We start from the raw sequence: 461,373 nt of genomic DNA on the forward strand, positions 1-461,373 counted from the left end.
TGCGTCTTCCAGGCCGCACCGGCATAGTTGTAGAGCCACGGGATATGGAACGCAGGCTCGTTCCCCGCCGGAATGAGCCCCTGAAGTCCGGTGGCATCGGGCATCCGGCCCATGAATTTCCATTTGTCGAGCCTCGGACCGCGGGTGAAGGATTCGTCGAGACGGCGCACGAAGGCTTCCGGACCGCCCGTCAGCGCGATCAGCCGCGGAATGTCGTGCTGCACGTGGAAAACATGGACACAGGCATTGACCTCGGCGAAATAGCTCCGGGCGCCGAACCCGTCGCTCAGTTGCGGATCGAACGGTTCGATCCATTCGCCCCGTTCGTTTCTGGGTGCGAAATAACCGATCTCCGGATTCCATAGGTTCAGGTAGTTGCGCGACCTTTGCAGAAACAGCTCGCAATCCTCGTCACGTCCCAGATAGCGCGCGATCCGGGCCAGACACCAGTCGTCGTAGCTATGTTCGAGCGTCACCGACACGGCCTGCCGTTTCTCCCACCCGTCGTCGATATAGGGGTATTTCTCCTTCTCCCCGGGCGCCAGCGCCGGGAAATAGCCGTGTTCGGCATAGAACCGGTCGGGCTCGCGGGCCGCTCCGGCCCGCCAGGGAATCATCGTCCCCTCCAGCGCGTTCTTGCGCAGCCCTTCGTAAAGCGTCTCCACATCGAAATCAGTGATCCCCTTGCGGATGGCTTCGGCGGCGACCGACGCGACGTGATTGCCGATCATCGGATCGCCGTGCCAGTCCGGCGAGGCTCCCTCGAACCAGTCGCCGCCCCATTCGACCAGCTCGGGGAACTGGGGAACCCAGCCCCACTGGCGGTACATCCGGGCATAGGACTGCAACTCGTCCGCTTTCCGCTCCGGATCGAGCAGCATCCCCAGCGCATGCAGGTTGCGGTAGGTATCCCAGGCCCAGTCGTCGTTGTAGAACGGCCGCGCGTCCTCGTGCACACGGCGGTCGAATCCGCTGTAATAACGTCCGTACTCGGACTGCTCGACCATCCGCTCGCAGGTCCGGTAAAGCGACGTGTAGAAAATCCGCCGCTCCCGTTCGGTTCCCCCTTCGACCCGGATGCGTCCCAGCGTCTCCTCCCAGATCGCGCGGCTTTGTTCCCGGACCTCGGCGAACGACGCCTCCCCGACCTCGGCTTCGAGGTTGGCGCGGGCCTGTTCCACGCTGATATAGGAGATTCCGACCCGGAAACGCACGACGCCCCGGCCGGCCGGATCCGAAAGCCAGACCCCGATATTCCGGCCCGCCGCGGAGAGCGAGTCGGAAAGCACGCCGTCCCGGCAGGTCCCCGCCTTTCCGAACGGCCGGTCGGCCACGGCATAGAAGTACTGGCGGGCGTAATCGACCGCCTCCCAGCCCGTCACGACCCGATTCCCGTCCACGCTCGCCTCGCCCTGCGCCGCAAGCCGGAAAAGCACGTTCGCAGGGCGGTCTCCGTCCGTGAAGTCGAACTCGTAGAGGGCCGCGCGTTCGGTCGTCGTCCACGCCGCCCCGATGCCGAAATCCTCGAGCCAGACCCGGTGCGACCAGGGATGCAGCTCCTCGAGGTCGTGGTCGTACCACGACGAGGAGCGCTCCGGATCGAACGACACATCGCCCGCCGTGGGCATGATCGCAGTCACCGCCCCGTTCCGGTAACGGGGCATGTTGAGGGCGATGCCGTAGATCCGGTCGGAAAAGTAACGGTCGTTGAGTCCCGGTTCGGTCACGGGATAGATACGCACCATGGCGTGCGGCCGGTGCACCTGCGGCATCACGGTCGTCAGCAGCGGCGCCACGCCCCCTATGTTGGGATCGACCCAGCGTCCCACGCCTTCGTCCCGGCAACCGGCCGTACAAAGCAGAAGCGCCGCGGCCGCAAACATGTGAATTCTGTTCATATTTTTTCCATTTTTTTCGGACGAACCGAGTGAAAAACGCCTGAAATTACGAATTTTCGGCCGATTTTCACTATATTTGTTCAAATAACCGCACGGTATGAAGTACATTCTGAAAGAGATCACTCCGCTGGGCGGAAACGACCTGTTCATCGCGAACCACTGGCCCGACAACCAGATGGATTTCCCGCTCCATTTCCACGAGGACTACGAACTCAACCTGACGCTGCACGTCCGGGGCAAACGAACGGTGGGCAATCTGGTGGAGGACTTTACGGAGAAGGATCTGGTCATCACCAACCCGAACGTGCTGCATTGCTACAAACGCGGCGAGAGTTATGCGAACGTCCGCTGCGAAGTGGTCGTCGTCCAGTTCTCCAAGAACCTTCCCTCGTGGGGCATTTTCGACACCGACCAGCTGCGGCCGATCCGGGAGATGCTCTGCCAGCCCGCGCCGGGCATCCGGTTTTCGGAGGACACCGCGGACCGGGTCCGCGACCGGCTGCTGCGCCTGCCGCACCTCGAAGGGTTCGAAGCCGTGCTGCTGTTCCTCGACATCCTCCACGAACTCGCCTGCGCCGACCGGACCAAGGTCGAGCTGATCGGGCTTCAGGGCGACGGCTCCTTCGCCCACAGCCGCCGCATCAACAAGATCGTGCAGTTCGTGGAGCAGAACTACAGCCGGAAGATTTCGCTCGACGAAATCGGCCGTCTGGTCGGAATGCCGGCGTCGTCCGCGAGCCGTTTTTTCAAAAAACGCACGCGGCACAACTTCTGGGACTACCTCAGCGGATTCCGGATCAACCGCGCGGCGCAAATGATCATCGAGACCGAACACACGATTTCGGAGATCAGCTACGAATGCGGCTTCAACAACATCTCCAATTTCAACCGCGTCTTCCGCGAACGCATCGGCACCACGCCGAGCGACTACCGGCGCAAGTTCAAGGCGTCGGTCATCCCCAAGGGGTGACCGGCCGGAAAGGTCTCGGAACACCGCAGCCTTTTCCGGCCGGAGAAGTCCTATTTCCCGAGCCACAGCTCCCGGATCGTCTCCTCGATCCCCATGCCGTAGGGAACCCGATCGCTTTTCGCAACGGCGCGACAGAGGAACGCGGGACCGCCTGCCGTCGCCGACACGACCCGTGCTCCGGGCATTTCGAGATGGCCGTTCGGATCGTTTTCGCGCAGCCAGCCGTAGGCATAGCGCAGCCAGGCCCGGCGGGCATCGGGTTCCTGCAGGTAGAACCAGGTGATTTCGTCATAGCCCCAAACGTAATGGTCCGACAGATCGGCCTCGCCCGGATGGTCGCTCACACCGAAATTGTCGAACTCGACCAGATAGGGCAGGGCGTCGCACCGCCAGCCGCTCGGCGTCACGCATCCGGGGCTTTTGCCGTAAACCGCGTCGATATGCCCCGCCTCGAGCACGCACTCCATCGGCTTTTCGGGAACCTCCTTGATCCGCAGCGGGAAGGAGTTGAAGTCGATCAGGCTTCTGTCGCCGACCATCATGCCCCGGCTGCCCGTGTGGGCGTCAAAAAGCACGAAGTGACGGCGGGCCCGCGGGCAGACCCGGGCACGCACCTTCTTCAGAAAGCTGTCCCATGTCTGCCATCCGCGGTCGTTCATGCCGATCAGATAGACCTGCCCCAGATGGACGGCTTCGACCCCGATATCGACATAGGAGCCGATCAGGAACATGAACCACAACTGCGTCTCGACACGCGTGATGTCCGGCACGCTGGCTCCCGGCCCCCACTGGTCCACGTATTTTCCGCCGGGATCGAGCATCTGCGCATAATCGAAACAGCGCTCCTCGACGGGCAGTCCCAGCGCCTCGAAAGCCCAGGCGGGCACAGGGACCTCGCCGACCTCGCGGTAAACCGCCTCGAAGGTCGCGGCCTGGAAGATCACGTCCGGATCGAAGGCGTGCACACGGTCGATCAGCGCTTCGGCCCCGGCCCAGAAACCCGGCTCGGCAAGCGTCTTCTCATCGCCCCAGCGGTAGATCGCCCGGCCGATGAACTTGGCGCCGGTGTTGCGGATGAACTCCACGTCGGCCTCCTTGTCGGGATAGGTTCCGTCGTTGCAGTAGGGATCGACGGTCAGGAACTCCGACATCGTGACGGCCCGCGAAAGGTAGCGGTCCAGCACGTCCCGGGAGATCGAACCGTCGAAACGGTAGGGATCCGGCTCCGCAGAGCCGCATGCGCCCGCGCCGGCGGAAAGTCCCAGCGCGGCGGAAAGCAATACGAACAGTCGTTTCATGGCAGGTATCGTCATTCGTTCCACAATCTTCTGATGGTCTCCTCGGTCGAACGGCCCGTGGGGCACGCCTCGCTCTGCGTGTTGCAGCGGTAGAACCGGGAAGGCCCCGACACCGACACGCGGCAGCCCGGCATCTGGACGTACCCGATCGGATCCATGCTGCGGAGGTAGTCCACGGCGTATTCGAGCCACTCGCGGGCGTACTCGTCGTCGAGCAGGCTGAACCACGATATTTCGTCGTAACCCCAAACGTAGTGGTCGCTCCAGTCGTACTGTCCCGGATGGTCGCTCACGCCGAAGTTGTCGAACTCGAGGAGATAAGGAATCCGTTCGGCCGTCCAGCCGCTCGGGGTTCGGCCGCCCTTCGTATAGCCGATCACCGAATCGAGGTATCCCTTTTCGAGTTTCGCCTTCATCGGCTCGCCCGCGATCTCCTTCGCCCGCAACGGGAACGACACGAAGTCGAAGAGCAGTTCGCCATCGACGACGATGCCGCCGTTGCCCAGGTGGGCGTCCAGCAGCACCGTTCCCCGCGCCGCCTTGGTCGCCGCCGCCTCGCGGATTTTGGAGAGCAGGGTCCGGTATCCCGCATAGCCGTTTTCCGAATCGCCCATCGACGCCATGAGCATCACCTGCCCGCAGTGGAACGCCTCGATGCCGGCCTCCATGTATTTTACGGCCATGAAGTAGAACCACATTTGCGTCTCCTCGCGCGACATGTCGGGGACGCAGGTGTTCTCGCCCCACTGCCCCAGATAGACGCCGTTCTCGTCGCAGATGGCGTCGAACCGGAAGTTGCGGGCCTCGGGCTCCCGTCCGAAAGCCTCGAAAACCCAATCCGGAACGGGAATGTCGTTCACCCGGGTCGTCACGATCTCGAACAGGGCCGCCTGGAAAATCAGGTCGGGATCCGAACGGTGCATCCGCTCGATCCGCGCCCCGGCGTCGGCGAGCCACGCATCATCGACGAAAAGCTCCTCATGCCCCCACGAATAGATCGACCGCCCGATGAATTTGGCCCCGATCGAGAGGAGCATCCGCTCGTCGTCCTCCGTCCCGTACACTCCGTCGTTCGAGGTTTCGGGACCGGCGAGAAACTCCGTCTGGGTCACGGCGCGCGAAAGGTAGTTGTGCAGCACCTCTTCCGACATCGTTCCGCCCGAGAAGGTGTAATTGCCCGTATTGGGCACGGGAGCGGGCCTCTGCGGAATCTCGGGCCACCGGCTCCGGTCCCACTCCTTTTCGCAGCCCGCCGCCGAAAGCAGGCAGGCCGCAGCGAATAGTATGAATTTCGATCCTTTCATCTGTATTTCGGTTTTCAGGGTTCCGGCCGGATGTTTCCGGCCGGAACCGCAGTTGCCAATATTTCGTTACAATTCGTCGATCCGGTAGTTCGTTCCGTTGGATTCGATGGCGAACTCCGCCCCGGAGGAGAAGACGCCCGCCCGGTAAAGTTCGCCGAGCAGATCGAGTCCCACCTGCCCGGACCCGGATTCCACGGGAATTCCGCCCGACTCGGCCCCGTTGCCCGTCACCGTCACGTCGCCGCCGACGCTCCGGAGCCCGGCGAAACCGCCCAGACCGTTGAGCTTCGCATTGCCGCGGATCGTCAGACTGCCGCCCACCGTCTCGAGCGGCATGACGTCGAAATTCCAGAAGTCGCCGTTGCAGTTCTCCACCGTAAAGTCGCCGCCTACGCTCCGGAGCGAAAGGAAAGTCACGCCCGCCATCGGCTCAGCAACCCCCGAGAGTTTCACGCTGCCGGCCACGCTCTCTATCTGCGAGAGGCAGTTCCCGGCTCCCCAGTTGGTCGCGATCTTCGGACAGTTCTCGAAGACGAGGTCGCCGCCGACCGCCGTCATCGACTTCATGCCGTTCAGGTTGAACAGTTGCGCGCAGTTGCGGAAGACGATGCCGCCGTCCACCGTGAACCCTCCGTCGTTGAAGAGCACTTCGGTCGTCGTCAGGGAGGTTCCCTCGACGGTCAGGGTCCCGGCGATCTTCCCGACGCGGTTCTTGACGAACGACAGATCGTGATCCGAAATCGTATTGTCCGGATCGAGAATCGTGAGGTCCTGCACCGTCTCCCCGACGGCCGAACCGTCCTGCGGAGCGAAAGCCAGCAGTTCGTCCCGTCCCGCGATCGTATAGGTCCGGGGCGCTCCCGGATCGGGAACCTCCGAAAACTCGACGGACGAACCGTCGGCATAGCGGCAATCGACCGCCGCTCCGGGCTGCACCACCCCGGAGACGATCCACCGCTCCACCAGGTCGAAACCCACCTGTCCGGCGACCGAGACATACGGGATGCCTCCTCCGGCGCTGACGTCCGTACCGCACTCCGCAATCGTGATGTCGCCGCCCAGATACTCCAGTTTCTCGAAACCGCCCAGTCCGTTCTGGTGGTCGTTGCCGACGAGCGCGAGGTTTCCGCCGATACGGCGCAGATCGGTGGCCAGATTCCAGAAGAATCCCTGGTAGGTCTCCACGCAGTTGTCCTCCAGCGTCATGTCGCCGCCGACTTCGGACAGCGAGGCGAAGGCCATCTGCTGCATGCCGCAGTTGCGCACCGTCAGGTCGCCCTCCACGCGGACGATCTGCGCGAAGCCGTTGCCGGAACCCCAGTGAATCAGGTAGGGGATATTCTCCAGCACGAAATCGCCGCCGATCTGCGTGATGTTCTTGAATCCGTTGTTGTTGAAGAACTTGTTGCCGCTGTCCTCGTCGTAGGTTTCGATGTTGCGCAGGACGATGCCGCCGCGGCACTCCACCTTGCCGAAGAAGGTCTCGGTGGTCTTGATCGCCGCACCGTCGATGGTCATGGTCCCCTGTACGACGTCGATTTTCGAGGCCAGCAGGGCCATGCCGTCGTCGGTGACCTGGGGTCCCGTCACGGTGAGGTCCTTCACCTCCTTGCCCGAGGGGCTGAATGCGGCGGCCTCGGCGTCGGATTTGATCGTATAGCTGTACACGCCGCCCGACTCGCCGCCCTGCCCGATCAGCGACGGGTCGGTTACGGCCAGCGGATGGTTGTTCGACAGAGTCACGTTGTCCGAATCGAGCACCGAATTGGAAATAAGGTACTTGATGACGTTGAATCCGTAGGTATCGGGCTGATCGGGCTTGTCCTCGCCCAGCAGGGAGTTCCCCGTGACGAAGAGCTTTCCGGTCATTTTCTTGAGATTCATGAGACCGCTGATGTCGGTCAGCTGCGGATTGTCCTCGATATGGATGTCGCCGATGACGAACCTGAGCGCCAGGTCTCCGACGGAGACCAGCGATTCGTTTTCCGCGATTTCGAGTTTCGTGGCCACGGAGAAGGTCTTCGGAAGCGTCAGCGTTCCGATGCCCGTATTCCGGATGACGAGCGTGCCGACGGCCGACACGTCGAGCGACGAGAGATCGGTGATGTCGCCGCCCGTGACCGTGATCCGGTTGGCCTCGCGGCGGGCGGGAAAGGCATCGACCTCGGCCTGCGTCGTAAGCGTGAAGTTCCCCTCGTAGGGGTTCGCGGGATCGGTCCCGTCCTCCGAACAGGCCGTCAGCCACGTGCCCGCGAGGGCGAGCAGCGGCAGCAGGTATTCATTGTACGATCGTTTCATGATGCGTTGGTATTAGGTCGGTTATCGCTGGGGGTTGAGGTCCATCTCCCGCTGGGGAGCCGGATAGAAATAGGCGTAGGTCGGCTTGAAGGCCTTGTTGGTGATATGCCGCTCGTCGGCCCGGTTGAGCCGGCGCAGTTCGTAGATGCCGTGTCCCTCGAAGGCCAGCTCCTTGATGCGCTCCTGAATCACCGCCTCGCGGAAGTCCGCGACCGAAAGTCCCTCGGGCAGCGCTCCCAGCCCGGCGCGTTTGCGCACCTCGTTCACCCATTTATATCCCTCCTCGGTCGGTCCCGCGGCCTCGGCGTAGGTGAGCGCCACCTCGGCGAACCGGATCAGGTAGAGATTCGCCGACGTCCGGTTCGAATTCGACTTCGGATCGGTGTACTTGCGGCAGAACGGATAGAAGAACTTGTTCTTCACGTTGTCACTGCTCGTCAGATTCGAAGGATCGTAGGTCGCCAGCACGCTGCCGTCTTCGTTGTATATCGTCGTAACCATCAGTTGTTTGCGCAGGTCCGCATCGTCGTACGTGTCACGGAATTCGTTGTCCACGCGCATCACCTGGAACCCCGACTCGTAATTCATGAACTTCATCACTTCGCCTCCGCCGGCGAGCGACGAGGAGATATAGACGATATTGCCCGTCTGGATCGCGAACATCTGGGGCAGCTGCGAATAAGTGCCTTCCATGCCGCTGGCCTCGCGGTTCATCGAGGTCATGAAGATATGTTCCACGCCGTCGGCCTGGTGATCGACGTCGTAAACATTGCCCAGATCGGGGTCGAGACGATAGACGGTCTGCCCTTCGAGCACGTCGGAGGCATACTGCGCCGCCAACGCATACATGTCGTCGGCATCGGCGACCCAGTCGTAGCCCGGAGCGCCCGAAGCCTTCGAGGAGGCGAGGTAGAGGTAAACCCGCGCCAGCAGCGCCTGCGCGGCGACCTTGTCGGCCCGGCCCTGCACCTTGTTCACGGGCAGCAGACCGATGGCCTCCTCCAGCTCGCCGATGATGAACCCGTAGATCTTCTCGATCGGGGCGAAATCCTTGTAGGAGTCGGAGACGGTCGAAACGGTTTTCGACCGGATGGGCACGCTGCCGTAGTTGATGACCAGCATGAAGTGGTTGAAAGCGCGCAGGAAATGCGCCTCGCCGAGAATCCTGTTGCGCGCCATCGCCGAGATGGACGTCATGCGCGAGACGTTCTCCAGCACCGAATTGGTGCGCGCCAGACTTACGTAGGCCGACTTGAAGAAGTAGATGGCTTCGTCGCTCGTCGGAGTGATGTCCCACTGGAACAGCGGGCTTTCGTCGGCCTTGCCGTAGGATTTGTACTGGTTGGTCGGCACGTCGCTCAGGAAGAAGAGGAACCGGCCGCAATAGTCGATGTAATTGATCGGCACGTAAGCGTACATCAGCGCGGATTCGGCATCGGCCTCCGTATTGTAGAAGGTCTCGTTCGAATAAGTGCCGTAGGGAACTTCGTCGAGGCAGGAGGCGAAGCCCGTCAGCGCCCCGAGCAGAAGCAGGTATCGGAATGTCTTTTTCATTTTCAACATGGCTCTATCAGGTTAGAATTTGAACTCCGCGCCGGCGGTGATGACGCATACCTTGGGATAGGCAACGCCCCCGATGCCGTTCTCTCCCACTTCGGGGTCGTATTCGCTGACTTTCGAGAAGGTGAAGGGGTTGCTGGCGCTCACGAACACGCGCAGGTGCTTGATGCCCCGGATTTTGTTTTCCGGCAGGGTATAGCCCAGCATGATGTTGGAGATGCGCAGGAACGAACCGTCCTCGACCGACCACGAAGAGGCATGGTACTGGCGGTTGTACCGCAGGCTGGGGCGCTCGTTCGTGGGGCGCTCCGGCGTCCACCTGCCGGACATCAGCGCCGGAGAGGTGAGCTTCCGGTAGGAGAAAATGTCGTTGCCATAGACGGCGTACATCATCACCGAAAGGTCCAGACCGATCCGGTGCGACAGCGAGAGGTTGAGACTCGAGGTGAACTTGGGATTCGGATCGCCGATAATCACGCGCCGGTCGGGATCGAGCGTTCCGTCGGCGTTGAGCCCCGCATAGTTGAACTCTCCCGGACGGGTGTTGGGACTCGACCCGTCGCCCTGCGGCGTCTGGATGATGCCGTTCACCATGTAACCGTAGAACGAATTGACGGGGTAGCCGATGGCCAGCACGTTGAGGAAGGCGTCGTTGTAAACGCTGCCGCCGTACTGCGTATAACAGATGCCGTTGGCATCGACCGTACAGCCCGAGTTCTCGGCCGTGCCGATCGACACGACCTTGTTGCGGTTGAGGCTGAAGATGCCGGTCGCGCTGAAATTCCAGTCCTTCGTCGAGACGATGTGTCCCGTGACGGCCACCTCGAAACCCTTGTTGCGGATCTCGCCGTCATTGACCCACACCGTGTCGAACCCGGTGCTGGGAGAGAGGTACTGCTTGCGCAGCAGGTCGGTGGTGCGTTTGTAATAGTAGTCGAACGTGACGTTCAGCCGTCCCTTGAGGATCGAGAGGTCGAGGCCGATGTCCAACTGGGCCGTCTTCTCCCACGTCAGTTCGTGGTTGGCCATGCCCGCATAGGTGACGAAACGGTCGCCGAGCCCCTCGCGGCCGTCCTGATAACCGATGCCGTAAACCGTGTACTCTTCGCCGTTGCACCAATAGTAGTCGTAGCCGAAACGCTCGAAGGTCTGGTAGGGCGAAATGCCCTGATTGCCCGAAACGCCGTAGCTGGCGCGCAGCTTGAGCTGGTCGAAAAATCCGAGCGACCTGATCCACGGCTCCTCCTCCATCTTCCAGCTCACGGCGCCCGAGGGGAAGAAGCCCCAACGGTGTCCCTCGGCGAATTTCGACGCCCCGTCGGCACGGGCCGTGAAGGTGAACAGGTAGCGGTTCTTGTAGGTGTAGTTCAGACGCGTGAAGCCCGAAGCAAGCATCTCCTGACTGCGCGACGTGGTGGTGATGACCTTGTCGGCGCCGGAAACCACTTCGTCCTCGAGCGCGGCGTTCGAGAAGCCTCGTCCGGTGATGCTCGATCCCCGGCTTACGCTGTTCTCGTAACTGCCGCCGACCATGGCCGAAAAGGCGTGGTCGCCGAAGGTTCTGTCGTAGGTCAGGTATCCGTCCGCGGTGAGATTGACGTAGGTGGACTCGCTGTTGCCGCCCTCGCCGTTGTAGTTGTCGCCCGCCTGCGTGTAAAGCGGCGGATTGAAAAACGCCGAACGGCTCTGCTCGGCCCGGGCGTTGCCCGAAACCGAAAGCGTCAAGCCCGGCAGGATCGACCAGTCGGCCTTCACGAGCGCATAGCCGGACATGTCGTCCGACTCCTTCTTAACCTCGTTGTTTATCATCACGGGATTGCTGTAATCCTTGGGCTGGCTCTTGAAATAGGAGCCGTCGCCGTTATAGACCGGCCAGAGGGGATTGCAGCCGTAGCTCGTCCCGTTGTTGTAGGTCCGGAATCCCCGCACGAATCCCGCCTTGGTCTTCAGCTTGACATTGCGGGCCACCTGGTTGTCGTACGACATATCGACCGTGTACTTCTCGTAGTCGTCGTTGTGCTGCATGCCCTCGCCGTCGTAATACCCCAGGCTCACATAGTAGCGGTTCTTCGCGTTGCTGCCTTCGATTCCCACGTTGTAATCCTGCGTAACGGAGGTCCGGAACACATAGTCGGCCCACCGGGTGCGATAGGGCCATTCGCCGCTTTCGATCTCGGAAACGGAGGGGTAATAGGTCCCGTCGGCCCATATCTTGCCCGTGTAGGGTCCTTCGGCGCCGCCGTTCTCGTACGACTCGTTCTCCAGACGGGCCATCGTCACCGGATCGCGCCAGTAGTCGAGCCGGTCGCTGAAAACGCCCACGCCGACCTTGCCCGAGAACCAGACGTTCTGATGCTCCTTCCTGCCGCTTTTGGTCGTGATCATGATGACGCCGTTGGCGCCGCGCGAACCGTAAATCGCCGTGGCCGAAGCGTCTTTCAGCACTTCGATCGACTCGATGATGCCCGGATTGACGCTCTTGAGGTTTCCGGCGTCGCCCATCGGAACTCCGTCCACGACCACCAGCGGGGAGTTGGACCCGTTGATGGAACTGATGCCGCGCACCCGGACCGTCACGCCGCCCTCGGGACTGTCGTTCGAATTGTCGATCACCGTCAGACCGGCGACGCGCCCCTGGAGCAGCTTGTCGATCGACCCCGACGAAACCTGCGTCACGTCGGAGGCCCTCACCGAGGCCACGCTTCCCGTCAGGTCGCTCTTCTTCATCGTACCGTAGCCGATCACGACCACTTCGTCTACCAGTTCGGCCTCCTCCTGAAGCCTCACGTCCACGGCGGTCCTGCCGGCCACGTTCACTTCCTGCGTCTTGTAACCGAGGAACGATACCACGAGCACATCGTCCGCGGCGACGTCCAGGGCGTATGTGCCCGACGCATCGGTCGTCGTGCCCCTGACGGAACCCTTGACCACCACCGACGCGCCCGCGACAGGCTGTCCGTCGGAACCGCCCGTCACCACTCCCCGTACGGTCATCTCCTGGGCGGAGAGGCCGGCGCCGTACAGCAGCAGGGAAGCCAACAGCATGAATAGTCTCTTTTCAATCATGTTTCAAATAGGTTAGAAGGTTTGGTTTTCACAATCGGCCGTATAAATAAAAGGTGTGCGGAAACGAATTTTGCACGAATCCGTCCAAACGGACTATTACAAATATAGCCCAAAGAAAAGCAAATACATGGTGATATATTGACAAAACGTAGCAATATTTTCACACGATCGCATCCCTTGCGCACACCCTCGGAATAAATATACATATCACTGATCCATACCGCATTACACGACAGGCGAAACTTCGTTCATCTTGTCAAAATATCACGCGCTTATGTCGATATTCCACCGGTTTTTCTCGTCCGGACCCGCTATCTTTGAATCATGAAACTTTCACATTCGGCCGCCTTCACTCAAACCATTTTCCGATCATGCTGATTCCATTCAGAGAAATAACCCGAGACGCTCTCCGGCGACGCTACGCCGTCGGGGCCTTCAACTGCCTGAGCGTCGAAAACGTCATGGGGGCCGTCGCCGCGGCCGAGGAGCTGCATTCGCCGATCATTCTGCAACTGGCCGAAGTGCAGTTCCCCGAAGCTCCGATGGAGCTGATGGCCCCGGTATTCCTGCGGGCGGCCCGCGATGCGAAAGTCCCCGTCGCCGTCCACCTCGACCACGGCCGGAGTATCGAAACCTGCATCCGGGCCGTCCGGGAGGGATTCACGTCGGTCATGTTCGACGGCGCGGAACTGCCTTTCGAAGAGAACGCCGAGCAGACCCGGCTCGTCGTCCGGCTGGCGCACGCCGCAGGCGTCGATGTAGAAGCCGAACTGGGACGGGTGGGCGACACCGGCTTCGGAGGCGAAGGCACGGCGGCCGCGGCCGCCGACGTCTTCACCGACGTCGAAGAGTCGGCGCGGTTCATCGCCCGAACCGGAACCGACGCGCTGGCCATAGCCATCGGCAATCTTCACGGACGCTACACGGCCACCCCGCGGCTCAATATCGCCCGGCTGCGCGAGATCCATGCCCGGAACGCCGTGCCGCTGGTCCTGCACGGAGGCAGCGGCACAAGCGAAGAGGACTTCAAGGCCTGCATCCGCAACGGCATCTGCAAGATCAACGTCGCCACGGCGATCCAGATCGCCGCGGCCGAAGCGGTCGCGGAATACCTCGCCCGGGGCGGTTCGCCCGGCTACATCGGGATAAAACGACGAATCATCGAAGCTTCCCAACGGGCCGTCGCGGAGCACATCCAGCTCTTCGAAAGCGACGGCAAAGCCTGAAACGCCCGGTGTCATGGAACGAAAAGGAATCATTTCGGCCGGCAACTGGCTGGTTGACAACATCAAGATCATCGAGCGGTATCCCACGCGGGGCAACCTGACGACCATCTCCCGCATCGAAACCGGACTGGGCGGCTGCTCGCACAACGTGCTGGCCGATCTGGCACGCCTCGGCACGGACCTTCCGCTCTATGCCGGCGGCTGCATCGGCCGCGACGCGTTCGGCGACTACGTCCTGCGCGAAATCGACCGCTGCGGCATCGACCGGCGCAACATGCTGACGCTCGACGACTGCGCCACCTCCTACACCGACGTCATGTCGGAGATCGACGGCGGCTGCCGCACCTTCTTCCACTTCCGCGGCGCCAACGCCCGCCTCGGCGCCGAAGAGATCGCGCGTATGGAATCCCCGGCCCGGATTTTCCATCTGGGCTACCTGCTCCTGCTCGACGAGCTGGACAGGCCGGATCCCGAATACGGCGTCGTCGCGGCCCGCGTCCTCGACGGACTGCGCCGCAAGGGGTACGAAACGTCGGTGGACGTGGTCTCCGAAGAGAGCGACCGTTTCCGGCAGATCGTCGGCCCCTGTCTTCCGCACACCGACTATTTCATCGTCAACGAGATCGAGGCGGGAGCCGTCTGCGGTTTGCAGCTCCGCACGCCGGAAGGCTCCCTGCTGCGGGAACGCGTGGAAGAGGCGGCCGCCATGCTCCTCGGCCGCGGCGTGGGAAGACTCTGCGCGATCCATTTCCCCGAAGGCGGCTATGCCGTCTCCCGCAGCGGCGAACGGTGCTGGTGCGACTCCGTACCGGTCGCACGGCACGAGATCGTCTCGTCCGTGGGCGCCGGAGACGCCTTCTGCGCCGGAATGCTCTACGCCCAGCACGAACGGATGCCGCTGCGCGACGCCCTGCGGACGGCCAACGCCTCGGCCCGCTTCAACCTCTTCAGCGCCACCAGCACCGGAGGCGCTCCGACTCTGCACCGACTCAACGAATTCATTCACCGAAACTATACCGAACTATGAAACGCTCCGAAATAAACCGATACGTGCGGGAAGCGCTGGACTTCCTCGCCGAACACCGCTTCGCACTGCCCGAATGGGCGACCTGGACCCCCGCCATGTGGGCGGACTGCGGCGATGCCTGCCGCGAAATCCGCGACAACGCCCTGGGATGGGACGTAACCGACTTCGGCAAGGGCGACTTCGCACGCGAGGGGCTGACGCTCTTCACGCTGCGCAACGGGAATCCCCCGCACGACCGCAAACCCTACTGCGAAAAGATCATGGTGGTACGCGAAGGACAGGCGACGCCGATGCACTTCCACTGGCACAAGATGGAGGATATCATCAACCGCGGCGGAGGCGAGCTGTGCATGAGAGTCTGGCGTGCCGACGAAGCCGAACGCCCGGCCGACGCCGAGTGCACGTTCCGCATCGACGGCATCGAGACGACCGTGCGTGCCGGAGAGACCTTCCGGCTGCGGCCGGGACAAAGCATCACCTTCGAGCCTTACGTGTACCACACGTTCTGGGCCGAGGGCGGCGACTGTCTGGCCGGCGAAGTCTCGACGGTCAATGACGATACGGCCGACAACCGCTTCTACGAACCGCTGGGACGCTATCCGCGAATCGACGAGGACCGGCCCGCCGAATTCCTGCTCTGCAACGAATACCCCCGTTAAGACGATGATCAGAACCCGAAAAACAGAACCGCTCACGTGGATCGTCGGACACGCGCCGGATCGGAAATCCGTGCCGGAACGGTTCGTTCCGGCGACGGTTCCGGGCGCCGTGCAGCTCGACATGGCCCGCGCCGAAGGGTATCCCGACTACAACCGTGCGGACAACTACCGCCGCATGACGTGGATGGAGGACCGTTTCTTCACCTACCGCGCGGAGTTCGACGCCCCCGGGCTCGGGCAGGACCGGCAGCTCTGGTTCGTATCGAAGGGGATCGACTACCGCTACGAAATCCGCCTCAACGACACGCTCCTCCTGGCCCGCGAAGGCATGTTCGCACCCGTGGAGATCGACCTCACGCCGCACCTGCACCCCCGCAACCGGCTCGAAATACTCCTGTTTCCCGTTCCCAAACGCGCCGGAATGCCGGACGACCGCACGCAGGCTTCGGCCTCCGTGAAACCCGCCGTGGGCTACGGCTGGGACTGGCATCCGCGGCTCGTCCCGCTGGGTATCTGGGACGAAACGGGCCTCCAGATCCGCCGCCGGTCCCACCTCCGGGAGGTCGATGTCGTCTATACCCTCGACGACGACCTGTCCGGCGCCGATCTGCGGATCGAAAGCCGGGGCGCGGAGTGCGAGGAATGCCGCGGCGTCTGGGAACTCTTCGACGACCGCGGCCGCTGCGCGGCCCGGGCCGAAGGAGCCGTCGGACAACCGCTCGCGGCACGGCTGGAGAACCCCCGGCTGTGGTGGACCCACGACCACGGGGAACCCGTGCTGTACACCTCGCGCTACACGCTCCGCGACGCCGCAGGGTGCGATCTGGAATGCGTGGAGGAGCGGATCGGTTTCCGCCGCATCCGTCTGGTGATGAACGAGGGGGCCTGGAGCGAACCCGCCGGCTTTCCCAAAACCCGGAGCGCCGCCCCCGCGCAGGTCGAGCTGAACGGCCGCCGCATCTTCGCCAAGGGCTCCAACTGGGTCTGCCCCGAACTGTTCCCCGGCACGGTCGATGCGGCCCGTTACGAAACGCTGATCGGAATTGCCGCGGAGACCCATTTCAACATGCTGCGTTCGTGGGGCGGCGGCATCGTCAATAAGGACGCCTTCTTCGAGTGCTGCGACCGCCGGGGAATAATGGTCTGGCAGGAATTTCCGCTGTCGTGCAACTGCTATCCCGACGACCCGGAGTACCTCGCCGTACTGGAACGGGAGGCCGCGGCGATCATCCGAAGGCTGCGCCGACACCCCTCGCTGGCGGTCTGGTGCGGAGGCAACGAATTGTTCAACAACTGGTCGGGAATGACCGACCAGTCGCTTCCGCTGCGGCTGCTGAACGCGCTGTGTTACCGGCTCTCCCCCGAAATCCCGTTCAACGCCACGTCGCCCCTCAACGGCATGGCTCACGGCCACTACCTGTTCCGCTGGCAGGGAAAGGACGTTTTCCGCATGATGAACGGCAGCCGCTTCACGGCCTACACCGAATTCGGCATTCCGGGTATCTCGCCGCGGGAGGTCCTCGAAGGGATCATTCCCGCCGAAGAGCTTTTCCCGCCGCGTCCCGGCACGGCCTGGGAGGAGCATCACGCCTTCGGAGCCTGGGACGGCGATCCCTCGACATGGCTCGGACTGCCCACGCTCGCCCGCTATTTTCCGCCGGCCGAAACGCTCGACGAGCTGATCGCCCAAAGTTCCCTGTTGCAGGGCGAAGGCTACAAGGCCGTATTCGAGGAGGCGCGCCGCCAGAAACCCTACTGCTCCATGGCGCTCAACTGGTGTTTCGACGAGCCGTGGCCCGCAGCGGCCAACAATTCGCTGGTAGCCTATCCCGCGGTGCTCAAACCGGCGATCGCCGAAGTCCGCCGGGCCTGCCGTCCGCTCTGCGCCAGCGCCCGTTTCGCCCGCTTCGACTGGAAGGAAGACGAGACGTTCGAAGCCGAGGTCTGGATACTCAACGACGTTTTCGCCCGGACGGGACCCTTCGTCGTCACCGTAACCCTCCGTGCGGGCCGTGCGGAGGAACGCATCCTGCGCTGGGAAAGCCCCTCCGTCGAACCGAACCGCAATACGGCGGGACCGACGGCCCGGTTCCGGCTTCCCGCATGGGACACCGACCGCTTCGGAGTGGAGCTGAGCGTGGAGGGACACCCGGAGATGAACGCATGCTACACGCTGATGTACCGCCGTTCACCCCGCAAGAGACGCTGTACGTCCATGAACGTAACCGAATGAACGCATGAAACGACCGATCTTCCTGCTGCTGGCGCTCGGACTGTCGCTGTCGGGGAACGGGCGGGTGCGCCTCCCGTCGCTCGTCGGCAGCGGCATGGTGCTCCAGCGCAACAGCGACGCCCGCATCTGGGGCCGGGCGGAGCCGGGTCGGAAAGTGACCATCACCCCTTCGTGGGGCGCGGAACCGGCTGCGGTCCGGGCCGACGGATCGGGCCGGTGGAGCGTCCGGATCGAAACTCCCGACGCGGGAGGCCCCCATACGCTGACCATCGACGACGGCGATCCCCTCGTGCTCGACGACATTCTGATCGGAGAGGTCTGGCTCTGCTCCGGGCAGTCGAATATGGAGATGCCCCTGCGGGGATTCGACTCCCAGCCGGTGAACGGATCCCTCGAAACGGCCATGCTGGCCGGGGAGCATCCCGAAATCCGGCTGTTCCGCGTCTCCCGGGCCGTCTCGCACGAACCGCAGGAGAACTGCACCGGAACATGGCAGGTCTCCTCGATGCGTTCGGCTTCGGGGTTCAGTGCCGTGGGGTATCATTTCGGCCTTTGCCTCGCCCGGGCGCTCGGCATTCCGATCGGCCTGATCGAAAGCGACTGGGGAGCCACGCGCATCGAAGCCTGGATGAGCCGGGAGGCCGCCCGGAACGTACGGCACGACATTCTCGCCACCGATGCGGAACACGATCCCCAGAACCGCACGGGAGCGTTGTACAACGCCATGATCCGGCCGCTCACGCCCTACACGCTCCGGGGATTCGTCTGGTATCAGGGCGAATCGAACAAAGGCTGCCATGCGGACTATGCCCGGAACATGGCGGCGATGGTCGCCGAATGGCGCGACGCATGGGGCGGAGGCGAACGGATGCCCTTCTACTACGTGCAGCTCGCCCCCTTCGACTACGACATTCCGATGCACCGTTTCCGGGGCGAGCGGAACCCCGTACTGCTGCCGCTGCTGGTAGAGGCCCAGCTTCGGGCGCTCGAACTCATTCCCAATGCCGACATGGCGGTGAACACCGACCTGGGCGACGCCCGTGAAATCCACCCGCCCGGCAAACGGATCGTCGGACAAAGACTGGCGCTGCTGGCGCTCGCGGGGACATACGGATTGTCGGGCATCGACTCGCGGGGACCGCAATTCGAAAGCGTTTCGTTCGGAGAGGGACGGGCCGTGGTGACCTTCCGCAGCGAATCGACCCTGCATCCCGTGGACGTTCCGCTCGAAGGATTCGAAATCGCCGGATCCGACCGCGTATTCCATCCGGCCGAAGCGCGGGTGCTGCACCGCGGATACGACTTCAGCCGGCAGGTCGAAGTCCGCTCCAACGCCGTGCGGGAACCCGTCGCCGTCCGTTACGCGTTCCGCAATGTCGTCGGCGACGTCAATCTCACGAACACCGCCGGGCTTCCCGCATTCCCGTTCCGTACGGACGACTGGGACGATGCGGTTCCGGCCCGAATTTCCGAAAAGACATGCACACCCCGATAAAACTGCGCGAAAAGATCGGCTACGGCCTCGGAGACGCCGCGTCGTCGATGTTCTGGAAACTATTCGGCTCCTACCTGCTCTTTTTCTACACCGACGTCTTCGGTCTTCCGGCCGCCGCCGTGGGCACGATGTTTCTCGTCACGCGGCTGTGGGACTCGTTCGTCGATCCCGTCGTCGGCGTACTGGCCGACCGCACGCGCAGCCGCCGGGGAAAATTCCGCCCCTACCTGCTCCGGTTCGCCGTACCGTTCGGCATCGCCGGCATACTCACCTTCACCACGCCCGGATTCGGTCCGACGGGCAAACTCGTCTATGCCTACGTCTCCTACGGCGCGATGATGATGGTCTATTCGGCGGTCAATGTTCCGTACGCCTCGCTGCTGGGAGTGATTTCGGACAACCCCCGGACCCGCACGGAACTCTCCTCCTACCGGATGCTCTTCGCCTTCGGCGGCAGCCTGCTGGCCCTTCTGCTCATCGAGCCGCTCGTCGGCTGGTTCAGCCGCGGAAGCACGCCCCAGACGGGTTGGCAGGCCGCCGTCGCAACCCTGGCGGTCGTCGCAACGGCCTTCCTTTTCTGCACCTACGCCTGGACGCGCGAACGCGTGCGTCCGGTCCGCACGGAGCGCACGCCGCTCCGCGACGACCTGAAAGACCTGATGCGGAACCGCCCGTGGTGGATACTGCTGGGAGCCGGCATCGCGGCACTGATTTTCAATTCGATACGCGACGGAGCAGCCGTCTATTACTTCAAGTATTACGTCCAGACCGAACAGACCTTCGGCCCGGACGGAACGGCCATTTCGCTCACGACGCTCTTCCTGGTGCTGGGACAGGCGGCCAACATCGCCGGCATCCTGCTCGTCACTCCCGTTTCGAACCGCGTCGGCAAGAAAAACGCCTATCTCGGAGCGATGGCGGCAGCCACCGTGCTGAGCCTGGCCTTCTGGCTGCCGGGCAGCGGAGACGTCTGGGCCATGATGCTTCTCCAGGTTCTGATCAGCATGTGCACGGGGAGTATTTTCCCGCTGCTCTGGTCGATGTACGCCGACATCGCGGACTATTCGGAACTGCGGACCGGACGCCGGGCCACGGGACTGATCTTCTCCTCGTCGTCCATGTCGCAGAAATTCGGCTGGACGCTCGGAGGCGCCCTCACGGGCTGGCTGCTGGGACACTACGGATTCGAGGCCAATGCGATGCAGGAAGCCGCCGTACAGAACGGCATCCGGGCGATGATGAGCCTCCTCCCGGCAGCCGGAACCGTTCTGTCGGTGCTCTTCATCGCCTGCTACCCGCTGGGCGAGAGACGGGTGGCCGAAATCGGACGGAAACTCGCCGAACTCCGCGCCCGTTCCGGCGGAGGCGAAGAGTGACTTTTCAGAATGCCGATTCCGTTCCGCCGGGCGGAATCCGCCGATTCCGGGCGATTTTCTTCGGTATTTCCCGAATAATTCGTAAACTTGCCGGAAAGAAACCGTACGCCGGGCGGAACCGCAGCGACAGCACGGTTCCGCCGCCGGCCCCGGCAAAGCCTCAACCGAATTATCGCGCCATGCACAAACCGTTCGACACACTCGGCCGCCTCTCGCTCTGCGCGGCAGGGCTCGCCCCCGCGGCGGCAGCCGGCCAACAGCCGGCCGCACCGCCCAACGTCATCATCATCTACGCCGACGACCTCGGATTCGGCGACCTCTCCTGCAACGGCTCCCGGACCATCGCCACGCCGAATGCGGACCGGGCCGCACGCGAAGGCATCCGGTTCACGAACGTCCACACCGTAGCATCGACCAGCACGCCGGCGCGCTACGGCCTGCTCACGGGACAGTACCCGTGGCGGAAACCGGGTACGGGAATCGCCGCGGGCGACGCCGGCATGATCATCTCTCCGGAGCAATATACGCTGGCCGACCTGTTCAAATCCGCGGGCTACGTCACCGGCGCCGTCGGCAAATGGCACCTCGGCCTGGGAGAGACGGCCCGGCAGCAGTGGAACGGCGAAATCGCTCCGGGACTGCGGGACATCGGGTTCGACTACTCCTTCATCATGGCCGCCACGGGCGACCGCGTCCCGTGCGTTTACATCGAGAACCAGAGGGTCGTGAACCTCGACCCAGAAGACCCGATCGCCGTGAGCTATGAAAAACCCTTCCCGGGAGAGCCGACCGGACGCGACAACCCCGAGTTGCTGCGGATGACCCCCTCCCACGGACACGACCAGGCCATCGTCCACGGCATTCCGCGCATCGGCTACATGAAGGGCGGAAAAAGCGCCCTGTGGCGCGACGAGGAGATCGCGGACCGGATAACCGAAAAGGCCCTGGGGTTCATCGCCGACAACCGCGGCCGGCCGTTCTTCCTCTACCTGGGGACCAACGACATCCATGTTCCGCGCGTTCCGCACGAACGCTTCGCGGGCCGGAGCGGCATGGGGCCCCGCGGCGACGCCGTCCTTTCGTTCGACCATACGGTGGGAAAAGTGCTCGATGCGCTCGACTCGCTCGGCCTCGCGGACAATACGCTGCTCATAATCAGCAGCGACAACGGTCCGGTCGTGGACGACGGCTACAACGACCGGGCGGCCGAACTGCTGGGCGACCACAGGCCGTGGGGCGATTTCCGGGGCGGCAAGTACAGCGCCTTCGAGGCAGGCACGCGCGTCCCGTTCATCGTCCGCTGGCCCGGACACGTCGCCGCGAACCGCATTTCAGACGCCCTGCTGAGCCATATCGACCTCTACGCCTCGCTGGCCGCGCTCTGCGGAGCCGCGCTGCCCGAAGGGGCCGCGCCCGACAGCCGGAACCACCTCGGGACACTCCTCGGAACCGACTCCGAAGGGGCGGAATACGTCGTCGGCATCAACCTCTCGCAAACGCTCTCGGTCATCTCCGACGGCTGGAAATACATCGCCCCGAGCAACGCCCCGGCCCGGAACGAAGCGACCGACACCGAAATGGGAAACGATCCTGCGGAACAGCTCTACGACCTGCGGAACGACCCCGGCGAACGCCGGAACGTCGCCGCCGGAAACCCCGGGGAGGTCGCCCGGCTCAAGGCCCTGCTCGACCGCATCAAGGCCCGGCCGTCCCGCTCCGGGAGGTGATCCCTCCGCCCCCTTTCCCGCCTTCGGCGGTACGATACGACACGGGCGGCAGATTCCCGTGAAGGAATCCGCCGCCCGTCATCCGGCACGGCTTTCGGCCTGCTACAACTCGAGTTTGCAGGGCGAATACATCAGAATACCCTGCAAGCGCGTGGCCTCGCGGACGGCTCCGTACTCCTTCATCACCGTCTCCAGCTCGGAGCGGGTGAAGGCCTCGCGGATGCTCACGTTCATCGCCGAGAGGAAGGCGGCGAGGCCCGTAGGCTCCTCGCGGACCTCGACGACGCGGAAATCGTCGCCCATCCCCGCCTTGTCCACGGCCATCGCAATGGCCGTCTTCAGACCGCCGTAGGTGTCGATGAGTCCGATCTCCAGCGCATCCTCGCCCGACCACACGCGGCCGCCGGCGATCTCGAGCACCCGTTCGACGGGCAGGTTGCGCCCCGCGGCCACATGCTCCGTGAAGGTCTCGTACACCTTGTCCACGCCGCGCATGATCGAAGCCCGCTCGACAGGCGTCAGCGCCGATACGGACCCCATGCCGGCCGAAGCGTTGCTCTTCACGCCGTCGAGCGTGACGCCCAGCTTGTTCTTCAGCGCGTCGATCGGATTTATGAACATGCCGAAAACCCCGATCGAACCGGTCAGCGTCGTGCGGTCGGCCACGATCACGTCGGCCGGACAGGAAATGTAGTATCCGCCGCTGGCGGCATAGGAACCCATCGACACGACGACCGGTTTTTCGGCCTTCAGCAGTTCCATCTCGCGCCAGATCACGTCCGACGCCAGCGCGCTGCCGCCGGGGGAATTGACGCGCAGCACCACGGCCTTCACCTTCTCGTCCTCGCGCACGCCGGCCAGCTTCGCCGCCAGCGTATTGCCGTAAATCTCCTCGCCGTAGCCCTCGCCGTCCACGATCTGCCCGTCGGCATAGACGACGGCCACCCGATCGGCTCCGAGGTTGTCCAGATCGGGCCCGACCATCGAGGCGTAGTCGCCCAGCGACACGAACTCGTAGTTGCCCTCCCCGTCGTCGGCCACGCCCAGCTCGGCGAAGACCTCCTTCATCTGGTCCTCGTAGATCAGTCCGTCCACGAAGCCGTGTTCGAGCGCGTCTTCGGGCAGCGTCACCTGCAACCTGTCGGTGATCTCGCGCATCGCCGCGGAGTCGATGCCGCGGGCCGCGGCTACCGTGCCCGAAATCGTGCCCCAGACGGAATTGACCAGCTCCTGCATCTGTTCGCGGTTCTCGTCCGACATCCTGTCGAGAATGTAGGGTTCCACGGCGCTCTTGTACCTGCACACCGTGGGGCGGAACACCTCGGCCTTCAGGTCGAGCTTGTCGAACAGCCCCTTGTAGAACATCAGGTTCATCGAAAGTCCCGACCAGTCCATGCCGCCTTCGGGCTGCATGTAGATCCTGTCGGCCACCGAGGCGAGGTAGTACTGCCCCTGCGAATAGACCTCGTTGTAGGCGACGATGAACTTGCCCGTCTGGCCGAATTCCTCCAGCGCTTCGCGCAACTCCTCCAGCAGGGCCGTTCCGGCCACGCCGCCCCCGCCGTTCATACGCAGGTAGATGCCCTTGATCCGGTCGTCGGACGCAGCGGCTTCGATCGCCCGCAACGCCTGCAACAGCTGCAACTGCCGCGTCCGTTGCAGCGACACGAGGTTCAGCCCCGCCAGCGGATCGGACGAAGGGGAGTCGGTGATGATCTCCGAAAAGTCGATCCTGAGGATCGACTCGGGGCTGACCGCGACGCTCTTCTCCATCGACCCGGCAATGCCCATCAATACGAAAATCCAGATGAAAAAGACCAGAAACGTTCCCACGACGAAGGCGAGAAGCCCGGCCAGAAAGGTTTTGATGAAATTCATAGTGGCTTCTTATTATGCGGATACAAATTTTTCTCTTCGGCAAATATAACGATATTTTATGAAAAACAAATAAAATTTATCGTTTTTCGATAAAATAATCTGTCGTTATGTATTTATTCTCTAAAATATGCGTTATCTTTGTCCGGAACAGACACGCAAAGTACGATGAACAAAGGGATAAACAGGATCGCCGCGGCGGTCGGTGCGCTGGCGATCGGGCTCTCCTGCACGGGCGGCGCGACGACGGACTACCTGCTGCTTCCCTTTCCCCGGCAGGAGACGCCGGTGCGTCTCGACGACCTGTTCCGGGGCGTGGAGATCACGCCGCTGGAGACCACCGAAGCGAGCCTGTTGTCCTACCCCGAACTGCTGAAAACCTGCCGGGACACCCTGTTCGTATTCGACCGAAGCAACTCCTCGCTCCTGCTGTTCGCCCCGGACGGGAAGTTCATCCGACGGATCGGACGGATCGGGCGCGGCCCCGGAGAGTATCTTCGCGCACGCGATTTTCTGATCGACCCCGACAGGCGAACCGTCTCGCTGCTCAATCCCATAGGGGAGATCATCACCTACGGATTCGACGGCGGTTTCATCCGGCGGGAACGACTGCCCGAACCTCCCGCCAACTACCAGCACTTCGAGCGGCTCGATGCGAAGAGCCTCGTCACCTGGTCGTCCGAGCATCGAGCCCAGGAGGGAGGCGTCCGGATCTGGACCCGCGAGGGTTTCGCGCTGCAAAACCACTTTTTCCCCGCGTCGGCAGCCTGGTCGTCGCTTAGAAACGGCCCCGTATTCAACCGATACCGCGATACGGTCTATTACCACGAATCGCTGAACAATCGCGTCTATGCGATCTCGTCCAACGGCGTGCGCACCGCCTACGCATGGGATACGGAGCCGCCGATCGAACCCGAACGGCCGGCGCTCCCGGAGAACGAAATCCCGGCGGCAGGTGCACGCCACCTCGAAGAGTACACGACCGGGAAGATTCCCTTCTTCTTCGGCAGGCAGCTGCAATCGGGGCGATACTACTACGCGGCGCTCTTCTCCGGATACCCGCAGCCGCGGCAGACGACACTCTTCCACGACCGGAAAACGGGCCGGAGTTTCCGTTTCCACCGTACCGAAGAGGGACTGCCCGTCGGACTGTACGCCCTGTCGGACGGCTGCGCCCTCGGATTGATCCCCTACGAGGAGCGCGAAGCCTTCGCAAAGGCGCTTCCGCCCCGGGAAGCCGAACGCCTCCTGCGGATGCGGGAGGACGACAATCCGGTCCTGGTCAAATACCTGTTCTGAAACGTCACAACGCAAAAACGCATACATGCAATGATGGAAGAGAAGATAAAGCAGGTGCTCTCGACGGTCGTCCACCCCGAAACGGGGAAAGACATCGTGGCGAGCGGATTCATCGAACATACGGCGGCGGCCGACGGCAAGGTGACCGTCGTGCTGCGCTTCGCCAAGACGCGCGACCCGTTCGCCGTGAAGATCAAGAACCAGGTCGAGGAGCAGCTCCGCGCGGCATTTCCCGGCAGCGACGTGCTGGTGGTCGTCAAGGAGGGCGGCGCCGCGCCGCGTCCCGAGCCGAAACTCAACACCTCGACGGGCGGCATCGCCCATGTGATCGCCGTGGCCTCGGGCAAAGGGGGCGTGGGCAAATCGACCGTCACGGCCAACTTGGCCGTCGCCCTGCGGAACATGGGCTTCCGCGTCGGCATCCTCGACGCCGACATCTACGGGCCCTCGCAGCCCAAAATGTTCGGCGTGGAGGGCTACATGCCCGAAGCCGTGCAGGAGGAGGGCACGGACCGCATCCTTCCGGCCGAGGCGATGGACATCAGGCTCATGTCGATCGGCTTCTTCATCAAGCCCACCGACGCGCTGCTGTGGCGCGGCGCGATGGCCGTGAGCGCCCTCAAGCAGATGATCCACCAGACGCGCTGGGGCACGCTGGACTTCCTGCTGGCGGACCTGCCTCCCGGCACGGGCGACGTGCACCTGTCGATCATCGGCGAGCTGAAGATCGACGCCGCGGTGATCGTCTCCACGCCCCAGCAGGTAGCCGTGGCCGACGTCGCGCGGGGCGTGGAAATGTTCCGCAACGAGAACGTCCGGATCCCGGTGGCGGGCATCGTGGAGAACATGGCGTGGTTCACCCCCGCCGAACTGCCCGAAAACCGCTACTACCTCTTCGGCCGCGGCGGAGCCCGCGAGTACGCCGAACGGAACGGCGTGGACTTCCTGGGCGAAATACCCATCGTGCAGTCGATCATGGAGGGAAGCGACGCGGGACTTCCGGCCGCCGCGACGCATCCGCTGGTCGAGGAACGCTACCGCGACATCGCCCGCCGCATTGTCGAAAAGGTGATGAAAGCGGGTTGATAAGGTGTGGGAAACCCTGTTGAAAACCGACGATAAAAAATGAAAACTCCCGGGTCCGCAGATTTGCATATCCCGCTCCGAAGCGGATATATACGGATTCCGGAAGAAACCAAAAAAAGTTTTCGCAAGTTGTTCCCCCGTCCGCAGGCCCCGAACCGGAACAGAATGTTCAAAAAGACCGGCTGTCGAAATGTGGACAACTCTTTTCAACAATTGTGGATTTTTTTGCTACATTTGTGATTATTAAAGGTTTAATTCCGTAAGAAGAAAAAAGGAGGACGATGGATTGTTGATAGACGAATAACAGTCCGGGTTATGAACAGTATCAACAGCTATTTCTATTATTCTTCTTTATTGAATTTAATTTAATAAAAAGAAAAAATAAAAGATGAATGTGGAAAACCACTCCGCCCTCGCCCGCCGCATCGGGGAACTCAAGCGCGAGAAGAACGCCGTGATTCTGGCGCACTACTACACCGCGCCCGAGGTGCAGGCCGTGGCCGACTTCCTGGGCGACTCGCTGGCGCTCTCCGTCGAGGCGCAGTCGGTCGAAGCCGACGTGATCCTTTTCGCGGGGGTGCACTTCATGGCCGAGACGGCCAAGGTGCTCTGCCCTGACAAGAAGGTGCTGATCCCCTGCCCCGAGGCGGGCTGTTCGCTGGCCGATTCGTGCGATGCCGGAGCCTTCGCCGCCTTCCGGGCGCAGCATCCGGATCATACGGTGGTGTCCTATGTCAATACGACCGTGGAGGTCAAGGCGCTGACCGACATCTGCTGCACGTCGTCCAACGCGCTGAAGGTCGTGGAGTCGATCCCCGCCGACCGTCCGGTCATCTTCGCTCCGGACCGCAACCTGGGCTCCTACATCCGGAAGCTCACCGGGCGGGAAAACATGCTCCTCTGGGACGGGGCGTGCCACGTGCACGAGGAGTTCTCGCTCGAAAAGCTGCTCGCGCTCAAGCGCGAACACCCCGCGGCGAAGGTCGTGGCGCATCCCGAATGCCGGGCCTACATCGTCGCCGTGGCCGACTACGTGGGTTCCACGGCGGGAATCCTCTCCTACTGCGGACAGAGCGACGCGCAGGAGTTCATCGTCGTGACCGAGGCGGGAATCCTCGCGGAGATGCGCCGCCGCCATCCGGAGAAGCGCTTCATCCCGGCGCCTCCCGACGACGAGACGTGCGGCTGCAACAACTGCCGCTACATGAAGATGGTGACGCTGGAGAACATCGCCGCGGCGCTCGAGACGCTCTCGCCCGAGATCGTGCTCGACGAGCGGATCCGCCGCCTCGCCGAGCGGTCCATACGGAATATGATCAACATTAAATAAACGTTTATGAAGAAAATCTTTTTATTGTGCGCGGCGGCCTGCGTGTCGCTTACGGCCGTGGCCGACGAGGGCATGTGGATGCTCCCGTACCTCCAGAAAATGAATATCAAGAACATGAAGGCCCGCGGCTGCAAACTCTCCGCCGAGGAGATTTACAGCATCGACCGCTCCTCGCTCAAGGATGCCATCGTCATCTTCGGCAACGGCTGCACGGGCGAGATCGTCTCGCCCGAGGGGTTGCTCTTCACGAACCACCACTGCGGCTACGGGTCGATCCAGCAGCTCTCGTCCGTCGAGCACGACTACCTCAAGAACGGCTTCTGGGCCATGTCGAACGCCGAGGAGCTGCCCGTTCCGGGGCTCGAGGTGCGCTTCATCCGCAAGATCAGCGACGTGACTCCCGAAATCGTGGGCAACGTGCCCTCGATCGCCGGACAGGAGGAGTACCGGAAGATCACTTCCGGGAATATCGAGGCGCTGACCGAGAAACTCCGCAGTGAGAATCCCGGCATGGAGGTTTCGGTGGAGTCGTTCTTCGGCGGCAACCAGTACTTCGCCTTCGTCAAGGAGGTTTATACCGACGTCCGGCTGGTGGGCGCTCCCCCCTCGTCGATCGGCAACTTCGGCGGCGATACCGACAACTGGATGTGGCCCCGTCATACGGGCGACTTCTCGGTTTTCCGCGTCTATGCGGGGCCGGACAACCGTCCGGCGGCCTATGCGGCCGAAAACCGTCCGTATAGGGCCGAAAAGTTCCTCAAGGTGTCGCTCGACGGCGTCGAAGAGGAGGACTTCGCCATGGTGATGGGCTTCCCCGGCTCCACGGAGCGCTACATGACCTCGTACGAGATCGACAACATGCTCGGCGTGGAGAACCCGCAGCGCATCTTCATCCGCGGCGAGCGGCAGAGGATTCTCTGGGACGACATGATGGCCGATCCCGAAGTGCGCATCCAGTATGCCGCGAAATACCGCACCTCGTCGAATTACTGGAAGAACTCGATCGGCATGTCGCGCGGCATCGAGAAACTCGACGTGAAGGCCCGCAAGGAGGCTCAGGAGGCGTCGTTCCAGGCCTGGGCCGAGAAGAACACGCTGCCCGAGGAGGGGTATATCGACGCGCTGCCGAAAATCAAGCTCGCCGTGGAGCGCATGTCGGCTCCCGACGCCGGACGGCAGTACCTTTCGGAGGCGTTTCTGCGCGGCATCGAGCTGCTGACGCCGGCGCGTTCGTTCGTCGATGCGGAGACGATGGAGCCCAAGTCCGAGATCAGGAAAGTCGCCGAGGCCAAGGAGGCGATGAGCGAATGGTACAAGGACTTCAGCCCCTCGACCGACCGCAAGGTGGCCAAGCGGATGATGGCCATCGCCCGCGAGAACATGAAGGAGCTGCCGTCGTTCTACGGTGAGATCGTGGACAAACGGTTCGGCGGCGACATCGACGCCTATGTGGACTACCTCTACGACAATTCGGTTTTCGCCTCCGAGGAGAAGGTGATGGCCCTGCTGGAGGACTATGCGCCCGAAAAGGTGGCTTCGGATCCTGCGGTGGAGCTGGCCGGATCGGTCATGGAGAAGTATAAGGAGCTGACCGAGGCGCGCAAGGATGCCGCGCAGCTCTATGCCGAAGGCCACCGCAAGTACATCGCCGGCCTCATGTTGCAGAACCCCTCGAAAGCGTGGGCTTCGGACGCCAACTTCACGATCCGTCTGACCTACGGCCGCGTGCTGCCCTACGAGCCGGCCGACGGCATCGAGTACAACTACTATACGACGCTCAAGGGCGTGATGGAGAAGGAGAACCCCGAGAATCCCGAGGAGTTCACCGTACCCGGAAAACTCAAGGAGCTGTATGCGGCGGGCGACTTCGGCCGCTATGCCAACGCGAAGGGCGAAATGCCCGTGGCGTTCCTCGCCGACCTCGACATTACGGGCGGAAACTCCGGTTCGCCGGTGCTCGATGCCCGCGGCGCGCTGATCGGCCTGGCGTTCGACGGCAACTGGGAGGCGATGTCGGGCGACGTGGCCTTCGAACCCGAGTTGCAGCGCATGATCGCCGTGGATGTCCGCTACGTGCTCTTCATCATCGACAAGTTCGCCGGAGCGGGCTGGCTGCTCGACGAGATGCAGTTCGAATAGCACTCCCCTGCCGGACGCCTCCGGAGCGTCCGGCACCCCGTTTTTCACCCCTGCCGCGATGCCTTCGCGGCGGGGGTGAAAACGTTTTGTCCCGCCCTCCGGGAGACGGTTCCCGCACGGCGGATTTACATACTTTCGGAAAAACTCGCCTTTTCCTTCACGGATATGTCAAAAATTAGTAATTTTGACAGAAATTAGTAAGATCGTATCCTCATTCATCTATGGCAAAAGAGTTCAAACGCTACCTCGTGACTTCGGCGCTCCCCTATGCCAACGGCCCCGTGCATATCGGCCACCTGGCGGGAGTTTACATACCTTCGGACATCTACACCCGTTACCTGCGGCTCAGGGGCTGCGACGTGCTGTCGGTCTGCGGATCGGACGAGCACGGCGTGCCCATCACCATCAAGGCCCGCAAGGAGGGCGTCACGCCGCAGCAGATCGTGGACCGTTACCACAGTCTCATCAAGCGGTCGTTCGAGGGGCTGGGCATGTCGTTCGACATCTATTCGCGCACCTCGTCGAAGACCCATGCCGAGACCGCCTCGGCCTTTTTCCGGAAGCTCTACGACGAGGGCAAGTTCATCGAGCGGACCTCGATGCAATACTATGACGAGGAGGCGCAGACGTTCCTCGCCGACCGTTACATCGTCGGTACGTGTCCCCGATGCGGCAACGACCGCGCCTACGGCGACCAGTGCGAGAAGTGCGGTTCGACGCTCTCGCCCGACGAGCTGATCGACCCCCGCAGCGCCGTGTCGGGATCGGTTCCCGTGAAGCGCGAGACGAAGCACTGGTACCTGCCGCTGGACCGTTACGAGGAGTTCCTCCGCCAATGGATTCTGGAGGGCCACAAGGAGTGGAAAACGAACGTTTACGGGCAGTGCAAGAGCTGGCTCGACGGCGGACTGCAACCGCGTGCCGTGAGCCGCGACCTGGACTGGGGTATTCCCGTGCCCGTGGAGGGAGCCGAAGGAAAGGTGCTCTACGTCTGGTTCGACGCCCCGATCGGCTATATCTCCGCCACGAAGGACCTCACGCCCGACTGGGAGAAGTACTGGAAGTCGGAGGATACGAAGATGGTGCACTTCATCGGCAAGGACAACATCGTGTTCCACTGCATCGTCTTTCCCTCGATGCTCAAGGCGCACGGCGGCTATATCCTGCCCGAAAACGTTCCGGCGAACGAGTTCCTGAACCTCGAAGGCGACAAGATCTCGACCTCGCGCAACTGGGCCGTCTGGCTGCACGAGTACCTCGAGGAGTTCCCCGGGAAGGAGGACGTGCTGCGTTACGTGCTGTGCGCCAATGCTCCCGAGACGAAGGACAACGACTTCACGTGGAAGGATTTCCAGGCCCGCAACAACAACGAGCTGGTCGCCGTGCTGGGCAATTTCGTGAACCGTGCGCTGGTGCTCACCAGGAAGTATTGCGGCGGCCGGGTTCCGGCCTGCGGCGAGCTGACCGAATACGATCGGCAGACGATCGCCGAGGTGGCGGCGGTGAAGGGTTCGCTCGAGGGCAATATCGAGAATTACCGCTTCCGCGAGGCGCTGAAGGACGCCATGAACATCGCGCGTATCGGCAACAAATACCTGGCCGACACCGAGCCGTGGAAAGTCGTCAAGAGCGATCCGGCGCGTGTGGAGACGATTCTCAACGTCGCTTTGCAGATTACGGCCAATACGGCCATCGCCATCGAGCCGTTCATGCCCTTCTCGGCGGCGAAGATTCTCCGGATGCTCGCCGTCGGAAAGTTCGGCTGGGAGCGGCTCGGCGCCACGGACCTCATCCCTGCGGGACACGAGATCGGTGAGCCGGAGCTGCTGTTCGAGAAGATCGAGGACGACGTGATTCAGAAACAGCTCGACAAGCTGGCCGCCACGAAAGCGGCCAATCAGGCGGCTGAATCTATGCAAAATATTGAAAGTCAAAAAGATACGATTCAATTTGACGATTTTCAGAAAATGGATATCCGCGTCTCGACGATCCTCGCTGCCGAGAAGGTGGCCAAGACCAAGAAACTGCTGAAGCTGACGGTGGATACGGGACTGGACCGCCGGGTGATCGTTTCGGGAATCGCCGAACACTTCACACCCGAGGAGCTTGTCGGCAGACAGGTGCTCGTGCTGGTGAACCTGGCTCCGCGTGAACTGAAGGGAATCGTGTCGAACGGCATGATTCTCATGGCCGAAGACGCTTCGGGAAAACTGCGGCTGTTGCAGCCCGGCGAGAAGACGAACAACGGAGCTACGGTCGGATAACGGATGTTTCCGGCTTTCCGGCGGCGGATGCGGCGGAAATACGTCGTTTTCGGAATGAAATTTTTTATGGAAACGGATGGTAAAACCTTAAAACCTAAAAATATGGAAACTATCGAATGGGGCGCTTTGGGCTTCGATTACACCAAAACTGATGTCAATGCCCGTTACTCCTTCACCGGAGGAAAGTGGAGCGACATGGAGATCACGGCCGACGAGTATATCAGGATGCACATGTCGGCGTCGTGCCTGCATTACGGCATCGAGCTTTTCGAAGGATTGAAAGCCTTCCGGGGCGTGGACGGAAAGGTGCGTCTTTTCCGGGTCGAAGACAATGCGCGTCGTCTCCAGTCTTCCGCCAAGCGGCTCTGTCTGCCGGTTCCGACGGTGGAAATGGTGGTCGAAGCCTGCAAGGAGGTCGTCAGACGGAACGAGCGTTTCATTCCGCCCTACGGCACGGGAGCTTCGTTCTATCTGCGTCCCGTCATGTTCGGTACGACCGTAGGACTGGGTGTGAAACCGGCGAAGGATGCGCTGCTGATCGTTTACGGATCGCCCGTCGGGGCTTATTTCAAGACCGGAATCAAGCCGATCATGGTCGCCATCGACCGCGAACAGGACCGCGCTGCTCCACGTGGAACAGGTGATGTAAAGGTGGGCGGTAACTATGCGGCCAGTCTGATGTCGGGTGAAAAAGCGCATGATTTGGGGTATTCGAATGTCATGTATCTGGATGCGGCCGAGCATAAATATATCGAAGAGTGCGGCGCGGCCAACTTCTTCGGTATCAAGGACGGAAAGTATATCACGCCGAAATCTCCTTCCGTGCTGCCTTCCATTACGAACATGAGCCTTCGCCAAATCGCCCGGGATATGGGGCTTGAGGTCGAAGAGCGGCATATCCCGGTCGAGGAACTGGAAACTTTCGAAGAGTGCGGAGCCTGCGGAACAGCGGCTGTGATCTCCCCTATCGGTAAGATTTTCGATATGCAGACCGAAAAAGTTTATAATTACGGAACCGAAGTGGGCAAGATTTCGATGGAACTTTATACGCGTTTGCAGGATATTCAGTACGGCCGGGCTGAAGACAAACACGGTTGGTGTACGATCGTGCTTTGATCGGACTGTTATTTGTAAAGAAAATAGGAGAACTTTTTTAGTTCTCCTATTTTCTTTTAGGTGTTTTGGATGATCGGTGTAGTGTTCCACGTGGAACGATTACTGCCCTATCTTTGAAAATAAAACGTATCTTCCCTGCTTTTTCTGGTTTACCGTCCGAATTTTACCAACAATACATTGACATCGGCCGGGGAGACACCCGGAATGCGCGATGCCTGTCCGATGGTAGCCGGCCGTATCCGGGTCAGTTTTTGACGAGCTTCGATGGTCAGCGAATTGAGCGAGTGAAAATCGAAATCCGACGGAATAGCGATATTTTCGAGGCGGTGCAGCTTTTCCGCAATGAATTTTTCCCGCTCGATGTATCCTTTGTATTTGATTTGAATTTCCGCCTCTTCGACGACTTCCGCATCCATTCCGTTCGATTCGATGAACTTTTTCAGTTTCGGCAATACCTTTTGCAGCGATTCGAACGTCACGTTGTTGCGCATCAGAATATCGTGCAGCTTTCTGCCCTGCGTCAGCGGGTCCGAACCGACCGTTTTCAGATAGCCGTTAATTTCGGCTGCTTTGACACTCTCCCCGCGGGCGAACGCTACAAGCGATTCTACGAGTGAATTTTTTTTGACGAAATGATCGTATCTTTTCCGGGAAATCAGGCCTATTTCATACCCCAGCGGAGTGAGCCGGATATCGGCATTGTCCTGCCGGAGCAGAATCCGGTATTCGGCACGCGAGGTGAACATGCGGTACGGTTCGTCCACTCCCTTTGTCACGAGGTCGTCGATCAGTACGCCGATATAGGCTTCGTCGCGTTTCAGCACGACCGGTTCCTTTCCCGCGAGGGCGCGGTGGGCGTTGATTCCCGCCATCAGTCCCTGAGCCGCCGCCTCTTCGTATCCTGTCGTACCGTTCACCTGTCCGGCGAAGTAGAGACCCCGGACGAGTTTCGTTTCGAGCGAGTGATGCAACTGCGTAGGCGGAAAATAATCGTATTCGATGGCATATCCGGGACGGAAGATGTGCAAATCTTCGAATCCGGTGATTTTGTGCAGCGCCTCCCACTGCACCTCCCACGGCAGCGACGACGAAAATCCGTTCAGATAGTATTCGTTGGTCGATTCCCCTTCGGGTTCGAGAAAGAGCTGATGCTGCTCCTTGTCGGCGAAGGTCCGGAGCTTGTCTTCGATCGACGGGCAGTAGCGTGGTCCGATGCCGCGGATCGTGCCGTTGAAGAGCGGCGAACGATCGAATCCGCTGCGCAGAATGGCGTGCACTTCGGGTGTCGTATAGACCAGAAAGCACGGCAGTTGATGTTTAACAGGTTGTGTATCAGGTGAAAACGAAAATTTCGACGGGTTCTCGTCACCGTATTGCGGTTCGAGGGCGTCGAAATTGATCGTGCGGGCGTCGAGTCGTGCGGGCGTCCCGGTCTTCATGCGTCCCGTCTCGAATCCCAGCCTCCGCAGGCACTCCGTGATCCCGTGCGAAGCGGCATCCCCCGCCCTGCCCCCCTCGGCGTGCGAGGCGCCGCAGTGCATCATGCCTTCGAGGAACGTGCCGGCGGTCAGCACCGCGGCCCGGCACGAGAATTCGACGCCCATGCGGGTTCTGACCCCCCGGATGCGCGGAGTTTCGGCGGAGGTGTCGAAGAGCAGCTCCGTGGCGGCGTCCTGCCAGATGTAGAGGTGGCGGGTGTTCTCCAGCGTGCGGCGCCACTCCTCCGAAAAACGGGTTTTGTCGCACTGCGCCCGGGGGCTCCACATGGCCGCACCCTTCGAACGGTTGAGCATCCGGAACTGGACGGCCGTGAGGTCGGTGATGCGTCCCGTCTCTCCTCCCAAAGCGTCTATCTCTCTGACTATCTGTCCTTTTGCTACTCCTCCGATCGCCGGGTTGCACGACATGGAGGCCATCTTGGTCATGTCCATCGTCAGCAGCAGCGTGCGCGAGCCGAGCCGTGCGGCGGCCGAGGCGGCCTCGCAGCCGGCGTGTCCGCCGCCGATGACGATGATGTCGTAATCGAGAATCATCTGTTTTTCGTCTGAATGTAGGTTTTCGGATCCGTTTCGTCTGTCCGTCCGTTCCGGACGCGGGCGTCGGAGACCGGACGCACGGTGCGTCGCGGCTTGGTCAGGATCCGGCCGGGAGTTTTTCGTCCCAGAATTTCAGGTATTTGTCCTCCTTGCGGTGCATCTGCCGGTTGGTGCGGGGCGTCTTGTCGCCCTGGCCGCAGAGGTGCAGCACGCCGTGGACGACTACCCTGCGCATTTCGCAGAGCCGCGTGGCGCCGTATCGGCGGGCGTTGTCGGCCACGGTCTCCACGTCGATGAAGATGTCGCCCGAGACGATGCGCGTTCCCCGCCGGTCGCTGTAATCGAAGGTGATGACATCGGTGAAGTAGTCGTGTCCGAGGTATCGGCGGTTCATCTCCAGCAGCCGTGCGGCCGAGCAGAAGATGTAGTTCACGTCGCCCAGCACATATCCTTCCGCTTCGGCCACTTCGCGCAGCCACCGGGCCGTCAGGCGTTTTTGCGGGAGCCTGTACGAGCAGTCGTCGGTATAGTAGCGTACAGCCATTCGTATCTGTTTTTTATGCGTTTTCTCCCTGTTTCGCGGGGTCGGGAATACCCTCTCTTCTCCGCCGGGAACCGCCGTATGCGGATTCCGGATCGGCCCCGGATTCCGGCTGCGGGACGGAGACCGGGCAACCGTCGTCCCCGGCACGGGGTTCCGCAGGTGAAGGGCTGACGCTTTCCTGCCGCCGGTTGCGGTCCTGCGAGGCGTCCGTAAGGCCGCGGCGCGGTCCCGGGAATTGTCCCGCTTCCGCCTTTCCGTCTTTTCGGAAGACCCGTCTTTCTGCCCTCCCGGAGGCTCGCCTTTCCGCCTTTCCCGGAGACCGAGCCGCCCGAAGCGCCGCCCGCATTCCGCGTCCGGCAGTCGCAGACGCGGGGTCTTCGCGCCGCGGTCTGTCGCCGGGGGAGGTCTCCCCTACTTCTTGAAACAGTTCGCCGCGGACATCGTCTGCTTCGGATCGGGCGGATAGATGCCGAACACGAGGCGGTATTCGGTCTGCATCGTCTCGATGTCCACCGCCGAGCCGATGGTTCCCAAAGCCTCGTTTCTCGCCACTTTCTGGCCCTTCTCGACGCAGATCGTCCCCAGGTTGGCATAGGAGGTTATGTATTCGCCGTGCGCGACGAAAACGTCGTATTTTCCCGTAATGCGGTTGCGTTTGATTTCGACCACCTTGCCGTCGTAGATCGAGATCGCCTGCGCGCCCTTCGGCCCGGCCACCTCGGCCATGTTCCCCTTGTAGCGTTTCACGCGGCCGCCCTGCACCGGAAGGCGCAGTCCCGAGGTCTTCGACGAGAACGAGGCGCCCTCCTTGTTGCCTTTGGTGAGTTTGCGCAGTTCGCCGATGGCCGCGTCGAGCTGCTGCTCCTGCGCGATCTTGCGTTGCAGGGCCGCTTTCTCCTTCTTCGAGAGCCGGCTGACGCTGGCCCGGGCGTTGCGCGAGTCGAGTTGCAGCCGTTCGCGCTGCGACGAGAGCCGCCGCATCGCCGAATCGAGCGACAGCTTGCGGCGCCCCAGCTCCTCCTGTTCGGTCCGCACCTGTTCGGAGAGGCTCCGGATGTCACGCAGCTTGCTTTCGCGCATCGACGCCACGGCGCGCAGGTTGGCGATCCGGCGGGCCGCGTCGGCGAAGTCGCGCGACGAGAAGATATAGGTCAGGTAGTTGTTGTGGCGGTAGTTGCGGTAGGCTTCGCGGACCATCGCGGCGTACTGTTCCCGGTTGCGTTCGAGCGCCGCCGAGAGTCCTCCCGCGACGCTGTCCTTGCGTGCGATCTCCTCGCGCAGCAGCGACGCCTCCTTCTCGGTGGCGTCGAGCAACTGGGTCCGCGAGTCGATCTGGCGGGCCAGCCGGCGGATACGCTCCTCGGTGCTCGTGCGGCCCTGCCGGAGCTTCGAAATCTCCCGCTCCTCGGCGGCGATCCGTTTTTCGAGGGAGGCGATGATCCGCTTCTGCTCCCTGATCTGCGCGTCGTTCTGGGCCACGGCCCCGGAGACGGAGAGCGCGAGCAGGAGCGCCGCAAGGAGTTTTCGGATCGGGTTCATCGCTTTTTCGCTTCGGGTTCGGGGTTCGCCGCCTGCTGCATCCGCGGCTCGATCAGCTCGGCCGAATAGCCCTTTTCGAGCGCCTGCCGCCAATAGATTTCGGCCATGAACCGCTCGCCGAGGGCGTACAGAATGTCCCCGTAATGGGCCAGCAGGGCCGGCGAGCGTTGTCCGTCGAGCACCACGGCCCGCTGGAGGATTTTCTTGGCCTCGTCCGTGCGCCCCAGCTTGTAGAGCACCCAAGCGTAAGTGTCCAGATAGGTGGGGTTGTCGTCCTCGAGGGCCGTGACGCGGCTGGCCATCGAGAGCGCCCGCTCCAGATCCCGCCCCTCGATCGAGAGGAAGTAGGCGTAGTTGTTGAGCGCCATCGTGTTGTCCGGATCGTAGCGCAGGCTCCGGTCGTAGGCCTTGTAGCACTGTTTCATGTATTTGCGGAAGGCGGCGTCGGGTTCGGCGATTCCGAGGTCCATGCGTTCGTCCCAGTCCTCGCGCCCTTCGATGCCCTTCTGATGCCACGTGTCGCCGATCATGCCCCAGATGACGCTGCGCAGCGAGTCCGTCGCGGCGTAGTCGAGCGATTCGCGGTAGGCGTCGAGCGCCTTGTCGTACTGTTTCGAGTAGCTCATCACATGCCCTTTCGACATGTGGAAATCCACCCTGTCGGGAAAGAGCGCCAGCGCTGCGTGCACGTATTTGTCCACCGAGTCGGGGCGTTGCAGATAGCTTTCGATGTCGATCACCGTGCGGAAGAACTTCTCGGCGGGCGGCCGGTCCGCGAGGCGGAGCTTGTAGAGCGCCAGCGCCTGCTCCAGCTCGCCCGATGCGATCAGGTGCGAGGCGTAGAGCTCCGTGACGCCCGGGTCGTCCGGGTAGCGGATGGCCAGCGTCGTGGCCAGGTCGTTGAGCTGGAAGTAGTATTCGCGGTAGAAGCGCGTGTCGGCGGTGAACTGTTCGAACCGCCGGATTTTCGTCTCGAGGGGCACTTTGTCCGAGAGGAAAATGCGGCGCGTGACGGCCAGCAGCGCGCCGTAGTCCTGCCGTTCGGCGTGGAAGTCGGCCAGCATCATGAGCGTTTCGACGTTCGTCGAGTCGATGCGCAGGGCCTCGTCGAACTCGGCCCGGGCCAGCGAATCCTTCCGGTCGGCCCCGTAGAGGGTGGCCAGCACGGCGTGGAGGCGGGCTTCATAGGGAGCCGCCTCGACCTCCCTGCGGGCCTCCTCGATGGCCCGCCCCACCTGGCCGGTGGCCAGGAGCAGCCGCCGTTTCATCTCGCCGAGCAGCGGGATGCGCCCGAAGCGCAGCTCGGCCGAATCGAGCGTGATGATGGCCTGCACGGGGGATTTCGTCTGTTCGTAGAGCGCCGCGAGGATGCGGTAGTTGTCCGGGTCTTTCGGGTTCTCGATCTGTAGCCGGCGGTAAACCTTCAGCGCCTCGTCGTAGCGGTCGGCGTAGATGAGCGCCTGCCCGTAGAACTGGTGGTACCACTTGTTCGCCGTGTCGAGCCGGTAGGCGCTGCGGGCCAGCTCCACGGCCTCGTCGGGCGAGGAGTACATGCCGTTGGCCGCCATCGCGTAATAGGCCGGGGCGAAGGAGGAGTCGCTGCGGATCGCCTCGGCGAAAAGCTTCCGGGCGCGTGCCGTGTCGCGCAGGATGGCGTTCTGCTTGATTCCTTCGGTGTAGAGCCACACGCTGCGCAGCGAGTCGGGGCATCCGGCCGCGCCGGGCGTGCCCTTCCCGGCGACGAACGCCGAGGTGAAGAGCGTGCAGAGGGCCGTTATCGCTGTCAGGCGTTTCATGCGGGCGGAAGGTTTCAGAGCGCTTCGTCGAACTGGCGGAGGAACCGTACGTCGTTCTCGAAATAGAGCCGCAGGTCCTTCACGCCGTACTTGAGCATGGCGATGCGTTCAATCCCCATGCCGAAGGCGAATCCGGAGTATTTCCCGGGGTCTATGTTGTTTGCCGTGAGCACGTTCGGGTCCACCATGCCGCAGCCCATGATCTCGAGCCAGCCCGTGCCCTTGCAGACGGCGCAGCCCTTGCCTCCGCAGAGGTTGCACGACACGTCCACCTCGGCCGACGGTTCGGTGAAGGGGAAGTACGAGGGGCGCATGCGGATGGCGGTCTGTTCGCCGAAGATCTCCTTGGCGAAGTATTCGAGCGACTGCTTCATGTCGGCGAACGAAACCCCTTCGTCGATGTAGAGGCCCTCGATCTGGTGGAAGATGCAGTGGGCGCGGTAGGAGATCGCCTCGTTGCGGAAGACGCGGCCCGGACAGATCACGCGGATCGGAGGCCGCTGGCGCTCCATCGTGCGCACCTGGATCGACGAGGTGTGCGTGCGCAGCAGGATGTCGGGGTCCTTCTCGATGAAGAACGTGTCCTGCATGTCGCGTGCGGGGTGCTCGGGCGGGAAGTTGAGTGCCGAGAAGACGTGCCAGTCGTCCTCGATTTCGGGTCCGTCGGCCACGGTGTAGCCCAGGCGCGAGAAGACCTCGACGATTTCGTTCCGGACAAGTGCGATCGGGTGGCGCGAGCCGAGGCGCTCGGCCGTGCCGGGGCGCGTCAGGTCGTCCGTGGCGGCCGGCCGGTCCGCCGCGGCGTTCTGCAACTCTTCGCGCAGGGCGTTTATCCGCTCCGTGGCCTCCTGCTTGAGGCGGTTGAGCTGCTGGCCCAGTTCGCGTTTGAGCTCGGGAGCCACCGTCTTGAACTCCTCCATCAATGCGTTCAGCTCGCCCTTTTTGCCGAGCACCCTGATCCGGAAATCCTCGATTTCGGCGGCCGCCTTGGGTTTGAACTCTTCGACTCGTCGGAGGAGTTCATTGATTTTGTCGATCATATTTTGCCGGTTTTTCTTTTTTTCCTACTTTTGGAGGAACGCTGTATAGTGTGCAAAGTTATAAAAAAATTGAGATATGTTGCGTAAAACGGTCGCTTTTGTCCTGTTTCTGCTCGCCGGGACGCTGCCCGCGCCGGGGCAGCGCGTCGGGGTCGTGATGAGCGGCGGCGGGGCGAAGGGGCTCTACCATATCGGCGTGCTGGAGGCGCTCGAGGAGTGCGGCGTGCCGATCGACTGCGTGGCCGGGACGTCGATGGGCTCGATCATCGCGGCCATGTATGCGGCGGGCTACTCCCCTGCGGAGATGCGTGCGATCGTCAGCTCGGGCGTGGTCAGGGAGTGGGTTTCGGGGCGCATCGACCCCAACCGCTACCTCGACTACTACCGGCAGGTGGGGAGCAACCCCTCGTTCCTGAGCCTGCGCATCGACGTCGAAGGCCCTGCGGGGAAACGGTTCCGCGTGCCGACGAACCTCGTCTCCTCCACGCAGATCGACATGGCGCTCACCGAGCTGTTCGCTCCGGCGACGGCCGCCGCCAACGGCGATTTCGACCGCCTGATGGTCCCCTTCCTCTGCGTGGCCAGCGACATGAACCACCGCCGTCCGGTGGTGCTGCGGCGGGGCGAGCTGAGCGAGGCGGTGCGCTCCTCGATGTCCATTCCCCTGGTGTTCAAGCCCGTGGAGGCGGATTCGATGCTGCTCTACGACGGCGGCATCTACGACAACTTCCCGTGGAAGCCGCTCGACGCGACGTTCGGTCCCGATTTCATCGTGGGATCGGTCTGCACCTCGGGCAACACCCCGCCCAGCGGCGACAGCAACATCATGGACCAGGCTTTCATGCTGGCCATGCAGGAGACCGACTACACGCTGCCCGAAGGGCGCAGCGTCACGATTCGCCGGGCCGTGGATGCCGGGATGCTCGACTTCGACCGGGCCGAGGCCATCATGGACTCGGGCTACGAGGACGCCATGGCCGCCATGCCCGAAATCCTGCGGCAGGTCGCCGCACGCCGCGGCGAGACCGATTACGCCGCGCGCCGCGCCGCCTTCCGCGGAAAGTGTCCCCCGCTGATCTTCAACGATTACCGGCTCGAGGGGCTGACGCGGACCCAGCGGGCCTATATCCGCGACTTCGTGCAGGTGGACCGCCGCACGCCGGGACGCCAGCGGCCGATGGGGTTCGCCGAGCTGCGCGACAACCTCTTCGAGGTGCTGGCCGGGGGCGAGTTCTCGATGGGATTCCCCCACGTGCGCTACGATTCGGTGCAGCGGCGCTACGCCTTCGAGGCGCATTTCTCCACGCGCCCCAACTTCCGGATCACCGTCGGCGGCAACATCTCCTCGACGGCCTTCAACCAGGCCTACGTCGGTATCGACCACCAGTGGATCGGCCGCGTCGGACAGCGGCTGAACGCCGAGCTGTACCTCGGGCCGATCTACACCTGGGGCGCACTGGGAGGCCGCACGGACTTCTATCTGGTGAAGCCCGTCTTCCTGGACTACTCCTACAACTTCTCGGTCCACAACCTGCGCCACGGTTCCTTCGGCAACGTGACGAAGATCGACAACACGGAGCAGGTCAAGGAGAGCGAGAGTTTCTTCTCGCTCTCCGCGGGGATGCCCCTCACGCACCGCAGCGTGCTGATGCTGCGCGCCAACGCCGGGCATGTCAATTACCGCTACGATTCGGACGAGCTGTTCGTGGACGAGACCGACCACACGCGCTTCTCGTTCTTCGGCCTGAAGGCCGAGGTGGCGCGCAATACGCTCGACAAGTTCCTCTATCCCCGCCGGGGTTCGGACCTGCGCCTTTCGGCCGTCTGGGTCTCCGGGCGCGACAAATTCCGGCCCTACGACGCCGAAGGGTTCCTCTCGCGCACCCGGCGCCGGTGGTTCGGGGCCCGCTTCTCGTGGGACAAGTACTTCGACATCCCCTCCTGCGGCTGGTTCTCGTTCGGGTTCAATCTCGACGGCGTCTATACGAACCACCCGGATTTCACCTCCCCGGGCGCGACGCTCATGTCGGAACCCTCCTATGCCCCGGTTCCGCATGCGCGGATGATCCACATGCCCGACTTCCACGCCCCGTGGTTCGTGGGCGGGGGCGTGATGCCGACCTTCGACCTCCTGCCGAACTTCTTCTTCCGCACGGGGTTCTACGCCATGTACCGCAGCGCGCGGAGCGGTGTTCCGGCCGTTCCGACCGCCTCGCCCGACCGCCGCTGGCATTACATCGCCGAGACGTCGTTCGTTTACCATACGCCGATCGGTCCGGTGAGCCTCGCGCTCACGAAATACGACCTGCGCGACTGGCGGAACATGTATCTGACCTTCAATTTCGGCTACACGATCTTCGCCCCGAAGGGAACCTTCTATTAGCGGATCCGCCGCGGCGGTTTCCCGCCCCGGTTTGGCCGTTTGCGGAACAAACGCTAATTTCGCACGACGGACTCCCGCGGGCCGCCGGATGTCGCACGGACGCCTTCCCTGTCCGGTGCGGAGAGGCGAAAAGTGGCGAAAGGCCTTTCTCCTTTCGCTTTTAATGAATATCTTTGTCCCGATGACAACAATCAGACTGACCAAGGAATTTTCGTTCGAAGCGGCGCATGCCCTCGACGGATACGACGGGCCGTGCCGCGAGATACACGGACACTCCTACCGCCTGTTCGTGACGGTGAAGGGAACGCCCGGGGAGGATCCCCGCGATCCCAAGTACGGGATGGTGATGGACTTCGGCTTGCTCAAACGCATCGTGAACGAGGAGGTCGTCTCGCGCTTCGACCACGCGCTGGTGCTGCGGGCTTCGGCCTCGGGCGATGCGCTCCGGCGGCTGCTCGCCGACCGCTTCGGCAATATCGTGGCGGTGGACTACCAGCCCACGTGCGAGAACATGCTTGCCGACTTCGCGCGCCGCATCGCCGCGCGGCTTCCGCAGGGTGTCCGGCTCCATTCGCTGCGCCTGAACGAAACGGCCACGTCGTTCGCCGAATGGTTCGCCGAGGACAACGGATGATCCCCGCCCCTTTTCCGAAAAAACGCAACTTCACATGATGAAAAAACTCTTTCTGGTCGATGCCTATGCATTGATATTCAAGTATTACTATGCCTTTCTGGGGCGTCCGATGCGTAACCGCGACGGCATGAACACCTCCGTGGTGTTCGGGTTCGTGAAGTTTCTGCGCGACATTCAGAAACGCGAACGTCCCGACCTGCTGGGCGTGGCGTTCGATCCCAAGGGCGGCAGTTTCCGCCGCGACATTTTTCCCGAGTACAAGGCCAACCGCGCCGAGACGCCCGAGGACATTCTGCTTTCGGTCCCCTATGTCAAGCGGGTGCTGGAGGCGATGTGCATTCCGATTCTCGAGGTCGAGGGCTACGAGGCCGACGACGTGATCGGCACGCTTTCGCAAAAGGGCGTCGCCGCCGGATACGACGTCTATATGGTCACGCCCGACAAGGACTACGGCCAACTGGTGAGGGACAACTGCCGGATATACAAGCAGAAAGGTGCGGACGGCGCGATCGAGATCGTCGGCCGCGAGGCGATCCGCGAGAAGTACGGCATCGACGATCCCGTGCTCGTGCGCGACATTCTCGCCCTGTGGGGCGATGCGTCGGACAACATTCCCGGCGTGCCGGGCATCGGCGAGAAAAGCGCCTGCAAGCTGGTGCGGGAGTGGGGCACGGTGGAGAACATCCTCGACAACGCGGCGCGGATCGGGGGCAGGCAGGGCGAGAAGATCGCCGAATGGGGCGACAGGTTGCGCCTGGCCAAGCGGCTCACGACGATCTGCCTCGACGTGCCGATTCCCTTCCGCGAGGAGGAGCTGACGGTCTGCGAGCCGCATCTGGACGAGCTGCGGGCCGTCTTCGCCGAGTTGGATTTCAAGGCTTTCCTGAACGATCTGGCGAACCTCGCACCCCCGGAGCCGCTGTCCGACGGGCCGCGTCAGGAGGATCAGCGGCAGTTGGCCGAGATGGCCCGCGCCAAGTCGGCCGCCGCGAAGAAGGCGGCGCTGGTCGGGCAGGGCAATCTGTTCGGCGATCCCGTGGTCCCGCTGCCGGGTCCCGTTCCGGCGGCCGAATTGCAGGAGGAGGCCGAGGCGATGCAACTGGCCACGGCCCAGACCACGCCGCACGAATACACGCTCGTCCCGAACGCCGCGCGGCTGCGCGAGGTGGTGTCCGAGGTGGCCCGTTACGAAGAGTTCTGCTTCGATACGGAGACCACGGGCTTCGACATCTTCAACGACCGGATCGTCGGGCTGTCGCTGGCCGTCGAGCCGCACAGGGCGTGGTACGTTCCCTTCCGCGAGGAGGATGCGGCGGAGTACGCCGGGATCGTGCGGCCGCTGTTCGAGGAGGAGCGGATCGCCAAGATCGGCCAGAACGTCAAGTTCGACCTGATGGTGCTCCGGCGGCTGGGGATCGAGGTCCGCGGGCGGAAGTACGACACGATGATTCTCCACTACCTGCTCGATCCCGAATCGCGCCACAACATGAATGCGCTTTCGGAGAAGTACCTCAATTACAGGCCCATCGAGATCGAGACGCTGATCGGCAAGGGGCAGAAGCAGCTGACGATGGATCTGGTGAACGTCGAGCGTGTCAAGGAGTACGCCGCCGAGGACGCCGACATCACGTTGCAGCTCAAGCGCGTGCTCTACCCGATGGTCGAGCGGATCGGGCTGGAGCGGCTCTATTCCGAGATCGAGGAGCCGATGATCGAGGTGCTGGCCTCGATCGAGATGGCGGGCGTGCGGATCGACACCGCGGCGCTGGCCGAATACGCCGTCGAGCTGAACCGCCGCATGGCGGAGCTGGAGGCGGCGATCCGCGCGGAGGCCGGCGAGCCGTCGCTGAACATCAACTCCACGCGGCAGCTTGGCGAGGTGCTCTTCGCGAAGATGCGGATCGCCGAGAAACCCAAGATGACGCGCACCAAACAGTTCTGCACCGACGAGGAGTACCTCCAGACCTTCGCCCGCAAGCACCGCATCGTGGACCTCGTGCTGGAGTACCGCGGCGTGAAGAAACTCCTTTCGACCTATGTGGAGGCGCTTCCGCAGCTGGTGAACCGCACGACGGGGCGCATCCACACCTCGTTCAACCAGGCGGTGACGGCCACCGGGCGTCTCTCGTCCACGAATCCCAACCTGCAGAACATCCCCGTGCGCGAGGAGATGGGCCGCCGCATCCGCCGGGCGTTCATTCCCTCGGACGACGACCACCTGCTGCTCTCGGCCGATTACAGCCAGGTCGAGCTGCGGCTGATGGCCCACCTCTCGGGCGACGAGTCGCTCATCGCGGCCTTCGAGCACGGCGAGGACATCCACGCCGCCACGGCCGCGCGGCTGTTCGGCAAACCGCTCGGAGAGGTCACTCCCGAGGAGCGGCGGCGGGCCAAGACGGCCAACTTCGGCATCATCTACGGCATTTCGGCCTTCGGGCTGAGCCAGCGGCTCGAAATCCCGCGCAAGGAGGCCCGGGAGATCATCGACGGTTATTTCGCCTCCTACCCCAAAGTGAAGGAGTATATGGAGCGCGTGGTCGGGAAGGCCCGCGAGGAGGGTTTCGTGACGACGATCTTCGGCCGTCGCCGCTACCTGAACGACATCGCCTCGCACAACGCCGTGGCCCGCGGACTGGCCGAGCGCAACGCCGTGAACGCTCCGATACAGGGCTCGGCGGCCGACATCATGAAGATCGCGATGATCGACGTGCACCGCCGTTTCGCCGCCGAGGGAATCCGTTCGCGGGTGATTCTGCAAGTGCACGACGAACTGGTGGTCGATATGCTCCGTTCCGAGCAGGAGCGGGTCACGGCCATCGTGACCGAAGCGATGGAGTCGGCCGCGAAGCTCCGGGTGCGGCTCGTCGCCGATGCGGGCGTCGGCGGCAACTGGCTCGAGGCGCACTGACGCACGGCTCCCCGCACGGGAGCGTTTACCCGCCCGTGTCCGGCGGCGCACCTTTGCGGCGGATTCCCGCCGGACGGGAGGAGTGCCTGCGGGCAGAGGGTGCGCGGAGCGTGTGCCGTATCGGCTGAATTCGAACATGCGGGGCCTTTGTTTCGGCATCCCGCCTCCGGGAAACCGGGGGCGGGATGCCCTTTTTGCGGGCGGAGATGGCTCGGAGGGGGGGGGAGTCACTCCACCTTTTTCCAGCGTCTTTCGGGCCTCCTCCGTCCCGAAACCGGTTCCTCGGAGTAGGAGATGCGCTTGACGACGCCGATGATGAACTCCTCGGGGGCGAATCCCCAGTAGCGGCTGTCCTTCGAGTTGGGGACGTTGTCGCCGCAGAAGAAGTAGTAGTTCTTGCGGAAAACGTAGTCGGCGAGCGGTTTCCCGTCGAGCCGCGCCGTGCGGCCGTCGAAGGAGAGGCTGCCACCGGTTTCGTACTCCACGAGCGGCTTGTAGAGCCTGAAGTTGCGCAGGTCGAGCGCGATCTTCGCTCCGGCCCGGGGAACGTAGAGCGGTCCGAGATTCCTGATCGTCCAGCCGAAAAGCGAGTCGTCGAACGGCATGGCGCGCAGTACGGTCGGCGGGATCGCCGAGTCGGGCGTTTCGGCGAGCTGCCGCTGCCGCTCCCGGTCGCCGACGGGGCCTTCGTGGCGGTTGTTCCGAAGGTATCCGTTGCGGATCGAAACGCTGTCGCCCGGCGTGCCGACGCAGCGTTTGGCATAGACGTAGTTGATGCGGAACTCGATCCGGTCCCGGTCGTAACCGTGCGGGACGTTGAAGACCACCACGTCGTTCACCCGCACCTTCCGCAGCCCCGGCAGCCGGAACGAACGCAGCGGAGCCCCCTCGGCGAAATCAAAACTCCGGTAGATCCGCGCTCCGGCGATCAGTTTGTTTACCAGGATGCGGTCGCCGGGAATGAGCGTGGGCAGCATCGACTCGGACGGTACGACGAACTGGTCGCAGACGAACGCCCGCACGAAGTAGGGCATCCACAGCGCGAGCGCCGCGATGACCAGCGCCGTGCCGGCGGCGTTCCGCACGATACGCCTCCAGGGGCTTTTTCTTTCGGTCGGGTTCATGGTTCCTGTGTTTCTGAAAGGGGGCCGGAGCGGGCCGCAGCGAGCAGTCCGCGCATCTCCTCCTGCATCTTTCGGGTCTGCGCCGACTCGATTTTCGGCGTGTGGTCCGCGACCCTGCGGGCCGTGGCGAGGGCTTCGGCCTCCTGTCCGGAGGCCCGGTAGTGGAGGGCCAGCAGGTAGAGGGGATATATGCGGTCGGGAATGCGGAAGTGCGCCTGCAGGTAGGCTCTTTCGGCTTCGGAATGCTCCCCGAGCGCGTCGTGGTTCTTGCCCATGATGTTCCAGAACATGGGGTCGCTGCTGATCCGCGCCCCGGTCCGCAGGATGTCGTTGCTCCGGCGGTAGTCGCCGCTCCGGTGCAGGGCGTAGCCGTAGTCGTAGAGAAACCGGAAGTCGTGCGGCAGGCTGTCGAGAAGGCGTTCGCCGTCCTCGACGAGGTAGTCGTAGCGGCCCGAGCTCATCCAGATGCGGACGTCGCTCCATTGCCGGCGGGCCTCCGCGCGTGCGGCGGTGCGTCCATAGACGCCCGGCCAGCAGGCGATGCCCGCCGCGAGCAGCAGCGGTGCGGCGATCCGTCGGAAGGGTCCGGAGCGGCGGGAGGGGACGGTCTCCGTCCGGGGGCCGGAACGCCGCCGTCCCCCGGGCGGAGACGCCGCTCCGGCGAGCAGGACGACGAAGAGCAGCCGCAGCGGCAGGACGCTCCACGGATAGGAGAACGAGGCGAACACCGCCGCCGCGAGCAGTCCGTAGCCGAACGGGTCGCCGCGGCGGATGCCGGCCGCCACGGCCGTTCCGGTCAGCAGGAGCAGGAGTGCGAAGCCGGCCGCGCCGGTCTCGGCGCCGAATTGCAGAAATTCGTTGAATCCGGCTTCGGGGCATCCGGCCACCTGTTTCTCTCCTTCGGGCCGGGACCGTTCGGCGAAGTAGCGGGCCTGCTCCTCGCCGAAGGCTCCGGCGAAATTCCCGAGGCCCGCGCCGCAGAGCGGGCGGCGGAGCAGGATGCGGGCGTCGATTTTCCAGATCAGCAGCCGTCCCTCGGCCGAAGGGCGTTTGAGGTGATAGGCTCCGGCGGTCGCACCTCCGAGCAGCAGCAGCGCGGAGCCTGCGGCGATTCCCGTGCGGAGGGGGTGTGCGGCGAAGAGGCGGCGGAGACGGCCCGCGGCATCGAGTTCCCCGAGGGCCAGCGCGCCGCATCCGACGGCGACGGCCGCCAGTGCGGCGCGGCTCATGGAGGCGGGCAGGACCACGGCCCCCAGCAGTGCGGCGCCCCAGCCCGCGAGGCAGGGCAGCAGGCCGCCCGTCAGGACGCAGGGACGGAGAAGGCTCCGCGGTCTCCGGAGAGTCTGCCGTCGCAGCAGCCGCCCCGCGAGGCGGTTGCTGCGGACGATGCAGGCGACGGCGCAGACGAGGACGGGGGCGATGAAGCCCGCATAGGGACCCGGGTTGAAGAGCGTGCCGGTGACTTTGAAAAGCCCGTGGTTCGAGTAGGTGAATCCGTAGATTTGGCGGATGCCGGTCCACGCCTCGTAGATGCCGAAGAGGCACAACAGCGTAAGCAGCACGGCGGCGGCATGCCGTTCGGCCGTGAAAAGGATGCGCAGCGAGGCGTAGAGCATCGCCGCCTGGAGCAGCTCGTCGTAACGCGCCGGGGCGGCGGGTCCGGGGAGGAGAAACCGGGAGGCCGTGACGCCGGCGAGCAGCAGCGCGGCGCAGCAGTCCGTGGCATTGGGGCGGATGCGCGGGGCACGGACGAGGAGAACGGCCCCGGCCAGCAGGAGCAGCAGGAGGGTGCCCTGCATCGACGCGAGGGCGTTCGCCCGCAGCTCCTGTGTCGGGACGTCGAGGGCTGGGACGAAAAGCCGCCAGCAGGCGGCGGTCCAGAGCAGGAGCACGGCCGCGCGGAGAAGGGGATGGTGTTTCCGCATCATGGCTCGGGACGGGGTTTGCGGCGCATCGGAAGGAAGATCGGCAGATAGACCGCCAGCGCGATGAGCGAGAAGAGCGTGCCGCTGATGGCCGCCACGGCGAATGCGAACCAGAAGACCTCCTCGGGACCGTCGTAAAGGAACGGCACGAGCCCCAGCACGGTCGAGAGGATGGTCAGCGCGATGGGGACGATCTTGTGGTTGTAGGCCTTCAGGTAGAGCGGGATGCCCCGCTTGCGCGACGTCGCGGCCCAGTTGTCCTCCTCGTTGATGAGGTAGATGCCCGCATTGACGACGATGCCGCACAGCAGGACGAAGGCGGCGAATCCGCCCTGGTCGAAGACGAAGTCCGACCAGCCGAAGGTGAGGAAGACGCCGATGAACGACACCGGGATCATCAGGATGATGACCAGCGGTTTGCGCAGCGACTCGAAGATGACGGCGCACATGGCGTAGATGATGGCGATGACCAGCAGGATCAGCCACACCTCCTGTTTCTTCTGACCGAAGCCGTAGCGGTAGGTGGGCGAGTCGGCGATGAACCCGATGGGCAGCGTCTCCTCGTTGAGCCGGTCCACCGTGCGCTCGATGAGCCGTCGGCCCAGCTCGTAGGAGCCGATGAAGTCGAATCCGACGGTGATCTGGTAGGATTGGTTGTAGCGGTAGATGGAGATGCCCGTGCGGCGTTTCTCGATGGTTCCGACGGAGGAGAGCTTCGTTTGCAGCGAGTCGATCCTCACCTGCGCGTTGGCGACGTGCCAGCGGTCGAAGCGGTCGCGGTCGGCCGATTCGAGCACGACGCGCTGCATCTCGTCGCCGTTGTAGACCGACGGGAGCGGCGCGCGGTAGAGCATCGTGCCGAGCAGCGAGTAGTAGTCGGCGACGTTCAGCCCCGCGGCGGCGACGCGTTCGTCGTCGTAGCGGATGTTGAACTCGTTGTGCGGCAGGCTCCAGCCGTTGCCGGTCATGATTTCGGGCTGCGAGACGCGGCGGTTCTGCGACAGCGAATCCACCAGTGCGTCGGCGTAGTCCGACAACTGGTCGTAATTGTAGCCCCGGAGGCGTATCTGGTTCGAGCGGTAGTTGCTGATGACGTTGTTGTTGAAGTAGTTGTCGTCGATGCCCGAGATGCGCCACGTCGCCCCGCCGAAGCGGATGGCCGCCGCGGTGAGTTCCTGTTTGAGCATCGACGGGAAGGGGCCGTTCTCGTATTCGGGCTTGAAGGTGACGATGATTTGGGCGTTGTCGTAGCCGTAGATGTTCGTGCGGAACATCTGCACCTCGTCGAACCGGCTGATGTAGTTCTCCATGTGGCGGACGACCTCGTCGAGCTGCTGCACGGTGCAGCCTTCGGCCATGCCGGCGTTGATGTAGAGTACCTTCTGCGCGGGCTGGCGGAAGTAGTTGTAGCGTCCGGTGGCCGTCCTGAAGAGGTTGAGCGACGAGCCGAGCACCTTGTCGAGGGTCTGGCGGTGTGCGGTGACGAATTCGCTGCCCATGACGCCGTTGTACCACCGGGCCGGCCACGGGAGGGGTTTCCCGTCCTCCTCCTCGATCCTGTCGGGCAGCAGGAACGTCGGGAGGCCGAAGCCCCAGAGCAGGGCCGCGACGAAGATCCAGCGGCGGCGGCGTCCCCAGGCGATGAAGCGGCCGTAGAGGCGCGAGAAGCGGACCGTGAAACGCCGCCGGCGCACGGACGAGACGGTCATGCTGCGTCCCAGCGGAAATTTTTCGAGCAGCGCCGGGACGAAGAGCAGCGCCACGAAGAGCGAGACGACGAGGTTGATGACGATGACCAGCGAGAAATCGACCAGATTGAGCCGCTGCTCCTCGGGCAGCAGCCAGACGATGCCCAGCGCCCCGATGGTGGTCAGCAGCGCTCCGAGGATCGAGACGAAGACGCGCCGGTCGCGGTAGTAGCTGTAATGGTCCACCATGATGATCGACGTGTCGATGATGATGCCCAGCGACACGGTGATGCCGGCCAGCGTGTAGATGTGGATGTCCAGGTGCAGGAGGTTGTAGAAGACCGCCGCCACGAGGATATTGACGGCCAGCGTCGTGGCGATGATGGCCAGGTAGCGCAGGTCGCGGCTCACGGCGAAGACGAACGCGAGCAGGATGGCGACGCAGAGCAGCGTGCGCAGGTAGATCTTCTCCAGTTCGCCCGAGACGTATTCCGTGGCGTCGTAGGTGAGCGTGGCCGACAGCTCGGGCGGGAAACGCTCCTGGAGGCGCGCCATCTCCTCCTTGACCGCCGCGGCCACCCGGAGCATGTTCGTGTGCGCCTCGCAGGAGATCGCCAGGGTGATCGTGTTCAGTCCGTTGATGCGGAAATAGCTCGTCGGCCGCTGCTCCTGCCAGCGGGCCGAGGCGAAGTCGCGCAGGTGGTAGATGCGGCCGTTGCGTTTGGCGACGGGAATCTCCCCGAAGTCGGTTGTGCCCCGGTTGCGGAGGCGGAGGACCACGGTGCGCTCCGTGCCGTCCTCCCCGGGCAGGGTCGTCAGCCCGACGATGTCGTTGCTGAAGTAGGCGCCGAAAGCCGAGGCGAGGTCGGCGGCGGTGATTCCCGCGGTCTCCGCCGCCTTGGGGTCGAAGCGGATGACCCATTCGTAGGGCGTGACGCCCGACAGGGAGACCTTCCCGACGCCTTCGATCTGGGAGAGGGGCGTCGAGACGTGCGCCGAGACGAACTCCTCGATGCGTTCGGACGGGAGGTCGGCCTTGACGGTATAGACGAGCGTCTCGGACTCCTGCCGATTCCCCGACGCCGCGAGCGAAATGTAGGGGTAGCTGACCCCTTCGGGGAGCTTGGCGTAGAGGTTCCGGATCGTGGTGGCGACCTCGAAGCGGGCCGCCGTCATGTCGGTTCCCTTGGCGAAGGAGAGCCAGATGCTGCCGGAGCCCTTCGACGAGGTGGAGGAGATGCCCGTGTTTCCCGAGACGGTCGAGAGCGCCCCCTCGATGCGCGAGGTGACGTGCTGTTCGACGAGCCGCGCCGAGGCGTCGGGCCAGGAGAAGTAGATCCCGATGCCGCGCTGGGGAGTGGTCGGCGTGTACTGGATGCTGAGCATCGGCAGCATGGCCGCGCCGACGACCGTCAGCGCCGCCATGATGAGCAGTACCGAGAAGGCGGGGATCCCGCGTCGCCGGGAGGGTATGGGCCGCGGGCGGTTCATCGGCGCGGCTTGTGGATTTCGTAGTAGGCCAGCGGGATGAACAGGACGCTGACCAGCGTGCCGACGGTCATGCCGCTGATGATGACCAGCGACATGGGGAATTGCAGGTCGGAGCCCATGTCGCCGCGGGCCAGGAACGGGGCGACGGCCAGAATCGTCGTCAGCGAGGTCATGACGATCGCCTTCAGGCGCCGCCGTCCGGCCTCCAGAATGGCCCGTTTGAGCGGGCGGCCGTTGCGGCGCAGGGTGTTGATCGTGTCGATCTTGAGGATCGAGTCGTTGATGACGATGCCGCAGACGACGATCAGGCCGATCATCGACATCAGGTTGAGCGACTCGCCGAAGAGCCGGAGCACGAGGATCGCCCCGAACAGGTCGATGACGATTTCCGACAGGATGATCCACGGCTGGACCAGCGATTCGAACTGCGCCGCCAGGATGAAGAAGAGCAGCAGCAGCGCGACGGCCAGCACGCCGACGAGCTGCCCGACCATGCCGCGGTTGGAGAAGTAGCTGCCGCTGAAGCTCACCTCGAAGCCGTCGTCCCCGGCGACGCACCGCCGGATCGCGGAGATGACCTGCGGCACTTCCCCGGCGCGGGGCGACAGGTCGAGCGGGTAGTAGTTGCCTTCGGCTCCGGCCACGATGTGCTTCAGGTCGCGCGTCATGGTCTGGCGCATCAGCGCGCCGACCGGGATTTCGGCCTCGGCGGTGCGGATGAAGGTGCTTTCCAGCAGCTCGTCGAGGCTCCGGAGGTTGTTGCCGACGACCACGGGCAGCGATTCGTCGCCGCTCGAGATCGTGAAGAGCGTATTCTCGTTCAGGGCGTTGCGCAGCGTGGCGATCAGGTCGCCGTAGGTCACTCCGTAGAGGGCCATTCGTTCGGGCTGCGCCACGTAGAGGATGTCCTCCTGCATGGCTGCCTGCGGGACCTCCAGTTCGGGCAGCGCCTCGCGGATGCGGTCGAGGAGCCGTTGCAGCCGTTCGGGGTCGGCGTTCTGCCCCGTCGTGGAGCGCAGGCGCGCCGTGAGCACGGCCTCCCGTTCGGCGAAGATCAGGTCGAAGACGTTGCCCGAGACGCCGAACGAGCAGAGGGCCTCCGGGGCATTGGCCGCGAGGTAGCTGCGGATCTCCCGCTGCACGGGTTCCACGTCGGCCGCGTCGCGGCATTTCAGATAGACGGTGGCTTCGGCCACGCCGTTCTCCTCGGTGTGCGAGAGGATGAACTGCTGCACGCCGGCCATGACCGTGGACTGCTCGATCCGTTCGCCGAGACGGTCTATGAGCCGCTGCGTGCGGCGGCCGTTCTCTTCGGCCGAGATGCGGTCGTTCCAGTCGATATGCACCAGCATGTCGCTGTACGTCATGCGGGGCAGCCGCTCCTTTTCGACCGTCAGGAAGAGGAGGACCAGTCCGACGATCGAGACGGCGTAGATGCCCCACATCAGCGCGCGGCGGCGGAAGAACCACTTGAGCGCGGTCTCGTACCAGGCCGTCACGGGGTCGAACGAGAAGCGTTCGAGCCACGGCGAGGGGCGGAACGCCTCCTGGCGGCGGTACCACCAGCGGTAGTAAACCGGCAGCAGCGTGATCGACACGCCGTAGGCCACGAAGAGCGTGATCGTGACGGCCATCGCCTGGTCGTAGAACAGCGCTCCGGCCATTCCGTTGATGAAGATGAGCGGGATGAAGACCGCGCAGGTCGTGAGCACCGACGAGAGCATGGGGGCCACCACCTCGTTCGTGCCGCGCGTGACGGCGTCGGCGAGCCGTTCGCCGCGCAGCCAGCGCGCCGTCATGTTGTCGATGACGATGATCGAGTTGTCCACCATCATGCCGATGCCGAGCACCAGTCCCGAGAGCGAGATGATGTTGATCGAGATGCCGAGCACGTAGAAGACCAGCACCGAGACGATCAGCGTGACGGGAATCGTCAGGATCACCAGCAGCGGGGACTTCATGTCGCGCATGAAGAAGAGGATGATGAGGCAGGCGAGCAGCGCGCCGGCGACGATGTTGCTCACCAGGTTCGAGATCGAGTAGTCGAGCAGTTCGGTCTGGTCGCGCGTGACGGTGAACTCCACGTCGGGGTAGTCGTGGCGGAACTGGCCGAGGAGCTTGTCCAGTTCGCTCTTGAGTTGCGACATGCGGGCGTCGGACTGTTTCACGACGGCCAGCGTGATCGCGTCGCGTCCGTCGGAGAGGACCGTGCCCTGCCGTTTGCGGGGGTGTTCGATCACCTGCGCCAGGTCCCTGACACGGAAGAGCCGTCCGTTGATCTTCAGGAAGATCCGTTCGATGTCCTCCCGGTCGGCCAGCACCGGGCTGAACTTCACGCTGTACTGGTACTCGCCGTCGCGGATCGTGAGGCTGCCCAGCGTGACGTCGGCCCGCTTGAGGGCGCTTTCGACCGCCGCGATCGTGATGCCTGCCTGCCGCAGCTTCGTCTCGTCCGGGATGATGAGGATTTCGGACGCCACGCTGCCGCTCATGTCCACCATCGCCACCTCGGGCAGTTGTTCGATGCGCTTGGTGATGACCTGCGAGGCGAAGCGGCTCAGGGCCGCGAACCGCTCCGACACGGGGTGCAGCTCGTCCTGCGCGGGGGCGGGGCGTTCGTCCCGGACGGTGAGGTTGATGTAGAAGGCCGGGATGTCGGTGGCGCTGGCCTTGATGACCTTCGGGCGCTCCAGGTCGCGGGGCAGCGAGGAGATCGAACGGTCGATCTTCTCGTTCACTTCGATGAACAGGTAGTCGATGTCCGCCCCCTGCTCGAAGGTGAGGCGGATGACGGCGCTGCCTTCGCGGGCGTCGCTGCGGATGTCCGTGAGCTGCGAGAGCTGGATGAGCTGCCGGCTGAGGGGTATGACGACCGTCTCGTTCAGTTGGCGCGCCGGGACGCCCTGCGCCGGAATCTGGACGGTGATGTAGGGCGCGTCTATGTCGGGCACGAGCGACACGGGCAGCAGGCGGCTGCTCACGACGCCCAGGATGACCAGGACGACGGCGATCATCGTCACGGCGACGGGCCGGTCGAGAAGTCTGCGTAGCATGGCCGGGGCGGTTTAGCGGGTTGCGTCGATCGTGACCTCCGACCCGTCGGCCAGGTTCAGGTTGCCCGAGACGATGACGATGTCGCCCGGCGAGAGATCGGCGCCGCGCTCCGTGTTCGCCTCGACGGCGTACTCCCTGCTGTTGGCCAGCGACGTGTGGACGTAGGTCCACAGCGCCTTGCCGTCGCGGAAGCGGAAGAGCACCTCCTCGTTGTCGCGGATGACCACGGCGCTCTTGGGCACGACCAGCCGGTCGGCCACCTGCTGCCGGACGGCCACGCGGACGTTCATGCCGTCCACGAGCGAGCCGTCGTTGGACACTTCGGCGTCGATCTGCACCTGCCCGTGCGCGTCGATCGAGGGATTGACGGCGACGATGCGGCCCCTGACCTCCCTGTGCAGGTCGGCGAAGGGGCTGACGGCGATCTCCTGCCCCGGACGGAGCAGCCCGACCTCCGATTCGAGCACCGTGAAGCGGACGTTGAGCCGGGTGTCGTCGAGCAGCGTGCAGAATTCGCCCGCCGACTTTTCATAGACCTGCTGGGCCACGTCGGCGACCTTTCCGGAGAAGGGGGCGCGCAGCGTGCACTGCTCCAGGCTGCGCCGGGCGCCGGCGACCGAGGCTTCGGCGTCGGCGTATCCCGAGCGGATGCGGGCCAGCCGGACGACCTCGGCCGGCGGCGAGAGCGTGTCGCCCAGCGCGTAGCCCTGGCCCACCAGCACGTCGTAGAACTCCATCCGCGCCTTCTCCAGCGAAAGCTGCGCCTTGCGCAGTTGAAGAGCGTATTCGCCCGTGTCGAGCCGGGCGATCGGTTCGCCGGCCCGGACGCCCGAACCGTTCTTCGCCCGGATTTCGGCGATGGTCCCCGCCACGGGGAACGACAGCGTGCTGCGGCGTGCGGCCAGCAGCCGTCCGTTGCTTATCAGCTCGCGCGTGAAACTCCGCAGCCGCAGCGTGTCCACCTCGACGGCGTTGTATTCGATCCGGTGGCGGATGCGGTCGTCGCCGTCGTCCGTCTTTTCGCTTTTCGGTCCGCCGCAGCCCGGCAGCAGGGCGGCGCAGAGGAGTGCTGGAAGGAGGTATCGGTCCATAGGGTTATTCGTTGATGAGTTTGTCGAACTCCGCGTTGATGTCGGTCCGGGAGATGAAGTCGTAGAGCGTCTTGCGGCGCAGCGAGTAGTAGTAGTTCCAGAAGTCGGCCAGCGCCGAGACGTAGGTCTGGTTGGCCTGGTCCTTCTCGGTCTGGGCCGTGTTCATGTCCGTCACCGAGACGGTTCCCCGCCGGAAGTTCTCCAGCGCGATGGAGTAGCGGCGTTCGGCGACCTCGAGGGCCCGGCCGGCCACGGCGCACTGGTTGCGCTGGTTGAGGAACTGCTCGATGAGCGTGTAGATCTCGTGGCGGTAGTCGATCTCCTCCTGTTCGATCCGGTTGCGGACGATCTCGGCTTTCGCCCTGGCCATGCGGACGCGGCCCTTGCCCATGCCCCAGTCGAAGATCGGGATGGAAAACTGGAGTCCGACGACCTCCTGGTCGAGCAGGTTCGAGTAGGCCGTGCGGAACTCCTCGCCGGTCTGCGAGAGGCCGAAGCGGGCGTTGAGCGTGGCCGAAGCGCCCCGCTCGGCCCTGGCCCGCGCGATGTCGGACTCGGCGTTGAGCATCTGGATCTGGTTGCCGATGTCGAACGACGAGTTCTCCAGCGCCTTGTCGAGCACCATGGCATAGTCGATGTCGATGGCCGGAATGCGGTCGTCGAGCACCGGGGCGACCTCCACGTTCTCGTTGTAGCGCAGATAGGAGTTGAAGCGCATCTGCTGCTCGCGGACTTCGAGCGAAGTGTCGTTGATCGAGAGACTGTCGTTGAGCATTCGCAGCTGGAGCTGCAGCAGCTCGTCGTGCGTGATGCTGCCCAGCTTGAGCCGCTTCTCGGCGATGGCGTAGAGCGCCTTGGTGTTGTCGTAGTTCTTGACGGCGATTTCATGCCGGGTCTTGCTCAGCAGCAGGGCGAAGTAGTAGCTCACGGCCTGCGTCGTCACGTCCTCCATCGCCTCGATGTAGGTGCGTTTGGCCAGCTCGTACTCCTTGGGTGCGATCTTCTTGTCCCACTTGAACTGGTTGTAGGCGAAGAGCGGCTGGGTGTAGGAGAGCGTAATGGGCTGCGAGTAGTAGGATTTCGAATCTTTGGGGGCGAACTGGTCCAGCCGGTTGAGCGACGAGTAGAGTTGCAGCGTGCCGCCCGTGAGGGCGATGTTCTGGCGGATCGAGAGGCCGATCGTGTTTTGCAGGTTGTAGTTCTCCAGATAGCGCATTTCGCCCGTGTCGTAGTCCTGCAGCAGGCGCAGCGAACGGTCGAAGCTCAGCACCTCGCCCGACAGGTTGAGCGACGGCAGGCGGCTGGCCCTGAACGAGCGGAAGGACCAGTAGGACGAGAGGAAGGTGTATTTGGCCACCATGGCGGCGATGGACTGCTCCTGGGCGGCGCGGATGGCCTCCTCGAGCGTCAGCTCCACGTGCAGCCGGCGGGTTTCCGCAGGTGCGGGCGTCGTGTTCTGCGACAGCGCCGGGGCGGCGAGCAGCGCGAATCCCGCCAGCAGGGCCGAAGTTTTCCGTAGGATTCCCGGTATCATAGCGATCGAAGGTTAGGCGTTGGGTTGGTTCTGGGTCGGGGCGGAGGCCGGAGACGCGGATCGGGAGGCGCGTATTGTGGATACGGATTCCGGCGGATCCGGAACGATTTCGGGAAAATGCGCTGCGTGCCCGCTTCCGTCCCGTTCCGCTTTCGCTCCGGAACCCGGGCGGAACCGGCGCCGAAAGTCGGCGGGGAGGGGCGGTTCGTGTTTCGGATCGTGCATACCGGAATCGTTTCGGAAGAAAATCTTTTTATCAAAATTAAGTAAAAAAATGGAAATGCGCAAATGGTCGGACCGCTTTGTATAAAAAATATTCGTATTTTTTATTAAAAAACGAAATATTCCGGATTCCGGAATCCTCCGTATAACGAAATGTCCGCGAAAATCATCGGAAACAGGCTGTATCATCCCGGGTTTTGCCTCCGGATTTCCATCGGAAACGGCATTCGGGAGCGCCTGTCGTAAAATCCGGAACCTTCGGGGTGCGTATATTCGCTTTTTTTGATCCTTATTCCGGTCCGTCGATGAAAAAATCGGCTTCGGGAACGAAATGTCCGTAAAAAATTCGTATATTGGGCTTAAAATAAATAATTTGACTCTCGGACGGATCGGGCGTCGCCGCCTTTCGGCCTTCGCACGCATCCGTCGCTTGTCGTACCGTAACGCCGAATTCGTCTGTCTTATGCGAAACACGATCCGTTCGATCTTCATGACCCTGCTTCCGGGGCTGCTTCTGGTCTCCTGCCGCGACTCCGCGCTGGAGACGGCATTGCGTCTGGCCGGAGACAACCGTCCGGAGCTGGAGGCGGTGCTGCGGCATTACGCTGCGGACGAGGCCGACTCGCTCAAATACCGCGCGGCCCGCTTCCTGATCGAGAACATGCCGCTGCATTACGGTTACGGAGGTCCGGGGATGGAACGTTTCCGTGCCTATTACGACTCGCTGTTCTGCGACAGGACGGTTGCGAGGCAGGAGTTGCGGCGGCGGGCGGCCCGGGCTTTCGACGGGGCGGGCGGCATCCGGCCCGAGTTCGATGCGGCGACGCTCGACCGCGGTTTTCTGATCCGGCACATCGACCACGCCTTCGAAGTGTTCGGATACCCGTGGTGCCGGGACCTCTCCTTCGACGAGTTCTGCGAGAAGGTGCTGCCCTACCGGATCGGGAACGAGCAGGCGGAGGACTGGATGCCGGCCTACCGCGAGTTCCTCGCCGGGACGATCCGTTCGCTGGAGGAGGCCGGCGCGGACCGGTACGCCGCCGCGAAGGCGTTGAAGGACACCCTCCGGGGGATGGACTACGAGGTGATCGACGAGACGACGATGAAACTCGAGCTGCGTCCGTCGGATTACCTGCGGGCGGCGGGCGGAGCCTGTCCCGAGATCACCTGCATTGCCACCTATGCGCTGCGGAGCGTGGGATTGCCCGTCGATTACGACTACATCATCCAGTGGGCCAACAGAAGTCAGACCCATAGCTGGAACGCGCTGCGGATCGACACGGCGCTCTGTTGCTTCGGCATGAGCGACCCGGGTTTCGGCGATCATTTCGAGACCCGGGCGCACGAACGGATGGGCAAGGCCTACCGCAGGACGTTCCGTTTTCAGCCCGGGAGCCTTCCCAACCGGCGCGGGGCGCTGGAGGAGGGGATTCCCTCCGCATTCCTCGCGCCGTTCTTCGAAGACGTGTCGGAACTCTACTTCGACGGTATCGACCTGACGGTGGACCTGACGATTCCCGCCGCGGAGAAGAAGCGGTTCGCCTACCTGGCCGTGTTCGACAACCACCGGTGGGTTCCGGTGGCGTGGAGCCGGATCCGGCGCGGGCGGGCGACGTTCCGCCGTGTCGAGAAGGGATGCGCCTATCTGGCGGTCTATTACCACGACGGGCAGCTTCGTCCGGCGGCCGATCCGCTGACGGTCTCGAAGGAGGGCGTGGTGACGGTCCGCCGGCCGGACGGCGGACTGCGGGCCGTCACGCTGAAGCGGAAGTACCCGGTTTTCTACAACGAACCGTTCATCCTCAACCGGGTGAAGAACGGAAAATTCCAGGTCGCCGACCGGCCGGACTTCAGCGATGCCCGGACGGTCTATGTCACGCCCGAAGTGACGGAGATACACCCTTATTACGCCGAGTTGGGCGACAGCATCCGGTTCCGGTATATCCGCTACCTGTCGCCTCCCGGGGCGTTCGTCAGCATGTCGGAGATCGGTTTTTACGATCCCTCGGGCCGGAAACTCGTCGGACGGATCATCGGCACGGAGGGGAGCTACTGGAATCTGGGCAACGACAAGTACAAGCTCTTCGACGGCGACCCGCTGACCTATTTCAATGCACCCCGGGAGTCCCGGTGCTGGGGCGGAATGGCTTTCGATACGCCTCAGACGTTGGGCAGCGTCATGTTCCTGCCGCGCAACGACGACAATTTCATCCAGGCGGGCGAGCTTTACGAGCTGTTCTGCTGCCGCGACGGGGAGTTCGTCTCGCTCGGCCAGCGGATCGGGGACAGGACCCACGAACTGCGGTACGAGGAGGTTCCCGGGAATGCCTTGCTGCTGTTGAAGAACCACTCCAAAGGCAAGGACGAACGGATTTTCACCTACGAGGACGGCCGGCAGGTCTGGTGGTGAGGCGGCCCAGATTTCCCGTGGCCGCGGCTGTCGTTCCCTGGCGCTCCGTCTCCGGCGGCGTATTTCTTGCCGCGGCGTTCTTCGTCGCGGCATTTCCGGTCCGGGGACGCTTCCCGTTTCAGGCGGAGCGTCGGGCGGCCGTTGCTGTCGGCCCGGACCGCGGGATGGCCGGAGCGGAAAACATCCGCCCCCGCCGCGGATCGTTGCGGCAGGGGCGAAGCGTGTTTCCGGGATGCGGCTTTTCCGGCCCGGGTCAGAGGTCGATGCGTTTGCCCGACAGTCCGTTGATCCTGAACGTGCCTGCGCCGGGCAGCGACACCTTGTGCGCCTTGTCGTCGCGGTTGATCACGAGATAGACCCGCCGCCCGTCGGGCGCCTGCCATTCGGAGGCCAGCACGGCCGCGTCGTCGCCGAAGCCCGGGGCGTGCATCGTCGGGTTGTCGCCCGCCGGGGTGAGTTCGCGGAGGAACCGTCCGCCGTAGAGGACGTCGTGCAGCCCGCGGCGGAAATCCATGAGCGTTTTCAGGAAGCGCGCCTCCCGTTCGGCCTCCTTCGACATGAGGTAGCGGGGGTCCACCCAGCCCGGCTGCGACCCCCAGAGAAGGGCTTTGGTCATTTCGTAGCGGAAGTCGCCGTTGGTCATCAGGTCGGTGGAGAGCGGGGTGTAGGTGAAGCCGCTGGTGATGACGCGGTCGGAATAGACCATCGGGAAAACGGGGCGGATCGTGCAGTTTTCGGCATTGTGGGGCGTGTTCACCACCAGCAGCATGTCGAACAGGTCGATGTAGCACTCCGAGTTCTCCTCGCTGGTCAGAATACGGCCCTCCTGCAGGTGTCCGTCGCGGATCTTGCCGATCAGACGCCGGTAGCCGTCGTACCAGAAGTCGCCGCCGCCGACCGGGTGGGGGTGGTTCTCGTTCCAGCACGGTTCGGGGGCCGCCGCCGCGATCTGGTCGATGTAGATGCCGTCCACGCCCAGTTCCCGCTGGAGACGGTCCACCAGTCCGATGATCTTGCCGTGCCAGATATCCGTCGAGGGGCACGTCACCGTGTTGAGCACCTTCGAGGTGGGATAAATCTCCGTGTAGAGCGTCCCGTCGGGCTTGCGGCACGAGGCGTCGCAGCCGCGGTCGGGTTTGTAGCTGTCGGCCGAGGGATCCCAGAGCCGGCCGTTGATGTAGGGCGTGACATGCGCCCCGAGGCTTTGGGCCGTGCGGATCATCTCGGCGAAGCGCGGCTGCGCCGGGAAGTAGTCGGGGTAGTGGGTGTCGTAGGGGTGGTTGTGCCAGTAGTACCAGTGGATGCCCAGCCCCTTGCCGAAGAGTGCGGCGGCGCGGCGGACGGCGTCCAGCGTGTCGTCGGCCACGTGGCGGGCGCGGATCCAGGCGTCGGCGTCGTAGCACCACTGCGGGATGTCGCGCGAGGCGAGCGTCTTGCCGCCCCATTCGGTCGTGTAGGTGAAGGGGCGGTACCAGCGCACCACGGCGTCCTCCCAGCCCTTCGGCGCGAAGCCTGCGACCGACTCCCACGGCAGGCGGAACGTGCCCTCGTCGATCCATCCGGCCGAGGCGGGGATGGCGTCGCTGAAGATCACCTCGTCGCGCGTGCACTGCGCCGAGTAGGTCTTGCCGCAGCCCCGGCGGTCCTCCGTGCCGTAGTAGAAGGCCCCTTCGGGGTTGTGTACGACGATGAACTGCATGGACGAGGCGTGCGACGGGTAGCGCGCCTCGAAGGTGGCGATGTCGAGCGGTTTCTCCACGCCCCAGCCCTCCGTGGTCAGCACCTTGCCGCCGGCGGGGCGGTCGATCGCTATGCGGGGAAATTCGAGGTCGGTCACCATCCACCCTTCGGGCAGGTCGGCCTCGATGTTCCAGCGCAGCAGTTCGCTGCCGTCGGGCAGCGAGACGTACATGCGCACGGGGTAGCGTTCGGTGGAGTAGTCCAGCGTGAGCTGCCAGGTGAACACCAGCGTCTTGCCGTCGTCGTCGTCGCGGATTGCCGCTCCGTCGTAGGCGGCGTGTTCGGGCATCAGGCAGGGATTCTCGCCCTGCGGTCCTTTATAATATAGTATCCACGGGGCGAGGTTGGCGCCCGCGCCGAGCACCGATTTGCCGTTGAGGGTCAGTTTCTCGATGTCGAACCGGCCCTGTCCGCTGAACACGGCCTCCACGGCGCCGTTCGAAAGCGTGTAATTGTCGCCGGAGCGGGTCGCACGGGTCGTGCCCTGTGCGAAGGTCTGCGCGGCGAGCAGGAGCAGCCCGGCCGACAGCATACGGATTTTCTGGATCATAACGGGTGTAGTTGTTTCGGGTGTTTCCGGTATTTCCGGACGTTCGGGGCACGGCAGTCCTTCGTCCGTGCGATCCTGCGGCCGCTTTTTTTACCGGTCGGACAAATTTAAGTAAAATTATTTACCCGTACAAACCGAAACCAGTAAAAACTTTTCAATGACCGGCGGCTTCGGCTTCGGAAGTGCAAAAACGGGGCGGAAACGGTTTTTCCGGCGGAATCGGGGATTCAAAGCCCTGTCGGAGCGTGTTTTGCAGAGAACGGGTCTTTTGTTTCGAAAGAAAAGGCCCGATTCGTCCGAAAAACATTTTCGGAATGATCCGGTTTTATTTCGTTTATTCTCAATCGCTTAGTTTCCCGGAGCACCGAAATCCCCCCCCTCGCGGGAATCTTAACAAAAAATAATTATCAAAAATGTTTTGTATAATAATTTTATTGCTATATTTGCTTTTGAAATAGTAAATACTTTTAACCGAAACCGAATGAAAGAACCCTGGAATGACACCTGTATTTTCCCGGATGGACCCTTTCGGCCGTTCGGTCCTCCGTGCGGATATTACTATCGTATAAACCTATAATTATCAACCACCTAAAAAACTGCGCCTATGATTGAATGAAACGGATCGGACCTAAATGTGACACTTCTCTGAAATTCTAAATTCCGCAAATCCTTATGGGATAAAATCGAACTTGTACGGAACCGCCGGTACGGAACGACGTGCCGCACGGGCTGCACAAACTTTTATTAAGTAATAAATGAGGAAATATGACAAGGATTATACAAAAGTATCTTTGTAAGACGATGTTCCGGTCATTCGTGCTGTTGTTGGGGCTGATGTCCGTCACGGAATTGAGCGCGAATCCCGACCTTTCCGCGCTGGAAAGCGGCATGGACGCACCGACGCCCGCTCCGCAAGGGGGGGGGAGATTTGCCTTGACAGGCAAGGTGTTGGATGAGACGGGAGCCGGAATTCCGGGTGCTTCCATCGTTGTCAAGGGCAGTACGCGGGGCGTTACGACCGACGTGGACGGCTCGTTCGAATTCGAGGTCGCCGCGGCCGACGTGCTCCAGATCTCCTATCTGGGTTACGAGACGCAGGAGATCACGGTGGGCGCCCAGACCAATATCACCGTCCAGCTCAAGCCGCAGGTTTCCGAGCTGGAAACCGTGACGGTCGTGGCCTACGGCAAGCAGCGCAAGGAGAGTATCATCGGCGCCATCAACACGATCGACACCGACGAACTGCGGGTGCAGTCGGGACAGCTCTCGTCGAACCTGGCCGGTAAGCTGGCCGGTGTCGTCGTGATGCAGCGTTCGGGCGAGCCGGGCAAGAGCGCCGATTTCTGGATCCGCGGCGTGAACACCTTCGGCGAGAACAACAAGCCGCTGATTCTCGTGGACGGTATCGAGCGCGAAATGGACCTCGTGGACGTGGACGACATCGCGTCGCTTTCGATTCTGAAGGACGCTACGGCCACGGCGCTCTACGGTGTGCGCGGTGCGAACGGTATCGTGCTCATCACCACCAAGCGCGGTTCGGAAGGGGCCGCCAAGGTCAGCGTCAAGGCCGAGTTCGGCCTCACGCAGCCGGTGAAGGTCCCCGAGATGGCCAATGCCGAGCAGTGGATCGACTACTACAACGAAATCTCCACCTACGAGGAGGGTTCGATCAAGCCGATCGACGACTATCAGAAGCAAATGTACCTGAGCGGCGCCGATCCCGACCTCTATCCGAACGTGGACTGGATGGACGCCATCTACAAGAATCTGGCGATGACCGGCCGCGTGAATGTCAGCGCGTCGGGCGGTAACAAGAACGTCCGCTACTACGTGGGCGGTTCCTACTATACGGAGGGCGGTATGTTCAACATGGCCGACAACAACAATTACAACGCCCAGATGAACTTCAACCGCTTCAGCTTCCGTTCGAACATTGACATCAACATCACCAAATCGACCGAGCTGGGCCTTTCGCTTTCGACGCAGTACACCAGCAAGAACAAACCCGGCGGCGTGAATTCCGACGTGAACAACGATTTCTACGCCTATGCGATGCGCACGACGCCGATTTCGAACCCGACGATCTATTCGGACGGCACGCTGGCGGTTCCTCCCGAGGGCGGCGGCGCGGTGAACGTCTATAACATGCTCAACTACCAGGGCTACACGAAGGACAACCGGACGATGGCCCAGTCGCTCATCTCGCTGACGCAGGACTTCTCGGACATCATCACCGAGGGCCTGAAGGTGAACGCCAAGTTCTCGTGGGATATCGACAGCAACAACAGCATCACCCGCAAGTACAACCCCAACCAGTACCATGCGACCGGCCGCGACGATCAGGGCAATCTGATGTTCGACCAGATCGTGACCGGAACGGGTTACATGAGCCTCGATTACGTCTATCCCAAGGGCTGGACGACGATCAACTTCGAGGCGTCGGCCACCTACGACCGCGTATTCGCCGACGATCACCGCGTGGGCGCCCTGTTCCTGTTCAACATGCGCAGCAAGAGCATGCTGCGTCCGACCTCCTATCTGGAGGCGTGGCCCTACCGGAATATCGGTATCGCCGGCCGCGTGACCTACGCCTTCCGCGACAAGTACTTCGCCGAGTTCAACTTCGGTTACAACGGTTCGGAGAACTTCGCCCCGGGCAAGCGCTTCGGTTTCTTCCCCTCGTATGCCATCGGTTACATGATCAGCAACGAGTCGTTCTGGGAGCCGCTGCGCGACAAGATCAACATTCTGAAAATCCGCGCTTCGTACGGTACGATCGGTAACGACCAGATCGGCGGCGGCCGTCGTTTCGCCTACAACACGACGCTGGAGACCGGTGCTTACGGCTTCAACTTCGGAACCAACGCCCCGGCGTCGCATACGCCTCCGTTGAACGGTATCACGACGAAGGACTACGGCAACCCGGATGTGACGTGGGAGGAGGCTACGAAGGCCGACGTCGGCATCGAGCTGGGACTCTACGACATGCTCCGCATCCAGGCCGACTACTTCTACGAGAAGCGCGAGGGCATCTTCATCCAGCGCGAGTCGCAGCCTTCGGTGGTCGGTACGCGCGTGCAGCAGTACGTGAACCTCGGACGGATGCGCAACCAGGGCTTCGACATGTCGCTCGAGTTCGACAAGAATATCAACAAGGATCTTTGGATCTCGGCCCGCGGTAACTTCACCTACAACCGGACGAAGAAGCTCTACGACGACAAACCGGACCAGATCTGGAAGTATCAGAACAAGGCCGGCTTCGCCAACAACCAACAGTTCGGTCTGATCGCCGAGGGGCTGTTCGAATCGGAGGAGGACATCGCCAATTCGCCCAAGCAGGATTTCGGAACCGTCCGCGTGGGTGACATCAAGTACCGCGACATCAACGGCGACGGCGTGGTCAATACGTTCGACCAGGTGGCCATCGGCTATACGACGGTTCCTGAGATCAACTACGGCTTCGGCGTGAGCCTCGGCTGGAAGGGCCTCGACGTTTCGGTGTTCTTCTCGGGCGTGGGCCACGTGACCCGCATCATCGGCGGCTACAACCTCTACGGAGGCGCCTCGAACTACATTCGCCAGGGACAGATCTTCGCCGACGTGGCCAAGAACCGCTGGTCGCTTGCCAACCCCGACCCGAACGCGAAGTATCCGCGCATGTCCACGACCCGCATGGAGAACAACCTCCAGAAATCGACCTACTGGCAGCGCGACATGAGCTTCCTGCGTCTGAAGAACGCCGAGATCGGCTATACGCTTCCCAAAGCATGGACCAAGAAGGCCGGCCTTTCGACCGTCCGCTTCTATCTCCAGGGCGTGAACCTGCTTACGTTCAGCGATTTCGACCTGTGGGATCCCGAGCTGGAGGCCGACTACGGCAACCAGTATCCGACGGTGCGGACCGTGACGCTCGGTGTAAACCTTAACTTCTAAAAATCAGACAAGACCATGAAATACCTGAAAATATTGGCAGCGTCGGTGTTGATGTGCGCCTTTTCGCTGACTTCCTGCGATTCGTATTTCGAAGTGGAGCTGGACGACCAGGCGAACCTCGACGACGTCTTCAGCCAGTCCAATACGGTACATAGCTACCTGCGTCATATCTACTCCTACATTCCGCTTGAGGAGGAAATTGTTGGCAGTGCTGGTGCTTGGGCAGTGGCCCGCTCGGACGAGGCGACGTACTCGAACTACCAGTGGGTGTATTACAACCTTTACAGGACGGGTAATTATTCGAGTTCGACTCCGAATGGATTAGCTAATTTCGGTTTCTGGGATCGGTTCTATATCGCGATCAACCAGTGTACGATCTTCTTGAACAATATCGACAAGGACAAGCAGGACGACCCGAAAGAGATCGAGATGATGAAGGCCGAGGCCCGCTTCCTGCGCGCCTACTACTACTTCTGCCTCTTCCGTCAGTACGGCCCGGTCTTCCTCTGGTTCGACCAGACGCCCGACGAGCAGATCGACCCGAAGACGATCGACCGCCACACCGTCGATCAGAATATCGAGTTCATCGAGTCGGAGCTGTGGGACGTCGCCCAGATCCTTCCGACGGATCTTACGGAGATTCCCACCATCGATCCCTCGACGTGGACGGGCCGCGCCACGAAGGGCGCCGCGCTGGCGCTGCGTTCGCGCGTGCTGCTCTACGCCGCCTCGCCGCTCTACAACGGCGCCGATATCTACAAGGGCCAGATGAAGAACATGAACGGCGATTACCTCTTCCCGCAGCAGGAGGATCCCGAGAAGTGGCAGAAGGCCGCCGATGCCGCATGGGACGTGATTCAGATGAACAAGTATTCGCTTATCGAGGACAAGTCCATCGTGGCCAACGGTACGACCATCACCGACGAAGACGCGAAGTTCCTGAACGCCATGAAGTCCTATGAACTCGTATGGCAGAACGACGGGACCTGGAGCAGCGAGACCATCTGGGGATGGTGGTGGCGCACTTCCAACAAGTATTCGAATGCTACGACCGGCTACGACTATATGGGCGGTGTCGGCGGTACGATGATTCCCGCGCTTCCGCCCAACTTCGGCTTCTACGCCGGTTTCGGCGGTACGGCCCCCTCGCTCAAGCTGGCCGATTCCTACCCGATGTGGAGTACGGGCCGTTATCCGGTGAAGGGTTACGAGGGCCGGAACGACATGTCGAAGCCGATCGTCGATCCGCTGTCGGGTTACAAGACGGACGGATTCACCGAGGGCTACAAGCAGTATGTCGATCCGCTCTATCCCGAGTGGCGTCCTGCGATCAAGGCCCACAACACCTGCATCGACCGCGACCCGCGTTTCTACGCCACGATGGTTCCCAACGGTTTCTACTGGCCGCACCAGGGCAAGAACAAGCTCTTCACCTGCTTCAACAGCACGTCGGCCACTTCGCCGTGGAGCGCTTCGTCGAACTGTATCCGCGTGGGCTATGCCTTCCGCCGCGCCTATCCGGCCGGTCTGTGGTTCGACACGAGTACGGAATATACTCCGGTGACCTCTCTCAAGTGGGTTTATCCGGCATTCCGCATGGCGGAGATCTACCTGAACTACGCCGAGGCCTGCAACGAGAAGCCCGAGCGCGACGCCGCGTCGGCGATCGAGTACCTGAACAAGGTGCGCAACCGCGCCGGCCTGAACAATATCGAGGAGGCTTATCCCGGTATCGAGAACGACAAGGAGCTGCTCCGCTGGTGCATTCACAAGGAGCGCGGCGTGGAGTTCGCCTTCGAGGCGCACCGTCACTACGACGCCTGCCGCTGGATGGAGGCCAAGGAGGAGTATCCCGGTCCGTGGTACTCGCTGCACTGCTCGGCCACGACCTACGAGGAGTCCTACCAGCGCGTGACGGGCGAAATCGCCATCGAGGACAACGTCTTCCGCGACAAGGACTACCTCTGCCCGATCTACTCGGGTACGCTGGCCGAGATGGTCAATATGACCCAGAATTTAGGACATTAATAAAAACGCCTGAACGATTATGAAAATCAATATTTGGAAATTGTTGCTCGCCGCCTTGGTCGTACCGGCCGCTATGGGCGCCTGCACGGACGAACGCAACAACTTCATGGTGGACGACAGCGTTTCGTTCGTCGATTCCGACGGAACGTGGGCGGAGAACAAGGGATATGTTTCCACGCCGGTCTACAATGAGAAATACGAATTTCCCGTCGTAAAGAACGGCAAGGGCCTTTCGGGGACCACGGTCCGCATCGAGGCTTCCGAGAGCGCGCTCGACGCCTTCAACGAGGCGAACGGCACGAATTACGAGTTGCTGCCGTCGAACTGCTATCAGTTCACCGCGACCGAGCTCCGCTTCTCGGAGAAGGAGGTCCGCAAGTTCGCCGGCCTTACGTGGAAGATGTCCGACGTGACGGCGCTCGACGCCTATACGGATTACGTGATTCCGATCCAGCTCACCTCGTCGTCGAACGACGTGCCCGTGTCCGAAGACCGCGGCCTGATGCTGCTGCACCTGGAGATCGCAAAGGTCTCGATGGAGCTTTCGACCGACGAGGCCACGACCGTGAAGAACGGGACGTTCATTTATAACGGCAATGTCAAGCTGAGCACGACCGTTCCGACGATGGACGTGGAGGTGAAATATGCCGTGGATACGGACGCCAGCCTCGTCGATGCCTACAACAAGGCCAACGGAACCTCCTATCTGGCTGCTCCCGCAGGCTTCGCTTCGACCGTTGCCGCATCGTCGGTGATCGCTGCCGGCGAATCTTCGGCCGCGTTCGGCTGCCAGCTCAATCCCGACAAGCTGCTCGAGAACGTCGATAAACTGGATGCGGGCGTGCTGATTCCCGTGCGCATTTCGGCCGTCTCGGACGGAACCGTCATCACCAAAGGTGGCGACGTGGTTTATATTCCGGTAGTGAACAAGGAATTCCGGGGTACGGATGCCGAGCCGTGGACGATTCTCGAAGGCGAGGAGATCTGCTATGCGAACGACCCGGGCCGCGATCCCAATGCCGCATGGATCAATGGCTATGTGACCAGCAACCTGTTCAACGGCGCTTCGACCGGCGGCGACTCGTGGATTCCTTGGTGGGTGACTCCGAATACCTATCCCATCACCATTGTAGCGGACATGGGTGCGGCGCATCTGGTCTCCTACTTCAAGATCGAGGACACGACCGACAGCCAGGGCGCTTATCTGGACTATGAAATCTACCTGGCCGAGGAGTACAACGGCGACAAGACCGAATGGACGCTCGTGGCCAGCGGCATGCGCGACTGGGACGGCATCTACACGCCTCCCGGAACCGTGGGTGTGACGAAGGTCTATGACTATCCCGTTCAGAAGATGGCTGCCGGCCGTTACCTGAAATTCGTGATCGTCAAGTGCGAACCGGTGGCTCTCCAAAATCGAGGAAAACTCGGGGATGTTTGGGGTGTCGGACTCTGATGAAGCCGTTAGACGCTTGATTGTTAGTTGATTGATCCCGTCGTGAAATGTTTCCGAGTTTCACGGCGGGATTAATTGTGAAACCGAAAATTTCGACAGACCGATGTATGGATTCTTCAAAACGATGGCCCTTGCAGTCGTTGCGGCCGCAACGGTGGGATGCGCAACCGTGAAGCGCTCCGCCGCTCCGGCCGGGGAAAAACGCTGCGCCTGGGAGAAGGGCCGCCGCGAACGGCCTGTAACCACCGATGCCGTATTGTGCTACGGCGGCAGCCACCACCGCACGCCGTTCCTCTGGGACGGGAAGCGGCTGGCTCCCTATGTCACCTATACCGACGAGGAAGGCCGCGAGCAGTGGCTCTTCGACGGGTTTATCTTTCTGGAGTTCGTGGATGCCTCCCGCCCCGACGGCCGGACCTACGCCTTCGAGACGGGCAACCGGAACGCTCCGGCTGCCGGGAAGGAGCAGTGGCAGGAACTGATCGACTACTTCTTCGCCGAGGGCAACTGCATCGACGCGCTCGACAAAAGCGTGGCCGAAGCCGAGCGGCGTATCGGCAGGGCTCCGACCAGGCGGCGCGTCGTCGTGATGCTGCCCGACCCTGTGATCCACCGGATGTACGCCGACACGACGGCGACGACCGTCTATTGGGGCGAGCTGGACGGGCGGAAGCTCGATTTCAGCCGGAACGAGGACCGCATCGCGGCCTGCAAGTGGTATATCGACTCCGTGCGGGAGCGGTTCGCGGCGGGCGGATACGAGCACGTCGAGCTGGCGGGATTCTACTGGATCCGCGAGATCGTGACGCGGCCGCAGGACACCGAGTACAGCTACCACCTGACCCGTTCGGACATCATGCTTCCGCATATCGCCGAATACCTGCACGGGCTGAACTGCTCGCTCGACTGGATTCCCTACTACGGTTCGCGCGGCTACGACGCCTGGCGGTCGTTCGGCTTCGATCAGGTCTATCTGCAACCCAACTACTACTGGAAGCCGCAGAACGACATGGACGACGTGTTCCGCCGGATCGGGGAGCTGGGCGTGGGGCTGGAGCTGGAGTTCGAGCCGACGCTGCTCGCCGGACGCGAGGGCAGCGAAGCCTTCCGCGAGCGTTTCCGCGCCTACATGCGCCATGCGAAGGAGACGGGCGTCTATGGCAGCCGCCCGATCGCCTACTACCACGGAACCAACGGGTTCTATGATCTCTGGGCCTCGCCCGACGCGGAGGACCGGGAGCTGTTCCACGAGCTCTGCCGTTTCATCGTCGGAAATCCGCTGCGCGGGGAGCGGGCCGAGTGACCGGCGAATTCCCGCAGATTCAGGCAAACAAGGCAAACGATTGACAATGAACATGATTCGCAAATCCATCCTCGCAGCGCTCCTTCTGGCTGCGGCGTGTCCCGCGCTTCCGGCTGAGGCCGGGCCGCGCGCCGGGACCTATCCGTGGGAGCGGCGCGCCGGACGGCCGACGGCCTCCGACGCCGTGCTGTGCTACGGCAACAGCCACCACCGCAACCCCTATCTGTGGGACGAGAGGCGGTTCGAACCCTATGTCACCTATGTCGATGAGCAGGGCCGCGAACAGTGGCTTTTCGACGGGTTCATCTTCCTCGAATCGCAGGACATGGACCGTCCCGACAAACGCAACTACACCTACATGACGGGCGTGCTGCGCGATCAGGGCCTCGCCGCCGGAAAGGAGCAGTGGCAGGAGCTGATCGACTACTATTTCGCCCGGGGCAACTGCGTCGATGCGCTGGACAAGGCCGTCGGAGCGGCCGAGGAGCGGCTGGGCGAGGCGCCCGTCAAACGCCGCGTCTTCATCGTCATTCCCGATCCGATCATCTACCATCATTGGATCGATCCGATGACCTCGACGACCTACTGGGGCGAGATCGACGGCCGCCGTCTCGACTTCATCCGCACCGAAGACCGCATGGCCGCCTGCCGGTGGTATATCGACACGGTCCGCGAGGCGTTCGCCCGCGGGAAGTACGAAAACGTCGAGCTGGCGGGATTCTACTGGCTGCGCGAAACCGCCGCCCAGCCCGAGGATACCGAGTACAGCTACCATCTGACCCGTTCGGACGTGCTGCTGCCGCAGATCGCCGACTACCTGCATGGGCTGAACTACTCGTTCATTTGGATTCCCTACTACGACGCCCGCGGGTACGACGACTGGCGCGACTTCGGCTTCGACCAGGTTTACCTGCAACCCAACCATTACTGGAAACCGGAGAACGACATGGACGACGTATGCCGGTGGATCAACCGCGCGGGGACGAGCATCGAGTTCGAATTCGAGGCGTCGATCCTCAATGCCCGCGAGAACAGCGACGCCTACCGGGCGCGCCTGCGCGACTACATGCGGGGCGCGAAGCAGTACGGCATCTACGGCAGCCGTCCGATCGCCTACTATCAGGGCAGCAATGCGCTCTACGACCTCTGGGTGTCGGACGATCCGGTGGACCGGGAGCTGTTCCACGAGTTCTGCCGTTTCGTGGTCGGGAATCCGCTGCGGTCGAAATAGAGATAGCCGAGGTCATAAACGATAAAAACGATAAAAAGACAAGATGATACGTTCCTGGATTGTGATGCCGCTGCTGTGCGCGCTTTCTTTCGTATGTTGCAGCAACGGGGATGATGACGGCTCGTCCGGCGGAGGGAAAAAGCCCGCGATGAGCCTGGTGATCGAGTCGTCCGACGGAGAGTCGGTGACGCTCGGAATCAAATGGCTCAATGCGACCCATGTGCGCATGGTGTGCATGGCCACCGAGGACAAGAAGGCCCTGACAGGCGCGGAGGTCGCCGCGCAGGGGACGAAATACGCGGAGGAGCGGGTGACGATTGGCGGCCTTACGCCGATGACCACCTATACGGTCTTCGCCGTGGCGTGCGACGATGCGGGCGGATACAGCGGGATGCAGGTCGTGCAGTTCGTGACCGAATATGCCGGACCGCGTCCCTACGAGTGGGAGAGCGCCCGCGACGGCATCCCCTCCTACACGGATCTGGTGCTCTGCTACGGCGGCAGCACCCACCGCACGCCGTTCGGCTGGAACAAGGAGCGTTTCGCTCCTTTCGTGACCTATACCGACGAGGCGGGCGGAGAGCATTGGCTTTTCGACAGCTTCCTCTGCATCGAGTTCGTCATGGTTCCCTACTCGATCAACCTGGGGCAGAAGCGGACTTCCGGCGGCCGGGAGCAGTGGCAGGAGCTGATCGACTACTGGTTCGGGCCGGATAACGGCGTCAATGCCCTCGAAGAGGCCGTCGGGGAGGCCGCGGCCCGGCTGGGCGCGCCGGCCGGGAAACGCAAGGTCGTGATGGTGATGCCCGACCCGATCATCTACGAGGAGTATGCCGACACGAACACTTCGACGACCTATTGGGGCGAGCTGAACGGCCGGCGGCTGGACTTCGCGAAGGCTTCGGACCGCATCGCGGCCTACAAGTGGTATATCGACTCCGTGCGGCGGCTGTTCGACGAGGCCGACTACCGGTATGTCGAGCTGGCCGGATTCTACATCGTCTCCGAGGACCTCGCCACGCCGGGCGACGGCTGGAATCCGGAGCTCAAACGCTGGGAGGAGGTGATTCCCGAGGTGGCGGAGTACCTTCATGCGCTCAACGAGTCGCTCTGCTGGATTCCCTACAACCGGGCGGCCGGCTACCGGAACTGGAAGCGATTCGGCATCGACTACGCCTACATGCAGCCCAACTACTTCTGGGACGACAAGGGCGAGAAACCCCTTTCGCGCTTCTTCTCGGATATCAAGGCCAACGACCTGGCCATGGAGTTCGAGTTCGACGACGCGCTGCTGGAGAAGACCGCCGGCAGCGAGGTTTACCGCCGTCGGCTGCGCGAATACATGGACGGCGCCAAAGAGCACGGCATCTACGGCCGCAAGCCGCTGGCCTACTACCACGGGCAGAACACGCTCTACGAGCTATCGGTGTCGGCTGCCGCCGAAGACCGCAAGCTCTACCACGAATTCTGCCGTTTCGTTCTGGACAACCCGTTACGCAAATAATTGTTAATCTATTCGTTCAAAGATGAAAACCTTGAAGACTCTCGGATTTTCCTCGCTGCTGGTCGCCTGCGTCGCGGTCGGCGGCGGCGCCACGGCACAGCCCTATCAGAAGGCGGACGACGTGCAGGACATGGCGCTTATCTATCAGGGCGGCTCGCACCGCCTGGACTGGACGGCGGACGAGTTCCGTCCCTATGTCGTGCACCGGTTCGCCGACGGCACGAAGGACTGGCTCTTCGACGGATTCCTGTTCCTCGAATTCAAAAACGGTTCGGGCCGCCACTACACCGTCGGCTATGAGAAGCTGAACGCCCGCAAGGGCGAGTGGGCATGGCTCCTCGACCGCATCTTCGAGGAGGGCAAGTCGCTCTCGGCACTCGATCAGTGCATCACGGAGGAGATCGCCGAGCTGGGCAAACCCGGCTTCAAGCACCAGATCGTGCTGGGACTTCCCGAGGCCATCCGCGACCAGAAGGACTGGGGCGAGCTGAACGGCCGGGCGATGGACTTCTCGAAGGAGGAGGACCAGTTGGCCGTGACGAAGTGGTATATCGACGAGCTGGTGAAGCGGTTCAAGGCGGCCAAGTACAGGAATCTGGAGCTCTCGGGCTTCTACTGGGTGGCCGAGACGAACAACTACTGCGGCCAGCTGACCGTCCCCATCAGCGAGTATATTCACTCGCTGGGCAAGCTCTTCTACTGGATTCCCTACTGGCAGTCGAAGGGCGCCGAGGACTGGAAGGCGCTGGGCTTCGACGTCGCCTACCAGCAGCCCAACCACTTCTTCAACCATTCGATTCCCGACAGCCGTCTCGACGACGCCTGCGCCTTCGCCCGCAAGCACGGCATGGCCATGGAGTTCGAGTTCGACGAGAGGGCCTCGGCCGACCGTCCCAATACGTCGTACGACCGCATGGTGGCCTACATCGACCGTTTCGAGAAGAACGACGTGTTCAACTCGTCGGCCATCGCCTACTATTGCGGTAACCGCGGCGTGCTGACGCTCGACGAGTCGAAAAATCCGAAGGACAAGGCCGTGATGGACCGTCTGGCCCGTCTGATCCGGATGCGTCGCTACATGAAGCACGGGCTTCCGTTCAAGTGCAGGACGCAGGTGGTGGCCCACCGCGGCTACTGGCGGACCGAGGGTTCGGACCAGAACTCCGTGGCGTCGCTGCTCAAGGCCGACGAGCTGGGCGTCTGGGGCGTCGAGTTCGACGTATGGCGCGCTGCGGACGGAGTGCTGGTGCTCAACCACGACGGCGTGCACGACGGGCACAACGTGCAGACGACCCCTTCGACCACGCTGACGACGCTCCGTCTGGCCAACGGCGAGACGATGCCGACGCTGGCCGAGTACCTCGAGGCGGCGAAGAAGACCCGCGTGCACCTCGTGCTGGAGCTCAAACCGCACGCCACGCCCGAGGCCGAGACGGCCGCCGCCGAGGCCGCGGTGAAGATGGTGAACGACAACAGGCTCGCCAAGCGCGTGACCTACATCACCTTCTCGCGTCACGCCATGGAGGAGCTGATCCGGCTGGCGCCGAAGAACGACGTGCTCTACCTCGGGGGCGACATCTCGCCCGAGGAGCTGGAGGCGATGGGAGCCGCCGGAGGCGACTACAACCACGGCGTTTACCTGCGCAACCCGTCGTGGCTCGCGTACATGAAGGAGCACAAGATGGTTTCGAACGTCTGGACGGTGAACCATCCGGTCGATATGATCTGGGCGATCGAACAGCAGATCGACTTCCTGACCACCGACCGCCCCGACCTGTTCCTCGAACTCGTCCGCTGACGGTTCCGGTTTCCGAAACGGCGATGCGCCCGCGACACACGGGCGCATCGCTTTCCTGAAAAACGACGAAGGATGAAAATCAAAGCATTTGTCTGTTATTTCCTGCTGCTGGGGTGTCTGTCGTCCGCAGCGGCCTGCGGCGGCGATGACGAAGGGGCGCCGGTCCCTCCGCCTCCGGCGCCTCCCGAGGATGCGGGGTCGGGGAACATGCGTGTCAAGACGCGCGGCGAGAACCTCTATATAGCCGCCAAGATGGACGGCGAGCGCGACATCGTGTACTGGTTCAAGCGCTGCATGTTCAACGAACTGTATACTTTCTACCGCGTGGGGATCGTCCGCAATACGGCGTCCGAGCCGATCCGGGACCCTTCGCGCGAACCCGAAATCGAACTGAACCTGGCTTTCAGCGACAATATCGGCCCGTTCGCCGTTTCGGGGTACGGCTGGTGCGGGGCGAACCACAGCTACAAGGAGGGGCAGAAGGTCCGCACGGCCTACAACGAACGGTTCTCGGTCCGGGCGAACGACCGGCCCGTTACGGGCGACGTCACCCTGCTGGCCGATTCCGTGACGGTCGATGTCGTGAATGTGATTCTGGACCCTTCGCGGCCGCTCGAGGACGGAGAGCTCCGGGACCCGTTGTGCCGCGAGACGGTACATTACCGCATCGAGGGGCGCAATATCGAGGTTTCGGCGTCGCACCTCTTCTGCAACACGGCGCCCGTGACGATAGAGACCTATTACGGCATGCAGTCCATGTTCGCAAACGAGACGCAGACCTTCACTTCGGGCGGAGCCTACACCGACTGGACCGTGCAGTCCGGCGTGTCGCAGTTCCTCAAGGGGGATTATCCCGAGTTCCGGCGGTTCGTCGAGCGGAACGCTTCGGCCTATCAGTCCTCGTTCCTGCTGCCCGGCGGGCTGGGGGACCACGGGATGCTCGGCGACGGCGACATTGTCTTCATCGGCAACTCCTCGGCGAAGAGCTATCATAAGCTGATCTCCCGGAAACGCTTCGAGAACGGCGACAGAATCGCCTGGCGGGGTGTTTACACGTGGTTCGCCGAACCTCTGGCGGACGATGCGGGCCTGTTTTGCTACGAAGGGGCGGTCGCCGGACGCCGGGCGCTGTTCCTCGATGTCCGGGTCGCCTGCAGCCGGATGCTGGAGCTGCCTTCGGGGCTCGACGCGCGGCGGTTCGATCTGCTCGACGCCAACGGCGACCTGCGTGTGGAGGCCTCCGGGAAGAACGCGTTGCGACTCTCGGCGGGAGGTCCCGGCGGGTGCGTGCTGCTTTTCGGCGGAGAAGACGGCGCGGAGGGCGAATGATGCGTACCGACGCATTTCCGGCAAACGATGCGGCGGCATCCCTTTCGGGGATGCCGCCGCTCTTTTTGATGTCCGTGCGTGCCGCGTCCGGATGTCCGGTGATGCCGCGCTACCGGATCGGCCGGTCCTGCGGCATCGGCCAGCCGGCGAGCGTCGCGATGTAGGGGATGACGGCCGCGGCCATCTTGCACTGTCCCCGCAGGTTCGGGTGGTAGCCCGCGCCCAGGTCGTCGGTCTGGTCGTTGATCGGCGCCAGATGCGGTACGGCGTGCAGATTCGGGTCTCCGAGCGTCCGGATCGTCGCCCGCAGGTAGTCGTAGTAGGCGTCGCAGTTCTGTGGCACGACGTAGAGAATCGGCACGTCGCCGTAGCGGCGGCGCAGCAGGGCGTGCATTTCGCCGAACGAGGCGTCGAATTGCTCCCGGGAGGGCGTTCCCGTGCTGAAATCGTTGGTTCCGAGCTTGATTACCACGATGTCGGGCCGGTACTGCGCGAAGTCCCAGAGGGGCGTCTCCTCCATGTCGAAGGTGCGTGCGACACGTTCGCGCATGGTGCAGTCGGAGACCTCCTTCTCGTCGCCCCAGTTGCGTACGATTCCTTGCCCGGAGTGTGCGATGAGCGTGTAGTCTGCGTCGAAGTAGCGTGCGATGATGCAACCCCACGCCAGGTCGCAGTTCTCGGTCTCGGGCGTGAAGGGCTCCTTCGGGGATTTGCCCTCCGTGCCGTATCCGCAGGTGTGCGAGTCGCCGATGAATTCGATATGCCGGCCCGGGGCCTGGGGCGCATCGAGCAGGGGCCCGTCGGAACCGACAGCGAAGAGCGTCGTGCGTCCCTGCTCGCCCTCGGTTCGTTTCTGTACGAGTACGGTGTGCACACCGTGGGGGAGTCCTTCGGCCAGCACGATGGTCTTCGCCGGTCCCTCTGCAGTGACCTTTCCATGGGGTTTGCCGTCCACGAATACGTTGTAGTAATTCCGTTTCGAGTCCGCGGCCCGCATGGCGCACCGCGTACCCTCGAATCGGAACGAGAAGTAGGCCCCGCTCCAGTCGAACGAGAGCGCGCCGTCGTCGGAGCGTGCGGCGCGTCCCACGAATCGGATTTCCGGCGCTGTCGCCGGAGTGAATCGGAGCGTTTCCGCGGCGGCGGATTCGTGCGGCAGCGTCTCCCGGGCCTCCGGGAATCCGCCGGCGGCATTCCCGGTGAAGGCGCCGTTTTCCGCGAAGGCGGGACTTCCGCCGAAAGAACCCGCTGCGGTGTGGAACAGGGCGAGGAGCGCCGCGAGATACGTCCGTCGCATGACGCGTTATTTGATGTAGGGGCGGATCTTCTCGATCCAAATCCGGTAGCCGTCGGCCTTCAGGTGGATGCCGTCGAAGGTGTACTCCGCGGGCAGGATGCCGTCGCGCTGCATGTCGCTCCAGATGTCGATGTAGGTCAGCCCGCGGCGGGCGGCCATGTCGCGCAGCAGGGCGTTGAAGGCCGCGATGCGGGCGTTCTTGCCCTTGAAGAACTTCTCGTTCATCGCCTCGTTGAGCGGCAGCAGGCTCTGGATGTAGATCTTCGTGCGGGGCGATTCGCGGGCGATGATTCCGAGGAGCCGTTCGTACTGTTCGAGCAGCTTTTCGCCGGAGATTTTCGAGAACACGAGGTCGTTGGCTCCGCCCATGATGAAGATGGCGCGGGGCTGTCCCTCGACGATCGGGCCGATGCGGTGGATCATACCCGAGATGCAGTCGCCGCCGATGCCGCGGTTGAGCACGCGCTCTGTCTGGAAGTATTCCGACCAGAAGCCGCGTTCGGTCAGGCTGTTGCCCAGCATCACGATGTTCTTCCGCGTGACGGGGACCAGTTCTTCGACGTTGCGTTTCTGCGGGTAGTAGTCCTTGTTTACGGTCAGCGTATCGGGTTGCGCCGCGACGTTCGTCGCGGCGGCTGCGGCCAGCAGCAGGAGAAGCAGTTTTTTCATGGCGGGTCTATTTTTTCAGGTTTCCTTCGAAGTCGATCGCCCGGTCGAACGGATGCAGGGCCGCGTCGGTCATCCGGGCCGCCTCGCGCCGCGTGACGGGACCTTCCGCCCCGGCCGGGGTGTCGATCCGCCCGCCTGCGCGGCGCAGCAGCTCCGCGGCTGCGGAGGCGGTGAGCGGAGTCGGATCGTCCGTCGGGTCGATCTGCGGGGCGTAGTCGTGGAGCCCTTGCGTGAACTCGCCCACGGTGAGCGTGCGTTCGGGGTAGAACCACGAACGGTTGGCCCAGTGGTACGGTTCGCCGGTCATGCGCAGGATGCCCGTGGCGGCGATGCGCTGCAACAGTTCGAAGTCGGGATCGTCGGGCCGTACGTCGTACAGCGGGGCGATGTAGGCCTTTCGGGCGAGCAGCGCGCGCTGCACCTCGCGGACGGGCACTTCGCGCGGCGTCACCCCTTTCTTCACGGCCAGGGCCGCCAGCGTGCCGGCCGCCTGTCCGGTGAGCAGCACCACGGGCTGAAGGCGCGTCGAGCCGTTGATGAGGTTCGAGACCGAAATGGCCTTGTCCGAGACGACGAGGTTGTCGGTCCCGGCGGGGATCAGGGCCCCCAGCGGGACGCTGAACGACGGGACGGGCGGGAAGTCGATCTTCCCGAAGCCGGGATAGCAGGCGTGGTGGTGGTCTACGGGGTAGTCGCCGACGGAGATGCCCGTGCGGTAGAGCGCCGCCGGGCGGTCGTAACGGTCCGTGACGTCGTCGAGCGTCAGCCGTACCACGCCGTCCAGCCGGCGGCCTTCGCGGTGGTAGGGCAGGTAGGCCAGCCCGTCCTCGGTGTCGAACTCGTCGTCGGCGATGCCGAGGTTCCGGAAGCCCAGCTCGTGCTGGAGGTGGTAGATGAACCGGAGCGTCTTCTCGCGGGCGGGTTTCAGCGCCTCGATACGCTCCTCGTAGGGCATTTCGACGACGTTCGCGTAGTAGTCGTTGCCGTGCGTCGGCCAGTTTATCATGTACTTGCCGTTGGGCAGGCGTCCGTACTTGATCATGTAGGCCGGGTCCATGGGTTTCCCGCCTGCGGTGCAGCATCCCTCGAACTCCGCGGGATCGTATCCCTCGGGCCGGGGAATGGTCCTGTCGGCCCCTTCGCCGTAGTCCTTGAGGATCGCCACCACGGTCAGGTCCTGCACGATGTCGTTGGCCTGCTCGAACGCCTGCCGCTCGCCCGTGTCGGCGCGGGCGTCCATGCCCACGCGGTAGGCCGTGCCGCTGAGCGGCAGCGCTTCGCCCAGGTCGGTGGCGTCGATCGTGATGCGTGCCGCGACCTCCAGCCGTCCGCCCCTGTCGTCGGTGAAGCGGGCGCCGGTCACGGCGTCGCCCTCCCTGTACACCTCGACGAGGCGGTAGCCGTGGATCACTTCGAGCGTCGGTTCCGCCGCCGCTTTGGCCTTGAAGATGCTGTCGGCGACGCTCGGCTCGAACTGCGTGGCGCTCACCCAGCCCGTCCGGAGCGCCTCCGGGCCGCCGTAGTGGCTGCGCAGGGCCTCGCGGAACTCGTTCCAGAAGCCCGAGGGGAGGCCGTCGTTGCCGTCGATGGCCGATACGCCCTGCGCCGTGAGCATGCCGCCGAGCATGGGCGTCGGCTCCACGACGAGCGTCGAAACGCCTTCGCGGGCGGCGGCGATGGCCGCCGAAGTGCCCGAGGTCGTGCCGCCGATCACCAGCACGTCCACCGTGCGGCGGGTCGTGTCGGTGCAGGCGGAAAATCCGATGGAGGCGGCGAGCGCGAAGGCTGCCGCGAAGAGGGTGGTTTTCATGGGTCGTGTCGCCGGTGTTTTATTTGCATTGTTCGAGGATCTTCCATATCTGGAACAGACCTCTCGGTACGTGGAAGCACCCCTTCCATTTCCCTCCCTTCAGAGGCAGGAGGACCTCGCCTCGCCGGTTCAGGTATCCGAACCACTCGGGGAACTCGGGGTCCTTGAAGTGCTCCCACATGTATTGGTGCAGTTTTTCGAACCAGTCCAGGCATTTCTGGTTTCCTGTGAGCTGGTATCCCTTTATCATGGCTATCGCGGATTCGATGTGCACCCACCAGAGCTTCTGGTCCCACTCGAGCTGCTGCTGGGGATGTCCGAGGCGGTCCATGAAGTAGAATATTCCGCCGTACTGTTTGTCCCATCCGTATTCGATGGTCCGGAGCGCTATTTCTACGGCGCGCTGGATCAGTTCGGGGCGTCCGAGTCTTTTTCCGAGGTCCATTATGAACCACATCGCCTCGAGCGAGTGTCCCGGATTTATCGAGCGGCCCTCGAAGGAGTCCACCAGCGAGTTGTCCGAGGCGGAAAGGTTTTCGACGATGAGACCGAGGTCCTTCTGGTAGAATACGTCCATTACCTCGTGGAGGCATACGTCGATCGTCTCCTCGATGAGTTTGGGGTCTATGAGCTGTTCGATTTCGAGGGCGAGGTTGCAGAGGATCATCGGGAGCGCGAAATCCTTCATCGGTCGCGTTCCCGGGTGAGCCTTTGTCCACTTACCCTTTGGATTCGAGCGTTTTTCGAGTATCCGGTCGAATGTCTTCTTCGCGATCTGCGCGTATTCGTCGTTTCCGGACGCCATTGCCAGTTGTGCGAAAGCCATGGTGGCGAATGTGTAGGAGAAGATGTTGTAGGGGTCTATGATGGGCTTGCCCTCGCGCGTCAGGGAGAAGTACCAGTCGTATTTTCCGTCGTGTCCGTATTTCCGAAGGAACTCGCCGCCCTGGATGGCGCAGTCGAGCCACTCCTTGCGTTTTTCGACCTTGTTGCAGAGCATCGAGAAGAGCCACACCTCGCGGCCCTGGAGCCAGATGAACTTGTCGGTGTCGTATACGCTTCCGTCGCGGTCGAGGCAGGAGAAGTATCCGCCGTAGGTTTTGTCCTGGGAATGTTCGAGCCAGAAGGGCAGTACGCTGTCCATGAGTTCCGACCGGTATTGGTCGGCCAAATGTTGAAAATCCATATTGTTGCGGTTAAAAATTATCTGCGTTTTTCATTTGCTCTGCTGCCAGTAGCGTTCGATCTCCTCGAGCGAACGCCCCGTGGTTTCGGGCACGGCGCGCCACATGATGAGCATGTAGGGGACGCACATGGCCGCGAAGAGGAGGAAAGTGCCTCCGGGGGTCAGCGTCTCGAGCATCCAGGGGGTCAGCTGGCCGATCAGGTAGGTTCCGACCCAGAGCGAGAGCCCGGCGATCGACATGGCCAGTCCGCGGATGCGCGTGGGGTACATCTCGGAGAGCAGCACGAAGATCACGGCGCTGATCGACACGGCGCAGCAGAAGACGTAGGCCAGGAAGAAGACCAGCAGGAAGGTCGGGGAAAGCCCCCAGGCGGCTCCGGCGAGGAAGTAAACGCCGATGCAGAGCAGCGAGAGGATCATGCCCGACACGCCCCAATAGACCAGTTGTTTGCGGCCCACGCGGTCGATGATGACGAGCGCCAGGACGGTGGTCAGCATGTTCACCACGCCCACGAGCACTTGCGAGAAGAGCGAATCGCCGCTCGAAAGTCCCGCGTCCTCGAAGATCGTGGGGCCGTAGTAGAGCACGGCGTTCACGCCCATGAACTGCCCCAGCATGGCGATCGCTACGCCGATCAGAAGCGCCTTGCGCATTCCCGGCGACGTCAGCGCCCGCCATTCGGACTTCGGCGCCGCGGCTTCGGCGCTGCGGATCGAGGCGATCTCTCCGTCGGCCGCCTCCGACGAGCGGTAGATGCGTTGCAGTACGGCGTGCGCCCCCTCCGTGCGGTTGCGCAGGATCAGCCAGCGGGGACTTTCGGGGATGAAGAAGATCACCACGAAGAACAGCACGGCCGGCAGCGCGTTGCTGCCGAGCATGCCGCGCCACATCTCCGTGACCATGATCTGTTGCATCCACGGCGAGTCGTAGATCGCCGTTTCGGCCGCCCTGAGAATCTGGAAATTCACGAGGTAGGCCCCCAGGAAGCCGATGGTGATGGCCAGTTGGTAGAGCGAGACGAGCGTGCCGCGCCACCGGGCCACGGCCACTTCGGAAATGTACATGGGCGAGACGATCGACACCACGCCGATGCCGATGCCTCCGAGGATGCGGTAGATGACCAGTTGCGTGAAGTCGCCGCAGACGGCGCAGCCGATGCCCGAGGCCGTGAACAGCACGGCGGCGAGGAGCATGGTGAGCTTGCGGCCGAAGCGGTCGCTCAGGATGCCGGCCACGGCCACGCCGCCGATCGACCCGATCAGCGCGCAGCCGACGTACCAGCCCACCTGCATGGCGTTGAGCGCGAACTGCGTCTCGACGCTGGTGATCGTACCCGAAATGACGGCGGTGTCGTATCCGAACAGGATGCCGCCGATGGCCGCCACGACCGACAGGAACGCGACGTAGCCCGTATTGGTGCGTGTCTCCATGGGTCAGCGGATGTTGAAGTATTCCTTGTAGCGGTCGTAGAGGTGTCCGGCTTGCAGGTAGGCCGACTGGGGCGACATGAAGTGCGAGAACTCGAAGGTGATGGCCTTGTCGTATCCGGCGCGTTTGGCCGCCTCGAGCTTCATGCGCAGCTTGTCGAACTTGATGGGCAGGAACTTGATGGGCATGTCGCGGTCGAACGACTCGGCGTTCGTCCAGCACTGCATGCCGTATTTGTCGGCGAGCTTCTTGTTCACCGTGAAGAAGGCGTCCAGCTCGTCGTAGTCGATATGCCCGTCCTGGAAGGCGCAGGCGTCCACCACGTCGTGGATGCCGTCGAAAATCTCGTCCCACTCGCGTTCGTGCTGCTCGACCGAAACGGCCTGCTCCTTGGTCAGCTTGCTGCCGCTGGCCATGACGGCCTTCTTGCCGTCGATCCACGGGGAGATGAAGGTGGGCAGCCCGCCCGAAACCTCCTTGCACTGCTTGCCCATCGCATGGAAGGCGCTGATGGCCCCCTTCGTGGCGCGGCTGATCTCGCCGCTGATATACCAGCCGCCGAAACTCTTGTAGCGCCGTCCGTACATGTTCCACACCTCGTCGATCACGTACTTGTTGTGCTCGACCTCGTACGTCATGTCGTGCGTGTCCCAGTACTTGCCCGAGTCGTAGAGGCCGAAATAGAACTTCATGCCGTATTTTTCGGCCAGCCGCAGGAAGAGGTCGATCAGATCGACCGACGGCATGTAGCACCCCTGTTTGAGCAGATAGGGCGAGGGGTAGGTGATGAATTTGCGGTATCCCGAACGGATGACGATCACCGTGTCGATGCCGATGGCCTTCATGTGGCGGAAATCGGCCTCCCATTCCTTCGCGCCCCAGTTCTGGTGGGGAATGTCGTGCGAGATTTCGTCGAGGAACGTGCCCGTGATGCGGAGCCCGCCCTCTTTGGGGACGATCAGGTTGCCTGCGCCTTGGGTCGCAGCCGTCTGTGACAGAGCGGATTCGGCTTTCGTGGCGGCTTGGAGCAGTTCGGGTGCGACGATGGCCGAGGTGGCGGCTACGGCGACTTTTTTAAGAAAATTTCTTCGGTTCGACATTTCCATACAAAACTGTATTTCGAGGCGTTCTCGGGTTAGTGGCTAAATTTGTTTATATACCCTGCAAATATAATAAATATATTTACAATGAAATAATAAAGTAGTATTATTTTGTATTATGAGAAAATTTTTTTGTTCTCCGGACGGGAACGACCGCCGCCGGGAACGGAAAACGCCGGCCCTTCATGCGAAGGGCCGGCGTGCGGACGGAGGCGTCGCGGGCGGTGTCAGAAGGAGATACCCACGCGGACGCCGAAGTTGTTGAGGTTATTGACCGAATAGACCAGCAGGTCGCCGCTGTTGGTCGCATAGCTGTAATAGAGCGATACGTGGAAACCGAGCCGGTAGCCGGGGTCGGGGAAGATGCTCACGCCGATTTCGGGCGAGAGGTAGAATCCCCACGTGTCGGTGTACTGTTTGACGACGTAGTAATACGAGGACATTTCGGCGTAGCTGGCGCCCAGCTTCAGTCCGGCATACGGCTGGAAGATGCTGTCCTTTAACCAGTTGTAACGGGACGCGATGCCGAAAGGCAGTTGGAACAGCGCGTGCTTCTGGTTGGTCGTCAACGAGTTGCCGCTGCCGAGCGTGATCGTCTGGCGCGGGATCTTCTCCAGGTTGGTCTGGTAGGAGATGAACGGGCCGACGGTGACGGCCGGGGTGACGAAGTAGCCGCCTTCGAAATTCATGCCCCAGCCCGAGGCTTTGTCGGCGAAGCTGCCGCCGAGGGGTACGCCCGCCTGCCAATCGACATTGATATAGGTGTTCGGGAATATTTGCGCCTTGCCCGGGAGGGCCGCGAAGGCCGTAACGGCGCAGAGGGCGATGGTCTTGAGGTATTTCGCTGTTTTCATAATCGGATGAATTTTCGGATTTCGGACTATTTTGCCAGATAGGGGGATTGCACGAAGGCCTGTTCTACGGCGTCGAGCGTGCGTTGCAGGTTGAGGGCCGCGTCGGGGGTCAGCAGGCCGCCGATGAAGCTGTCCCAGACGACGGGCAGTTTCTTGCCGCTTTGCCGGTCGGCCTCCAGATCGACCATTTCCATGAGCAGCGATCCGGCCGTGTAGCCGTAGTAAACGCTGTAGGGGTAGTGCCATCCGGCCCAGTCGCCCCAGTATCCGGGCGTCCAGTAGTAGGGGTAGTACCACCACCAGTAGGGGTCGTTGTACCCCACGAAGTAGGTCACCTTCTCCACGTAGCTCAACTGAAGGCCGACGTCGGCCGTCTCCTTGTCGTCGGTGCGCGTGTAGCCGGCTTCCTCCATGCGGTCGGCCACCGTGCCGACGATTTGCAGGGCGTCGGCGTCCTTCCAGTATTCGGTCCGGTCGCTGTTGCCGATGATGAGGATGCTGTCGGGCAGGTAATAGGTGTCGATGGCGGCGAAGTCCGTCCCGGTGTCGCGGGCGGTATAGACCAGATAATCCCTGTGGAGATCCGATGTCGAGGGCTCTTTCTGGCAGGAGCAGAACGCGATTGCCGCGAGTGCGATTGCCGAGTAGCGTAAATTTTTGACGATCATGTTGTTTGATTTTTGTTGGTTTACTGTCGTTTCGGTCGCTTCAAATTCTGTTCCCCGATGGCGTGGAATCGGACTTTGCGCCCGTTTTGCGTATAAAGAGATGATTTTCAGATATTAAATCCGGCCTTCGCGGGCTGTGCCTTGTCTTCGCGGGGCCGTATCCTCTCGCATGGCGGCAGGAACTTCGCCGCAGCGTCCCTCGCGGGCGGGATTCATCCTGCAAACGGAAAAAGCCCGCAAGATATTGCGGGCTTCCGTATGGTTCGGTTCGGGACGGGTTACCGGTACCGGTGCGAGATGAGCGTCATGAACTCCTCGCGGGTGCGCTGGCTCGAGAGGAAGACGCCCGTGAAGGCCGAGGTCGTGGTGGCCGACTGCTGTTTCTCGATGCCGCGCATCTGCATGCACATGTGGCTGGCCTCGATCACCACGGCCACGCCCATCGGGTCGAGCGCCTCCTGGATGCAGTCGCGTATCTGCACCGTCAGCCGCTCCTGCACCTGCAGGCGGCGGGCGAAGCACTCCACGACGCGGGCGATCTTCGAGAGGCCCGTGATGCGGCCGTTGGGGATGTAGGCCACGTGCGCCTTGCCGTAGAAGGGCAGCATGTGGTGTTCGCAGAGCGAGTAGAGCTCGATGTCCTTGACGAGCACCATCTGCCGGTACTCCTCGCGGAAGGTGGCCGAGCGGATGATCTCGAGCGGGTCTTCGTCGTATCCCTTCGTGAGGAACGCCATCGCCTTGGCCACCCGTTCGGGCGTCTTGAGCAGCCCTTCGCGGGCGGGGTCTTCGCCCAGCAGCCGCAGGATTTCGGCGTAGTGGTGCTTGAGGGCTTCGACTCTGCCGGCGTCGAAACGCTCCTCCTTCGTGTAGTTTCTGCCTTCCATAGTGCGGCAAAGATACCCTATTTCCCGATGGAATGCAAATAGTCGGCGAGTTTCCGCACGGCGCGGGCGCGGTGCGAGACGGCGTTTTTCTCCTCGGTGGTCATCTCCGCGAAGGTGCGGTCGTAGCCGTCGGGCACGAACAGCGGGTCGAATCCGAACCCTTCGTGTCCGGTTTCGCGGTCGATGATGCGTCCTTCGACGATTCCTTCGAAGAGGCGCTTCTCGCCGCCGAGGATCAGCGAAATGACCGTGCGGAAACGTGCCCGGCGGTTCGCGACGCCCTCCAGGTTGCGGAGCAGCAGGCGGTTGTTCGCGGCGAAGTCGTGCCCGTCGGTGGCGTAGCGGGCCGAATGGACGCCCGGCGCGCCGCCGAGCGCCTCGACCTCGAGGCCCGTGTCGTCGGCGAAGCAGTCGCACCCGGTGCGGTCGTGGAGGTAGTGCGCCTTCTGCGAAGCGTTGCCTTCGAGGGTTTCCTGCTCTTCGGGAATCTCCTCCGTGACGCCGCATTCGCGCGGCGTCACGAGCGTGAAGCCGTCGCCCAGAACGGCCTGCACCTCCTTGAGCTTGTGTGCGTTGTTGGTTGCAAAGATGATCTTCATATCGGTTTTTCTAACTGATTTTTCCGGAAGTCGTCACGCCGTAGCGCAGGGCGAAGAGCCGCTCCAGTTCCTGCCCGGCGCGGGCATATTCGCCGCGCCGGTATTCGGCGGCGATGCGGCCGCCGTCCGTGAGGCGGATGTCGTCGCAGACGGGTTCGAGCGCCGGAAGCAGGCGCGACGCGACGAGCACCGTGGCTCCTTCGGCCTGCCGCCGCAGGATGAGCCGCTGGGCGGCTTCGAGGCTCTCCGCGTCGAGGCCGTCGAACGGTTCGTCGAGCAGCAGGACGGGTTTGCGTTGCATGAGCGTCGCCGCGAGGGCCGTCTTCCGCTGTACGGCGGCCGGCAGCGCGGTCAACTGCCGGTCGGGAGGAAGCCCCAGCAGCCGGATGCAGGTTTCGGGGTCGGAACCCGGATGGCGGCGGGCCGTGAGGTCGAGCAGGTCGCGGACCGTCAGACCGTCGAAGAAGCGTATCCTGCGCTCCAGATAGGCGGTCTCGCTCCGCCGCAGGGGACGTCCGAAGCGGGTGACGCCGCCCGCGTCCGGGCGGACGAGCCCGAAAAGGGCGTCGAACAGCGCCGTCCACACCGCGTCGTCCGTGCCGGAAAACCCGTGCACGGCCCCTTCGGCCAGGTGCATGGTCACGCCGTCGGACAGCGTGCGGCCGTCGCGGCGGACGGAGAGCGAGTCAATCGTAATCATAGAGGTAGCGGTCGAGGTTGCTTTCGGCCCGCACGGCGTAGCTCACCGTGAGGCAGAGCGTCACGGGGAGGAACACCGGGACGAGGAATCCGGCGAATCCCAGCCGGGTGGCCGCGGGGAGCGGCGTCTCGGGGATAGCCGGATCGTAACGGGCGTATTTGGCCAGTACGGCATAGGCCAGCAGCAGGGCGGCGAACGGCAGCCAGAGCGCCGCCAGCCAGGCGGTCCGGGGATGGAGCGCGGCGGTCAGCGCGGCCGCCGGGAGCGCGGCGAGGAAGTAGTTGCGCCATGCCGTGCCGATTTTGCGCACCAGCAGCCGCGCGCCGCTGCATTCGCAGAGCAGCAGGAGCGGCAACGGTTCGTTGCGGGCGTACAGTCCGGCGCAGAGCAGCGCCGCGGCCGCGAGCGCCGGAAATCCGGCATAGGGCACGAAGGCGCAGCCGATCGTCGCGGCGGGCAGCGCCGCGGCGAGGCCGGGATGTCTGCGGACGCCTGCCGTCCACTCCGGGGAGTAGCCGAGCAGGGCCGTGCGGAGCCATCGCAGTCGGAGGGGCTTCATCGTCACTTCACTGCTTCGAGTTGTTCGAGCCGGTCGTCGAGGTCGATCTTGTCGATGATCGTCTTCACCAGCACGTCCATCTCCGCGCCGTCGGAGTAGTCGGCCGGGCAGACGTGGCTCACGCGGTTGTCGTGGATGAGCGAGGCCATCTCGCGCCGCGCCCCCTTCTGGTCGGGGTTATAGACCGCGATCGAATGGCCCCCGAAGTTCTTCACCAGCCGCATGCAGGGGATGTCCGTGGTTCCGTCGCCGACGTAAATCATGCGCCGGAACGGCACGGGGCGTTCGTTTTCGGGAATGTAGCGGTTCACCAGCTTCGAGTCGAAGACCGATTCCACGCCCTTGTTGATCTTGAAGATGAACTGCGTCTTGTTGGTGTAATTGACCGCCACGGCGGGCCAGTAGGCGATGCCGTCCACGTCGTAGAGGAACGAGCAGGCGTAGATCTTGCGGAATTCGTGCGCGATCTCCGTCCCCTCGATGATCTCCTTCAGCCCCGAGGAGTTGATGTAGTGCAGGATGCGGATGCCGCGCCGTGCGCCGTAGGCGTTGATCCGCGCGAACCACTCCCTGACGCCCTTGTAGAGCGTCACGCGGCGGCCCGATTCCTGGAACGCCTCGCGGCGCAGCGACAGCCCCTTCGACTTGGCCTCCTGGATCATGCGTGCCATGTAGGTCAGCACCATGTCGGCGTCCTGCCTCTCGGCCAGCGTGTTGGCCTCGGTCCAGAACTCCCTGTTGCTCTTGCCCACGGCGGGGATGAAGTCGTACTCCTGCATGTTGCCCGGCGAGAGCGTGCCGTCGAAATCGTAGATGAGGGCTATGGTGAATCTGAAATCCATCGTCATTCTCCTGTTTTTGGAATTCCAAATATACCCTTTTTTCACTATTTTTGCAAAAAGAGTCTTAAAACCTACCGATTATGGAGTTCAAAGAGTTGATGGCCGCACGCCGCAGCGTCCGCAGGTTCTCGGACCGCGCCGTGCCCCGCGAGGTCGTGGACCGCATCCTCGCCGAAGCCCTCACGGCCCCCTCGTCCCGCAATTCGCGTTCGACGCGTTTTCTGGTGGTGGACCGCCACGACCTGATAGCCCGCATGGCCGGGATGCGCGATTACGGATCGGCCTTCATGGAGGGGGCGCCGCTGGCGGTCGTCGTGCTGGGCGACACCGCGGCGAGCGACCTGTGGCGGGTGAACGCCGCGATTTCGGCCACGGTGCTGCAACTGGCCTGCGTGGACGAGGGGCTCGCCTCGTGCTGGGTCCATGTGGACGGCCGTCCCCGCCGCAAGGACGATCCCGAGGGGGAGCGGGCCGCGGACTACCTGCGGACGTTCCTGCCGGTTCCCGAAGGGTGCGAGCCGCTCTGCGCCGTCGCGCTGGGTTATTCGGATTTCCGGCCCGCGCCGCTACCTGCCGCGGACGACGAGGCGCGGATTATCCGGCTGTGATGCGGTAAAACGTTTCTTTTATTGATGCAATGGGTCTGTCGAAAAATATTCGTGTTTTTTCGATGGTTTTATCGTGTCTTGGCGGGTGCTCTTCGCAGGAAGGTCCGTTGTATGCGCCGCCTGAGTTTGGATGCGAACGCAGCGGGAAGTTCGAATTGCTGACCGGCGAACTGCCGGTAGGGAACGTTACCGATATATGGGAATACGGTCCGGTGCTGATCGTGCAGGGGTCGGGAGGGGGCTTCCTGTTTCATGTCTTCGACAAACGCAGCGGAGAGCCGTTGTGCGGGTTCGTGCGGAACGGAAGAGGTCCGGGGGAGGCCGTGTCGCTCCTCAATGCGCATCTCGGAGAAGACGGGGTTTTCACGTGCTATGATTACCGGGCGCGGAACGTACTGACGATCCATGCGGACTCGATGCTTGCACGGGGTGTCGCGGCGGTCGCCACGGAGCGTTATGAAATGCCCGATTGTTGCCGGGCGATCGTTCCGCTGGACGGGAAACGGCTTTATATGAACCGTACAGTCGTGAAGAACGAACATACGGAGACGATCTCCCGCCTCGAATTGAAGGATGCCGGGAATCGGGTCGTTTCCCGTTACGATACGTATCCGGCCGTGGACAGGGAGATTCTGCTGCGGATTTACGGGCTTCCGCCTTTCGCCGTCTCTCCGGACGGTCGCCGGCTGGCCGTGGGGACGCTGACGGGAGGCATTTTGGAGACTTTTTCCCTGGAGCGGGGAATTGAGCCGCTGGCGACCCGTTATCTGGTCGAACCGCACGTGAATACGGGGGAGGCATTCGCTTTCGATGAGCGGGAGGTGAATTGTTTCGTCGATCTTTTTGCCACGCGGGACCGGATTTACGCTCCTTACGACGGGGAGCTTCGGGTGAAGGAGTTTTTCGAAACCCCGGTGGAACGGCGGCCGTTGCAATTCCACCGGATCGCCGTGTTCGACTGGGACGGGCATGCGCTGGAGCGGATCACGACCGACTGGAACATCCGGGCGATGTGCGTGGGCGCGGACGGGACGATCTACGCCGCACTGTACGACAACCTCTCGCGCGTCTTCCTGGGCCGGATCGTTCCTTCGGAGGGAGAAGAGGCCCTTCGGAGATGACCTTTGCCGCGCCGTCCGAACGGTGCCGGATCATACGTTTCCGCCCTGCCGCAATTCGTTGCGGCAGGGCGGAAACGTAGTATGGGACGGTTCCGGACGCCACCCCGCCGCCAAGACGGGATGTCCCTTCGGATACGCCTTTCTCCCCCTCCTTTCTTTCTCCGGTCTTTCTCCGGGGCGGGTGTCTTACCGGTTCAGCACCGGCTTGATGTCCTTCACGCGCAACTGCGTGGTGACCGTGCCGCGGTAGTGGTTCTCGACGATCTGGTAGCAGACGTCGATCGGACGCCCCGAGCGGACCCACTCGTAGTGGGTGGGCTGCTGGAAGGCGATGGCTTGCAGCCGCGTGTTGGGCTTCTGCCGCTGGATGAGGTCCATGCGCAGGTGTTCGCGCTCCATGCCCACCAGTTTGGCGTCGCCGTGGTTGCTCACGCCGTAGGTCACGAACACGGGCGACACGTTGCCCGGCCCGAAGGGCTGGAAGCGGTTCAGATCGCGGCGGAAGGCCGGCGTGACGTCCGAGAAGAGCAGCTCGCTGTCGATGTCCACCTGCGGCATGAGCATCTGCGGGTCGATGTTCTCCTCGACGTAGGCGTTGAAGCGCCGCGTGAACTCTTCGACGTTTTCGGGCCGCATCGTCAGTCCCGCGGCGTACATGTGTCCGCCGAAGTTCTCCAGGAGGTCCGAGCACGACTCGACGGCCTGGTAGAGGTCGAAGCCCGGAACCGAGCGGGCCGAGCCCGTCACGAATCCGTTGCTCATCGTCAGCACCACCGTCGGGCGGTAGTAGGTCTCGATCAGGCGCGAGGCGACGATACCCACGATGCCCTTCATCCAGCGCGGGTTGTAGATCACCGTGCTCTTGAGCTGTTTCATCGCGGGGTTGCGCTCGATGTAGTCGTGCGCCTCCTGCGTCACGGAGCGGTCGATCGACTTGCGGTCCTGGTTGTAGGAGTCGATGACGTTGCCGAACTCCTCGGCGACGCTTTCGTTGCCCTCGATGAGCAGCTCGACGGCCGCATGTCCGCCCGATGGCGAGGCGTTCTCGTCGTTCTCGTCCATCCGCATCCGTCCGGCGGCGTTGATCCGCGGGCCGATCTTGAATACGATGTCGTCGATGGTGATGTTGTGCTTGTCCAGTCCGCAGATCTTGATGATCGACAGCAGCCCCTTCGACGGTTCGCGGTTGAGGTTCTTCAGCCCGAAGTGGGCCAGGATGCGGTTCTCGCCCACGAGCGGCACGATGTCCGAGGCGATCGACACGACGAGCAGGTCCAGCAGGTCCAGGATCTGCTCGAAGGGGATGCCGTTGCGCTGCGCATAGGCCTGCACGAGCTTGAAGCCCACGCCGCAGCCCGACAGTTCGTCGAACGGGTAGGAGCAATCGACCCGCTTGGGGTCCAGAACGGCTACGGCGCGGGGAATCTCCTCGGCCGGGAGGTGGTGGTCGCAGATGATGAAATCCACGCCCTTCGTCTTCGCATAGACAACCTTTTCCGTGGCTTTAATGCCGCAGTCCAGGGCGATGATGAGCCCCACGCCCTTGCGGGCCGCGAGGTCGATCCCTTTGACCGAAATGCCGTAACCTTCGGTATAGCGGTCGGGAATGTAGAACATCAGGTTTTTGTGCCCGATCTGGCGCAGGAACTTGTAAACCAGCGCGACGGCCGTGCAGCCGTCCACGTCGTAGTCGCCGTAAACCATGATCTTCTCGTGGTCGCGCACGGCGCGCTCGACCCGCTCGACCGCCTTGTCCATGTCCTTCATCAGGAACGGATCGTGGAGGTCCGCGAGGTTGGGTTTAAAGAACTTGTCCGCCTTTTCTACGGTGTCTATGCCTCTCTGTACGAGTAGATTGGCCAGCACGGGCGAAATCCGCAGCGCGGCAGCGAGCATGGCTGCCGTCGCGGGGTCGCCCTGAGGCTTCACTACCCAGCGTTTTTCTGTAGGCATACGAATTGTTATTTATATATTTCAACATTTAATATCTCGCTTAAATGGGTCAAAACCCGTGTTTTGACTTCGTTCATGGGGACCTCGCGTCCCGTTTCCGAGGCGATCGACGCCACGCCGCGGTCCGTGAATCCGCAGGGGTTGATGCGCGAGAACCACCTCAGGTCGGTCGAGACGTTCAGCGCGAACCCGTGCATGGTGACATAACGCGACGAACGCACTCCTATTGCGCATATCTTGCGCGGGCGTCCCTCTCCGTCCGGTGTGGCCCCCTCGCCGATCCAGACGCCCGAAGCGCCTGCGATGCGGCCCGCGGCGATGCCGTAGCGGGCCGTCGTGCGGATCACGGCCTCCTCCAGCGAGGCGATGTATTCCCTCAGGCCGATCCCGAGCCGTTCGAGGTCGAGAATCGGGTAGCAGACCAGCTGCCCCGGGCCGTGGAAGGTGATGTCGCCGCCGCGGTCGATGTGAAAGAACTTCGCGCCCATCGCTTCGAGCGCCGCCTTCGGGATGAGCAGGTTCTCCGCACGGCCGCTCTTGCCGAGCGTATAGACCGGCGGATGCTCCACCAGAAGGATCGTGCCGGCATCCTCCGCCGGGATCGCCGCTCCGTCCGTTTCCCGGGCGGCATCGGCCGCGGAAGACTCTGTTCCGGTCGCGTTCCGGACGGTATCGGCCGCGGGCCGCTTGCGGGCCGTGAGGCTGTCGAACAGGGTCTGCTGTAAATCCCAGCAGGCTTTGTAATCCATCTGTCCGAGGTCCCGGAAGGAGACTTTCATCGCTGCAACCCTTTCACGCTCCGGAGAGCCTCTTCGGCCATGTACGACGACCGCACCAGCGGCGCGCTCGCACAATAGCTGAAGCCCATCTCCAGCGCTCGGAGTCTGTACCATTCGAATTTTTCGGGAGTGATGTACGCCGCTACGGGGTAGTGCTCCAGAGTGGGCCGAAGGTACTGACCGAGTGTTACAATACGCACGCCCGCTTCGCGCAGGTCGCGCAGTGTTTGCAAAACTTCGTCATCGTTCTCGCCGAGTCCGACCATCAGTCCGCTTTTCGTCACGACACCCTCTTCCGAGAGGTGGCGCAGCGTCTCCAGACTGGTGCGGTACTTCGCCCTGGAGCGCACCACGGGGGTCAGTCGCTCGACGGTTTCGATGTTGTGCCCGATGATGTCGGGCTTCGACGCCGCGACCGCGTCCAAAAGTTCGGGGCGGGCGTCGAGATCGGGAATAAGGAGCTCAATTACGGCGTCGGGATTCTGCGAGCGGATGGCCTCCACCGTGGCGGCCCAATGGCTGGCGCCGCCGTCCGGGAGGTCGTCGCGCGTCACGGATGTTACGACGACATACCGGAGTTTCATCAGTGCGACGCTTTCGGCCACGCGGGCGGGCTCTCCGGCGTCGGGGGCGAGGGGACGTCCCGTTCGGGTGGCGCAGAAGCGGCAGCCCCGCGTGCAGATGTCGCCCAGAATCATGAAGGTCGCGGTCCTCCGGCTCCAGCATTCCGCCTGGTTGGGGCACATGCCGCTGCTACAGATCGTGTGCAGCCTGTGCTTCTCGACGATATGCCGCACCTCGGCCCATTCCGGGGTACGGTGGAGCCGGATCTTCAGCCATCCGGGTTTTTTCAGTGCGTCCGCCCTGTCATAAAACTTCGGCATTTAAGTTCATTATTTTCCAATTGATGCAAAAATAAGAAAAAATATCGGATATTCCTTGTGATCGGCCCTTTTTCTTGCACGGCCGGGAGACGGAAGGGCGCGGCGGTCGGCGGGCCGGTTTCCCGGCACGGCCCGGAAGGGGGCGGGAGCGGTGCGCGGCCGGGGACGGCGGTTTCCCGTTCCCATGCGCTTCCGGGAGGGATTCGGCCGGCGGCGGAGGACGAAAGAAGAGGCCGGATACCGGGCGGTATCGGGCCTCTCTGGTTAGGTTAGTTAGGTTAATGAGAGTGGGAATCCCACATTCGTTGAAACAAAAGTAATCCGAATTTTACGAAAAACCAAATTTTTCGGGAGGTTTTTCCGAAAACGGGGCGTGCTCCGTTCGCAAATCGTAATTAAAAATTTTGAATAACTACGAATTTATAAGTTTTTGATTAAAGCGCCTCGCGGATCGCCTCGTTCTCCTGCACCTGTCGCATGACCGGCTTCGGTTCGCTGTCCGGCGTCGAGAGGTGGCGGTGGCGGTACGTGGCGGGTGTCATCTGGTACTCCTTCTTGAAGAGCTTGATGAAATGCGACGTATTGGGGAAGGTGCACTCGTTGCCGATCTCCGAGACGGATTTCGACGTCGAGATCAGCAGCAGACGCGAGTGCATCAGCCGCTGGCGGATGTACCACTTGTGGGGAGGCATCTGGAAGTGGCGGCGGAACTCCTTCTTGAACGAGGTCAGCGACCGGTTGGTGAGTTTGGCCAGCTCCTCGATCGAGATGTCCTTGAAGATGTGGTCGTAGATGATCTGTTCGAAGTTCTCCTTCGCCGCGTCGATGTTGCTCAGCAGTTTGCTCTTGATGCAGCAATCCTCGTGCGAGGCGATCAGATAGATCAGTTCGGTCATCTTGATGCTCTCGCCGGTCTCGTCGTGGCGGCACTCCTCGTCGCGCAGATAGTTGTTCGCATTGATGAAAAAGTTGCGCAGCGAGTTCCATGCGGGCATGGCGACGTGCGTGCGGTTGCGGCAGTTTTCGCACGAATGCTCGTTCGAAATGTTCAGCCCGTAGGTGATGTTCAGGTGCATGAGGATGCGTTGCAGGTCCCCGGGCGTGTAGTAAAAGAGCACCTCTTCGTAGGGTTGTCCTCCTTCGGGCACGTTTTCGATATAGTGGTGGCCGATGCCCAGATAGAAGACGTCGCCGCGCGAAAGTGTCTGACGTTTATCCCCGTCGTAGATGTATTTGGTGCCGCGGAGGATGTAACCGATTGCGTAACGCGAGAGGATCTGGGATTGGATTCCGTTGTGAAGCGATTCTAAATACTTCACGATCATCGGCTGTTGTGCCGATGAAGTCATTGAATTCTTCATGCTAATTGTAATTTAAGTTTTTTTGAACAGAGCGTTGCGTCACCTTGTTCAACTTCAAATATACAATTAAAACTTTTTAATCTACCATAGCGTATAGCACAAAAAGGCAAATTTAACTAAATGCGCCCGTTTTGACTATCATGCAGACTAAATAGATTATTGTAAAATGGATGAGATCAGGGTAAAGGCGAGTAAAATCAGGTAGAGCGGCCAGACGATGGCCCGGTGAATCCGGACGAAAAGGAACGGCAGCAGGATGGCGGCCGGCACGGCGATCAGCGTCGTGTCGGTCCGTACGGCGCCGGGGCCGCAGAGGACGGCGGCGGTCAGCGCCAGCAGAACGATGTTGTAGATGAGAATGAACCGGGGCTTCGTGCCGACGGCGTAGAGGTCCGAAAGGACGAACAGCGCGGCGAGCAGCCCGAGCGCTCCGATCGCGGCCGTCGGCAGCAGGTTCGGCAGGGGCAGCGCGGAGAAGAGCGCGAGCGGTCTGCCGGCGAGGAAAGCGGTCCCGAGATACGAAAGCGGAGCGGAGAACTCCCCGCCCGCTCCCCAGTTGATGTAGCAGAGCGCGGCGGCGGGCAGCAGTAGCCCGGCGCAGGCCACGGCCGCTTCGCGCAGCGTCCGCCGGAAGATCAGCACGGCCAGCGGCAGGGCGGCCGCCAGCGGCAGGGCCGCGGGCAGCAGCAGCGGCAGCGTTCCGAGATAGAGCGAAGCCCGGAACACGGCGTCGAAGGCGTATCCGTTGCGGAACGAGCGGCAGTAGTTCTTGGTGGCGAAGGCCAGCAGGGCCGCGCCCGCGAGTGCGGTCAGGAAGTCTCCTCCGAATCCCGGAGCGCAGGCGGCGATGGCATAGAGCGGGATGGCGAGGCAGGTTCCGACCGAGTAGAGGTTGTTGCGCACGGTGAGTCTCCCCGTGCACATGCCGCCGAAGATCAGGAGCAGTCCGCCGATCCAGCGGGCCCATCCCGGGTGGTTGTGCTGAAATTGCGACGACCATACCGCCGGCATCCGCACGGCGAGTCCCGGGCGGACGTTTTCCGTCTCCGCAGGTTCCGTCCCGGGGGCATCGTTCCGCTCCCGGAGCGCGACCGGGGGCGTTTCCGTTCCGCTTGCCGCCGCACAGTCCGTCGTCGGTGGGATGATCCGATCCGGCAGGGCGTGCGGATCCGCTCCCCGCATTGCGACGACGGCAATCAGGAGGAGGGTCAGAAAAGCCGGAACGAGCGGCTGTCGGGCGATGTCGAATCTCATGACGGTATGGACGTATCGTGGCAAATGTAGCTAAAAATGCCGGAATATTGTGTATTTTTGCATCGCTATGTTGGAGAATCAATTTCAGTACGAGCTGACGGAGGCGGGATGCGACGAGGCCGGGCGAGGTTGTCTGGCTGGACCCGTGTTCGCCGCTGCGGTGATTCTGCCGCCCGATTTCCACGATCCGCAGCTCAACGATTCGAAACAGATGACCGAGCGGAACCGGGACCGGTTGCGGGCCGTCATCGAACGGGAGGCGGTCGCCTGGGCGGTCGAGGCCGTATCGGCCGCACGCATCGACGAGATCAATATTCTGAACGCTTCGTTCGAGGGAATGTCGCTGGCCGTGGCGCGGCTCGATCCTGCGCCGGCGTTTCTGGCCATCGACGGCAACCGGTTCCGCACACGGCTCGGAATTCCTTTCCGCTGCATCGTGAAGGGCGACGGCAAATACGCCGACATCGCGGCGGCTTCGGTGCTCGCCAAGACGCACCGCGACGAATATATGTACCGGCTTGCCGAGGAGTTTCCCCAATACGGCTGGGCGCGGAACAAAGGGTATCCCACCCGGCAGCACCGGCTGGCGATCCGCGAGTTCGGGCTTACGCCGCACCATCGCCTGACCTTCAACCACGAAATCGACCAACTGGAGTTCGGTTTCTGACGTCCTCCGGCATCGTGCGAAGAAGAAGACGGACGGTCCCTTCCGGAAAGCCGTTTGCCGTCCGGGTGCTTTCGCCGCCGGGGCCCCGCCGAACGGTTTTCTGTCGGCGGATTTTCTGCCGGATGGCTTTTCGGACAGCGGATTCTGCCGTCCGTATCTTTGTTGTGAGCCGGAACCTTCCGGTAGCGGGGCGCTTGTGTTTTTCGGGGTTTGTTTGCCGGGTGTCTGCATGTCGCGGCTGTTGGAGGAGTGTTTCGACCTTCGCCGCGTTGCTCCGATTGGATCGTATGGGGCCTTGGGGGCCCGTTCCCGGGTTTGGATGGACGCCTTCCGTGCCGGATTGTGCCGGATTGTTCCGGACCGTCGTCCTGTCCTCCGTGTCCGGACGGTGGCAGGAACGGGGCGAGGCGCCTTTCGGGTAAAAGAAAAGAGCAGACCGAAACGGCCTGCTCTTTCCGTTGAGAGTTCTTCCGGTCGGATCAATAACCCAGCGACTTGGCAGCCGCATAGGAAATCTTCAGGGCGTTGGCACGACGCAGCTCCTGCTTGACGTCGGTCACGATACCCATCTTCGTGGACTGGTCGGCCTTGAGGCACACCGTCATCGAAGCGCGGTCGGCCTCGCTGAGCTTGTCGCGCTCGGCGGCCACGAAGTCCAGAATGTCCCGGGTCGTTTTGTACGAATCGTTCAGCTGGATGCGCGGAGCGGTTCCGAACTGCGCCTGCATGGCCAGCGTCGGCTGACCGATGTGGATGTAGCTGACGAGCGATTTCTTCTCCAGCTTCTGCACTTCGGTCGCTTCGGGAAGTTTGTATCTCACCAGCAGCTCCTGATCGCGCATGGTCGTCGAGACCATAAAGAAGAAGAGGATCATGAAGATCACGTCGGGAAGCGATGCGGTCGAGATAGGGGGCAGACTCTTGTCGCCCTTCTTTTTCATTACTGCCATAGCTTACTTCTTTATGTTACGCGGTTCGGCCTCCGAAATCTTCAGGGGCACTGCTTTGGACACTGCATTGCGCTGATCCTCGTTGAGCTCCGAGAACTTTGCGCCGAATTTGCGTTGGGCCACGTCGTCACGCACTTCGTTGAACGCGCGCGTGAGCTCGTTCTGCACCATGATATAGGCCTGATAGCCCGTATCGCGGGTGGTCTGCAGGGAAACGACGCCTTCGCTTACCGGATAGGTCCATTTGCTGCCGTCGGCCATGTCGATCTCGCGATCGACCTTCTCGGGCAGGTTCTCGTCGTCCATCGGGTTGGTGATGAACTCCTTGGCCATATCCTTCAACTGGCCGAGCACGATCTGCTCCTGCTTGCCCGGAACTCCCGCCATGATGTTGCCGCTACCCGAAATGAGCACCAGGAACAGGTTGCGCTCCTTGACCTTGATCTCCTCCTGCTGTTGGTTCTCGGGAGGCATCGGCGGAAGCATACGCATCAGACCCGTATCGGTGTTCATGGTAGTGGCCACCAGGAAGAAGATAAGCAGCAGGAAGGAGATGTCGGCCATCGAACCGGCATTGATTTCCTGTACCTTTCTTTTATTAATAGCCATCGTTCACTCCATTATTTGAAGGCGCCCCAGATCTCCGTCACCACGGCGGTCAGGAACGCTGCGACCACGGCGACATAGGCCACCAGGACGCTCGTTTCGGTAATTACGGTTTCACTGCGCGGGAAGAAATCGTTGTTCTGCAGGTCGACGATGTTCACCGTGTGGCCGGCGGCGATGAAGTACGACACGCCGACTACGACGATGATAAGCGCCAGGGAGAGGATCGTCCCCTTGATGCCCGCAGGGTTCTGGATCATTCCGAAGACGGCGCAGAAGATGGCGGCCGCAATGCCGAACACCAGGAGGAAGTAGCTCCACATGAGGTTCGCGCTGATGGCCGCATCCGAGCCGCCGGTGGCGATCGCGTAGACCAGAAGGACCGCCGTGATCACCATCAGAATGCCCAGCATTATGTTAAGTATCTTTTTCATAATTGCTTTCGAATCTTTAGCGTTGGATTATTTCTTGTTGTAAGCCGTCAGAATATCCATCAGCGTGATGGACGAATCCTCCATATCGTTTACCAGAGAGTCGATCTTCGAAACGATATAGTTGTAGAACAGCTGAAGAACAACCGCAGCGATAAGACCGAAGAGCGTCGTCAGAAGGGCGACCTTGATACCGCCGGCAACGAGCGTCGGGCTGATATCGCCGGCAGCCTGGATCTGGTCGAATGCCTGGATCATGCCGACTACGGTACCCATGAATCCCAACATGGGCGACAGGGCGATGAACAGACCGATCCACGTCAGACCCGACTCCATCTGTCCGGTCTGAACCGAACCGTACGATACGACGGCCTTCTCGACCGAGTCGAGACCCTGGTTGTAGCGGTCCAGACCCTGATAGTAGATCGAAGCGATCGGGCCGCGCGTGTTGCGGCAAACTTCCTTGGCAGCCTCGATGCCGCCGTTCTTCAGAGCCTCCTCCACGCTGGCGACGAGCTTCTTCGAGTTGATCGTCGAGAGCGACAGGTAGAGTACGCGCTCGATGGCTACGGCCAGACCGACGACCAGACAGAGAAGCACCGGAAGCATCCACTCCCAGCCACCTTCGAGGAACTTCTGCATCATCACGTGGTGCATGCTTTCGCCTGCGACCTGAGTTTCAGCTGCGGCGGCTGCCTCCTGCGCGAACGCATTAACGGTTCCCAATACGGACAGGGCAACCGACGAAATAAGGAATTTTTTCATAGTTGTGTTTAGATAAATGATTTGATTAGTTGAATTTTTATTAGTTTGTGTTTTTTCTGGTTTCTTCTTTTTTCCCTCTTCCGGTCCGGGGCTTTCCCGCAGGGTCCGTGCCCGCCGGTTTCCCTCCGGTCGTCCGGTCCGTTTATTTTTTATTAAAAATTCGTCATTTTACACTTTCCTCCTTCCGCCGGAACGCCTTTTCTGCGTTTCGCACGGTTCCGGGCATGTCGCCTTCTTATGCATTCTCAAATCCCGAAGCGGAATTCCGGATTTGTGCAATTATCAGTCAATCAGTTATTTGCCCTGCCGCAGGCCCGTCCGTCTCCCCCGAGGGGGCCCGAAAAGGGTCCATTAGCAGTGCGAAATATAGGAAAAAATTTTGTTCCGTGCAACGGTTCAATCCGTAAATTCTCCCCGCAGGGGCCTCCGCAGCAGCCGTTCGGTCTCTTCGCGGGGGAGTTCCAGTCCGAGTACGTACATGAGTTTGGTGACGGCGGCCTCGGAGGTCATGTCGCAGCCGCAGAGGACGCCGGTTTCCTGGAGCCGCAGTCCGGTTTCGTAAAGCTCCATCGAGACGCGTCCGCCGCCGCACTGGGTGATGTTCAGCACGATCACGCCGCGGGCGATGGTCTCCCGCAGCAGGCGGATGAACCACCCGGAGGTCGGGGCGTTCCCCGCGCCGTAGGTTTCGAGCACGACGGCCCGCAGTCCCGGGGCCGAGAGCGCCGCGCGCAGGATCTCCTCGTCGAGCCCCGGGAAGAGCTTGACGAGCGCGATGCCGCGGGCCAGGCGGGTGGCGATGCGCAGTTCGGCGGCCGGGGCGGCGGGGCGCAGGATGGCCGGGAGGTTGTAGGCGATGTTCACCCCCACCTCGGCCAGCGGCGGATAGTTGTCGGAACAGAAGGCGTTGAGCGCCTCGGCGCTCCGTTTCGAGGTCCTGTTGGCGCGGAACAGCCGGTTCTGGAAATAGAGCGACACCTCGGGGACCACGGGCCGGCCGTCGCGCTGGGCCCCGGCGATCTCGATGGCCGTGATGAGGTTCTCGCGGCCGTCGGTGCGCAGTACGCCGATCGGAATCTGGCTGCCGGTGAAGACCACGGGCTTGGCGAGGTTCTCGAGCATGAAACTCAGCGCCGAGGCGGTATAGGACATGGTGTCGGTCCCGTGCAGTACGACGAAGCCGTCGTAGCGGGCGTAGTTGTCGCGGATCAGCCCGGCCAGCGCCGCCCAGTTCGACGGCTCGACGTTCGAGGAGTCGATCACGGGCGACATGGTCAGCACGTCGATGTCCACGTTGAGCCGCTTGAGCGAGGGAAACTCGTCGTAGATGCCGCTGAAGTCGAAGGGAACCAGCGCACCGGTCTCGGCGTCGGTCTTCATGCCGATCGTGCCGCCGGTGTAGATAATCAGGATGGAAGAGCGCATGTCGTCTTATTTCTCGTTGTTTTCGATGGTTTCGATCAGGAAGCTCACGGGCCGGAACCCGTCGTTGCAGGAGAGCATCGCCGAGGCGGGGTTCCGCATCCATCCGTCGTAGAAGTCCGTCGCGCCGTGCGCGAGCGCCATGACGAAGGGCGAAAGGGTCTGCCAGGCGCTTGGGCACAGCCCTTCGGGCCGCTGCATGCCGTCGGAGACGAAGACCTGCCCCTCGTGCAGGTCGCAGGCGTGCTCGATCGGGTTTTCGTAGCGTTCCATCAGGTCCTTGTGGCAGACCTTGCGGATGACGGTGATCCGGACGTTTTTCATGGGCGGGTGTCGTTTGGGGTTTTTCCGTGGCCGGACGGAGCGTCCTCCCGCGCGGGGGAGCCGGACGGCATCTGCGGCCGGCCGAACATCCGCCGGGCGTTGGCCGTCGTCGCGGCGGCGACCTCCTCCGGGTCGAGCCCCTTGATTTCGGCGACCTTGTCGCAGACGTAGCGCACGTAGGCCGATTCGTTGCGCCGGCCCCGGTGGGGGACGGGTGTCAGGTAGGGGCAGTCGGTCTCCAGCACGATGTCGCGCAGCTCCATTTCGCGCACGGTTTCCGCCAGGAGGCTCTTCTTGAAGGTCACCACGCCGCCGATGCCGAAGACGAAGTCGCCCAGCGTGCGCAGTTCGCGGTAGGTCGCGGCCGTGTCCGAATAGGCGTGGAAGACGCCCCGCAGGCCGCGGCCGCGGTACTCCCGGACGATCTCCAGCGTCTCGGGCCACGCCTCGCGGGTGTGGACGGCCACGGGCAGGCCGTATTGCAGCGCCAGGTCGATCTGCCGCCGGAAGGCCTCCGTCTGCTCCGCCCGGAAATCCCGGCTCCAGTAGAGGTCGAGACCGATCTCGCCCACGGCGCAGAAAGGCGGAATCCCTTCGGGCGGGGTTTGCAGGAGGCGTTCGACCGTCGCCAGCTCCTCCCGCCAGCGGGGATTGCCGTTCACCGACGTCGGGTGAAGCCCCATCATCGGAACGCACCGCCCGGGATGGCGGCGGCACAGCCCGAACAGCCGTTCGTGGCTGCCGGAGTCGATGGCCGGCAGCAGCAGGCGTTCCACGCCGGCTTCCGCGGCGCGGGCGAGCGCCTCTTCGCGGTCGGCGTCGAATTCGGGTTCGTACAGGTGCGAATGGGTGTCTGTCAGATTCATAGCTTCATGTAACGGTTTCCGGGAAGCTGGCGCACGGCGCCTGCCAGCTCCAGCCCGACGAGGAGCGTCGCCAGCGTTCCGGGGTCGAGGCCGCTCGCTCCGGCGAGGTGTTCGGTCGTGACGGGGTCGTTCGTGCGGAAGCATCCGAGCAGTCCCGCTTCGTCGGGCGTCAGCTCCGGCGTGGGAACCTTTTGCCGCAGCGTCGCGGGGTCGGGGCCGAGGTCCCACATGAGCTCCCGGACGATGTCTCCGGCCGTCAGCACCAGTTGCGCCTTGCGGTTGCGGATCAGGTGGTTGGTTCCGGCCGAGCTCCGGTCGGTGGCGCGTCCCGGCACGGCCATCACCGTCCGGTCGTAGGAGTCGGCGCAATGGGCCGTTACGAGCGACCCGCCGCTGTCGGGCGACTCGACGACGACGCATCCGGCGCCGAGCGCGGCGATGATGCGGTTGCGCGCGAGGTAGAACGACCCGTTCTGCTTCGTCTGCGACGGCAGTTCGGTGACCAGCGCGCCCCCGTGGTCCAGAATGTCGCGCGCCAGTCCCGCGTGCTGGGCCGGCGTGACCCCCGGAAGCGGATTGGCCAGCACCGCCACGGTCCGCACCCCTGCGGCGAGTGCGGCCCGGTGGGCCGCCGCGTCGATGCCGAAGGCCAGCCCGCTGACGATGCAGAGTCCCGGAACCCGTTCGGCCAGCCCTTCGATCAGCCTGTTGCACATGTGCTGGCCGTAGGGCGTCGCGTCGCGCGTCCCGACGACCGCAATGCAGCGGGCCGTCAGGGCTTCCGCATCGCCCTTGATGTACAGGACATGGGGGTAGTCGGGCGTCTCCCGCAGCAGGGCGGGGTATTGCGGGTCGGTCGATGCGACGGCTGTCAGGCCGTTGCGGCGGCAGTGCTCCAACTCCCGCTCCGCGGCCGGAAACCCCTTGCGGCGCACGATCTGCCGGGCCGCTTCGGGCCGGAGCGCCGCCCGGCCGGTCAGTTCCTCCTCGGTCGCGGCGAAGATCCGCGCGGCGCTGCCGAAACACTCCAGGAGGTGCACGGCGCTCTTCACGCCGATTCCCGGGGTCATCTGCAATGCTATATCTTCGGGGGACATGGCTCGCTGGATTCTTTTGACGAAGTAAAGGTACTGATTTTTGCGAAATAACATGAATCCTCGCACGAAATAACGTAAAGTTCGGCGGAAGTTTTGCAGATTCTGGAAATGTTTGTATATTTGCACTCCCGATGCGCCGAAGCGTTCGGCCGTCCGAGTTCCGGAGGAGCGGTTTTTGCCGGTCCGGGAAGGGCGGATCCGAAGAAAATAGGTTGGGTTTGTGTTGTAATTGTAATCGGCCGCACGGGATGGAACGAGTTGGTCTGATGGCCGAGTGGCTAGGCAAAGGTCTGCAAAACCTTGTACAGCGGTTCGAATCCGCTTCAGACCTCGCATAACCCCCTCTGCAATGCAGAGGGGGTTTTCATTTCCCCCCCCCTCCGCATTTTTCCGGAGCCGTGCTTTTTCGGGATTCCGCCTTTTCCGTGTTTTCAGGGGAAGGGAAGCTCTTCCGGAACCGTTCGGGCGGGGATGGCTGCCGGTCTTCTGCTCTCCGCGTGCGGTTCCGCGGATGCGGTTTCGGGCGAAACGGGTCGAAGGATGCCGTTCGGCGTCGTCCGGTCCCGGCGGGGGGCGGAGCGGGATGTGTCCGCCCCCGGCGGCCGTATTGCGCGGCGGCGGGAAAATCGAATGCCCCGGGCCTGCAAGGCCCGGGGCATCGGAATTCGGGGAGAGCGGGGCGTCAGCGCGCCTCAAGGAGGAAAACGGCGCTGTCGTAGATCCTGGAGAGTTTGGGGTTGAGACCCATGCGGGAGAGCAGTTCGCCGCTGAACGTGCCGCCGTCGAACCAGAAGCGGGGTTCCTCCGTATTCATTTCGCGCACGGTGTACCGGGTGTCGGGATCGAGTCCCCGGATGCGGAACTGCGGGACGGTGCGGCTCTGGTAGAGCAGGCAGTAGGTGAACACCACGGCCCGGCGCTTGTCTTTCGAGACATAGGCCAGTCCGTAACAGCCGTCCTCGTCGTAGGGCGAACCGATCCGGTAGAGGTCGCCCTGCATGACGATGTCGCGGTACTCCTTGTAGTCGGCGATGGCGCGGCGGGCCTCGGCGCGCTCCTCTTCGGTCATGTGCTTGGGCTGCAGCTCCATGCCGAGGCGTCCGGCGCACGCGATGTCGAACCGGAACTTGAGCGGCGTGGAGTTGCCCGTCTGGAGGTTGGGCGTCACGGAGACGTGCGAACCCATGACGAGCGCGGGGAAGAAGAGGCTCGTGCCGTACTGGATGCGGGTGCGCGAGAGCGCTTCGGTGTTGTCGCTCGTCCACACCTCGTCGAAGTACCGGAGCGCGCCGTACTCCACGCGCCCTCCGCCCGAGGCGCAGGACTGGATGAGCACGTCGGGGTATTTGGCGCGGATGCGCTCCATCACCTTGTAGAGTCCCTGCGTGTATTCGATCCAGAAGTGCGACTGTTCGTCGGGCCGCTGGAATGCGGAGCCGATGCTGTTCGCGCAGCGGTTGGCGTCCCACTTGATGTAGTCGATGTGTTCCGAGAGCCGCATCGTGTTGTCGAATACCCCGAAGACGAAGTCCTGCACCTCGGGGTTCGAGAGGTCCAGCAGCCATTGGCTGCGCGTCAGGGGCGCTTCGCGGCCGGGCGTGCGGACGATCCATTCGGGGTGCCTCTCGGCCAGTTCGCTGCGGGGGCTGACCATCTCGGGTTCGATCCAGATGCCGAATTTCAGCCCCTTGTCGTGGGCATAGGAGGCGATGTGGTCGATGCCTTCGGGCAGCTTCTCGCGGTTCACCTCCCAGTCGCCCAGCCCCGCCTTGTCGTTGTTGCGCGGGTATTTGTTGCCGAACCAGCCGTCGTCGAGCACGAACATTTCGAGCCCCATGGCCGCCGCGTCGTCGATCATGTCGGTCAGCGTCTTCGCGTCGAACGAGAAGGCCGCGCCCTCCCAACTGTTGAGCAGCGTGGGTGTGGGGACGTGGCCGTGCCATACGCCGTAGTTGCGGGCCCAGTCGTGGAGGTTGCGGCTCGCGCCGCCCGCGCCGTGGAACGAGTGGGTGTAGATCATCTCGGGGGTCGTGAACGACTCTCCGGGGCGGAGCCGGTATTCGGAGGCGTCGGGGTTGGCGCCCGCCAGCACGGTGAGCGTCTGACACTCGTCGAGTTCGAAGTTGAGGCGGAAATTTCCGCTCCAGGCCAGCGAGCCGGCGACGACCTCGCCGCAGTTCTCGTCGAAGCGGTCGTTGCCGAGCGTCAGCATGAAGGAGGGGTTTTCGGCGTGGGTCGTGCGCAGGCCGCGTGTCGAGGCGATGCTCTTCGATCCGTGGGTCAGCAGCGTGTGCTCCACCTGCGCTTCGCGCGTCCAGGCGCCGTGGAGGTGGGTCAGCAGGTATTTCTCGGCCCGCAGAGGCATCGCCGACGAGTAGAAGCTGTGCAGCGTCACGGGACCCTTCTCGCGGTTGCGGATGACGGCGCGGGTCGTGATGACGTTTTCGCGGGCGTAGGCCGTATAGACCAGTTCGACGTCCAGCGGCTGCACGGCGTCGGTCATGCGGACGACGGTTTCGGTCACGTTGTCGTCGGCCAGTTGTCGCGTCCGGTGCGAGACGTAGCGCAGTTCGGTGTTCAGGTCGCCGTCGGCGTGGGTCACGCGCAGGGCCGGTTCGTGGTAGTTGCGGCCGCCGAAGGCGGGGTAGGCCACGTCCTCGGTGTTGTGGTCGGGGTGGCGGTAGCTTCGGTATCCGGCCAGCGGGGCGGGGTCGTCGATGCGGCCTCCGAAGTGGAGGAAGCGGACCTCCTCTCCGGGGGCTGCGCTCAGGATGAGCGAAATGTCGTCGGTCCGGATGTCGATGATCCGTTGCGGGGCGGCGGTCTCCGCCGCGCCTGCCGTGAGGGCGGCGCCCAGGGCGCTCAACAGGTACGGTAGTTTTCTCATGTGAAAGGTTCGGTATTAACGCTGTGAAGGACAAAGATAGTAAAATGTCGAAATAAAACGAAATGTTCCGTAATTCCTCCGCGTTTCGATCCGTATGCGGCGCGGCGCCGTCGGAGGCCGCCCGCCTCTTTTGCTCCGTCCGGAGCGGAGGACGGCGGTTTTATTCCTATCTTTGGGCCGTAAACTCGTCCGGACGATGAAGAACAAGGATATTTTCACTTTCCGCGATGCGGAGAAACAGGCGGGCCCCGTGGCGTTCTCGACGATGCTCAAGCCGGCCGGTTCTGCCTGCAACCTCGATTGCGGCTATTGCTACTACCTCGACAAGGCCGCACAGTACGGCGGCCGGCAGGCGGTGATGGCGGACGACCTGCTGGAGCTCTACATCCGGCAGTACATCGAGGCCAACGAGGTTCCCGTGGTGACCTTTTGCTGGCACGGCGGCGAGCCGCTGCTGCTCGGCAGGGACTTCTACCGCCGGGCCGTGGCGCTCCAGCGGAAATACGCCGCGGGCAAGCGGATCGAGAACACGTTGCAGACCAACGGGACGCTGGTGGACGAGGCGTGGTGCGAGCTTTTCGCCGAAAACGGCTTCCTGGTGGGGCTGTCGCTCGACGGGCCGGAGGACATTCACGACGCATTCCGCCGGACGAAGGGCGGGCGCCCCACCTTCGCGCGCGTGATGCGGACGGTCGGGATGTTCCGGCGGACGGGCGTGGAGTACAATACGCTGAGCGTCGTGAACCGGGCCTGCGAGGGGCGCGGCGCGGAGATCTACCGCTTCTTCCGCGATACGGTCGGAAGCCGCTACATGCAGTTTCTGCCCGCCGTGGAGCATGTCGTCGATCGCGCGGGGCTGCACCGTCCGCTGATCGTTTCGCCGGAGACGCAGGGGGCGCGGCCGGCCGAATGGTCGGTGACGGCCGAGGGCTACGGGACGTTTCTGTGCGACATTTTCGACGAGTGGGTCGTCAGCGACGTGGGGCAGTGCTTCGTGCAGCTCTTCGACGCCACGTTGGCCCAGTGGTGCGGCGTGCAGCCGGGCGTCTGCTCGATGGGCGAGACGTGCGGCGATGCGCTTGTGGTCGAGCACAACGGCGACGTCTATTCGTGCGACCACTTCGTCTATCCCGAATACTTGCTGGGGAACATCCGCGAGACGCCGCTCGCGGAGATCTACCGCTCGCGCCGCCGGATCGACTTCGGACTGGCCAAACGCAATGCGCTGCCGGCCGAATGCCTGCGCTGCCGGTACTACTTCGCCTGCCGCGGCGAATGTCCCAAGCACCGGTTCGAGACCGGGTCGGACGGCTGCCGCAAGAATTCGCTCTGCGAGGGGCTTTTCCGCTATTTCCGCCATGCCGAGCCTTACATGGACTACATGCGCGACCTGCTCGCCCGCGAGCAGTCCCCCGCGTGGGTCGTGCCGTTCGCCCGGCGGCGCATGGGGCTGATGTAGGGCGTGCGGCCCGGACGCGAACGGAAGGGGCGCCGCTCGGAAGCGGCGCCCCTTCGTACGTGCAGGTCCTGTAAGCCGGGTTCTGTCCCCGGGGCGGACCCCGGGTCTCTGTCATTTATCTACGGCGGCGGTCTCCCGCCGTCTCAAGCAACCTACCCCCCGACATCGGGCGAGCAACCCTTGATTGCCGGTATACACGGTCTTGCAACCCACGGGACGTACTGCCGGGCGACATCGCTGCCCCCGCGGTGGGCTCTTACCCCGCCTTTTCACCCTTACCCGCCGGACACTCTCCGGAGCGCGGCCCGGAACCCCGAAGGCTCCGTCCGTTCCGCGAATGCCCGCCTGCGGGCGGTCGTTCTCTGTTACGCTCCCACAACCTCACGGCTGTCAAGTCATTAGCTTGCGTGGCGCTCTGCGTTGCCCGGACTTTCCTCTCCCGGCCGGCGGCCGGCAGCGACAGAGCGGACCTGCGCGGCAAAGATAGGTATTTCGGCGGGAAAAACCTGCTGCGGCGACGCATTTTTCCTCCGTGCGGCCGTCGGCTCTCCGCGCGGCCGCTCCGGCCCGGGCCCCGGGCGGTCGTTTTCCGCCTCCGTGCGGCGGTCAGAGGATGCGCTTTACGTAGCGGAAGAGTTTGTAGGGCATGTAGCGGAACGGCGGGTCGATCCAGGTCGGCGTCTCGACCACCGCACGGCGGTGCGAGAAGGCGTCGAAGCTGTCGCGGCCGTGGTAGCGGCCCATGCCCGAATCGCCCACGCCGCCGAAGGGCAGGTGCTCGTTGGCGATGTGCATGATCGTGTCGTTGAGGCAGGCTCCGCCCGAAGAGGTGCGCCGCAGTACTTCGCGGCCGCTCTTTTCGGGGCCGAAGTAGTAGAGCGCCAGCGGTTTTTCGCGTTCGGTGACGAACGCCACGGCCTCGTCCGTCGTCCGGAACGGGACGACCGGCAGCACGGGGCCGAAGATCTCCTCCCGCATGACCGGGGCGAGGGGATCGACCTCCGTGAGCAGCGTGGGTTCTATGTAACGTTCCGCGCGGTCGGTGCGGCCTCCGAGGCGGACCGTGCCCTGCGCGAGGTAGCTTGCCACGCGGTCGAAGGCCCGGTCGTTCACCAGCCGGACGTAGTGGGGGCTTTGCCGGGCGTCGTCGCCGTGCAGGCGCCGCAGCGCCCGGGCGTAGGCCGCGGGGAACGCATCGGCGAGCGATTCGTGGAGCAGCAGGTAGTCGGGGGCGATGCAGGTCTGCCCCGCATTGAGGGTCTTGCCCCATGCGATGCGGCGCGCGGCGGTCTCCACGTCGGCGCCTCGGTCCACGATGCAGGGGCTTTTGCCGCCCAGCTCCAGTATGACGGGCGTGAGGTGCCGCGCCGCGGCGGCCATGACGATCCGCCCCAGCGCGGGGCTGCCCGTGAAGAAGACGAGGTCCCAGCGCCGGTCCAGCAGCAGCGTATTGACGTCGCGGTTGCCCTCGACGACGGCGACGTAGCGCTCGTCGTAGATTTCGCCGATCATCGCGCGGAGCGTCGCCGAGACGTGCGGCGTGTAGGGCGAGGGTTTCAGTACGGCGGTGCAGCCCGCCGAGATGGCTCCGACGAGCGGGTTGAGCAGCAGTTGCACGGGATAGTTCCACGGCGAGACGATGAGCGCCGTGCCGAGCGGCTCGGAGAGGATGCGGCTCGCCGAGGGAAAGAGCTTGAGCGGCGAGGGCCGCCGCTCGGGGCGCATCCAGCGGCCGAGGTGGCGGAGGTGGTTCCTCACTTCGCTCCGCACGATGCTCAGCTCGGTGAGGCAGGCCTCCTCAGGGGATTTGCGCAGGTCCTGCCACAGGGCGTCGCAGAGCCGCCGCTCCCATTGCCGCAGCGCCTGCTCCATCCTTCGGAGCATGATGCGGCGGAAGTCGGCCGGGAGGGTGGCTCCCGAGCGGAAATAGTCCCGTTGTGCGGCGTGGATCGCCGCGATGCGTTCGGCGGAGGTGTTTCCCAGAGGCATGGCGGTGGGGATCGTTTTATCCGGTGAAGCGGTCCGTCGTGCGGTAAATGCCGGCCCGGCGGTCTATGACGGGACCGAACAGGTACGCGGGAGCGCGCCCTGCGTGAAGCGGCGCGGATGGAATCCCCGCGGGATGCCGCGGGGCGTGCTCCCGCGTCCGAGGGCCGTCCGTCCCGTGATGGGCCCGATGCCGGAGCCGCCGCCGGTGACGGGCACGCATTTGTCCTTGAACCGGGTCATAGGCCGGGCTCTTTCCGTTCCGGTTCGCGGAAGATGTTCAGGTGCGCCAGCAGCGGATTCCGTCGGTCGAGCACCAGGAATTCCGCCAGAAGCAGGACGAGCGCCGCCAGGAGCAGGTATTGGTACTGTTCGTTGAACTCCTCGAAACGGACCGTCGAAAGCTCGGAGCGCTCCATGTCGTTGATCTCCCGCACGATCTCGTCCAGGCCGATGTCCTGCTTCGTGGCGCGGACGTAGGCGCCGCCCGTCGTCTCGGCGATCTTCGAGAGCATCTCCTCGTTGAGCTTCGAGACGACCATCTCGCCCTGCTCGTCCTTGATGAATTCGCCGTCGATCTGGATCGGCGCGCCTTCGGGCGTGCCGATGCCGATGGTGTAGATGCGGATGCCCTGCCGGGCGGCGCGTTCGGCCACGGCCAGGGCGTCGTCCTCGTGGTTCTCGCCGTCGGTGATGAGCACCACGACGCGGCCGTGCCCCGCTTCCGTCTCGCCCGAGAAGGCGAGCAGCGCCTGTTCGAGGGCCTTGCCGACGGCCGTGCCCTGCACCGGCACGAGCGACGGGTCGATCCGCCGCGCGAAGGCCCGCGCCATGCGGTAGTCGGAGGTGATCGGCAGCTGCACCTTCGGCTCGCCGGCGAAGACGATCAGTCCCACGCGGTCCTGCCGCAGCCCCTCGAAGAGCTTGCCGATGGCGTATTTGGTCCGTTCGAGGCGGTTGGGTTCGAAATCCTCGGCGAGCATCGAGTTCGAAACGTCCACCGCGAGCATCATCTCGATCCCCTGCGCCTTCTCCTCGCGGAGTTTGGAGCCCAACTGCGGCCGCGCCGCGGCCAGCGCCGTCAGCGCCACGGCGGTGCAGAAGAGGACGAACCTGAATTTCACGCGCCCGGTGGAGACCTCGGGCATCAGTTCGCCGAGAGTCTCCGGGCGGCCGAAGCGGGCGAGCCGCCTGCGGCGGTTGCGCATCGCCAGCCAGAAGAGCGCGACGAGCGCCGGGACGGCTGCGAGCAGCCAGAGGTATTGCGGATTTGCGAATCGGAACATAGCGGTCTTTTCTTTACGGAATCCGTTTCAGCACGAGATTCGAGAGGAGGAATTCGAGCAGCAGGGCTCCGAGGGCCGCCAGTGCCCACACGAGGAACCGCTCGTGGTAGGAGATGCGCTCGGTGACCTCCACCTTGCTCTTTTCCAGCTGGTTGATTTCGTCGTAAATGGCTTTGAGCTTGGCGTTGTCCGTGGCGCGGAAGTATTTGCCTCCCGTCAGGTCGGCCATGGCACCGAGCGTCTTCTCGTCGATCTCGACCTTGGCCATCACCACGTCGCCCGTGGGCTGTCCGTAGATGTCCACCGCCGGGTAGGGGGCCGTGCCTTCGGTTCCGACACCGATCGTATAGACGCGGATACCCTGCGCCCGGGCGATTTCGGCGGCGGTCATGGGAGCGATCTGTCCGCGGTTGTTCACGCCGTCGGTCAGCAGGATGATGACCTTCGACTTGGCCTCGCTCTCGCGCAGGCGGTTGATCGCCGTGGCCAGTCCGTTGCCGATGGCCGTGCCGCTGTCGTCGATCAGTCCGCTGCGGATGCGCGCCAGGAGCGTCTGGAGCGTGCTCTGGTCCGTGGTCAGGGGGCTTTGCGTGAAGGCTTCGGCGGCGAAGACCACCAGTCCGATGCGGTCGCCGTAGCGGTCGGCGACGAACGAGCCGGCCACCTCCTTGGCGGCCGTGATGCGGTCGGGCCGGAAGTCGCGGGCGAGCATCGAGGCCGAGACGTCGATGGCCAGCACGATGTCGATGCCTTCGGTGTTCGTGCGGACGTTCTGTTCGATGTCCTGCGGCCGTGCCAGCGCCACGACGAGCAGCGCGAAGGCCGCCGCACGCAGCGCGAAGGGCAGGTGGCGCAGGTAGTGGCGCACGGTTTTCGGTGCGTGCAGAACGCCTGCCACGGTCGAGATCCGGATCGCGGCGCCGCCCTGCATCGTGCGCCAGACGTAGTAGGCGGTCATCGGCGCGAGCAGCGTGAGCAGCCACAGATAATGGGGTGATGCGAATTGCATGGTCGTTTCGTTTTTTTACCAGTTCTTCCTGCCGCGGACCACGACGCCCCGTTTCTCCTTGAGTTTCTCCTGCGTCTTGTCCTCCTGGGCCTGGATGGCGTCGAGAATCTGCTCCTGCTCCTGCGGCGAGATGCCCGGAGCCTGCTGCGGCGAACCCTGTGCGTCGCCCTGCTCCCCCTTGTCGGATTGCGGGGGCTGCTGCTGCGGGTTTCCGTCCTGCCCGGGATCCTTCCGGTCCTGCTGCCCCTGCTGCGGGTCCTGCCGTCCCTGTCCCTGCTGCGGATTCTGCTGCCCCTGCTGGTTCCGATCCTGGTTCTGGTTCTGATTCTGGTTCTGCTGGTCGTTGCCGCCTCCGCCGTTCTGGTCCTGGTCGAGCAGCCGCTTGGTGTAGGCGTAGTTGTACTTGGCCTCCATGTCGGACGGGTTCAGCCGCAGCGATTGCTTGTAGCTTTCGAGCGCCTCCTTGTACTTCTGCTGCTTGAACTGCGCGTTGCCCAGATTGTAATAGGCTTCGGCCAGCTCCGTCTCCGGACGCAGCGTGTCGGCGGCGGCCTGCCGGAGGGTCTGTTCGGCGCGGTCGAAGCGTTCGGCCTTGTAGAGGGCGTTGCCGAGGTCGTAGGTGGCCTCGAACTGCCCCGGGACGGCTTCGAGCGCCTGCTCGTAACGGCGGATCGACTCCTCGTAATTGCCCTTGGCGTACTGCCGGTTGCCTTTGCGGACCAGCGAACGTTCGGGCATCTGCTGCGCTCCGGCCGCGGCGGCCGTGAGCAGGAACAGGAGCGTATAGAGTGACTTCTGCATCGTTGTCGCGGTTTAGTTTTGCGTCGGGTCCGCCTCTCCGGCCGGGGTCTCCTCCTCGACGGGTTTGGTCTCCTCGACGAAGTAGTAGGCTTTCAGATAGTCGGCCTCGTTCTCCTCGGCCGGCGGCGTCGCCTTGGCGAATTTCACCAGATCGGCGTCGCGCAGGATCGCCGTGAGGTCCATGCGGGCCTTGTCCGGAAGCTCCTCCGCGCGCATCGCGTCGATGATCTCGTCGGAGGTCATCTCCATCGCTCCGATGTCCCAGCGCGCCGCGATGTAGGTGCGCAGGATGTCCGTCAGTCCCGAATAGTACTGTTTGTGGCGGTTGTTCTGCCACAGTTTCTGGTTGTGGAGCGCTTCGAGCGCCTGGATGGCCGCGACGTGCGGCGGCAGCGGCGGGGCGGGTTTGAACAGGTCGCCGAGCCGTTTGCCGCGGGCCGCGAGCCAGCGGTGGAGGGCGTAGGCCGCGGCGGCCAGCAGCGCGAGCGCCAGCAGGCTCCAAAGGACGTAGCCGCGGATCTCGCGGAACCGGAACGGCAGGGTGCGCTGTCCCTTCAGGTCGTAGATCGACTGCGACGTGGAGTCGATCTGGAACGTCGTCACCTCGAGATAGACCGAGTCGCGGCTCGAAAGCGTGTCGAGGATGTTCTTGTCGGCGTAGAGCACCCGCGCCGTGCCGAGGTTGTAACGGCCCTCGTCGAAGGCCGCGAGGCGGTAGCGCTTGCGCAGCTTCAGGCGGCGGCCGTCGCGTTCGAGCGTATCGACCGGCAGGCTCTCGACCACCTCGATCTTGCCGTCCCGGTCCTCGAACTCCGGGAACTCCACCACCTGCACGAGGTCCTTCTCCACGTCGATCACCAGATCGAAGCGGTCGCCGATCAGAATGCTGTCGGGTTCGGCGTGCGCCGTGACCGTCGGCGTGTTCTGCGCCGCGGCCGGCACGCCGGCCAGCAGGAGGAGCGTTGCTAAGAGTCGTCTCATCGCTGTTTGAAGAGTTTCATCAGTTCGGCCACGTAGTCCCCGTCGGTGGAGATCGTCGCCGTGTCGATACGGTTGTGCTTGAGCGTCTGCTCGATGCCGGCGCTGCGCCGTCTCCACGATTCGGCGTAGTGCTCGCGCACGGCGCGCGAGGAGGTGTCCACCCAGACCTTGCGCCCCGTCTCGGCGTCGCGCAGCTCGACGATGCCCACGTCGGGCAGCTCCGTCTCGCGCGGGTCGTAGATGCGGATGCCCACCAGGTCGTGCCGTCCGCCGGCGATCTTCAGCGCGTCGTCGAGGGCCGAGCGGTCCTGCGAGGAGTCCATGAAGTCCGAGAGGATGAAGGTCGTGCAGCGCTTCTTGTTCACGTTGGTCAGGAAGCGCACCGGCTCGGAGAGCTTCGTGCCCGCGGATTCGGGGCGGAAGCCGATGAGTTCGCGGATAATCATGAGGATGTGGCTGCGCCCCTTCTTCGGGGGGATGAACTTCTCGACCTTGTCCGAAAAGAAGATGCACCCCACCTTGTCGTTGTTCTGCGCGGCCGAGAAGGCCAGCACGGCGGCGATTTCGGTGATGATGTTTTTCTTGAGCCGCTCCGTCGTGCCGAACATGCGCGACGCGGAGACGTCCACGAGCAGCATCATCGTCAGCTCGCGCTCCTCCTCATAGACCTTGATGTGGGGCTTGCGCGAGCGGGCCGTCACGTTCCAGTCGATGTCGCGCACGTCGTCGCCGGCGCGGTACTCCCTCACTTCGGAAAACGACATGCCCCGCCCGCGGAAAGCCGTGTGGTACTTTCCGGCGAAGATCTCGTTCGAAAGACCGCGCGTCTTGATTTCGATCTTCCGGACCCGTTTCAGAATATCGTTTTCGCTCTCCTGCATCGTCAGGGTACGATTACGTTGTTCAGGATGTCGGTGATGATCTCCTCCGAGGAGATGTTCTCGGCTTCGGCCTCGTAGGTCAGGCCGATACGGTGGCGCAGCACGTCGTGGCAGACGGCGCGCACGTCCTCGGGGATGACGTAGCCGCGGCGGCGGATGAAGGCGTAGGCGCGGGCGGCCCTGGCCAGCGAGATCGACGCACGGGGCGAGCCGCCGTAGGCGATCAGGTTCTGCAACTTCCCGAGGTTGTACTCGGCCGGCTCGCGCGTGGCGAAGATGATGTCGATGATGTACTTCTCGATCTTCTCGTCCATATAGACGTCCTCGACCACCTTGCGGGCCTTTACGATGTCTTCGGGCGCGATCACCTTGTTCACCGCGGGCATGCCCGTGCCGGCGAGGTTCATGCGCACGATGTCGCGCTCCTCCTGCTTGTTGGGGTAGGAGATCTTGGCCTTGAGCATGAAACGGTCCACCTGCGCCTCGGGCAGCGGATAGGTTCCCTCCTGTTCGAGCGGGTTCTGCGTGGCCAGCACGAGGAAGGGCTGCGGCAGCGGGTAGGTGTCGTCGCCGATGGTCACCTGCCGCTCCTGCATCGCCTCGAGCAGCGCCGACTGCACCTTGGCCGGCGAGCGGTTGATCTCGTCCGCCAGCACGAAGTTGGCGAAGACGGGACCCTTCTTGACCACGAAATCCTCGTTCTTCTGCGAGTAGATCAGCGTGCCCAGCAGGTCGGCGGGCAGCAGGTCGGGAGTGAACTGGATGCGCGAGAACCCGGCATCCACGGCACGGGCCAGCGTGGTGATGGCCAGCGTTTTGGCGAGTCCCGGCACGCCTTCGAGCAGGATGTGTCCGTTGGAGAGCAGACCGATCAGCAGCGTATCGACCAGATGGCTCTGTCCGACGATGACCTTGCCCATTTCGGTGCGCAGCGTATCGACGAAGACCGATTCGCGTTCGATGCGCTCGTTGAGTTCCTTGATGTTGATGACTTCGCTCATGTTTTATCGTTTGTTGTATCGTTGTCGCGGTTACCCTTTTAACGTTCGTCATGCAAAGTTATTATTTTTCCCGAAAAATTCTTCGCCGATTCTTATTAACTTTGCCCGCATGGAATCCAACGAATCGAAAATCCTGCAAGGGCTCAATCCGGCCCAGCGGGACGCCGTGGTCAATTTCGACTCCCCGTCGCTCATCATCGCCGGGGCCGGCTCGGGCAAGACCCGCGTGCTGACCTCGCGCATCGCCTACATGATCGAGCGGGGCGTGGCGCCCTTCAACATACTCGCCCTGACCTTTACGAACAAGGCCGCCGAGCAGATGCGCGAACGCATCGCGCAGATGCTGCCCGACAACCGCAGCCGCCATATCCGCATGGGAACCTTCCACTCGGTCTTCTCGCGCATCCTGCGCGAAAACGCCGGACGGATCGGCTTCCCCGAGTCGTTCACGATCTACGACTCCTCGGACAGCCGGAACCTGGTCAAGACCGTGGTCCGCGAGCTGAACCTTCCGGACGAGAAGTACAAGCCCAACGCCGTGGCCTCGCGCATATCCTATGCCAAAAACTGTCTGGTGACCCCCGGGGCCTACCTGGCCAATTCGGCCTATGCGGCCGAGGACCGGCAGATGCAGATTCCCGAGTTCGGCAACATCTACAACATCTACTGCCAGCGCTGCAAACGCAACGGGGCGATGGACTTCGACGACCTGCTGCTGCAAACCAACGTGCTGCTGCGCGACTGTCCGGACGTGCTGGCGCGCTACCAGGAGCAGTTCAAATACATTCTGGTGGACGAGTACCAGGACACCAACTATGCGCAGTACGTCATCATCCGCCGTCTGTCGCAGACCCATTCGAAAGTCTGCGTCGTGGGCGACGACGCGCAGTCGATCTACTCGTTCCGCGGGGCCAAGATCGAGAACATCCTCTCTTTCCAGAAGGACTACCCCTCGGCGAAGGTCTTCAAGCTCGAACGGAACTACCGCTCGACGCGCACGATCGTCGATGCGGCCAACTCGGTGATCGTCCGCAATTCGAAGCGCATGGAGAAGCACTGCTTCTCGGAAGGGGCCGAGGGGGAGAAAATCCGCATCCTGAAGGCCTACACCGACCGCGAGGAGGCCGAGATGGTCGTCTCGGACCTGCGCGACAAGGTGCGTGCGGCGGGCGCCGAATGGTCCGAAGCGGTGATTCTCTACCGCACGAACAACCAGTCGGCCGTGCTGGAGGACAACCTCCGCCGCCGCGGCATCCCCTACCGCATCTACAAGGGTTCGTCGTTCTACGACCACAAGGAGATCCGCGACATGCTGGCCTATATCCGGCTGGTCATCAACCCGCGCGACGACGAGGCGTTCCGGCGCATCGTGAACTACCCCGCGCGGGGCATCGGCGACACGACCGTGCAGCGCATCGCGCAACTGGCCGCCGAACGGGGCGTGTCGATGTGGGAGGCGGTCGATGCGCTGGTCGCCGAACCCGCGGCCGACGCCGTGCCGCGGGCCATCGCCCGCAAGGCGGCCGACTTCGTGGCGATGATCCGTTCGCTGTCGCTGGCCCGCAACGACAAGGGACTGTACGACTTCGGCCTGGAGGTCGCCTCGCGGTCGGGCATTCTGGCCGCCTACCGTGCGGAGAACACGCCCGAGGCGGCTTCGGCGCTGGACAATATCGAGGAGCTGCTCAACTCGATGCAGGAATTCAGGGAGCGCTGCGACGCCGAAATCCGCAACGGCGAACGCAGCCCCGGGGAGGAGGCCACCATCGAGGAGTGGTTGCAGCAGATGATGCTGATGACCGACATGGACAAGGACAACCCCGAGGACCGGAACAAGGTGACGCTGATGACGGTCCATTCGGCCAAGGGGCTCGAATACGAATACGTTTACATCGTGGGCATGGAGGAGAACCTCTTCCCGTCGCTGCGGGCCGCCGAGTCGGCCGACGGCATCGAGGAGGAGCGGCGGCTCTTCTACGTGGCCCTCACGCGGGCCAAGGTCGCGGCGACGCTCTCCTATGCCGAGATGCGTTTCCGGTGGGGCAACATGGAGTTCTCGCGGCCGAGCTGCTTCCTGCGCGAGATCGACCCGCGGTATGTGGAGTCCGACGTCGATTTCGCTCAGGAGGCGGTGCGCCGCCGGGCCGACGACGGGGAGGGCTCCTCGGCGCTCGACGAGCTGCGCCGCCGGTACGACTACCGTTACCAGCAGCGGCGGCAGGACGGCGCGGGCGGTTACGGCGGTCCGCGCGGCGGAAATGCCGGCGTCCGGTCCGGAGGAGGTCCGGACGCGGCGGGACGGGGAGCCTACGGCGGCGGTTCGGCCGGCCGGAGCGCTTACGGCGGCGGCCGTTTCGGCGCCCCCTCCGACGGCGAGTCGGGCGTTGCGCGGCGTTTTCCGCGCCCGGCGCAGCCGCAGTCGCAACCCCGCGCGCAGCGTTCCGCCGCGCCCGATCCGGCGCTGGTGCAGCCGCCGCGCCCTTCGGTGGACGGAATGCGCCGCGTCGGCGTGCGGCAGGCGATGGACGGCGGACCGGCGGCCGGGAGTGCGGCGCCCGCGAGCGGCGGATATGCCGTGGGGGAGCGTGTCGAGCACCCGAAGTTCGGGGTGGGCATCGTGCGCCGCATCGAGACCCTGGCCACGGACCACAAGCTGGTGGTGGCGTTCGACAACGCCGGCGAGAAGACGCTGCTGGCCAAATTCGCCAAACTGACCAAACTCGGATGACGATGCAGACGCCGCTCGTATCGGTCTGCATGACCGCCTACAACCACGAACCCTACCTGCGGGAGGCGATCGAAGGGGTGCTCGCGCAGCGGACGGATTTCGCCGTGGAGCTGGTCGTGGGCGAGGATTGCAGCACGGACCGCACGCGGGCGATCGCCGAGGAGTACGCCGCCGCCTGCCCCGGCCGCGTGCGGCTGGTGACGGGGCCCGAAAACATCGGCTGGCGGGCCAACTACCTCCGCACCTTCGAGGCGTGCCGCGGGAAGTACGTGGCCTACTGCGACGGCGACGACTGGTGGTGCGACCCCGGGAAGTTGCAGCGGCAGGTCGATCTGCTGGAGGCCGACCCGGCGTGCGGCATGTGCTACACGCGGGCCGACAACTTCTATCAGGCCACGGGCCGCCGGGAGCCGGACGAGGAGGTGCACTTCACCGATTTCGGCCGCCTGCTCCGCAGCCTGACGATCTGCAATTGCACGACCGTGGCGCGGCGGGAGCTGATCGCCCGCTATTACGACGAGGTGCGCCCCGCGGAGCATCCCGAGTGGTGTACGGACGACGCGCCGATGTGGCTCTGGTTCGCGGCCCGCAGCCGGATCGGCTACCTTCCGGTCGTGACGGCCGTGCACCGCCGCCTGCCCGACAGCGTGAGCCACAGCACGGCCTACCGCCGGAGGATCGCCTTCTGCGACTCGCTCATGGACATAAGCCTCTGGTTCGACGCCCGCTACGGCGACGGCAGCCGCCGCTTCGCCCTGCTGCGCAAGCGCTCCTCCGTGGCGTTGTGGGTGCTGTCGTACAACGGTCCGGTCGGGGAGTACCTCGCCCGCTGGTGGCGCGACCTGCGCGCCTGTCCCCGTCTGGCGCTCTGCCCCGAAGGGGCGGGGCTGCTGGTGAAGAAAATTCTGTTCCGCCGATCCAAAAAGAAGAAGATATGACTGTCAGACAGCGTTACGACGGCATCGTCGCCTGGTTTTCGGAGCACATGCCCGCGGCCGAAAGCGAATTGCGCTACAAGGACCCCTACCAGTTGCTGGTGGCGGTGATCCTCTCGGCGCAGTGCACCGACAAGCGGGTGAACATGACCACGCCGGCCCTGTTCGAAGCCTTCCCGACCCCGTTCGAGATGGCGAAGGCCACGGCCGAAGAGATTTATCCCTACATCCGGAGCATTTCCTATCCCAACAACAAGGCGAAGAACCTCGCGGCGATGGCGCGGATGCTCTGCTCGGAGTTCGGCGGCGAAGTCCCGTCCGATCTGGAGCAGATGCAGCGGCTGCCCGGCGTGGGCCGCAAGACGGCCAACGTGCTCGGGGCGGTGTTGTGGCAGAAGGAGGTGATGCCGGTCGATACGCACGTCTTCCGCGTGTCGGAGCGCATCGGCCTCACGACCGGCTCGAAGACGCCGCTCCAGACCGAGCTGACGCTCGAGAAGCATATTCCGGGCCATCTGCTGCCCGTCGCGCATCACTGGCTGATCCTGCACGGCCGCTACGTCTGTACGGCCCGTGCCCCGAAGTGCGGCGAGTGCGGCATCAGCGCGTGGTGCCGGAAGTACGCCGCCGACCGCCGGGCGAAGCGGGCGGAGCGGGATGGGGAGTAGCCCCCTGAATGGCGCTCCCTGCGGGTTTGCGGCGTAGTCCCGCGTGGTTTCCGGGCGGATGTCGGGAGAATTTCCGGCCGACGGCCGGAAAGCGGGCGGGTGCCGCGCATCCGCGGGCCGCACGGCGGCGGTTTGGTATCTCCCTCTTTTTTGTTACCTTTGTCCGACTGTTATTAGCGAAGGAGGTCCGGAATGAAGTTATCGGAAAAGCATATCGGCTCACTGCGGGAGCTGCTCGCGCGGCCCCGGCTGCGGATCGTGACCGTCTCCCACGCCAACCCCGACGGCGACGCCGTCGGTTCGTCGCTCGCCTGGGCCGAGGTGCTGCGGGGACTGGGCCACGAGGTGACGTGCATCGTGCCGAACAAATACCCCTATTTCCTCGACTGGATGCCGGGCATCGGCGAGGTCGTGGTCTTCAAGACCGACGCCGAAGGGCGCGCGGCGAAGGCCGTGGCCGAGGCGGATGCGATCTTCTGCCTCGATTTCAACGCCGTTTCGCGTCTCGAGATCCTGAGCGCGACGATCGAGGCGAACACGACGGCCTGCCGCGTGCTGATCGACCACCACCTGCAACCCGACGAGGGTTTCGACATCGTTTTCTCGCATCCCGAGGCGTCGAGCACCTGCTTTCTGGTTTACTGCCTGGTCGAGGCCCTCTACGGCCGGGAGGCGGTGACGCGGCGGATGGCCGAACTGCTCTACGTCGGGATGATGACCGACACGGGCAACTTCGCCTTTTCGCACCTCACGCCCGAGCTGTTCCGCGCCGTGGCCGCGCTGGCCGAGACGGGCATCCGGATTCCCGAAATCTACAACAACGTCTATAATGCCTACACCGAAGGCCGCGCGCGGCTGTTCGGCTATGCCATCAACCGCAAGATGAACCTCATAGAGGACGGTACGGTGGCCTACATGTCGCTGATGGAGAACGAAATGCGCCGTTTCCAGTTCCAGCAGGGCGACAGCGAGGGGTTCGTCAATTACGCCCTGACGATCAAGAAGGTCAAAATGTCGGCCATGTTCCTCGCGCACCGCAAGTTCATCCGCATCTCCCTGCGTTCGCGGGGCGACGTGGACGTCAATCTCTTCGCCCGCAGGTATTTCAACGGCGGCGGACACAAGAACGCCGCGGGCGGCAAGTCGTTCCTGACGATGCAGGAGACGATCGACCACTACGTGCGCTCCGTGCGTGAGTTCGCCGAAGAGGGCCGTCTCGGCTGACGGCCATGGACGATTTCCGTCTGAAAGTCTTCATCACGGCAGCCCGGACGCTGAGTTTCACGCGGACCGCCGAACGGCTCTATATCTCCCAGCCCGCCGTGAGCAGACATATCGGCGAACTGGAATCGCGTTACAGGGTTCCCCTCTTCGTCCGCCGCGGCAGCCGCCTGGAGCTGACCGCTGCCGGGCAGGTGCTGCTCGAGGCCGCCGGACGCATCTCCGACGACTACCGCCGGCTGGAGTACGAAATGAGCCTCTGCGCGAACCAGGCCGAGGGCGAGCTGCGTCTCGGGGCCAGCACGACCATCGCACAATACCTGCTGCCGCCGGCGCTGGCGCGCTTCACGGCGCGTTTTCCCGGCGTGCGGGTTTCGGTCCTGTCGGGCAACAGCGGCCAGATCGAACGGGCGCTGGCCGACCGCGAGATCGACCTGGGCATGGTCGAGAGCGTCAGCCGCCGGCAGGGGTTGCACTACACGCTCTTCCGGCCCGACGAGCTGGTGCTGGTGGCGCGTCCGGGCGGGAGGTACGCCCGCACGGAATCCGTGACGCCCGAGGCGCTGTGCCGGATTCCGCTCGTGCTGCGCGAGGACGGCTCGGGGACGCTCGAGGTGATCGCCGCGGCGCTGGCCGGGGTCGGACTGCGGCTCTCGCAGCTCGAGGTGGCGATGCGGCTGGGCACGACCGAGGGAATCAAGTCCTTCGTCCGCAACAGCGACGCGATGGCCCTCGTGTCGGTGATCTCGGTCGTGGACGAGCTGCGCAGCGGGGCGCTGCGGATCGTGGACATCGAGGGACTGACCCTGACGCGCGACTTCTCGTTCGTGCACCTCGCGGCGGAGCCCGTGCCGCTCGCCCGGCAGTTCGCCGACTTCGCCCTGTCCGGTCTCTGACGGTCCGGCGCCCTCCGTCATAACACGAAGTTATTTCGCATAACGAAATCTTGTTGTATTTCAGGCATAAACGCGCGATCTTTGCCTCCGGTATTCTTGAAAAGTCGTCGGGAGGCGTCTCCTCCGACTCAAATTGCGAAACGTTATGCTGGAAAAAGGTAACAGAGCCAATACGCTGCACGGGATTCTGCTCATTGCGCTCTTTTCGTTCGCGGCGTTCTACATCGCCGGATTCCCCTTCGTCAAACGGCTCTCGCTCAGCCCCCTGATCGTCGGCATCGTGCTGGGGATGCTCTATGCCAACAGCCTGCGCAACCGGCTTCCCGAAACATGGGTTCCGGGCATCCGGTTCTGCACGAAACAGGTACTCCGCTGGGGCATCATTCTCTACGGTTTCCGCCTGACGCTGACGCAGGTGGCGGCCGTCGGGCTTCCGGCCGTCGCGGTCGATCTGGTCGTCGTGGCGGGAACGCTTCTGGGCGGCGTCGCGCTCGGGCGGCTGCTGGGAATCGACCGCGACACGGCGCTGATGACCTCGACGGGCAGTGCGATCTGCGGCGCGGCGGCCGTGCTGGGCGCCGAGCCGGTGGTGCGGTGCGAGGGGTACAAGACCGCCGTCGCCGTCTCCACGGTGGTCGTTTTCGGCACGCTCTCCATGTTCCTCTATCCGGTCATGTACCGCACGGGCCTGCTCGGCGGCATGACCGACACGGAGGTGGCCGTCTATACCGGAAGCACGCTGCACGAGGTGGCGCACGTGGCCGGGGCGGGCAATGCGATGGATCCGACCGATGCGCTGGGCATCGCCGGGGTGGCCACCATTACCAAGATGATCCGTGTCATGCTGCTGGCCCCCGTGCTGGTGGTCATGAGCCTGCTGCTGGCGGGCCGGCGGCGCACGCCGGGCGGAGCGGAAGCGCGGGGGCGGATCGCCGTGCCGTGGTTCGCCTTCGGGTTTCTGGGTGTGATCTGCCTCAATTCGCTGCTGCAATACGTGTGCGGTGCGGAGAGCGTCCGGGAGATTCCGCTCAACGGCGCCGTCGAGTACCTCGACACGTTCCTGCTGACGATGGCCATGACGGCGCTGGGGACGGAGACGAGCATCGACAAGTTCCGTCAGGCCGGGGCGAAACCCTTCGTGCTGGCGGGGCTGCTCTACGTCTGGCTGGTTGTGGGAGGGTATTTCGTGACGAAGGGGCTGGTCGGCATGTTTTAGGACCGGTCCCGGTCCGGAAATGCGAAGCGGGCGGAACCTCCGGAGGTTCCGCCCGCTTTCCGTGTCGTTGCGGCGGGAACAGGTTCGGACTGCATGCGGTTGCCGTTGCCGGGGAGGTCCGGTTCCGCCTACGGAAGCCGGGGAAGCTGCGGGGCCTCGTGCTCGGTGTAGCGCAGCACCGTCTCGCGGACGAAATCGGCGAAGCGGCGGGCCTCGTCGTCGGTCAGCGGCGAAGGATAGCTCATCAGCACCAGCCTGTGCTGCTCGAAGGGGCGGCGGAACGAAGGGTGGATGTACTCGTGCGGATTCTCGACGAAGCCGAGCCGCCGGTAGAAATGCAGCCGCCGGATCGAGATTTCGTCCGCCGGAGGGTCGATCTCCAGAATGACGCGCCGGCCTTCGCAGAAGGCCGCGAGGGCCTTCGAACCCATGTTCCGGCCGCGCAGGGCGGGCGATACGGCGAGGTGTTCGACATAGTGCCATCCGTCGCCCTGCCAGTGGTAGAGGATGCCGACGAACTCATCGCCGCACCAGATGCCGTCGGCCCGGAAGTGCGGATCCCGGAGGGCGCGGACGTGGTCCTCCTCGGAGCGCTGCTCCTTGTAGGGGAACGACCGGCGGTAAATCTCCATTGCTTCGGCCCATCCCCTGTCGGCGGGGGAGGTAAAGGGGATGAATTGCAGTTCTTCTGTCATGGTTCCGTATTTTTCCCGCAAGATACGACGAATTCCGTACATATCCTAATCCGCCGCCGGGGGAGGCGGGACCGCATCCCGGCGGGGAGGGGCTCCGGCGTCCGGTTCCCGGAATTTCCGCAGTGCCTGCCTCCCCGGTTCTCCGGATGTCTTCCCGATTTTCCGGATATTCTGCTCCGGAATGCCGGCCGTCTGTGCCCTGCCCTGCGAAGACGCCCCTTCCGGTTCTCCGGAAGGGGCGTCCTGCGCTGCGTGCCGCCGCGTCAGTTCGACGTGGGGAATTTGTAGGTCACGGCCACGGGCTTCTCGCAGATGCCTTCATACTTTTTAACCTGCTCCAGCGTCTTCAGGTTGTAGATGTAGAGGCTGCCCGGCTTGCGGTCGGTCGCCGCGGGGTTGTAGGTGGCGATCAGCAGCAGGTCGTCATCCACGGTCGTGGCCGAGGTGGAGGGCATGGCGTTCGAGCAGATGGCCATGATCCGTTCGCCTTCGGGAAGCGTGATGTCCGGCCGGTCGCCCTCGGCCGGAAGCGTCGGGGTGACGCTGAGCATCGCCCAGTGGTAGATTTTGTCGTCGTAGTTGTAGTAGATGTTGTTGCTTACCTTCGTCGGGACCATCGTGGAGTTCCGGTCGATCAGCATGGGGCGCGACTCGTCGTATTCGAGCACGGTGCTCTGCGACGAGATGCCGGAGTTGGACTTGATGATCTGCACCTTGCGCGGCTCTCCCGCCGTCGAGCGGGCGATGACGTAGTACTCCTCCGTGCCCACGCGGGTTCCGGCGGCGTTGATTACCTCGTAACCGTCGGGGACGCCGAATCCCTTGATGTTCGAGTTCGGAAAGCCCACCACGCCGCTCTCGCTGAACATGAGCGGCACGCGCGTGCCCTGCACGGTGTTGGCGTAGTAGCTCTGGTAGCCGTATTTCACCGGATAGGGCGTCTGACGCACGGCGAGCAGGTCGGAGGCGAATTCGTAGCGGTAGGCCTTTCCGTCGTCGCCGATGACGTAGGAGTAGTGGCCGCGCGAAGTCTTTTCGCCCAGAATCCTGCCCGTGCGTGTGCCGTATTCGTCCATCGCACGGAGCCGGAACGTCACCTCCAGCGAGGTGGGGTCGAGGTGGTAGATCGACCCTTCTTCGTCGCCCGAGGTGATGAGCACGCCCGATTCGGACGAAGAGGAGAATACATATACGTCGCGCAGGTCGCGGAATGCGTAGCTCGGGTTGATCGTCGCCAGCAGGTCCTCCCAGACCTCCTGGGCGCCCTCGGCCTCCTCCTGCGGCGAGCGTTTCTTGACGAAGGCCATCGAACCCTTGCCCTCTTCGTCGTTGCAGAGGATCAGGTAACCTTCGTCGAATCCCGCCTGCACGCGCAGTTCGTAGTAATGGAATCCGACGCTCTCGCCGTTGTCCACCTTCAGGCGCAGCACGTAGCTGCCCGCGCTGTTGAAGGTGTAGTCGAGCGTGGGCGAGTCGGAAAGGTAGATCGAATCGGCCATCCCCGGGAAATCGCCTTCGGGTTTGCCGTAGGCCCATTCGCAGGCGACCTCGCGGTCGTTGGCGCTCTCGATGCGGATGCCGTCGAGACGGAGCGTCTCGGTCGCTTTCGCATAGATCACCTCGTCCACGCCGCTGACCGTCACCGGGGCCAGCTCGCGGTAGTGCTCCTCCTCGATTCCGTAGCAGGAGATCAGCGCCGTGCCGCAGAGAAGCGGCAGCAGGTATTTCAGTATCTGTCTTGTCATGGTAGCTCGCTGTTAATAGTTATACGCGGGGTCGCGCCAGCCCTTCGTCGTGACGCTCACGGACTTGTCGGTGTAGACTTCGGCGTCGGGGAAATTCTCCTTGTAGTAGTCGAACGTCGGACAGAGCACGTAGCGCACCCAGGCCAGTTTCTGCGGATTGTTGCTCCGGACCATGAATCCCATGGTCAGGTCCGCCTGTCCGCCCGTGGTGGTCGTGTAGTGTTCGTTGTCGATGTTCTCGCCGAACTGCTCGACCATCGTCTTGTAGAGCGAGGGGTTCGTATCCTCGATGCCGTGGTAGAACTCCAGCACCTTGCGGTACTTGTCGGGCGTGAAGTTGCCCAGGTACATGTACCACTCGTTCTCGGCATCGTAACGCCACCAGATCGGGCAGGTGGGGGTGCCGTCCGAGATGAGTACGCGGAATACGTTGCGCGGGACGCCTTCGAACAGGTCGGTCTCGACGATCTGGAGCACGAGCGAGGCGGTTTTCGTCAGGATCTTCTCCGAGCGCTTCGCCGTGACGACGATCTCGCCTTCGACCTCGCCGGCGGGAATGACCAGCTCGCCCAGCGTGTAGTCCTCGCCTTCGACGGCATCGACCAGTTCGCGCTGCACGCCGCCCGAGATGTAGTTCGTCGTGGTGTCGTGGATCGCCGCGACCTCGAACGTGCGGTCGCGGTCGGAGACCGTGCCCAGCAGTTTGACCGGGACCTTCCGCTGGATCTCCTGCACCGTCTCGTCGTAGATGGCGAACGAGATGTCGGTGGAGATATACTGGTCGAGGTTGAGCGGACCCTCCGTGAAATAGAGCTTGTTTTTCTGCGACGTGTCGTATTTCAGCCACGTATCGCCGCAGGAAACCGCTCCGGCGGCGACGGCCAGCAACAGGGCCGTATCGAAAAGGAATGAACGTTTCATAAAGCCTCGTCGTTTAGTTTCGGTAATTGTCCTCCACGCTTTTCGGAATGGGAATCGTATAGGTGGCGTCGTCCGTGCCGGAGAAGACGCCCATGCCCGGAAGCTCCACGTCCGACTGGAGGTGCTTCATGTCGAAGAAACTCTCGCCGTCGGCATAGAACTCCTTGCGGCGTTCGTTGTAGATGTTCTCCTCGGTGATCGAACCTTCGCGGTCGGCGAAGGCGGTCAGCTCGCGCGACGTCACCACGTAGTCGAGGTATTCCACCGCCTTGTCGGGGTCCTTGGTGAGATTGGCCTCGGCGACGATGTAGTACATTTCGGGAATCCGGATCAGGCTCAGGCCCGGGATCGAGTTGCCGGTGTAGGTGGCGTTCGTCTCGCCGTTGGCGTACATTTTGCTGTAATGCTTGATGCACTGTCCCGTGCTGGTGTTGAACCAGAGGGTGTACCGCTTGTCGGTGCCGGCTTCGTCCGTGGCGTACACCTCCTTGTACTCGTCGGAGAGCTCGAGCGTGGCGCCGCTGTAGATGTGTTTGTCGTAGTAGTTCTTGAGGAACTGCGTCGAGTAGAGTCCGAAGAGGGTCTCCTGCATGTTGAGCGTGCCGGTCTCCACGGCATTCCACGCCTCCGCGGTCCGCATCAGAGGGAATTTCCCGCTGTCGATCACCTTTTCGGCATACTTTTCGGCCAGTTCCAGGTTGCCCGCCGTCCAATATACGCGGGCCAGCATCGCCTGCACGGCGTAGAGGTTCAGGTGGGTGATGCGGCAACTGGTGAAGCCGTCGGCGGCGTTGGTGCGCACCGGGGTGACCAGCTCCTCGTCCTCGGCGAGGTACTTTTCGGCTTCGGTGAGGTCGCCGACGATCTCCTCGAACACCTTGTCGAGCGAGCTGTACGGGGTGACTTCGATGCCGTAGCTCTTCACGTAGGGAATGGCCTTGGCCTTGGCCGCGGAGTCGCCCGAGCCGGACGATACGGCGAAGAGGCGCACCATTTCGAAGTGCATGAAGGCGCGCAGGGCGAGCAGCTCGCCCTTGTAGAGCCTGATATAGGGATATACGTCGTCGGCTTTGGGCAGAATGTGCGTCAGGGCCTTGTTGATGTGCCCGATCACCTTGTAGCCTGCCACCCAGATGTCTTCGGCGATGGTGACGGCGTCGTCGGTCGTCCACTGGCGCTGCACGGCGTAGGCCATCGGGTCGGTCTGCGGTATGGTGAAGTTGCCGATCATCGTCTCGGGGTATTCGAACGAGAGTTTGCGGCCGTAGAGGTCCTTGTCCGCGCCCATCTCGGCGTAGATGCCGTAGATGGCGTCCTCGCAGCCTTCGGCCGTCGCGTAAAGTTCCTTGTCGGTCACCTCCGATTTGGGATTGACGTCGAGGTAGGCCTCGCAGCCGCCCAGCAGCGGGAGCAGGGCCAACAGATAGAAACGGTATTTTTTCATGCGTGACATAATGCTGTACGGTTTAGAAAGTGGGTCGGAACACCAGGTTGATCGTCCGGCTGTAGGGATAGCTCGTGCCGCGTTCGTATTTGACGGTCGAGAGGCGGAAGATGTCCGAGACGCCCACGCCGATGGCCAGCCGCTTGAAGCCGATGCGCTTGAGGAACTTGGCCTGGAACTCGTAGGTGAGCATCGCGCTCGAGAGCCACAGCTCGTTGAGGCGCTCGACGAAACGCTCCGAACTGTAGGAGGAGTCCTCCGGCCGGATCTCCTTGATGGCCAGGAAGCGCGAGAGGTCGCCCGGGCGCTTCCAGCGGTCGGTGAAGGCGCGTGCGTCCACGTTGTAGCGCGGGTCGATGTCCTCCACCTTGGACCAGAGCGTCTTGTTGTAGGTGTCGCCGCCGAACTTGTAGCTGAACACGAGGTTCAGCGACCAGCCCTTGTAGCGGAGCGTGTTGAGCCACGTTCCTTGCAGCTTGGGCTGCGTGTTGCCCACCACCACCTCGTCGTCCGCATCGTACCGGAAGGTGTATTCGCCGTTCCGGTCGATGAATATTTCCTGACCGGTCGCCGGGTCGATGCCGGCCGAGCGCACGGCGTAGATATCGTACTGCGAACCGCCTTCGCGGAAGCGCAGACGCAGCGGGCTGTCCTCCTCTATCTGGTACGACGTGTTCTTGAGCGTGGTGCTGATGCGGTTGATGCGGTCCTTCACGTGCGAACCGTTGATGACCGTCGTCCAGGCCCAGTTCTTGCTGCGGATCACCTGTGCGGCCACCGAAAACTCGTAGCCGACGTTCTGGTTCTCGCCGAAGTTCACGGTGATGTCCTCCGCACCGGTCGATGCCGGCAGGGGGATCGACATGAGCTGGTCCTTCGTGGTGTTGCGGAAGTAGTCGAAGCCGATGACCAGCCGCTCCTTGAAGAGGGTCATGTCGAGGCCGAAGTTGTTCTTCAGCACGCGCTGCCACTTCAGTTCGGGGTTGCCCATGCGGATCGGTACGGCGCCCACGCCCGTGTAATAGAGGTAGTCGTTGTCGTATTTGTAGGTCGTGATGGCCTGGTAGGGGTTTCCGGTCGTCTGGCCGTTGTAGCCCCACGACCACGTCAGGCGCAGCACGTCGATCCACTTGGCCCGCTCGAGGAATGCCTCCTTGTGGAGGTTCCATCCCAGACCGAACGACCACATGGGCGCGAAGCGGTTCTCCGAACCGTAGGCCGACGAACCGGAGGTGCGGTAGGAGATGTCGGCGAAGTAGCGGTTGCGGAAGTAGAAGTTGCCGCTGGCGAAGAATCCCACCTTGGCCAGGAGCGTCTCGGTGCCCGACGGCAGGGAGGACGGGCTGTACCCGAGCGCGTATTTGATGTCCGACAGGTCGTCCTTGAGGAAGCCTATCGCCGTGGTGTACGACGTGGTCGTATTGGTGTGCTGGATGTCGGCGCCGGCATTGACCACGAAGCCCGTGCCGCGGTCGTCGAGGTTGCGGCCGTAGTTGAGGACGATCTTGCCGTCGTAGTTGAAGGCCTTGCCCGTGCCGAGCCGGTACTCGCCCCGTTTGGCCGGATCGGTTTCGCCGAGGTATGTCGCGTCCTCGGGCGAGGTGTAGCGGTCGTACTGGTTCGTCTTGATATCGACGTTGAACTGTCCGGTGATGAAGAAGTCCTTCGTGACGTACCATTTGGCGTCCACGGTGTTGCGCAGGGTCTGGTCGCGCGTGGTCTCGAAGCTCGACAGCGTGGCGTTGTAGAGCGGATTGACCTGGTGGCCGTCGCCCGAGGTCGAGGTGTCCTCCGGATCGAAGTTGAAGGCCTTGACCAGGTTGCCGTACTCGTCGAAGGGCGTGTCGTAGGGGTTGAGCCGGGTGTAGGCGCTGAAATCGCCGTAGGGCGACTCCTTGGCGTCGGTGAGCGAGTAGTTGGCCGTGTAACGCAGCGTGAGCTTGTCGCGCATGTGGTAGCCGATCGAGAAGTTGAGCGTGTAGTTGCGGCGGTTGTCGCCCTTCATCACGCCGTACTTGTCGCTGAAGCGCAGCGAGGTGCGGTAGTCGATCTTCTGGGCGCGGCCGCTCAGCGACAGCGAGTGGGTATGGCTGAACGGAACGCGGAGCGGGGCGCGTATCCAGTCGGTGTTCACGCCCCGGCGCACGTTTTGCAGCTTGTAGGCGTAGGCTTCGTCCATCGAGCCGTTCTCCGTGGTGTAAAGTCCGGCCAGCCGCTCCAGCTCGAGTTTCTGCGCGGCGTTGCAGAGGTTCATCGAGCTGAGGTCGGGGATGCTCAGTTCGGGGACGAAGTTGTAGCTCAGGCGGGGCTTGCTGTCGGTCACCTGCTGGCGCTCGATGACGATCACGCCGTTGGCGGCGCGGTCGCCATAGACGATGGCCGCCTGGGCGTCCTTCAGCACGTCGATCCGTTCGATCTCGTACATGTCGAGGTCGTAGAGCTCCTCCATGGTGATCTCCGCGCCGTCGAGGATGATGAGCGGGTTGTTGTAGGCCTTCTCCTCGGCCGACGTGGCGATGGAGTTCGAACCGCGTATGAGGATTTCCGGAATGGCGTTGGGGTTCGAGCCGAGGGCGTTGTTGTCCACGACCACCATGCCGGGCGTCACGGCGCTGAGCGCCGTCATGATGTTGGTGTTCGAGATCGAGACGAGGTCTTCGCCCTTGATCGTCGTCACCGAGCCGGTGTAGGTGTTCTTGTTGCGGGTGAACATGCCGTTCACCACGACGTCCTCGATCTGTGTGCCGCCCTCCTTGAGCGAGACCTTCAGTCCCTTGGCCGAACCGGTCACGGCGATCCGGCGGCTCTCCATGCCGAGGAAGCCGATTTCGAGCACGGCCGGACTGGTCTTCGACGTGAAGGTGATCGAGAAGCGTCCGTCGCCGTCGGCGGAGACGCCCTGTCCGTTGCCGCCCTTCAGGATGACCGACGCACCGGCCAGCGGATTCTTGTTCGGGTCGTAAACGGTTCCCGAGACGGTGAACTTGCGGGTCTTGCCCGAGGTGTCGTAGATGACGACGAAGTCGTTCTCGGTCTCGTACTTGAAGTTCGTGCCTTCGAGGCATTTTCCGAGCAGCTCATAGACGCGGATGTTCTTGAAGTGGCCGGTCACGGCGGGCAGTTGCCGGATGTCTTCGGGATCATAGGCGAAGCGGATGCCCTTCTTGCGGGTGATTTCGTCCAGTACGGCGGTCACGGGCGTCCCTTCGGCGTCGATCGTCAGCGTGGCGTTCATGTCCACGGGTTCACCCCCCCCCTGCGCCTGCGCCGTAAGGACCGCGCGGCACAACAGGGTCACGAGTAACAGCAGCCGGGGTATCCGGCTGAAACGGAACGTAAATGTGTGCATAGGCTTTGGGTTATGGACGGGCCGGCCCGCGGGGTCGGCCCGTCCGGGTTTTCACGAGTTTAGTTTTGCGACGGATAGAGGCTGCGCTCGATCACGTAGATCAGCGACTGGTAGTGCGCCTTCGTATCGCCCGTGGCGCCGTTCACGCGGCTGCGCAGCAGTTTGAGGATCCGGTCGTTCACGTGGTAGAACAGCGCGCGCGACTCGTCGATCGACCGCAGGTTGACGTTGTACTGCCAGCCGTAGCCGTCCGAGAGCATCTCGTCCTTCCACAGTTGCGAGGCCACGTAGCCCTTGCCGTTCGCCTCCTCGATCTCGCGCAGCGGGGCGAGGTAGCGCTCCACCAGCCCCGTGTCGTCCAGTCCCATGAGGGCGATCTCGTCCACCGAGGGGGCGTAGGCCTCCGCGATGCCGCCCAGCTTGATGCGCTTCGACTGGCTCGAGGCCACGTCGGTGGCCGTATCGACGAACATGCGCTGGATGAGCCGCTCGGCGGGCGTCGCCGGACGGCCCTTGATGGCGCTCTCCCAGACGATCCGGTAGAGGTCGTCCATGTACTCCTGCGGCGTGTAGGGGTTTTGGGCGATGTGCGACGAGAGGATCACGTTCTTGTAGCTGTTGAAGAAGGCGCGGCAGAAGTTGAAGCGCAGGATGAACGAGTAGTCCACGTGCAGCGGCATCTTGCCCGTCAGCGAGGGCTGCTCGAGCCATTCGGAGTGCTTCATCTGCTCGAGCACCCACCTGAGCGAGGCGCGCTGCTCCTCCTTGGGGATGGCGATCGCCTGCGGGCCGCCCGCCGTGTTGCTGTTCACGTCCGTCAGACGGATTCCGCCGACGTTGAGCATCGCGGCGTTCACGTAGCGGGCGAACTGTCCGGCGATGGCCTCGTAGAGCGCCGTGCGGTGCTTCATGTCGGGGTCTTCGGCGTCGGGGATCCACTCCTCCATGCGGGAGAGGATGTACTTGAGGTTGGCGATGCCGTAGTCGCCGGCCTTGAGGTGGTCGTCGCCGAGGTCCTCCTCCAGCGCCGTGGGGTCGTAGCGGGCGACGAGCTGCTGGCGGCCGTAGCGGTACATCGGGTCGCCCGCCTTCTCGTCGATCCAGCCGCGCAGGGTCTCCTCCTCGTCGAACAGATCCTTCTTGTCGGGCAGCGGACGGTAGGCGTATCCGATGGCGTAGTAGTCGTAGGGACCGAGGTCCGGCGGGGTGAGCTTCACGCCCTTGTCGCCGGGCTGGGCCACGTAGTTGAAGCGGGCGTAGTCCATGATCGAGGGCGTCGTGCCGTACCGCTGCGTGAAGGTCGCGCTGCGGAGCGAGTCCACGGGGAAGGCGTCCGATGCGGCCATGTTGTGCATCAGGCCGAGGCAGTGGCCGATCTCATGCGCCAGAATGTACTCGAGCGACTCCTGGAACACGTCGTCGGGCAACTCCTTGCCGCGCACGCGCTCGTCCACCTGCGAGGTCTGCACGAAGCGCCACGTGTTGGCCAGGCGCACCACGTCGTTGTAAACCAGCACCGAGGCGTTGATGATCTCTCCCGAGCGGGGATCGACCCACGAGGGGCCCATGGCGTTGGCCACGGCGGCCGGCACGTACCGGATGCAGGAGTATTTCAGGTTGTCGGGATCGAACTCGGGGTCGTCTGTCGGGAAGTCCTCGATGCGCATGACGTTCTTGAATCCGAGCTTCTCGAAGGCCTTGTTCCAGCGGAGCACGCCGCGGCGGATCGGCTCGCGCCACAATTCGGGGAAGGCGTCGTCGAGGTAGAAGACGATCGGCTTGACCGGTTCGACGAGCTCGCCGCGCTTCCATGCCTCCATGTCGGAGGGCTGCACGCTCCAGCGGTTGATGACCGAGAAATCCTCGATCTGATCCTTCTGGCCGTTGAACCGGGACATGCCGGTGAGGAAGATGCCGATGCGCGAATCCGCCACGCGGGGCTGCGCCGGCTTCTCGGGCAGCAGCAGGATCGTGCGCGTCACCTTCATGGTCATCGGCTCGTCCTTCTTGAGCTGGATGAGTCCCAGCAGGTCGGCCGAGACGGAGTAGGAGAGGTAGGACTTGACCGAGACGTTGTCCTCGAAGGCCTTGATTTGGTCGATGGCCGAACCTTCGCTCTTGAACTTGCCGGTGATGCTCACCATGCCGCTCGAACTCTCGATCGGGGCGAGGGGCTTGTTGTCGCCCGCGAAGAATTTGGTCATGTCCACCACGATGGCCGAGCTGTCGCGGTTGTAGCAGACGAACTTGTAGGAGTCGATGATCGGCGGCAGGGTGCTGCGGCCGATGGCCTTGAGCCGGGCCGAGTCGCGTGGATCGCAGAAGGGCGGCACGACGGCCTCCGAGAGGTAGAGCGTCGTGTCGATACGCGTGAATTTCACGTGCATCGGGTCCTTGGGCTTGTAGCCGATGGTGCCCAGATTGATGTCGCTGGCCTCCGAAATGGTGGAGGCGATGAGCATCTCGCGGCCGATCGTCTCCAACGGAACTTCCGCGTAGAGCTTGCCCTTGAGCTTGTGCAGCGTCAGGAACGGACTGCGGGCCGTCTGGCACGACTTGTCATTGACGAACATTTTGGTGTATTTGTCCACTTTCGGCTTTTCGGCCTGTTCGGTCTTCGATTTTTTCTTCTTCGATTTCGATTTCGAAGCGGCCAGACCGGTTGCCGGAGCGATCAGCAGGGCTGCGGCCAACAACAAAACACGGGATTTGGAGAGAATTCGCATATAAAAATTTTTAAAGAATATTTCGCTTCATGTTATTATTCGTAACCGGTTTTTCGACCCGGAAATCCGACTGTAACGAAAAGTCCGTTTTTGCCTTATATTTTCGCATTTTGAACACCCGGTTTCTGGGAAAACCTATCGGGGCAAAGATATAAAAAATAGGACAAATGGTTCTCTCGGGGCGATTTTTTTATTCGGCGGAGTTTCGGATCGGTCGTTTCCGGCATCGGGTTTCGGCCGGTTTCCGTTCCGAAAAGTCGTACCGGCCACCGGCCGGCCGGATGCGGTTTTCAACTGTTCGGAAGGTTTTTCGATTTTTCCGGACTTTCGCGGAGCTGCCGGCCCCTTCCGTCCGGAACCGCCGGCTTTCGGGTGACACGGCGTCCGTTTCGTTCCGCCGTCCGCATTTCGGTTCGGGAGACCGGGTTTCGGATTGCCGGGATGCCTTCCGGCTTGTCCTGGCGTTTTTTCGGTTTTCGGGAGTCGTTCCGGTCTGTTCCGGGGCCGGGCCGGATTGCCGGGGCGGCGTTCCGGCCTGTTTGGGGCTTCCGGCCTGTTCCCGGGGCGCTGCGGTTGCGGCCGCCTTCCGAAGATTCCGGACCTCCCTGTACGTAAAAAGGCCGCCGGACATGTCCGGCGGCCTTTTTACGAGCCGAATCCGAGATTTGAACTCGGGACCCCTTCATTACGAGTGAAGTGCTCTACCGCTGAGCTAATTCGGCCTGCGGGGAATTTCCTTCCCGTTTGGGACTGCAAATATCTGAAAAAAATTCTTTTCCCGCAAAAATTTTGAGAAAAATCTCGCATTTCTTGCTATATTCGCGCTAAATCTGACCCGGAAATGGTAACCTTTCTGCTTTGTCTGGCCCTGCTCGTCGCGGCCTATTTCACTTACGGACGCTACCTGGAGCGGCTCGCGGGGGCCGATGCGCGGTCCGAAACGCCCTGCCGGCGGCTCTACGACGGCGTGGATTACGTGCCGCTGCCGCGCTGGCGGATCTTCCTGATCCAACTGCTCAACATCGCCGGCACGGGACCGATCTTCGGGGCCATTCTGGGAGCCTGCTTCGGTCCGGTGGCCTTTCTGTGGATCACTTTCGGCGGAATCTTCATGGGGGCCATGCACGATTACCTGTCGGGCATGATGCTCGTGCGCAACGACGGGCTGAGCATTCCCGAGGTCGTCGGGCGTTATCTGGGCGGTGGGATGCGGCAGTTCATGCGCGTCTTCTCGGTGCTGCTGCTGGTGCTCGTGGGGGCGGTCTTCCTGCTCAGTCCCGCGCAACTGCTGGCCAACATCGTGCCGGCCGTTTCCTGCCCTGCGTGGGTGTGGATCATCCTGGCCTACTATTTCGTCGCCACGCTGCTGCCCATCGACAAGATCATCGGCAAGGTCTATCCCGTTTTCGGCGTGGCGCTGGTCGCCATGGCTCTGGGACTTCTCGGGGCGCTGCTTTTCGGCGGTTACCGCATTCCCGAGATGACCACCTTCGCCAATTTCCAGCTCGACGCCTCGTCCGTGCCGATCGTTCCGACGCTCTTCATCACCATCGCCTGCGGCGCGATTTCGGGCTTCCACGCCACGCAGTCGCCGCTCATGGCCCGCTGCGTGGGCAACGAACGCGAATGCCGGTCGGTCTTCTACGGGGCGATGATCTCCGAGTCGGTCATCGCGCTGATCTGGGCCGCCGTGGCGATGGCCTTCTTCGGCGGCGCGGGCGGGCTTTCGGAGGCCCTCGGCGAGCACGGCAACAGCGCTGCCTGGGCCGTGGATACGATTTCGAACGGCACGCTGGGCGTCGTGGGCGGCATCCTGGCCCTGCTGGGCGTCGTCGCGGCCCCGATCACCTCGGGCGACACGGCGTTCCGCTCGGCCCGCCTCATTATCGCCGACATGCTGCATATCGACCAGCGGAGCAAGCTGAAGCGGTTTTATATATGTATCCCGCTTTTCGCCGTGGGATACGGCATCACGCTGGTCGATTTCGACGTCGTGTGGCGCTATTTCGCCTGGACGAACCAGACGCTGGCGACCATCGTGCTGTGGGCCGTCGTGGTCTATATGGTCCGGCGGCGGTCCAACCGCTGGGTGGCGCTGCTTCCGGCGGTCTTCATGACCTTCATCTGCGCTTCGTTCGTCTTCGTGTCGGGGCAGTTCTTCGGCATGGAAAACCGCACGGCGGCCTATCTGCTGGGCGGTGCGGCGACGCTGGCGGTCCTTGTTCTCATGCTTTTCAAACTGCGACGCGATGATGCGCAAAGCCTCTCTTAACCCTACGGCCGACCAGACCTTCGAGGTGGTCGGCGAAGGCCCGTACGATTTCGCCCGGGTGCTGGACCGTGCCCGGAAGATGCAGGAGGCGGGCGATGTCGAAGGAGCCTGCAACGAACGTTTCCGGGCCTTCCAGCGCCTCGCGGAGCTGATTCCCGACGACGAGGAGGTGAACCTCGAATGGACGCACCGCAATTCGCGGGCGGCGCTGGAGCTGGTCCGGGCCTCGGCCATCGACCACTTCCTGATAAACGATTTCGAAATGTCCGCCGCGCTGCTCGAGCTCCTGCTGGAACTGGACCCCGAAGACCATCTGGAGGGGAGCGAGCTGCTGGCGTTCGACTACCTGGCCATGGACGAACAGGAGCTGTTCGACGAGGTTATCAATGACGTGTCGGACAAATGCGCCAGCCGGGAGCTGTTGCTGCTCTGGTCGGCCTACCGCCGCGACGGCCGGTTGCCCGAGGGGGAGCTGAAGCGGTTCCGGACCCGTTTCGCGCCCTACTTCGCGGAGTTCACGGCCGCGGAGCATCCGGCCGACGAGACCTACCTGCGGGACATCGAGAGCGAACGCCCCTCGCAGGCGGCGCAGGCCCGGGAGCTGTGGTTGCAGACCGAGAACCTCTGGACGCTCTGGCCCGGATTCGTCGAGGCGTTGCAGCACAGCCGCGACGGGGCGTGATCCCTCTCCGCCGTCCGCCCGAACGGGAAAACGCCCCTGCCGCTACGGTTTGCGGCAGGGGCGGTGCGTTTTCCGGGTGGGGCGGGTCACCGCTCCGGTTCCTGCTTCCGGCGCATCAGCTCCCGGAAACAGTGGCGGCAGATCGGTTCGTAGGTGTCCTGCGCGCCGAGCATCACCTGCTTCTCGTCGCTTGTTAGGCGGTGCGAGTGGTGCGCGAGGTTTCCGCATCGGACGCATATTGCGTGCACCTTCGTGACGTATTCGGCCGTGGCCATCAGCGCCGGCATCGGGCCGAACGGCCGGCCCGTGTAGTCCATGTCCAGCCCCGCGACGATCACGCGCACGCCGCTGTCGGCCAGTTGCCGGCAGACGTCCACGATGCTGTCGTCGAAGAACTGCGCTTCGTCGATTCCCACCACGTCCACGTCCGAGGCCATGAGCAGAATGTTCTGCGGCGACTCGACCGGGGTGGAGCGGATGGCGTTCGCGTCGTGCGAGACGACCTCTTCTTCGGAGTAGCGCACGTCGATGCGGGGTTTGAATATCTCGACCCGCTGGTGGGCGAATTGCGCCCGTTTGAGGCGGCGTATCAGCTCTTCGGTCTTACCCGAGAACATCGAGCCGCAGACAACTTCGATCCAGCCCTTGCGGCTGGCGTTTTCCAGAAACATAGTGTGGTAATGAGTATTGCTGAATGGTCGTCGTTTGGGGGACGGTCCGCTTCCCGATATGCGGATTCCCGTGCCGGATCGTTCCGCGGCACGGGAATCCGCCGGAAAACGGGGTCACAGGCACTCTTCGAGCCGTTCGATCCGGGCTCCGAGGGCGTTCAGGCGTCCGTCTATGTCCTTGTATCCGCGGTCGATCTGGTCGATGTTCTGGATCGTCGAGACCCCTTCGGCCGACATGGCGGCGATCAGCAGCGCCACGCCCGCGCGGATGTCGGGCGATGTCATGCGCGTCGCGCGGAGCTGCAACCGGTGGTCGTGGCCGATGACCGTCGCGCGGTGCGGGTCGCAGAGGATGATCTGCGCCCCCATGTCGATCAGCTTATCGACGAAGAAGAGGCGGCTTTCGAACATTTTCTGGTGGATCAGCACCGCGCCTTTGGCCTGCGTGGCCACCACCAGGAAGATCGACAGCAGGTCGGGCGTGAGCCCCGGCCACGGGGCGTCGGCGATGGTCATGATCGAACCGTCGAGGAACGTCTCGATGCTGTAGTGGTCCTGCTGGGGAATGTGGATGTCGTCGCCGCGCTGTTCGAAGCGGATGCCCATGCGGGCGAACTGCGCGGGAATGATGCCCAGGTTTTCGTACGACACGTTGCGGATGGTCAGCTCCGAGCGGTTCATGGCGGCCATGCCGATGAAGCTGCCCACCTCGATCATGTCGGGCAGCAGCGCGTGTTCCGTGCCGCCGAGCGCCTCGACGCCCTCGATGGTCAGCAGGTTCGAGGCGATGCCCGAGATCTTCGCTCCCATGCGGTTGAGCATGCGGCACAACTGCTGGATGTAGGGTTCGCACGCGGCGTTGTAGATCGTCGTGAAACCCTTGGCCAGCACGGCCGCCATGATGATGTTGGCCGTACCCGTCACCGAGGCCTCGTCGAGCAGCATGTACGTTCCCCGCAGCTCGCGCCCCTCGACCATGAAGAATTCGTCGGCGACGTCGAAGTTGAACTTCGCCCCGAGTTTTCGGAAGCCGAGGAAGTGGGTGTCGAGGCGTCGCCTGCCGATCTTGTCCCCGCCCGGTTTGGGGATGTATCCCACGCCGAAGCGGGCCAGCATCGGGCCGATGAGCATGACCGAACCCCGCAGGCGGGCGCAGCGGCGGCGGTAGTCGTCCGTGCGGAGGTAGTCGAAGTCGATCTCCCGGGCGCGGAACGAATAGGCGTCGTCCGAGAGCCGTTCGACCTCCACGCCCATCGCGCGCAGCAGCTCGATGAGCTGCATGACGTCGAGTATCTGGGGAACGTTGCGCACGGTGACCCGTTCGGAGGTCAGCAGCGTGGCGCAAAGGATCTGGAGCGCCTCGTTCTTGGCGCCCTGGGGGGTGATGGACCCGTGGAGGCGGTGGCCTCCTTCGACTTTGAACACTGCCATATGTTTCGCGTTTTTCGCCTGCGCGGGAATGCCGCCTGCTTGACAAAGTTAGCAAGATTTCATGCTTTTCCCGGGGATTTTGAAATATTTTCGTGAAAAATTTTTGCGGAACGTTTTTTTGTTGTACTTTTGCAATCCGTAAAAATGTCTGAAACTATATAAATTATACAGCTATGGCAATGAAGAGAACTTACCAGCCTTCGCGTCGCAAGCGTATCAACAAGCACGGTTTCCGCGCTCGTATGGCTACGGCGAACGGCCGCAAGGTGCTGGCAGCCCGTCGTGCGAAGGGCCGCAAGAAGCTGACCGTATCGGACGAGTCCACGTTCAAGTACGCTTGATTTCTTGCAGGAAAAGAGACATAGGTCGGCCCCGGGCCGGCCTTTTTCCGTTTAGCCTGTGCTTACCGTTCGCCGCATCGACGAAGAGGGGATTCCGGCGATCCGGCGGATCGCCGCCGTCGCGTTTCCCGCGACCTACCGTGACCTGCTGAGTCCCGGGCAGCTCGACTACATGATGGAGTGGATGTACTCCGAGGAGAGTCTGCGCGGGCAGTTCCGGGCGGGGCACGTGTGGTTTGTCGTTTCGGCCGACGGGGAGCCGTGCGGTTACGTCTCGGTCGAACGGCAGGGCGGGCGGCTCTTCCACCTGCATAAAATTTATGTTTTGCCCCGTTTTCAGGGTATCGGGGCGGGGGCGCTGCTTTTCCGGAGCGCCGTGGCGTATGTCCGTTCGGTGTGTCCGGAACCCTGCCGGATGGAGCTGAACGTGAACCGGCATAACCGGGCGCTGCATTTCTACGAACGGATGGGAATGCGCAAGCTCCGCGAGGGGGATTTCCCCATCGGCGGCGGTTACTGGATGAACGACTATATCATGGGGTTGGAGATCGCCGGGACGGACACGGACGACTGCCCCGGAGCGGACGGACAACGACGCTGAGGACGGCCTTGTCCGGACCTGCCCGGCTTCCGTCCCGGCAGCGGACTTTTCCGGCGGCATTCCGCTTCCTCTTCTCTCCGTCCGCTCGTTAGCCCTCTCTCCGTCCCGCTTCGTGGCCCTCTCTGTTCTGTCCCGCTTCGGGCTTCTCTCTCCGTTTCGTGGCCCTCTTTCTGTTGTTTCGGGTCTCTCTCTTCGGGTTCCTCTCTTCCTGTCCGCTTCGTGGCGCTCTCTATCGGTTTTTCTCCTCTTTCCCGTCTTTGAACAGGTCGATCTCTCCGGTCTCGGCCTTGCGGTGCATCTCGGCCAGTTCGGCGACGACGGGGGAGATGTACTCGATCGTATCGCTGACGGCCGATTTGCCGCCCTCTCCCTTGATGCGGTAGAGCATCGCCGCGTAGAGGGCCCGGAAGCAGAGTTCCGTGTCGCTGATGCCGGGATTGCCCAGCACGGCGCGCAGCCGCGGCAGCTCGGGTTCGAGCCGCGCGTAGGTCCGGCGGTAGTGTTCGCCCGCGGGGAGTTTGAGCAGTTGCAGATGCAGGTCGTGCAGGTCGCGGATCAGATGGAGCGTGTGTTCCAGATGGCCCTTCTCCTCCTTGCCCTCCTGCCGGAGCAGGTTGGCGAGGTCCAGATACCAGAGCAGGAAGACGTGCTTCTGCTCCTCGGCGATGTCCCTGCGTGGGGCGACGAGCGTCGAGAAGATCGCCTCGGGGCTGAATTGCAGCGCCCGCAGCAGGTCTTCCAGTTGCCAGAGGTAGAGTATGTATTCGGCGATATTTTCCCGCCGTTTGGCTTTCGCTATGTCCATTTCATCGGAATTTGCATGGGTTGCGGCCCGCCCCTTCCGCTATTTGATCCAGTTTTTCGGCTCGTTGCGGTGGCGGAGGAAGTATTGCTGCGACTTGAGCAGGTTGCGCGACTGGAGCACCATGTTCTTCGTCTCGTTGAGTATCGTCAGATAGAGCATCGACGCCTTGGTGTTCGACCGCGCCTCGTTGATGCGCGTCAGCTCCGACTTGATGGCTTCGGCGATCGACTCGAAGAGCTGGTCGCGCAGCGTCAGCACCGTCTCGATCTCCGAGAAGTCGCCCTCGCGCAGCATTTGGTTGATGCGGCGGTAGATCGTCTCCACGTCGTCGTTGATCGACATGAGGTCGCGCGTCTGCTCCATCGAAAGGCCCTCGTGGTTGTTGTCGATGTGCTCGAACGCCGGGCGCGTGATGTGCATCAGCGCCTTGGTCATCTCGTTGAGGTAGTCCACCACCTGCACGTAGTAGTGGGCCGTATTGACGTCGCCGCCCTGTAGCTTGCGGAGCGTCGGCAGCAGCGTGTATTTCCGTTCGCGCGACTGGTAGAATAGGTCGTTCGACTCCTTGACCATGTCGCGCAGCACCTTGCGGTTCTCCTTGAAGACGGCGATCAGCGTGCGGTCGTAGATGCGCGTGGCGTTCTCCATCGTGCTGCACACCTCGTCGCGCAGTCCGGCGATGATGTCTTCGTTGGTTTCGGCGCGCCGGGTCGTCGCGGCCGCCTCCTTGTTCTTTTTCAGGAAGTTGCTGTGGACGATCATGTATCCGCAGAGGAGCGTGATGAGGACGAAGGCCGGGATGCCGCCGTAGATGAGCGCCAGTCCGACGACGAAGGCGATCAGGAAGCCGCCGAGCGCCGTGACGAACCAGCCTGCCACGACGGTCATGACGCCCGAGATGCGGTAAACGGCGCTTTCGCGGCCCCAGGCCCGGTCGGCCAGCGACGAGCCCATCGCCACCATGAAGCTGACGTAGGTGGTCGAGAGCGGGAGCTTGAGCGATGTGGCCAGCGCGATGAGCAGCGCCGAGGTCGTGAGGTTCACCGTGGCGCGGATCATGTCGTAGGGGGCGCCGCTGTGCTCGATGTCCTCGTATTCGAACCGTTTGGCGATCGCCGTGCGCAGCCGTCGGGGGATGACCCGTTCGACTCCGGCGTTGATGTTGAGCGCGGCGCGGACGATCGTGCGCGAAAAGAACGACGAGCCGTACTGCTGTTCGGACCCTTCGTCGCTCTGCGTCGAGAGCGACAGCTCGGTGGCCGAGACGTGCATCGACTTTTTCGAGGTCCACAGCGTCGCTATCATCACGCCGCCGGCGGCCAGCAGGACGAGGAAGTTGGCCGGGACGTTCTCGTTGAGGGCGCCCATGAGCATCGAGGCGTCGCCCGTGCGGTGGGCGATCGAATAGGCGTCGAAGCCGGCGACGGGTACGCCGATGAAGTTCACCAGGTCGTTGCCGGCGAAGGCCAGCGCCAGGGCGAAGGTTCCCGAGAGGATCGTGATGCGCAGGATGTTGATCCGGAAGCGCTGGATCACGTAGAGCAGAACCGAACAGGCCGTCCAGCAGATCAGTACGGCGGCGGCCAGATGCCGGTCCACCGTCTGGATGAAGTCGTGGCCCGCGAGCACGGTCTTGAGCCCCTTGAAGACGGCGAAGTAGATGATCGCCGTGAGCGAGGCGCCGCACCAGATGGCCCCGTAGCGGCTGAAGAGCGCCGTGTAGCGGAACGAGAAGATCACGCGCGAGATGTACATGACGACCGTGCCGCAGGTGAAGGCGATGACCACCGACAGCAGGATGGCCGACACGATGCCCATGGCGCGCGAGGTGTTGATGTACTGCCCGAGCGAGGAGACGCCCTGCGCGGGGTCTCCGGCGATCTTGTAGATCGACACGGCGATGGCCGAACCCAGCAGACAGAAGATGAGCGACACGGTGGTCGAGGTCGGCAGCCCCCACGAGTTGTAGAGGTCCAGCAGGATGATGTTGGCGAACATGACCCCCAGGTAGAGCATCATCACTTCGTGGAAGGTGAAGAGTCCCGGGTCGAACATGCCGTTGCGGGCGACCTCCATCATACCGCTCGAGGTGATGACGCCGATGAGGATGCCCGCGGAGGCGACCAGCAGGATGACGCGCATCGAAGCGGCCTTGGAGCCGATGGCCGAGTTGAGAAAGTTTACCGCGTCGTTGGTGACGCCGACGAAGAGACCGGATATGGCGAGAATTCCCAGAATGCCGACAATGACGGTGTAGATTTCGCTCATGCTTGGGTTCGTGCAAATTGTGAACAAATTTACAGAGAAAAAGCCGATGAAACCGTTTCGTATTCGATTGTTAACGTTAATTTAACGTTGCGGCGCACCGAAGCGGCGTTCCGGACGTTTTGCCGCCGGGCGGAGCGAAAAAAGAACAGCGGCAGGTCGCAACAGTTTCCCGCCCCCTGAAGAATTCGAAGTGGGTGCGAAAAACTTCCTGCCGCTGTGTATGTGCGGGCGATTCCTTGCTGCCCGTGATTGAGGAGAGGTACGGCCGCATTCCGGAGCCGGAGGACGCCGTCCTTTGTCCGGAATGACGGAAGCGGATGTTTCGATCGTTGCGTCGGCAAGCCGGTCGCTTCCGTGTGAACTGAAAAACAAAAGTAACAAAAAGTTCGGATAATACAAATTTCGTTCCCGGCGAGCGGAGAAAACCGCGCGTTCCGGTGTCCGGCCGCAAGCCGGGCCGTCACCGGACGGAAAAGCGCCGCAACGGGCATCGGCCCGCTGCGGCGCTTGCGGAGACAGGGAGCGCGGGGCGGTTACTCCTCGTCCGTGTCGGTGTAGGCTTTCAGCAGTTTCTCCTGCACGTCGGCGGGAACCTGCTCGTAGGAGGCGAAACGCATCGTGTAGGTGGCCGATCCCGACGTGAGCGACGAGAGCGTGGTCGAATAGCGGTAGAGCTCGGCCAGCGGCACGAGGGCGTTCAGCCGGTCGAATCCCTTGTCCGACTCCATGCCGGCGATCATCGCGCGGCGGTTCTGCAGGTCGGACATCACGGCGCCCATGTAGTCCGACGGCACGAGGACCTCGACGTTGTAGATCGGCTCCATGATCTTGGGCCCGGCGTTGCGGAAGGCCTCCTTGAAGGCGTTGCGCGCCGCCAGCTTGAACGAAATCTCGTTCGAATCCACCGGGTGCATCTTGCCGTCGTAGATCACCACGCGGATGTCGCGGGCGTAGGAGCCCGTCAGCGGGCCTTCGTCCATCTTCTCCATGATGCCCTTCAGGATGGCGGGCATGAAGCGCGCGTCGATGGCGCCGCCCACGATCGCCGAGTAGAACTGCAACTTGCCGCCCCACGGCAGGTCGTACTCCTCCTTGGTCTTGACGTTTACCACCATGTCGCCCTTGCCGGGGACCTTGTAGTTCTTCGGTTCGGGAATCCCCTCGTAGTAGGGTTCGATGATCATGTGCACCTCGCCGAACTGTCCCGCGCCGCCCGACTGCTTCTTGTGGCGGTAGTCGGCCTGCGCGACCTTCGTGATGGTCTCGCGGTAGGGAATCCGCGGGGCGATGTATTCGAACTGGAGCTTGCCGTTTTCGGAGAGGATGCGCGACCGGAGGATGTTGAGGTGGTGTTCGCCCTGGCCCTGGATGATGGTCTGCTTGAGCTCCTTGGAGTACTCCACCAGAATCGTCGGGTCCTCGAACTTGGCGTCGTTGAGCAGCTTGCCCAGCTTCTCCTCGTCGCCCTGCTCCTTGCACTTGACGGCGGCGCGGTAGCGCGGTTCGGGGAAGACGATGGGTTCGATCGTGACGGGCGCCGCCGCGGCCGCGAGGGTGTCGTTCGTGCGCGTGCCCTTGAGTTTGACGGTGCAGCCGATGTCGCCGGCCGAGAGCTCCGTGACCTTGATGCGGTTCTTGCCCGCCACGGCGAAGAGCTGCGAGAGCTTCTCCTTGTTGCCCGTGCGGGTGTTCACCAGCTCCGTGCCTTCGGCGATCCGGCCGCGGACGACGCGGAAGTAGGTGATCTCGCCGATGTGCTGTTCGATCTGGCTCTTGAAGACGAACGCTGCGGCGGGCGCCGTCTCGTCGGCCGCGATCTCCTCGCCTTCGGTCGAGAGGAACGCCGGGGCCTTCAGCGGACCGGGAGCCACGTTGATGATGAATTCCATGAGGCGTTTGGTTCCGATGTCGTATTTGCCGCTGGTGCAGAACACGGGCATCACCTCGCGTTTCGAGACGCCGATCTTCAGCCCCGCGCGGATGTCGTCCTGCGTGAGGGTCCCCTTGTCGAAATAGAGCTCCATGAGCGCCTCGTCGTGCTCGGCGGCCATCTCCACCAGCTCCTTGTTCAGCATCTGGGCCTTCTCCAGCTCCCCGGCGGGAATCTCCAGCTCCTCGCGGTGGCCGTCGTGGTCCTTGAAGCGGTACATCTTCATCATCAGGACGTCGATGAACGAGTCGAAGCCCGGGCCCTGATTGACCGGATACTGCACCAGGACGGGCTTCACGCGCGAGGCGGCCCTGATCGACTCGAAAGCCGCTTCGAACGAGGCCTTGTCGGCGTCGAGCTGGTTGATTACGCCGATGACGGGTTTCTTGAGCAGCCGGGCGTAGCGGGCCTGGATTTCGCTGCCCACCTCCCAGCCGTTCTGGGCGTTGAAGAGGAAAACCCCCACGTCGCCGACCTTGAAGGCCGAGAAGAGGCTGCCGCAGAAGTCGTCCGACCCCGGGCAGTCGATGATGTTCAGCTTGCGGTCCATGAATTCCGTGAAGAGGATCGTGGAGTAGATCGAGCGTTTGTATTCGTGCTCGATGTCCGTGTTGTCCGAGAGCGTGTTGTTCGTCTCGATACTACCCCTGCGGTCGATGACCTTCCCCTCGTAGGCCATCGCTTCGGCAAGGGTAGTCTTTCCCGTGCCGGGCGCGCCGATGAGTACGATGTTCTTGATCTCTTTTGCTGAATAGTTTTTCATATTCCGACTATGTTTTAAGGTTGATTTCCGGTTAGCCGACTATAAATATACGAAAAAATCGGAACAAACAAGTCCGCTGCCGCTTTTTTGTGGCTTTCGGGCGGGTAATTTGTTTGTTTTCGGGGATGACGGGAGCGCTCTCCGTATGCGGCGCGGGGGATTCGCCCGGCCCGGCGCTTCCGGTCTCCGGGCCGGCCGGGCTTTCCGTTCCGGCGGGGTCCGCCGCGGCATGGTGTCTGCCGCGGGGCGGAAAGCGACGGGACCGCCTGATCAGGCGATCCCGTCGCAGCGTGTGTTCCGTGTGGCCGTCAGAGCCACGTCAGCTTTTTCCAGAGCCATTCGACCGGACCGTGGGAGAAGCGCCGCAGCCAGAGGCGTGAGAACTGGTATTGCACGACGACGAGGCCCGTGCCGATCAGCAGCGCGTAAACGATCCCCACCTCGCGGTAGAGCCCCAGCCCCCAGTTGTAGAAGACGGCGGTTCCCAGCACCGATTGCAGCAGGTAGTTCGTCAGGCTCATGCGTCCGATGGCCGAGATGGGCCCCACGGCGCGGCGGAAGGCGCCGAATCCGTACCAGAGCAGCACGACGGAGGCGACGAGCGCCATCGTCTGCGCGAGGTTGTACCATGCGGAGGTCATCACCCGCAGGGGCGATCCCTCCCCGCCGAAGTCGGCCGCCAGGGCGACGGCCGCGAGCAGGCTTCCCGCGAGGATGCCGCCCCAGACGCGGCGGTTGCCCGGTTCGTCGTAGAAGAGCCGGCGGCGGCCCAGCAGCATGCCGAGCAGGAACATGGCCAACGTCTGCGTGATGCGGCCGTTGTTGAGATACCAGGCGAGGGTCATCGGCTGCCCGTAGCGGAGGCTCGCCCGGAGCGTATCGCCCAGCGTGCCCTCCGTGAAGGCGGGCAGGGCGGCGTCGCCCCAGACGTCCGCATCGACGTAGAGCGGGCGTGCGGCGGCGATCTGGAAGAGTTCGAGCGGCTGGAGCGCCAGTATGCCGAAGAGCGCCCACAGCCACCGCGTCGGAAGCTTTCCGAGCCACGGCAGCAGGACGCCCAGCAGGGCGTAGAGCACGAGTACGTCGCCGTTGTAGAAGGCCGTATTGACGAGACCGATGCCCAGCAGGAGCGCCATGCGCCAGGTGAAGCGCCCCGTGAAGCTGCGTCCCCGCTGGGCCTGGTTGTCGCTCTGCACGTAGAAGCTCAGGCCGAACAGCAGGGCGAAGATCGTGTACATCTTGCCCGCCAGCAGCCACCACATGAATCCTGCGACGGGTTCCTCCAGTCCTTCGACGAGTGCGCGCCGGTACGGCAGCCCCGCCCAGTAGAGGTTGAAGTGCTCGCAGGCGTGGATGAGGATGATGCCCGCGACGGCGATGCCCCGCAGGGCATCCGCCACGCGGATACGGGTGTTGGGAAGTCCTGTTGTGCGGTACATGGTTCGGGCGGAGTGTGCGCGGAGACGCCCGGCGAGGGTTCCGGCCTCTCTCTTTGCGGCGGTCCGTTACTTGCCGACGACGGTTTCGAGTTCCTCGACCGTGACGGGTATCTTCCTGTCGCCCAGCATCCGGCTGCCCTCCTCCGTGACGAGAATGTTGTCCTCGATGCGGATGCCGCCGAAGTCGCGGTAGGCCTCCAGCGCGTCGTAATCGACGATGCCCCTGTACAGCCCTTCGGCGCGGCACTTGTCGATGAGCGCCGGGATAAAGTAGAGACCCGGTTCGTCGGTCAGCACTGTGCCCGGCTCGATGCGCCATGCCGCGCGGTAGATGCAGGTGGCCGAGCGGGCGGCGCGTTCGGCGATCGAGGCGAAGTCGAACGACCGTTCGCCCATCGCCTCGCAGTCGTGTACGTCCATGCCCAGCCCGTGTCCCAGCCCGTGAGGCATGAGCATCGTCATGGCGCCCGACGCCACGGCGTCCGCGGCGGTGCCCCGGAGCAGTCCGAGGCCGATCAGCCCCTCGGCCAGCGTGAGGTAGGCGGCGTTGTGGATTTCGGTGTACATCATGTGCGGTTTGACGATGCGGGCCACGTGGTCGTGGGCCGCCAGCACGATGTTGTAGACGTCCTTCTGCTTCTGGGTGAAGCGTCCGCTGACGGGATAGGTGCGCGTGTGGTCCGAGCAGTAGTTGTTCACCGTCTCGCCTCCGGCGTCGCACAGCAGCAGGCGTCCCTCCTCGAGCGTGCCGTCGCAGTGGAGGTTGTGCAGCGTCTCGCCGTGCTGCGTCACGATCGACGGGAACGAAAGTCCCGCGCCGTAGGATTTGGCGATGCCCTCGATGGCGCCGGCGATTTCGCGTTCGACGACGCCCGGACGGCACATCTTCATCGCCAGCGTGTGCATGCGGTAGCCGATCTCGAAGGCGCGTTCCATCTCCTCGATCTCCTCGGCGCTTTTCTTCTCGCGCATCTCGGCCACGGCGAACATCAGTTCCACCGACTTGTAGTCGTGCAGCAGGGCGGGGTTGATTCCCAGCAGCGCCGAGAGCCGGAGCTTCGTCTCGCCCCGGTAGGGCGGCAGGTAGTGGATGCGGCGGCCCTGTGCGATCGCCTTGCGCAGCCGCGCTTCGAGCGCCGCCGTCGGGAAGGTCTCCGCGACGCCGACCCCGGCGCCCAGTTCGCGCAGGGTGGGCTGCGGACCGGTCCAGATGATGTCCTCCACCGTGAAGTCGTCGCCGTAGAGCGCCTCCTCGCCCGTGTCGGCGTCGATCACGCCGACCAGCGCGGGGATGTTCAGCCCGAAGTAGTAGAGGAACGACGAGTCCTGCCGGAAGTAGTAGGCGTTGTTGGGGTAGTTGTTCGGGGCCAGCCCGTTGCCCGGGAGCAGGACGATGCCCTGTCCGATCTTCGTGCGCAGCTCGCTGCGGCGCGCGGTATAGGTTTTTGCAGAGAACATAAGATTTGCTGTTTTCCACAAAAATAGGCAAAAATCCCCGAATCTGTTCCGCCGGAGCGTATTTTTCGTGCGGCTGCGCGCTCCGTGCGTCCGGGCTGCCGGCTTTTCCGGGATTCGGCGGCCCGGGCGTTCTCCGCGGTCCCTTCCGTCGGCCGGTACGGTTTCCGCGGCGTCAGAACTCCACGCAGCCCCCTCCGTCGTCCACCGTGACGGTCACCTCGCGTCCCAGGTAGAGCGACAGGTTCGGCTCGTCGTGTCCGGCCGGGAAGCCGAAGAGCACGGGGATTCCGAGCTCTTGCGTGTAGTCCGAAATGATCCGGCAGGCGTCGGCGACGCCGAATTTCTTCTCGCCCATCATGTCGGTCAGGTGTCCCACGACGACCGCCCGGAGGTTGCGGAGCTTTCCGCTGCGGGCGAGGCTCTGCATCATCCGGTCGATGCGGTAAACGAACTCGCCGACCTCCTCGATGAAGAGCACCGTCGGTGAATCGGTGAGCAGCTCCTCGGGAGTCCCCGTCGCCGCGCAGATCACCGCGAGATTCCCGCCCGCGAGGCGTCCCGTCGCCCGTCCGGGGCGGTTGAGCGGATGCGGCGGCGTGTCGATGCGCCGCGTGAGGCCGAAGAGGGCTTCGCGGAGCGATTCGGCCGAGGGGTCCTCCGTCCCTTCGTCGAAGAGGAATCCCGCGGGCATCTGCCCGTGGATGCTCTCGATGCGGAGCCTCCGGAGGACGAGGTGCAGCGTGGTGATGTCGCTGAACCCCGCGAGCCATTTGGGGTGCTCGCGCAGCCTCCGGAGGTCGAGGTACGGCAGCAGGCGCACCGAGCCGTATCCGCCGCGGAAGGCGATGACCGCCTTCACCGACGGATCGTCGAGCATCCGTTGCAGGTCGGCGGCCCGTTCGGCGTCGGTCCCGGCGAAGTAGGGCTGGCTGCGGTCGGCGTAGTGCGTGCCGAAGAGCACGTGCAGACCCCACGACTCGAGGCGTTCGCGCACCTTCGCCGTGTCGGCTCGGGCCGCGATGCGTCCGGAGGGGGAGACGACGGCTATGGTGTCGCCTTCGCGGAGATAGGGCGGACGGAGGTAGGCCGCGGTGTCGGCCGGGGCGGGGGCGTTCGCTGTGCCGGCCGCGGCCGTTTCGGCGGCGGGTTTTGTGTCCGGGGCATCGGCCGGGGCGGGGTTCGTTCCGGCCGCGGACTCTGTGTCCGGCGTGTTTGCCGAAGCGGTTTTTCCGTCCGGCAGGCACTCTTCCGGGGTGCGGGCTGCCGGGCGGAGGCTGTCGGCCGGGATCCGGGCGGTTGCGGCCGTGTCGGTGCGGCCCGCGGCCGTTCCGGCGGCGCAGGGGCGGAAGGCGGCGGGAAGGCCGGTGAAGAGTGCGGCGAGCAGGAGGGTTCGTATCATTGTTTTCCGGGGTGGCGTTTGCGGCGGGTGAGCCCTTCGGGCAGCGGGAGCGAGAGGCGTGCGAGGCTTACGACGGCTCCCGTGAGAGCCAGTCCGGCGGAGAGCAGCAGTGCCGTATGGGTGCTGTCGTCGGGTACGATATGGAACAGGAACGCCATCAGGGCGGCTCCCGTGGTCTGTCCCAGGAGGCGGGCCGTGGCGAGCATTCCGCTGGCCGAGCCGCTTCGCTCGGGAGGCGCCGAGGCGATCAGGATGCTGTTGTTGGGCGACTGGAACAGCCCGAATCCCGCACCGCACAACACGAGCCGCCACACGATTTCGAAGTCTGTGGGGTGTTCGGGCAGGAAAGCCAGCAGGAGCAGCCCCGCGGCCATCGCCGCGAGGCCCGTTCCGCCGAGCAGGCCGGCGTGGACCCGTTCGACGAGCAGCCCGGCCACGGGGGCCACGACCATGATGACCGCGGGCCAGGCCGTGAGCAGCAGGCCGGTGGCCACGTCGTCGTAGCCGCAGGCGTGTTGCAGGTAGAAGGGCAGCGCCACCATGGCGAGCATCTGCGCGAGGAACGAGCAGATCGACGTCAGCACCGAGACCGAGAAGATCGGGATGCGCAGCAGGTCGAACGGCAGGATCGGGTACGGCTCGCGCAGCTGGCGGCGGATGAATACGAAGCCGACGGGGACCAGCACCGCCGCGCCGAGCGCGACGATCCGCGGATCGAGTCCGTGCGAGAATCCCTCGACCGAGGCCATCAGCAGTCCGAACACGAGGGCGTTCATCGCGGCGTCGCGCCAGTCGAAGCGGCGGTCGCGCACCCGGACCGGATTGGCGGGCAGGAAGCGCCGGCTCAGCGCGAGGGCGACGAGCCCCACGGGGATATTGACGGCGAAGAGCCACGGCCATTCGGCCGCCGAGAGGACGCCGGCGGCCAGCGTCGGACCCGCCACGGAGGAGACGGCCACCACCGTGGCGTTGATGCCCATGCCGCGCCCGAGGCGGTTGCGGGGGTAGATGATGCGGATGAGGGTGGTATTGACCGACGTCACGGCCGCCGCGCCGAATCCCTGCAGGACGCGTCCCGCCACGAGGGTTCCGAGCGACTGCGAGAGGGCGCAGCCCACCGACGCCGCGGTGAAGAGGGCCAGGCCGCCGATGTAGATCTTGCGGTAGCCGACCAGGTCGCCCAGCGCCGAGAAGGAGAGCAGCGAGACCACGATCGCCAGCTGGTAGGCATTGACGACCCAGATCGAGTCGGCCGAGGAGATGCCGAGGGCACGGGAGATCGTCGGCAGGGCCACGTTGGCGATCGTCGAGTCGATCACCGAGAGCGAGACGCCGAACGCCACGGCCAGAATGGCCCAGATGCGGCGGGGCATCGGAATCCCGTCTGCCGGCGGGGCTATGTGCTGCGGAGGGGTCATGGCGGCGCAAAGATACGAAAAAAACGAAAACCCGGGTTCTCCGGGCTTTCGCCACACAACTATCCGGGGCTTCCGCGACCGCGGCCGGTAAGATAACCGCCGCCGGGGTTCCCCTGCTTGAACTTTTTATTTTAAATGGTTGTGGTTCATAGGTTTGTATCGTATGCACCCCAGTCTTCCCGCACTCCTTCCGCGTAAACGGGCGGCGCGATCCGCACCGGCGGCGAAAAACTGCCGTCCGCCTCGGAGAACCGGCGCCTCGTGGCGATATGCACGGCGAAAGCGGCGGCGGGCAGCGGAAGAATCGGGATGCGGATGACGCATTCGGTTTCCATAGTGAAAGCGTTCGTTTCGGGTTCGGCGTTGCAAATATACACAATGAAATCCGAAAAACAAATAAATTTTATTGTTTTTCGATAAATTATTTCCGAAAGGCGGTCGCAGACGTCTCCGGGCATGAAAAAGCGCGCCGTGCGGCGCGCTTTTCGAATCGGAACGGTCCCCGGTCCGGCCCCGTGCATCTCCCGGAAGGGGCGGTGCGGGGCGGAAATCCGCCCGCCGCAGCGTCACACCTTGAAGTAGATCCTCTGCCGGTCGAGGAACCAGAGCAGCAGCCAGCAGCAGGCGATGTAGCCGATGCCGAGCACGACCGCACCCGCCTCGGGCGGGAGTTTGGAGGCCGCGCCCCCGAAGAAGAATTTCGAGGTGTAGCCGAAATTGACGATCATCTGCCCGAGGTAAATCGTGATCGAATTGACGCCGATCACCTTGAAGAAGAAGGTCCAGCGGCGCCATTGCCTTACGTCTATCATATAGTAGAACAGCGCGAACATGCCGAGCGAGTAGGCCCCGGCGGCGCAGACGAACGATCCGTTCCAGAGGCTTTTGTTGATCGGCTGCCACATGTTCCAGAGCAGTGCGGCGGCGAGCAGCGCGGCGGCTCCGCAGGCCATGCCGAGCGCTTTGCGGCCGCCGGTGAGGCGTTTGTCGCTCCGGCGGACGAACTCCCCGGTGAACATGCCCAGCATGGCCGTCACGACGGCCGGGAAGGTGCTCAGGATGCCTTCCGGATCGAAACCGTCGAGATAGAGGTGCGAGGGCATGATCCGGCGGTCGATATAGCCCGCGATATTGCCTTCGAGGGTGAGCGTGCCGGCTCCGGGGGCGTCGGGCGCGCCGACGAAATGCAGCACGAGGCTGTATGCGGCGAGAATGCCGGCCGCGAGGACGATGCGCGTGCGGAGGCCGAAGCGCATGTAGAGCAGCGCGGCGAACATCCACGCCAGTCCGATGCGTCCCAGCACGCTCGGCAGCCGCAGCGTGGCGAAGTCGAGCCGGAAAAGTCCGTTATAGACCAGTCCCAGCAGGACGAGCGTTAGGCCGCGGCGGACGATCTTCGCGAGGATGGCCCTCTCGCTCGTTCCCTTCGAACGCTGTTTGGCCAGCGAGAAGGGGAACGAGATGCCCGCGATGAAGAGGAACAGCGGGAAGATCGTGTCGTGGTGGAAGAATCCGTCCCATTCGGCGTGGCCCATCTGCGCGATGAGCCAGTCGGAGAAGCCGCCCGGCCGGAGACGGCAGAGCGAAACGACGAGGGCGGCGAAGCCCATGATGAAGAACATGTCGAAGCCCCGGAGCGTGTCGAGCGACAGCAGCCGTTGCGGGGCGGCGGTTTGCGGGGGCCGGTCGGTTTGAGGTCGGTTCATGCGTTATTCGGATTGGTTTGCCTGCGAATCGGTATCGACGAATTTGTAGAGCCGGTCGCCGCGGCGGACCGGTCCCGGAGTGCGGATGGCGCAGAGCCGGCCCTGCGAGACCTCCTGCGCCGGCGTGCCGTCGGGACCGTGCAGTTCCTCGAGCCGCTGTTCGGCCATGCCCGTCGTCGCTCCGAGGAAGAAGAGCTCCTCGCCGACGGCGAGCGGCGCCGCCTCGACGAGCACTTCGGCCACGGAGAGTTTTTTGTAGAAATTCGTCACTTTCCCTACATAGACCTTGCGGCGCGTGGCCGAGGAGCCGTAGGCCGGGCTGTGTTCCGCGACGGGGCGTCCGGCGTAGTAGCCTTCCCAGAAGCCGCGGTTGAATACCGTCCGCAGCCGCTCCTTCAGCTCCGCGGCCAGGCGGGGCGTGTAGCTTCCCGCCTCGATGGCGCGCAGCGCCTCGTCGTAGCACTCCACGACGCGCTTGACGTACTCCGCGCCGCGGGCGCGTCCCTCGATCTTCAGCACCCGGACGCCCGCCGCGAGCATGCGGTCGAGGAAGTCGATCGTGCAGAGGTCCTTGGGCGAGAGCACATAGCGTCCGTCCACGTCCAGCTCGGCGCCGGTCTCCTTGTCGCGCACGGTGTACTTCCGGCGGCACAGCTGGCGGCAGGCGCCGCGGTTGGCCGAGCAGCCCGTTTCGTAGAGCGAGAGGTAGCATTTGCCCGAGATCGACATGCAGAGCGCGCCGTGGGCGAACATTTCGATCTCGACCAGTTCGCCGCGCGGTCCGCGGATGTCGTTCTCCACGATGCGGCGGCGGATTTCGGCCACCTGCTCGAGCGACAGCTCGCGGGCCAGCACCACCGTGTCGGCCCACTGGGCGTAGAACTTCACCGCCTCGGAGTTCGAAATGTTGCACTGGGTCGAGATGTGCACCTCCTGTCCGATGCGCCGGGCGTAGAGGATCGCCGCCATGTCCGAGGCGATGACGGCGTCCACGCCCTCGGCCCTGGCCCGGTCGATCACCTCGTGGACCGTCGTGATCTCCTCCTCATAGACGACGGTGTTCACCGTCAGGTAGGCCTTCACCCCTGCGGCGTGGGCCGTGGCGACGATCCGCGCCAGATCGTCGAGCGAGAAGTTGGCCGCAGAAGCCGAGCGCATGTTGAGTTTCCCCACGCCGAAATAGACGGCGTCGGCTCCGGCCTGAATGGCTGCGGCGAGCGATTCGTACGACCCCACGGGGGCCATGATCTCTATGTCGGAACGTTTCAATTTTCGGATTGTTTTTCGGTTGTCCGGCCTCTTCGGGCCGTATTTTCTCCCGGTTTCCCGGCCGGCTTCGGTCCCGGGCCGTTTCTGTCGGGAGCCGCCGTGCGTTTCCCTGTCCGGGCCTCCGGACCGCTTCTTCCGGTTATTTCTTCCGGTCCACCAGGCTTTCGGCGTATTCGCGCATCCGCAGCGTGCGCGCGGGGTCCACCGAGAGGGAGCCGAGGACCGCCAGCGCGCGGTCGAAGCGCAGCGAAATCTGCTGTTCGGTGAGGTGGCGCACGTCCAGCCGGTCGTAGATCCGCTTCACGGCGGCGATCTTCTCCGCATCCGTGAGCCGCTCGTCGCGGTAGGTCCGGCGGAGCACTTCGCGCGTGGGCTCGTCGGCGCGGCTCATCGCCGTCACCATCAGGTAGGTCTTCTTGCCTTCGAGGATGTCGCCGCCGATGGCTTTGCCCAGCTCCTCGTCGCCGTAGCTGTCCAGCAGGTCGTCCTGCAGCTGGAAGGCCAGCCCCAGTTCGAGGGCGAAGCGGCGCAGTTTGCGGCAGTCCTCCTCCGAGGCGCCGCCCAGCATCGCGCCGATGGCCACGGCGCCGGACAGCAGCGCCGAAGTCTTCAGCTCGATCATGTGCATGTAATCGACGACCGAGACTTTGGGTTTCATTTCGAAATCCATGTCGTACTGCTGGCCCTCGCACACCTCGAGCGCCATTTCGTTGAACGTGGCGAGTATCTGCGGCAGCAGGCGCGGGGGCACGCCGCTCAGCAGCCGGTAGGAACTGATCATCATGGCGTCGCCCGAGAGGATCGCCACGTTCTGCCCCCACCGGGCGAAGACCGACGGCTTGCCCCGCCGCACGGCGGCGTTGTCCATGATGTCGTCGTGCAGGAGCGTGAAATTGTGGAACATCTCGACGGCCGCCGCCGCGGGAAGCGCCTGCAGCGCATCGTCGGAGAAGATGCCGCACGAGAGCATGACGAGCATCGGCCGCAGCCGTTTGCCGCCTCCGGAGAGCGAATAGCCGATCGGCGCGTACAGCAGTTCGGGTTCGGCCGGGAGTTCGGTTTGTGCCAGGTAATTCTCGATCACCGAGAGAAGTTGCTCGTTGGTTTGCATGGTTTACTGGATGCGTTTTGAGTCTGAATCAGTCCCAAAAGTAGGAAAAAAGTTTGGAGTGGCCGAATTTTCCACTAACTTTGGCCTTACATTTTTAACTTTTAACCTGAAACCTGCTATGAAAAAACTCGCTATCGGCGTGGATATCGGCGGTATCAACACCGCTTTCGGTCTTGTGGATGAAAACGGCGACCTCTATGCCGAATCGGTCATTTCGACCAAGAAATATCCGTATGTGGACGACTATCCGGCCTATGTGCAGGATTTGTGCGACGCCATGCATGCCATGGCCAAGAGCCTTTCGTTCGATTACGAGCTGACGGGCATCGGCATCGGCGCGCCCAACGCCAACTACCACAAGGGAACGGTCGAGACGCCCGCCAATCTGTGGAAATTCCGGGACGGAGACCCCAATCCCGACGAGAGCCGCCGCATCTTTCCGCTGGCGAGCGACATTTCGAACTGTTTCGGCGGCGTGAAGACGCTCATTACGAACGATGCCAATGCGGCGACGATCGGCGAGATGATCTACGGCAACGCCAAGGGCATGAAGGATTTCATCATGATCACGCTCGGCACGGGGCTCGGTTCGGGTTTCGTGGCCAACGGCGAGATGATCTACGGCGACGACGGCTTCGCCGGCGAGTTCGGCCATGTCATCGTCGAGCGCAACGGCCGCGAGTGCGGCTGCGGCCGCCGGGGGTGTCTGGAGGCTTACGTCTCGGCGACGGGCATCAAGCGCACGGCTTTCGAGTTGATGGCCAAAATGACCGCTCCGAGCAAGTTGCGCAGCATCGCGTACGACGATTTCGACGCTTCGATGGTTTCGGCCGCCGCAGAACAGGGCGACCCCATCGCGCTCGAGGCGTTCCGTTTCACGGGCGAGATGCTGGGCCGGGCGCTGGCCGACGTGGTGACGGTCACCTCTCCGGAGGCGATCTTCCTCTTCGGCGGGTTGTCGAAGGCCGGCAAGCTGCTCTTCGAGCCTACGCAGTGGTATATGGAGGAGAACATGCTCTTCGTATTCAAGAACAAGGTGAAGCTGCTCCCGAGCGGCATTCAGGGCAAGAACGCCGCCATCCTCGGCGCCTCGGCGCTGATCTGGCAGGAAGCTGCGAGATAAAGTCTTTCCGGCGGAGTTTCCCCCGGAAGCGAGGGGCGGGACGCGGGTTCCGCCCCTTTTTCACGGGTTTCCATGAAGAATCCCGGTCCATACACGTGGGCCGGGATTCTTTTCGTGTATTCGTGTATTCGCGGTCGGGAGGGGGGCAGGCATTGGTCCGGGTCTCTCCGTCCGTGTTTCCCGGTCGTTCCGTCCTTTCCGTCGGGTCCCTCCCGCTCTTTCAGCCGGTGCCGTCTCTCCCGCTCCTTTGTCGGTGCGTCCTTGCGCTCTTTCGCCGGTGTCGTCCCTCCCGCTCCTTCGTGTCGGTGCGCTCTTGCCGCTCTTTCGGCCGTACCGTCCTTGCCCGCTCCTAAGTCGGTGCCGGATTTTTCGCTCCGGACTATCGCATCGCCACGTCGGTCTGGCCGATCAGGCGGCCTTCGCAGTAAATCTGGATCTTGTAGGTTCCGGCGGTGAATCCCGTGCTGGTGTAGAAGATACCCACGCCGAGGTCCTTCGTGTTGTCGTATTCGACCTCGCGCACGGCCGAATAGCTCAGCCGTTCGCCCTCGAACTCGAAGGTCGGCATCTCCTCGGTGGTCAGCACGTAGCCGTCGGGCGAGGTGATGCGCACGTAGAGCGCCTTGTTGCCGGGCGAAGCCAGCTCGTTGGCCGAAAGGGTGAAGTCCACGCGCAGGCGCGAGGCGTTCTTGATGCGCGAAACTTCGCGGCTGTTGTTGTTGAGCGCGGCGAGCGAAATGTCGCGGGCGCGGAGCACGGCGCCGATCCGCACCTTGTTGTCCAGCTCGGCGGCCTTCTCTTCGGCCATCTCGGCGCGCAGGTTGGCCGAGGAGATCTCCTTGCGGAAGCCGACGTTCTCCTTGATGAGCTTCTTGTTGAGCGTGTTGAGCGAGTCGATCTGGCGGACGTAGCCCCGCATGATCGTGCGCAGCGTGCCCACCTCCTTCTCGTACTGCTTGATCTTGGCCAGGTTCCACGACCGCTCTTTCTTCAGGCGCGTCATCAGCGAGTCGGCCCGTTCGCGTTCGAGGGTGAGGTTGGCCGATATCGAGTCGTTCGAAATCTGCAGGTTGTCGTAGTCGGTCATCAGACGGCCCAGATCGTTCTGGATCGAATCGCGGTCGGCCTGCAGCAGCTCGTTGTCGATCATCTGCTGGCGGTGGATGCTGTAGTAGAGGACCGACAGCGCCACGAGGATCGCCGAGAGGATGATGATGACGATGCGGTAGCCGCGGATCGACTTGTCGGCCGCCGGCTGCGGGTTCATGTAGTCGTCGTCTTCGAATTCCGAAGGATCGTATCCCTGTCTGTTTTCCATAACGCGTTAGAGGTTTACGGGACAAATATAATAAAATTCAGTCACATGACCGCCGGGAACGGCAATTTTGCCGCCCTGCGGTGCGGCGCAGGGCCGGAGGGTCACTTCACGAGGCTCGTCATCGGGTATTTCAGCCCCTTGTACCCCGATATGTAGGCGTTGATGCTGCCCACCCGCACGGGGGATTCGATGTAGAGCGGGATTTTGTTCTCGTCGTCCGAGATCCAGATCGTGAAGACCGAGCCGTCGGTGAACGAGAAACCTTGCGAGGAGCCGAGCTGGCAGTTGAATTTCAGCGTGCGGAAGCGTCCCATGTTGCGGATTTTCTTGGTTTCGCGCCCCAGATAGCGGTAGTGCAGCAGGCGCACGGTGTCCTCGAGCACCATCCGGAGCGTGGCGGGCTCTCCCTCGCGGAAGTCCTCGGCCGAGGCGCTCCGGAGGCTGAAGAAGAGGGCGATCGGGTCCATGCTCTCCGCCGTCAGGGGCATCTCCTTCTCCTGATAGGGGCGCTGGCGGCTGCGCCAGCGGGTGCGGACCACCGACCGGTCCCAGTCGTATTCGTAGCGGCTGTCGAAGGTGTAGTCGCCCTCGCGGATGTCGCTCGTGAAGCGCACGGGGCGCAGCTCGTCGGCGGCGACCCACACGGTGTAGATGTCCTCGAGGTTGAAGAACCAGCGGTAGGTGGGCAGCGTGCGTCCCGCGCCCACCACCTTGTAGCGGGTCAGGCCGTCGTGCGTCTCCTCGGAGGTCGCGACCTCCACGGTTCCGACCTCCGTGTTGGGGAACATTTTTGCCTTGTAGCTCACGCGGTAGCTGAGCACCTCGCCCGGGTGGTAGAGCTGTGCGGCGAGCGGCGGGGCGGCCGCCAGAAGCAGTATGGTGAAGAGGAATCGTTTCATGTCGGTATCGGTTTGAATGTAAAACGCGTCGTGTCGGGAATATATTACGAAATGCGGGAGAAATCCATCTCTTCGCGGCCCGAGTAGCGGCGCCGCAGCTCCTGCAGCCCCCGGTTTTCGGGCGTCGCGAGCGCGGGATCGGCCTCGAGGACCGAGACGGCCGCCTCGCGCGAGAGGGTGAGTATCTGCACGTCGGCCGTGGGGCTGGCGATCTTCAGATCAAATGCCATGCCGCTCTGCAGCGTGCCGTTGATGTCGCCCGCGCCGCGCAGTTTGAGGTCCAGTTCCGCCAGCCGGAAGCCGTCGTTCGTCTCGCACATGGCGTCGAGCCGCGCCCGCGATTCGCGCGAGAGCTTTTCGCCCGACATGAGGATGCAGTAGGACTGCTCGCCGCCGCGGCCCACGCGGCCCCGCAGCTGGTGGAGTTGCGACAGTCCGAAGCGTTCGGCCGATTCGATCACCATGACCGTGGCGTTCGGCACGTCCACGCCCACCTCGATCACGGAGGTGGCGACCAGGATCTGCGCCTCGCCCTCCTTGAACTGGCGCATCGACTCCTCCTTGTCCGCGTGTTTCATCTTGCCGTGGCAGATCGCCGTGACGTACTGCGGCAGGGGGAAGTCGCGCGAAATGGCCTCGTAGCCGTCCGTGAGGTCCTTGTAGTCCATCGCCTCGGACTCCTTGATGAGCGGGTAAACGACGTAAACCTGCCGTCCCAGCGCGATCTGCTGCCGCATGAAACCGAAAAGTTTGAGCCGGGCCGCGTCGGTGTAGCGGAAGGTCTTGACCGGCCGGCGTCCGGGGGGCAGCTCGTCGATCACCGAGACGTCCAGATCGCCGTAGAGCGTCATGGCCAGCGTGCGGGGGATCGGCGTGGCGGTCATCACGAGGATATGGGGCGGCTGCGCGTTCTTGGTCCAGAGCCGCGCGCGCTGCTCGACGCCGAAACGGTGCTGCTCGTCGATCACGACGAACCCCAGGTCGGCGAACCGCACGCGGTCCTCGATCAACGCGTGCGTGCCGATCAGTATGTTCACCCTGCCCGAGGCGATTCCTTCGAGCGCCTCGCGGCGTTCGCGGGCCTTCGAGGCGCCGGTGAGGATCGCCGTCGTCACCTCCGTTCCCGCGAGCATCCGGCGGATCGTCGTGAAGTGCTGGCGGGCGAGAATCTCCGTGGGAGCCATCATGCAGGCCTGGAATCCGTTGTCCACGGCCAGCAGCATCGACATCAGCGCCACGAGGGTCTTGCCGCTGCCCACGTCGCCCTGCAGGAGGCGGTTCATCTGGAATCCCGTCACGGTGTCCTGCCGGATTTCGCGGATCACGCGCTTCTGCGCTCCCGTGAGCGGGAAGGGCAGTTTTTCGTTGTAGAAGGTGTTGAACGCCTTCCCGACCTTCGGAAAGAGGAAGCCGTCGCTCTTGGCCAGCCGCGCCGTGCGCCGGGACTGGATGTTGAGCTGCACGCCGAGCAGCTCGTCGAACTTCAGCCGGTACTGCGCCTGACGCAGCAGCTCCTGCGACTGGGGGAAGTGGATGTTGTAGTAGGCCTCGCGCAGCGGAATCAGTCCGTAGCGGGTGCGCAGCGCTTCGGGCAGCGGGTCGGCGATGCGTTCCCGCACGAGCGTCCAAAGGTTGCAGACGATCTGGTACATGCCTTTCGCGCCCAGCACATTCGAGAGTTTCTCGGTCGAAGGGTAGATGCCCTGCATCCCGCTCTCGGCCTTGTGCGAGAGGGCCTGTTCGACGGTCTCCAGTTCGGGGTGGGCCATCGACAGCTCCCCGCGGTAGAACGACGGCCGTCCGAAGACGAGGTACTCGCGTCCGACCTCGATCCGCTTCTCGATCCACTTGATTCCCTGGAACCACACCAGCTCGGCCGAGCCCGTCGGGTCCTGCACGCAGGCCGTGAAGCGGCGTTTGCGTCCCGCTCCGGCGTAGCCGACGCCCGTGACGCGGGCGCGGAACTGCACGTAGGAAAGTCCCGCCGCATCGGTGATCTCGGCGATGCGGTAGATACGCGTGCGGTCGATGTAGCGGAAGGGGTAATGGCGGAGCATGTCGCCGAGCGTGCGGATGCCCAGCTCGCGCTCGAGCACTTTCGCCCGCGCTTCGCCGACCCCCGCGACGTACTTTATGTCGTTGTCGAGATACTCCATCGGACAAATATACGAAGTTTTCCGCGATTCCGGATTCCGCGGCTCCGATTCCCGCCTTCCGGGCGTGTATCCCGGGCGAACCTTCAGGGCGGATTCCCCCGGGGCGTGTTTTCCGGGCGAATCTTCCGGCGGCCCCCTCCCCTGGGCGGGGCGTGTTTTCCGGGGGCGTGTTTTCTTCGGGGCCGGGCCCCTCCCCCTCCGGTGTGCCCGGGACGGGCCGGAGCCCGCCCGGACTGTTCCGGATCGCTTCCCGCTTCAGCCTCCTGCCTCCGCGGCGGGAGAAACCGGAACCCCCGGCATCCGCGGAGGGAAACCGGGGGCTCGGGGGATGCGGCGCTTCGGCGTCATTCGGCGCCGAAGCGGTAGATGCAGGTATGGGTGTAGGTCTCCCCGGGCCGGAGCGTCGTGGAGGGGAAGGCCGGGTGGTTCGGACTGTCGGGGTACTTCTGCGTCTCGAGGGCCACCGATTCGCGGTAGCGCAGCGGTTTGCCCGTCTTGCCGACCGACGACCCGTCGAAGAAGTTGCCGCAGTAGAACTGGATGGCGGGCTGGTCGCTCCACACTTCGAGCGTGCGGCCCGTCGTCGGCTCGCGGAGTCTGGCCACGAACTCCACGTCGCCGTCGGTCGTGCGGTCCGCGATCCAGTTGTGGTCGTATCCGCGGGCGTTGCGCAACTGCGGATCGTCGGCTCCGATCCGCTCGCCGATGGCGTGCGGTTCGCGGAAGTCGAAGGGCGTGCCCGTGACGTCGGCTGTTTCGCCCGTCGGGATGAGCAGCGAGTCCACCGGCGTCGTGCGGCTCGCGCGGAGCGTCAGTTCGTTGTCGAGCACCGTGCCGTTGCCCTCGCCCTTGAGGTTGAAGAAGGAGTGGTGCGAGAGGTTCACCACCGTCGGAGCGTCGGTCGTCGCCTCGTAATCGACGCGGAACTCGTTTTCGGGCGTCACGGAGTAGGTCATCCGGATCCGGAGGTTCCCGGGAAATCCCTCCTCGCCGTCCTTGTGCAGGTAGCCGAGGACGAGCTGCCGTTCGTCGGCCGACACCACGTCCCAGACGACGCGGTCCAACCCCGTCATGCCTCCGTGGAGGGTCTGTCCGTGGTCGTTCGTCGGCAGCGTGTACTGTTTGCCGTCGAGCGTGAAGCGGCCCCCGGCGATGCGGTTGGCATAGGGACCCACGACGGCCCCGAGGAAGCGTTCGCCCCGGTTGTCGATGTAGCGGTCGAGCGATTCGTAGCCCAGCACGATATCCTCGTAGCGGCCTTCGCGGTCGGGCGTCCAGAGCGCCACGACGCGCCCTCCGTAGTTGGTCGCCTGCAGTGCGATGTCGCCCGCGCGGAGGGTGTACAGCTCCACCGCCTTGCCGTCCACCGTGCGGCGGAAGGCTTCGGCGGGCAGCAGCCGGATCTCGTCTGTTTCCGTGTCGGAGCCGCAGGCGGCCAGAAGCAGCGCCGCGGCGATAAGCGTTCGTTTCATCTTTTTCGTGTCGTTGGCTCCCGGACGGGCCGGGAGGCGGTTATTCGTTCAGTGCGTTGCAGACCTTGCGGTTGATCTCCCGGATGCGTTCCGGCTCGACCTTCATCACCTTGCGGTCGTAGGTCATCAGGCCGTTCACCTCGGTCTCGACGTCGGAGGTCTGCGTATAGACCGCCGCCGAGAAGTAGCGCAGGTGGCGGAGCAGCTCCTCGGCGTACTTTTCGTACTCGTCGGTCACTTCGCGCGGCGAGTTGAAGCGTACGTAACCCCAGTTGCGGTCCTTCTCCCAGAGGTGGCCTTCGACGACCTGGCCGATGCCGCCGAATTCGCCCAGCACCGATACGCGGTCGGTGTCGAAGAGCAGCAGCGCGGGCATGGGGTAGTTGTGCTGGTCGAGCATGTCGCCCGCCCGGTAGTGGTTGCCGCCGCTGGCGGCGTTCACGAGGCGCGTCGGGTCGTAGGCCTTGGTCCACGCGGCGATTTCGGGCGTCTTGAACTGGCCCCACGTCTCGTTGAAGGGAACCCACACGCCGATCGAGACGAACGGACGGAGGCAGTCGATGATCTCGCGCCACTCCTTGCGGTAGCAGGCTTCGGATTCGGGCGACCGCTGCTTCTCCTCGCCCGTGAAGTACCGGTTCATCTGCCAGCGGGGCGAGCCGGGGGTGATGTCGCCGCTGGGCATGTCCTGCCAGACGATGATGCCCGCCTTGTCGCAGTGGTAGTACCAGCGTGCCGGCTCTACTTTCACGTGCTTGCGGATCATGTTGTAGCCCAGCTCCTTGGTCTTCACGATGTCGTAGGCCAGCGCCTCGTCCGTCGGGGCCGTGTAGAGCCCGTCGGGCCACCAGCCCTGATCGAGCGGGCCGAACTGGAAGAGGGGCTTGTCGTTGAGCATCAGCCGCGGGACGTTGTGGCGGTCGCGTCCGGTCGAGAACTTGCGCATCGCCGTATAGCTGCGCACCTGGTCCACGATACGGCCGTCGTGGCGCAGCGTCACCTTCAGGTCGTAGAGGAAGGGCGTGTCGGGGCTCCAGAGCTTCGGCTCCGCCACGGACAGCTCCACGGGGGCGCCGTTGAGCGCGCGGCCGGCGGCCACCTGCGTCTCCCCGTCGTAGAGCGCGACTTCGACGAGGTCTCCGGGAACCGCCTCCGAGAGGGGCGCTTCGACGAGGAACCGTTTCCGGTCGAGATCGGGCGTCGTCCGCACCTCGCGGATGTACCGCTGCGGCACGGCTTCGAGCCACACGGTCTGCCAGATGCCGCTCACGGACGAGTACCAGATGCCTTCGGGCCTGTCGGACTGTTTGCCGCGCGGCTGGTAGCTCTTCTCGGTGGGGTCCCAGACCCGGACGCGGAGGGTGTTGCCGTTTTTCGCCAGGGCTTCGGTGATGTCGAACGCGAAGGGGGTGAAGCCGCCCGTGTGCGAGCCGACGGCGATGCCGTTCACCCAGACGTCGGTCTTCCAGTCCACGGCGCCGAAGTGCAGCAGCACCCGTTTGCCGTGCCATTTCTCCGGAACGGAGAAGGTCCGTTCGTACCAGAGACCGTTCGCGGCGCCGGGGCATCGGCCCACGCCCGAGAGCGCCGACTCCGCGGCGAACGGCACGAGAATCTCGCCGTCGAATTCTTCGGGCGTTTCGCCCAGCGGGCGGATCGCGTAGTTCCACAGGCCGTTGAGGTTCTGCCACTCGCCGCGGACCAGTTGCGGGCGCGGGTATTCGGGCAGGACGTTCTGCGGGTCGAGATTCTCGCCCCAGACGGTTTTGATGCGGTCGCCGGCGGGCTGCCATTGCGCCGCGGCGGAGAGTGCCGCCAAAATGGCGGCGGTCAGCAGGAAGGTTCTTTTCATAATAAAAATAGGTGTAGCGGGATTGATCTTTTCGAATCCTAAAAATAGAAAATTCCCGCCGTTTTTGCAAATTTGCAGCCCGATTTCCGGCTTTCGGCCTCTCCGGCGGGAGCGCGGGGTCCGGGAACGGGCCGGACGACGGCCTCGCTGTATCCGGCGTCGGCACGGTACGTCCGGGTGTCGGCCTCGTCGCGGAGGCGTTTCCGGCAGACCCGCCGATTTCCGGCTTCGGCCGGGAAGGGAAAGTGTCTTCGGACGGCTTTTCCGGCGACGGCGGCGCGGTGTCCGGATATACTCCGCGCATACGCACCGCCGGACGCGGAAAAGGGGGCCGCACATGTGGAAGTGTACGGGCATCGCAGCGGCGTATAATGGGATTTTTGGTTCGTATTGTGTTGATGTGTAGTGTGTTATGTTTTGTATCGGGGGGGGGTGAAACGGGCTTTTGTCTCCATATTATACTCTTTTGGGAGGATAGTATACAATTCGGCACAGGAGAAAATCTACCTTTGTTTTACAAAAATCAGCCGCTATGCGTTACGCGAACAACCCGATTCTGACACCCCGCGACCTTGCGCCGAGTCAGGAGTCCATGAAGATCGAATGTCTGCTCAATCCGGGCGTTTTCCGCTTCGACGGAAAGACCTGGCTGCTGATCCGGGTCGCCGAGCGGCCCGAACAGCGCGAGGGCGAGATCAGCTTCCCGCTGCTCGACGACGCGAACCGGATTACGGTCATGCGCGTGCCCTCCTCCTCGCCGGAGCTGGACCTGTCGGATCCGCGGGTCATCAGCTACAAGGGCAGCGATTACCTTACGACCATGTCCCACCTGCGGCTCATGAGCAGCACGGACGGCGTCCGTTTTGCCGAAGAGCCGGGCTACGGGCCGATCTTCGGCAGCGACGCCTACGAGTCCTACGGCATCGAGGACTGCCGCGTCACGCTGCTCGAAGGGACGTATTACCTGACCTATACCGCGGTGTCGGCCAACGGCGTGGCCGTGCGGATGCGCAGCACGACGGACTGGAAGCGTTTCACCGACTACGGGCTGGTGCTGCCTCCCCACAACAAGGACTGCACGCTTTTCGACGAGCGGATCGGAGACCTATATTATATGCTCCACCGTCCGAGCAGCCCCGAGATCGGCGGCAATTACATCTGGATCGCCGAGAGCCGCGACCTGCGCCACTGGGGCAACCACCGCTGCGTGGCCCGCACGCGCAAGGGAATGTGGGACAGCGCGCGCATCGGGGCGGGCTGCGCCCCGATACGGACCGGCGAGGGGTGGCTCATGATCTACCACGGCGCCGACGGCGACAACCGCTACTGCCTCGGGGCCATGCTGCTCGACGCGGCGGACCCCTCGAAGGTGCTCGCACGCAGCGACCGGCCGATCATGGAGCCGTCGGCCCCCTACGAGCTGACGGGGTTCTTCGGAAACGTCATCTTCACCAACGGCCACATCGTCGAGGGCGACCGCATCGTCATGTACTACGGCGCGTCGGACGAGGTGATCTGCCGGGCCGACCTCTCGGTGCGGGAGATTCTGGAATCGCTGAAATAGATCAGTTCAAACAATAATCAATAATCCATTAACCGACTTAAAACCAATGAAAAGCTCTCTGACTCACTGCTTCGGTTCGCTGCTTTGCCTGCTGGCGCTGGCCGGCTGCCAGGGCGGCGATGCGTGCTGCGGCGGCGTCCGTTCGACGGCGCTCGACGTCGATCTGACCAACCGTCTCTATCCCAAGGTGAAGACCCCGACCCGATCGCTCGTGGTGGTGGACCTTCAGAACGACAATATCGAAGGCCAGGTGGCGGCCATCGGCTTGCAGGGCATCGTCAATCGCGACAGCGAACAGAAGGTGTACGTGATGAACAGCCGCTGCAAGGATAACCACGGCGGCTGGAAGATCGGCCCGACGGCGATGGCGCAGATGGGGCAGTTCTGGCTCGACCGCGTGCTGACGGACATCCCGCAGGAGACGCTGACGCTGGACAAGACGAAGACCAACCCCGCTTTCACGGCGATGGTGGAGCGTTACAAGGACAAGATCAAGGGCGTGGTCATCTACGACCCGAATCTCGTGCAGGCCACGATCGAGGCCGCGACGACGATCGCCGCGCAGACCGACGGCCTGATCGTCTCGCCGGCGCTCTACGAGCAGGTGAAACCCTACGGATTCCCCGTGATCCAGGACCTGCGCGGCAAGTTCCGCAGCAACATCGAGTGCGTGGACTGGCTCGTGGAGAACTACTTCGACTCGGCCTGCCACGACGTGGCCTTCACCTGGTCGCACATGACCCTCGACTTCGAGGAGAGCTGGGGCGCCGCCAACAAGGACTACGTGGTGGCCAACCGCCTGTTCACCTACTTCCTCGACATCCAGATTCCCGAGGAGTGCCACTACTACGAGAACATCGTGAAGCGTTACCCCGCCGGCACGCAGATCATGGGCTGGACCGACGAGCTGAAGGCCGACAAGCTCTTCGCCGACTACGGCTACGTGATGATTCCCTTCATCTCGGTGGAGAACATGACCGTCATGTCGTCGTTCCCCTCGGTGCAGGGCACGCCCATCGAGCCGAAGGCCTACGAGGCCGATCCCAACACGACCTATGTGGCGATGCTGGTGGCCGACGGCGACAACCTGCTGCATACGATGATCTATGAGCCCTATACGATCGAGGAGTCGGAGCACTTCGGCGACGTGCCCCTGACGTGGGTCATCAATCCGGGCATCGTCGATCTCGCGCCGCGCGTCTTCACGTGGTACGACAAGGTGCTCAAGGAGGCCGGACAGGAGATGGCCGCCATGATGGGCGACGGCTCGCCCAACACGGACCGTTACAGCGGCTTCTCGTTCTACTGCGCGCTGACGCGCCACTACCTCGACCAGGCAGGCATTCTGACCATGAAGCAGATGATCGACGGCGAGTCGGTGGCCTGGAACGTACAGCCCTACTGCGTCGAGGGCGGTTATGCCGGCACGGACTGGCGCGGCATCGAGTCGCACGAGTACCACATGGACGGCAATACCTTCCATATCGGCACGACCAACTCGCGTCCCGAGTACCTCGACAAGGCGCTGGCCCGCACGCCCGAAGGGGAGCCGTACTTCCTCTCGGTGATGATCGGGACGGCCAGCGAGGACGCTGCGACCTATGCCACGGAGGTGAAGAAGTACCTCGAGTCGCGCAACGACGGCCGCAAGTACGTCTTCGTGCGCACGGCCGATCTGGCCGCCACCTACCGCGCCTACAAAGGACTTCCGATCAAGTAGATCCGTAAAAACGGCCGATTCCGTTCCGGTGTGCCCGCACGACGGGCGCACCGGAACGATCGGACATCCCCGGCCTGCGCAGGCCGCGATCCGCGAAACCGAGGCAAACGACAAAATAACAACCTGAAACCGACAAAAACGAAACTCCGGAAAAATCAAGGAAAACAGACCACCGACCGGTCCGCGGGACACAGTGTTCTTGCGCGACCCTGAAATGACAACCGATCAAACTTCTTAACGATTAAAAAATGCTATGAAAAAAAGCTTACTGAAATTGGCTTTTGCAGCAGTGATAGCGGTGCTTGCGGTTCCGTTCGCAGGCAGCCGGGCTGTTGCTCAGACCCGCAATCTGACGGGAACCGTCGTCGATAAGCAGGGCAATCCCGTGATCGGCGCGGCCGTAGTCGTCGAAGGAACGACGAAAGGAACCTCGACGGGGGTGGACGGCTCGTTCTCGCTCGACGGGGTGAAGGAGAACGCGAGCCTTACGGTCTCCTTCATCGGTTACAAAACCCTCACTACCCCCCCCCTCGGGGCGAAAACATCCATCACGATCACGCTGGAAGAGGATACGCAACTGCTCGACGATGTGGTGGTGATCGGTTACGGCGTGCAGCGTAAGAGCGACGTGACGGGGTCGATCACTTCGATCAAGGAAGACGTCTTCCAGTCGCGTTCGGTCGAGAATGCGCAGCAGGCGTTGCAGGGCAAGGCTCCGGGCGTGCAGGTGCTCTCCTCGTCGGCCGCTCCGGGTTCGTCTCCTTCGATCCGTATCCGCGGTTTCTCGTCGAACAACTCGGGTGCTTCGGAGCCGCTGTATGTGGTGGACGGTCTGAAAGTTTCGGACATTTCCTACCTGGATCCCTCGTCGATCGAGTCGATGGAGATCCTCAAGGACGGCGCTTCGGCCGCCATCTACGGTGTCGAGGCCGGTAACGGTGTCATTCTCATCACGACCAAGAAGGGCAAGAAGGGCGAGGGCCGCATTTTCTACGATTTCACCTACGGCATCACCTCGCTGGCCCGCAAGGCCGATCTGATGAACGCCGAGCAGTATGTGGCCTATCAGACGGCGGCCGGAAACAGCCAGGTGCTCACTCCGTGGGACGGCAAGACCGATACCGACTGGTTCGACGTGCTCTACGGAGACAATGGTTCGTTCCAGCGCCATACGGCCGGAATCGAAACGGCCAACGACAACGGATCGGTGTACGCTTCGCTGTCGTATATGGACAACGACGGTATGTATTACGGCGACAAGGACTGGATGAAACGCATCACCTTCCAGCTCAACGGCGACTACAAGATCAAGAAGTGGCTGACCTTCACGACCAACAATACGATCGAGAGTTCGCGTTATCAGAAACAGACCGACGGCGTGGGTACGGGCAATCAGGCGATCAACCCCTACGGTATGGACCCGCTGCTGCCCGCTTTCTACGACAAGGACAATCTGCCTGCGTATATGACCGAACTCATCGCACAGCAGGGCGACGATCTGTTCATGAAGAACGGGAACGGGGACTATGTGGCCGTTCCCTTCGCCGCCAAGGATGCTACCAGCCCGCTGACGCACTATTACAGCAATACGGGAAATCATAAGGATTTCGCTCTGCGCGGCACTTCGTCGCTGATTCTCACTCCCGTCAAGGGCCTTACCGTCACTTCGCGTGTCGGCTACCGGCTCGAATCGACCAATTACAGTTTCTACGGAGAACCGACCTACATGGCCGTATCGTCGCGTACGAATCTGCAATTGGAGGGTAAGACCACGATGAACCGGTTCTACATGTGGGAGAACTTCGCCAACTACAACCGTACGTTCGGCAAGCATGCGATCAGTGCGATGGTCGGTATGGCCTATCAGTACGAGTGGAGCAACTACACTTCGGGTTCGACCAACGGACTGACGAACGATGCCGATAACTTCCATCACCTCGACTATGCTTCGGCCGATGCGACGAAGGGTGTGGGCGGCAAGGTCGGCGAATCCTCCAGCATCAGCTATTTCGGTCGTATCGGCTATACGTTCGACGACCGTTACAATATCATGGTCAATTTCCGCGCCGATGCTTTCGACCGGTCCAAACTGGACAAGAAGGCCCGCTGGGGCTACTTCCCCTCGGTATCGGCCGGCTGGACCATTTCGAACGAGCCTTTCATGCGCGATATCGACCCCAAGAGCCTTTCGTTCCTGAAACTTCGTGCATCCTACGGTATTAACGGCAATATACGGACATTGTCCGGTTTCCCCTATCTGTCGTCGATGAACGTGGGCGAGTACTATCCGATGAACGGTCAGTTGATTACCACCATTTATCCTTCGGATGTACTGGCCAACAAAGACCTGAAGTGGGAGACGGCCCGGCAGGTCGATGTCGGAGTCGATGCGCGCTTCCTGAACAACCGACTGACCTTCGGTATGGACTTCTACAACAAGAATACCGTGGATCAGCTCGTTATCCTGACTCCCCCGCTTTCGACGGGAACCACGAGCATGGCTAAGAATGTGGGTAAGGTGAACAACCACGGTTTCGAATTCGAGCTCGGCTGGCAGGATCAGGCCGGCGAATTCTCTTACGGAGTCAATGCGAACCTTGCGACGATCAACAGCGAAGTGAAGAAACTGGAGGGACCCCGTATTCTGGACGGTATCGTCGCTTTTGACAAGGGCCAGCCGATGTGGAGCTATTACGGTTGGAAATACCTCGGCGTCGATAAAGAGGACGGCAGCGCCATCTATTACGACAAGGATGAAAACGGCACGATCGACGACAAGGACAAAGTGTACCTGGGATCGGCTATTCCCGACTTTACCTACGGCATCACCCTCAATGCCGCTTACAAGGGCTTCGATCTGACCGTATTCGGCAGCGGCAGCTACGGCGGCGAGCTGATGCTCAGCGCCGCCCGCAATACGCCTGCCGCCAACAAACCCTCCGTACTCTGGACAGAGTCGTGGGACGTGATGGGAGCTAAGGCCAAATATCCGCATCCCGATCCGATCGGCGACAAGTATGCCGGCGATTCGAGCATGTGGCTCAAGAGCGGTTCCTACTTCAAGATCAAACAGATCCAGCTGGGATACACGCTGCCGTCCTCGATTACGAAGAAGATCGCCATTTCGCGCCTGCGCGTATATGTTTCGCTCGACAACTTCTTCTGCATCTCTTCTTATTGGGGTATGGATCCGGAGGCTGTCAGCGCTACTTCCGCGATCGGTATGGACTACGGTGATTACCCGACTCCGAAGACTCTGACGTTCGGCGCAAACCTTTCGTTCTAACCTAAAAACATTACGACTACCATGAAAAAGCATATTATAGCGTTGGCCGGTCTGCTTGCCGGGGCGATGATGGTGACCTCCTGCTCCCAGGCGCGTCTCGATGACGTGGAACAGCTCGGAGCTATCGAGGTGGACAAGACCTATGCGGAAGCGGACGATGCCACGGCGCAGCAGTTGATCGCAAACGTTTACGTCACGGTCAAATACCTGATGATGGGCGACTGGGGCGTGCATTACATAGCAACCACTTCGGCCAAGACGGCCGAGTGCTGGCCGGGCGGTTCGGGCCCGAACGACGGTACGGACTACCATCGTATGTCGGCCATGATCGACGACTCGGAGAACAACGCCTACAAGGAGATGTACACCCGGTTCTACAAGATCATGTATAAGTGCAACCGCATCGTGGACCAGCTCAACGACGGTTCCGACGAGCGCAAGCGCGTGATCGCCGAGGCGAAGGCCTGGCGCGCGTGGGCGATGATGCGTCTGACCCAGCTCTGGGGTTCGGCTCCGTTGGTGGAGCATGTGCTCGACGGAGACAAGTATTCGTTCTACCCCGGCAACTCGGACCCCGAAGAGAACTGGAAGTGGATCATGCAGCAGTTCGACGAGGCTCAGGCCGTGCTTCCTTCGAAGAGCGGTCTGGGCGGCCAGAAGGCGATCGGCGGCCGTTGGACCAAGGAGGCTTGCTACGCTTATATGGCGCAGGGCTATATGTGGCGGAACGATTACGAGAACGCCAAGATCGAATTGGCCAAGGTCATCAACTCGGGCAAGTACGAACTTTGGACCAAGACCGCGACCATGGGTCCGTCGAGCTACGGCGTGAATATGGAGCTCGCCAAATCGAACAATGCGGATACGTGGAAGGACGGCAATGAAGAATACGAGTATCTGACGCTCTACCGCGCCGAGGCCGACTTCTGCGACGAGTTCCTGCTCGAGCTGGATATAGACGGCGATGCCACGACGATCGCCAACACCGAACCTTACTGGTTCCGTGCCTACATGAACTGGCGCAAGGACGAGGTGAATCTGCCGGGCAATACCACCACCGCTTCCGACGGCTGGGGGTTCATCAACCCCACGAAGACCTTCGCGCAGGCTTTCGCAAGACATGACGGCAACAGCATCCGCCGTCGTGCGAACGTCGCCACTTACAGCGAGGTGTACCACGATTTCCCCTATCTGAGCGAGAGCGCCCGCGGCGTCATGTCGAGCGGCCTGTTCGAGAACGAGGGCTATTTCCGCATGAAATACTACGATTTCGTGGACGATGTGGTCCCCGAGCGTTTCGCTTCCGGCCAGACGAACGGCAATACGACCAACTTCCCGCTGATGCGTTATGCCGACGTGCTGCTGATGTACGCCGAGGCATGCTGCATGTCGGGCGAAGGTACGGCGAATATCACCGGTTTGGAGGCGCTGAACAAGGTGCGCCAGCGTGCCGGACTGACACCTGCTCCTGCGCTGGATATGGACAACGAGGAATACGGTATCAAGGCCGAGCGCCGTTTCGAACTCTGGCTCGACGACTGCGACCGCTATGTGGACCTGATCCGCTGGGGCGATTACAAGGATTTCATCACCGATACTTCGGACAAGGGCGTGAGCGAGCACTGGGGCAACGAGTGCGTCTGGCTGCTCGGAATGAAGGATAAGAATGTGCGCACGGACGATCCGCTGGATGTCAGCAACTACGAGGTGCGTTACGACCCGCTGTCCGTGCGCGGTTCGTGGAACGACCGTCTTTATCTCTTCCCGTTCCCGTACGCCGAGACGACGCAGAACCCCAACCTGGACCAGAATACCGGTTGGTAACGGATAGCGGTTCCGGAGGTTCCGGAACGGCATGACGATCCGGCGATGGCGGTGGAGCGATCCTGTTTTCACATGGCCGTCGCCGGATTTTCCGAAATCCGGGAATCATTGAACCGGTTCCCGGGTACGAAGGGCTTCGCGGTCCGGACATACGGTCCGGGGCGGAGCCGAAACCTGAAAATACAACCGAACGAATGAAAAGAATCGTATTGATCGCGGCGATGCTGTCGGCGGCTTTCCGTCTGCCGGCCGCCGTGGAGCGGACGTCGCTCGACAGCGACGGCGGGGTGGCCGGCTGGAGGCTGCTGCCCCAGGACGAGGTGCGCGACGCACGGGCCATGATGGAGGCCGGATACGACGTGTCGGAGTGGATTCCGGCCGTCGTCCCCGGAGCCGTGTTCACCTCCTATGTCGAGGCGGGAATCGAGCCCGACCCGAACTTCGGCGACAACGCCTACCGGGCGGACCGGAAGAAATACGACCGGAATTTCTGGTATCGGACCGAACTGGCTACCGAGGAGCTTCCGGCGGGCGGGCACTGCTGGCTCTGCTTCGAGGGGGCGAACCGCCGTGCCGAGGTCTATTTCAACGGCGAACGGCTGGGCGGTCTCGACGGATTCATGGACCGCGGGCGGTTCGAGGTGACGGAGCTGCTCCGCCGCGACGGGCGGAAGAACGTGCTGGCCGTGCTGGTCCGTGCCCCGAAGACGCCGATCGCCAACCATGCCAGTCCGACCTATATTTCGAGTGCCGGATGGGACTGGATGCCCTATGTCCCCGGCCTGCTGAACGGCATCACGGACGACGTGTGGTTCGAGACCTCGGGCGGCGTTTCGATCGTCGATCCGTGGATACGGACGAAAGTCCCCTCGAAGGGCGAGGGCATCGTGTCGCTCGAGACCGAGCTCTGCAACCATTCGGACGAGACGGTGCAGGGCGTGCTCCGGGGCGTGATCCGTCCCGGGGAGATCGTCTTCGAGAAGCCGTTCCGGATCGACGCCGGGCAGCAGCGCGCCGTGGGCGTGCATCCCCGCGAGTTCCCGCAACTGAAGATCGCCGATCCGGCGCTGTGGTGGCCCAACGGTTACGGCGACCCGAACCTCTACACGTGCGAGCTGACTTGCGAGGTCGGCGGCGAGGTCTCCGACCGCCGGACGGTGACGTTCGGCATCCGCGAGTACTCCTACGACTTCGCGGAGGGAGTCTTCCGGCTCTCGGTGAACGGCGAGCGCATCTTCTGCAAGGGCGGAAACTGGGGCATGAGCGAATGGCTGCTCCGCTGCCGCGGCGGGGAGTACGACCTGAAGGTCCGGCTGCACCGCGAGATGAACTACAACATGATCCGCAACTGGATCGGTTCGACCACCGACGAGGAGTTCTACGAGGCGTGCGACCGCTACGGCATCATGGTATGGGACGATTTCTGGCTCAACTCGCACCCCAACCTGCCCGACGACCTCTTCGCCTTCAACCGCAACGCCGTGGAGAAGATCAAGCGGCTGCGCAACCACCCGTCGATCGCCGTCTGGTGCGGCGACAACGAGGGCGTGCCCCTGGCGCCGCTGAACGAGTGGCTGCGCGAGGACGTGCGGACCTTCGACGGCGGCGACCGCTGGTATCAGCCCATTTCGCGCGAATACGGCTTTTCGGGCAGCGGCCCGTGGACCAACGCGCACCCGATCTGGTACTTCACGGCCTATCCTTCGGGATTCGGCGAGCACAAGCTCGACGGGTGGGGCTTCCGCACGGAGATCGGCACGGCGGTCTTCACCAACTACGAGAGTTACAGGAAGTTCATGCCCGACCCCGACCGCTGGCCCATGTCGCAGGAGATGCTCGACAAGCACTTCTTCGGCCGTTCGTCGTTCAACTCGCGGCCCGACCGCTATTTCGCCACCGTGGAGTACAACTACGGAAAGGCGTCCGGCACGGAGGATTTCTGCCGCAAGGCCCAGTTGCTCAATATCGAGGCCAACAAGGCCATGTACGAAGGGTGGCAGCACCACATGTGGAACGACGCCACGGGCGTGCTGACGTGGATGAGCCAGTCGGCCTATCCGTCGTTCGTATGGCAGACCTACGATTACTATTACGACCTCAACGGCGCGTACTGGGGCGTGCGCAAGGCGTGCGAGCCGGTGCACGTGCAGTGGAGCTATGCCGACAATACGGTGAAGGCGGTCAATGCCACGCTGCGCGGCTACGAAGGGGCGCACGTCACGGCGACGGTTTACGACATGGAGGGGCGCGAAGTGAAGCGTTATTCGCGCGAGGCGACCCTCACGGTGCATCCGAACAGCGCTGTGGAGGCGCTGCGGCTTCCTCTGCCGGCTGACGGAAACCTCGCGCGCGGCAAGCGGGCCGTCTGTTCGTCGTCCGGCGTGACGGATTACCACGCCGCCGAGGCGGTCACGGACGGCAATACGGGGTCGGCGTGGTCGGCCACCGGAGGCGAAGGGGAATGGGTCTATGTCGATCTGGGCGCTCCGACCCGTTTCTCGACGATCGTGCTGTCGTGGGAGAGCGAGGTGGCCGCACGGTACGACGTGCTCGTCTCGGACGATGCCGAAACCTGGCGGACGGTCCATGTCGGCGACAAGGGCTCTTCGCCCATCGACGAGATCACGATCGAACCCGTGACGGCGCGCTACGTCAAGGTGCTCGACGTGAAGAGCTGGCAGCCGGGCCGCAAGATGGCGCTGTACGAGATCGAGCTCTACGACACGGAGGCGGAACCGGCCGGGCTCTCGCCCGTGCACTTCATCCGGCTGCGGCTGACGGACGCCGCCGGGAAGCTGCTGTCGGAGAATTTCTACTGGCGTTCGAACCGGCTGGGCGACTACCGCGCGCTCGACGGCCTGGAGCCTGCGCGGCTCGACGTGCGCTCGAAGGAGGAGACCGTCGGCGCGAAGCGCATCGTCCGGACGACGGTGACGAACCGCGGCCGCGGCGTGGCTTTCGCCGTGCGCGTCATGCCGACCTACGCCTCGACGGGCGAACAACTGCTGCCCGCCGTCATGGACGACAACTATTTCACGCTCCTGCCGGGCGAGAGGCGGACGGTGACGACCGAGTTCGACGCCGCGCTGCTCGGGGAGGACGCGTGCCGCGTGATAGCGAGACCCTATAACGATTGATACGATGAGACGTTTCTGGTTATTGTTTTCCGTGCTGCTCGCGGCGGCATGGACGCCTGCCGGGGCGAAAGTCCGGCTCCCGGCCGTCGTGGGCGACAACATGGTGCTGCAACAGGCGACGGACGTGAAGGTCTGGGGCTGGGCGGCCCCGGGTTCGGAGGTGCGGGTGGCCCCTTCGTGGGGGGCTGCCGTGCGGACGGAGGCCGACGCCGAAGGCCGCTGGTGCACGACGTTGCGCACGCCTGCGGCGTCGTTCGAGAAACGCACGATCCGCATCGGCGACGGCGACGGCGAACCGGTCGTGCTGCGCAACGTGCTGATCGGCGAGGTGTGGCTCTGCTCGGGCCAGTCGAACATGGAGATTCCCGTGCAGGGCGGACGCGACTGCCCGATCGAACACTCGCTCGAGATCATCGCCGAGAGCGCGCAGTATCCCGACGTGAGGCTCTTCTCGGTGAAGATCGACGGCGGCCTCACGCCGCGCGAGGACGTGACGGGCGCCTGGTGCGAGGCTTCGCCCGCCACGGTGAAGACCTTCAGCGCCGTCGGCTACCTCTTCGGGCGCAACCTGCGCCGGGCGCTCGGCGTGCCCGTGGGGATCATCAACAGCAGTTGCGGCGGCACGTGGATCGAGGCGTGGTTCCCGGCCGAACTGCAGAAACATTTCGGGGATTTCGACCCCGCGTCGCTCCCCACGCGCGAGGGGCAGAGCGGCATGACGACCGTCGAGATTCTCTACAACGGCATGATCTACCCGCTGCACAACTTCGCCATCAAGGGCTTCTGCTGGTATCAGGGCTGCACGAACGTCGGACGCAGCACCTACTACGCCGAGAAGATGGTGGCGATGATCGACCATTGGCGCGACCTGTGGGGCGGCGACCGCAAGCCGTTCTACTACGTCGAGATCGCTCCGGTGGAGAACGGCGAGCAGAACGTGGACTGCGCGCTGGTGCGCGAGCAGCAGGCCCGGGTGATGGAGATGACCGACAACGTGGGCATGGTTTCGACCAACGACCTGGTGTACGACTACGAACGCTGGAACGTGCACCCCTCGCAGAAGGAGCCGATCGCGCAGCGGCTGGCCTACTGGGCGCTGAGCCGCGACTACGGCTACGGCGACGCGATCAAGACGATCGGGCCGCGCTACAAGTCGATGGAGGTGCTCGAGGGCGGCGTCGTGCGGCTGTCGTTCGACGGCAGCGACTGCGGCTTCCTCGTCAAGGGCGAGATCGAGGGCTTCGAGCTGGCCGGGGCCGACGGGAAGTTCCACCCGGCCCGCGCCGAGCGTCGTCGTCCCGATCCCACGGTGCTCTACGTCTCGACCTATGCCGTGGGCGAACCCAAATACGTGCGCTACAACTTCAAGAATTGCAGCATCGGGCATCTGTGGGACGCCTTCGGGCAGCCCGTGATTCCGTTCCGCACGGACGATTTCGACGAATAGAACCGGTGCGGCGGGCGCGCCCCGGGAACGGAGCGTGTCCGCCGGGCCGGAGAAGATAACGGACTTAAATCAAACGACCGAAATGAAAAAACTGATTGCGACTTTCGCGCTCTGCCTCTTTGCGGCGGGCGCTTCGCGGGGGCAGAACTATTCGGACATGCTCTACCGCGACTGGGCCGGGCTGCGTGCCTTCGCCCAGGTGAACAGGAACCTGACCGTGGAACCCGAGGTGGTCTTCATGGGCAACTCCATCACCGAGGGGTGGTTCAACTACCATCCCGACTTCTTCAAGAAGAACAACTTCGCGTGCCGTGGCATCGGCGGGCAGACCTCCTCGGAGATGCTCGTGCGCTTCCGGCAGGATGTCATCGAGCTCCGTCCCCGGGTCGTGGCGATCCTCGCCGGAACGAACGACATTGCGATGAACAACGGCTATATCGCCCTGGAGAACACCTTCCAGAATATCGTGTCGATGTGCGAACTGGCCAAATTCAACGGAATCAAGGTGCTGCTCTGCTCCGTGACCCCCGCCGCCTATTTCAACTGGCGGCCGCAGGTCGAGCCGGCGAAGATCATCCCGAAGCTGAACAAGATGCTCAGGGAGTACGCCGAGGCGACCGAAGGCGTGGAGTGGGTCGATTACTTTACTCCGATGGTGGGCGAGGACAAGGCCATGCGCGCCGAGTATTCGCCCGAAGGCAGCCACCCCAACGGCGAAGGGTACAAGGTGATGGAGCGGATCGTCGTTCCGGCCATCAACAAGATCCAGGGAACGAACAAGAAGTATTTCATCTACGAATAGGTCCCCGGCGCGCCTTCGCGCCGGAGGGCGGGACCGCTCCCCGGTGCGCGGCGCGCGCGACCTGGCGTCAAATTTCGAGACAATGAGAATCTGCAAACCGATTTTTCTGCTGCTGGCGGGGCTGCTGCCCCTCCGGCTGCTGGCGGACGTGAAGCTGCCCGCCATCTTTACCGACAACATGGTGCTGCAACAGCGGAGCGACGTGAAATTCTGGGGCGAGGCCGCACCGGGCCGCACCGTGCGGATCACTACTTCGTGGGACGGCCGCAGCTACGAGACCGCGGCCGATGCCTCGGGCCGCTGGACGACGGCCGTGGAGACCCCCTCGGCGGGCGGTCCCTACACGGTGACGATTTCGGACGGCAGGCCCGTCGAGCTGAAGAACGTCCTCGTCGGCGAGGTGTGGATCTGCTCGGGACAGTCGAACATGGAGATGCGCGTGGCCGACCGCGTGACGAACATGGAGCGGGAGCTGAAGGAGGCCGACGGCTACCGGAACATCCGTCTGCTGCATATCGACAACTCGACCAGCCCCGCGCCGCTCGCCGACGCGAAGGTGCGCCACGGCGGCTGGCAGGTCTGCTCGGCGGAGAACGTGGCCGACTTCTCGGCGACGGGCTATTTCTTCGGCAAGGAGCTGCACCGGAACCTCGACGTGCCCGTCGGCCTGATCGAGACCTGCTGGGGCGGTACGCTGGCCGAGGCGTGGACCAGCGGCGGTGCGCTCGCGGACATTCCCTATTTCCGCAAGCGGGTCGAGAAGGTGAAGACGCTGCCCGAATCAACCGAGGCGCGCAACCGGATCTTCGTCGAGGACATGGAGGCGTGGCGCGGCGAGATGGCCCTCGTGGACCCGGCCTTCGAGAAGGGTAAGACCGGTTGGGTCGAGACGTCGTTCGACGACACGGCCTGGCGCGAGATCGCCGCACCCGGGTTCGTGCAGGATCAGGGGCTCGACGGATTCAGCGGCTTCCTCTGGATGCGCAAGACCGTGGAGATTCCCGCGTCGTGGGCCGGCAAGGAGCTGAAGCTCGATCTGGCCGTCATCGACGACAACGACTTCACCTACTTCAACGGCGTGGAGGTCGGCCACACCGAGGGCTGCATGGCTTTCCGCAGCTATACGGTTCCGGCGTCGCTCGTCAAGGCGGGCAAGGCGACGATCGCCGTGCGCGTGATGGACACGGGCGGCAAGGGCGGCATCTACGGCGATCCGAACAGCATGGCGCTGCGCCGCTCGGATAAGGAGTTCATCCCGCTGGCCGGAGCGTGGAAGTACAAGCTCGGCCTGGGGCTGGGCGAGGCGCCCGAGCTGCCGGTCAATACAGCCACGGAGCCCAACTATCCGACGTTCCTCTACAATGCGATGATCCACCCGCTCGTGGGCTACGGCATCCGCGGCGCGATCTGGTATCAGGGCGAGGCCAACGTGGCCCGCGCCGCGCAGTACCGCGACCTGCTGCCGCTGATGATCCGCGACTGGCGCCGCCAGTGGGGCTACGACTTCCCCTTCTACATCGTCCAGCTGGCCAACTACATGAAGGCGCAGGAGGGCCCCGAGGAGTCGGAGTGGGCCGAGCTGCGCGAGGCGCAGGCCGAGACGCTCAATCTGGAGAATACGGGGCTGGCCGTCATCATCGACATCGGCGAGGCGGAGGACATCCACCCGAAGAACAAGCCCGAGGTGGGGCGGCGTCTCTCGCTCATCGCCCGGGCACAGACCTACGGCGAGCGGATTCCCTATTCGGGTCCCCTCTTCGAGTCCTACACGCTGGGCGACGGCGAGATCCGCATCCGTTTCTCGCATACGGACGGCGGACTGAAGACCGCGGACGGCGGTCCGGTCGAGGGCTTCTGGATCGCCGGCGGCGACCACCGCTTCCACGCGGCGAAGGCCGTGATCGAGGGCGACGAGGTGGTCGTATCGTCGGACGAGGTGGCCTTCCCCGTGGCCGTGCGCTACGCCTGGGCGAACAATCCCGTCTGCAACCTTTACAACGGCGCGGGGCTTCCGGCCGGACCGTTCCGCACGGACGACTGGACGAACGACGCGAAGCGTTACTGACCGTCTTTTCCCGGGGTGCGGGCGGCGCGGTCCGCACCTCCGGGCTCTTCGTGCGCCCCGGGCGCATCCATTCGCGCGCGGCACAGGATCGCGGCGGGCACGGCTCCGCCGCGATCCTCGTCTTTTCGGGCCGATTCCGTATCTTTCCGCGCCGGATGCGGGGTGCGGTTCCGGAAAAAGTCCTATCTTTGTACGCACCAGCCCGTGCGTATGACGAAAAAGCTTCTTATCCTGTTTCTGGGCGCGGCGCTCGCGGCTGCGCCGTTCGCCGGCGCAGCGATCCGCCGCGGCGCGCTCACCAACGACAACGGTTTGTCGAACAGTTCGGTGACCTGCATCTACCAGGACTCCTCGCAGCTCATGTGGTTCGGCACGTGGGACGGGCTGAACGTTTACAACGGCTCGGGGTTCCGCACCTACAAGTTCGAACCCGACAATCCGAACACGATCTCGAACAACGTGATCCGCAACATCGTCGAAGAGGCGGCGGGTATCGTCTGGGTGGCCACCGACTACGGCATCAACCGCATCGACACGCGCCGCGACCGCATCGACCGCTTCTATCCGGGGTACGAACAGAGCGGTCCGGCCGGGGAGCGGGTCTTCTCGGTCGCGGCCTCTCCGGACGGGGAGGTCTTCTGTGCCGCTACGGGGTGGGGGATCGCCCGTTACGACGCCCGGACGCAGCGTCTGGCGGCGTTCAACATCCCGCATTTCAACTCCTCGGAAATACGCGGCGTCTATGCGCCCGCGCCGAATACGCTGCTGCTGCATACGGTCTGCGGCCGGCTGGTGCGGATGCGCTACGCCCTCCCGGCGGCGGGCGATCCGGAGGTGCGGGAGACGGAGGAGCTGTTCCCCGACGGGAGCGTCGAGGCGCTGTTCGAATGCCCCCGGACGATCTATGCGGCGACGGCGGATTCGACGATTTTCGCCTACGACCGCCGGACGGGCGGGGTCTCCGCGCTGGCGGAGGCTCCTCCGCCCTCGAAGGACGGCGTGTGCGCCGCGGCCGAGCTGCCCGACGGGCGGCTGGTGTTCGCGTTCGGAGCCTCGGGCGCGCGGTTCTACGACCCCGTGACGCGGCGGTTTGCCGATGTGCCGGAGCTTGCGGGCGTCAATGTCCTGTCGCTGCTCGGCGGAAGCCAGCAGATCCTGTGGGCCGGGACCGACGGGCAGGGCGTTCTGGAGCTGTACGAGGACGACATCGAGTTCAACAAGACCGACAATCGGCGGATATTCGGCGGCAAGAGCAGTCCGGTCCGGGCGTTTTTCGAGGACGGCCGCGGCGACATGTATGTCGCCACGAAGGGCAACGGCATCTATGTCCTGCGGGCCGACGGTTCGCCGGGCGGGGTGTACGACCGTTCGAACGGGCTGGACAACCCGTTCGTCTATGCGCTGGCCGAGGGGTACGGGAACGACATGCTGATCGGGCACGACGGCGTGGGAATCGACGTGCTCGACTTCTCGACGGGGCGCATTTCGCCGATCGAACCGCTGGAGGGGACCCGCTTCGGATCGGTCTATGCGATCCGGCGCGATCCGGCGAACGGGATGCTCTGGCTCGGGACGAACGGCTACGGATTGGTCGGCCTGCGGCTCGACCGCTCCGACGACGGCCGCTACACGATCCGCGAGCAGCGCATCTACGTCAATGACAAATCCGACGACACGTCGCTGGGCAACAACGTCGTCTTCTCGATCGCCCCGGCCGGCGACGGCAGGCTGTGGGTCGGTACGCGCGGCGGGGGGCTGAATCTGTTCGATCCCCGCAGCGGCCGTTTCGCCCGCTATACGACCTCTTCGGGCGACCGGCCGATCAGCAGCAACGACATACTCTCGCTCTACACGGGCCGCGACTCGACCCTCTGGGTCGGGACCGGCTACGGACTGAACCGCCTCTGCCGCGACGCGGACGGCGGGATCGGCTTCGAACGCTACACCGAGAAGGAGGGGCTGCCGAACAACACGATACACGGCATCCTGGAGGACGATGCGGGCCTGCTGTGGCTGAGCACCAACAAGGGGCTGGCGCGCCTCGATCCCGTGTCGGGGCAGGTCGTCGGCTACTACAAGTTCAAGGCGTTGCAGAACAACGAGTTCTCCGACGGCGCCTACTACCGCGGCCGCGACGGGAAGATGTACTTCGGCGGCGTGGACGGCTTCAACCGCTTCGATCCGGACAATATCCGCATGCGGAGCTATGCGCCGCCCGTGCTCATCAATTCGTTCTCGGTCCGGCAGCGGCCGCTCTCCGATTTCCGCGCCGACAGGGAGATCGTCCTCTCGCACGGCGAGAACTTCTTCAGCATCCAGTTCTCGGCGCTGGAGTATATCCGCAACGAGAGCTGCGAGTATGCCTATATCCTCAGGGGATTCGACGACGACTGGGTCTATGCCGGAACGGACAATACGGCCGTGTTCACCAACGTGCCGCCGGGCTCCTACGAGTTCTCGGTGCGGGCGACCAACGGCGACAAGGTCTGGGGCGACCGCGTGGCGTCGCTGCGCATCCGCGTTCGGCCGCCGTGGTGGAACACGACGGGGGCCTATGTGATCTACCTGCTGCTGGCCGCCGGGGCCGTTTACGCGATCTATTTCATCGCCAACGAGCGCATCGAGCAGCGGCGGCGGCTCCTGATCGAGTCGATGACCCGCCGGCAGCAGAGCGACAGCTACGAGGCGAAGCTCCGCTTCTTCACCTCCGTCGCCCACGAGTTCTGCACGCCCCTGACGCTGATCTACGGCTCGGGCGAGCAGTTGCTGAGCAGCTACACGCTCTCTCCCGACGTCGCCCGCCACGTGCGCATCGTCAAGAACAACGCCGCGCGGATGCAGCGCCTGATCGGCGAACTGATGGACTTCCGCCGGGTGGATACGGGCCATTACGAACCGCGTTACGCCGAGGTCAATGTCTCGGAGCTGCTCTCCTCGATCGCCGACAACTTCAACGAAGTGAACGGGCAGCGCCGCATCGACCTGCGCATGTCGCTCCCCGAGGCCGACGTCGTGATCGTGAGCGACCGCGATGCGCTGGAGAAGATTCTCTACAACCTCGTCTCCAACGCCTACAAATACACGCCCGCCGGCGGCTGGATCGAAATGACGCTGCTCCGCGAACGGGGGCGGACGACGTTCCGCATCGCCAATTCGGGCAAGGGCATCAAGCCCGAGGACATCGCGAATGTCTTCAACCGGTTCGAGATTCTCGACAATTTCGAGCGTTCGGCCCACGAGGGGCGCATCATGCGCAACGGAATCGGGCTGGCGCTGGCGCAGAGTCTGGCCAAGACGCTCTCGGGCGAGATCGCGGTCGTCAGCAAGACGGGCGAAAGCACGACCTTCACGCTGTCGCTGCCCGAGGTGAGCCGCGACCGGATCGTGGGGACGGAGGCGCAGGCGGGAGCCGGCGTGCCGCTTCCCGAGGCGGAGGAGGAAACGCGGACCGAGGCGCAGCCGCACGACGAGGGGGACAGGGCCGTGATCCTGGTGGTGGACGACGAGGAGCAGATACGCGACCTGATCGGCGAGATTCTGGGCGGCGCGTACACCGTGCTGCGGGCCGCCGACGGCGTGGAGGCGATCGACATCCTCAAGCGGCGGCGTCCGGACCTGATCATCAGCGATATCAGCATGCCGAACCTCGACGGCCTCGGGCTGTTGCGCTACCTCAAGGAGAACGAGATCACGCGTTACATTCCGTTCGTCTTCCTCACGTTCAAGACCGACGTGGAGCAGGAGATACACGGCTACGAGCTGGGCGGCGAGGCGTACATCTCCAAGCCGTTCCATCCCAAGCACCTGCTGGCCGTGGTGCACCGGATTCTGACCGACCGGCAGTCGCTGCGCAACTACTACAACTCGGCGATCTCCACCTCGGACGTTTACGAGGGCAGCACGATCGACGCCGACGACAAGAAGTTCATCGTGCAGCTCACGCGGACGATTGAGGAGAACCTCGTGGACGAGAACCTGTCGCTGAACTTCCTTTGCGACAAGATGTGCGTGAGCCGCATGGGGCTTTACCGCAAGATCAAGGAGATTACGCAGATGACGCCGAGCGAGTATATCCGTTCGGTGAAGCTCAAGCACGCCACGCACCTGCTGCGGACGACCGGCATGACGATCCAGGAGATCATGTTCTGTTCGGGCTTCAACAACAAGTCCTACTTCTACCGCGAATTCGCCAAAGTGTACCGCATGTCGCCGAAGGAGATGCGCGAAAAGGAGCGCTGATCGCTCCCAAAAGCCGCTTTCCCCCGGCGGAAGATACGTTTCGGGTACAATAGTATACTCTGCGATCCCCCTCGGGGGCTATCTTTGCAGAGCAATACTACCAGCTACTGACATGAAAGAAACGACCGTCGCAGGCCCGAAAGGCGGTATCTTCAGCCGGGCCTTTTCGGAAATCAGACACTTCGGCACCTACCCGTTCAACATGCGGGTCCTGCTCCTGACGAACATGCTCTACGCATTCGTGCTGCCCGTCGTGGAGCTTTTCGTCGGCACGTATATCATGCGCAACAGTTCGGAGCTGGCCTACGTCGTGGGTTACCAGCTGGCCGTCTATACGGGCATCCCCCTTACGTTCTTTTTCAACGGATTCCTGATGCGGCACGTCCGGATCACGCACCTCTATTCGTTCGGCATGCTGCTCAGCGGCGTGTCGATGGCCGTGATGATGTCGCTCGAGACGCTCGCGCTGGGCGGAATCATCGTCGCGGGGCTTATCATGGGCCTCTCCTACGGCTTCTTCTGGGCCAACCGCGACTTCCTGGCCCTGAGTTCGACGGACGACGGCAACCGCAACTACTATTACGGTCTGGAGAGCTTCTTCAATACGGTGGCCAGCGTCGTCGTACCGGGCATGATCGGCGCGTTTCTGGGCGCGACGGCCGACCACGGCTGGTTCGCGGGCAATATCAACTTCGCCTACAAGCTGGTGACGGTGTTCGTCTTCGTGCTGACGATCGTCGCCTCGGCGGTGGTCTGCCGCGGCCGTTTCGCCAGCCCGGCCAGGGAGCGGTTCGTTTACTTCCGCTTCGACAGGCTGTGGAACAAGATGATGCGGCTGGCCGTGCTGAAGGGCATCGCGCAGGGCTACATCGTCACGGCGCCCTCGATGCTCGTGATGACGCTCGTGGGCAACGAGACGACGCTCGGGACGTTGCAGTCGATCGGTGCGCTGGTGTCGGCCGTGCTGCTCTACCTGCTGGGCCGTTTCACCTCGTCGCGTCACCGCGTGGCGATCTTCTCGGCGGGTCTGCTGCTTTTCGCGCTGGGCGGCGCCTTCAACGCCGTGCTCTACTCGGCGACGGGCGTGATCGTCTTCATGCTCTGCCTCGTGCTGGGACGCCCGCTCATGGACCTGGGTTATTTCCCGATCCAGTTGCGTGTGATCGACTACGTGAGCCGGAAGGAGAACCGCAACTCCTATGCCTATATCTTCATCCACGAATTCGCCCTCTACCTGGGCCGGTTCTTCGGTTGCGGACTCTTCATCGCATTGACCATATGTCTGTCGGATACCTTCGCGATCCGCTATGCGCTCCTCATCATCGGGGCCATCCAGCTGATCTCGATCTCGATCTCGCGGGACATCACCCAATCGCTCGACCGTCTCGAACGCAAGTAGGGACGGCCGGCGATCGCGGAGGGGACGGCGCAGCCCGCCGCCCCGATGCAAGGCAACAAGTAATTTGGTTTTGGTTGGGACGCCAGCGCCGTGAGGCAGCCGGCGTCCTTTTTTTGCGGCTTTTTTCGCGGAATCCTGCGCTTTTTTCCGGGCGGCACGCTTCGGGCGTAAGCTTTTTCTGCGCGGCGCTTTTTGGGGTGGCTGGCATTGTATGGACGGTTCCCGGTGTTTCTGCGGAGGGTTTTTCCGCTGTTCCCGCCGTGTCCCTCCTGGCGCGTGGAAACGGGCCGGGAACGGAGATGCGGTCGCTGCGCCGCTTCCGGACGCTTCGGGGTGCGCGTCGCTCATAAGGAAACCCCCGGAAATGCACGGTGCATTTCCGGGGGTTTCGGGGTTGTCGTCCCTGCGGGAGAGGATCAGTTCCTGTGCAGCTCGATCTTCCGCACGACGGGCTTGTTGATCCGGTAGATCTGCTCGATGAGCAGCTCCTGCTCCTTTTCGCGCGCCTCGCGGACGGCGGGGTGCATGAGCTTCGAGTAGTTCTCGCGGTGGATGCCCACCCAGCCGTTCTTGCTCTTCTCGCGGTCGAGCACCTCGACGGCGTGGCGGTCGTTGGCGTCGAGCAGCCCGTGGTCCTGGAAGAAGTCGTACTGCATCCAGGCGTAGTCGCGGAAGTTGCGCTCGATCTCCCAGCGGTACTCGTTCAGGTGCATCACGGCGAGCGCCTGCTGGTACTGCGGGGTCCATACGATTTCGGCGAGGTTGATGCCCTCGGCGAGCTCCCCGGCGCTCCACGTGCCGATCTTCTCGCCGTCGATCAGCACGGAGTAGTTGCCTTTGAGGCCCTTCACGGTGAGCATCTCGCGGTTCATCTCCTCGACGAAGGGAACCAGCTTCGCGGCATTGGCCTGTCCGCGCTTCATGCCCCAGCCGTGGGCCACGGTGTCCATCGGATAGGGCAGCGAGTTGGCCAGGTAGTCGAACGAAAGGTCGCGGCCGTATTTGCGGAGGTTCGAGATCTTGCAGTTCGCGCTTTCGAGCACCTCGCCCTTCGCGGCGTCGATGCGGATGTCGGCCACCTCCTTGCCGGCGAATCCCTGCGCCTTGAGGAAGAGGTAGGCCATCACCATGTGGCCGTCGTTGTCGGGGTGCACGCGGTCGCCGCCGGTGAGCGTGAACGACGGATCGACGGCCTGCTGCTGCCGGCCGACCTCGACCAGCGGAGCGTTGTAGTCGATGAACTCCCAGCCGTGGGCGTCGGCCGACGCCTTCTGGAACTCCACGACGCGCTGCATGACGGCGTTCTTGCCGCGCAGGGGCGTGTTGCCCTCGATACGGGCCGTCTCGTCGTAGGGCGAGCTGCCGATCATCACCACGCGCACGCCGTCGAGCCCTTCGAGGCGCTTCTCCATTTTCTTGTAGTTCTCGAAGCACTCCTTGTAGCGGGCCTCGCCGAATGCCTCGGGATTGTCGCCGTTGTACTCCATGTAGCCCGTGTCGTTCATGCCGAAGGTCACGGTCAGCACCGTCGGGCGCTTGCTGAACACGTCGCCGTCGAGGCGTTTGAACATGCCGCCGGCCGTCTCGCCGCCGATGCCCGCGTTGTACATGCGGAGGTTCATCTCCGGGAAGCGGGTCATGTAGTAGAGCCAGATGTAGGAGTGGTAGTGGCCGCCGTCGGTGATGCTGTTGCCCAGGTACACCACGCGGTCGCCGTCCTTGAACGGCGCGATCGTCTGCGCCGGGGCGGCCGTGCCCGCCAGCAGGGCGGCCGCCAGAATCCATGCGATTTTTTTCATATCCGTTTTCTTTTTTCGGGTTTTGTCGTTATTCGTAGGAGGGGGGAAGCTCGCTCTGCCCCCAGCGTCCGGCGGGTTTCGCCGACGTCGTGAACTCGAGCGTCGCACCGTCGGAAAGCTCCTTCCAGTCGATCCATGCACGGTCGTGCGCGCGGCCGTTCACCTTCAGCCCCGTGGTGTAGATTTTCGTCTCCGAGCCGCCCGTGATCGTGAGGTCGCCGTGCTTGAGGTGCATCGTCACCCGCTCGAAGATCGGCGTGTTGAGCGTGAAGCCGCCCACGCCGGGGATCATCGGGTAGAGGCCCGAGCAGGCGAAGACGTACCATGCGCCCATCGTCCCCAGGTCGTCGTTGCCCGGAAGACCGTCGATCGCACTCGAATACTGCTCGTTGAGCGTGCGGTTGATGACCTTCGCGGTCTTGTCCGGACGGCCCACCCAGTTGTAGATCCACGGAATGTGGAAGCTCGGCTCGTTGCCCGAGGCGAACCATTCGTCGCCGTAGCCGGCGTCGAGGCGCACGAAGAACTCGTCGAGGCGTTTTTCGGCCGCGGCCTTGCCGCCGATCGTCTCGATCAGACCTCCCAGGTCGTAGGGAACCATCCAGAAGTAGTTCTTGTAGGTCGATTCGCGCCAGTCCTCGCCGAGCGATTTCCAGGAGCCGTCGGCGTTGCGCGACTGCAACCATCCGGTCTCGGGGTTGTAGAGGTTGCGCCACGAGCGGGCGTAGCCGAAATAGCGCCACGAGGCGAACTCGTCGCCTACGGCGTGCAGCGCGAACTGGCCGATGGCGAAGTCCGCGGAGGTGTATTCGAGCTGTTCGGAGGCGTTCCAATACCCCTTTTCGAGGTACTGCCTGAGACCCGGGCGCTCCTCCACGCCCTGCGACGTGGCGCCGGGAACCTCGGCGTTCACGCGCATGATCCGGAAGAGGGGATAGGGGTCGTAGTCCTGCGCGCCGAAGGCCCAGGCGTTGGCGATGAGGATCGGCGTGGGGTCGCCCTGCATGACGCCGGTCTCGATGTTGGCCAGCACCCAGCGGGGGTATGCGCCGCCCGACTGTTCGGCGAAGGCGCGGTGCGACAGCACGACGTCCGACGCCACGTCGGGCGTGAGCATCGCCAGCAGCTGGATCTGCGTGCGGTAGGTGTCCCAGTTGCTGAAGGAGGTGTACTGCCGCGAGCGGGTCTTGTGGACGCGGAAATCCGCACCCATGTACTCGCCGTTCACGTCGCTGCACAGGTTCGGGTGGATCAGCGCCCGGTAGAGGTGCGTGTAGAACTGCCCGATGCGGTCGGGGTTCGTGCCTTCGACTTCGATCAGCCCCAGGTAGCGGTTCCAGGCCGCTTCGGCGGCGCTCCGCACGGCGGCGAAGTCCCACGTGTCGTTCTCGGCCCGGAGGTTCTCGCGGGCGTTCTCCACCGAGACGTACGAGACGCCGATCCGGTACTGGACGTTGCGGCTCTTGCCGAGGTCGAAGGTGAAGTAAACGCCCGACGTGCTGCCCTCGGCGAAACGGCCGCCCGGCGTGAGCGTGTCGTCCTTCCAGATGCCCGTCTCGGCGGCCGGAGCGTCGAACTCGGCCACGAAGTAGATCTTGTAGGGGGTGCGGATGCCGCAGAAGTTGCCTCCTTCGGCGTATCCCTCGCAGCTCGAGGGACCCGTGACGACCACGGCCGCCTGCTCGATCGGCGTGGCGGCGATTCCGGCGCCGATGATGACCGTGCCGAACTCGTCCCCCTCGGGGTAGGTGTAGCGGGCCATGCCCGTCCGTTCGGTCACCGTGAGCTGCGCTCCGATGCGCTCCTCCACGGTGGCCTCGTAATAGCCGGCGTGTCCCCGCTCGGCGGAGATGTCCACGCGGTGGTCGAGGATGTTGCCCGGCGAGACGTCGAGCCGTCCGGGCAGGGGAACGGTCGGGAAGTTGCCCATGTGGGCGCATCCGCCGCCGCTCAGCTGGTTGATGACGAAACCGCCCCGCTTGGAGAAGTAGGTGGGGGTGAACTGCACCATGCCGAAGGGGTAGGTGGCCCCCGGATAGAGGTATCCGGAGGTCAGTCCCGCACCCTCGGTTCCGGTCAGGGTGTTCACCTTGCCGGCAAGTCCGGCGTCCGGCTGTGCGTATGCGCCGCCGGCTGCGAGCAACTGGGAGCCGGCGAGCAGCACGGCGGCGATTTTCAGGGTTTTGAACATAGCGTTGCTGTCTCTTTTTGCTTATTCGGGCCGGGAGAGCGAGAAGGGCGAAGCCTCCTTCGACGTGCAGCGGCTCTTGTTGGGCTCGGGGCCCATCTCGAAACGCATGACGCCGCCCCGGGCGATGTCTCCGTAGGTGATCCAGTTCTTCTCCAGCGGTTTGCCGTTGAGCGTGGCGGACTGGATATAGACGTTTTCGGGCGAGTTGCCGGCGGCCTCGATGGTGAACTTCCTGCCGTCCTCCATCGTGATCGTCGCCTTGCGGAAGACGGGGCTGCCGAGCACGTACTGGTCCGTGCCGGGGCATACGCTGTAGATGCCCAGCGAGCTGAGGATGTACCACGACGACATGCCGCCCTGGTCCTCGTCGCCCGGGTATCCGCGCTCGGAGGAGTTGTAGAGGCGCGAGGTGATCTGGCGTGACCAGTACTGCGTCTTCCAGGGCTGTCCGGCATAGCTGTACATGTAGATCATGTGCTGGATGGGCTGGTTGCCGTGGGCGTACTGGCCCATTTCGGCCAGCTGCATCTCCTTCATCTCGTGGATCATGCCGCCGTAGGTTCCCGGCTTGATGATGTTCGGACGGGTGAACACCGAGTCGATCTTCTGCGTGAACGTCTCGTCGCTGCCGTAGAGGTTGATCAGTCCCTGCACGTCGTGGAAGACCGACCAGTTGTAGTGCCATGCGTTGCCTTCGCAGTAGGGGCCGCCCCACTCGTAGGGATCGAACGGCGAGAGCCACGAGCCGTCCTTGAGGCGTCCGCGCATGAAGCCCGACTCGTGGTCGAAGACGTTGCGGTAGTTATACATGACGCGGGCGAAGATCTCCTCGTAGAATTTGTTGCCGGTCATGCGGGCCAGCTGCCAGGCGCAGAAGTCGTCGTAGGCGTATTCGAGCGTCTGGGCCGTCGAACCCATCGACTCGGGATAGGGGACGTAGCCCAGCTGCCAGTACTCCTTCCATCCGGCGCGGCCGTTGGCGCCGCCCCACGGGCCCTTGTTCATCGCTTCGTGGGCATAGGCTTCGAGGGCTTTGGCCGGGTCGAACGTGCGGATGCCCTTGACCCAGGCGTCCGTCAGCAGCGAAATCGAGTGGTTGCCGAGCATGCCGCCCGTCTCGCCCGGAGCGGACCACGAGGGGAGCCAGCCGCACTGCTCCTGCGCGGCCAGCAGCGCCTGCATGTAGCGGCCCTGCATGGTGGGGTGCAGGATGTTCGTCAGCGGGAACTGCGAGCGGAACGTGTCCCAGAAGCCGTTGTCGGTGTACATGTACCCTGCGTGCACCTTGCCGTCGTAGGGGCTGTAATAGTAGGGGTTGCCCTCGGCGTCGCGCTCGTAGAACTTGCGCGAGAAGAGGTTGGCGCGGAACAGGCACGAGTAGAAGGTTCGGATCTCCTCGTCCGTGCCGCCCTCCACGTCGATGCGGCCCAGCAGGGCGTTCCACGTCGCCGCGCCGCGCTTCTTGGTCGCCTCGAGCGTCTTGTCGGCGCCCAGCTCGCGTTCGAGCGTTACGAGCGCCTGCTCGGGGCTGATGTAGGACGAGGCGGCCTTGGCCTGCACCTTCGTGCCGGGCTTGAAGCGCACGTAGGCTCCGTAGCCGTCGCCCGCGCCCTCGGTCTTGCCCGCGAAGACCTCGTCCTTGCGGTTCTCCCACGTGCCCCACTCCTCGAAGGGCTTGTCGAACTCGATGACGAAGTAGTTGCGGAAGGTCTCCGGATGGTTCACGAAGCGCTGGTTATTGACCCAGCCCGTGATGCGCCGCTTCTCGGGGTCGATCTTCACCTCGCTCTGGGCGAAGTAGCCGTCGAGCACCAGATAGGCCGCACCGCCCTTCCGGGGATAGGTGAAGCGCAGGTGCACGCCGCGCGTGGTGGGCGCCATTTCGGTCGTGATGCCGTTGTCGAGCGTCACCTTGTAGTAGTGGGGCTTGCCGATCTCGTTCGTATGGCTGAACTTCGAGGCGCGCGCCTCCTCGTCCACGACCAGCTTGCCGACCTCGGGCATGAGCGAATAGACGGCGTAGTCGCTCATCCACGGGCTGCACTGGTGGGCCTGCTGGAAGCCGCGGATCTTGTCCACGGAGTACTGGTATTTCCACCCTTCGCCGTTCGGGCCGGTCTGCGCCGACCAGGTGTGCATGGCGTAGGGCATCGCCGTGGTGGGATAGGTGTTGCCGTAGCTCAGTTCGAACCGCGAATCGGTTCCCTGGAGCGTGTTCACGTACTGCACGTAGTCGCGCTCCTGCGCCGTGGCGGCCGACAGGGCGAAGAGTGCCGCGGCGGCCGACAGGGCGAATCGCTTCAGAGGAAGCCGCTGCCGGAGTCGGCAGCTTTCGTTCAGGTTTTTCATGTTGTTTGCCGGTATTGTTGGTTTTACCTTTCGGTCGGTTTGTCGATGCCCCACTGCCGGTTCGGCTCGGGGCCCATGTAGAGTTCGAGCGTGCCGCCCGCGGCGATCTGCGCGAAGTCGATGTGCGAGGCCGCGAGCTCTTCGCCGTTCAGCACGGCGCGCTGGATGTAGATGTTCTCGGGCGAGTTGTCGTGCGCCACGACGGCGAACGTTCCGCCCTGCGCGTAGCGGGGGTCGAGTCTGAATTCGATGCGGTCGAACACGGGGCTGGTGATCTCCATGCGCGTGTCGCCCGGGCAGGCGGGATGGATGCCCGCCGCGGCGAGCACGTACCAGGCCGACATCTGGCCGGCGTCCTCGTTGCCCACGATGCCCTCGACCTTGTCGGCGTAGGCCTGGCGGCAGATGAAGCGCGTCCAGCGCTGCGTGGACCACGGCTCGCCCAGCCGGTTGAAGAGGAACGGCACGAGGTGCACGGGTTCGTTGGCGTGGTTGTAGTAGGCGTTCCAGTGCATGTCCGCGGGGGCCTTCTCGAAGAATTCGTTCAGGTCGGCCAGCACGGCCTCGCGGCCGCCCATCAGCTCCACCATGCCTTCGACGTCGTGCGGCACGAACCATCCCTGCTGGTAGGGGGTCGATTCGATGCAGCCGTACCACTCCGTCGTGCGGGCGTTCTCCGGCCACGGGGCCCACGAGCCGTCGGCGCGGCGCGGACGGAACCAGCCCTTCTCCCTGTCGAAGATGTTGCGGTAGGCTCGGCTCTTCTGCGCGAAGGCCTTCGCGTCCTCCGTCTTGCCGAGCCGTGCGGCCAACTGCGAGACGCACCAGTCGGTGTAGGCGTATTCGAGCGTGTGGGAAATGCAGAGGTCCGAGGGGGTGTAGCCCAGCGAGTCGTTGCCGAACAGGCGCGAGGTATTGACCGCGTAGCGGTAGGCGCGTTCGACGTCGTAGCCCCGGATGCCCTTGGCATAGGCGTCGGCGAGCACCGACAGCGCCGGGTTGCCGAGCATGCAGCCCGAGTAGGCGTTCACGATCTCCCACCGTTCGAAGTACTCCCGACCGCTCTCCTGGGCCATCGTCGTCAGCGAAGCGAGCAGGTCGTCCACCAGTTCGGGGTTGATGATCGTCTGCAACGGCATCTGGCTGCGGAAGACGTCCCATCCGCTGAACACGGTCCGCTTGGTGAAGCGGCCTTCGGTCGAACGGGGCTTGCCGTCGGCGCCCATGTAGCGGCCGTCGGTGTCGGTGTAGATGCGCGGGTCGATCATCGTATGGTAGAGCGCCGTGTAGAAGATCGTCTTCTCCTCGTCCGTGCCGCCCTCGATGCGGATGCGGCTCAGTTCGCGGTTCCACTGCGCATAGGCTTCGCCGGCCACCTCGTCGAAGGTTTTCGAGGCGATTTCCGCCTCGAAGTTTTTGCGCGCTCCCTCCATGTCCACGAACGAGATGCCCGCCTTGAACTCCACCTGCTGCCCTTCGCGGGTCGGGAATTCGGTGTAGAAACCGATGTGCTTGCCCTCGATCTGCCGTTCGCCGGTGACGACCGGGGCCTGGGCGACGCGTTGCAGGTAGGGGATGCTCACCACCTCGTCCTTCTTGCGTACCCAGGTGTCGGGGATGTCGGCGCTCCAGAAGCCGTGCTGCCGCATCGGTTCGCTCAACTGCGCATAGAAGTAGATCGTGTAGTCGGCGTGTCCCTCGCCGTTGCCCCAGCCGCCCGTGGCCGGGGTGCACTTCATCCATCCGGCGATCGTGCGGTCGTCGATCACCTCGACGTACTGCCGCTCCGAAGTGCCGCCCACGCGGCGCGCCAGGTCGATCTGGATGCGCGAGAGGTCGTTCTCGGGGAAGGTGAAGCGCAGGATGCCGCAGTGGGGCGTGGCCGAGCTTTCGACCCGGATGCCGTAGTCCGTCAGGTCGGCCGCGTAGTAACCCGCACGGGCCGTTTCGGTGGTTTTGTCGTAGTGCGAGCGGTAGCCGGCGATCGAGCCGTCCTCCTTGCCCGCGATCTTTTGCAGCGGGCCCGTGGTGGGCATGACGAGCAGGTTGCCCAGCTCGCCGAACCATCCCACGCCGTTCATCTGCGTGAAGGCGAAGCCTTCGATCGTGGTGTGTTCGTAACTGTATCCGGGGCTGTTGTCGCCGCCCGTGATGGTGTTCGGGCTGACCTGCACCATGCCGAAGGGCGTCGTGGCCCCCGGGAAGGTCTTGCCCAGACCGTGATAGACGCCTGCGGCGGCCGTGCTGGTGCTCGCGCCGATGAAGGGGTTCACGTAACGGGCCGCGTCGAATCCTTCGGCGGCAGCGCCCTCCCGGGCGCAGCAGCCGGTGAGCCCCGCCGCCGGGGCCGCCAGTGCGAAAAGCAGAGTCGCTTGGGTGAGGTAGTTATGCATGGGATGACTGTTATTTGGTCAGACGGAAGGTTTTCAGGCCGAAGCGGGGCATGGCGACCCGGACTTCGGTCTCGCCGTCCCGCACGGCGGCGTCGCAACTGCCCGTCGTGCGGCCGTTGAGGTCGATCTCCTCGATCTTCGACACGGGGAAGCCGAACCGCACGGTCTGCGGCGTTTCGTCGCCCGAGGCGTTGAACAGGCGCACGATGACGCTTCCCTCCTGGGGATAGGCGGCCGACAGCTCGTAACCGCTCCCGGCGACGTCGATGAGCGAGGCGCTTCCGGCGGCCGTGTTCCCGGCGTCGCAGAGCAGCGGCTCGTTCCAGCGGAGGCTCTCCTCGTGGACGCCCGCCTCGTCCCACGTTCCGTCGTGGGCCGCCACGGCGAAGCGGATGTGCGTCGGACGGTCGATCGGGTAGTCGCGGCCCCACAGCCCGCCGCCGGAGTACTGCACCGTCAGTCCGAGCGGCGAACCGCCGCCGTAGATATAGGAGGTGGTGTGGTCGGTCAGCAGGGCCAGTCCGTAGCCGCCGTCGCGCTCCGCGAGGTCGGCCCAGTGGAGCAGGATGTCGTGTTTGATGTTGTCCCACGTCGAGAAGCGGGTGTCCTTCAGGCGGCTTTTGCAGACGTCGAACGGCGCGTCCTTATAGAGTTCGGGGGCGTCGAGCGCCACCGGAAAGTAGATGTTGAGCTTGTAGCGGCTGTCGTAGAAGGCGCGGCGGTTCTTGTTGAAGGCGTCCTTCTGGGCGAATTCGCCGATGCCGACGTTGTGTTTCCAGTCGATCCGCAGGTCGAAGTCGATCTTGCGGTCGCCCTTGCGGAGCGTGATCGTCTCGGTGAAGGGGTGCGATGCGATGGCGCCGCGGATGCGGATGCGCTTCTCCAGGTCGTTGTCGCAGAGGACCGAGACCTCGGCCGGCGTTTCGGTCGAGGAGCGGAAGCGTCCCTCCTCGTAGAAGTGGCCCCGCAGTTCGCCCAGCGCGTAGTCGCTGCCGGCGTCGGCATATTCCCTGCCGCCGAGGTGCTTGGCCACGAGGCTCGTGACGATGCCGCCGCGTGCGGGGTCGATCTCGAGGCGGTACATGTCGTTTTCGACGACGATGCGGCCCTCCGTCGCGGCGTGCGGCGCGGTTTGCGCTCCCTTCTGCGGACGGCCTTCCCGGACGGTGTAGGTCGTGTAGCCGAAGGCGGGAACCTCGGCCTCGAAGAGCAGGCTCTTCGTCCCGTCCGAGGTCGTGAGGACGCTGCCGACCTTCTTCCCGTGGATGTCCCGCACGACGGCCCCCTCCGCGTCGAATCCTTCGGGCAGCGCGGCGCGGACCACCTCGCGGCGCGGCGTGCCGAGCGTGTTGCAGACCCTTATGCCGAACTCCTTCCTGCCGTTTCCGGCCGCAGCGAGGCTCCCCTCGGCCGCGGCGACGATGCCGGCGCAGATCGAATCGGTGGCCGCCGTCCAGCGGTGGATGTGGTCGGCCCAGGTCCCTTTGCCGTGCAGGCCGTTGTAGGGTACGATCCACGAATCGTGGTGCTGGGCGAGCATCAGCGTCCGCCACGCCTCGTCCATGTCGCCCTGTTTGTACAGGTAGCCGTTCGAGAGATTGGCGATGGCGCCCATCTTCTCGGCCGTCGAGAGGCTGTTCTCGGCGCGGCGCACTTCGCGGGCGATGCGCTGCATGACCTGGCTGCCCCACATGAGACTGACGTGCATGTCCTCCTGCGGGAATCGGTAGTCGTCCGTGGTGCGGCCCTCGGAGATGCGTTCGAAGTATTCGCGCCAGGTGACGTAGATCGAGTTGTTGCGGATCGAGTCGCCCGAGCCGATCCAGGGCCCGTAGCGCCATCCGGCGTCCTGGTAGCACATGCCTACCGGATGGGCGATGTCCTGCCGGATGCAGGCCTCGATGTAGGGCGTCTCGTTGCCCCAGGCCGTCGTCTGCCAGACGGAGTTGGGCTGCAACTCCTCGCAGGCGTAGCGCGGGGAGGTGAGGATCGACGTGCCGTCGGGAGCGGTCCAGTTCACCAGTTCGCCGCCGTAGGGGGCCGTGTAGCCGCCCCAGCAGGTGTTCGGACACTTGAGCGAGGCGTATTTGAAGCCGAAGAGCCTGAGAATCTGCGGCAGGCTGCTCGTGAAGCACGGTTCCTCGACCGAATAGGTGACGAACTCCACGTCGGGGAAGTGGCTGCGGATCTTCCGGATGCCGTAGGCGAACTGCCGGATGATGCTCTCGCCCGAGATGTTGTAGCAGTAGGGCTGGGCGTAGGTCGGGTTGGTGAATTCGACGCGCGGATCGGCGGCGATGCGTTTGAAGCGGGCGTAGTCGGCCGGCGTGCGCAGCGCCACGGTGTCCCACGTTTCGGGCTCGATCTCCAGTCCGATGCGCCACTCGGGATGCGCCTCCAGCTCATCGACGATGAAGCGCGTCTTCCACTCGACGGGATAGTGCCCGTAGATGCCTCCGTGGTACCCGTCCACGAAATAGACGGGCCGCCGTTCCTGTGCGGCGGCGGACGCGACGGGCGAGAGGGTCAGCAGAAGCAGACCGAGCAGCGCTCTCTTTCCGGTGTTCGGGATCGTGTGCGTGGCCGGGATTCCGGCGCGATGGCCGCAGAGGCGGGCGCGGAGCCGTGATACTCCGTTGCAGAATGGTTTCATGGTGTCAGCAGTTGGTTCGTAGATTCCGGGATTCCGCAGGAATCCGCTACTACAAAGAAACTGAATAAACCGCAAACCGTCATGCCCGCCGCGGGGCGAAGTAGATCGGAAAGTAAGTGCGTTGTACGACTATGCGGCTATTTTACAGCGTATTGTCGTTTCCGTACACCTCCGTTTTGGTAAATCACATTGAATCGCTCGCAAAGGTGTTCTGACCCAGTTTCCGCACCTCTTCCTCGAAATGCTCGATGCCGGGCTGCGCCTTGCTCTTGATTTTGCTCTTGTAGTTGTAAACCGTCTGGAGCGAGCAGCGCAGGAATTCCGCGATCTGGTTCACGTTCGTCAGTCCGAGCCGCATGAGGGCGAAGATGCGCAGCTCGGTGTTGAGTCTCCCTTCGGTCGTCTCGTAACGGGCCTCGGGCCTGAGCAGTTCGTTGAACTCCTCCACGAACGACGGGTAGAGTTTCAGGAACGCCTCGTCGAACTCGGCGTACAGCTCGTCGAACTCCCGGTCCTGCTCCTTCGGCGGAATCTTGAGCCGGTCGATCTGGCCGCTGCGCAGCTTGTGGCTGACATCCTTGCGGTAGGCGCAGAGCTTGTTGATATAGAGGGCGCACCGGTTCATGAAGTAGCCGATGTATTTCTCCTTGACGACGTTCGCCTCGTTGAGGCTCCGGTTCAGCTCCGAGAGCTGGCCGTTCATCTCCTGAAGGTTGCGCCGTGCCCGCGAGACCATGCGCATCTGGATTCCGATGACGGCGAGCGCCCCGGCCAGCAGTGCGATGAAGACGCTCAGCAGAATGGTCGAGCGGCGCAGGTTCCGCCGCTGCGTCTCGATGCGGTCGAGGTAGTTGCTCTCGATGATGGGCTGCACGCGGGCGATGACCGAATTCTTGACGCGCGAGTTGTAGAAGTTGGCGTCGCTGAGCGCCGAGGAGATGTAGTTGTACGACCGTTCGATGTCGCCCTGTTCGAAGAGGTTCGTGGCCAGCGTGAGCAGCGCCTCGTTCTCCTTGACCGCCAGCCGCGTGTCGGTCAGGGCCGCCAGCTTCAGGAAGCGGTTCTCCCGCTCCCGGTCGCCGGCTTCGCGGTAGAGTTTGGCCAGGCTCATCGCCGCCATGGCGTAGCTGTGCGTGTCGGGCGTCTGTCCGCGGTAGATTTCCGTGAGGATCCCTTCGGCCTCCTCCAGTCTCCCGTCGGCCTGCAACTGGAAGGCTTTCTCCTTGAGGTACATTTCGGAGTCTTCGGGCAGCAGCGACATGACCGTGTCGCGCAGCGCCCGGATCTGGGCGGCGTAATCCGCGCCGAGCGCCTCGTCGCCGGTGTAGCGCGTCAGGTTTTCGTAGTAGCGGATGCGGGTCCAGCAGTAGGAGAGCTTCTGGTCCGCGGTCAGCGCCCCGAAGTCGATGGCGCGGAGCAGGTCGGAAGCCTGCACGAACAGCCCCGAGAGGGAATAGACGAAGGCCAGCCGCAGGCGGCTTTCGGTCCGCAGCCGCTCGTCGCCCAGCGTTTCGGCGATGCGGAGGTTGTCGTGGATGTAACTCGTGGCCGAGTCGCAGACGAACGAGGTGTAGTTGTCGATGATCTCGTCGTTGATCCGGTAGCGGTCCCGGAGCGATTCCTGCGCGTCCCGCCGCTGTTTCAGCTCGCGGAGCAGCTCCTCCTTGCGGGCCGTGCGGAGACTCCGTTCCGCGATGGCGCGGTCGAGCGTCCGGAGCAGCGAATCCGGTTCGTTCCCGGCGCGGGCCGCCGGGGTCAGCGACAGCAGCGCGATAAGCAGAAGCAGGTATCGTCTCATGTATGCGTGGCGGATGCGCAGCCCGTGCCGTACGGGGCGTTCCCCGACAAATATACGGAAAAAAGATGAATTGCGAAAAAAGGAACGGAAAATGCATACCGCCGTGCGGTCGGCGGGAGCGGGCCGCGGCGAACCGGGGCGGGACGCCTCCCGGGAACGGAGCGTGCGGAAGGACGGTTGCTTTTCTTCGGTATTTGTATTACCTTTGTTCCGGGAGGGTCCCTGCACGCCGCCCGGGCGGGATGCGCCGGAGCGCCCGTGCGGGTTCCGGCGGCGCTTCCGGAAAGCCGGCGTCCCGGACCGCACGGACGGATTCCGTCCCGATTTAAAAAACTGTTCCGCCATGAAACGAATCTTTGCGACTTTGCTGTTCGTCTTCGCCGCCTGTGCGGCCGGGGCGCGCGAGGTGTATCCGCTCAACGAAGGGTGGCGTTTCTTCTTCAAGTCGGAGAACACGAGCGACAACGCCCGCCATGTCACGTTGCCGCACACCTGGAACACCGATCCCCGCTCGGCGGGGGGCTGGCTCGAAACGACGGGCAACTACCAGAACGATATTTACATTCCCGGGGAGTGGGCTTCGCGGCGGCTGTTCGTGAAGTTCTACGGCGCGCAGTCGGTGGCCGACCTGTTCGTCAATGGCCGCCATGCGGGTACGCACCGCGGAGGGGCCGCGGCCTTCGCGTTCGAGATCACGGACTACGTCCGCTTCGGGGAGGACAACGCGCTGCTGGTGGTCGTCAGCAACGGCGTCCGGGACGACGTGCTGCCCACCTCGACCGACATGAACCTCTATGGCGGCATCTACCGCGACGTGGAGCTCGTCGTGACCGGCCGGACGGCCGTGTCGCCCCTCTACCTCGGCTCGGACGGCGTGCTCGTCCATCCGCAGGCGGTCGATTCGCTCTCCGTTTCGGGCGAGGCCGAAATCCACCTCGTCTCGAAGGAGGGGAACGCCTGCATGGTGACGCTCGACATCGCCGCGCCCGACGGACGGCCGGTCTTCTCGAAGCGGCAGCGCGCACGGCTCGACGGCAAACCGGTCGTCGTGCCCTTCGCTTTCGGGGAGCCGGAGCTGTGGAGCCCCGAATCGCCGTCGCTCTACACCGTCACGGCTTCGATCGGCGAGGACAGTATCACGGACCGCGTTTCGGTCCGCACGGGATTCCGCTCGATCGTAGCGACGCCCTCGGGCGGGCTGCGGATCAACGGCCGCCGGATTCCCGTGCGCGGCGTCACGCTCTACCACGACAACGCCTCCTCGGGCGGCGCGCTCACGCCGGAGGACGGCGAGGCCGATCTGGCCGTGCTGCGCGACCTGGGGGCCAACGCCCTGCGTTCGGCCGTGATGCCCCATTCACAGCGTTTTTACGACCGCTGCGACGAACGGGGGATTCTGGTGTGGGTCGATACGCCGCTGCAAAGCGCCCCCTTTTTGGGCGACATAGCCTACTATGCCACGCCGCAGTTCGAAGAGAACGGACTGGAACAGTTGCGGGAGATCGTCGCGCAGAACATCAACCACCCGTCGGTGGCGATGTGGGGAATCTTCTCGTGCCTCCGGCCCCGGGGCGACGACGTGGTCCCCTACCTCCGGCGGCTCGTCGGCACGGCCCGTGCGATGGATCCTTCGCGGCCGACGGTGGCGTGCAGCGACCAGAACGGGAATATCAATTTCGTCTCGGACCTGATCGTCTGGCGGCAGAACGTGGGCTGGCGGAAGGGTTCGACGGACGATGTGGCCGTCTGGCGCGACCAGATGCGCAAGAACTGGTCCCACCTGCGTTCGGGTGTCGCCTACGGGGGCAGCGGGTTCATCGGCCACAAGAGCTACACGGCGCAGGCCGAACCCCGCTCGAACTGGATGCCCGAGGAGAAGCAGACGCGCTTCCACGAGGAGTACGCCCGCAACCTGCAAGGGGATTCGCTCTTCTGGGGCGTGTGGATCGACAACCTGTTCGATTACGGCTCCGCGCGGCGCCCCTACGGCGTGAACGGCTCGGGGCTCGTGACGCTCGACCGCCGCGACCGAAAGGACGCCTACTACCTCTACCGAGCGCTCTGGAACGCCGAGTCCCCGACGCTCTATATCGCCGACAAGCACCGGCGGCTGCGCGACGTGCCGCGGCAGGCGTTCCGCATCTACTCCTCGGCCGGGGTTCCCGTGCTGACGGTGGGGGCCGACACGGTGGCCGTCACCGAGTACGCCGCCTGCCAGTACCGGTCCGATTCGGTGGACGTGTCGGGTCTCGTGGAGGTGAAGGCCGTCGCCGGGCCGCTGTGCGACAGCGTGTCTATTCTGGTCGGCAACGTGCTAAAACCGAAGCGGCTGCAGGTCCCTCTGCGAAAAGCAGGTCCGCGAACGACAAGTTAGCTTCGAAGGGCATCCGGTCGGAGAATACCTGGACATAGGGCTCGGCGGCGAACGCCGGGCCCTCTCTGCGTTTGGGCCGCAGGTCCCGGTCGCCGGGCGCGGCCTCGACGTAACGCTCGGAGACCTCCGGCATCGGGATGTGCGCCAGCGAGCAGAGCAGCTCGGTGAGTTGCAGGTCGTAGTCGGCCAGGAAGGCGTATTCGCGGCGGTAGAACGGTTCGAACCGCCGGGCGTAGTGATCGAAGTAGGGCGAGGATTTGTAGGAGGCCGTGAGTGCGCCCCAGTGCTGGTGCTGCCAGCGTTTCGAGTAGTCGAGGCGCATGTCGCGCATCGGCTGGCGGGGGCGGTCGGCATGGCGGACGTGGGCGGTGAGTTCCATCGCGCCGTCCGTGGCGAGGATCCGCGCGCGGTTGCGCTCCGAGCGTTTGACGAAGTGTTCGCCCAGATCGACGACGCACCCGCCCTGCGCCAGATACCAGAAGTACTCCACCGAGGGGAGGTATGCCGCCGGAAGGATCGTCATGCCCGTGCCGCGCCGCGGGGTCCGGCGTCGGGTTCCGTCCATTCCCCGTTCCGTTTGATGAGTTCCACGAGGCGGTCGAGCGCCTCTTCCTGCGGGATGTCGCGTTCGACGACCTCGCGCCCCTTGTAGAGGGTGATGCGCCCGGGTCCCGCGCCCACATAGCCGTAGTCGGCGTCGGCCATCTCGCCCGGGCCGTTCACGATGCAGCCCATGACGCCGATGCGGAGGTTCTTGAGGTGCGACGTGCGGGCCTTGATTCCGGCGAGCGTCTTTTCGATGTCGTAGAGCGTGCGGCCGCAGCTCGGGCAGGCGATGTATTCGGTGCGGGAGAAGCGCACGCGCGCCGCCTGGAGGATCATCAGCTCGATGTCGTGCAGCTCACGGTCCGTATGGCCCGGAGCGTCGATCCGGATGCCGTCGGCCAGTCCGTCGAGCAGCAGCGGCCCCAGGTCGGCCGCGGCCTTCACGGCCAGCGTTTCGAGGTCCTTCTCGTCGTAGCGGCACGCCACCATGACCGGTGCGTCGGCGGGTTCGAGGTCGAGGATCGCGGCCCGCAGCTCGGCCGTCGGGTTGCCCGAGCGGGCCTCGAGGATGCGGAAGCCGTCGTGCGGCTCGTCGTGGACGACGGGAACCGCCACCCGCGAGCGACGGCGGTATTCGGTCGGGGAGTAGCGTTCGGGATGCCGCACGGGGAAGACGCCCGGGCGGTCGGCGAAGTGGCGGACGAGCAGTTGCGCCACGGGAATTTCGTGCTCCGGGGCCTCGGTGAGTGACACGCGGATCGTGTCGCCGATGCCGTCGGCCAGCAGGGCGCCGATGCCTACGGCGCTCTTGATGCGCCCCTCCAGTCCGTTTCCGGCCTCCGTGACGCCCAGATGGATCGGGTAGCGCATTCCCTCGGCCTCCATCGCTTCGACCAGCAGCCGGTAGGCGGCCACCATGACGCGCGTGTTGCTCGACTTCATCGAGACCGTCACCTGGTCGAACTCCTTCGCGCGGCAGATGCGCAGGAACTCCATCGCCGAGACGACCATGCCCTGCGGCGTGTCGCCCCACCGGTCGAACACCCGTTTCGCGAGCGAGCCGTGGTTCACGCCGATGCGCAGCGCCACGCCCCGGGCGCGGCACGTGTCGATGAGCGCCTCGAACTGGCCGCGGTCGTTGCGGTAGTTGCCCGGGTTGATGCGCACCTTGTCCACGTACTGCGCGGCGACGGCGGCCACCTCGGGCGTGAAATGGATGTCGGCCACCACGGCCGCCGTGCATCCGTCGGCCCGCAACTGCCGGACGATTTCGCGGAGGTTCTCGCCTTCGCGGCGGCCCTGCGCCGTGAGGCGCACGATGTGTCCGCCGGCGCGGTCGATCCGTTCGATCTGGGCCACGCTCGCGGCCGTGTCGTTGGTGTCGGTGTTGGTCATCGACTGCACGGCGACGGGGTGTCCGCCGCCGATGGTCACGCCGCCGATGCGCACTTCGCAGGCCGGGCGGCGCATGAATTTCTCGAGATTCATCGCTTGTCGTTTTCGGGACCTTCCCGCGCCGGGGCGGAGAGAGGTCCCTGCAAAGATAATATAAAAATAGCGGACCGCAGCTATTGCTGCGGTCTGCCGGGAGTTATTGCCTTCCTGGCTTCCGGGTCGGGATCCCGGCCCGGAAACCGGAAGGGGAGGGGAGAGAGTTGTCGTTATTTCTCGATTGCGGGAGCGTTCTTGAATGCTACCGGGATATCGAAGCTGAACTTCTTGCGTTCGTATCCGGTAACCTTGCCGTCCTTCTCCACGGGAACCCAAGCGTACTTGTAGGTGTAGGTCACCTTAACCGTACCCGTGATCTCCTTGGCCAGCTGCTCGTTGCCCTTCGGAACCGTGATGACGCCGTCCTTGACCGTTACGCCTTCGATCGTTTCGGTTGCGTTCGTCCAGACTACGTTGCCATAGCTTACCTCGATATCGTAACCGGCATCTTCGCTTGCGAGCTTGGTCAGAACGCCCGATTTGTAGAGTGCGTTGCCGTAAATATCGATTGCAACTATCGTTCCGTAAGTAGATCCGGTGGAGGTTGCGGCCAAAACCTTTTCTTGCAGGTTAAAGGTTGCCTCCTTGGTCGTGGACACTTCGATCTTGGAACCGCCGTAGAACTTCCAGGAGTCGAAAGCGATCGGCTCTTTCAGAACCACGTCGAATACCTTGGTGTCGAGTACTTCGGTCTTGTCATTGTAGAGCGTCGTCTTCACCGTCACCTTGTCCAGGATGCAGTTGTTCCAGTCCATCACGCCGGAAGCGATGGTCGGCAGCGTGTTGGAGCCGTAGCCCTCCGGAGTCTTCGTTACCAACTCGAAGGCTTGCGTAGCGCCGGCCTTGGCAGCCTCTTCGCTTACGGTGTAGGCGTTCGTCAGGTTGATGTTCGCCAGGTTGAATGCGTCGCCTTCGACACCGCCGTTGATGTAGATGTAGGGATTTGCCCCACCTACGCCGTCGTAGAGGTATGCGCTGTTGGGCTGGAGCTTGTAGATCGTGTTCGTCAGTTCGTACGAACCGGTCAGGTTCAGCATGAACACTTCGGCATTGCCCTTCATACCGATGATGACACCCTTGTCTTCGCCGGTCGGTACGGTGTACATGTACGAAGGCTGCTTCTCCCAGTTGAAGCCCGAGCTGTTGAACCAGAGTTTGAACAGCTTACCGCTTTCGATGTTCGGATTAACGGCCGGTATCATCGGGGTAGCGTCGAGGTCTGCGGCCTGCTTTACGCCATTGTAATTCATCGTCAGGTTCGTGAGGAAAGTCGTAACCTCTTCGGCCTTGTCGAAGTAATCCTGAGCCTGAGCGTAGAGGGTCTCGTTGAACTTGCCGTCGAGCGTTACCGAGTAGTCGGCGTTCACCTTGGCGATATTCGAATTCTTCACCTCGAAGTTCATGGCGGGCAGACCCTTGAAGGTTACCTTACCGTTGAATGCCACATAGGTGTTCAATTTTGCGTCGGAGTCGTCTCTGAGATTCACTTCCGTCTCGTATTCGGCTTCGCCGTCGCCGGTTACATAGTTCGCAGCCGTTACGACGAACTGCTGGGCCGATTCGGCGTTAAGCATCTCCTTACGCTCAAAAGTCAGGGTGATAGCACTGCCGTTCGTTGCCACTTCGCTCTTCTCGGGCAGCGTCAGGGAGACCGTGAAGCTGTCAGGCAGCTGGTTGAACTTCTCCCAGTTCATATGATCCTCTGCCGGGATAGTGATTTCGGCTTCGTATGCATTGGAAGCGTAGTTCGTATATTTCCATACGAAATTGAGGTCGATATTCATCGTCTTGAGCAGGTCGCCCAGGATGGTTACGGTCGATTTGACGGTCGGCACGTTGAATGCGATCTCTTTCTCGCCGTCGGTGATCCATACCTTGTCCGTCAGCGTCAGCACGTCACCTACGTTGGCGATATCCTTCTTGGCGCTGTTGGCTACCGTTACGGGTGCGTTCACGTTGGCCTTGTCGGTTACTTTGGCCGGGGTTACGGTCAACTGCGTCTGCGTAGCGTAGATGTCGGCGCCCATTCCCTGCTTTTGGTACGTGATGGCCGTGTGCTCATACTTGAAGCCGAGTTTCTCGGCCACGCCCTCGTCCCAGAGGTATGCTTTGGCGGCCTCCTCCATCGTCAGGATCTTGGCGTCGCTGCCGTAACGGTAACCCAATACGTAGTCTTCAAGCAGCGTGATCGACTCCTCCGAGTTCCACGGCAGTTCGTAAGCGATGGGCTTGTAGGCGTATGCCACGAGCTTGCCGTCCACTTCGTGAGCCAGAACGAAGTTGCTCTTCACGGAGTTCGAATCGCCGTCGGTGGTGATGTAGGGCGAAGTGATCTCGAAGCCGAGGGTCTCGTAGTTGCCCTTGTCGTCCTTCTTGGCCTCCTGCGACAGGCAGAGAGCCACGGCGAAGGTCTCGTCGCGGTCGAGTTTTGCATATACTTCGCTGTTGGCGACGGCCGTGAAGATCAGCTTGCCGTCCTCGGCCAGTACGTCGCCTTCGTACGTTACGGGAGCCTCGGCGGCACGGGTTACGACCTCGGGAATGAACGAAGCCTTCACCTCACCCTCGTTGATCTTCTTGGCGAGGGTCTCGGCCAGCGCAGCGGGAGCTACGCGGAATGCGACCTTCACTTTGGGCTGCGATGCGAGCTGGATATTGTCCTCTGCCTTCGATGCTGCGATATAGTAACCGCCCATGCTGACGTCCACACCGCCGTCGTTTACCTTCGTCGGAACGAATACGATCGACTGAATGCGGCCTGCCAGATCGTCGATGGCGTCCCAAATAGCCGAAATCTTCTGGTCGTACTCCTGGAAGATGGCCGAGAGGTCCTTGTTCTCGAGGAAGCCTTCCGGGTCGATCTTTTCCATGATGGCTGCGGCCAGCACGCTGTTTTCCTTTTTCAAGGCAGCCGCGGCAGCTTCGTCAATGGCGCCTACGAAGTCGTCGGTGGTCTTGTACTGGTTGAGGTACTCACCGAAGTTCTCGCCCAACAGGTTCTTGATGGCCGTCTTGATGTCCTTCACTTGAGGATCTTCGGTCAGTTGGCCCAGAATCGTATTCACGATTTCTGCCTGCTCGGCTGCGGTATATTCACCGCTTGCCAAATATTCTTTGACAGCCTTTCCGATGTTCGTCTCAATCTCGCCCCATGTGTCGAGAGCCTTGATCTGGGCATCGAAAATATCCTTGACATCCTCCTCGCTCATTCCTTCGGGAATTAGAGCCTTGACATCCTCTGCGGTCTGGTAGCCGAGTCCCTTGACCAGATCGTTTAGCTCTGCTTCCTTCACGAAGTCGTCGAAATTGATGCCTTCGAGCTTCTGCTGGAGCGAGCTGACTGCCGAGGCGTCGGCTTTCAGCTCGATCTGGCCTTTCAGATCATCGACCTCTTTTTGCAGGTTGTCGATATCGTCGTCGTAGTCCTTACAACCGACACCTGCCAGCATCGTTCCGGTCAGGAGCAATGCCAGAGAGTTTTTTAAATAAATTTTTTTCATAAGACAAATTAGAATTGAAATGGATTGGTTGTTTATGTCGTTCTTGTTTTATCCGTTACCTGTTTTCCCCGTTAAAAGTGCGCTCTGTACGCTTTTTGTGTATCATATATGATACCAACGATGCAAATATATATATAAAAATTTGCACAGCAAAATTTTTGTTCGAATTTTTGAGATGGGGGTTGTTTATGAAGAGGAGATCGCCTATATCTCCTCGAAAATTAGGGAGTTGAGGAAGGAAAAAAAGCTGACTGTGCAGGAACTTGCGTATCGTTGCGACATGGAAAGATCCAACCTGAGCCGGATCGAGGCGGGGCGCACGAATCTTACGATCAGGACCATTTGTATCATCTGCAATGCGCTCGAGGTCGGGTTGCGCGATGTGATCCGTGCGTAGGACATACCTATTTAATATATTGGGTTAGGTATCTGTGGCTCCCGTGACGTACGGGTTTTTCTTTTTTTGGGCGGTTCGGCCAAAAGTAGTATCTTTACACGCGAAACCCGCTGCTTTTGAACGCTATCGACCTTATAGTCTGCCTGGTGCTGGCGCTGGCCGTCTGGAACGGCTGGCGGCAGGGTTTCGTCGTGCAGGTATGTTCGCTGGCGGGAGTGGTCGCCGGCATCTGGCTGGCGGCGCACTACGGCGGCCGGGTCGGGGCGTGGCTCGAGCTCGACGGGGAGTTCGCCGCGGCGGGAGGTTTCGCCGCGGTGCTCGTGGCCGTCGTGCTGGCGGTGGCCGTCGCGGCGCGGCTGGTGCGCCGTCTGTGCCGTTTCGCAGGGCTGGGCATCGCCGACATCCTGCTGGGCGTGGCGGTTTCCGTGCTGAAGTATCTGTTGATACTGAGCGCGTTGTTCTCGGCGTTCGACAAGCTCAATGCGGATTACACGCTGGTCGGCCCGCGGACGGTCGGACAGTCGAAATGTTATGAACCGGTGCTGCGTCTCTCGGAGGCCGTCTTCCCTTTCTTGGAATGGGTCGGCGACCGGGTTCCGCAGCGGGACGAATAGCCTATGGAGAAGCGTTTTACGGGAACGGTGGTCCGCGCGACCGGAAGCTGGTACGAGGTGCGGCGCGACGGGGAGACGGTCCGCTGCCGCATGCGGGGCCGCCTGCGTCTGCAAGGGCGCCGTTCGACCAATCCGGTGGTGGTGGGCGACGAGGTGGCGTGCGAGGCCGACGACGGGGGCGACTACGTGATCGCCGACATCGCGCCGCGCCGCAACTACGTGATCCGCAGGGCTTCGAACCTTTCGAAGGAGTCGCATATCATCGCCGCCAACGTCGATCGCGCGCTGCTGGTCGTGACGCTGCGCGCGCCCGAGACCGCCACGGAATTCGTGGACCGTTTCCTGGTGACGTGCGAGGCCTACAAGGTCCCGGCGGCGATCCTGCTGTCGAAAATCGACCTGCAGGATCCGGAGGCCGTCGCCGCCTTCCGCGCCGTGTACGAAGGGGCCGGCTACCGCGTGCTGGAGGCCGCCGCGCCGCAGGGCGTCGGCGTGGAGGAGGTACGGGAGCTGCTCGCGGGGTGCACGACGCTCGTGGCGGGCAATTCGGGCGTAGGGAAATCGACGCTCGTCCGGGCCATCGACCCGTCGCTCGACATCCGTACGGGCGAGATTTCCGAGAGCCACCGCAAGGGGCGGCATACGACGACCTTTTCGGCCATGTATCCCCTCGCCGGGGGCGGGGCGGTGATCGACACGCCCGGCATTAAGGGCTTCGGGCTGCTCGACATCGACGGGGCCGAGTTGTGGCACTACTTCCCGGAGATGATGCGCACGGCTCCCGGCTGCCGCTTCTACAACTGCACGCACACGCACGAGCCGGGCTGTGCGGTCGTGGAGGCCGTGCGGAGGGGAGAGATCGCCCCGGCCCGCTACGAAAGTTACTTGAAAATCCTCGACGAAGATGAAAAATACCGCAAATGACGAAGCCGCTTCCGACGGCGGGTTCGGCCTCGAAGCCGGACATCTTGCCGGACGGATCGCCTGCCTGGCGGAGTTCATGACCGCGGACCGCTATGCCGTGCTGCGGCGGACGGTCGCCGGCCGGACGCGTTATATGACGGTGCTGGCCGAGAACATGTTCCACGGCCAGAACGCCGCCGCGCTGGTGCGCCATTGCGAGGCGTTCGGCATTCAGGAGATGCACACGGTCGAAAGTCTCTGTCCGTTCGAGCCGAGTGCGGCCGTGGTGCGGGGGACCGACCGGTGGGTGGACATCCGGCGGCATCGTTCGACGGACGACGCGCTGGCGGCGCTCCGCGGCGCGGGTTACCGCATCGTCGCCACGACGCCCCACCGCGAGGACTGCACCCCCGAGACGTTCGACGTCGCGCGGGGGCCCTTCGCGCTGGTCTTCGGCACGGAGCACGCCGGGATTTCGGACGGGATCGTCGCCGCGGCGGACGAGTTCCTGCGTATTCCGATGTGCGGGATGGTCGAGAGTCTGAATGTCTCGGCCTCGGCGGCGATTCTGATCTACATGCTTTCGGAGCGCGTGCGACTCACGGTTCCCGGGTGGCGGATGCCCCTTGCCTCGCAGGCCGAGGTGCTGGAGCGCTGGATGCGCCGCAGCGTGAAGGATTCGGAAGAGATTCTGCGGCGGCGTTTCGGCAGCGGCGGCCTTTGAGACCGTCCGGCCGCGGGTTTCGCGCTGCGGCCGCGGTGACGGTCCGTTCCGCCGGGCGGCCGTGAAACGGCGGCTGCGGGGATGCTCCCGGGCGCGTGGACGTGTCCCGGTCCGGCGGAGGGAAAAATGGAAAATTCGGTTATTTCTATGAACGATACGATTTTACGGAAACAGTTCCTGGCCCGTGTGGCCCAGACTTCGCCTTCGCCGATGCTGGTGGAGGTGGCCCGGGCCGAGGGTTCGTTTTTCTATACGCCCGAAGGAAAGCGGTATTACGATCTGGTGGCGGGCGTCTCGGTGAGCAACGTGGGCCATGCCAATCCGGCCGTGGTGCGGGCCGTGCAGGAGCAGGCCGCACGCTACATGCACGTGATGGTTTACGGCGAGCTGATCGAAACCCCGCAGGTGGAGTACGCCGCGAAGATCGCGTCGCTGCTGCCTGCGCCGCTCGAGAGCGTCTATTTCGTCAATTCGGGCGCCGAGGCGGTCGAGGGGGCGCTGAAGCTGGCCAAGCGGTTCACGGGGCGCACGGAGATGATCTCGATGCGGAGGGCCTATCACGGTTCGACGCACGGCGCGATGACGATGATGGGCGCGCCCGAGGGCGAGGAGTGGAAAGGGGCGTTCCGGCCCCTGCTGCCCGACGTGCAGGCCATCGAGTTCAACGACTTCGCGCAGTTGGAGCGCATCACGCGCCGCACGGCCTGCGTGCTGGCCGAGCCGGTGCAGGGCGAAGCGGGGGTGCGGCCGCCGCGGCCGGGCTACCTCGAGGCGCTGCGCAGGCGCTGCGACGAGGTGGGGGCGCTGCTCGTCTTCGACGAGATACAGACCGGCATGGGCCGCACGGGCGAGCTGTTCGCCATGCTCAAGTACGGCGTCACGCCCGACATCGTCTGTCTGGCGAAAGCCTTCGGCGGCGGCATGCCGCTCGGGGCCTTCGTCTCGCGGCACGAGATCATGGACACGTTGCAGTCGAATCCCGTGCTGGGGCATATCACCACTTTCGGCGGCCATCCGGTCTGCTGCGCCGCGGGGCTGGCGGCCCTCGAATACCTCTTGGAAAACGACGTCGTGCGGCAGGTCGAGACGAAGGGGGCGTTGTACGAGGAGCTGCTGGGCGGCCATGCGGCCGTGCGGGAGATTCGCCGCAGCGGCCTGCTGCTGGCCGTCGAACTGGGCGATTCGGCCCGGCTTTACCGCATAATGGAACTGTTCCGGGAGGAGGGCATCCTGAGCGACTGGTTCCTCTTCTGCGACACGGCGTTCCGCATTTCGCCGCCGCTGACGATCTCCGAAGAGGAGGTGCGCGGCAGCGCGGCGGTCATTCGGCGGTGTCTGGACCGGCTGTGAGGGCGCCCCGTATGCGAAAACCGCCCCTGCGACACGTGCGGTCGCAGGGGCGGCGGTTTTCGCTCGCCGGCGGTCCCGGGGTTACGCCTCCCCGGCGAATGCCTTCAGCCGCGCGATTTCCTCGCTCCAACGGGCTTCGTCGGGGGTTTCGAGAATCAGCGGAATGCCGTCGAACCGCTTGTCGCGGGCGATGTAGCGGAAGCATTCGATGCCGATTTGTCCGTCGCCCAGCGGCGTGTGGCGGTCCACGCGGCTGTCGAGGGGCTTCATCGCATCGTTCAGATGCATCCCCCTGAGGTAGCGGAATCCCACGACGCGCTCCAGCTCGGCGAACGTGGCGTCGCACGCCTCGGCCGTGCGCAGGTCGTATCCCGCGGCGAAGGCGTGGCAGGTGTCGATGCAGACGCCCACGCGCGACTTGTCCTCCACGCGGTCGATCAGGTAGGCGAGGTGCTCGAACCGGAATCCGAGATTCGAACCCTGCCCGGCCGTATTCTCGATGACGGCCGTGACGCCGTGCGTGCGGTCCAGCGCGAGGTTGATCGACTCGGCGATCCGGTCGAGGCTCTCCTCCTCGGCGATCTTCTGCAGGTGGCTCCCCGGGTGGAAGTTCAGCCGGTCGAGTCCCAGTTGCTCGCAGCGCCGCATCTCGTCGAGAAAGGCGGTCCGTGATTTTTCGAGCGCCTCGCGCTCGGGGTGTCCGAGGTTTATCAGGTACGAGTCGTGCGGCAGGATCTGCGCCGGAGCGTATCCCAGCTCGTCGCACGCCTTGCGGAAGGCCGCTATCTGTTCCGCGCGGAGCGGGGCGGCGACCCATTGCCGCTGGTTCTTGGTGAAGAGCGCGAAGGCGGTGGCGCCGATCGCGTGCGCATTGGCGGGGGCGTTCTCCACGCCGCCCGAGGCGCTTACGTGTGCTCCGAAATATTTCATCTGTCGTGTCAATCGGTTTAAGTTCCCGACAAATGTAAATATTTTGTAAATAAATTCATAACTTTGCTACTTGAAAATACAATCGCTTCATTATGAAACATTTTTACCTGCTGCTCGCCTTGTCGTCGTTTCTGGTCTCCGCTCTCCCGGCCGCGGCGCAGATTTCGATCGACGAAGTGAATGCGGAACAGGAGGGCGTGACTTTCCGCGACCGGCTGAAATCGACTCCCGTGGATGTCGATTATTTCAGCCTGGCCCGTTACAAGGCCGAGCGGGCGGCGATCCGGAAGGAGCGCAACTACCTGGAGATAAAGGCCGACTTGCAGGGATCGCTCACCTCGTACAACGATTCGTGGATCGCCGTGTCGGGCGGTGACAACTCCATCGCGCTGACGGCGACGCTTTTCCTGAAGCATACCTTCACGAAGAATCTCTTCACGGTAGAGACGATTTTCAACGCCAAGATGGGCTACAACCGGATGCGGGTCGAGACGACCAACGACGACGGTTCGACCGACAGCAACGGCGTCTGGTTCAAGAATCTGGACGAATTCGACATTTCGGTCTCCCCGGCCTTCAAGATGTCGAAGAACTGGTCCTACGGTTCGATCTTCAAATTCCGCAGCCAGTTCGTGAACGGCTATGTATCGCGTACGGAGCAGGAGCGCAAGCACCTGAAAAGCACCTTCATGACCCCGGGTTATCTGGATATTTCGTTCGGTTTCACCTACAACTGCCCGGTCAAGAAGTTTCCCATCGTCATTAACCTCTCGCCGTTGTCGCTCAACGCCACCTTCGCCGAGAGCGACTGGATTCGCCGGCGGCAGGTCGATAAGGACGGCAACGAGATCAAGCCCGCCTACTCCTACGGTATCGAGGACCCCGACAAGACGTCGAAATACGAGGGCGGCTCGTCCATTCAGATCGACTTCGACCGGACCTTCGGCAAGTCGAACTACCTGCACTACAAGACCCGTATCTCGGGATTCTACGGCTGGATGACCGACCTGGGACAGAAGAACAAGATCCGCGACTACACGGAGTACCGTCTCGCCTACGAGAAGTGGCTGAGCGGCGGCCAGAATATCAAGGACAAACCCCGCCTGCCGATCCATCCGACGGTACGCTGGGAGAACACGCTCGAAATCTACGCCACGAAGTATATCAAGACGACGCTCAACTTCCAGCTCTACTACAACCGGGCGCAGAATCTCGACGTGCAGACCAATACGCAATTGCTGGTGGGTCTGACCTATACCTTCAAGAACAAGTAATTCCGTAGCGGCCGCGGGCCGCGTCATGCGATGTACAGAAATTCGAAACATACGGTGATTTTCCCGCTGATCCTGTCGGCGGGCGTCGTGCTGGGCATCCTGCTCGGCCAATATCTCGGACGGCACGACACGGCGTCGCAGATCCGGGGGATGCTGAGCCACATGTCCGTGCCGTCCAACAAACTGACCTATACGCTGTCGCTCATCGAGAACCGCTACGTCGATTCGGTGTCGATGGATTCGCTCGCCGAGCACGTCATTCCGCTGCTCGTGCGGGAGCTGGACCCCCATTCGGTCTATATCCCCGCGTCGGAGATGGCCGCGCTGAACGAGCCGCTCGAAGGCGAGTTCGACGGGATCGGCGTGGTGTTCAACATGGCCACCGATACGGTGATCGTGCTGAACGTCATCCCTCACGGCCCGAGCGACAAGGCCGGCGTCAAGGCCGGGGACCGGATCGTCGAGATCGGCGATTCGCTCGTCGCCGGGCGGAAAATTCCTCAGAACGAGGTGGTGAAGATGCTGCGCGGGCCGCGCGGCTCGAAGGTCCGTCTGGGGCTCGGCCGGCAGGGGATCGACGGACTGGTGGAGGTGGAGGTCGAACGCGGCATCATTCCGATCCGGAGCGTCGAGTCGGCCTTCCGCATCGTGGACGGCATCGGCTATGTCAAGCTGGGGCAGTTCGCACGGACGACCGCCGGGGAGTTCCGTGCGGCGCTGGATACGCTGCGGGCGCAGGGAGTGTCGAAGCTCATCTTCGACCTGCGCGGCAACTCGGGCGGATTCCTCGACCAGGCCATCGCCGTGGCCAACGAATTCCTGCACGAGGGGCAGTTGATCGTCTATACGGAGGACCGCCGCCACGAGCAGTTGCGCGAATACGCCGACGGTACGGGATCGGCTCAGGAGATGGAAGTGGCGGTGCTCATCGACGAGGCCAGCGCTTCGTCGAGTGAGATTCTGGCCGGCGCCCTGCAGGACAACGACCGCGGCACGATCGTCGGCCGCCGTTCGTTCGGCAAGGGGCTCGTGCAGCAGCAGATTCCCTATGCCGACGGATCGGCCCTGCGGCTGACGACGGCCCGCTACTACACGCCGACGGGGCGTTCGATCCAGAAACCCTACACGATCGGCGACGACGAGAGCTACGAGGAGGATCTCTGGAACCGCTACCGGAACAACGAGTTCTTCTCGGCGGACAGCATCCGCTTCGCCGATTCGCTCAAGCGCACGACACCCGGCGGGAAGGTGGTCTATGGCGGGGGCGGCATCATGCCCGACGTCTTCGTGCCGGCCGACACGACCGACGTGACGAAGTATTTTATCGAGGTGGCGGGACGCAATATCCTCTACCGCTATACGATCGAATATGCCGACCGGCATCGCGACGCGCTGAACGCCGTGCGGACGATCGGCGGGCTGGACTCGCTGCTCGACGGCGACCGGAGGCTTTTCGACGATTTCATCGCCTATGCGGCCCGCAAGGGCGTCGCGCCGCGTTACGACGATATCGCCCGCTCGCACAAACTCATCGAGGCGCAACTGAGGGCCTACATCGGGCGCAACACGTCGCTCGAGGACGACGGATTCTATGCACAAATCTATCCCGTGGACGACGTGATCGTGCGGGCCATCGGGATTCTGAACGGAAAGCGGGATGATTAAGCGACTGATCGGCTGGATCGCCGCATTGGCGACGCTTTTCGCGGTCGCGGCGGCCGCGCTTCGGTGCGGCGAATACCGTTCGACGCTCTCGCTGCGTGCGGAGCGGACCGAAGCCTCCGCCGGCGTTCCGGGTGGGACGTTCCGTTCCGGTGCAGGGGAAACCTCCGCCCGGGAGGCGGAGAACGGGAGCCGCGGCGCAGTCGCTGCGGACTCCGTGTCCTCCCGCTGAGCCGGGAGCGGTTCCGCGCCTGCCGGTGCGGTTCTTTTTCGTTCCCGGATCGGTTCCGGGAAATCAAGAGCCCTGCAATGAAATTACCCCTGCGGCATTCGCTGCCGCAAGGGTAATTCGGTTCGTTTTCGGTTTTCTCCGAATCCGTTCGTATGCTCTGCCGCCTCTCTTTCGGACCGGACCGGGCGGATCGGACCGGGCGGATTTGCCGGAACCGTCGGATTTCTCCGAGGCCCTGCGGAGGGCGGTCGCCGGATTAGTAATATTTCACGGGTTTGCCTTCGATGGCCGAGAGCAGGTTGTTCGCGGCCGACGAGGCGCCGATGCGGAACAAGTCGGTCGTGAGCCATTCCCGGCCCAGAATCTCCTCGACGATCGTGTAGTACAGCGCCGCGTCCTCGGGCGTGCGGACCCCTCCGGCTGCCTTGAAGCCGACCTTGCGGTCCGTCTTTTCGTAATAGTCGCGGATCGCCTGACACATGACGACGGCCGCTTCGGGCGTCGCCGCCACGTCGATCTTGCCGGTCGAGGTCTTCACGAAATCCGCCCCTGCGAACATGGAGAGCAGCGAAGCCCGTCGGATCAGTTCCGGCGTTTTCAGCGCTCCCGACTCGATGATGACCTTCAGCACGACGTCTTCGTCCAACTCCGAGCGGATCACCTCCACTTCGTTGGCCGCCTCGTCGTATTCGCCCGTGAGCATTCGTCCCACGTTGAGCACGATGTCTATTTCGTCGGCTCCGTTCTCCACGGCCATCGCCACTTCGAGCGCCTTCACTTCGAGGTAGGTCTGCGATGCGGGGAATCCGCCGCCGACGCTCGTGATACGCATCGGCGTGCCGTCCACGGCCACACCGACGGTCTCGACGAACGAGGGGTAGATGCAGATCGACGCCACGTTGGGAATATGCGGGTATTTCTCGTAAAACTCCGCGGCCTTGCGGGCGAACTCCGTGACGGAGGCCACCGAGTCGTTGCACGAGAGTGTCGTGAGGTCGATGGCCGAGTAGCAGAATTTATAAACTTCCGCGTTGCGGTTGCGCTCCCCGGCGGCCTTGCGGATGCGGGCTACCTCTTCCTCCACGTGTTCCGCGCTCCATGCCGGGGCGTATTCCTTCAGGTGATTGGCGTATTCCATGGTATCGCTGTTTTCGACAAAATTAGAAAAATTATTCGATCTCCGCCCCTCTCCGGCCGGATTTATTTTCTGTTCCGGAGGCCTCTCCGGGCTTTCCTGCTTTCGGGAACGGCGTCCGGATTCCTTTTCCGAAGAGGCCGGGCTGTTTCGGGGGCGCTTCGGAATGGCATCCGCGGCCGTCCCCGGAGTCGTTGTGCGAGTCGTATCGGACATGGCGTCCGGGCGATACGTCCGGGATTGTTTCGGAATGGCCCCGCGAAGTCATGTCCGGGACCGCTCGATCCATATCCGTGTCGGCGGGCGTGTGCTTCTGCGCAACCGCCTGCCTCCGCACATTGCCCTCTCCTCTTATTTCCGTCTGTTTTTGCGTTTGGGGTTCCCCGCGGACGGCCGTCCCGTTGCTCTGCATTCCTGCCGCCATCCCTTTCCTGCGGCGCTCTCTCTTTTCCTTCGTATGCGTTTTCCCTGCAAAAAGAGAGCCCGGACCGCGAAGGTCCGGGCTCTTTCGCAGCGGAGATTCTCCGCCTCTTCCGAATTATTTCTTCAGTGCCTTCAGGTTCACGTCCTTGGCGGCCTTCTTGGCCAGCTCGGGATTCTTCGACGTAGCGCTCTTGAGCTGAGCCTCGGCGCTCTTCATGTCGCCTTCCTTCACGGCGATCACGGCGCGCAGGTAGTCGGCGTCGGCCGAATTGTCCTTGGCGATGGCCTTCTTGGCGCCGGCCAGGTCGTTCGACTGTACCAGTGCGATGGCGGCGTTGTAACCCTCGAGGTTCCGGGCAGCGGTCTTGTAGTCGCCCTCGGCGGCAGCCATGGCGGCCTTTGCCTGAGCGTCGGCGGCTGCGGTGTACTTCTTGGCCTCAGCGGTGTTGTTGTTGGCGAGGTTGGCCAGCAGGAGGTTCTTGTTCAGCTCCTTCGACGAATCCATCTTGGCGGCCTTCTCGAACGACTTCAGGGCGGCAGCCTTGTCGCCGACCTTCGTCTGGGCCACGCCGAGGTTGTTGTAAACGCGGGCGTCGTTGTACTTCTTCGAAGCGGCGGTCAGGATGGCTACCTGCTCCTTCGGGCAGTCGGTCAGCTCCTGAGCGGCGAAGAGGTACTCCTCGACGGTCAGCTCTCCGCCGTTGCGGTAAGCGGCCATGATCTCGGCGTCGGTCTTACCCTGCAGGTCGGTGGTGTTCACGATCTGCGAGCGGCGCAGCTCGGGCAGGATCTCCTCCTTCAGCTCGTTGAATACGGCCGACATGTTCTTGATTTCGCTCTCACGCTCGGCGGGCGAGTTGTAGAGGCTCAGCACCTGGAGAATGAGGTTCTTGTCCTTGATGTTCGACTTCTCGACCAGCTCCTTGAAACCGTCCCAGTCCTCGCCGTAGGCTGCGGCGTCGATATCGAGGCCCGAATCCTTGAGCAGCTTGGCGATCACCTTGTGACCCGATTCGCTGCGGGCTTTCGACAGCTTGTCGTTGAACTTCTCGGGACCGTCGGGCGAAGCGTAACCCTTCACGGCGATGTTCTGCGTTGCGCGGTCGTTCGTGAGGTTCTTGTCCACGTTCTCCTTGAATGCGCCGAGGTTGGCGGCCTTCTCGTGCTTCTTCGTCACGACCGACGAGTTGATCGTGTAGAGCAGGTCGGTCTTGTCCACTACGGTGGTGATGCGCTTGAAGTTGTTGTCCATCTGCTCCATCAGGTCACCGTATTTGATGTCCTTCTGCAACGTGTTCAGACCGTAGGCGACCGTCAGGCCGAACTCCTTGGCCAGAGCGGCTGCGGCAGCGTCGTTGCCGGCCAGCACGGCGGCCTCCTCCTTCGTGGGGATGGCGCCGGTGTTCAGGTTCACGAGCGTGAACTCCTTGCACTTGCCGCCCGGGCACTTGATCTCGGCGCGGAGCTGCAGGGCGCACTCGTCCATGCGGGGATCGTACGGGAACTCGACGTGCATCGTCACGTTGCCGCCGTTCTTCTTATCGACCACCGTGTAGTTGTCGTCCACCTTCGAACCCTGGTAGAAGTGAGCCGTGCCGGCCACTTCGCCGCCCTCGAACACGATGACGGGGGTTACCTTGACGACGGCCTTCGCGTTGAAGTACTTGACCGGGAAGGTTACGTTGATGTCGGCGGCCACGATGCCGTTGTTGAGCGTCAGAATCTCGGGAGCCACCGTCAGTTGGACGTCGTCCCGGTTCTTGGCCATTTTCTTGAAGCAGTTGCAGCTCGTGAATGCCAGCGCGGCCACGGCGAGCACCATGCTCAATTTCATTAGCTTTTTCATAATGGGTAAATTTTAATGTGATTTTTGGTTGTTTGCCTAATTTTTTTCTCCCCTGTTGTTCTCTCTCACTTCGGTTTTTCTTTTCCCGTCCCGTTCCGTCGGATGCATTTACGGTGACGGACAATGCAAATATAGAAAAACTTCCGTGAATTATGCAATTATTTCGGGCAGAAAAACTTTCAGGAAGTTTCCGCCCGAAATAATCGCTTGTCCGGTCGGGCTACTCCTCCTTGCGCTCGTGGCGTTCGCGGCGCTCGGGACGCGGGCGGCGCTCCCGCTCCACGTAACCCTCGGGCTTGGGCAGCAGGGCCTTGCGCGAGAGTTTGAGTTTGCCCGTCTTGGGGTCTATGCCGATCAGCTTGACGTCGATCTCGTCGCCCTCCTTCAGGCCGGTCTCCTCCATCGTCTCGAACCGCTTGTAGTCGATCTCCGAGATGTGGAGCAGGGCGTCCTTGCCGGGCATGATCTCGACGAACGCGCCGAAGGCCACGATCGAGCGGATCCGGCCGTGGTACGTCTCGCCCACCTCGGGGATGGCCACGATGGCCTTGATGCGGGCCAGCGCGCCGTCGAGGGCGGCCTTGTCGATGCCGAAGATGTCCACGATGCCCTTGTTGTCCTCCTCGGTGATGGTGATGGTGGTGTTCGTGGTCTTCTGGATGTCCTGGATCACCTTGCCGCCCGGGCCGATCACCGAACCGATCATGTCCTGCGGGATGGTGATCTGCACGATGCGCGGCACGCACGGCTTGTAGTCGGCGCGCGGCTCGGCGATGCACTCCGTGATCTTGTCGAGGATGTGCATGCGTCCCTTGCGGGCCTGTTCGAGCGCTGCGGCGAGCACCTCGTAGGAGAGGCCGTCCACCTTGATGTCCATCTGCGTGGCGGTGATGCCGTCGCGCGTTCCCGTCACCTTGAAGTCCATGTCTCCCAGGTGGTCCTCATCGCCCAGAATGTCCGACAGCACGGCCCATTTGCCCGTCTGCGAGTCGGAGATCAGGCCCATGGCGATACCCGACACGGGTTTCTTGAGCTTCACGCCGGCGTCCATCAGGGCGAGCGTTCCGGCGCAGACGGTGGCCATCGACGACGAGCCGTTCGACTCGAGGATGTCCGACACGACGCGCACGGCGTAGGGGTTCTCCTCGCCCAGCGGAACCATCGGCTTCAGGGCGCGCCATGCCAGGTGGCCGTGGCCGATCTCGCGGCGCGAAAGACCGCGTGCGGCCTTCGCCTCGCCCGTCGAGAAGGGCGGGAAGTTATAGTGCAGCACGAACTGCTCGGTTCCCTGTACGAGCACTTCGTCCTTGACCTTTTCGTCGAGCTTCGTGCCCAGCGTCACGGTGGTCAGCGACTGCGTTTCGCCGCGCGTGAAGATCGCCGAGCCGTGGGCCGCGGGCAGGTAGCCCACCTCGCACCAGATCGGGCGGATTTCGTCCGTGCGGCGGCCGTCGAGGCGCTTGCCCTCGTCGAGGATCATGTTGCGCATGGCCTTCTTCTGCACGTCGTCGTGGAAATACTTGTGGATCAACGGAGCCTTCTCCACGAGCTCCTCCTCCGTGTAGCGCGACGCGAATTCGGCCTCGAGGGCGTTGAACAGATCCTCGCGCTCGTGCTTCATCGTGCCGCTCGTGGCGATGGCGTAGGCCTTGTCGTAGAGCTCGCGGACGATCGTCTGACGCAGCTCCTCGTCGTTCACCTCGTGGCAGTAGGTGCGCTTGACGTCCTTGCCCAGCTCCTTCGAGAGCTCGATCTGTACGGCGCAGTGCTTCTTGATCTCCTCGTGCGCGAACTTGATGGCGCCGAGCATCACCTCCTCCGAGACCTCCTTCATTTCGCCCTCGACCATCAGGATGTTGTCGATCGTGCCGCCGACCATGATGTCCAGGTCGCATTCGGGCATCTCCGAGAAGTTGGGGTTGATGGCGTACTCGCCGTTGCGGCGCACGACGCGCACCTCCGAAATGGGACCGCCGAAGGGGATGTCCGAGACGGCCAGCGCGGCCGAAGCGGCCAGACCGGCCAGCGCGTCGGGCTGAATATCCTTGTCCGCCGAGATCAGCGTGACGGTCACATAGACTTCGGCGTGGTAATCCGAGGGGAACAGGGGGCGGAGCGCGCGGTCGATCAGCCGGGCCACGAGCACTTCGCTGTCATTGGCCTTGCCTTCGCGTTTCATGAAGCCTCCGGGGTAGCGGCCGCAGGCGGCGTACTTCTCCTTGTATTCGACCTGGAGGGGCATGAAATCGGTGTCGGGTTTTGCATCCTTGGCGGCCACCACCGTACCGAGCAGCATCGTGTCGCCCATCTTGACGACCACCGAGCCGTCGGCCTGCTTGGCCAGCTTGCCCGTTTCGATCTCGATCCGGCGTCCGTCGGCCAGCGTGATCGTTTTACGGACTGCGTTGTACAGCTTCTTTTCTTCCATAAAAATTTTAAACCTATGTGTGTTTCGATTGTTCGTCTTCAATGAAAATGAAGGCAACCCCTCTCGGGAATTGCCCTCATTTCTGCCTCGGGATTACTTGCGGAGGTTGAGTGTCTTGACGATCGCGCGGTAGCGCTCGATGTCCACCTCCTTGAGGTACTCCAGCAACTGGCGGCGCTTACCTACCAGGCGCAGCAGCGCGCGCTGGGTTCCGAAGTCGTGCTTGTTGCTCTTGAGGTGTTCAGTAAGGTGGCTGATACGGTAGGAAAACAACGCGATCTGGCTCTCGGGCGAACCCGTGTCGGTGTTAGACTTGCCGTACTTGCCGAAAAGCTCCTGCTTTTTCTCTGCTGTTAAATAAGCCATTGTGTGAAAGTTTATTTAAGTTCCACTCTACGACGCATCCCCCTTACCGTGGATAACGCCAGAGCGTTTTGCAAAGGTACGAAATAAATGGGAATTGCGCATGAAATGTGAAAAATTATTTCTCTTTTCGGGAGGAAAAGTAGCCGGATCGGCGGGAAAATCGTACTTTTGCGGCTAAACGGGTGAAAATTATGCTGAAAAAGAACCTTTGCGGCCTTTTCGCGGCGCTCTTCGCCGCGGGGTTCGCGGGCTGCGGCGGAGGGCCGCGTACCTATACGGTGGTGGACGGCACGATGCTCGGTACGACGCTGCACGTGGTGGCCGACGTCGAGGGGGTCTCGTCGCAGGAGCTGTACGCAGCCGTCATGGAGCTGGACCGCGAGGCCAAGGCCTCGATGTCGATTTTCGATCCGGCGTCGCTGCTGAGCCGGCTGAACCGCAACGAGACGGACAGCGTCGATCGCCATATCGCCTTCAACCTCCGCCTGGCGGACAGCATCGGGGCGTTGAGCGGGGGGCGTTACGACGTGACGGTCAAGCCGCTCGTCGAGGCGTGGGGATTCGCCGGCAAGGCGGCCCAGGCGCACCCGAACGTCGATTCGATCCTCGATTTCGTGGGCCGCGAAAAGGTCCGCATCGAACGCGGGCGGCTGGTGAAGAGCGACCCCCGCGTGCAGCTCGACTTCAATTCGGTGGCCAAGGGCTACACGGTCGATCTGCTGGCGGAGCTGGTCGAACGGTTCGGCGCCGAGAACTACATCGTGGACATCGGCGGCGAGATCCGCTGCCGGGGCGTCAATCGCACGGGCGAGGCGTGGCGGATCGGGGTGGAAACCCCCTTCGACGGCAACATGAGCGACGGCGAATACCTTCAGAAGCGGATCCGGCTGCGGGAGGGCGGGCTGGCCACCTCGGGCAACTACCGCCGCTTCTATCTCGACGCCGACGGCCGCAAGGTGGCCCATACGATTGACCCGCGCACGGGCCGCAGCGCCCTTTCGCGGCTGCTTTCGGTCACGGTCGTCGCGCCCACGTGCGCCGAGGCCGATGCGCTGGGGACCATGTTCCTGGCCATGGGGGCCGACGACGCGCTGGCGGCCGCGGAGCGGATGCCGGAGGCGAAGGTTTACTTCATCCTCGCCGGCAGCGGCGACACCTACGAGGAGTACGTCTCCCCGGCGATGGAACAACTGATTATGAAATAGCGCATACGGAATATGAAAACAGCCATTTTTCTCTACAATCCGCAGTCGGGCAAAGGGCGTATCGCCGCCCATGTCGAGGGCATCTGCACGGTGTTCCGCGCCTACGGATACGACATCCGCCCGCAGCGGGTCGATTTCGCGGCCAATCCGTTCGACGGCAACGAGTCGGTGTCGCTCATGGTCGTCGCGGGAGGCGACGGGTCGGTCAATTTCGTGCTCAACGCCATGAAGCGCAAGGGGCTGGACATTCCCGTGGGGGTGATTCCGGCCGGCACGGCCAACGACTTCGCCGGAGCGCTCGGCATGTCGCGCGAGCCGCTCGAAGCGGCGCGGCAGATCGCCTCGGGCGTGGAGGAACGGGTCGATTGCGGTCGTGTGAACGACCTTTACTTCGTCAATGTTTTCAGCTTCGGCATCTTCACCACGACCTCGCAGCGCACGCCCGACGACCGCAAGCACAGGCTCGGCAAGCTGGCCTATATCATCGAGGGGGCCCGGGAGATCGCCTCGATCCATGCCGTGCCGCTGGAGCTCGAGGCCGACGGCGTGCGGTTCGACCTGCGGTCGCTCATGGTGCTCGTCTTCAACGGCGAGACGGCCGGCGGGTTCCGCCTGGCGCGCCGCTCCTCGATCCGCGACGGGCTGCTGGACTGCATCCTGCTCGAGAAGCGGACCTTCCTGCGCTCGGCGATGGCGATGGGGCGCTACCTGCTGGGCGGCAACCCGAAGATCGTGCACCGCCTGCAGGCCCGGCGGCTCGAGATCCGTTCGACGGTCGCCGAGCCGACCGACGTGGACGGGCAGAAGGGGGCCGACTTCCCGCTACACATCGAGTGTCTGCCCGGCGGGCTGCGCGTCGTCTGCCCGCCGTCCGGGGAGAGATAGTCCGGCGCGGCGTCCGCTGCGCGGTGCGGTTCCGCCTCCGGACGGAGCGGCTGCCGGGTGTTTCCCGGGTGCGTTCGCGCACCGGAGATTTCCCGGGCGGACGGGGCCGTTTCGCCTCCGGAATTTTTGGATTTCCGGTCGAATCTTGTTATTTTTGTCCGCAAAGACCTCGATACATGGCGGAGAACGGCAAAACGGCGAAGGCGACGTCCGGCAGCGGGCGCGAAGGACTGCACAAAGTCTCCATTTCGCGGATCAAAAAGGAAATGAACGACGTGTTCTATCTGTCGGATGATCTGGTGATTACATCCCTTTCGGCGCAGAACAACACGACGGCCGACTACCCGGCCTCCATCGACGGCTTCTCGGCCATCATCATGATGACGGGCGAGGCCACCGTGTCGATCGACATGCAGAACTACCATGTCCGGCCCAACGCCATCGTCTTCTTCAACCCCAACAGCATCATCCGCACGGTGAAGTGCTCGTCGAACGCCGCGGCCTATTTCCTGGCCTTCTCCAAGTCGTTCGTCAATGAGATTCAGATCGACCTTTCGACGTCGCTGCCGGTGTACATGCGTTTCGGCAAGGCTCCCGTGCTGGAGGTGTCGCCGCAGGACGTGGAGGAGATCCGGCAACTGTTCCAGCTCATCAAGACCATGCTGCGCAGCGACAAGGAGCGCTACCGCCACGAGATCATCCGCACGCTCTTCACGACGGCGTTCTACATCATCACCGAGATCAACCAGCGGGACCGGCCCGGCGAGCTGAAGCAGGGCCGCTGCGAGGTGCTGTTCAACGAGTTCATGTCGCTCCTGCAACAGTACAACAAGCGCGAGCGCAACGTGAGCTTCTACGCCCGCCAGCTCAACATCACGCCCAAATACCTCTCGTCGGTGGTCAAGGAGGTGAGCGGCAAGACGGCGGCGCGGTGGATCGACGAATCGGTGATTCTCGAAGCCAAGACGCTGCTGAAATACTCCGGAATGAGCATTCAGGAGATCGCCTACCACCTGAATTTCTCGACCCAGTCCTTCTTCGGCAAATACTTCAAGCAACATACCGGAACCTCCCCGTCGCGCTACAAGCGCAAGGGGTGATTCCGGCGGTTCCGGGGCCTTTTCGCGGACACGGGCGGCGTGGATCGGAGCGCTATTTCAGCGCCTCCACGACCTTGCCGAGCAGTTCGGGGAGCTTGTGCTCCTCCTGCGCCGTGTAGAAGTTCCCGTCGATCTCGGTGGCGGAGTCCGTCGCCGCGGCGTGCCGCACGGCGCCTTTGGCCAGCGGATGCACGGTCACGCGTTTTCCGGCGGCGATGCCCGCGATGTCGAAGAGCAGTCCGGCGCCGCAGTGGCCGATCAGGAGTTTACCCTGTTCGGCGAAGGTCTTCATCTCCCCGAGCAGGGCGGCGTTCCACGGTTCGCCGGCGTGCTGCGCGAAGACCGGCACGGCGTCGCCGCAGGCGAACACCAGCGCACCGAACTCCCCTTCGCGGCCTTTCAGCTCGGCGATCGTGGCGTCCGCCGTGATCCGGACGCCCGAATTGGTCCGGATTTCCCGGCTGCCGGCGACGGCGAACAGGGTGAAGGGAATGTCGTTTTCGAAGAAGGTTTCCAGATACTGGAACAGGCCCGCCCCGTTCACGGGATCGACGGCCAGAACGGCTGCTTTCTTTGTCATGGTCGCAAGTGTTTGAATGATATGACGGTTATTTTCGGTAAGTTTCTTATATTTGCATACAAATATACGCCGGATAACCTTCCCGTGCAAGAAGTGACTTCCGGATGAGTAGGTTACGGCCGTGTAACCGTTGTTGGAAATCAAAGCGATGGAGACGAAAAAAAATTTGAACGATTTTCCGCCTACGGGCCGCTGTCCGGTCCGCGACGTGCTGAGCCGGCTGGGCGACAAGTGGTCGATGCTCGTGCTGATTGCGCTGCATGCCAACGGCGTGATGCGGTTCAGCGAGATTCACCGTTCGTTGGGCGACATTTCGCACCGTATGCTGACCGTCACGTTGCGGACGCTCGAGGCCGACGGCATGGTCGCCCGCACGGTGTACGCCGAGGTCCCGCCGCGTGTGGAGTACCGGCTGACCGTCCAGGGCGAGAGCCTGCTGCCCCATGTTTTCGGACTCGTGGAATGGGCGCGGGCGAATATGGAGGGGATTTTTGCGGATCGGCGGAAAAATTGATTATCTTTGTGTCGTCCGGATGCGGGACACCCTTTCCGTAAGGGAGTTATGTGCGGTCCGGCCTGGAAAACGGTTCGGGGTTCGCCCCGGATGCCGGATAAAAGGAGAGGAAAGATGAAATACCGAAAGAGAGTTGAGAAACCGCAGGGCCCCGTTTCCCCCCCCCTCATTTTTTGGGGCGGAGCGGGAAAGGCGTATGCCCTGCTGATCGCCGCAGGGCTGCTCGGCGCGTCGCCGGCCGGGGCCCGGAGTTACGGTAGCGGCCCCCGGGTGGAGGGTGGCCGGGTCGTCGTCACGGACGACGGATTTTCGCGCGACGATGCCCGGGACAACGGGCTGGCCGACCGGTTTGAGGTCGCCCGCGAGGACGCGCCGCGGGAGATGACCGCCGCGGAGGCCGTCGCTTTCTGCCGCAGTTATGCCGAAAGGCGCGACGATGCGGGCCGGTGGCGGGTTCCGACGCAGCGGGAGCTGATGCAGGCCGTGATCGTGCGGGTGCGCCTGACGGGGCTGGAACCGTTCGACAGCGAGGTGTACTGGAGTTCGAGCGCCGTACCCCGGCAGTTCGGAGAAGAGGAGCGTTACGGTGTGCACATGCGGACCGGATCGACGCTCTGGCTGCCGCTCCGCAAGACGGCCCGCGTCCGCTGTGTCCGCACCCTCGGCGAGAACGAGGTGCTGCAGGAGGCTGCGGACCGCGATGCCCGCAGCTACCGGGGGTTCCGGTATTGACCGGGCCTCGCCGGACGGTCCGTGCGGAGAAAAGGCCCGTCCGGAATCCGTATGCGAATGAAAAAACACCCCTGCCGCGCGCATGCCGGCAGGGGTGTTTTTTCGGTGTGTCCGCTCCGGGCTATTTCGCTTTGGCGGCCTTGGCGGCGACGGCCTTGTCCAGCTCGATGATGAAGTCGGCCAGTACGTTCATGTAGTTGATGAAGGCGTCGTAGGCCGAGTCGTAGGGATTGAAGTAGGAGTGCACGTCGCCGTCCGAAAGCCACTTCGTCGCCATGTAGTAGAAGTGGTCGGAGGTCTGCATGAAACTCCACACGTAGTCGAAGTCGGGATTTTTCAGCGCCGCGATCTTCTCCTTCTGGGCGTAGAGCTTCGAGAAGGCCTCGTTCTGCAACTCGTTGCCCAGCCAGGCCGTCACGTCGCGCTCCTCGTCGGCCCACGACATCACGTGCGGGCAGTGGAGCACCGAGACGGGCTGGTGCTTCTTGGCCGCTTCGCTGACGGTGGCGAACTCCAGGTCGTTCTTCTTGGCCAGGATCGCCTTCGGCAGGGCGCGCATGAACTCGAAGATGCCCGTGTCGGCTGTCTGGTGTTCGCCGAAGGTCTCGTAGTCCATGAAGAGGTTCACGACTTCGCCCGGGGTGTCCTCCGAGGCGATCCACTTCACGTACTTCTCCGCCGTTAGGGGCCACTGGTCCCAGCTGCGGTTCGAGAAGCGGAAGGCGATGTCGTCCGAGAGCTTGTAGTTGCGCAGCAGCAGGCGCAGCTTCTGATCGACGGCGTTGGCATAGACGTAGTTGGGCGACTTCCAGCCCAGCACGTGCTTGGCCCCTTCGGCCAGCATCGTGCGGAAGCCCATCGAGGCGACCATCGCGCCGATGTCGTCCGAATAGATCAGCTCCGTGTTGCGGAAGGCCGTGGGCTTCACGCCGAACTCCTTCTTCATGAGGTTCGTATGCAGCCGGACCTGTTCGGTGAAATCCTCCTTCGACGCCAGCGACGCCAGCGAGTGGGAGTAGGTCTCGGCCAGAAACTCCACGCATCCCGTGGCGGCCAGCTCCTTGAACGAGTCGAGCACCTCGGGCGCGTAGGCGCGGAACTGCTCGACGGCGATGCCGGTGATCGAGAACGAGCAGCGGAACTTGCCCTTGTTCTCCTTGATGAGCTTCAGCAGCAGCGCGTTCATCGGCAGGTAGCACTGCCGGGCCACCTTCTGCATGATGGATCGGTTCAGCAGGTCGTCCAGGTAGTTGTGATCCTTGCCCATGTTGAAGAAACGGTATTTCTTCAGGCGCCAGGGCTGGTGTACCTGGAAATATAAGCAGACGGTTTTCATAGCGGGTGGTGTTATTTTGTTTTTTTCTGATTCTCTTCGATAGCGGTCTCATAGACCGTCTTGATTTTCGCCGCGGCGTCGTTCCACTTGAGGTTCGTCACCTCCTCCAGCCCCTTCGAGGCGAACATTTTGCCCAGCGCGGGGTATTCGATGAGGGCGAAGATGGCGTCGGCCAGGGCGTCCACGTCCCAGTAGTCCACCTTCACGGCGTAGTCGAGCACCTCGGCCACGCCGCTCTGTTTCGAGATGATGACCGGGACGTTCGAGCGCATGGCTTCGAGCGGCGAGATGCCGAACGGCTCCGAGACCGACGGCATGACATAGACGTCCGACAACTGGAACATCTTGTGCACGTCCTCGCCGCGCAGGAAGCCCGTGAAGTGGAAGCGGTCGGCGATGCCGAGCCGTGCCACGCGGCGGATCACATGATTCATCATGTCGCCCGAGCCGGCCATCACGAAGCGCACGTTCGGGATGCGCCTGAGCACCTTGGCGGCCGCCTCGACGAAGTAGTCGGGGCCTTTCTGGTAGGTGATGCGGCCGAGGAACGTCACGATCTTGTCCTTCACGCCGCGTTCGGGCGCGGCGCCCGCATGCTCGGCGAAGCGCACGGCGTTGTGCACCGTCACGACCTTCCCGGCCGGAATGCCGTAGCGGTTGATGACGATGCTGCGCGTGAGGTTCGAGACGGCGATCACCCGGTCGGCGGCCTCCATGCCGGCGCGCTCGATGGCGTAAACCTGCGTGTTGATGTTCTCTCCGCTGCGGTCGAACTCCGTGGCGTGCATGTGCACCACCAGCGGTTTGCCCGAAACGCGTTTGGCGGCGATTCCGGCGTAGTAGGTGAGCCAGTCGTGGGCGTGGATCACGTCGAACTGCCCCTCCAGGTCGCGGGCCACCTGCGCGGCGACCACGGCGTAACGGGCGACCTCCTCCATGAGGTTGGCGCCGTATTTTCCCGAGAAGGTGTAGCGCTGTTTCCACGGGTCGGCCGTCGTCCAGGTCGTCTGGCCCGTTTTCACGTATTTTTCGTGGTAGGCATCGTACTCTTCGGGCGAGATGTAGGGGACCATGTTCGAGTCGATCTGGATGAACGCCATCCGGCTCAACACGTCGTCCGCGCCGCTCCCGGTCGAACCGTACAGGGCCTCCACGTCGCTGGCGTTCACCACGCGCGTGAAACGCTGGTCCTCGTCGCCGTAGGCGTGGGGTACGACGAACGTGACGTCCACGCCGTTGCGCGCCAGCCCGCGGGTCATTCCGTAGCAGGCCGTTCCCAACCCTCCCGCAATATGGGGCGGAAACTCCCAACCGAACATTAAAACTCTCATATCGAATAATTTGTTGTTATGCCGCCTGCGCGCGCCGATCCTTTCGCGCGCGTTTGCCGCGCTCCGGGATCAGGTCCCTCTCTGTGTCCTTCCCGTCCGGGGAAGGGCGCCGTCCGTCACAATCCTTTGTGCGCCCGGGCTTGTCGTTGCTTATTTCATCGTTTTTTTCTTCGTCCCGCCGGAGGGCGCCGTCGCTTTCCGGGCTTTTCCTGCGGCCGGTTCCGCAGCCTTCTTCCCGCTCTTCTCGGCGGTTTTCGCGGCTGATTTCCCGGCGGTTGCCGCTTTCGCGGCCGTGTCCTTTGCCGGCTTTCCGGGGGTCTTGGCGGCCTTCTCCGTTGTCTTTCCGGCTTTCGCCGCCGTTTTCCGCGTTGCGGAGCCCTTCGTCTTTTCCGGGGCGGGACGGCGCGTGAGCACCATGTGGTAAATCTCGAGCACCGCGCCTACGCTCCACGCCTGCGAGATCGCGCCGCGCGCCGCATAGGGAGGATCGGCGTCGTAGAGTTCGCCGATCGAACCGATGCCGTAGGACTGGATGTCCTCCTCGAAGTTCGCCAGAATCTCCTCGGCCTGCGGCAGGAACGAGTCCCCGTCGATGTCGAAGCAGGCCCTGACGTAGAAGGAGAGCAGCCAGGGCCATACCGAACCGTTCTTCGACGCGAAGTCCCGTTCCTCGGGCGTACCTTCCTGCGAACCCCGGTAGAGGGGGTTGCGGGGCGAGAGCGTCCGCAGACCCTTGGGCGTCAGCAGATGTTGGCGGACGGTGCGGATCACGTCGATCCGCATCCGGTCATCGACGGGCTTGTAGGGCAGGCTGCAGGCGAGGATCATGTTCGGGCGGATGCTCTTGTCGGGCCCCGTCTCGTCCACGTAGTCGGCCAGATAGCCTTCGGGCAGGGCGAACAGCTCCCGGAATGCGTTTTCGATGCGCTCCGGAAGAGCCTCCCACGCCTTGACGAAGGCTTTGTCGCCCTGACTGCGCGCCAGTTCGAGCGTGTAACGGACGGCGTTGTACCACAAGGCGTTGACCTCGACCTGATAGCCGTTGCGCGGCGTGACGGGCCGGCCGCCGATCATGGAGTTCATCCACGTCAGGGGAATCTCGTCGGACGACGCCCATACGAGCCCGTTGCCGTGCAGGGCGACCCGTCCCGCGATACCCCGGCGGTAGGCTTCGAGCACCTCCTTCATCGCGCCTCCGTAGCGGTTCCACACCGCCTCGTCGCCGATCGTCCCGCCGAGCCGCTGGAGAGTCCAGAAGAACCACAGCGGGGCGTCGGCCGCGACGGCCGCCGAGGCCGTTGCGGCGAACATGCCGTCGCGCATGTTCCGCACTTCGGTGTCGAGGACGTCGATGCAGTCCTCCTTGTGCTCTTGCAGCAGGGTGATTCCCGGCAGGGCGACGAAGCTCTGGCGTCCCGAGACGCCGTGCCACGGATAGCCTGCGATGACCTCCGTGCGGCCGCCCGGCCGGCGGATCACGAACTGGCGCGCCGAGTGCTCGAGGCAGCTCAGGAAGTCGATCTTGTGCGTGCGGCGTGCGATCGAGGCGGCGAATACCTCCTCGATGGTCTTCGTCGAACCCATCTCGTCGAGCGAGGCCGAGAAGATGATGCTTTCGCCTTTCTTCAGCTCCGTTTCGAAGTAGCCCGTGGTCATCAGATCCTCGTGCCCCTCGTAGCCGCGGGCGAGGTCCTGCAGGTATTCGAAGTTGTAGTACCAGTCGGGGGCCGGAACGAATTCCGTGCCGGGTTTGCTGGTCTGGAGGTAGAGCCACGGGAACGAGCCGTAGAGGCGGCACTTCACGCCGTTCACCGCGGGGTAGGAGTGCCCGTCGGCCTCCATGTTGGCGTGCGTCAGCGCGTGTTTGTCGCGGAAGGCGAGGAACGGGCGCAGCCGCAGCCGGGTCTCGGAGTGGGCGTCCACGAGCGTGTAGCGTATCATCAACTGCGTCCGCTTGTGGATCCACAGCATCTCCTTGCGGAGGATCACGCCGCCCACGCGGTAGGTGATCGTCGGGGTCGGCGTGTATTCGAAGTCCGTGATATACTTGTGTCCGCGCGGTTCGTACACTCCCGGGAAGCGGTGCAGGGCCAGGTTGAACGTCTGGTCGTGCTGGATGACCGTCTCGTCGAGCGACGACAGCAGGACGTAGGTCCTGCCGCTGTCGTCGATGGGGGCGACCATCAATCCGTGGTATCGGCGGGTGTTGCAGCAGACGATGGTGGTGCTCATGTAGCCGCCTATACGGTCCGTAGCGAGCATCTCCCGCTGGAGCGAGTACTCCAGGTTTCCCAATTCGCTTTTGTCGAAGGTAAGTGCTGACATATGCTTTAAAATACGGTTCGTCTTATAAAGATATTCGATTTTTCGGGATTTTGCAACCGGCGGATCGAAATTTCACACTTTTTTACCATACTTCATGCCGGGTGCGTCATGCCCACTTCACCAGTGCGAAGTCCATGCGGTGCGGCAGGTGCGGATTGCTGGGATAGACGCGCAGCGCCACGTCGTACGTGCCCGTCTCCTCGGGCGTGTAGTCGAGCGCATAGGTCACCTGCCGGCCCTCCACGCGGGTCCGCGCGAGCTGGATCGTCCGCGTGACGTTCACCGACTGTCCTCCGACGATCTGCTGCGCCACGACCATCTCCACGCCGATGTCCTCGGGCCGCAGGTTGGCCACGTCCACCGTCACGGCGAAGTGGTACTTCTCGCCCACGCAGACGGCCTCCTTGTCGATCATCACCCGCTCGACGTCCACCACGCGCACCTCGTCCCAGGCGGCCGAGACCTTGCGTTTCCACGCCGCGATCTCGCGAGCGAGGCGGTAGGTATCGGCGCACAGCTCGCGCTTGCGGGCGGCGAGCTTGTCGTAGAAGCGGTTTTCGTAGTCGGTGAGCATGCGGTTGGTGGTGAAGTTCGAGGCGATCTCCGCCACGCATTTCTTGATCGAGGCCACCCACTCGTGCGGCGTGCCCTGCGCGTCGCGGGCGTAGTATTTCGGGGCGATCTGCTCCTCGATGGTGTTGTAGATCATCTCGGCGTCGAGCTCGTCCTGATAGCGCTGCTCGGAGAAGGTACGCTCCATGGGGAGCATCCATCCGGCGCCCTCCTTGTAGCCTTCGACCCACCAGCCGTCGAGCACGGAGAACTGCATGACGCCGTTCATCACGCACTTTTCGCCCGACGTCCCGGAGGCTTCGAGCGGCCGGGTGGGGGTGTTGAGCCACACGTCCACGCCCTGCACCATGCGGCGGGCCAGCTCCATGTCGTAGTTCTGCAGGAAGATGATCTTGCCGACGAACTGCGGCATGGCCGACACCTCGACGATCCGCTTGATGAGGTCCTGCCCGGGCTTGTCGTTGGGGTGGGCCTTGCCCGCGAAGATGAACTGCACGGGGCGCTCCTTGTTATTGACGATCTCCGACAGCCGGTCGAGGTTCGTGAACAGCAGGTAGGCGCGCTTGTAGGTGGCGAAGCGGCGCGCGAAGCCGATGGTCAGCACCTCGGGCTTGATGCCCTCGATGATGCGGAGCATCTGGGCCGGCGATTCGAGCCGCACCTGGCTGGGGTCGCTGTACCGTTTGCGGATATGGCGGATCAGCTTGTCCTTGAGTTTCATGCGCTCGCCCCAGAGCTCCGCGTCGGGGACGGCGTTCACCTTCTGCCAGGCGGGGATGTCGTAGGTGTGTCCCTCGAATCCGTCGGCGAAGTAGCGGGCGTAGAGGCGGCGCATCGACGTGGCGATCCACGTCGGGAAGTGCACGCCGTTGGTGACGTAGCCGATGTGCAGCTCGTTCTTGAAGTAGCCGGGCCACATATTGCCCAGAATGTCCTTCGATACCTCGCCGTGGAGCCACGACACGCCGTTCACCTCCTGCGAGAGGTTGCAGGCCAGCACCGACATCGAGAACTTCTCGTTCGGGTCGTTGGGGTTGGTCTTGCCCAGGTTGATATACTGCTCCCAGGTGATGCCCAGCACGTCGGGATAGTGCGACATGTACTGGCGGATCATCGGCTCGGGGAAGGCGTCGTGTCCGGCCGGAACGGGGGTGTGCGTCGTGAAGAGCGACGACGAGCGCACGACCTCCAGCGCCTCCGAGAAGGAGAGCCTGCGGTGGTTGATCATTTCGCGGATGCGCTCGATGCCGATGAAGGCGGCGTGTCCCTCGTTGCAGTGATAGACGTCGTGCCGGACGCCCAGCTTGCGCAGGGCGCGGATGCCGCCGATGCCCAGCAGGATCTCCTGCTTGAGGCGGTTCTCCCAGTCGCCGCCGTAGAGGTAGTAGGTGATCTGGCGGTCCTCCTCGAGGTTGGCCTCGAAGTCGGCGTCGAGCAGGTAGAGGTCCGTGCGGCCCACCTGGCATTTCCAGATGCGCGCCGAGAGCGTGCGGCCCGGGAAGGCGATGGTGACCGTCATCCAGCCGCCGGTGTCGTCGCGCACGGGCGAAATGGGCAGCTTGTAGAAGTTCTGCGCTTCGTAGGTGGCCTCCTGCGCCCCCTGGGCCGAGAGCCGCTGCGTGAAGTAGCCGTAGCGGTAGAGCAGGCCCACGGCGGCCATCGGCACGTTCTTGTCCGAAGCCTCCTTGAGGTAGTCGCCGGCCAGGATGCCCAGACCGCCCGAATAGATCTTCAGCGACGAATGGAGTCCGTACTCCATTGAGAAGTAGGAGATCGTCGTGGTCTTCGGGTCGGGCTTTTCGTTCATGTAGTCGCGGAACTGCGTGTGCACGGCGTCGAGCTGCGCGAGGAAGTTCGGGTCGTGCTCGAGCTCTTTGAGCCGTTCGACGCTCAGCTTGTCGAGGAAGGCGATCGGGTTGCGGTCCGAAGCGGCCCACAGGGCGGGGTCGATGCCTTCGAACAGGTCGCGGGCGCCGGGATTCCAGCTCCACCAGAGGTTGCGCGACAGCTCCTCGAGGGCGTGCAGCCGTTTGGGCAGCGTCTTATCGACCATCATGCGGTTCCAGTTGGGCTTTTCGACGAAAAGCTGCTGACGCACGAAGTTGATCTGTTCGGTCTTCGACCCCCCGTCGTCCAGCACGGCGCGGTTGGTCCGCACGACGGAGCTCTCGACCGCCTCGGAATAGGCCTGCTCGTAGGCCGGGTAGAGGTGCTCCCAGAGCGCCGTGGCCGAGAGGTCGGCGGCCGAGACGCGCACTTCGTTCACGTGCTTGTCGTCGAGCGCGGCGAAGCGCACCAGCGCGTCGGCGATCTGCTCCTCCACCTCCCGGTCGTTGTAGTCGTCACGGCGGATCACCTCCACGCCGGCGTGCTCGCGGTGCTTTTCGGCCCAGATGCCGAAGCCGGCCAGCGTCGTGGTGATCGTCGGCACGGAGAAGGCGATCGACTCGAGCGGCGTGTACCCCCACGGCTCGTAGTAGGAGGGGAAGACCGTCAGGTCCATGCCCGCGAGCAGTTCGTAGTAGTCCTTGTCGAAGATGCCGTCGGCCCTGTTGAGGTAGGTCGGCACGAAGATCACCTTCACCTTCGATTCGGGCGTCGTGAGAATGCTGTCCTTCAGGGCGTTCACGATCGGGTCCCATGCCGGATTCTCCAGCAGGTGAGTCGAGTGGGCGTACTGTGCCGGGTCGATGGGCTGCGCGGGATCGGCCAGATGGGCCTGGAGGTCGGGGCGCGGGCCGCGGTTGCCGGCCGGCACGGTGATATAGGCGAGCACCTCGCGCCGGAGCTTGTCCGACGCCGCGAGCTTCTTGAGCGACTCGATGAACACGTCGATGCCCTTGTTGCGGAATTCGTAGCGGCCGCTGGTCCCGACGATCAGCGGCTCGGAGGCGAACCTGCATCCCAGGCACGCCTCGGCTACGGCGATCAGGGCCTTGCGGGCCTCGTCGCGCTTGGCGTAGTACTCCTCGCCGGTCCATACGAAGTCGTTCTCGAAACCGTTGGGCGTGATACCGTCCGGTTCGCGGCCCAGGAGAAACTTGCATTCGTTGGCCGTGATGTCGCTCACGGTGAGGAAGGCGTCGTGGTTCGCCGCGGCGGTCTTTTCGATCGAGTGCTTGGCCGTGACGTTGAACTGGCGGGCCAGTTCGTCGGCGTTGAACTTCGCGAGGTCGCTGTAGAGCGGCAGGCGGTTCCCGGCGATGCAGCGGCCCATGACCGTGGCGTGCGTGGTGAACACCGTGGCCACGTAGGGGGCGTATTTGCGCAGGTAGAGGCCTCCGGCGGCCGACATCCATTCGTGGAAGTGGGCGACGATCTTTTCGGTCGGGGAGCAGAAGGTCTTGACGTAGGAGGCGATCACCGTGCCCGCGGCGTAGCCGAAGAGCACCGGCTCGATGTAGTCCCACTGCCCGGAGAGCGAATCGACGTGGTAGCTCTCCCAGAGCTTGGTGAGGATTTCGTCCTTGCGCGGGATGAGCGAGGTGAAGTCCACCAGCACGGCCAGCGGCTCGCCCTTGATCTTCCAGCGGCCGATGCGGATGCGCAGGCCCTCCGAATAGACCGCCTGACGCCAGGCTTTGAGCAGGGTCTGGTCCTCCTCGAACTCGGGATTCGTCCCTTCGTGCGAGAGGTCGGGGCCGATCAGGATGTAGCGGTCCCCGAATTTCCGGGTCACGGTCTGGGCCTTGGTCGAGATGACGGTGTGGATGCCGCCTACTTTGTTGCATACCTCCCAGCTTGCCTCGAACAGGAAGTCGGGAGCGAGTCTTGCGTTGCTCATATTCTTTTCTTTACTTGTATGTGCTGAAACGGGCTGAATTCGGGGGCAAAGGTAATACTTATATTTATAAAAACAATCCGAATCCGATCTTATTAAAAATATTTAATAATAACTTAACGTTTCTGTTTCACTTGGTTGCGTCGGCTGTTATGTTTCGAAAAGCGTTTCGATCACCGCATCCGACAGCAGCATGCGCCGGGGCGGAACCGCCAGCCGTCCCCCGCGGATCTCGGCCGCGCCCGTCTCCGTCCACGGGCGGACCTCCCGGACGATCCGCGCGGTCCGTTCCGCCCCGAACAGCGCTTCGGTCTCGGCGAGGCCGATCCCTTCGGCGGTGCGCAGCCGCGTGAGGAGGTATTCGTTGAAGCGGTCCCGTTCGGAAAGGGTTTCGCTTCCGGGTTCGGCGCCCCCGATGTATTGCGTAACGGAAGCGACGTTCCAGTGACGTTCCCGCCCGTCGAACGAGTGGGCGGCGGGGCCGATGCCCAGATACTTCGCGCCGTGCCAGTATGCGGCGTTGTGGCGGGCGCGGAATCCCGGGCGGGCGAAATTCGAGACCTCGTAGTGTTCGTATCCCGCGGCGGTGAGCGTATCGTGCACGAGGCCGAACTCCGCTTCGCTGACCTCCTCCTCCACCGGCGCGAAGTCGCCCCGCGCGGCGCGGCGTCCGAAGGCCGTCGCGGGTTCGATCGTCAAATGGTATGCCGAAATGTGTTCGGGGCCGAGCGCCAGCGCCGTGTCGAGCGACCGCCGCAGCGTGTCGCCGCCGAATCCCGGCACGCCGAAGATCAGGTCGATCGTCAGGTTCCCGAACCCGGCTTCCCGGGCCCGTCTCACCGATTCGGCGGCCTGCGCCGCCGTGTGGCGGCGGTTCATCAGCTTCAGACACGCGTCGTCGAAGGACTGTATGCCGATCGAGAGGCGGTCGATGCCGGTCCGGCGGAGCGCCTCCAGGTATGCCGGCGTGAGGTCGTCGGGGTTGGCTTCGAGGGTCGTCTCCTCGACGGCCGAGCAGTCGAACAGCTCCGCGGCACGGGCCAGCAGCCCTCCGATCGTCTCCGGCGGACAGAGCGACGGCGTGCCGCCCCCGAAATAGCGCGTGCGGACAGGTTCGCCGCCCAGATAGTCGCGGCGCGCTTCGAGTTCGCGGCGCATCGCCTCCGCGAGCGGCTCCATGCGGTCCAGTTCGACGCTCTTGTAAAAGTCGCAGTAGGCGCAGACGCGCTTGCAGAAGGGAATATGGAAGTAAAGACCGGCCATAACTATCAAAGATAACGAAAAATTCCGGATCCTGTTGCCGTTTCCTCCTGATTTCCTCCGGTCCGTTTCCGCCCGGTCCGTCTTTTCCGGGTGTTTCGCTCTCTTCCGCACCGCCGTGCGGGCGGTCGCGCCTTCCGGACCATCCTGCTCCGGCGGATGGCGCGGACCGTGGGCGGCGGGGCGTTTGCGGACGAGGGGGCGGCCCCCCCCCTCGCGGGCCGGGGCGACCTGCGTATGTATTTGCAGGTTAAACCTATATGCGTATCGGAAAAAATAATAAATATTTTTCGTAATTTTTACTGTTATTCTTTTCACAAGAATAAAAGTTTTTCTACCTTTGTGCCGTCGGATTCCGCACATACGGAAGTGCGGCGTGCGACGTTGGAAAGAGAGTGGATTTCTAATTAAATATCAATTGCTATGGACAAGATGGATCTGAAAAAGTACGGGATCACGGGCGTGACCGAGATCGTGTACAATCCCTCGTACGACGAGCTGTTCCGTGAGGAGACCAAGAAAGGCCTGCGCGGCTTCGAGAAGGGTCAGTTGACCGACATGGGCGCCGTGAACGTGATGACGGGCGTCTATACCGGCCGTTCGCCCAAGGACAAGTTCTTCGTGATGGACGAGACCACCAAGGATACGATCTGGTGGACCTCCGACGAGTACAAGAACGACAACAAGCCCGTGACGAAGGCTGCGTGGAAGGAGCTGAAGAAGATCGCTTCGAAGGAGCTGTCGGGCAAGAAGCTCTACGTGGTGGACACCTTCTGCGGCGCCAACGAGAACACGCGTCTGAAGATCCGCTTCATCATGGAGGTGGCCTGGCAGGCTCACTTCGTGAAGAACATGTTCATCCGTCCGACGGACGCCGAACTGGAGAACTACGGCGAGCCCGACTTCGTGGTGCTCAACGCCTCGAAGGCCAAGGTGAAGGAGTACAAGAAGCTCGGCCTGAACTCGGAGACGGCCGTCGTGTTCAACCTCACCGAGAAGATGCAGGTGATCATCAACACGTGGTACGGCGGCGAGATGAAGAAGGGTATGTTCTCCTACATGAACTACCTGCTGCCGCTCAAGGGCATCGCTTCGATGCACTGCTCGGCCAACACGAACGAGAAGGGCGAGACGGCCATCTTCTTCGGTCTGTCGGGAACCGGCAAGACCACGCTTTCGACCGATCCGAAGCGTCAGCTCATCGGCGACGACGAGCACGGCTGGGACGACGACGGCGTATTCAACTTCGAGGGCGGCTGCTACGCCAAGGTCATCAACCTCTCGAAGGAGAATGAGCCGGACATCTGGAACGCCATCCGCCGCAACGCCCTGCTGGAGAACGTGACGGTGGACAAGAAGGGCAAGATCGACTTCGCCGACAAGTCGGTGACGGAGAACACCCGCGTGTCGTACCCGATCTTCCATATCGACAACATCGTGAAGCCCGTATCGAAGGCTCCGGCCGCCAAGAAGGTGATCTTCCTTTCGGCCGACGCATTCGGCGTGCTGCCTCCGGTTTCGATCCTGACTCCCGAGCAGACGAAGTACTACTTCCTCTCCGGTTTCACGGCCAAGCTGGCAGGTACGGAGCGCGGTATCACGGAGCCCACGCCGACCTTCTCGGCCTGCTTCGGCGCCGCCTTCCTGTCGCTGCACCCCACCAAGTACGGCGAGGAGCTCGTGAAGCGCATGCAGCAGTCGGGCGCTACGGCCTACCTCGTGAACACGGGTTGGAACGGCACGGGCAAGCGTATCTCGATCAAGGATACGCGCGGCATCATCGACGCTATCCTCGACGGCTCGATCGACAAGGCCCAGACCAAGACGCTGCCGATCTTCGACTTCAAGATCCCGACCGCTCTGCCGGGTGTGGATCCCAAGATCCTCGATCCGCGCGACACCTACAAGAGTGCCAAGGATTGGGACGTGAAGGCCGAGGACCTCGCAGGTCGCTTCGTCAAGAACTTCACGAAGTTCACCGGCAACGAGGAGGGCAAGAAGCTCGTGGCTGCCGGTCCGAAACTGAAATAATCGCCGCCCGGTCGATCCGGGTCGCCGGCGGGAGGTCCTTCGGGATCTCCCGCTTTTTCGTTCCGGGGCGGCATGTGAGGTGCGGACGGTCGGAGTCGCCGTTCCGTTGCATCGTTTTCCGGTCGGTCCGGGCCGTCACGACCGTTCCCGCCCTTCCGGTCGCATCGGGGCCGTCTCGGAGATTTCGGGCGTGCCGGAGGCGGGATGCCGGTCGGAAATTCCGGCGGCCCGGCGCATGTCCGGCGTTTTTTTCTATCTTTGCGAAAAGGGCCGCATCGTCGCGGCCCCGGAAAAATACCGTATCCATGAGATCCCGACTGTTCGTTCTCTTCGCGTTTTGTTTCGTGCCGCTCTGCGCCGCGGCGCAGGATTTTGCCGGCGTGTGGGAGGGTGCGCTCTCCGTCAATGGCGGCAGCGTGCGGCTGCTGTTCCGCGTTTCCGCTTCGGAGCGGGGATATGAGGCCGTGCTGGACAGCCCCGATCAGGGTGTGCGGGGAATTCCCGTGGATTCGGTCTCCGTCGGCGGTTCGGAGGTCGTCTTCGGCGTTGCGGCGTTGCAGGCCTCCTACCGGGGCGCGCTGCTGCCCGGAGATATGCTCGTCGGGGTGTTCCGGCAGGGCGGGATGGATTTCTCGCTGCTGCTCAGACGCCGCGATCCGGCTGCGACCGCCCGGCCGCAGGAGCCGCGGCCGCCCTATCCCTATGTGAGCCGCGAGGTGTCGTTTCCGAGCCGGGCGGAGGGTGTGACGCTTCGTGGTACGCTGACGTTGCCCGCCGGGGAGCGTCCTGCGGCCGCCGTGGTGCTGGTGACCGGAAGCGGGCAGCAGAACCGCGACGAAGAGGTGTTCGGCCACAAGCCTTTCCTGGTGATCGCCGATTTCCTGACGCGCCGCGGGATCGCCGTGCTGCGTTACGACGACCGCGGCTTCGGTGTGCCGGAGGAGGAGCGGCGGCGTCTGCTGGAGCGTGCCGCGACGGCCGATTTCGCGCTCGACGCGCTGGGGGCCTTCGACTTCCTGCGTGCACAGGTAGGTTCCGGTTCGCCGCAGGTCGGGATTCTGGGCCATAGCGAAGGCGGGACGGTCGCCTTTCTGGCTGCTGCGGAGGAGCCGCGGGTGGCGTTCGTGGTGTCGATGGCGGGGCTGGCCGTCCGGGGCGACCGGGCGAGTCTCCGGCAGAACCGCCGGGCGATGGAGTTGCAGGGGTTCGATGCCGCCCTGACGGAGGCGTGCTGTTCGCTGCTGGAGCGGATTTATGCGGAGGTCCGGGAACGTCCGCAGGAGCGTCTGGCGGCGGAGTGCGGGGAGGTGAAGGCCCGTCTTGCGGCCGCGGAGCCGGCCGTGTCGCTGCCGCTGCCCGTCCGGGAGAGGCTGTTGGCGCTGCTCGACGAAGCCGCCTCGAATGCGTGGGTTTACCGTTTCCTGACCTTCGATCCGTCGGAGGCGATCGCTCGTGCGGGCGGCCGCCCCGTGCTGGCGCTCAACGGATCGCTCGACCGGCAGGTGGACGCCGCGGAGAATCTCGGGGCGATCCGCCGGCTGCTCGCCTCTTCGGAGCGGCTGACCGTCCGGGAGTACGGGGGACTGAACCATCTGTTCCAACCCTGCACGACGGGCGACGTCTCCGAATACGAGACGATCGGCGTGACCGTGGCCCCCGAAGTGCTCGAGGAGCTGGCGGCATGGATCGCGGCGGCGGGGGCGGAAGGCGCACGGACAGGAGCTGCCCGTTCCGACGGCCGGTGAAAACGTAGCGGGAGGTCCCGAGGGGCCTCCCGCTACGGTATTCGTGCGGCGGCGGTCACCGCTCCCGGGGTTTGAAGATGCGGTAGCCGATCGAGACGCCGATCTTGTTGGGATACCATTCCGACGAGCCGTTGAACGGGTCGGGATGCTCGGGCTGCACCGGCCGGTGGGGGTGCATGTCGATCTCGCCGTCGAAGCTGTAACCGTTGTAGTGGCTGTCCATCCACGACCAGCCCAGGAAGGCGTCGAGCAGCCACCGTTCGCCCAATTGGCGTTCCCAGCCCACGCAGAGACCGATCATCATGCCGTAGCCCTTGCAGTAGCGGTCCTCGAACTTGAGCGACCAGTTCTCGATGTAGGGTTTCGACATGTCGAAGGCCATCATGCCGAGGTTGGCTCCCAGGTACCAGCCGCGGTTGTGCTCCTTGAAGTAGCGGCGGTATTCGCCCATGAAGATCGCGAAGAGCATGTGTTTGCTGTCGATCGACTTCCAGGGCGAGACGACGATGTCGGTCTGCAACGTGGATTTGGGCGAGACGGCGAACTCCACCGAGGGGTTCACCACGCCGACCAGCGCATAGAGCGCGTTGAGTTTCACGTATCCCTGGGCGGCGGCGCGCTGCGGCCCGGCGAGCGGTGCGAGGAGCAGGAGCAGCGCGGCTTTGCAAAGCAGGTTTCTCATGACGTCGAAAGGGTTGGGTCGGGCAAATATATGAAAAAATCCGGCCCGATTCATGTCGGGGCCGGATTTTTTCGCGGTGCGTGCGGTTGCGCGTCACACGGTCATGATCTCCTTCTCTTTCTTCGCGATCGCCTCGTCGAGGAGTTTCGTGAACTTTTCGAGCAGCTTCTGCGACTGGGTTTCCCCGTCCTTCGATTCGTCCTCGGGCATACCCTCCTTCTGGGCCTTCTTGAAGGCTTCCACGGCATCGCGGCGGGCGTTGCGCAGCGAGATGCGGGCCGTTTCGGCCTCGCCGCGCACCTGCTTCACGAGGTCCTTGCGGCGCTCCTCGGTCAGGGGCGGGATCGACAGGCGGATCTGCTCGCCGTTGTTCGAGGGCGTCAGTCCGATGTTCGAGTCGATGATCGCCTTCTCGATGGGGCGCAGCATGTTCTTGTCCCACGGCTGGATCAGGATGGTCTTGGCGTCGGGCACGGTGACGCTGGCGGCGCCCGACACGGGAACCTGCGAGCCGAAATAATCGACCATCACGCCGTTGAGCACGTTGGGCGACGCTTTGCCGGCGCGCACGTTGAGCAGCTCCTCCTCGAGGTGGTCGATGGCCTTCTGCATGCGGAGGGAGGCTTCGTTGAGAATCGTCTTGGTATCCATAAATCTCTATCGGGTTTGATTTTCGAGCGTTTTTTCGATGGCGCGCAGCAGGGCGTCGAACTCCTCGTCGTCGTAGTCCACGGAGGCCAGGACCACCTTGCCCTCGCGGTCGATCAGGAAGTTGCGCGGAATGTAATTCGAGGCGTAGAGGCCGAACACGGCCTTCGTCGAATCGAGCCCCATCGGGAAGTCGTAGCCGTTCTTTTCGCGGAACGCCCCGACGGCGCTGCGCCCTTCGCCGCGCGATACGGGCAGGAAGACGAAGTCGCGGCCGGCGAAGCGTTCGATGATATCCTTCCCGACGCGCGTCATCTCCTTCCGGCAGGGCGGACACCACGTGGCCCAGAAATTCAGCAGGACCACCTTTCCGCGCAGCTCCGAGAGGGTGACTTGCGAGCCGTCGAACATCGTGACGGTGAAATCGGGGGCCTCGTCGCCCGCCCGGACGAGCGTGGCGGCTTCCTCTTCCGTCGTGCCGCCCTTCGCCGCGCGGCCGCCGCACGAGGGCAGCAGCAGGATGACGGCCAGGACGACGGCGATCAGCGCCAGCAGTATCCAGAGCGACCGGTCGCTTTTTCTCTTCTTTCGGATCGTCTTCATCGTTACGGTTTTACGCGTGTTCCGATTCCCTCTCCGGCAAGTACCCTGCCGAGATTGCCCGCGGTGTCCATGTCGAACACGACGATTTCGAGCCGGTTCTCGCGGCAGAGCGTGAAGGCCGTGAGGTCCATGACCTTGAGCCGCCGGGCGAGCACCTCCTCGAAGGTGATCTCGTCGAACTTCACGGCGGCGGGGTCCTTCTCCGGATCGGCCGTGTAGATGCCGTCCACGCGCGTGCCCTTCAGCAGGACATCGGCCTCGGTCTCGATGCCGCGCAGCGCGGCGGCCGAATCGGTCGTGAAGTAGGGGTTCGACGTGCCGCCTCCGACGATCACCACGTAACCCGCCTCGAGGTACTCGATGGCGCGGGCCTTGGAGTAGTATTCGCCCACGGGCTCCATGCGGATCGACGTGAGCACCTTGCACTTCACGCCGTTGTCCTCGAGCGCCGACTGCAACGCCAGCGAGTTGATGATCGTGGCCAGCATTCCCATCTGGTCGCCCTTCACGCGGTCGAAACCCCGCTTGGCGCCCGTGAGGCCGCGGAATATGTTGCCGCCGCCGATGACGATGCCGATCTGTACGCCGGCCGCCGCCGCATCGCGGATCTGTTCGGCGTAGGATTGCAGCACGGCGGGCGAAAGCCCGTACTGCTCGCGTCCCTGCAGCGATTCGCCGCTCAGTTTCAGAAGTATTCGCTTGTATTTCATGGTCCGTGGCGATTTATCGTATCGCGAAGATAGGAAAATTTTCGGAATAATCCGCAATCGGTTCCGATCTTTCCGGGCGCTCTTCTCCGTGCGGGCGATTCGCCGAATAAAATTTGGCATTGCGCCGCTCTTGCACTATCTTTGCGAGGAATAACCCCGGTCCGGGGCGCGCGCCGCGCGTCCCGTGTGAACAAAAAATGGCGGAAAACTTTGAATTGCTGCATACGGTCTCCTCGCCGCGCGATCTGAAAAAGCTCTCGCCGGAGGAGTTGCGCCGCTATTGCGACGAGCTGCGGCGGTATATCATCGACCAGTGCGCGGTCAATCCGGGCCATCTGGCCTCGAGCCTCGGCGCCGTGGAGCTGGCCGCCGCGCTGCACTATGTCTATGACACGCCCGAGGACAAGATCGTCTGGGACGTCGGCCACCAGACCTACGCCCACAAGATCATCACGGGGCGCTGCGAGGCGTTCCGGACCAAGCGGCGCCTGGGGGGCATCAGCGGCTTTCCGCGCATGGCCGAGAGCGAGTACGACGCCTTCGGGGGCGGGCATGCCTCGGTGTCGATCTCCGCGGCGTTCGGCATGGCCAAGGCCGCCGAGCTGCGGGGCGAGCGGCGGAAGGTCGTGGCCGTGATCGGCGACGGCTCGATGACCGGCGGCCTGGCGTTCGAGGGGCTGAACAACGCCGGAGCCAGCAAGCGGACCGACCTGCTGGTGATTCTCAACGACAACCACATGGCCATCGACCAGGCGACGGGCGCGCTGAAGAACTACCTGCTGAAGATCTCGACCTCGGTGCACTACAACCGGTTCAAGCAGCGGCTGTGGGGCCTGCTGTCGCATACGCCGCGTCTGCTGCGCCTGTGCCAGCAGGCGGGCAACGCCGTCAAGCAGGGGGTGCTCAACAAGAGCAATCTGTTCGAGAGCCTCAATTTCCGTTACTTCGGGCCGGTGGACGGCCACAACCTCGGGGAGTTGGTGCGGACGCTGCGCGCGATGCACGACATCGAGGGGCCCAAGCTGCTGCACGTCATGACCGTGAAGGGCAAGGGCTACCTTCCGGCCGAGCACGATCAGTCGGTGTGGCATGCCCCGGGGTGCTTCAACCCCGACACGGGCGAGCGGATCGCCCCGAAAGGCGGCCCGGCCCGCTACCAGGACGTCTTCGGCGAGACGCTGCTGGAACTGGCCCGCCTCGACGCCCGCGTGGTGGGCGTCACGCCCGCCATGCCGTCGGGCTGTTCGATGAACATTCTGATGCGCGAGATGCCCGACCGCTGTTTCGACGTGGGCATCGCCGAAGGGCACGCCGTGACCTTCTCGGCCGGACTGGCCGCCGCGGGAATGGTTCCCTTCTGCAATATCTATTCGACCTTCATGCAGCGCGCCTACGACAACGTGATTCACGACGTGGCGATCCAGGACCTGCCGGTGGTGATGTGCCTCGACCGGGGCGGCCTGGTCGGCGAGGACGGCGTGACGCACCACGGAGTCTTCGACATGGCCGCCTTCGGCGCCGTGCCGGGGCTGGTGATCGCCGCGCCGATGAACGAACCCGAACTGCGCGATCTGATGTACACGGCCCTCCGGTCGGGGCATCCCTTCATGATCCGCTATCCGCGCGGCTGCGGCGAGGGGCTGCCGTGGCGCGGCGAGGCGTTCCGCGAGCTGCCCGTGGGGCGGGGACGCCGCCTGCGCGACGGCTCCGACGTGGCGCTGGTGACGGTCGGTACGGCCGGCAACGCCGCCGCCCGGGCCGCGGAGCGTGCGGTGGAGGCGGGCGTGAGCGTCGCGCACTACGATCTGCGCTTCGTCAAGCCGCTCGACGAGGCGTTGCTCGACGAGGCGGGCCGCCGCTTCAGGCGGGTGGTGACCGTCGAGGACGGCTGCCTGCGCGGCGGTGTCGGCGAGGCCGTCGCGGCGTTCTTCAATGCCGGGGGATACGATGTACGGGTCCGTTCGCTCGGCATCGGTGACGAATGGGTCGAACACGGTACGCCGGCCCAGTTGCAGGCCCTTTGCGGATACGACGAGGAGGCCGTCCTCCGGGCGCTGCTCGCGGCGGCCGGGAAGTGACGCGACGCCCTTTCGGCACGGATTCTGCGGGGCGTTTCGAAAAAAGTTCGCGGAGTATGAAAATCGTGATTATCTGTCTGCTCGTGGCGCTGATGGCGGCCGCGGTGACCTACGGCATGAGCCGTTCGGCGCGGATCGACTCGGCGCCGGTCTCGTCGTTCGATCTCGGACGCTATCTGGGGACGTGGTACGAAATCGCCCGTTACGACAACCGTTTCGAGCGGGGCCTGCAGGAGGTGCGTGCCGAATACCGGCTTCTCGCACCCGGCCGCATCGAAGTCGTCAATAGCGGCGCGGATGCCTCGGGTCGCCGCCGCGAAGCCGTGGGCAGGGCCCGTCCGGGCCGCAGGCCGGGGCAGTTGCGGGTGTCGTTCTTCTGGATTTTCTATTCGGACTACAACGTGCTGGCGCTGGGCGACGACTACGGCTGGGCGCTGGTCGGCGGCGGCTCTCCGAAATACCTCTGGATTCTTTCGCGCACGCCGTCGCTTCCGCAGGAGACGCTGGAGCGGATTCTGAAGCTGGCCTCCGACCGGGGGTACGACACCGACCGGCTCCTGTTCGTCGATCAGACGCGGTGACCTATCGCAGCGTGAAGTGCGGCTCGTCGCCGCGGCTGCGTTCCGGGTCGAACCGGAATCCTTCCCATTCGAACGTTTTCAGCCCCTCCGGGTCCGCGATGCGATGCCGGAGGATATGGCGTGTCATCTCCCCGCGGCACATTTTCGCATAGACGACGACGGTTTTCATCCGGTCGCCTTCGCGGATGCGGAATTCGGGCGTTACGACCCGCACCTCGCGGCAGACCCGCTGCCAGTCGAAGAGCCGTTTCATCTCGGCGCTGGCCAGATTGACCAGCACGCCGTCGTCGCGGCGGACCCGCTCGATGAGCGGTCCGGTCAGCCGGTCCCGCCACCATTCGAAGAGATTCGGCGCCTCCTCGCCGGGCGGAGCGACGCTCCCTTCGAGGCGGTAGGGGCGGATGGCGTCGAGCGGACGGAGCAGTCCGTAGAGGAACGAGGTGATGCTGAGGTGTTCCTGCGCGTAGGCGAAATCCGCGGGCGAGAACTCCGCGGGGGCGATATGTCTGAAGACGACGCCCGTGTAGGCGGCGATGGCCGGGAGCTGTGGCGCGTCGTGGAAGGCGAGGTAGCGGCGGCGGTTTTCGGCGGCGATGCGCGGGTTCACGCGCAGCATCCGTTCCAGCTCCCCGGCGGGCAGCGCGGCCAGCCGGAGGGCCAGTCCGGCGGCTTCCGCCTCGAAGAGCGGCCGGGTCGTGCGGGGCGCGGCGACGGCGGCGGTGCCGGTCATCGTCTTGGCGCAGGAGATCAGAATCTGCATGGCAGGGGAATTTCGGAAGATCGGAACGGTTCGGGAACGAACGCCCGGCCGGCGGGCGCTCCCATCGTGACGGAGCGGATCATGCGACCGAGCAGGGAATGCCGAGGGCTTCGACGCGGGAGGCGATGGCCAGCAGCTCCTCGCGGGGAACCTTTTCGAGCGTTTGGCAGGGGGTGTCGCGGTCGAGCGAATAGACCATCACCTGCCGGGGGCGGATTTCGTCCGCGAGGGCGAGCCATGCCGCGACCTCCTCTTCGGTGGTGTTGTCGATCGGCGCGCCGCCGCACTCGCCGCGCAGGAACATGGTCTGTAGGATCATGCGCCCCCCGAAACGCTTCATCCGCTCGACGGTGTCGCGGACCGAATAGGCGGGGCTCTGCGGGTTGTTCATCCGGCGCACGGTCGCATCGAACGCCGAGTCGAGCTTCAGGATGTTGTTGTCCACCCGCGACAGGGCGCGGCAGACCTCCTCGCGGTGGAGCTGCGTGGCGTTGGAGAGCACGGAGACCTTCGCTCCGGGGCACAGCCCGTCGCGCAGGGCCAGCGTGTCGTCGATCACCTCCTCGAACCGGGGGTGCATGGTCGGCTCGCCGTTGCCCGCGAAGGTGATGACGTCGGGCGGCGTGCCCGCATCCACCATGCGGCGCAGCGTCTCGCCGAGCAGGCGGCGGACGTCGTCGCGGGCGTTGAACCGGCGCGCTCCGGGGTGGTCGGCATTCCAGCCGCATTCGCAGTAGATGCAGTCGAACGAACAGAGTTTCGACTCCGTGGGCAGCAGATTGACGCCCAGCGAGAGGCCCAGCCGCCGCGAATGCACCGGGCCGAAGATGATGTCGTGATAGAGTGAGGTCATACGGCAAAAATAGGGAAAATTCCCGGAATATGTCCTCCGGAGCGCCGGAAAACCCGCCTCGCGGAACACTCCGGGCGGAACGGCTGCGCGGCGGGCCGCTCCGTCCGGTGTCCGGGGCGAAAAATAAGTATAAATACGCATCCCCGTGGTACAAAAAACGGCTACTTTTGACTGCCGAATCGGTTCGATTCGCGCCTTTGTGTGTCCGAATCGAACGAAAATGGAGGTTAAATTACATTAAATCAGATAAATATGGTTGATATTTTTGCACGCCTCGAAAAAAATGCGGGCGGACCTATCGGTCAGTACATGTCGTACGCTCACGGCTATTTCGCCTTCCCGAAACTCGAGGGCGAGATCGGTCCCCACATGGTGTTCCGGGGAAAGAAGATGCTCAACTGGAGCCTGAACAACTACCTGGGACTGGCCAACCATCCCGAGGTGCGCAAGGCCGATGCCGAAGGCGCCGCCGAGTTCGGCATGGCGGCTCCGATGGGAGCGCGCATGATGAGCGGCCAGACCAAATACCACGAGCGGCTGGAACGCGAGCTGGCCGAGTTCGTCGGCAAGGAGGACGCCTTCCTGCTCAACTTCGGCTACCAGGGCATGCTGTCGATCATCGACTGCCTGCTCACCCCCCGCGACGTGGTGGTTTACGACGCCGAGGCGCATGCCTGCATCATCGACGGCCTGCGTCTGCACAAGGGCAAGCGCTTCGTCTATGGCCACAACGACATGGATTCGCTGCGTCTGCAACTCAAACACGCCACCGAACTGGCCGAGGAACAGAACGGCGGCGTGCTGGTCATCACCGAAGGGGTGTTCGGCATGAAGGGCGACCTGGGCAAACTCGACGAGATCGTGGCGCTGAAGAAGGACTTCCAGTTCCGCCTGCTGGTGGACGATGCGCACGGCTTCGGCACGATGGGCGAGGGCGGTCGCGGTACGGCTTCGCATTTCGGCGTGGTGGACGGCGTGGATGTGCTGTTCAACACCTTCGCCAAGTCGATGGCCGGCATCGGAGCATTCGTGAGCGGCCCCCGCTGGCTGATCAACCTGCTGCGTTACAACATGCGTTCGCAGCTCTACGCCAAGTCGCTCCCGATGCCCATGGTGATCGGCGCGCTGAAGCGTCTGGAGCTGATCCGCAACCACCCCGAGTACCAGCAGAAACTCTGGGAGATCGTCCGCGCATTGCAGAGCGGTCTGAAGGAGAACGGGTTCAATATAGGTGTGACGAATTCGCCCGTGACCCCCGTTTTCATGAAGGGCGGCATTCCCGAGGCGACGAACCTGATCGTCGATCTGCGCGAGAACCACGGCGTGTTCTGTTCGATCGTCGTCTATCCGGTGATCCCGAAGGGCGAGATCATTCTGCGCGTGATTCCGACGGCGGCCCATACGCTCGAGGACGTGAACTATACGCTCGAGGCGTTCAAGTCGGTGCGCGACAAGCTCGAAAGCGGTTACTATGCGAGCCTGCCCATTCCGGTCCGCGCCGACGAGGGATTCAAGGTCCGCTGATCCGGTCCCGGTTTCGGCGGGAGCCCGATTCCCGGATAAATTCGCGACACCTCCGGCCCTGCGGCCGGGGGTGTCTGTTTTTCGAGGAGGCATTCGGGGTGGGTGCGGAGCCGGTTCGGAACGGGCCTTTCGGCCGGGCCGGGAGATCTGCGTTTTCCGTAGGATTTTGTTCCCGGACGGAAGCCGGACCGGCGAGGCGGACGGCCCCGTTTCCCGGGAGTCTGGTTCGGACGGGCGGAAGGACGGGGTGTTCCGGTCTGATGGCATTCGCTGAAACCGTCGTTTGGAACAGGGGAAGAGGGCCTCTCCGGCCGGTTGTCAGGGGATGGAGCTCGTTGCCCGGAAACTGCCTGGAAGTGAAGCCGGGGCTCCGGGCCGATCGGCCGAATGATTTCTCCTTCCGGGGACCGGATTGTTTGGGCGTTTCGGCGCGAATTTCGGCGCGGGTCCCGGTCGCGGCATTTCGGGCCGGAAGATGGCCGGGCCGGAAGCGGTCGCGGTGTCGGTTTTTGCCGCGGCCCTGCCGCCGTGAGTCGCGGCATTTGACGGCCGGATGGCTCTGAGCATGCCTTTGGCGGCGGAACCCGGAATTTTCCCCGGAAAATTTTGGCGGAATGAATTTTTCCTTTTATATTTGCAGTCCCGAAACGAAAGTTCCGGCATATTTGCGGAAATAGCTCAGTTGGTAGAGCGCAACCTTGCCAAGGTTGAGGTCGCGGGTCCGAGTCCCGTTTTCCGCTCGGAGAACCTTTGAAAGAAAAGGAGACAAGAAGCAAAATCCTTATGTATCAATGATACGTAAGGTTTTTTGTTTTCGGGGCATAGTGTATTCGGAATCGGATTGTCCGTGTCCGATCCGGCCCCGTTCGTCCCGGTCCGGGAAGAGGACGCGAATTGCGGACGATGCGTTGGATTCCATCGTTGTGCGTTCAACAGTCTCCATGCTGCATACGTTCGACCATTCCGAGTCGTTGCAGCCCTGCGCCGAACGATAATTTCCGTTTTTTTTGCCGGAAGCCCCCGATTTCCAGGAAGGGCCAAGTGCCCGTATCACCGCTTCGCCCTCTCCCTCCGGCCGAAATCCACACCCACTGCCAAATCGGGCCGGAGCGTTGGAACCGGAGCGTCTCGGACGTTCGCCGGACATCGGGATTCCTGACTTTACCCGGCAAGTTGCGAAGAGGTTGCGATAACACCCTGCCGGGATAATATCGCCCCGGATACGTCGGTTCTCCCGCGAGAATACCGGAAAAAACGCCCGTTTCCCTCGTCGTAAATACGTCGTCGTTATCGAAATACGGATACCGAAAAAAGTACCGTCTCTATATAAGAAACGGTACTTTTCCACGGCGAAAGTAGGTACTTTTTTATAAATAACCAAATATTGCGGCTCGTTTTTCAGGCGAAAATCCCCCCCCCCTCAAAAGAATATATTTGAAAATCAGAATATTATATACACAGGCCGACCGGAGGCATCCGACAGTTCCGATCCGGTCACGAATCGGTCCCGATCTGCTCTGCGATCGGGATTTTTTACGCCGTATTTACCGGGAACAGACCGCCTCATGAATCCGTAATATATTGGTTGTAAGTGCGTTGTTCCCTCCGTACCGTTTCTTATATAGAGACGGTATGCGGCTTCTGAGAGCCGTATTCCGGAGGAGACGGGTCGGTGCAGGACACAAATTTTCGGGAATGTCATCACGAATTCTTGTAAATAATTAATTATCAGCATACAACGACCGTATGCGGATATGGCTTCGAAGTATCTGAATCCGAGAGAAAGAGATGTGTGACAAGAGCGGAACGGACCTTTTGTCCGGGCATTGCGACGGGAGCTTTCCCGCCCCGCTTTCCGGACAGCTCGCAGCGCGGAAGAACAGCCGGGTCGTCCGGTGGTACGTGCTGACGCTTCCGGTGTGTCACCGGGGGCCCGCTCCGGGGCTCCGGCAGGAACAGGAACGGCGCCTGCGGAGCGGCGAACCGCCGTTCGAGTTCTTCGCCCCCTCCTATGTGGAGGTGCGTCACGAAAACGGCCGTCCGGTCAATACGCGCCGTCCCCTGCTCTACAACTACGTCTTCATCCGCTCGTCGGAAAACGAGCTGTTCCGGCTGAAGCGTCAGTTGCCCCAATACAACTTCCTGCCCCGCGTGCGTGACGGCAGGGAGGAATACTACCCCTATCTGTCCGACGAGGCGATGCGGAATCTTCAATGGGTGGCGCGGGCCTATTCCGACGAACTTCCCGTCTATGTTCCGGAAGCGCCGCTGCCCGTGAAGGGCGACCGGGTGCGTATCACGTCGGGGCGTTTCAAGGGCGTCGAGGCGCGTGTGGCCGTCCGGCCCGGGGGCGGACGCAGGGAGATCGTGGTATGCGTGGAGAACTGGATGTGGGTTCCCCTGCTGCACGTCCGCCCCGGAGAGTACGAACTCATCGGACTGCACGAAGCGGGCAAGCGCGTCTATGAGAGTCTGGACAACGACCGCCTGCTCGAAGGGCTGCACGGGGCGCTGGGACGCCACCACGGCCCGGAGGGAGCGACGGACGACGACAGGGCGCTGGCCGGCGAGGCGCTGCGGCTCTGCGGAGGGCTGCGGACGGAGAGCGACGTGCTGCGCAGCAAGCTCCAGGCGCTGCTGCTGCCGGCCTATACGATCCTTGTGGAGAAAGAGGCGCTGGAGCGCCTGCTCGGAACGGTCCGGGAGCAGCTTTCGCACGTGAAGGCGGAGCAGTCCCGCGCCCTGCTGCTCGTCACCCTCTACGGCTGTACGGGCAGTCGGGACTGCTGCGACCGGGCGCACGCCATCATCGACGGCTGGCGGAAGGAGCCGGCGCCGCGGAAAAGCAAACGGCGGCTCATGCGCTGGCTGGAGGACTTCGACCGCTGGCTGGGTGAAGACGCACGGCCGGAGGTCCGCTGATTCCCCCGAACCATTCAGGACGACAATCATGTACGACACGCGCGAAAGACGATCTGCGGAGCCGGCGGGACTGAGGCTGATGTCCTTTCTGGCGGCGCACGGGAGAGAGATCCTCGACCGGGAAAAGGACAACACGGCGTCTGTGCACCTTTACGGGGCAGGAGCCTATTGGGTGGCATTCGAACGCTCCGCCTGCCAGATGTGCCGGCTGTTTCCGCAGAGCGAGACGGCCGTGTTCCGGTTCCGGGAGTTCCCATTTCCCGTGGTGATGGCCTCCGTGGAGGACGACAGACTGCGCGAATACGCCCGGCGCCATATCCTCCGCTCCCCGGGACCCGAATACACAATCCTCGCCGTTCCGGAGCTCTCATTCGACGAATACCGACGCTGGTACCGGAAGAAGGTCGGGGAATACAGACCGTGAATCTTTCGAAATGTACAATCATTGGCCATGGATACATTATATTTGGTAATCGGGGAGATTTTGTTGCCGTTTTCGTTGGGGTTGTTGTGCGTATGGTACGTCCATCCGTGGATGGTTCGTATCGCGGAGCTGAAGGACATCGTGGACGAGCCGTCGAGCCGGAAACTTCAGCGGCGTCCTGTTCCAATTCTGGGCGGAGTTTGCGTATTTCTGGGTGCGGTTGTAGGTCTCGGCAGTACGAGTGTTTTCGGAGACGGTTCGGAGCTTTTCGTGGTTGTGATGGCTATGACCGTGATGCTTTACACGGGAACGATGGACGACATTCTGGGTCTCACGCCAAGGGTTCGTTTCATGATCGAGATCGCTACCGTGGTTCTTCTGATCGTTATAGGGCATTACCGTATCGACGATTTCCACGGTCTGTGGGGTTTGGGAGTCATTCCGGTCTGGATTTCTGTGCCGCTTACTGTTTTCGCGTCGGTTGGCATCATCAACGCGATCAACCTGATCGACGGCGTGGACGGGCTTTCGTCGGGTTACTGCATTCTTGCGTGCGTGCTGTTCGGGGCATTGTTCTACCTTTCGGGCGACAGTAGCATGACCATTCTCGCTTCGGTCTGCGCGGGTTCTCTTGTTCCGTTCTTTCTTCATAACGTGTACGGGCAACGGTCCAAGATGTTCATCGGGGACGGCGGCACGCTCGTGCTGGGCGTCGTCATCTCGGTGTTCGTCATCCGGACACTCCGGCACGATACGCTCTGCGGGGAGCTCGGGCTTCCGAATCTCGGGCTCGTTCCCTTCACGCTGTCGGTTCTTGCCGTCCCGGTATTCGACACGCTGCGCGTGATGAGCGCTCGTATCGTCCGCGGTGTGTCTCCGTTCCAGCCGGACAAGACGCACCTTCACCACCTGTTCATCGGTCTGGGTTTCTCCCATGCGGGGACCACGGTGGTGATCCTGACCCTGAATTTCCTCGTCGTGCTGTGCTGGTGGTTGCTTTATCGGGGCGGTGCGTCCATCGACCTTCAGTTGTACGTCGTTCTGGGTCTTTGCGTTCTGATCACGACGGGTCTGTACTACACGGTCTCGGGACTGTCTCCTGCGAGCCGACTGCGCCGCCGGCTGCACCGTCTGGGACATTGGACGCATGTCGAACGTACGGGTCTGGTTCTGTGGCTGCAACGCCGGATGGACCGGGTGCAGGAAAGAGAATAGCGGGTTATGAAAGGCATCGTATTGGCGGGGGGTACTGGCACGCGTCTGTACCCGATCACGAAGGGAGTAAGCAAACAGCTTCTGCCCGTTTACGACAAGCCGATGGTCTATTATCCGCTGTCGGTTCTGATGTTGGCGGGGATCCGGGATATTCTTTTGATCTCGACACCGCAGGACCTTCCGGGCTTCCGTCGCCTGCTTGGCGACGGCTCGGATTATGGAATCCGCCTGGAGTACGCGGAACAGCCGTCCCCGGACGGTCTGGCCCAGGCGTTCCTTATCGGCGAGGAATTCATCGGCGAAGACTCGGTGTGCCTCGTCCTTGGCGACAACATCTTCCACGGCGCGGGCTTCTCTGGCATGCTTCGGGAGGCGGTCCGCACGGCCGAGGAGGATGGCAACGCCACGGTGTTCGGTTACTGGGTGGACGACCCGGAGCGTTATGGAGTTGCAGAATTCGATAAATCGGGGAATTGCCTTTCGATCGAAGAGAAGCCGCAGCATCCGAAATCGAACTACGCGGTGGTGGGCCTCTATTTCTATCCGAACGAGGTCGTGGAAGTGGCCAAAAGCATCAGGCCTTCGTCCCGCGGAGAGCTTGAGATTACGACGGTTAACCAGCGTTTTCTTTCGGACGGCAAGTTAAAGGTGCAGACCTTGGGACGGGGTTTCGCGTGGCTGGACACGGGTACGCACGACTCGCTGAGCGAAGCCTCGACGTTCATCGAGGTTATCGAGAAGCGCCAGGGTCTGAAGATCGCCTGCCTGGAGGGCATTGCTTACCGTCAGGGCTGGATCACGGCGGAGAAGCTGCGCGAGGTGGCTGCGCCGATGCTCAAGAATCAGTATGGGCAATACCTGCTGAAAGTCATCGGGGAAGTCGAACGCACGGGCGATGCGAACCTTTAATTCGCAGAATACACCATGAATATCATACGGACATCCATCGAAGGCGTGGTCATCGTCGAGCCGCGCCTTTTCCGGGACGCGCGGGGGTACTTTTTCGAGAGTTTCTCGCAGCGGGAGTTCGGCGAAAAGGTTCGTGCGGTGAATTTCGTCCAGGACAACGAGTCACGCTCGACCTGCGGGGTGCTGCGGGGGCTTCATTTCCAGCGTCCTCCCCATGCTCAGTCGAAGCTGGTTCGGTGCGTGCGCGGAGCGGTGTTGGACGTCGCGGTGGACATCCGCCGGGGGAGTCCGACCTACGGGCGTCATGTCGCCGTGGAGCTTACGGAGGATAACCACCTTCAGTTGTTCATCCCGCGGGGCTTCGCGCACGGGTTCGCCGTGCTGAGCGAGGAGGCGGTCTTCCAGTACAAGTGCGACGACTACTACGCTCCGGAAGCGGAAGACGGCATCGCCTGGGACGATCCGTCGTTGGGCATCGACTGGCGTATCCCGGAGGAGAAGATCATCCTGAGCGAGAAGGACCGCCGCCGTCCCCGGCTGTCGGATGCGGAGGGCGTGTTCGAATACGGCGCGGACGTGTGTTTACGATAAACGACGATAGAATATCTTGACAATATGATTATGGAGACAGGAAATAGGATGGAAAGAGCGATTATCGGAGCTCCGGCGTTCCGCCGGCGTCTGCGGTTCGTTCCGTTGCTGGTGCTTCTGAGCGTGTGTCAGACAGCCGTTTATGCCCAGTTGAGCGACGAAGCGGTGCTCGAGTATGCTTTGGAAGGTCGCCGGAACGGCAAGAGCGAGCATCAGATCGGCAGGGAGCTTTTGGCTCGAGGGGTTACGGCGGAGCAGGCTGAACGTCTGAAGCGGAAGTACGAAGAGAGCCAGGGCAGCGAAGTACGCGTTGCGGACCGCGGTATCTCGGGTCAGCAACGGGAACGGGTCCAGTCCTCCTCGGAACGGCTCACCGCGGGGAGTCTCGATGTGGTGAGTTCGGCAGCCACGGACCCCGCGGCGGATCGCTCGGACCCGCGCGAGGTCTTCGGGCGCGACGTGTTCCGGAGCCGCACGCTGACCTTCGAGCCGAACGAGAACCAGGCGACGCCGTCGAACTACCGTCTGGGTCCGGGCGACGAGGTCATCATCGACATCTGGGGGGAGAACGAGCGGAGCCTCCGAGAGGAGATCTCCCCCGAGGGCAATATCATGGTCGAACAGGTGGGTCCTGTGTATCTGAACGGGCTGACCATCGGCGAGGCGAACGCGAAGCTTCGAGAGGTCTTCGGACAGATCTACGCGGGGGTCTCGGGCGACAGTCCCGCATCGGAAGTGCGGGTTACGCTGGGGCGTTTACGCACGATCCAGGTGAATGTGATGGGAGAGGTCGAGACGCCCGGGACTTACCGTCTGTCGTCGTTTTCGACGGTCTTCCATGCGCTGTACCGCGCGGGAGGGGTTACTCCGATCGGCGGGCTTCGCGATATCGGCGTGATGCGCGGGGGCCGTGAGGTGGCGCGCGTGGACGTGTACGCCTACCTGCTGGAGGGTCGTCAGGACGACGACGTGCGTCTGGAAGAGGGCGACGTGGTGATCGTGCGCCCCTACGAGCTGCTGGTCAACGTCTCGGGGAAGGTGAAGCGTCCGATGCACTACGAGATGAAACGAGGCGAGACGCTGGGTCGTCTGCTGGACTACGCGGGCGGCTTCACGGGGGACGCCTACTCGAAGGAACTCCGGGTGATCCGCGAGACGGGGCGCGAATACCGGCTCTACAACGTCCGGGAGGGCGATTTCGGCGGATGGACGCTGGAGGACGGAGACGCGGTGACTGTGGGGTCCGTTCTGGACCGCTTCGCCAACCGCGTGGAGGTCCGCGGCTCGGTGTACCGGGAGGGGATGTACGAGCTGAGCGACGCGATGCACACGGTGCGGGCCCTGATCGAGCGCGCCGAGGGCCTGGAGGGCGACGCCTTCACGGGCCGCGCGCAGCTTCTTCGCGAGCGCGAGGACCTGTCGCTGGAGCTTCTGTCGCTGGACCTCGGGGGCATCATGTCGGGGCGTTCCGCAGACGTGGAGCTGCGGCGCAACGACGTGCTTATCGTTCCGAGCATCCACGAACTGGAGGAGCGCGGGTCCTTCACCATCGGCGGCGAGGTGGCTCGTCCGGGGGTGTACCCCTATGCCGCGCATACGACGATCGAGGACCTCGTGGTTCAGGCCGGAGGTCTTCTGGACGGGGCCTCTACGGTGAAGGTGGACGTCTCGCGGCGTATGAAGGACCCGAAGAGCCTGGAGCCGACGAGCGAGCTGGGCCGTATCTACACGTTCTCGCTCAAGGACGGACTGGTGACGGACGGCGGCGCGGACTTCGAGCTGGCGCCCTACGACATCGTGGAGGTCCGCCGCAGCCCGGGCTACCGGGAGCAGCGTCGCGTTACGCTGGATGGCGAGGCGGTGTTCTCGGGAGGCTATACGCTGGTGAAGAAGAACGAGCGCCTGTCGGACCTCGTGCGCCGCGCCGGGGGCCTCACGCCGGATGCCTACGCGCACGGGGCGCGTCTGATCCGCCGTCTGAACGACGAGGAGCGCGCAGTGCGCGAGACGACGCTGCGCATGGCCCGCCAGAACAGCCGGGGCGGAGATTCCCTGGCGCTGGACAAGCTGCAACTGGACGACTACTACACGGTGGGCATCGAGCTGGACAAGGCGCTGTCGAATCCCGGCTCGGACTACGACATGGTGCTGCGCGAGGGAGACCGTCTGGTGATCCCGGAATACGTCTCCACGGTGAGCATCTCGGGAGAGGTGATGTATCCCAATACGGTGCTCTACATGGCAGGCAAGCATCTGAAATACTATATCGGCCAGGCGGGCGGCTACGGGCTCCGTGCGAAGCGCAGCAAGGCGTACGTGATCTACATGAACGGCACGGTGTCCCGCGTGAAGAGCCTTCGCAAGGCGCGCATAGAGCCGGGGTGCGAGATCGTCATCCCCTCGAAGCGCGAGCGCAAGGGCATGAGCCTCCCGGCGATCATGAGCCTGGCCACGTCGGCGGCGTCGATCGGAACGATGGCGGCGTCGATCGCGAACCTGTCGAAATAAGCGGAAAGGACGATGGAAGAGATGAACAGAGCGACCGCCCCTGCGGGGGATGGTGAGATCGACCTGGCGGAGCTGGCGCGCAAGCTGTGGGCCGGACGCCGGAGGATCGTCAGATGGTGCGTCGCGGGGGCGTTGGCGGGACTCGTCATCGGCTTCAGCATCCCCAAGGAGTACACGGTTACGGTGAAGCTGGCCCCGGAGGTGCAGGGCGGGAAGCCGTCGCTGGGAGGACTGGGCTCCCTGGCCTCGATGGCCGGGATCAACGTGGGGAGCATGAACTCGGCGGATGCGATGTCTCCGGAGCTGTACCCCGATATCGTGCAGTCGGTGCCGTTCATGACCGAGCTGTTCGGCGTGGAGGTCCGCCTGGCGCGGGACGAGCGCCGGATGCCCGTCTCGGAGTATGTCTCCGAAGAGCTGCGCTCACCCTGGTGGAGCGCCGTCGCCGCAGCGCCGTTCAAGGCGCTGGGATGGTTCACGGGGCTGTTCCGCGCGGAGGACGACGAACGCCGCGGAACGGGCGTGACGGACCCCTTCCGCCTGACACGTGAGGAGAACGAGACGGTCGGAAGCCTCCAGGAGCGTATCGCGGCCAGCGTGGACAAGAAGACGATGGTCGTCTCGCTGGCGGTGACGATGCAGGACCCGCTCGTCGCGGCGACGCTGACCGACACGGTGATGCGCAACCTGCAGAACCACATCACGCAGTACCGCACGGACAAGGCGCGGCACGACCTGGAGTTCACGCAGCGGCTCTTCGACGAGGCGCAGGGAAAGTATTATGCGGCGCAGCAGCGATACGCGCAGTACGTGGACCAGAATCAGGCGCTCTCGCGGAAGAGCTTCCGAACGGAGCAGGAGCGGCTGCAGAACGAGATGTCGCTGGCGTACAGTCTCTACAACCAGACGGCCCAGCAGTTGCAGCTGGCCCGTGCGAAGGTCCAGGAATCGACCCCGGTCTATGCCGTCGTGCAGCCCGCGACTGTCCCGCTCAAACCCTCGAAACCTTCGAAGATCATGATTCTCGTCGGATGCGTGTTCCTCGCAGGGGCCGCTGCCGCGGCGTGGACACTTTTCGGAGAGGAAATAGCTGAAGGATTCCGGGAAAGGAAGGAATAGTGTTTTGAATAATTAGGTTTATAGGATCATGAATATTAAAGATGTTTTAAAAAGGCCGCTTTGCGAAATCATAGATGCCATAGAGGCCCGCTTATCGCGTCCCCGGTTGAGAATAATTAAAACGCTTTATGTGAATTTTCGTTGTTTCCCACTGAGAAACGCTGTGAAATTTCCTATTTTGATTTACGGTAGATTCAATATTCTGCGTCTTGGCAGGATTCGTATCGAGGCGCCTCGAATTTATCATGGAATGATCCGCTTTGGCCAGTTCACGAATAAGACACAATGTCCTACTCGTATCGTTAATTCTGGAACAATCGTATTTTCAGGAGATTGCGCTGTGTGGGGGGGGGTATTGCTCGAACTTGGCTCTGGTGCTGAACTGACGATAGGAGAGCATTCGTTACTTGGAGAGAATGTCAGATTCATGTTACGTCGCAAATGCGTTATCGGCAAATATGCCCGTATCGCTTTCGATTCCCAATTCATGGATTCTGATTTCCATTACATGCTGAACATTGAGGATGGAACCGTTAAGAACTGTACTTCATTTATCGAAATAGGCGCTTACAATTGGATCGGTAATCGTACGACCGTGAAAAAGGGAACCGTAACGCCCGACTACACGATTGTGGCGGCTCCCAATGCGATGCTTTCCAAGGATTATACGAAGATATGCTCGCCGTTTCCGATACTTGCGGGATGTCCTGCGAAGCAGATTGCCTCGGGATATCGTCGGGTTTTCAATATTCAGACTGAGCGAGACTTAACCGAATCTTTCAAAAACGATACCGGTTTTATTACTTGTGATCTTTCGGACAATATAGACGATTTTTGCAATAACCATCCGAAGCCATGATGTAGATGAAGGTCTTATGGGCTTCGGAGAATAAATCAAGAATTTATGATGAAGCTCATAAAAGAGACTATCGCACCGCTCTATACCCGTATGAGGTATTTCTCCCGGGCTCAATACAACGGCCTGGCTTTGTTCAAAACGATTTGGTTTAACTTGCGTGCCCTGCCTTGGCGGCAAGCGCGGAAACTCCCGATTTTCATTTACAGAGGGACGAAAGTGTATCATTGCGGGACTTTCAAGATTACGGCGGAACACGTGGTGTGCGGCATGATACAGATTGGCAAACTGGGGTATAAAGCTCCTGGAAACGGGCGAATCGCAAATTACGGAATCATTGAATTTAAGGCTCCCACGATTCTTGGGGGTGGGGTTATCATCGAAAATAGGGGATATATTCTGTTCCACGGCGAAACCCAAGTCGGCGAAGGTACTACGATGCTCATACGGGACAGACTCGAGATCGGGAAATATACCCGTATCGGGTTTCTTTCGTTTTTCATGGATTGCGACGACCATTTTACGGTAAATACCGATACACTGAATGTGACCCGCAACAAACAGCCGATTGTCATCGGTCGGTATTGTTGGATCGCCTGCAAGACATTCGTTAAAAAAGGCGTAGTTCTTCCCGATTATACGATCGTAGCTTCGGCCAATGCCGTCTTAACCAAGGATTATTCGGATATCGGTGAATATTGCGTACTTGGTGGTGTGCCGGCCAAGGTGATCGGCAGGGGCATACGGCGTATTTACAATTGGAAAGCGGAAGCCCGACTCAAAGAATATTTTGACGAACATCCCGAGGCCACGACATTCGATCCCGGGATCGCAGACGATCAGATAGACGAATACTGTCTGTCGAACGCCATTCATCTTTAGCGTTTTGAATGTACAATAACAAACGGATAGCGGTAAATACCGTTGCTATATACTGCAGACTCGTATTGTCGAGCGGTATCGCGCTTTTTTCGACCCGCTACGTTCTCGAAGCCTTGGGTGAGGAGGACTTCGGTCTCTACAATGTCATAGCCGGAGTGGTGGCTTTATTTTCTTTTATAGCATCGACTATGGCGACGACCACTCAACGGTTTATCTCTTTCACGATGGGATCAGCTCCGGATACAGAGCGGATTCGCGAAGTGTTTGGCAGCAGTCTTTGCTTGCATGTCGTTGTCGCATTCGTAGTCGCCGCTGTCGTATTATTGGGCGGGTGGTTGCTCATTGATAATGTATTGAGTATTCCGCAGGGCAAACATTCCGATGCGTTGTTTGTGCTGGTCAGCGTATGTTTCGGGCTTGTCGGTACGATTGTTTCGGTTCCCTTCGAAGCTCTGCTAATGGCGCACGAGAATATCGTTTTCGTTTCCGTATGCCAAATGTTCAATACGCTGGTTAAACTCGGGGGTGCGCTATTGTTGCTTTGTCTGGAAGCCGACAGACTCCGTATCTATGCCGTTATTATGGCCTGTCTTCCGTTCTTGTTGTTGTTGATGGAAGGTAGCTTTTGCCTAAGGAGGTATCCGGAGTCGCGGTTCGGAGTCGGCGAACTCGGACGTCCGGTCGTATTCAAGGAGATCGGACGGTTTGCAGGGTGGGTGATGATCGGTACTACCTGCGGAACCTTACGGGCGCAAGGGGTTTCGATCATTCTCAATCTATTCTGGGGGGTCGTTATCAATGCGGCCAATGGTATAGCTACCCAGGTCAGCTCTACGTTGATGTTCTTTTCTACTTCCATCACAACGTCTTTACGGCCTCAGTTAGTGAAGAGTGCGGGGGAAGGGGATTGGAATCGTATGAATACGCTCGTATTCGCTGCTTGTAAGTATCCCTTGCTGTTACTGACTCTGTTCGGAATTCCTCTTATCGTAGCGATGCCTTTTGTGTTGTCGTTATGGTTGAAAACGGTTCCCGACTATTCGGTCGTGTTTTGTCGGTTGCTGGTCTTGAGCGCATTGTTCAATCAGGCTACTATTGGTTTGACGATCGGAATGGAGGCTTGCGGAAAGGTTAAACTGATACATACCATAGTCGGCGGCTCGTTTCTGTTGGTATTGCCGGTCGGGTATTTTTTTGCTCATATCGGATTTCCTCCGCAGAGTCTGATATGGTGCATTGTGATTAATGAGATCGTGGCGTCGATATTGAGAATCATTCTTGCCCGTCGGTTGATAGATCTGAATGTTTCCCGCTTTTTTTTCGATGTGCTGTTACGTTCGGGGGCGGTTGTCGCCGTACTTTTCCTGATCAGTTATTTCATATGGAATTCCGTAACACCCGGTTTGCCGATGTTCTTGATTCTGTGTCTGACCGATTTTATCCTGTTCATAGTTTTGACATTGGTTCTCGGGTTGAATCGTCACGAGCGCCTGAAAGTAGTGAAAGGAATGGTGAATCGGTTAAAATTCAATAAGATATGAGAGAGAAGAAGTATGACTATCTCATAGTAGGAGCCGGATTGTTCGGAGCGACGTTTGCTCATCTCGCCACGAAACGGGGTAAGCGGTGTCTGGTCATTGATAAACGGTCCCATGTCGGAGGAAATGTCTATTGTGAGGAGATAGAGGGAATTAACGTACATAAATACGGAGCGCATATTTTCCATACCTCCGATCGTCGGATTTGGGACTTTGTCAATTCGATCGTTCCTTTCAACCGATATACGAACAGTCCTCTTGCTAAGGCTCCCGATGGCAAATTGTATAATTTGCCGTTCAATATGAATACCTTCTATCAAATGTGGGGAGTGAAAACACCGGCGGAAGCTCAGGCCAAATTGGACGAACAGCGTCGAGAAGCCATAAAGCGCATGGAGGACGATGGTATAAAAGAGCCTCGGAATCTTGAGGAACAGGCATTGACCCTGATCGGACGGGATGTTTACGAACAGCTTATCAAGGGGTATACGGAGAAACAGTGGGGACGCCCCTGCTCCGAACTGCCGGCGTTTATCATACGTCGATTGCCCGTTCGCATGACCTTTGACAACAATTATTTTAATGACTGTTATCAAGGTGTCCCCATTGGCGGATACAACAAATTAGCAGAAGGACTTCTAAAAGGCATTGAGTGCAAAACAGATACAGACTTCTTTAATTCCGAGTACAAAGAATGGAGAAAATATGCTAAGTGGTTGGTTTATACTGGAGCTATTGATGAATATTTTTCATATAAGTTGGGGAGATTAGATTGGCGTACAGTGAGTTTTCAGACATATATTAAAGATATTCCCAATTATCAGGGGAATGCAGTCGTCAATTATACTTCACGCGAGGAACCTTATACCCGTATCATAGAGCATAAACATTTTGAAATGTTCGGTCAGGACATTGAAAGAGTCCCCAAAACTGTGATTTCCGAAGAATACCCTGTCGAATACAAGGAAGGTCTGGAACCTTATTATCCCGTAAATGACCTGCGAAATGAGAACCTTGCGGAGCAATACCGATTCTTGGCTGAACAGGAGCATGATGTCATATTCGGAGGGCGATTGGCAGAATATAAGTATTATGATATGGCTCCTATTATAGGGAAAGCTCTTTCCGAAGTGTGCAAATCCCTACAATAATAAAGAATTGTTCATTAGATATAGGTAATATGAATAAGGTTTTAAGTATTATTATTCCGACGTATAATATGGAGGATTATCTCAGGCAATGTTTAGATTCACTAATCATTGCAGATGATCTGATGCAACAACTTGAAGTGTTGGTTATCAATGATGGATCAAAAGATCAATCCTCTGCCATTGCACACGAATACAGTCGGAAGCATCCTTCGACCATATTTGTAATAGATAAGGAAAACGGAAATTATGGGTCTTGTATCAACAGGGGGTTGAAAGAAGCGACAGGAAAATTCATAAAGATATTGGATGCGGACGATAGTTTTGACAGTGCGGCATTGGCCGAATTTATTAACCAGTTGAGAGATACAAACGCTGATTTGGTCATTACGAATTTCAGCGTGGTAGATTCGGAAGGAAGAACACAGCAGGAAGTGAAATATCTGTTGGGAGAAAGCATTTTCGATATATCTGCGTACAAGGAAAAGGCTTTGGAAATGCATGCCATCACTTACAGAAAGAACATCCTCGACAGTATGGAATATAGGCAGTCGGAAGGTATATCCTATACGGATACGGAATGGGCTATCCTGCCTATGACAGTTGTAAATGACGTAAAATTCTTCAACTTGAGGCTATATAAATACTTGTGTGGCAGAAGTGGACAAACAGTAGAAAAAGATACATTGGCCAAGAGAAGCCATCAACTGATTCACATAATGAATGGGATTCTTACAAAGTTGTCATCACAGGATATCAAACCCAACTCACAAACGTATTTTGACATAGTAATACCTCAAAAATTGAATTATGTATATAGCATAGTATTGCTGAAAGGGAACGAATGGCAGAGGCGGGAATTAAAAAAAACAGACCTGTTCCTTAAAGCCAATTTTAGTGAATACTATAACTTCTTAGATGCTGTAAAATACAGCTTTATACCTGTCAGATTTATTCATCTATGGAGGAATAATCGTTTAATATATGGCTTGTTTATAAGGATTGTCCTCATATTAAGAAAAGGTTTGTTGCCGAAAGAAGTGTAAAGCAAACTGGATCATAGGTTATTTTCGGGGTATTCCGAATACTAAATCCCGCTGCATTACACATAAACGCATTCTGCCGTGAACTCCGCTGTCGATACTTCCAAAGGTAAATTGTTGATTTTCTTTCCGTTATTCTATAATACGGTCAATTTGCTGTATTGTTTATATTCTGGGTGCTTCACTGGAGATTATTTAGGAATAACGGTCAATAACTACAATTTGTTGTTTGTCACTTATGTATGTTCGTTTATTCCTCAAATAGTGTTATGGGAAATTTATAAGTGGCATAAGAAAAGGCAGGCAATGCATCCTTCTCATGGTATACAGATTAATTTGTCTTTTCTCAGGTTATTTGTTTATTTCATCTTTTTCTGGCACATCTCCGTATCCTTGTTGTTCGGAGTCAATCAATTAGGGGAAGATGCTTATCAGGCACCGTCTTTTATTAAGGTGTTCATTCAGATTTTCAACAGATTCCCTCCCAACTTGATCGGCGCGTTTTATATTGCGTTATGCGGGAATAAACGGTTTTCGGAATTCCTTAAGATAGCACTGCTAATGGTTGTCTTTGGCTTAGTGAAGAAATCGATATCTTCACCGGTATTCATTTTCTATATTGCTTTGATTTTTTATGGAGACCGCCTCCTTCCGTGGTTCAAGAGGCGTATTTTTCTGATAGCTTTTATTTCGTTATTAAGTCCTTATGTGATAAGATCCATCTATTCACTCCGTGATTCACTGCGCGGTACGGAAGGAATCGAATTATCTTCTGAACAATTGGTATTCGGAAAACTCTTTGGCCGTTTGTCAAGTTTATCCAACTCGGGATTTATTGTGGAAAACTTGTTTTATTTTGCTTCGCAGGCTCAAGAACTTGATTATTTCTATTACCAGAAACAATCTTTGTCGGGGGTGTTAGGGATGTCTTTTGCTCCGCCTTTGTCGCCAGAAAAAGTTTTGTTTAATTCTTTGGGCGATGGAGATCCGAATGTTTCTTATATGTGTGGTGTGATGGGGAATATGACATTGTCATTTTTAAGGTCCCCATCTCTGCTGTTGATAAATTTTGTATCATTTGTTCTATTGTTATGGTTGACTTTTTATTTGATAGGTAGAATGCGGATACCTTGGGCTTTCGAACTTGCTTTGGTATTTCAAATATCTCCAGTGATGAGTGGAGTGGCCAATGAATGTGCTTTCGTCCCCGTTGCATTATGCCTCTTTTTATTATTAAACATAGTAGTGAACAGTTGTTTTATCAAAAAAAGGAGAAATGAGGAGAATATTATTTATTCTTAAAGGGTTGCCCTATCCGATAGACAGGGATGGATTGAGCGTGATCAATTACAGGCTGTTGAAAATGGCATCCGAGGATTACTGGTTTGATATAATTTCTTTATCAGAGGAGAGTAAGGAAACCATTTTGGGCACTCGGGGAATAAGTAATCGGATAGCACGAATAATGGTGTTGCCGGATAAAATATCGGATTCTTCTTCAGGAAGAATTTTCAGATTGGTTGCACGACTATTCGGAAAAGGAACACTGCCTTATGATAAATTACTTCGTGAGCAGGAAAGGAATTATGATTTGATATATATCTGTACGCCTCCCTCTGCTCTTTATTTGTCTATGTTCAACTGCACGACTCCAATGTTTGTGAATGCGGTAGATTCGTTTTCCATGCTTAATTTCCGTTTTTATAAACAGCATAGAACTATTGCAAGGTTTATTAAATATGTGATGTACAGGAGTGTGGAACGGCGATGCTTTGCATATTCTGATGTGATAAATTTTGTTTCGTCTGTCGATGCCGACTATTCAAAGAACCTCTTAGACAGAAAGAAAATAATTGTCATACCTAATGGAGTGGACTATGCATACTTTAATTCTGGAAATGCAGTAGAACGGGAAGAGAATGCCTTACTTTTTGTCGGAAATTATAAAAACATTTCTAATGTAACGGGAATAGAGTATTTTGTGAATAAGATATATCCGTTAATAAAAAAAAGAACACCCCATTTAAAATTATATATTGTAGGACCTTATGCCTGTTTTGATTTTAAAGACGACGACGTTATTGTGACCGGTTATGTAGAAGACTTGAGAGAGTATTATCGCCGTTGCACGGTGTTTATCGCTCCGTTACTTACGGGAAGCGGAATAAAAAATAAAATTCTAGAGGCGATGGCGGCAGGTATACCAATAGTGTCTTCTTCTGTAGGAGTCGATGGCATTCATGTAGAAAACGGTCGGCATCTGTTGATAGTCGATGGCATAAATCAATGGTGTGATGAGATTGTCGAGTTATTGCATAGTATCCCAAAAAGGGAAAAATTGGCAATAAATGCGCAAAATTACGTGAAGAGTAATTATGCTTGGAATGGAGCAGTATCGCAATATTTTCAACAATTCTCTTCATTGATAGAACGAAAGTAATCTGGACATGTTTTCTAATACTGTGTTACTGAAAAAATGTTACATTGGGTAAGCCCTCTCGTGGAGTACTTGTAATAAATCCAATCAAGTATTCGCAAAACAGTACGTACTTGTATTCGGTTTGCTATCAGGCATAAAAGAGCACGCCGATCTTTTTATATGGCAATCAGCTAGACCGTTAGAAGGGTATAAATCAATAAGTTTCAAATCCGTAATCAGTAGCAGGCCGGATTGTGTACGGAGGGGTGATATTTTTCACCATTGACGGCACGGTCTATTTTGTCGAGCAAGGTTGCGTACATAGCTACGGGGGCCTTATGCCTATGCCGGGTGAATAAGCTTTCTCCTTCATACATATAAGAAGAGGCCATATATATTGAACCCTGATATCGACGGATTAGGAGAAAAATTAGTATGTGGCGGATGATGATTTCCGGAAATTAAATGTATTGACTTTCATCGAGGCAATCCCATTCGGATATATCGCAACAAGGTATAGAAAAGAGCTATGCAGTACGCATTGGGGAAGATTCTACTATAATATGTTTTATGTATTCATGCTCTTATTGGCCCTGACAATGAATTTCGGTTTTTTAACGAGGGCATGCCAATATTTTATATTTTCTTATTTCTTTTTACTGGCTTTCTATTTCCAAACGGCTAAGCCGACAACCGAAAAACGATATTTCTTGATTTTATTGTCCTGCTACTTTTTGATTTACTCTGTGCGTTACATCTTTATTTGGTTTTATGAAGACAAATATTCATTCTTTTTGTTGGAAAATTAAATTTTTAATAGAGTTCCATGAGGATAGCTTATATTCTTCCATCCTTGCGTAATCAAGGCCCTATAGTAGTCGTAAAGAATATAACGGATTATTTGGTAAAATGGGGGCATGAGCCTGAGATCTTTTATTTGGATGAAACATCATCCAAGATGACGTTTAAATGCCCAACACGGCATATTCGGATGAGAACTCCCATTGATTTTGATCGATATGATGTAATTCACAGTCATTGTCTGCGCCCCGACATTTATGTCTACAGATGGAGGAAACGCATCTGTAATGCTAAAACGGTTTCCACGCTTCATCAAGATACTTACCGTAGTTTCTGCTATCAGTATAATTGCGTAATGTCTTATCTATTTACACAATATTGGAGCCATATACAATCTAAATTTAATGGTGTGATAAGTATATCAAATCAATTGAAGAATTTGTATTGCAATAAAATAAAATCTCCAATAACCACTATTTACAATGGCTGTTTCACACATATAGATGATAGCGCAGACATTCAGATTGTGGATAACCTAAAGCAAATAAAATCAAAATACAAATTATTGGGGACTTATGCTTATATCACTCGTAGGAAAGGTTTGGGACAGATTATTCAAGCCCTTTCTTACATGAAAAATTACGCCTTTGTTATAATCGGCGAAGGGCCAGATATTGCGAATTTGAAACAGAAAGCCCAAAACTTGTGCGTTCATGATAGAGTGCTATTTTTCCCTTACCAAAAGAATCCGTGCAATTATTTACCTTATTTTGATGTATATGTGATGCCTTCTTACTCCGAAGGGTTCGGAATGGCAATGGTGGAAGCTGCCTTGGCAGGAAAAGCCATCGTGTGTTCGGATATATCTTCTTTCCATGAAATATTCAATGAGAATGAAGTTCGTTTCTTCACCCTTGACAATACCGATTCTCTGCAACAAGCAATCCACTCAGCTTATATCAATCGGGAAAAACTGGGGAAAGCCGCTTACATCAAGGCAAACAATGAGTTCACTGCACAGAAAATGGCGGAAAATCATAAAAAATACTACGATAACCTGCTGTATAACTCGAATAAATAACATATTGTAATAGTTGTTTTTAATATGATAGATGATTTTACAAGAACCGTTAAAATACTCGTTACCGGAGGTAGCGGATTCATCGGTTCGAACTTGTTGCAATCTTTGTCTCGGAATTCCGATTACGATCTTCTGAATATAGATATAGCTATGATTGATCGACCGGAATTTCAACCTGTCACCACGATTTGTGATATCGAGGATCGGATGAAATTAGAACGTATTATTACGGATTTCAATCCTAACTATATTATTCATTTGGCTGCAAGGACCGATTTGAATGGAAAAAAATTATCAGATTACTCCTCGAATATTGAGGGCGTACGAAATATCGTAGAGATAGCCAGTCAGCTATCCTGTTTAAAAAAGATTCTGATCACCTCCTCCATGTTGGTTTGCAAGCCCGGATACCAACCTGTTTCTAACGATGACTATTGTCCGCATACTCTTTATGGAAAAAGCAAAGTTCTCACTGAACAGATTGCCAGATCTATTCCGCTCAAATGTCAATGGGCCTTTTTAAGACCTACGTCAATATGGGGACCCGGATTCAAAGCTCCGTATCGTAATTTCTTCGATATGGTTGCTAATCGCAGATATTTCCATATTGGGAATAGGGCGTGTACGAAAACATATGGGTATATAGGTAATACCGTCTATCAAATTGAACGAATTCTGTTTCACACTGATACAACGACTAATGGTGAGGTATATTATTTGGGTGATCCTCCATTAAATATTGAAAAGTGGGCCAATCATATATCCGAACAAATGGGAGTAAGGATTCATCGGGTACCTTTTTCTTTAATTAAAATAGCCGGATGGATCGGTGACGGTCTTAAAATGCTGGGCATATCATTTCCGATGACAAGTTTTAGATTGAAAAATATGACTACAAACAATATTCTTGACTTAAGCAAAACTTTTCAGATAGCTCCTAATCCTCCGTATTCGGAACTTGAAGGTATTAAAAGGACCATAGAGTGGTTGCGGACATCTAATAAAAATTAGTATGACCATCTCCATCATCACCGTTACATATAATAGCGGTACGACGGTTCGTGATACGTTTGAGAGTGTATTATCTCAGATTTTCAAAAACATAGAATATATCGTCATCGACGGAGGCTCGACGGACGACACGTTGAAGATCATCCGAGAGTATGAATCGCGTTTTGAGGGGCGAATGCGGTGGATTTCAGAGCGTGACCGCGGGCTGTACGATGCCATGAACAAAGGCATAGCGATGGCTACAGGAGATGTAGTTGGCATTCTCAATTCGGACGATTTTTATACTGCACCGGATGTGCTAACTTCGGTTGCAGCAACATTGGAAAATAAAACAATCGATGCCGTATATGGAGATATTCACTTCGTGCGTCCCGACAATCTGAGCAGATGTGTACGCTACTATTCCTCAAACATCTTTCGACCGTGGTTGATGCGTCTGGGCTTTATACCAGCCCATCCTTCTTTCTATTGCAGAAAAAGCCTCTATAATCGTTACGGAACATTCAACATAGACTATAAGATCGCTGCCGATTTCGAAATTCTATTGCGTTTAATTTATGTGCATCGTATCCATGCCAAATACCTCAAAAAAGATTTTGTGACAATGCGCATGGGAGGTATTTCGACCAATGGTATGGCGAGTCATCGACTGATTATGCGGGATCAGTTGCGAGCCCTTCGCGAAAACGGGGTTTACAGTAATGCTGCAATCCTCTCACTCAGATATATCTACAAAATATGTGAACTATTGAATTCCAAACTGAAATATTTCTTTATATAAAAAAGTTTGATTCATACAGATCAGGTTGGTCTGTACTTGTCTGATTTTTATTGGACAAAGGATCTGAAATCATAGCACGATTCTGTGCTCATCAATGGATTTTGAAAGTAAATCGCCCATCTGCAGCCACTTATTTCCTCCTGTTACCTGCTTTGGAAACTCGATAAATTGAATCGTAGCATGTTTTCAAGATTATTTCCGTGCTTGTCTTATCGAGAGCCGCACAACGGATATCAGAAATAGAAATAATAAACTTAGGGAAAAATGAAAACAGCCTTAATCACGGGGATTACAGGCCAGGACGGTTCGTATCTGGCAGAATTTTTATTGGAGAAGGGATATAATGTCCACGGCACGATTCGTCGTTCTTCGGTGGACTACCGTGAACGTATCGCACATTTGGAAGGCCTCCCTTATTTCCATTTGCATTATGCCGACCTTGGCGACTCGATGTCGTTGTTGCAGGTCGTTGGTAAAGTGCGTCCCGATGAGATCTATAACCTTGCGGCGCAAAGCCACGTGCAGGTGTCGTTCGATTCACCGGAGTTCACAGCGGACGTAGACGCTACGGGTGTGCTGCGTGTATTGGAGGCTGTGCGCCAATGCGGACTGACGAAAACTTGTCGTATCTACCAGGCTTCGACCTCGGAGCTCTACGGCAAGGTCGAAGAAGTACCGCAGAATGAGGATACACCCTTCCATCCCTATTCGCCCTACGCCGTTGCAAAATTATATGGTTACTGGATTGTGAAGGAGTACCGTGAAGCCTACGGAATGTTCTGTTGCTCGGGCATTCTCTTCAACCATGAGTCGGAGCGTCGCGGGGAAACTTTCGTGACGCGCAAGATTACCCTTGCAGCGGCACGTATCGCACAAGGCAAGCAAGAGAAGGTTTATTTAGGTAACCTCTCGTCGTTGCGCGATTGGGGCTATGCGAAAGATTATGTGATGTGCATGTGGCTAATCCTTCAGAATGACAAACCCGAAGATTTCGTTATTGCCACGGGCGAACAGCATTCTGTGCGTGAATTCTGTCAGTTGGCATTCCACTATGCGGGCATCGAACTTGAATTCAAGGGCGAGGGACTCGACGAAAAAGGCTATGACAAAGCGACGGGCAAAGTACTCGTGGAAGTGTCGGAAGACTTCTACCGTCCGACAGACGTAGTGAATTTGTGGGGCGACCCAACGAAGGCGAAAACGCATCTGGGTTGGAACCCGACGAAAACGACTTTCAAGGAACTGGTGAAGCTGATGGTCAAGGCCGATATGGCGAGAGTTGCCGTGGAACGGGCAGGCGAACACATCTACACGAACCTCGAAGAATACCTCGAAAAAGGAATTGTAAAATAATAGGCGATAATGGATAAAAATGCAAAAATTTATGTGGCAGGCCACCGGGGAATGGTAGGATCGGCCATCGTACGAGAGCTGAAACGCCAGGGTTACACAAACATAGTCATCCGTACGCATCGGGAACTCGATTTGACCGATCAGCTGTCTGTGGACCGTTTCTTCGCTAAGGAACAGCCTGAATATGTCTTTTTGGCGGCGGCGAAAGTGGGAGGTATCATCGCTAATTCATCGGCATTGGCGGATTTCATGTATGAGAACATGATGCTGGAAATGAACGTGATTCATGCGGCATGGCGCAACAGATGCAAGAAATTGGAGTTTTTGGGATCATCATGCATCTACCCGCGTCTGGCACCGCAGCCGATACCGGAGAGTTGTCTGCTAACTTCGGCACTGGAGCCAACGAACGAGGCTTATGCGCTTGCGAAAATTTCGGGACTGAAGTATTGCGAATACCTGAATCGTCAGTATGGTACGGATTATATCTCGGTGATGCCGACAAATCTCTACGGACCAAACGACAACTATCACCCGACACACAGTCATGTACTGCCGGCCCTGATTCGCCGCTTTCATGAGGCAAAGAGGTCTGGTGCAAGAAGCGTTACCTGTTGGGGCGACGGAACTCCGTTGCGCGAATTTCTCTATGTGGACGATCTTGCGAATCTGTGCGTCTTTCTGATGAACAGTTATTCAGGGAACGAAACGGTGAACGCCGGAACGGGCAAGGAGGTTACCATCAAAGAATTGACCGAACTTGTGGCGAATGTCGTAGGCTATGAGGGAACGATCGAGTGGGATACGACGAAACCTAACGGTACGCCGCGCAAACTGCTCGATATTTCGAAAGCCACAGCATTAGGCTGGACCTATAAAACGGAGTTGGAGGAGGGCATCCGGTTGTCGTATGAGGATTTCCGGAACAATCCCATGCGTGTCGAGCGCTGACTGACGACGTTATGGACAAAAACTGGATGATTGGCTAAACACAACTTCCCTTGATTGTTATGCTATTTTAGAGAAATGAACAGTATGATTATAAAGCAGGATGCCGCGGGGAAACGTTGTCATAAAAATGACAGTTTGTCAGATTTGATATCATGAAATAAATTTCATATTTTTATGTTGTCGAATAAAAAGCATTGAAATATAGAGCAATTACTGCGAAATAGTGGCCTATGAAAAGAAAAACAACTGAAATATATTGATACATAACGCGGATAAAGAATAGGTCCAGGTTATGTTTTTGTCATTTGTAAATGTTTGACAGTTAATGAATTGTTGTTTGCTCTTCTTTTCTGCCATGTATCGCGGATGCCTGTTGCGTAGCAAGAAATGCCCTGAAATCGCCGTTTGTGATACATAAAACCGTGCAACATACCTCTTCTCCCCGGTGTCATTGACTCCGGGGAGTTTTCTTTGTCGACATTCTTTAAATATATAATCTACCGTAAAAATCGTGATCTCATATGTTTCGTTGACAATCCGTGATTTGTGTGTCCTTCCTCGTGTCGGTATTGGTTGGTTGCGACATGGATCAATCTCTTCAGCATCATCTTCCGGATCGAATATTCCTGACAAGCAATATCCGGTTGCTGTTCCGTTGGCGATGCGTGACGGTTTCGGGTTAAAGCATGACACCCTGCCGAAAATGAAGGGGCCCGGTGTCGGCCCCTGAAGTAGGTCTTAGGAAACCCGAACACGGATGCAGTCCTGCGCCCTTGTCGCCCTGCTCGCATAATGCAAGCGGAACATAGCTGGGACTGAAACCGTTATGCCGATTGTATTGTTGTGCCGTCGGACATGCCGGGCTATTCAAAAGCAGCATGGTCTCTCTTGTAACGAATAGAAATGAAAATTCGGAAACGCAGGGCCTTCCGCCCGGCGTTTTTTCGGAAATGTCCGGTTTCCGGACCGAAAATCGATGCCACGACGTAGGGTATGGCGTCGGTTGTCCGTGTAATAGAATGGACAGCAGCCTGAAAAGGTCGCGACCGATGGGAATATCGTATTTTGCTTAATTTTGTTTGACGAAACCGACTATGAACCTCAAACCGCTTCTGCTGATGCTCGGCCTGGCCTGCATCCCCGCGACCCTCGCGGCACAGAAAATCTATTCGCTGTCCTCGCCGGACGGCAACCTCCGCACGACGGTGACCGTCGGGGAGGAGATCCGCGTGGCTCTCGATGCCGGCGACACGCCGCTGCTCGCTCCGTCGCCCGTCTCCATGACCCTCGAAGACGGCGAGGTGCTCGGGCGGAACGCCCGTGTCGTCCGGGCGGAAAAGAACTCCGTCGATCGGACGATCGCCTCGCCCTTCTACAAGAAAAGCCGGGTCGGGGAGCGTTACAACCAACTGACGCTCTCGTTCCGCGGCGACTTCGGCCTTGTCTTCCGTCTCTACGACGACGGATTGGCCTACCGCTTCACCACCGACCGGGAGGGCACGCTCCGCATCGGGGACGAATGCGTTGCCTTCTCCTTCCCAGCGGATTGCCGGGCCGTCGTACCCTATGTCGCACGCGGCCGGGATTTCGATTTCGAGAGCCAGTTCTTCAACTCGTTCGAGAACACCTACACCACGGCCCGGATCACGGAGCTCAACCCCGGAAGGCTGATCTTCCTCCCGGCGCTCGTCGAGCTCGACGGAGGCTACAAACTGGTCATAACGGAGGCCGATCTCGAAGGCTATCCGGGGCTCTACCTGCGCGGCAACGGCGAAACGCCCGAACTGCGCGGCGTTTTCGCCCCCTATCCCAAGCGCGAGGAGCAGGGAGGGCACAACCGGTTGCAGATGCTCGTGCGCGAGCGTGAGGGGTACATCGCCTCGACCGTCGGCAAGCGGGCGTTTCCGTGGCGCACGGTCGTCGTCGCCAGGGAGGACCGCGAGCTGCTCGACAACGACATGATCTACCGTCTGGCGCCCGAATCCAGGATCGAAGACACATCGTGGATCAGGCCCGGAAAGGTGGCGTGGGACTGGTGGAACGACTGGAATCTCTACGGCGTGGACTTCGAGGCCGGCATCAACAACGAGACCTACAAGTACTATATCGACTTCGCTTCGCGGAACGGCGTCGAATACGTGATCCTCGACGAAGGGTGGGCCGTGAACGAGAAGGCCGACCTGATGCAGGTGGTGCCCGAAATCGACCTCCGCGAGTTGGTGGCATACGCCCGTGAACGGAACGTCGGAATCATCCTTTGGGCCGGTTACCATGCTTTCGAACGCGACATGGAACAGGTCGTGAGCCACTTCGCCCGAATGGGCGTCAAGGGCTTCAAGGTCGATTTCATGGACCGCGACGACCAGAAGATCGTCGATTTTCTCTACCGCGCCGCACGCGTCTGCGCCGAGCACCGCATGCTGCTCGACTTCCATGGCATCTTCAAGCCGACGGGTCTGAGCCGCACGTGGCCCAATGTGGTCAATTACGAGGGTGTCTTCGGTCTCGAACAGATGAAGTGGTCGCCCGAGACGGTCGATCAGGTGACCTACGATGTCACCATGCCCTTCATCCGTATGGTCGCCGGAGCGATGGACTACACGCAGGGCGCCATGCGCAATGCTGCGCGGCGGAACTACCGCCCGGTCAATACGGAGCCGATGAGCCAGGGCACCCGCTGCCGCCAACTGGCCGAATACATCGTCTTCGAATCGCCGCTCAACATGCTCTGCGACTCGCCGTCGAACTACCTCGAGGAGCCCGAATGCTTCGGCTTCATCGCCGCCGTACCGACCGTCTGGGACCGCACGGTCGCACTCGACGGCAAGCTCGGCGAACGGATAGCCGTCGCCCGGCAGTCGGGCGACATGTGGTACGTCGGGGCGCTGACGAACTGGGACGCCCGTGAAGCGGTGCTCGACCTCTCGTTCCTCGAGGGCGACGGCTGGAAGGTCGAGAGTTTCAGCGACGGCAGGAACGCCCACCGCGCCGCCTGCGACTACGTGATGCGGACGGAGCCTCTGCCCGCGGACAAGAAACTGACGGTGCGGATGGCCCCCGGAGGCGGATTCGCCGCCCGGATCTACCGGTAACGGGGTCCGTCCGGAACGGACACGGCGGGGAGCTGCGGCAAAGGCTGCGGCTCCCCGCTCCGTTTCGGACGGAGTGCAATCTTTTTTCGGCCGGAAAGGTAGGGATTCGGCCCCCTGATCCGTGAATAGGGTAGATGGACGCGCAAAACCGACATATCGACCGACTGATCGCCCGCCACCTCGACGGCGGGAGCCTTTCCGATGCCGAGCAGGCCGAACTCCTCGACTGGCTCCGCTCTTCGGAGGAGCACCGCCACAGCTACCTCGAGGCTTACGACGCATGGGGCGGGAGGCACTTGTCCGACACCCGCTTCGATGCAGAAGCGGCCTACCGCTGCCTCACGGAACGGATCGCAGGACCGGAGGGGCATCCCGCTGCGCCGGTCGTCCGGCGCAGCCGCGCGGTCCGGCGGCGTCTCGTCGGAACCGCTTGCGCGGCCGTCTGCACCGCGCTGCTGGTCACCGGATTCTTCCTCCGCGGCAAGGCGGAGCGGCAAATCCCTGACATCCGGGAGTTCGTCCAAACGGCGGAGGCTCCCGTCTATACCGGAAAGGAGGCGCGGCTCGTCCTCTCGGAGCGGAGGACGGTGCGGATCGAGGAGAAGAGATCTTCGATCCGTTACGATGCCGCCGAGATCCATATCAACGAAGACGCCCGGGAGCCGATCGAGAAAAAGGAGGTGGCCGCATTCAACCAACTGCTCGTCCCCTACGGCAAGCAGACGACTCTGACGCTGGCCGACGGCACCCGCGTGTGGGTGAATGCCGGATCGTGGCTGATCTACCCCTCGGCATTCGGCGACGACAGCCGCGAGATCTACGCCGAAGGCGAAATCTATATCGAGGTGGCCCACGATGCCGCACGTCCCTTCACCGTGCACACCGGGAAAATGGACGTCCGCGTGCTGGGAACCCGGTTCTACCTCTCCTCCTACGGGCGCGACCGGACTCAGGAGGTGGTGCTCCGCTCGGGATCGGTGAGCGTTGCGCCGGCCGGCGCCCCCGAGCGCGGCATCCGGATCGTGCCCGACCAGCGCGCTTCGCTCGACACGGCCGGCACGTTCCGCATCCGCGAGGTGCGTGCCGAAGATTACATCAGTTGGATCCACGGATACTACCGCTTCGACAACACGCCGCTCTCCGACGTGCTCGCACGGCTCGCGCGGTATTACAACCGGACGTTCGACTGTTCCCCCGAAGTCGGTGTCATGACCATTTCGGGAAAACTCGAACTCAACGACGATCCCGGCGAGGTGCTGCGTATCCTCTCGCTCACGGCCCCGATCCGTTTCCGGGTCTCCGAGAATGGATTCCGGCTCTCCTCGGTACAAACCCTCCGAAAAGAACACGACGACAACCCAAACCGAATGCCTATGGAAAACCGCAACCCGAACTGAAAAAAGCCGGGCAGTGTCCCCCAACGCTGTCCGGCACGAAATGAAATCTAAAAGTTACCTTGTTCTAAACTTCAATTCATTGCAAATGTACAACAAAAATGGCAATATCGGGGACCCTGTGCCCGATAATAAGCGATTATCCCGTCTGCTACGGATAAAAGTCCTGTTTTTGCTGGCCGCAATCGGGGCGTTCGGCTCTCTCGTCGCACAGACGTCCGCCCCGGATGCCCGCATCTCGCTCGATCTGCAGAATGTCCCCCTCAAGGAGGTATTCGCCCGCATCGAAGACCAAAGCGACTGTATTTTCGTCTATTACGACAATGTTCTCGACGCCTCTCGCCGGGTGTCGATCAGCGTCTCGGACCAAACCGTCGAAGATGTGCTCGAGGTGCTCTTCGCAGGAACGGAAAACACTTGGAAACTCTCCGGACGGCAGATCGTCATCGGCAGGGCTGCAGCGGCGGACAAAGCCGAAAAGCGGGCTTCGCTGCGCGTCATGGGGTCGGTCAGGGACCGCAACGGCGATCCTCTGATCGGCGTGACGGTCTTCGTGAAGGAGCGGCCCAATATCGGTACGGCCACCGACATCAACGGAAACTACCTGATCGACGTGTCGCCCGACGACGTGCTGGAGTTCAGCTACGTGGGTTACAAGACACAGGATGTGGCCGTTGCCGGACGCGGCCAGCTCGACGTCGTGCTTGAGCAGAACGACGCCATACTCGATGCCGTGGAGGTGGTCGGATACGGCGTGCAGAAGAAGATCAGCGTCATCGGCTCGCAACAGAGCATAGAGGTCGAGGAGCTCAAGGTGCCCGTGGCGAATCTTTCGCAGGGGCTCGCCGGCCGTGTCGCCGGTCTGGTCTCCGTGCAGCGGACCAGCGAGCCGGGCTTCGACGATGCGGACATCTACATCCGCGGCATCTCGACCCTGACGGCCAGCATGAGCGCACCGCTGACGCTCGTGGACGGCGTGCCCCGCTCGTTCTCCAACGTCGATCCGGAGGATATCGAGAGCTTCTCGATCCTCAAGGATGCCTCGGCGACGGCCGTATACGGCGTGCGCGGTGCGAACGGCGTCATCATCATCAACACCAAGAGCGGATCGAAAGGACGGCCGAAGTTCACCGTGCGCTACACCGAGGGTATCACGACGCCGACGAAAATCACCGATTTCGTCGATGGCGCCACCTACATGGAGATGTCGAACGAGGCCTCGATGACCCGCGGCGGCGGGGCGCTGTACAGCCGCGAGGTGATCGAGAAGACCCGCACGCATGCCGATCCCTACCTTTACCCCAACGTGGACTGGATGGACGAGATCCTGCGCGACTACAGCCACAACCGCTCGGCGAACGTCAATGTGTCGGGCGGATCGGACAAGGCCGTATACTACATCGGACTGGCCTATTACGACGAGGACGGCATGTACAAGGACACGAAACTCGCCGATTACAATTCGAACACCTACTACCGGCGTTACAACGTCACGGCCAACCTGACGCTCAATCCGTTTCGCACCACCGAGATCAAACTCGGCATCCAGGGCTACCTGGCCAACGCCAACTATCCCGCCTCGGCGCAGGCCACGATCTTCGAATCGGCCTACTTCACCCAGCCTACCTACATCGCCCCGCTCTATCCCGACGGCAAGCTCGGAGCCTTCTCGGGCGGAGAGCTCAACCCCGTGGCCGAGCTCGGTGCCACGGGCTACGCCAACCAGTGGCGCAGCCAGGTATATTCGAACCTCCGCGTCACGCAGCAACTCTGCAAGGGGCTGTCGGTCACCGGTATGTTCTCGTTCGACACCTACAACTACACCTCCAACCGATTCACCAAGTCGCCCAACACCTACCACGCCACGGGGCGCGATGCCAACGGTAACCTGATCTACGAACAGACCCGGCAGGGCACCGAGAACCTCGCCTACAGCCTCAGTGCCAAGGGCGACCGCACGATCTACCTCGAGGCGGCGCTCAATTACAGGAACTCTTTCGGGCGGCACGACGTGTCGGGCATGCTGCTCTTCAACCAGAGCGACGAGATCAACACGAAGGCGACCAACGTCGAGGAGGCCTTGCCCTACCGCTTCCGCGGCCTGGCCGGACGCTTCACCTACGGATTCGACGACCGCTATTTCGCCGAATTCAACTTCGGATACAACGGCTCGGAGAACTTCGCTCCCAGGAACCGCTACGGTTTCTTCCCGTCGGTGGGTCTGGGCTGGGTGATCTCCAACGAGGCATTCTTCGAGCCGCTCACGAACGTCATCCAGTACCTGAAGGTACGCGGCACATGGGGGCAGGTCGGCAACAGCCAGATCAGCGGCCGCCGGTTCGCTTACCTGGCCACCGTAACCGACAGCGGCTCGACGAGCTACACCTTCGGCAAGAACATGGACCAGAACTACGGAACGACGGCCATCGACGAATATGCCGTGGACGTGACGTGGGAGGTGGCCGACAAGACCGACATCGGCGTGGACATGCGCCTGCTGAACAACAAGCTCAACCTCCAGTTCGACTACTTCAAGGAGTCCCGCAAGGGCATCTACCTCCGCCGTTCGAGCATTCCTTCCTATGTCGGAATGATCAACAATCCCTACGGCAACATCGGAAAGGTCGAGAACAAGGGTTTCGAGCTCTCGGTAAACTACGCCAATTCGTGGGGCGACTGGTCGCTGAGTCTGATGGGTAACTACTCGTTCAACCGCAACAAGGTGCTCGAGGACGACAGCACGGTCGCCTACCCGTGGCAGAATACCATCGGCAACAAGGTCGGGCAACGCTTCGGTCTGGTGGCTCTCGGGCTGTTCGACAGCTACGAGGAGATCGCGGCGTCGCCCGTGCAGACCGGCGACACCCGTCCCGGCGACATCAAGTACAAGGACGTAAACGGCGACGGCAAGATCGACGAGTATGACAAAGTGCCTATCGGCTGGGGCAGCGTGCCCGAGATCATGTACGGTTTCGGCTTTTCGGTGGGTTGGAAGAACCTCTCGCTCACGGCCATGTTCCAGGGCGCCGCGCACGTGGACGCCATGCTCAGCGGCGAAGGCGTACTGCCTTTCTCGCAGGGGTCGAGCCGCGGCAACCTGCTGAGCAACGTCACCGACCGCTGGACCGAGGAGAACCCCCGCCAGGACGTCTTCTATCCCCGTCTCTCGATCGGAAACATCAACATGAACTACGAAGAAAGCACCTGGTGGCTCAAGGATACCGACTACCTGCGTCTGAAAAACATCGAACTCTCCTACCGGCTGCCCGACCGCTGGATGAAACGAATCCATCTGAGCAATGCCCGCATCTTCATCCAGGGCGTGAATCTGCTCACGTTCAGCTCATTCAAGATCTGGGACGTAGAACTCGGCGACGGACGCGGCGCGAAATACCCCAATATCGCATCGGTCAGCCTGGGCATAAACTTCAACTTCTAATAATCCCGTCATGTATATGAAACTCCAAATAACCTTGCTTTCGCTGGCAGCCTGCGGCATCGGACTGACCGCCTGCAACGACGACTTCTTCGATCAGGTGCCCGACGACCGCATCACCATCGAACAGGTCTTCCAGCGCACTTCCTATTCGGAGAAATACCTCGCCACCGTTTACAGCTACATTCTGAACGAAGCCCATCGCACGAGCCCTATTCCGTGGGATCCCTGCTCGGACGATCTGGACGTCACCTACGACCGCGAGGACTACAATTCCTATCAGATAAATCTCGGCAACTGGAGCGCCTCGTCGGACTACTACGAGTTCTGGACCCACTTCTACCGGGGCATCCGTTCGGCGACCTACTTCATCCAGCACATCGGCGACAACCAGGAGATGCTGGACGATCCCACGCGCGGCCCCCTCGTCGTGGAGCAGTACAAGAACGAGGCCCGCTTCCTGCGCGCCTGGTTCTACTACAACCTGCTGCGGCAGTACGGGCCCTGCGTGCTGCTGGGCGACGAGGTGCTTCCGGGCGATCTCGACCGCGACGACGTGCGGATGAACCTGCCCCGCAGCTCCTACGACGAGTGCGTGGACTACATCGTCGGCGAGCTGGACGACATCATCGACAACAAGCGGTTGCCGCTGCACTTCACCTCGCAGGCCGACAAGGATTACGGGAGGGCCACGCTGGCCATGTGCATGGGACTGAAGAGCCGCGTGCTGCTGCTGGCGGCCAGCCCGCAGTTCAACGGCAACCCCGCTTACGCCGGCGTCGTGAACAAGGACGGCAAACACCTCTTCGCGACTGCGAAGGACCCCGAAAAATGGAAACGGGCGGCGGATGCGGCCAAGGCGATCATCGACCTGGGCATCTTCGACCTCTATAAGGAGTATCATTCCGACGGGACGCTCGACCCTTACATGTCGTGCCGCAACGTCTTTCTGGAGAACTGGAACAGCGAGGTGATGATGGTCCGCATCAACAACAACCTGTCGAGTTGGGAGCGTTCGGCGTCGCCCCGCCAGTTCAGCGGCTACGAGAGCATGGGTGCGACGCAGCAGCTCGTCGATGCGTTCCGCATGAACGACGGTACGGCCGTCACCGCCGAACAGGAAAAGGGATTCTCGACCCAGGAGTATAAGGACGCCAAATCGGGCTGGGTCTTCGCTCCGGCCGGCACGCGCAACATGTTCGTCAACCGCGAACCGCGATTCTACGTGAACATCTGCTTCAACGGCGCCTACTGGATCGGCGATCAGAAGACCCGCATCCAGCTCTACTATACGGGCGGTTCGGGCAAAAAGGGCACGTGGGACTACCCCCGCTCGGGATACATCGCCATCAAGAACGTATCTCCTTCGAGCAATCCGCTGAACAGCAACTACATCAAACGGCCGTTCCTGATGATGCGCTATGCCGAGATGCTGCTCAATTACGTCGAGGCGCTCAACGAGTACGATCCGGGAAATCCGGACATCGAAAAGTACCTTAACCTGATTCGCGAACGCGGCGGCCTCGGTCCCGTGCAGTCGGGCCTCTCTCAGGAACTCATGCGCGAGCAGATCCGGCTGGAGCGTCGCATCGAGCTCTGCTTCGAGCAGCTCCGCTACTTCGACACGCGCCGCTGGCTGATCGCCGAACAGACCGACGCCGGGCCGTTCTACGGCATGAACGTCGATGCCGGCAACAGCTTCACCGACGAGGCGTTCTACGAGAAGACCGTGTTCGAGACCCGTGTCTTCCGGCCCGAATTCTATCTCTTTCCTATCCCGCAGTCCGAAATCAACCGCGACCCGCAGATCGTGCAGAACCCCGGCTGGTAAATCCTCAAAAAACATCCGAACATGAACCACACGAAATATCTGGCGCTCCTGGCAGGCTGTTGGCTCGTCACCGCCTGCGAAAATCCGGTCGATGGCGACCTGAACGTCGATGACCCCGATGCCTATACGCTCATCTACACGGTCAATGCCGTGGAGGACGACTCGAAAAGCACGCTGACCTTCCCGCTCGAACGCGACACCGTGTTCGCCGTTTACGCCAACCTGAGTTGCATCCGCGATCCGGAAAGCGATGTCACGGTCGAATTCCGCACGGCCGCCGAACTGGTCGATGCCTATAACGAGGAGAAGCAGACCTCTTATGCGGCCATGCCCGAAGCCTGCTACACGATCGACGATACCCGGGCGGTGATCCCTGCGGGGAAATACGTCTCTTCGCCCGTGATGATCCGGCTCAACAGCGCCGCATTCGACGGCGTGGGTACGTTCCTGCTGCCGATGACGATCGAGCGCGTGACGCCCGGCCTGCCGGTCAGTCCGACGCTCGGCACGGCCTACCTGCGCATCAACGGCACCTACACGACCAATCCGTTCCGCCCCATCGACCGGAGCGGATGGAGCGTGGAGGGCTTCTCTACCGAGGAGCCCGAGGCGCAGACCGGATACGACGACAACGGCAAAGCCTCCTCGGCGATCGACGACATCCCCTGCACCTATTGGGGAACGCAGTGGCGCGACGCGAAACCGGGTCCGCCCCACTGGATCACGATCGACATGGGCAAAAGCGAGGAGCTGCACGGATTCACGATCCGCGGCCGTGCGGATCCGTTCACGTCCGACACGCCCAAGGCCAGCGGCAATCCGCGCATTTTCAACGTGGACGTGAGCGACGACAACGCCTCCTGGACCCGCATCGGCACCTTCACCGTCGAAAACCGGATCGAGAACGAGGTTTACCTCGACCACAAGGCGACGGGGCGTTATTTCCGCGTAACGGTCACCGCCACGCAGGGCGACATGTACCAGACCTGCATCGCCGACATCGAAGCGTTCTGACCCGCACCACGAACCGTTAAAACGAAATACCGACTATGAAAAGAATACTGACAGCCGCGGCCTTGCTGCTCGTCGTCGCGGCCTGCAACGAGGACGAAAACTACAACGACAAATACGGCGACAAGGCGGTCATTCCGCCCAAGGGCCGGAGCCTGCGCGTGATGACCTACAACATTTACGGCGCCCGCGCCACGAGCCCTGCGAATGCGGCCGACCTGGATGCGCTCGCCGAGGTGATCCGTCGCCAAGACCCCGATTTCGTGACCCTGAACGAAGTCGATGTGTTCACCGACCGCACGGGCAAGGACGTGCACCAGGCCCGCGATCTGGCCGAAAAGCTCGGCATGGAGTGGCACTTCTCGAAGGCCATCGACCGCGACGGGGGCGAGTACGGCGACGCCGTGCTGTCGAAGTACCCGATCCTCGAAACGCGCAGCTACCGCTTGCCGTGCGCCGCCGAACAGCCCGGCGAAGACCGCGCGCTGTGCGTGATCCGCGTTCAGATCGACGGCAAGGACCTCTACGTCGCATCGACGCATCTCGACCACCTCTCGGGCGACGCCAGCCGGCTGGTGCAGGCCGCCGAGATCCGCCGCATCCGCGACACGGAGCTGGAGGGCGACCTGATCCTTTGCGGCGACCTGAACGCCATCCCGAGTTCGAACGTCATCGCCACGATGACCTCGTTCCTGACGAACACGGGGCCGATCGACCAGTACACCTTCCCCTCGGACGACCCCGACCGAAAGATCGACTACATCATGTACGCCCCGATCGAGCATTTCGGCGTGCAGAACTGCCAGGTCGTATCGCGGGGCGACCAGCAGATAGACGGCGTCGATGCTTCGGACCACCGTCCCGTGATCGCCGACATCCGCTTCCGGACCGACGAGGACATCTCCGGAGAAGACGGCGGAGAGGAGGAGTGACCCCGGGCCGGAGATCGGCTCCCGCACGCATCGTCCGGACCGCCCGCCGGGCAAACGGCCGGTCCGGATTTTTACCGTCTTCGCTGCGGGGACGTTCCGAAACGGCGGTCCCGGAGACGAGAATCTTACAAAAAACGGATAAACATGAAAAAAATCCTATCGACGATCCTGGCGCTGGCCGCGTGTACGACCCTCCTGGCGCAGGATTTCAAGATCACGCACGGCCCCTGGCTCTGCGACCTGACATCGGACGGCGTCACGGTGGTCTGGACCACCAGCAAACCCGCCCTTTCGTGGGTCGAAGTGGCCGAGGACGACGGGCGCAGCTTCTACGCCGCGGAACACGAACGCCGCTACGAGACCGTCGCCGGACGCAAACAGGCCCACAAAACGCTGCACAGCATTCGCCTGAAAGGGCTGCGTCCCGGTACGAAATACCGCTACCGCATCTTCTCGCAGGAGGTGCGCGAGTGGAAATACAACGACAAGGTCTATTACGGCGACATCGCGGCGTCGAACGTCTATTCGCGCCAGCCGTTCGCCTTCAGGACCCTCCCCGCGTCGGGGTGCGACCTTTCGTTCGTCGTTCTGAACGACATCCACGGGCGGGCCGACTGCATGGCCGGGCTCTGCCGTCCGATCGACTTCGCACAGATCGACTTCGTGGCCTTCAACGGCGACATGTCGAACAGCACCGAAAGCCCCGGACAGCTCTACCGCGATTTCATCGACGCCTCGGTCGGGGCCTTCGCCTCCGAGACGCCGATCCTCTACAACCGCGGCAACCACGAAACGCGCGGAGTCTATGCCGACTTCCTCCAGGAGTATTTCCCCAAGGTCGGGGGCTGCTACTACAAACTCTACATGGCCGGATCGGTGGCGGTGCTCATGCTCGACTGCGGTGAGGACAAACCTGATTCGGATATCGAATACGGCGGGCTGGGGGCTTACGACGCATACCGCGAGGAGGAGGCTGCCTGGCTGCGCGAAACGGTCGCCTCGGAGGAGTTCCGCAATGCCTCGGCCCGCATCGTGCTGCTGCACATCCCGCTCGGGAACGGAACCTGGCACGGCAACATTCACCTCGAGGAGCTGTTCCTGCCGATCCTGAACGATGCGGACATCGACGTGATGTTGTCGGGACATACGCACCGTTACTCGTTCCGCCCGGCCAACGACGAAGTTCGTTTTCCGGTGCTGGTGAATGACAACGCGAGCCTGCTCAGGTGCGACGTCGGCGACGGCAGGATCACGGTCCGCATCTACGGGCCGGAAGGGACGGTGACCCACTCGCACGAGTTCCCGCTGAAATAGGGGCGGATTGTCCGTTCCGCCGGAAGAAGGGCAAGGGCCCGGCCATGCGGTCGGGCCCTTGCCGCATGCGGCGCCGCGGGAATCGGGGCGGATCTTCCGGAAAAAGAATGCGCGGTCAGAGGAACAGGCTGAAGAAGCCGCTGCGGCTCAGCCTGAGACGCAGCTTCGACAGGGCCATGCCGATGTGTTTCTCCACGGCCTTGACGCTGATGTTGAGCTGCTCGGCGATCTCGCGGTTCTTCAGTCCGGCCTTCCGGCTCAGCAAAAAGACGCGCCGGCACTGCTCGGAGAGCTGCGATACGCCGTCGTCGATCTCGTGCCGAAGCCACGAAAGGTCGAACTCCCCTTCGCAGCGGTCGGCGACCAGGCGGCGGACATATCCGTCGAGCGTATCGAGTCCGCAGGAGCCTTCGCCGTGCGACTTGCGGCTGCGGAGGCAATCGATGCTCCGGTTCCGTACGGCCGTCATCAGGTAGGGCAGCACCGGACGCGAGAAGTCGATCTCCTCCCGCCGTTCCCACAGCATCAGGAAGACGTCCTGCACGATATCCTCGGAGAGTTTGCGGTCGTGGACCAGCCGGAAAGCCCGGACGCACAACGTTTCGTAATGCGCCAGAAAGAATTGCCGGAAATCGGCCGAATGAGCGTTCAGGTTCTCCATCTTTTCAAATCCGGGCGGTCCGGACGACCGCAGTTTTCCGAATCCATTTTCAAATATACAAAAACTCGCTCACATACGGATGGCTTTTTCTATTTCAAAAACTTTAATTTTAGGTGAACGGTATGATAAAGCGGGATACGGCTTGGATTCCCAAGCCTCTTTTTCCCCGACTCCGGAAAAGCGACGGATAAGTAGCGATTTGTTTTTCAATTTCTCCGAAAACGGATGAAAGCGGGAGAATGCGGTACGGAACGGCATATCCCGTTCTGTTCGGACGCTTTATTTGCCTGCTGCGACCAGAGGCGGCACTCCGGTCTTCCTGACAGACGAAGGACTGCTTCGTCTGCCGTCTGCGAACGGCCGGATACCGGAGCAGTGGCCGGAACGCTGCACGGACCGGGTGATCCGGCGCGCATCGCGGCGTGCGAACCGGTCTCGGCGCATACGGTCCGTCGATCCTTCGCCGCGAATTTTCTCAAGGCGAAAGATGTGCCTTTGGCAGCGATCTCGAAGGCATTGGGGCATAGCAAGATTGCGGCTGCGATGCGCTATTTGCGTGTGGACGTGGGGGGCGCTCCGATTCTCGCCGGGAGCGGCTGCTTCAGACTGCCTGCCGGGACTGACGACTGACCGGATTCCCGGGATTTCATCATACATAAAAGAAAAGGCGCTGATATTCAGCGCCTTTAAGTGCCCAGGACAAGACTCGAACTTGCACGAACGCAATTGTTCACTACCCCCTCAAAGTAGCGTGTCTACCAATTTCACCACCTGGGCTGACCTCCCGTTTCCGGGATTCGGTGTGCAAATATAGGGCATAAATTTTTATTCGCCAAATTTTTGGGCCGTTAATGCTGTTTTTTGTCGCACCCGGCCTTCTCCCCGTTTTCCGTCCCGGTCTCCTCCGGGGCGATGCCGCGGGGGCCGATCATGCCCGACGGATGGACGGAGGCGTTGCGGACGGGGCCTCTCGGCACGGCTCCGACGACTGCGGCGGAGCGTGTCGGGGCGGGTGCGGGAACGGCCGCCCCGATCAGTTCGAGCGCCTTGCGCAGGAGCGGTTCCCCGGGGCCGAAATCCTCGAACCAGCCGCTCTCCGTTTCGCTTACCGCGAAGTCGGGTTCGATGCCTGCGGGGTCCACCGTCCGCATTTCGGCATTGTATCCCTGAAACGTGATGGGGGCGAATTCGTAGTCGTATCCCTCCAGGTCCCGCCATTCGAAGACATTCATGCCGACGTTCTTGCCGTTGGTGCGTTCGCCGATGAGCGTGACCTCGAATCCGATGCCCCGCAGGCCGTTCACGAGCGCCTCGCTCGCCGAGGCCGTACTGCCGGTGGCGAGGACGAACAGGCGGCCGAGGCCGAGCGTGCGGTCCGTCAGATCGACGCCGTAATAGTCGCCGTCGTAGAATTTCTCGTAGAAACGTTCCGCTGCCGGGTCGTATTTCTGTCCGAAAAGCTCGGCGGTCTGCTCCCAGGAGGCCATGCACTCCTCGTTGTAGCGGTAGAACTGGAAGACTTTGTCCCGGCACGCCGCGCCGCCGATGCAGGAGGAGAGCATGTTCGACGAAATCACATGTCCGCCGCCGTTGTTGCGCAGGTCGAGCACGAGGTCGGTGATCCCCTCTTCCCTGAGCCGCTTTACGGCGTCCAGCAGATCGTCGTCGTAGGCCGCGTCGAAGCTCTCGTAAACGATATACCCCACCTGCGTTCCGTCGAGCACCTCGGCGCGGATGATCGGCGTCGGGTCCAGCCGCTCGGCGGCGACCCGTACGGGGCGTGCATCGGCTTCGTTGCGCGTAAGCTCGACCTTCGCGCCGTCCGCCGGGGAGAGCAGGCTTGTGAAGATCGCGGCGTAGGTGCTTTCCGTGGGTGTCTTTCCGTCCACTTCGGCGATGATGTCGCCGCGCCGGAATCCCGCCCTCTCGAGCGGCGACCCGGGCAGGATGCTCGTCGGGCACAGCCCGATACCGCCCGTCGGGCGGCCGTCATGGTCGGTGAACGAGACGAGCGTGTAGCTGCCGATGCCGTAGCCCGGTGTCGGCGCGGGTTTCGTGATGCCGTGGTTCACGCCGCTCCGTGCGGCAGGAGCCTTCGCGCCCGAGGCCGGGGTGCGGAGCAGGTAGGAGTAGAGACGGTAGCCTCCGCTCCGTTCGTCGTACTTCCTGTCGAGCGTGTTCGCGCTCATCCCCATCAGCGTATGGTGGACGAAGTTGTCGTATGGACCGGCGTAGGGGATCGACAGGTCGCGTTCCGCCTTCCGGTAGGCTTCGTTCCAGAGGTAGTAGCGCGCGAGCGCCGCATCCGCCCGGGCATTGACGGCAGGACCGTCGGTCGGGGATCCCTGAATCACCTTGAAACTCGCCGGGAAGAAGTTTCCTGCCGTGATCCGCACGGTCGCCGAGCGGGCCGTGCTGCCGGTATTGGGCGCCACGGCGATCCGGAGCGTCGCGTTTCCTTTGGGGCCCGATTCGGTGAGCACCTCGCACCACCCGGGAGCGCTGCTTTCGGCGGACCAGAGGGCGGGGGAGGTGAAGGTGTACGCTTTCTGCGCTCCCGACGCGGCGATTTGTTCGACCTCCTCCCAGGAGGCGTTCGCTATGCCGGTCCTGCCGGGCGCCGGGTCGTCGCCCGCGCCCTCTTTGCCGCAGGCCGCCGACAGGAGCAGCGGCAGCAACAGGATCGCGGTCCGTACGGCGGATGGGATCTGTTTCATGGGGTCTGTTTTCGGGTGTTCCGGGAGCAAGATAACGATTTTTCGCTTACGACCTCCGCTTCCGCGCCTTTTTACCTCCGGATTTTCATTTCGTCGAGAAGGTAACCGGCGCCGCCCACGCGGTCGATCACGAAGAGCACGTAGCGGATGTCCACGGCGATATTGCGGCAGATGTCCGGATCGAAGGCGATGTCGCTCATCGTCGAGAGCCACGTGCGGTCGAAGTTGATGCCCACCAGTTCGCCGCGGGCGTTCAGCACGGGCGATCCGGAGTTGCCCCCGGTGGTGTGGTTCGTCGCCAGGAAGCAGACCGCCACGGTTTTCCTGCCGCCGATCTCCACGCCCCAGCGGCCGTAGTCCTTCGATGCGTGGAGGTCGCGCAGCACCTGCGGGATGTCGTAGTCGTAGATCTCGGGGTTGTCCTTGGCGATGATGCCGTCGAGGGTCGTCAGCGGTTTGTGGTACTCTCCGTCTGCGTACCGGTATCCGGCCACCGAGCCGTAGGCCACGCGCAGCGTCAGGTTGGCGTCGGGATAGAAGGCGCGCTCGCGGTCCCATTCGCGCAGACCCCGGATGTAGAGGGTGTAGAGCTCGTTGAGGCGGCTGCTCGTGAGGTTGCGCAGCGACTTGGTCCCCAGCAGCCACGTGATGTGCGAAAGCATCCGCCGGGAGTCGTCGCGCAGCGCCGTGACGGCCGTGGTGTCGCGGCCGCTCCACACCCCGTCGAACACCCGTTCGGCGTAGGCTTCGGGCGATCCTTCCGAGGCCACGCCCCGCAGGAACGCGGGCGTCTGGTACTGCACCGGACAGCGGCGGGCGTACTCTCCGAAGAGGTATTTCCACTGCGCGCGTTCGGTGGCCTCGCGTCTGGCGAACACCGCCTCGGCGCGCTCCTCGGCGGTGTACTTCGCCGGCAGCGCGTAGATCGTCTCGGCGGTGATCTCGCGGGCGAAATAGGGGTCCGCGATGCGTGCGTACTCCTCGCGGAGCCGCTTCACGACGTCGCGGTATGCGGGTTTGTCCTGCGCCCAGGCCTCGAACGCCTCCTCGTAGGCGCGCTTGGTCTCCGCCGTGCCGCGGCGGCCGATGCCCAGCGCCTCGCCCTGCCACTTCTTCCAGGCATTGGCTATCGTGGCCTGCTTGGCGGCGTAGTGGATGCGCAGTTCGGGGTCGGACTGCTGGGCCTCGCGGATCAGGTCGAGACGGCCCGTGCGGATGGCGATCTTCGCCGGGTCGGAGCGCTCGGCGATGTAGCGCACGGCGTCCGAGAGGATGTACTCCTGCGTGTTGCCCGGGAATCCGTAGATCATCGTGAAGTCGCCCTCGCCGACGCCTCCGGCCGAGACGGTGAAGAACTTTCCGGGGCGGTAGGGAACGTTGTTGGGCGAGTAGGCCGCCGGTTCGTTGTCCTTCGAGGCGTAGATCCGGAAGACGGAGAAGTCGCCCGTGTGGCGGGGCCAGATCCAGTTGTCGGTGTCGCCGCCGAACTTGCCGATCGACGAGGGCGGCGCGGCCACCAGGCGCACGTCGTCGAACTGGCGGTAAACGAACAGGAACTGCTGGTTGCCGTAGTACATCTGCTCGACCGAGGCCCTGAAACCCTTGCCTTCGGCCTCGGCCCGGCGGACGATCTCCTCGGCCGTCTCCCCGGCCTTCAGGCGGTCGGTCACCTCCTCCATGCGCACGAGGAAGCGGACGTTGAGCCCTTCGTTGGGCAGCTCTTCGGCCCGCGACATGGCCCAGAATCCGTGCGTGAGGTAGTCGTGCTCGACGGTCGAGTGGCGCTGGATGGCGTCGTAGCCGCAGTGATGGTTGGTGAGCAGCAGCCCTTCGGGCGAGACCAGCTCGCCCGTGCAGCCGCCGTCGAAGAGCACCACGGCGTCCTTCATCGAGGCCTGGTTGATCGAATAGATGTCTTCGGCCGTGAGGCGGAATCCTTTCGAGCGCATGTCGTCGATGCGCTCCGAGATGAGGCTCGGAAGCCACATGCCCTCGTCTGCCAGAGCAGGCAGGACAGCGAGGGCCGCGAATAGGGTCAGCAGCGTGCGTTTCATTCGTTGAGAAATCGGGTTAGTTCGACATATACTTTCTGGATGGGAAGTCCCATGACGTTGTAGAACGAGCCTTCGATGCGCTCGATGGCGGCATAGCCGATCCACTCCTGGATGCCGTACGACCCCGCCTTGTCGAAGGGGCGGAAGGCGTCCACGTAGTAGGCGATCTCCTCGTCGGCGAGCGGGCGGAACCAGACCGAGGTGCGCGCTTCGAAGGAGTGCATCCTCCCGGTCGTGCGGAGCGTCACGCCCGAGACGACCGTGTGGTGGCGTCCCGACAGCCGGCGGAGCATCCCCGCGGCGTCCTCCCGGTCGCGGGGCTTTCCGAGCACCTCGCCGTCGAGCACGACGACCGTGTCGGCCGTCAGGAGAATGTCCCGTCCGGAGAGCGGCGCGGGATAGGCCTCGCTCTTGAGGCGCGAGAGGTAGAGGGGAACCTCCTCGGCCGCGAGGCCGGCGGGATAGACCTCCGCGCAGTCGAACCTCGGGGCGAGTTCGTAGGGAAGTCCGCAGCCGGTCATCAGTTCGCGCCGCCGCGGCGACTGCGAGGCCAGCAGCAGGCGGTAATTCCGGAGTTGTTCGTGAAGCAGCATGTTCGTGTCGTTTTTCCTTTCGGGTGTTTTCGTATCCGTATTCGGGTTCCGGCTTTTCCGTGCCGGGCGTCGGTCAGCGGATGTCGAAGTCGAGCATTCCGTATCCTTCGAGCGTCGCGCGCAGGTTGTCGCCCGCCTGCACGGGGCCTGCGCCCGCCGGGGTTCCGGTGAAGAGCAGGTCGCCCATGCGCAGTGTCATGTACCGCGACACGGCGGCGATGAGCCGGTCCACCGGGAAGAGCAGCTCCCGCATGTCGCCCGTCTGGCGGCGCTCTCCGTTCACGTCGAGAGCGAAGCGGAGCCGTGCGACGTCGCCTCCCGCCTCCGCGAGCCGGACGAACCGCGGCGGGAGGGCTATCGAGTGGTCGAACGCCTTCGCGCGCTCCCACGGCAGCCCTTCGGCGGCGGCCTGCCGCTGCAGGTCGCGGGCCGTGAAGTCGATGCCCACCCCCACTTCGTCGTAATAACGGTGCGCGAACCGTTCGGAGACGGCCCGTCCGACGCGGCTGATGCGCACGATCAGCCCGCAGGCGGCATGCACCTCCCGCGTGAAGCGGGGAATGTAGAACGGGTCGTTGTTGCGCAGCATCGCCGTATCGGGTTTGAGAAACCAGACGGGTTCCGCCCCGGGTTCCGCTCCGTTGCCGCCGTGCGGCGGGTAGTTGCCCTCTATGCAGATGATCTTCATCGTTTCCGTTCGTTGTGGTCGTAACGCTGGGCACGGACCACCATCCAGATTACGTAAACCGGCAGGTAGATGACCAGAATTACCGGCAGGGCGTCCTGTTGGTCCGTCAAGGCGAGCGTCGTGGCGAGCAGTATCCATAGACAACCGATTATCACCAGATGCCGCTGCACGAACGACGAAAGTCCTTCGATGTCCACGTTTTTCCGTTTTTCCTCCGGCATGGTATTGTATCCCGAAATGAGCATCGGGAACCGTTTTGCCAGCAGGCCGCAGACGATCAGGAGCGTCCCGGTTAGAAGGTGGGGTGACAGTTCCATGCCAGTTATTGTTTTGTGTCGTCTCGCAGTTCCCCGACCATCCGCCGGGCGAAGCGTTCGCTGGCGCCCGGGCCGCCGATCACGGCGCGCAGTTCGGCCAGGTCGGCGAGCATCCGCGCGCGTCCGGAGCCGCCCGGCAGAATCGCCCGCAGCTCCCGCTCGGCGCGTTCGATGGAGAGGTCCGACTGGATGATCTCGGCGACGGCCTCACGGCCGAGATTGAGGTTCACGAGCGACACCCAGGGGACTTTCAGCACGTAGGGTTGCAGCTTGACCTGGAACCAGAGCGTGCGATAGACGACCACCTCGGGCGTTCCGAGCAGGGCCGTTTCGAGGGTCGCCGTCCCGGAGGTCACAACCGCCGCTTCGGCCGCGGCGATCGTCTCGTAGGTCTGGTCGCAGACGCAGCGGATGCCGCTTCCGGCCAGGTAGCGGTCGTAGAGCGCGCGTTCGAGCCACGGAACGCCCGTCACGACGAACTGGTATTCGGGAAAGCGTCCGGCGAGCCGCACCATGAGCGGCAGGTTGTCGCGGATTTCTCCCCGGCGGCTTCCGGCCACGAGGGCGACGATCGGACGGTCGTCCAGCGCGTGCTTCCGCCGGAACTCCGCGGGCGACGGCAGCGACGGCCGCCGCGCCTCGATGGCGTCCACGAGCGGGTTGCCTTCGAAGACGGGCCGGATGCCGTGGCGGGGGAAGTAGTCCCGCTCGAAGGGGAAGATGACGAACAGGCGATCTACGTATTCGCGGATCGCCTTCACGCGCCACTCGCGCCACGCCCACACCTTCGGGGCGATGTAGTAGAAGACCCGGATGCCGTGCTCCTTCGCCCAGCGGGCCATCTTCATGTTGAATCCCGGGTAGTCCACCGCGACGAGCACGTCGGGCCGCCATGCCGCCACGTCCTCCTGGCATTCGCGCATCTGGCGGCGGATCGTGCGGAGGTTCTTCAGCACCTGCACGATGCCGAAGAACGAGGTTTCGCGGTAGTGCTTGCGCAGGTTCTCCGCGCCGCCCGCCGCGGCCATGCGGTCGCCGCCCCAGAAGCGGAACTCCGCCGCGGGGTCGGCCTTTTTCAGCCCTTCGATCAGGTTTGCGCCGTGCAGGTCGCCCGAAGGCTCCCCGGCGATGAGGTAGTATTTCATCTTTCCGGTGTTTTGGGGGCCTCGTTCCGGTTTCCGTCGTCCAGCAGGTCGGGCCGCAGCCGTTCGGTGCGTTCCCACGCCTGTTCGTCCTGCCAGCGGGCGATCCGGGCGAAGTCGCCCGACAGCAGCACGTCGGGAACCCTCCATCCGCGGAATTCGGCGGGCCGCGTGTAAACGGGCGGCGCCAGCAGGTTGTCCTGGAACGAGTCGGTCAGAGCCGAAGCCTCGTCGCCGATGGCTCCGGGAATGAGCCGCACCACCGAGTCGGCGATGATGCAGGCGGCCAGCTCGCCGCCGGTCAGCACGTAGTCGCCGATCGAGATCTCGCGCGTTATGAGGTGCTCGCGGATGCGGTGGTCGATGCCCTTGTAATGGCCGCAGAGGATGACGATGTTCCCGAGCGTCGAGAGGCGGTTGGCTTCGTGCTGGTCGTAGCGGACGCCGTCGGGCGAGGTGTAGATGATCTCGTCGTAGGTACGCTCTTCCCGGAGCTTCTCGACCAGCTCGAACACCGGCTCGCACTTCATCACCATCCCCGCCTCGCCGCCGAACGGGTAGTCGTCGGTGGTCTTGCGGCGGTCATGGGCGTAGTCGTGCAGGTTGTGGACGACGATCTCGACGAGCCCCTTCTCCTGCGCCCGCTTGAGGATGGATTCGTTCAGCGGCGAGGCGAGCAGGTCGGGAACGGAGGATATGATGTCTATTCGCATCGTTGTCGGACGTTTTGGGTGTTACTCTTTCTTGTTTTTCTGTTGCAGCAGGTTGATGAACGACGAGCTGATGATACCGGTCGGGATGGCGATCATGGCGATTCCGATCAGACTGATGAGGCTGCTCAGGAGTTTCCCCAGCGGGGTGATCGGGTAGATGTCGCCGTAGCCGACCGTGGTGAATGCCACGATGGACCACCACAGGCCGTCGCCGATATTGGCGAACGCTTCGGGCTGGGCGTTGCGTTCGATGTAGTACATGAGGATCGCCGAGAAGCAGACCATGATGCCGCAGGCGGTATAGGCCGTGACGAGTTCCTCGCGTACGGCCGAAAGGACCTCCCCGATGAACCGGAACGAGCGCGAGTGGCGGATGAGCTTGAAGACGATGAAGATGTATGCCAGCGTGATGATGTGGACCGAGGGGGTGTCCTTGAAAAGATAGACCAGCAGGAAGGGCAGCACGGCCACGAAGTCCACCGCGCCGTAGAACGAGAAGAGGTAGCGGACCCGCGCCCGGAACGGGCTTCTGCCGGGGTAGCGGGCCGGAGCCGCGACGATGCGCAGCACGTATTCGACCAGGAAGACGAACGATGCGAGGTAATTGATCCCGAAGAGCAGGTGGCGGTAGGGGCGCATCGTTTCGAACGAACTGCCGATGACCGCCGCGATGGAGGCCACGATGAAGAACATTACCGTGTAGTGGAACGGTTTGCCCGTCAGGATGCGCTGGAGCCGGTCGTACTGGTGCATGTCGGTCGTGTTTGTCGTTACCGGTCCTCGGGGCGTTCCGCGCCGGGCCGGAAGATGATGTCCTTCGTGCTTCCGGGGCTCAGGGGAATCTCGCGGCCGCGGTCGAGCGTGTAGCCCGCATAGCCCAGCCGGGTGAAAAGGCGGACGATCCGCGGCCGGTTTTCGCCGCCCGTCTCGATGAGCACCGTGGGGCGGAAGCGTTCGAGCAGCGGCCGCATCTCCTCCATGACCACCGCCTCGTACCCCTCGATGTCGCACTTGATGAAGTCCAGGCGCGGCAGGCGGGCGAACAGCTCGCTGCCGCGGCGCATTTCGGCCGTGAATTCCACGTCGCTCCGTCCGCCGCCCTCGTTCACGAAATTCCGGCCCGTGCCGAAGTAGCCGTTTTCGCGTGCCGAGTCGTTGCCCATGCGGACCGGACCGGCGGCCGCCCCGAGCGCGAAGGGGAGGATCTCCGTGTTGCCGCACCGGCGGAGGTTGCGGCTCAGCACCTTGCGGATCGGGGCTACGGGTTCCACGGCATAGACGCGGCCTGCGGGGCCTGCGAGGCGGGAGATCGTCCGGGCGTAGTAACCCAGATTGGCGCCGATGTCGATGCACGTGTCCCCTGCGCGCACGAGCTGCGGCAGGTGGTAAACGTACTCCGTCTCGGGGGCGCGGCGGCCCAGTCCGAGCCGCTGCCAAAGGAAGAACAGGCGGCTCACCGCCCGGAGGTAGCCTTCGAGCGGGAGCGTGCGGTAGAGGATGCGGTGGAGCGTCTTTTTCAAACCGTCAGTTTTTGTAGTTCACCTCGTCGTTCAGCACCTCGACGATGAAGGGGTTGTAGAGCGTTTCGTGGCCGATGGTCGTCTCCGGACCGTGACCGGGATAGACGTGCACCTCTTCGCCCAGCGGAAGCAACGAGTCGAGGATCGAACGCATGATCCACGAGTAGTCGCCGCCCGGCAGGTCCGTGCGGCCGATCGACTCGCGGAAGAGCGTGTCGCCCGTGAAGAGCGCTTTCGCCTGCGGCTCGTAGAACGCCACGTGGCCCGGGGTGTGGCCCGGGGTGGGGATCACGCGGAGGGTCGTCCGTCCGAAGCGGATTTCGGGCGTGCCGTCGAGGTCGATCTCCGCCGGGGGCATCGCGCCCACCTTCACGCCGAAGACCGAGCCGCTCGCCGAGGCGTTGTCCAGCAGGAAGCGGTCCTTGCCCGAGAGGGCGAAGGGAATGCCGTAGCGCTCCTTGAGGTGTCCGACGCCCAGCGTGTGGTCGAAATGGCCGTGGGTGTTGATGGCCATGACGGGTTCGAGCCCGTGTCCGGCGATGAAGTTGTCCAGCGCGGCGTCCTCGCGCGGCGAGGAGTTCCCGGCGTCGATGACGACGCACTGCTTCGTGTCGTCCCAGACGACATAGGTGTTCTCCTGTATGGGATTGAATTGCAGGCAGGCTGTTTTCATGGCGTGTCGCGGTATTTTTCACAAAGGTAGTGTTTTTTGCCGGATTTCGTCCGCCCTCCGCTTTTTTCGCCGCCGCATGGCGCGGCGAAGCCCGCCCCGCGCGATGCGGAGCGGGCTTCGGACGGGGCGGCCGGGCATCCGGCCGGACCCGTGCGCCGTTATTCGGCCGACTGCTCGACGAAGAACTCCCCGCCGCCGTTCTCGTCGTCCATGACCGCGATGCTGCCGTCGGCGTTGATGAAGTGGAAGTGCAGCTCCTCGATCACCGCGTCGTTCGGAAGCCCGAAGAGGTCCTTCGGCCAGAAGAACTTCTCGAAGCGTCCCTCGACGGGCGTCATGCGGTTCTTGTCCCCGGCGGTCTTGATTTCGGTCCTTTGTCCGCCGTCGTGGACGGCCGTGCCGCAGAGGTAGATCTCCGGAGCACCTTCCAGCGCGGTTCCGGAGGGCGAGAAGGTGATGCCGAACACGTCGCCGTAGCGGAACACCGAGGGGGTCGTGGAGAATACCCTGTCGGAGACCGTGAGGGACTTGAACTGCGCGTCCGCATGGCGCTTCTCATCGACGCTGAGGCCGTAGCTGTCGTATCCGTAGCTGTACCCCAGGTAGCAGGTGAGCGGTTCGGAGCCGGTTTTCAGCCGGATGTTCACGTCGGCGTGCACGGGATTGAACTTGGTCTCCGTGTTGTCCGGGTTGGTGATCTTGTCCCAGATTTCGAATGCGGTCGAGGAGCGCCATACGACCCACTCCATCTCCGTCTGCTCCGGGAGGCCGGCGTTGTCGCCCAGCCCCATGACCTGCATGAAGGCTTCGCTCCACGGCTTGCCCGTCTTGGGGTCTTTTTCCCCGGCGGGCATCGGTTCGAGCGGTTCGTTCACGACTTCGGGGTCCCCGTTCTTGTTTTGGCTGTAATCCTTCGTGGTCACGCTGAGCGATGCGGTCTCCGCGGCGTTCCACGCCTTCGGGACGAGCATGGCGAAGACCAGACGTCCCTTGTCGTTCGTGCCCGGCTCGACCCGCAGTTGGGCCGTGATTTCGATTTCGGAGCCGGGCAGGGCCCGTTCGGGCTGGCTGATGTTGTCGAAGTAGAGGCAGGAGACGACGAACAGCGGCAGCGCCGCGGCGAGCGCGCCGAAAAGCAGCTTATGTTTCGTGATTCTTTTCATGGTCGGAAGGTGTTAGAGGCTCTTGAATTTGTATTTGTAGGTCAGCAGGCGGCTGTCCAACCGGAACTCGGTGGTGAATCCGTCCTGTTCGAAGGTGGCCAGCACGGTGTCCGAATCCTTGATGCGCAGCACGTTGGGTGTCACGTCGGAGTCCAGCTCGCAGGCGATCGGCCCCCCCCCTTCGGGTATCAGTCCGGCGAAGGGCGAGAAGGGCACTTCGTCGTTTTCGAATACGACGGTGGTTCCCAGCGGCGAAACGTTGAGCGTCATGCGCAGCGGGGAGAAGTAGTCCAACTTGCCGGAAATGTCCAGGCCGTTCGTGTTGTCGGGGGAGCACAACAGCACCTTGTCCAGCCGGTAGGTGACGGTGTAGGTCTCCGGGTCTTCGCCCGAGGGCGGGGTGTTGTCTTCCGGCTTTTCGACCGGAATGTACGGGAGCGTCGTCTCTTCGTCGCATGAGGAGAATGCACATGCGGAGAGCGCGGCGGCGATCATGATGACGTATTTTTTCATAGCGTATTGATTTTTGGTATGTTCGGTTGGTAGTGCCCCCTTGCCCGGGGGCCGGGGTGTTGCGTTGCTTGTTCCGGGTCTTCAGAGCGTCATAGGCGAAAGCGGTTTTTAAGGGTTCGTTTTTCGGTGGGCGGGTCGTATCTTCGGGCCGTCCGCAGACGGGGTTTCCGTCCCGGGGGCCGCGTCGAGGGCGAATGTCAGGCGGTGGCGGCCGCTCTCCAGCTCCAGTTGCGGCTGTGCGGGGTCGCCCCGGCGGCCGTTGTGGCGCAGCGCGCGCGTTCCGTCGGGCACGGCGGCCGCGGCGGTGACGCCCGGGGGCAGCACGACGTCGATGCGGAGCGTACCCTCGTCGAGCCGCCAGCCGACCTCGATCCGTCCGTAGGGCGTCTCCTTGGCGATCCGGCACCAGGTGACGCCCGCGGGAATCTGCGGGTCGATCCGCACGTGCTCGTAGCCGGGGTGCGCGGGGTCCGTGCGCAGCCCGCCGAGGGCCTGGTAGAACCACGTGCCGATGCCGTTGTAGCAGTTGTGCACGCGGCTGCGCTCGCCGCTCCAGTATTCCCACGTCGTGGTCGCGCCGTGGTCGATCATGTGCAGATAGCCCGGGTAGTCGCGCTGTTTGAGCATCCGGTAGATGAACTCCGGGCAGCGTTCCTCGATGGCCCAGCGCGTGATGAGCGGCACGCCGACCAGTCCGCCGCCGATGTGGTCGCGCATCGCCTCGCGCGTCAGGCGGAAGAGCCTTTCGCGCACGGCGCCGCGGAGCGAGTCGGGGGTGGCCCCCACCAGCATCGGATAGACCATGTCGAGCTGCGAGCCGGTGGCGTAGGTCTGCGTCGCGGGGTCGTAGAACCGCGCGTGGATCGTGCGGTTGAGCGCCTCGCGGCGCGCCTCGAAGCCGTCGGCCTCGTCCGGGCGGCCCGTCAGGCGGGCCATCTGCGCCATCCTGGCGTAGCAGTCGCTGACGAAGCAGTTGTTCACCAGCGATACGGAGGCTTCGTTGCCCGTATCGACGCCCCGCGGCGCGAGCCAGTCGCCGAGGAACCAGTCCCGGTAGGGGGTGTCGGGCCATCGGGTCAGCAGGCCGTCGCGCATGTGCCGCTCGACGTAGCCGATCCACTCCCGCATGGCGGGGTAGTGGCGCTCGACGAGCGAGGGGTCGCCGTAGTTGAGCCACGTCTGCCACGGGGCCATGACCAGGAAACCGCACCAGTAGGGGCCTCCTCCGCCCGCCCCGGCGTTGGGGGCCACGTGCGGCAGGCTGCCTCCCGGACGCATCGCGTCGTCCCACGCCTGCACCCAGTTGGCGTAGAGCGGGGCCACGCCGTAGAGGGTTTGCAGGATCTCGGTCGAGGAGTTGCCGTCGCCGCCGTATCCCGCGCGTTCGAGGTGGGGGCAATCGACCATGTAGCCGTTGTAGGCCAGACACGCCAGCGTGCGGGCGATCATGTCGTGGATGGCGTTCAGGTCGGCGTCCGACGAGGCGAACTCCGCTTCCGGACGGTAGTCGGTGCGGATCGCCAGCGCCCGGAAATCCTCCCGGCGGGGCGTCCGCGCCAGTCCGCGCACCTCGGCGTAGCGGAAGGCGTGGTGGTTGAACTTGTTGGTGAAGCGTTCGCCGTTGCGGTCGCCGCAGGCGATGTAGGTGTCGCGCTGCCGCTGGTCTGCGAGGCTCCCGTCGGGCTCCGTCGCGTCGCTGTACGCGATCTCGACGCGCGCGCCGGGGAGCAGCTCTTCGAAATCGGCCTCCAGCCATCCGGTGACGACCCGTCCGAAGTCGAGCCGCCAGACGCCGGGGGCCGTTTCGCGCAGTTCGTGCGGCAGCAGCCGCTCCTGCACGCGGTCGGGCTGGACCGTCTGGGGCGTTGCGCGGTGGCCGGGCTTGTCGCGTGCGATCACCGGCCGCCAGTCGAGCGCGGCCAGATCGTCCGGAGCCATCGAGCGCGGGTTGCGCCGCGCATCGACCTCCTCGCCGCCGAAGTCGAGGGCGTTCCACGACCCCGTGTCGCGGTAGCCGCTCAGCGCCGCGCGCCAGGAGAGGTCCGTGCGGCAGACGGTCTGCCACGTGCCGTCGGTCCGCGTGTCGATCTGCGCCCGCACGAGCGGTTCGGTGTAGGGCTCGTCGGGCTGCCAGCGGCCGAACGTGCCGCGTTTGTACCATCCCTGTCCGAGCCAGATCACCACCTCGTTCACGCCTTCGCGCAGGTAGGGCGCGGCGTCGTAGGTCACCCACAGCGAGCGTTTGTCGAGCTGCGAGAGGGCCGGAGCGAGGCAGGCGTCGCCCGCCTTGCGGCCGTTGATCCAGACTTCGTGGTAACCCAGCGAATTGACGTGCAGCAGGGCCGCATCCCCCGTTTCGGGGAGGTCGAACCTCCGGCGCAGCAGCACGGCCGTGGCTCCCGAGCCTTCGAGGCCGATGAACCGTCCGGCGACGGCCGCCGGGTCCGTGAGGCCGACGCCGAAGCGGGCGATCGGGGAGACGACGCGCCTGCCGCCCTTTTCGGTGCGGACCGTGACGCGCCACCAGCACTGCGTGCGGGCCCCGAGCGGACGGCCCCCGTAGGGAACCGCCACCGAGCGCGGGGAGCGCACCTCGCCCGAATCCCAGAGGTCGGCCTTCCCGGCGGCGAGCAGCAGGCTGTCCGAGGCGACCTCGATGCGGTAGCTGCGCTGCGCGTCGCCCTGCCGGCCGGAACGCAGTTGCCACCCCAGCCGGGGCGCGGCGACGCCGATGGCCGGCGGGTCGGTCAGCCCCTCGCACGTGAGCCGTTCGAGGCGGGGCGTATCCCGCCGCTCCGGCCGCCGGGAGGTCTCCCGCGGTCCCGCTTCCGGAACCTCGCCGGCCGGTGCGGTTGCGAACGCATCGGCGGCGGTGAGGCCGAGCAGCAGGAGTGCGTATGGAAGGATTCTCTTCATCGGTTCGAGTCGTTTTCGGTCCGTTTCGCCTCCGGGCCGGGCAGCCGCGTTCCGGCCGCCCGGCGGGGGCGTACGTTGAGGGGCCTGCCTTTATTCTGCGCCTTCCGTTTCCGTGTCGGGTTGCGTTTGTCCGTCGTCCTCCGTATCCGTGTCGTAAACGTGTTCCCAGTTATAGACGCGGAAGAAGAACGGGCGGTAGAAGTCGGCGCTGCCCACGCGGTTGAAGTTGTCCCAGAAGTTGTTCGGATCGCTGTTGGTCGAGAAGACCAGCTCGCCCTGCCGCGAGAGCGCCGGGTGGAGGTTGATCATGTACCAGCGCTGGGGATAGGGGTTGCCCAGCTTGTCGAGCGTGGCGGGCAGCGTGAAGAGCAGCGTGCGGTCGGTGAAGGGCCCGTAAGGCTTTTCGCTGCGGTAGATGTAGATGTCGCGGCCGAAGGGGAAGCCCTCCATGCACATGTAGTAGGTTCCGTCCTTCTCGAACACCCACGGCATCGATCCCGACTCGGCGGTGATGTACGAACGCTCCATCTCCTCGTCGGTCGGCACGGTGCTCTGCCACTGGTAGTCGCCGCTCAGGTCGCGGATGTAGTAGCTCCACGGGCTGCCCAGGTCGAGCGTCTCGGTGCGGGCCACCAGCACGCGCGAGACGAGCCCCTCCTGCTTGGTCGTGTAGAGATAGATGTGCCCTTCCTTCGTGTCCTCGAACATGGTCGAGCCGTAGCCCAGCCCGTCGGCCTTGAAGTCGTAGTCGGTCGAGAGTACCGACATGTAGGTGTCGTCGCCGGGCTCGCCGTCGAGCGAATACTCCCGCAGGCAGCCGTCGATGTTCTTCAGTGCGCCGGGTTCCACGCCCGTCCAGAGCATCTGCAGGATCTTTCCGCGAGCCGGATCGTCGTAGATGACCGCGTCGCCGGCCCAGTAGCAGAAATCCTGGTCGATCTCGCCTTTCTCGATCTCCTCGTCGGAGAGCGAGGCTTTCGGGTGGCGGATATGCGTGCGGGCCTGGTAGTAGCGGTCTGCCGAGGGATCGGTCGTCTGCACGTAGTCGGCCAGCCATACCAGGTCGTCGTCGGTTTCGGTCCCCGAGGCGATCGTCGCGCCTTTCTGGATCATGAGGCTGTTGCGCGGGAAGCTGCATGCGCCCCGGGCGCGGGTTTCGCCGTCCACGACGCCGTAGAAACTGTCGTTGAAGGACCAGAAGACGTTGCCGTCGGGCAGCGCCGTGGTGAGCACGCCGTCGCCGCCGTTCCACCCCAGCGTGCGGGTGAACAGCGCGTCGTAGCGCTTGTCCTTGTAAACGAAGACATGCGGGTCCTGACCCCCTTCGTCGGGCATCAGCTGGAGGTTCCACGACGGGTCGATCGTCGGGGGCGTCAGCGCCTCGGGCGCTTCGGGCGCCTCGTCGTAGGGGATCGCCGGGTTGTCGAAGTCGTTGCATGCGGCCAGCGAGCCTGCGCACAAGCCGGCGGCGCAGAGGGTGATGATATGTTTTTTCATGGTTCGGTGCGATAAAGGTTTAGTATTCGGTGCGGGTCATCGTTTCGCGCACCTCCTGCCAGTTGTTGCCCGATTCGGTGGCGTACTTGTAGCGGTAGTAGAGGTAGAAGGTTCCCGTCGCGGGGTCGTAGGCGCTCACGTCCGTCGGCGAGGCGCTGACGGAGATGGCGTCCTGGCTGTCGAGATAGGGTTCTATCGTGACCTTCTGCATGGGCACCGTCTCGTCCGTGAGTTCGCCCTCGACGTAGATCGGCACGTTCACCCACGTCTCGGGATCGACCGTGATGCGGATGCTGTTGTTGCGGATGTCGAGCGCCTCGGTCTCCGCCGTGGCGCCCGGGAGGATGCGGATCGAGTGCTTGCCTACGGGAGTGACCAGCTTCGAGGAGTTGATCGCCTGACGCCGGGAGTCGGAGCCGAAGATGTTGTCGATGACCCAGCCCGACTGCGTGGTTCCCGTCATGGTGTAATAGGTGTCGCTCTTGGTGGTGGCGTAGTCGTTCTTGCGCAGGATCTCGAAGAGCACGTAGTTCTTCGTGGTCGAGGCCATGCAGGAGGAGACGGACTCGATGCGCAGCGGGATGAAGTAGGTCTCGTCGGGCAGCAGCTCGTCGATCCGGACGGTGACGGGCAGCAGCTCGGAGTTGGTCCCGGCCTTCATCTCGACGCTCATGGGGTCGATCGTGTAGTACTCCTCGGGGAGCTCCAGCGCATAGTCCTCGAACTTGGTGTCGAAGTTGCGCTTGTTGTACTCGCCGATGGCCTCGTGGTCGAGGGCGAAGGTCACGGTGACATTCTCGTCGAGGCTCGTCGTGCCGCTGGAGTAGATGGCCAGCTTGCCTTCGCAGCCCTCCTCGCCGTATTCGAACTCCTGGCCGAGGATGTTGTTCTCGCCGCTGACGATGAAGATTTCCTTGCGGTAGAGCTCCTCCTTGTAGTATTCCATTTCGCACGAGGCCAGGAAGGCGGCCGCCGCGGCGAGGAGCGTTATTTTGCTGAATGCTTTCATTTGCGGATGTTTTTAGGAATTGACTATTTCTCCCAGCCCGGGTTCTGGTCCAGGCTCGGCACTTTGCGCAGCTCGTCGCGGTGCAGCGGCATGAACATGTACTTGGACTTGAACGTGCGTTCGCGGATGGTGCGGTACGAGATGATGGTCGGCGAGTAGAATCCCTCCCACTTTTCGGCATCGACGTTCAGGCCCGTCAGCGGTTCGCGCTCCAGCTCCTCGAAGATGCCCCACCGGCAGATGTCGTAGTAGCGGCGGTTTTCGTGGAGGAACTCGACCATGCGCTCGCGCTGGATCAGCTCGTTGAAGGTCCCGGGATTCGCCAGCTCGGCCGCCTCGGCTCCGGGCAGTCCGGCGCGGTAGCGCACCTGGTTGAAGGCTTCGGCCATGGCGCTCTCGTCGCGCGAATAGCTCTCGCCATTGACCTCGTGGGTCGTCGTCAGGTTGTTCAGCGCCTCGGCGTAGGAGAGCAGGATTTCGGCGTAGCGGATGATCGGGAAGGTCTTCGTCACCGTGCGGGCGTTGCTGCCCGTGCGGGCGTCGCGCGGGTGGACGTACTTGCGGCAGGTGTAGCCCGTCAGGTTGTAGATGTTCGTCACGCCCGCCTGGTTCTTGCCGGCGTTGGCGCCGTTGTAGTACTCGACGATCTGGTTGCGCATCTCCTCCGAGGTGGTCGATTCCATCTGCCAGAGGGCGCCCGAGAAGCCGATGCTCGCATAGAAGCGCGGCTCGCGGTTGTCATAGGCCTTGTACGTGCCGCCGGGCAGGCGGTAGTTCTTCGAGAGCTGCTTGTCGGCCGTGGTGACGCAGGTCTGGTCGTAGGGACGGTCCTCGTAGGGATACTCCGCGCTCGCGTTGTGGATGTCGCGGCCGTCGGCCATGCGGTAGGCATCGACGATGCGCTGCGGAATGCTGATCGAACTGTTGCCGCCCAGTTTCAGGGGAAAGACCACGTCCTGCTGGTCGGTGACGTTCTGCGTCGTGCCCCAGATCAGCTCGGGGTTGGTCACGTTGGTCGTCTCGCCGGTGAACATTTCCGAGTAGGAGCGGAAGGGGTCGATGCCGCCCGCACCCTGCGGGAAGGCGGCCGAGGGGACGTTCGCGGGCAGGGGCACGGTGTACTCGTCGGCCGGAACCGTATGCAGGCGGTAGATGCCCAGGTCCATGACGCGCTTGGCGGCGGCAGCGGCCACGGCCCACTTGCGCTCGTCGTAGGTCTGCGAGACGTAGTGCACGCCGTCGGACTTGCGCTTGAAGTCGCCGAAGTAGCGGTGCGCGGCCGTCCCGCCGTTGAAGAGCGGGCTGGCGGCCTGCAACCGGAGGCGCGCCACCAGCGCCAGCGCGGCGCCTTTGGTCGGGGTTCCGAAGAGGTCGAGCGGCTGTTCGGTCTCGAGGTTCTCGGCCGCGGCCTCCAGCTCCGAGCAGATGTAGTCCACGCACTCGTCGTAGGTGCTGCGCTCGCGCTGGTAGTAGTCGGGCGTGGCGTTGGTGTCGTAGACCTGGTCGCCCACCAGGATCATGGGACCCTGGTTCTGGAGAATCCGGTAGTAGGCGTAGGCGCGCAGGAAGCGGCAGCGGGCGCGGAACTCCATCTTGTCGAAGGCGTTCATGTCGGGCACGTCGTCGATGTGGGGCAGCATGGTGTTGATCTTGCGGATCACCTTGTAGCATTTGGGCCATACGTTGAAATCCCAGTCCCAGCCGCCCGTGGACGTGTAGGAGATTTTGTCGGTGGTCAGCTCCGTGCCGGGGAACGAGACGTCGAGGATGCCGTTGTAGAAGGTTCCGCAACTGACGGCCTCGTCCGAACCGGTGGCTCCCGGCTCGCTGCACCAGTAGTACATGCGGCCCTCCTTGGGCAGCTCGTTCACCGCGCCGTTGAAGTAGCGCTCGATATTGTACTGGCTCTCGAAGATTTTCTCTTCGGAGAAGGTGTCCTCGAAGTAGTCGTCCACGTTCAGGAAGTCGCACGAAGTGGCGAGGCTGCCGGCCAGGGCGAGGGATATGATGAATGTCTTTTTCATGTTCGATGGTTGTTGGAGAGGTTCCGGATTAGAAGTTCAGGTAAATCTGCAGCGAGAAGCGGCGCGGGATGGGGTAGGCGTGTCCCGTGTCCATGGCCTGCTCGGGATCGAAGATGTCCACTCCGTCCCATACGGCGAGGTTCTCGCACATGACCTGGAAGTCGATCGACTGCAGGCCGAGCGCCTTGCGCAGTCCCGGCGTGCGCAGGTTGTAGTTCAGGCTCAGCTCCTGCAGGCGCAGGTAGCGGGCGTTGCCCTTCCAGAAGGTCGAGGGTTTGGTGTTGTTGGCGTTGTTGCCGTAGGAGAGGCGCGGGAAGCGCGCGTGGGGGTTCTCCGTGGCCTTGTTGCCCGAGTATTCGGCCGAGGTCCAGCGGTTGGCCGGATCGTAGGCCAGCGTCAGCACGTTGCCCTTGTAACCCTGGTTGAAGGGGATGTAGCCGTCGAATTTCGAGCCGTCCTTGCCGCCGTAGAGGAAGTAGTTGTTGCCCGTGCCCTTGAACAGCACGTTGAGCGTCCAGTTCTTGTAGCGGACCTCGGCGCCGAAGCCGTACATGAACTGCGGGACGCCGGAGTAGGCGAACAGGGGCACCTGGTCGTCGTCGGTGATCACGCCGTCGCCGTTCACGTCCTTGTACTTGATGTCGCCGGGACGCACCGTGCCGAACTGCTCGGGCGACATGTCCACGTCCTGCTGGTCCTTGAACAGACCCAGCGCGACGAATCCCCGCTGCACGTCGTTCGAGAACCCGGTCTTGCTCAGGTAGGGATAGGGCTGCGTGGCCTCCTCCCAGTTGTCGATCTTGTTCTTCGAGAGGGTGAAGTTGCCTCGCAGGGTGAAGTGCGCGTTCTTGCCGATGGGCTGGAAATACTCGAAGTTGCCGTCGCCGCCCCAGGAGGTCATGCCGCCGACGTTGCCGTAGGGCATGGTGATCACGCCCACGTAGTCGGGAATCTGCGCGCGCTGCTGGAAGATGCCTTCGCGGCGGTCGCGGAAGTAATCTACGGTCATGGTGAACTGTCCGCCGAAAAGGTGGAGGTCCAGACCGATGTCGAGCTTCTTGGCCTTCTCCCACATGAGGTTGTCGGCGCCCACGCGCTCCTCGGTCAGTACGCCCGAGCCGCCCCACGGCGTAGTGTCGGTCGTCTCCTTGATGATCGTCAGGTAGGGGAAGCGCAGGTTGCTGATGCGGTCGTTGCCCACCAGACCGTACGAGGCGCGGATCTTCATGAACTCGATCCACTTGATCCGCTTCATGAACTCGTACTGCGTGGGTACCCATCCCACGGCCACGGCCGGGAAGAAGCCGTACTGCTTGCCGCTCTGGAAGTTCTCCGAACCGTTCAGACCGAAGTTCAGGTCGAGGAAGTAGGTGTCCCTGAAGCCGTAGGTGAAGCGGCCCGAAAGGCTCTGGTAGCGCTTGGCGATGGCATTCATCGAGCTGTCGGCGCCCGATTCGGTGGTGCTTTCCAGATAGTAGAAGAGCAGGCCGCCTACGCGGTGGTCGCCGAAGGCACGGTCGTAATTGACCTTCGCGTCGAAGTAGAGCTTGCGCCAGTTCCATGCCTCGGAGTTGTACTGCACCGACTGTTCGGTGACCTGCTGCGAGAGCATCAGCTCGCCGTTCTGGTTGCGCTCGCGGGCCAGGTAGAGGGCCGGCATCGAGTAGCGGCTTTCGCCGAAGAGCGTCTGGGAATCCCACGAGCCGGTGGCCTGTACGCTCAGCCCCTCGGTAATCATGTTGAGATCCTGCTTGACACCGATGTTGAAGAGCGTGCGGCTCTGGTTCTCCACCGTGTTGCCCGTGTAGTTGAGCAGCACGTGGGGCGGAATGTCGCTGTCCGAACCCGAGGCGGGCAGCTCGCCGCTTGAATAGCGCAGCGGGTACATCAGCGGCGTGGTCTTGGCCTGCGAATCCCAGAGCCAGTTGGTCAGGGGCGTCTGGATCGACTCGGCGCGGCTGTACGGCTTGCCCATGCTCGGGCGCTTGCTCACCGACATGAAGCCCGTGGCGCCCAGATAGACCTGCGTCGTTTTCGTGAGGTTGATGTCGATGTTGGTGCGGAAGTTATAGGTGTCGTAGCCGACGCCCTTGCTGTATTTGCTGTCGTCGAGGGTCTTGTAGGCCGAGCTCTCCTGCGACATGCCCAGGCTGGCGAAGTAGCGTGCGACGCTGCCGCCGCCCTGCGCGCTGACGTACTGCGTGTGCTGGAACGACGTGGGGTTGAGGATCACGTCCTGCCAGTCGATGTCGGGATAGAGGTCGGGGTCCAGTCCGTAGCGGATGATGTCCATCTGCGTGTTGTCGTAGATCGGGCTCAGTCCGTCGGCCGCGGCCGCCTCGTTGGCCATTTCGGCATACTGTATGGCGTTCACGTACTTGGGCAGGCGGCGCAGCTCGGAGATGGTGTAGTTCGAGCGGAAGGTGATCTTGAGTTGTTCCTCCTTGCCCCGCTTGGTGGTCACGAGCACCACGCCGTTGGCGCCGCGGCTGCCATAGACGGCCGTCGCTGCGGCGTCCTTGAGCACCGAGAAGCTCTCCACGTCGGCCGGGTCGATCTGGCTGAGGTTGCCCTCCAGACCGTCGATGAGCACGAGTGCGCCGCTGTTGGCGCCGAACGTGCCGATGCCGCGCACCCAGAATTCGGAGATGTTCCGGCCCGGCTCGCCGCTCGACTGGACGGAGATCACGCCCGGGACGCGGCCGCCGAGGGTATTGACGATGTTCGTCGCCGGCAGCTCGAGGTCCTTGGTGTCCACCACGGCCACGGCGCCCGTCACGCTGACCTTGCGCTGCGTGCCCATGCCCACGACGACGACCTCTTCGAGTTCGTTGCCCTCCTTGAGGGTGATCTTCACGTCGTCGTCCGAGGTGAGTATCTGTTCGACGGTCTCGTAACCCACGAACGATACGACCAGCGTGTTGTAGAGTTTGGCCTTGAGCGTGAAACGGCCCTCCGAATTGGTGATGTTGCCCGTGCCGGGCTCGTCCTTGATATAGACCGTGGCGCCGACGATGGGCATGTCGTTCGAATCGACGACCTGACCGTTTACCGTGATCGCCGGCTGCTGTTTGTTCTGGGCGCCCGCCTGCACCGCGAAGGCGAACAGCAGGACGCATATCGTTAGAAATCGCTTCATGTCTGTTTGGGTTTGTTGAATGGGACCTGCTTATTCGATGGCGATGCGGCGGATGGCGTAGTTCTCGCTGTCGCCGACGTAGAGGTTGCCCTCGGAGGTGATCGCCAGCCCGATCGGCTTGTTGAATTTGGCCATGTCGGCGGGACCGTTCTGGTAGCCCGACGATTTGGGGGTTCCGGCGAAGGTCGAGACATACCCGTTCGACAGGGTGATCTTGCGGATGCAGTGGTTCTCCGTGTCGGTCACGTAGATGGCCTCCCCTTCGGGATCGACGGCCATCTGTCCGGGCTGGTTGAACTGCGCCTCGGCGAGCGGTCCGTCCAGATAGCCCGACGTGTTTTTCCGGCCGGCCCATACCTCGATGGTTCCGGCGGCGATGTCGTGCCGGTAGATGCAGTGGTGGTCCTTGTTGGAGAAATAGACGATGTTGGGGTCCCTCGGGTCGAAGACGACGCCCTTGATGTCGCCCTGCGAGTCGATGAACCGCTCGGACGGCGTGAGGTTCTCGCCGGCTCCGGTGGCGGGGTCCCAGCGGGCCACCACGCCCTCGTTGGTGTAGAAGTAGAACTTGTGGTCGGCGGGGCTCATCGTGAAGGTCTGGATGGCGTTCCATACGGGAGCGAAGTTGCCGTCCGTGTAGAACAGGTCGTGGTCCCACTTGATGTCGCCCATCTTCGTGTTGGCGTAGTCGGCCGCGGGGTCGAAATAGCCGTATTCCTTGTTGCCGATGTTGGCGTGATACCAGTAAACGTCGCCCGTGGCGAGGTCGGTTCCCAGCAGGATGCCCGTCACCAGGATGCTGAAGTCGTTGAGGACCTTGATGCTGTTGGCCTCCTCGCTCATCATATAGACGCGGTGCGTGCCTCCGTCGTCGTCGGTCTTGAAACGCACGTAGAGGTTGTCGTTCTCATCTACGGCGATGCCCGATTCGGGTTTCTGCGCGAAGTACGATCCGGTCAGCGACGAGGTTCCCGCCGGCATGTCGGTTCCTTTCTCGCCGCCTGCGACGGTCGAGACGTTGGTCTGGATGATGTATTCGAAGATTTCGTCGAACTGCGCCTTGTTCTCCTCGTTCTCGCCCATGGAGACGGAGATGACGCACTCTTCGCCCGGGAGCTTGGGCGCGAGGACGAGCATGCGGTTTCCCGTCGAGGAGATGACGGCGGCCCGTTTCTCGTTGAAATAGACGTTGAGGGCTTTGGCGTCGGTGCCGAAGTTCCGGCCCTCGATGATGACCTGGGTGGCTATCGAGCCGGTTTTAGGGTAGAACGATTCGAGTACGATGGGCTGATCGGGCCGGTAGCCCGAATTTCCCCCCCCCTCGTCGTCGGAGCACGACAGCAGCCCCAGACCTGCCGTCAGACAGGCGAGCCACACGTGCAGGCGGCATTTGCGGTAGAAATTTTTCATGTACTTGGGTTATTAGGTTAATGATAAGTTTGAGTGAATGGTCGGTGTTCGGGCGTTTTATGTGATCGGCCGCTCCGGCGTCCTGTCGCGGAAAGCCGTCCCTCCCGTGCGGACGCGCCCTTCGGGGCGGGGGCGGAAAGGGGCGGAACGCATCGCGGCGGCAGGAACCGGAGGCCTGCCGCCTGCATACGGGCGCATGGATTTCGGAGTCGGTTTTTCCGAAGTCGGATAAGTCGGGTTCATCGGTTTTTCAGGTTCCGCCGGATGGTTTTTCCGCCGGGAAGTTTTCGGTACACAAAGTAACTCAACTCGCGGGAGTTATTCAAGCCTGTGACGGCCAAAGTAAGGGAAATAGTAAATGGGGTATGTCGTAAAACGGCTGATTGTCAGGATCGTGAAAATTGCCCCCCCCCTCGGTTTTGGTAAACCGATATTAACGTGTCCGGAAGCCTTTCCGCGCCGGTCGCCGGGCCGAACGGAACATTTTGCGGCCTGAAACGGGATTTCGCCGCTTTCGTTCGTCCGTTTTCCGCACCGCTCCGGATTTAATTTCGTATCTTTGTATCGGCCGGGCCGGAGGAGCGGCCGCGGAATGCGGACGACGCCGTGTGCGGCAGGTTTTCGATAATAATTAGGTAACGGATGAAACGATTGCTGGGATGCTGGGTTTCGGCCCTGCTTTTGCCGCTCTTCTGCGTCGCGCAGCCGGAGGAGTGCCGCACGGTGCGCGACGTGCCTTACCGGGAGGCGGGGGATTCGCTCCGCGACGATCCGATGTGCCGGCTCGATCTGGTCTGCCCCGCCGGGGCGGAGGGTTTTCCGACGGTCGTCTGGTTTCACGGCGGCGGCCTGACGGGCGGCCGCCGCGAGATTCCCGAGGAGCTGCTCGCCGGAGGGTTCGCCGTCGCGGGGGTGGAGTACCGCCTCTCGCCGCAGACCCCGGTGGCCGGCTGTCTCGAAGACGCCGCGGCCGCCGTGGCATGGGTCGTGCGGCATATCGCCTCCTACGGCGGCGATCCGGAACTGATCTTTCTGGCGGGGCACTCCGCGGGCGGTTACCTCGTCTCGATGCTCGGGCTGGACAAGCGCTGGCTCGCGGCGCAGGGACTGGATCCCGACCGGGCCGTGGCAGCCGTGATTCCTTACAGCGGGCAGGCGGTCACGCACTTCACGCGCCGCGCCGAACTGGGGATGCCCGCCGGGCAGCCGCTCGTGGACGACATGGCCCCGCTTTTCCACGTACGGGCCGATGCCCCGCCGATGCTGCTCCTCTCGGGAGACAGGGAGCTGGAGATGCTGGGCCGCTACGAGGAGAACGCTTACTTTTGGCGGATGCTGCGCATCGCGGGCCATCCCGACGTCCGGCTGCTCGAATTCGACGGCTACGACCACGGCAACATGCCCCAGGCGGGCCATCCCGCCGCCGTGCGCTACATCCGCGGGCGGTGCGATAAAATACGGAACGGACGATGAATGTGAAACGGATGCTATGGGGCCTGCCGCTCGCGCTTTTCGCGGCGGCCTCGACGGGCTGTTCGCTGCTGAAGGTGGCGGTGGCCACGGGAGATCCCCTCTCGAAGGAGGAGATGAACGTAAGGACGATGACCCGCGGGTTCTACTACGACATGGCGGGCGAGGTGGCGCGAGCCGCCGACTCGATCATCGGGGCGTCGGACCGTCTGGAGGTCCGCACGGCCGCCGTGCGGTGGAAGATACGGGCCACGCGCGCCGGAGTGACGGCCGCCATGCAGAGCATTCCCGACGTGGCGATGGCCGACCTCTGGATTCTCTGCCGCCGCATGAACGAGGGCTTCGCCGCGACCCCCGACTCGCTGCTGTTCGGAGCGCAGAGCGACATCGCGCGGGAGACGGCCGCACGGCTCGACCGCCGGGCCGCACGGCTGGCCGGGCGGCTGCTCCCTGCGGAGCGGTATGCGCTCATGGAGCGGTTCGTCGATGAATTCATGCGCGACAACCCCGTCACGGAGAGCGACGGGGCCGACAACACGACCCTTGCGTGGCTCGAGTTCCTCCGGGAGAACGGTGTCGAGCCGGCCTATGCCGTGGGGTCGATCGCCGAGGTGCTGGCCGACGTGAACGACCGCGTGAGCGGCCAGACGCAGCAACTCTCGAACAGTGTCGGCTGGTCGAAGGACCTGATCGAGATGCGGCTCGCGCAGGACAGCCTGCGCGACCGGATCGGTGCGCAGCTCGATTCGCTCGACCGCAATTTCCGCCGCATGGTGGCCGTCGCCGAGCACCTGCCCGAGATTTCGGACCGCGTGCTGGAGGAGCTCAACGAACAGGCGACGCAGCTGCTCTGGACGATGGACGTCTCGGTGGACAACGCCTTCTCGGGCTTCGACCGGCAGCGGATGGAGTTGCAGTCGTATGTCTCGCGCGAGCGCGAGGCGCTCGTGGAGCAGCTTCGCACCACGGGCGAGGACCTGCTCTCGACGGCCTTCGACGCCGTGCCGGGGCTGGTGGGCCGGGTGCTGCTGTATGTCGTGCTGGCGCTCGCGGTGCTGCTCGGCGGCCCCTTCGCGCTGGGCTTCTGGCTCGGGGGCGTGCGGCAGCGGGCGAAGCTGCGCAAACATCCGGAGGCATGATGCGGCCGGATGTTTGCGCAGCCGGCGAGGAGGTTTTCCGCCGCGAGGCCGATGCGTTCCTGGCCTCCCTGCCCGCCGGATGGCAGGAGCGCTGGCGCCGGGCCGTCCGGCAGGCGGCCGCGGGCGACGGAAGAGCCCTTGCGGAGGTGCGGCGTTCGCGGAACGGAATGCCGCCGCTGCCGGAAGGGGTCCGGGCGGTCCGGATCGCTCCCCGTATGATGCTTTACGTCCCCGCCGCGCCTTCTGCGTCCGTTACCTCCGTCGTTCCCGTCTCTTCCGCCGCGCATGCCGCTTCCGCTTCCGGGCCGCTGCCGCTGCTGGTCTATTTCCACGGCGGCGGCTGGGTGCTGGGCGGAATCGGCAGTTGCGCCCGTTTCTGCGCCGAACTGGCGGCTGCGGGGCATGTGCTGGTGCTGGCCGCGGATTACAGACTGGCGCCCGAACACCCTTTTCCGCAGGGGTTGGACGACTGCATGCGGGCCGTGGAGACGGCCCTGCGGCGTGCCTCCGAATGGGGCGGTTCGCCGGAGCGGGTCTCCGTCGGGGGCGACAGCTCGGGCGGAAACCTCGCGTTGGCCGTTGCGTTGCGCCGCCGTGCCGAGGGCCTGCCGCCGCTGCGGTCGCTGGTGCTGTTCTACCCCGTGGTGACGGCCCGGGCCGACGGATCGGCCTCGTGGAAGCGTTACGGGCAGGGCGCAGCGCTCGACGGGACGTTGATGGAGACCTTCTCCCTGGCCTATGCATCCGGCCGGGAGGAGCTTCCGCTCGTCTCGCCCGCCGCGGCCTCCGACGCCGAACTGGCCGGGCTGCCGCCGCTGCTGCTCGTGGCGGCCGGGCGGGATATTCTCCGCGACCAGGGGGAGGCCTTCGCGGAGCGGTTGCTGCGGCTGGGCGTGGCGGTTCGGCGCGAGGAGCTGGCCGGAGCGGTCCATCTCTTCGTCACCGTGCCGGGGCAGGAGCGCGCCTTCCGCCGCGCCGTCGCCCTCGCGCGGGAGTTTCTGGCGGGGTGACGGAGCGGAAAATTCCCGTTTCCGGCGGCCGGAATCCGAATTGTTTCTAACTTTGCGGTGCAAAGCATAAATCGAAATGGCAAGAAAGAAAGCGAATTATCCCCTGATCGAGGGGCTCGAGATAACGACGCTCGCCGCCGAAGGCAAGGCGATGGGGCGTTGGCAGGACGTGGTGGTCTTCGTGCCGATGACCGTGCCGGGCGACGTCGTGGACGTGCAGATCCGGTCGAAACGCCGCCGCTACATGGAAGGTTTCGTCGTGCGTTACGTGAAGCGGTCGCCGTTGCGCGAGGAGCCCTTCTGCGAGCATTTCGGCGTCTGCGGCGGCTGCAAGTGGCAGAACCTGCCCTACGGGGAGCAGTTGCGCTTCAAGACCGAACAGGTCCGCGACCAACTGACGCGCATCGGCAGGATCGCGCTGCCCGAAATCGCGCCGTGTCTGGGCTCGGCCCGCACGCAGTTCTACCGCAACAAGCTCGAATTCACCTTCGCCGACCGTCGCTGGCTCACGCGCGAGGAGATCGGGGCGGGCGGCGAGATCGGCGCCGCGCCCGCCGCGGGATTCCACATCCCGGGCATGTTCGACAAGGTGCTCGATATCCGTCGCTGCTGGTTGCAGCCCGATCCGTCGAATCCGATCCGGCTGGAAACCAAACGGTTCTGCATGGAGCGCGGCTATACGTTCCACAACGCCCGCACGCATACGGGCCTCATGCGCAACATGATCGTGCGCACGGCCTCGACGGGCGAGGTGATGGTCGTCGTGGTCTTCGGCGCCGACGACCGTCCGCGGATCGGGGCCCTCATGGAGCACCTCGCCGCTTCCTTCCCGCAGATCACCTCGCTCTTCTACGTGGTCAATACGAAGCTCAACGACTCGGTGGGCGACCTCGACCCGGTGCTCTGGTGCGGCAAGGATCATATCGTGGAACGGATGGAGGGGCTGCAATTCAAGGTGGGCCCCAAGTCCTTCTACCAAACCAATTCGGAGCAGGCCTACGAACTCTACAAGGTGGCGCGCGACTTCGCGGCGCTCGGGCCCGGCGACGTGCTCTACGACCTCTACACGGGTACGGGGACCATCGCGAACTTCTGCGCCGCGCACTGCCGCAAGGTCGTGGGCGTGGAGTACGTGCCCGAAGCGATCGCCGACGCGCGGATCAATTCCGAGGTGAACGGCATCGCCAATACGGTCTTCTACGCCGGGGACATGAAGGCGGTGCTCGACGACGATTTCATCGCGGCGAACGGCCGCCCCGACGTCGTCATCCTCGACCCGCCGCGGGCGGGCGTGGACGAACCGGTCATCGGGGTCATCCTGCACGCCGCGCCGCAGCGTATCGTCTATGTGAGCTGCAATCCCGCCACGCAGGCGCGCGACCTGGCGCTCATGGACGGCGCCTACCGCGTCGAGGCGGTGCAGCCGGTCGATATGTTCCCCCATACGCACCACGTGGAGAATGTCGTCAAACTCGTGCGGCGCTGACCGCCGGGGCGAAACGGCCGGATCGGCGGGTGAAACGACCCGCCGCGGATGCAGTATCCTTCCGGTTCCGGCGTTTTATTTGCAAAGGAATTTTCCGAAAACCTAAAAGACGAAAAGTTATGAAACGATTGATCGTATTGGCGGCGGCCGCCCTGATGGCGTTCCCCGCGATGGCGCAGATGCAGGAGGCGTACCCCAGCTATATCCAGGTGAACGGCCGGGCCGAGAAGGAGATCACTCCCGACGAGTTCTACCTTCAGGTGGTCATCAACGAGCGCGACTCGAAGGGCCGGATTTCGGTCGAGAGCCAGCAGCGCGACATGATCGCCGCGCTCAGGAAGCTGAGCGTCGATGTCGAGAAGCAGCTCAAGGTGGCCAACCTCTCGAGCGAATTCTTCAAGAAGAACACCTCGGTGGCCACGGCCAAGTACCAGTTGCAGCTGGGCTCCGCGGCCGAGGTGGCGAAAGTCTGGCAGACGCTCGACGCCCTGGGGATTTCGAACGTCTCGATCCTGAAGGTCTCGCATTCGAAACTGGAGGCCTACAAGCAGGAGGTGCGGCTCGCGGCGATGCGCAACGCGCGGCAGAGCGCCTGCGAAATGGCCGAAGCCATCGGGCAGAGCATCGGCAAATGCTTCTATATCTACGATTCGAACAACAACGTGATGCCGACCTATTACGACAACATGATCGTCATGCGCAGCGCCAAGGCCTTCGGGGCCGCGGCCGATGAGGCCGCTTCGGCCGACGAGCCGCTCGACTTCAAGACCATCAGGCTCGAATACGGCGTGCAGGCGAAGTTCGTGCTCGAATAACCGGGTCCCCGGGCCCGTGCCGGATGGAGAGGACGCCCGCAAGGCGTCCTCTTTCCGGTTCCGGACGGAGAAAAACGGACCGAAATTCGGAAAACCCGAATATTCGCACTATCTTTGCTTGCTTCGCCCCGTTAAAACCCGTTAAAACAGGAGAGTTATGGAAAAGCGATTCAGTTTCGACTACGAACACTATGCGGCGCTCGCGGAGCTTCCCGAAGCCGACCGCAGGCTGGTCGCCGAGGCCGAACGGGCCACGGCCAACGCCCATGCGCCCTACTCGAAATTCCGCGTGGGAGCCGCCGCGCGCCTGCGCAGCGGCAGGATTCTCTGCGGCAGCAATTTCGAAAGCGAGGTCTATCCCGCGGGACTCTGCGCCGAACGTTCGCTGCTCTTCTACGCCCAGGCCAACTACCCCGACGATCCGGTCGAGACGCTGGCCATCGCGTCGGACCCCTCGGCGCGGGAGTGCTATCCCTGCGGGCAGTGCCGGCAGGTGATGGTCGATGTCGAGCGGCGGCAGGGCGTGCCCATGCGTGTGGTGATGAGCGGCGGCGGGTCGGCTTCGGCGGTCGATTCGGCCGCGAGGCTGCTGCCCTTCGCCTTCGTCCTCTGATACGGTTCATCCCGGGGGCGCGGCCGGCCGCGCCTCCGCCTCTTGATTCCTGCCTATGTTTGACCCGAACGATATTCTCTACGAAGACAACCACCTGCTGGTGGTCAATAAGCATGCGGGCGATCTGGTGCAGCCCGACCCCTCGGGCGAAAGCGCCCTCGAAGACCAGATCAAGGCGTTCATCAAGCGCCGCGACGCGAAGCCCGGCGCGGTGTTCCTCGGCGTGGTGCACCGCATCGACCGCCCCGTGAGCGGCGCGGTGCTCTTCGCCAAGACCTCGAAGGCCCTCGTGCGACTCAACGAGATGATCCGCGAAGGGCGCATCCGCAAGACCTACTGGGCGCTGACCGAACGCACGCCCGATCCTGAAAGCGGCGAGTTGCTCCACTACATCCTGCGCGACGGGCGGACCAACCGTTCGCGGGCCTTCGACGCTCCGAAGGGCGACGCCAAGCAGGCGCGCCTGCGCTATGCGACACTCGGCGTCGGCACGCACTACACGCTCGTCGAGGTCGAGCTCATCACGGGCCGCCACCACCAGATCCGGGCGCAGTTGTCGAAGATCGGCTGCCCGATCCGCGGCGATCTGAAGTACGGCGCGAAGCGGTCGCTGCCCGGCGGCGGCATTTCGCTCCATTCGCGCCGCGTGGAGTTCGAACACCCCGTGCGCCGCAGCCCGGTGTCGGTCACGGCCCCCGTGCCGGCCGGGGACAACCTTTGGGCCCATTTCGAAAATCCGTGACGCCATGCGACTGCTCATTCAACGCGTGAAGGGCGCCTCCGTCGAAATCGGGGGCGCTGCGTGGTCCCGGATCGGGGCCGGACTGCTGGTCTTCGTCGGCGTGGAGCCCGACGACGGCGGGGAGGACGTGGAGTGGCTGGCGGGTAAGCTCGTGCGGCTGCGCATCTTCGACGACGAGGCGGGGGTGATGAACCGCGACGTCGTGCAGGCCGGGGGCGAGGTGCTCGTGGTGAGCCAGTTCACTCTGCTGGCCTCGACCCGCAAGGGCAACCGCCCGAGTTACGTCCGGGCCGCTCCCGAGCCGGTGTCGCGTCCGCTTTACGAACGTTTCGCGGCCCGTGTGGCTGAGCTGTCGGGGCGCCCCGTGGCTACGGGACGCTTCGGGGCCGACATGCAGGTCGCGCTGGTGAACGACGGGCCCGTCACGATCTGGATGGACTCCAAAAACCGGGAGTAGTGGCGCAGCGGACGATCTACCCGTGGGGCGATACGCGGCGGTTCAACTCCTATGCGGGCTATTTCCGCCGGCTGTTCGGCGGCCGGGTGCAGAAACTCTCGGTCGATGCGGGTTTCACGTGCCCCAACCGCGACGGCACGGTGGGGCGGGGCGGCTGCACGTTCTGCGACAACGGGGCCTTCACGCCCTCCTACTGCGGCGGCGGGAAGAACGTCGCGCGGCAGATCGCCGAGGGGATCGACTTCCACCGCAACCGCTACCGCACGGCGCAGCGCTACCTGGTCTATTTCCAGTCCTATTCCAACACCTACGCGCCGCCCGGACGGCTCCGCGCGCTCTACGGCGAGGCGCTCGCGCATCCCGACGTGGCGGGCATCGTCGTCGGCACGCGCCCCGACTGCATGGACGGGGCGACGCTCGATCTGCTGTGCGACATCGCGCGCGACCGTTACGTGGCCGTGGAGTACGGCATCGAGTCCACCTCGGACCGGACGCTGCGGGCCGTGAACCGCGGCCACGATTTCGACTGCGCCCGCCGGGCCGTCGAGCGGACCGCGGCGCGGGGGCTTCCCGTCGGCGCGCATTTCATCCTCGGGTTTCCGGGCGAGACGGACGAGCAGCTCGTCGGACAGACCGAACGGATCAACGCCCTGCCGCTGACGACCGTGAAGTTCCACCAGTTGCAGGTCTTCCGGGGGACGCCGATGGCCGCCGAGTACGACGCCGACCCCGCGCGGTTCCGTTTCTGGGAGATCGGCGAGTACCTCGATCTGATCGTCGAAATCCTCCGCCGCCTGCGGCCCGATCTGGTCGTCGAGCGCTTCGCTTCGGAGGCTCCGCCGCGCTACCATTACGGTCGCAACTGGGGGCTGGTGCGCAACGAGCAGCTGTGGGCGATGCTCGAAAAAAGATTGGAGGAGCGGAACGCCTATCAAGGCGAAATTTTTATACCTTTGTGGCATAATCGTTAAATTGCGTGTCGGCTATGAAAACGCTTACTATGGAGACCGTTCTGAAGAGCGTCAAGGAGTATTTCCTGATGACCGTGGGCATGATGCTCTATTCGTTCGGCTGGATCGGCTGCATCCTGCCCGTCAAGGGAACGGGCGGCGGTGCGGCGGGCCTTTCGCTCGTGGTGTGCAGCGCGCTCGAGCAGATCGGCGTGGACATCCAGATCGGTACGATGGTCTTCGTGCTGAACGCCATCCTGCTGCTCGTGGCGGGCTTCATCGTGGGGTGGAACTTCGGCGTGAAGACGATCTTCTGCGTGGTGGTCATTTCGCTGGGCATGAATTTCTGGCAGGACGTGCTGCCCGAGGGGGATTTCCTTCATCTGGAACGCATTCTGGCCGTCATTCTGGGCGGCATCCTGGCCGGCATCGGCATCGCCATGTGCTTCGCGCAGGGCGGCTCGACGGGCGGCACGGACATCGTGGCCATGATTATCAACAGGTACCGCACGATCAGCTACGGCAAGATTCTCATCTTCTCGGACTTCATCATCATCGGGTCGTCGCTGCTGGTGGGCTTCAACATCGACACGGTGATCTACGGTTACGTCATGACCGCCGTCGTGGGCTATACGGTCGATATGATCATGGCCGGCAACCAGCAGTCGAGCCAGGTGCTCATCGTGACGCACGACTACGAGAAGATGGCCGACGCCATCGTGCAGAACATCCACCGCGGCGTGACGCTGCTCGATTCGCAGGGGTGGTACACCAAGGAGCGGTCGAAGGTGGTGATGGTCGTCTGCCGCAAGCGCGAGACGGCCACGATCCTCAAGTTCGTCAAGACCATCGACCCCAACGCCTTCATGTCCGTCGGTTCGGTCATGGGCGTCTACGGCAAGGGATTCCAGGCCATCAGCAAACCCTGATGCCCCGTTATGCCGACATAGTTCTTCCGCTGGCGCAGCCCGCCTACACGTTCGCCCTGCCGGAAGGCGTGACCGTCGCCGGGGGCGAGGCCGTGGCGGTGCAGTTCGGCCGCAGAAGGATCTATACGGGGATCGTATGGCGGGTGCATGACCGCCGTCCCGATTTCAGGACCGTCAAATCCGTCTCCCGCGTGCTTTACGGCGGCATGCGGCTGCTCTCGCCGGAGCAGATGGCCCTGTGGGAGTGGATCGCCTCGTACTACATGTGCTCCCTGGGGGAGGTGATGCGCGTGGCGCTGCCCGCCCTGATGAAGCCCTCGGGCGACACGGAGGAGGAGTTCTCCGACGACGAGTTCCGTCCCCGTACCGAGTGTTACGTGTCGCTGGCCGCGGAACTCCGCGACGAGGGCCGTTTTCACGAAATCTGCGAGAAAATCGAACGGCGCGCCCCGAAACAGTACGAAGCGCTGCTCGAACTGGCCGCGGCCGGCGATGAGACGCGCATTGCGACGGGCGAGGTGGCCCGCCGTCTGCTCCGGGCCGATCATGCCGTGCTGGACGCCCTCCGGCGCAAGAAATACGTCGTCTGCACCCGGCGCGAACGTTCGGTCGAGCGCGGCGGCGCGGTCTTCCGCCTTCCGGAGCTGACGGCGCACCAGCAGACGGCGCTGGAATCCCTGCGCGGACAGTTCGCCGCCGGAAAGACCACGGCCCTGCTGCAGGGCGTCACCGGGTCGGGCAAGACCGAAATCTACATCCACCTGATCGCCGAGGTGCTGGCGCGGGGCGGCGACGTGCTGCTGCTGGTTCCCGAGATCGCCCTCACGGCGCAGCTCATCGAGCGCATGGAGCGCATCTTCGGCAGCCGCGTCACCCCCTATCATTCGAAACTCACGCCCCGCCGCCGTACGGAGACCTTCCTGCGGCTCGGCCGCTCCGAGGGGGGCGAGTTCGTCGTCGGGGCGCGTTCGGCGATCTTTCTGCCGCTCAAACGGTTGCAGCTCGTCGTCGTGGACGAGGAGCACGACGCCAGCTACAAGCAGTCCGATCCCGCGCCGCGCTACAACGCCCGCGACTGCGCCGTGGTGACGGCCCGCCTGTTCGGAGGCCGCACGCTGCTCGGAAGCGCCACGCCCTCGCTCGAGACGTGGCTCAACGCCCGGAGCGGGAAGTACGGCCGCGCCGTGCTGGGGGAGCGTTACGGCGGCGCCCGGCCGCCCGAAGTGCTGATTTCGGACACGCTGCGCGCCGCGCGCCGCGGCGAGCGGCACGCCCATTTCAACAAGCTGCTGCTGGATCGCATCGGCGAGACGCTCGCCCGGGGCGGGCAGGCGATGCTGTTCCAGAACCGCCGCGGCTTTTCGCCCTATGTCGAATGCACGGAGTGCGGCTGGACGGCGCGCTGTCCCCACTGCAACGTGACGCTGACCTACCACAAGGGCGGCGAAAAGCTCGTCTGCCACTACTGCGGTCATACGGAGGGGGTTCCGGCGAAATGTCCGTCGTGCCGCGTGACGGATGTCGTGCCGGTGGGTTTCGGCACGGAGAAGATCGAGGAGGAGGTGGCCCGGATCTTTCCCGGAGCCCGCGTCGCGCGGCTGGACCGCGACAGCGTGACCTCCGAGCGGGCCTTCAACGCCATCGTCGCCGACTTCGCGGCCCGCAGGACCGATATTCTGGTCGGCACGCAGATGATAACCAAGGGTTTCGATTTCGAGGGGGTTTCGCTGGTGGGGATTCTCAATGCCGACAACCTGCTCAACAATCCCGACTTCCGGGCTGCCGAGCGTGCCTTCCAGTTGATGACGCAGGTGGCGGGCCGGGCCGGGCGGCGTTCCGAGCCGGGCGAGGTGGTGATCCAGACCTCCGAGCCGGGGCATCCCGTCATCCGACAGGTCGCCTCCGGCGATTACGAGGCGATGGCCCTCGCGCAGCTCGCCGAGCGCGAAGCCTTCTTCTATCCGCCCTATGCCCGGCTGACGGCCCTCACGCTCCGCCACCGCGACCCCATGCTGCTGCGGCGGGGCGTGCTGGAACTGGCCGCCCGGCTGCGCGCGCGCTTCGGCCGTCGCGTGCTGGGGCCGATGGCCCCGCCCGTGGACCGCATCCGCGGCGAATACCTCGTAGGGCTGCTGCTCAAGGTCGAGAGCAGCGCTTCGTCGGCCCGTGCGCGGGAGATCCTCGCGGAGGAGTTGAAATCGTTCTCCCGGCAGGCCGAATACAAATCCGTTACCGTCGTCGTCAATGTCGATCCTCAGTGAATTGTTCGGCGATGCGGCGTCGCTGCTCTTTCCGCGGCGGTGCGCCGTCTGCGGGGAGCCTCTCGCCCGCGGGGAGCGCACGGTCTGCACGCTGTGCCGCGCGACGGCGCCGCTGACGGGCTACTGGCGCGAGGCCGATAACCCGGTGTTCCGCAAGTGTTGGGGACTGGTCCCCGTGGAGCGGGCCTCGGGATTCCTCTTTTTCGTCCGCGGCAGCGGGTGGCGGCGGCTGATCCATGCCTTCAAGTACCGCGGGGCATGGCGCGCGGCCCGCGAGATGGGCGCCTGGTACGGCCGCTGCCTGAAGGAGAGCGGGCTGTACGACGACGTGGAGGCGGTCGTGCCTCTTCCGCTGCACCCCTTCAAGCGCTGCCGGAGAGGATACAACCAGTCGGAATACATCGCCGAGGGAATCGCCGGGCAGCTGGGCGTGGAGGTGGACCGCCGGAGCGTCGGCCGGAAGCGCAATACGGCCAGCCAGGCCCTCAAGTCCCGCCGCGAGCGGGCCGCGAACGTCGAAGGGGCCTTTGCCGTCCGCCGTCCCGAGCGGCTGGCCGGGCGGCACGTGCTGCTGGTGGACGACGTGATGACCACGGGCAGCACGCTCCTGTCGTGCGCCGCCGAGATGCTGCGCGCCGCGCCCGGCTGCCGCGTCAGCATCGCGGCCCTGGCCGTCTCGCGCCGCGAGCTGGGGGTGAAGGAGTAGCGGTCCGCGGCGGGACGAAACGGACCTTTTTCGGAAAAACTCCGGGCGCGCCGTTTTGATATGTCCGCCCGAATCGCTACTTTTGACCTTCGAAAGATTCCGATAACTTCATGGCGAAAGATTTTACCCCCTCCTCCCGCAACCGGGAGGCGTTTGCGGCGCTGACCGATACGGCCGGCAACGTCCCTCCCCAGGCCGTCGAGCTGGAGGAGGCCGTGCTGGGCGCGTTGATGCTCGAAAAGGACAGTATCATCGCCGTCCAGGAGTTCATCACGCCCGAAGCCTTCTACACGGAGGAGCACCGGCTGATCTACAAGGCCATCGAGGAGCTGTCGATGGAGCTCAAGCCGATCGACCTCTACACGGTGACCGAGCGGCTGAAGGTCAAGAAGGAGCTTAAGAAGGTGGGCGGCGCGTCGTACCTGGCGCAGTTGACGCAGAAGGTCGGCTCGGCCGCGAACGTCGAGTTCCACGCCAAGATCATCGCCCAGAAATACGTGCAGCGCGAGCTGATCCGTTCGGCCACCGAAATCCAGAAACGCTCCTACGACGAATCGACCGACGTGACGGACCTGATCGGATTCGCCGAGGGCGAGATATTCAAGGTCGCCGAGGGGCACGTCAAGCGTTCGGTGCAGTCGTCGAAGGACATCCTGGCCCGCGCGCTCATGCAGATCGAGGAGGCGTCGAAAAACACGAGCGCCTTCAACGGCGTGCCGTCGGGCTTCATGGCCCTCGACCGCGTGACGCTCGGCTGGCAGCTGTCGGACCTCATCATCGTCGCCGCGCGTCCGTCGATGGGCAAGACGGCCTTCGTGCTCTCGATGGCCCGCAACATGGCCGTGGACCACGAGCAGGGCGTGGCGTTCTTCTCGCTCGAAATGTCGGCCGTGCAGCTGATGATGCGACTCATCATCGCCGAGACGGGGCTTTCGGGCAACGACGTCAAGTCGGGCCGTCTGACGCCCGAGCAGTGGCGCCATCTCGAATCGGCCACCAAGCCGCTGGGCGCCGCACCGCTCTATATCGACGACACGCCGGCGCTGTCGGTCTTCGAGTTCCGCTCGAAGGCCCGGCGGCTGAAGATTCACAACGACATCAAGATCATCATCATCGACTACCTCCAGCTGATGACCGGCAACCAGGACACGAAGGGCAACCGCGAGCAGGAGGTGGCCTTCATTTCGCGCACGCTCAAGGCCATCGCCAAGGAGCTGAACGTGCCGGTGATCGCCCTCTCGCAGCTGAGCCGCGCCACCGAGATGCGCGGCGGGTCGAAGCGGCCCCAGTTGTCGGACCTCCGCGAGTCGGGGGCCATCGAGCAGGACGCCGACATCGTCGCCTTCATCCACCGTCCCGAGTATTACGGCATCAATCAGGACGAGAACGGAATGCCCACGGCGGGCATGGCCGAGATCATCCTGGCCAAGCACCGCAACGGCGCGGTGTGCGACGTGAACCTGCGCTTCCTCAAGGAGCAGGCGCGCTTCGCCGATCTGGAGGATTCGATGCTGCCGCCCGCGCAGGCGGCCGACGCCCGGCAGGCTTACGACGACTACGCCAGCGGTTCGAACTCCGTGCCGGGGACGGGATTCGGCGGCGCTCCCGGGACCGGCTTCGGCGGCGGGCTGGGTTCGGCCGGGAGCTCGGAGTTCGACCTGACGCCCCGCTCGCTCGACGAGGAGGCGCCGTTCTGACGGAAATTTTCAGCGCCGGGCGGGGCGGTCCCGTTCCGGCGCGACAACGCATAAACGATACGGATATGTTCGTTCGCACCTATGCCGGAGCCATTTCCGGAATCGACGCCGTGGCGGTCTCCGTCGAGGTCGATATCACGGGCGGCGGTCTGGGCATGTACCTCGTGGGGCTGCCCGACAACGCCGTGAAGGAGAGCGAACAGCGCATCCGGGCGGCCTTCGGGAACTCCGGGGAGCGCATGTCGGGCCGCAAGGTGGTCGTGAACCTTGCGCCGGCCGACCTGCGCAAGGAGGGTTCGGGCTTCGACCTGCCGATCGCCGTGGGGATTCTCGCGGCGATGGAGCGCGTCGCGGCCGGCGCCGTGGCCGATACGATGTTCGTCGGGGAGCTGTCGCTCGACGGGTCGCTCAAGCCCGTGCGGGGCGTGCTGCCGTTGGCGATCCGTGCCCGCGACGCCGGGCTGCGGCGGATCGTGCTGCCGGCGGACAACGCCGCCGAGGCGGCCGTGGTGGAGGGCGTCGAGGTGCTCGGCGCGGAGTCGCTGCGCGAAGTGATCGACTGCCTGAACGGCGTGACGGAGATCGCGCCGGCCCGTCCCGCAGCGGGGGAGGACGCCGCGTTCCCCGGGACGTGTTACGGCGAGGATTTCGCCGACGTGAAGGGACAGGGACATGCCAAGCGGGCGCTGGAGATCGCTGCGGCGGGCGGCCACAACGTCATTCTCGTCGGGTCGCCCGGCTCGGGAAAGACGATGCTGGCGCGGCGGCTGCCGACGATCCTGCCGCCGCTTACGCCCGAGGAGGCGCTCGAGACGACCAAGATACACTCCGTGGCGGGAAAGATCGCCGCGGCGGGCGGACTGATGACGCGGCGGCCCTTCCGGGCGCCGCACCACCTCACGTCGCAGGTCGCGCTCATCGGCGGCGGACAGTCGCCCAGTCCGGGCGAGGTGTCGCTGGCCCACAACGGGGTGCTGTTTCTGGACGAGCTGCCCGAGTTCGGGCGCAGCGTGCTCGAGGTGCTCCGGCAGCCGCTCGAGGAGCGGCGGGTCGTCGTCTCGCGGGCGCGGTACAGCGTGGAGTATCCCGCCAACTTCATCCTCGTGGCGGCGATGAACCCCTGTCCGTGCGGGTATTACAACCATCCGGCGCGGGAGTGCGTCTGTTCGCCGGGGACGGTGCACCGTTATATGGGCCGGATTTCGGGGCCGCTCATGGACCGTATCGACCTGCATGTGGAGGTGACGCCCGTGGCGCCCGCCGAACTCGCGGCCGCGGCCCCGGGCGAACCGAGCGCGGCGATCCGCGAACGGGTGGTGCGGGCGCGCGGGATGCAGGCGGAGCGGTTCCGCAACCTGCCGGGCGTGCATACGAACGCGATGATGAACAGCGCGATGCTGACCGAATACTGCCGTCTCGACGCGGCGTCGGCGGCGTTGCTGGAGCGGGCGATGGAGCGGTTGGCGCTCTCGGCCCGGGCCTACGACCGCATCCGGCGGGTGGCGCGCACGATCGCCGACCTGGCGGGACGCGGGCGGATCGGGGCGTCGGACGTGGCCGAGGCGATCAACTACCGGTCGCTGGACAGGGGCGGCTGGGGACAGTGACGCTCCGTGCGGAACGAAACAGGAAAACGCAGAAGATATGAAACGCATTATACTTTCGGGAGGCGGCACGGGGGGCCATATCTACCCGGCCGTGGCGGTGGCCGAGGCGCTGAAGCGCCGTTTCGGCGAACAGGTCGAACTGTTGTTCGTGGGCGCCGAGGGCAGGATGGAGATGGAGAAGATCCCGGCGCTGGGCTACCGCATCGTGGGGCTTCCGATCGCGGGGTTGCAGCGGCGGATGGACTGGCACAACCTCGCCGTGCCCTTCAAGGTGCTGCGGTCGCTGCGGCAGGCGCGGCGGACGATCCGCACGTTCGGGGCCGACGTCGTGGTGGGCTTCGGAGGCTACGCCAGCGCACCGGTGCTGTGGGCCGCGCAGCGGATGGGCGTGCCGACCGTAATCCAGGAGCAGAACTCCTACGCGGGGGTGACGAACAAGATTCTGGCGCGCGGCGCGCGGCGTATCTGCACGGCCTACGAGGGGATGGAACGCTTCTTCCCGGCCGACCGGATCGTGCTCACGGGCAATCCCCTGCGGGGCCGTTTCTCGAAGGAGGGAGCCGACCGTGCCGAGGCGCTGAGGCATTACGGCCTGACGGCCGGCCTGCCGACGGTGCTGGTGGTCGGGGGATCGCTCGGTACGCGCTCGCTCAACGAGATGATGAAGGCGTGGATCGTGCAGACCGGCGGCACGGCCCCGGTGCAGGTGATCTGGCAGACGGGCAAGTACTACGAGCGGGAGATGCAGGCCTTTCTGGCGGCGCACCCCGCGGCGCACGTCTGGCAGGGAGCCTTCATCGAGCGCATGGATTACGCCTATGCGGCGGCCGATCTGGTGATTTCGCGCAGCGGCGCGGGGACCGTCTCGGAGCTTTGCCTCGTGGCGAAGCCCGTCGTTTTCGTCCCCTCGCCCAACGTGGCGGAGGACCACCAGACGAAGAACGCCCGGGCGCTGGAGCGCAGGGGGGCGGCCGTGGTGATTCCCGATGCGGAGTGCCGGACGCGGGCCATGCCGCGGGCGCTGGAGCTGCTCGCCGACCGGGAGGCGCTGGCGGAGATGAGCCGCCGTCTGGAGGCGCTGGCCCGTCCCGACGCCGCGGAGCGGATCGTGGACGAGATCGTGCGGGCGATGGCCTGACGGCTGCGGACCCGGGGCGGTACGCCTGTGCGGCGGCCGCGAAGAAGACGAATGCAAACGACAGAGCGAAGTTATGAAGTTCGACAATATCTATTTTCTCGGGATCGGGGGAATCGGCATGAGCGCCCTGGCCCGCTATTTCCTCCGCGAGGGCAAACGGGTGGCGGGCTACGACCGCACGCCGTCCCTGCTGACTGGAGAACTGGAGGCCGAAGGGGCGGCGATCCACTATGAAGACGACGTGCGGCGGATTCCCGGTCCGTTCCGCGATCCGGCGGCCACGATGGTGGTCTATACGCCGGCCGTGCCCGACGACCTGGGCGAGTTCCGCTACTTCCGCGACGGGGGCTTTTCCATCGAGAAGCGGTCGCAGATGCTCGGACACCTCTCCGAAGGGAAATACGTGATGGCGGTGGCCGGGACGCACGGCAAGACGACCACTTCGACGCTCGTGGCGTGGCTCAACCGTGCGCTGACGGGCGGCGGTTCGGCCTTCCTCGGGGGCATTTCGAAGAATTTCGGCGGCAACCTCGTGCTGGGCGACGGACCGCGGCTGGCGGTCGAGGCCGACGAGTTCGACCGTTCGTTCCTGCGGCTGCATCCCGACGTGGCCGTGGTGACCTCGGCCGATGCGGACCACCTCGACATCTACGGGACGCACGAGGCCCTCAAGGAGGCCTTCGCGCAGTTCGTGCGGCAGATCCGGCCGGGCGGCGCGCTGATTCTCAAGCAGGGGGTGGAGATCGTGGCGGACAACCCCGGTATCGCGGTTTACTGCTACTCCTACGACGAGCCGTGCGACTTCTACGCCCGCGGCGTGCGGCTGCTCGAAGGGGGGCACTACCGCTACGATGTGGTCACGCCGTCGGGTGTGATCGAGGGGTGCACGCTGGGCGTTCCGGGGTGGGTCAATATCGAAAATTCGGTGGCGGCCGTGGCCTCGGTGTGGTGTGCCGCGAAGGCGGAGGGCGCGGAGCCGGACGCCGACGCCCTGCGCGGGGCGCTGGCCTCGTTCTCGGGCGTGAAGCGGCGGTTCGAGTTCTATGTCAATACGCCGAAGCAGGTTTACATGGACGACTATGCGCACCACCCGCGCGAACTGGCGGCGACGCTCGCCTCCGTCCGGCGGATGTTCCCCGGGCGGCGCATCACGGCGCTGTTCCAGCCCCACCTCTACACCCGCACGCGCGATCTTTACGTGGAGTTCGCCGAGGCGCTGTCGCATGCCGACGAGGTCGTGCTGCTGCCGATCTACCCGGCGCGCGAGGAGCCGATCGAAGGGGTCTCGTCGGAGCTGATCGCCGGGTTGGTGACCGTCCCCTGCCGCATCGTGGAGCGCGGACGGCTGGCCGACGAGGTGGCCGCCATGCCGACCGACGTGGTGATCTCGTTCGGCGCGGGCAATATCGACGCCTGCTGCGGGGCGCTGGCCGAACGGCTGCGGGCGAAGAGCTGAGGCGGCGTCCCGGGCGGATGAATGGAAGCGAACGGAACAACGGACATTGAACCGGACTCTCAAATACGCGTTGCTGACGCTGCTCTGGGCGGCGGTCGCCGGATACATGCTCTGGGCGGCCGCTGCGGCGCGCCGTGCGCGGAAGGCCCGGACGGTCGCCCGCATGGAGATCGAGGTGGTGGACAGCACCTCGCAGGGGCATCTGGTGTCGGCGGCGATGGTCCGCGGCTGGATTTCGGACAGCGGGATTCCTACGATCGGCACGGCTGTTGATGAGGTGGACCTGTCGGGGATCGAGACGCTGATCGCCCGCAACGGTTTCGTGGACGAAGCGGTGGCCTATGTCGATTACGGTGCGGTGCTGCATATCGGGATCAGCCAGCGCAAGCCGCTCCTGCGGCTGCTGACCGACGGCATGAACGCCTATGTCACCTCCGAGGGGTACGTGTTCGCCGCGCCGCGCGCCTCGTCGCTCTACGTGCCGGTGGTGACCGGACCGTACCGGCCGCCCTTCCCGGCCTCCTACACGGGCGACGTGAGGCGGCATATCGACGAGCGGCTGCAGGAGATCGAACGACGCATCGAACAACTGGAGCGGGAGAAATATCCCTATTACCGCCGCGAGATCGAGAACGACCGCGACATCGCCGTGCTCCGCCGGATGCGGATCAAGCGGCGCTGGTGGCGGCTGGAGAGCTCCGGGGAGTTCGACGCCCGCGTCAGGGAGCTGCGGGAGAAGAAGGCGCGGCTGCGGCGCGATTACCGCTACCGGAGCCGGGTGATCCGCGAGCGGATCGAGGGGATCGCCGCGCAGCAGGAGGCCGAGCGGCGGGCGCAAAAAAAATTGGAAAAAAGCTACGAAGATTTCATGAAACTCCTTACCTTTGTGAAAATCGTCGAGGACGACGGTTTCTGGAGGTCGGAAGTGGTGCAGATCGCGGCTCGGACGACCCCCAGCGGCGCATTGGAGGTGGAGCTTACGCCCCGGAGCGGCCGTTTCACGATCCTCTTCGGCCGGTTGGACGACATCGGGGGAAAGTTCGACAAACTGTTGCGGTTCTACCGCAGCGGCCTTTCGTCGATCGGTTGGGACGAGTACCGGACGATCGACGTCAGATACAGGAATCAGGTGGTTTGCAAGAAATAAATTTGTACCGTGGAAAGAAAAAATTATACCGTAGCCGTCGATCTGGGCTCTTCGTCGGTCGTCGTGGCGGTCGGCTCGAAAGGGGCCGAAGGGACGCTCGACGTGGCCTGCGTCGTCTCGAAACCCGTCGAAGGGGTCCATGCCGGCAAGATCGAGAATATCGAGCTGGTGAGCCGGGCCATCCGCGAGGCGGTGGAGGAGGTCCAGGAGCAACTGGGCATACGCATCACGGAGGCGTATGCCGGCATCTCGGGCGATTTCGTCCGCTGCGCCCGCCATACGGACCACGTCTTCGTTTACGATCCGCAGAACGGCGTCAATCGGAAGGACGTCGATGCGCTGTTCGACAGGATGCGCAACGTGCAGGCGCCCGACGACGAGACCATCATGGAGCGCGTGCCCCAGAACTACATGGTCGATGACAGTCAGGAAGTGCGGAACCCGGTGGGGTCGTTCGGCAAGAAGCTCTCCTCGACGTTCAACTTCATCCTCTGCCTGCGCACGCCGATCCAGCGGCTCGAAATGGCGCTCAAGCGGTTGGGGATCAAAATGCTGGGAGTCGTTCCGGGGGCGCTGGCCTCGTCCGAGGCGGTGCTGCTGCCCGACGAGAAGGAGGAGGGCGCGGCCGTGGTAGATATCGGCGCGGGCGTGACGGACGTGGCGGTCTATTACCGCAACGTGGTGCGTTACATCGCCTCGATCCCGATGGGGGCGTCGGCCATCAACCGCGACATCCGGACGATGAGCGTTCCCGAGAAACACGTCGAAAGCCTGAAACAGAAGTACGGTTCGGCCGTCGCCGAACTGGCCTCGGACGAGAAACTCATCCGGGTGAACGGCCGCACGGCCCGCGAGGCGAAGGACATCCTGCTGCGCAACCTGGCCACGGTCATCGAGGCCCGCGCCACGGACATCGCGGAGTTCGTCCTGCAGGAGATCCGCGATTCGGGCTACGACGGGAAACTCGCCTACGGCATCGTCCTGACGGGCGGCTCGGCCCGTCTGAAAGACCTCGACGAGCTGTTCCGCCGCGTGACGAAGATGGACGTGCGCGTGGCGCTTCCCGAGGCGGGGATTTCGGAGGAGTCGCAGGCCCGGATCGCCGATCCTGCCTTCTCGACGGCCGCGGGCATTCTGCTCCGGGGGGCCGAACAGGGCGGCTGCGCCTTCGCTGAGCGGCCGCAGTCGCCGGCGGACGCGTCTGCTGCCGCCGAACCGCGGCGCCCGTTCGCTCCCGTACAGCCGCCGCAGCCCGCGCCCGGGTTCCGGCATGTGCCGCCCCGTCCGCATCAGGAAGAGGCGCCGGCTGCCGCTGCGGCCGAACCGGCTCCGGAGGAGGAGACCGCCGGGCAGCGGGAGCGGTCGGGGGAGCGTCCGGCGTCCGAAGCGCCTCGGCGCAAGCGCGACTGGGGCTCGATCTTCCAGAAGACGTTCGACAAGATCAACAAGAGTTTCTCGGCGGCCGAGGACGAGGAGATTTAGGGCGGATCCGTTCGTCTGCATTCCGGTCGAAATCCCGGCTGAATCCCCGGCTGCGTTGCGGCAAGTTCCCTCCGAGGAGAGGGGTTTGGGAGAGGGCCGGATTTGTAAACGCCGCGGAAACCCGCTTACCTGCGGGAGAAAAAGGGTAATTTAAGTTGTTTGGATAATTAGGAAATAACGATATGACAGACGAATTGATGTCGGAAATCAAGGCTCCGCGTACGGACGGGTCGATTATCACGGTGGTCGGAGTCGGCGGGGCCGGAGGCAACGCCGTGAACCACATGTGGAACCTCGGCATCCGGGGCGTGACCTTCATGGTCTGCAACACGGACCAGCAGGCGTTGGACAAAAGCCCCGTGGAGCGGAAAATCCGCCTCGGGGCCGAGGGGCTCGGCGCGGGCAACGATCCCGAGAACGGGCGCCGCGCCGCGGTCGAGACGCTGCCCGAAATCCGCCAGCAGCTCGAGGAGGTCGGTACGAAGATGATCTTCATCACGGCCGGCATGGGCGGCGGCACGGGTACGGGCGCTTCGCCCGTCATCGCCAAACTGGCCCGAGAGATGGGACTGCTGACGGTGGCCATCGTCACCTCGCCGCTGGCCGTCGAGGGCAAGATCCGTTACGAGCAGGCGTTCCGCGGCATCGAGGAGCTGCGGCAGAACGTCGATTCGCTGCTCATCATCAACAACGAGAACATTCTCGAGATCTACGGGCGTCTCTCGCTCAAGCAGGCCTTCGGCAAGGCCGACGACATCCTGGCTTCGGCGGCGAAGGGCATCGCCGAGATCATCACCGTAGAGAGCGATCTGGTGAACGTCGATTTCGCCGACGTCTCGAAGGTGATGCGCGACAGCGGCCGCGCCCATATGGCCGTGGCCGTGGCCGAAGGCGACAACCGCGCCGAGGCGGTGGCCGAGGCGTCGCTGCGCTCGCCGCTGCTGGACCACAACCTCATTTCGGGGGCGAAGAACATCCTGCTGAACATATCCGTCTCGGACGCCGATGCGCTCATGTACGAAGAGGTCGTGCGCATTCTCGAATACATCCAGGCCCATGCCAGCGTGCAGGACGACCGCGGCGTGATCCACAACGCCAACATCATCTGGGGTACGAGCGAGAAGCCGCAACTGGGCAACGCCATCGAACTGGTGGTGGTGGCCACGGGCTTCGAGGGCGACGAGGAGCAGCACGGAATGCATCCGATCGTGCCTGCGGCGCGCAATGCCGAGCAGCCTGCGGCCGAACCGGCGGCTCCGGTGCTGGAGCCGATCAAACCCGCCGCGCCCAAACCCGCTCCGCGCCAGCCCGAACAGGTCGTGCTCGGCGCCAAACCGACACGTTACAGCAATATCGAGGCGCTGCTGGCCAAGCCCGCCTACCAGACGCGCAACTCGGCGTTCGTCGTGCAGACCTCGGGCGGCCGCAAGGAGGTGCTTCGGGACGAGGCGGCCGGAACGTCGAAGGAGGAGCCGAAGGGCGGCTCGCTGTTCGATTAACTAATCGTCGGAAAGTTTGGAAGAGACCGGTTCCTGGATCGTATTCAACGGGTTCGAACCCCGCATTGCCGCGCTTTGCGCGGTGACGCTTTTCCTGTTGTGTGTTTCGGCGCTCGTGTCGGGGGCCGAAACGTCGTTTTTTTCGCTGTCGCACAATGACGTGAACCGTCTCAAGGCGAGCCGGAGCGCATCGGCGGGGGCCGTGCTGCGCCTGCTGACGGACGTGGACATGCTGCTGGCGACGATTCTGGTGGTGAACAACCTGGTGAATGTCTGCATCGTCATCCTCACGTCGGGCATCATCGACTCGCTGTTCACCTTCCTGCGTTTCGAGTTCCTGTTCAAGACCGTGCTGGTGACCTTCCTGCTGCTGCTCTTCGGCGAGATCCTGCCCAAGGTCCTGGCGCAGACCGTTCCCGTGGGGTTCGCCTCGGCCGTGGCGCGGCCTCTGCTGGCGCTGCGGCGGATTTTCTACCCGCTGTCGTATGCGCTGGTCCATGCCAGCAGCCGCATCAGCGAGAAAGCGGCGCACCGGAGCGAAATTTCGCTCGACGAACTGGCCGATGCCGTGGACATGACGCAGAGTTCCTGCCGCGAGGAGCACGTGATGCTTTCGGGCATCGTCAGCTTCGTCAATACCGAGGTGCAGGAGATCATGAAGCCCCGCGTGGACATGACGGCCCTCGATATCAAGGACGACTACGAAACGGTCAAGCGCACGATCATCGAATCGGGCTTCTCGCGCATTCCGGTCTATGAGGAGGACATGGACAACATCCGCGGTACGCTCTACGTGAAGGACCTGCTGCCCTATATCAACAACGACCGGGATTTCGCCTGGCAGCAGCTCATCCGCAAGCCCTTTTTCGTCCCCGAGCACAAGAAGATCAACGACCTGCTGGCCGATTTCCAGACGAACAAGATCCACATGGCCGTCGTCGTGGACGAATACGGCTCGACGCTGGGGCTGGTGTCGCTGGAGGACATCATCGAGGAGATCGTGGGCGAGATTTCCGACGAGAGCGACAACGACGAGTGCTTCTATACGCGCCTCGACGCCCGGAGCTACCTTTTCGAGGGCAAGACCCACCTGGGAGATTTCGAACGGATCCTCGAGCTCGGAGAGGACGCCTTCGCCGACGTGAGGGGCGAGGCGGAGACGCTGGCGGGGCTGATGCTCGAACTCAAGCGCGACTTCCCGCGCAAGGGCGACGTCTTTACGGCGCACGACATCCGGTTCACGGTACAGGAGACGGAAGGACACCGCATCGACAAAATCCGGGTCGATCTGTTATGAAACGATTGCTGACGCTCGCCCCGATGACGGAGGCCGAGGCGGCGCCCTGGGTGACCGGTGAGGAGCTCGCGACGGCTGCCGGGTTCGGTTCGGCGGTTCGCCGTGCGGAATTCCTGACGTGGCGGGCCGCCGTGCGGCGCGAGCTGGGGCGCGACGTGCGGATCGCCTACGATGCGAACGGCGCACCCTGTCTGCCGGGGCGCGCCGAACGGATTTCCGTCTCGCACTGCCCGGGCCGGGTGGCGGTCGTGCTGTCGGAGGGACCGTGCGCCGTGGACATCGAATCCGAGACGCGGAACTTCGGCCGCGTGATCGCACGGTACATGACCCCTTGCGAACGGCGGCTTTCGGAATCCGCCCTGTGGCCCGCCGTGGCATGGTGCGCCAAGGAGGCGCTCTACAAATATGCGGGGCGGAGGGAGCTGGACCTGCTGCGCGACCTGCGGCTGCTGGAGGCGGACCTCGGCGAGGGGTTCGATCCGCTGCCGGGGGTAAGTTCCGGTGTCGGAGTGACGGCGGCGTCCGCAGGGACCGGCGTTCCGGGCGAAGAGCCTGTCGGCACGGCGGACGGTGCGGCGGGGAAGGTGACGGGTTCCGTCTGCGGCGGCGCGCCGGTGACGCTCTCCGTGCTGCGAGCGGCGGGGTATCTCCTCGTCTTCCGGTATTAGAACGCCTCCGAAGCCGTGAAGAGAAAGGCCGAAGAGCGTTTCCGGTCCCACGGCAGATTCGGGTTGCCGTAGTTGCCCCAGCCGTAGTCGAGGCGGATATTCATGCGATTCTTGAATTCGAAACGGTAACCGCAGCCGAAGCTGCAAAGCGTGTTGCTCCAGCGGAAGCGGTTCGTGTCCCATACCTGTCCGCCGCCGATCCAGGCCACGACGCCGTGGCGGCGGTAAATCTTCTGTCGCAGTTCCGCCTGCGCCTCCACGAGCCGCTTGTCGCGGTAGCGCCCCTCGTAGTAGCCGCGCATGCGTTCCATGCCGCCCATCTTGGCGTACATGTGCCACGAAGGGGTTCCCGCCGTGGCGTCGGCATAGAGGTCGCAGGCCAATACGGCTCCTTTCCAGAGCCGCTGGTAGAAATCGAACGTCAGGGTGAAGCGGCCGAACGTGCGGCGCGTGTTGCCCAGCCACTCCGGATACCATTTGGCTTCGGCCTTGACGAAGACGCCTTTCGAGGCGTTGAACGTCACGTCGCGCGTATCGTACTGCGCGAAGATACCGACATGGGCGTTGAGGGCGTTGGGGCGGTCGCCCGTTGCGGCGATGTAGTTCGAGAAAGGATCCTGCTTTTCGGGCAGGTAGCGCCCTTCGAGCCAGAGGTCGTAGAGTTCGCCCCGCTGCCCGCCGGGTTTTTCGTACCGGCCGTCCCGGATGCCTTCGAGGTATTCCGTCATGCCGCTGCTCCGATAGGCGGCGCCCGTGTAGTTGAGGCCGCCGCTCACGCCGACGTAGAAACGTCCGGCGAGCGACGTGCAGTAGGAGACGTTGACAGTGCCCATCGTCGTGGTGAGGTCCTGGGCGTAACCCTCCTTTCCGGCTTCGTAGCCGATGCCGTAGAAGGCTCCCGGGAAATAGACGAAGGCCCCCGAATAGCTCAGCCGTTGGCGGTTGTGGTTGAAGAGGTTGTCGCCGGAGAAGCGCAGCAGCACGAACTTCTGGGTCGTGAAGTTGCCGTAGATGGAGACGTTCGAGGGTGCGGTGACCGAATCCGTGCGGTCGAGGCGGTAGAGTCCGGCGAGCAGGAATCCGATCCCGAAGCCGACGTCGGAGGAGTAGTTGGGGCCCGGCGCGATGCTCCAGTCGATCTTCTTTTCGAAGGTGCGGTCCACGTTCGAACGGCTGTAATAGTCGATGATGCGGCGGATCAGTCCGGGCCGTTTCGCCGCGGTGTCGCTGCGGAGGGTGTCCGCGGATGCGGCGGCGGGATATGCGCGGACCTCTCCGATTCGGTCCGGCGCGGTCCGGACCGAGGGGCGTGCCGTCGGGCATTCGGCCGTCTGCGCCGCGGCGGGGCGGATGATGCAGACGAGCAGCGTCGAGAGCAGCAACGCGCTCTTTATCAGAAATGTCACGTGCATATTCCGAACAAAGGTAGCAATTATTTCCTATCCGGCAAAAACCTCCGTCGGCCGTTCCCGTTTCCCGGACGATCTTCCGGAAAATTCCCTATCTTTGCGGACGTATGGAACAATCCGCATCTCCGGCGATCGCCCCTCCGCGGCTGCCTCCCGAATCCGGAGCGCCGGCCGGTTCGGCCGTGCTCGTACCGGTAGGCGAGATCGAGGGCCTTTCGTTCCGCGGCGTCGCGCTGCCGTCGGAGGATTGCAGCCGTCTCTCCGTGCAGGGATGCCGTTTCTCGGGATGCCGGCTGGGAGGTGCGGTGTTCCGCGGCTCCCGTTTCACGGACGTCCTCTTCCGGAACTGCGACCTGTCGGTGGCCGACTTGCAGGGCGCGAGTTTTTTCCGTGTGCGGTTCGAGGAGTGCAAGATCGCCGGGGCCGGATTCGCGGAGACGACGCTGCAACACGTCGTGTTCGGGCACTGCAAGGGCGAATTCGTCAATTTCTCCCGTTCGCGGCTGCGGAGCGTCCGCTTCGCCGGGGCGCAGCTTCGGGGCGGTTTCTTCGACGGATGCCGCTTCGAGCGGGTCGTGTTTTCGCAGTGCGGGCTGGTGACGGCCGACTTTTCGGGAACGCGCCTCGCGGGGATCTCCTTCGCCGATTCCGACATTCGGTGCATCCGGCTCCGCGAGGTCGTTTCGCCCGAGCTGAAGGGATTGCGGGTCAGCCCCGAGCAGGCCGTCGGGCTGGCGCGCCTGCTGGGCGTCGAGATCGGGGAGTGACCGGCCGGCGGCCCTTTTCTCCTATACGCAATCATGCGCGCGGCCCGCTCTCCGGAGAGCGGGCCGCGTCGTGTCTGCGCCGTTGCGGCGAGGCCTATTTCAGGCCCAGCTTTTTGGCGATCTCCTTCGGAATGGCGTTCTTGTTCACCATGATCGAGGTGGTTTTGTAGGCCACGAAGGGTTTCGAGAAGTACCAGAATCCGTCGTAGGGAGGCACGGTGTTCCACGAGTTCTGCACCTTGTAGTAGGGTGTGCCGTTCTGGTCCTCGGCGATGCCCATGATGAGCATGCCGTGGTCGTCGGTGGTCTCGAAGTTGTCGAACGCCGTCTGACGCATCTCCTGCGTGATCGTGCGCTCCTTGCCGGGCTTGTCGAAGGAGTAGAGCGCTTTCTCCTTCTCCTTGTCGGTGAGCTTGCCCCAGCGCTCGGCTTCCGTGCCGCTCATGCTCTCGGTGTCGGCTTCGGGAATGACGCCGATGGCCTTCGTGCGGCTGAAGCCCTTCTCGCTGACGTCCGTGCCCCACGATACGGTGTAGCCGTTGGCCAGCGCGTGGTCGATCGTGGCCATCATCTCCTCGAGCGGCAGGTTGTAAACCGTGCCCCACATCCAGTTGTCGGGAACCTCGATGATGAAGCGCGTGTAGAAGGGATGGTGCGTGAACGACGAGAGGTCCACGTAGTTTTCCATGTCGATCGGCAGCGATGCGGCGAACGATTCGGGCGTGTACTCCTTGCCCTCGTAGGTGAACGTTTCGGGCATCGGGCCGAAGTACTCGTCGAGGAGGGCGTTGAAGCCGCGTTTCCAGGCCGTCGAGAGGGGCTTGCCGCTCTCCGCGGCCTTGAGCACGCCGTCGAGGTAGGCTTTGAGCACGACCGACAGCTCGTGGAAATCGGGTTTCTCGGTTCCGTAGTTCAGACCCGGATAGACCTCGAAGGGAACGATGCCGTGGGCCTTGATGCCCTCCGTCACGTCGTGCGAAGCGCCTCCCTCGGCGAAGTTCAGCTCTCCGTGCAGGCGGATGTACTTCTCGGCCTTGTCCATGAACGAGTGGCGGACGATCCACATTTCCGAGAGGTGCATCTCGGGGCCTCCGGCCTTGAGGATTTCGCTCTCGAGGAACGACAGGGTCGAGAAGCACCAGCAGGTGCCGCTGCGGCTCTGGTCCTTGACGGGCGTGGTCGGGATGAGCTTCACGTCGGTGAATTCGTAACCCGACGCGGAGTCGTTCTGATCGGCGGTCTGCGCCGTGGCCGTGCAGGCGAGGCAGACTGCGAGTGCGGAAAGCAGCAAGTTTTTCATAGCGTATTGGGGTTTTGTGTCGTTGTGGTTCTGCGAATCATTTCTTCGACTCCGAAACGATCTTCAGACAGTCGTCCAGCGTCAGGGTTTCGGGCTTGGTTCCCCGCGGCAGGCGGTAGTTCTTGCCCTTGTAGGCGATATAGGCGCCGTAGCGGCCGTTCTTGACGAGCATGTCGGGGTCTTCGGGGAAGGTCCGGAGCGGCGTATGGGCCGCAGCGGCGGCCGCCTTGTGCTCCCGGACGAGCTCCACGGCCCGCTCGTAGGTGATCGTGTAGGGGTCGTCGGTCCGCGCCAGCGAGGCGAACGACTTTCCGTAGCGGACGTAGGGTCCGTACTTGCCCAGTCCCACGATGAGCTTCTCGCCGTCGAGCAGTCCCAGGTCGCGCGGCAGGGCGAAGAGTTCGAGCGCCTCGTCCAGGGTGATCGACTCGATGAGCTGCCCCTTCCTGAGCGAGGCGAAGCGGCCCTTCTCGCCTTCGGCGCCCTCGATCTCGACCATCGGGCCGTAGCGTCCGATGCGGGCCTTCACGACATGTCCCGTCGCGGGGTCGTTGCCCAGGATGCGCACTTCGCGCGTCCGGGCGGGCTGCATGGCGATCGCCGAGTCCACCATTTTGTGAAACGGTCCGTAGAAGTTGCCGATCATCTTCTCCCACGTGATGTCGCCTTCGGCGATGCGGTCGAACTCCTTCTCGACGTTTGCCGTGAAGTTGTAGTCGATGATCGGGCCGAACTGCGCCTCGAGGTAGTCGTTCACCACCATGCCGATGTCGGTCGGCGAGAGGCGGTTCTTCTCCTTGCCGAAGCTCTCCGTGAGGGTCTTCGTCGTGAGTTTGTCTCCCGTGAGCGTCATCTGCGTATAGCTGCGTTTCGAACCCTCCTTGCTCTGGCGGACGACATAGCCGCGGTTGATGATCGTCGTGATCGTCGGGGCGTAGGTCGAGGGGCGGCCGATGCCGAGCGCCTCCATCTGCTTGACCAGCGACGCTTCGCTGTATCGGGGCGGAGCCTGCGTGAAGCGCTCCGTCGCGGTGATCTGCGCCGGCGTCACGCGGTCGCCGGCCGTGAGTTTCGGGAGCAGCCCCTCGCCGCTCTCGGCGGCCTGGTCGTCGTCCGTGGATTCGGAATAGAGGCGCAGGAATCCGTCGAAGCGGATGACCTCGCCCTGGGCGACGAACTGGTGCTCCGAACCGCTGATGTCGATGGTGATGGTCGTGCGGTCGAGCTCGGCGCAGACCATCTGCGAGGCGACCGTGCGTTTCCAGATCAGGTCGTAGAGTTTTTTCTCGGCCGGCGTGCCTTCGATCGTCTGGCGGTCGATGTACGACGGGCGGATGGCCTCGTGGGCCTCCTGCGCGCCCTTGGTCTTGGTCTTGTAGTTGTGCCACGACGAGTATTTCTCGCCGTAGAGTTTCGTGATCTCCTCCTTGCACTGCGCGAGCGCCTGCTGCGAGAGGTTCACCGAGTCGGTACGCATGTAGGTGATCAGACCCTGCTCGTAGAGGTGCTGCGCCACGGACATGGTTTGCGAGACCGACATGCCCAGCTTGCGGCCCGCCTCCTGCTGGAGCGTCGAGGTCGTGAAGGGCGGCGCGGGATAACGCTGTGCGGGCTTCTCCTCGGCTTTCGACACCGTGAACTCGGCGCCGGCCGAGCTGCGGAGGAACGCTTCGGCCTCGGCGGCCGTCTCGAAGCGCGAGGACAGCTCGGCCTTGAAGAGTGTCCTGTCCGCATCTCCGGCGGGGTAGAACTGCGCCACGACGCGGAAATAGGGAGTCGAACGGAAAGCGATGATCTCGCGCTCGCGTTCGACGATCAGCCGCACGGCGACCGACTGCACGCGGCCCGCCGACAGCGCCGGGCGCACCTTTTTCCACAGCACGGGCGAGAGCTCGAAGCCCACCAGCCGGTCGAGGATGCGGCGCGCCTGCTGGGCGTTCACCAGGTCCATATTGACCGTGCGGGGTTTCTCGATGGCTTCGAGGATCGCCCGCTTGGTGATTTCGTGGAAGACGATGCGCTTCGTCCGATCGACCGGGAGCCCCAACACTTCGGTCAGGTGCCATGCGATGGCCTCTCCTTCGCGGTCTTCATCGGAAGCGAGCCACACGGTCTTCGTCTTCGCGAGTTTCGCAAGCTCGTCCACGACCTTCTTCTTGTCGCCCGGAATCTCATAGACGGGCTTGAAGCCGTCGTCGATATTGATTCCGAGGTCCTTCTTCGAGAGGTCGCGGATGTGTCCGAAGCTCGATTTTACGATATAGTCCTTGCCGAGGAACTTCTCGATGGTCTTGGCCTTGGCAGGGGACTCTACGATGACTAAATTGTCCTGCATTACGTTGTTTTGATGGCTTTTTCAGAAATGCGAAAACCTAAGCATCTTCAACACTTAGGTTCCGCACAAGGGTTTCTCTTCGGTTTATTTGATCATGTTGTACGCCAGTTCGAGCCGGATCGGAGCGTTGTTTTCGCCGCCGTCGGTCGCCATGCCCTGCAGGATGCCGAAGGCCGTGGTGTAGAAACCTCCCGCCTCCGGGGCGAGGTAGATCGTGCGGTTCTGCACCTTCGAGAGGTCCACCGCACGCCCCTCGGCCGCGGCGGCCTGCTTCTCCTTCATGTAACTGTTCCAGAGCGCCTGGGCGTAGGCCGTGATATTCATCTTGTAGCATCCCTGGCTGCGGTTCACGTATCCGCCGTAGTCGAGCGTCGTGTTGTACTGCGACTCGTAGGTGTAGTTGTAGTCCGCAATCGGGGTCCGCGTCTTGTAATTCGTGTAGAGGCCCAGCCGGGAGGGTGCGGCCGTCATTTCGTCAGTCAGCCGCACGATGTCGGGACCCGAGCCGTTTCCCGAGCCGTCTCCCGGGACGATCTCCTGCCAGTCGTAGGCGCCGTCGTTGAAATAGACAGACATGGTCACCTGGCTGAATGCCAGCGTCCTGAAATCCTTGCCTTCCGCTTCGTTCGCTTTCTCGATCTCCCGTTCCAGCGCCTCGAAGAACGCTTCGGTGAAGGTGATGTCGCTCACCACGCCGCCGAAGCCCTCCACGCGTACGCGAGCCGTCTCCGGGCGTTTGTCGGCCTCTCCGGCTGCCGGTTCGCGGGCGTCGGCGATTTCGAACAGCGCCTCCTTCGCCTGCGAATAGTCGTGGTAGGCCGTATTGACCGAAACGTTGCCGTGATCGACCGAACCTTCGTAGAAATAGTAGAGCATCTGGAGCGTATCCTGGATGAGCGTGGGGTCCGCCTCGACGCGGTTACGTCCGTAAACGGCGAATCCCGACGACTCGAGCGTCGTGCCGAAGATCGTCCCTTCGCCCCGGTCGGCGGTCAGCGGCATGGCGGGATCGGGACAGATGTAGAAGCCCCGGAACTCCTCGACCCACTGTTCGAGACTGTCGATGCTGTATATCGAGTAGTCGTCCTTGTAATCTCCCTGCTGCAACATCAGCCGTTGGATGTATTCCCGGCCCGATTCGGTGGGCTCCAACGTGACGGCCGTGGTGGCGGGGCCTTTGTCTTCGCCGCCGAGCGTGAAGTAGAACAGCGGCCCCTCGGTTTCGTCGATCACCCCCTCCTTCACCGGGTCGAAGTTGAGGTAGAAGGTCGTGTCGCGCTCCGATTTTCCGGCGGCTACCGGCTTGTCGGTGATATACTTGTTGCTTTTTACCTCATAGACCGCGAACCGCTGTTCGGTCAGCGTATCCCTGCCGTAGGAGGCGATGGAGATGAGCAGTTGCGCCGAGTCGAAGATCGGTTTGTATCCGAAATACCCCTCCTTGATTTCGGAGAGGTTGATCATCTGCGTCAGGAATCCCGCCGTGCGGAGGCCGAGCGTGTCGTTGAGCTGCGAGCCGAAGTAGCCCGACGAGAGGTTCGACGAGACGACCGAGTCGCTCTGGAAAAGACGCGTGGTGACGTATTTCGCCTTGTCCTCGCCGCTCTCCGGGAACCGGACGAATCCGGCGCGCATCTGCTGGTTGTCCGGAACGAGATTGCCTCCCAGCGTGTCGTCCACCGAGGTGCAGCCTCCGAGCGTCAGCGTGACCGCCGAAAGGACCGATGCCGCGCCGAACAGCAGGCGGAGGAGTTTATTGGATCGCTTCATAGAATCGGTTGTAATTATCGAAAAAGTCCGCAGCCTCGGGCGATTGGTATTCGAGCACCGGTTTCCCGCTCGCACGGGCGATCTCCAACACGGCGGGATCGGCCTTTTCGGACGCCACCGCCACGCCGTCGGCATACTCCATAACGAAGCGGCAGAGGTTTTCGTATGACGGAGCGGAGAGAATCTCCAGATTTTTGTCCTCGACGCCCTCGCCGGCGATCTTCTGGGCGAAGGCCGGGTCGAGCTCTCCGGGGAAGGCGTCGTCGCAGAGCGAGACGACGATCTTCACGTCGCGGAAGATCGGGTCGTCGGCGAAGACGTGTTTCAGGTAAACGGGCACGACGCCCGAGAACCAGCCGTGGCAGTGGACCACCGTGGGAGTCCAGCGCAGCTTTTTGACCGTCTCCAGCACGCCGCGTGCGAAGAAGATGGCCCGTTCGTCGTTGTCCGGAAAATAGCGCCCTTCGGCGTCGGTCAGCACGGCCTTGCGCGAGAAGTAGTCGTCGTTGTCGATGAAATAGATCTGTACGCGGGCGGAGGGAATCGACGCCACCTTGATGATGAGCTGGTGGTCGTTGTCGTCGATGATAAGGTTCATGCCCGAGAGGCGGATCACCTCGTGCAGCTGGTGTCTGCGCTCGTTGATGCAGCCGTAACGCGGCATGAAGGTGCGGATTTCGTTGCCGCGTTCCTGCATAGCCTGCGTCAGCGCACGGCAAAGCCGGGAGCTCTCCGTTTCGGGAAGATAGGGCGTGATCTCCTGACACACGTACAGAATCTTGCTTGCCATGATTCGTGAATTTTTATTTGGACGCTCACATTACTCGCAAAGATACGAAAAAAATCTTAAAGAATAAGCATCGCGTCGCCGTAAGTGCCGAAACGGTAGCCCTCCTCGCGGGCCGCCTTGTAGGCGTTCATCACGGTTTCGTACCCGCCGAAGGCCGCCACCATCATCAGTTGCGTGGAGTAGGGCAGGTGGAAGTTGGTCACCATGGCGTCGGCCACGGTGAAGTCATAGGGGGCGAAGATGAACTTGTTGGTCCATCCCTCCATCGGCTTGATCATGCCGTTGGTCGAAACGGCCGTCTCGATCGTGCGCATGACCGTCGTACCGATGGCCGCGACCCGGTGTCCCGCGCGCTTGGCCGCATTGACCGCTTCGGCGGCCTCGTCCGTGACGAAGAACTGCTCGGAGTCCATCTTGTGCTTCGAGAGGTCCTCGACGTCCACCGTGCGGAAGTTGCCCAGCCCCACGTGCAGCGTGATGAAGGCCCTGTCGATGCCCTTGATCTCCATGCGTTTCATCAGGTGTTTGGAGAAATGCATCCCGGCCGTCGGGGCGGCCACGGCCCCCTCGTGGCGGGCGAAGATGGTCTGGTAACGCTCCGCGTCCTCGGGCTCCACCTTCTCGCGCACCCATTTGGGCAGGGGCGTCTCGCCCAGGCTGAAGAGCGCCTGCTTGAACTCCTCGTAGGAGCCGTCGAAGAGGAAGCGCAGCGTGCGGCCGCGCGAGGTGGTGTTGTCGATCACCTCGGCCACCAGCAGGTCGTCGTCGCCGAAGTAGAGCTTGTTGCCGATGCGGATCTTGCGCGCCGGGTCCACCAGCACGTCCCACAGCCGCAGCTCGCGGTTCAGCTCGCGCAGCAGGAAGATCTCGATCTCGGCGCCGGTCTTCTCCTTGTTGCCGTACAGACGCGCGGGAAAGACCTTCGTGTCGTTGAAGATGAAGAGGTCCTTTTCGTCGAAATAGTCGATGATGTCCTTGAAAATGCGGTGTTCGATGGTCCCCTTGGCCCGATTGACGACCATCAGGCGCGATTCGTCGCGGTTCTCGGCCGGGTATTTGGCCAGCATTTCGGGCGAAAATTCGTATCCGTACTGCGATAACTTCATATTGAACGCTTTTTTACGTGTCGGAACAAAAGACAGATTAATCCCTATACGCGGAAAAAGCTATTTTGTTTCAATATTTTGCAATTTTTTGAGAAATTCCTCCAGGTCCCAGGCGTTTTCGAGGGTGAAGCCTCCGCTGCGGGTCCGGCGCAGCGACGTGAGGTGCGCGCCGCTTTGCAGCGCCTCGCCGATTTCGCGGGCCAGCGAGCGGATGTAGGTTCCCTTGCTGCACCGCACGCGGATGCGCATGCGCGGGAGGTCGAACTCCTCGATGTTCATTTCGTAGATCGTGATGAGCGACTTGCGCAACCGGGTCGTCTCGCCGGCGCGGGCCAGCTCGTAGGCGCGCGTCCCCTCGATTTTCTTGGCCGAGAAGAGGGGCGGCTCTTGCAGCCGTTCGCCCGTGAGCGACCGCAGCGCCTCTTCGGCCGCTTCGCGCGTGACGTGTTCCCACGGATAGGTGCGGTCCACGGGGTGTTCGAGGTCGTAGCTCGGGGTCGTGGCCCCCAGCATCACGTCGGCCGTGTACTCCTTCTCCTCGGCCTGCAAGGCGTCGGCGAGTTTGGTGGCGCGGCCGATGCAGACGAGCAGGATGCCGGTGGCCAGCGGATCGAGCGTCCCGGCATGCCCCACCTTGATCCTGCGGTAGCCGAGTTTGCGCAGCGTGAACTTGATCTTGCGGACCACGTCGGCCGAGGTCCAGCGCAGCGGCTTGTCCACGACGGCGATATAGCCGTCCTCGAAGTCGATGCCGTGCAGGTCGGGCGTCTCTTTCATCGGATGAGGTAGCTTGCGATGGAGACGATGCCGGCGGCGGCGCAGTAGGCGGCGAACCAGATCAGGCGGCCCCGCTTGACGATCTCGAGCATGAACCGGCAGGCCAGGCAGCCCGTGAGGAACGACGCGGCGAATCCCGCGACGAGCGGTCCGGCGGCCACGCCGGCCGTCAGTTCGCCGCTCGCGGCTTCGAGCAGCGTCTCGCCCAGAATCGGGGCCAGCACCATGAGGAACGAGAACTGCGCCACGGCCGTCTTTTTGTTGCCCAGCAACAGGCCCGTGGCGATGGTCGATCCCGAGCGCGAAAGGCCCGGCATGGCGGCGCAGGCCTGCGCGAGGCCGATGACGAAGGCGTCGCGGTAGGAGATCGTCTCCTTCTGCCGCGGTTTGGCGTAGTAGGCGAAGGCGAGCAGCGCGGCCGTGAGGAGGAGCATCGCGCCGACGACGGCGAGGATACAGGGGGCTTCGAGCAGGGCGTTGAGCTGGTCTTTGAGGAGCAAGCCGACGATGCCGATCGGAATCATCGACACGACGAGTTTGAGCACGTAGGCCTGCTCTTCGTTGAACCGGCGCGAGAAGAGCCCTCCGAGCAGGCGCCATACCTCGCTCCGGAGCACGACGATCGTACTGAGCACCGTCGCGGCGTGCAGCACGACGTCGAACGTGAGGTTCTCTTCGAGCTCGACGCCCAATAGCTCCTTGGCGATCTGCAGGTGGCCGCTGCTCGATACGGGCAAAAATTCCGTGATACCCTGCACGATGCCGAGCAGGATGGCTTGAAGTGTATCCATAGAACGGTTTGGGTGGTTGTTTCGTTATTGTCCGTTGTCTGCCGGAACCGACGGATTGTCGCCCGGATGCGTGCGTCTGCCGGAGCCGGGGCCTGCCGGCCCGTCCGAAGGCGCTCCGGCGGGCGGTTTCGGCGGGCTGCGCCGGGGAATGCCGGCTGCCGGAGGATCAGTCGTAGCGTTTCAGGATCGCGTAGATCTCCACGACGAACCCTCCGATGACCAGAATCGGCGCCAGCGTGATGCGCCGCCACGAGAACATGGCGTAATCGAACTCGTCGGGCGAGTCGCTGCCGCCGCCGGCCATGAGGACGAAGCCCAGCACGATGACGGCGAACCCGGCCGCCAGCAGGATGTAGTTGCGGCGCGTGAGAGGCATCCGGGGATTCTCCCCGGCAGGCTCCTGGGCCGTTTTCCGCTCTTTTTTCATTTAATATAAGTATATCTTGTTAGACTTCATGTTCACGAACTTGTTGAGGGCCGCGAAGGTGAAGACCCCCGATATGAGTACGCCCCCTGCAACCATCGCGCCGAGAATGAGGGCGATCTTGCCCGCTTCGGCGATGGTCAGCAGTTCGGGCACGGCTTCGTTGAGCCCATAGACCGCCACGCCGAACAGCACCGAGGCGATGGCTCCGGAGAGGATGCCCTGCGTGACGCTGCTCCCGAGGAACGGGCGCATGATGAACCACTTGGTCGCGCCGACGAGTTTCATCGTGTTGATCAGGTAGCGTTTCGAATAGATCGCCAGCCGGATCGTGTTGCTGACCAGAATGAGCGAGATCAGCAACAGCGCGCCTCCGAAGAGCAGCAGCACCAGCCGGATTTTTCCCACCGTGGCGTGCAGCCGTTCGGCCATGAGCGCCGGGTACGACACGCGGTCCACCCCCTCGATGCGCTCCGCGGCGGCGATGAACTCCGCGAGCAGCTCCTTGTCGGCCGACGCCGGGGTCAGCGTGAGTTCGAACGAATCGAGCAGCGGGTTCTCTTCGAGAATCTCCTCGAAGGCGCTGTCGAACATCTTGCGGAACTCCTTGTCCTCGAGTTTCGCCTCTTTGGGAACGTAGGCGATCGTGGCCACGAGGTCTTCGGCCGCGAGGCGTTTTTCGATCGCGTCGCGCCGCTCGGGCGTCGTCTCCCGCTTCAGCTCCACGGTGACGGCGATGCTCTCCTGCAACGTGTCGGCCACCTTCAGCGCCGCGACCATCAGATACCCCACCGAACCCAGCAGGAACAGTACGAGCGCGATGCTGACCGTCGATACGATATAGGAGTTGCGGACCTTCCGTCTGAGTCGTTTGTCGTCTTTCATCTTCGATTCGTGCCTCTTTTGTTTCATTCGTGTTGCCGGGACCCGCCCCTTCCGGCGCTCCTGCCGTTCCCTCTTCGTGCGTGTGCGGTCCGTTCCGGATGTCCGTTCGCGGCGGGACGGCGGTCCCTTTTCCTCTGCCGGGAACGCCTCATGCCTCGTCGGTTCCGCTTTCCGGCCGTTTCCTGCGGCGTTTCCAGCAATACCCCGCCGTCGCGGCGGCTCCCAGCAGGATGAGCGCTGAGCAGATGCCCGTCACGCCCTCGGCCGCCGCCCAGTGCGGGGCGCGGAACCTCCATTCGACGGTATGTTCGCCGGCCGGCAGCCGCATGGCCCGCAGCACGTAGTCGGCCCGGAAGTAGGGAGCTTCCTCGCCGTCCACGTAGGCCGTCCAGCCCTTGTCGTAGTAGATTTCGGAGAAGACCGCGAGGGCCTCTTCTGGGGCCGAGTATTCGTAGCGGAGGTAGTTGGGGCGGTACTCCGCGAGGTCGATCCGGGCCGAGGCGTAGATACCCGTGGGCATCGGGCGCGCCGCGGCGGGCGTGTCGGACGACGTGACGGCCGTCGTGCGGAGGTTCACCTCGCCCAGCAGGGCGATCTCCTCCTGCGCCGAGGCGGCGCGGACGAGGCTGTCCACGAACCATGCCGCCCCGAAAGCCGTCGTGCGGCGCTGCGCTTCGGGGGCGCCCTCCTTGCCGGGGACGATCAGATAGCGGGTGTTGAGCATGTCCAGCACCCCGTCGTCCAGTTGCGAGAGGTAGCGGTCTATCAGGTCCTGATAACGTGCCAGCTTGGCTCCGTGGTATCCGCCGACGGAACGGTGGAAATAGGAGGTCGTGGCGTCGTTGAAGGGGCTGACCGTGAGGTTCAGTACGCGGTATCCCGGATCGCGGTCCTGCAGGATCGTCCTGTCGGCGTCCGTCTGCGTCACTTGCCTGCGGCGGGGCGAGGTGAAGTTGTCCGCGGAGAGGAACCGCAGGTCCACGGGAACGAGGTCCGTCAGTACGACGGCCGCCAGCAGGGCCGTGAGCGCGTATTTCCCGATCCGCCGCAGGGCGAAAAGCGCGACGGAGCCCGCCGCGAGCAGGATCATCAGAAGCGACCTCCAGGCATCGGAGCGCATCATCGCGGCGCGGTCGGCAGCCATCGCCGCGCCGGTGGCGTCGCCCCACTCGGCGTCCGTGCCGCGGGAGATGTATTCCTGCATGTCGTTCGCCTCGAAGATGCGGCGGAACTGTTCGGTCATCATCTCCGCGCTTTCGGCGCGCCCGAAGTCGAACAGCGAGCCGCCGGCCACGGCCAGCAGCAGGCAGACGCCTCCCGTGACGCCCGCCGACCAGGCCAGTGCGCGCAGCAGGTGCCGGCGCGGAACGTCTCCGCTCCAGAGCCGTGCGAGGGCCAATGCCCCGAGCGCCGGCACGGCCCACTGGACGACGACCAGCGTCATCGAGACGGTGCGGAACTTGTCGTATCCGGGCAGGATGCGGAAAGCCAGCTCCGTGAAACCCATCAGATTGCGGCCCCAGGCCAGCAGGATCATCACCGCGCAGACGGCGACGATCCACCATTTGTTGCGGCCTCCGGCGAGGGCGATGCCCAGCGCGGCCAGGAACACCGCCGCCGCGCCCAGGTAGGTCGGGCCGCCCGTATAGGGCTGCGTGCCCCAGTAGGCGGGTAGCTGCTGCGCCGCTCCGCGCAGGCCGTAGCCGTTGAGCAGGGCGGCCGTCTCCCCGTCGGCGGGGAGGGTCGTGCCCGAGTCGCGGCCCATGAAGTCGGGCACGAGCAGGTTGAGCGTCTCCGCGCGGCCGTAGCTCCACGCCGTGGCGTAGTCGAGCGCCAGTCCGTCGCCGGAGCTTTCGCTCCCGGAGGCCAGCTCCGAGCCGCCGCGGATGGTCTCCTTCGAGTGCTGGGCCGTGTACCAGAGGGGCGCGAAGTTCGATCCCGCGGCCAGCAGGCCCGCCGCGGCGAGCGCCGCCGTGCGCAGGGTGAAGTTCCGCATCCGTCCTTCGCGGAAGGCCGCGACGGCCTCGCTCGCCCAGAATGCGGCCATCGCCACGAGGAAATAGTAGGTGATCTGCGGATGGTTGGCGCCGATTTCGAGCGATGCGGCGAGGGCCGTGACGGCCGCGCCGCACCAGACGTTGCCGCGCAGGGCGACCCATGCGCCGCCCATCATCAGGGGCGCGTAAACCAGCGCCCACATCTTCGTCACGTGCCCGGCGCCGATGATGAGCAGGAAGTAGGTCGAAAGACCGTAGGCCAGCGCCGGAACCGTGCCCACCCAGGGGTTGACACCCGCCATGAGCAGCATGCACCACATGGCCGTCATGGCGAAGAAGATGAATCCGGCGGGGGTGTCGATCGCCTTGACGATCTGGCCTGCGGTGCGTTTTACGAGCTGGGCCGGGTAGGCGACGTTTATCAGGTAGGCCGGCATGCCGCCGAACATGCCGCCGGTCCACTGCGGGTCTTCGCCCGTCGAGGCGCGCATGTCGGTGATGTCCCGGGCCATGCCTTCGTATTGCAGGACGTCGTGCTGCGGCAGCACTTCGCCCCGGAACTGCGGGGCGAAATAGAGGGCGCTCACGACGAAAAACAGCGCGAGGGCCGCCGCTGCGGGAAGCAGCCTTTTGAGAAATCCTTTCGAAAAATCCATTCCGTCGATTCTTTACCGATTGCCAAAGGTACGAAAAAATAGCGAGAGTGCGGTGTGCTCATTGCGAAAAATGACTATCTTTGCGGATATGATTACACTCGATGACATCCGCAGGCCCGTGACGGCCGAGCTGGCTGCGTTCGAAGAGTTCGTCGAACGGCAGTTCACGGCCGAAGGGGAGTTGCTGTCCGACATGCTGCGCTATGCCCTGACGGCGCGCGGCAAGGGCATCCGTCCGCTGCTGGTGATGCTTTCGGCGGCGATGAACGCTCCGGTCAAGGGGGCGGCGGGCGGACGGCGCGCCTCGCTGGCGGCGATGCTGGTCGAAATGATCCACGTGGCCTCGCTCATCCACGACGACGTGATCGACGAGGCCGACACGCGCCGCGGCAAACCCTCGGTCAATGCCCGCTGGCAGTCGCACAAGGCGGTGATTCTGGGCGATTACATCCTGGCTAAAAATATGAATATCGGCCTGCAGAGCGGGCAGTTCGATCTGGTGACGCACGTATGCGGCTCGATGGCCGCGCTGTGCGAGGGCGAGGTGTTGCAGGACGAATGCGCCGCCGAACGCAGCATGACCCGCCGGACCTACCTCGACATCATCTACAAGAAGACGGCGAGCCTGCTGGGCGTCTCCGCGTCGGCGGGGGCGCTGGCCGTGGGGGCCACGCGCGACAAGGTGGCGACGATGCGCCGCTTCGGCGAGGCGGTGGGCATGGCCTTCCAGATTCAGGACGACATCCTGGACTATACCCCCTCGGCGCAGACGGGCAAACCCGTCTGCAACGACCTGCGGGAGGGGAAGATCACGCTGCCCCTGCTGACGGTGCTCGACCGCGCGTCGGAGGAGAGACGGGCCGATCTGCTGGACAGACTGGCCCGTTGTCACGAGGACGACGAAGCGGTGGAGTACCTGCGCCTTGCGGTGGAGCGGGAGGGCGGACTCTCCGCCGCGGCCGAGGTGATGCAGGGCTATGTCTCGCGGGCCGTGGGGATGCTCTCCGACTACGACGACTCCGACTACCGCTCGGCGCTGGTGAACCTCTGCGCCTATATCGTCGAACGCGACAGATGACCGCAAATCCGGACAAACGATTATTAACCTAAATAACAGATCAACTCTATGGAACAAAAGAAGAATTACACATTACCTATCATCATGATGTTCGCGCTCTTCGCGATGATCTCGTTCGTCACGGGCTTCGCCAATCCGCTGGGCGTGATCGTGAAGAACCAGTTCTCGGTGGCGAACTGGATGTCGCAGCTGGGTAATGCGGCCAATTTCATCGCCTACGCCTTCATGGGTATTCCGGCGGGTCTGATGCTCAACCGCATCGGCTACAAGAAAACGGCGCTGGCGGCCATTGCGGTCGGTTTTATCGGCGTGGGTATCCAGTACCTCTCGGGCGTGGCCGGCAGCTTCGCGGTTTACCTCGTCGGCGCGTTCGTCTCGGGTTTCTCGATGTGTATGCTCAATACGGTGGTCAATCCGATGCTCAACACCCTCGGCGGCGGCGGCAAGCGGGGTAACCAGCTGATCCAGTTCGGCGGTTCGCTCAACTCGATCTCGGCCACCATCGTGCCGATTCTGGTCGGTTATCTGATGGGCGACGTGGCCCGCGCGACGATCAGCGACGCTTCGCCCGCGCTGTTCATCGCCATGGGTATCTTCGCCGTGGCCTTTGTCGTGCTCTCCATGGTCTCGATCCCCGAGCCGTATGCTATTGAGGAGAAGGCCGCCGAGGCGAAGAAGGACAAGCACAGCGCGCTCTCGTTCCGTCACTTCGTGCTGGGCGCCGTGGCCATCTTCATCTATGTGGGCGTCGAGGTCGGCATTCCCAACTTCATGAATCTCTTCCTCACCTCCACGACCGACGGCGCGGGCATGGCGGCCGCGGCCGCGGGTTCGCTCGTGGGCACGTACTGGTTCCTGATGATGTGCGGCCGTCTGGTCGGCGGCATCATCGGCGGCAAGGTCTCGAGCAAGTCGCAGCTCTCCGTGGTGGCTTCGGTAGCCATTCTCTTCGTGCTGGTGGGCATCTTCTCGCCCGTCACCTCGACGGTTTCGATGCCTGTCTTCACCGGTACGGGCTTCGGACTGGTGGAGGTTCCCGTCGGTGTCATGTTCCTCACGCTCTGCGGCCTCTGCACCTCGGTCATGTGGGGCGGCATCTTCAACCTCGCCGTCGAGGGCCTCGGCAAATACACCTCGATGGGTTCGGGCTTCTTCATGGTGATGGTCTGCGGCGGCGGTATCCTTCCGCTGATCCAGGGCGGCGTGGCCGACTTCGCGGGCTACCTCTCGAGCTACTGGGTCGTGATCGTGGGTCTGGCCTACATCCTCTTCTACGCCCTCGTGGGTTCGAAGAACGTGAACAAGGATATTCCGGTGACCGACTGATCGGCCGTTTCCGGAACGCAGAACGGGGGATGCCGCAGCGCGGCGTCCCCCGTCGGTTTTCGGGCGCGGCATTTCCGTGCGGAATCGTTTCCTGCCGTCCGGTGTTTCCTGCGCCTGTTTCCGCGCGGCGCGTTTCCGGGGGCGTTCTCTTCGGCGCAGAGCTTTCGGGTGCGGCCGCCTTGCCGCGGCCGGAGAGGATGCGAAAAAACGGGACATTCATTTCGAATGTCCCGTTTTCCGTTTCCGGGCAGGTGCGGATTACTTCTCCGAGCTGCTCGTCATGCGCTTCTCCTTGATACGCGCCTTCTTGCCCGTCAGATCGCGCAGGTAGTAGATGCGGGCGCGGCGGACCACACCGATCTTATTGACCTCGATCTTCTCGATATGGGGCGAGTAAAGCGGGAAGATGCGCTCGACGCCCACGCCGTTCGAAATCTTGCGGATCGTGAACATCTTGGTCTTGCCCTGACCCTTGATCTGGATAACCACGCCGCGGAAACTCTGCACGCGCTCCTTGTTACCCTCGACGATTTTGTAGGATACGGTGATCGTGTCACCGGCCTTGAACGACGGCACGTCGGCGTCCGTCTTCGGCCACATCTGCTCGTTTACGAGCCGGATGATTGCGTCTTTGTTCATTGTTGCAACGAATTTTGAGTTTCGCACCCGACATTCCCGCTGCGCCCGGACTACCATACGGACCCCTTGTCCGTAATCCCGCGGAACCGCTCCGCCGCATCCCCGCCGGTCCGCTTTCCGTTTCCGGAAAGTCTTCCCGCGCGTCCGCCGCATCGTCCGCCGTCGCCGTAGCGCCCAATGAAAGAGGTCGATATACGCCCTGTTGGGGTTGCAAATATAGGAAGAATTTTCCGAATGGCGCAACTATTGCCTCGAATTCCGCTTCGGTCGGAGGATTTATCGCTATCTTTACGGGCGATTTCCGGCCGGGATTCCGCGGAGCGGAGCGGTTTGCGCCGCTTTCGGGGCCGCGGGTCCGTTTCGCCGGAACGGAACGAAAAAGACTATGGAAGAGAGACTGATACTCGTGACCAACGACGACGGTTACGATTCGCGGGGCATGGAGGCCGCCGTCGAGGTGGCCCGCACCTTCGGGCGCGTGGTGGTCGTGGCGCCCGAGACGACGCAGAGCGGCATGAGCCAGGCCATCACCATGTATAGTCCGCTCTACCTGCGCAGCGTCCGCGAGGAGGAGGGACTGGCGGTTTACGCCTTCTCCGGCACGCCCGTCGATTGCGTGAAGATGGCTTTCGACTGCCTGCTGCGCGACGAACGGGTCGATCTGGTGCTCTCGGGCATCAACCACGGCTCGAACTCCGCGGTCAATGTGCTCTATTCGGGGACGATGGGCGCGGCCATCGAGGGCAGTTTCTACGGCTGTCCGGCCGTGGGACTGTCGCTCGACGACCATGCCGCCGATGCCGATTTCGAGGCGGCGGTGCTCTACGGCCGGCGGATCGTCGGCGCGGTGCTGGACCGCGGTGCAGAGCTGCCGCTGTGCCTGAACGTCAATGTCCCGAAGGGACGGCCCGGCGAGGTGCGCGGCGTGCGGCTCTGCCGGCAGAACCGCGGCTTCTGGCGCGAGGAGTTCTTCCGCCGCGAGGATCCGCGGGGCCGCCCCTACTTTTGGCTCACGGGCGAATTCGTCAATGGCGAGCCCGGAGCGACCGACACCGACGAGTGGGCGCTGGCGCACGGCTACGTGTCGGTGGTTCCCGTGCAGGCCGATCTGACGGATTACCGGCAGTTGAAGCGGCTCGACGGGATGTTCGAATGATTTTTTCGCTATCTTTGTGAAAAACCGCGGTTATGCTCATCAAGATCCTGCTCGTCATCTCGATCATCGTCCAGACGCTGGCGACGGCCTATGCCCTGCGGCTGGTGCGTGCCACGAAGTACAACTCCGTGTGGATACTCTTCATCGTGGGCTTCTCGCTGCTGACCATCGAGCGGCTGGTGCAGTTGCTCATGGATATGGGCGTGGAGATCGTTCCGCGCTGGTGGTTCGCCTACCTGGGCGTCACGGTGTCGATCTGCCTGTCGATCGGGGTGATGTACGCGCACAAGCTCTTCAAGTATATCGACCGCCTGAATCACCAGCGGACGCTGCTCAACAAGCGCATCCTGACGGCCGTGTTGCGTACCGAGGAGAAGGCCCGGTCGCGTTTCTCGAAGGAGCTGCACGACGGGCTGGGTCCGCTGCTCTCTTCGGCGAAGATGTCGCTGACGGCCCTTTCGCGCGACGAGCGCAGCGCCGAGCAGCGCGAGATCATCGACAATACGACCTATGTGATCGAGGAGGCGATCCGCTCGCTGCGCGAGATTTCGAACAACCTTTCGCCGCACGTGCTCAACGATTTCGGACTGGCGCGGGGCGTGCGGAATTTCATCGACAAGAGTGCGGCCATGCACGACGTGAAGATCCGCTTCACGACCAACCTCCGCACCGAACGTTACGATACGGACGTGGAGGTGATCCTCTACCGGGTGATCTGCGAGCTGATAAACAATTCGCTCAAGCATTCGGGCTGTTCGTCGATCAACCTTTCGCTCTCGCAGAACGGGCCGGAGCTGGCGCTCGACTATTCGGACGACGGCCGCGGATTCAATCCGCAGGCGATGATGGACTGCGGTATGGGGCTTTCGAACATCGCGTCGCGCATCAATTCGCTCGGCGGCACGTTCGACATCACCTCGTCCAAAGGCCGGGGGATGCGGACGGCGATCCGGATCAACACGCAGGAGGAGGCTCCCGGACCCGCGGAGCGGACGCGCCGGCGTAAAAAAAGAGAGTAATCGGGATGGAGTGCAGAATCATACTCGTGGACGACCATTCGCTCTTCCGCAACGGGTTGCGGGAGCTGCTCGAACGCTGCGAAGGCTGCCGCGTCGTAGGCGAGGCGGCCAGCGGCGAGGAGTTCCTGGCGATGATGGAGGGGATGGAGGCCGACATCGTCTTCATGGATTTTTCGATGCCGGGCCTCGACGGCGCGCAGACGACCGAGCGGGCGCTGGCCCGGCGGCCGGAGCTGCGGATCATCACCCTGTCGATGTTCGGCGAGGAGAGCTACTACTCGCGGATGGTCGAGGCCGGAGCCCGGGGATTCCTGTTGAAGGATTCGGACATAGGCGACGTGCTGGAGGCCATCGGGACGGTGATGGGCGGCGGAAGCTATTTCTCGCCGCAACTGCTTTCGTCGCTGACGGGACGGATGCGCACGCGCGACGACGCGGCCGACGACCAGCTCTCCTCGCGCGAGCGCGAGATTCTGGTGGCCGTCTGCCGGGGGCTTTCCAACCAGGAGATCGCCGACGAACTCTTCATATCGAAGCGCACGGTCGATAAGCACCGTGCCAATATTCTCGAAAAGACCGGCTGCAAGAACACCGCGAGCCTGGTGGTCTATGCCATCCGCAACGGCATCGTCGAAATCTGATCCCGCAGGAGAGACCGGTCGGGCCCCCTGTCGCCGCGCTCCGCCTCCGGTGCGGGGCCGGATCGCGCGGCCGGGGCGGGTCGGCCGGGTTTCTGCCCGTCGGGGTATCTGTCCGCCGCGGCGTCACTCGCCGGTGTCGAGTCGGATCGTGTAGGTCTTTCCCGGTTCGAAGCCGGGATCGTAAATCAGCAGAAAGTTTTCGTCCACGGCGGCATTCCATGCCTGTCCGGCCGCGAGGCGGGGATTCGGCAGCCGCTCGGGGAAGAAGTAGCTGAAAGGCAGCCTGCCCACGTGCTCCTCCTTGAACCGGCCGCCCGCCATGCGCTCGGCGTCGAATGCGGCGGAGGTCGTCACCGTCAGGATGCACTGTCCCTTTTCGTGCCGTTCGTTCACGGTGAAATCGCGTTCGGCGGGAAGTTCCCGCAGCCGTACGTCCCATGCCGGGTCGCCATAGAACGCCAGTACGTCGCGGTCGAAGAAGAAGCCCGTCTCGTCCGCCGAGAGTTTCCGCCCCGCGACGCTGTCGGCCCGGACGAAATCCTCCTCGGCGAAACCCTCCTCGCCGAACGGGAAGGCCCGTTCGCCCAATCCGGGACACCACTCCTCGAGCTGATGCAGCATGTCCTGCTGGTTGAGGTAGAAGGCCTCGGCGAGCGTGTAGCGTCCGGGCGTCGTCAGCCAGTATTTCAGTCCGCCCCATCCGTTGCGGCCGTACCAGGTCGGGACCACGTAGCCGGCCATCGCCGCGGCGTTCGCGCTGTTCATCCATGCGACGGCCATGCTCCCGCGCGTGTTGTCCACGTTGCCGATCAGGCAGTTCCCGATCGGCAGGAACACGCGCCGCTTGTCCGACCCGGCCAGCGGCGTGCGCTCCTCCGGGAAGTCGGCGTAGAGCGCTCCGTCGGCGCACCGCAGGTTCCCCACCGAGAACGGCATTTCGAGGTTCCGTTCCGTGGCGTGCGAGGCCGTGGTGACGAGATCGGGATCGAGCCGGGCGTAGAAGTCGCAGAACTCCCGCAGCAGGTCGGGCCGCCCGTCGGGCAGCAGCCGTCGCGTGCGGTAGTGGGCAACGGAGTCTTCGCCCGGACGTTTCACGCCGCAGCGGCCCGCGTCGCGGTCGTCCACATAGGCGAAGGCGTCGAACCACTTGCCGCTGCCCACCTCGCGCAGCGTGCTTACGGCGCTCCGGATGACGAGCGGTTCGCGGGCGTTGCGCACCATGCGCAGCGCCGCTTCGGCGTCGTATCCCGTGATGACGCCCCAGAGGTAGTCGGCGTAGATGTCCCGGTCCGCCTCGCGGCTCATGCGGTTGAGCTCGATGATGTAGTCGCGCCCGATGCGTTCGGGCCGGTCCACGAAGGCCACGTAGCGGGGCGCCGCGCAGCGCAGCGCGGGCAGCGCCTCGCGCACCGAATCGCGGTAACGGATCACCCGGGCGCCGGGATGGCTTTCGCGGAGCGCTTCGACGACGGCGCTCCACTGCGGGTCGTCGGCGATACCGGGTCCGGCGACGATCGCGTAGTCCGATGCGGCCGGGGCCTGCGTGCAGGCGTATGCGGCGGCGGAGAGGAGAAACAGCAGGATTCGTTTCATATCGGGTTGCGGTTTTAGGTTGCGGCGGTTACATGAGCGGCGAGAAGACGCGCATGAAGGATTCGGCCCAGCGGCGTCGGCGCGGGCGGCGGAACCACTCGCCGGGCGTCACGGCGTGGCATTTCGCGGCGTCGGAGTCGAATATCGCGGCCATGCGGGCGGTGAACTCCTCGTCGCAGACGAAGGCATTGACCTCGAAGTTGTGCTCGAAGCTGCGGAAATCCATGTTCGCCGAGCCGATCACGGTCAGCGCGTCGTCGGCGATGAGCAGCTTGGAGTGCAGGAATCCCGGTTCGTAGAAGAGTATCTTCACGCCGGCGCGCATCATGTCGTCGAGGTAGGAGTGCGACGCGAGGTCGATGAGCTTCGAGTCCGAACGCGCCGGGAGCATCAGCCGCACGTCGGTCCCCGCCAGCGCGGCGGTTTGCAGCGCGGTGTTCAGCACGTCCGAGGGGAGGTAGTAGGGGGTCTGGATCCAGACCCTGCGGCGGGCGTTTGCCACGGCGTAGCTTTCGGCCTGGAGCAGCGTGCGCCATTTGCCGAAGGGGCCTCCGGCCACGATTTGCAGGATGTCGTCCGTGTAGCGTTTCGCCGCGGGGAAGTATTCCGGACCGGCGATATGGCGTTTGGTGGTCGCCGACCAGTCGCTCAGGAAGGCGATCTGCAATCCCGCCACGCCGCTCCCCTCGATCCGGAAATGGGTGTCGCGCCACGAACCCCACTCCGTGCCGCGCACGTAGCGGTCGGCGATGTTCATGCCGCCGATGAAGCCCGTGCGGCCGTCGATGACGACGATCTTGCGGTGGTTGCGGTAATTGACCTTGCTCGTGAAGCGCGGGAACTTGACGTGCAGGAAGGCATGGACCTCGATTCCCGCCTCGCGCATCTCCCGGAAGAACGCCTTCTTGACGCCGCTGCACCCCACGTCGTCGTAGAGAATCCGCACGCGGACTCCCTCGCGGGCCTTCGCGGCGAGCGCGTCGCGGAGGCGGCGGCCCGTCTCGTCGTCGCTGAGGATGTAGTATTGCAGGTGGATGTGGTGGTGCGCCCGGGCGATCTCCCCGAGCAGCGCCTCCATCTTCGCTCCGCCGTCGGTGTAGGGGGTGATGCGGCTGCCGTAGAGCGGCACGGCATGGCATGTGCGCCGGAGCAGTTGCGCCAGCGGACGGTACTGTTCCGGCAGGTCGGGACAGCCGGTGTGTTCGGCCTCCTCCAGTTGCAGGGTGATCCGTTTGCGCGTGCGGCGCGAGATGATGCGCTGTTTCGAGAGATTCTGTCCGAAGAAGAAGTAGAAGACGAGCCCCGCGACGGGCGCCAGCAGCAGTACGATGATCCACGGCAGGGTCTTCAGCGGATTCCGGTTGTCGGTGATGATGACCAGCACGATGCCGAGAATCGTGACCGTGTAGAGCGTGAGGAACGTGTATGTCAGGATTTGCTGCATGGGGGTCTTCGGGGTTTCTTCCGGAGCGCCGCACGGCCCGGGGCGGCGCCCCTTCCGGACGCAGGGGGCGCTGCGCCTTTCCGGACCGCTACTTCTCCGTCTCGGGGAAAGTCACGGTGTAGAGCAGGTGTTCGACGCCGCGCACGAAGTTGCGTTTGTGGAGCTTGGGCGAATAGACGTAGCAGTCGAGCGTGAAGACGCGGTTCGTGGCCGTGTCCACGGTCGTGTAGCTGACGAACGGACCTCCCATGAAATCGTTCTTCACGTCCCAGAAGCCGCGCAGCTCGCACCAGAGACGGCCTTCGAGGCGGAACATCCTGTAGGCCGGGGGGATGACTTCGGAGGTGGTCATCCAGGAGCCGTCCGACGGACCCGGAATTCGGGCCGCGTACTTGTTGCGGGCGGCGAGCAGCGCCTCGGGGGCGAGCGATTCGGGTCCCTCGTAGGGGTAGGAGCAGATGAAGAAACCCTGGCTTGCGGCCGGATACTCGTAGCGCGCCCAGAGGAAGTCGTCCTCCTGCTTGGCCAGCACGTAGCCCTTCGGGACTTTGATTCCGACGCCGAACGTCTTGCGCACGGCGGCGTCGATGCCCGTGTTGTAGAACTTCGAATTGGCCTCCACGGCACGGTCCCGTTCGGCCTGTTCGAGGGCGTGCACGAGGTTTTCGCGGTTCTTCGAGATGTACTCCACGAGCGAGCGGTCGTCGGGACCCGCCGTCGTCAGGACGATCTGCGGCCGGGCCGTCACGTCGTATTCCACGCCTGTCGTCACTTCCGGGAGCGAGGGGTCGATCCGGATCTTGAGGATGTTCCGGTGGTCGGCCACGAGACCCGTGAATCCGCGCTCCTGCACGCGCAGCACGTCGAAGAGCGGTTCGGTCTGGTTGAGATAGGGAACCGGGGCCGTGAGCACGGCGCGCAGCGTGTCGCCCACCTCGCCCGTCCACTCCTGCTGCGGGCAGACCACGATCAGCTCGTAGGGCTTGCCCTGCGACGCCTTTTTCGAATCGGTCAGGGTATTGACGGCCTTGCAGCCGGCCGCCGTCGCCGCGATGAGCGCGGTCAGGATGATGCGGGAGAGTGCTTTCATTTCGATCGGTATTGCTCCCCGCGGAGACGGCGTCCGACGCCGGAAAATGTCGTGCGGCCGCTCTCTCGGGGGAAGTTATTCACAAATATAACCATATTTTTTCGCATTTGGCGCGGATTTTCCCTATTTTTGCTCCGGTATGCGTTTGAAGCCACCGAAAATAATCCGGCGTCTGATGCCGGACCTGATCTGGGAGATCGCCGACGAGGAGGGGGTTTTCCTCACCTTCGACGACGGACCGACGCCCGGTGTCACGGAGTGGATTCTCTCGACGCTGGACAAGTATGATGCCAAAGCCACCTTCTTCGTGCTGGGCAAGAACGTCGAGATGTATCCCGACCTCTACCGGCGGATTCTCGACGCCGGGCACAAGGTGGGCAACCACACCTATTCGCATCAGAAGGGATGGGGCATGAGCCTGGAACGTTACACGGAGGACGTGGATTTCGCCAACGATCTGATTCACAGCGAACTGTTCCGGCCTCCCTATGCGCGCATCACCCCGGCGCAGGCCCGTCTGCTGGGGCAGCGTTACAAACTGGTCATGTGGGACATCATTTCGCGCGACTACAACCGCAAACTCTCGCCGAGGACCTGCCTGCGGAACGTCACGAAGTACCTCGCCCCGGGGGCCATCGTCGTGTTCCACGACAGCGAGAAGGCTTTCCGCAACATGCGTTACGCCCTGCCCCGCACGCTGGAGAAGATTCGTCAGATGGGGCTCACGTGCAAGGCGATAGAGCTTTGAGCGTTCCGGACGGCGGCCGGAATGCGGGTGCGGAGAAAAATAGGAATATTGCTTTTTTTTTGCTAACTTCGCCCCCGCGAAATTCAATATCAAAAACAATACGTTATGGCAACTACCGCAGACATCAAGATCGGCATGTGCATCGAGCTGGACGGCAAGACCTTTCAGATCGTCGATTTCCAGCATGTGAAACCGGGCAAGGGCCCCGCTTTCGTTCGCACGAAACTCAAGAACCTCGAGAACGGCCGCGTGCTGGACAACACCTTCTCGGCCGGCGTGAAGATCGAGCCCGTGCGTGTCGAGCGCCGTCCCTACCAGTTCACCTACGAGGACGATCTGGGCATGCACTTCATGCATACGGAGACCTTCGAGGAGATCAACATCGACAAGAACCTGATAAACAACTACGACCTGATGGCCGACGGCCAGATCGTCGAGGTCATGTTCCACACCGAGAAGGAGACCGTGCTTTCGGCCGAACTGCCCCCGATCGTGGACATGGAGGTGACCTACACCGAGCCGGGCGTCAAGGGCGACACCGCTTCGACCAACTCGCTCAAGCCCGCGACGGTCAATACGGGGGCCACGATCCGCGTGCCGCTGTTCATCAACACGGGCGACAAGATCCGCGTCGATACCCGTACGCGCGAATACTACGAGCGCATCAAGTAGGCATCGCCGCTGCCGGCCGGGCGCATGGCCCGGACCCGGACCGATTCACCCCGGACGAAGATACGGAAACGTGTCCCGTCCGGGGTTTTTCGTATGCTGCGGAGGAGAATGGCCGCAGAGTGTGCGGCGCAGGTGTGCGGAGAGCGAGCCGCGGAGTGTGCGGTCTCCGCTCCCCGGGTTACAGGCCCGGGGTTTCGAACTCCTTCATCACGCGTTCCATCTTGCGGCGGATTTCGGCCGTGCAGAGGTTGCCGATGCTTCCCTCGTGGGTGTGATGCACCTCGCGCGTGGGACTGTATTCGCCCCGCTGGACGGCCATGCCCACCTGCCGGTAGGCCTCGCGGAACGGCACGCCCTGCAATACCAGCCGGTTCACGTCCTCGACGGTGAACAGGTAGTCGTATTTCCGGTCGTCGAGGATGTGCCCGTTCACCCGCAGGTGGGCGAGCATGAAGTCGCACATGCCGAGCGTCCGCCGGATCTCGTCCGTGGCCGGGAAGAGGATGTCCTTCAGGAGCTGTAGGTCGCGGTGGTATCCCGCGGGGAGGTTCGTCGTCAGCAGGGCGATCTCGTTGGGCAGCGCCTGGAGACGGTTGCAGCGGCCCCGCATGATCTCGAAGACGTCGGGATTCTTCTTGTGGGGCATGATGCTCGACCCGGTGGTCAGCTCGTCGGGCAGCGACACGAACCCGAAATTCTGGCTCATGAAGAGACAGAGGTCCATCGCCATGCGGCCGACCGTCGCCGCGACGGCCGCGATGGCCGCCGCCGCCGCCCGTTCGCTCTTGCCGCGGCTCATCTGGGCCGCCACGACGTTGTAGTGCAGCTCCTCGAAACCCATGAGGCGCGTGGTCATCGTGCGGTCGAGCGGGAACGACGAGCCGTAGCCGGCAGCCGATCCCAGCGGATTCTGGTTGGCTATGTGCCACGCCGCGGCGAGCAGCCGCATGTCGTCCACGAGCGTTTCGGCGTAGGCCCCGAACCAGAGCCCGAACGACGAGGGCATGGCGATCTGGAGGTGGGTGTAGCCCGGCATCAGCACCTCCTTGTGGCGTTCGCTCAGCTCCTGCAGCCGGTCGAAGAGCGTGCGCACCGCACCGGCGATCTGCCGCAGTTCGTCGCGCAGGAACAGTTTGAGGTCCACCAGCACCTGATCGTTGCGCGAGCGTCCCGAGTGGATCTTCTTGCCTGCGTCGCCGAGCCTCCGCGTGAGCATCAGCTCCACCTCGGAGTGCACGTCTTCCGTGCCGGGTTCGATCTCGAAGCGTCCGGCCTCGATTTCGGCGGCGATCTCCCGCAGTCCCGCGGTCAGCGTCTCCAGCTCCTCGCGGGTCAGCAGGCCGATCTTCTCGAGCATGGCGATATGCGCCAGCGACCCTTCGACGTCGTAGCGCGCCAGCCGCATGTCCAGCTCGCGGTCCTGTCCCACGGTGTACTCCTCGATCATTCTGTCCGGCTCGAAGCCCTTGTCCCAAAGTTTCGTACTGCTCATAGTTCCGATGCTAATTTTTCGATGTAGGTTTCATAGACGGCGATCCCTTCGGCGATCTCCGAAAGGCACACGTATTCGTCGGCCGTGTGCGACCGTTCCGATTCGCCCGGGCCCATCTTGAGCGCCGGGAAGGGCATCAGCGTCCGGTCCGAAGTCGTGGGCGAGACGAATGTCCGGCGTCCGGCGGCGCGGGCGGCGCGCATGAGCGGATGGTCGTCCGCGACGGCCGCGGCGCGGATGCGCGTCGAGCGGGGCACGGCTTCCGAACGGATCGCGCGGCGGAGGATTTCGACCGTCTCCTCGTTCGTGTAGGCGTCCGTCGTGCGGATGTCGGCGACGAAGCGGCAGACGTCGGGCACGACGTTGTGCTGCGTGCCCGCCTCGATCTGCGTGACGGCGATTCCGACGGGCCCCAGCAGCGCCGACTCCCGCTCGAAGCGGAATGTCCGCAGGCGGGCGATGTCGTCGAGCGCGATGTAGAGGGCGTTGATCCCCTCGTTGCGGGCCGCATGGCCGCTCCGGCCGCGGGCCGTGCAGTCGAGCACCACGAGGCCCCGTTCTCCCGCGGCGGCCTGCATGCCGGTCGGTTCGCCCACCAGCGCCATGTCGATCGGTCCCAGCACGGGCAGCAGGGCGCGGATGCCGCGCTCGCCCATGCACTCCTCCTCGGCCGTGAGGGCCAGTACGAGGTTGAAGGGCAGCGGCCGCGAGCGGAAGGCGAGGAACGTCTCGGCGAGCGCGACGACCGAGGCCCCGGCGTCGTTGCTGCCCAGGCCGTACAGCCGGTCACCTTCGACGGCCGGATCGTACGGATCGCGCGTGTAAGAAGCCGCGGGCCGCACCGTGTCGTGGTGCGAGTTCAGCAGCAGCGTCGGCCGCGCGGGGTCGAATCCGGCGGAACGGGCCCATACGTTGTTGTGGAGCCGTTCGGGAGCCGCACCGCGCTCCGCGAGGAAGGCGTGGAGCAGGTCGCCCGTGCGCGCCTCGTCGCGCGAGACGGAGGGCGTGGCGACGAGCCGCCGGAGCAGTCCGACGGCCTCTTCGGTTCTCGTATCCATCATTCTCTTCGTTCTGTTTTCCGGCTGTTCCCCGGGTCGGTCCGGCCGCAGGGCGGCCGCGTTCGGCCCGGTCAGCGTATCGTCGTGCCCGAGTCGTCGGCGAGGCGTTCGGCGCTGCGTATCGTGACGCTCCGCACGCCCTTTTCGACGGCCCGGAGGGCGTTTTCGATCTTCGGGATCATCCCTTTCGACACCGTGCCGTCGGCCTTGAGCGGGGGATAGGTCGCGGCGGTGATCTCGCGGATTACGGAGCCCTCGTCCTCCGCGTCGCGCAGCACGCCGCGCTTCTCGAAGCAGTATATGAGATCGGTCGGCGCGAGGCGTGCGGCGCCCAGCGCCACGGCCGAGGCCACGCTGTCGGCATTGCAGTTGAGCAGCGTACCCCGCCCGTCGTGCATGATGGCCGGGAAGACGGGCACGAGGCCCGCGTCGAGCAGCCGCCCGAGCAGCTTGTGATCGACCCGCTCGATGTCGCCCACGAAACCGAAATCGACCGGTTCCGGTGCGCGGCGGCGGGCCGTCACGATGTTGCCGTCGGCGCCCGACAGTCCGATGGCGTTGCATCCGGCGGCCTGAAGTCCCGCGACGATCTGTTTGTTCACCAGCCCGGCGTAGACCATCGTCACCACGTCGAGCATTCCCTTGTCGGTGATGCGGCGTCCTTCGACCATCCGCACCTCCAGCTCCAGCCGCTCGGCCAGCCGCGTGGCCAGCTTGCCTCCGCCGTGCACCAGGATCTTCGCGCCGGGCAGGGCGGCGAACTCGCCGAGAAACCGTTTGAGGGCCGCCGCGTCGTCTATGACGTTGCCGCCGATCTTCACGACCGTGATCCGTTCCGTCATTGCAGTCCCTCCAGCAGCCGTTTGAGTACCACCTGCGCCGAGATTTCGCGGTTCGCCGCCTCGGGGATGACCAGCGAGCGGGGCGATTCGATCACCGAGTCGGTGACGATCATGTTGCGCCGCACGGGCAGGCAGTGCATGAAGAAGGCGTCGTTCGTCAGAGCCATCTTCTCGTCGTCCACCGTCCACGAACGGTCGCGCGAGAGCACCTTCCCGTAGTTGGGGTCGGCCCATGCGGCCCAGTTCTTGGCATAGACGAAGTCGGCGCCTTCGAGGGCCTTGCGCTGGTCGTACTCGACGCGGGCGCGGCCCACGAACTCCGGGGCGAGCTCGTAGCCCTCGGGATGGGTGATGACGAAGTCGTAGTCCGCGGCGTTCATCCACTCGGCGAAGGAGTTGGGCACGGCCTGCGGCAGGGCGTTGGGATGCGGCGCCCAGGTCATCACGACCTTCGGGCGCTCGACGCGCCTGTGCTCCTCGATGGTGATCAGATCGGCGAAGCTCTGCAACGGGTGGCGCGTGGCGGCCTCCATCGAGAAGACCGGACGGCCCGAGTGGCGGATGAACTGTTCGAGTATGCGCTCCTCGTAGTCCTCGGCCTTGTCGCGGAAGCGGGCGAAGGAGCGCACGCCGATCACGTCGCAGTAGGAGCCCATGACAGGGATGGCTTCGAGCAGGTGTTCGGCCTTGTCGCCGTCCATCACCACGCCGCGCTCGGTTTCGAGTTTCCAGGCCCCCTGGGTGACGTCGAGGACCATGACGTTCATGCCCAGGTTCATCGCCGCCTTCTGGGTCGAGAGCCGCGTGCGGAGGCTCGAATTGAAGAAGAGCATCAGCAGCGTGCGGTTGCGGCCCAGACCCGTGAACTGGAAGCGGTCGCGCTTGATCTCCAGCGCTTCGGCGACGGCTTCGCGCAGGTCGCCTATGTCTTGTACGCAGGTAAATTTCTTCATGGTTTTCTTCTGTTTTCTGGGTTATCCGACGATCCCGCGGAACGATTCGAGGAAACGGTCGGCCAGCTCGCGCGTGAGGCAGAGGGCCGGAAGCAGCCGGACGGTCGAGGCGCCCGCTCCGCCCGTGAAGACGTGCCGCTCGAAGAGCAGCCGCCGGCGCAGTTCGGCCCCCGGACCGTCGGTTTCGATGCCGATCATCAGGCCGCGGCCCCGGACTTCGCGGAGCGTCGTGAACCGCCGCAGCTCGCCGAGCAGGTATTCGCCCACCGCGGCGGCGTTTTCCACGAGCCGTTCGCGTTCGATCGTGTCCAGCACGGCGATCGCCGCGGCACAGGCGAGGTGGTTGCCGCCGAAGGTGGTGCCCAGCAGACCCGGCCGCGCCTCGAAGTGGGGCGCGATGAGCACGCCGCCGATCGGGAAGCCGTTGCCCATGCCTTTGGCCGTGGTGATGAGATCGGGGCGGATGCCGGCGTGCTGGTGGGCGAAGAAGCGTCCCGTGCGGCCGTAGCCCGACTGGATTTCGTCCAGGATGAGCTGCGTGCCCGTTTCGGTCGCCGCCTCGCGCAGGGCGCGCAGGAAGTCGTCCGTCGGGCAGTGGATGCCCGCGACGCCCTGGATTCCTTCGACGATCACGGCGGCGAATTCTCGCGTCGAGAGTTTCTCGCGCACGGCGCCGATGTCGTTCAGCGGCGCGAACTCCACGTTCGGCGTGCGGTTGAACGGCGCCGCGATCGCGGGGTTGTCCGTGGCGGCCACGGCGCCCGCCGTGCGGCCGTGGAACGCCTTCGTGAAGGAGAGCACCTTCGCGCGTCCCGTGTGGAACGAGGCGAGCTTGAGTGCGTTCTCATTGGCTTCGGCCCCCGAGTTGCAGAGGAAGAGGCTGTAATCGGCATAGCCCGATATGCGTCCCAGCTTCTCGGCCAGACGGGTCTGGAGCGGGTTTTCCACCGAATTGGAGTAGAAGCCCAGACGCGCGACCTGCTCCGAGACGGCCCGCACGTAGTCCGGGTGGGCATGGCCGATCGAGATCACGGCGTGTCCGCCGTAGAGGTCGAGGTACTCCGTGCCGGCCGTATCATAGACGAAACAGCCCCGGCCGCGTACCGGTTCGACGGGGTAGAGGGAATATACGTTGAAAAGTTCCATGTGTTTCCGTTCGTTTTTCGCCGCCGGGGCGGCTTGGGTTTCAGAATGCGGAGGCTTTGAGCCGCAGCCCCTCCCGCTCGTCCAGTCCGAACAGCAGGTTCATGTTCTCCACGGCCTGTCCCGAGGCGCCCTTGAGCAGGTTGTCGATCGCCGAGACGACGTGCAGCTTGTCGCCGTGGCGGGCCACCTGCAGCAGCGCCTTGTTCGTATTGACGACCTGCTTGAGGTCCACGCCGCGTTCCGTGACGTGCGTGAAGGGGGCCGTTGCGTAGTAGCCGGCGTAGAGCTTCCGCACGTCGGCCTCCTCCAGCGTGCACCGCGTATAGACGCTGGCGAGAATGCCCCGCGCGAAGTCGCCGCGCATCGGCACGAAGTCGATTTCGGCGTCGAACGCCGGTTCGATCCGCCGCAGGTTGCGGCCGATCTCCAGCAGGTGCTGGTGCGTGAAGGCCTTGTAAACCGAGAGGTTCGCCGTGCGCCAACTGAAGTGGGTCGTGGCCGAGGGTTTCACCCCGGCGCCCGTCGATCCCGTCACGGCCGTCACGTGCACCTCGTCGCGCAGCAGCCCCGCGGCGGCCAGCGGCAGCAGTGCCAGTTGGATGGCCGTGGCGAAGCATCCCGGGTTGGCGATGCGCCGCGCCGTGCGGATGCGGTCGCGCTGCCACTCCGGCAGTCCGTAGACGAAGCCTTCGCTCTCGTCGCGGAAATCCTGCGCCAGGTCGATGATCCGCACGCCGGCCGGAACGTCGTGCGCCGCGAGCCACTTGCGGCTCTCTCCGTGAGCCGAGCAGAGGAACAGGACGTCGATCGCCCCGAGGTCGAAGCCGTCGCAGAAACACATGTCCGTGTCGCCTTCCAGCCCTCCGTGGACCTCCGAGAGGCGGTTGCCCGCGTTCGAGGTGCTGTGCACGAAGACGATTTCGGCCTGCGGGTGATTGACCAGAAGGCGGATGAGTTCGCCGGCGGTGTAGCCGGCGCCTCCGATGATGCCGGCGCGTATCATTTCCCGTTGCGCTTCTGGACGTTGTGGTAGATCTTGATCTGGTTGCCGAGAATCTTCGTGAAGCCCTTCACGTCGTCGGCCGTCCACGCCTTGTTCACTTCGCCGTATTCGCCGAAATCGGTCTTCATCAGGTCGAACGGGGACTCCACGCCCACGAGCGTGTAGTTGCGCGGCCGCAGGATCAGTTCCACCGTACCCGTGACGTTGCGCTGCGACGAGCGGAGCATCGCCTCGATGTCGCGCATGACGGGCTCGAGGTACTGCGCCTCGTGGAGGAACATGCCGTACCACGTGCCCACCTGGTCCTTCCAGTAGAGCTGCCATTTGGTGAGCGTGTGCTTCTCGAGCATCTTGTGCGCGGCGATGATGAGCATGGGGGCGGCGGCCTCGAAGCCCACGCGGCCCTTGATGCCGATGATCGTGTCGCCGATGTGCATGTCGCGGCCGATGCCGTAGCGCGAGCCGATCGCCTCTACGGCGCGGATGGCCTCCACCTTATCGGCGTAGGGTTTGCCGTTCACCGCGGCGATCTCGCCCCGGTCGAACGCGATCGTGAGCCGCTCCTCGCCCTCGGCCTCGATCTGGCTCGGATAGGCCTCCTCGGGGAGCGTCTGCTCCGAATGCAGGGTCTCCTTGCCGCCGATCGACGTGCCCCACAACCCCTTGTTGATCGAGTACTCCATCTTCTTGAAGTCGGCCGTGAAGCCGTGACGGCGCAGGTATTCGATTTCGTATTCGCGCGTCAGGGTCATGTCGCGCGTCGGGGTGATGATCTCGATCTCGGGGGCGAGAATCTGGAACGTCAGGTCGAAGCGCACCTGGTCGTTGCCTGCGCCGGTCGAGCCGTGGGCCACGGCGTCCGCGCCGATCCGCTTGGCGTACTCGATGATGGCGATGGCCTGGAAGATGCGCTCCGAGCTGACCGAAATGGGATAGGTCCCGTTGCGCAGCACGTTGCCGAAGATCATGTAGCGGATGCTCTTCTCGTAGTACTCCTGTTCGATGTCGAGCGTGGCGTGCTCCCTGGCGCCGAGCTCTTCGGCGCGCTGCGCGATCTTTTCGAGTTCGGCCTTCGAGAAGCCGCCCGTGTTGGCGATCGCCGTGTAGACGTCGTATCCCTTCTCCTCCGAGAGGTATTTCACGCAAAACGAGGTGTCCAGCCCGCCGCTGAACGCCAGAACCACTTTTTTCTTGGTTTCCATGATATTGTCTTTGTTGTTGTTCGCGTTAGTTCGCCGGAGTGCAAATCCTCCGGCCGTTGTCGCGGCCTGTGGCCGCGTTTGCAAGTCCGACCCCATCCCAAACCCCTCCTTCGGGAGGGGCCTGTCGCGACGCACCCGAAATGATTCCGGGAATGACCGCCTGCCGATCGGCCGGTTGCCGTACTTTGGCTTTTACTTCAGATGAAACAGTTTTTTTACCTTGTTCCGGAAAAACATCTTGTAGGGCGCCAGCCGCGACTGCTTCCGGGGCGGTTCCTTCGCCGGGTCGTACAACATGCCCGTGCAGAGGCACATGCGCCGGTGGTTGCGCTGCAAAATATCGTAGTTGCAGCATCCCTGGCATCCCTGCCAGAACTCCTCGTCCTCGGTCAGCTCCGAAAAGGTGACCGGTACGTATCCCATACGCGAGTTGAGCTTCATGACCGGAAGCGACGTGGTGATACTGAATAACTTGGCATAGGGGAATCGTCGTCGGGCCAGCTCGAAGGTTCGTCGTTTGATCTGTTCCGCGAGTCCCATGTGCCGGTACTCGGGGTCCACGATCAGTCCCGAGGTGGCGACGAAGTCGCCGTGACCCCAGCACTCGATATAGCTGAACCCGACCAGTTTTTCCCCGTCCAGCGCCACGACGGCCTTGCCACCGGTCATTTTCGCGGCGATATACTCGGGCGACCGCTTGGCGATGCCCGTACCCCGCTGCAGTGCCGACTCGTAGATCAGTTCGCAGATACGCGGAGCGTAGTGCGCATGAGTCGGGTCGGCAAAAACGACGCTGATTGTGCTGTTATCCATTTATCGTTTGTGGGTGAATGAAAAAAGTTGTGTGTCAGTTGATGCGGTAGGCCCGCTGCACGCCCTTGATGCGCATGATGTGGTGCACGAGCGTGTCCACGACGCCCGCGCCGGGCACTTCGACGGCCACCGTGCCCGCGAGGCAGCCGTTCGGCGCCGCGGCGAAGTTGATCGAGCGGATGTTGAGCTTCAGGTCGCGGCTGATGGCCTCCGTGATGTGGTTGGCCATGCCCGTCGTGTCGGCCGCCACGATGCGGATCATGACGCGGAACGCCCCTTCGGCCGACTGCCGCCAGCGCGCCTCGACGACGCGGTAGGGGTAGTTCTCGCGCATCCGCCGGGCGTTGGGGCAGTCCGTGCGGTGGATCGTGATGCCCGAATTGATCGTCACGAAACCGAAAACCTCGTCGCCCTTGATCGGGTTGCAGCATCGGGCCAGCTTGTACTGTATCTTCGAGATGTCGTCGTCGATCACCAGCGCGTCCTGCGAGGCGGCGGGCGGCTCCTTCGCGCCCTGCTGCGCGGCCTTCTGGCGTTCGATCTCGGCCGCCGCGGCGCGCCGCTGCTCCTCGGCCTCGCCCGAGAGGTGGCGCGAAAGGAGCTCCTTGATCGTCCCGAAGTCGAGCTTCTGCGTGGCGATCAGGGCGTAAACCTCCGTGCCCGTGCGCACCTTGAAGTGGCGGGCGAGGTAGCCCACCGCCTCGTCGATCGTCAGCGGGAGTTTCCAGTTCTTGAGTTTGCGTTCCAGCTCCTCGCGCCCCATGCGCGTATGTTTGGCCTGCTCCTCGCGCAGGAAGCTCTTGATCTTGTTGCGCGCCTTCGCCGTGACGACGAACGCGAGCCAGTCGGCCTTGGGCGTCTGGTTCTTCTGCGTCAGGATCTCCACGATGTCGCCGTTGCGCAGCGGTTCGCGGATCGACACGGCGCGGTTGTTCACCTTGCCGCCCGAGCAGGTCGAGCCCAGATTGGTGTGGATGTCGAAGGCGAAGTCGAGCAGCGTGGCCCCTTCGGGCAGCTTGCGCAGGTCGCCGTTGGGGGTGAAGACGAAGATCTCGCCCGAGGCGGGTTTTGCGTCGAAACGCTGCGCCAGCGAGTGCGTCGTGTCCTCCATCAGTTCGCGCAGGCGGCCGAGCCACTGTTCGCTGGTCTGCGCTCCCTGTCCCACGCCCTTGTAGCGCCAGTGCGCGGCGATGCCCCGCTCGGCCACGGCGTCCATGCGCTCGGTGCGGATCTGCACCTCGACCCAGCGGCCTTCGGCCGACACGGTGGTGTGCAGCGACTCGTAGCCGTTCGACTTGGGGATCGAAATCCAGTCGCGCATGCGGTTGGGATTGGGCGTGTAGAAGTCCGTCACGACGGAGTAAACCGTCCAGCAGAGCCGCTTCTCCTCCTCGTGCGGGCAGTCGATGATGATGCGGATGGCGAAGATGTCGTAGACGCCCTCGAAGGGCACGTGCTGCTTGTGCATCTTCGACCAGATCGAGAAGATCGACTTCGTGCGGCTCTTGACGTGGTATTTCATGCCGAGGCGGTCGAGCCGCTCGGTGATCGGCACGAGGAAGCGGGCGATGAAGGCGCGGCGCTCCTCGGCGCTCTCCTCGAGTTTCGTGATGATGTGCTCGTAGTCCTTCGGTTCGAGGTATTTGAGGGCGATGTCCTCCAGCTCGCTCTTGATTTCGTAGAGACCCAGCTTGTGGGCGATCTGGGCGTAGAGGTTCATCGACTCCCAGCTCTTCTTGCGCCATTTCTCGTGCGGGAAGATGCCGAGCGAGCGCATCACCTCGAGGCGGTCGGCCAGTTTGATGAGGATTACGCGCGGGTCCTCGGAGTAGCTGACGATCAGGTCGCGGAAGTTGTCGGCCTGCTCCTTCGAGGTCTTCAGCTTCAGCTCCGAGATGTTCGCCAGCCCCATCGTGATGCCCACGACCTGTTCTCCGAAACGGTTCCGGATCTCTTCGGTGAGTGCGAGGAATTCGTCTGCCGGGCGCTCCTTGTGCGCCAGCCGCACGACGTCGTGCAGGATGGACGAGACGGCGGAGTTGCGTCCGAGGCCCACTTCCGAAATGACGATCGACGCCACGGCGGCGGCGTGGTCGAGCATCGGCGCCCCGTCGTAACGGCACACGCCGGCGAGCTTCCCGTCGGCATACTCCAGCGCCTCGTCCACAAGGCGCTGCGTCGTCTCCGAGAAGTTCGCGCGCACGAGCGCGCGCAGATTTTCGTAGCGTGAGAAATCCATTGAACCCAACCTCTTAACCTTGTTGGCAAAGATATGAAAAAATTTTTATAAATTTGGCACACAGAACCAATCCGTTGTCCCGTGGAGAAGAAAAAAGCGGTTTACGTCCCTACCGCAGGCGAGGAGATCGCCAACGTATTGTCGCACGGCGTCATGGCGCTCGCGATGCTCGCGGCCCTTCCGTTCGCCGCCGTATGGGCCTACACGCACGATCCGGAGGGGGTGCGGGCGGCCTTCTCGGTTTCGGTCTTCGTGATCTCTGTTTTCCTGATGTTTCTCGTCTCGACGCTTTACCACGCGATGCGTCCCGCCTCGCGTCACAAGGAGGTGTTCCACGTGCTCGACCATATCTTCATCTACGTGGCCATCGCCGGAAGCTATACGCCCGTCGCGCTTTCGGTCATCGGCGGCTGGCAGGGGCTTCTCATCGCCGGACTGCAATGGGCGATGGTGGTGTTCGGCATCTTCTACAAGTCGCTGTCGCACCGTTCGATTCCGGCCGTCAGCCTCACGATCTACCTGGTGATGGGGTGGGCCATTCTCCTTTTCCTTCCGCTGTTCGTCCGCCGCGCTTCGACGGAGCTGCTGGCGCTCATCGCCCTCGGCGGCGTGCTCTATACGCTCGGGGCGGGGATCTATGCCTGCAAGGGGTTCCGCTATCACCATCTGGTGTGGCATCTGCTGATCGACCTGGCGGTGGCGGCCCACTTCACGGGAATCGTTTTCTTTCTCGGTTAGTGCTTGTACACCACGTAGATGTGGTCGTCCGGCAGGGCGTAGAGCCTGCGTTCCTCTTCGGGAAGCGAGGCGGCGTAGTCGATGTCCGCGGCCTCGAATCCCGCTTCGCGCAGCCGGTCGGTATAGTCCGCGCCGTAGATGCGCCGGTGGTCGTACTGGCCGAAGATGCGCGTGCGCTCGTCGGGATCGGTGATCGAATCGTCTTCGAAGGTGCGTTCGTAATCGCGTTCCACGGGCGAGAGGACGATGCCCCACCCGCCGGGGCGCAGGATGCGGTGCAGCTCGCGCAGGGCGCGGCGGTCGTCGGCCACGTGTTCCAGCAGGTGGTTGCAGAGGACGACGTCCACCGAATTGTCGGCGAGCGGAATCCGCTGCACGTCGAAATGCAGGTCCGCGAGCGGGCTTTCGAGATCGGCCGTGACGTACCTGCCGGGCCGGGCCGCGAAGTGGGGTTTCAGGTGGCGCATGATGCAGACCTCCGGGGCGATGTGCAGCGTGCGGGGGTGGCTTTTCAGCAGGTCGGTCTCGCGGGTCAGATAGAGCCATAGCAGCCGGTGGCGCTCCAGCGAGAGACAGCGGGGGCAGAGTGCGTTGGGGCGCGGCCGCACATAGCCGTAGGGGAGGAATTTCCGGTATTTCGCGCCGCAGACGGGGCACTCGGCGCCCCGGCCCCGGTAGAACAGCCCGGCCACGGGCACGGCCCATCCCGCGATCCGTTGCAGCACGGGGCGCGGGATGTGGTTGAGGGCCCAGCGGATCACCTTTTTCATGACTCCAGCACCTTGTTCACCTTTTCCTCGGCTTTGCGCAGGCGCGCCTTGCACGAGGCGATCAGCTCCGTGGCGCGTTTGACTTCGGCCGCGAGGCCGTCCACGTCCATCTCCTCGCTGCGCAGGCGGGCGAGAATCTTCTCGATCTCGGCCATCGCCTCGGTGTAGGTCAGCTCTTTTTTTGCCATATCTTCGTGTTTTTTACCGTCGCTTCGATCGTCCCGTCCGCCACTTCGATCCGCAGCGCGTCGCCCGGGCCGACGCCGCCGGCCGACACGACGGCCCTGCCGCCGCTGCGGACCACGGCGAAGCCCAGCCGCAGGATCCGCTCGGGCGAGCGTCCGGCGACGAGTTCCGCGGCGTTGTCGAGCCGCAGAAGCTGCCGGGCGAGAAAGCCGCGGGCGGCTTCGGGCAGTGTCGCCGCGAGGTGTTCCAGCCGGACCGTCTGCCGGGCGAGCCGCGTTCCGCTCGTCTGCCGCAGCTCGCCGCGGAGGCGTTCGAGCCGCACCTCCGACGCGTGCAGCAGGGCTGTCGTCGCGTCGTGGAGTTGCAGGGCGGCGACGTCGAGCCGTCCGTCGGCCCCGGCCATCCGTTCGACGAGCCACCCGGCCACGGCCGTCGGGGTCTTGAGCGCCGTATGGGCCACCATGTCCGCCACGCTGGTGTCCTTGTCGTGGCCGATACCCGTCGCCACGGGCAGCGGGAACTGCGCGATATGGGAGCAGAGACGGTAGGCGTTGAAGCAGTTCAGGTCGCTGCGCGAGCCGCCGCCGCGGATCAGCACGACGGCGTCGAACTCCTCCTGCCGTGCGGCGACGGCGCAGAGGGCCTCCACGATCGACTCCTCGGCGGCCGCACCCTGCATGAAGGCGTCGAAGAGCGTCAGAGCGAACCGGTAGGGGCTTTTGTCCAGCTCCTTGCAGAAGTCCTGGTAGCCTGCGGCGTTGGCGCTCGACACCACGGCCACGCGCTGCACGACGGCCGGAAGCGGTGTCTCGCGGTTCATGTCCCAGACCCCGTCGCGCTGCAACTGCGCGATGGTCCGCTGCCGCTGCCGTTCCATGTCACCCAGCGTGTAGGAAGGGTCCATGTCGGTGATCTGTAACGAGAAACCGTATATTTCGTGGTAGGTGACCAGCACGCGGGCGAGAATCTGAATGCCCGCTTCGAGCCGCTGCCCCGTCTCGGCTTCGAAGTAACCCGCGATGCGGGGGTAGTGGCTGCGCCAGATGACGGCGCGGGCCTGCGCCGTGGGCACGCCGTTGTCGCCGCCCTTCTCCACGAGTTCGAGGTAGCAGTGGCCCGAACGGTTGATCTTGATCTCCGAAATCTCGGCGCTGACCCATACGGGCAGCGCGAAGCGCTCCTCGAGGGTCTGCCTGACGAGCCGTTGCAGCTCGCGGAGGGTGATATGCCGTTCTTCCGCCATGGTCAGCCGAGCAGGATGCCGATTGTGAGCGATGCTCCGAAGAGGAGGATGTTGCGCGCCGTCTCGCCCAGGCAGACGTTCAGCTCCTCGCCGTGGTCGATGCGCACCATCTTGCGCCACGTGGCCGTGTGCGCCGCGGCGTAGAGGAGCGGCAGCAGGGCCGCCCACGTGCGGCCCGCGGCGAGCAGCGTGAGACAGAGGGCTGCGGGAACCAGTCCCAGCAGCAGGTAGCCCCAGCGGCCGACGGCGGCGCAGGTGAGGACGACGATCGTGCGCTTGCCGCAGCGGGCGTCTTCCTCGCGGTCGCGGAAGTTGTTGAGCATGAGCATCGTGTCGATCACCAATCCGCAGGCCAGCGCGACGAGTGTGACCTCCGCCGTCCACTGTCCGGTCTGCACGTAGTAGGTGAACCCGACGGGAATCAGTCCGAAGAAGAGCACGACGGCCGCATCGCCCAGCCCGTGATAGGCCAGCGGCCACGGGCCGGCGGTGTAGAAGTAGGCGAAGACGACGCAAGCCAGCCCCACGGCGACGAGCTCCCAGCCTCCGTAGGGCAGCCTTCCGTGCGTGAGGCAGAGAATGCCCGCACCCGCCGCGCAGGCCGCGAGAGTAAAACCCGCGATGCCCGCCTTCATGGCCGGCAGGGTGATATAGCCTTTGGCGAAGGCCCGGTCGGGACCGAGACGGTCGGGACGGTCGGCCCCTTTGAGGAAGTCCCAGAGGTCGTTCACCAGATTGGCCGTGCATTGCATCAGCAGGGCGAACGCGAGGCAGAGCGCGGCCGGTCCCGGACGGAAACCGCCGTCGGTCCAGGCCATCGCCGAGGCGACGAGGACGAGGATGACCGAGTTGCCCAGGCTGTACGGGCGGACGGCCAGAATCCAGGCCGATAGGGAGTTCGTTCTCATGCGGAATCGTTGTTTCTTCGTTTTTAGGGCGGCCTACCGGAACACCAGCTCCGCCTGTCGGGGGATGCGCTTGCCTTCGGGAAGCTGGATGCGCAGCACTCCTTCGCTTTCGACGGGCACGCCGTTCTTGCGGGCCGGCTGCCAGAGCGGCGCCTCTCCGAGCGCCTTCAGCACGCGCCGCCGGAGTCGTTTGTCAGTTACCTCCAGCTCCTGATCGACGACCGTGCGCCCCTCGGGGGTGATCTTGTAGCGCAGCACGACGCGTGCCGCGGGTTCGTCGTCGGGCCACTCGACGCGCCGGGCGATGTAACGCCCGAAGGTCGAGTCGGAGGGGAACACCGCGGGACTGTCGTAGCGGAGCGTGACGAGAAGCACCCCGTTCGACGCGCGGAGGCCGTAGCGGGCGATGGTCTCCTCGTCGGCCGGAAGCGTTTCGACCCGCTCGATGTCCTCGGGCGGAATCGAGGCGATCTCCTCCGTCTCCCGGCCGTTCACGATGTAGAGCGGCTTTTGCGCCGCGGCCGGCAGGAGGGCGGAGCCGAGAAGCGCGAACAGGGTGAGTGCGTATCTTTTCATGGTCGTTCGTTTTCGGCAGAACGGGTGCGGAGGGGCGAATATTGCCCTGCACGGGTGTTCCCGCTCCGTCGTCGGGGTTTCTCTCTTTCGCCGGACAGTCCGCTCAGCGCATCCCATCCCGAACGGGCGAGGTCGGCGCATCCGTTGGGGCGGAACCGGACGCCCTCGGCTTCGAGCAGCGTCCGCTGGGCGTCCCACCCGGGAGCCGTGCGGCCCGCGGCGTTCACCACGCGGTGGCAGGGAACGCCCTCCGGGGCGGCCGCCAGCACATGCCCCACATGGCGGGCGTAGCCGGGCATTCCCACGAGCCGTGCGATCTGTCCGTAGGTCGCCACGCAGCCACGGGGAATCTGCGCGACGACGGCGCGGACCTCGGCGGCGAAACGGTCGGGAAGAGCCATCGCCCGGGAGTCAGAGTTCGCTCTCCTTCAGGCGCTCGGCGTTCTCGGCCACGATCAGGTGGTCGATGCAGTCCTGGATGTCGCCGTCCATGAAGGCCGCGAGGTTGTAGATCGTATAGTTGATGCGGTGGTCCGTGATGCGTCCCTGCGGGTAGTTGTAGGTGCGGATCTTGGCCGAGCGGTCGCCCGTCGAGACCATCGTCTTGCGCTTCGAGGCGATTTCGTCGAGGTATTTCGAGTATTCGAGGTTGAAGACGCGCGTGCGCAGCTCCTCGAATGCCTTGTCGAAGTTCTTGAGCTGCGACTTCTGGTCCTGGCACTGTACGACGATTCCCGTCGGGATGTGCGTCAGGCGGATGGCCGAGTAGGTCGTATTGACCGACTGCCCGCCCGGTCCCGAGGCGCAGAAGATGTCCTTGCGGATGTCGTTCATCGAGATCTCGACGTCGAACTCCTCGGCTTCGGGCAGCACGGCCACCGATGCGGCCGAGGTGTGCACGCGGCCCTGCGTCTCGGTCTGCGGCACGCGCTGCACGCGGTGCACGCCCGATTCGTACTTGAGCGTTCCGTAGACGTTCTGTCCCGTGACCTTCATCACCACCTCCTTGTAGCCGCCCGCGGCGCCCTCCGAGGAGGAGGTGATTTCGTAGCGCCATCCCTTCGATTCGATGTATTTGGCGTACATGCGCAGCAGGTCGCCGGCGAAGATCGCCGCCTCGTCGCCGCCTGTGCCGCCGCGTATCTCCACGATGGCGTTCTTCGAGTCCTGCGGGTCCTTCGGGATGAGCAGCAGTTTGATCTGCTCCTCCAGTTGTGCGATCTGCGGCTCCAGCTCCGCGATCATCTCGCGGGCCATTTCGCGCATCTCCTCGTCCTTGTCGTTGGCGAACGTATCCTTCGCCTCGGCGAGGTTGGCGACCGCCGTGCGGTAGCGCTCCGAGGTCTCGATGATCGGTTCGAGCTCCTTGTACTCCTTGGTGAGCTGGACGAACTGCTTGACGTCGGCGATCACCTCCGGGTCGGTGAGTTTCTGTCCGGTCTCCTCGTATTTGAGTTTCAAACCGTCGAGACGGTTCAGGATGGTGTTGTCTGCCATAGCCTTCGATTTTGCGGCAAGAGGGGCGCGCGTCCGGTTAGACCGGCGGCGGCTCCCGTTGCGGGTCGTTTATTTGCGCAAAGATAGGCAATATTCGGCAAACGGCAATGCCCCGTTCCGCTTTTCAGCGGCGGCGCTCCCCGTCCGGGACGGCGCAGAGGCGGTCGAGCCAGTCGAGCACGGCGCGCTGCCATGTCTCCCGGTAGGGGAAGGAGCCGAGCAGGCCCCAGCCGTGTCCGCCCGAGGGGTAGATGTGCAGCGAGGCCCCGATGCCGTGCCGTTTCAGGGCGTCGTAGTAGGCCGTGCTGTTTGAGGGCGGGACGGTCGCGTCGTCGTCGGAGTGGAACAGCAGCGCGGGAGGGGTTTCGGCGGTGACCTGCCGCGATGGCGACCAGGCCGCCGCGACGGCGGCATCCGTGCGCCGGCCGCCCAGCAGGCGGTCGAAGGTGATCCGGCAGCCGGGCGACTCCCCGTCCCCGGTCACGGGGTAGAAGAGGATCGAAAAGGCGGGTTTGAACGTGCCCAGCGTCGAGACGGCCGCCGCGAGGTGACCGCCGGCCGAAAAACCGGCGATTCCCACGCGGTCCGCGGTGTAGCCCGTGGCGCCCGCTTCGAGCCCTGCCATGATGCGCAGCGCCTGCACGGCGTCTTCGAGCGGCACTTCGGGATGGCCTTCCGGCAGACGGTATTTGAGCACGGCGGCCGTGACGCCGTTGGCGGCGAACCACCGGGCCGCGTCGTACCCTTCGTAGTCCATGCAGAGCTTCATGTATCCGCCGCCGGGGCAGATCACCACGGCCAGCCCCCGGTCGCGGACGCTGTCGGCCGGAAATACGTAAAGCTCGGCAGCCGAGACGTTCTCGATCCGGTCCGGTTCGGGCTCCCGCTCGGGGGAGGCGATGCCGTTCGAGTGGGGAGCCGTGCGGTTGTCCCAGATTTTGAGCACCGCGGCTTCGCCGTGCCGCTGTGCGGCGGCCGAGGCGGTGAAGAGCAGCGATGCGGCGAGCAGTGCGAGGATGCGTTTCATGGGGATATGCGTTTTCGGGCGGGATTCCGTGAACGGACCGTCCGGCAGATCGGACCGCACCTCCTTCGTCTCCGCCGCACGGCGGAGTCCCGGGGCCGGAAAATTTGCCGGACGGTCTGGCGTGCGTGGACGGGTCAGATGACGATGTTGATGATCTTGCCCGGCACGACGATCACCTTTTTCGGCGTGCGGCCCTCGATCCATTTCTGTGCCTCGGGGGCGGCGACGACGTCGGCCTGGATTTCGGCCGGGGTCATCGACGCGGCGTACTCCTTTTTGAAGCGGAGTTTGCCGTTGATCGAAACGGGGTATTCGAAGGCGTTTTGCTTCAGGTACTTCTCGTCGCAGACGGGATAGGCGGCGTCGCAGACCGAGCCGGCGTTGCCCAGCCGCGACCAGAGTTCCTCGGCGATGTGCGGCGCGAAGGGCGCGATGAGCACCGTGAGGGGTTCGAGCACCTCGCGCTTGGAGCAGTCGCCCAGCTCGTTGAGGCAGATCATGAAGGCCGCGACGGAGGTGTTGAACGAGAAGTTCTCGATGTCGTCGGTCACCTTGCGGATCGTCTTGTGCAGCGTGCGCAGCTCCTTTTCGGTCGCCGCGTCGCCGGTCACGGCCAGTTTCCCGTCGCGGTCGAAGAACAGCCTCCAGAAGCGGCGCAGGAATTTGTGCACGCCGTCGATGCCGTTCGTGTCCCAGGGCTTCGACTGTTCGAGCGGCCCGAGGAACATTTCGTACATGCGCAGCGTGTCGGCGCCGTAGTTCTCCACGATGTAGTCGGGATTCACGACGTTGTACATGGATTTCGACATTTTCTCGACGGCCCAGCCGCAGACGTATCTGCCGTCTTCGAGGATGAACTCCGCGTCCCGGAAGTCGGGCATCCAGCGGCGGAAGGCCTCCTGGTCCAGGATGTCGTTCTTCACGATGTTCACGTCCACGTGGATCTCCTGCGTCTCGTATTGCTCCTTGAGCCCGAACGATACGAACTTGTTGGTCCCCACGACGCGATAGACGAAGTTCGAACGGCCCTGGATCATGCCCTGATTGACGAGTTTGCGGAACGGTTCCGGCTCGCAGACGTATCCCAGGTCGTAGAGGAACATGTTCCAGAAACGCGAATACATGAGGTGGCCCGTGGCGTGCTCGATGCCGCCGACGTAGAGATCGACGCTGCGCCAGTATTCGTCGGCCTCCCTGCCGACGAGCGCCTCGTCGTTGTGCGGGTCCATGTAGCGCAGGTAGTAGGCCGACGAGCCGGCGAACCCGGGCATCGTCGAGAGCTCGTAGGGATACCCGTCGGGGGTGTGCCACTCCTTCGCGCGGGCCAGCGGCGGTTCGCCCTCGGCCGTGGGTCCGAAATCCTCGATCGGGGGCAGCTCGAGCGGCAGCGCGTCTTCCGCGAGCGGACGGGCCACGTCGTCCCTGTAATAGATCGGGAACGGCTCGCCCCAGTAGCGCTGGCGCGAGAAGATGGCGTCGCGCAGCCGGTAATTGACCAGGCGTTTGCCCAGACCGCGCCGCTCCACCTCGTCGAACATCAGCGCGATGGCCTCCTTGACCTCCTTGCCGTCGAGGAATCCCGAGTTGATCATCCGGCCGGCCTTGGCGTCGTAGGACTCCTTCTCGACGTCGCCGCCTTCGACCACCGGGATCACCTCCAGCCCGAAGTGGCGCGCGAAGGCCCAGTCGCGCGAGTCGTGCGCCGGGACGGCCATGATGGCCCCCGTGCCGTAACCGGCCAGCACGTAGTCCGAGACGTAGATCGGAATGGCCTTCCCGGTGAAGGGATTCACCGCGCAGGAGCCCGTCGCCACGCCGCTCACGCGCCGCGTCTCGGCGATGCGCTCGCGTTCCGAGCGCTTCCGCGCTTCGGCGATGTACCGTTCGACGGCGTCCCGGTTTTCGGGCGTGGTGAGCTCGCCGACCCACTCGTGTTCGGGGGCGATGACCATGAACGTCACGCCGAAGATCGTGTCGGGACGCGTGGTGAAGATTTCGAGCTTGCGGTCCGAACCCTGGATGTCGAAGAAGACCTGCGCGCCGACCGAACGGCCGATCCAGTTGCGCTGGATCTCCTTGAGCGAGTCGCTCCATTCGAGCCCCTCCAGCCCGTCGAGCATCCGCTGGGCGTAGGCCGTCACGCGGAGCAGCCATTGCTTCATGCGCTTCTGTTCCACGGGATAGCCTCCGCGCACCGACAGTCCGTCGCGCACCTCGTCGTTGGCCAGCACCGTGCCCAGCTTCGGACACCAGTTCACCATCGTGTCGGCTCGGTAGGCCAGACGGTAGTTTTGCAGCACCTGCTCGCGCCGCACCTCGTCCCAGGCGTTCCACTCCGCGGCCGTGAAACGCATTTCGGTCGTGCAGGCGACGTTCAGCCCCTCGGTCCCCGATGCGGCGAAGGCGGCCTTCAGCTCCTCGATCGGACGCGCCTGCTGCCTGTCGTTGCAGTAGTAGGAGGCGAACATTTTGAGGAAGGCCCACTGCGTCCACTTGTAGTATTTCGGATCGCACGTGCGCACCTCGCGGTCCCAGTCGAACGAGAAGCCGATCTTGTCGAGCTGCTCGCGGTAGCGGGCGATGTTGCGCTCGGTCGTCACGGCCGGGTGCTGTCCCGTCTGGATGGCGTACTGCTCGGCCGGAAGACCGAATGCGTCGTAACCCATCGGGTGCAGGACGTTGAACCCCTTGAGACGTTTGTAGCGCGAATAGATATCCGAGGCGATGTAGCCCAGCGGATGCCCGACGTGCAGGCCCGCCCCCGAAGGATAGGGAAACATGTCGAGGACGTAGAATTTGGGCCGCGAGGGGTCTGTTTCGACGCGGTAGGTCTTGTTCTCTCTCCAGCGCTGCTGCCACCGGGATTCGATCTCCTTGAAATTGTACTCCATATCTGGTTTCGATTTATTGCCGAATTTCCCGCAAAATTAAGGAAAACTTTTCGGATTCCGCGCCGGAAACCTCCCGTTTTTCCGGTTTGCCGCACGTGCCGCTGTCCGGCCCGGCCGGGAAAAGGCGGCCTTTCCGGATGCTCCGGCGCGGTATTTGCTCCCCGTTCGCTCCGGATATAGGCTTAACCTATTGGCATATAAAAAATAAAGATTTGACAAGCCGGAATATTAGTATTATCTTTGCCTATGAAAATTAGAAATAATATTTATAAAATTTATTAACCAATACCGATTACGATTATGAAAACAATGGATTTTTTGCATCTCGATGCATCCGCGGCCAAGGGTGTGGCCGCTTCGCTGAAGCAGCTTCTGGCCGACTATCAGATTTTCTATTCGAACCTGCGCGGACTGCACTGGAACATCAAGGGACACGGCTTCTTCGTGCTGCACGCCAAATTCGAGGAACTGTATGACGACGTTTCCGAAAAGGCCGACGAACTGGCCGAGCGGATCCTGATGCTCGGGGAGGTTCCCGAGAACCGGTTCAGCGAGTACCTGCGGTCGGCCCGTCTGAAGGAGGTCTCGGGCATCTCGTGCTCGGACGAGGCGGTGAAGCTGGTGCTGGAGAGTTACGGCCACCTGATCGGCGAGGAGCGCAAGTTGCTCGCGCAGGCTTCGGAGGCCGGAGACGAGGGAACCGCAGCCCTGATGAGCGACTACCTGAGGGAGCAGGAAAAGCTGGTCTGGATGCTGGTGGCCTCCTCCGAGTGCGGCTGCGAAAAGAAGTGATCCGCAGCGGATTGCCCTGTCGGGCCGGAGCCTTTCGGAAGGCTCCGGCCTTTTTTTTGCCTGTGCGGGTCAATGCTTTGGAATCGAGCCCGTTACGGTTTTATGTATAATGATTTGTTTATATGTTTTTCAAAATTATAAATAAAAAGAATCGGAAGCGGCGCGAAAACCCGTGAAAACGCGAAAAAAGAGCCGCATATATATTGTATTTCCAAAAAATTGCGTACCTTTGCAGTCCATTTTGGACAATGGAAATAGATTTTTTAACAACTTAAAGGACAGTTTAAGAAATGCCAACTATTCAACAGTTAGTGAGAAACGGTCGAGTGAGCATGGAGGACAAGTCGAAGTCCCCGGCACTCGCAGCGTGTCCCCAGCGTCGCGGCGTTTGTACCCGTGTGTACACGACGACCCCGAAGAAGCCTAACTCGGCTATGCGTAAGGTGGCGCGTGTTCGTCTGACCAACGGCAAGGAGGTCAATGCCTACATCCCCGGCGAGGGCCACAACCTGCAGGAGCACTCGATCGTGCTCGTCCGCGGCGGCCGTGTGAAGGACCTCCCCGGCGTGCGTTATCACCTCGTGCGCGGCGCGCTCGACTCGGCCGGCGTGGACGGTCGCCGTCAGCGTCGTTCGAAGTACGGCGCCAAGCGTCCCAAGGCGGGCAAATAGTCAATCGAGAACCATTTAACAAGAAGCACATTTAAATAGCAATGAGAAAAGCTAAGCCAAAGAAGCGAATTCTACTTCCGGATCCGAAGTTCGGAGACGTGGCCGTGACCCGTTTCGTGAACAACCTTATGCTGGATGGTAAGAAGAGTATTGCCTACACGATTTTCTACGACTCGCTCGAGATCGTGGGCAAGAAGATGAAGGATGCTGATAAATCTCCGCTGGAAATCTGGAAACAGGCCCTCGAGAACATCACTCCTCAGGTCGAAGTGAAGTCGAAGCGTATCGGTGGCGCCACCTTCCAGGTTCCTATGGAGGTTCGTCCGGAGCGCAAGATTTCTATTTCCATGAAGAACCTTGTCCTCTATTCCCGCAAGCGCGCCGGCAAGACGATGGCTGATAAGCTCGCAGCAGAGATCGTGGACGCCTACAACCAGCAGGGTGCCGCCTTCAAGCGCAAGGAGGAGATGCACCGCATGGCCGAGGCCAACAAGGCATTCGCACACTTCAGATTCTAAAACAGGGACAGAAAGATGGCAACCAGAGATTTACATTACACTCGCAATATCGGCATCATGGCTCACATCGACGCCGGTAAGACCACCACGTCCGAGCGAATCCTTTTCTACACGGGCAAGACCCACAAGATCGGCGAGGTGCACGAGGGCGGCGCTACGATGGACTGGATGGTCCAGGAGCAGGAGCGCGGCATCACGATCACCTCGGCCGCCACGACGGCCTTCTGGCAGTACAAGGACCACCAGTACCAGATCAACCTGATCGACACCCCGGGACACGTGGACTTCACCGTCGAGGTGGAGCGTTCGCTGCGCGTGCTCGACGGCGCGATCGCCACGTTCTGCGCCGTGGGCGGCGTGGAGCCGCAGTCGGAGACCGTATGGCGTCAGGCCGACAAATACAACGTTCCCCGTATCGGTTACGTCAATAAGATGGACCGCACGGGCGCCGACTTCCTGTCGGTCTGCGCGCAGATCAAGGAGCACTTCGGCGCTACGGCCCTTCCGGTCGTACTGCCTATCGGCGCCGAGGACAAGTTCGAGGGACTGGTAGACCTTATATATAATAATGCGATCTACTATTTCGACGACAAGACCGTCCGCGACAACTTCGAGCTGCGCGAGATTCCCGAGGCGATGAAGGCCGAGGCCGCCGAGTGGCGCGCCAAACTCATTGAGGAGGTCGCCGCTACGGACGACGCGCTGATGGAGAAGTTCTTCGAGGATCCCGATTCGATCACGCCCGACGAGCTGCTCGCAGCCATCCGCAAGGCCACGATCTCCATGCAGATCGTCCCGATGCTCTGCGGTTCGTCGTTCCACAACAAGGGCGTGCAGAAGCTGCTCGACTACGTGATGGCGTTCCTGCCTTCGCCGCTGGACGTTCCGGCCGTGACGGGCATGAACCCCAAGACCGAGCAGGAGGAGGTCCGCCACGCTTCGGAGGAGGATCCTTTCTGCGGCCTGGCCTTCAAGATCGCCACCGACCCCTTCGTGGGACGTCTGGCTTTTGTCCGCGTTTACTCGGGCAAGCTCGATGCCGGTTCGTACGTGCTCAACGCACGCAGCGGCAAGCGCGAGCGTATCAGCCGCATCTACCAGATGCACGCCAACAAGCAGAACCCGATGGAGACCGTCGGCGCCGGCGACATCTGCGCGGCCGTAGGTTTCAAGGAGATCCGCACGGGCGACACGCTCTGCGCCGAGAACGCTCCGATCGTGCTCGAGCAGATGACCTTCCCCGAACCGGTGATCGGTCTGGCCGTGGAGCCCAAGACCCAGAAGGACCTCGACAAGCTCGGCATCGCGCTGGCGAAGCTGGCCGAAGAGGACCCCACCTTCACGGTGCACACCGACGAGGATTCGGGTCAGACGGTGATCAGCGGCATGGGCGAGTTGCACCTCGACATCATCGTGGACCGTCTGCGCCGCGAGTTCGGCGTGGAGATCAACCAGGGCGCTCCGCAGGTGAACTACAAGGAGTCGCTCACCAAGACGGTCCAGCACCGCGAGGTCTTCAAGAAGCAGACCGGCGGCCGCGGTAAGTTCGCCGACATCATCTTCGAGATCGGTCCCGCCGAGGACGGCAAGATGGGTCTGGAGTTCGTGGATCAGGTCAAGGGCGGCAATATTCCCAAGGAGTTCATCCCGTCGGTTCAGAAGGGTTTCGAGTCGGCCATGGCCAACGGTGCGCTGGCCGGCTATCCGATGGACTCGATGAAGATCACGCTGCTCGACGGTTCGTTCCACCCCGTGGACTCCGACCAGTTGTCGTTCGAGATCGCTGCCCGCAACGGTTACCGCAATGCCGCTCCCAAGGCGGGTTCGGTGATTCTGGAGCCCGTAATGTCCGTGGAGGTCGTGACCCCCGAGGAGAACATGGGCGACATCATCGGCGACCTGAACAAGCGCCGCGGCCAGATTACCGGCATGGAGTCGAAAGGTACGGCGCGCGTCGTGAAAGCGAAGGTTCCCCTGTCGGAAATGTTCGGCTACGTGACCGTGCTGCGCACGATTTCGTCGGGCCGCGCCACCTCGTCCATGGAGTTCTCGCACTTCGAGGAGGTTCCCGCCAACCTGGCCAAGGAGATCATCGAGAAAGCGAGTGGTAAACGTAAGGATATAGAATAAGCAAACATATGAACCAGAAGATTAGAATTAAGTTAAAGTCATTCGATCACAATCTTGTGGACAAGTCGGCCGAGAAGATTGTGAAGACCGTGAAGAGCACGGGCGCTGTCGTGAGCGGTCCGGTTCCCCTCCCCACGCACAAGCAGATCTTTACGGTGAACCGTTCGACCTTCGTGAACAAGAAGGCCCGCGAGCAGTTCCAGCTTTGCACCTTCAAGCGCATTCTCGACATCTACTCGTCCACGCCCAAGACGATCGACGCGTTGATGAAACTCGAACTTCCTTCGGGTGTCGAGGTCGAGATCAAGGTCTGATCCGGCAGCATGACGAACTCCGGCCGCTGCGGCGACCGGGAGCATTCCTTACCGGCACGGCGCGGCGGCTCGGCCGCCGTCGCCGGCGCATCGGTGGGAGAGCGATGAAGAAACATCACTTTCAGTATTTTATAACAAACAATTGACAACAAATGTCAGGACTTATTGGAAAGAAAATCGGAATGACTTCCGTTTACAGTGCCGAGGGTAAGAACATACCATGCACTGTCATCGAGGCTGGTCCCTGCGTTGTTACGCAAATCAAAACCGTCGAGAAGGACTCCTACGAGGCGGTTCAGATTGCCTATGACGAGAAAAGTGAAAAGCACACCAGCAACAGTTTGTTAGGTCACTTCAAGAAAGCCGGCACGACCCCCAAGCGCAAGATGGCCGAGTTCAAGGGGATGCCCGAAGTGGCGCTCGGCGACACGCTGACCGTGGACCTCTTCTCGGAGGAGGACTGGGTGGACGTGACCGGGATTTCGAAAGGCAAAGGCTTCCAGGGCGTCGTGAAGCGTCACGGCTTCGGCGGCGTGGGCGGTCAGACCCACGGCCAGCACAACCGTCAGCGCAAGCCCGGTTCGTTGGGCGCATCGTCCTATCCGTCGCGCGTCTTCAAGGGCAAGCGTCTGCCCGGCCAGATGGGCGGAGAGCAGGTTAAGGTGCTTAACCTGAAGGTTTTGAAGGTTATTCCCGAGAGCAACCTGATCCTCGTGAAGGGTTCGATTCCGGGTGCAAAAGGTGCTTATTTAACAATTGAGAAGTAGTATGGAATTAGCTGTATTGAACACACAAGGAAAGGAAACGGGACGTAAGGTAGTCCTTTCGGACGCCGTTTTCGGCGTGGAGGCTAATGACCACGCTATCTACCTCGACGTGAAGCAGTATCTGGCCGATCAGCGTCAGGGCACGCACAAGTCGAAGCAGCGCAACGAGGTTGCCGGTTCGACGCGCAAGCTCAAGCGTCAGAAAGGCACGGGCGGCGCCCGCTGCGGCAGCATCCTCTCGCCGCTTTTCCCGGGCGGCGGCCGCGTGTTCGGTCCCCAGCCCCGCGACTACAGCTTCAAGCTCAACAAGAAGCTCAAGCAACTGGCACGCCGCAGCGCGCTGACCTACAAGGCGCAGGCCGGAGCGATCAGCGTCGTCGAGGCGATCTCGATGGAGGCCCCCAAGACCAAGTCGGTCGTGGCGCTGGCCGAGGCGCTGAAGGTGTCGGACAAGAAGGTGCTCCTCGTACTGCCGGAATCGAACGTGAACGTGCAGTTGTCGTGCCGCAATCTCCCGTACGTGAAGCCCGTGCTGGCTCAGAACGTCTGCACCTACGACGTGATGAACGCATCGGCCATCGTGATGGTGGAGGGCGCCGAGAATGTTTTGAATACGATGTTAGCTTAAAAACGCAAAGTTACAATGGACATTATTATTAAGCCGGTTTTGACCGAGAAAATGACGATTCAGGGCGAAAAGTTGAATCGCTACGGTTTTATCGTTGACGTGAGGGCTAACAAGCTGCAGATTCGCAATGCCGTAGAGCAGATGTACAACGTCGTCGTAACGGACGTGAACACCGTGAACTACATGGGTAAGCTCAAGAGCCGCTATACGAAGGCGGGTCTGCTCGAGGGCCGCGCTAACAACTTCAAGAAGGCGATCGTCACCTTGAAGGATGGAGACAAGATAGATTTTTACAGTAATATCTAACGGAGATGGCAGTAAGAAAATTCAAACCTGTTACCGCAGGTACGCGACATAAGATTATCGGCACGTTCGACGAGATCACCAAATCGACGCCGGAAAAATCGCTTCTCAGCCCCAAGAAGAGCACGGGCGGCCGCAACAACGTCGGCAAGATGACGGTACGCTATATCGGCGGCGGTCACAAGCAGATGTACCGTCTGGTCGATTTCAAGCGCTCGAAGGACGGCATCCCTGCGACTGTAAAATCTATCGAGTACGACCCCAATCGTACTGCACGCATTGCACTTCTGGTATATGCCGACGGTGAGAAGAGCTATATCATCGCACCGAACGGCCTCCAGGTGGGCCAGACCGTAATGAGCGGCGCAGGTGTCGCTCCCGAGGTCGGAAACACGCTCTTCCTGAGCGAGATTCCCCTGGGTACGGTCGTCCACAACATCGAACTCTACCCCGGTCAGGGCGCAGCCATGGCGCGTTCGGCCGGTTCCTACGCCCAGTTGCTGGCTCGTGAGGGCAAATTCGCCATCATCAAGCTGCCTTCGGGCGAGACTCGTATGGTACTCGTAACTTGCCGCGCTACGGTGGGTGTCGTGTCGAATATCGACCACAGCCTCGAAAGCTCGGGCAAGGCCGGTCGTGAGCGTTGGCGCGGCCGTCGTCCCCGCAACCGCGGCGTCGTGATGAACCCGGTTGATCACCCGATGGGCGGTGGCGAAGGTCGTGCGTCGGGCGGTCACCCGCGTTCGCGCAAGGGTCTGCTTGCCAAGGGTTACAAGACGCGTAATCCGAAGAAGACGACCTCGAAGTTTATTATTTCCAAGAAGAAAAAATAATTAAAAAGAGTACATAATGAGCCGTTCATTGAAAAAAGGACCGTTTATCGACCCCAAGCTCGAGGCCAAAGTGGTGGCCCAGGCCGAAGGAAACAAGAAGTCGGTAATCAAGACATGGTCACGAGCAAGTATGATCTCGCCTGACTTCGTGGGTCAGACGATCGCCGTTCACAACGGAAACAAATTCATCCCGGTGTATGTGACGGAGAACATGGTAGGACACAAACTCGGCGAGTTTGCTCCCACGCGCAACTTCCGTGGTCATGCAGGTAACAAGAAAAAATAGGTAGAAAATGGGTGCAAGAAAAGCAAATAGAGCCGAGAAACTGAAGGCTGAAAAGAAGCAGAAGGCAATCGCCGTCATGCGCGACTGCCCGACCTCTCCCCGTAAGATGCGCCTGGTGGCCGACATCATCCGCGGCGTGGAGATCAACAAGGCGCTGGGTATCCTCCGCTACTCGAAGAAGGAGGCCTCGATCCGTATGGAGAAGCTCCTCAAGTCGGCGATCGCCAACTGGGAGGCCAAGAACGAATCGGAGCGTCTGGAGGACACGAAGCTCTGCGTGAAGGAGGTATTCGTGGACGGCGGCCGCATGCTGAAGCGCATTCAGGCTGCTCCGCAGGGTCGCGCACACCGTATCCGCAAGCGTTCGAACCATGTGACGATCGTAGTAGACAAAATGGTAACCGTAGAAAACAAGTAATCAGATGGGACAGAAAGTTAATCCGATAGCAAATCGTCTTGGTATCATCCGCGGTTGGGATTCCAACTGGTTCGGTGGCAAGGATTTCTCCGACAAGCTCGTCGAGGACGCCAAGATCCGCAAGTATCTGAATGTCCGTCTGCAGAAGGCTTCGATCTCGAAGATCATCATCGAGCGCACGTTGAAGCTGGTCACGGTTACGATCTCGACCGCACGTCCGGGTATCATCATCGGCAAGGGCGGCCAGGAGGTGGACAAGCTCAAGGAGGAGCTCAAGAAGCTCACCGGCAAGGAGATCCAGATCAACATCTTCGAGGTGAAGCGTCCCGAGGTGGATGCCGTCATCGTGGGCCAGAACATCGCCCGTCAGCTCGAGGGCCGCGTGTCGTTCCGCCGTGCCGTGAAGACGGCCGTGGCATCGACGATGCGCATGGGCGCCGAGGGCATCAAGGTACAGGTGGCCGGCCGTGTCGGCGGCGCCGAGATGGCCCGCACGGAGACGATCAAGGAGGGACGCATTCCGCTGCACACCTTCCGTGCCGACATCGACTACTGCCTCACGGAGGCGCTCACCAAGGTGGGCATCCTGGGCGTGAAGGTCTGGATCTGCCAGGGCACGGTGTACGGCAAGCGCGATCTGTTCGAGATCGCCGGAGCCTCGGCGCAGGCCGCTTCGGGCGACCGCGGCGAGCGCGGCGACCGCCGGGAGCGTCGCGGCGGGGACCGTCGTGGCGGCGACCGCCGGGGCGGACGTCGCGGGGACCGTCGCAACAACAATCAGTAGTAAGGACCTTTTTAAAGCAGAACTAACATGTTACAGCCGAAAAAGACCAAATTTAGAAGAATGCAGAAAGGCCGTATGAAGGGGCTTGCTCAAAGAGGTAACCAGCTCGCATACGGATCGTTCGCAATCAAGGCACTTGAATCGACCTGGATCACGGGTCGTCAGATAGAGGCGGCCCGTCAGGCCATTACGCGTTACATGAAGCGTGAAGGTCAGCTCTGGATCCGCATTTTCCCCGACAAACCCATCACGAAGAAGCCCGCCGAGGTGCGTATGGGTAAGGGTAAGGGTAACCCCGAAGGCTTCGTGGCGCCCGTAACTCCGGGACGCATTCTCTTCGAGGCGGAGGGCGTGCCCCTGGCCGTAGCGCAGGAGGCGCTGCGTCTGGGAGCCCAGAAACTGCCTATTACCACCAAGTTTATCGTAAGACGTGACTACGTCGAAACCACAATTTAAGGGAACGCAAGATGAAAAGTGCAGAAATCAAGGACCTTTCGACGAAGGACCTCGCGGAACGCATCGAGACCGAAAAGGCCCAGCTCGCCAAGCTGAAGGTGCAGCACGCCGTGTCCCCCGTCGAGAACCCGTCGATCATTAAGAAGAACCGCAGAGATATAGCTCGCATGCTGACGATTCTGCGTCAAAAAAACGCTAAATAAGTAGTACAACTATGGAAAGAAATCTGAGAAAAGAGCGTATCGGTGTGGTTGTCAGCAACAAGATGGCTAAAACCATTGTGGTTGCGGTAGCGCGTAAGGTGAAGCATCCTATCTACGGCAAGTTCGTCAATAAGACGACGAAGTTCGTCGCCGAGTCGCTCGACGAGACGTGCAAGGAGGGCGATACGGTGCGCATCATGGAGACCCGCCCGCTGAGCAAGACGAAGCGTTGGAGATTAGTACAAATCATTGAAAGAGCTAAGTAGTTATGATACAACAGGAAAGTAGACTCGTAGTAGCTGATAACAGCGGAGCGAAGGAGGTACTTTGCATCCGGGTGCTCGGCGGCACGAAGCGCCGCTACGCATCTATCGGCGATAAGATCGTGGTTGCGGTGAAGAGCGCGACTCCTTCGGGCGACGTCAAGAAGGGCGCCGTGTCGAAGGCCGTCGTGGTGCGGACCACGAAGGAAATCCGCCGTGCCAACGGTTCGTACATTCGTTTCGACGACAATGCCGTGGTGCTGCTTAACAACCAGGGTGAAATGCGCGGTACTCGTATATTCGGCCCCGTGGCTCGTGAGCTGCGTGACCAGTATATGAAGATTATCTCCCTCGCACCCGAAGTATTGTAATCATAAAAACAATTTCGGATATGTCAGTGAAATTACATATTAAGAAGGGGGACCAGGTTCAGGTCATCGCCGGTGACAGCAAGGGCCAGCAGGGCAAAGTCCTGAAGGTCGAGGTTTCGAAGCAGCGTGCCATCGTCGAGGGTGTGAACATCGTCAAGAAGGCCACCAAGCCCAATGCGAAGAATCCCCAGGGCGGTATCCTCGAGCAGGAGGCTCCGATCCACATTTCGAACCTGATGCTCATCGACCCCAAGTCGGGCAAACCCACCAAGGTCGGCCGCAAGAAGGACGCCAAAGGTAAATTAGTTCGTTACGCTAAAAAGTCAGGGGAGGAGATCAAATAATGGCATACGTACCTACACTCAAGACACAGTATAAGGAGCAGATCATGCCTGCCCTTATGAAGGAGTTCGGCTACTCGAGCGTAATGCAGTGCCCGAAGCTCACCAAGATCGTAATCAATCAGGGTATGGGTCAGGCCGTCGCCGACAAGAAGCTGATCGACGTGGCCGAGGCCGAGCTGACGCAGATCGCCGGCCAGAAGGCCGTGCAGACCCGTTCGCGGAAGGACATCTCCAACTTCAAGCTGCGTAAGGGCATGCCGATCGGCGTGCGCGTGACGCTGCGCGATACGAAGATGTACGAGTTCCTCGAGCGTCTGATCGCCGTGGCGCTCCCCCGCATCCGCGACTTCAAGGGCATCAACGAGAAGTTCGACGGTCAGGGCAACTACACCCTCGGCATCACCGAGCAGATCATCTTCCCGGAGATCGACATCGACAAGATCACCAAGATCTTCGGCATGGAGATCACCTTCGTAACGACGGCCAAGACCGACGAGGAGGCTTACGCCCTGCTCCGCGAGTTCGGCCTTCCTTTCAAGAACGCTAAAAAGAATTAAGCTATGGCAAAAGAATCGATGAAGGCACGCGAGGTGAAGCGTGAGAAGCTCGCGAAGCGTTACGCCCACAAGCGCGAGGAGATCGCTGCCAAGGTGAAGAGCGGTGAGATGGATCACGAGGAGGCCTGGATCGCACTGTCGAAGCTGCCCCGCAACTCGAATCCGATCCGCCAGCACAACCGCTGCAAGATCACCGGCCGTCCCAAGGGCTATATCCGCCTGTTCGGCATCAGCCGTATCCAGTTCCGCGAGATGGCCTCGAAGGGGCTGATTCCCGGCGTGACGAAGGCCAGTTGGTAGCAACGACCCGGAAGCGGGAACCGCGCATGGTTCCGGCTTCCGGTCTTTCGATATCGAGTTCCGAACGTCCGGAAGGTGTGGAAGCCTGCAAAGGGTCCGAAGGCGTTTTCCGACGGCGCAGAGCCGCGGAAACTCTCCGGGAGACCCTCGGAAGGACGCGGAGCTTATAAGGGTGCGGAACCCGTGTAACTTCGCCGCAGTATCGGGGAAAGTGCCGCCGCAAGCGGTAACTTCCCGGTATGTGGGGCGTTGCGAAAGGTTCGGCATTTGGTACAGATTTCTCGACCGAGGGGCCCTCCCGGCCCGGAACGGAAGGGGAACGTGTGCGGACGGATGTTAGCGACACAAGGGGTGCTAACATTGTCTGCGTTCCCGGGGGCCGTGTCCGGAGCGGGTAAAAACGGACCCGTAACTTGGTGATTTGAGAAATAATACGTATATTTGCGCGCTTTTATACCCGGGCCGGATCGCCGTGCGGCGGGCCGCGGGGGAAGCGCAAAACGAGAACGGCGGAGGCGCAGGAGATGTCGGGAGACAGGCAATGCGCTGAAGCATAAATAATTAACCAATTTTTAATTTTAACTTCTATTCGTTATGACTGATCCTATCGCGGACTTTCTGACCAGAATTAGAAACGCGGTGAAAGCCAACCACAAAGTGGTTGAAGCTCCCGGTTCCAAAATTAAACAGGAGATCACCAAGATCCTCTACGAGCAGGGCTACATCCTCGCTTACAAGTTCGACACCGACGAGCAGGGACACCCCTCGATCAAGATCGCGCTGAAGTGGGACGCCGCCACGAAGACCAACGCCATCAAGAACCTCAAGCGCGTGAGCCGTCCCGGTCTGCGCCAGTATGCGTCGGTTGCGGACATGCCCCGCGTGCTGAACGGTCTGGGCATCGCCATCCTCTCGACTTCGAAAGGCATCATGACCGACGCCAAGGCCCGCAAGGAGAACGTGGGCGGCGAGGTGCTGTGCTACATCTACTAATTGCAAATTTTCAAAACGTACAGAGACAATGTCAAGAATTGGTAAATTACCTGTAAACCTGCCTGCCGGCGTGACCGTGGAGGTCGCAGCCGACAATACGGTAAGCGTGAAAGGGCCACTCGGGACGCTGAGCCAGAAGGTGGACTCGGATATCAAAGTAGAGGTCGGCACGCACACGGATCCCCACACGGGCGCGGAGACGCCCGCCGTGATCGTGACCCGTCCCACGAACCAGCCCCGCCACCGTTCGATGCACGGACTCTACCGCGCGCTGATCCAGAACATGGTCGTCGGCGTGTCGAAGGGTTACGAGATCAAGCAGGAGCTCGTGGGCGTCGGCTTCAAGGCCGAGGTGAAGGGCCAGGTGCTCGAGATGAGCCTGGGCTATTCGCACGATACGCATTTCCTGCTTCCGAAGGAGGTGACCGCCACGGCCGTCACGGAGAAGAAGGGCAACCCGATCGTGACGCTCAAGAGCGCCGACAAGCAGCTCATCGGCCAGGTGGCCGCCAAGCTCCGCTCGCTGCGCAAGCCGGAGCCGTACAAGGGCAAGGGTATCAAGTTCGTCGGCGAGCAGATCCGTCGCAAGGCCGGCAAATCCGCAGGTGCTAAATAGTAAATAGTCTGAAGTTATGTCACTGAACAAGATAGAAAGAAGAGAGAGGATCAAGATGCGTATCCGCAAGATCGTGAGCGGAACGCCCGCACAGCCTCGCATGACTGTATTCCGTAGCAACAAGCAGATCTACGTGCAGTTTATTGATGACCTCGCAGGTGTGACCCTCGCGACGGCCTCCTCGCTGGACAAGGAGGTGGCCGAAGCCGCCGCCGGCAAGACCAAGTGCGAAGTGGCCGCCCTGGTGGGCAAGCTGGCCGCCGAGCGCGCTGCGGCCAAAGGCATTTCGGCCGTCGCTTTCGACCGCAACGGTTACCTTTATCACGGACGAGTTAAACAGCTGGCCGAAGCAGCACGCGAAGGCGGACTTAAATTCTAAACGATCATGGCAAATACCAACATAAAGAAAGTACGCACGAGCGACCTCGAACTCAAGGACCGTCTCGTCAGCATTCAGCGTGTAACGAAGGTTACGAAGGGCGGCCGCACGTTCAGTTTCTCGGCCATCGTCGTCGTAGGCAACGAGGACGGCGTGGTGGGCTACGGCCTGGGCAAGGCTTCGGAGGTGCAGGCCGCCATCGCCAAGGGCGTGGAGGATGCCAAGAAGAACCTGGTGAAGATCCCGGTCATCAACGGTACGATTCCCCACAAGCAGGAGCAGCGTTACGGCGGCTCGCTTGTGATGATTCGTCCGGCCGCTCCCGGTACGGGTATCATCGCCGGCGGCGCCATGCGTGCCGTGCTGGAGTCGGTGGGCGTGAAGAACGTGCTTGCCAAGAGCAAGGGTTCGTCGAACCCCCACAACCTGGTGAAGGCGACCATCGGCGCCCTGTGCGAGCTGCGCGACGCGCACAGCGTGGCACGCCTGCGCGGGATCTCGATGGACAAGGTGTTTAACGGTTAATTCTCAAGGACAAAATGGCAAGATTGAAAATCACCCAGATCAAGAGCCGCATCGGTGCCACGGAGCGTCAGTGCAAGAACCTCGACGCGCTGGGCCTGAAGAAGATCAACGCGAGCGTCGAGCACGACGATTCGGTTATCATCAAGGGCATGATCGAGCGCGTGAAGCACCTCGTCAAGGTTGAAGAGGTCGCCGCAAAGGCTGCGAAAGCCGAATAAGTCTAACTGCAAACGGAATTTTTAGCAATGGAACTCAATAATCTCAAACCCGCAAAGGGTTCTACGCACCACGACAAGCGAATCGGCCGCGGTGCAGGTTCGGGGTACGGCGGCACGGCCACCCGCGGTCACAAGGGCGCTCAGTCGCGTTCGGGTTACTCGCGCAAGCTCGGTTTCGAGGGCGGTCAGATGCCGCTTCAGCGCCGTCTTCCCAAGTTCGGCTTCACGAACCTCAAGCGTGTCGAATTCAAGGCCATCAACCTTTCGACGCTCGAGGAGCTGGCGGCCAAGAAGTTGCTGACGGAGGTTACGATCGACACGCTCGTGGACGCAGGTTTCATCTCGTCGAAGGACAAGGTGAAGATTCTGGGCAACGGCTCGATCACGAAGGCGCTGGCCGTCAAGGCGCACGCCTTCTCGAAGAGCGCCGAGGCGGCGATCACGGCGGCCGGCGGCAGCGTCGAAAAACTGTAACCTTTAGCACTTCACTATTATGAATCAGTATCTCATTGTTGGTATCGTCTTTATAGTGGTCATCGCTCTTCTGGCGACCAACAAGAAATTGGTTGAAACGCTCAAGAACATCTACAAGATCGAGGAGCTGCGCAAGCGTGTGTTGTACACGATCGGGCTGCTGCTGGTCTATCGCTTGGGCAGTTTCGTCGTGATTCCGGGCATCAACCCCAACGCCCTGGGCGAGGGGTCGGCGTATGCCAGCCAGCTGGAAGGCAACGGGCTTCTGGGCCTGCTGAACGTCTTCTCTGGCGGTGCATTTGGCAACGCCGCCATTTTCGCGCTCGGAGTCATGCCGTACATCACCGCCTCGATCATCATTCAGCTCATGGGCATGATGGTCCCGTATTTCCAGAAAATGCAGAAGGAAGGTGAGAGCGGCCGCCGCAAGATGAACCAGTGGACCCGTTTCCTCACGATCGGCGTGCTGATCCTGCAGGGCCCGGCCTACATCGCCAACCTGTACCATCAGGTTCCCACGGCGTTCGTCTACGGCAATACGTTCGGCTTCGTCGCCTATGCCACGACGATTCTGATCGCCGGCACCATGTTCATCATGTGGCTGGGCGAGAAGATCACGGACAAGGGTATCGGTAACGGCATTTCGCTGATCATCATGATCGGTATCGTGGCCCGTCTTCCCCACGCGCTTCTGGCCGAGGTCAATGCGCGTTTCCAGACGGCCTCGGGCAGCGCGATCATGCTGATTCTCGAACTGGTGCTCCTGTTCCTCGTCTTCATGGCGACGATCGCCCTGGTGCAGGCGGTCCGCAAGGTCCCCGTGCAGTATGCGAAGCGTATCGTCGGCAACAAGCAGTACGGCGGTGTGCGGCAGTACATTCCGCTGAAGATGAATGCGGCCAACGTGATGCCCATCATCTTCGCGCAGGCCCTGATGTTCATTCCGGCGCTGTTCACCAACGCCGCTCCGGGCTTCGCCGCCGCATTCACCTCGATGACCGGCTTCTGGTACAACTTTACGCTCGCGGTGCTGGTAATCGCGTTCACCTACTTCTACACCGCGATTATCATCAATCCTCAAATGATGGCCGATGACATGAAGCGCAACGGCGGCTTCATCCCGGGAGTGAAACCGGGCAAGCAGACCGTGAACTACATCGACACCATCATGACGCGTATCACGCTTCCCGGCTCGTTCTTCCTCGCCATCGTGGCCATTCTGCCCGCGCTGGCGATGAAATTCCTGGGCATCCAGCAGGCGTTCGCCTACTTCTACGGAGGTACGTCGCTGCTGATCATGGTGGGCGTGGTGCTCGACACTCTGAAGCAGATCGAGAGCTACCTGCTGATGCGCCACTACGACGGTCTGATGAAGACCGGCCGTATCCAGGGGCGTCATTAGGATTTTCCGAAGAGTTCTTAACGCGAAGAAATGATTTACTTGAAGACAGACGAGGAGATCGAACTGCTCCGTGAAAACAACGTCCTGGTGTCGAAGACGCTGGCCGAGGTGGGTCGCCACATTCGTCCGGGCGTCACGACCAAGGAGTTGGACACGATCGCCGAGGATTTCATCCGGGCGCACGGAGCGGTTCCCGCTTTCCTCGGGTATCAGGGATTTCCCGCTTCGTTGTGCATTTCGGTAAACGAGCAGGTTGTTCACGGTATCCCATCCTCGAAATGCGTCCTCAAAGAGGGCGACATCGTTTCGGTCGATTGCGGTACGTTTATGAAGGGGTTTGTTGGTGATTCGGCATATACGTTCGCCGTGGGAGAGGTCGCCGAGGAAGTACGGCGGCTGATGGAAGTCACCAAAGAGGCTCTTTATAAAGGTACGGCGCAGGCCAGGGCCGGTAATCGCGTGGGCGACATATCGGCCGCCGTGCAGGAGCACGCCGAGCGTTTCGGCTACGGCGTGGTGCGCGAGCTGGAGGGACACGGTTTGGGTCGGAAAATGCACGAAGACCCCGGTGTTCCGAACTACGGCGCGCGCGGCAGAGGACCCCTTCTCAAAGAGGGCATGGTCATCTGCATCGAGCCCATGATCAACATGGGGACCAAGGCGGTGGTTTTCGAGCAGGATGGCTGGACGGTCCGTACGCGGGACCGCAAGCCGGCGGCGCACTTCGAGTTCGCCGTGGCGGTCCGCAAGTCGGGTCCCGACGTGCTGACGGACTACAGTATCATCGAACAGGCACTAAAAAATTAAGACTCTATGGCAAAACAGGCTGCTATCGAAAGGGACGGCACGATCATCGAGGCGTTGTCCAACGCCATGTTCCGCGTCGAGCTGGACAACGGTCACGTGCTTACGGCCCATATCTCGGGGAAGATGCGCATGCATTACATCAAGATCCTTCCCGGAGATAAAGTAAAAGTGGAGATGACGCCCTACGATCTGACGAAGGGGCGTATATCTTTCCGGTACAAATAACATTAGATTGCTTGAAAATCATGAAAGTAAAAGCATCCATCAAGAAGAGAAGCGAGGATTGCAAGATTGTGAAGCGCAAGGGCAAGCTCTACGTCATTTGCAAGAAGAATCCCAAGTTCAAAATGCGCCAGGGTTAATGTTTTAACGGTTAATTAAAGAAGAGAAGATTTTATATGGCACGTATAGTCGGTGTAGATTTACCGAAAAATAAGAGAGGCGAGATCGGCCTGACCTACATTTATGGCATCGGTCGTTCGACGGCTCGCAAGATTCTCGACGCCGCTGGTATCAGCTACGACGTCAAAGTACAGGACTGGACGGACGACCAGGTGGGCGCCATCCGTTCGCAGATCGCCGAAATGGGCATCAAGGTCGAGGGCGAGTGCCGTTCGATGGTCCAGCTCAACATCAAGCGCCTGATGGATATCGGCTGCTATCGCGGCATCCGTCACCGTCTGGGGCTGCCCGTTCGCGGTCAGTCTACCAAGAACAATGCGCGTACCCGCAAGGGCCGCAAGAAGACCGTCGCAAACAAGAAAAAGGCAACGAAGTAATCTTTAGAGAATTATGGCAAAGAAAACTGGAACAGTTAAGAAAAAGGTTGTTAAGGTCGGTGCCGTGGGCAATGCCTATGTGCACTCCACTTTCAACAATGTGATCATCACCATCACCAACGAGGTGGGTGACGTCATCAGTTGGTCGTCGGCCGGCAAGATGGGTTTCCGTGGTTCGAAGAAGAATACTCCGTACGCCGCACAGACGTCGGCCGCCGATTGCGCCAAGGTCGCCTACGACATGGGCCTGCGCAAGGTGAAGGTTTACGTCAAGGGTCCGGGTGCGGGCCGCGAGTCGGCCGTGCGCACCATCCACGGCGCGGGCATCGAGGTCATGGAGATCATCGACGTCACACCGCTGCCGCATAACGGTTGCCGTGCTCCTAACCGTCGCCGCGTATAGTTTCGGGGAAGAGGTTCAGGACAAATTCAAGGTTTTTTAATTACGTTAAGACAATGGGAAAATACATAGGACCAAAATCGAAAATCGCCCGTAAGTTCGGCGAAGCTATCTATGGTGCGGACAAGGTGCTCGAGAAGCGCAACTTCCCTCCCGGACAGCACGGTCTGGCGCGCAAGCGCAAGAAGGTGTCGGAGTACGGCACGCAGCTCAGCGAGAAGCAGAAGGCGAAGTACACGTACGGCCTGCTGGAGAAGCAGTTCGCCCGTACCTACGAACAGGCTGCGCGCATGGGCGGCATCACAGGCGAGAATCTGCTCAAGCTGCTCGAGTGCCGTCTGGACAACGTCGTTTACCGCTTGGGTATCGCCCCGACGCGTGCAGCTGCCCGCCAGCTCGTTTCGCACTGCCACATCTGCGTGAACGGCAGTGTCGTGAACATCCCCTCGTACTCGCTCCGCGCGGGTGACGTGGTGTCGGTTCGCGAGAAGTCGAAGAGTCTGGAGGTGATCACGGCATCTCTGGCCGGCTCGTCGAAGAGCCGCTACGCCTGGCTCGAATGGGACAACGCCTCGATGAGCGGCAAGTTCCTGCAGAAGCCCGAGCGTGAGGAGATTCCCGAGAACATCAAGGAGCAGCTCATCGTCGAGTTGTACTCGAAGTAGTAATCTATCAAATCAACTATTATGGCAATATTAGCATTCCAGAAACCTGAGAAGGTTATAATGCTCGAGTCCACTTCATCGTTCGGAAAGTTCGAGTTCCGACCGCTGGAGCCCGGATTCGGCATGACTGTCGGTAACGCTTTACGTCGTATTCTGCTCTCTTCGCTGGAGGGTTACGCAATCACGACTGTCAAGGTAGCCGGTGTCGATCACGAGTTTGCCGCTATCCCCGGAGTGATGGAGGATATGTTGAACATCATCCTCAATCTGAAGCAGGTTCGTTTTATCCGCACAGTCGATAATCAGGATGCCGAAAAAGTATCCATTAACGTTGCGGGTGTTACGGAGCTGACTGCCGGATATATCTCGAACTATCTGTCGTTCTTCAAGGTGCTGAATCCCGACCTGGTGATCTGCCACCTCGCTCCCGGTACGAAGATGCAGATGACGCTCACGATCGGCAAGGGCCGCGGCTACGTGCCTGCCGAGGAGAACGCCCCTGCCGAGAGCGAGTTCGGAACGCTGCCGATCGACTCGATCTTCACGCCGATCAAGAACGTGAAATACTCGATCGAAAACTACCGTGTCGAGCAGAAGACCGACTACGAGAAGTTGAATTTGGAAATTACTACCGACGGGTCGATTCACCCCAAGGAGGCTCTGAAGGAGGCCGCCAAAATCCTTATCCAGCACTTCATGCTCTTCTCCGACGAGAAAATCACCGTCAATATGGAGGATACGAACGGAACCGAGGAGTTCGACGAGGATGTGCTCCACATGCGTCAGTTGCTGAAAACCAAGTTGTCGGACCAGGACCTGAGCGTTCGCGCGCTCAACTGCCTGAAGGCCGCCGACGTGGATACGGTGGGCGACCTGGTGAAGCTCAACCGCAACGACCTGCTGAAGTTCCGCAATTTCGGCAAGAAGTCGCTCACGGAGCTGGACGAGCTGCTGGCTTCCCTGAACCTGAAGTTCGGTATGGATGTATCAATCTACAAACTTGACAAAGACTAATTATGAGACACAATAAGAATTTCAACCACCTCGGCCGTCAGGCGGGACACCGCAAGGCGATGCTTTCGAACATGGCCTCGTCGCTGATTCTGCACAAGCGCATCGAGACGACGCTCGCGAAAGCCAAGGCCGTCCGCATGTTCGTGGAGCCTCTGGTGACCAAGTCGAAGGAGGACACGACCCACTCGCGCCGCGTCGTATTCTCGTACCTGAAACAGAAGGAGGCCGTGACGGAGCTGTTCCGCACGATCGCTCCGAAGATCGCCGAGCGTCCGGGCGGCTACACGCGTATCCTGAAGACGGGCTTCCGTCTGGGCGACGCCGCCGACATGTGCATCATCGAGTTCGTGGACTTCAACGAGGCTTATACGCTGGGCATTGCGCCGGCCGCTGCCGCAGAGGCGAAACCCAAGACGCGCCGTTCGCGCAAGAGCGCAGCGAAGAAGACCGATGCCGTCGAGGAGGCTACGGTAGTCGAGGGCGAGGCCAAGAAGGCCGCTCCCAAGAAGGCTGCCGCAGCGAAGAAGCCTGCCGCTCCGAAGTCCGCTTCGGCCAAGGCTGCCGCTCCGAAGGTCGCCAAGAAGACCAACGTGGGCAAGAAGATGTAATTCAACCCTGAAAAGGAGCCGAAAATCCGGATGTTCCGCTTTCGCGGGACATCCGGATTTTTCTGTTTCCGGCGGGGCGAGCGATTGCATGATCGTCCGTCCCCGGGAGGGGCGGCCGTCGTTAGGAGAGGAAGAGCCGATTGCCGTGCGGGAGAGGGGCGGCCGGGGGACGGGAGGCTGTCGGCGGAGGATTCGGCAAGGCTCCGGCCGTTGTCGGATGGAACCGGGAAGGGCGGTTTGCTGTTTGCGGGAGGATGGCCTGAACGGCGGGATGCTGCCGGTCGGGTGCATGCGATCGCGTTTTTTCGAAAAAAATACCGGATGAAATGCGGATTTTAGATTCCGTTCAGAATCGAGCCCGATCTTTGTATCGTAAAATAAAACGAAACAGTATTAACCGATAAAAAATTACGATTATGAAAAAGATTCTTGTTGCAGCCGTTCTCTTATTCGCCGGTATCGCTTCTACCTTCGCCGGAGACCGCGAGCGTCCGATCGCCGTGGACAAACTGCCCGCTGTCGCGCAACAGTTCCTCGCGGCCCATTTCAAGGGGCTGACCGTGGCCTTCGCGGTGGAGGACCCGAAGTTCATCGGCTCGGAGTACGAAGTGACCTATACGGACCGGACCGAAGTGGATTTCCGTTCCGACGGCGAGTGGTCCTCCGTGGAGCGGAAGTACGAGGCCGTTCCGGCGTCGGTCGTTCCGGCGCAGATCCAGGAGTATGTCGCCAAGAGCAACTTCCCGAACCAGTATATCCGGAAGATCGAGCGGAACAAGTACACCTGGGAGATCGAGCTTTCGAACGGGCTCGAGATCAAGTTCGACCGTCAGTTCAATGTGATCGGCTTCGACGACTGATCCCCGCGGCTTCCCGCGGCTTCCCGCGGATGAAAACGGACCCCTGCTTCCCGATACCGAGAAGCAGGGGTCTTTCGTATTCGCCGGGCTGCCGGATCGCTCCGTGCAGCCGCTTTCTCTCGTGCGGCCGGTTACTTCGTGAAGCCCTTGCCGATGGCGAGGAAGTCCTCCGCCTTGAGGGCTGCGCCGCCGATCAGGCCGCCGTCCACGTCCTCCTTGGCGAAGATCTCGGCTGCGTTCGAGGGCTTGCAGGAACCTCCGTAGAGGATCGGGCACTCTTCGGCCGCCGCGCCGAACTTGGCGGCGAGCACCTTGCGGATGTAGGCGTGGATCTCCTGCGCCTGCTCGGCCGTCGCGGTCTTGCCCGTGCCGATGGCCCAGACGGGCTCGTAGGCGATCACGAGGTTGCGGAACTGCTCTTCCGTGAGGTTATAGACCACCTCCTCGATCTGGGCCTTCACCACGTCGAAGTGCTTGCCGGCCTCGCGTTCCTCGAGGTTCTCGCCCACGCAGTAGATCGGCGTGAGATCGTTGGCATAGGCCTGCGCCATCTTCTTGTTGAGCGTGGCGGAGGTCTCGCCGTAGTACTGGCGGCGCTCCGAGTGTCCGAGGATCACGTACTTGCAGCCCAGCGCCGCGATCATCTGTGCGGCGACCTCGCCCGTATAGGCGCCCTTGGCCTCCGTGGCGCAGTCCTGTGCGCCGAGTGCGATGTCCGAACCTTTCAGCGCCTCGGCCACCATCGAGAGGTGGGTGAACGGCGGACATACGATGAAGTTCACGCACGAGCACACCTCGCCGCGTCCTGCGGCGACTCCTTTGGCCAGTTCGACTCCTTCGGCAGGAAGCGTATTCATCTTCCAGTTGCCGGCTACGATTTTCTTTCTCATGGTAGTTATTCTGTTTCGTTAAACGGTAATTTCGTGTTTTCCGCTTTCGGCCGTATCCGGAACCGGCGGTCACTCCCCGGCGCACCAGCCCTTCACCTCCTCCATCGAGGGGGCCTTCAGACCGAGCTTGTTTTTCTTGTTGAAGCCGCAGAGGTCGTTGAAGAACTTGCCCGGGGCGAGTTTCCGGAGCGATTCTACGGTCACGTACCCCATTTTCTGTATGACGGGGACCCACTCCTCGGGAACGCCGATGGCGGTGTAGGCCTCCGCGGGATCCGCGACGGCCTTCTTCTCGGGACGCATCTGCGGGAAGAACAGCACGTCCTGGATCGACGGCTGGCCGGTCATGAACATCGTCAGACGGTCGATTCCGATTCCCATGCCCGAGCAGGTGGGCATTCCGAACTCCAGCGCGCGCACGAAATCCATGTCGATGAACATGGCCTCGTCGTCGCCCTTCTCCGACAGCCGCAACTGCTCCTGGAAACGCTCCAGTTGGTCGATCGGGTCGTTCAGCTCCGAGTAGGCGTTGCACAGCTCCTTGCCGTTCACGAACAGCTCGAAACGCTCCGTCAGGTCGGGATTCGAGCGGTGACGCTTGCAGAGGGGCGACATTTCGATCGGATAGTCGGTGATGAAGGTGGGCTGTACGAGCTCCTCCTCGCAGTACTGTCCGAAGATGGCGTCGATGAGCTTGCCCTTGCCCATCGTCTCGTCAATCTCGACATTCAGACGCTTGCACGCCTCGCGCAGTTGTTCCTCCGACTGGCCCGTGATGTCGTAGCCGGTCTTCTCGCGGATGGCGTCGGTCATCGTCAGCCGGCGGAACGGGGCTTTGAACGAAACCTCGCGGCCGTCGATCGTAAGCTCCGTCGTGCCGTTCACGGCGAGCGCCACGCGTTCGAGCATCCGTTCGGTGAACTCCATCATCCAGAGGTAGTCCTTGTAGGCCACGTAGATCTCCATGCAGGTGAACTCGGGGTTGTGCGTGCGGTCCATGCCCTCGTTGCGGAAGTTCTTGCCGAACTCGTAAACGCCGTCGAATCCGCCGACGATGAGCTTCTTGAGATACAGCTCCGTGGCGATGCGCAGGTAGAGGTCGATGTCCAGCGAATTGTGGTGCGTGATGAACGGACGGGCCGACGCACCGCCCGGAATGGGTTGCAGAATCGGCGTCTCGACCTCGACGTAGCCCTTCTCGTTGAAGTATTCGCGCATCGTGGCCATGATCTTCGCGCGCTTGACGAAGACCTCCTTGACCTGCGGATTGACGATCAGGTCGAGGTAGCGCTGGCGGTAGCGGACCTCCGGGTCGGTGAAGGCGTCGAACGTCCGGCCGTCCTTCTCCTTGACCACGGGCAGCGGGCGGATCGACTTCGACAGCACGGTGAAGCGGCGGCAGTGCACCGACAGCTCGCCCGTGTTGGTGCGGAAGGCGAATCCCTCGACGCCCACGAAGTCGCCGATGTCGAGCAGTTTCTTGAACACGGTGTTGTAGAGCGTCGGATCGCCCTCGGGGCAGATGTCGTCGCGGCGGATGTAGATCTGGATGCGGCCCGTGTGGTCTTGCAGTTCGAAGAACGAGGCGCTGCCCATGATGCGGCGCGACATGATGCGGCCCGCGATGCGCACCTCTCCGTAGTTCTGCTTCGTCTCGTCGTAGTTTTCGGCGATTTCGCGTGCCGTGGCCGTCACCTCGTAGCGCGCGGCGGGGTAGGGCTCGATGCCCAGGTCGCGCAACGCCTTGAGCGACTGCCGGCGCAACTGTTCCTGTTCGCTGAGTTCGATTGCCATATTTCGGTGTTTTTATCGTTTTCGGATTCGACCCCGCAAAGGTAGCGAAAAAAGGGGAGAATCGCAATTATTCCGCCGCTGCGCTCCCGCCGAACCGCCGATAGACGGCGTAGGCCGCCCGACCCAGCGCGGCGCCCACGAGCGACCCCCACACGAGGTCCATCGGAAAGTGCTTGCCCAGGTAGATGCGCGAGTAGCAGATCGCCGCGGTGCAGAGCACCATCAGCAGGGTGAACCACCTCCGGCGGACGGCCGGGGCGGAGAGCACGGCCAGCGCCACGATCGTCGCGGCATGGGCCGAGACGGTTCCGTAACGGCCGCTCACGGCCTCGGGCGGCACGTGCACGGCCCAGTCGCCGGCATAGCCTGCGGCGGCGAGGGCGTCGGGCGTCATCCGGCGCAGCGCGTGGAGCGAGTCGGGGGTGATCGCCAGCCCTTCGAGCGAGGGGGTGAACATGGGGCGCGGACGCGGCTCGAAGCCGGGGAGCAGGCCGCCCAGCAGCCCGTTGTGCTTGAAGATGCCCGAGACCATGTCCGAGAGCGCCAGCGCGGCGATCATCGCCGCGGTGAAGACCGCCAGGCCGCGCCAGCCCGTGCGTCGCCAGACGAGCCAGAGGATCAGGGCGTAGAGCGGCAGCCACATGGTCGTTCCGGAGAGTGCGAGCATGATGCGGTCCAGTTGCGGCCCTCCGTCGAAATTCAGGGCGAGGAACAGGTCGTGGTCGAAGGTGTACATGTCTTTTCAGAATTGGAAATAGATGAACGGCTGGATGTCGCTCGACTTGATCTGCATGACGAACCAGATCATCGCCGCGGCCATCAACACTTGCAGCACCAGCGGCGCGCAGGTCACGATCCGCTGCGCCGCTGCGTCCGCGCGGCCCGGCAGCATGTGCAGCAGGTAGCCGGCGGCGACGAGGGCGAAGACGCCCGCGTAGCCCGTCAGCACCTGCGGGATCATCGGGGCGTTGAAGTTGTGGACGATCTGGTGCAGCATCAGCTCCACGGTCTGCATCGATTCGGCGCGGAACAGGAGCCAACCGAAGCATACGAGGTTGAACGTGAGAAAGATGCCTGCCGCGCGGCTCCACCGGTTCATCTGCGCGCCGGTGGGTTTCGCTCCGGGAACGGCGGCCAGCCAGAGTTTGTGGAGTGCGAGCGCCGCGCCGTGCAGCCCGCCCCAGAGGATGAAGCGCACCGCCGCGCCGTGCCACAGGCCGCCCAGCAGCATCGTCAGGAGCAGGTTCAGGTAGGTGCGCAGCCGACCCTTGCGGTTGCCGCCGAGCGAGATGTACAGGTAGTCGCGCAGCCACGTCGAGAGCGAGATGTGCCACCGTCGCCAGAATTCGGTGATCGTGGCCGATTTGTAGGGGGCGTCGAAGTTCTTCGGAAAGCGGAAGCCCATGAACAGCGCGATGCCGATGGCCATGTCCGAGTAGCCCGAGAAGTCGCAGTAGATCTGCAGCGCGTAGCCGTAGATGCCCATGAGGCATTCGAAGCCGGAGTAGAGCAGCGGTTCGTCGAAGATGCGGTCCACGAAGTTGAGCGAGATGTAGTCCGAGACGATCGCCTTCTTGAACAGCCCCGTGAGGATCAGGAAGACGCCCGTGCCGAACATGGCGCGTGTGACGACGACGGGATTCTGGCGGATCTGCGGGATGAAGTCGCGGGCGCGGACGATCGGGCCGGCCACCAGTTGCGGGAAGAACGAGAGGTAGAACAGGTAGTCGAGCCAGTTGGACAGGGGCTTGAGCTGGCCGCGGTAAACGTCTATGGTGTAGCTCATCGACTGGAAGACGAAGAACGAGATGCCCACCGGCAGGAAGATGTTCTGGAACTGCAGGAATCCCTGCCCGAAGAGCTGGTTCGCGATGTCGATGAGAAAGTTCGTGTACTTGAAGTAGCCGAGCATCGAGAGGTTCACCAGGACGCTCAGCGCCACGAGCCCCCGCCGTGCGCCGCGCCGCGTCGTGCGGGCCATCGCCCGTGCGATGGCGAAGTCGCTCGCCGCGGCGAAGACGAGCAGCAGGAAGTAGATGCCGCTCGACTTGTAGTAGAAGTAGAGCGAGAAGAGGATGACATAGACGATGCGGGCCATCGGCGCCCGGCGGAATGCGCCGTAGAGGAGCATGAAGCCGGCGAAGAGGAAGAGGAACAGTCCGCTGCTGAATATCAGCGGCGACGAGGCGTCGTAGGCGAGTAGCGCCAGCAGTTTTTCCGGAAGAGCGTCCGCCGAAGGTAGGATCATCGCCGCGGGTCGTTAAAGGGTTCGGGGCCGACGCCCGGCAGCAGTTGGCGCTCGATCCGCCGCCTTTCGCGCGGCGGGAGAACGCTTTTGCGCATCTGCCGCCGCAACTCCTCGGCGGCGCGGAGCGTGGCGTGCCGGGCCGTGAAGTCGTTGAGCGCATCGACGAGCGCCCAGGCCACGCGGCTGCCGCCGGCGTAGTTGATGTGGGTGAAGTCTTTGCCGGCCCAGCCGTTCTGCACGAACCGCTCCATGCCGCCCTGCGCCCGCATGGCGTCGCACGTCGGCCAGAAGGCGACGCCCGTGTTCCGGGCCGCGCGCCGCTGGAAGTCGGTCATGTGAGGAATGGCGTCCATCGGTTCGAAGCCCGCGTCGCCCTTCACCGAACGGTCGCTGACGCCCAGCACCAGCACGGCGGCTCCCGGGAAGCAGCGGCGGACGTAGGCCACCATCTTCTCGATCTGCCGCGAGTAGCCGGAGTAGTCCTTCACGCCCGCCTGCATGATGTTGAGCCCGTACTGGAGAATCACCAGGTCGTAGTGCAGCATGGCGTCGATCTGGGCATTGACCGAAGGGTCGGTCCAGAACATGGCCTGGCCGTTGTTGCTGCGCACCGAGTAGTTGTCCACGACCACACCGGCATCGCTTTCGAATACGGCGCCGTAGCCGGCGAAGCCCTCCGTGCCCGAGAGCACCTCGAACGCCAGGGCGTGCAGATGCGGGGCGCGCACGACGATCCGCCGCACGGCCTCGTCCCCGGGGATGTCGAACGTGCGGCGCAGCGTGTCGTTGAGCGTCAGGCGGACGCGGCTGTCGGAGGGCGAACGGAAAAGCACGTGCGCCGTCGTGCAGGAGTCGAGTCGCTGTCGCGCGTCGGTGCTCTCCCAGCGCGTCGAGGCGCCCGCGGCGGGCTGGCTCATCCATCCCGAGACGTAGAAGTGTCCGCGCAGCGTCTCGGGCGCCCGCTTGCGCTGCATGATATTGTAGGAGGTCCACCCCTTTGCGTCGGTCCGGACGGTGCGGCGGAAGCCGGTCAGCGGCGAGGAGGTCGGGGCGAAGCCCGTGCCGCCTCCGCCGTAGGCGAGTTGCAACTTCTCGCGCAGGTCGGCCGTGAGGATGTCCCCTTCGACGAACGAGTCGCCGAAGAAGGCGATGCGCACGGGCCGCCGGGCGTTGAGCAGCGTGTCGCAGAAGGCCCGCATTCCCCGTATGCCCGTGGTGTCGAAGTCCTCGATCGGCGTGAGCTGCGCGACGAGTCGTGCGGTGTCGGGCGCGGCGGTGCGGCGGCGTGCGGCGCTGTCGCGGCGGAGATCCCACGTGAAGGTGGTTTGCACGGCGCGCGGCGCGGTGTCGGCTTCGATGCGTTCGGCCACCCGTTCCATATCGACATGGAATTCCGCCTCGTCGAAAGGCTGCGGCTCCGGCGCGGGGGCTGCGGCGTCGTCGAACGTGACGAGGTCCGAGAGGATGTTGGCCCGGCGGAGCTTGACGCCGCCGAGGCTCTGCGGGGGGATGAAACTGACGGCCACGAGCACTGCGATCAGCGCCGCGGCCGCAATCCATCCCTTGTGCGTGTAGTCTTTTTCGGGGGTGTTCATCCGGGACCGTTCAGTCGCGTCGTCCGCCGAGGATCAGCAGCACGTAGTAGAGAACCGAGGCGATGGCGCTCAGCGCCGCCACGAGGTAGGTGCGGGCCGCCCACGAAAGGGCCTCCCGGGCCTGTGCCAACTGCGCTCCCTCCATCGTGCGGCTCGTCTGCAACCACTCCAGCGCACGGGCCGAGGCGTTGTATTCGACGGGCAGGGTGATGAGCGAGAAGAGCGCCGACATGGCGATCATGCCCACGCCGATCCAGCACAGCAGCTCGTTCTGCGTCGTGGCCAGGATCACCAGCCCCAGCAGGATGACCCACATGGCCGACGACGAGGCGAACTGCACCACGGGAACCAACTGCGAGCGGAGCGCCAGCGGGGCGTAGCCGCGGGCGTGCTGCACGGCGTGGCCGCATTCGTGGGCCGCGACCGCGGCGGCGGCCACGCTCGACGAGGAATAGACCGAGTCGCTCAGATTGACGGTCATCGTCTGCGGGTTGAAGTGGTCGGTGAGGTGGCCGCCCACGTGCGTGACCTTCACGTTGTGGATGTTGTTGTCGCGGAGCATCTTCTCGGCGACTTCGGCGCCCGTGAGCCCGCCCGGGAACTGCACCTTCGAGTACTTTTTGAACACCGACTGCAGGCGCGCCTGCACGATGTAGCCCACGATGCCGATGGCGATGATCAGGAAAAACATGCCGGTCGAGGCGGCCGAATAACGGCTGGCCGCCGGCTCTGCGTAGTAGCCTGCCTGGAGCAGGACGATGAGGGGTTGTAACATGGTCGTAAAAATTTTTGTCTGGTTCGAGTGCCGGTGCGCACCGGCATTTTCTGCCGGGAGCCTCCGCCGCTTGCCGGGAACTTCCGCTTCGCTCCGGTACTCCGGTCGCCGTGCGGCGTTTCCGGCGGGGCGGCCGCGGGACGGGTTTAACGCTCCGGCGTGTGTTTCCGGTGCGTGTAGTAGGCTCCCGCCTGCTGCGCGGGCATCAGCACCATATCATTAACGTTCATATGCGCCGGTAATTGTGCGGCCCATGCGATAGCCTCCGCAATATCCTCGCCGGTGAGGGGCTCGACCCCGTCATAGACCCGGTCGGCGGCTTCGCGGTCGCCGTGGAAGCGGACGAGCGAGAACTCCGTCTCGACCATGCCCGGGCGGATCTCGGTCACCTTCACGCCCGCTGCGAGCAGGTCGGCGCGCATCGACTGCGAAATGGCGTGCACGGCGTGCTTCGAAGCGCAGTAGACCGCGCCGTTCTCGTAAGGCTCCGTGCCGGCGATCGAGCCGATGTTGAAGATGTGGCCGCGGCCCGCGGCGACCATCTTGGGCGCGATGACGCGCGTGACGTAGAGCAGCCCCTTGACGTTGGTGTCGATCATGGCGTCCCAGTCGCGCGTGTCGCCCCGGTCGATGTGCTCCAGCCCGGCGGCCAGTCCTGCGTTGTTCACCAGCAGATCGACCCGCTCGAGCGGTTCCAGCGCCCGGCGCACCTCCTCCTCCGAGCGGACGTCGAATGCGAGCGTCGTGCAGCGGCCGCCCGCGGCGGCGATCTCCCGGGCGAGTTGCGCGAGGCGTTCGGCGCGGCGGCCCGTCGCCGTGATGTCGTATCCCTCCCGGGCCAGCCGGAGCGCCGTGGCGCGTCCGATTCCCGAGGTGGCTCCCGTGATGAGTGCCTGTTTATTCATGACGATTCACAAAAAACGGTTCTTTCGGGCAAAAATACGAAATTATGTGTTACTTTGCATAAATTTTCGGACAAAATACCGCTGTCGTGAACCTGTCGTTTTTCATTGCCCGCCGCATGGCCCGTCCCTCGCCGGAGAACCGGCCCGGCGTGATGGAGCGCATCGCCGTGGTGTCGGTGGCGTTGGGCGTGGCCGTGATGATTCTCGCGCTGGCCGTCATCCTGGGTTTCAAGCGCGAGGTGGCGGCCAAGATGACGGGATTCGCGGGCCATGTCGCCGTGACCGACGTGCGGGGCGTGGGGACGCTCGACGCCGAACCCGTCGTGCGGAGCGCGCATGTCGAGGAGCTGATCCGCACGACGGAGGGCTTCCGCGCGATGGCCCCCTACGCTCTTCGGGGCGGCATCGTCCGCACGGCCGACGCCGTGGAGGGCATCGTGCTCAAAGGCGTGGACGGGAGTTTCGACTGGCGCTTCTTCCGGGAGTGGCTCACGGAGGGCGAACTGCCCCGCGTGGGGGATTCGGTCCGCACGAAGGACGCGCTGCTGTCGCGGACGCTGGCCGACCGGTTGCGGCTGGGCGTGGGCGACCGTGTCGAGATGCTCTTCGTCGAGCCGGGCGAGCTGCCGCGCCGCGACCGGTTCAAGGTCTCGGGCATCTATGCTTCGGGGCTGGAGGACATGGACGGGGCGGTGGTGCTGACCGATCTGCGCAACGTGCAGCGGCTGGCCGAATGGACGCCGGAGAAGGTCTCGGGCTACGAGATTCTGCTCGACGACCTCGCCGGGGCGGACGCCTTCGCCGCGCGGCTGAGCGACGCGCTGCTCTACGACGAGTCGGACGATACGCGCAATCTGGTGGCCACGAGCGTCATGGAGCGCTATCCGAACATCTTCGACTGGCTCCGGGCGCACGACGTGAACGGGGCGGTGATCGTCGTCATCATGCTCGTCGTGGCCTTTTTCAACATGGCCTCGGCGCTGATGATCCTCGTGCTCGAACGCACGCGGATGATCGGGCTGCTCAAGGCGTTCGGAATGCCCGACGGGCAGTTGCGGCGCATCTTCCTGTGGCGGGCCGCCTTCATCACGCTGCGCGGGCTGGCGTGGGGAAACGCTGCGGGCGTCGGGCTGTGCCTGTTGCAGCGGGCGACGCATCTGGTGAAGCTCGACGCCGAGGGATACCTGCTCTCCGAGGTGCCCGTGGCGTTGGGGTGGGGCTGGTGGCTGCTGCTCAACGCGGGATTCGTCGCGGCGATCGTCGCGCTGCTCGTCGTGCCGGCCTGCGTGGTCTCCACCGTCAAGCCCGAAGAGACGATAAGATACGAATGAGAAAGAGATGAAACCGTACGATACCGATCAGACCAAGAAGGAGGAGGTCCGCGAGATGTTCGACCGCATCGCACCGCGTTACGACCTTCTGAACCACACGCTTTCGATGAACGTGGACCGCCTGTGGCGCCGCCGTGTGGTGCGCGAGGTGCGGCGGGCCGCGCCGCGGCGGATTCTGGACGTGGCCACCGGCACGGGTGACCTGGCCATCGAGATGGCGCGCCGCATCGCCGGAGTGCAGGTGCTCGGGGTGGACCTCTCGGAGGAGATGCTCGCCGTGGCGCGCCGCAAGGTCGAACAGCGGGGGCTGGACGGACGGATCGTTCTCGACTGCGGGGATGCCGAACGCCTCGCGGCGGCCGACGGCTCGGTGGATGTGGCGACCGTGGCGTTCGGGGTCCGGAACTTCGGCGACCTCGAGGCGGGGCTCCGGGAGATGGCCCGGGTCGTGAGGCCCGGGGGGCGCGTCGTGATTCTGGAGTTCTCGCGTCCCCGGAACCGGCTGTTCCGGACGTTGTACGAATTTTACTCCTACCGGATTCTGCCGCGTATCGGCGGGGCGGTGTCGCACGACCGGCGGGCGTACGAGTATCTTCCGGCTTCGGTCGGGGAGTTTCCCCCGCCGGAGGAGTTCCTCGGGATGATGGCCCGGGCCGGATTCCGCGACTGCCGGGCCCGGAGCCAGAGTTTCGGCATCGCGCAAATCTATGTCGGGGAGCGATGACGGCGCGGTGCGGAGGTGTCGGACGGACGCTGCGCCGTGCTGCGGCGAGGCTGCTGCTCGTGTCGCTGGCGGCGCTGGCTGCCGCCGCGTGCGGCAGGACGGAGCCGGAGGCCGTGCGCGTCGAGGCCGTCGAACGTTTCGAACGGCTGGGGTCGGCCGGGGCCGATGCGGTGCTGCGCGTGCATAACGGGACGGGGCATACCCTGAAGATCCGGCGCGTGCGTCTGGACGTCTTCTATGCCGGGAAGCGCGTGGGGACGCTCCGTCTGCACGAGCCGGTCCGCATTCCGCGCCGGGCGACGACCCTCGTCGGAACCCGCTGGCGGCTGGAGACGTCGGATCCGATGGCCTTCTACGTCGTCGAGCGGCGCCTCGGCGAGGGTGATCTCTCGCGGATCGGGCTGTCGTACGAGCTCCGGGCGCGCAGCGGCGTGGTTCCCGTGAAAATTTCCGGCGATATGATGCCGTTGTCGGAATTTTTGAATACCTTTGGACTGTCGGAAGACGACATTAAAGAGTACCTGAAATGATGCGCAGATTGCTGTTCCTCTCCCTCGCACTGTCTTTCGCGGCCGTCTTCGGGGCGGCGGCGCAGTCGCTCGACGCCTTCAAGCGGCAGTTGGCCGAGCCCGCCGCCGCGCCGGGGTTGCTCTTCGGCCGGGCGCAGGTGATCGCCGTCGAATACGGCGATGCAGCGCGCACGGTGGCGGAAGCCTCCCGCGCCGAACGCCGCGACCGCTTCCCGGGGTATCGGGTCTGCATCTTCTCGGACAACGGCCCGGAGGCCCGCGAAGGGGCGTTCGCCGCGCGGAAACTCTTCGAGGAGACCTTCCCGGGCGTGAAAGTCTGCATGGGCTACGACATTCCCTATTTCAAGGTGTCGGTAGGCAACTGCCTGACGACCGAGGAGGCGATTATCCTCAAGGAGCGCGTGTCGGCGACCTTCCCCAAGGCTTTCGTCAAGAGCGAGGAGCTTTCGGCGGCCGATCTGACGGAGTAGCGCCGGGGAGCGCGGCCCGTGCGGTGCTGCTCCGGCGAATCAATAAAGACAACTGTCCATGAAAGTACTGTTGATAAACGGAAGTCCGCGGCATGCGGGCAATACCTTCATCGCCCTGTCCGAAGTGGCCGGGGCGCTCGAAGCGGAAGGCGTACGGACGCAGATCGTCCAACTGGGGAACAAACCCGTGCGGGGATGTATCGCCTGCGGGAAGTGCGCCGACCTGGGGCGCTGCGTATTCGACGATCCGCTCTACGACGAGGTGCGCGTCGCCCTGCGCGATGCGGACGGGCTGGTCGTGGGATCGCCCGTCTATTATGCCGGGCCGAACGGATCGCTCTGCGCGCTGCTCGACCGGGTCTTCTACTCCTGTTCGGAACTGCTGGCCTACAAACCCGCCGCAGCGGTGGTCGTTTGCCGCCGGGGCGGGGCGAGTGCGGCGTTCGACCGGCTGAACAAGTATTTCACCATCTCGAACATGCCTGTCGTCTCGTCGCAGTACTGGAACAGCGTGCACGGACGGCTGCCCGGCGAGGCGGCGCAGGATGCCGAAGGATTGCAGACGATGCGGGTGCTGGGACGCAACATGGCGCGGCTGCTCAAGGCCGGCCCGCTCGCTTCGGAGGCGCGGCCCGAAAAGGAGGAGCGCGTCTGGACGCATTTTATCCGGTAGTCCGGTCGCCGGAACCGGAGGAACGGGATGCGGACGCCTTTTTTCGGGGCGGGGGCGGAGACGGAGGAGTCTCCGGATATTCTCTCGTCGCCCGATAATATGAACGGCCCTGCAACGAATATGCGATGTCGTTGCAGGGCCGTTTCCTTTTGTATCCGCAGAGAGCGGTCTGGCTTTTGCGGATTATGTGTGTTTCATCGGAAAACTCTCCGATTTTTCAGTGGCCGACGATCGGTTTGCAGTCCGTCACAACGATTGGGCGACGACCTCCCATTTCAGATCGCCGGGCTGATTGCCTGCGCCGTCGATCGCCTGCCACTTGTAGCCCTCGGCCGGCTCGTAAACGACCTTGGTCTCCGTGTTGTAGGCTTTGCCGCTGAATTTGCCGCCTTTAAGAATTACGCTTCCGGTCGGCAGATTCACGTCGTTGTCGCCCGATACGACCGCGCTGGTCCCTTCGATCTGCAATCCCGACCGGTCGTTGGGCGCGGAAAACTCTCCGCCCGTGATCGTGACCTTCGCGCCGTTGGTTATATACACCGGATAAAAGGCATCTTTCTCCCCCGGCGTATTCTCCGTATAGTATTTGCCGCCGCTGATTACGGCATCCTGGCAGCTTTCGATGGAAATACCGCCCTGAATACCTTTGACTTCGCAGTTGTCGATCCGCACTTTCGACCCGAACAGACGCATCGCGTAAGCCCAATGCTTACCATTATCCAGATTCGAAGAAGTGGACTCGAAATAGCTGTCGGTGAGCGTGATCTCGCCGCTTGCGACGTCACGCCCCATGCCGCAGACGGTGAACTCGCCCGAGATGATCCGGGCATTCCTGATGGTTACGTTCGCATCGTTCCAATAGGCGATCGCCGCACTGTTGTAGGGATGTCCCGTAGCTGAGCTGCCGTGCCAATGATAGTCGGGGTCGTTGATCAGGGTGACTCCGTCGATAACGCAATCCCCGCCCGTAACGTGAATCAGGGATTTCTGGTAACCTTCACCCCCCCCCTTCAGGCCGCTATCGTTTTCCGAAGAGTTGTCGATCGTCCCCTTACCGGTCAGCGTGAGGCCCTTTTCGGCCGTCAGGAAGTTCTCGCTGCCGAGCCGGACGGTCGTCCCCTCCTTGATGTCGATGGTTTTGTGTTCGGTGAACGAGAGATTTTCCGCCGGTACGGAGGCGAGGTCTATATCGGAAGCCACGGCGATTTTGGCAATGGCCGGATTGGACAGTGCTCCGGTCAGATCCGCTGCGTCATTGACTTCCACGGGAACGCTCGCCTGTCCTCCTGCCGGAACGACTTCGTAGGTGCCGTTCGGTGCGGGAGTTGTACTTACTTTTACAGTCGTGGAACTCTTTGCAACGAAATTCTTGACCGGATTTTCCGTCATTGAATTCGACGGGTCGAAATTGATGAACGTGCCGCCGTACACATTGATGGCAGCGTTCGAATTGTCTTTCAGATTCAGCACCCAATAGCCGCGCTCATTGGCACATGCCGACTCGAACCGGCCGCCGTAGATGTTGATAACGGCATTTTGATCCGCATAGATGAGGTCGAGCTGGGCGTTACCGTCGTTGAATTCCTGATCGTTGTAGAAATTGCCGCCGTAGATGTTCACTTTCGCATCACCGTAAGCATATACTGCCATGCGGTAGCCGTCCTCGTTGGGTTTGGTTCCGATGGCACGGATGTCGCCATCTCCCCTGATGTTCAGCGTGGCGCCTCCTTTCACCTCGAATACGGTGGTGTTGCCGTATTGTCCGTCTGGGAGCGATGTCTCGTTGATGATGTTCTTGTCGTTCAGGTCGATCTCGACCGTCTTGTCCCCTTCGACGACCAGCGGCGCCTTGACCGTTACGTCCTCCGACAGGGCGACGCTGCCGCCGTTTGCCAGCGCGGCACGCAGTTCGGGATAGTCGTCGATGTCGGGTTGGTCGAAGTCCGGATTGATCGTCACGTCGAGTGTACCCTGTTTGGTCAGCAGGTTGCCCGACACATTGGTGCGGTAGTTGCGGCGGATGGGAATGTTCTTGAAGTCGCTGTTGGTCGCTATTTCGGTATCGTCGGAACCGTAGAAGGTCATCGAGAAATCGGCCAGCGTGGCCTCCTCGACGGGCGCCCAGATATAATCGACCGTAAGATCGCCGTCGGCGCTGAGTACGTCGGCCGTATATTCCACCGCGGCCGTCTTCTGGCCGACCTCGCCTTTCTTGGCGTCGAACGAAGTCGGAACGGCCGTGAAAGCCACTTTCACCTTCGTCGGCTTCAGTGCGGGATCGGGGATCGCAGTCATGTCGAACGTCTTGACGTTCAACTGGCCGAAAGGACGACGCAGGGTGATGTTCTCCGAGAACGATCCTGTTACCTTGTAGTCGGGCAGTATGCCGGTAAAGGCGTCGAATTCGTCGTCGTTGCCCGCATAGGCGCCCTTCACCGTAATATGGGTCAGATCGTCCGTGTCATAGTGGTCTCCGGTCGAGCAGTCGGCCCAGAAAACGAAATCGTAGGTCTGCGAAGCCACCAGACGCAGGTTGAACGTCGCGGCATTACCCGTTACCGCCGCAGTCTGCTGCTCCCCGTAGGGTTGCCCGTTCCGGTAGATTTGAAGCAGACAGCGGTCGATTTTCGCTCCGTTGCCGAAGTCCGCCGCCGTGGCGCGTGTCCGCGTTCCTTGCGGGATGGCAATCGTAATGGTCTGGGCGGCCCCTCCGTCGGACACGAGCCCCTCGTCCTTCTGACATGCGGTGAGGGTCAGTGCAAGACCCGCCGCCAACAAGAATAGTTTTTTCATGGTTTGTTGAGTTTTTGTGAATTACCCCCCCCCTCCGATTTTTCGGAAGGAGGGGATGTAACTCAACGGTTTGTAATTTATTTCGAAATACCCTTCGATTCTTTGTCCGGGACCCGGAGGAGCTGTCGGACTACTCCGGATTGAAAGTGTTATTGAGCCACCACCTCGTAGTTGTAGGTGATGCCGCCTACTGTCTGTACATTGTCCTTATAAACGTATCCGTCGGCTGCGGCCGTCAGGTTGTCCTCGAAATAACCGCCCTGAATTGCTACCGTACCGCCGGCGATATACACGTCTTTCATGCCCGGGTAACCGGAGAAATACCCGCCTGTAATCGTGGTCTTGCCACCCTCGTTGTAAAGCGCATAGTATTTGCAGTCGTTCAGGATCGTACCGCCGGATATCGTCACGTTGGCCCCTCCGATCGACTGGATGGCTTCGATCCGGCCGCCTTTGACCGTCAGTTTGGCATTGCTGCCGGCTGCCATCAGCGCATAACCCGTCGGAGAGTTCCGGTTAATGACGTTACCGTTCTCGATGGTCATATCGGCGCTGCCGGTATTCATCAGCGTGAAGCCGGGACCGTCGAAGGTTCCGTTCTTGATGTTGCAGATGCCCTGATTGTAGATAACCACGCCGTTGGCATCCGTAGCTTTCGTAGCGGTATAAGTTCCGTTTTCGATCGTCAACGTTGCACCGGCTTCATTCATGAAGATATAATCGGTGGCAGTCATCTTTCCGGCGCCTTTGACGGTAAGCTCACTCTTGTTGACGATCTGCTGTTTGCCGACAGTCAGAGTAACTGCGTTCTTAAAGTCGATGACGGTAGGTTTCTTGATTGCAATCTCGCCACTCGTTTCCGGAATTTTCGTCAAATCGTAATGATACCATACGTTGACGTTACCACCGTCTTTCAAGAGGGCAACGAAACGTTTCAGTTCGGTCCAGCGATCCTTAACAACGCCATCCACGATCAATTTGGCCGTGTTTATGTATCCGGCAGTGAAATTGGAAGCCCACCAGCCCATATATTCATCTGTGAAATGGCCGGTTGCTACTCCGTCTGCCTGTTTGTCCACCTTGTTGTTGCGGAGTTCTACGGTGTACTTGTCGTAGGTGTCGGCTTTTTTCGATACATTTACCATATTGCCGATAAATGCGTGGGAGAAACTTTGCTCCATAGCATAGAACAAATCGCCGTCGCAATAGGAATCCGCATCCTGACCTTTGTAAGTATTGTTGAGAGTGATGCCGCTGACCGAGCAGCCCTCGATGAGCACGTTGCGCTCGAAAGTCTGGAAATAACCGATAAGGCCGGCTGCTTGCGAACAGTAGGTGAACGTTCCGGGGTTAAATACGTCGATAGAGCAAGTGGTTACCGAGCAGTTGCGGACCGTGACGTCTTTCGAGCTTGTGCTGACGAAACCGATCAGGCCGCCGATTTTCTGAACGCTCTTAATGGTCGTATTCTTCATATGGCAGTTTTCCACCGTACCGTAGTCCATGCGGCCGACCAATGTACCGCCGCGATAACAGGTCACTTCGGCACCGTCGATCGTGAGGTCTTTCACGTTGCCCTGAAGCACATAGAAGAAACCGCCGTAGTAAGTGCCTTTACCATTAGGTTGACCTGTGGCGTTGTCGACGTATAGGTTCTTAATCGTATGGCCGGCGCCGTCGAATTCCACGAAGCCTTTGCCTTCCGTATCGATCGGAGTCCATTTCTGTTTTTGGAGGTCGATATCCGTCGTCAGCACGATCTTCGCACATCTCTTCTCTGCCACGAGTTGGACTGCTTTTGCAAGGGCCTTTGCGTCGCCGACGGCATAGACCGTTACTTTGTAAACGGCATCCGCTTTGCTGAAATCGATATTCTCCACCGCTCCGTAGATTTCCACATTTCCTTTATTTACGTTCAGTGTTTTCACCGTGACGCCTTCGGGAACGATCAGCGTTTCGCCGGCTGTCGTGGCGTCTATTTCCCCGAAGGAGCCCTGAAGGGTAACCGTCGATTCCGGGGTATTGATGGTCAGTTTCCCGGTGGTATTGGCCGTGATGGTAATATTTGCGGGAGCTTCCGTGTTACCCGTTCCACCGGTCCGATCGTCGTATTTTACAGTAACGGGGTTGCTCGTTTCGGGGAGTGTGAGCGAGATTTTCACGTTATTGTCCGTAGCATATATCTGCGGTATCACGATCTCGTTGCCCGCGGCATTCGTCAGATTCTTGACGACAATATCGGTCGCGCCGCTTTCGAGGGCCGCCTTGACATCTGCCGCGCTTTCGACTTCGGCAATCACTTTCTCGATGGGGCTGTTTTCATCGAATTCCGGGTCGATCGTTACGCTGATCGTGCCCTTCCTGGTCAGCAGGTTGCCCGACACGTTGGTGCGATAGTTGCGGCGGATCGGAATGTTGGTGAAGGCGTCGTTGGTGCAGATCTCCGTACCGCCGTTGTAGAATGTCATCGTGAAATCGGAGAGCGCGGCCCCGGATTCCGTGGCCCAGAGGAAATCCATCGAGATCGTACCGTCGGTCTTGGCGAATTCTGTCGCCTTATAGCTGACGTCGGCCGATCCGCTCACTTCGCCCGTCAGGGCGTTGAACGTCGTGGGAAGGCCCTTGAAAGCGACCTCGTATCCCGTGGGTTTCAGCGCCTCGTCTCGGATTTCGTTCAGGTCGTTGGTCTTTACCACCAGCAGACCGAAAGGACGTTTCAGGGTTACGGGCCTGGAGAAAGAGCCCGTCACTTCGAACGTCTCGTGGGCGAAGAACGCATCCCGCTCGTCGCTGTTGCCGACGAACGGCCCGATTTCCGTGATCGACTTCAGATTCGCCGTATTGTAGGTCTTGTCCGTGAAGCTGCCTTCGCTGCCTTCGGCGCAGTCGGCCCAGAATACGAAGTCGTAGGTCTGCTGGGCGACCAGCCGCAGGTCGTCGAAGGTAACCGTCTCGCCGGTGACGCCCTTCTCGATACGGTTGTAGAGTTTGTCGTTGCGGTAGATCTCCAGAATACAGCGGTTGGCCGAGGTGCCGGCGCCGAAATCGTCGGTAACCGCACGGGTTCCGTTCTGCGGAATGGTGACCGTAAACGAGGAGGAGGATGTCGTGTCCGAAACGACACCTTCGTCCTTCTGACATGCGGTGAGGATCAGTGCAAGGCCCGCCGCCAACAGGAAGAGTTTTTTCATGGTTTGTTGAGCTTTTGCGAATTACCCCCCCCCTCCGATTTTTCGGAAGGAGAGGATGTAACTCAACGGTTTGTAATTTATTTTGAGGAACTTCGTTTTGGGATTTAGGTGAGATTCGGATTCGGTCGTCCGTCATTCGAACGTCGCCGTCACGCGGGACGTGCAGTTCGGTCGCAGCGGCAGTACGTCGAGTGTCCTGGTCGTACTTCCCACCGTGACCGAAAGGCCGACGGTGTGTTCCGCGCTGGACGGAACGAAGAGGAAGTCTTCGCCGACCGAGTCCGATCCGGAGGTCGTCGTCGGGAATGCGAGCGTTAAGGTTTGCGGGGCGGATGCCGTTCCGGTCAGCACGTCGTACTGCGTCGGCACGTCCGTGTAGGTAACCGCAACCGCTTCGCCGCCTGTGCTGAACGCCTTCCTGTTCCGCATCTTCAGCTTGGCCAGCGGGCGCTTCAGCTCGGCCGATACGGCGTTGCCGCCGTTCCATTGCACGTCGGTCAGGACGCAGGCGAAGGCGTCGCGTTCGCTTGCGGCTGCGGGCGTGTATTTTTTCGCGGCGACCTGCCGCAGGTCACCGGTCTCGTAGGCTCCCGTGCCGTAATCGGCCCAGAAGAGGAAATCGTAGGAGCCGGGAACCAGCGCGATCTCGATAGCGGCTTCGGTGAGTGTTCCCGCCGCTGTCTTATGCAGCACGCAGCGGGGATTGGCGCCCCGTGTCCACGCCTCGAAGGTGTAGGTCAGCGCCTGTTCTGCGGCAGTCTCGCGGCGCGGCGCCGCCTTGGCTGCGGGTTCGTTCTCCAGCGCGCCCTCCGAGCGCAGGGAGATCGCACCGCCCACGGGCTCCGCCGGGGCGGGCGTGGGGCTCTCGTCCTTGCTGCATCCGGCAAGGACGGTCAGTGCGAGAAACAGTGTCAATATCTTTTTCATGCGAATAGCGTTTTAATCGGGGATCACGATATCTATTTCTCCGTCAAACCCGGGGTCGATGCCGATGCCGGGGGCGTAGTCGCGCGTGAGAAACTCGTCGCGTACGGTCGTCAGCTTGCCCCGTACGATCGGCACGTCGATGCCCTCGATACGGTTCAGCAGGTTGCCCTCGCTGTCGCGGATGGTAAGATCGACCTTCACGGCCGATTCGGAGCCATTGACGAAGATGTAGTCGCTGGCCAGGTGCGCCTCCTTGTCCGTCAGCGGCGTCATGTTGCATCCGAATGACATGCCCGTTCGGGCGTCGTTGGGTTTGTTCGTGTAGGCGTTGAAGCCCGACGGGAAGTACCCCGCATACTCCACCTGCACCCGGATTGTCGAAAGATCGGGATTCTTGACGAGCAGATTTTCGGCAATGGTGCCGGCTTTCGCCCGCCGTGCGGCCAACTCGTCGAGAAACTTGTCGATGTCGGTGGTGATGAATTCGATCTTGGCCATCGGACGCTGAAGCGTCACGGTCGCATCCACGGTCGCGTTCCACCGGTCGCGGTAATCCTTGAGGTCGATCTCCTGTTGTGCGATGTAGGCGTCCTTGTGGTCTTCGTTGCCGATGTAATCTCCGGCTTCGGGAACGCTGATCGACGAAAGGGAGTTTACATGGTAGTATTTGTCGGCCGTCGAGCCGTCGTCCACATAGTCCATCCACGCTACGACGTGATACCGGGCGGCATGCACCGCCAGCGAGGTGCGGATCGCATGATGTCCGTCCGCCGCCTGCTCGCAACTGAGCACCTGCTGCTCTACGGGTTCGCCGCCGATCTCGTCGCGGAACACCTCGACGATCCAGCGCACGTCGTGCGTGTCGGCTTCCGGCGCTTCGGAACGCCCCGTCGGCTCGTAGGGTTCTATTTTCGGGTCGATCGCCAGGGTCAGGTTCATATTGACCAGCGTGGGATCCACGCCTCCGTTTTCCGGAAATTCCAGTACGGTCTTGTCGCAGCCTGTCGATACGAGGACGAGCAAACAGGCGATATATGTTGTCGGTTTTTTCATCTTCCGCTCCTCCTTTATTTTCCGAATCGGTAAACCAGACCGATTCCCACTTTCGTCAGTCCCCAATAATTATAAGCTATTCCCGTCTCGAAGCGGGTGCCGTTCGGGATATTATAATAGGTATCGTATTTCGTGTGGACGTATCCCGCTCCGATGGTGAACTCTGCCGCCCAGTGGCGGGCGAAGGGCAGCACGTAGCCGTAGCTCAGACCTGCGCCGTAGAAACCGTCGGGCGACTGGTAGCGGTTCTTGTCGTCCACGGCGATATTGAAGGCTCCGATATTGAGGTGAGCTCCGAAGAAATGACCTTTCATCGGCTCTTTCAGCCAGTAACGGAATTCCGGCTGAACAGCCAGAAAACGCAGCCGGTAGTCGCGCGCTACGGTGTAGGGACTGTATATGATCGGAAGATCGACCGAGCAATGCTTGCCGAAACCGTACTCTATGCCGATGTTGGCGACCGTGGCGGCCAGATAGGCTACGTTGGTTTTGACCGCCCAGCGGTAAGAGGGACATACGGGATCGGACTGCGCTCCTTCCGGAACCCCGGCGACCGGTTGTGCCGGTTGCGGTTCCGGCCCGACGGACGTCTTCTCGTCAGGCGTATCGGGTTCGGCCGGGGATTCCGGTGTTCGCGATTCCGGCCGGCTTTCGGATTTTTCGTTTTCGGGCAACGAACCGGCCGGCACGACGTCTCTCTCGGACAGCGTGTCGGGAACCGTATCCGCCTTCGCACTCGGAAGCATATAGGTTACGGCGATCACATCTGTCATCCCGCGCCACCGTTGCGTGGAATTCGTCGTCCTGAAATGGTCTTCTTTCAATCCCTCGTGGACGATGAAGTAGGATTTGACCTGGTTGCTTCGGTTCTTCGCGGCCGCGAGGTTCTCCTTGCGGGAGTTGTACGAGGAACAGAATCCCAGTACGCGCACTTTCATGTCGCCCGATTCGATCAAGAGCCTGTGTTGCCGAATGGACCGGGTGAGCAAGTCGATAGCGGCTGCGTTTCCCTTGTAGTCGGCCCAGAACATGCGTTTCTTCGGAGCGAACCGGAAGACCGCCGTATCTCCCCGGACGAATGGCTCCGCAGACATGCCGGCATCCTGCCCTGATGCCATACCGCAGGCAAACGACAGGATCGGCAGAAATAGCAGTTTGCACTTCAGTTTCATCGGATGAATAGCTGTTTTCATGCTTGTTTCCTTCCGCCGGACGCGGCATCGGAAAACCTGTTCAAACCGCTAATGGCAGATGAAAACGTTCGTTAAATCGGCATGTCGGAAAAAGACGACGCATAAAGCCGACGAATGAAAGAGCAGGAGAAAGAAAAGAGTTGATATGTAAATTTTTAGCAATACTTTTTTTGCCGATACGAATAAAAAATTATACCTTTGGAGTATTAAACGAACGTTTTTCCGCCGTCTGCATTTCATGTCGTCCGGGATCGAAGCGGTCCGGCGACATCGCCCGGGCGTGCAAGGCGTGATACGGTTGTATTTTCCTGATTTTCATCGTCTCCGGGTTCGGAGAAAACTTGGCGGGCGTTTTGTGGCGTGTTTCGCGTATCCGTGGGAAGACTTGGAGATTCGGTTTGACCGTGTGAGAAGTGGGCGTTTGTGTTTTGGAACAATGTCCGCATTCGTAAATGGGATGTACCTTACTTCGTTTTACGATCGTGGGCCTTAATGTATAAAACCCTGCAAATATATAATTTGCAGGGTTTTGCTTCTGTTCGTGTCACTTGGCGGAGAGAAGGGGATTCGAACCCCTGAAACACTTTTGATGTTTACTCGCTTTCCAGGCGGGCCAGTTCAACCACTCCTGCATCTCTCCGAAAACGCCCCCAAAAGTACGCAATATTTCCCGATTCTGCAAATGACGGCCGTTTTTTCTCCTTTCGGGATCCGGGTGTCCGCTCCGTTTCGGTCCGGTGGTGTCTTGCCCTCCGCTCCGTTTGCGGCCCGTTTGCCGTCCCCGGAAGGAACCGGATCTCTGCCGATTCCGGGGAAACGAAAACGGGACGACCCGCGGACCTTCCGTTTTCCAGGCGGAGAGAGGCAGCATCGTTGGACTGGCTCACACCAGTATCTACCGACTATGTACTATATCGGTTGGAGCGTATCGCCGAACAGATACCGCACGTGCGTCCGGTATCATTCTCTTTTTGGAAGCAAACCTCTTCCGAGCCGGTCTTCCGGTGGCAGGCGATAGTGTTCCGCTGTCGTCTCTTGTCCTGTTTACTTGCAGGAAGGAGGAATAAAGATAGCGCTGTTGAAAAGAGAATGCAACGTTGTCGCTTTTCCCAACGTATCGGGCGAATCTGGGTTAGCGATTTTATGGCTAAATATTCGGCTTAAATAAAGCGCAATACCTTGTACGGCCTCGCCGGAATTTCTGAAAAGTGCCTCCGGAGGGGTTGTATAGTTTGTCTTTGAATTTTAGCGTCCGAGGAGTTCTCCTGCAACCGTACGTGTGAGACTCATGCTGTCGTCATCAAGTTCACTGCGCCAGTACATGCCGCCTCTGAGACCTTTTTCCTTGATATAGTCACATTTGATTTTCAACGATTTCGGATTTTCATATCCGACGATGAGGGTGCCGAGACTGTCAACGATATAAGGAACGCAAGCTATCGAGTCCCAGCGCTCTTCCATGCCCTCGGCCGCCAGATTGCGGTTCACGATATCGCGGTAATCGGTCCAACCCTTGAAATCCTTGTCGTTACCGCGACCGTAGAACGCAAGGCCGAGAACCATGTCCTTGTAGTCAAGACCTTTTGTTAGGAAAGAGTCGATTGACTCCTCAATCGTCGAAACTCCGGCCAGCTCCGAGCGGCGCAACGCAGTGTGATGATAGGGAGCCTGCCAGCCCATGTCGTAGGTCATCAGATTGACATAATCAAGATATTTCATCGCTTCGCGCATGTCGAAACCGTTGCCGAAAAAGCCTGCTGCAGCCGAAACCACTTTATCTCTGCCGAGTGCGTTGCGAACGTCGCTGAAAAGACGGATGTAGTTGGCCTGCTCTTCTTCATTGGCCGGAAACTCCCAGTCGAAATCAACCCCGTCGAGTTCATATTTGTCCACAATGCGTTTACAGTCAGCTGCAAATGCCAGACGAAGCGAATCACGGCCTGTCATCTCTGCCCATCCAGATTCGGCTCCTGCGCCACCCATCGAAAGTATGACTTTAAGTGCCGGATTCTCTTTTTTGAGATTGAGTATCCGCTGAAGGCGGGGTATGTTGTTGATCTGTACGCCATCGTGGGTCCGATTGGGGATGGCGGCAAGATAATTTATGGCGGTCACCATATTGGCTGGCGGCAGTTTGCCCTCTTCTTGCCACACGTAGGCGATACATTCGTATTCGGGTTCGGCGGCCTTTCCTGAAGTCCTTTTGCACGAAACCGCGGCACCCATGAGAACAAGTGCAGCGAAGCCGATCGAAATCTTTTTTATCTTTACATTCATCATTAATGTATTATATCGGTTAAATTTATTCGTCTAAACCGAAAAATGCACGAACCGCTGCGTATGCAAACCGTATGTTGTAGGGATGGAATTCGGTGTAAACAAGACACTCGGTTTTACATTATTTGATGTAAAACCGAGTGTCTGTTTCGCAATTTGCTGATTTTTAGCGTTTATTGCGGAGAGAGAGGGATTCGAACCCCCGGTACAGTTGCCCGTACACCGCATTTCGAGTGCGGCCCGATCGACCACTCCGGCATCTCTCCTTGAAGATCGTTCCCCGAAACCATCGTTTTGGGACTGCAAATATAGACATATTTTTTATATCCGCGCATTTTCGGGCGGAAAAAATTGCGTCCGGGCGAAAAAAAAGCTCCGGACGGGGGCGTTTGCCCGCCCCGGGTTGCTTCCGGTTCCGGAATAATTCCTATCTTTGTCCCGAAAGGACCGCCTGCCGGGAGCAGTATTTCGCCGCCGGGAGCATTTATTGAACAGGGGAGCGACAGGAATACTAAAACCGGTACGGTTTTCGTTTTCTCCGAAAGAACCCACGCAAATCGAAGTGTGTTATGAAAACGTTGAATCTTTGGATCGGGGCCTTCCTGGCGGCCGCGGGGCTTGCGGGCTGTTCGTCGGCCTATTACGCCTCTTCGGGATACGCCTCCGACGACCTCTATGCCCTGCACGACCGGACGCAGATCGCCCGTAAGCAGCAGGCGCAGGCCGAGGCTCGCAAGGCCGCGGCCGAAGCGCGCCGCGCCGAATGGGAGGCCCGGCTGGCCGAAGCCGAGGCCGCAGCCGCCGAAAACGGATATTACGAATACGACGCCAATCCCTACCGGAGCGTGCTGGCCGACGATTACGAGAGCGCCTATGCCCGCCGGCTGCGCGGCTTCGAGTCGCCGTCGTACAACATGCCCTCGAGCTATATCAACGCCCGTTACAGCCGGGCGTTCGACTACGTTTCCGCCTACGATCCGGCCTTCTATAACGTGATCGTGATGGGCGACGAGGTGTGGGTCGAGCCCAAATACATTACCTCCATGTTCGGTACGTGGGGGCGGCCCGTCGTCTTCCTCGATCCGTGGTATTACGGCTGGAGTACGCCCGGACTGTCCTTCTCGATCGGCAGTTGGGGCTGGAGTTTCGGCTGGAACTCGTGGTACAGTCCCTGGTACAGCCCGTGGCACGGTCCGTGGTACGGCTCCTGGTACAATCCGTGGTGGGGGCCGTCGTGGGGCTGGGGTCCCGGCTGGCACGGCCACCCGCATTGGGGCGGCTGGGGCCCGGGCTGGGGGCCCGGCTGGGGACCGGTCCACCATTACGATCCGAACCGTCCCAATATCGTGCATCGTCCGAGTCGTCCGCCCCGTTCGCAGACGTTCGGAGGTGGTTCGGGGTCGAATATCAACCGGGGCTCGGGCGGCGGCCGCACGTGGCAGTCGGGGGTCTATCAGGGCGGTAACCGCGGCGGCCGCGGCAATTCGTCCCGCGGGACGGTCGGCCGGAACGACCGGAGCGACAATCCCTTCGACTGGCGGAGCGGCTCCTCGAACAGCGACCGCACGGGTAACCGGCGCGCCCCGTCGAGCGGCAGTTTCGGCGGCAGCCGCGGCGGCTCTTTCGGCGGCGGAGGCGGATTTTCGGGAGGCGGTTCGCGCAGCGGCGGCTCGACGGGTTCGAGTTCGCGCGGCCGATAGGGTGTCCGCTTTGATTGTCAAACGAAAACACGAGCATTATGAAACGTTCGATTCTGACGGCCAGCGCCGCGCTCCTGCTCTGCGGGAAGCTCGCGGCGCAGACCCCCCCCCAATACGAGTTCGGCGGACTGGCGATGAGCGCCGACGCCCTGTCCACTGCCGATCTGTTCTCGCTTTCGCAGCAGAGTTTCAATTTCGGCACGGCGCGGTCGATGGCCATGGGCGGCGCGTTCACGTCGCTGGGGGCCGACCAGGCTTCGATGGTCATCAATCCGGCCGGCCTGGGCATGTATAACCGCGGCGAAATCGCCGTAACGCCGATGATGACCTTTTCGCGGGCCGAAACGCCCGCGGGTCTGACTCCCTCGGGGGCCATGCCTTTCCGGAGCAACGGAAAGAACCGCTTCGCCTTGGGCAATATCGGCGGGGTCTTCAACGTGTACGAGGGGACCGGGCGGCTGCTGAGCGTGAATTTCGGCGTCGGCTACAACCGGCTGGCCGACTACAATTACAGCTATTCGTTCGAGTTCGCAGGCAGCAACCGGACCTCCTCCATCGCCGACGCCTTCGCCGTGCAGCTCGAGGCGGGCGGCGCCTATGTGGACGACAACGGCACGATCGCCATGAAGCGGGACGGCTGGACGGCCACCGACTGGCGGATCGACCCCTTCTTCTGGCCTGCCGTGGGAGCCTACAAGACCTACCTGGTGGATTACGACCGGACCGACAAGTTGTGGTATCCCGGCGAGATCGGCGATAACGCCACGGTGAACGGCGGCGCTTCGGTGCGGAGCATCGGATCGGCCGGCGAGTTCGATATCTCGATGGGCGCCAATCTGAACAACAAGCTCTATTTCGGCTTCACGCTCGGAATACAGAGCATCTACCAGAAGAAGAGCATCTATTACGGGGAGGGGTATAACTACGGCGGCGGCAACGGTTACAACCTCGACCAGGGCGGCGAGTATGCGGTCGATCGCAACGGCAATCCGCTTGCGAATGTCATGCAGTCGATGGGAATGACGCAGACGGCGACCGTGGAGGGCGCGGGCGTCAATTTCAAGCTCGGCGTCGTTTACAGTCCGGTTCCGAATCTGCGGCTGGGCATGGCGTTCCATACGCCGACGTTCTATTCGCTCGACAGGCGCTACGGGATGTCCATGTCCACCGCCTCGATCGGCGCCACGTCCGAGACCGATCCGCGTCCGCACGACTACACGTCGGACACCGCTTCGGACATTCTGGAGGACTCGGGCGACTCGGGCTGGGAGTTCGTCTCGCCTTCGCGCCTGATGTTCGGCGCCTCCTACACGTTCGGCGACGTGGCGATCGTGTCGGTCGATTACGAGCGGGACTGGTACAACGGCATCCGCGTGAAGAACATGCCCTATCTGGCTTACGGGCCCGCGGCGTCGGACTTCAAGCAGGACATGAAGTATTATTTCAAGGGATCGAACACCGTGCGTGCCGGCGTGGAGGTGCGGCCGCTGCCGATGCTCTCCGTGCGCGCAGGATTCGGATACAACGGTTCGATGCTGCGCGACGAGCGGACGATCCTCTCCTCTCCGGCGGTCGCCGAGACGACCTACTACACGGCCGGTCTGGGTTTCTCGCTCTCGCGGTCGGTTTACCTCGACGTGGCCTATTGCTACGTGAAGGACACGACGACGCCCTACATGCTCTTCTACGGCAACCGGTATGCGGACGATGAGGCGAAGACGGAGATTTACCAGAGCGAGGTCTATACCACCGACTTCACGCGTCACAACGTGGCGCTGACGCTCGGTTTCAGGTTCTGAGGCGGGAAACGCAGGGTTCCGCTGCCGGGGGTCCGTCCGCTGAGGGCGGACCTTCGTTTCGGAGGGCGGTCTGCGATCGGCGGCGGAGACGGCCGGCGTGGAAATCGTCCGATTTTTTTACTATATTTGCAGTCCGGAACAAACGCAGAAACGAAATAGTTATGGCAAAGGAGCTCAAAGACCTCACCAAGTCGGACGAGAACTACTCGCAGTGGTACAACGACCTGGTGGTGAAAGCCGGGCTGGCGGAAAACTCCGCCGTCCGCGGTTGCATGGTCATCAAACCCTACGGCTACGCCATCTGGGAGAAGATGCACGATGCGCTGGACAAGATGTTCAAGGAGACGGGACACCAGAACGCCTACTTCCCGCTCTTCATTCCCAAGTCCTTCTTCTCGAAGGAGGCGCACCACGTCGAGGGCTTCGCCAAGGAGTGCGCCGTGGTGACGCACTACCGCCTGAAGAACGATCCCGAGGGCAAGGGGGTCGTCGTGGACCCCGATGCGAAGCTCGAGGAGGAGCTGATCGTGCGGCCGACGTCGGAGACGATCATCTGGAATACGTACAAGAACTGGATCCAGTCCTACCGCGACCTGCCCATCCTCTGCAACCAGTGGGCCAACGTCGTGCGGTGGGAGATGCGCACGCGCCTGTTCCTGCGCACGGCCGAGTTCCTCTGGCAGGAGGGGCATACGGCGCACGCCACGCGCGAGGAGGCCGTGGAGGAGGCCACGAAGATGATCCACGTCTATCGGCGCTTCGCCGAGGAGTGGATGTCGCTGCCGGTGGTCGTGGGCCACAAGTCGCCCAACGAGCGCTTCGCCGGAGCGGAGGACACGCTCACGATCGAGGCGCTGATGCAGGACGGCAAGGCGTTGCAGAGCGGTACGTCGCATTTTCTGGGGCAGAACTTCGCCAGGGCGTTCGACGTGCAGTATGTCAATAAGGAGGGCAAGCTCGAATACGTGTGGGCCACTTCGTGGGGCGTCTCGACCCGCCTGATGGGCGCGCTCATCATGGCTCATTCGGACAACAACGGACTGGTGCTGCCGCCGAAGCTGGCGCCGATCCAGGTGATGATGATCCCGATTTACAAGGGCGCGGATCAACTGGCGGAGATACGCGTCCGCTTCGACGCGATCGCCGCGGAGCTGAAGGCGAAGGGAATCAGCGTGAAGATCGACGACCGCGACAACGTCCGCTCGGGCTTCAAGTTCGCCGAGTACGAGCTCAAGGGCGTGCCCGTGCGGCTGGCGATGGGGCCCCGCGACATGGAGAACGGTACGATCGAGCTGGTCCGCCGCGACACGCTCGAGAAGGAGACCGTGCCGCAGGAGGGACTGGCCGGCCGGATCGAGGCGCTGATGGCCGAAATCCAGGCGAATATCTACCGGAAGGCGCTGGCCTACCGCGATTCGATGATTACGCGGGTCGATACGTGGGAGGAGTTCAAGCGCGTGCTCGACGAGAAGGGCGGCTTCGTCTCGGCCCATTGGGACGGCACGGCGGAGACCGAGGTGGCGATCAAGGAGGCCACGAAGGCCACGATCCGCTGCATTCCCGTGGACGCTCCCGACGAGGAGGGCGTGTGCGTCTTCTCCGGGAAACCCTCGCACCGCCGCGTGCTCTTCGCGCGGAGCTATTGATCCGCCGGAAGGCTTGAAACGTCCGGACGCCTTTTCCGCGTCCGGACGTTTCGTCGGATATTCCGGAGCGTCCCGCCGCGGGCTCCGGGCAATCGTTATTCCCGTTATGTTATGAAACCGGACATGCAGCCTCGTGCCGAGAGGCGGAAATGCGAAATCTACCGGGTGACCTTCGTCGGACTGGCGGTCAATCTGCTGCTGTCGGCGGCCAAGCTCGCCGCGGGCATCGTCGGGCGGAGCGCCGCCATGACCGCCGACGCCGTGCACTCGTTTTCGGACCTGGCCACCGACGTGGTGGTGATCGCCTTCGCGCGGATTTCGGCCAAACCCCGCGATGCGGGGCACGACTACGGCCACGGCAAGTACGAGACGCTCGCCACGCTGCTCATCAGTCTGGCGCTGGCGGCCGTGGGCGCGGGGATCCTGCTGTCGGCCGTGCGGTCGATCCGTGCGGTGGCGGAGGGCGTCGTGCTGCCGCGGCCGGGGGCCGTCGCGCTGGTCGCCGCCGGGGTGTCGGTCGTCGTCAAGGAGATACTCTACCGCTATACGGTCCGTGCGGGGCGGCGCATCGGCAGCCCGAGCGTCGTGGCGAACGCCTGGCATCACCGCAGCGACGCGCTCTCGTCGCTCGGCACGCTCGCCGGCATCGGCTGCGCCTATTTTCTGGGCGAGGGGTGGCGCATCGCCGATCCGATCGCCGCGCTCGTCGTCGCGGCGTTCATCTTCCGGATCGCCTTCGGACTGATCCGTTCGGGGCTGGGGGAGCTGATGGAGCGGTCGCTGCCGCCCGAGACGGAGGAGGAGATCCTGCGCATCGTGACGGCCGATCCCGCCGTGCGCGAGCCGCACAACCTGCGCACGCGCCGGATCGGAGCCTCGATCGCCGTCGAGGTCCATGTGCGGGTGGACGGCGACATGACGGTGCGGCAGTCCCATGCGCTGACCGAGGAGATCGAACGCCGCCTGCGCGAGCGGTTCGGCGAAGGGACGATGATCGCCGTGCACGTCGAACCGGTCGGATAGGAGGGTGAAACGATCCGATCCGGCATGGTATTTGCAAGGGAAAGTACGACGAATGTCCGGAAAGGTTCCGGCAGAGTAGAAAAATTTGGAATTTCGGAGAAAAGTGTTTACCTTGCGATCGTAAAATCCCCGGGAAACGCTTCGTCCGGAGAGCCGGGACGCCCGGGACGTTGAATTAAAAAGGATTGCCTATCGGAAAAGAATTCTACTCTTTGTAACTATTATTGGGAGAAAAGAGTATGAACGTGCAAGTATTAAGTGACCAGGTATTGCTTAATAACTACCTTTCGGGTGACCGGAACGCCATATCGAGGCTTATCGAGCGACACAGCCGCCGTGTGCGCGACTATATCAACATGATGGTCAAGGACCGCGATGTCGCCGAGGATATTTTTCAGGAAACTTTCATCAAAGCCGTCCGTGTGATCGACGAGGGGCGTTATACCGATAACGGCAAGTTCCTTTCGTGGATTCTGCGTATCGCCCACAACCAGGTGATCGACCACTTCCGGGCACAGCGGCAGAGCAAGGCGGTCACCGAATCGGAGGCCGGCTACGACGTGCTCGGGACGCTGCGGTTCGCCGAGCGCACGGTCGAGGACTCGATGGTCAGCGACCAGATCGAGCGCGACGTGCGCGCGCTGGTCGAACTGCTGCCCGCCGAGCAGCGCGAGGTGGTGATGTTGCGCTACTTCTCGGGGCTGAGTTTCAAGGATATCGCCGAGCAGACCGAGGTGAGCATCAATACGGCGCTGGGCCGGATGCGCTACGCGTTGATCAATCTGCGGCGGATGATAAAGGAAAAAAATCTGGTTTTGAGCTGACGCAGGCACAATATTCCTTCGCGGGGGGCGTTATATATGCGTAAAAAACGTAAAACGACTGGCCTATGGAGGATATTGACAAGAACGAAGTCTCTGACAACGGCATCTCCGAGGACGAGGATCTGATCAAGCGGGAGGTGATACAGGGTGATGCGGATCTGTTTTACCTGCATCATTACCTCTCGGAGGTCTTCCGAAAAGGGGATAATTTTTAAGGGTTAATTTTTGATGGGGGAGGGAGCCGGGAGGCTCCCTCTGTTTTTTTGTCTTCGGACCGTTCGCGCCGCCGGGCGGCGTCTGCGGATTCCCGGGGGACGGGCGGCGTTGCGGGCGGATCCGGAGAATCCTTCCGTGACTGCGGACTCGTCCCGCAAAGGGGACGTTTCAGCACTTTCCCTCCATGCACCGGTGCGCGGTGCGCAACTGGAGCGCCATGGAGCAGGCGGCGGCCCCGGCGAAGAGCAGCGAGATGCTGACCCAGACCAGCACGGCGGTCGTGCCGAAGACGAGCGGTTGCAGCAGGATCCACAACGAACACAGCAGGAGCAGAATGCCCGTGAAGACGGTCCAGCCCGCGCCCGGAACACCTACGGCGGTCATGTCGCCGCCGAGTCCGATCGTCCCGAAACCGCGTAGCAGCAGCCAGAATCCGAGAATGATCGGCAGGGCGACGGCCGATAGGGAAACATTGAATATCAGTATGATACCCAGGATGATCTCGATGATGCCGCCGACGAGCATCCACCCGCGGCCCGTGACGAAATGCCGGTTGGAGGAGGCCAGCACGGCTTCGAGTACGCCGGAGACGAGCATCAGCCAGCCGAAGAGCACCGACAGTCCCAGGTAGCTCTGCACGGGATAGAGGAAGACGGATATGCCGGCGACGATCAGAATGACGCCGACGAGCAGCAGCAGCCACCAGTAGCGGATGGCGCGTTTCGAATTTTCGAGCAGTAAAGATAGTCTGTCCATAATGAAATAAGTATTTTCCCGTTACCGGACAATTTGCGTGCCAGCGGTCCGGACGATCCGCTGCCGTCGTCGCGTGTACGGCACGGGAGCGCGGCCGGAAAGCGGGCGTTCGCCTGAAATTTGCATGCCGCGTGCACCGGGAACCGCGAATTGCGTTATCTTTGCCGCGTTATCGTGTGCATGGACTTATGGCGACATTGACGAAGGAACTGACGTCGGGACGGCCGCTGCCGCTGATTCTCAACTTTACGCTGCCCCTGCTTATGGGCAACCTCCTGCAGCAGACCTATTCGCTGGTCGATGCCGTGATCGTGGGGCGGTTTCTGGGGATCGACGCCCTGGCGTCGGTCGGAGCCAGCACCTCGGTCGTGTTTCTCATCCTCGGGTTCTGCAACGGCTGTTGCGGCGGATTCGGAATCCCCGTGGCTCAGAAGTTCGGGGCACGGGACTACGGCGAGATGCGCCGCTACGTCTTCGTCAGCCTGCGCCTGGCGGCCGTCATGTCGGTGGCTGTCGCAGCGGTGACGAGCTTCTGGTGCGGGGATATTCTGCGGATCATGCAGACGCCCGGGAATATCTTTCCGGGGGCCTATGCCTACCTGCTCGTCACCTTCCTCGGCATTCCCTGCACGTTCTACTACAACCTGCTGGCTTGCGTGATCCGTGCGCTGGGCGACAGCCGGACGCCGTTCTGGTTCCTGCTCTTTTCGACCGTGCTCAATATCGTGCTCGACCTCTTCTGCATCCTGGTGCTCGGGTGGGGCGTCGCGGGAGCCGCCATCGCGACGGTCTTCTCGCAGGGGGTGTCGGCCGCGCTCTGCTACCGCTACATGATGCGGCGTTTCGAGGTGCTCCGGGGCGATGCTTCGGAACGGAGGTTCAGCGGCAAGCTGGCCCGCAGGCTGCTTTCGATCGGCGTGCCGATGGGGTTGCAGTTCTCGATCACGGCCGTCGGAAGCATCATGCTCCAGAGCGCCAACAATGCGCTGGGCACGGCCTGCGTGGCGGCGTTCACGGCGGCCGTGCGGATCAAGATGTTCTTCATGTGTCCGTTCGAAAGCCTCGGGATCGCCATGGCGACCTACGGCGGACAGAATTACGGCGCAGGGAAACCCGAGCGGGTCTGGCAGGGCGTGAAGGCCAGTTCGCTGATGATGACGATTTACTGGGTGTTCACCTTCTGCGTGCTGATGACGTGCGCGCAGCCGCTGGCCCGGCTGTTCGTCGATGGCTCCGAGACCGAGATTCTGGAGGATACGGCGCTGTTTCTGCACGTTTCCGTTTCGTTTTTCCCTGTGCTGGGACTGCTCTGCATCCTGCGTTACACCATTCAGGGCGTCGGCTTCACGAATCTGGCGATGCTTTCGGGCGTGTCGGAGATGATCGCGCGGATTCTCGTCAGCCTCTTCGCCGTGCCGGCCTTCGGGTATATCGCCGTCTGCTTCGGCGACTCGACGGCCTGGGTCTTCGCCGATCTGTTTCTCATCCCGGCGTTCGCCTTCGTCTATCGCCGCCTGCTCAGGATGAAGCGGCAGCCTCTCGGGTAGGGTCGCATCCTGCCCTCCGTTCTTTCCCGGACCGTATCCCGTTTCCTGCGCGGGTTCCGGGTCGCGGCCTGCCCGTTGCGGTAAGGCGCCGTTTCCGGTCGGTTCCGGGTCCGCCTTCTGTCCGGTGGCTCCACGTGGCGGGGAGGATGCAGGATGCGGCCGGAATGAGGCGGTGCGCACCCGTGCGCGTCCGCCCTGCGGGAAATACGTATGCCCGAAGACGCGGTGCGGCGGAGCCCCTCACGGGACGGGTTGCTCCGTGATATGGCTGCGGAGTTACACCGCCCGGAAATCGACGATGGTTTTCAGCAGGCTGTCTTCCGCAGCGTCGGGAAAAAGACGGCGGAGGTGTTCGCAGATGCGCTCGAACGATTCGGCGGGCGTGCGCTCTGTGCGGAGCGGACCGTACGGTGTTTCGGGTGTCGTGTATCGTGCGATGCCCCAGCCGTAGCGGTTGCCGTGCCGGTCGATGCTGTACTCGAAATCGGTGATGACCAGCCGCATTTCCATTTGCAGCCGCATCAGAATCGGGTCGAGCGGGATTTTCCCCTCTTCCGCGACTTCCGACGTCGGGTCGGCCGCCGCGCGTTTTCCGCGTCCTCGGGCGAATCCCAGCATCCGGCGCAGCTCCCTGACGGTGGCCGTTCCTTCGGCCAGGATGGTCTGCAACACCACGTCGTCGAGGGCTACCGCATCCTCGTTCGGAGCCAGCGGCCGGGAACGGCGGCAGTTCGCAAGATCGGGCAGCCACTCGCGGCTGACGAACCCCGCCTTGCGTGCGAAGAATTTGCCGTAGGCGCAGTGTCCTTCGCGCGTTCGGGAAGGTTAAAACGATCCACCGAACAGGTCGTAAATTACTCACTTGATTGCAAAGACTCCTAAAGTGCGGATAAAGGTGCTTCCTCACGAATGTAAGCCCAATGTATATCAACGAATTGCGACGGTTTTTTGGCTTCTGTCCCCGCATTGCCTACCGTCATTTTGCACGGTTTTGCGTCCGCCTGTCCGTTTTGCCTGCGCTACCGTCGTATCTCCTTGCATGACAGTACAAATATAGCGATTTTCGGTGAAAAATCCAAATGCGGGAAGATTTTGGGATGAGGATGGATTAGACGGGAAGGCAATTTGTAAGACCCCCCCCCTCCGATTTTCCCTATGCTTGTATCTCATGTAACCGCGCTCGAATTTTCGTCTCCTCGTCGGTCCCGATGGTCGAGAGCCGCAGCATCGGAAGTCCGTATCGGGCCAGGATGCGGTTCTTCTTTTCGTCGCGTTCGGATTGTCGGGTGCCTTGCTTGTGAAATCCGTATCCGTCGGTTTCGATTGCCAGTACGGGTTGTTTGCTCACCCGGTTGTAAATCAGAAAGTCGAGGTGTGTGGCCCTGTTGGAGGCATAGCGACGTTCGTCTTCATCGAGCAGCGACCAGTCGCGGATGAGCTGCCGCAAGGGTTGGTGACAGACAATTCCCAGGTGACAGAATTCGGAATCCCCGGCCAGAATCTTTTCCAGCAGGGCGAAGGTCAGATTTTCGGAGTCGAATTCCGAAATTCTGCGATGCTTTTTAAGAAAAGTCTGTCGGGCTTTGGCATACTGCCCGTAGAGCAGATCGAAAACCGAACAGATCTTGCTCTCCGTTATCGTGCAGTTGTTGTATGCGATATAGGCGATCAAATCGGGGATATGGCGGCTTTCGGTTTGTTCGTTTCCGGAAACGACCAGACAAAACTTGCGCTTGGCACGCGAAACGGCTACATTCAGCAGGTTGGGATCGTCCACGAATGCCCGGATCGTATCGTCTACGGTGGACATTACGATGGCCTCTTTCTCGCGTCCCTGGAATTTATGTACCGTCGCTACGTCGATTTTTCTGTCCAATTGCCTGGAGAGTGCGGCGACCTGCTCGTTGTAGGGCGTGATGATACCGATTTCAGCGTTGTCGTAAGGGAGTTTCGGCATCACCTCGCGGGTGATGACCTCGATTTCCCGCTGATTGAACCGACTGCGTGCGTGGTCGCCCGGGACTGTCCGCCAGGCGGAGATCACATCGGCTTCGCCCCGATCCTCGGTCATGATGACGAGTCGCCCGCCATAGAACTTCCGGTTGCAGAAGTCGATGATTTTCGGATGACACCGATAGTGTTCGCGCAGCAATGTCTGCGGAGCGTCGGGAAGAACCCGGCAGACCGATTCCAGGAAATTCACACCGGCACAATCGTAGCGGGCATCGATTGCATGCTTCGCTCCGATGGCCTGTAATCGGAGCCGGTCCGCATCGGTGATGACGTTGGGCAATTGCTTCGAATCGCCGACGATCACCGCATTTCGGGCGCACATAAGCGCCAATGCTCCCGTATCAGACGAAACTTGCGACGCTTCGTCCATAATCACGTAATCGAATAGCGCGTTCGCTCGTAGATTCGAGCGCGAGGAGAAGGCCGTACTCAGGATGACGGGATATTCCTTGACGAAACCGGCGGTGAATCGTTGGAAGACCGGACGCTCGTGCCCCCTGCCGAATCTGTGGCGGAGCAGATTCCGAAGGTAACGCATCGAATCGTCGCTCAACCGTGCCATCGCCTGTCGGGCATCGGTAGCGGCAAGTACTTTCTGCAGCTGTTCGATTTCATCGGACAGCTCCTCGTGCTTTATATGGTAGAAATCGCGCTGGATGGCAGGAATCAGTTCATACAAATCCTGTCGTTGCGGATCGGGACGGATACCGTTGAACAATCGTGCGACTTTCCGTTTGAGAAGAAACCACCGGATGGCCTCCAGCCATTTTGCGAAAAGCCCGCGCGTTTCCGGCTTCTCGACTGCCGTCTGCAATTCGTTCCATAGCGTCAGTAGCCTTGCCGACGAGAGTTTTCGGCGGAGCGTTACCGTCGGATCGGAGGTCGTTTCCTGTTCGAAATGCGTCTGCTCTGTTTTGAGGGCTGTCAGTTCCTGCCGGGCCAGTGCCAATCGTTCCTGCCGGGCGAATATTTCCTGCATGGAAGCGGCTTGTGCCTGAATCGTCTTCAGAAATTCGGGAGAGTCTGCCTCGGCCGAATACCATGAATCGATCTGGGCGGGAATAGCCTTTTCAATGGCCTGCGTTTCAATGAATGCTGATTTGTTATCACTGCTTCCCAGCAAAGCGGCGATGAATCCCATGTCGTGTTTGTCCAACTTTTCGACTATGTTTTCGATGGCCGAATTGTTGTTCGAGACGATCAATACCGTCTGCCCTTGAGCGATGATGTTGGCCACGATGTTGAGGATCGTTTGCGTCTTGCCTGTTCCCGGGGGGCCCTGGATAATGCTGACCTGATGCTCGAAGGCGGCCTGGACAGCCTTTTGTTGGCTGGCATTGCAGCCGAAAGGGTAGAAAAGCGGTGGGGCGGAGGCGTGTTGGAGCGGGAATTTTCCGGGATTCAGGTAACAAGCTACCGCCGAATCGTCCGGAATAAACTCGATTTTCTGATATTGAGCCAGAAGCAATCGTGTGCCGTCGTTGGCTTTCAGCGGATTGATGGCTGCCACATCCCGCAGATATTCGAAGATATTTTGGATGGATGAGTCCTCCAGACAGGACCGAATAAGTTCGATTTCTGAGCCTTTGTAGCCGGCGCTTTTTCCGTCGGTGTATTCGATGTACCAGAATTTCTGCGATCCCTGCTGAAAGGCGGCTATGTAGGCTATCGGACCGAGCCGTTTGCCTTTGTGTAGCAACCGACAGTGTTGCGGGTCGAATAGCACGGGATTTTCCAGCAACAAGACTTTGTTCGGAGAGTAGGAATAGGTTTTGGAAGAGTTGTTGAATTTAATGTTGCACCGATGAGGATTGGAGGTATTCCAACAACGCTCGACGGAAGAGGTTTTAATCTCTCCGTCAATGACAATCATATTTTTCCGAGGGTCTAACATTCTGTTTGCAGTGAAATTCCTTATAAAAATACGAAGTTTTTACGATATGACATAAACCGGGCTGAATTTACTTTTTCTCGGATTTTTTAGGCTGTTGCGGTAACCTTTCAGAGGTGGAGATTTCCATGTCCTCCTCTTTTTCTTGATAAGGACGGGCGAATCGGTTGAGGGCGAAAGGTTATCGACTTTTCGGGTTTATTCGTATCTTTGCTTTCATGGACAGGGGCGAGATTATCATTTATCAGACGGCAGACGGCGAGACTCGTCTGGACGTCCGCATGGAGAACGACAGCGTGTGGCTGACGCAGGCGCAGATTGCGCAATTGTTCGGAGTTGACAGAACGGTTATTGTCAGACATGTCAACAACATTTATAAGTCGTCCGAATTGGAGCGGGACGTAACATGTGCAAAAATTGCACATGTTCAGCATGAGGGGCGACGGCAAGTGCGACGTATGATTCCATTTTATAACCTTGATATGATTCTGTCAGTGGGCTATCGCGTCAATTCCAAAAACGCCACGCAGTTCCGTATTTGGGCGAACAAGGTTTTGAAAGAGTACCTAATAAAAGGCTATGCAGTCAATAGCCAGGCCAAAGCCGAGCAGTTGGAGGAGTTGAAAAAGACCGTCCGCTTGCTCTCCCATGTTTTGGCTGCAAAGGAGGTTACGAAATCCGAGGCGGTCGGGCTGCTGCGCGTGATTACGGACTACACTTATGGCCTCGACACGCTCGATCGTTATGACTATCAGCAGTTGGAGGTTACGGCAACCACGGCGGAGGAGTCGTTCCGCGCGACCTATGAGAATGCGATGGAGGCGTTGCAGGTGTTGCGCGACAAGTTCGGCGGCAGCGCACTGTTCGCCCACGAGAAGGACGAGTCGTTCAAAAGCACGATGGGTGCGATTTACCAGACCTTCGGCGGTCGGGACCTCTATCCGAGCGTCGAGGAAAAGGCGGCCAATCTGCTCTACCTGACAGTCTAGAACCACTCGTTCAGCGACGGTAACAAACGCATCGCGGCGTTTCTGTTCCTGTGGTTTCTGGAGAACAACCGCATCCTCTACCGTTCCGACGGCTCGCGCCTTTTGGACAACAACACATTGGTCGCCCTGACGCTGATGATCGCCGAGAGCCGCACCGAGGAGAAGGATGTGATGACGAAGGTGGTGGTGAATCTGATAAATAAGAACAACTAATCTTGCCCTTATTCTCACTTCCCAATGACCAATATTGAACCGCAAAAACTATGTCTATCAGGTACGCATAGCAATTTGTGCTGTTTCACGGATATGGGTTATGACTATTCTTTAAAGGAGATTTGAGGTACTTTACTACGATTAATTATAAGGGTTACGAGTTCTTCAGACTCTTGTACTTATCAATTTCTAAAATGATTAAGTTTCTTTTATACATTGATTAAATATCTCTTCCAAATATTCTTTGGAGTGGAATCCAGTCTCGATTCTCTTATGAACAAACAGCTTTTGTTCGTATGTTATTTCGGTAAGCGAACATGGCAAATCGTTTTTGTTATACTCGTCAGGCCTGAGTTGCGTTACTGAAACGGGTTTAGAATCGCCGACTGTTTGTTTTTTCCATACATAGGCGGCTTGAGACATTACAATCAAAGAATCTCCATCGCTTGAATAGCCGTATTTTGCTACTGAATATGCACGATCCCCATTTTGATTGCGCCAAAAAATGGCATCGTCAGTCAGATTGGCAGCATACGCTGCCAAGGGATTTTCGTCGAAATGTTGTGGAGTACATGGATATTCGCAAGGCTTGTCGTCAAAAAACACTCTGACCTGAGCAGCTCCGGGAGTCAGAGACAATACGAGATTAGGGGTTCTGTCTTCTTCGTCTTGAAGCGTGTTGGATTGGTCATGTTCTTGGAATCCTGGTTGCCTGTATCCCCAAACGCCTAATTGACCTTCTCCTGTAAGTAAATCTGCTTGAGGATTGAGTGTTGAAACCTGGGGTTGCTGGGAATATGCGGTGGATTTCTCGGATGGATTGAAAACCCATGCACCCAAGGAGCCTCCAGAGGGCTCTTTATCGCTTTCGGCCCACTCCAGCAATCGTTTTTTACTTACTTGCGCCTCTGCATTGGTTACGGTTCTCATCCATTTGAGATCGGGCGGCAATTCATTTTCCTGTAGTATAGCAGGATTCGCCAGAAATGTTTCGATGCTGCCGCAGCGCAATATGATTCTTTTCCGCGTAATGGGGTTGTCGAGTATATTTTCCAGCCGCGTAACCCAACGGAGATTCTCCACCCGGTTATTCCGACGATTCGTGTCGATATGATCAACAACGTGTTCTTTGGTGGGCTTGGGGCCGAAGAATGCAGTTGCGACAATGGCATGGATTCGGACAGATGCGATTTCCATATAGCCATGTACGATATTGGGTTTCCCGAATGTCCAGAAGTTGTCGTATTTGCGCGGACGCTTTCCATCACGCGGATAGCGGAAGACAGCTCCATTATCGCGGACTGCGTATCGTTCATCCTTGTAGATACACTCTACCTCGCGGGTGAAATCGTCAATGATGGCCATAAATCACATTTACAATTCACCGATTTTTTTGATCTTATCAAAGATTGGTCTGAAATTTTCCCAACTTTGGGCGCTTATTTGAATTTTATCATGTAAAATTGCCTCTGCAAAATCGTCCTTTTTCGCTAATACATTTTGTTCATCTTTGTCAAATACTGCTTGCCCACCGTTATTTTCGATTATTTTATCTTCCCCTTTACCGTCAGGGTACCTCAATATTAGGTTCTCGGTATTGTGTCGTAAGGAATGCTTGGTAAATTCAGTTCCAAAGAATAATCTACAGCCATTTTCTAATGGAGTTTTAATTTCATCGTCTGTATATAAATATTCAATAGATATTTTGGTTTGATCTTTGTCTATGCGAAACTGAGGTACGGGAATACAGAATGCATATACATTATTACCATAATCTTTGTATACTTGGCGATCTTTTTCAATATCTTTAATAATTGGATCATGATCTCGATCAAATAGACCAATTATTTTATGAGCATGAGGTATTTTGCTTAAGTGTGCCAATAATTTTTTTAAATCATCTTCTCCTGAGGGTTGATTATTCTCTTCTATTTGTTCAAAATCTATATCTATGATTCCAAGTTTTTCTTGGGCTTTTTTTATGTGCTTTATATCGGTCTTTCCTTCTGTAATGACCAATGGCTTTTTTAACTTCTCAATCTTGTCCTGCAAATCTTTTACTTGGGCCTCAAATGTTTGTTTAACTTTTATTTGGGCATCAATTTGTTCTCTAAAAGTTGATATCAGCTTTTGTTGTATTTCCAAAGCTCCTATCTCTTCCAATAATTCGGTGCTTTGGGAATCTTTAAATAAATCATCAATATTGCGGAATTCTGTCTCACCATACTTTGATCTCATTGTCCTGAATATGGTGGGTTTGACTTTGGCCGATTCACGAGGATTTATAAATGCCATAGAATGAGAAGTCGCAAAAATTTGTGTGGTCTTTGCATATTCATCACAAAATAGCGTACTGAGAGCTTCGGCCGCACGAAACTCGAGGGAATTTTCAGGTTCGTCGATTCCCCAAATAAAAATCATGGATTGATTATTATTCTGCAACCATTTCAAAATTGGCGGAAGGAATTTCGATTTGACTCCATCACCACGCATGGTTAGTGGAATCTGATACAATTTCGGATTTAGATCTACTTCAGCACCTTTTTTCTTTGAAATTTGTTGAGTAATCTTTTCTATATATTCATAGTTGGTGCCGACAGAAAGTTGTTGCCAAAAATCTCTCAGAAGAGTTGGTAATCCAAATGTAACATTGATGCCAATATTTGATTCGTTAAGTAACCCTGTCAGATTTCGAGTTTTTTCGTTAATATGTTGATTCAGATCGTCAATTTGCTTTTGCCCAATTAGCTGTTGTTCTCCTAACAATCCTAACAAATATTGAACAACCTCTTTCCCTTTTAATGCGGGGATATATACATAACGAATTTGATTGTATAGGCGCGAAATCGAAGTTCGTGCAATAGTGGAATCCTCTGAATATCTGGTTGTGCCACTTCCGCTGCGGTCATTGCGGTCGTATGTTTTCTCAATGTAAAATGTCTGATTGGGGATTGATTTATAGGAACGAGGAGTATTGAATGTTACTTTTATCCGAATAAATTGTTTCCCTTTTTTTGACGATTGAGCTTCCGCTAAGGCATATTTATTATAATCCGTAAAGAAATTAAACGGAGTTTGGAAATCGGTTTCCTGATTGAAAAATAAATTGAGCGCTTTCAATACATTCGACTTACCGACATCATTCTGTCCGCAAAAAAGGTTGTACGAAGAGCAGTCAATTATTGTATGTTTAATCGACCGAAAGTTCGTTATTTCTATTTGCTTGATAAGATTATTCATAGCCCTCGTTTTATTCTTCCAGTTTGAGTTTCGGGAGCGAGCGGACGATCTTCATCGTTTCGAGCGAGACGGTGATGATGCGCAGCAGCAGGTTGTAGATGTATTTCGGGTCGTCGTGCTCACGGCACCAGTCGTTGGGGTCGTTGGTGATGAGACTCGTCGAGTCGGTCTTCACCGCATAGCGCTCCATCACCCACTCGATCGCCGACTTGCCGTTCACCACGTAGTCGTAGGCCCCCAGCGGAATGCTTTCGATCGTGATGCCCGCATTGTAATGTATTATGCTCTTGTCGGCCGTCTTGTTGTCGAGCTTGCCGAAGCGCATTTTCTCTACACGGTAGTTGATGGCGTCATCTTCCGAAGTGGTCGAGTTTACCGTGTGGTATCTGGCGTAGGGCTCCACATGCTCGTATCCGAGGTGGAGTTCGGCCAGGCTGCGGCCGGCACGGCTGAAGGCCCAGAAGTCGTCGGGCGACTCGACCAGCGGCAGTCGGGGCAGCGACTTCTTGAGGTCGGCGGCGAAGGTCGTGCGGTAGTCCGGGGCGTGGAGGATGCCATAGACATAATAGAAGATGTCCTCCCTGGTTACGCGGCTTCCGTACTGCTTGCGGGCCGTGGAGAGGATCCAGTCGGTCACGCCGTCGCGGCGGACGTAACGGTCTGCATCGCTCTGCTGAGCCGAGAAGAGGTCGGCGATATCCGCCGTGCTGTCATCATACCAATAAAGCGGGAAACATTGCCCGTTGAATTGCAACTGCAAATCGGGGATGCAGTCGGTTATCAGCGTCGAAAAATCCTTGCTGGCTCCGACTCCCGAGACGCAAATTACCAGATTCCGATGGTTCGAGGTCGGGAAAAGTCGGGGTATTTGATAAACACGATGATTCAAAATCCTATCCTGATACAATGCCTGCTTGAAATAAGGCCGATACATCCCTACGGTATAGCGAGAGGTGTCGATGTCGTATTTTATTCCTTTCTGCAAATCCCGAATCAAGGTATCCGTCCAGACAATTTTCGTTGAATCCCGTTTGTCGGCTAAAAAGTTGTCGAGAGACATTTCTTGTTTGGCTGTTTTGTAGGATTCAACTTGCTGGTTATAAAAATCAATCGTTTTTGTGATATTTGCTTGAAGTTCAACCAATGACGAGTTATATACCCAAGCATCTCGATTGGTCCCTAATCCAAGTGAGAAACCTTCAAAAAAAGATTTATTCCCTTTCCCGAACTTCTTTTCGGGCTCCAGCGGGGTGTAGAGCTTGAATTGCTCGCTGCGCTTGTTGAGCCAGTCGCCGTGTTCATTGGGGGTAATGGAGACCCATTGCATCAGCGGGTTGCTGATGTCGCCCATATTGCGGATGATGTTCAGTTTCTCCTCGCGCGAAAGGTAGTCGCCGATGTCGTGGTAGCAGATGCGGGCCGCCTCGTCGGATACCTTCGGTTTCTTGACCAGAATCGTAATGGCAATCGGGGTGCGGGAGCCTGAACCGAAGATTTTGCCACCCTCCTTGCGCGACAATTCTCCGCTGGTGCGCTGATTGCCGCGCAGATTGAAGACATAGATGGCCGAAAATTCGCGTTCGAGGCATTTGCGCATGCCGTCGAGCCCGTTGGCATCGAGCCATGCGCCGTTGGTAACGAAGCCGATGACACCGCCTTCCTTTTCGTTAAGTCGGTCCGAAGCCCAGCGGAAAGCCTTGATATAACTGTCGTAGGCCGATTTGTTGAGGGCGGCCTCCGATTGGGCAACGTAGGTGTTTTCGATACGGCTTTCGAGCGTCGGATAGGATTCGTTCTGTGCATTGTCGTTGGCCGACTTCTGCCCGATGGAATAGGGCGGGTTGCCGACGATGACGGTGATGCGCCGTTTCTTCTGCTCGATGACGCGCCGCGAGTTGGTCGGGAACTGCTCGGAATAGAGGTTCTCGTCCGCAGCCTCCTCGCCCAGCTGGAAGGTGTCGGTCAGGCAGATGCCGCCGAAGGGCCGGTACTCCGTATCGGGGCCCATCAGGTCGTGGAAGACATTTTCGATGTTGACCGAGGCGATGTAGTAGGCCATCAGTACGATCTCGTTGGCATGGATCTCCCGGCCGTATTTGCGCTCCAGGGCCTCGCGCGAGATAAGCCCGCTCTGGAGCAGGCGTGTGATGAAGGTGCCCGTTCCGGTGAAGGGGTCGAGGATGTGGACGTTCTCGTCGGAGAGCGACCGTCCGAACTCCCGCTGGAGGATGTAACCGACCGAGCGGATGATGAAGTCGACCACTTCGACCGGTGTATAGACGATGCCCAGTTTCTCGACCGTGCGGGGCGAGGCCACCTTGAAGAACTTGTCGTACAGCTCGACGATGATGCGCTGCCGGGCATCGGCTTCGTGGATGTCGCCGACCGTGTCGCGGACATAGTCGTAGAATTTTTGGAGTTTCTGGTGCTCCTCCTCGGTTTTGGTCTCGTCGTCGAGCAGGTCGAGCATTTTCTGCATCGACCGCGAGATGGGGTTGCTGGCGGCAAACTGGTAGTTTTCGAAGAGGGCCTCGAATACGGGGCGCGAGATGATGTGCTGCGAGAGCATTTCGATGGCATCCTGTTCCGAAAGTCCGGGATTGATGTTGCGGTGCAGACCCCGCATAAGCTGGTCGAAGGCCCGGCGGTGTTTGCCGTTGTCGGCGATGAGGGCCTTGATGCGCGCGATGTGCTGTTCGGCAATCTGGGCGATGTCCTTGGCCCAGAGTTCCCAGTAGCGTTTGGTGCCGACCTTGGTCACCAGTTTGGCGTAGAAGACGTTCTGCAGGTCGTTGAAACTCATCGAGAGCTGGGTGGTGAGCTGCTCGGCGGCACTCTCGGCGCGAGGCTTGCTGTCGCTGTGCTGGTCTTCGTCCTTGCGCGAGGCGCCGACTCCGCCGAAGAGGATGTTTTTGGGCTTCTTTTTCGACAGTTCGATCTTATTGACTTCGGCATTGAAGCGGTCGTCGTGAGCCCGCAAGGCATTCAGCACAGTCCAGACCACCTTGAAATTGGGGTGGTTTTCGAGGACCTTGTCGCCCTCGGCATCGGCCGGAACCACGACCGGAATGATGATGTATCCGTATTTCTTGCCCTCGCTGCGGCGCATGACGCGACCGACCGACTGCACGACATCGACCTGCGAGTTCTTCGGTGAAATGAAGACCACGGCGTCGAGCGACGGGACATCGACACCCTCCGAAAGGCAGCGGGCGTTGGTCAGCATTCGGCATTCGCGTTCGTTTTCGGGCTGCTCCTTGAGCCACATCAGCTCCTCGTCGCGTTTGGTAGCCGACATCGAACCGTCAACGTGGTGGGCGACGACATCGACCATCGTGGCGCGGTCCTCCTCGCGGATGTCCTCCATGTAGAGGTCCTTGTAGTCGGTAAAGGCATTGGCGATTGCTTTCGAGGCCTTGATGCTCGAACAGAAGGCCACGGCACGGCGCATCGGCAGCGGGTCGGAGCCCTTGACGAACTCTTCATCGGCGCCGAGCACCTTTTTCGAGAGGGCATTGATGCAGCCGATGAGTTTCGAGGGATCATCCGCGTCGATGGTTCCGTCCTCGCGGGTCAGTGCGTTTTGCAGCGTGGGGGTAATGTCCTTTTCGCCCACGGCGAGGATGAGGACCTTGTAGTCGGAGAGCAGTTCCTGCTTGACGGCCTTGCCGAAGCCGATGCGGTAGATCTCGTCGCCGTACATCGAGCGGTCGTCCATCGAGCAGAGGACGGCGGAGTTCTCTTCGGCGCGTTTCTTCGTCTCGTCGGTATAGAGGCGCGGCGTGGCGGTCATGTAGATACGGCGCACGGCCCGCAGGAAGTCGTTGTTGTGAACCCGGACAAAGGCGCTCTCGGTCTCGTCCTTGAGCGTAACGCCCGTGGTGCGGTGCGCCTCGTCGCAGATGATGAGATCGAACGTGCCGAAGGCGTCGCCGGTCTCTGCGAGCAGTTGTTGCTGGGCCCGCGAAATGACGTCGATGGACTGGTAGGTCGAGAAGACGACAGTCAGACCCTCGGCATTGTGCCGGCGGGCGTGTTGCAGTTGCTTGACGATGGAGGGGACGTCGGTCGAGGCCGGAAGTGCCAGGTCGATGACACTCGTCGTGTCGTTGTCCTTCTTTTCGGTCTGTTTCGAGACCTGCGGGTCGGAGCAGATGCAGACAGCCGTCATCGGCTCCTGGGCCTGTTGCAGCCACGACCGGAGGGTTTGTCCCAAAAGCGCAATCGAGGGCACGAGGAACAGCACCAGACCGCGGCCTCCGGTTTCGTTCTCGGCAATTCGCAGCGAGGTGAAGGTTTTGCCTGTGCCGCAGGCCATGATGAGCTTGCCGCGCGTATGGGCGGGTTGGCCGGTGGCTTCGTCGATCTTGAAATAGGCGTGGGCCTGGTCGATGGCCTCCTGCTGGTGCTCCCGTATGGCAAAGGGTTTGGACCGGGAGGCCACGCCGAAGAGGCCTTGTTCGAGGCTGCTCCAGTTGACGTCGTCGTTTTCGAGGTCGATAAGGTTCAGTCGCGTTACCGGAGGATTCTGATTGCGGATCGTCTGCTCGGCCGTGGAGTTCCATTTGTTCGTCGTTGAGATCCACAGCCGCTGTGCGAATCCCGTCATGCCGAATTCGGTTTCGAAGCGCTTGCCCGAGGTGGCGAGGAATGTATCTACGTCGGGTTTGTTGATGAAGGTATCCGCCGCATAACATTTGCATTGAATGGCCCAATATTCGCCCTCGACGGTGCGGGCCACAAGGTCGATGCCGGTGTCCTTGCCGCCGAACTGGTCGTGGAAGGGGAATTCCATCCAAAGCCATACTTCCTCGAGACGGTTGGCATATAATGACGTGGTTTTCAAATAGCCCTGCATAAGTCGCTCAAAACGAAATCCTTTGTCTCTTTGAGATAATGATTCTTTACGGAATTTTCGTAGAATGTCGGCGAAAGTCATCATAATGGAGTTTGTTTATGCTACTACTTGTTTACAAATATACGAAGAAACCATGGGGCCACACGAAAAAAGAGGAAAGATTTACTTTCCTCTTAATTTTTTTGCTTTTTCATCCAATTGTTCGACCTCCTGTCCCTTTAATCTTATTTGTTCGTCGAGAGCTATTCTCTGCTGAATAGTCCGTTCGTATTGTTCGACATTCTTTTTTAGCTGGCGGATTTTGTCGTCGTCCCTGTTCCATTCGAAAATATCCTCCAATTCTGCGATCCGCTCGGAGGAGGCTTCTCCTTTCATCCTGATGTATCGGTATTTCAGTTCGGCGTCGCAGATGCTGTCGATGCGGTCGTGCAGCCGATGGATATGTACGCCGCAGCAAACGACGGCGAGCGAGAGCCCGAACATGCAGAGCGTCGATTTCGAGGATTTGAAGTCGATGGTGTGGATATGCCGCTGCGGCGAAGGCAGAGCGGCGCATTTTCCGCATTCCTGCCCGAGTTTCTTTTCCAGTGCCGAAATCCGGTCCGTCAGTTCCATGCGGACCCGTTCGACGTTCGTGCGTGTGTGCCGCGCCGTTTCCAGCAGCCGGTCGAGCCGATTATCCGGTTCAGTCGGTATCGAAGACACCGGCGGGGCCGGCGGGTTGCGGTCGTCCAACCTGCGGGCGAGCGCGGCGATCTGCTTTTTCAGCTCTTCGAAGAGCTCGATGACGGTGGTTGTCTCCATAGGTAATGAAATTTAAAGTCGTTGGCGTCTTTTCTTTTTGCGCAGTCGTTCCTGACGGCGCCGTTCTTCGTCCGCATCGTAGGCCGGTTGCAGAAGATCTTCGAGTAGGTGACTGAACGATGCGGCCGGATTGCTTGCAGAACCGTGTTCGTTTGAGGAGAGTGTTTGTCGGCGGTTCAGGCTCAGCACATGGTCGATTTTGGAGAAACTGAACTGCCGGTCGATTTTCGAGCCGTTGAACGGGTCGCCGTTCTTGGCGAAAACGACGCCTTATGGGGCGGAAGTTCCGCCGCGCATCCGGAACTCGGTGGCGATCCCTTCGCGCCGTAGCGCTGCTGTCAGCTCCGGCCAGTCGCGGCAGCGGGGTACGGCGTCGCGCAGCGTGTGTAAAATCTCGTATTTCGTCTTGTCCGGTTCGCGCAGGCGGTGCTCCTTGACATTCTCTTTGCCCGATGCGAAGTGGAGCCCGTGCCGGACGGTCAGCTCCTTGCAGGGGCGCTCCGAACGGTAACGGTCGTTACGGTCGGAGATGGTTCGGCCATCGTTGTCCACGCGGTTGAAGAGGATATGCAGATGGGGATGTTCCCGGTCGCGGTGGCGGGCGATGATGAACTGCGTGTTTTGGATGCCCATGCCGGAGAAATACTCCGCGGCGATTCCGACCATCCGCCGGTTGTCGAGCCGTGCGGCGTCCCGTGCCGAAAAGGCGAGGACGACGTGGCCGACGGGCTTCGAAAGATGCGGATTCAGCGCCGCGTGCCGCGCGCGCCGTCCGTGCGTATTCGGCCCAGGTGAGACCTGTTGTCTGTGTCTTGCTGCGCTGGGCGAGATACTATTTCAGGTAGCGCAGCAGCCGTTCGTACTTGTCGGCCGTACGTTGCGTGATGCGTACGCCCACCTCGCCCTGCCGCCGCTTCGCGTAGTCGGTAAGGCCCGCAATGAGCATCATCGTGTGCACGTCGGGTTCAGGTAGCGCTGCGCAGCATTGGCCGCATAGCCTTCGGCCAGCAGTTTGGAATGGATGCCCAAAATTTGTACACGGAATTCGTTGATCATTTTATTGATTTTCAGTGCTATACGGTTCGTTCCCATCATCCGCTCCTTCTTCTGGTTCCACAGTTCGGGCCTGCCCTCGCAATGGAAGTAGAACTCCTGTCGCAGACTGCCCGTGGTGACGCGGGCGTAAACCGACGCCAGCCCGTTCTTTTTCGGCCTTCCTTTTCGCATCAGGAAAAGGATGGTAAAAGTTTCCTGTCTCATAACTCGTGACATTTTAAGGGTTAACAAAACGTCGGCAAGGAAACTTTATTGCGGCGCAACGCACAGTAAAACAGTGTATTGTATGCTGAAAAGGTGGCAGTTCCCTTTTCGGAAGCTGAAAATAGGCTCTGCCCACCTTTTTGCCACCTGACGATCTTCTTCGAAATGCGTTCCGGTTCTTCCCGAACAAGCTCCGAACAACCTTTGCAAAACGATGATATACAATCTATTTGCACTTATTTGCACCGAACGGGCAACAAAAAAGGAGCCCCGGACAAAGGCTCCTAAAGTGCGGATAAAGGGACTCGAACCCCCACGCCGTAAGGCATCAGATCCTAAGTCTGACGTGGCTACCAATTACACCATATCCGCATCATTTCCGCATGGGGTGCGTCGGGCGCATCCCCGCGGATGAGGCAAAGATAGGTAAAAATTCACAAAACACAATCCGGGCGGGGGATTATCCGGCTTTTTTTGTTTACATTTGTAGGTAATTTCGCCGACTTATGCCCCGACAGATAACCCTCGTCCTCACGCCGAAACAGGCCGCCGATCCGAAGTACTGCACGTCGCTCGCAGCGCGGCGCATGGGCATCCGGGAGACGGATGTGGCGCTGGTGCGCGTCGTGAAGCGGTCGATCGACGCCCGGCAGCGGCAGGTGAAGATGAACCTGACGCTCGAAGTCTATGTCGATCGGGAGCCGCAGCCCGGCCCCGTGCATTTCGACTATCCTTCGGTCGAGGGGCGGACGGAGGTCGTCGTCGTCGGATCGGGCCCCGCGGGGCTGTTCGCGGCCCTGCGGCTCATCGAACTGGGACTGCGGCCCGTGATTCTCGAACGGGGGTGCGACGTCTCGGCCCGCAAGCGCGACATCGCACGGATCAACCGCAACGGCCCCGTCGATCCCGACTCGAACTACGCTTTCGGCGAGGGCGGCGCGGGAACCTTTTCCGACGGCAAGCTCTTCACACGCAGCAAGAAGCGCGGCGATTACAACAAGGCGTTGCAGACGCTCGTCTTTCACGGCGCCACGCCCGAAATCCTCTGCGAAGCCCATCCCCATATCGGCACCGACAAGCTGCCCTATATCATCCGCAATATCCGGCGGACGATCGCCGATGCGGGCGGGGTGTTCCGCTTCGACAGCCGCGTGACGGACCTCCTGCTGCACGACGGGCGGATCCGTGGCGTCCGCTGCGGCGACGAGCGGATCGAGGGAGCCGCCGTGGTGCTCGCTACGGGGCATTCGGCGCACGACGTGTACGAACTGCTGCACGCGCGCGGCGTGCGCATCGAGGCCAAGCCCTTTGCGATGGGCGTGCGCATCGAGCATCCGCAGGCGCTCATCGACTCGATCCAGTACCATTGCCGGACTCGCGGCGAGTACCTCCCGGCGGCTTCCTATTCGCTCGTGAGCCAGGAGAACGGGCGCGGCGTCTATTCGTTCTGCATGTGTCCGGGCGGGTTCATCGTGCCGGCGATGACCGATGCCGCGCAGTCGGTCGTGAACGGCATGTCGCCCAGCGGCCGCACGTCGCCCTTCGCTAATTCGGGGCTGGTGACCGAGGTGCGGCTCGCGGATTTCGAGTACCTGCGTCCCGAGTGGGGCGAACTGGCGGGGCTGAAGTTCCAGCAGCGGTTCGAGCAGGCGGCCCGGCGCGAGGGCGGGGAGCATCAGATCGCCCCTGCGCAGCGTGTGTCGGATTTCGTGGCGGGCCGGGCCAGCGGGTCGCTGCCCGCGACGTCGTATATTCCCGGCATCGTTCCCTCGCGGCTCGATCGGTGGATGCCGGAATTCATCGCGCGGGCATTGCGGCAGGGCATTTCGACCTTCGGACGGAGAATGCGTGGCTACCTCACGGACGAGGCGGTGGTCGTGGGCGTGGAGTCGCGCACCTCGACGCCCGTGCGCATCCCGCGCGATCCCGCGACGCTGATGCACCCCGCGGTCGGAGGGCTGTTTCCGGCCGGCGAAGGAGCCGGCTATGCCGGAGGAATCATCTCCGCGGCGCTCGACGGCGAACGGATCGCCGAGGCCGTGAAAAACTATATCGGATGAAGGAGAACGAACGGCGGCCGGAGGTCTCGGTGATTATTCCGGTCCACAATCTCGAACGGTATATCGACGCCTGCCTGGCTTCGGTCGAGGCGCAGACGTTCGGCGATTTCGAGGCGGTCGTGGTGGACGACGGCTCGACGGACGGTTCGTTGCGTCTCGTGCGCTCCCGTGCGGAGCGGGATGCGCGGATCGTCGTTGTCGCTACGCCCAACCGGGGAGTGGCGCGTGCCCGTGAAACCGGACTTGCGAAGGCCCGGGGACGCTATGTCTGCTTTCTCGACGGGGACGACCGCTGGGAGCCGGATATGCTGCGGGAACTGGTCGCGGCGATCGGCGGGTATGACATCGTCTGTTGCGATTTCAAGCGGGTGAGGGCCTCGTACGAGGCGCCCGTGCGGGAACGTCGCACGGAGGATCTCGAGGGATTCGGGTTCCTCGAGGCGACGTTGAGCCATGCGATTTCCGTCTGCCTTTGGGCGAAACTCTACCGCCGGGAACTGTTCGATGCCGAATTGCGGCATTATCCGTTGCCGCTCGGCGAGGATGAGCTCGTCAATGTGCAGATCGGCTTCCGGCAGCCGCGGGTCCGTTTCGTGGATTATGTGGGATACGACTACATCCAGCGGGCCGGTTCGGCGAACCGGCGCAGTGTCGATGTGGACTATTGCGTGCGTTTTGCCGAAGCGGTCGATTCCGAACTGGCCCGATGTCCGGGGCTTTCGGCTGAGCGGATCGGGTTTCTCCGGCTCGTGAGCCGTGTGCGGTGGTATTTGGTCTGCATCCGCAAGAGCCGCAATCCGTGGACCGGGGATTCGGATCATGCGCGGTGGATCCACCGGGCGGCGAAGGGGCGCGGAGCGGCGTTGCGCCGGTATTATTCCCGGGGCGATCTGCTCTTGTTGTGGCTGGACCGCCGCCGCCGGTTGCGTCCGGTGGCCGTATTGTGTGCTACGTTGCAGCGCTGGTGGAACAGTTTGCAAAGGCGTATGGCCCGTTGAGTGTTGGTACTGTTAAAGTTTTTCCGTGATGAAAAAATATTTGTTGTTCGTTACATTGCCTTATGCTTATTCGATTCTTCGGCCTTTGGAGGACGAGATACGTCGGCGTGGCGATGAGGCGGCCTGGTTTGTCGAGCCGGATTGTCCGGTTGCGCTTCGTGATGATGAAATACGCCTGCGTACCGTCCGCGATGTGATCGACTATGATCCGATCGCTGTTTTTGCTCCCGGTAATTATATTCCGGACTTTTTTCCCGGAGTAAAAGTCGCGTTGTTTCATGGGTATGCCATTCAGAAACGTTATGAAACGATAGACGATCATTTTACTATTCGGGGATGGTTCGATCTCTATTGTACGCAGGGGCCGAGCAGCACGCCGGTGTTTAAAGAATTGGAGCGTAAATACGGATTCTTTCGGGCCTATGAAACCGGATGGCCCAAAGCGGACGTTTATTTCTCGCCGCAAATGCAGGCGCCTGTCGAAAATAAGTGTCCTGTGATTTTGTATCCGCCTACTTTTACGCGCAATGTCTGTTCGGCGCCATATCTTATGCGGGAAATCGAGCGGTTGGCGAAGGACAAACCGTGGGAATGGATCATCACATTCCATCCGAAATTGACCGATCCCGAGATTATCGCAGGTTATAAGAAAATTGCGGAAGAGAATGCGAATGTTACCTTTTTCGAAGGGGCGGATAAATTGCAATTATTGCACAAGGCTGACGTCATGCTATGCGACAGTTCGTCCATCATTCTGGAATTCATGTTCCTCGACAAGCCTGTCGTGACGTTCCGGAATTCGCACCCCGGACCGCATCTGATAGATGTTCGGAGGCCGGAAGAGGTCGGTCCGGCACTCGAACGGGCGCTGACCCGTCCCGACGAGTTGATGCGTGAAGTCCGGACCTATACGATGTTCCATGAGCCGCATCGGGATTGCCGCTGTTCCGCACGTGTCCTCGATGCCGTGGATGATTTTCTGGAACGGGGGCATGTCGGGCTGAAACGCAAGCCGCTCAATCTGATCCGCAAATGGAAAATGCGGCGGAAATTTCATTATTGGCCGTTTCGGAAATAAGCGTGCGGGAACGGTGATTCGGAAATGACGAGTCCTGCCGCTGTCGCGGCAGGACTGACTGTTCGGAGGTGGAACGTCCGGGATTTTGCACCGGTCTATTTTCCGAGGGCTGCAGCAGGGGAAAATGCCGCGAATATTTCCGCCTGCCCGGCGGGCGAGAGGTGGCGGTCGATTCCCGCGGGGCTCCAGGTGCGGTGTTCGCGGATGCTCTTCATGTAGCGTTGTTCGTTGGCCGGGCAGCCTTCCCGCGACGCCTTGTCGTGGTGGAGGTGGAAGACGATGCCGCTGAACTTCATGAGACGCTGGCGGATGCCGCTGTTTTCGAGGCGAAGTCCCAGCTCGGTGTCCTCGTATCCCCATCCTTCGAAGGTCTCGTCGTATCCGTTCACGCGCAGGGCGTCTTTGCGCCAGAGCGCCATGTTGCAACTGCGGGGCGTTCGGCTGGGAGCCAGCATCCGGTAGAGTACTGCGGCGATCGGGATGCGCAGGGCGTTGTTGCTGTTGCGAACGCCCCGGCTCAGGGCGGACAGCGACGTTATTTCGCCGCTGAGGACTTTCCGGGTCAGTGCTTCGGTGATGATTCCGCGCGACCCGGCGACATAGTGCCCCTCTTTGGCGAAGGCGATATGGTCCTGAATGAAGTTGCGTTGCAGGATCAGGTCGCCGTCGATCTGGATGAGGTAGTCGCACCGGCTGGCCGCGATGGCCTTGTTGCGGATGGCGGCGACGCGGAACCCGCGGTCCTCGTGCCAGATATGGCGGACGGGGACGGGTGAGATCCGTTCGAAATGTCGTACGACGTCGCGTGTCTCCATGCCCGACCCGTCGTCGGCGATCAGAATCTCGTCGGGCAGTACGCTCTGCTGCATCACGCTGTCGAGACACAGATAGAGGGCGCGGGGCCAGTTGTAGGTGGATATGATCAGCGATACTGTCATCGTGTGTGAATGGATTGGATCGGACGGCCGGAACGGTCTTTTCGTCCTGCAAAATCTTTGCCGGGACACGGACTGTTCTGAGCGGCTTTCTCCGAAATCATTGCACAAAAATAACTATTAATTCTGGTTTTCTTAATTATAAATGCGATTTTCGGGGAATACTGCACCGAAGTACCGAAAGAATGTTTCAAAACGATGAATTCGGTTTGTATCTTGCTTATATACAATATGTTGAATGAAAACGCGAAGATGCTATATTAAAAAATATGAAAAAAATCCGAAAAAATTTTAATAAAAAACTTGCACGGTATCTTTTTCCGCCTTATCTTTGCAGCGAAGTTTTAAGGTTCATTTAGGTTAGTAGTTTTAGGTTGGTGAGGAAACTGTGGATGACGGACGTTCTGTCCCGATTCCGGGTTTCCTTTTTTTGTGTCTGTGCCGGAACCTTTTCGGACGGCTTCGGATTCCGGTTGCATTTCGTCGGACGGTTCCGGTCCGTATCCGGTTTTTCCGGCGATACGCCCGACGGTTGTATTATTTGATGCAATGCGCTGGTTTTTATTGTATTATATCTTGCTGCCTTTCTCGTTTCCTGCCTTTTGCAGAGCTTTGTATGTTACCAAATTGTTAAATATATTTAATATATTCATAAATTATTTGCGTAATTCGAAAAAGGCCCTTATCTTTGCAGTGAAGTTTTAAGGTTCATTTAGGTTAGTAGTTTTAGGTTGGTTGAGGAAATCGGCAGGTTGTGATGCGGAACGCATCACTAAGACTCGAGGGGCGGTACTCGTTCCGAAGGTCGAATACCTTCGATTAAACCTCGTTTTTGGAAGGGGGTGGTTCCCCTCCGAAAAAAGGTCTGAGTCGTGAGACTCGGGCCTTTTTCTTTTTTGCGGCGGTTTGTAGCGGGACAGGGCGGGTCCGGCGGAACCGGACCCGTCGTCCGGGACCTTTTCCGGATCCGTTTTCCGGGGAGTCGGGGTGTCCGTATCCTTTCCGCTCAGCGTTCGTCCAGTTCTTCGCGGCTTACCGTGACCTCGACGGCGCCCAGCGCGTAGCAGCCGATGTCGTAGGGATTGTAGCAGAAAACGATGCCTTCGGGCGCGATACGGAAATTCTCCGTGGCGCCGATCTGTTCGGGGAAGAAGCCCTGTGCGGCCAGCTCCTCCTCGTTCCTCGCACCGTATTGCCGGCAGAGTTTGCGCAGGATCAGTTCGTCGAGACGCTCCGCCTGCTCCTCGGTGAAGAGATCGGCCGTCGTGATTTCATACCCCTTTGCGAGCGAGTAGGTGTGGTATTCGGTCTCGTAGATGCCGTGTGCGCCGCCCGTGTAGCTCGACCGCGTGATGACGTAGGTGAGCAGCGAATCCTGCACGCTGCCCTCCGCTTCGACCGATATTTCGTAGGACTGCGTCGGCCGGATGTCCGCCGTGTAGATCGTGTCGATCTCCCGGACGGCGGCGGCGATCGCTTCCCGTACCGACCCGGTCTGCTCCCCGGTCTGGAAGAAGTAGCGGATGTTGGCCTGCTCGACGGCTTGCAGCGCCGGGGATTCCGCGGCGTTCAGGATCGTGGCGAACCGGTATTCGATCCGGCATCCGGCGCCGCTGTCTCCGAGCAGCGTATCGACGCTCACGGTCCCGAATGCGGGGCGTACCGGGCGTCGGTTGCAGGAGACGGCCAGCAGGAGTGCGGCGGCAGACAGCAGGAGTGCTTTTTTCATGGCGGAAGGGTTAAAGGGGTTATGTCCGGATAAAGATAGTCAAAAAGCGTGTTTTGCGGCCCTTTCCGAAAAAAAATCACATATTTTGTCCGAAAATTTTGGAGATTCGAAAGAAGACCTTATCTTTGCACCACGAAACTCAAACGGTGGATTCATCTAAGGGTTAGGATACATGCCTCTCACGCATGACATAGGGGTTCGAATCCCCTATCCACTACGAAGTAAAACGGCCATACGGAAGTATGGCCGTTTTACTTCGTGCCGTTCCGTGCCGTTCCCGTTCTGGGGGACGGCTTTTTGCTTCGGAGGGGGCATCGGCTCCGGTGTCGCCGCACGTTCCGGTACGCTTCCGTCGGCATCCCGGAAATGCCTGCCGGACGGAGAAAACGGCGGCGGCCGCCTTCGCAGGAAGGCGGCCGCCGCCGTTTTCTCCGTCCGGCAGGGGCGGGCTGCTATTTCTCGGTTTTCGCCTTGAATTTCTCCAACTGGCGTTTCAGGGCGTCGATCGCCTCGTCCACCGACTCCTCGAAGGCCTTGGACTGGTGGCAGGCCACCAGGTCCTCGCCCGGCATGTGCAGCGTGATGGTTGCGATCTTGTTTCCCTTTTCGTGGTCCTTATCGAGTTTCAGAATGACTTCGGCGCCCGTCGAGCGTTCCGCGAAGCGGTCCAGTTTCGTCATCTTGGCGTTCACGAATTCGACCAGCCGTTTGTCGGCGTCGAATTTCACGGATTGAATCTGTACGTTCATAGCCTTACAGTTTATTAAGTTAATCACTTCCCATCCTTTTCACGGGGATGGGCCTTCGCATAGACCTCCCGGAGCCTGGCTATGCTGTTGTGCGTGTAGACCTGCGTGGCCTGCAGCGAGGCGTGTCCGAGGAGCTCCTGTATCTCCCGCATATCCGCGCCGCCGTTCATCAGGTGCGTGGCGAACGTGTGCCGCAGGACGTGGGGGCTTTTCTTGCCCTGCACTCCGTTGCGCTCCAGTTCGCGGCGCACCGTGCGGTAAACCGCCGTGCGGGATATGCGCTCTCCTTTCCGTGTTAAAAATAGCGCTTTTTCTCCGGAATCGCAAATATTCTGCCGCTTAATCAGGTCGAGGTAGCGCAGAATCTTTTCGCGGACGGGCTCCGGTACGGGGACCATCCGCTCTTTGTCGCCCTTGCCGCGCACGCGCAGCGACATGGCGTCGTCCGACAGGTCGTCCCGGTCGATGCCCACCAGCTCGGCCAGCCGCAGTCCGCAGGCGTAGAGCATCAGTACGATCAGCGCGTCGCGTTCGGCGGCGAAGTCTCCGCTGTCGCGTTCGCACTCCCCGACGATGCCCTTCATGCGGCTCTCGGGCACGAAGGCCGGCAACCGGTGCGGAGTCCGGAGCGAGGCGATCGGACGCATGACGTCGTGCGTGACGGCGCCCGTGCGGAGCAGCCAGCGGAAGAGGGTCCTGAGCGACGAGACCTCGCGGTTCATCGACGCGGCGCCGATACCTCCCTGTTCGGTACGGTCGATGATCCATTCGCGCACCTGGTCCGTGGTGACGCTCTGCGGGTCGAACGAAGCGTCGTCGCAGTCGAGCCACGCCATGAACCGTTCGATGTCGCGGCGGTAGTTGCGGACGGTGAGCGGCGAGTAGCGCCGTTCGGCCTCGAGGTAGCGTATGAATTCCGGTAACATGCTGCAAATATAACGCAAGACGGGGCGTTTTTGGTGTGCGCGCCGCCGGATTG

General features: G+C 62.0%; 358 protein-coding genes, 8 tRNA genes, 1 other RNA gene and 4 pseudogenes (1 of these 371 cut by a window edge). 182 read left to right on the plus strand and 189 right to left on the minus strand.

Going from position 1 to position 461,373, the window contains the following annotated elements; genetic code table 11:
- Positions 1-1,898 carry the 5' portion of a GH92 family glycosyl hydrolase gene (locus FME97_RS05985; RefSeq protein ID WP_162502059.1) on the minus strand. Its footprint begins 370 nt before the window's first position, so only the first 1,898 of its 2,268 coding nucleotides appear in the window; it begins with the start codon at positions 1,896-1,898; its stop codon lies off the left edge, out of view.
- Positions 1,899-1,995: 97 nt separating this feature from the next.
- Between FME97_RS05985 and FME97_RS05990 the strand changes: the two genes are divergently transcribed.
- Positions 1,996-2,868: a helix-turn-helix domain-containing protein gene (locus FME97_RS05990; protein ID WP_141428343.1), complete on the plus strand. Its 873-nt coding sequence runs from the start codon at positions 1,996-1,998 to the stop codon at positions 2,866-2,868.
- Between the two features lie 50 nt (positions 2,869-2,918).
- On the opposite strand, the gene FME97_RS05995 is transcribed toward FME97_RS05990, so the two are convergent.
- From FME97_RS05995 to FME97_RS06015, 5 genes are all read right to left on the minus strand, one after another.
- Entirely contained in the window at positions 2,919-4,166 is a 1,248-nt protein-coding gene (locus tag FME97_RS05995; protein WP_232522948.1) for a hypothetical protein, read from the minus strand.
- An 11-nt stretch (positions 4,167-4,177) separates the two neighbouring features.
- On the minus strand, positions 4,178-5,470 hold the full coding sequence (locus FME97_RS06000) for a hypothetical protein (protein ID WP_141428345.1): 1,293 nt from the start codon (positions 5,468-5,470) through the stop codon (positions 4,178-4,180).
- A gap of 66 nt (positions 5,471-5,536) precedes the next feature.
- Entirely contained in the window at positions 5,537-7,768 is a 2,232-nt protein-coding gene (locus tag FME97_RS06005) for a DUF4097 family beta strand repeat-containing protein (protein WP_141428346.1), read from the minus strand.
- A 21-nt stretch (positions 7,769-7,789) separates the two neighbouring features.
- Positions 7,790-9,331 carry a RagB/SusD family nutrient uptake outer membrane protein gene (locus tag FME97_RS06010; protein ID WP_141428347.1) on the minus strand — a complete coding sequence of 514 codons (1,542 nt, stop codon included), beginning with the start codon at positions 9,329-9,331 and terminating at the stop codon, positions 7,790-7,792.
- 12 nt (positions 9,332-9,343) lie between these two features.
- The gene (locus FME97_RS06015) at positions 9,344-12,394 is read right to left on the minus strand and encodes a SusC/RagA family TonB-linked outer membrane protein (RefSeq protein ID WP_141428348.1); all 3,051 of its coding nucleotides are present in this window, start codon (positions 12,392-12,394) and stop codon (positions 9,344-9,346) included.
- A gap of 371 nt (positions 12,395-12,765) precedes the next feature.
- Between FME97_RS06015 and FME97_RS06020 the strand changes: the two genes are divergently transcribed.
- The 7 genes from FME97_RS06020 (at position 12,766) to FME97_RS06050 (ending at position 22,137) form a co-directional block, all read left to right on the plus strand.
- Positions 12,766-13,620: a class II fructose-bisphosphate aldolase gene (locus FME97_RS06020; protein WP_141428349.1), complete on the plus strand. Its 855-nt coding sequence runs from the start codon at positions 12,766-12,768 to the stop codon at positions 13,618-13,620.
- A gap of 13 nt (positions 13,621-13,633) precedes the next feature.
- Positions 13,634-14,647, plus strand: coding sequence for a carbohydrate kinase family protein (locus tag FME97_RS06025; protein ID WP_141428350.1), 1,014 nt, complete (start codon positions 13,634-13,636; stop codon positions 14,645-14,647).
- The gene (locus FME97_RS06030) at positions 14,644-15,306 is read left to right on the plus strand and encodes a D-lyxose/D-mannose family sugar isomerase (protein ID WP_141428351.1); all 663 of its coding nucleotides are present in this window, start codon (positions 14,644-14,646) and stop codon (positions 15,304-15,306) included. The genes FME97_RS06025 and FME97_RS06030 overlap by 4 nt, the downstream gene beginning before the upstream one ends.
- A 4-nt stretch (positions 15,307-15,310) precedes the next feature.
- A complete protein-coding gene (locus FME97_RS06035; RefSeq protein WP_162502060.1) occupies positions 15,311-17,539 on the plus strand; it encodes a glycoside hydrolase family 2 protein in 2,229 nt (742 codons plus the stop codon).
- Between the two features lie 4 nt (positions 17,540-17,543).
- Entirely contained in the window at positions 17,544-19,034 is a 1,491-nt protein-coding gene (locus FME97_RS06040) for a sialate O-acetylesterase (protein WP_141428353.1), read from the plus strand.
- The gene (locus FME97_RS06045; RefSeq protein ID WP_141428354.1) at positions 19,019-20,410 is read left to right on the plus strand and encodes an MFS transporter; all 1,392 of its coding nucleotides are present in this window, start codon (positions 19,019-19,021) and stop codon (positions 20,408-20,410) included. Before FME97_RS06040 ends, FME97_RS06045 begins: the two co-directional genes overlap by 16 nt.
- 179 nt (positions 20,411-20,589) lie before the next feature.
- A complete protein-coding gene (locus tag FME97_RS06050; protein ID WP_141428355.1) occupies positions 20,590-22,137 on the plus strand; it encodes a sulfatase family protein in 1,548 nt (515 codons plus the stop codon).
- 102 nt (positions 22,138-22,239) lie between these two features.
- On the opposite strand, the gene sppA is transcribed toward FME97_RS06050, so the two are convergent.
- Entirely contained in the window at positions 22,240-24,015 is a 1,776-nt protein-coding gene (sppA, locus tag FME97_RS06055; RefSeq protein WP_141428356.1) for a signal peptide peptidase SppA, read from the minus strand.
- A 165-nt stretch (positions 24,016-24,180) separates the two neighbouring features.
- Here sppA and FME97_RS06060 point away from each other — a divergent pair, with 165 nt between their 5' ends.
- The 6 genes from FME97_RS06060 (at position 24,181) to FME97_RS06085 (ending at position 33,246) form a co-directional block, all read left to right on the plus strand.
- Entirely contained in the window at positions 24,181-25,311 is a 1,131-nt protein-coding gene (locus FME97_RS06060) for a 6-bladed beta-propeller (protein ID WP_141428357.1), read from the plus strand.
- A 33-nt stretch (positions 25,312-25,344) separates the two neighbouring features.
- Positions 25,345-26,397 carry an Mrp/NBP35 family ATP-binding protein gene (locus FME97_RS06065; protein ID WP_141428358.1) on the plus strand — a complete coding sequence of 351 codons (1,053 nt, stop codon included), beginning with the start codon at positions 25,345-25,347 and terminating at the stop codon, positions 26,395-26,397.
- A gap of 388 nt (positions 26,398-26,785) precedes the next feature.
- Complete coding sequence (nadA, locus tag FME97_RS06070; RefSeq protein ID WP_141428359.1) at positions 26,786-27,727, plus strand: quinolinate synthase NadA; 942 nt, start codon at positions 26,786-26,788, stop codon at positions 27,725-27,727.
- 6 nt (positions 27,728-27,733) lie between these two features.
- On the plus strand, positions 27,734-29,866 hold the full coding sequence (locus tag FME97_RS06075; RefSeq protein ID WP_141428360.1) for a S46 family peptidase: 2,133 nt from the start codon (positions 27,734-27,736) through the stop codon (positions 29,864-29,866).
- A 221-nt stretch (positions 29,867-30,087) separates the two neighbouring features.
- Positions 30,088-32,130, plus strand: a complete 2,043-nt coding sequence (metG, locus tag FME97_RS06080) for a methionine--tRNA ligase (protein WP_141428361.1) — start codon at positions 30,088-30,090, stop codon at positions 32,128-32,130.
- A gap of 66 nt (positions 32,131-32,196) precedes the next feature.
- Positions 32,197-33,246, plus strand: coding sequence for a branched-chain amino acid aminotransferase (locus FME97_RS06085; RefSeq protein ID WP_262710149.1), 1,050 nt, complete (start codon positions 32,197-32,199; stop codon positions 33,244-33,246).
- Between the two features lie 149 nt (positions 33,247-33,395).
- Here the strand turns inward: FME97_RS06085 and mnmG are convergent, their stop codons facing one another.
- The 5 genes from mnmG to pheS form a co-directional block, all read right to left on the minus strand.
- A complete protein-coding gene (mnmG, locus tag FME97_RS06090; RefSeq protein WP_141428363.1) occupies positions 33,396-35,279 on the minus strand; it encodes a tRNA uridine-5-carboxymethylaminomethyl(34) synthesis enzyme MnmG in 1,884 nt (627 codons plus the stop codon).
- Between the two features lie 100 nt (positions 35,280-35,379).
- Positions 35,380-35,826 carry an rRNA maturation RNase YbeY gene (gene ybeY, locus FME97_RS06095; RefSeq protein WP_141428364.1) on the minus strand — a complete coding sequence of 149 codons (447 nt, stop codon included), beginning with the start codon at positions 35,824-35,826 and terminating at the stop codon, positions 35,380-35,382.
- Positions 35,827-36,237: 411 nt separating this feature from the next.
- Entirely contained in the window at positions 36,238-37,365 is a 1,128-nt protein-coding gene (locus FME97_RS06100; protein ID WP_141428365.1) for a murein hydrolase activator EnvC family protein, read from the minus strand.
- On the minus strand, positions 37,362-39,161 hold the full coding sequence (locus FME97_RS06105) for a tetratricopeptide repeat protein (protein ID WP_141428366.1): 1,800 nt from the start codon (positions 39,159-39,161) through the stop codon (positions 37,362-37,364). The genes FME97_RS06100 and FME97_RS06105 overlap by 4 nt, the downstream gene beginning before the upstream one ends.
- A gap of 14 nt (positions 39,162-39,175) precedes the next feature.
- Positions 39,176-40,201, minus strand: a complete 1,026-nt coding sequence (pheS, locus tag FME97_RS06110) for a phenylalanine--tRNA ligase subunit alpha (protein WP_141428367.1) — start codon at positions 40,199-40,201, stop codon at positions 39,176-39,178.
- A gap of 76 nt (positions 40,202-40,277) precedes the next feature.
- Between pheS and FME97_RS06115 the strand changes: the two genes are divergently transcribed.
- From FME97_RS06115 to polA, 3 genes are all read left to right on the plus strand, one after another.
- Complete coding sequence (locus FME97_RS06115) at positions 40,278-42,584, plus strand: patatin-like phospholipase family protein (protein WP_141428368.1); 2,307 nt, start codon at positions 40,278-40,280, stop codon at positions 42,582-42,584.
- A 181-nt stretch (positions 42,585-42,765) separates the two neighbouring features.
- Entirely contained in the window at positions 42,766-43,218 is a 453-nt protein-coding gene (locus tag FME97_RS06120; protein WP_179954828.1) for a 6-pyruvoyl trahydropterin synthase family protein, read from the plus strand.
- A gap of 37 nt (positions 43,219-43,255) precedes the next feature.
- Positions 43,256-46,126, plus strand: a complete 2,871-nt coding sequence (gene polA, locus FME97_RS06125; protein ID WP_141429965.1) for a DNA polymerase I — start codon at positions 43,256-43,258, stop codon at positions 46,124-46,126.
- A 227-nt stretch (positions 46,127-46,353) separates the two neighbouring features.
- On the opposite strand, the gene lepB is transcribed toward polA, so the two are convergent.
- Genes lepB through FME97_RS06155 form a run of 6 tightly spaced genes read right to left on the minus strand, consistent with a single transcriptional unit; the run spans position 46,354 to position 58,033 of the window.
- Entirely contained in the window at positions 46,354-47,250 is an 897-nt protein-coding gene (gene lepB / locus FME97_RS12400; protein ID WP_162502061.1) for a signal peptidase I, read from the minus strand.
- On the minus strand, positions 47,247-49,178 hold the full coding sequence (locus FME97_RS06135) for an O-antigen ligase family protein (protein WP_141428369.1): 1,932 nt from the start codon (positions 49,176-49,178) through the stop codon (positions 47,247-47,249). Before FME97_RS06135 ends, lepB begins: the two co-directional genes overlap by 4 nt.
- On the minus strand, positions 49,175-52,354 hold the full coding sequence (locus FME97_RS06140; RefSeq protein WP_141428370.1) for an efflux RND transporter permease subunit: 3,180 nt from the start codon (positions 52,352-52,354) through the stop codon (positions 49,175-49,177). Before FME97_RS06140 ends, FME97_RS06135 begins: the two co-directional genes overlap by 4 nt.
- On the minus strand, positions 52,351-55,407 hold the full coding sequence (locus FME97_RS06145; RefSeq protein WP_141428371.1) for an efflux RND transporter permease subunit: 3,057 nt from the start codon (positions 55,405-55,407) through the stop codon (positions 52,351-52,353). The genes FME97_RS06140 and FME97_RS06145 overlap by 4 nt, the downstream gene beginning before the upstream one ends.
- A gap of 12 nt (positions 55,408-55,419) precedes the next feature.
- On the minus strand, positions 55,420-56,499 hold the full coding sequence (locus FME97_RS06150; protein WP_141428372.1) for an efflux RND transporter periplasmic adaptor subunit: 1,080 nt from the start codon (positions 56,497-56,499) through the stop codon (positions 55,420-55,422).
- A 4-nt stretch (positions 56,500-56,503) separates the two neighbouring features.
- On the minus strand, positions 56,504-58,033 hold the full coding sequence (locus FME97_RS06155; RefSeq protein ID WP_141428373.1) for a TolC family protein: 1,530 nt from the start codon (positions 58,031-58,033) through the stop codon (positions 56,504-56,506).
- Positions 58,034-58,718: 685 nt separating this feature from the next.
- On the opposite strand from FME97_RS06155, the gene FME97_RS06160 reads away from it, so the two are divergent.
- On the plus strand, positions 58,719-60,665 hold the full coding sequence (locus tag FME97_RS06160) for a hypothetical protein (protein WP_141428374.1): 1,947 nt from the start codon (positions 58,719-58,721) through the stop codon (positions 60,663-60,665).
- A 253-nt stretch (positions 60,666-60,918) separates the two neighbouring features.
- Here FME97_RS06160 and FME97_RS06165 read toward each other — a convergent pair whose 3' ends face one another.
- Positions 60,919-62,955: a DUF6259 domain-containing protein gene (locus tag FME97_RS06165; RefSeq protein ID WP_179954829.1), complete on the minus strand. Its 2,037-nt coding sequence runs from the start codon at positions 62,953-62,955 to the stop codon at positions 60,919-60,921.
- An 801-nt stretch (positions 62,956-63,756) separates the two neighbouring features.
- Here FME97_RS06165 and FME97_RS06170 point away from each other — a divergent pair.
- The 8 genes from FME97_RS06170 (at position 63,757) to FME97_RS06205 (ending at position 77,537) form a co-directional block, all read left to right on the plus strand.
- Positions 63,757-66,888, plus strand: a complete 3,132-nt coding sequence (locus FME97_RS06170; protein WP_141428375.1) for a SusC/RagA family TonB-linked outer membrane protein — start codon at positions 63,757-63,759, stop codon at positions 66,886-66,888.
- Between the two features lie 15 nt (positions 66,889-66,903).
- Positions 66,904-68,916 (plus strand): RagB/SusD family nutrient uptake outer membrane protein, encoded by a 2,013-nt coding sequence (locus FME97_RS06175; RefSeq protein ID WP_141428376.1) that lies wholly within the window; start codon positions 66,904-66,906, stop codon positions 68,914-68,916.
- A 19-nt stretch (positions 68,917-68,935) separates the two neighbouring features.
- A complete protein-coding gene (locus tag FME97_RS06180) occupies positions 68,936-70,372 on the plus strand; it encodes a DUF1735 domain-containing protein (protein ID WP_141428377.1) in 1,437 nt (478 codons plus the stop codon).
- A gap of 103 nt (positions 70,373-70,475) precedes the next feature.
- Positions 70,476-71,675 (plus strand): DUF4855 domain-containing protein, encoded by a 1,200-nt coding sequence (locus tag FME97_RS06185; protein WP_232522949.1) that lies wholly within the window; start codon positions 70,476-70,478, stop codon positions 71,673-71,675.
- Between the two features lie 46 nt (positions 71,676-71,721).
- Positions 71,722-72,906: a DUF4855 domain-containing protein gene (locus tag FME97_RS06190; RefSeq protein WP_232522950.1), complete on the plus strand. Its 1,185-nt coding sequence runs from the start codon at positions 71,722-71,724 to the stop codon at positions 72,904-72,906.
- Between the two features lie 43 nt (positions 72,907-72,949).
- Complete coding sequence (locus FME97_RS06195) at positions 72,950-74,410, plus strand: DUF4855 domain-containing protein (RefSeq protein WP_141428378.1); 1,461 nt, start codon at positions 72,950-72,952, stop codon at positions 74,408-74,410.
- Between the two features lie 22 nt (positions 74,411-74,432).
- Positions 74,433-76,208: a DUF4855 domain-containing protein gene (locus FME97_RS06200; protein ID WP_141428379.1), complete on the plus strand. Its 1,776-nt coding sequence runs from the start codon at positions 74,433-74,435 to the stop codon at positions 76,206-76,208.
- Positions 76,209-76,280: 72 nt separating this feature from the next.
- Positions 76,281-77,537: a hypothetical protein gene (locus tag FME97_RS06205; protein ID WP_141428380.1), complete on the plus strand. Its 1,257-nt coding sequence runs from the start codon at positions 76,281-76,283 to the stop codon at positions 77,535-77,537.
- 109 nt (positions 77,538-77,646) lie between these two features.
- Here the strand turns inward: FME97_RS06205 and FME97_RS06210 are convergent, their stop codons facing one another.
- From FME97_RS06210 to FME97_RS06270, 13 genes are all read right to left on the minus strand, one after another.
- Positions 77,647-78,834 carry an SGNH/GDSL hydrolase family protein gene (locus tag FME97_RS06210; protein ID WP_141428381.1) on the minus strand — a complete coding sequence of 396 codons (1,188 nt, stop codon included), beginning with the start codon at positions 78,832-78,834 and terminating at the stop codon, positions 77,647-77,649.
- Positions 78,835-78,840: 6 nt separating this feature from the next.
- A complete protein-coding gene (locus FME97_RS06215; RefSeq protein WP_141428382.1) occupies positions 78,841-79,503 on the minus strand; it encodes a GDSL-type esterase/lipase family protein in 663 nt (220 codons plus the stop codon).
- A gap of 7 nt (positions 79,504-79,510) precedes the next feature.
- Positions 79,511-81,313, minus strand: coding sequence for an FAD-dependent oxidoreductase (locus FME97_RS06220; RefSeq protein WP_141428383.1), 1,803 nt, complete (start codon positions 81,311-81,313; stop codon positions 79,511-79,513).
- A 19-nt stretch (positions 81,314-81,332) separates the two neighbouring features.
- Positions 81,333-82,499 carry a n-acyl-d-glucosamine 2-epimerase gene (locus FME97_RS06225; RefSeq protein ID WP_141428384.1) on the minus strand — a complete coding sequence of 389 codons (1,167 nt, stop codon included), beginning with the start codon at positions 82,497-82,499 and terminating at the stop codon, positions 81,333-81,335.
- Positions 82,500-82,529: 30 nt separating this feature from the next.
- Positions 82,530-83,930, minus strand: a complete 1,401-nt coding sequence (locus FME97_RS06230) for a sugar porter family MFS transporter (protein ID WP_141428385.1) — start codon at positions 83,928-83,930, stop codon at positions 82,530-82,532.
- Between the two features lie 3 nt (positions 83,931-83,933).
- A complete protein-coding gene (locus FME97_RS06235; protein WP_141428386.1) occupies positions 83,934-85,034 on the minus strand; it encodes a DUF4434 domain-containing protein in 1,101 nt (366 codons plus the stop codon).
- A 221-nt stretch (positions 85,035-85,255) separates the two neighbouring features.
- Positions 85,256-85,882, minus strand: a complete 627-nt coding sequence (locus FME97_RS06240; RefSeq protein WP_141428387.1) for an outer membrane beta-barrel protein — start codon at positions 85,880-85,882, stop codon at positions 85,256-85,258.
- A 26-nt stretch (positions 85,883-85,908) separates the two neighbouring features.
- On the minus strand, positions 85,909-86,550 hold the full coding sequence (locus FME97_RS06245) for a DUF4136 domain-containing protein (RefSeq protein WP_141428388.1): 642 nt from the start codon (positions 86,548-86,550) through the stop codon (positions 85,909-85,911).
- Between the two features lie 278 nt (positions 86,551-86,828).
- A complete protein-coding gene (gene folE, locus FME97_RS06250; protein WP_141428389.1) occupies positions 86,829-87,437 on the minus strand; it encodes a GTP cyclohydrolase I FolE in 609 nt (202 codons plus the stop codon).
- 17 nt (positions 87,438-87,454) lie between these two features.
- Complete coding sequence (gene rdgB, locus FME97_RS06255) at positions 87,455-88,036, minus strand: RdgB/HAM1 family non-canonical purine NTP pyrophosphatase (protein ID WP_141428390.1); 582 nt, start codon at positions 88,034-88,036, stop codon at positions 87,455-87,457.
- 10 nt (positions 88,037-88,046) lie between these two features.
- Positions 88,047-88,736: an ATP-binding cassette domain-containing protein gene (locus tag FME97_RS06260; RefSeq protein WP_141428391.1), complete on the minus strand. Its 690-nt coding sequence runs from the start codon at positions 88,734-88,736 to the stop codon at positions 88,047-88,049.
- Positions 88,723-89,295, minus strand: coding sequence for a hypothetical protein (locus FME97_RS06265; protein ID WP_141428392.1), 573 nt, complete (start codon positions 89,293-89,295; stop codon positions 88,723-88,725). The genes FME97_RS06260 and FME97_RS06265 overlap by 14 nt, the downstream gene beginning before the upstream one ends.
- Positions 89,296-89,297: 2 nt before the next feature.
- On the minus strand, positions 89,298-90,137 hold the full coding sequence (locus FME97_RS06270) for an HAD family hydrolase (RefSeq protein WP_141428393.1): 840 nt from the start codon (positions 90,135-90,137) through the stop codon (positions 89,298-89,300).
- A gap of 80 nt (positions 90,138-90,217) precedes the next feature.
- On the opposite strand from FME97_RS06270, the gene FME97_RS06275 reads away from it, so the two are divergent.
- Both FME97_RS06275 and FME97_RS06280 read left to right on the plus strand, forming a co-directional pair.
- Positions 90,218-90,745: a nitroreductase family protein gene (locus FME97_RS06275; protein ID WP_141428394.1), complete on the plus strand. Its 528-nt coding sequence runs from the start codon at positions 90,218-90,220 to the stop codon at positions 90,743-90,745.
- Between the two features lie 212 nt (positions 90,746-90,957).
- The gene (locus FME97_RS06280) at positions 90,958-91,866 is read left to right on the plus strand and encodes a BF3164 family lipoprotein (RefSeq protein ID WP_162502062.1); all 909 of its coding nucleotides are present in this window, start codon (positions 90,958-90,960) and stop codon (positions 91,864-91,866) included.
- Between the two features lie 186 nt (positions 91,867-92,052).
- Here the strand turns inward: FME97_RS06280 and recJ are convergent, their stop codons facing one another.
- The 5 genes from recJ to FME97_RS06305 all read right to left on the minus strand — a co-directional run bounded on the left by recJ (position 92,053) and on the right by FME97_RS06305 (position 97,854).
- Positions 92,053-93,819, minus strand: a complete 1,767-nt coding sequence (gene recJ, locus FME97_RS06285) for a single-stranded-DNA-specific exonuclease RecJ (protein WP_179954797.1) — start codon at positions 93,817-93,819, stop codon at positions 92,053-92,055.
- Between the two features lie 8 nt (positions 93,820-93,827).
- The gene (gene lipB / locus FME97_RS06290) at positions 93,828-94,598 is read right to left on the minus strand and encodes a lipoyl(octanoyl) transferase LipB (RefSeq protein WP_141428396.1); all 771 of its coding nucleotides are present in this window, start codon (positions 94,596-94,598) and stop codon (positions 93,828-93,830) included.
- Positions 94,595-95,482, minus strand: a complete 888-nt coding sequence (gene lipA / locus FME97_RS06295; protein ID WP_141428397.1) for a lipoyl synthase — start codon at positions 95,480-95,482, stop codon at positions 94,595-94,597. The genes lipB and lipA overlap by 4 nt, the downstream gene beginning before the upstream one ends.
- Positions 95,483-95,916: 434 nt before the next feature.
- The gene (locus FME97_RS06300) at positions 95,917-96,843 is read right to left on the minus strand and encodes an AraC family transcriptional regulator (RefSeq protein WP_141428398.1); all 927 of its coding nucleotides are present in this window, start codon (positions 96,841-96,843) and stop codon (positions 95,917-95,919) included.
- Positions 96,844-96,999: 156 nt separating this feature from the next.
- On the minus strand, positions 97,000-97,854 hold the full coding sequence (locus FME97_RS06305) for a hypothetical protein (RefSeq protein ID WP_232522841.1): 855 nt from the start codon (positions 97,852-97,854) through the stop codon (positions 97,000-97,002).
- A 310-nt stretch (positions 97,855-98,164) separates the two neighbouring features.
- Between FME97_RS06305 and FME97_RS06310 the strand changes: the two genes are divergently transcribed.
- Positions 98,165-98,764, plus strand: a complete 600-nt coding sequence (locus tag FME97_RS06310) for a ribonuclease HII (protein WP_141428400.1) — start codon at positions 98,165-98,167, stop codon at positions 98,762-98,764.
- 479 nt (positions 98,765-99,243) lie between these two features.
- Here the strand turns inward: FME97_RS06310 and FME97_RS06315 are convergent, their stop codons facing one another.
- From FME97_RS06315 to dprA, 8 genes are all read right to left on the minus strand, one after another.
- On the minus strand, positions 99,244-99,714 hold the full coding sequence (locus tag FME97_RS06315) for an ExbD/TolR family protein (RefSeq protein ID WP_374047068.1): 471 nt from the start codon (positions 99,712-99,714) through the stop codon (positions 99,244-99,246).
- Between the two features lie 3 nt (positions 99,715-99,717).
- Positions 99,718-100,323 carry an ExbD/TolR family protein gene (locus tag FME97_RS06320; RefSeq protein ID WP_141428401.1) on the minus strand — a complete coding sequence of 202 codons (606 nt, stop codon included), beginning with the start codon at positions 100,321-100,323 and terminating at the stop codon, positions 99,718-99,720.
- A gap of 11 nt (positions 100,324-100,334) precedes the next feature.
- The gene (locus FME97_RS06325; protein WP_141428402.1) at positions 100,335-100,754 is read right to left on the minus strand and encodes a hypothetical protein; all 420 of its coding nucleotides are present in this window, start codon (positions 100,752-100,754) and stop codon (positions 100,335-100,337) included.
- A 27-nt stretch (positions 100,755-100,781) separates the two neighbouring features.
- A complete protein-coding gene (locus tag FME97_RS06330) occupies positions 100,782-101,516 on the minus strand; it encodes a MotA/TolQ/ExbB proton channel family protein (RefSeq protein ID WP_141428403.1) in 735 nt (244 codons plus the stop codon).
- A 396-nt stretch (positions 101,517-101,912) separates the two neighbouring features.
- The gene (locus tag FME97_RS06335) at positions 101,913-102,941 is read right to left on the minus strand and encodes an asparaginase (protein WP_141428404.1); all 1,029 of its coding nucleotides are present in this window, start codon (positions 102,939-102,941) and stop codon (positions 101,913-101,915) included.
- A 6-nt stretch (positions 102,942-102,947) separates the two neighbouring features.
- Positions 102,948-103,262, minus strand: a complete 315-nt coding sequence (locus tag FME97_RS06340; RefSeq protein WP_141428405.1) for a TIGR04076 family protein — start codon at positions 103,260-103,262, stop codon at positions 102,948-102,950.
- Entirely contained in the window at positions 103,259-104,128 is an 870-nt protein-coding gene (locus FME97_RS06345) for a TatD family hydrolase (RefSeq protein WP_141428406.1), read from the minus strand. The genes FME97_RS06340 and FME97_RS06345 overlap by 4 nt, the downstream gene beginning before the upstream one ends.
- Positions 104,125-105,225 (minus strand): DNA-processing protein DprA, encoded by a 1,101-nt coding sequence (gene dprA, locus FME97_RS06350; RefSeq protein WP_141428407.1) that lies wholly within the window; start codon positions 105,223-105,225, stop codon positions 104,125-104,127. The genes FME97_RS06345 and dprA overlap by 4 nt, the downstream gene beginning before the upstream one ends.
- A gap of 260 nt (positions 105,226-105,485) precedes the next feature.
- Between dprA and FME97_RS06355 the strand changes: the two genes are divergently transcribed.
- Positions 105,486-105,556, plus strand: a tRNA-Cys gene (locus FME97_RS06355).
- Positions 105,557-105,907: 351 nt separating this feature from the next.
- On the opposite strand, the gene FME97_RS06360 is transcribed toward FME97_RS06355, so the two are convergent.
- Positions 105,908-108,112: an alpha-galactosidase gene (locus FME97_RS06360; protein WP_141428408.1), complete on the minus strand. Its 2,205-nt coding sequence runs from the start codon at positions 108,110-108,112 to the stop codon at positions 105,908-105,910.
- Positions 108,113-108,308: 196 nt separating this feature from the next.
- Between FME97_RS06360 and FME97_RS06365 the strand changes: the two genes are divergently transcribed.
- On the plus strand, positions 108,309-109,571 hold the full coding sequence (locus tag FME97_RS06365) for an anaerobic sulfatase maturase (protein WP_141428409.1): 1,263 nt from the start codon (positions 108,309-108,311) through the stop codon (positions 109,569-109,571).
- 55 nt (positions 109,572-109,626) lie between these two features.
- Here FME97_RS06365 and rnpB read toward each other — a convergent pair.
- The 9 genes from rnpB to FME97_RS06405 form a co-directional block, all read right to left on the minus strand.
- An RNA gene (gene rnpB, locus FME97_RS06370) (RNase P RNA component class A) lies at positions 109,627-110,047 on the minus strand.
- A gap of 130 nt (positions 110,048-110,177) precedes the next feature.
- On the minus strand, positions 110,178-111,560 hold the full coding sequence (locus tag FME97_RS06375; RefSeq protein WP_141428410.1) for an aldehyde dehydrogenase: 1,383 nt from the start codon (positions 111,558-111,560) through the stop codon (positions 110,178-110,180).
- Between the two features lie 63 nt (positions 111,561-111,623).
- Positions 111,624-111,800 (minus strand): hypothetical protein, encoded by a 177-nt coding sequence (locus tag FME97_RS12405; protein WP_162502063.1) that lies wholly within the window; start codon positions 111,798-111,800, stop codon positions 111,624-111,626.
- Positions 111,797-112,843 (minus strand): VWA domain-containing protein, encoded by a 1,047-nt coding sequence (locus FME97_RS06380; protein ID WP_141428411.1) that lies wholly within the window; start codon positions 112,841-112,843, stop codon positions 111,797-111,799. Before FME97_RS06380 ends, FME97_RS12405 begins: the two co-directional genes overlap by 4 nt.
- A 13-nt stretch (positions 112,844-112,856) precedes the next feature.
- Positions 112,857-113,852: a vWA domain-containing protein gene (locus FME97_RS06385; RefSeq protein WP_141428412.1), complete on the minus strand. Its 996-nt coding sequence runs from the start codon at positions 113,850-113,852 to the stop codon at positions 112,857-112,859.
- A gap of 15 nt (positions 113,853-113,867) precedes the next feature.
- Positions 113,868-114,653: a tetratricopeptide repeat protein gene (locus tag FME97_RS06390; RefSeq protein ID WP_141428413.1), complete on the minus strand. Its 786-nt coding sequence runs from the start codon at positions 114,651-114,653 to the stop codon at positions 113,868-113,870.
- A 12-nt stretch (positions 114,654-114,665) separates the two neighbouring features.
- On the minus strand, positions 114,666-115,634 hold the full coding sequence (locus FME97_RS06395; protein ID WP_141428414.1) for a hypothetical protein: 969 nt from the start codon (positions 115,632-115,634) through the stop codon (positions 114,666-114,668).
- Entirely contained in the window at positions 115,631-116,515 is an 885-nt protein-coding gene (locus FME97_RS06400) for a DUF58 domain-containing protein (protein ID WP_141428415.1), read from the minus strand. Before FME97_RS06400 ends, FME97_RS06395 begins: the two co-directional genes overlap by 4 nt.
- Positions 116,516-116,517: 2 nt before the next feature.
- Positions 116,518-117,516, minus strand: coding sequence for an AAA family ATPase (locus FME97_RS06405; RefSeq protein ID WP_141428416.1), 999 nt, complete (start codon positions 117,514-117,516; stop codon positions 116,518-116,520).
- Positions 117,517-117,625: 109 nt separating this feature from the next.
- Here FME97_RS06405 and FME97_RS06410 point away from each other — a divergent pair, with 109 nt between their 5' ends.
- The 6 genes from FME97_RS06410 to FME97_RS06435 all read left to right on the plus strand — a co-directional run bounded on the left by FME97_RS06410 (position 117,626) and on the right by FME97_RS06435 (position 125,180).
- Positions 117,626-120,244, plus strand: coding sequence for an ATP-dependent helicase (locus FME97_RS06410; RefSeq protein WP_141428417.1), 2,619 nt, complete (start codon positions 117,626-117,628; stop codon positions 120,242-120,244).
- A complete protein-coding gene (locus FME97_RS06415) occupies positions 120,241-121,182 on the plus strand; it encodes a glycosyltransferase (RefSeq protein WP_317129387.1) in 942 nt (313 codons plus the stop codon). Before FME97_RS06410 ends, FME97_RS06415 begins: the two co-directional genes overlap by 4 nt.
- The gene (gene nth, locus FME97_RS06420) at positions 121,179-121,847 is read left to right on the plus strand and encodes an endonuclease III (RefSeq protein ID WP_141428418.1); all 669 of its coding nucleotides are present in this window, start codon (positions 121,179-121,181) and stop codon (positions 121,845-121,847) included. Before FME97_RS06415 ends, nth begins: the two co-directional genes overlap by 4 nt.
- Before the next feature lie 192 nt (positions 121,848-122,039).
- Entirely contained in the window at positions 122,040-123,071 is a 1,032-nt protein-coding gene (locus FME97_RS06425) for a DHH family phosphoesterase (RefSeq protein ID WP_141428419.1), read from the plus strand.
- A gap of 5 nt (positions 123,072-123,076) precedes the next feature.
- On the plus strand, positions 123,077-123,964 hold the full coding sequence (locus FME97_RS06430) for a LysR family transcriptional regulator (RefSeq protein ID WP_141428420.1): 888 nt from the start codon (positions 123,077-123,079) through the stop codon (positions 123,962-123,964).
- A gap of 145 nt (positions 123,965-124,109) precedes the next feature.
- Complete coding sequence (locus FME97_RS06435; RefSeq protein ID WP_141428421.1) at positions 124,110-125,180, plus strand: YeiH family protein; 1,071 nt, start codon at positions 124,110-124,112, stop codon at positions 125,178-125,180.
- 128 nt (positions 125,181-125,308) lie between these two features.
- Here FME97_RS06435 and FME97_RS06440 read toward each other — a convergent pair whose 3' ends face one another.
- From FME97_RS06440 to FME97_RS06470, 7 genes are all read right to left on the minus strand, one after another.
- Positions 125,309-125,875 carry a GNAT family N-acetyltransferase gene (locus FME97_RS06440; protein WP_141428422.1) on the minus strand — a complete coding sequence of 189 codons (567 nt, stop codon included), beginning with the start codon at positions 125,873-125,875 and terminating at the stop codon, positions 125,309-125,311.
- A gap of 263 nt (positions 125,876-126,138) precedes the next feature.
- Positions 126,139-127,620 carry a hypothetical protein gene (locus FME97_RS06445; protein WP_141428423.1) on the minus strand — a complete coding sequence of 494 codons (1,482 nt, stop codon included), beginning with the start codon at positions 127,618-127,620 and terminating at the stop codon, positions 126,139-126,141.
- Positions 127,621-127,632: 12 nt separating this feature from the next.
- Positions 127,633-128,541, minus strand: coding sequence for a DUF4843 domain-containing protein (locus FME97_RS06450; protein WP_141428424.1), 909 nt, complete (start codon positions 128,539-128,541; stop codon positions 127,633-127,635).
- A gap of 13 nt (positions 128,542-128,554) precedes the next feature.
- Positions 128,555-129,994 (minus strand): RagB/SusD family nutrient uptake outer membrane protein, encoded by a 1,440-nt coding sequence (locus FME97_RS06455; RefSeq protein ID WP_141428425.1) that lies wholly within the window; start codon positions 129,992-129,994, stop codon positions 128,555-128,557.
- Between the two features lie 13 nt (positions 129,995-130,007).
- Complete coding sequence (locus tag FME97_RS06460) at positions 130,008-133,334, minus strand: SusC/RagA family TonB-linked outer membrane protein (RefSeq protein ID WP_141428426.1); 3,327 nt, start codon at positions 133,332-133,334, stop codon at positions 130,008-130,010.
- 59 nt (positions 133,335-133,393) lie between these two features.
- Positions 133,394-136,060 carry a zinc-dependent metalloprotease gene (locus FME97_RS06465; RefSeq protein WP_141428427.1) on the minus strand — a complete coding sequence of 889 codons (2,667 nt, stop codon included), beginning with the start codon at positions 136,058-136,060 and terminating at the stop codon, positions 133,394-133,396.
- Positions 136,061-136,710: 650 nt separating this feature from the next.
- Positions 136,711-136,782 (minus strand) — tRNA-Thr (locus FME97_RS06470).
- Positions 136,783-136,901: 119 nt separating this feature from the next.
- Between FME97_RS06470 and FME97_RS06475 the strand changes: the two genes are divergently transcribed.
- Together FME97_RS06475 and FME97_RS06480 are read left to right on the plus strand one after the other, a co-directional pair.
- Positions 136,902-138,332 carry a carbon starvation CstA family protein gene (locus FME97_RS06475; protein WP_141428428.1) on the plus strand — a complete coding sequence of 477 codons (1,431 nt, stop codon included), beginning with the start codon at positions 136,902-136,904 and terminating at the stop codon, positions 138,330-138,332.
- Entirely contained in the window at positions 138,313-139,014 is a 702-nt protein-coding gene (locus FME97_RS06480; protein WP_141429973.1) for a tetratricopeptide repeat protein, read from the plus strand. The genes FME97_RS06475 and FME97_RS06480 overlap by 20 nt, the downstream gene beginning before the upstream one ends.
- Positions 139,015-139,100: 86 nt before the next feature.
- On the opposite strand, the gene FME97_RS06485 is transcribed toward FME97_RS06480, so the two are convergent.
- On the minus strand, positions 139,101-139,685 hold the full coding sequence (locus tag FME97_RS06485; RefSeq protein WP_141428429.1) for a thymidine kinase: 585 nt from the start codon (positions 139,683-139,685) through the stop codon (positions 139,101-139,103).
- A gap of 114 nt (positions 139,686-139,799) precedes the next feature.
- On the minus strand, positions 139,800-141,116 hold the full coding sequence (gene murA / locus FME97_RS06490; protein WP_141428430.1) for a UDP-N-acetylglucosamine 1-carboxyvinyltransferase: 1,317 nt from the start codon (positions 141,114-141,116) through the stop codon (positions 139,800-139,802).
- Positions 141,117-141,295: 179 nt separating this feature from the next.
- Between murA and rpmH the strand changes: the two genes are divergently transcribed.
- Both rpmH and FME97_RS06500 read left to right on the plus strand, forming a co-directional pair.
- Entirely contained in the window at positions 141,296-141,457 is a 162-nt protein-coding gene (gene rpmH, locus FME97_RS06495) for a 50S ribosomal protein L34 (RefSeq protein ID WP_010261331.1), read from the plus strand.
- Positions 141,458-141,515: 58 nt separating this feature from the next.
- Positions 141,516-142,058, plus strand: a complete 543-nt coding sequence (locus FME97_RS06500; RefSeq protein WP_141428431.1) for a GNAT family N-acetyltransferase — start codon at positions 141,516-141,518, stop codon at positions 142,056-142,058.
- A 229-nt stretch (positions 142,059-142,287) separates the two neighbouring features.
- Here the strand turns inward: FME97_RS06500 and FME97_RS06505 are convergent, their stop codons facing one another.
- The 11 genes from FME97_RS06505 to FME97_RS06555 form a co-directional block, all read right to left on the minus strand.
- Positions 142,288-142,863: a DUF4924 family protein gene (locus FME97_RS06505; RefSeq protein ID WP_141428432.1), complete on the minus strand. Its 576-nt coding sequence runs from the start codon at positions 142,861-142,863 to the stop codon at positions 142,288-142,290.
- A gap of 39 nt (positions 142,864-142,902) precedes the next feature.
- Complete coding sequence (locus tag FME97_RS06510; protein WP_141428433.1) at positions 142,903-145,131, minus strand: inorganic phosphate transporter; 2,229 nt, start codon at positions 145,129-145,131, stop codon at positions 142,903-142,905.
- 533 nt (positions 145,132-145,664) lie between these two features.
- Complete coding sequence (locus tag FME97_RS06515; protein WP_141428434.1) at positions 145,665-147,824, minus strand: elongation factor G; 2,160 nt, start codon at positions 147,822-147,824, stop codon at positions 145,665-145,667.
- A gap of 308 nt (positions 147,825-148,132) precedes the next feature.
- Positions 148,133-149,263: a DUF418 domain-containing protein gene (locus FME97_RS06520; RefSeq protein WP_141428435.1), complete on the minus strand. Its 1,131-nt coding sequence runs from the start codon at positions 149,261-149,263 to the stop codon at positions 148,133-148,135.
- Positions 149,264-149,329: 66 nt separating this feature from the next.
- The gene (locus FME97_RS06525; RefSeq protein WP_141428436.1) at positions 149,330-150,721 is read right to left on the minus strand and encodes an aminopeptidase P family protein; all 1,392 of its coding nucleotides are present in this window, start codon (positions 150,719-150,721) and stop codon (positions 149,330-149,332) included.
- 172 nt (positions 150,722-150,893) lie between these two features.
- Positions 150,894-152,120 (minus strand): S66 peptidase family protein, encoded by a 1,227-nt coding sequence (locus FME97_RS06530; protein WP_198418186.1) that lies wholly within the window; start codon positions 152,118-152,120, stop codon positions 150,894-150,896.
- Positions 152,117-153,493, minus strand: a complete 1,377-nt coding sequence (locus tag FME97_RS06535; protein WP_141429975.1) for an MFS transporter — start codon at positions 153,491-153,493, stop codon at positions 152,117-152,119. The genes FME97_RS06530 and FME97_RS06535 overlap by 4 nt, the downstream gene beginning before the upstream one ends.
- Before the next feature lie 191 nt (positions 153,494-153,684).
- Positions 153,685-153,873, minus strand: coding sequence for a hypothetical protein (locus FME97_RS06540; protein ID WP_141428437.1), 189 nt, complete (start codon positions 153,871-153,873; stop codon positions 153,685-153,687).
- Positions 153,874-154,104: 231 nt separating this feature from the next.
- Positions 154,105-155,244, minus strand: coding sequence for an acyltransferase family protein (locus tag FME97_RS06545; protein ID WP_141428438.1), 1,140 nt, complete (start codon positions 155,242-155,244; stop codon positions 154,105-154,107).
- 3 nt (positions 155,245-155,247) lie between these two features.
- Positions 155,248-156,513, minus strand: a complete 1,266-nt coding sequence (locus FME97_RS06550; protein ID WP_141428439.1) for a peptidase U32 family protein — start codon at positions 156,511-156,513, stop codon at positions 155,248-155,250.
- A 139-nt stretch (positions 156,514-156,652) separates the two neighbouring features.
- Positions 156,653-157,624: a polyprenyl synthetase family protein gene (locus tag FME97_RS06555; protein WP_141428440.1), complete on the minus strand. Its 972-nt coding sequence runs from the start codon at positions 157,622-157,624 to the stop codon at positions 156,653-156,655.
- Positions 157,625-157,742: 118 nt separating this feature from the next.
- Here FME97_RS06555 and FME97_RS06560 point away from each other — a divergent pair, with 118 nt between their 5' ends.
- The gene (locus tag FME97_RS06560; RefSeq protein ID WP_141428441.1) at positions 157,743-158,747 is read left to right on the plus strand and encodes an ROK family protein; all 1,005 of its coding nucleotides are present in this window, start codon (positions 157,743-157,745) and stop codon (positions 158,745-158,747) included.
- A gap of 379 nt (positions 158,748-159,126) precedes the next feature.
- Here the strand turns inward: FME97_RS06560 and FME97_RS06565 are convergent, their stop codons facing one another.
- The 5 genes from FME97_RS06565 to FME97_RS06585 all read right to left on the minus strand — a co-directional run bounded on the left by FME97_RS06565 (position 159,127) and on the right by FME97_RS06585 (position 166,444).
- Positions 159,127-160,065 (minus strand): hypothetical protein, encoded by a 939-nt coding sequence (locus FME97_RS06565; RefSeq protein WP_141428442.1) that lies wholly within the window; start codon positions 160,063-160,065, stop codon positions 159,127-159,129.
- 101 nt (positions 160,066-160,166) lie between these two features.
- A complete protein-coding gene (locus FME97_RS06570) occupies positions 160,167-160,964 on the minus strand; it encodes a DUF3108 domain-containing protein (RefSeq protein ID WP_141428443.1) in 798 nt (265 codons plus the stop codon).
- 44 nt (positions 160,965-161,008) lie between these two features.
- Positions 161,009-163,207 carry an ATP-dependent DNA helicase RecG gene (gene recG / locus FME97_RS06575; RefSeq protein WP_262710150.1) on the minus strand — a complete coding sequence of 733 codons (2,199 nt, stop codon included), beginning with the start codon at positions 163,205-163,207 and terminating at the stop codon, positions 161,009-161,011.
- 257 nt (positions 163,208-163,464) lie between these two features.
- Positions 163,465-164,592, minus strand: coding sequence for an aldose epimerase family protein (locus FME97_RS06580; RefSeq protein WP_141428445.1), 1,128 nt, complete (start codon positions 164,590-164,592; stop codon positions 163,465-163,467).
- A gap of 40 nt (positions 164,593-164,632) precedes the next feature.
- Positions 164,633-166,444: a glycoside hydrolase family 2 protein gene (locus FME97_RS06585; RefSeq protein WP_141428446.1), complete on the minus strand. Its 1,812-nt coding sequence runs from the start codon at positions 166,442-166,444 to the stop codon at positions 164,633-164,635.
- Positions 166,445-166,976: 532 nt separating this feature from the next.
- Between FME97_RS06585 and FME97_RS06590 the strand changes: the two genes are divergently transcribed.
- The 10 genes from FME97_RS06590 (at position 166,977) to FME97_RS06635 (ending at position 187,927) form a co-directional block, all read left to right on the plus strand.
- A complete protein-coding gene (locus FME97_RS06590; RefSeq protein WP_141428447.1) occupies positions 166,977-168,008 on the plus strand; it encodes a glycoside hydrolase family 130 protein in 1,032 nt (343 codons plus the stop codon).
- Between the two features lie 46 nt (positions 168,009-168,054).
- Positions 168,055-169,728, plus strand: coding sequence for a GxGYxYP domain-containing protein (locus FME97_RS06595; protein WP_141428448.1), 1,674 nt, complete (start codon positions 168,055-168,057; stop codon positions 169,726-169,728).
- 253 nt (positions 169,729-169,981) lie between these two features.
- Positions 169,982-173,014 carry a SusC/RagA family TonB-linked outer membrane protein gene (locus FME97_RS06600; RefSeq protein ID WP_141428449.1) on the plus strand — a complete coding sequence of 1,011 codons (3,033 nt, stop codon included), beginning with the start codon at positions 169,982-169,984 and terminating at the stop codon, positions 173,012-173,014.
- A 21-nt stretch (positions 173,015-173,035) separates the two neighbouring features.
- A complete protein-coding gene (locus FME97_RS06605; protein ID WP_141428450.1) occupies positions 173,036-174,838 on the plus strand; it encodes a RagB/SusD family nutrient uptake outer membrane protein in 1,803 nt (600 codons plus the stop codon).
- Between the two features lie 194 nt (positions 174,839-175,032).
- Positions 175,033-177,975, plus strand: a complete 2,943-nt coding sequence (locus tag FME97_RS06610) for a discoidin domain-containing protein (RefSeq protein WP_141428451.1) — start codon at positions 175,033-175,035, stop codon at positions 177,973-177,975.
- 4 nt (positions 177,976-177,979) lie between these two features.
- On the plus strand, positions 177,980-179,422 hold the full coding sequence (locus tag FME97_RS06615; protein ID WP_141428452.1) for a sialate O-acetylesterase: 1,443 nt from the start codon (positions 177,980-177,982) through the stop codon (positions 179,420-179,422).
- Positions 179,423-179,504: 82 nt separating this feature from the next.
- Positions 179,505-180,224 carry a GDSL-type esterase/lipase family protein gene (locus tag FME97_RS06620; RefSeq protein WP_141428453.1) on the plus strand — a complete coding sequence of 240 codons (720 nt, stop codon included), beginning with the start codon at positions 179,505-179,507 and terminating at the stop codon, positions 180,222-180,224.
- A gap of 82 nt (positions 180,225-180,306) precedes the next feature.
- Positions 180,307-182,289 (plus strand): sialate O-acetylesterase, encoded by a 1,983-nt coding sequence (locus FME97_RS06625; RefSeq protein ID WP_141428454.1) that lies wholly within the window; start codon positions 180,307-180,309, stop codon positions 182,287-182,289.
- Between the two features lie 210 nt (positions 182,290-182,499).
- Complete coding sequence (locus tag FME97_RS06630; protein ID WP_141428455.1) at positions 182,500-186,528, plus strand: two-component regulator propeller domain-containing protein; 4,029 nt, start codon at positions 182,500-182,502, stop codon at positions 186,526-186,528.
- Positions 186,529-186,640: 112 nt separating this feature from the next.
- On the plus strand, positions 186,641-187,927 hold the full coding sequence (locus FME97_RS06635) for an MFS transporter (RefSeq protein ID WP_141428456.1): 1,287 nt from the start codon (positions 186,641-186,643) through the stop codon (positions 187,925-187,927).
- A gap of 416 nt (positions 187,928-188,343) precedes the next feature.
- Here FME97_RS06635 and FME97_RS06640 read toward each other — a convergent pair whose 3' ends face one another.
- From FME97_RS06640 to FME97_RS06665, 6 genes are all read right to left on the minus strand, one after another.
- Positions 188,344-189,726 carry an SGNH/GDSL hydrolase family protein gene (locus FME97_RS06640; protein WP_141428457.1) on the minus strand — a complete coding sequence of 461 codons (1,383 nt, stop codon included), beginning with the start codon at positions 189,724-189,726 and terminating at the stop codon, positions 188,344-188,346.
- Positions 189,727-189,754: 28 nt separating this feature from the next.
- Entirely contained in the window at positions 189,755-191,917 is a 2,163-nt protein-coding gene (locus FME97_RS06645; protein ID WP_141428458.1) for a GH92 family glycosyl hydrolase, read from the minus strand.
- A gap of 21 nt (positions 191,918-191,938) precedes the next feature.
- Positions 191,939-194,266, minus strand: a complete 2,328-nt coding sequence (locus FME97_RS06650; protein ID WP_141428459.1) for a GH92 family glycosyl hydrolase — start codon at positions 194,264-194,266, stop codon at positions 191,939-191,941.
- A gap of 23 nt (positions 194,267-194,289) precedes the next feature.
- Positions 194,290-196,659, minus strand: coding sequence for a GH92 family glycosyl hydrolase (locus tag FME97_RS06655; protein ID WP_141428460.1), 2,370 nt, complete (start codon positions 196,657-196,659; stop codon positions 194,290-194,292).
- A gap of 10 nt (positions 196,660-196,669) precedes the next feature.
- Positions 196,670-199,312 carry a glycoside hydrolase family 38 C-terminal domain-containing protein gene (locus FME97_RS06660; RefSeq protein ID WP_141428461.1) on the minus strand — a complete coding sequence of 881 codons (2,643 nt, stop codon included), beginning with the start codon at positions 199,310-199,312 and terminating at the stop codon, positions 196,670-196,672.
- A gap of 184 nt (positions 199,313-199,496) precedes the next feature.
- Positions 199,497-201,110 carry a DUF6377 domain-containing protein gene (locus FME97_RS06665; protein WP_141428462.1) on the minus strand — a complete coding sequence of 538 codons (1,614 nt, stop codon included), beginning with the start codon at positions 201,108-201,110 and terminating at the stop codon, positions 199,497-199,499.
- Between the two features lie 343 nt (positions 201,111-201,453).
- Here FME97_RS06665 and FME97_RS06670 point away from each other — a divergent pair, with 343 nt between their 5' ends.
- On the plus strand, positions 201,454-203,484 hold the full coding sequence (locus tag FME97_RS06670) for a glycoside hydrolase family 2 protein (RefSeq protein WP_141428463.1): 2,031 nt from the start codon (positions 201,454-201,456) through the stop codon (positions 203,482-203,484).
- On the opposite strand, the gene FME97_RS06675 is transcribed toward FME97_RS06670, so the two are convergent.
- The 3 genes from FME97_RS06675 to FME97_RS06685 form a co-directional block, all read right to left on the minus strand.
- The gene (locus tag FME97_RS06675) at positions 203,405-204,049 is read right to left on the minus strand and encodes a WbqC family protein (protein WP_232522843.1); all 645 of its coding nucleotides are present in this window, start codon (positions 204,047-204,049) and stop codon (positions 203,405-203,407) included. The genes FME97_RS06670 and FME97_RS06675 overlap by 80 nt on opposite strands.
- The gene (gene ispG, locus FME97_RS06680; protein ID WP_141428464.1) at positions 204,004-205,518 is read right to left on the minus strand and encodes a (E)-4-hydroxy-3-methylbut-2-enyl-diphosphate synthase; all 1,515 of its coding nucleotides are present in this window, start codon (positions 205,516-205,518) and stop codon (positions 204,004-204,006) included. Before ispG ends, FME97_RS06675 begins: the two co-directional genes overlap by 46 nt.
- Positions 205,519-205,691: 173 nt before the next feature.
- A complete protein-coding gene (locus FME97_RS06685) occupies positions 205,692-209,021 on the minus strand; it encodes a hypothetical protein (protein WP_162502064.1) in 3,330 nt (1,109 codons plus the stop codon).
- Positions 209,022-209,196: 175 nt separating this feature from the next.
- Between FME97_RS06685 and FME97_RS06690 the strand changes: the two genes are divergently transcribed.
- The 5 genes from FME97_RS06690 (at position 209,197) to FME97_RS06710 (ending at position 213,009) form a co-directional block, all read left to right on the plus strand.
- On the plus strand, positions 209,197-209,418 hold the full coding sequence (locus FME97_RS06690) for a helix-turn-helix domain-containing protein (protein ID WP_141429977.1): 222 nt from the start codon (positions 209,197-209,199) through the stop codon (positions 209,416-209,418).
- A 116-nt stretch (positions 209,419-209,534) separates the two neighbouring features.
- The gene (locus tag FME97_RS06695) at positions 209,535-210,032 is read left to right on the plus strand and encodes a CvpA family protein (RefSeq protein WP_141428466.1); all 498 of its coding nucleotides are present in this window, start codon (positions 209,535-209,537) and stop codon (positions 210,030-210,032) included.
- A gap of 3 nt (positions 210,033-210,035) precedes the next feature.
- A complete protein-coding gene (gene rsgA / locus FME97_RS06700; RefSeq protein WP_141428467.1) occupies positions 210,036-210,956 on the plus strand; it encodes a ribosome small subunit-dependent GTPase A in 921 nt (306 codons plus the stop codon).
- Positions 210,937-211,659: a TrmH family RNA methyltransferase gene (locus tag FME97_RS06705; RefSeq protein ID WP_141428468.1), complete on the plus strand. Its 723-nt coding sequence runs from the start codon at positions 210,937-210,939 to the stop codon at positions 211,657-211,659. Before rsgA ends, FME97_RS06705 begins: the two co-directional genes overlap by 20 nt.
- Before the next feature lie 147 nt (positions 211,660-211,806).
- Positions 211,807-213,009: an aspartate aminotransferase family protein gene (locus FME97_RS06710; RefSeq protein ID WP_141428469.1), complete on the plus strand. Its 1,203-nt coding sequence runs from the start codon at positions 211,807-211,809 to the stop codon at positions 213,007-213,009.
- An 81-nt stretch (positions 213,010-213,090) separates the two neighbouring features.
- On the opposite strand, the gene nfo is transcribed toward FME97_RS06710, so the two are convergent.
- Positions 213,091-213,939: a deoxyribonuclease IV gene (gene nfo / locus FME97_RS06715; protein ID WP_141428470.1), complete on the minus strand. Its 849-nt coding sequence runs from the start codon at positions 213,937-213,939 to the stop codon at positions 213,091-213,093.
- Between the two features lie 92 nt (positions 213,940-214,031).
- On the opposite strand from nfo, the gene FME97_RS06720 reads away from it, so the two are divergent.
- From FME97_RS06720 to FME97_RS06730, 3 genes are read left to right on the plus strand one after another with little or no spacing between them, the layout of a single operon-like run.
- Complete coding sequence (locus FME97_RS06720) at positions 214,032-215,213, plus strand: DUF3078 domain-containing protein (RefSeq protein ID WP_141428471.1); 1,182 nt, start codon at positions 214,032-214,034, stop codon at positions 215,211-215,213.
- A 30-nt stretch (positions 215,214-215,243) separates the two neighbouring features.
- A complete protein-coding gene (locus FME97_RS06725) occupies positions 215,244-216,878 on the plus strand; it encodes a S41 family peptidase (protein ID WP_141428472.1) in 1,635 nt (544 codons plus the stop codon).
- Positions 216,871-217,107: a hypothetical protein gene (locus FME97_RS06730; RefSeq protein ID WP_141428473.1), complete on the plus strand. Its 237-nt coding sequence runs from the start codon at positions 216,871-216,873 to the stop codon at positions 217,105-217,107. The genes FME97_RS06725 and FME97_RS06730 overlap by 8 nt, the downstream gene beginning before the upstream one ends.
- A gap of 256 nt (positions 217,108-217,363) precedes the next feature.
- Here the strand turns inward: FME97_RS06730 and deoC are convergent, their stop codons facing one another.
- From deoC to rpsO, 4 genes are all read right to left on the minus strand, one after another.
- Positions 217,364-218,245 (minus strand): deoxyribose-phosphate aldolase, encoded by an 882-nt coding sequence (deoC, locus tag FME97_RS06735; RefSeq protein WP_141428474.1) that lies wholly within the window; start codon positions 218,243-218,245, stop codon positions 217,364-217,366.
- 535 nt (positions 218,246-218,780) lie between these two features.
- Entirely contained in the window at positions 218,781-220,499 is a 1,719-nt protein-coding gene (locus FME97_RS06740) for a hypothetical protein (RefSeq protein WP_141429978.1), read from the minus strand.
- Positions 220,500-220,731: 232 nt separating this feature from the next.
- Positions 220,732-222,939 (minus strand): polyribonucleotide nucleotidyltransferase, encoded by a 2,208-nt coding sequence (gene pnp / locus FME97_RS06745; RefSeq protein WP_141428475.1) that lies wholly within the window; start codon positions 222,937-222,939, stop codon positions 220,732-220,734.
- A 93-nt stretch (positions 222,940-223,032) separates the two neighbouring features.
- Entirely contained in the window at positions 223,033-223,305 is a 273-nt protein-coding gene (gene rpsO, locus FME97_RS06750; protein ID WP_141428476.1) for a 30S ribosomal protein S15, read from the minus strand.
- A 191-nt stretch (positions 223,306-223,496) separates the two neighbouring features.
- Here rpsO and FME97_RS06755 point away from each other — a divergent pair, with 191 nt between their 5' ends.
- The 3 genes from FME97_RS06755 (at position 223,497) to FME97_RS06765 (ending at position 226,495) form a co-directional block, all read left to right on the plus strand.
- A complete protein-coding gene (locus tag FME97_RS06755) occupies positions 223,497-224,510 on the plus strand; it encodes an FAD:protein FMN transferase (protein ID WP_141428477.1) in 1,014 nt (337 codons plus the stop codon).
- Between the two features lie 12 nt (positions 224,511-224,522).
- Entirely contained in the window at positions 224,523-225,395 is an 873-nt protein-coding gene (locus FME97_RS06760; protein WP_141428478.1) for a YegS/Rv2252/BmrU family lipid kinase, read from the plus strand.
- Positions 225,396-225,571: 176 nt separating this feature from the next.
- Entirely contained in the window at positions 225,572-226,495 is a 924-nt protein-coding gene (locus tag FME97_RS06765; protein ID WP_141428479.1) for an AraC family transcriptional regulator, read from the plus strand.
- Positions 226,496-226,547: 52 nt separating this feature from the next.
- Here the strand turns inward: FME97_RS06765 and FME97_RS06770 are convergent, their stop codons facing one another.
- Positions 226,548-227,075, minus strand: a complete 528-nt coding sequence (locus FME97_RS06770; protein ID WP_141428480.1) for a DJ-1/PfpI family protein — start codon at positions 227,073-227,075, stop codon at positions 226,548-226,550.
- 166 nt (positions 227,076-227,241) lie between these two features.
- On the opposite strand from FME97_RS06770, the gene FME97_RS06775 reads away from it, so the two are divergent.
- The gene (locus FME97_RS06775) at positions 227,242-227,589 is read left to right on the plus strand and encodes a winged helix-turn-helix transcriptional regulator (protein WP_141428481.1); all 348 of its coding nucleotides are present in this window, start codon (positions 227,242-227,244) and stop codon (positions 227,587-227,589) included.
- Between the two features lie 114 nt (positions 227,590-227,703).
- Positions 227,704-228,321 carry an Lcl domain-containing protein gene (locus tag FME97_RS06780; protein ID WP_162502065.1) on the plus strand — a complete coding sequence of 206 codons (618 nt, stop codon included), beginning with the start codon at positions 227,704-227,706 and terminating at the stop codon, positions 228,319-228,321.
- A 121-nt stretch (positions 228,322-228,442) separates the two neighbouring features.
- Here the strand turns inward: FME97_RS06780 and FME97_RS06785 are convergent, their stop codons facing one another.
- The 5 genes from FME97_RS06785 to hemW all read right to left on the minus strand — a co-directional run bounded on the left by FME97_RS06785 (position 228,443) and on the right by hemW (position 238,930).
- Entirely contained in the window at positions 228,443-229,657 is a 1,215-nt protein-coding gene (locus FME97_RS06785; RefSeq protein WP_141428483.1) for a glycoside hydrolase family 57 protein, read from the minus strand.
- 11 nt (positions 229,658-229,668) lie between these two features.
- Positions 229,669-230,988, minus strand: coding sequence for a glycosyltransferase family 4 protein (locus FME97_RS06790; protein ID WP_317129388.1), 1,320 nt, complete (start codon positions 230,986-230,988; stop codon positions 229,669-229,671).
- A 150-nt stretch (positions 230,989-231,138) separates the two neighbouring features.
- Complete coding sequence (locus FME97_RS06795) at positions 231,139-233,313, minus strand: glycogen debranching enzyme N-terminal domain-containing protein (protein WP_179954798.1); 2,175 nt, start codon at positions 233,311-233,313, stop codon at positions 231,139-231,141.
- 106 nt (positions 233,314-233,419) lie between these two features.
- A complete protein-coding gene (gene glgP / locus FME97_RS06800; protein ID WP_141428484.1) occupies positions 233,420-237,670 on the minus strand; it encodes an alpha-glucan family phosphorylase in 4,251 nt (1,416 codons plus the stop codon).
- Between the two features lie 147 nt (positions 237,671-237,817).
- Entirely contained in the window at positions 237,818-238,930 is a 1,113-nt protein-coding gene (hemW, locus tag FME97_RS06805; protein WP_141428485.1) for a radical SAM family heme chaperone HemW, read from the minus strand.
- Positions 238,931-239,350: 420 nt separating this feature from the next.
- Here hemW and pckA point away from each other — a divergent pair, with 420 nt between their 5' ends.
- Together pckA and FME97_RS06815 are read left to right on the plus strand one after the other, a co-directional pair.
- Positions 239,351-240,958, plus strand: coding sequence for a phosphoenolpyruvate carboxykinase (ATP) (gene pckA, locus FME97_RS06810; RefSeq protein ID WP_141428486.1), 1,608 nt, complete (start codon positions 239,351-239,353; stop codon positions 240,956-240,958).
- A gap of 305 nt (positions 240,959-241,263) precedes the next feature.
- Complete coding sequence (locus FME97_RS06815) at positions 241,264-242,703, plus strand: alpha/beta hydrolase (protein WP_141428487.1); 1,440 nt, start codon at positions 241,264-241,266, stop codon at positions 242,701-242,703.
- Positions 242,704-242,758: 55 nt separating this feature from the next.
- On the opposite strand, the gene FME97_RS06820 is transcribed toward FME97_RS06815, so the two are convergent.
- The 4 genes from FME97_RS06820 to pyrH all read right to left on the minus strand — a co-directional run bounded on the left by FME97_RS06820 (position 242,759) and on the right by pyrH (position 245,346).
- Positions 242,759-243,385 (minus strand): DUF3575 domain-containing protein, encoded by a 627-nt coding sequence (locus FME97_RS06820; protein ID WP_141428488.1) that lies wholly within the window; start codon positions 243,383-243,385, stop codon positions 242,759-242,761.
- 93 nt (positions 243,386-243,478) lie between these two features.
- Positions 243,479-244,036 carry a ribosome recycling factor gene (frr, locus tag FME97_RS06825; protein ID WP_141428489.1) on the minus strand — a complete coding sequence of 186 codons (558 nt, stop codon included), beginning with the start codon at positions 244,034-244,036 and terminating at the stop codon, positions 243,479-243,481.
- 6 nt (positions 244,037-244,042) lie between these two features.
- Positions 244,043-244,636 carry a peroxiredoxin family protein gene (locus tag FME97_RS06830; RefSeq protein ID WP_141428490.1) on the minus strand — a complete coding sequence of 198 codons (594 nt, stop codon included), beginning with the start codon at positions 244,634-244,636 and terminating at the stop codon, positions 244,043-244,045.
- Positions 244,637-244,638: 2 nt separating this feature from the next.
- Positions 244,639-245,346 carry a UMP kinase gene (pyrH, locus tag FME97_RS06835; RefSeq protein WP_141428491.1) on the minus strand — a complete coding sequence of 236 codons (708 nt, stop codon included), beginning with the start codon at positions 245,344-245,346 and terminating at the stop codon, positions 244,639-244,641.
- Positions 245,347-245,543: 197 nt separating this feature from the next.
- Between pyrH and dxs the strand changes: the two genes are divergently transcribed.
- Positions 245,544-247,424, plus strand: a complete 1,881-nt coding sequence (dxs, locus tag FME97_RS06840; RefSeq protein WP_141428492.1) for a 1-deoxy-D-xylulose-5-phosphate synthase — start codon at positions 245,544-245,546, stop codon at positions 247,422-247,424.
- A gap of 56 nt (positions 247,425-247,480) precedes the next feature.
- Entirely contained in the window at positions 247,481-248,005 is a 525-nt protein-coding gene (locus FME97_RS06845; protein WP_232522845.1) for a lipocalin family protein, read from the plus strand.
- A gap of 1 nt (position 248,006) precedes the next feature.
- On the opposite strand, the gene FME97_RS06850 is transcribed toward FME97_RS06845, so the two are convergent.
- Both FME97_RS06850 and FME97_RS06855 read right to left on the minus strand, forming a co-directional pair.
- Positions 248,007-248,765 (minus strand): YaaA family protein, encoded by a 759-nt coding sequence (locus FME97_RS06850; RefSeq protein ID WP_141428493.1) that lies wholly within the window; start codon positions 248,763-248,765, stop codon positions 248,007-248,009.
- A gap of 79 nt (positions 248,766-248,844) precedes the next feature.
- Complete coding sequence (locus tag FME97_RS06855) at positions 248,845-249,618, minus strand: radical SAM protein (protein ID WP_141428494.1); 774 nt, start codon at positions 249,616-249,618, stop codon at positions 248,845-248,847.
- Positions 249,619-249,870: 252 nt separating this feature from the next.
- Between FME97_RS06855 and FME97_RS06860 the strand changes: the two genes are divergently transcribed.
- The 29 genes and pseudogenes from FME97_RS06860 to FME97_RS06995 all read left to right on the plus strand — a co-directional run bounded on the left by FME97_RS06860 (position 249,871) and on the right by FME97_RS06995 (position 287,704).
- On the plus strand, positions 249,871-251,142 hold the full coding sequence (locus FME97_RS06860; RefSeq protein WP_141428495.1) for an aminotransferase class I/II-fold pyridoxal phosphate-dependent enzyme: 1,272 nt from the start codon (positions 249,871-249,873) through the stop codon (positions 251,140-251,142).
- 667 nt (positions 251,143-251,809) lie between these two features.
- Positions 251,810-251,882, plus strand: a tRNA-Gly gene (locus tag FME97_RS06865).
- Positions 251,883-252,930: 1,048 nt separating this feature from the next.
- Positions 252,931-254,064 (plus strand): transcriptional regulator, encoded by a 1,134-nt coding sequence (locus tag FME97_RS06870; RefSeq protein WP_232522846.1) that lies wholly within the window; start codon positions 252,931-252,933, stop codon positions 254,062-254,064.
- Between the two features lie 28 nt (positions 254,065-254,092).
- On the plus strand, positions 254,093-254,488 hold the full coding sequence (locus tag FME97_RS06875; protein WP_141428496.1) for a hypothetical protein: 396 nt from the start codon (positions 254,093-254,095) through the stop codon (positions 254,486-254,488).
- Between the two features lie 27 nt (positions 254,489-254,515).
- Entirely contained in the window at positions 254,516-255,703 is a 1,188-nt protein-coding gene (locus FME97_RS06880; protein WP_232522847.1) for a glycosyltransferase family 4 protein, read from the plus strand.
- 6 nt (positions 255,704-255,709) lie between these two features.
- Positions 255,710-256,612: a glucose-1-phosphate thymidylyltransferase RfbA gene (gene rfbA, locus FME97_RS06885; protein ID WP_141427736.1), complete on the plus strand. Its 903-nt coding sequence runs from the start codon at positions 255,710-255,712 to the stop codon at positions 256,610-256,612.
- Between the two features lie 15 nt (positions 256,613-256,627).
- Positions 256,628-257,203, plus strand: coding sequence for a dTDP-4-dehydrorhamnose 3,5-epimerase (gene rfbC, locus FME97_RS06890; protein WP_141427735.1), 576 nt, complete (start codon positions 256,628-256,630; stop codon positions 257,201-257,203).
- A gap of 48 nt (positions 257,204-257,251) precedes the next feature.
- A complete protein-coding gene (locus FME97_RS06895; RefSeq protein WP_141428497.1) occupies positions 257,252-259,711 on the plus strand; it encodes an SLBB domain-containing protein in 2,460 nt (819 codons plus the stop codon).
- A gap of 12 nt (positions 259,712-259,723) precedes the next feature.
- The gene (locus FME97_RS06900; protein WP_141428498.1) at positions 259,724-260,830 is read left to right on the plus strand and encodes a Wzz/FepE/Etk N-terminal domain-containing protein; all 1,107 of its coding nucleotides are present in this window, start codon (positions 259,724-259,726) and stop codon (positions 260,828-260,830) included.
- 28 nt (positions 260,831-260,858) lie between these two features.
- Positions 260,859-261,689, plus strand: coding sequence for an acyltransferase (locus tag FME97_RS06905; protein ID WP_179954799.1), 831 nt, complete (start codon positions 260,859-260,861; stop codon positions 261,687-261,689).
- Between the two features lie 45 nt (positions 261,690-261,734).
- Complete coding sequence (locus FME97_RS06910) at positions 261,735-262,568, plus strand: LbetaH domain-containing protein (protein WP_141428499.1); 834 nt, start codon at positions 261,735-261,737, stop codon at positions 262,566-262,568.
- 188 nt (positions 262,569-262,756) lie between these two features.
- The gene (locus FME97_RS06915) at positions 262,757-264,109 is read left to right on the plus strand and encodes a hypothetical protein (RefSeq protein WP_232522848.1); all 1,353 of its coding nucleotides are present in this window, start codon (positions 262,757-262,759) and stop codon (positions 264,107-264,109) included.
- Entirely contained in the window at positions 264,106-265,257 is a 1,152-nt protein-coding gene (gene glf, locus FME97_RS06920) for a UDP-galactopyranose mutase (RefSeq protein ID WP_141428501.1), read from the plus strand. The genes FME97_RS06915 and glf overlap by 4 nt, the downstream gene beginning before the upstream one ends.
- A 29-nt stretch (positions 265,258-265,286) precedes the next feature.
- On the plus strand, positions 265,287-266,300 hold the full coding sequence (locus FME97_RS06925; protein ID WP_141428502.1) for a glycosyltransferase family 2 protein: 1,014 nt from the start codon (positions 265,287-265,289) through the stop codon (positions 266,298-266,300).
- A 78-nt stretch (positions 266,301-266,378) separates the two neighbouring features.
- The gene (wzy, locus tag FME97_RS06930) at positions 266,379-267,599 is read left to right on the plus strand and encodes an oligosaccharide repeat unit polymerase (protein ID WP_141428503.1); all 1,221 of its coding nucleotides are present in this window, start codon (positions 266,379-266,381) and stop codon (positions 267,597-267,599) included.
- The gene (locus FME97_RS06935; protein WP_141428504.1) at positions 267,574-268,737 is read left to right on the plus strand and encodes a glycosyltransferase family 4 protein; all 1,164 of its coding nucleotides are present in this window, start codon (positions 267,574-267,576) and stop codon (positions 268,735-268,737) included. The genes wzy and FME97_RS06935 overlap by 26 nt, the downstream gene beginning before the upstream one ends.
- 805 nt (positions 268,738-269,542) lie before the next feature.
- Positions 269,543-269,992, plus strand: a pseudogene (locus FME97_RS12550) (glycosyltransferase); the annotation flags it as partial.
- A gap of 51 nt (positions 269,993-270,043) precedes the next feature.
- On the plus strand, positions 270,044-270,598 hold the full coding sequence (locus FME97_RS12555; RefSeq protein WP_232522960.1) for a glycosyltransferase family 4 protein: 555 nt from the start codon (positions 270,044-270,046) through the stop codon (positions 270,596-270,598).
- Between the two features lie 24 nt (positions 270,599-270,622).
- On the plus strand, positions 270,623-271,609 hold the full coding sequence (locus FME97_RS06945) for an NAD-dependent epimerase/dehydratase family protein (RefSeq protein ID WP_141428506.1): 987 nt from the start codon (positions 270,623-270,625) through the stop codon (positions 271,607-271,609).
- Between the two features lies 1 nt (position 271,610).
- A complete protein-coding gene (locus tag FME97_RS06950; RefSeq protein WP_141428507.1) occupies positions 271,611-272,390 on the plus strand; it encodes a glycosyltransferase family 2 protein in 780 nt (259 codons plus the stop codon).
- 264 nt (positions 272,391-272,654) lie between these two features.
- The gene (gene gmd / locus FME97_RS06955) at positions 272,655-273,743 is read left to right on the plus strand and encodes a GDP-mannose 4,6-dehydratase (protein ID WP_141428508.1); all 1,089 of its coding nucleotides are present in this window, start codon (positions 272,655-272,657) and stop codon (positions 273,741-273,743) included.
- Positions 273,744-273,749: 6 nt separating this feature from the next.
- Positions 273,750-274,694 carry a GDP-L-fucose synthase family protein gene (locus FME97_RS06960; RefSeq protein WP_141428509.1) on the plus strand — a complete coding sequence of 315 codons (945 nt, stop codon included), beginning with the start codon at positions 273,750-273,752 and terminating at the stop codon, positions 274,692-274,694.
- A 1,094-nt stretch (positions 274,695-275,788) separates the two neighbouring features.
- Positions 275,789-277,786, plus strand: coding sequence for a glycoside hydrolase family 97 protein (locus FME97_RS06965; protein ID WP_141428510.1), 1,998 nt, complete (start codon positions 275,789-275,791; stop codon positions 277,784-277,786).
- Between the two features lie 134 nt (positions 277,787-277,920).
- Entirely contained in the window at positions 277,921-279,183 is a 1,263-nt protein-coding gene (locus FME97_RS06970; RefSeq protein WP_141428511.1) for a FecR family protein, read from the plus strand.
- A 169-nt stretch (positions 279,184-279,352) separates the two neighbouring features.
- Positions 279,353-282,619 (plus strand): TonB-dependent receptor, encoded by a 3,267-nt coding sequence (locus FME97_RS06975; RefSeq protein WP_141428512.1) that lies wholly within the window; start codon positions 279,353-279,355, stop codon positions 282,617-282,619.
- Positions 282,620-282,635: 16 nt separating this feature from the next.
- Entirely contained in the window at positions 282,636-284,447 is a 1,812-nt protein-coding gene (locus tag FME97_RS06980) for a RagB/SusD family nutrient uptake outer membrane protein (protein WP_141428513.1), read from the plus strand.
- 21 nt (positions 284,448-284,468) lie between these two features.
- Complete coding sequence (locus FME97_RS06985; RefSeq protein ID WP_141428514.1) at positions 284,469-285,461, plus strand: BT_3987 domain-containing protein; 993 nt, start codon at positions 284,469-284,471, stop codon at positions 285,459-285,461.
- A 35-nt stretch (positions 285,462-285,496) separates the two neighbouring features.
- Positions 285,497-286,390, plus strand: a complete 894-nt coding sequence (locus FME97_RS06990; protein WP_141428515.1) for an endonuclease/exonuclease/phosphatase family protein — start codon at positions 285,497-285,499, stop codon at positions 286,388-286,390.
- Positions 286,391-286,534: 144 nt separating this feature from the next.
- Complete coding sequence (locus FME97_RS06995) at positions 286,535-287,704, plus strand: FN3 domain-containing metallophosphoesterase family protein (protein WP_141428516.1); 1,170 nt, start codon at positions 286,535-286,537, stop codon at positions 287,702-287,704.
- Between the two features lie 115 nt (positions 287,705-287,819).
- On the opposite strand, the gene FME97_RS07000 is transcribed toward FME97_RS06995, so the two are convergent.
- Positions 287,820-288,365: an RNA polymerase sigma-70 factor gene (locus tag FME97_RS07000; protein ID WP_141428517.1), complete on the minus strand. Its 546-nt coding sequence runs from the start codon at positions 288,363-288,365 to the stop codon at positions 287,820-287,822.
- Positions 288,366-288,434: 69 nt separating this feature from the next.
- The gene (locus tag FME97_RS12410) at positions 288,435-288,623 is read right to left on the minus strand and encodes a hypothetical protein (protein ID WP_162502036.1); all 189 of its coding nucleotides are present in this window, start codon (positions 288,621-288,623) and stop codon (positions 288,435-288,437) included.
- On the opposite strand from FME97_RS12410, the gene FME97_RS12715 reads away from it, so the two are divergent.
- Positions 288,591-288,995: a tyrosine-type recombinase/integrase gene (locus FME97_RS12715; protein ID WP_141428518.1), complete on the plus strand. Its 405-nt coding sequence runs from the start codon at positions 288,591-288,593 to the stop codon at positions 288,993-288,995. The two genes, FME97_RS12410 and FME97_RS12715, sit on opposite strands and share 33 nt — an antisense overlap.
- A gap of 61 nt (positions 288,996-289,056) precedes the next feature.
- Here FME97_RS12715 and FME97_RS07010 read toward each other — a convergent pair.
- The 19 genes from FME97_RS07010 to FME97_RS07100 all read right to left on the minus strand — a co-directional run bounded on the left by FME97_RS07010 (position 289,057) and on the right by FME97_RS07100 (position 312,453).
- Positions 289,057-289,142, minus strand: a tRNA-Leu gene (locus FME97_RS07010).
- Between the two features lie 71 nt (positions 289,143-289,213).
- Complete coding sequence (locus FME97_RS07015; RefSeq protein WP_141428519.1) at positions 289,214-291,082, minus strand: S41 family peptidase; 1,869 nt, start codon at positions 291,080-291,082, stop codon at positions 289,214-289,216.
- Between the two features lie 71 nt (positions 291,083-291,153).
- A complete protein-coding gene (locus FME97_RS07020; protein WP_141428520.1) occupies positions 291,154-293,136 on the minus strand; it encodes a S46 family peptidase in 1,983 nt (660 codons plus the stop codon).
- Positions 293,133-293,729: a Maf family nucleotide pyrophosphatase gene (locus FME97_RS07025; RefSeq protein WP_141428521.1), complete on the minus strand. Its 597-nt coding sequence runs from the start codon at positions 293,727-293,729 to the stop codon at positions 293,133-293,135. The genes FME97_RS07020 and FME97_RS07025 overlap by 4 nt, the downstream gene beginning before the upstream one ends.
- A 73-nt stretch (positions 293,730-293,802) precedes the next feature.
- Positions 293,803-294,417, minus strand: coding sequence for a fumarylacetoacetate hydrolase family protein (locus tag FME97_RS07030; protein WP_141428522.1), 615 nt, complete (start codon positions 294,415-294,417; stop codon positions 293,803-293,805).
- Positions 294,414-294,734, minus strand: coding sequence for a DUF3784 domain-containing protein (locus FME97_RS07035; RefSeq protein WP_141428524.1), 321 nt, complete (start codon positions 294,732-294,734; stop codon positions 294,414-294,416). Before FME97_RS07035 ends, FME97_RS07030 begins: the two co-directional genes overlap by 4 nt.
- Positions 294,735-294,739: 5 nt before the next feature.
- Positions 294,740-295,879 (minus strand): lipid-A-disaccharide synthase, encoded by a 1,140-nt coding sequence (lpxB, locus tag FME97_RS07040; protein ID WP_141428526.1) that lies wholly within the window; start codon positions 295,877-295,879, stop codon positions 294,740-294,742.
- Positions 295,876-296,589 (minus strand): tRNA (guanosine(37)-N1)-methyltransferase TrmD, encoded by a 714-nt coding sequence (gene trmD / locus FME97_RS07045; protein ID WP_141428528.1) that lies wholly within the window; start codon positions 296,587-296,589, stop codon positions 295,876-295,878. Before trmD ends, lpxB begins: the two co-directional genes overlap by 4 nt.
- Before the next feature lie 21 nt (positions 296,590-296,610).
- The gene (locus tag FME97_RS07050; RefSeq protein ID WP_141428530.1) at positions 296,611-297,342 is read right to left on the minus strand and encodes an ion transporter; all 732 of its coding nucleotides are present in this window, start codon (positions 297,340-297,342) and stop codon (positions 296,611-296,613) included.
- Positions 297,343-297,359: 17 nt separating this feature from the next.
- Positions 297,360-298,109: an FkbM family methyltransferase gene (locus tag FME97_RS07055; RefSeq protein ID WP_141428531.1), complete on the minus strand. Its 750-nt coding sequence runs from the start codon at positions 298,107-298,109 to the stop codon at positions 297,360-297,362.
- A 4-nt stretch (positions 298,110-298,113) separates the two neighbouring features.
- Complete coding sequence (locus tag FME97_RS07060) at positions 298,114-298,782, minus strand: MBL fold metallo-hydrolase (RefSeq protein WP_141428533.1); 669 nt, start codon at positions 298,780-298,782, stop codon at positions 298,114-298,116.
- Between the two features lie 158 nt (positions 298,783-298,940).
- Positions 298,941-299,945, minus strand: coding sequence for a DUF4961 domain-containing protein (locus FME97_RS07065; protein ID WP_141428535.1), 1,005 nt, complete (start codon positions 299,943-299,945; stop codon positions 298,941-298,943).
- 12 nt (positions 299,946-299,957) lie between these two features.
- Positions 299,958-300,458, minus strand: a complete 501-nt coding sequence (locus tag FME97_RS07070) for a hypothetical protein (RefSeq protein WP_141428537.1) — start codon at positions 300,456-300,458, stop codon at positions 299,958-299,960.
- Between the two features lie 108 nt (positions 300,459-300,566).
- Positions 300,567-303,374 (minus strand): family 78 glycoside hydrolase catalytic domain, encoded by a 2,808-nt coding sequence (locus FME97_RS07075; protein WP_141428539.1) that lies wholly within the window; start codon positions 303,372-303,374, stop codon positions 300,567-300,569.
- A 90-nt stretch (positions 303,375-303,464) separates the two neighbouring features.
- Complete coding sequence (locus FME97_RS07080) at positions 303,465-304,871, minus strand: DUF5005 domain-containing protein (RefSeq protein ID WP_141428540.1); 1,407 nt, start codon at positions 304,869-304,871, stop codon at positions 303,465-303,467.
- A 19-nt stretch (positions 304,872-304,890) separates the two neighbouring features.
- Positions 304,891-305,880, minus strand: a complete 990-nt coding sequence (locus FME97_RS07085; RefSeq protein ID WP_141428542.1) for a BT_3987 domain-containing protein — start codon at positions 305,878-305,880, stop codon at positions 304,891-304,893.
- A gap of 23 nt (positions 305,881-305,903) precedes the next feature.
- Complete coding sequence (locus FME97_RS07090) at positions 305,904-307,904, minus strand: RagB/SusD family nutrient uptake outer membrane protein (RefSeq protein ID WP_141428544.1); 2,001 nt, start codon at positions 307,902-307,904, stop codon at positions 305,904-305,906.
- Positions 307,905-307,932: 28 nt separating this feature from the next.
- Positions 307,933-311,043, minus strand: a complete 3,111-nt coding sequence (locus FME97_RS07095) for a SusC/RagA family TonB-linked outer membrane protein (protein WP_141428546.1) — start codon at positions 311,041-311,043, stop codon at positions 307,933-307,935.
- A gap of 30 nt (positions 311,044-311,073) precedes the next feature.
- Positions 311,074-312,453 carry an IPT/TIG domain-containing protein gene (locus FME97_RS07100; RefSeq protein ID WP_141428547.1) on the minus strand — a complete coding sequence of 460 codons (1,380 nt, stop codon included), beginning with the start codon at positions 312,451-312,453 and terminating at the stop codon, positions 311,074-311,076.
- A gap of 642 nt (positions 312,454-313,095) precedes the next feature.
- Between FME97_RS07100 and FME97_RS07105 the strand changes: the two genes are divergently transcribed.
- The 21 genes from FME97_RS07105 (at position 313,096) to FME97_RS07205 (ending at position 337,022) form a co-directional block, all read left to right on the plus strand.
- Positions 313,096-313,926: an alpha/beta hydrolase gene (locus FME97_RS07105; RefSeq protein WP_141428549.1), complete on the plus strand. Its 831-nt coding sequence runs from the start codon at positions 313,096-313,098 to the stop codon at positions 313,924-313,926.
- The gene (locus FME97_RS07110; protein ID WP_232522849.1) at positions 313,923-315,062 is read left to right on the plus strand and encodes a hypothetical protein; all 1,140 of its coding nucleotides are present in this window, start codon (positions 313,923-313,925) and stop codon (positions 315,060-315,062) included. Before FME97_RS07105 ends, FME97_RS07110 begins: the two co-directional genes overlap by 4 nt.
- Positions 315,059-316,072, plus strand: a complete 1,014-nt coding sequence (locus FME97_RS07115; protein WP_141428551.1) for an alpha/beta hydrolase — start codon at positions 315,059-315,061, stop codon at positions 316,070-316,072. The genes FME97_RS07110 and FME97_RS07115 overlap by 4 nt, the downstream gene beginning before the upstream one ends.
- Positions 316,073-316,148: 76 nt before the next feature.
- Positions 316,149-317,558, plus strand: a complete 1,410-nt coding sequence (gene rlmD, locus FME97_RS07120) for a 23S rRNA (uracil(1939)-C(5))-methyltransferase RlmD (RefSeq protein ID WP_141428553.1) — start codon at positions 316,149-316,151, stop codon at positions 317,556-317,558.
- A gap of 119 nt (positions 317,559-317,677) precedes the next feature.
- Positions 317,678-318,373, plus strand: coding sequence for an SIMPL domain-containing protein (locus FME97_RS07125; RefSeq protein WP_141428555.1), 696 nt, complete (start codon positions 317,678-317,680; stop codon positions 318,371-318,373).
- 157 nt (positions 318,374-318,530) lie between these two features.
- Positions 318,531-318,986, plus strand: a complete 456-nt coding sequence (locus FME97_RS07130; protein ID WP_141428557.1) for a cytidine deaminase — start codon at positions 318,531-318,533, stop codon at positions 318,984-318,986.
- A gap of 55 nt (positions 318,987-319,041) precedes the next feature.
- On the plus strand, positions 319,042-319,728 hold the full coding sequence (locus tag FME97_RS07135) for an RluA family pseudouridine synthase (protein ID WP_141428559.1): 687 nt from the start codon (positions 319,042-319,044) through the stop codon (positions 319,726-319,728).
- Between the two features lie 4 nt (positions 319,729-319,732).
- Positions 319,733-320,185, plus strand: a complete 453-nt coding sequence (gene dtd, locus FME97_RS07140) for a D-aminoacyl-tRNA deacylase (RefSeq protein WP_141428561.1) — start codon at positions 319,733-319,735, stop codon at positions 320,183-320,185.
- Between the two features lie 14 nt (positions 320,186-320,199).
- Positions 320,200-321,156 (plus strand): TIGR01212 family radical SAM protein, encoded by a 957-nt coding sequence (locus tag FME97_RS07145; protein WP_141429984.1) that lies wholly within the window; start codon positions 320,200-320,202, stop codon positions 321,154-321,156.
- 14 nt (positions 321,157-321,170) lie between these two features.
- Positions 321,171-322,064, plus strand: a complete 894-nt coding sequence (locus FME97_RS07150) for a YitT family protein (protein ID WP_141428562.1) — start codon at positions 321,171-321,173, stop codon at positions 322,062-322,064.
- Positions 322,064-324,325 carry a replication restart helicase PriA gene (priA, locus tag FME97_RS07155; protein WP_141428564.1) on the plus strand — a complete coding sequence of 754 codons (2,262 nt, stop codon included), beginning with the start codon at positions 322,064-322,066 and terminating at the stop codon, positions 324,323-324,325. The genes FME97_RS07150 and priA overlap by 1 nt, the downstream gene beginning before the upstream one ends.
- Positions 324,309-325,031 (plus strand): ComF family protein, encoded by a 723-nt coding sequence (locus tag FME97_RS07160; RefSeq protein ID WP_141428566.1) that lies wholly within the window; start codon positions 324,309-324,311, stop codon positions 325,029-325,031. The genes priA and FME97_RS07160 overlap by 17 nt, the downstream gene beginning before the upstream one ends.
- Positions 325,032-325,141: 110 nt before the next feature.
- Positions 325,142-326,728: a replicative DNA helicase gene (gene dnaB, locus FME97_RS07165; RefSeq protein ID WP_141428568.1), complete on the plus strand. Its 1,587-nt coding sequence runs from the start codon at positions 325,142-325,144 to the stop codon at positions 326,726-326,728.
- 65 nt (positions 326,729-326,793) lie between these two features.
- Positions 326,794-328,335, plus strand: coding sequence for a YifB family Mg chelatase-like AAA ATPase (locus FME97_RS07170; protein ID WP_141428569.1), 1,542 nt, complete (start codon positions 326,794-326,796; stop codon positions 328,333-328,335).
- A 37-nt stretch (positions 328,336-328,372) separates the two neighbouring features.
- Complete coding sequence (gene murG, locus FME97_RS07175) at positions 328,373-329,473, plus strand: undecaprenyldiphospho-muramoylpentapeptide beta-N-acetylglucosaminyltransferase (protein ID WP_141428571.1); 1,101 nt, start codon at positions 328,373-328,375, stop codon at positions 329,471-329,473.
- A gap of 73 nt (positions 329,474-329,546) precedes the next feature.
- Positions 329,547-330,929, plus strand: a complete 1,383-nt coding sequence (gene murC / locus FME97_RS07180) for a UDP-N-acetylmuramate--L-alanine ligase (RefSeq protein ID WP_141428573.1) — start codon at positions 329,547-329,549, stop codon at positions 330,927-330,929.
- 46 nt (positions 330,930-330,975) lie between these two features.
- Positions 330,976-332,076, plus strand: a complete 1,101-nt coding sequence (locus FME97_RS07185; RefSeq protein ID WP_141428575.1) for a cell division protein FtsQ/DivIB — start codon at positions 330,976-330,978, stop codon at positions 332,074-332,076.
- A gap of 9 nt (positions 332,077-332,085) precedes the next feature.
- Positions 332,086-333,558, plus strand: a complete 1,473-nt coding sequence (ftsA, locus tag FME97_RS07190) for a cell division protein FtsA (protein WP_141428577.1) — start codon at positions 332,086-332,088, stop codon at positions 333,556-333,558.
- A 182-nt stretch (positions 333,559-333,740) separates the two neighbouring features.
- Positions 333,741-335,057 (plus strand): cell division protein FtsZ, encoded by a 1,317-nt coding sequence (ftsZ, locus tag FME97_RS07195; protein WP_141428579.1) that lies wholly within the window; start codon positions 333,741-333,743, stop codon positions 335,055-335,057.
- Between the two features lie 16 nt (positions 335,058-335,073).
- Complete coding sequence (gene gldE, locus FME97_RS07200; protein WP_141428581.1) at positions 335,074-336,354, plus strand: gliding motility-associated protein GldE; 1,281 nt, start codon at positions 335,074-335,076, stop codon at positions 336,352-336,354.
- The gene (locus tag FME97_RS07205) at positions 336,351-337,022 is read left to right on the plus strand and encodes a 4'-phosphopantetheinyl transferase family protein (RefSeq protein WP_141428583.1); all 672 of its coding nucleotides are present in this window, start codon (positions 336,351-336,353) and stop codon (positions 337,020-337,022) included. Before gldE ends, FME97_RS07205 begins: the two co-directional genes overlap by 4 nt.
- On the opposite strand, the gene FME97_RS07210 is transcribed toward FME97_RS07205, so the two are convergent.
- Positions 337,019-338,428 (minus strand): BamA/TamA family outer membrane protein, encoded by a 1,410-nt coding sequence (locus FME97_RS07210; RefSeq protein WP_232522850.1) that lies wholly within the window; start codon positions 338,426-338,428, stop codon positions 337,019-337,021. The genes FME97_RS07205 and FME97_RS07210 overlap by 4 nt on opposite strands.
- A gap of 110 nt (positions 338,429-338,538) precedes the next feature.
- Here FME97_RS07210 and FME97_RS07215 point away from each other — a divergent pair, with 110 nt between their 5' ends.
- The gene (locus FME97_RS07215) at positions 338,539-339,198 is read left to right on the plus strand and encodes a pentapeptide repeat-containing protein (RefSeq protein WP_141428585.1); all 660 of its coding nucleotides are present in this window, start codon (positions 338,539-338,541) and stop codon (positions 339,196-339,198) included.
- A gap of 94 nt (positions 339,199-339,292) precedes the next feature.
- On the opposite strand, the gene FME97_RS07220 is transcribed toward FME97_RS07215, so the two are convergent.
- The 10 genes from FME97_RS07220 to FME97_RS07265 all read right to left on the minus strand — a co-directional run bounded on the left by FME97_RS07220 (position 339,293) and on the right by FME97_RS07265 (position 352,029).
- Positions 339,293-340,498: a C1 family peptidase gene (locus FME97_RS07220; RefSeq protein WP_141428587.1), complete on the minus strand. Its 1,206-nt coding sequence runs from the start codon at positions 340,496-340,498 to the stop codon at positions 339,293-339,295.
- A gap of 37 nt (positions 340,499-340,535) precedes the next feature.
- Positions 340,536-342,833 (minus strand): type I DNA topoisomerase, encoded by a 2,298-nt coding sequence (gene topA / locus FME97_RS07225; protein WP_141428589.1) that lies wholly within the window; start codon positions 342,831-342,833, stop codon positions 340,536-340,538.
- Between the two features lie 84 nt (positions 342,834-342,917).
- On the minus strand, positions 342,918-344,603 hold the full coding sequence (locus FME97_RS07230) for a DUF4270 family protein (protein ID WP_141428591.1): 1,686 nt from the start codon (positions 344,601-344,603) through the stop codon (positions 342,918-342,920).
- Entirely contained in the window at positions 344,587-345,393 is an 807-nt protein-coding gene (locus FME97_RS07235) for a glycogen/starch synthase (RefSeq protein ID WP_141428593.1), read from the minus strand. The genes FME97_RS07230 and FME97_RS07235 overlap by 17 nt, the downstream gene beginning before the upstream one ends.
- Positions 345,394-345,449: 56 nt before the next feature.
- Positions 345,450-346,499, minus strand: a complete 1,050-nt coding sequence (gene queA, locus FME97_RS07240) for a tRNA preQ1(34) S-adenosylmethionine ribosyltransferase-isomerase QueA (protein WP_141428595.1) — start codon at positions 346,497-346,499, stop codon at positions 345,450-345,452.
- Positions 346,500-346,559: 60 nt separating this feature from the next.
- A complete protein-coding gene (gene truB / locus FME97_RS07245; protein WP_141428597.1) occupies positions 346,560-347,276 on the minus strand; it encodes a tRNA pseudouridine(55) synthase TruB in 717 nt (238 codons plus the stop codon).
- Positions 347,273-348,067 carry an undecaprenyl-diphosphate phosphatase gene (locus FME97_RS07250; RefSeq protein ID WP_141428598.1) on the minus strand — a complete coding sequence of 265 codons (795 nt, stop codon included), beginning with the start codon at positions 348,065-348,067 and terminating at the stop codon, positions 347,273-347,275. Before FME97_RS07250 ends, truB begins: the two co-directional genes overlap by 4 nt.
- 166 nt (positions 348,068-348,233) lie before the next feature.
- Complete coding sequence (locus FME97_RS07255) at positions 348,234-348,494, minus strand: DUF3098 domain-containing protein (RefSeq protein ID WP_141428600.1); 261 nt, start codon at positions 348,492-348,494, stop codon at positions 348,234-348,236.
- Complete coding sequence (locus FME97_RS07260) at positions 348,495-349,376, minus strand: cell division protein FtsX (protein ID WP_141429986.1); 882 nt, start codon at positions 349,374-349,376, stop codon at positions 348,495-348,497.
- A 148-nt stretch (positions 349,377-349,524) separates the two neighbouring features.
- Entirely contained in the window at positions 349,525-352,029 is a 2,505-nt protein-coding gene (locus tag FME97_RS07265) for a YfhO family protein (protein ID WP_141428602.1), read from the minus strand.
- Positions 352,030-352,117: 88 nt separating this feature from the next.
- Here FME97_RS07265 and FME97_RS07270 point away from each other — a divergent pair, with 88 nt between their 5' ends.
- Entirely contained in the window at positions 352,118-353,107 is a 990-nt protein-coding gene (locus tag FME97_RS07270; RefSeq protein WP_141428604.1) for a polyprenyl synthetase family protein, read from the plus strand.
- Between the two features lie 48 nt (positions 353,108-353,155).
- Positions 353,156-354,433, plus strand: coding sequence for an MFS transporter (locus FME97_RS07275; RefSeq protein WP_141428607.1), 1,278 nt, complete (start codon positions 353,156-353,158; stop codon positions 354,431-354,433).
- A gap of 258 nt (positions 354,434-354,691) precedes the next feature.
- On the opposite strand, the gene rplS is transcribed toward FME97_RS07275, so the two are convergent.
- On the minus strand, positions 354,692-355,072 hold the full coding sequence (gene rplS / locus FME97_RS07280; RefSeq protein ID WP_141428609.1) for a 50S ribosomal protein L19: 381 nt from the start codon (positions 355,070-355,072) through the stop codon (positions 354,692-354,694).
- Positions 355,073-355,457: 385 nt separating this feature from the next.
- Between rplS and surE the strand changes: the two genes are divergently transcribed.
- From surE to FME97_RS07295, 3 genes are read left to right on the plus strand one after another with little or no spacing between them, the layout of a single operon-like run.
- Positions 355,458-356,228 carry a 5'/3'-nucleotidase SurE gene (gene surE / locus FME97_RS07285; protein WP_141428611.1) on the plus strand — a complete coding sequence of 257 codons (771 nt, stop codon included), beginning with the start codon at positions 355,458-355,460 and terminating at the stop codon, positions 356,226-356,228.
- 32 nt (positions 356,229-356,260) lie between these two features.
- The gene (locus FME97_RS07290) at positions 356,261-357,247 is read left to right on the plus strand and encodes a sensor histidine kinase (RefSeq protein ID WP_141428613.1); all 987 of its coding nucleotides are present in this window, start codon (positions 356,261-356,263) and stop codon (positions 357,245-357,247) included.
- A gap of 5 nt (positions 357,248-357,252) precedes the next feature.
- The gene (locus tag FME97_RS07295) at positions 357,253-357,888 is read left to right on the plus strand and encodes a response regulator (RefSeq protein WP_141428615.1); all 636 of its coding nucleotides are present in this window, start codon (positions 357,253-357,255) and stop codon (positions 357,886-357,888) included.
- Positions 357,889-358,011: 123 nt separating this feature from the next.
- Here the strand turns inward: FME97_RS07295 and FME97_RS07300 are convergent, their stop codons facing one another.
- The 3 genes from FME97_RS07300 to FME97_RS07310 form a co-directional block, all read right to left on the minus strand.
- Positions 358,012-359,481, minus strand: a complete 1,470-nt coding sequence (locus FME97_RS07300; protein ID WP_141428617.1) for a hypothetical protein — start codon at positions 359,479-359,481, stop codon at positions 358,012-358,014.
- A 28-nt stretch (positions 359,482-359,509) separates the two neighbouring features.
- Entirely contained in the window at positions 359,510-360,925 is a 1,416-nt protein-coding gene (cls, locus tag FME97_RS07305) for a cardiolipin synthase (protein ID WP_141428619.1), read from the minus strand.
- Positions 360,926-361,013: 88 nt separating this feature from the next.
- The gene (locus tag FME97_RS07310; RefSeq protein ID WP_141428621.1) at positions 361,014-362,015 is read right to left on the minus strand and encodes a DUF4837 family protein; all 1,002 of its coding nucleotides are present in this window, start codon (positions 362,013-362,015) and stop codon (positions 361,014-361,016) included.
- A gap of 175 nt (positions 362,016-362,190) precedes the next feature.
- Here FME97_RS07310 and FME97_RS07315 point away from each other — a divergent pair, with 175 nt between their 5' ends.
- The gene (locus tag FME97_RS07315; RefSeq protein ID WP_141428623.1) at positions 362,191-362,763 is read left to right on the plus strand and encodes a polysaccharide deacetylase family protein; all 573 of its coding nucleotides are present in this window, start codon (positions 362,191-362,193) and stop codon (positions 362,761-362,763) included.
- A 105-nt stretch (positions 362,764-362,868) separates the two neighbouring features.
- Complete coding sequence (gene efp / locus FME97_RS07320; protein WP_141428625.1) at positions 362,869-363,435, plus strand: elongation factor P; 567 nt, start codon at positions 362,869-362,871, stop codon at positions 363,433-363,435.
- A gap of 178 nt (positions 363,436-363,613) precedes the next feature.
- Here the strand turns inward: efp and argH are convergent, their stop codons facing one another.
- From argH to FME97_RS07365, 9 genes are all read right to left on the minus strand, one after another.
- Complete coding sequence (gene argH, locus FME97_RS07325; RefSeq protein ID WP_141428627.1) at positions 363,614-364,927, minus strand: argininosuccinate lyase; 1,314 nt, start codon at positions 364,925-364,927, stop codon at positions 363,614-363,616.
- Complete coding sequence (locus FME97_RS07330; protein WP_141429987.1) at positions 364,924-365,985, minus strand: M20 family metallo-hydrolase; 1,062 nt, start codon at positions 365,983-365,985, stop codon at positions 364,924-364,926. Before FME97_RS07330 ends, argH begins: the two co-directional genes overlap by 4 nt.
- Before the next feature lie 71 nt (positions 365,986-366,056).
- Entirely contained in the window at positions 366,057-366,827 is a 771-nt protein-coding gene (argB, locus tag FME97_RS07335) for an acetylglutamate kinase (protein ID WP_141428629.1), read from the minus strand.
- The gene (locus FME97_RS07340) at positions 366,824-367,780 is read right to left on the minus strand and encodes a Rossmann-fold NAD(P)-binding domain-containing protein (protein WP_141428631.1); all 957 of its coding nucleotides are present in this window, start codon (positions 367,778-367,780) and stop codon (positions 366,824-366,826) included. The genes argB and FME97_RS07340 overlap by 4 nt, the downstream gene beginning before the upstream one ends.
- Positions 367,781-367,801: 21 nt before the next feature.
- Complete coding sequence (locus tag FME97_RS07345; protein ID WP_141428633.1) at positions 367,802-368,926, minus strand: aspartate aminotransferase family protein; 1,125 nt, start codon at positions 368,924-368,926, stop codon at positions 367,802-367,804.
- 40 nt (positions 368,927-368,966) lie between these two features.
- Positions 368,967-369,929: an N-acetyl-gamma-glutamyl-phosphate reductase gene (gene argC, locus FME97_RS07350; RefSeq protein WP_141428634.1), complete on the minus strand. Its 963-nt coding sequence runs from the start codon at positions 369,927-369,929 to the stop codon at positions 368,967-368,969.
- Positions 369,926-371,131, minus strand: a complete 1,206-nt coding sequence (argG, locus tag FME97_RS07355) for an argininosuccinate synthase (RefSeq protein WP_141428636.1) — start codon at positions 371,129-371,131, stop codon at positions 369,926-369,928. The genes argC and argG overlap by 4 nt, the downstream gene beginning before the upstream one ends.
- A gap of 192 nt (positions 371,132-371,323) precedes the next feature.
- A complete protein-coding gene (locus FME97_RS07360) occupies positions 371,324-371,944 on the minus strand; it encodes a GNAT family N-acetyltransferase (protein WP_141428637.1) in 621 nt (206 codons plus the stop codon).
- Positions 371,945-371,978: 34 nt separating this feature from the next.
- Positions 371,979-374,183, minus strand: a complete 2,205-nt coding sequence (locus tag FME97_RS07365; RefSeq protein ID WP_141428639.1) for a RelA/SpoT family protein — start codon at positions 374,181-374,183, stop codon at positions 371,979-371,981.
- 81 nt (positions 374,184-374,264) lie between these two features.
- Between FME97_RS07365 and trhA the strand changes: the two genes are divergently transcribed.
- On the plus strand, positions 374,265-374,921 hold the full coding sequence (gene trhA / locus FME97_RS07370) for a PAQR family membrane homeostasis protein TrhA (protein ID WP_141428641.1): 657 nt from the start codon (positions 374,265-374,267) through the stop codon (positions 374,919-374,921).
- Here the strand turns inward: trhA and FME97_RS07375 are convergent.
- The 9 genes and pseudogenes from FME97_RS07375 to leuS all read right to left on the minus strand — a co-directional run bounded on the left by FME97_RS07375 (position 374,918) and on the right by leuS (position 384,019).
- Entirely contained in the window at positions 374,918-375,691 is a 774-nt protein-coding gene (locus FME97_RS07375) for a class I SAM-dependent methyltransferase (RefSeq protein ID WP_141428643.1), read from the minus strand. The two genes, trhA and FME97_RS07375, sit on opposite strands and share 4 nt — an antisense overlap.
- Positions 375,688-375,879, minus strand: a complete 192-nt coding sequence (xseB, locus tag FME97_RS07380) for an exodeoxyribonuclease VII small subunit (RefSeq protein WP_141428644.1) — start codon at positions 375,877-375,879, stop codon at positions 375,688-375,690. Before xseB ends, FME97_RS07375 begins: the two co-directional genes overlap by 4 nt.
- Positions 375,861-377,120, minus strand: a complete 1,260-nt coding sequence (gene xseA / locus FME97_RS07385; protein WP_141428646.1) for an exodeoxyribonuclease VII large subunit — start codon at positions 377,118-377,120, stop codon at positions 375,861-375,863. Before xseA ends, xseB begins: the two co-directional genes overlap by 19 nt.
- Positions 377,121-377,122: 2 nt before the next feature.
- On the minus strand, positions 377,123-378,028 hold the full coding sequence (gene menA, locus FME97_RS07390; protein WP_141428648.1) for a 1,4-dihydroxy-2-naphthoate octaprenyltransferase: 906 nt from the start codon (positions 378,026-378,028) through the stop codon (positions 377,123-377,125).
- A gap of 33 nt (positions 378,029-378,061) precedes the next feature.
- Complete coding sequence (locus FME97_RS07395; protein WP_141428650.1) at positions 378,062-378,604, minus strand: TonB-dependent receptor plug domain-containing protein; 543 nt, start codon at positions 378,602-378,604, stop codon at positions 378,062-378,064.
- Between the two features lie 113 nt (positions 378,605-378,717).
- Positions 378,718-379,005, minus strand: a pseudogene (locus tag FME97_RS12560) (MGMT family protein); the annotation flags it as partial.
- 10 nt (positions 379,006-379,015) lie between these two features.
- The gene (gene prfA / locus FME97_RS07405) at positions 379,016-380,101 is read right to left on the minus strand and encodes a peptide chain release factor 1 (RefSeq protein ID WP_141428654.1); all 1,086 of its coding nucleotides are present in this window, start codon (positions 380,099-380,101) and stop codon (positions 379,016-379,018) included.
- 124 nt (positions 380,102-380,225) lie between these two features.
- Positions 380,226-381,128: an alpha/beta hydrolase gene (locus FME97_RS07410; RefSeq protein ID WP_141428655.1), complete on the minus strand. Its 903-nt coding sequence runs from the start codon at positions 381,126-381,128 to the stop codon at positions 380,226-380,228.
- Positions 381,129-381,262: 134 nt separating this feature from the next.
- Positions 381,263-384,019, minus strand: coding sequence for a leucine--tRNA ligase (leuS, locus tag FME97_RS07415; protein ID WP_141428657.1), 2,757 nt, complete (start codon positions 384,017-384,019; stop codon positions 381,263-381,265).
- Positions 384,020-384,319: 300 nt separating this feature from the next.
- Here leuS and FME97_RS07420 point away from each other — a divergent pair, with 300 nt between their 5' ends.
- From FME97_RS07420 to FME97_RS07590, 35 genes are all read left to right on the plus strand, one after another.
- Entirely contained in the window at positions 384,320-384,811 is a 492-nt protein-coding gene (locus FME97_RS07420; RefSeq protein ID WP_141428659.1) for a Dps family protein, read from the plus strand.
- Between the two features lie 290 nt (positions 384,812-385,101).
- Positions 385,102-385,482, plus strand: a complete 381-nt coding sequence (rpsL, locus tag FME97_RS07425) for a 30S ribosomal protein S12 (protein ID WP_026318484.1) — start codon at positions 385,102-385,104, stop codon at positions 385,480-385,482.
- Between the two features lie 41 nt (positions 385,483-385,523).
- A complete protein-coding gene (rpsG, locus tag FME97_RS07430; RefSeq protein ID WP_087263382.1) occupies positions 385,524-386,000 on the plus strand; it encodes a 30S ribosomal protein S7 in 477 nt (158 codons plus the stop codon).
- A 15-nt stretch (positions 386,001-386,015) separates the two neighbouring features.
- On the plus strand, positions 386,016-388,130 hold the full coding sequence (fusA, locus tag FME97_RS07435) for an elongation factor G (protein WP_141428661.1): 2,115 nt from the start codon (positions 386,016-386,018) through the stop codon (positions 388,128-388,130).
- 8 nt (positions 388,131-388,138) lie between these two features.
- On the plus strand, positions 388,139-388,444 hold the full coding sequence (gene rpsJ / locus FME97_RS07440; protein WP_004329464.1) for a 30S ribosomal protein S10: 306 nt from the start codon (positions 388,139-388,141) through the stop codon (positions 388,442-388,444).
- A 152-nt stretch (positions 388,445-388,596) separates the two neighbouring features.
- Positions 388,597-389,211, plus strand: a complete 615-nt coding sequence (gene rplC, locus FME97_RS07445) for a 50S ribosomal protein L3 (RefSeq protein WP_141428663.1) — start codon at positions 388,597-388,599, stop codon at positions 389,209-389,211.
- Between the two features lies 1 nt (position 389,212).
- Positions 389,213-389,839 (plus strand): 50S ribosomal protein L4, encoded by a 627-nt coding sequence (gene rplD, locus FME97_RS07450; RefSeq protein WP_141428665.1) that lies wholly within the window; start codon positions 389,213-389,215, stop codon positions 389,837-389,839.
- 15 nt (positions 389,840-389,854) lie between these two features.
- A complete protein-coding gene (gene rplW, locus FME97_RS07455) occupies positions 389,855-390,145 on the plus strand; it encodes a 50S ribosomal protein L23 (protein ID WP_015547048.1) in 291 nt (96 codons plus the stop codon).
- A 5-nt stretch (positions 390,146-390,150) separates the two neighbouring features.
- The gene (gene rplB / locus FME97_RS07460; protein ID WP_141428666.1) at positions 390,151-390,975 is read left to right on the plus strand and encodes a 50S ribosomal protein L2; all 825 of its coding nucleotides are present in this window, start codon (positions 390,151-390,153) and stop codon (positions 390,973-390,975) included.
- 16 nt (positions 390,976-390,991) lie between these two features.
- On the plus strand, positions 390,992-391,261 hold the full coding sequence (rpsS, locus tag FME97_RS07465) for a 30S ribosomal protein S19 (protein ID WP_009597568.1): 270 nt from the start codon (positions 390,992-390,994) through the stop codon (positions 391,259-391,261).
- Positions 391,262-391,268: 7 nt separating this feature from the next.
- Positions 391,269-391,679, plus strand: coding sequence for a 50S ribosomal protein L22 (rplV, locus tag FME97_RS07470; RefSeq protein ID WP_141428668.1), 411 nt, complete (start codon positions 391,269-391,271; stop codon positions 391,677-391,679).
- A gap of 4 nt (positions 391,680-391,683) precedes the next feature.
- Positions 391,684-392,463, plus strand: a complete 780-nt coding sequence (gene rpsC / locus FME97_RS07475; RefSeq protein ID WP_141428670.1) for a 30S ribosomal protein S3 — start codon at positions 391,684-391,686, stop codon at positions 392,461-392,463.
- A 27-nt stretch (positions 392,464-392,490) separates the two neighbouring features.
- Entirely contained in the window at positions 392,491-392,919 is a 429-nt protein-coding gene (gene rplP / locus FME97_RS07480) for a 50S ribosomal protein L16 (protein ID WP_087263390.1), read from the plus strand.
- 11 nt (positions 392,920-392,930) lie between these two features.
- Complete coding sequence (gene rpmC / locus FME97_RS07485; RefSeq protein WP_141428672.1) at positions 392,931-393,122, plus strand: 50S ribosomal protein L29; 192 nt, start codon at positions 392,931-392,933, stop codon at positions 393,120-393,122.
- A gap of 11 nt (positions 393,123-393,133) precedes the next feature.
- A complete protein-coding gene (gene rpsQ / locus FME97_RS07490; RefSeq protein ID WP_087311259.1) occupies positions 393,134-393,388 on the plus strand; it encodes a 30S ribosomal protein S17 in 255 nt (84 codons plus the stop codon).
- A 2-nt stretch (positions 393,389-393,390) separates the two neighbouring features.
- The gene (gene rplN / locus FME97_RS07495) at positions 393,391-393,756 is read left to right on the plus strand and encodes a 50S ribosomal protein L14 (protein ID WP_018696462.1); all 366 of its coding nucleotides are present in this window, start codon (positions 393,391-393,393) and stop codon (positions 393,754-393,756) included.
- 20 nt (positions 393,757-393,776) lie between these two features.
- Positions 393,777-394,100: a 50S ribosomal protein L24 gene (rplX, locus tag FME97_RS07500; protein ID WP_141428673.1), complete on the plus strand. Its 324-nt coding sequence runs from the start codon at positions 393,777-393,779 to the stop codon at positions 394,098-394,100.
- A complete protein-coding gene (rplE, locus tag FME97_RS07505) occupies positions 394,100-394,657 on the plus strand; it encodes a 50S ribosomal protein L5 (RefSeq protein ID WP_141428674.1) in 558 nt (185 codons plus the stop codon). The genes rplX and rplE overlap by 1 nt, the downstream gene beginning before the upstream one ends.
- A 3-nt stretch (positions 394,658-394,660) precedes the next feature.
- A complete protein-coding gene (gene rpsN, locus FME97_RS07510; RefSeq protein ID WP_022307370.1) occupies positions 394,661-394,957 on the plus strand; it encodes a 30S ribosomal protein S14 in 297 nt (98 codons plus the stop codon).
- 594 nt (positions 394,958-395,551) lie between these two features.
- Positions 395,552-395,950 carry a 30S ribosomal protein S8 gene (gene rpsH / locus FME97_RS07515; RefSeq protein ID WP_141428675.1) on the plus strand — a complete coding sequence of 133 codons (399 nt, stop codon included), beginning with the start codon at positions 395,552-395,554 and terminating at the stop codon, positions 395,948-395,950.
- A gap of 28 nt (positions 395,951-395,978) precedes the next feature.
- Positions 395,979-396,566: a 50S ribosomal protein L6 gene (rplF, locus tag FME97_RS07520; RefSeq protein ID WP_141428677.1), complete on the plus strand. Its 588-nt coding sequence runs from the start codon at positions 395,979-395,981 to the stop codon at positions 396,564-396,566.
- Between the two features lie 16 nt (positions 396,567-396,582).
- Positions 396,583-396,945, plus strand: a complete 363-nt coding sequence (gene rplR / locus FME97_RS07525) for a 50S ribosomal protein L18 (protein ID WP_141428679.1) — start codon at positions 396,583-396,585, stop codon at positions 396,943-396,945.
- A gap of 6 nt (positions 396,946-396,951) precedes the next feature.
- The gene (gene rpsE, locus FME97_RS07530) at positions 396,952-397,470 is read left to right on the plus strand and encodes a 30S ribosomal protein S5 (protein ID WP_141428681.1); all 519 of its coding nucleotides are present in this window, start codon (positions 396,952-396,954) and stop codon (positions 397,468-397,470) included.
- 14 nt (positions 397,471-397,484) lie between these two features.
- A complete protein-coding gene (rpmD, locus tag FME97_RS07535; RefSeq protein WP_141428683.1) occupies positions 397,485-397,688 on the plus strand; it encodes a 50S ribosomal protein L30 in 204 nt (67 codons plus the stop codon).
- A gap of 27 nt (positions 397,689-397,715) precedes the next feature.
- Positions 397,716-398,162, plus strand: coding sequence for a 50S ribosomal protein L15 (gene rplO, locus FME97_RS07540; RefSeq protein ID WP_141428684.1), 447 nt, complete (start codon positions 397,716-397,718; stop codon positions 398,160-398,162).
- Positions 398,163-398,181: 19 nt separating this feature from the next.
- Positions 398,182-399,564: a preprotein translocase subunit SecY gene (gene secY, locus FME97_RS07545; RefSeq protein ID WP_141428686.1), complete on the plus strand. Its 1,383-nt coding sequence runs from the start codon at positions 398,182-398,184 to the stop codon at positions 399,562-399,564.
- Between the two features lie 30 nt (positions 399,565-399,594).
- On the plus strand, positions 399,595-400,371 hold the full coding sequence (gene map, locus FME97_RS07550) for a type I methionyl aminopeptidase (protein WP_141428688.1): 777 nt from the start codon (positions 399,595-399,597) through the stop codon (positions 400,369-400,371).
- 6 nt (positions 400,372-400,377) lie between these two features.
- The gene (gene infA / locus FME97_RS07555) at positions 400,378-400,596 is read left to right on the plus strand and encodes a translation initiation factor IF-1 (RefSeq protein ID WP_009597667.1); all 219 of its coding nucleotides are present in this window, start codon (positions 400,378-400,380) and stop codon (positions 400,594-400,596) included.
- A gap of 20 nt (positions 400,597-400,616) precedes the next feature.
- Positions 400,617-400,733 carry a type B 50S ribosomal protein L36 gene (gene ykgO, locus FME97_RS07560; RefSeq protein WP_010262443.1) on the plus strand — a complete coding sequence of 39 codons (117 nt, stop codon included), beginning with the start codon at positions 400,617-400,619 and terminating at the stop codon, positions 400,731-400,733.
- 36 nt (positions 400,734-400,769) lie between these two features.
- Positions 400,770-401,150 (plus strand): 30S ribosomal protein S13, encoded by a 381-nt coding sequence (gene rpsM / locus FME97_RS07565; RefSeq protein ID WP_087311269.1) that lies wholly within the window; start codon positions 400,770-400,772, stop codon positions 401,148-401,150.
- Between the two features lie 13 nt (positions 401,151-401,163).
- Entirely contained in the window at positions 401,164-401,553 is a 390-nt protein-coding gene (gene rpsK, locus FME97_RS07570; protein ID WP_022307380.1) for a 30S ribosomal protein S11, read from the plus strand.
- A gap of 53 nt (positions 401,554-401,606) precedes the next feature.
- On the plus strand, positions 401,607-402,215 hold the full coding sequence (gene rpsD, locus FME97_RS07575) for a 30S ribosomal protein S4 (RefSeq protein WP_141428690.1): 609 nt from the start codon (positions 401,607-401,609) through the stop codon (positions 402,213-402,215).
- Positions 402,216-402,236: 21 nt separating this feature from the next.
- Entirely contained in the window at positions 402,237-403,229 is a 993-nt protein-coding gene (locus FME97_RS07580) for a DNA-directed RNA polymerase subunit alpha (protein WP_141428692.1), read from the plus strand.
- 2 nt (positions 403,230-403,231) lie between these two features.
- Positions 403,232-403,837: a 50S ribosomal protein L17 gene (gene rplQ, locus FME97_RS07585; protein WP_141428694.1), complete on the plus strand. Its 606-nt coding sequence runs from the start codon at positions 403,232-403,234 to the stop codon at positions 403,835-403,837.
- 416 nt (positions 403,838-404,253) lie between these two features.
- Positions 404,254-404,697 carry a PepSY-like domain-containing protein gene (locus FME97_RS07590; protein ID WP_141428696.1) on the plus strand — a complete coding sequence of 148 codons (444 nt, stop codon included), beginning with the start codon at positions 404,254-404,256 and terminating at the stop codon, positions 404,695-404,697.
- Between the two features lie 131 nt (positions 404,698-404,828).
- Here FME97_RS07590 and tpiA read toward each other — a convergent pair whose 3' ends face one another.
- The 7 genes from tpiA to FME97_RS07625 form a co-directional block, all read right to left on the minus strand.
- On the minus strand, positions 404,829-405,587 hold the full coding sequence (gene tpiA / locus FME97_RS07595) for a triose-phosphate isomerase (protein WP_141428698.1): 759 nt from the start codon (positions 405,585-405,587) through the stop codon (positions 404,829-404,831).
- A gap of 69 nt (positions 405,588-405,656) precedes the next feature.
- Positions 405,657-407,381, minus strand: a complete 1,725-nt coding sequence (gene lysS, locus FME97_RS07600) for a lysine--tRNA ligase (protein ID WP_141428699.1) — start codon at positions 407,379-407,381, stop codon at positions 405,657-405,659.
- A 67-nt stretch (positions 407,382-407,448) separates the two neighbouring features.
- A complete protein-coding gene (locus tag FME97_RS07605) occupies positions 407,449-408,117 on the minus strand; it encodes a phosphatase PAP2 family protein (RefSeq protein WP_141428700.1) in 669 nt (222 codons plus the stop codon).
- 6 nt (positions 408,118-408,123) lie between these two features.
- The gene (locus FME97_RS07610) at positions 408,124-409,629 is read right to left on the minus strand and encodes an MBOAT family O-acyltransferase (protein WP_141428701.1); all 1,506 of its coding nucleotides are present in this window, start codon (positions 409,627-409,629) and stop codon (positions 408,124-408,126) included.
- The gene (locus tag FME97_RS07615; RefSeq protein ID WP_141428703.1) at positions 409,626-411,224 is read right to left on the minus strand and encodes an SGNH/GDSL hydrolase family protein; all 1,599 of its coding nucleotides are present in this window, start codon (positions 411,222-411,224) and stop codon (positions 409,626-409,628) included. The genes FME97_RS07610 and FME97_RS07615 overlap by 4 nt, the downstream gene beginning before the upstream one ends.
- 10 nt (positions 411,225-411,234) lie before the next feature.
- A complete protein-coding gene (locus tag FME97_RS07620; RefSeq protein ID WP_141428705.1) occupies positions 411,235-411,999 on the minus strand; it encodes a zinc metallopeptidase in 765 nt (254 codons plus the stop codon).
- Positions 412,000-412,145: 146 nt separating this feature from the next.
- Positions 412,146-412,904 carry an SDR family NAD(P)-dependent oxidoreductase gene (locus tag FME97_RS07625; RefSeq protein ID WP_141428707.1) on the minus strand — a complete coding sequence of 253 codons (759 nt, stop codon included), beginning with the start codon at positions 412,902-412,904 and terminating at the stop codon, positions 412,146-412,148.
- An 86-nt stretch (positions 412,905-412,990) separates the two neighbouring features.
- Between FME97_RS07625 and FME97_RS07630 the strand changes: the two genes are divergently transcribed.
- From FME97_RS07630 to FME97_RS07650, 5 genes are read left to right on the plus strand one after another with little or no spacing between them, the layout of a single operon-like run.
- The gene (locus tag FME97_RS07630; protein WP_141428708.1) at positions 412,991-414,235 is read left to right on the plus strand and encodes an ABC transporter permease; all 1,245 of its coding nucleotides are present in this window, start codon (positions 412,991-412,993) and stop codon (positions 414,233-414,235) included.
- Between the two features lie 7 nt (positions 414,236-414,242).
- Positions 414,243-414,959 (plus strand): bifunctional demethylmenaquinone methyltransferase/2-methoxy-6-polyprenyl-1,4-benzoquinol methylase UbiE, encoded by a 717-nt coding sequence (ubiE, locus tag FME97_RS07635; RefSeq protein ID WP_141428710.1) that lies wholly within the window; start codon positions 414,243-414,245, stop codon positions 414,957-414,959.
- On the plus strand, positions 414,956-415,489 hold the full coding sequence (locus FME97_RS07640) for an LEA/WHy family protein (RefSeq protein ID WP_141428711.1): 534 nt from the start codon (positions 414,956-414,958) through the stop codon (positions 415,487-415,489). Before ubiE ends, FME97_RS07640 begins: the two co-directional genes overlap by 4 nt.
- Positions 415,486-415,959, plus strand: a complete 474-nt coding sequence (locus tag FME97_RS07645) for a hypothetical protein (protein ID WP_232522852.1) — start codon at positions 415,486-415,488, stop codon at positions 415,957-415,959. Before FME97_RS07640 ends, FME97_RS07645 begins: the two co-directional genes overlap by 4 nt.
- Positions 415,960-416,017: 58 nt before the next feature.
- On the plus strand, positions 416,018-416,632 hold the full coding sequence (locus tag FME97_RS07650; RefSeq protein WP_141428713.1) for a flavodoxin family protein: 615 nt from the start codon (positions 416,018-416,020) through the stop codon (positions 416,630-416,632).
- A 246-nt stretch (positions 416,633-416,878) separates the two neighbouring features.
- Here the strand turns inward: FME97_RS07650 and FME97_RS07655 are convergent, their stop codons facing one another.
- From FME97_RS07655 to FME97_RS07690, 8 genes are all read right to left on the minus strand, one after another.
- Complete coding sequence (locus FME97_RS07655) at positions 416,879-419,425, minus strand: DUF6562 domain-containing protein (RefSeq protein WP_141428714.1); 2,547 nt, start codon at positions 419,423-419,425, stop codon at positions 416,879-416,881.
- Positions 419,426-419,574: 149 nt separating this feature from the next.
- Entirely contained in the window at positions 419,575-422,616 is a 3,042-nt protein-coding gene (locus FME97_RS07660; RefSeq protein WP_141428716.1) for a DUF6562 domain-containing protein, read from the minus strand.
- A gap of 132 nt (positions 422,617-422,748) precedes the next feature.
- Positions 422,749-423,543, minus strand: coding sequence for a membrane lipoprotein lipid attachment site-containing protein (locus tag FME97_RS07665; protein WP_141428718.1), 795 nt, complete (start codon positions 423,541-423,543; stop codon positions 422,749-422,751).
- A gap of 12 nt (positions 423,544-423,555) precedes the next feature.
- Positions 423,556-424,596: a DUF6562 domain-containing protein gene (locus tag FME97_RS07670; protein WP_141428720.1), complete on the minus strand. Its 1,041-nt coding sequence runs from the start codon at positions 424,594-424,596 to the stop codon at positions 423,556-423,558.
- A gap of 14 nt (positions 424,597-424,610) precedes the next feature.
- Positions 424,611-425,789, minus strand: a complete 1,179-nt coding sequence (locus FME97_RS07675) for a DUF3575 domain-containing protein (RefSeq protein WP_141428722.1) — start codon at positions 425,787-425,789, stop codon at positions 424,611-424,613.
- 549 nt (positions 425,790-426,338) lie between these two features.
- A tRNA-Ser gene (locus tag FME97_RS07680) sits at positions 426,339-426,429 on the minus strand.
- Between the two features lie 605 nt (positions 426,430-427,034).
- On the minus strand, positions 427,035-428,069 hold the full coding sequence (locus tag FME97_RS07685) for a glycoside hydrolase family 18 protein (protein WP_141428724.1): 1,035 nt from the start codon (positions 428,067-428,069) through the stop codon (positions 427,035-427,037).
- 176 nt (positions 428,070-428,245) lie between these two features.
- Positions 428,246-428,332: transfer RNA gene (locus tag FME97_RS07690), tRNA-Ser, on the minus strand.
- A 303-nt stretch (positions 428,333-428,635) separates the two neighbouring features.
- Between FME97_RS07690 and FME97_RS07695 the strand changes: the two genes are divergently transcribed.
- The 6 genes from FME97_RS07695 (at position 428,636) to FME97_RS12440 (ending at position 435,273) form a co-directional block, all read left to right on the plus strand.
- Positions 428,636-429,766, plus strand: a complete 1,131-nt coding sequence (locus tag FME97_RS07695; protein WP_141428726.1) for a hypothetical protein — start codon at positions 428,636-428,638, stop codon at positions 429,764-429,766.
- A 38-nt stretch (positions 429,767-429,804) separates the two neighbouring features.
- On the plus strand, positions 429,805-431,565 hold the full coding sequence (locus FME97_RS07700) for an OmpP1/FadL family transporter (RefSeq protein WP_141428728.1): 1,761 nt from the start codon (positions 429,805-429,807) through the stop codon (positions 431,563-431,565).
- Positions 431,566-431,726: 161 nt separating this feature from the next.
- Complete coding sequence (gene proS, locus FME97_RS07705) at positions 431,727-433,211, plus strand: proline--tRNA ligase (RefSeq protein WP_141428729.1); 1,485 nt, start codon at positions 431,727-431,729, stop codon at positions 433,209-433,211.
- A gap of 123 nt (positions 433,212-433,334) precedes the next feature.
- Positions 433,335-434,234: a cation diffusion facilitator family transporter gene (locus FME97_RS07710; protein ID WP_141429990.1), complete on the plus strand. Its 900-nt coding sequence runs from the start codon at positions 433,335-433,337 to the stop codon at positions 434,232-434,234.
- 239 nt (positions 434,235-434,473) lie between these two features.
- A complete protein-coding gene (locus FME97_RS07715; protein WP_141428732.1) occupies positions 434,474-435,058 on the plus strand; it encodes an RNA polymerase sigma factor in 585 nt (194 codons plus the stop codon).
- Between the two features lie 65 nt (positions 435,059-435,123).
- Entirely contained in the window at positions 435,124-435,273 is a 150-nt protein-coding gene (locus FME97_RS12440) for a hypothetical protein (RefSeq protein ID WP_162852160.1), read from the plus strand.
- Between the two features lie 169 nt (positions 435,274-435,442).
- Here FME97_RS12440 and FME97_RS07720 read toward each other — a convergent pair whose 3' ends face one another.
- Positions 435,443-436,030 (minus strand): HdeD family acid-resistance protein, encoded by a 588-nt coding sequence (locus tag FME97_RS07720; RefSeq protein ID WP_141428734.1) that lies wholly within the window; start codon positions 436,028-436,030, stop codon positions 435,443-435,445.
- Positions 436,031-436,218: 188 nt separating this feature from the next.
- Here FME97_RS07720 and FME97_RS07725 point away from each other — a divergent pair, with 188 nt between their 5' ends.
- The gene (locus FME97_RS07725) at positions 436,219-437,577 is read left to right on the plus strand and encodes an MATE family efflux transporter (protein WP_141428735.1); all 1,359 of its coding nucleotides are present in this window, start codon (positions 436,219-436,221) and stop codon (positions 437,575-437,577) included.
- Positions 437,578-437,853: 276 nt separating this feature from the next.
- On the opposite strand, the pseudogene FME97_RS07730 reads toward FME97_RS07725, so the two are convergent.
- Positions 437,854-438,330 (minus strand): annotated as a pseudogene (locus FME97_RS07730) (AlkZ-related protein); the annotation flags it as partial.
- Positions 438,331-438,730: 400 nt separating this feature from the next.
- A complete protein-coding gene (locus FME97_RS07735; RefSeq protein WP_232522853.1) occupies positions 438,731-441,463 on the minus strand; it encodes an AAA domain-containing protein in 2,733 nt (910 codons plus the stop codon).
- 236 nt (positions 441,464-441,699) lie between these two features.
- On the opposite strand from FME97_RS07735, the pseudogene rhuM reads away from it, so the two are divergent.
- Positions 441,700-442,683, plus strand: a pseudogene (gene rhuM / locus FME97_RS07740) (RhuM family protein).
- A gap of 198 nt (positions 442,684-442,881) precedes the next feature.
- Here rhuM and FME97_RS07745 read toward each other — a convergent pair.
- The 7 genes from FME97_RS07745 to FME97_RS07775 form a co-directional block, all read right to left on the minus strand.
- Positions 442,882-444,048 (minus strand): HNH endonuclease signature motif containing protein, encoded by a 1,167-nt coding sequence (locus FME97_RS07745; protein WP_141428742.1) that lies wholly within the window; start codon positions 444,046-444,048, stop codon positions 442,882-442,884.
- 9 nt (positions 444,049-444,057) lie between these two features.
- A complete protein-coding gene (locus tag FME97_RS07750) occupies positions 444,058-445,923 on the minus strand; it encodes an ATP-dependent nuclease (RefSeq protein WP_141428743.1) in 1,866 nt (621 codons plus the stop codon).
- Positions 445,924-445,933: 10 nt separating this feature from the next.
- Positions 445,934-450,862: a DEAD/DEAH box helicase gene (locus tag FME97_RS07755; RefSeq protein ID WP_162502097.1), complete on the minus strand. Its 4,929-nt coding sequence runs from the start codon at positions 450,860-450,862 to the stop codon at positions 445,934-445,936.
- Between the two features lie 81 nt (positions 450,863-450,943).
- Positions 450,944-451,585 (minus strand): DUF342 domain-containing protein, encoded by a 642-nt coding sequence (locus FME97_RS07760; RefSeq protein ID WP_141428747.1) that lies wholly within the window; start codon positions 451,583-451,585, stop codon positions 450,944-450,946.
- 270 nt (positions 451,586-451,855) lie between these two features.
- Positions 451,856-452,416: a relaxase/mobilization nuclease domain-containing protein gene (locus FME97_RS12565; protein ID WP_317129408.1), complete on the minus strand. Its 561-nt coding sequence runs from the start codon at positions 452,414-452,416 to the stop codon at positions 451,856-451,858.
- Between the two features lie 114 nt (positions 452,417-452,530).
- On the minus strand, positions 452,531-452,845 hold the full coding sequence (locus FME97_RS07770; protein ID WP_232522854.1) for an Arm DNA-binding domain-containing protein: 315 nt from the start codon (positions 452,843-452,845) through the stop codon (positions 452,531-452,533).
- A 290-nt stretch (positions 452,846-453,135) separates the two neighbouring features.
- Positions 453,136-453,217, minus strand: a tRNA-Leu gene (locus tag FME97_RS07775).
- Positions 453,218-453,351: 134 nt separating this feature from the next.
- On the opposite strand from FME97_RS07775, the gene FME97_RS07780 reads away from it, so the two are divergent.
- Genes FME97_RS07780 through FME97_RS07790 form a run of 3 tightly spaced genes read left to right on the plus strand, consistent with a single transcriptional unit; the run spans position 453,352 to position 456,981 of the window.
- Positions 453,352-454,905 (plus strand): NAD(P)/FAD-dependent oxidoreductase, encoded by a 1,554-nt coding sequence (locus FME97_RS07780; RefSeq protein ID WP_141428749.1) that lies wholly within the window; start codon positions 453,352-453,354, stop codon positions 454,903-454,905.
- A complete protein-coding gene (locus tag FME97_RS07785) occupies positions 454,902-455,903 on the plus strand; it encodes a glycosyltransferase family 2 protein (protein WP_141428751.1) in 1,002 nt (333 codons plus the stop codon). The genes FME97_RS07780 and FME97_RS07785 overlap by 4 nt, the downstream gene beginning before the upstream one ends.
- A 28-nt stretch (positions 455,904-455,931) precedes the next feature.
- A complete protein-coding gene (locus FME97_RS07790; protein ID WP_141428753.1) occupies positions 455,932-456,981 on the plus strand; it encodes a CDP-glycerol glycerophosphotransferase family protein in 1,050 nt (349 codons plus the stop codon).
- 95 nt (positions 456,982-457,076) lie between these two features.
- On the opposite strand, the gene FME97_RS07795 is transcribed toward FME97_RS07790, so the two are convergent.
- The gene (locus tag FME97_RS07795) at positions 457,077-457,919 is read right to left on the minus strand and encodes a glycosyltransferase family 2 protein (protein ID WP_141428754.1); all 843 of its coding nucleotides are present in this window, start codon (positions 457,917-457,919) and stop codon (positions 457,077-457,079) included.
- Between the two features lie 1,003 nt (positions 457,920-458,922).
- Positions 458,923-459,645 (minus strand): RsiV family protein, encoded by a 723-nt coding sequence (locus FME97_RS07800; protein ID WP_141428756.1) that lies wholly within the window; start codon positions 459,643-459,645, stop codon positions 458,923-458,925.
- 145 nt (positions 459,646-459,790) lie between these two features.
- On the opposite strand from FME97_RS07800, the gene FME97_RS07805 reads away from it, so the two are divergent.
- Positions 459,791-459,862, plus strand: a tRNA-Glu gene (locus tag FME97_RS07805).
- A 235-nt stretch (positions 459,863-460,097) separates the two neighbouring features.
- Here FME97_RS07805 and hpf read toward each other — a convergent pair.
- Both hpf and FME97_RS07815 read right to left on the minus strand, forming a co-directional pair.
- Positions 460,098-460,394: a ribosome hibernation-promoting factor, HPF/YfiA family gene (gene hpf, locus FME97_RS07810; protein WP_141428758.1), complete on the minus strand. Its 297-nt coding sequence runs from the start codon at positions 460,392-460,394 to the stop codon at positions 460,098-460,100.
- 23 nt (positions 460,395-460,417) lie between these two features.
- Complete coding sequence (locus tag FME97_RS07815; protein ID WP_141428760.1) at positions 460,418-461,320, minus strand: tyrosine-type recombinase/integrase; 903 nt, start codon at positions 461,318-461,320, stop codon at positions 460,418-460,420.
- Positions 461,321-461,373: the final 53 nt, after the last annotated feature.

This window comes from Alistipes dispar (assembly GCF_006542685.1).
GTDB classification, from domain to species: domain Bacteria; phylum Bacteroidota; class Bacteroidia; order Bacteroidales; family Rikenellaceae; genus Alistipes; species Alistipes dispar.

Excerpts from the sequence above, each read along its gene's own strand:
- FME97_RS05990 (WP_141428343.1), top strand. The coding sequence starts at position 1,996 with ATGAAGTACATTCTGAAAGAGATCACTCCGCTGGGCGGAAACGACCTG.
- FME97_RS05995 (WP_232522948.1), bottom strand. The coding sequence starts at position 4,166 with ATGAAACGACTGTTCGTATTGCTTTCCGCCGCGCTGGGACTTTCCGCC.
- FME97_RS06000 (WP_141428345.1), bottom strand. The coding sequence starts at position 5,470 with ATGAAAGGATCGAAATTCATACTATTCGCTGCGGCCTGCCTGCTTTCG.
- FME97_RS06005 (WP_141428346.1), bottom strand. The coding sequence starts at position 7,768 with ATGAAACGATCGTACAATGAATACCTGCTGCCGCTGCTCGCCCTCGCG.
- FME97_RS06010 (WP_141428347.1), bottom strand. The coding sequence starts at position 9,331 with ATGTTGAAAATGAAAAAGACATTCCGATACCTGCTTCTGCTCGGGGCG.
- FME97_RS06015 (WP_141428348.1), bottom strand. The coding sequence starts at position 12,394 with ATGATTGAAAAGAGACTATTCATGCTGTTGGCTTCCCTGCTGCTGTAC.
- FME97_RS06020 (WP_141428349.1), top strand. The coding sequence starts at position 12,766 with ATGCTGATTCCATTCAGAGAAATAACCCGAGACGCTCTCCGGCGACGC.
- FME97_RS06025 (WP_141428350.1), top strand. The coding sequence starts at position 13,634 with ATGGAACGAAAAGGAATCATTTCGGCCGGCAACTGGCTGGTTGACAAC.
- FME97_RS06030 (WP_141428351.1), top strand. The coding sequence starts at position 14,644 with ATGAAACGCTCCGAAATAAACCGATACGTGCGGGAAGCGCTGGACTTC.
- FME97_RS06035 (WP_162502060.1), top strand. The coding sequence starts at position 15,311 with ATGATCAGAACCCGAAAAACAGAACCGCTCACGTGGATCGTCGGACAC.
- FME97_RS06040 (WP_141428353.1), top strand. The coding sequence starts at position 17,544 with ATGAAACGACCGATCTTCCTGCTGCTGGCGCTCGGACTGTCGCTGTCG.
- FME97_RS06045 (WP_141428354.1), top strand. The coding sequence starts at position 19,019 with ATGCACACCCCGATAAAACTGCGCGAAAAGATCGGCTACGGCCTCGGA.
- FME97_RS06050 (WP_141428355.1), top strand. The coding sequence starts at position 20,590 with ATGCACAAACCGTTCGACACACTCGGCCGCCTCTCGCTCTGCGCGGCA.
- sppA (WP_141428356.1), bottom strand. The coding sequence starts at position 24,015 with ATGAATTTCATCAAAACCTTTCTGGCCGGGCTTCTCGCCTTCGTCGTG.
- FME97_RS06060 (WP_141428357.1), top strand. The coding sequence starts at position 24,181 with ATGAACAAAGGGATAAACAGGATCGCCGCGGCGGTCGGTGCGCTGGCG.
- FME97_RS06065 (WP_141428358.1), top strand. The coding sequence starts at position 25,345 with ATGGAAGAGAAGATAAAGCAGGTGCTCTCGACGGTCGTCCACCCCGAA.
- nadA (WP_141428359.1), top strand. The coding sequence starts at position 26,786 with ATGAATGTGGAAAACCACTCCGCCCTCGCCCGCCGCATCGGGGAACTC.
- FME97_RS06075 (WP_141428360.1), top strand. The coding sequence starts at position 27,734 with ATGAAGAAAATCTTTTTATTGTGCGCGGCGGCCTGCGTGTCGCTTACG.
- metG (WP_141428361.1), top strand. The coding sequence starts at position 30,088 with ATGGCAAAAGAGTTCAAACGCTACCTCGTGACTTCGGCGCTCCCCTAT.
- FME97_RS06085 (WP_262710149.1), top strand. The coding sequence starts at position 32,197 with ATGGAAACGGATGGTAAAACCTTAAAACCTAAAAATATGGAAACTATC.
- mnmG (WP_141428363.1), bottom strand. The coding sequence starts at position 35,279 with ATGATTCTCGATTACGACATCATCGTCATCGGCGGCGGACACGCCGGC.
- ybeY (WP_141428364.1), bottom strand. The coding sequence starts at position 35,826 with ATGGCTGTACGCTACTATACCGACGACTGCTCGTACAGGCTCCCGCAA.
- FME97_RS06100 (WP_141428365.1), bottom strand. The coding sequence starts at position 37,365 with ATGAACCCGATCCGAAAACTCCTTGCGGCGCTCCTGCTCGCGCTCTCC.
- FME97_RS06105 (WP_141428366.1), bottom strand. The coding sequence starts at position 39,161 with ATGAAACGCCTGACAGCGATAACGGCCCTCTGCACGCTCTTCACCTCG.
- pheS (WP_141428367.1), bottom strand. The coding sequence starts at position 40,201 with ATGATCGACAAAATCAATGAACTCCTCCGACGAGTCGAAGAGTTCAAA.
- FME97_RS06115 (WP_141428368.1), top strand. The coding sequence starts at position 40,278 with ATGTTGCGTAAAACGGTCGCTTTTGTCCTGTTTCTGCTCGCCGGGACG.
- FME97_RS06120 (WP_179954828.1), top strand. The coding sequence starts at position 42,766 with ATGACAACAATCAGACTGACCAAGGAATTTTCGTTCGAAGCGGCGCAT.
- polA (WP_141429965.1), top strand. The coding sequence starts at position 43,256 with ATGAAAAAACTCTTTCTGGTCGATGCCTATGCATTGATATTCAAGTAT.
- lepB (WP_162502061.1), bottom strand. The coding sequence starts at position 47,250 with ATGAACCCGACCGAAAGAAAAAGCCCCTGGAGGCGTATCGTGCGGAAC.
- FME97_RS06135 (WP_141428369.1), bottom strand. The coding sequence starts at position 49,178 with ATGATGCGGAAACACCATCCCCTTCTCCGCGCGGCCGTGCTCCTGCTC.
- FME97_RS06140 (WP_141428370.1), bottom strand. The coding sequence starts at position 52,354 with ATGAACCGCCCGCGGCCCATACCCTCCCGGCGACGCGGGATCCCCGCC.
- FME97_RS06145 (WP_141428371.1), bottom strand. The coding sequence starts at position 55,407 with ATGCTACGCAGACTTCTCGACCGGCCCGTCGCCGTGACGATGATCGCC.
- FME97_RS06150 (WP_141428372.1), bottom strand. The coding sequence starts at position 56,499 with ATGGACCGATACCTCCTTCCAGCACTCCTCTGCGCCGCCCTGCTGCCG.
- FME97_RS06155 (WP_141428373.1), bottom strand. The coding sequence starts at position 58,033 with ATGATACCGGGAATCCTACGGAAAACTTCGGCCCTGCTGGCGGGATTC.
- FME97_RS06160 (WP_141428374.1), top strand. The coding sequence starts at position 58,719 with ATGCGAAACACGATCCGTTCGATCTTCATGACCCTGCTTCCGGGGCTG.
- FME97_RS06165 (WP_179954829.1), bottom strand. The coding sequence starts at position 62,955 with ATGATCCAGAAAATCCGTATGCTGTCGGCCGGGCTGCTCCTGCTCGCC.
- FME97_RS06170 (WP_141428375.1), top strand. The coding sequence starts at position 63,757 with ATGTTCCGGTCATTCGTGCTGTTGTTGGGGCTGATGTCCGTCACGGAA.
- FME97_RS06175 (WP_141428376.1), top strand. The coding sequence starts at position 66,904 with ATGAAATACCTGAAAATATTGGCAGCGTCGGTGTTGATGTGCGCCTTT.
- FME97_RS06180 (WP_141428377.1), top strand. The coding sequence starts at position 68,936 with ATGAAAATCAATATTTGGAAATTGTTGCTCGCCGCCTTGGTCGTACCG.
- FME97_RS06185 (WP_232522949.1), top strand. The coding sequence starts at position 70,476 with ATGTATGGATTCTTCAAAACGATGGCCCTTGCAGTCGTTGCGGCCGCA.
- FME97_RS06190 (WP_232522950.1), top strand. The coding sequence starts at position 71,722 with ATGAACATGATTCGCAAATCCATCCTCGCAGCGCTCCTTCTGGCTGCG.
- FME97_RS06195 (WP_141428378.1), top strand. The coding sequence starts at position 72,950 with ATGATACGTTCCTGGATTGTGATGCCGCTGCTGTGCGCGCTTTCTTTC.
- FME97_RS06200 (WP_141428379.1), top strand. The coding sequence starts at position 74,433 with ATGAAAACCTTGAAGACTCTCGGATTTTCCTCGCTGCTGGTCGCCTGC.
- FME97_RS06205 (WP_141428380.1), top strand. The coding sequence starts at position 76,281 with ATGAAAATCAAAGCATTTGTCTGTTATTTCCTGCTGCTGGGGTGTCTG.
- FME97_RS06210 (WP_141428381.1), bottom strand. The coding sequence starts at position 78,834 with ATGCGACGGACGTATCTCGCGGCGCTCCTCGCCCTGTTCCACACCGCA.
- FME97_RS06215 (WP_141428382.1), bottom strand. The coding sequence starts at position 79,503 with ATGAAAAAACTGCTTCTCCTGCTGCTGGCCGCAGCCGCCGCGACGAAC.
- FME97_RS06220 (WP_141428383.1), bottom strand. The coding sequence starts at position 81,313 with ATGAAAACCACCCTCTTCGCGGCAGCCTTCGCGCTCGCCGCCTCCATC.
- FME97_RS06225 (WP_141428384.1), bottom strand. The coding sequence starts at position 82,499 with ATGGATTTTCAACATTTGGCCGACCAATACCGGTCGGAACTCATGGAC.
- FME97_RS06230 (WP_141428385.1), bottom strand. The coding sequence starts at position 83,930 with ATGGAGACACGCACCAATACGGGCTACGTCGCGTTCCTGTCGGTCGTG.
- FME97_RS06235 (WP_141428386.1), bottom strand. The coding sequence starts at position 85,034 with ATGGAAATGTCGAACCGAAGAAATTTTCTTAAAAAAGTCGCCGTAGCC.
- FME97_RS06240 (WP_141428387.1), bottom strand. The coding sequence starts at position 85,882 with ATGAAAACAGCGAAATACCTCAAGACCATCGCCCTCTGCGCCGTTACG.
- FME97_RS06245 (WP_141428388.1), bottom strand. The coding sequence starts at position 86,550 with ATGATCGTCAAAAATTTACGCTACTCGGCAATCGCACTCGCGGCAATC.
- folE (WP_141428389.1), bottom strand. The coding sequence starts at position 87,437 with ATGGAAGGCAGAAACTACACGAAGGAGGAGCGTTTCGACGCCGGCAGA.
- rdgB (WP_141428390.1), bottom strand. The coding sequence starts at position 88,036 with ATGAAGATCATCTTTGCAACCAACAACGCACACAAGCTCAAGGAGGTG.
- FME97_RS06260 (WP_141428391.1), bottom strand. The coding sequence starts at position 88,736 with ATGATTACGATTGACTCGCTCTCCGTCCGCCGCGACGGCCGCACGCTG.
- FME97_RS06265 (WP_141428392.1), bottom strand. The coding sequence starts at position 89,295 with ATGAAGCCCCTCCGACTGCGATGGCTCCGCACGGCCCTGCTCGGCTAC.
- FME97_RS06270 (WP_141428393.1), bottom strand. The coding sequence starts at position 90,137 with ATGGATTTCAGATTCACCATAGCCCTCATCTACGATTTCGACGGCACG.
- FME97_RS06275 (WP_141428394.1), top strand. The coding sequence starts at position 90,218 with ATGGAGTTCAAAGAGTTGATGGCCGCACGCCGCAGCGTCCGCAGGTTC.
- recJ (WP_179954797.1), bottom strand. The coding sequence starts at position 93,819 with ATGCCTACAGAAAAACGCTGGGTAGTGAAGCCTCAGGGCGACCCCGCG.
- lipB (WP_141428396.1), bottom strand. The coding sequence starts at position 94,598 with ATGAAAGTCTCCTTCCGGGACCTCGGACAGATGGATTACAAAGCCTGC.
- lipA (WP_141428397.1), bottom strand. The coding sequence starts at position 95,482 with ATGCCGAAGTTTTATGACAGGGCGGACGCACTGAAAAAACCCGGATGG.
- FME97_RS06300 (WP_141428398.1), bottom strand. The coding sequence starts at position 96,843 with ATGAAGAATTCAATGACTTCATCGGCACAACAGCCGATGATCGTGAAG.
- FME97_RS06305 (WP_232522841.1), bottom strand. The coding sequence starts at position 97,854 with ATGCCGGCGGTATGGTCGTCGCAATTTCAGCACAACCACCCGGGATGG.
- FME97_RS06310 (WP_141428400.1), top strand. The coding sequence starts at position 98,165 with ATGTTGGAGAATCAATTTCAGTACGAGCTGACGGAGGCGGGATGCGAC.
- FME97_RS06315 (WP_374047068.1), bottom strand. The coding sequence starts at position 99,714 with ATGGCAGTAATGAAAAAGAAGGGCGACAAGAGTCTGCCCCCTATCTCG.
- FME97_RS06320 (WP_141428401.1), bottom strand. The coding sequence starts at position 100,323 with ATGGCTATTAATAAAAGAAAGGTACAGGAAATCAATGCCGGTTCGATG.
- FME97_RS06325 (WP_141428402.1), bottom strand. The coding sequence starts at position 100,754 with ATGAAAAAGATACTTAACATAATGCTGGGCATTCTGATGGTGATCACG.
- FME97_RS06330 (WP_141428403.1), bottom strand. The coding sequence starts at position 101,516 with ATGAAAAAATTCCTTATTTCGTCGGTTGCCCTGTCCGTATTGGGAACC.
- FME97_RS06335 (WP_141428404.1), bottom strand. The coding sequence starts at position 102,941 with ATGCGCTCTTCCATCCTGATTATCTACACCGGCGGCACGATCGGCATG.
- FME97_RS06340 (WP_141428405.1), bottom strand. The coding sequence starts at position 103,262 with ATGAAAAACGTCCGGATCACCGTCATCCGCAAGGTCTGCCACAAGGAC.
- FME97_RS06345 (WP_141428406.1), bottom strand. The coding sequence starts at position 104,128 with ATGAATCTGACAGACACCCATTCGCACCTGTACGAACCCGAATTCGAC.
- dprA (WP_141428407.1), bottom strand. The coding sequence starts at position 105,225 with ATGTCCCCCGAAGATATAGCATTGCAGATGACCCCGGGAATCGGCGTG.
- FME97_RS06360 (WP_141428408.1), bottom strand. The coding sequence starts at position 108,112 with ATGAGAAAACTACCGTACCTGTTGAGCGCCCTGGGCGCCGCCCTCACG.
- FME97_RS06365 (WP_141428409.1), top strand. The coding sequence starts at position 108,309 with ATGAAGAACAAGGATATTTTCACTTTCCGCGATGCGGAGAAACAGGCG.
- FME97_RS06375 (WP_141428410.1), bottom strand. The coding sequence starts at position 111,560 with ATGCCTCTGGGAAACACCTCCGCCGAACGCATCGCGGCGATCCACGCC.
- FME97_RS12405 (WP_162502063.1), bottom strand. The coding sequence starts at position 111,800 with ATGACCCGGTTCAAGGACAAATGCGTGCCCGTCACCGGCGGCGGCTCC.
- FME97_RS06380 (WP_141428411.1), bottom strand. The coding sequence starts at position 112,843 with ATGTTCCGATTCGCAAATCCGCAATACCTCTGGCTGCTCGCAGCCGTC.
- FME97_RS06385 (WP_141428412.1), bottom strand. The coding sequence starts at position 113,852 with ATGCAATTCGCATCACCCCATTATCTGTGGCTGCTCACGCTGCTCGCG.
- FME97_RS06390 (WP_141428413.1), bottom strand. The coding sequence starts at position 114,653 with ATGCAGAAGTCACTCTATACGCTCCTGTTCCTGCTCACGGCCGCCGCG.
- FME97_RS06395 (WP_141428414.1), bottom strand. The coding sequence starts at position 115,634 with ATGAGACGACTCTTAGCAACGCTCCTCCTGCTGGCCGGCGTGCCGGCC.
- FME97_RS06400 (WP_141428415.1), bottom strand. The coding sequence starts at position 116,515 with ATGCAGGAGAGCGAAAACGATATTCTGAAACGGGTCCGGAAGATCGAA.
- FME97_RS06405 (WP_141428416.1), bottom strand. The coding sequence starts at position 117,516 with ATGAGCGAAGTCATCAACATCAAGGAACTCAACGAGCGCATCGAACGC.
- FME97_RS06410 (WP_141428417.1), top strand. The coding sequence starts at position 117,626 with ATGGAATCCAACGAATCGAAAATCCTGCAAGGGCTCAATCCGGCCCAG.
- FME97_RS06415 (WP_317129387.1), top strand. The coding sequence starts at position 120,241 with ATGACGATGCAGACGCCGCTCGTATCGGTCTGCATGACCGCCTACAAC.
- nth (WP_141428418.1), top strand. The coding sequence starts at position 121,179 with ATGACTGTCAGACAGCGTTACGACGGCATCGTCGCCTGGTTTTCGGAG.
- FME97_RS06425 (WP_141428419.1), top strand. The coding sequence starts at position 122,040 with ATGAAGTTATCGGAAAAGCATATCGGCTCACTGCGGGAGCTGCTCGCG.
- FME97_RS06430 (WP_141428420.1), top strand. The coding sequence starts at position 123,077 with ATGGACGATTTCCGTCTGAAAGTCTTCATCACGGCAGCCCGGACGCTG.
- FME97_RS06435 (WP_141428421.1), top strand. The coding sequence starts at position 124,110 with ATGCTGGAAAAAGGTAACAGAGCCAATACGCTGCACGGGATTCTGCTC.
- FME97_RS06440 (WP_141428422.1), bottom strand. The coding sequence starts at position 125,875 with ATGACAGAAGAACTGCAATTCATCCCCTTTACCTCCCCCGCCGACAGG.
- FME97_RS06445 (WP_141428423.1), bottom strand. The coding sequence starts at position 127,620 with ATGACAAGACAGATACTGAAATACCTGCTGCCGCTTCTCTGCGGCACG.
- FME97_RS06450 (WP_141428424.1), bottom strand. The coding sequence starts at position 128,541 with ATGAAACGTTCATTCCTTTTCGATACGGCCCTGTTGCTGGCCGTCGCC.
- FME97_RS06455 (WP_141428425.1), bottom strand. The coding sequence starts at position 129,994 with ATGTCACGCATGAAAAAATACCGTTTCTATCTGTTGGCCCTGCTCCCG.
- FME97_RS06460 (WP_141428426.1), bottom strand. The coding sequence starts at position 133,334 with ATGCACACATTTACGTTCCGTTTCAGCCGGATACCCCGGCTGCTGTTA.
- FME97_RS06465 (WP_141428427.1), bottom strand. The coding sequence starts at position 136,060 with ATGCGAATTCTCTCCAAATCCCGTGTTTTGTTGTTGGCCGCAGCCCTG.
- FME97_RS06475 (WP_141428428.1), top strand. The coding sequence starts at position 136,902 with ATGGTAACCTTTCTGCTTTGTCTGGCCCTGCTCGTCGCGGCCTATTTC.
- FME97_RS06480 (WP_141429973.1), top strand. The coding sequence starts at position 138,313 with ATGCGCAAAGCCTCTCTTAACCCTACGGCCGACCAGACCTTCGAGGTG.
- FME97_RS06485 (WP_141428429.1), bottom strand. The coding sequence starts at position 139,685 with ATGTTTCTGGAAAACGCCAGCCGCAAGGGCTGGATCGAAGTTGTCTGC.
- murA (WP_141428430.1), bottom strand. The coding sequence starts at position 141,116 with ATGGCAGTGTTCAAAGTCGAAGGAGGCCACCGCCTCCACGGGTCCATC.
- rpmH (WP_010261331.1), top strand. The coding sequence starts at position 141,296 with ATGAAGAGAACTTACCAGCCTTCGCGTCGCAAGCGTATCAACAAGCAC.
- FME97_RS06505 (WP_141428432.1), bottom strand. The coding sequence starts at position 142,863 with ATGGACATAGCGAAAGCCAAACGGCGGGAAAATATCGCCGAATACATA.
- FME97_RS06510 (WP_141428433.1), bottom strand. The coding sequence starts at position 145,131 with ATGAGCGAAATCTACACCGTCATTGTCGGCATTCTGGGAATTCTCGCC.
- FME97_RS06515 (WP_141428434.1), bottom strand. The coding sequence starts at position 147,824 with ATGAAAAACTATTCAGCAAAAGAGATCAAGAACATCGTACTCATCGGC.
- FME97_RS06520 (WP_141428435.1), bottom strand. The coding sequence starts at position 149,263 with ATGTACCGCACAACAGGACTTCCCAACACCCGTATCCGCGTGGCGGAT.
- FME97_RS06525 (WP_141428436.1), bottom strand. The coding sequence starts at position 150,721 with ATGTTCTCTGCAAAAACCTATACCGCGCGCCGCAGCGAGCTGCGCACG.
- FME97_RS06530 (WP_198418186.1), bottom strand. The coding sequence starts at position 152,120 with ATGATACGAACCCTCCTGCTCGCCGCACTCTTCACCGGCCTTCCCGCC.
- FME97_RS06535 (WP_141429975.1), bottom strand. The coding sequence starts at position 153,493 with ATGCCCCGCCGCATCTGGGCCATTCTGGCCGTGGCGTTCGGCGTCTCG.
- FME97_RS06540 (WP_141428437.1), bottom strand. The coding sequence starts at position 153,873 with ATGGAAACCGAATGCGTCATCCGCATCCCGATTCTTCCGCTGCCCGCC.
- FME97_RS06545 (WP_141428438.1), bottom strand. The coding sequence starts at position 155,244 with ATGAACCGACCTCAAACCGACCGGCCCCCGCAAACCGCCGCCCCGCAA.
- FME97_RS06555 (WP_141428440.1), bottom strand. The coding sequence starts at position 157,624 with ATGCAAACCAACGAGCAACTTCTCTCGGTGATCGAGAATTACCTGGCA.
- FME97_RS06560 (WP_141428441.1), top strand. The coding sequence starts at position 157,743 with ATGAAAAAACTCGCTATCGGCGTGGATATCGGCGGTATCAACACCGCT.
- FME97_RS06565 (WP_141428442.1), bottom strand. The coding sequence starts at position 160,065 with ATGGAAAACAGACAGGGATACGATCCTTCGGAATTCGAAGACGACGAC.
- FME97_RS06570 (WP_141428443.1), bottom strand. The coding sequence starts at position 160,964 with ATGAAACGATTCCTCTTCACCATACTGCTTCTGGCGGCCGCCCCGCCG.
- FME97_RS06580 (WP_141428445.1), bottom strand. The coding sequence starts at position 164,592 with ATGAAACGAACGCTTATCGCCGCGGCGCTGCTTCTGGCCGCCTGCGGC.
- FME97_RS06585 (WP_141428446.1), bottom strand. The coding sequence starts at position 166,444 with ATGAAAAGAACCTTCCTGCTGACCGCCGCCATTTTGGCGGCACTCTCC.
- FME97_RS06590 (WP_141428447.1), top strand. The coding sequence starts at position 166,977 with ATGCGTTACGCGAACAACCCGATTCTGACACCCCGCGACCTTGCGCCG.
- FME97_RS06595 (WP_141428448.1), top strand. The coding sequence starts at position 168,055 with ATGAAAAGCTCTCTGACTCACTGCTTCGGTTCGCTGCTTTGCCTGCTG.
- FME97_RS06600 (WP_141428449.1), top strand. The coding sequence starts at position 169,982 with ATGAAAAAAAGCTTACTGAAATTGGCTTTTGCAGCAGTGATAGCGGTG.
- FME97_RS06605 (WP_141428450.1), top strand. The coding sequence starts at position 173,036 with ATGAAAAAGCATATTATAGCGTTGGCCGGTCTGCTTGCCGGGGCGATG.
- FME97_RS06610 (WP_141428451.1), top strand. The coding sequence starts at position 175,033 with ATGAAAAGAATCGTATTGATCGCGGCGATGCTGTCGGCGGCTTTCCGT.
- FME97_RS06615 (WP_141428452.1), top strand. The coding sequence starts at position 177,980 with ATGAGACGTTTCTGGTTATTGTTTTCCGTGCTGCTCGCGGCGGCATGG.
- FME97_RS06620 (WP_141428453.1), top strand. The coding sequence starts at position 179,505 with ATGAAAAAACTGATTGCGACTTTCGCGCTCTGCCTCTTTGCGGCGGGC.
- FME97_RS06625 (WP_141428454.1), top strand. The coding sequence starts at position 180,307 with ATGAGAATCTGCAAACCGATTTTTCTGCTGCTGGCGGGGCTGCTGCCC.
- FME97_RS06630 (WP_141428455.1), top strand. The coding sequence starts at position 182,500 with ATGACGAAAAAGCTTCTTATCCTGTTTCTGGGCGCGGCGCTCGCGGCT.
- FME97_RS06635 (WP_141428456.1), top strand. The coding sequence starts at position 186,641 with ATGAAAGAAACGACCGTCGCAGGCCCGAAAGGCGGTATCTTCAGCCGG.
- FME97_RS06640 (WP_141428457.1), bottom strand. The coding sequence starts at position 189,726 with ATGAAAAAAATCGCATGGATTCTGGCGGCCGCCCTGCTGGCGGGCACG.
- FME97_RS06645 (WP_141428458.1), bottom strand. The coding sequence starts at position 191,917 with ATGTTCAAAACCCTGAAAATCGCCGCCGTGCTGCTCGCCGGCTCCCAG.
- FME97_RS06650 (WP_141428459.1), bottom strand. The coding sequence starts at position 194,266 with ATGAAAAACCTGAACGAAAGCTGCCGACTCCGGCAGCGGCTTCCTCTG.
- FME97_RS06655 (WP_141428460.1), bottom strand. The coding sequence starts at position 196,659 with ATGCATAACTACCTCACCCAAGCGACTCTGCTTTTCGCACTGGCGGCC.
- FME97_RS06660 (WP_141428461.1), bottom strand. The coding sequence starts at position 199,312 with ATGAAACCATTCTGCAACGGAGTATCACGGCTCCGCGCCCGCCTCTGC.
- FME97_RS06665 (WP_141428462.1), bottom strand. The coding sequence starts at position 201,110 with ATGAGACGATACCTGCTTCTGCTTATCGCGCTGCTGTCGCTGACCCCG.
- FME97_RS06670 (WP_141428463.1), top strand. The coding sequence starts at position 201,454 with ATGAAACGAATCTTTGCGACTTTGCTGTTCGTCTTCGCCGCCTGTGCG.
- FME97_RS06675 (WP_232522843.1), bottom strand. The coding sequence starts at position 204,049 with ATGGACGGAACCCGACGCCGGACCCCGCGGCGCGGCACGGGCATGACG.
- ispG (WP_141428464.1), bottom strand. The coding sequence starts at position 205,518 with ATGAATCTCGAGAAATTCATGCGCCGCCCGGCCTGCGAAGTGCGCATC.
- FME97_RS06685 (WP_162502064.1), bottom strand. The coding sequence starts at position 209,021 with ATGAAAAAAATTTATTTAAAAAACTCTCTGGCATTGCTCCTGACCGGA.
- FME97_RS06690 (WP_141429977.1), top strand. The coding sequence starts at position 209,197 with ATGGGGGTTGTTTATGAAGAGGAGATCGCCTATATCTCCTCGAAAATT.
- rsgA (WP_141428467.1), top strand. The coding sequence starts at position 210,036 with ATGGAGAAGCGTTTTACGGGAACGGTGGTCCGCGCGACCGGAAGCTGG.
- FME97_RS06705 (WP_141428468.1), top strand. The coding sequence starts at position 210,937 with ATGAAAAATACCGCAAATGACGAAGCCGCTTCCGACGGCGGGTTCGGC.
- FME97_RS06710 (WP_141428469.1), top strand. The coding sequence starts at position 211,807 with ATGAACGATACGATTTTACGGAAACAGTTCCTGGCCCGTGTGGCCCAG.
- nfo (WP_141428470.1), bottom strand. The coding sequence starts at position 213,939 with ATGAAATATTTCGGAGCACACGTAAGCGCCTCGGGCGGCGTGGAGAAC.
- FME97_RS06720 (WP_141428471.1), top strand. The coding sequence starts at position 214,032 with ATGAAACATTTTTACCTGCTGCTCGCCTTGTCGTCGTTTCTGGTCTCC.
- FME97_RS06725 (WP_141428472.1), top strand. The coding sequence starts at position 215,244 with ATGTACAGAAATTCGAAACATACGGTGATTTTCCCGCTGATCCTGTCG.
- FME97_RS06730 (WP_141428473.1), top strand. The coding sequence starts at position 216,871 with ATGATTAAGCGACTGATCGGCTGGATCGCCGCATTGGCGACGCTTTTC.
- deoC (WP_141428474.1), bottom strand. The coding sequence starts at position 218,245 with ATGGAATACGCCAATCACCTGAAGGAATACGCCCCGGCATGGAGCGCG.
- FME97_RS06740 (WP_141429978.1), bottom strand. The coding sequence starts at position 220,499 with ATGAAATTGAGCATGGTGCTCGCCGTGGCCGCGCTGGCATTCACGAGC.
- pnp (WP_141428475.1), bottom strand. The coding sequence starts at position 222,939 with ATGGAAGAAAAGAAGCTGTACAACGCAGTCCGTAAAACGATCACGCTG.
- rpsO (WP_141428476.1), bottom strand. The coding sequence starts at position 223,305 with ATGGCTTATTTAACAGCAGAGAAAAAGCAGGAGCTTTTCGGCAAGTAC.
- FME97_RS06755 (WP_141428477.1), top strand. The coding sequence starts at position 223,497 with ATGCTGAAAAAGAACCTTTGCGGCCTTTTCGCGGCGCTCTTCGCCGCG.
- FME97_RS06760 (WP_141428478.1), top strand. The coding sequence starts at position 224,523 with ATGAAAACAGCCATTTTTCTCTACAATCCGCAGTCGGGCAAAGGGCGT.
- FME97_RS06765 (WP_141428479.1), top strand. The coding sequence starts at position 225,572 with ATGGCGGAGAACGGCAAAACGGCGAAGGCGACGTCCGGCAGCGGGCGC.
- FME97_RS06770 (WP_141428480.1), bottom strand. The coding sequence starts at position 227,075 with ATGACAAAGAAAGCAGCCGTTCTGGCCGTCGATCCCGTGAACGGGGCG.
- FME97_RS06780 (WP_162502065.1), top strand. The coding sequence starts at position 227,704 with ATGAAATACCGAAAGAGAGTTGAGAAACCGCAGGGCCCCGTTTCCCCC.
- FME97_RS06785 (WP_141428483.1), bottom strand. The coding sequence starts at position 229,657 with ATGAAAACCGTCTGCTTATATTTCCAGGTACACCAGCCCTGGCGCCTG.
- FME97_RS06790 (WP_317129388.1), bottom strand. The coding sequence starts at position 230,988 with ATGAGAGTTTTAATGTTCGGTTGGGAGTTTCCGCCCCATATTGCGGGA.
- FME97_RS06795 (WP_179954798.1), bottom strand. The coding sequence starts at position 233,313 with ATGTCAGCACTTACCTTCGACAAAAGCGAATTGGGAAACCTGGAGTAC.
- glgP (WP_141428484.1), bottom strand. The coding sequence starts at position 237,670 with ATGAGCAACGCAAGACTCGCTCCCGACTTCCTGTTCGAGGCAAGCTGG.
- hemW (WP_141428485.1), bottom strand. The coding sequence starts at position 238,930 with ATGGCCGGTCTTTACTTCCATATTCCCTTCTGCAAGCGCGTCTGCGCC.
- pckA (WP_141428486.1), top strand. The coding sequence starts at position 239,351 with ATGGACAAGATGGATCTGAAAAAGTACGGGATCACGGGCGTGACCGAG.
- FME97_RS06815 (WP_141428487.1), top strand. The coding sequence starts at position 241,264 with ATGAGATCCCGACTGTTCGTTCTCTTCGCGTTTTGTTTCGTGCCGCTC.
- FME97_RS06820 (WP_141428488.1), bottom strand. The coding sequence starts at position 243,385 with ATGAGAAACCTGCTTTGCAAAGCCGCGCTGCTCCTGCTCCTCGCACCG.
- frr (WP_141428489.1), bottom strand. The coding sequence starts at position 244,036 with ATGGATACCAAGACGATTCTCAACGAAGCCTCCCTCCGCATGCAGAAG.
- FME97_RS06830 (WP_141428490.1), bottom strand. The coding sequence starts at position 244,636 with ATGAAGACGATCCGAAAGAAGAGAAAAAGCGACCGGTCGCTCTGGATA.
- pyrH (WP_141428491.1), bottom strand. The coding sequence starts at position 245,346 with ATGAAATACAAGCGAATACTTCTGAAACTGAGCGGCGAATCGCTGCAG.
- dxs (WP_141428492.1), top strand. The coding sequence starts at position 245,544 with ATGGCGGAAAACTTTGAATTGCTGCATACGGTCTCCTCGCCGCGCGAT.
- FME97_RS06845 (WP_232522845.1), top strand. The coding sequence starts at position 247,481 with ATGAAAATCGTGATTATCTGTCTGCTCGTGGCGCTGATGGCGGCCGCG.
- FME97_RS06850 (WP_141428493.1), bottom strand. The coding sequence starts at position 248,765 with ATGCAGATTCTGATCTCCTGCGCCAAGACGATGACCGGCACCGCCGCC.
- FME97_RS06855 (WP_141428494.1), bottom strand. The coding sequence starts at position 249,618 with ATGACCTCACTCTATCACGACATCATCTTCGGCCCGGTGCATTCGCGG.
- FME97_RS06860 (WP_141428495.1), top strand. The coding sequence starts at position 249,871 with ATGGTTGATATTTTTGCACGCCTCGAAAAAAATGCGGGCGGACCTATC.
- FME97_RS06870 (WP_232522846.1), top strand. The coding sequence starts at position 252,931 with ATGTGTGACAAGAGCGGAACGGACCTTTTGTCCGGGCATTGCGACGGG.
- FME97_RS06875 (WP_141428496.1), top strand. The coding sequence starts at position 254,093 with ATGTACGACACGCGCGAAAGACGATCTGCGGAGCCGGCGGGACTGAGG.
- FME97_RS06880 (WP_232522847.1), top strand. The coding sequence starts at position 254,516 with ATGGATACATTATATTTGGTAATCGGGGAGATTTTGTTGCCGTTTTCG.
- rfbA (WP_141427736.1), top strand. The coding sequence starts at position 255,710 with ATGAAAGGCATCGTATTGGCGGGGGGTACTGGCACGCGTCTGTACCCG.
- rfbC (WP_141427735.1), top strand. The coding sequence starts at position 256,628 with ATGAATATCATACGGACATCCATCGAAGGCGTGGTCATCGTCGAGCCG.
- FME97_RS06895 (WP_141428497.1), top strand. The coding sequence starts at position 257,252 with ATGGAAAGAGCGATTATCGGAGCTCCGGCGTTCCGCCGGCGTCTGCGG.
- FME97_RS06900 (WP_141428498.1), top strand. The coding sequence starts at position 259,724 with ATGGAAGAGATGAACAGAGCGACCGCCCCTGCGGGGGATGGTGAGATC.
- FME97_RS06905 (WP_179954799.1), top strand. The coding sequence starts at position 260,859 with ATGAATATTAAAGATGTTTTAAAAAGGCCGCTTTGCGAAATCATAGAT.
- FME97_RS06910 (WP_141428499.1), top strand. The coding sequence starts at position 261,735 with ATGATGAAGCTCATAAAAGAGACTATCGCACCGCTCTATACCCGTATG.
- FME97_RS06915 (WP_232522848.1), top strand. The coding sequence starts at position 262,757 with ATGGCGACGACCACTCAACGGTTTATCTCTTTCACGATGGGATCAGCT.
- glf (WP_141428501.1), top strand. The coding sequence starts at position 264,106 with ATGAGAGAGAAGAAGTATGACTATCTCATAGTAGGAGCCGGATTGTTC.
- FME97_RS06925 (WP_141428502.1), top strand. The coding sequence starts at position 265,287 with ATGAATAAGGTTTTAAGTATTATTATTCCGACGTATAATATGGAGGAT.
- FME97_RS06935 (WP_141428504.1), top strand. The coding sequence starts at position 267,574 with ATGAGGAGAATATTATTTATTCTTAAAGGGTTGCCCTATCCGATAGAC.
- FME97_RS06945 (WP_141428506.1), top strand. The coding sequence starts at position 270,623 with ATGATAGATGATTTTACAAGAACCGTTAAAATACTCGTTACCGGAGGT.
- FME97_RS06950 (WP_141428507.1), top strand. The coding sequence starts at position 271,611 with ATGACCATCTCCATCATCACCGTTACATATAATAGCGGTACGACGGTT.
- gmd (WP_141428508.1), top strand. The coding sequence starts at position 272,655 with ATGAAAACAGCCTTAATCACGGGGATTACAGGCCAGGACGGTTCGTAT.
- FME97_RS06965 (WP_141428510.1), top strand. The coding sequence starts at position 275,789 with ATGAACCTCAAACCGCTTCTGCTGATGCTCGGCCTGGCCTGCATCCCC.
- FME97_RS06970 (WP_141428511.1), top strand. The coding sequence starts at position 277,921 with ATGGACGCGCAAAACCGACATATCGACCGACTGATCGCCCGCCACCTC.
- FME97_RS06980 (WP_141428513.1), top strand. The coding sequence starts at position 282,636 with ATGAAACTCCAAATAACCTTGCTTTCGCTGGCAGCCTGCGGCATCGGA.
- FME97_RS06985 (WP_141428514.1), top strand. The coding sequence starts at position 284,469 with ATGAACCACACGAAATATCTGGCGCTCCTGGCAGGCTGTTGGCTCGTC.
- FME97_RS06990 (WP_141428515.1), top strand. The coding sequence starts at position 285,497 with ATGAAAAGAATACTGACAGCCGCGGCCTTGCTGCTCGTCGTCGCGGCC.
- FME97_RS06995 (WP_141428516.1), top strand. The coding sequence starts at position 286,535 with ATGAAAAAAATCCTATCGACGATCCTGGCGCTGGCCGCGTGTACGACC.
- FME97_RS07000 (WP_141428517.1), bottom strand. The coding sequence starts at position 288,365 with ATGGAGAACCTGAACGCTCATTCGGCCGATTTCCGGCAATTCTTTCTG.
- FME97_RS12715 (WP_141428518.1), top strand. The coding sequence starts at position 288,591 with ATGAAAGCGGGAGAATGCGGTACGGAACGGCATATCCCGTTCTGTTCG.
- FME97_RS12410 (WP_162502036.1), bottom strand. The coding sequence starts at position 288,623 with ATGCCGTTCCGTACCGCATTCTCCCGCTTTCATCCGTTTTCGGAGAAA.
- FME97_RS07015 (WP_141428519.1), bottom strand. The coding sequence starts at position 291,082 with ATGAAACAGATCCCATCCGCCGTACGGACCGCGATCCTGTTGCTGCCG.
- FME97_RS07020 (WP_141428520.1), bottom strand. The coding sequence starts at position 293,136 with ATGAAACGCACGCTGCTGACCCTATTCGCGGCCCTCGCTGTCCTGCCT.
- FME97_RS07025 (WP_141428521.1), bottom strand. The coding sequence starts at position 293,729 with ATGCTGCTTCACGAACAACTCCGGAATTACCGCCTGCTGCTGGCCTCG.
- FME97_RS07030 (WP_141428522.1), bottom strand. The coding sequence starts at position 294,417 with ATGAAGATCATCTGCATAGAGGGCAACTACCCGCCGCACGGCGGCAAC.
- FME97_RS07035 (WP_141428524.1), bottom strand. The coding sequence starts at position 294,734 with ATGGAACTGTCACCCCACCTTCTAACCGGGACGCTCCTGATCGTCTGC.
- lpxB (WP_141428526.1), bottom strand. The coding sequence starts at position 295,879 with ATGAAATACTACCTCATCGCCGGGGAGCCTTCGGGCGACCTGCACGGC.
- trmD (WP_141428528.1), bottom strand. The coding sequence starts at position 296,589 with ATGCGAATAGACATCATATCCTCCGTTCCCGACCTGCTCGCCTCGCCG.
- FME97_RS07050 (WP_141428530.1), bottom strand. The coding sequence starts at position 297,342 with ATGCACCAGTACGACCGGCTCCAGCGCATCCTGACGGGCAAACCGTTC.
- FME97_RS07060 (WP_141428533.1), bottom strand. The coding sequence starts at position 298,782 with ATGAAAACAGCCTGCCTGCAATTCAATCCCATACAGGAGAACACCTAT.
- FME97_RS07065 (WP_141428535.1), bottom strand. The coding sequence starts at position 299,945 with ATGAAAAGAATCACGAAACATAAGCTGCTTTTCGGCGCGCTCGCCGCG.
- FME97_RS07070 (WP_141428537.1), bottom strand. The coding sequence starts at position 300,458 with ATGAAAAAATACGTCATCATGATCGCCGCCGCGCTCTCCGCATGTGCA.
- FME97_RS07075 (WP_141428539.1), bottom strand. The coding sequence starts at position 303,374 with ATGAAGAGAATCCTTCCATACGCACTCCTGCTGCTCGGCCTCACCGCC.
- FME97_RS07080 (WP_141428540.1), bottom strand. The coding sequence starts at position 304,871 with ATGAAAAAACATATCATCACCCTCTGCGCCGCCGGCTTGTGCGCAGGC.
- FME97_RS07085 (WP_141428542.1), bottom strand. The coding sequence starts at position 305,880 with ATGAAAGCATTCAGCAAAATAACGCTCCTCGCCGCGGCGGCCGCCTTC.
- FME97_RS07090 (WP_141428544.1), bottom strand. The coding sequence starts at position 307,904 with ATGAAAAAGACATTCATCATATCCCTCGCCCTGGCCGGCAGCCTCGCC.
- FME97_RS07095 (WP_141428546.1), bottom strand. The coding sequence starts at position 311,043 with ATGAAGCGATTTCTAACGATATGCGTCCTGCTGTTCGCCTTCGCGGTG.
- FME97_RS07100 (WP_141428547.1), bottom strand. The coding sequence starts at position 312,453 with ATGAAAAATTTCTACCGCAAATGCCGCCTGCACGTGTGGCTCGCCTGT.
- FME97_RS07105 (WP_141428549.1), top strand. The coding sequence starts at position 313,096 with ATGAAACGATTGCTGGGATGCTGGGTTTCGGCCCTGCTTTTGCCGCTC.
- FME97_RS07110 (WP_232522849.1), top strand. The coding sequence starts at position 313,923 with ATGAATGTGAAACGGATGCTATGGGGCCTGCCGCTCGCGCTTTTCGCG.
- FME97_RS07115 (WP_141428551.1), top strand. The coding sequence starts at position 315,059 with ATGATGCGGCCGGATGTTTGCGCAGCCGGCGAGGAGGTTTTCCGCCGC.
- rlmD (WP_141428553.1), top strand. The coding sequence starts at position 316,149 with ATGGCAAGAAAGAAAGCGAATTATCCCCTGATCGAGGGGCTCGAGATA.
- FME97_RS07125 (WP_141428555.1), top strand. The coding sequence starts at position 317,678 with ATGAAACGATTGATCGTATTGGCGGCGGCCGCCCTGATGGCGTTCCCC.
- FME97_RS07130 (WP_141428557.1), top strand. The coding sequence starts at position 318,531 with ATGGAAAAGCGATTCAGTTTCGACTACGAACACTATGCGGCGCTCGCG.
- FME97_RS07135 (WP_141428559.1), top strand. The coding sequence starts at position 319,042 with ATGTTTGACCCGAACGATATTCTCTACGAAGACAACCACCTGCTGGTG.
- dtd (WP_141428561.1), top strand. The coding sequence starts at position 319,733 with ATGCGACTGCTCATTCAACGCGTGAAGGGCGCCTCCGTCGAAATCGGG.
- FME97_RS07150 (WP_141428562.1), top strand. The coding sequence starts at position 321,171 with ATGAAAACGCTTACTATGGAGACCGTTCTGAAGAGCGTCAAGGAGTAT.
- priA (WP_141428564.1), top strand. The coding sequence starts at position 322,064 with ATGCCCCGTTATGCCGACATAGTTCTTCCGCTGGCGCAGCCCGCCTAC.
- FME97_RS07160 (WP_141428566.1), top strand. The coding sequence starts at position 324,309 with ATGTCGATCCTCAGTGAATTGTTCGGCGATGCGGCGTCGCTGCTCTTT.
- dnaB (WP_141428568.1), top strand. The coding sequence starts at position 325,142 with ATGGCGAAAGATTTTACCCCCTCCTCCCGCAACCGGGAGGCGTTTGCG.
- FME97_RS07170 (WP_141428569.1), top strand. The coding sequence starts at position 326,794 with ATGTTCGTTCGCACCTATGCCGGAGCCATTTCCGGAATCGACGCCGTG.
- murG (WP_141428571.1), top strand. The coding sequence starts at position 328,373 with ATGAAACGCATTATACTTTCGGGAGGCGGCACGGGGGGCCATATCTAC.
- murC (WP_141428573.1), top strand. The coding sequence starts at position 329,547 with ATGAAGTTCGACAATATCTATTTTCTCGGGATCGGGGGAATCGGCATG.
- ftsZ (WP_141428579.1), top strand. The coding sequence starts at position 333,741 with ATGACAGACGAATTGATGTCGGAAATCAAGGCTCCGCGTACGGACGGG.
- FME97_RS07205 (WP_141428583.1), top strand. The coding sequence starts at position 336,351 with ATGAAACGATTGCTGACGCTCGCCCCGATGACGGAGGCCGAGGCGGCG.
- FME97_RS07215 (WP_141428585.1), top strand. The coding sequence starts at position 338,539 with ATGGAACAATCCGCATCTCCGGCGATCGCCCCTCCGCGGCTGCCTCCC.
- FME97_RS07220 (WP_141428587.1), bottom strand. The coding sequence starts at position 340,498 with ATGAAAAACTTGCTGCTTTCCGCACTCGCAGTCTGCCTCGCCTGCACG.
- topA (WP_141428589.1), bottom strand. The coding sequence starts at position 342,833 with ATGCAGGACAATTTAGTCATCGTAGAGTCCCCTGCCAAGGCCAAGACC.
- FME97_RS07230 (WP_141428591.1), bottom strand. The coding sequence starts at position 344,603 with ATGAAGCGATCCAATAAACTCCTCCGCCTGCTGTTCGGCGCGGCATCG.
- FME97_RS07235 (WP_141428593.1), bottom strand. The coding sequence starts at position 345,393 with ATGGCAAGCAAGATTCTGTACGTGTGTCAGGAGATCACGCCCTATCTT.
- queA (WP_141428595.1), bottom strand. The coding sequence starts at position 346,499 with ATGAAGTTATCGCAGTACGGATACGAATTTTCGCCCGAAATGCTGGCC.
- truB (WP_141428597.1), bottom strand. The coding sequence starts at position 347,276 with ATGAAAGAGACGCCCGACCTGCACGGCATCGACTTCGAGGACGGCTAT.
- FME97_RS07250 (WP_141428598.1), bottom strand. The coding sequence starts at position 348,067 with ATGGATACACTTCAAGCCATCCTGCTCGGCATCGTGCAGGGTATCACG.
- FME97_RS07255 (WP_141428600.1), bottom strand. The coding sequence starts at position 348,494 with ATGAAAAAAGAGCGGAAAACGGCCCAGGAGCCTGCCGGGGAGAATCCC.
- FME97_RS07260 (WP_141429986.1), bottom strand. The coding sequence starts at position 349,376 with ATGAAAGACGACAAACGACTCAGACGGAAGGTCCGCAACTCCTATATC.
- FME97_RS07265 (WP_141428602.1), bottom strand. The coding sequence starts at position 352,029 with ATGGATTTTTCGAAAGGATTTCTCAAAAGGCTGCTTCCCGCAGCGGCG.
- FME97_RS07270 (WP_141428604.1), top strand. The coding sequence starts at position 352,118 with ATGATTACACTCGATGACATCCGCAGGCCCGTGACGGCCGAGCTGGCT.
- FME97_RS07275 (WP_141428607.1), top strand. The coding sequence starts at position 353,156 with ATGGAACAAAAGAAGAATTACACATTACCTATCATCATGATGTTCGCG.
- rplS (WP_141428609.1), bottom strand. The coding sequence starts at position 355,072 with ATGAACAAAGACGCAATCATCCGGCTCGTAAACGAGCAGATGTGGCCG.
- surE (WP_141428611.1), top strand. The coding sequence starts at position 355,458 with ATGGAAGAGAGACTGATACTCGTGACCAACGACGACGGTTACGATTCG.
- FME97_RS07290 (WP_141428613.1), top strand. The coding sequence starts at position 356,261 with ATGCTCATCAAGATCCTGCTCGTCATCTCGATCATCGTCCAGACGCTG.
- FME97_RS07295 (WP_141428615.1), top strand. The coding sequence starts at position 357,253 with ATGGAGTGCAGAATCATACTCGTGGACGACCATTCGCTCTTCCGCAAC.
- FME97_RS07300 (WP_141428617.1), bottom strand. The coding sequence starts at position 359,481 with ATGAAACGAATCCTGCTGTTTCTCCTCTCCGCCGCCGCATACGCCTGC.
- cls (WP_141428619.1), bottom strand. The coding sequence starts at position 360,925 with ATGCAGCAAATCCTGACATACACGTTCCTCACGCTCTACACGGTCACG.
- FME97_RS07310 (WP_141428621.1), bottom strand. The coding sequence starts at position 362,015 with ATGAAAGCACTCTCCCGCATCATCCTGACCGCGCTCATCGCGGCGACG.
- FME97_RS07315 (WP_141428623.1), top strand. The coding sequence starts at position 362,191 with ATGCCGGACCTGATCTGGGAGATCGCCGACGAGGAGGGGGTTTTCCTC.
- efp (WP_141428625.1), top strand. The coding sequence starts at position 362,869 with ATGGCAACTACCGCAGACATCAAGATCGGCATGTGCATCGAGCTGGAC.
- argH (WP_141428627.1), bottom strand. The coding sequence starts at position 364,927 with ATGAGCAGTACGAAACTTTGGGACAAGGGCTTCGAGCCGGACAGAATG.
- FME97_RS07330 (WP_141429987.1), bottom strand. The coding sequence starts at position 365,985 with ATGGATACGAGAACCGAAGAGGCCGTCGGACTGCTCCGGCGGCTCGTC.
- argB (WP_141428629.1), bottom strand. The coding sequence starts at position 366,827 with ATGACGGAACGGATCACGGTCGTGAAGATCGGCGGCAACGTCATAGAC.
- FME97_RS07340 (WP_141428631.1), bottom strand. The coding sequence starts at position 367,780 with ATGAAGAAATTTACCTGCGTACAAGACATAGGCGACCTGCGCGAAGCC.
- FME97_RS07345 (WP_141428633.1), bottom strand. The coding sequence starts at position 368,926 with ATGGAACTTTTCAACGTATATTCCCTCTACCCCGTCGAACCGGTACGC.
- argC (WP_141428634.1), bottom strand. The coding sequence starts at position 369,929 with ATGATACGCGCCGGCATCATCGGAGGCGCCGGCTACACCGCCGGCGAA.
- argG (WP_141428636.1), bottom strand. The coding sequence starts at position 371,131 with ATGGAAACCAAGAAAAAAGTGGTTCTGGCGTTCAGCGGCGGGCTGGAC.
- FME97_RS07360 (WP_141428637.1), bottom strand. The coding sequence starts at position 371,944 with ATGGATAACAGCACAATCAGCGTCGTTTTTGCCGACCCGACTCATGCG.
- FME97_RS07365 (WP_141428639.1), bottom strand. The coding sequence starts at position 374,183 with ATGGATTTCTCACGCTACGAAAATCTGCGCGCGCTCGTGCGCGCGAAC.
- FME97_RS07375 (WP_141428643.1), bottom strand. The coding sequence starts at position 375,691 with ATGAAAAAGGTGATCCGCTGGGCCCTCAACCACATCCCGCGCCCCGTG.
- xseB (WP_141428644.1), bottom strand. The coding sequence starts at position 375,879 with ATGGCAAAAAAAGAGCTGACCTACACCGAGGCGATGGCCGAGATCGAG.
- xseA (WP_141428646.1), bottom strand. The coding sequence starts at position 377,120 with ATGGCGGAAGAACGGCATATCACCCTCCGCGAGCTGCAACGGCTCGTC.
- menA (WP_141428648.1), bottom strand. The coding sequence starts at position 378,028 with ATGAGAACGAACTCCCTATCGGCCTGGATTCTGGCCGTCCGCCCGTAC.
- FME97_RS07395 (WP_141428650.1), bottom strand. The coding sequence starts at position 378,604 with ATGAAAAGATACGCACTCACCCTGTTCGCGCTTCTCGGCTCCGCCCTC.
- prfA (WP_141428654.1), bottom strand. The coding sequence starts at position 380,101 with ATGGCAGACAACACCATCCTGAACCGTCTCGACGGTTTGAAACTCAAA.
- FME97_RS07410 (WP_141428655.1), bottom strand. The coding sequence starts at position 381,128 with ATGAAACGCATCCTCGCACTGCTCGCCGCATCGCTGCTCTTCACCGCC.
- leuS (WP_141428657.1), bottom strand. The coding sequence starts at position 384,019 with ATGGAGTACAATTTCAAGGAGATCGAATCCCGGTGGCAGCAGCGCTGG.
- FME97_RS07420 (WP_141428659.1), top strand. The coding sequence starts at position 384,320 with ATGAAAACAATGGATTTTTTGCATCTCGATGCATCCGCGGCCAAGGGT.
- rpsL (WP_026318484.1), top strand. The coding sequence starts at position 385,102 with ATGCCAACTATTCAACAGTTAGTGAGAAACGGTCGAGTGAGCATGGAG.
- rpsG (WP_087263382.1), top strand. The coding sequence starts at position 385,524 with ATGAGAAAAGCTAAGCCAAAGAAGCGAATTCTACTTCCGGATCCGAAG.
- fusA (WP_141428661.1), top strand. The coding sequence starts at position 386,016 with ATGGCAACCAGAGATTTACATTACACTCGCAATATCGGCATCATGGCT.
- rpsJ (WP_004329464.1), top strand. The coding sequence starts at position 388,139 with ATGAACCAGAAGATTAGAATTAAGTTAAAGTCATTCGATCACAATCTT.
- rplC (WP_141428663.1), top strand. The coding sequence starts at position 388,597 with ATGTCAGGACTTATTGGAAAGAAAATCGGAATGACTTCCGTTTACAGT.
- rplD (WP_141428665.1), top strand. The coding sequence starts at position 389,213 with ATGGAATTAGCTGTATTGAACACACAAGGAAAGGAAACGGGACGTAAG.
- rplW (WP_015547048.1), top strand. The coding sequence starts at position 389,855 with ATGGACATTATTATTAAGCCGGTTTTGACCGAGAAAATGACGATTCAG.
- rplB (WP_141428666.1), top strand. The coding sequence starts at position 390,151 with ATGGCAGTAAGAAAATTCAAACCTGTTACCGCAGGTACGCGACATAAG.
- rpsS (WP_009597568.1), top strand. The coding sequence starts at position 390,992 with ATGAGCCGTTCATTGAAAAAAGGACCGTTTATCGACCCCAAGCTCGAG.
- rplV (WP_141428668.1), top strand. The coding sequence starts at position 391,269 with ATGGGTGCAAGAAAAGCAAATAGAGCCGAGAAACTGAAGGCTGAAAAG.
- rpsC (WP_141428670.1), top strand. The coding sequence starts at position 391,684 with ATGGGACAGAAAGTTAATCCGATAGCAAATCGTCTTGGTATCATCCGC.
- rplP (WP_087263390.1), top strand. The coding sequence starts at position 392,491 with ATGTTACAGCCGAAAAAGACCAAATTTAGAAGAATGCAGAAAGGCCGT.
- rpmC (WP_141428672.1), top strand. The coding sequence starts at position 392,931 with ATGAAAAGTGCAGAAATCAAGGACCTTTCGACGAAGGACCTCGCGGAA.
- rpsQ (WP_087311259.1), top strand. The coding sequence starts at position 393,134 with ATGGAAAGAAATCTGAGAAAAGAGCGTATCGGTGTGGTTGTCAGCAAC.
- rplN (WP_018696462.1), top strand. The coding sequence starts at position 393,391 with ATGATACAACAGGAAAGTAGACTCGTAGTAGCTGATAACAGCGGAGCG.
- rplX (WP_141428673.1), top strand. The coding sequence starts at position 393,777 with ATGTCAGTGAAATTACATATTAAGAAGGGGGACCAGGTTCAGGTCATC.
- rplE (WP_141428674.1), top strand. The coding sequence starts at position 394,100 with ATGGCATACGTACCTACACTCAAGACACAGTATAAGGAGCAGATCATG.
- rpsN (WP_022307370.1), top strand. The coding sequence starts at position 394,661 with ATGGCAAAAGAATCGATGAAGGCACGCGAGGTGAAGCGTGAGAAGCTC.
- rpsH (WP_141428675.1), top strand. The coding sequence starts at position 395,552 with ATGACTGATCCTATCGCGGACTTTCTGACCAGAATTAGAAACGCGGTG.
- rplF (WP_141428677.1), top strand. The coding sequence starts at position 395,979 with ATGTCAAGAATTGGTAAATTACCTGTAAACCTGCCTGCCGGCGTGACC.
- rplR (WP_141428679.1), top strand. The coding sequence starts at position 396,583 with ATGTCACTGAACAAGATAGAAAGAAGAGAGAGGATCAAGATGCGTATC.
- rpsE (WP_141428681.1), top strand. The coding sequence starts at position 396,952 with ATGGCAAATACCAACATAAAGAAAGTACGCACGAGCGACCTCGAACTC.
- rpmD (WP_141428683.1), top strand. The coding sequence starts at position 397,485 with ATGGCAAGATTGAAAATCACCCAGATCAAGAGCCGCATCGGTGCCACG.
- rplO (WP_141428684.1), top strand. The coding sequence starts at position 397,716 with ATGGAACTCAATAATCTCAAACCCGCAAAGGGTTCTACGCACCACGAC.
- secY (WP_141428686.1), top strand. The coding sequence starts at position 398,182 with ATGAATCAGTATCTCATTGTTGGTATCGTCTTTATAGTGGTCATCGCT.
- map (WP_141428688.1), top strand. The coding sequence starts at position 399,595 with ATGATTTACTTGAAGACAGACGAGGAGATCGAACTGCTCCGTGAAAAC.
- infA (WP_009597667.1), top strand. The coding sequence starts at position 400,378 with ATGGCAAAACAGGCTGCTATCGAAAGGGACGGCACGATCATCGAGGCG.
- ykgO (WP_010262443.1), top strand. The coding sequence starts at position 400,617 with ATGAAAGTAAAAGCATCCATCAAGAAGAGAAGCGAGGATTGCAAGATT.
- rpsM (WP_087311269.1), top strand. The coding sequence starts at position 400,770 with ATGGCACGTATAGTCGGTGTAGATTTACCGAAAAATAAGAGAGGCGAG.
- rpsK (WP_022307380.1), top strand. The coding sequence starts at position 401,164 with ATGGCAAAGAAAACTGGAACAGTTAAGAAAAAGGTTGTTAAGGTCGGT.
- rpsD (WP_141428690.1), top strand. The coding sequence starts at position 401,607 with ATGGGAAAATACATAGGACCAAAATCGAAAATCGCCCGTAAGTTCGGC.
- FME97_RS07580 (WP_141428692.1), top strand. The coding sequence starts at position 402,237 with ATGGCAATATTAGCATTCCAGAAACCTGAGAAGGTTATAATGCTCGAG.
- rplQ (WP_141428694.1), top strand. The coding sequence starts at position 403,232 with ATGAGACACAATAAGAATTTCAACCACCTCGGCCGTCAGGCGGGACAC.
- FME97_RS07590 (WP_141428696.1), top strand. The coding sequence starts at position 404,254 with ATGAAAAAGATTCTTGTTGCAGCCGTTCTCTTATTCGCCGGTATCGCT.
- tpiA (WP_141428698.1), bottom strand. The coding sequence starts at position 405,587 with ATGAGAAAGAAAATCGTAGCCGGCAACTGGAAGATGAATACGCTTCCT.
- lysS (WP_141428699.1), bottom strand. The coding sequence starts at position 407,381 with ATGGCAATCGAACTCAGCGAACAGGAACAGTTGCGCCGGCAGTCGCTC.
- FME97_RS07605 (WP_141428700.1), bottom strand. The coding sequence starts at position 408,117 with ATGTACACCTTCGACCACGACCTGTTCCTCGCCCTGAATTTCGACGGA.
- FME97_RS07610 (WP_141428701.1), bottom strand. The coding sequence starts at position 409,629 with ATGATCCTACCTTCGGCGGACGCTCTTCCGGAAAAACTGCTGGCGCTA.
- FME97_RS07615 (WP_141428703.1), bottom strand. The coding sequence starts at position 411,224 with ATGAACACCCCCGAAAAAGACTACACGCACAAGGGATGGATTGCGGCC.
- FME97_RS07620 (WP_141428705.1), bottom strand. The coding sequence starts at position 411,999 with ATGTTACAACCCCTCATCGTCCTGCTCCAGGCAGGCTACTACGCAGAG.
- FME97_RS07625 (WP_141428707.1), bottom strand. The coding sequence starts at position 412,904 with ATGAATAAACAGGCACTCATCACGGGAGCCACCTCGGGAATCGGACGC.
- ubiE (WP_141428710.1), top strand. The coding sequence starts at position 414,243 with ATGAAACCGTACGATACCGATCAGACCAAGAAGGAGGAGGTCCGCGAG.
- FME97_RS07640 (WP_141428711.1), top strand. The coding sequence starts at position 414,956 with ATGACGGCGCGGTGCGGAGGTGTCGGACGGACGCTGCGCCGTGCTGCG.
- FME97_RS07645 (WP_232522852.1), top strand. The coding sequence starts at position 415,486 with ATGATGCGCAGATTGCTGTTCCTCTCCCTCGCACTGTCTTTCGCGGCC.
- FME97_RS07650 (WP_141428713.1), top strand. The coding sequence starts at position 416,018 with ATGAAAGTACTGTTGATAAACGGAAGTCCGCGGCATGCGGGCAATACC.
- FME97_RS07655 (WP_141428714.1), bottom strand. The coding sequence starts at position 419,425 with ATGAAAAAACTATTCTTGTTGGCGGCGGGTCTTGCACTGACCCTCACC.
- FME97_RS07660 (WP_141428716.1), bottom strand. The coding sequence starts at position 422,616 with ATGAAAAAACTCTTCCTGTTGGCGGCGGGCCTTGCACTGATCCTCACC.
- FME97_RS07665 (WP_141428718.1), bottom strand. The coding sequence starts at position 423,543 with ATGAAAAAGATATTGACACTGTTTCTCGCACTGACCGTCCTTGCCGGA.
- FME97_RS07670 (WP_141428720.1), bottom strand. The coding sequence starts at position 424,596 with ATGAAAAAACCGACAACATATATCGCCTGTTTGCTCGTCCTCGTATCG.
- FME97_RS07675 (WP_141428722.1), bottom strand. The coding sequence starts at position 425,789 with ATGAAAACAGCTATTCATCCGATGAAACTGAAGTGCAAACTGCTATTT.
- FME97_RS07685 (WP_141428724.1), bottom strand. The coding sequence starts at position 428,069 with ATGATGAATGTAAAGATAAAAAAGATTTCGATCGGCTTCGCTGCACTT.
- FME97_RS07695 (WP_141428726.1), top strand. The coding sequence starts at position 428,636 with ATGAAAACGTTGAATCTTTGGATCGGGGCCTTCCTGGCGGCCGCGGGG.
- FME97_RS07700 (WP_141428728.1), top strand. The coding sequence starts at position 429,805 with ATGAAACGTTCGATTCTGACGGCCAGCGCCGCGCTCCTGCTCTGCGGG.
- proS (WP_141428729.1), top strand. The coding sequence starts at position 431,727 with ATGGCAAAGGAGCTCAAAGACCTCACCAAGTCGGACGAGAACTACTCG.
- FME97_RS07710 (WP_141429990.1), top strand. The coding sequence starts at position 433,335 with ATGCAGCCTCGTGCCGAGAGGCGGAAATGCGAAATCTACCGGGTGACC.
- FME97_RS07715 (WP_141428732.1), top strand. The coding sequence starts at position 434,474 with ATGAACGTGCAAGTATTAAGTGACCAGGTATTGCTTAATAACTACCTT.
- FME97_RS12440 (WP_162852160.1), top strand. The coding sequence starts at position 435,124 with ATGGAGGATATTGACAAGAACGAAGTCTCTGACAACGGCATCTCCGAG.
- FME97_RS07720 (WP_141428734.1), bottom strand. The coding sequence starts at position 436,030 with ATGGACAGACTATCTTTACTGCTCGAAAATTCGAAACGCGCCATCCGC.
- FME97_RS07725 (WP_141428735.1), top strand. The coding sequence starts at position 436,219 with ATGGCGACATTGACGAAGGAACTGACGTCGGGACGGCCGCTGCCGCTG.
- FME97_RS07735 (WP_232522853.1), bottom strand. The coding sequence starts at position 441,463 with ATGATTGTCATTGACGGAGAGATTAAAACCTCTTCCGTCGAGCGTTGT.
- FME97_RS07745 (WP_141428742.1), bottom strand. The coding sequence starts at position 444,048 with ATGGCCATCATTGACGATTTCACCCGCGAGGTAGAGTGTATCTACAAG.
- FME97_RS07750 (WP_141428743.1), bottom strand. The coding sequence starts at position 445,923 with ATGAATAATCTTATCAAGCAAATAGAAATAACGAACTTTCGGTCGATT.
- FME97_RS07755 (WP_162502097.1), bottom strand. The coding sequence starts at position 450,862 with ATGACTTTCGCCGACATTCTACGAAAATTCCGTAAAGAATCATTATCT.
- FME97_RS07760 (WP_141428747.1), bottom strand. The coding sequence starts at position 451,585 with ATGGAGACAACCACCGTCATCGAGCTCTTCGAAGAGCTGAAAAAGCAG.
- FME97_RS07770 (WP_232522854.1), bottom strand. The coding sequence starts at position 452,845 with ATGAGACAGGAAACTTTTACCATCCTTTTCCTGATGCGAAAAGGAAGG.
- FME97_RS07780 (WP_141428749.1), top strand. The coding sequence starts at position 453,352 with ATGCCCCGACAGATAACCCTCGTCCTCACGCCGAAACAGGCCGCCGAT.
- FME97_RS07785 (WP_141428751.1), top strand. The coding sequence starts at position 454,902 with ATGAAGGAGAACGAACGGCGGCCGGAGGTCTCGGTGATTATTCCGGTC.
- FME97_RS07790 (WP_141428753.1), top strand. The coding sequence starts at position 455,932 with ATGAAAAAATATTTGTTGTTCGTTACATTGCCTTATGCTTATTCGATT.
- FME97_RS07795 (WP_141428754.1), bottom strand. The coding sequence starts at position 457,919 with ATGACAGTATCGCTGATCATATCCACCTACAACTGGCCCCGCGCCCTC.
- FME97_RS07800 (WP_141428756.1), bottom strand. The coding sequence starts at position 459,645 with ATGAAAAAAGCACTCCTGCTGTCTGCCGCCGCACTCCTGCTGGCCGTC.
- hpf (WP_141428758.1), bottom strand. The coding sequence starts at position 460,394 with ATGAACGTACAGATTCAATCCGTGAAATTCGACGCCGACAAACGGCTG.
- FME97_RS07815 (WP_141428760.1), bottom strand. The coding sequence starts at position 461,320 with ATGTTACCGGAATTCATACGCTACCTCGAGGCCGAACGGCGCTACTCG.